The organism is Bradyrhizobium sp. Rc3b, assembly GCF_900114915.1.
In the GTDB taxonomy this organism is placed as follows: Bacteria; Pseudomonadota; Alphaproteobacteria; order Rhizobiales; family Xanthobacteraceae; genus Bradyrhizobium.
In genome coordinates this window covers 57,672-383,119 of record NZ_FOUS01000009.1, presented here as the reverse complement: position 1 = coordinate 383,119, position 325,448 = coordinate 57,672, and the positions used below count along the sequence as shown (strand labels likewise).

The 325,448-nt window shown below is 64.1% G+C and carries 308 protein-coding genes, 3 tRNA genes, 3 pseudogenes and 1 riboswitch (1 of these 315 only partly in view); of the genes and pseudogenes, 153 read left to right on the top strand and 161 right to left on the bottom strand.

All coding sequences use genetic code 11. The features are described 5' to 3' along the window. Positions 1-177: 177 nt before the first annotated feature. Positions 178-1,029 carry a LysR family transcriptional regulator gene (locus BM190_RS23200; RefSeq protein WP_092259388.1) on the bottom strand — a complete coding sequence of 284 codons (852 nt, stop codon included), beginning with the start codon at positions 1,027-1,029 and terminating at the stop codon, positions 178-180. A gap of 102 nt (positions 1,030-1,131) precedes the next feature. Here BM190_RS23200 and BM190_RS23195 point away from each other — a divergent pair, with 102 nt between their 5' ends. Next, entirely contained in the window at positions 1,132-2,124 is a 993-nt protein-coding gene (locus tag BM190_RS23195) for a zinc-dependent alcohol dehydrogenase family protein (RefSeq protein WP_177237234.1), read from the top strand. A gap of 111 nt (positions 2,125-2,235) precedes the next feature. Here BM190_RS23195 and BM190_RS23190 read toward each other — a convergent pair whose 3' ends face one another. Beyond that, positions 2,236-2,430, bottom strand: coding sequence for a hypothetical protein (locus tag BM190_RS23190; RefSeq protein ID WP_018322145.1), 195 nt, complete (start codon positions 2,428-2,430; stop codon positions 2,236-2,238). Positions 2,431-2,847: 417 nt separating this feature from the next. Beyond that, positions 2,848-3,921 (bottom strand): RgsD C-terminal domain-containing protein, encoded by a 1,074-nt coding sequence (locus tag BM190_RS23185; protein ID WP_092259287.1) that lies wholly within the window; start codon positions 3,919-3,921, stop codon positions 2,848-2,850. Positions 3,922-4,166: 245 nt separating this feature from the next. On the opposite strand from BM190_RS23185, the gene BM190_RS23180 reads away from it, so the two are divergent. After that, on the top strand, positions 4,167-5,201 hold the full coding sequence (locus BM190_RS23180) for a patatin-like phospholipase family protein (protein WP_092259284.1): 1,035 nt from the start codon (positions 4,167-4,169) through the stop codon (positions 5,199-5,201). Here the strand turns inward: BM190_RS23180 and BM190_RS23175 are convergent, their stop codons facing one another. Both BM190_RS23175 and BM190_RS23170 read right to left on the bottom strand, forming a co-directional pair. After that, positions 5,202-5,630, bottom strand: a complete 429-nt coding sequence (locus BM190_RS23175) for a CBS domain-containing protein (protein WP_092259281.1) — start codon at positions 5,628-5,630, stop codon at positions 5,202-5,204. Positions 5,631-5,820: 190 nt separating this feature from the next. Next, the gene (locus BM190_RS23170) at positions 5,821-6,642 is read right to left on the bottom strand and encodes a rhomboid family intramembrane serine protease (RefSeq protein WP_092259278.1); all 822 of its coding nucleotides are present in this window, start codon (positions 6,640-6,642) and stop codon (positions 5,821-5,823) included. 451 nt (positions 6,643-7,093) lie between these two features. Here BM190_RS23170 and BM190_RS23165 point away from each other — a divergent pair, with 451 nt between their 5' ends. Both BM190_RS23165 and BM190_RS23160 read left to right on the top strand, forming a co-directional pair. Next, positions 7,094-7,648, top strand: coding sequence for a PAS domain-containing protein (locus tag BM190_RS23165; RefSeq protein ID WP_092259275.1), 555 nt, complete (start codon positions 7,094-7,096; stop codon positions 7,646-7,648). 127 nt (positions 7,649-7,775) lie between these two features. Then, entirely contained in the window at positions 7,776-8,909 is a 1,134-nt protein-coding gene (locus BM190_RS23160; protein WP_177237233.1) for a DJ-1/PfpI family protein, read from the top strand. 53 nt (positions 8,910-8,962) lie between these two features. Here the strand turns inward: BM190_RS23160 and BM190_RS23155 are convergent, their stop codons facing one another. Beyond that, positions 8,963-9,349 (bottom strand): COG4315 family predicted lipoprotein, encoded by a 387-nt coding sequence (locus tag BM190_RS23155; RefSeq protein WP_177237232.1) that lies wholly within the window; start codon positions 9,347-9,349, stop codon positions 8,963-8,965. Positions 9,350-9,495: 146 nt separating this feature from the next. On the opposite strand from BM190_RS23155, the gene BM190_RS23150 reads away from it, so the two are divergent. Both BM190_RS23150 and BM190_RS23145 read left to right on the top strand, forming a co-directional pair. Continuing rightward, positions 9,496-10,002: a GNAT family N-acetyltransferase gene (locus BM190_RS23150; protein WP_092259266.1), complete on the top strand. Its 507-nt coding sequence runs from the start codon at positions 9,496-9,498 to the stop codon at positions 10,000-10,002. A gap of 126 nt (positions 10,003-10,128) precedes the next feature. Beyond that, positions 10,129-10,440 (top strand): hypothetical protein, encoded by a 312-nt coding sequence (locus BM190_RS23145; RefSeq protein WP_092259263.1) that lies wholly within the window; start codon positions 10,129-10,131, stop codon positions 10,438-10,440. 78 nt (positions 10,441-10,518) lie between these two features. Here the strand turns inward: BM190_RS23145 and BM190_RS23140 are convergent, their stop codons facing one another. Next, positions 10,519-12,468: a DEAD/DEAH box helicase gene (locus BM190_RS23140; protein WP_092259260.1), complete on the bottom strand. Its 1,950-nt coding sequence runs from the start codon at positions 12,466-12,468 to the stop codon at positions 10,519-10,521. A 282-nt stretch (positions 12,469-12,750) separates the two neighbouring features. Between BM190_RS23140 and BM190_RS23135 the strand changes: the two genes are divergently transcribed. Beyond that, positions 12,751-13,104 (top strand): cupin domain-containing protein, encoded by a 354-nt coding sequence (locus BM190_RS23135; protein ID WP_092259257.1) that lies wholly within the window; start codon positions 12,751-12,753, stop codon positions 13,102-13,104. Between the two features lie 17 nt (positions 13,105-13,121). Here the strand turns inward: BM190_RS23135 and BM190_RS23130 are convergent, their stop codons facing one another. The 3 genes and pseudogenes from BM190_RS23130 to BM190_RS23120 all read right to left on the bottom strand — a co-directional run bounded on the left by BM190_RS23130 (position 13,122) and on the right by BM190_RS23120 (position 14,748). Continuing rightward, positions 13,122-13,634: a hypothetical protein gene (locus BM190_RS23130; RefSeq protein ID WP_092259254.1), complete on the bottom strand. Its 513-nt coding sequence runs from the start codon at positions 13,632-13,634 to the stop codon at positions 13,122-13,124. Positions 13,635-13,745: 111 nt separating this feature from the next. Beyond that, a pseudogene (locus BM190_RS23125) lies at positions 13,746-14,057 on the bottom strand (transposase); the annotation flags it as partial. A 7-nt stretch (positions 14,058-14,064) separates the two neighbouring features. Continuing rightward, positions 14,065-14,748, bottom strand: a complete 684-nt coding sequence (locus BM190_RS23120) for a TetR/AcrR family transcriptional regulator (RefSeq protein ID WP_092259251.1) — start codon at positions 14,746-14,748, stop codon at positions 14,065-14,067. A gap of 211 nt (positions 14,749-14,959) precedes the next feature. Between BM190_RS23120 and BM190_RS23115 the strand changes: the two genes are divergently transcribed. The 4 genes and pseudogenes from BM190_RS23115 to BM190_RS23100 all read left to right on the top strand — a co-directional run. Further along, positions 14,960-15,853 carry an NAD(P)/FAD-dependent oxidoreductase gene (locus tag BM190_RS23115; RefSeq protein WP_177237241.1) on the top strand — a complete coding sequence of 298 codons (894 nt, stop codon included), beginning with the start codon at positions 14,960-14,962 and terminating at the stop codon, positions 15,851-15,853. 21 nt (positions 15,854-15,874) lie between these two features. Beyond that, positions 15,875-16,348, top strand: a complete 474-nt coding sequence (locus BM190_RS23110; protein ID WP_092259382.1) for a methyltransferase family protein — start codon at positions 15,875-15,877, stop codon at positions 16,346-16,348. A gap of 144 nt (positions 16,349-16,492) precedes the next feature. After that, positions 16,493-16,951: a nuclear transport factor 2 family protein gene (locus BM190_RS23105; protein ID WP_092259245.1), complete on the top strand. Its 459-nt coding sequence runs from the start codon at positions 16,493-16,495 to the stop codon at positions 16,949-16,951. 250 nt (positions 16,952-17,201) lie between these two features. After that, positions 17,202-17,405 (top strand): annotated as a pseudogene (locus tag BM190_RS23100) (SAM-dependent methyltransferase); the annotation flags it as partial. A 160-nt stretch (positions 17,406-17,565) separates the two neighbouring features. Here BM190_RS23100 and BM190_RS23095 read toward each other — a convergent pair. From BM190_RS23095 to BM190_RS23085, 3 genes are all read right to left on the bottom strand, one after another. Then, positions 17,566-17,988 carry a VOC family protein gene (locus tag BM190_RS23095; protein ID WP_092259242.1) on the bottom strand — a complete coding sequence of 141 codons (423 nt, stop codon included), beginning with the start codon at positions 17,986-17,988 and terminating at the stop codon, positions 17,566-17,568. 110 nt (positions 17,989-18,098) lie between these two features. Continuing rightward, positions 18,099-18,581, bottom strand: coding sequence for a DUF5680 domain-containing protein (locus tag BM190_RS23090; RefSeq protein WP_092259239.1), 483 nt, complete (start codon positions 18,579-18,581; stop codon positions 18,099-18,101). 3 nt (positions 18,582-18,584) lie between these two features. After that, positions 18,585-19,736, bottom strand: coding sequence for a zinc-binding dehydrogenase (locus BM190_RS23085; RefSeq protein WP_092259236.1), 1,152 nt, complete (start codon positions 19,734-19,736; stop codon positions 18,585-18,587). Positions 19,737-20,139: 403 nt separating this feature from the next. Between BM190_RS23085 and BM190_RS23080 the strand changes: the two genes are divergently transcribed. The 3 genes from BM190_RS23080 (at position 20,140) to BM190_RS23070 (ending at position 23,031) form a co-directional block, all read left to right on the top strand. Next, positions 20,140-21,330: an MFS transporter gene (locus BM190_RS23080; protein WP_177237240.1), complete on the top strand. Its 1,191-nt coding sequence runs from the start codon at positions 20,140-20,142 to the stop codon at positions 21,328-21,330. A gap of 134 nt (positions 21,331-21,464) precedes the next feature. Beyond that, on the top strand, positions 21,465-22,076 hold the full coding sequence (locus BM190_RS23075) for a PilZ domain-containing protein (protein ID WP_026202686.1): 612 nt from the start codon (positions 21,465-21,467) through the stop codon (positions 22,074-22,076). Positions 22,077-22,407: 331 nt separating this feature from the next. Next, positions 22,408-23,031: a transglutaminase-like cysteine peptidase gene (locus BM190_RS23070; RefSeq protein WP_177237231.1), complete on the top strand. Its 624-nt coding sequence runs from the start codon at positions 22,408-22,410 to the stop codon at positions 23,029-23,031. Positions 23,032-23,148: 117 nt separating this feature from the next. Here BM190_RS23070 and BM190_RS23065 read toward each other — a convergent pair whose 3' ends face one another. From BM190_RS23065 to BM190_RS23045, 4 genes are all read right to left on the bottom strand, one after another. Beyond that, positions 23,149-24,906 carry a CYTH and CHAD domain-containing protein gene (locus BM190_RS23065; protein ID WP_092259227.1) on the bottom strand — a complete coding sequence of 586 codons (1,758 nt, stop codon included), beginning with the start codon at positions 24,904-24,906 and terminating at the stop codon, positions 23,149-23,151. 473 nt (positions 24,907-25,379) lie between these two features. Then, positions 25,380-26,738: a metal-dependent hydrolase family protein gene (locus BM190_RS23060; protein ID WP_502687007.1), complete on the bottom strand. Its 1,359-nt coding sequence runs from the start codon at positions 26,736-26,738 to the stop codon at positions 25,380-25,382. 254 nt (positions 26,739-26,992) lie between these two features. Further along, positions 26,993-28,540 carry an FAD-dependent oxidoreductase gene (locus BM190_RS23055; RefSeq protein WP_177237230.1) on the bottom strand — a complete coding sequence of 516 codons (1,548 nt, stop codon included), beginning with the start codon at positions 28,538-28,540 and terminating at the stop codon, positions 26,993-26,995. Between the two features lie 420 nt (positions 28,541-28,960). Further along, positions 28,961-29,668, bottom strand: a complete 708-nt coding sequence (locus BM190_RS23045; protein ID WP_092259219.1) for a GntR family transcriptional regulator — start codon at positions 29,666-29,668, stop codon at positions 28,961-28,963. A 267-nt stretch (positions 29,669-29,935) separates the two neighbouring features. Between BM190_RS23045 and BM190_RS23040 the strand changes: the two genes are divergently transcribed. From BM190_RS23040 to BM190_RS23015, 6 genes are all read left to right on the top strand, one after another. Then, the gene (locus tag BM190_RS23040) at positions 29,936-30,922 is read left to right on the top strand and encodes an ABC transporter ATP-binding protein (RefSeq protein ID WP_092259218.1); all 987 of its coding nucleotides are present in this window, start codon (positions 29,936-29,938) and stop codon (positions 30,920-30,922) included. Between the two features lie 42 nt (positions 30,923-30,964). Continuing rightward, complete coding sequence (locus BM190_RS23035; RefSeq protein WP_026202682.1) at positions 30,965-32,254, top strand: ABC transporter substrate-binding protein; 1,290 nt, start codon at positions 30,965-30,967, stop codon at positions 32,252-32,254. Further along, positions 32,254-33,213, top strand: a complete 960-nt coding sequence (locus BM190_RS23030) for an ABC transporter permease (protein ID WP_092259217.1) — start codon at positions 32,254-32,256, stop codon at positions 33,211-33,213. Before BM190_RS23035 ends, BM190_RS23030 begins: the two co-directional genes overlap by 1 nt. Positions 33,214-33,216: 3 nt before the next feature. Further along, a complete protein-coding gene (locus tag BM190_RS23025; protein ID WP_092259216.1) occupies positions 33,217-34,095 on the top strand; it encodes an ABC transporter permease in 879 nt (292 codons plus the stop codon). 4 nt (positions 34,096-34,099) lie between these two features. After that, positions 34,100-34,831 (top strand): aspartate/glutamate racemase family protein, encoded by a 732-nt coding sequence (locus BM190_RS23020; RefSeq protein WP_092259215.1) that lies wholly within the window; start codon positions 34,100-34,102, stop codon positions 34,829-34,831. Between the two features lie 177 nt (positions 34,832-35,008). Further along, positions 35,009-35,503: a hypothetical protein gene (locus tag BM190_RS23015; protein WP_018322110.1), complete on the top strand. Its 495-nt coding sequence runs from the start codon at positions 35,009-35,011 to the stop codon at positions 35,501-35,503. A gap of 176 nt (positions 35,504-35,679) precedes the next feature. Here the strand turns inward: BM190_RS23015 and BM190_RS23010 are convergent, their stop codons facing one another. Together BM190_RS23010 and BM190_RS23005 are read right to left on the bottom strand one after the other, a co-directional pair. Continuing rightward, the gene (locus BM190_RS23010) at positions 35,680-36,057 is read right to left on the bottom strand and encodes a hypothetical protein (RefSeq protein WP_092259214.1); all 378 of its coding nucleotides are present in this window, start codon (positions 36,055-36,057) and stop codon (positions 35,680-35,682) included. 103 nt (positions 36,058-36,160) lie between these two features. After that, on the bottom strand, positions 36,161-36,499 hold the full coding sequence (locus BM190_RS23005) for a hypothetical protein (protein WP_092259213.1): 339 nt from the start codon (positions 36,497-36,499) through the stop codon (positions 36,161-36,163). A gap of 94 nt (positions 36,500-36,593) precedes the next feature. Between BM190_RS23005 and BM190_RS40620 the strand changes: the two genes are divergently transcribed. Further along, positions 36,594-36,758, top strand: a complete 165-nt coding sequence (locus tag BM190_RS40620; RefSeq protein WP_177237229.1) for a hypothetical protein — start codon at positions 36,594-36,596, stop codon at positions 36,756-36,758. A 31-nt stretch (positions 36,759-36,789) separates the two neighbouring features. On the opposite strand, the gene BM190_RS23000 is transcribed toward BM190_RS40620, so the two are convergent. The 3 genes from BM190_RS23000 to BM190_RS22990 form a co-directional block, all read right to left on the bottom strand. Beyond that, positions 36,790-38,484, bottom strand: coding sequence for a PAS-domain containing protein (locus BM190_RS23000; protein WP_092259212.1), 1,695 nt, complete (start codon positions 38,482-38,484; stop codon positions 36,790-36,792). A 124-nt stretch (positions 38,485-38,608) separates the two neighbouring features. Then, positions 38,609-39,139, bottom strand: a complete 531-nt coding sequence (locus BM190_RS22995; RefSeq protein ID WP_092259211.1) for a gamma carbonic anhydrase family protein — start codon at positions 39,137-39,139, stop codon at positions 38,609-38,611. An 89-nt stretch (positions 39,140-39,228) separates the two neighbouring features. Then, a complete protein-coding gene (locus tag BM190_RS22990; protein ID WP_018322105.1) occupies positions 39,229-39,558 on the bottom strand; it encodes a DUF6949 family protein in 330 nt (109 codons plus the stop codon). A 223-nt stretch (positions 39,559-39,781) separates the two neighbouring features. On the opposite strand from BM190_RS22990, the gene BM190_RS22985 reads away from it, so the two are divergent. Then, positions 39,782-40,489, top strand: a complete 708-nt coding sequence (locus BM190_RS22985) for a hypothetical protein (protein ID WP_092259210.1) — start codon at positions 39,782-39,784, stop codon at positions 40,487-40,489. Positions 40,490-40,607: 118 nt separating this feature from the next. Here the strand turns inward: BM190_RS22985 and BM190_RS22980 are convergent, their stop codons facing one another. Next, the gene (locus tag BM190_RS22980; protein WP_244550707.1) at positions 40,608-41,705 is read right to left on the bottom strand and encodes an AraC family transcriptional regulator; all 1,098 of its coding nucleotides are present in this window, start codon (positions 41,703-41,705) and stop codon (positions 40,608-40,610) included. 83 nt (positions 41,706-41,788) lie between these two features. Here BM190_RS22980 and BM190_RS22975 point away from each other — a divergent pair, with 83 nt between their 5' ends. The 3 genes from BM190_RS22975 to BM190_RS22965 are packed head-to-tail and all read left to right on the top strand — an operon-like array spanning position 41,789 to position 45,524. Further along, positions 41,789-43,915: a molybdopterin-containing oxidoreductase family protein gene (locus BM190_RS22975; RefSeq protein WP_092259209.1), complete on the top strand. Its 2,127-nt coding sequence runs from the start codon at positions 41,789-41,791 to the stop codon at positions 43,913-43,915. Positions 43,916-43,917: 2 nt separating this feature from the next. Continuing rightward, positions 43,918-44,223 (top strand): ferredoxin family protein, encoded by a 306-nt coding sequence (locus tag BM190_RS22970; RefSeq protein ID WP_026202677.1) that lies wholly within the window; start codon positions 43,918-43,920, stop codon positions 44,221-44,223. Then, on the top strand, positions 44,220-45,524 hold the full coding sequence (locus BM190_RS22965; protein WP_092259208.1) for an FAD-dependent oxidoreductase: 1,305 nt from the start codon (positions 44,220-44,222) through the stop codon (positions 45,522-45,524). Before BM190_RS22970 ends, BM190_RS22965 begins: the two co-directional genes overlap by 4 nt. Before the next feature lie 136 nt (positions 45,525-45,660). On the opposite strand, the gene BM190_RS22960 is transcribed toward BM190_RS22965, so the two are convergent. Together BM190_RS22960 and cysE are read right to left on the bottom strand one after the other, a co-directional pair. After that, positions 45,661-45,879 (bottom strand): DUF3126 family protein, encoded by a 219-nt coding sequence (locus BM190_RS22960; RefSeq protein ID WP_007602550.1) that lies wholly within the window; start codon positions 45,877-45,879, stop codon positions 45,661-45,663. A 145-nt stretch (positions 45,880-46,024) separates the two neighbouring features. After that, the gene (gene cysE, locus BM190_RS22955) at positions 46,025-46,849 is read right to left on the bottom strand and encodes a serine O-acetyltransferase (RefSeq protein WP_018322099.1); all 825 of its coding nucleotides are present in this window, start codon (positions 46,847-46,849) and stop codon (positions 46,025-46,027) included. Between the two features lie 292 nt (positions 46,850-47,141). Here cysE and BM190_RS22950 point away from each other — a divergent pair, with 292 nt between their 5' ends. The 3 genes and pseudogenes from BM190_RS22950 (at position 47,142) to BM190_RS41920 (ending at position 50,017) form a co-directional block, all read left to right on the top strand. Further along, positions 47,142-48,518: a hypothetical protein gene (locus tag BM190_RS22950; protein WP_177237228.1), complete on the top strand. Its 1,377-nt coding sequence runs from the start codon at positions 47,142-47,144 to the stop codon at positions 48,516-48,518. 154 nt (positions 48,519-48,672) lie between these two features. Beyond that, complete coding sequence (locus BM190_RS22945; protein WP_092259207.1) at positions 48,673-49,479, top strand: alpha/beta fold hydrolase; 807 nt, start codon at positions 48,673-48,675, stop codon at positions 49,477-49,479. A gap of 246 nt (positions 49,480-49,725) precedes the next feature. Then, positions 49,726-50,017, top strand: a pseudogene (locus tag BM190_RS41920) (hypothetical protein). 458 nt (positions 50,018-50,475) lie between these two features. Here BM190_RS41920 and BM190_RS22935 read toward each other — a convergent pair. The 5 genes from BM190_RS22935 to BM190_RS22915 form a co-directional block, all read right to left on the bottom strand. After that, positions 50,476-51,786, bottom strand: coding sequence for an HlyD family type I secretion periplasmic adaptor subunit (locus tag BM190_RS22935; protein ID WP_092259205.1), 1,311 nt, complete (start codon positions 51,784-51,786; stop codon positions 50,476-50,478). Next, positions 51,783-53,486 (bottom strand): type I secretion system permease/ATPase, encoded by a 1,704-nt coding sequence (locus tag BM190_RS22930; protein WP_092259375.1) that lies wholly within the window; start codon positions 53,484-53,486, stop codon positions 51,783-51,785. Before BM190_RS22930 ends, BM190_RS22935 begins: the two co-directional genes overlap by 4 nt. A 290-nt stretch (positions 53,487-53,776) precedes the next feature. Then, a complete protein-coding gene (locus BM190_RS22925; RefSeq protein WP_092259204.1) occupies positions 53,777-57,316 on the bottom strand; it encodes a DUF5801 repeats-in-toxin domain-containing protein in 3,540 nt (1,179 codons plus the stop codon). A 737-nt stretch (positions 57,317-58,053) separates the two neighbouring features. Beyond that, a complete protein-coding gene (locus BM190_RS22920) occupies positions 58,054-58,809 on the bottom strand; it encodes an alpha/beta fold hydrolase (RefSeq protein WP_092259203.1) in 756 nt (251 codons plus the stop codon). Positions 58,810-58,924: 115 nt separating this feature from the next. Further along, entirely contained in the window at positions 58,925-60,061 is a 1,137-nt protein-coding gene (locus tag BM190_RS22915) for a hypothetical protein (RefSeq protein WP_092259202.1), read from the bottom strand. Between the two features lie 308 nt (positions 60,062-60,369). On the opposite strand from BM190_RS22915, the gene BM190_RS22910 reads away from it, so the two are divergent. Both BM190_RS22910 and BM190_RS22905 read left to right on the top strand, forming a co-directional pair. Then, entirely contained in the window at positions 60,370-60,615 is a 246-nt protein-coding gene (locus BM190_RS22910) for a zinc-finger domain-containing protein (RefSeq protein WP_007602543.1), read from the top strand. An 18-nt stretch (positions 60,616-60,633) separates the two neighbouring features. Then, complete coding sequence (locus BM190_RS22905) at positions 60,634-61,836, top strand: FAD-dependent monooxygenase (protein WP_092259201.1); 1,203 nt, start codon at positions 60,634-60,636, stop codon at positions 61,834-61,836. A 25-nt stretch (positions 61,837-61,861) separates the two neighbouring features. Here the strand turns inward: BM190_RS22905 and BM190_RS22900 are convergent, their stop codons facing one another. Continuing rightward, positions 61,862-62,290, bottom strand: a complete 429-nt coding sequence (locus BM190_RS22900) for a hypothetical protein (protein WP_018322089.1) — start codon at positions 62,288-62,290, stop codon at positions 61,862-61,864. Positions 62,291-62,463: 173 nt separating this feature from the next. Here BM190_RS22900 and BM190_RS22895 point away from each other — a divergent pair. Continuing rightward, positions 62,464-62,552, top strand: a tRNA-Leu gene (locus tag BM190_RS22895). A gap of 312 nt (positions 62,553-62,864) precedes the next feature. On the opposite strand, the gene BM190_RS22890 is transcribed toward BM190_RS22895, so the two are convergent. Continuing rightward, on the bottom strand, positions 62,865-64,142 hold the full coding sequence (locus BM190_RS22890) for a hypothetical protein (RefSeq protein ID WP_092259372.1): 1,278 nt from the start codon (positions 64,140-64,142) through the stop codon (positions 62,865-62,867). Positions 64,143-64,504: 362 nt separating this feature from the next. On the opposite strand from BM190_RS22890, the gene BM190_RS22885 reads away from it, so the two are divergent. Further along, positions 64,505-65,755: a multidrug effflux MFS transporter gene (locus BM190_RS22885; protein ID WP_092259200.1), complete on the top strand. Its 1,251-nt coding sequence runs from the start codon at positions 64,505-64,507 to the stop codon at positions 65,753-65,755. A 205-nt stretch (positions 65,756-65,960) separates the two neighbouring features. On the opposite strand, the gene BM190_RS22880 is transcribed toward BM190_RS22885, so the two are convergent. Both BM190_RS22880 and BM190_RS22875 read right to left on the bottom strand, forming a co-directional pair. After that, the gene (locus tag BM190_RS22880) at positions 65,961-67,556 is read right to left on the bottom strand and encodes a glycosyltransferase family 39 protein (protein WP_244550712.1); all 1,596 of its coding nucleotides are present in this window, start codon (positions 67,554-67,556) and stop codon (positions 65,961-65,963) included. 230 nt (positions 67,557-67,786) lie between these two features. Continuing rightward, a complete protein-coding gene (locus BM190_RS22875; RefSeq protein WP_018322086.1) occupies positions 67,787-69,397 on the bottom strand; it encodes an ABC transporter substrate-binding protein in 1,611 nt (536 codons plus the stop codon). Positions 69,398-69,666: 269 nt separating this feature from the next. Here BM190_RS22875 and BM190_RS22870 point away from each other — a divergent pair, with 269 nt between their 5' ends. From BM190_RS22870 to BM190_RS22835, 8 genes are all read left to right on the top strand, one after another. Continuing rightward, the gene (locus BM190_RS22870) at positions 69,667-70,797 is read left to right on the top strand and encodes a M20/M25/M40 family metallo-hydrolase (protein WP_092259198.1); all 1,131 of its coding nucleotides are present in this window, start codon (positions 69,667-69,669) and stop codon (positions 70,795-70,797) included. Positions 70,798-71,005: 208 nt separating this feature from the next. Next, positions 71,006-71,947 (top strand): ABC transporter permease, encoded by a 942-nt coding sequence (locus BM190_RS22865; protein WP_177237227.1) that lies wholly within the window; start codon positions 71,006-71,008, stop codon positions 71,945-71,947. Positions 71,948-71,965: 18 nt separating this feature from the next. Further along, positions 71,966-72,853 carry an ABC transporter permease gene (locus tag BM190_RS22860; RefSeq protein ID WP_018322083.1) on the top strand — a complete coding sequence of 296 codons (888 nt, stop codon included), beginning with the start codon at positions 71,966-71,968 and terminating at the stop codon, positions 72,851-72,853. A gap of 14 nt (positions 72,854-72,867) precedes the next feature. Further along, complete coding sequence (locus BM190_RS22855; protein WP_092259366.1) at positions 72,868-74,517, top strand: ABC transporter ATP-binding protein; 1,650 nt, start codon at positions 72,868-72,870, stop codon at positions 74,515-74,517. A 313-nt stretch (positions 74,518-74,830) separates the two neighbouring features. Then, positions 74,831-76,336 (top strand): M81 family metallopeptidase, encoded by a 1,506-nt coding sequence (locus BM190_RS22850; RefSeq protein ID WP_092259197.1) that lies wholly within the window; start codon positions 74,831-74,833, stop codon positions 76,334-76,336. Positions 76,337-76,349: 13 nt separating this feature from the next. Continuing rightward, positions 76,350-77,513, top strand: coding sequence for a M20 aminoacylase family protein (locus tag BM190_RS22845; RefSeq protein WP_092259196.1), 1,164 nt, complete (start codon positions 76,350-76,352; stop codon positions 77,511-77,513). A gap of 2 nt (positions 77,514-77,515) precedes the next feature. Then, positions 77,516-78,937 carry an amidase gene (locus BM190_RS22840; protein ID WP_092259195.1) on the top strand — a complete coding sequence of 474 codons (1,422 nt, stop codon included), beginning with the start codon at positions 77,516-77,518 and terminating at the stop codon, positions 78,935-78,937. A 303-nt stretch (positions 78,938-79,240) separates the two neighbouring features. Then, positions 79,241-80,131, top strand: a complete 891-nt coding sequence (locus BM190_RS22835) for a crotonase/enoyl-CoA hydratase family protein (RefSeq protein ID WP_092259194.1) — start codon at positions 79,241-79,243, stop codon at positions 80,129-80,131. Positions 80,132-80,274: 143 nt separating this feature from the next. On the opposite strand, the gene BM190_RS22830 is transcribed toward BM190_RS22835, so the two are convergent. From BM190_RS22830 to BM190_RS22820, 3 genes are all read right to left on the bottom strand, one after another. Beyond that, the gene (locus tag BM190_RS22830; RefSeq protein WP_092259193.1) at positions 80,275-81,252 is read right to left on the bottom strand and encodes an NADPH:quinone oxidoreductase family protein; all 978 of its coding nucleotides are present in this window, start codon (positions 81,250-81,252) and stop codon (positions 80,275-80,277) included. Then, complete coding sequence (locus BM190_RS22825) at positions 81,252-81,860, bottom strand: 2-hydroxychromene-2-carboxylate isomerase (protein WP_092259192.1); 609 nt, start codon at positions 81,858-81,860, stop codon at positions 81,252-81,254. Before BM190_RS22825 ends, BM190_RS22830 begins: the two co-directional genes overlap by 1 nt. A 133-nt stretch (positions 81,861-81,993) precedes the next feature. Next, positions 81,994-82,695 (bottom strand): glutathione S-transferase N-terminal domain-containing protein, encoded by a 702-nt coding sequence (locus BM190_RS22820; RefSeq protein ID WP_092259191.1) that lies wholly within the window; start codon positions 82,693-82,695, stop codon positions 81,994-81,996. A 130-nt stretch (positions 82,696-82,825) separates the two neighbouring features. On the opposite strand from BM190_RS22820, the gene BM190_RS22815 reads away from it, so the two are divergent. Continuing rightward, on the top strand, positions 82,826-83,848 hold the full coding sequence (locus BM190_RS22815) for a methionine synthase (protein WP_092259190.1): 1,023 nt from the start codon (positions 82,826-82,828) through the stop codon (positions 83,846-83,848). Between the two features lie 25 nt (positions 83,849-83,873). Here BM190_RS22815 and BM190_RS22810 read toward each other — a convergent pair whose 3' ends face one another. Genes BM190_RS22810 through BM190_RS22800 form a run of 3 tightly spaced genes read right to left on the bottom strand, consistent with a single transcriptional unit; the run spans position 83,874 to position 85,862 of the window. Continuing rightward, the gene (locus tag BM190_RS22810) at positions 83,874-84,536 is read right to left on the bottom strand and encodes a hypothetical protein (RefSeq protein WP_092259189.1); all 663 of its coding nucleotides are present in this window, start codon (positions 84,534-84,536) and stop codon (positions 83,874-83,876) included. A gap of 24 nt (positions 84,537-84,560) precedes the next feature. Beyond that, positions 84,561-85,088 (bottom strand): xanthine phosphoribosyltransferase, encoded by a 528-nt coding sequence (gene gpt, locus BM190_RS22805; RefSeq protein WP_018322072.1) that lies wholly within the window; start codon positions 85,086-85,088, stop codon positions 84,561-84,563. Positions 85,089-85,124: 36 nt separating this feature from the next. Continuing rightward, positions 85,125-85,862 (bottom strand): competence/damage-inducible protein A, encoded by a 738-nt coding sequence (locus tag BM190_RS22800; RefSeq protein ID WP_092259188.1) that lies wholly within the window; start codon positions 85,860-85,862, stop codon positions 85,125-85,127. A gap of 276 nt (positions 85,863-86,138) precedes the next feature. Here BM190_RS22800 and BM190_RS22795 point away from each other — a divergent pair, with 276 nt between their 5' ends. The 6 genes from BM190_RS22795 to BM190_RS22770 all read left to right on the top strand — a co-directional run bounded on the left by BM190_RS22795 (position 86,139) and on the right by BM190_RS22770 (position 91,606). Further along, a complete protein-coding gene (locus tag BM190_RS22795; RefSeq protein ID WP_018322070.1) occupies positions 86,139-87,557 on the top strand; it encodes a circularly permuted type 2 ATP-grasp protein in 1,419 nt (472 codons plus the stop codon). 4 nt (positions 87,558-87,561) lie between these two features. Continuing rightward, positions 87,562-88,506, top strand: coding sequence for an alpha-E domain-containing protein (locus tag BM190_RS22790; protein ID WP_018322069.1), 945 nt, complete (start codon positions 87,562-87,564; stop codon positions 88,504-88,506). Positions 88,507-88,625: 119 nt separating this feature from the next. Continuing rightward, complete coding sequence (locus tag BM190_RS22785; protein ID WP_026202673.1) at positions 88,626-89,474, top strand: transglutaminase family protein; 849 nt, start codon at positions 88,626-88,628, stop codon at positions 89,472-89,474. A gap of 68 nt (positions 89,475-89,542) precedes the next feature. After that, positions 89,543-89,950, top strand: coding sequence for a carboxymuconolactone decarboxylase family protein (locus BM190_RS22780; protein ID WP_092259187.1), 408 nt, complete (start codon positions 89,543-89,545; stop codon positions 89,948-89,950). Positions 89,951-90,064: 114 nt separating this feature from the next. Continuing rightward, positions 90,065-90,823 carry a proteasome-type protease gene (locus BM190_RS22775; protein ID WP_092259186.1) on the top strand — a complete coding sequence of 253 codons (759 nt, stop codon included), beginning with the start codon at positions 90,065-90,067 and terminating at the stop codon, positions 90,821-90,823. A gap of 24 nt (positions 90,824-90,847) precedes the next feature. After that, on the top strand, positions 90,848-91,606 hold the full coding sequence (locus BM190_RS22770) for an SDR family oxidoreductase (RefSeq protein WP_018322065.1): 759 nt from the start codon (positions 90,848-90,850) through the stop codon (positions 91,604-91,606). A 209-nt stretch (positions 91,607-91,815) separates the two neighbouring features. Here the strand turns inward: BM190_RS22770 and BM190_RS22765 are convergent, their stop codons facing one another. Next, complete coding sequence (locus BM190_RS22765; protein ID WP_092259363.1) at positions 91,816-93,054, bottom strand: MFS transporter; 1,239 nt, start codon at positions 93,052-93,054, stop codon at positions 91,816-91,818. A gap of 160 nt (positions 93,055-93,214) precedes the next feature. Between BM190_RS22765 and BM190_RS22760 the strand changes: the two genes are divergently transcribed. Next, positions 93,215-94,465: a NupC/NupG family nucleoside CNT transporter gene (locus tag BM190_RS22760; protein ID WP_092259185.1), complete on the top strand. Its 1,251-nt coding sequence runs from the start codon at positions 93,215-93,217 to the stop codon at positions 94,463-94,465. A 107-nt stretch (positions 94,466-94,572) separates the two neighbouring features. Here BM190_RS22760 and BM190_RS22755 read toward each other — a convergent pair whose 3' ends face one another. Together BM190_RS22755 and BM190_RS22750 are read right to left on the bottom strand one after the other, a co-directional pair. Beyond that, the gene (locus BM190_RS22755; protein ID WP_244550706.1) at positions 94,573-95,790 is read right to left on the bottom strand and encodes a rhomboid family intramembrane serine protease; all 1,218 of its coding nucleotides are present in this window, start codon (positions 95,788-95,790) and stop codon (positions 94,573-94,575) included. Positions 95,791-96,112: 322 nt separating this feature from the next. Beyond that, positions 96,113-96,640 carry a cupin domain-containing protein gene (locus BM190_RS22750; RefSeq protein ID WP_092259183.1) on the bottom strand — a complete coding sequence of 176 codons (528 nt, stop codon included), beginning with the start codon at positions 96,638-96,640 and terminating at the stop codon, positions 96,113-96,115. A 219-nt stretch (positions 96,641-96,859) separates the two neighbouring features. Here BM190_RS22750 and BM190_RS22745 point away from each other — a divergent pair, with 219 nt between their 5' ends. After that, on the top strand, positions 96,860-98,989 hold the full coding sequence (locus tag BM190_RS22745; protein WP_092259182.1) for an O-linked N-acetylglucosamine transferase, SPINDLY family protein: 2,130 nt from the start codon (positions 96,860-96,862) through the stop codon (positions 98,987-98,989). A gap of 197 nt (positions 98,990-99,186) precedes the next feature. Here BM190_RS22745 and BM190_RS22740 read toward each other — a convergent pair whose 3' ends face one another. After that, positions 99,187-99,474: an usg protein gene (locus tag BM190_RS22740; RefSeq protein WP_028141201.1), complete on the bottom strand. Its 288-nt coding sequence runs from the start codon at positions 99,472-99,474 to the stop codon at positions 99,187-99,189. Between the two features lie 379 nt (positions 99,475-99,853). Between BM190_RS22740 and BM190_RS22735 the strand changes: the two genes are divergently transcribed. Together BM190_RS22735 and groL are read left to right on the top strand one after the other, a co-directional pair. After that, on the top strand, positions 99,854-100,168 hold the full coding sequence (locus BM190_RS22735; protein WP_018322058.1) for a co-chaperone GroES: 315 nt from the start codon (positions 99,854-99,856) through the stop codon (positions 100,166-100,168). A 47-nt stretch (positions 100,169-100,215) separates the two neighbouring features. Beyond that, positions 100,216-101,856, top strand: a complete 1,641-nt coding sequence (gene groL / locus BM190_RS22730) for a chaperonin GroEL (RefSeq protein WP_092259181.1) — start codon at positions 100,216-100,218, stop codon at positions 101,854-101,856. Positions 101,857-102,052: 196 nt separating this feature from the next. Here the strand turns inward: groL and lepB are convergent, their stop codons facing one another. The 5 genes from lepB to BM190_RS22705 all read right to left on the bottom strand — a co-directional run bounded on the left by lepB (position 102,053) and on the right by BM190_RS22705 (position 105,632). Further along, positions 102,053-102,802, bottom strand: coding sequence for a signal peptidase I (lepB, locus tag BM190_RS22725; protein WP_092259180.1), 750 nt, complete (start codon positions 102,800-102,802; stop codon positions 102,053-102,055). A 160-nt stretch (positions 102,803-102,962) separates the two neighbouring features. Further along, positions 102,963-104,126 (bottom strand): slipin family protein, encoded by a 1,164-nt coding sequence (locus BM190_RS22720; protein WP_092259179.1) that lies wholly within the window; start codon positions 104,124-104,126, stop codon positions 102,963-102,965. Positions 104,127-104,459: 333 nt separating this feature from the next. Beyond that, a tRNA-Lys gene (locus BM190_RS22715) sits at positions 104,460-104,525 on the bottom strand. Positions 104,526-104,532: 7 nt separating this feature from the next. Continuing rightward, positions 104,533-104,604 (bottom strand) — tRNA-Leu (locus tag BM190_RS22710). Positions 104,605-104,792: 188 nt separating this feature from the next. After that, positions 104,793-105,632: a LysR family transcriptional regulator gene (locus BM190_RS22705; RefSeq protein WP_092259178.1), complete on the bottom strand. Its 840-nt coding sequence runs from the start codon at positions 105,630-105,632 to the stop codon at positions 104,793-104,795. A 130-nt stretch (positions 105,633-105,762) separates the two neighbouring features. Here BM190_RS22705 and BM190_RS22700 point away from each other — a divergent pair, with 130 nt between their 5' ends. From BM190_RS22700 to BM190_RS22690, 3 genes are all read left to right on the top strand, one after another. Then, entirely contained in the window at positions 105,763-106,356 is a 594-nt protein-coding gene (locus BM190_RS22700; RefSeq protein ID WP_092259177.1) for a cysteine hydrolase family protein, read from the top strand. A gap of 11 nt (positions 106,357-106,367) precedes the next feature. Beyond that, a complete protein-coding gene (locus tag BM190_RS22695) occupies positions 106,368-106,997 on the top strand; it encodes a glutathione binding-like protein (RefSeq protein ID WP_092259176.1) in 630 nt (209 codons plus the stop codon). 111 nt (positions 106,998-107,108) lie between these two features. Further along, positions 107,109-108,458: a caspase family protein gene (locus BM190_RS22690; protein WP_092259175.1), complete on the top strand. Its 1,350-nt coding sequence runs from the start codon at positions 107,109-107,111 to the stop codon at positions 108,456-108,458. 30 nt (positions 108,459-108,488) lie between these two features. On the opposite strand, the gene BM190_RS22685 is transcribed toward BM190_RS22690, so the two are convergent. After that, a complete protein-coding gene (locus BM190_RS22685; RefSeq protein ID WP_177237226.1) occupies positions 108,489-109,580 on the bottom strand; it encodes a DUF2778 domain-containing protein in 1,092 nt (363 codons plus the stop codon). A 662-nt stretch (positions 109,581-110,242) separates the two neighbouring features. On the opposite strand from BM190_RS22685, the gene BM190_RS22680 reads away from it, so the two are divergent. After that, positions 110,243-110,761 carry a FecR domain-containing protein gene (locus tag BM190_RS22680; RefSeq protein WP_177237225.1) on the top strand — a complete coding sequence of 173 codons (519 nt, stop codon included), beginning with the start codon at positions 110,243-110,245 and terminating at the stop codon, positions 110,759-110,761. A 76-nt stretch (positions 110,762-110,837) separates the two neighbouring features. Continuing rightward, positions 110,838-112,724 (top strand): CHASE2 domain-containing protein, encoded by a 1,887-nt coding sequence (locus tag BM190_RS22675; protein WP_092259172.1) that lies wholly within the window; start codon positions 110,838-110,840, stop codon positions 112,722-112,724. Between the two features lie 174 nt (positions 112,725-112,898). Here the strand turns inward: BM190_RS22675 and BM190_RS22670 are convergent, their stop codons facing one another. The 4 genes from BM190_RS22670 to BM190_RS22655 all read right to left on the bottom strand — a co-directional run bounded on the left by BM190_RS22670 (position 112,899) and on the right by BM190_RS22655 (position 116,537). Next, positions 112,899-114,401: a glycosyltransferase family 39 protein gene (locus tag BM190_RS22670; protein WP_092259171.1), complete on the bottom strand. Its 1,503-nt coding sequence runs from the start codon at positions 114,399-114,401 to the stop codon at positions 112,899-112,901. A 6-nt stretch (positions 114,402-114,407) separates the two neighbouring features. Continuing rightward, a complete protein-coding gene (locus tag BM190_RS22665; RefSeq protein WP_092259170.1) occupies positions 114,408-115,541 on the bottom strand; it encodes a glycosyltransferase family 2 protein in 1,134 nt (377 codons plus the stop codon). Between the two features lie 272 nt (positions 115,542-115,813). Further along, positions 115,814-116,017 carry a hypothetical protein gene (locus BM190_RS22660; RefSeq protein ID WP_092259169.1) on the bottom strand — a complete coding sequence of 68 codons (204 nt, stop codon included), beginning with the start codon at positions 116,015-116,017 and terminating at the stop codon, positions 115,814-115,816. A 139-nt stretch (positions 116,018-116,156) separates the two neighbouring features. Further along, positions 116,157-116,537, bottom strand: a complete 381-nt coding sequence (locus BM190_RS22655; RefSeq protein WP_092259166.1) for a hypothetical protein — start codon at positions 116,535-116,537, stop codon at positions 116,157-116,159. Between BM190_RS22655 and BM190_RS41625 the strand changes: the two genes are divergently transcribed. From BM190_RS41625 to BM190_RS22645, 3 genes are read left to right on the top strand one after another with little or no spacing between them, the layout of a single operon-like run. Further along, positions 116,485-116,616 carry a hypothetical protein gene (locus BM190_RS41625; RefSeq protein WP_256375077.1) on the top strand — a complete coding sequence of 44 codons (132 nt, stop codon included), beginning with the start codon at positions 116,485-116,487 and terminating at the stop codon, positions 116,614-116,616. The two genes, BM190_RS22655 and BM190_RS41625, sit on opposite strands and share 53 nt — an antisense overlap. A 24-nt stretch (positions 116,617-116,640) precedes the next feature. After that, positions 116,641-117,477 carry a DUF72 domain-containing protein gene (locus BM190_RS22650; RefSeq protein ID WP_092259163.1) on the top strand — a complete coding sequence of 279 codons (837 nt, stop codon included), beginning with the start codon at positions 116,641-116,643 and terminating at the stop codon, positions 117,475-117,477. A gap of 8 nt (positions 117,478-117,485) precedes the next feature. Continuing rightward, on the top strand, positions 117,486-117,947 hold the full coding sequence (locus BM190_RS22645; protein WP_092259160.1) for a DUF488 domain-containing protein: 462 nt from the start codon (positions 117,486-117,488) through the stop codon (positions 117,945-117,947). 210 nt (positions 117,948-118,157) lie between these two features. Here the strand turns inward: BM190_RS22645 and BM190_RS22640 are convergent, their stop codons facing one another. From BM190_RS22640 to BM190_RS22610, 7 genes are all read right to left on the bottom strand, one after another. Continuing rightward, complete coding sequence (locus tag BM190_RS22640; RefSeq protein ID WP_092259360.1) at positions 118,158-119,072, bottom strand: PhzF family phenazine biosynthesis protein; 915 nt, start codon at positions 119,070-119,072, stop codon at positions 118,158-118,160. 198 nt (positions 119,073-119,270) lie between these two features. Continuing rightward, entirely contained in the window at positions 119,271-119,486 is a 216-nt protein-coding gene (locus tag BM190_RS22635; protein ID WP_092259157.1) for a hypothetical protein, read from the bottom strand. Positions 119,487-119,631: 145 nt separating this feature from the next. Further along, positions 119,632-120,939 (bottom strand): adenylate/guanylate cyclase domain-containing protein, encoded by a 1,308-nt coding sequence (locus tag BM190_RS22630; RefSeq protein ID WP_018316513.1) that lies wholly within the window; start codon positions 120,937-120,939, stop codon positions 119,632-119,634. A gap of 30 nt (positions 120,940-120,969) precedes the next feature. Then, on the bottom strand, positions 120,970-122,133 hold the full coding sequence (locus BM190_RS22625) for an ABC transporter permease (protein WP_092259154.1): 1,164 nt from the start codon (positions 122,131-122,133) through the stop codon (positions 120,970-120,972). Continuing rightward, positions 122,130-123,062, bottom strand: coding sequence for an ABC transporter ATP-binding protein (locus tag BM190_RS22620; RefSeq protein ID WP_018316515.1), 933 nt, complete (start codon positions 123,060-123,062; stop codon positions 122,130-122,132). Before BM190_RS22620 ends, BM190_RS22625 begins: the two co-directional genes overlap by 4 nt. Next, complete coding sequence (locus BM190_RS22615) at positions 123,059-123,847, bottom strand: HlyD family secretion protein (protein WP_018316516.1); 789 nt, start codon at positions 123,845-123,847, stop codon at positions 123,059-123,061. The genes BM190_RS22620 and BM190_RS22615 overlap by 4 nt, the downstream gene beginning before the upstream one ends. After that, the gene (locus tag BM190_RS22610) at positions 123,844-124,527 is read right to left on the bottom strand and encodes a TetR/AcrR family transcriptional regulator (protein WP_018316517.1); all 684 of its coding nucleotides are present in this window, start codon (positions 124,525-124,527) and stop codon (positions 123,844-123,846) included. Before BM190_RS22610 ends, BM190_RS22615 begins: the two co-directional genes overlap by 4 nt. Before the next feature lie 98 nt (positions 124,528-124,625). On the opposite strand from BM190_RS22610, the gene BM190_RS22605 reads away from it, so the two are divergent. The 3 genes from BM190_RS22605 to BM190_RS22595 are packed head-to-tail and all read left to right on the top strand — an operon-like array spanning position 124,626 to position 125,857. After that, positions 124,626-124,961, top strand: coding sequence for an ArsR/SmtB family transcription factor (locus BM190_RS22605; RefSeq protein ID WP_092259151.1), 336 nt, complete (start codon positions 124,626-124,628; stop codon positions 124,959-124,961). Continuing rightward, positions 124,958-125,431: an SRPBCC family protein gene (locus BM190_RS22600; RefSeq protein WP_018316519.1), complete on the top strand. Its 474-nt coding sequence runs from the start codon at positions 124,958-124,960 to the stop codon at positions 125,429-125,431. The genes BM190_RS22605 and BM190_RS22600 overlap by 4 nt, the downstream gene beginning before the upstream one ends. Before the next feature lie 12 nt (positions 125,432-125,443). Continuing rightward, positions 125,444-125,857, top strand: coding sequence for a GFA family protein (locus tag BM190_RS22595; RefSeq protein WP_092259148.1), 414 nt, complete (start codon positions 125,444-125,446; stop codon positions 125,855-125,857). A 4-nt stretch (positions 125,858-125,861) separates the two neighbouring features. Here BM190_RS22595 and adhP read toward each other — a convergent pair whose 3' ends face one another. The 11 genes from adhP to BM190_RS22540 all read right to left on the bottom strand — a co-directional run bounded on the left by adhP (position 125,862) and on the right by BM190_RS22540 (position 134,977). Beyond that, the gene (gene adhP / locus BM190_RS22590) at positions 125,862-126,887 is read right to left on the bottom strand and encodes an alcohol dehydrogenase AdhP (RefSeq protein WP_092259145.1); all 1,026 of its coding nucleotides are present in this window, start codon (positions 126,885-126,887) and stop codon (positions 125,862-125,864) included. 138 nt (positions 126,888-127,025) lie between these two features. Further along, on the bottom strand, positions 127,026-127,436 hold the full coding sequence (locus BM190_RS22585; RefSeq protein WP_092259142.1) for a DUF2000 family protein: 411 nt from the start codon (positions 127,434-127,436) through the stop codon (positions 127,026-127,028). Positions 127,437-127,518: 82 nt separating this feature from the next. Next, positions 127,519-127,908, bottom strand: a complete 390-nt coding sequence (locus BM190_RS22580) for a DUF4189 domain-containing protein (RefSeq protein WP_018316523.1) — start codon at positions 127,906-127,908, stop codon at positions 127,519-127,521. 195 nt (positions 127,909-128,103) lie between these two features. Then, a complete protein-coding gene (locus BM190_RS22575; RefSeq protein WP_092259139.1) occupies positions 128,104-129,708 on the bottom strand; it encodes an NTP transferase domain-containing protein in 1,605 nt (534 codons plus the stop codon). Continuing rightward, positions 129,705-130,406, bottom strand: coding sequence for an XdhC family protein (locus BM190_RS22570; protein WP_092259136.1), 702 nt, complete (start codon positions 130,404-130,406; stop codon positions 129,705-129,707). Before BM190_RS22570 ends, BM190_RS22575 begins: the two co-directional genes overlap by 4 nt. A gap of 2 nt (positions 130,407-130,408) precedes the next feature. Beyond that, positions 130,409-130,732 (bottom strand): XdhC family protein, encoded by a 324-nt coding sequence (locus BM190_RS22565; protein WP_007602422.1) that lies wholly within the window; start codon positions 130,730-130,732, stop codon positions 130,409-130,411. A 10-nt stretch (positions 130,733-130,742) separates the two neighbouring features. Further along, a complete protein-coding gene (locus BM190_RS22560; RefSeq protein ID WP_092259133.1) occupies positions 130,743-131,945 on the bottom strand; it encodes a vWA domain-containing protein in 1,203 nt (400 codons plus the stop codon). A 147-nt stretch (positions 131,946-132,092) separates the two neighbouring features. Next, positions 132,093-133,016, bottom strand: a complete 924-nt coding sequence (locus tag BM190_RS22555; protein ID WP_018316527.1) for an AAA family ATPase — start codon at positions 133,014-133,016, stop codon at positions 132,093-132,095. A 60-nt stretch (positions 133,017-133,076) separates the two neighbouring features. Next, positions 133,077-133,883 carry an FAD binding domain-containing protein gene (locus tag BM190_RS22550; RefSeq protein WP_018316528.1) on the bottom strand — a complete coding sequence of 269 codons (807 nt, stop codon included), beginning with the start codon at positions 133,881-133,883 and terminating at the stop codon, positions 133,077-133,079. Positions 133,884-133,910: 27 nt separating this feature from the next. Continuing rightward, on the bottom strand, positions 133,911-134,396 hold the full coding sequence (locus BM190_RS22545; RefSeq protein WP_026201687.1) for a (2Fe-2S)-binding protein: 486 nt from the start codon (positions 134,394-134,396) through the stop codon (positions 133,911-133,913). A 134-nt stretch (positions 134,397-134,530) separates the two neighbouring features. Beyond that, positions 134,531-134,977, bottom strand: coding sequence for an SRPBCC family protein (locus BM190_RS22540; protein WP_092259130.1), 447 nt, complete (start codon positions 134,975-134,977; stop codon positions 134,531-134,533). A gap of 172 nt (positions 134,978-135,149) precedes the next feature. Here BM190_RS22540 and BM190_RS22535 point away from each other — a divergent pair, with 172 nt between their 5' ends. Genes BM190_RS22535 through BM190_RS22525 form a run of 3 tightly spaced genes read left to right on the top strand, consistent with a single transcriptional unit; the run spans position 135,150 to position 137,729 of the window. Continuing rightward, positions 135,150-136,505 carry a 3-carboxy-cis,cis-muconate cycloisomerase gene (locus BM190_RS22535; RefSeq protein ID WP_092259127.1) on the top strand — a complete coding sequence of 452 codons (1,356 nt, stop codon included), beginning with the start codon at positions 135,150-135,152 and terminating at the stop codon, positions 136,503-136,505. A gap of 28 nt (positions 136,506-136,533) precedes the next feature. Then, positions 136,534-137,316, top strand: a complete 783-nt coding sequence (gene pcaD / locus BM190_RS22530; protein WP_018316532.1) for a 3-oxoadipate enol-lactonase — start codon at positions 136,534-136,536, stop codon at positions 137,314-137,316. A 20-nt stretch (positions 137,317-137,336) separates the two neighbouring features. Beyond that, on the top strand, positions 137,337-137,729 hold the full coding sequence (locus BM190_RS22525) for a carboxymuconolactone decarboxylase family protein (protein WP_018316533.1): 393 nt from the start codon (positions 137,337-137,339) through the stop codon (positions 137,727-137,729). Here BM190_RS22525 and BM190_RS22520 read toward each other — a convergent pair. Then, positions 137,691-138,227, bottom strand: coding sequence for a hypothetical protein (locus BM190_RS22520; protein ID WP_026201688.1), 537 nt, complete (start codon positions 138,225-138,227; stop codon positions 137,691-137,693). The genes BM190_RS22525 and BM190_RS22520 overlap by 39 nt on opposite strands. Before the next feature lie 257 nt (positions 138,228-138,484). Next, on the bottom strand, positions 138,485-138,667 hold the full coding sequence (locus BM190_RS40615) for a hypothetical protein (RefSeq protein ID WP_018316535.1): 183 nt from the start codon (positions 138,665-138,667) through the stop codon (positions 138,485-138,487). A gap of 275 nt (positions 138,668-138,942) precedes the next feature. On the opposite strand from BM190_RS40615, the gene BM190_RS22510 reads away from it, so the two are divergent. From BM190_RS22510 to BM190_RS22490, 5 genes are all read left to right on the top strand, one after another. Continuing rightward, positions 138,943-139,860 (top strand): ABC transporter permease subunit, encoded by a 918-nt coding sequence (locus BM190_RS22510; RefSeq protein ID WP_018316536.1) that lies wholly within the window; start codon positions 138,943-138,945, stop codon positions 139,858-139,860. Positions 139,861-139,869: 9 nt separating this feature from the next. Beyond that, on the top strand, positions 139,870-141,189 hold the full coding sequence (gene livM / locus BM190_RS22505) for a high-affinity branched-chain amino acid ABC transporter permease LivM (protein ID WP_092259124.1): 1,320 nt from the start codon (positions 139,870-139,872) through the stop codon (positions 141,187-141,189). Then, positions 141,186-142,019: an ABC transporter ATP-binding protein gene (locus tag BM190_RS22500; RefSeq protein ID WP_091965931.1), complete on the top strand. Its 834-nt coding sequence runs from the start codon at positions 141,186-141,188 to the stop codon at positions 142,017-142,019. The genes livM and BM190_RS22500 overlap by 4 nt, the downstream gene beginning before the upstream one ends. Beyond that, entirely contained in the window at positions 142,016-142,759 is a 744-nt protein-coding gene (locus BM190_RS22495; protein WP_026201689.1) for an ABC transporter ATP-binding protein, read from the top strand. The genes BM190_RS22500 and BM190_RS22495 overlap by 4 nt, the downstream gene beginning before the upstream one ends. A gap of 162 nt (positions 142,760-142,921) precedes the next feature. Further along, positions 142,922-144,040 (top strand): branched-chain amino acid ABC transporter substrate-binding protein, encoded by a 1,119-nt coding sequence (locus BM190_RS22490; RefSeq protein ID WP_018316540.1) that lies wholly within the window; start codon positions 142,922-142,924, stop codon positions 144,038-144,040. A gap of 81 nt (positions 144,041-144,121) precedes the next feature. Here BM190_RS22490 and BM190_RS22485 read toward each other — a convergent pair whose 3' ends face one another. After that, positions 144,122-144,508 (bottom strand): response regulator, encoded by a 387-nt coding sequence (locus BM190_RS22485; RefSeq protein WP_092259122.1) that lies wholly within the window; start codon positions 144,506-144,508, stop codon positions 144,122-144,124. A gap of 245 nt (positions 144,509-144,753) precedes the next feature. Between BM190_RS22485 and BM190_RS22480 the strand changes: the two genes are divergently transcribed. Genes BM190_RS22480 through BM190_RS22470 form a run of 3 tightly spaced genes read left to right on the top strand, consistent with a single transcriptional unit; the run spans position 144,754 to position 148,879 of the window. After that, positions 144,754-147,561, top strand: coding sequence for a PAS domain S-box protein (locus BM190_RS22480; protein ID WP_092259119.1), 2,808 nt, complete (start codon positions 144,754-144,756; stop codon positions 147,559-147,561). 58 nt (positions 147,562-147,619) lie between these two features. Then, entirely contained in the window at positions 147,620-148,615 is a 996-nt protein-coding gene (locus BM190_RS22475; RefSeq protein ID WP_092259115.1) for a P1 family peptidase, read from the top strand. A 51-nt stretch (positions 148,616-148,666) separates the two neighbouring features. Then, positions 148,667-148,879 (top strand): KTSC domain-containing protein, encoded by a 213-nt coding sequence (locus BM190_RS22470; protein WP_092259112.1) that lies wholly within the window; start codon positions 148,667-148,669, stop codon positions 148,877-148,879. A 13-nt stretch (positions 148,880-148,892) separates the two neighbouring features. On the opposite strand, the gene BM190_RS22465 is transcribed toward BM190_RS22470, so the two are convergent. Next, on the bottom strand, positions 148,893-149,684 hold the full coding sequence (locus BM190_RS22465) for an EF-hand domain-containing protein (protein ID WP_092259110.1): 792 nt from the start codon (positions 149,682-149,684) through the stop codon (positions 148,893-148,895). A 251-nt stretch (positions 149,685-149,935) separates the two neighbouring features. On the opposite strand from BM190_RS22465, the gene rpe reads away from it, so the two are divergent. The 4 genes from rpe (at position 149,936) to BM190_RS22445 (ending at position 151,905) form a co-directional block, all read left to right on the top strand. Further along, positions 149,936-150,637: a ribulose-phosphate 3-epimerase gene (rpe, locus tag BM190_RS22460; RefSeq protein ID WP_092259107.1), complete on the top strand. Its 702-nt coding sequence runs from the start codon at positions 149,936-149,938 to the stop codon at positions 150,635-150,637. Between the two features lie 47 nt (positions 150,638-150,684). Beyond that, a complete protein-coding gene (locus tag BM190_RS22455) occupies positions 150,685-151,272 on the top strand; it encodes a hypothetical protein (RefSeq protein ID WP_018316547.1) in 588 nt (195 codons plus the stop codon). Positions 151,273-151,362: 90 nt separating this feature from the next. Continuing rightward, a complete protein-coding gene (locus BM190_RS40610) occupies positions 151,363-151,503 on the top strand; it encodes a hypothetical protein (RefSeq protein WP_177237224.1) in 141 nt (46 codons plus the stop codon). A 108-nt stretch (positions 151,504-151,611) separates the two neighbouring features. Beyond that, the gene (locus tag BM190_RS22445) at positions 151,612-151,905 is read left to right on the top strand and encodes a hypothetical protein (protein ID WP_244550705.1); all 294 of its coding nucleotides are present in this window, start codon (positions 151,612-151,614) and stop codon (positions 151,903-151,905) included. Positions 151,906-151,929: 24 nt separating this feature from the next. On the opposite strand, the gene BM190_RS22440 is transcribed toward BM190_RS22445, so the two are convergent. The 5 genes from BM190_RS22440 to BM190_RS22420 form a co-directional block, all read right to left on the bottom strand. Further along, a complete protein-coding gene (locus tag BM190_RS22440) occupies positions 151,930-153,369 on the bottom strand; it encodes a serine/threonine protein kinase (protein ID WP_092259101.1) in 1,440 nt (479 codons plus the stop codon). A 6-nt stretch (positions 153,370-153,375) separates the two neighbouring features. Beyond that, complete coding sequence (locus BM190_RS22435) at positions 153,376-154,116, bottom strand: metallophosphoesterase family protein (protein WP_092259098.1); 741 nt, start codon at positions 154,114-154,116, stop codon at positions 153,376-153,378. Between the two features lie 131 nt (positions 154,117-154,247). Beyond that, on the bottom strand, positions 154,248-154,853 hold the full coding sequence (locus BM190_RS22430) for a hypothetical protein (protein ID WP_018316553.1): 606 nt from the start codon (positions 154,851-154,853) through the stop codon (positions 154,248-154,250). Further along, positions 154,846-155,532, bottom strand: a complete 687-nt coding sequence (locus BM190_RS22425) for a DUF2135 domain-containing protein (protein ID WP_018316554.1) — start codon at positions 155,530-155,532, stop codon at positions 154,846-154,848. Before BM190_RS22425 ends, BM190_RS22430 begins: the two co-directional genes overlap by 8 nt. After that, on the bottom strand, positions 155,529-156,326 hold the full coding sequence (locus BM190_RS22420; RefSeq protein ID WP_092259095.1) for a MotA/TolQ/ExbB proton channel family protein: 798 nt from the start codon (positions 156,324-156,326) through the stop codon (positions 155,529-155,531). The genes BM190_RS22425 and BM190_RS22420 overlap by 4 nt, the downstream gene beginning before the upstream one ends. 199 nt (positions 156,327-156,525) lie before the next feature. Here BM190_RS22420 and BM190_RS22415 point away from each other — a divergent pair, with 199 nt between their 5' ends. The 3 genes from BM190_RS22415 (at position 156,526) to BM190_RS22405 (ending at position 158,970) form a co-directional block, all read left to right on the top strand. Then, positions 156,526-157,896, top strand: a complete 1,371-nt coding sequence (locus tag BM190_RS22415; RefSeq protein WP_092259092.1) for a sensor histidine kinase — start codon at positions 156,526-156,528, stop codon at positions 157,894-157,896. Between the two features lie 7 nt (positions 157,897-157,903). Continuing rightward, positions 157,904-158,554, top strand: coding sequence for a response regulator (locus BM190_RS22410; RefSeq protein ID WP_092259089.1), 651 nt, complete (start codon positions 157,904-157,906; stop codon positions 158,552-158,554). 107 nt (positions 158,555-158,661) lie between these two features. Continuing rightward, on the top strand, positions 158,662-158,970 hold the full coding sequence (locus tag BM190_RS22405; protein WP_018316558.1) for a hypothetical protein: 309 nt from the start codon (positions 158,662-158,664) through the stop codon (positions 158,968-158,970). 15 nt (positions 158,971-158,985) lie between these two features. Here the strand turns inward: BM190_RS22405 and BM190_RS22400 are convergent, their stop codons facing one another. Continuing rightward, the gene (locus tag BM190_RS22400; RefSeq protein WP_018316559.1) at positions 158,986-159,573 is read right to left on the bottom strand and encodes a TetR/AcrR family transcriptional regulator; all 588 of its coding nucleotides are present in this window, start codon (positions 159,571-159,573) and stop codon (positions 158,986-158,988) included. Positions 159,574-160,130: 557 nt separating this feature from the next. Here BM190_RS22400 and purB point away from each other — a divergent pair. Both purB and BM190_RS22390 read left to right on the top strand, forming a co-directional pair. Then, complete coding sequence (gene purB, locus BM190_RS22395; RefSeq protein WP_018316561.1) at positions 160,131-161,438, top strand: adenylosuccinate lyase; 1,308 nt, start codon at positions 160,131-160,133, stop codon at positions 161,436-161,438. A gap of 106 nt (positions 161,439-161,544) precedes the next feature. Beyond that, positions 161,545-162,717 (top strand): M20 aminoacylase family protein, encoded by a 1,173-nt coding sequence (locus tag BM190_RS22390; RefSeq protein WP_092259086.1) that lies wholly within the window; start codon positions 161,545-161,547, stop codon positions 162,715-162,717. A gap of 24 nt (positions 162,718-162,741) precedes the next feature. On the opposite strand, the gene BM190_RS22385 is transcribed toward BM190_RS22390, so the two are convergent. The 4 genes from BM190_RS22385 to BM190_RS22370 form a co-directional block, all read right to left on the bottom strand. Next, complete coding sequence (locus tag BM190_RS22385; RefSeq protein WP_092259357.1) at positions 162,742-164,583, bottom strand: caspase family protein; 1,842 nt, start codon at positions 164,581-164,583, stop codon at positions 162,742-162,744. Then, positions 164,583-166,427, bottom strand: a complete 1,845-nt coding sequence (locus BM190_RS22380) for a caspase family protein (protein ID WP_092259354.1) — start codon at positions 166,425-166,427, stop codon at positions 164,583-164,585. The genes BM190_RS22385 and BM190_RS22380 overlap by 1 nt, the downstream gene beginning before the upstream one ends. A 152-nt stretch (positions 166,428-166,579) precedes the next feature. Further along, positions 166,580-168,433 carry a caspase family protein gene (locus BM190_RS22375; protein ID WP_143109068.1) on the bottom strand — a complete coding sequence of 618 codons (1,854 nt, stop codon included), beginning with the start codon at positions 168,431-168,433 and terminating at the stop codon, positions 166,580-166,582. A gap of 165 nt (positions 168,434-168,598) precedes the next feature. Beyond that, entirely contained in the window at positions 168,599-170,506 is a 1,908-nt protein-coding gene (locus BM190_RS22370) for an acyl-CoA synthetase (RefSeq protein ID WP_092259083.1), read from the bottom strand. 250 nt (positions 170,507-170,756) lie between these two features. Here BM190_RS22370 and BM190_RS22365 point away from each other — a divergent pair, with 250 nt between their 5' ends. Further along, positions 170,757-171,836, top strand: coding sequence for a SecDF P1 head subdomain-containing protein (locus BM190_RS22365; RefSeq protein WP_092259080.1), 1,080 nt, complete (start codon positions 170,757-170,759; stop codon positions 171,834-171,836). A 252-nt stretch (positions 171,837-172,088) separates the two neighbouring features. After that, positions 172,089-172,895, top strand: coding sequence for a Crp/Fnr family transcriptional regulator (locus BM190_RS22360; protein WP_018316569.1), 807 nt, complete (start codon positions 172,089-172,091; stop codon positions 172,893-172,895). A 10-nt stretch (positions 172,896-172,905) separates the two neighbouring features. On the opposite strand, the gene BM190_RS22355 is transcribed toward BM190_RS22360, so the two are convergent. Then, the gene (locus tag BM190_RS22355; RefSeq protein WP_092259077.1) at positions 172,906-173,547 is read right to left on the bottom strand and encodes a glutathione S-transferase family protein; all 642 of its coding nucleotides are present in this window, start codon (positions 173,545-173,547) and stop codon (positions 172,906-172,908) included. A gap of 242 nt (positions 173,548-173,789) precedes the next feature. On the opposite strand from BM190_RS22355, the gene murI reads away from it, so the two are divergent. The 6 genes from murI to BM190_RS22325 all read left to right on the top strand — a co-directional run bounded on the left by murI (position 173,790) and on the right by BM190_RS22325 (position 178,792). Then, complete coding sequence (gene murI, locus BM190_RS22350) at positions 173,790-174,581, top strand: glutamate racemase (protein WP_092259074.1); 792 nt, start codon at positions 173,790-173,792, stop codon at positions 174,579-174,581. A 61-nt stretch (positions 174,582-174,642) separates the two neighbouring features. Further along, positions 174,643-175,416: an HpcH/HpaI aldolase family protein gene (locus BM190_RS22345; RefSeq protein ID WP_092259071.1), complete on the top strand. Its 774-nt coding sequence runs from the start codon at positions 174,643-174,645 to the stop codon at positions 175,414-175,416. Positions 175,417-175,484: 68 nt separating this feature from the next. Continuing rightward, positions 175,485-175,868: a cupin domain-containing protein gene (locus BM190_RS22340; RefSeq protein WP_018316573.1), complete on the top strand. Its 384-nt coding sequence runs from the start codon at positions 175,485-175,487 to the stop codon at positions 175,866-175,868. Positions 175,869-175,971: 103 nt separating this feature from the next. After that, on the top strand, positions 175,972-176,739 hold the full coding sequence (locus BM190_RS22335; protein WP_092259068.1) for an acyltransferase: 768 nt from the start codon (positions 175,972-175,974) through the stop codon (positions 176,737-176,739). Positions 176,740-177,018: 279 nt separating this feature from the next. Then, positions 177,019-177,636, top strand: coding sequence for a 30S ribosomal protein S4 (gene rpsD / locus BM190_RS22330; protein WP_018316575.1), 618 nt, complete (start codon positions 177,019-177,021; stop codon positions 177,634-177,636). Positions 177,637-177,724: 88 nt separating this feature from the next. Beyond that, positions 177,725-178,792 carry a threonine aldolase family protein gene (locus BM190_RS22325; protein ID WP_092259065.1) on the top strand — a complete coding sequence of 356 codons (1,068 nt, stop codon included), beginning with the start codon at positions 177,725-177,727 and terminating at the stop codon, positions 178,790-178,792. 63 nt (positions 178,793-178,855) lie between these two features. Here the strand turns inward: BM190_RS22325 and BM190_RS22320 are convergent, their stop codons facing one another. Genes BM190_RS22320 through grxD form a run of 4 tightly spaced genes read right to left on the bottom strand, consistent with a single transcriptional unit; the run spans position 178,856 to position 182,334 of the window. Next, positions 178,856-180,118: a serine hydrolase domain-containing protein gene (locus BM190_RS22320; RefSeq protein ID WP_177237223.1), complete on the bottom strand. Its 1,263-nt coding sequence runs from the start codon at positions 180,116-180,118 to the stop codon at positions 178,856-178,858. Between the two features lies 1 nt (position 180,119). After that, positions 180,120-181,406 carry a serine hydrolase domain-containing protein gene (locus BM190_RS22315; RefSeq protein WP_177237222.1) on the bottom strand — a complete coding sequence of 429 codons (1,287 nt, stop codon included), beginning with the start codon at positions 181,404-181,406 and terminating at the stop codon, positions 180,120-180,122. A 46-nt stretch (positions 181,407-181,452) separates the two neighbouring features. Continuing rightward, a complete protein-coding gene (locus BM190_RS22310) occupies positions 181,453-182,004 on the bottom strand; it encodes an O-acetyl-ADP-ribose deacetylase (protein WP_092259059.1) in 552 nt (183 codons plus the stop codon). A gap of 3 nt (positions 182,005-182,007) precedes the next feature. After that, a complete protein-coding gene (grxD, locus tag BM190_RS22305) occupies positions 182,008-182,334 on the bottom strand; it encodes a Grx4 family monothiol glutaredoxin (RefSeq protein ID WP_018316580.1) in 327 nt (108 codons plus the stop codon). Between the two features lie 240 nt (positions 182,335-182,574). On the opposite strand from grxD, the gene egtB reads away from it, so the two are divergent. Together egtB and egtD are read left to right on the top strand one after the other, a co-directional pair. Beyond that, positions 182,575-183,870 (top strand): ergothioneine biosynthesis protein EgtB, encoded by a 1,296-nt coding sequence (gene egtB / locus BM190_RS22300; RefSeq protein ID WP_177237221.1) that lies wholly within the window; start codon positions 182,575-182,577, stop codon positions 183,868-183,870. A gap of 50 nt (positions 183,871-183,920) precedes the next feature. Further along, positions 183,921-184,892, top strand: coding sequence for an L-histidine N(alpha)-methyltransferase (gene egtD / locus BM190_RS22295; protein ID WP_177237220.1), 972 nt, complete (start codon positions 183,921-183,923; stop codon positions 184,890-184,892). 95 nt (positions 184,893-184,987) lie between these two features. Here the strand turns inward: egtD and BM190_RS22290 are convergent, their stop codons facing one another. Further along, positions 184,988-186,181: a low temperature requirement protein A gene (locus tag BM190_RS22290; protein ID WP_092259053.1), complete on the bottom strand. Its 1,194-nt coding sequence runs from the start codon at positions 186,179-186,181 to the stop codon at positions 184,988-184,990. 25 nt (positions 186,182-186,206) lie between these two features. Further along, a complete protein-coding gene (locus BM190_RS22285; protein WP_018316584.1) occupies positions 186,207-186,443 on the bottom strand; it encodes a BolA family protein in 237 nt (78 codons plus the stop codon). A 176-nt stretch (positions 186,444-186,619) separates the two neighbouring features. Here BM190_RS22285 and BM190_RS22280 point away from each other — a divergent pair, with 176 nt between their 5' ends. Both BM190_RS22280 and BM190_RS22275 read left to right on the top strand, forming a co-directional pair. Further along, complete coding sequence (locus BM190_RS22280) at positions 186,620-186,979, top strand: DUF427 domain-containing protein (RefSeq protein WP_018316585.1); 360 nt, start codon at positions 186,620-186,622, stop codon at positions 186,977-186,979. Positions 186,980-187,043: 64 nt separating this feature from the next. Beyond that, a complete protein-coding gene (locus tag BM190_RS22275) occupies positions 187,044-188,147 on the top strand; it encodes an alpha/beta fold hydrolase (RefSeq protein ID WP_092259050.1) in 1,104 nt (367 codons plus the stop codon). Between the two features lie 50 nt (positions 188,148-188,197). Here BM190_RS22275 and BM190_RS22270 read toward each other — a convergent pair whose 3' ends face one another. Then, the gene (locus tag BM190_RS22270; RefSeq protein WP_018316587.1) at positions 188,198-188,371 is read right to left on the bottom strand and encodes a DUF1328 domain-containing protein; all 174 of its coding nucleotides are present in this window, start codon (positions 188,369-188,371) and stop codon (positions 188,198-188,200) included. 206 nt (positions 188,372-188,577) lie between these two features. On the opposite strand from BM190_RS22270, the gene BM190_RS22265 reads away from it, so the two are divergent. After that, positions 188,578-189,765 carry an acyltransferase family protein gene (locus tag BM190_RS22265; RefSeq protein ID WP_092259047.1) on the top strand — a complete coding sequence of 396 codons (1,188 nt, stop codon included), beginning with the start codon at positions 188,578-188,580 and terminating at the stop codon, positions 189,763-189,765. A gap of 152 nt (positions 189,766-189,917) precedes the next feature. Here BM190_RS22265 and purL read toward each other — a convergent pair whose 3' ends face one another. Next, positions 189,918-192,128 carry a phosphoribosylformylglycinamidine synthase subunit PurL gene (gene purL / locus BM190_RS22260; RefSeq protein WP_018316589.1) on the bottom strand — a complete coding sequence of 737 codons (2,211 nt, stop codon included), beginning with the start codon at positions 192,126-192,128 and terminating at the stop codon, positions 189,918-189,920. 184 nt (positions 192,129-192,312) lie between these two features. On the opposite strand from purL, the gene BM190_RS22255 reads away from it, so the two are divergent. Together BM190_RS22255 and BM190_RS22250 are read left to right on the top strand one after the other, a co-directional pair. Next, a complete protein-coding gene (locus BM190_RS22255; protein ID WP_177237219.1) occupies positions 192,313-192,792 on the top strand; it encodes a PaaI family thioesterase in 480 nt (159 codons plus the stop codon). Between the two features lie 76 nt (positions 192,793-192,868). Continuing rightward, positions 192,869-193,834, top strand: a complete 966-nt coding sequence (locus BM190_RS22250; protein ID WP_092259045.1) for a DMT family transporter — start codon at positions 192,869-192,871, stop codon at positions 193,832-193,834. A 9-nt stretch (positions 193,835-193,843) separates the two neighbouring features. Here BM190_RS22250 and BM190_RS22245 read toward each other — a convergent pair whose 3' ends face one another. The 3 genes from BM190_RS22245 to purQ form a co-directional block, all read right to left on the bottom strand. After that, entirely contained in the window at positions 193,844-194,581 is a 738-nt protein-coding gene (locus BM190_RS22245; protein ID WP_092259042.1) for a tetratricopeptide repeat protein, read from the bottom strand. A 181-nt stretch (positions 194,582-194,762) separates the two neighbouring features. Further along, complete coding sequence (locus BM190_RS22240; RefSeq protein WP_177237218.1) at positions 194,763-195,752, bottom strand: tripartite tricarboxylate transporter substrate binding protein BugD; 990 nt, start codon at positions 195,750-195,752, stop codon at positions 194,763-194,765. Then, entirely contained in the window at positions 195,749-196,450 is a 702-nt protein-coding gene (gene purQ / locus BM190_RS22235; RefSeq protein ID WP_018316596.1) for a phosphoribosylformylglycinamidine synthase subunit PurQ, read from the bottom strand. The genes BM190_RS22240 and purQ overlap by 4 nt, the downstream gene beginning before the upstream one ends. 165 nt (positions 196,451-196,615) lie before the next feature. Here purQ and BM190_RS22230 point away from each other — a divergent pair, with 165 nt between their 5' ends. Further along, the gene (locus tag BM190_RS22230; protein ID WP_018316597.1) at positions 196,616-197,632 is read left to right on the top strand and encodes a magnesium and cobalt transport protein CorA; all 1,017 of its coding nucleotides are present in this window, start codon (positions 196,616-196,618) and stop codon (positions 197,630-197,632) included. A 9-nt stretch (positions 197,633-197,641) separates the two neighbouring features. Here the strand turns inward: BM190_RS22230 and BM190_RS22225 are convergent, their stop codons facing one another. From BM190_RS22225 to purC, 3 genes are all read right to left on the bottom strand, one after another. Beyond that, on the bottom strand, positions 197,642-198,157 hold the full coding sequence (locus tag BM190_RS22225; RefSeq protein WP_312012515.1) for a hypothetical protein: 516 nt from the start codon (positions 198,155-198,157) through the stop codon (positions 197,642-197,644). 185 nt (positions 198,158-198,342) lie between these two features. Continuing rightward, positions 198,343-198,585, bottom strand: coding sequence for a phosphoribosylformylglycinamidine synthase subunit PurS (purS, locus tag BM190_RS22220; RefSeq protein WP_092259039.1), 243 nt, complete (start codon positions 198,583-198,585; stop codon positions 198,343-198,345). A 13-nt stretch (positions 198,586-198,598) separates the two neighbouring features. After that, positions 198,599-199,366, bottom strand: coding sequence for a phosphoribosylaminoimidazolesuccinocarboxamide synthase (purC, locus tag BM190_RS22215; protein WP_173015815.1), 768 nt, complete (start codon positions 199,364-199,366; stop codon positions 198,599-198,601). Between the two features lie 323 nt (positions 199,367-199,689). Between purC and BM190_RS22210 the strand changes: the two genes are divergently transcribed. Beyond that, the gene (locus tag BM190_RS22210; RefSeq protein ID WP_028142839.1) at positions 199,690-200,013 is read left to right on the top strand and encodes a DUF1476 domain-containing protein; all 324 of its coding nucleotides are present in this window, start codon (positions 199,690-199,692) and stop codon (positions 200,011-200,013) included. A 5-nt stretch (positions 200,014-200,018) separates the two neighbouring features. Here BM190_RS22210 and BM190_RS22205 read toward each other — a convergent pair whose 3' ends face one another. After that, positions 200,019-200,993, bottom strand: coding sequence for a LysR family transcriptional regulator (locus tag BM190_RS22205; RefSeq protein WP_092259332.1), 975 nt, complete (start codon positions 200,991-200,993; stop codon positions 200,019-200,021). 111 nt (positions 200,994-201,104) lie between these two features. Here BM190_RS22205 and BM190_RS22200 point away from each other — a divergent pair, with 111 nt between their 5' ends. Further along, a complete protein-coding gene (locus tag BM190_RS22200) occupies positions 201,105-201,932 on the top strand; it encodes an isocitrate lyase/PEP mutase family protein (protein ID WP_092259036.1) in 828 nt (275 codons plus the stop codon). Here BM190_RS22200 and cynS read toward each other — a convergent pair. The 4 genes from cynS to BM190_RS22180 form a co-directional block, all read right to left on the bottom strand. Further along, positions 201,919-202,407, bottom strand: a complete 489-nt coding sequence (gene cynS / locus BM190_RS22195) for a cyanase (RefSeq protein ID WP_018316603.1) — start codon at positions 202,405-202,407, stop codon at positions 201,919-201,921. The two genes, BM190_RS22200 and cynS, sit on opposite strands and share 14 nt — an antisense overlap. 14 nt (positions 202,408-202,421) lie before the next feature. After that, positions 202,422-203,345, bottom strand: a complete 924-nt coding sequence (locus tag BM190_RS22190) for an ABC transporter ATP-binding protein (protein WP_092259033.1) — start codon at positions 203,343-203,345, stop codon at positions 202,422-202,424. Between the two features lie 5 nt (positions 203,346-203,350). After that, complete coding sequence (gene ntrB / locus BM190_RS22185; RefSeq protein ID WP_092259030.1) at positions 203,351-204,190, bottom strand: nitrate ABC transporter permease; 840 nt, start codon at positions 204,188-204,190, stop codon at positions 203,351-203,353. Positions 204,191-204,359: 169 nt separating this feature from the next. Continuing rightward, positions 204,360-205,739, bottom strand: coding sequence for a CmpA/NrtA family ABC transporter substrate-binding protein (locus BM190_RS22180; RefSeq protein WP_092259027.1), 1,380 nt, complete (start codon positions 205,737-205,739; stop codon positions 204,360-204,362). A gap of 160 nt (positions 205,740-205,899) precedes the next feature. On the opposite strand from BM190_RS22180, the gene BM190_RS22175 reads away from it, so the two are divergent. Then, entirely contained in the window at positions 205,900-207,840 is a 1,941-nt protein-coding gene (locus tag BM190_RS22175) for a sigma 54-interacting transcriptional regulator (protein ID WP_092259024.1), read from the top strand. Between the two features lie 198 nt (positions 207,841-208,038). Here the strand turns inward: BM190_RS22175 and BM190_RS22170 are convergent, their stop codons facing one another. The 3 genes from BM190_RS22170 to BM190_RS22160 are packed head-to-tail and all read right to left on the bottom strand — an operon-like array spanning position 208,039 to position 210,660. Beyond that, positions 208,039-208,917: a sulfurtransferase gene (locus tag BM190_RS22170; RefSeq protein WP_092259021.1), complete on the bottom strand. Its 879-nt coding sequence runs from the start codon at positions 208,915-208,917 to the stop codon at positions 208,039-208,041. A 52-nt stretch (positions 208,918-208,969) separates the two neighbouring features. Next, a complete protein-coding gene (locus tag BM190_RS22165) occupies positions 208,970-210,082 on the bottom strand; it encodes an acyl-CoA dehydrogenase family protein (RefSeq protein ID WP_177237217.1) in 1,113 nt (370 codons plus the stop codon). 35 nt (positions 210,083-210,117) lie between these two features. After that, positions 210,118-210,660, bottom strand: coding sequence for an OsmC family protein (locus BM190_RS22160; RefSeq protein ID WP_092259329.1), 543 nt, complete (start codon positions 210,658-210,660; stop codon positions 210,118-210,120). 246 nt (positions 210,661-210,906) lie between these two features. Between BM190_RS22160 and BM190_RS22155 the strand changes: the two genes are divergently transcribed. Beyond that, positions 210,907-211,575: a TetR/AcrR family transcriptional regulator gene (locus BM190_RS22155; RefSeq protein WP_177237216.1), complete on the top strand. Its 669-nt coding sequence runs from the start codon at positions 210,907-210,909 to the stop codon at positions 211,573-211,575. 173 nt (positions 211,576-211,748) lie between these two features. Here the strand turns inward: BM190_RS22155 and BM190_RS22150 are convergent, their stop codons facing one another. Next, complete coding sequence (locus BM190_RS22150; RefSeq protein ID WP_092259015.1) at positions 211,749-213,293, bottom strand: bifunctional AfsR/SARP family transcriptional regulator/alpha/beta hydrolase; 1,545 nt, start codon at positions 213,291-213,293, stop codon at positions 211,749-211,751. A gap of 206 nt (positions 213,294-213,499) precedes the next feature. On the opposite strand from BM190_RS22150, the gene BM190_RS22145 reads away from it, so the two are divergent. After that, positions 213,500-214,477, top strand: coding sequence for an NADPH:quinone oxidoreductase family protein (locus BM190_RS22145; RefSeq protein ID WP_092259012.1), 978 nt, complete (start codon positions 213,500-213,502; stop codon positions 214,475-214,477). Positions 214,478-214,487: 10 nt separating this feature from the next. After that, on the top strand, positions 214,488-215,240 hold the full coding sequence (locus BM190_RS22140) for a hotdog fold domain-containing protein (RefSeq protein WP_092259323.1): 753 nt from the start codon (positions 214,488-214,490) through the stop codon (positions 215,238-215,240). Positions 215,241-215,280: 40 nt separating this feature from the next. Here BM190_RS22140 and BM190_RS22135 read toward each other — a convergent pair whose 3' ends face one another. Next, positions 215,281-216,720, bottom strand: coding sequence for a DUF1254 domain-containing protein (locus BM190_RS22135; RefSeq protein WP_092259009.1), 1,440 nt, complete (start codon positions 216,718-216,720; stop codon positions 215,281-215,283). A gap of 296 nt (positions 216,721-217,016) precedes the next feature. Here BM190_RS22135 and BM190_RS22130 point away from each other — a divergent pair, with 296 nt between their 5' ends. Beyond that, entirely contained in the window at positions 217,017-218,720 is a 1,704-nt protein-coding gene (locus BM190_RS22130) for an amidohydrolase (protein WP_092259006.1), read from the top strand. 142 nt (positions 218,721-218,862) lie between these two features. Here the strand turns inward: BM190_RS22130 and BM190_RS22125 are convergent, their stop codons facing one another. Next, positions 218,863-220,062, bottom strand: coding sequence for a TrmJ/YjtD family RNA methyltransferase (locus BM190_RS22125; RefSeq protein WP_092259003.1), 1,200 nt, complete (start codon positions 220,060-220,062; stop codon positions 218,863-218,865). Positions 220,063-220,411: 349 nt separating this feature from the next. Here BM190_RS22125 and BM190_RS22120 point away from each other — a divergent pair, with 349 nt between their 5' ends. Continuing rightward, the gene (locus BM190_RS22120) at positions 220,412-221,626 is read left to right on the top strand and encodes an NADP-dependent isocitrate dehydrogenase (protein ID WP_018316614.1); all 1,215 of its coding nucleotides are present in this window, start codon (positions 220,412-220,414) and stop codon (positions 221,624-221,626) included. A gap of 96 nt (positions 221,627-221,722) precedes the next feature. Then, entirely contained in the window at positions 221,723-222,223 is a 501-nt protein-coding gene (locus tag BM190_RS22115; protein WP_092259000.1) for a DUF3455 domain-containing protein, read from the top strand. 4 nt (positions 222,224-222,227) lie between these two features. Here the strand turns inward: BM190_RS22115 and BM190_RS22110 are convergent, their stop codons facing one another. Continuing rightward, positions 222,228-223,454 (bottom strand): cyclic nucleotide-gated ion channel, encoded by a 1,227-nt coding sequence (locus tag BM190_RS22110; protein WP_092258997.1) that lies wholly within the window; start codon positions 223,452-223,454, stop codon positions 222,228-222,230. 6 nt (positions 223,455-223,460) lie between these two features. Further along, positions 223,461-226,142 carry an alanine--tRNA ligase gene (gene alaS, locus BM190_RS22105; RefSeq protein WP_026201699.1) on the bottom strand — a complete coding sequence of 894 codons (2,682 nt, stop codon included), beginning with the start codon at positions 226,140-226,142 and terminating at the stop codon, positions 223,461-223,463. 233 nt (positions 226,143-226,375) lie between these two features. Next, positions 226,376-226,466, top strand: a riboswitch (glycine riboswitch). 144 nt (positions 226,467-226,610) lie between these two features. Here alaS and gcvT point away from each other — a divergent pair. The 3 genes from gcvT to gcvP are packed head-to-tail and all read left to right on the top strand — an operon-like array spanning position 226,611 to position 231,023. After that, a complete protein-coding gene (gene gcvT, locus BM190_RS22100) occupies positions 226,611-227,759 on the top strand; it encodes a glycine cleavage system aminomethyltransferase GcvT (protein ID WP_092258994.1) in 1,149 nt (382 codons plus the stop codon). A 10-nt stretch (positions 227,760-227,769) separates the two neighbouring features. Next, the gene (gcvH, locus tag BM190_RS22095) at positions 227,770-228,138 is read left to right on the top strand and encodes a glycine cleavage system protein GcvH (protein ID WP_018316619.1); all 369 of its coding nucleotides are present in this window, start codon (positions 227,770-227,772) and stop codon (positions 228,136-228,138) included. A gap of 17 nt (positions 228,139-228,155) precedes the next feature. Next, positions 228,156-231,023: an aminomethyl-transferring glycine dehydrogenase gene (gene gcvP, locus BM190_RS22090; RefSeq protein WP_092259320.1), complete on the top strand. Its 2,868-nt coding sequence runs from the start codon at positions 228,156-228,158 to the stop codon at positions 231,021-231,023. Between the two features lie 136 nt (positions 231,024-231,159). Here the strand turns inward: gcvP and BM190_RS22085 are convergent, their stop codons facing one another. The 4 genes from BM190_RS22085 to recA all read right to left on the bottom strand — a co-directional run bounded on the left by BM190_RS22085 (position 231,160) and on the right by recA (position 235,381). Further along, complete coding sequence (locus BM190_RS22085; RefSeq protein ID WP_244550704.1) at positions 231,160-232,134, bottom strand: hypothetical protein; 975 nt, start codon at positions 232,132-232,134, stop codon at positions 231,160-231,162. 56 nt (positions 232,135-232,190) lie between these two features. Next, positions 232,191-233,189 carry a hypothetical protein gene (locus BM190_RS22080; protein WP_092258991.1) on the bottom strand — a complete coding sequence of 333 codons (999 nt, stop codon included), beginning with the start codon at positions 233,187-233,189 and terminating at the stop codon, positions 232,191-232,193. Positions 233,190-233,198: 9 nt separating this feature from the next. Then, positions 233,199-234,185, bottom strand: coding sequence for a hypothetical protein (locus tag BM190_RS22075; RefSeq protein ID WP_092258988.1), 987 nt, complete (start codon positions 234,183-234,185; stop codon positions 233,199-233,201). Between the two features lie 107 nt (positions 234,186-234,292). After that, positions 234,293-235,381 (bottom strand): recombinase RecA, encoded by a 1,089-nt coding sequence (recA, locus tag BM190_RS22070; protein ID WP_018316624.1) that lies wholly within the window; start codon positions 235,379-235,381, stop codon positions 234,293-234,295. Positions 235,382-235,681: 300 nt separating this feature from the next. On the opposite strand from recA, the gene BM190_RS22065 reads away from it, so the two are divergent. Together BM190_RS22065 and BM190_RS22060 are read left to right on the top strand one after the other, a co-directional pair. Further along, entirely contained in the window at positions 235,682-235,882 is a 201-nt protein-coding gene (locus BM190_RS22065; protein ID WP_092258985.1) for a hypothetical protein, read from the top strand. 155 nt (positions 235,883-236,037) lie between these two features. Continuing rightward, positions 236,038-236,205 carry a hypothetical protein gene (locus BM190_RS22060; RefSeq protein ID WP_018316626.1) on the top strand — a complete coding sequence of 56 codons (168 nt, stop codon included), beginning with the start codon at positions 236,038-236,040 and terminating at the stop codon, positions 236,203-236,205. Positions 236,206-236,860: 655 nt separating this feature from the next. On the opposite strand, the gene BM190_RS22055 is transcribed toward BM190_RS22060, so the two are convergent. Beyond that, positions 236,861-237,118 (bottom strand): DUF2798 domain-containing protein, encoded by a 258-nt coding sequence (locus BM190_RS22055; RefSeq protein ID WP_026201701.1) that lies wholly within the window; start codon positions 237,116-237,118, stop codon positions 236,861-236,863. A 357-nt stretch (positions 237,119-237,475) separates the two neighbouring features. Between BM190_RS22055 and BM190_RS22050 the strand changes: the two genes are divergently transcribed. Together BM190_RS22050 and BM190_RS22045 are read left to right on the top strand one after the other, a co-directional pair. Further along, positions 237,476-237,673, top strand: a complete 198-nt coding sequence (locus BM190_RS22050) for a hypothetical protein (RefSeq protein ID WP_092258982.1) — start codon at positions 237,476-237,478, stop codon at positions 237,671-237,673. Between the two features lie 152 nt (positions 237,674-237,825). Continuing rightward, entirely contained in the window at positions 237,826-238,059 is a 234-nt protein-coding gene (locus tag BM190_RS22045; RefSeq protein WP_018316629.1) for a DUF6894 family protein, read from the top strand. 9 nt (positions 238,060-238,068) lie between these two features. Here BM190_RS22045 and BM190_RS22040 read toward each other — a convergent pair whose 3' ends face one another. Next, on the bottom strand, positions 238,069-238,323 hold the full coding sequence (locus BM190_RS22040; protein ID WP_018316630.1) for a hypothetical protein: 255 nt from the start codon (positions 238,321-238,323) through the stop codon (positions 238,069-238,071). Positions 238,324-238,468: 145 nt separating this feature from the next. Further along, positions 238,469-238,765, bottom strand: a complete 297-nt coding sequence (locus tag BM190_RS22035) for a hypothetical protein (RefSeq protein WP_018316631.1) — start codon at positions 238,763-238,765, stop codon at positions 238,469-238,471. Between the two features lie 376 nt (positions 238,766-239,141). Here BM190_RS22035 and BM190_RS22025 point away from each other — a divergent pair, with 376 nt between their 5' ends. Further along, the gene (locus tag BM190_RS22025; protein WP_091965474.1) at positions 239,142-239,606 is read left to right on the top strand and encodes a PaaI family thioesterase; all 465 of its coding nucleotides are present in this window, start codon (positions 239,142-239,144) and stop codon (positions 239,604-239,606) included. A gap of 133 nt (positions 239,607-239,739) precedes the next feature. Here BM190_RS22025 and BM190_RS22020 read toward each other — a convergent pair whose 3' ends face one another. Then, positions 239,740-240,033, bottom strand: a complete 294-nt coding sequence (locus tag BM190_RS22020; RefSeq protein ID WP_026201704.1) for an HdeA family protein — start codon at positions 240,031-240,033, stop codon at positions 239,740-239,742. A gap of 182 nt (positions 240,034-240,215) precedes the next feature. On the opposite strand from BM190_RS22020, the gene BM190_RS22015 reads away from it, so the two are divergent. Then, positions 240,216-240,458: a PilZ domain-containing protein gene (locus BM190_RS22015; RefSeq protein WP_177237215.1), complete on the top strand. Its 243-nt coding sequence runs from the start codon at positions 240,216-240,218 to the stop codon at positions 240,456-240,458. 44 nt (positions 240,459-240,502) lie between these two features. Here the strand turns inward: BM190_RS22015 and BM190_RS22010 are convergent, their stop codons facing one another. Continuing rightward, positions 240,503-242,539 (bottom strand): pyrroloquinoline quinone-dependent dehydrogenase, encoded by a 2,037-nt coding sequence (locus tag BM190_RS22010; protein WP_244550703.1) that lies wholly within the window; start codon positions 242,537-242,539, stop codon positions 240,503-240,505. Between the two features lie 13 nt (positions 242,540-242,552). Further along, positions 242,553-242,777 (bottom strand): hypothetical protein, encoded by a 225-nt coding sequence (locus BM190_RS22005; RefSeq protein WP_018316637.1) that lies wholly within the window; start codon positions 242,775-242,777, stop codon positions 242,553-242,555. A gap of 164 nt (positions 242,778-242,941) precedes the next feature. On the opposite strand from BM190_RS22005, the gene BM190_RS22000 reads away from it, so the two are divergent. Both BM190_RS22000 and BM190_RS21995 read left to right on the top strand, forming a co-directional pair. Continuing rightward, positions 242,942-243,346 carry a hypothetical protein gene (locus BM190_RS22000; RefSeq protein ID WP_026201706.1) on the top strand — a complete coding sequence of 135 codons (405 nt, stop codon included), beginning with the start codon at positions 242,942-242,944 and terminating at the stop codon, positions 243,344-243,346. A 113-nt stretch (positions 243,347-243,459) separates the two neighbouring features. Next, positions 243,460-243,786, top strand: coding sequence for a hypothetical protein (locus tag BM190_RS21995; protein ID WP_018316638.1), 327 nt, complete (start codon positions 243,460-243,462; stop codon positions 243,784-243,786). 77 nt (positions 243,787-243,863) lie between these two features. Here the strand turns inward: BM190_RS21995 and BM190_RS21990 are convergent, their stop codons facing one another. From BM190_RS21990 to BM190_RS21980, 3 genes are read right to left on the bottom strand one after another with little or no spacing between them, the layout of a single operon-like run. Continuing rightward, positions 243,864-244,220 (bottom strand): carboxymuconolactone decarboxylase family protein, encoded by a 357-nt coding sequence (locus tag BM190_RS21990; RefSeq protein WP_092258973.1) that lies wholly within the window; start codon positions 244,218-244,220, stop codon positions 243,864-243,866. A gap of 23 nt (positions 244,221-244,243) precedes the next feature. Further along, on the bottom strand, positions 244,244-244,711 hold the full coding sequence (locus BM190_RS21985; protein ID WP_092258970.1) for a DUF6691 family protein: 468 nt from the start codon (positions 244,709-244,711) through the stop codon (positions 244,244-244,246). Between the two features lie 5 nt (positions 244,712-244,716). Continuing rightward, a complete protein-coding gene (locus tag BM190_RS21980) occupies positions 244,717-245,145 on the bottom strand; it encodes a YeeE/YedE family protein (protein WP_092258967.1) in 429 nt (142 codons plus the stop codon). A 94-nt stretch (positions 245,146-245,239) separates the two neighbouring features. Here BM190_RS21980 and BM190_RS21975 point away from each other — a divergent pair, with 94 nt between their 5' ends. The 3 genes from BM190_RS21975 to BM190_RS21965 all read left to right on the top strand — a co-directional run bounded on the left by BM190_RS21975 (position 245,240) and on the right by BM190_RS21965 (position 248,339). Then, complete coding sequence (locus BM190_RS21975; RefSeq protein ID WP_018316642.1) at positions 245,240-245,557, top strand: ArsR/SmtB family transcription factor; 318 nt, start codon at positions 245,240-245,242, stop codon at positions 245,555-245,557. Positions 245,558-245,588: 31 nt separating this feature from the next. Then, entirely contained in the window at positions 245,589-247,028 is a 1,440-nt protein-coding gene (gene ccoG, locus BM190_RS21970) for a cytochrome c oxidase accessory protein CcoG (RefSeq protein WP_092258964.1), read from the top strand. Positions 247,029-247,178: 150 nt separating this feature from the next. Next, positions 247,179-248,339, top strand: coding sequence for a GNAT family N-acetyltransferase (locus BM190_RS21965; RefSeq protein ID WP_092258961.1), 1,161 nt, complete (start codon positions 247,179-247,181; stop codon positions 248,337-248,339). Positions 248,340-248,346: 7 nt separating this feature from the next. Here BM190_RS21965 and BM190_RS21960 read toward each other — a convergent pair whose 3' ends face one another. Then, positions 248,347-249,012: a DsbA family oxidoreductase gene (locus BM190_RS21960; protein ID WP_092258958.1), complete on the bottom strand. Its 666-nt coding sequence runs from the start codon at positions 249,010-249,012 to the stop codon at positions 248,347-248,349. Between the two features lie 170 nt (positions 249,013-249,182). Here BM190_RS21960 and BM190_RS21955 point away from each other — a divergent pair, with 170 nt between their 5' ends. Next, complete coding sequence (locus tag BM190_RS21955; protein ID WP_092258955.1) at positions 249,183-249,983, top strand: thioesterase family protein; 801 nt, start codon at positions 249,183-249,185, stop codon at positions 249,981-249,983. On the opposite strand, the gene BM190_RS21950 is transcribed toward BM190_RS21955, so the two are convergent. Then, on the bottom strand, positions 249,971-250,795 hold the full coding sequence (locus BM190_RS21950) for a helix-turn-helix domain-containing protein (protein ID WP_092258952.1): 825 nt from the start codon (positions 250,793-250,795) through the stop codon (positions 249,971-249,973). The genes BM190_RS21955 and BM190_RS21950 overlap by 13 nt on opposite strands. A 40-nt stretch (positions 250,796-250,835) precedes the next feature. Further along, positions 250,836-251,657, bottom strand: coding sequence for a helix-turn-helix domain-containing protein (locus BM190_RS21945; RefSeq protein ID WP_092258949.1), 822 nt, complete (start codon positions 251,655-251,657; stop codon positions 250,836-250,838). A 594-nt stretch (positions 251,658-252,251) separates the two neighbouring features. Here BM190_RS21945 and BM190_RS21940 point away from each other — a divergent pair. From BM190_RS21940 to BM190_RS21930, 3 genes are all read left to right on the top strand, one after another. Further along, on the top strand, positions 252,252-252,914 hold the full coding sequence (locus tag BM190_RS21940) for a hypothetical protein (protein ID WP_244550702.1): 663 nt from the start codon (positions 252,252-252,254) through the stop codon (positions 252,912-252,914). 1 nt (position 252,915) lies between these two features. After that, positions 252,916-253,383, top strand: a complete 468-nt coding sequence (locus tag BM190_RS21935) for a hypothetical protein (protein ID WP_018321003.1) — start codon at positions 252,916-252,918, stop codon at positions 253,381-253,383. Positions 253,384-253,784: 401 nt separating this feature from the next. Beyond that, positions 253,785-255,203 carry a gamma-glutamyltransferase family protein gene (locus BM190_RS21930; protein WP_349516738.1) on the top strand — a complete coding sequence of 473 codons (1,419 nt, stop codon included), beginning with the start codon at positions 253,785-253,787 and terminating at the stop codon, positions 255,201-255,203. Positions 255,204-255,358: 155 nt separating this feature from the next. On the opposite strand, the gene BM190_RS21925 is transcribed toward BM190_RS21930, so the two are convergent. From BM190_RS21925 to BM190_RS21885, 9 genes are all read right to left on the bottom strand, one after another. After that, complete coding sequence (locus BM190_RS21925) at positions 255,359-256,762, bottom strand: amidase (RefSeq protein WP_092258942.1); 1,404 nt, start codon at positions 256,760-256,762, stop codon at positions 255,359-255,361. Positions 256,763-256,847: 85 nt separating this feature from the next. After that, complete coding sequence (locus BM190_RS21920) at positions 256,848-257,609, bottom strand: SDR family NAD(P)-dependent oxidoreductase (protein WP_020508758.1); 762 nt, start codon at positions 257,607-257,609, stop codon at positions 256,848-256,850. A 46-nt stretch (positions 257,610-257,655) separates the two neighbouring features. Continuing rightward, positions 257,656-258,381, bottom strand: coding sequence for an ABC transporter ATP-binding protein (locus tag BM190_RS21915; protein ID WP_018321007.1), 726 nt, complete (start codon positions 258,379-258,381; stop codon positions 257,656-257,658). Further along, on the bottom strand, positions 258,371-259,090 hold the full coding sequence (locus BM190_RS21910) for an ABC transporter ATP-binding protein (RefSeq protein WP_018321008.1): 720 nt from the start codon (positions 259,088-259,090) through the stop codon (positions 258,371-258,373). The genes BM190_RS21915 and BM190_RS21910 overlap by 11 nt, the downstream gene beginning before the upstream one ends. Positions 259,091-259,092: 2 nt before the next feature. Beyond that, complete coding sequence (locus BM190_RS21905) at positions 259,093-260,160, bottom strand: branched-chain amino acid ABC transporter permease (protein WP_092258939.1); 1,068 nt, start codon at positions 260,158-260,160, stop codon at positions 259,093-259,095. Between the two features lie 13 nt (positions 260,161-260,173). Continuing rightward, positions 260,174-261,040, bottom strand: a complete 867-nt coding sequence (locus BM190_RS21900; protein WP_018321010.1) for an ABC transporter permease subunit — start codon at positions 261,038-261,040, stop codon at positions 260,174-260,176. Positions 261,041-261,133: 93 nt separating this feature from the next. Then, positions 261,134-262,375: an urea ABC transporter substrate-binding protein gene (locus tag BM190_RS21895; RefSeq protein WP_026202469.1), complete on the bottom strand. Its 1,242-nt coding sequence runs from the start codon at positions 262,373-262,375 to the stop codon at positions 261,134-261,136. A gap of 33 nt (positions 262,376-262,408) precedes the next feature. Next, entirely contained in the window at positions 262,409-263,404 is a 996-nt protein-coding gene (locus BM190_RS21890) for an acetamidase/formamidase family protein (RefSeq protein ID WP_018321012.1), read from the bottom strand. Positions 263,405-263,421: 17 nt separating this feature from the next. Continuing rightward, entirely contained in the window at positions 263,422-264,822 is a 1,401-nt protein-coding gene (locus tag BM190_RS21885; protein ID WP_018321013.1) for an amidase, read from the bottom strand. Positions 264,823-265,250: 428 nt separating this feature from the next. Between BM190_RS21885 and BM190_RS21880 the strand changes: the two genes are divergently transcribed. Together BM190_RS21880 and BM190_RS21875 are read left to right on the top strand one after the other, a co-directional pair. Continuing rightward, the gene (locus tag BM190_RS21880) at positions 265,251-266,426 is read left to right on the top strand and encodes a transporter substrate-binding domain-containing protein (protein ID WP_018321014.1); all 1,176 of its coding nucleotides are present in this window, start codon (positions 265,251-265,253) and stop codon (positions 266,424-266,426) included. Beyond that, positions 266,423-267,010 carry an ANTAR domain-containing response regulator gene (locus BM190_RS21875; RefSeq protein WP_018321015.1) on the top strand — a complete coding sequence of 196 codons (588 nt, stop codon included), beginning with the start codon at positions 266,423-266,425 and terminating at the stop codon, positions 267,008-267,010. The genes BM190_RS21880 and BM190_RS21875 overlap by 4 nt, the downstream gene beginning before the upstream one ends. A gap of 42 nt (positions 267,011-267,052) precedes the next feature. On the opposite strand, the gene BM190_RS21870 is transcribed toward BM190_RS21875, so the two are convergent. From BM190_RS21870 to BM190_RS21845, 6 genes are read right to left on the bottom strand one after another with little or no spacing between them, the layout of a single operon-like run. Then, positions 267,053-267,430 carry an NUDIX hydrolase gene (locus BM190_RS21870; protein ID WP_018321016.1) on the bottom strand — a complete coding sequence of 126 codons (378 nt, stop codon included), beginning with the start codon at positions 267,428-267,430 and terminating at the stop codon, positions 267,053-267,055. 3 nt (positions 267,431-267,433) lie between these two features. After that, positions 267,434-268,384: an endonuclease/exonuclease/phosphatase family protein gene (locus tag BM190_RS21865; protein WP_244550701.1), complete on the bottom strand. Its 951-nt coding sequence runs from the start codon at positions 268,382-268,384 to the stop codon at positions 267,434-267,436. Then, positions 268,273-269,082, bottom strand: a complete 810-nt coding sequence (locus BM190_RS21860) for a carbohydrate ABC transporter permease (RefSeq protein WP_018321018.1) — start codon at positions 269,080-269,082, stop codon at positions 268,273-268,275. The genes BM190_RS21865 and BM190_RS21860 overlap by 112 nt, the downstream gene beginning before the upstream one ends. After that, positions 269,079-269,999 carry a carbohydrate ABC transporter permease gene (locus tag BM190_RS21855; RefSeq protein WP_018321019.1) on the bottom strand — a complete coding sequence of 307 codons (921 nt, stop codon included), beginning with the start codon at positions 269,997-269,999 and terminating at the stop codon, positions 269,079-269,081. The genes BM190_RS21860 and BM190_RS21855 overlap by 4 nt, the downstream gene beginning before the upstream one ends. 57 nt (positions 270,000-270,056) lie before the next feature. Then, positions 270,057-271,304, bottom strand: coding sequence for an ABC transporter substrate-binding protein (locus BM190_RS21850; protein ID WP_092258933.1), 1,248 nt, complete (start codon positions 271,302-271,304; stop codon positions 270,057-270,059). Between the two features lie 56 nt (positions 271,305-271,360). Further along, positions 271,361-272,380, bottom strand: a complete 1,020-nt coding sequence (locus tag BM190_RS21845; protein WP_092258930.1) for an ABC transporter ATP-binding protein — start codon at positions 272,378-272,380, stop codon at positions 271,361-271,363. Positions 272,381-272,602: 222 nt separating this feature from the next. Between BM190_RS21845 and BM190_RS21840 the strand changes: the two genes are divergently transcribed. The 9 genes from BM190_RS21840 (at position 272,603) to BM190_RS21800 (ending at position 283,017) form a co-directional block, all read left to right on the top strand. Then, positions 272,603-273,406, top strand: coding sequence for a DeoR/GlpR family DNA-binding transcription regulator (locus BM190_RS21840; RefSeq protein ID WP_092258927.1), 804 nt, complete (start codon positions 272,603-272,605; stop codon positions 273,404-273,406). 170 nt (positions 273,407-273,576) lie between these two features. Beyond that, positions 273,577-274,971 (top strand): ABC transporter substrate-binding protein, encoded by a 1,395-nt coding sequence (locus BM190_RS21835; RefSeq protein ID WP_092258924.1) that lies wholly within the window; start codon positions 273,577-273,579, stop codon positions 274,969-274,971. Between the two features lie 3 nt (positions 274,972-274,974). Further along, positions 274,975-275,910, top strand: coding sequence for a carbohydrate ABC transporter permease (locus BM190_RS21830; RefSeq protein WP_092258921.1), 936 nt, complete (start codon positions 274,975-274,977; stop codon positions 275,908-275,910). Beyond that, positions 275,907-276,746: a carbohydrate ABC transporter permease gene (locus BM190_RS21825; RefSeq protein WP_063684287.1), complete on the top strand. Its 840-nt coding sequence runs from the start codon at positions 275,907-275,909 to the stop codon at positions 276,744-276,746. Before BM190_RS21830 ends, BM190_RS21825 begins: the two co-directional genes overlap by 4 nt. After that, entirely contained in the window at positions 276,743-277,795 is a 1,053-nt protein-coding gene (locus BM190_RS21820) for an ABC transporter ATP-binding protein (RefSeq protein ID WP_092258918.1), read from the top strand. Before BM190_RS21825 ends, BM190_RS21820 begins: the two co-directional genes overlap by 4 nt. A gap of 4 nt (positions 277,796-277,799) precedes the next feature. Continuing rightward, a complete protein-coding gene (locus tag BM190_RS21815; protein WP_063684289.1) occupies positions 277,800-278,573 on the top strand; it encodes a GntR family transcriptional regulator in 774 nt (257 codons plus the stop codon). 30 nt (positions 278,574-278,603) lie between these two features. Continuing rightward, the gene (locus BM190_RS21810) at positions 278,604-280,247 is read left to right on the top strand and encodes an arylsulfatase (protein WP_092258915.1); all 1,644 of its coding nucleotides are present in this window, start codon (positions 278,604-278,606) and stop codon (positions 280,245-280,247) included. Positions 280,248-280,250: 3 nt separating this feature from the next. Further along, positions 280,251-281,225 (top strand): formylglycine-generating enzyme family protein, encoded by a 975-nt coding sequence (locus tag BM190_RS21805; RefSeq protein WP_177237214.1) that lies wholly within the window; start codon positions 280,251-280,253, stop codon positions 281,223-281,225. Position 281,226: 1 nt separating this feature from the next. Further along, the gene (locus BM190_RS21800) at positions 281,227-283,017 is read left to right on the top strand and encodes a chloride channel protein (RefSeq protein WP_092258909.1); all 1,791 of its coding nucleotides are present in this window, start codon (positions 281,227-281,229) and stop codon (positions 283,015-283,017) included. A 5-nt stretch (positions 283,018-283,022) separates the two neighbouring features. Here BM190_RS21800 and BM190_RS21795 read toward each other — a convergent pair whose 3' ends face one another. The 3 genes from BM190_RS21795 to BM190_RS21785 are packed head-to-tail and all read right to left on the bottom strand — an operon-like array spanning position 283,023 to position 286,496. Beyond that, the gene (locus tag BM190_RS21795) at positions 283,023-283,745 is read right to left on the bottom strand and encodes a GntR family transcriptional regulator (RefSeq protein ID WP_092258906.1); all 723 of its coding nucleotides are present in this window, start codon (positions 283,743-283,745) and stop codon (positions 283,023-283,025) included. A gap of 28 nt (positions 283,746-283,773) precedes the next feature. After that, positions 283,774-285,369, bottom strand: coding sequence for a GMC family oxidoreductase (locus BM190_RS21790; protein ID WP_092258903.1), 1,596 nt, complete (start codon positions 285,367-285,369; stop codon positions 283,774-283,776). Then, on the bottom strand, positions 285,369-286,496 hold the full coding sequence (locus BM190_RS21785) for a mandelate racemase/muconate lactonizing enzyme family protein (protein ID WP_092258900.1): 1,128 nt from the start codon (positions 286,494-286,496) through the stop codon (positions 285,369-285,371). The genes BM190_RS21790 and BM190_RS21785 overlap by 1 nt, the downstream gene beginning before the upstream one ends. A gap of 103 nt (positions 286,497-286,599) precedes the next feature. Here BM190_RS21785 and BM190_RS21780 point away from each other — a divergent pair, with 103 nt between their 5' ends. Genes BM190_RS21780 through BM190_RS21770 form a run of 3 tightly spaced genes read left to right on the top strand, consistent with a single transcriptional unit; the run spans position 286,600 to position 289,194 of the window. Continuing rightward, the gene (locus tag BM190_RS21780; RefSeq protein ID WP_092258897.1) at positions 286,600-287,370 is read left to right on the top strand and encodes an ABC transporter permease; all 771 of its coding nucleotides are present in this window, start codon (positions 286,600-286,602) and stop codon (positions 287,368-287,370) included. Further along, positions 287,367-288,176: an ABC transporter ATP-binding protein gene (locus tag BM190_RS21775; protein WP_092258894.1), complete on the top strand. Its 810-nt coding sequence runs from the start codon at positions 287,367-287,369 to the stop codon at positions 288,174-288,176. Before BM190_RS21780 ends, BM190_RS21775 begins: the two co-directional genes overlap by 4 nt. Before the next feature lie 22 nt (positions 288,177-288,198). Then, positions 288,199-289,194 carry an ABC transporter substrate-binding protein gene (locus BM190_RS21770; RefSeq protein ID WP_092258891.1) on the top strand — a complete coding sequence of 332 codons (996 nt, stop codon included), beginning with the start codon at positions 288,199-288,201 and terminating at the stop codon, positions 289,192-289,194. Positions 289,195-289,369: 175 nt separating this feature from the next. On the opposite strand, the gene BM190_RS21765 is transcribed toward BM190_RS21770, so the two are convergent. Beyond that, positions 289,370-289,930, bottom strand: coding sequence for a zinc metalloprotease (locus BM190_RS21765; RefSeq protein ID WP_092259311.1), 561 nt, complete (start codon positions 289,928-289,930; stop codon positions 289,370-289,372). A 234-nt stretch (positions 289,931-290,164) separates the two neighbouring features. On the opposite strand from BM190_RS21765, the gene BM190_RS21760 reads away from it, so the two are divergent. The 3 genes from BM190_RS21760 to BM190_RS21750 all read left to right on the top strand — a co-directional run bounded on the left by BM190_RS21760 (position 290,165) and on the right by BM190_RS21750 (position 294,557). Further along, positions 290,165-291,130 (top strand): hypothetical protein, encoded by a 966-nt coding sequence (locus tag BM190_RS21760; RefSeq protein ID WP_092258888.1) that lies wholly within the window; start codon positions 290,165-290,167, stop codon positions 291,128-291,130. A 457-nt stretch (positions 291,131-291,587) separates the two neighbouring features. After that, positions 291,588-293,447 carry a caspase family protein gene (locus BM190_RS21755; protein WP_092258885.1) on the top strand — a complete coding sequence of 620 codons (1,860 nt, stop codon included), beginning with the start codon at positions 291,588-291,590 and terminating at the stop codon, positions 293,445-293,447. Positions 293,448-293,564: 117 nt separating this feature from the next. Further along, positions 293,565-294,557 (top strand): hypothetical protein, encoded by a 993-nt coding sequence (locus BM190_RS21750; RefSeq protein ID WP_092258882.1) that lies wholly within the window; start codon positions 293,565-293,567, stop codon positions 294,555-294,557. 23 nt (positions 294,558-294,580) lie between these two features. On the opposite strand, the gene BM190_RS21745 is transcribed toward BM190_RS21750, so the two are convergent. From BM190_RS21745 to BM190_RS21735, 3 genes are all read right to left on the bottom strand, one after another. Continuing rightward, on the bottom strand, positions 294,581-295,105 hold the full coding sequence (locus tag BM190_RS21745) for a DUF4384 domain-containing protein (protein WP_244550711.1): 525 nt from the start codon (positions 295,103-295,105) through the stop codon (positions 294,581-294,583). A 136-nt stretch (positions 295,106-295,241) separates the two neighbouring features. Continuing rightward, the gene (locus BM190_RS21740) at positions 295,242-297,020 is read right to left on the bottom strand and encodes a caspase family protein (RefSeq protein WP_244550700.1); all 1,779 of its coding nucleotides are present in this window, start codon (positions 297,018-297,020) and stop codon (positions 295,242-295,244) included. A 57-nt stretch (positions 297,021-297,077) separates the two neighbouring features. Continuing rightward, on the bottom strand, positions 297,078-298,796 hold the full coding sequence (locus BM190_RS21735; protein WP_092258876.1) for a hypothetical protein: 1,719 nt from the start codon (positions 298,794-298,796) through the stop codon (positions 297,078-297,080). Positions 298,797-298,976: 180 nt separating this feature from the next. Between BM190_RS21735 and BM190_RS21730 the strand changes: the two genes are divergently transcribed. Then, positions 298,977-299,234: a hypothetical protein gene (locus BM190_RS21730; protein ID WP_244550699.1), complete on the top strand. Its 258-nt coding sequence runs from the start codon at positions 298,977-298,979 to the stop codon at positions 299,232-299,234. A gap of 49 nt (positions 299,235-299,283) precedes the next feature. Then, positions 299,284-300,312 (top strand): DUF4424 domain-containing protein, encoded by a 1,029-nt coding sequence (locus BM190_RS21725; RefSeq protein ID WP_244550698.1) that lies wholly within the window; start codon positions 299,284-299,286, stop codon positions 300,310-300,312. A gap of 9 nt (positions 300,313-300,321) precedes the next feature. Here the strand turns inward: BM190_RS21725 and BM190_RS21720 are convergent, their stop codons facing one another. From BM190_RS21720 to BM190_RS21680, 9 genes are read right to left on the bottom strand one after another with little or no spacing between them, the layout of a single operon-like run. After that, on the bottom strand, positions 300,322-302,133 hold the full coding sequence (locus BM190_RS21720) for a serine/threonine-protein kinase (RefSeq protein ID WP_092258867.1): 1,812 nt from the start codon (positions 302,131-302,133) through the stop codon (positions 300,322-300,324). Then, positions 302,130-302,906, bottom strand: a complete 777-nt coding sequence (locus tag BM190_RS21715; RefSeq protein WP_092258864.1) for a PP2C family protein-serine/threonine phosphatase — start codon at positions 302,904-302,906, stop codon at positions 302,130-302,132. The genes BM190_RS21720 and BM190_RS21715 overlap by 4 nt, the downstream gene beginning before the upstream one ends. Continuing rightward, positions 302,903-303,607, bottom strand: a complete 705-nt coding sequence (gene tagF, locus BM190_RS21710) for a type VI secretion system-associated protein TagF (RefSeq protein WP_092258861.1) — start codon at positions 303,605-303,607, stop codon at positions 302,903-302,905. Before tagF ends, BM190_RS21715 begins: the two co-directional genes overlap by 4 nt. Next, a complete protein-coding gene (gene tssM / locus BM190_RS21705) occupies positions 303,604-307,152 on the bottom strand; it encodes a type VI secretion system membrane subunit TssM (RefSeq protein WP_092258857.1) in 3,549 nt (1,182 codons plus the stop codon). Before tssM ends, tagF begins: the two co-directional genes overlap by 4 nt. A 43-nt stretch (positions 307,153-307,195) precedes the next feature. Next, on the bottom strand, positions 307,196-308,719 hold the full coding sequence (tssL, locus tag BM190_RS21700; protein ID WP_092258854.1) for a type VI secretion system protein TssL, long form: 1,524 nt from the start codon (positions 308,717-308,719) through the stop codon (positions 307,196-307,198). Continuing rightward, complete coding sequence (gene tssK, locus BM190_RS21695; RefSeq protein ID WP_177237212.1) at positions 308,716-310,053, bottom strand: type VI secretion system baseplate subunit TssK; 1,338 nt, start codon at positions 310,051-310,053, stop codon at positions 308,716-308,718. Before tssK ends, tssL begins: the two co-directional genes overlap by 4 nt. Positions 310,054-310,101: 48 nt before the next feature. Beyond that, positions 310,102-311,472 carry a type VI secretion system-associated FHA domain protein TagH gene (tagH, locus tag BM190_RS21690; protein ID WP_177237236.1) on the bottom strand — a complete coding sequence of 457 codons (1,371 nt, stop codon included), beginning with the start codon at positions 311,470-311,472 and terminating at the stop codon, positions 310,102-310,104. A 12-nt stretch (positions 311,473-311,484) separates the two neighbouring features. Further along, positions 311,485-311,997, bottom strand: a complete 513-nt coding sequence (locus BM190_RS21685) for a DUF6931 family protein (RefSeq protein ID WP_244550696.1) — start codon at positions 311,995-311,997, stop codon at positions 311,485-311,487. A 56-nt stretch (positions 311,998-312,053) separates the two neighbouring features. Then, a complete protein-coding gene (locus BM190_RS21680) occupies positions 312,054-313,922 on the bottom strand; it encodes a type VI secretion system Vgr family protein (protein ID WP_092258845.1) in 1,869 nt (622 codons plus the stop codon). Positions 313,923-314,265: 343 nt separating this feature from the next. Between BM190_RS21680 and BM190_RS21675 the strand changes: the two genes are divergently transcribed. The 9 genes from BM190_RS21675 to BM190_RS21635 form a co-directional block, all read left to right on the top strand. Beyond that, on the top strand, positions 314,266-315,582 hold the full coding sequence (locus tag BM190_RS21675) for a type VI secretion system protein TssA (protein ID WP_092258842.1): 1,317 nt from the start codon (positions 314,266-314,268) through the stop codon (positions 315,580-315,582). Positions 315,583-315,695: 113 nt separating this feature from the next. After that, complete coding sequence (gene tssB / locus BM190_RS21670) at positions 315,696-316,220, top strand: type VI secretion system contractile sheath small subunit (protein WP_092258838.1); 525 nt, start codon at positions 315,696-315,698, stop codon at positions 316,218-316,220. 16 nt (positions 316,221-316,236) lie between these two features. After that, positions 316,237-317,739: a type VI secretion system contractile sheath large subunit gene (gene tssC, locus BM190_RS21665; RefSeq protein WP_177237211.1), complete on the top strand. Its 1,503-nt coding sequence runs from the start codon at positions 316,237-316,239 to the stop codon at positions 317,737-317,739. Positions 317,740-317,789: 50 nt separating this feature from the next. Beyond that, on the top strand, positions 317,790-318,275 hold the full coding sequence (locus BM190_RS21660) for an Hcp family type VI secretion system effector (RefSeq protein ID WP_092258832.1): 486 nt from the start codon (positions 317,790-317,792) through the stop codon (positions 318,273-318,275). A gap of 190 nt (positions 318,276-318,465) precedes the next feature. After that, on the top strand, positions 318,466-319,014 hold the full coding sequence (tssE, locus tag BM190_RS21655; RefSeq protein WP_092258829.1) for a type VI secretion system baseplate subunit TssE: 549 nt from the start codon (positions 318,466-318,468) through the stop codon (positions 319,012-319,014). Between the two features lies 1 nt (position 319,015). Next, positions 319,016-320,983 carry a type VI secretion system baseplate subunit TssF gene (gene tssF, locus BM190_RS21650; protein WP_092258826.1) on the top strand — a complete coding sequence of 656 codons (1,968 nt, stop codon included), beginning with the start codon at positions 319,016-319,018 and terminating at the stop codon, positions 320,981-320,983. Continuing rightward, positions 320,947-322,011 (top strand): type VI secretion system baseplate subunit TssG, encoded by a 1,065-nt coding sequence (gene tssG / locus BM190_RS21645; protein WP_092258823.1) that lies wholly within the window; start codon positions 320,947-320,949, stop codon positions 322,009-322,011. The genes tssF and tssG overlap by 37 nt, the downstream gene beginning before the upstream one ends. A 95-nt stretch (positions 322,012-322,106) precedes the next feature. Further along, complete coding sequence (gene tssH / locus BM190_RS21640) at positions 322,107-324,746, top strand: type VI secretion system ATPase TssH (protein ID WP_092259302.1); 2,640 nt, start codon at positions 322,107-322,109, stop codon at positions 324,744-324,746. Between the two features lie 5 nt (positions 324,747-324,751). Then, positions 324,752-325,448, top strand: the beginning of a protein-coding gene (locus BM190_RS21635) for a methyltransferase regulatory domain-containing protein (RefSeq protein ID WP_177237210.1). The gene runs 890 nt beyond the window's last position; only the first 697 of its 1,587 coding nucleotides appear in the window; its start codon is at positions 324,752-324,754; the stop codon falls past the right edge of the window.

The window sequence follows — 325,448 nt, the reverse complement described above, 5'->3', positions numbered from 1 at the left end:
AATTTCGGTAAAGTGGAATATTTTTGTCGCCGCGCGTTGACCCAGGGCTCGCGTGTTTTGCCCGCCGGGCAGCGCAAGATCTTGTAGCCCGGATGGAGCGCAGCGTAATCCGGGGAGCCTTGCTACGAGGCACGAGCGCCCCGGATTACGCTCTCGCTCCATCCGGGCTACGAAGCCTCACCCCGCCAGCCTCTCGATCACGATATCGAGCAGCGCGCGCAGACGGGCGAGGCGCCTGAGATCGCGGTGATAACCGACATAGGTGTCGCGGCCGGGCGGCGCCGTTCCGATGTCGAGCGCGACCAGACGGCGGTCGCGGTCGCCGAGCGGACGCGGCAGCACGGCAAAGCCGTCACCGCTGGCGCAAAGCTCGGCCTGCACCTGCCTGTTGTTGCTGCGCGAGGCGATTGCTGCATTCGGCAGTGCGCGCTTCAGCCAAACGGCGTCCGGCATGTCGGCGAACTCGGCATTCATCGTCACGACGCGGACAGCGCTGCCGTCGCCGGCGCGCGGCGGCTTGCTGCCCTTCTTGCCGTAGAGCGCGTAGGGAATGTGCAGCAGCTTTCTGGAGATCACCTCGGGCTCGCTGAACGGCTTGATGCGGAAGACGAGATCGGCTTCACGCCGCGGCAGGCTGTAGAGCCGCGCATCGGTCAGGAGCTCTACCGTCACCTTGGGGTGACGCTTGCCGAACGCGGCGATCACCGGCGACAGCATCACCGTCCCGAACCAGTCCGACGACGACAGGCGCAACAGGCCGTCGAGCTGCGTCTCCGCGCCGGATACATGACGCTCCAGTGCGAGCGCCTCGTCCTCGATCCGCTCGGCATGGCGGAGCACGGCGGCACCCTCGTCGGTCAGCACCAGGCCATCCGCCGTGCGCTGGAACAGGGTCTGGCCCAACGATGTCTCGAGCGCGCGAAGCCGCCGGCCCATCGTCGGCTGGGTCTGGCCGATTTTTCGTGCGGCAGCGCCGAGCGTGCCTTCGCGCGCAATTGCCAGGAAGATGCGCAAATCGCTCCAGTCCATCAGGATTCCCGCCATACAAAAATGTATGACGAGCGTACAGCTTTGTTCCTTCTCATGCAAAATTTCATGGGCATATTGAGCCGATCACGGAGCAAGACGATCATGACGAGACAATCGACGATGCGCGCCGGCGTCCTGGAGACCCACAACGCTCCCTTGCGCGTCTCAACCATCTCCACGCCAGAGATCGGCCCGCACGAGGTGCTGGTGCGGGTGCGCGCGAGCGGGGTCAATCCGCTCGACACCAAGATCCAGGCGGGCGCCGCGGCGCATGCGCGCCATCCGCTGCCGGCGATTCCAGGGATCGATCTCGCCGGCGTGGTCGAACTGGCCGGGCGCGAGGTGAGGCGGTTCAAGCCGGGCGACGAGGTCTACGGCATGACCGGTGGTGTCGGCGGCGTACAGGGATCGCTGGCCGAATTCGCCGCGGTCGATGCCGATCTCCTCGCGCCGAAGCCTGTTAATCTCAGCATGCGGGAAGCTGCCGCCCTGCCGCTGATCGTCATCACGGCCTGGGAAGGCCTGATCGACCGGGCGGCGATGAAGGCGGGTCAGAAGGTATTGATTCATGGCGGTGCGGGCGGCGTCGGTCATGTCGCGATCCAGATCGCGCGCGCCGTCGGAGCGGAGGTGTTCGCAACCGGCTCGCCGTCGCAGCGCGCCACCATCGAAGGTTTCGGCGCCGTATTCATCGACCGCGACAGCTCGGTCGAAACCTACGTGACGCAGCATACCGGCGGCCGCGGCTTCGACATCGTCTACGACACCGTAGGCGGCAAGGTGCTCGACGCTTCCTTCGAAGCAGTGCGCCGCTTCGGCCATGTGGTGAGCGCGCTCGGCTGGGGCACGCATGCGCTTGCGCCGCTGTCATTCCGGGCGGCCACCTATTCAGGCGTGTTCACGCTGCTGCCGCTGCTGACAGCCGAAGGCCGCGCGCATCATGGAGAGATCATGGCGCAAGCCACGCGCCTCGCCGAGGCCGGCAAGCTCGTGCCGCTGCTCGACGCCAGGCGTTTTACGCTGGAGAACGTCGACGAGGCCTATGCGTTGATCAAGGATCACGCCGCCAAGGGCAAGCTGGTCGTCGATGTCTGAGGTGGAGCTTGTGGCCCGGATGAGGGCAGCGCAATCCGGGATTCTCGCTAAAGAGCACGAAGGCCCCGGATTACGCTGCGCTCCATCCGGGCTACGGAGCTGTGCTCGCCGCTAGTCCTCGCTGGACGCGGCGGAGCGGTTGCGCAAGTAGGCCTGCGACAACAGGAAGAACAACGCGCGCTCGCCATGATATTTGGCGGACGGCCGGGTGCGCTCGAAACCATCGGCAAAGATCTTGCCGGACTGGTCGCACACCTGCCATCGCCAGCCAAACCGCTTGCGCCTGGTAAGGATCACTTCGAACATGCCGACGAGCTTGGTCCCCTGCTCCTTGCCGGTCTCGCAAAGGCATCCAAGCCCCTGCTCCGGCCTCCCCCATTAAACGGATGCCCGACATATAACCCAGCCGAGTGGAAAGAGAATAAAATTGATGATCGGAAATTCGTCTCTTGCACCGCTGGGATGAAGATGGCGGGGGTGCGGGAATAAGCTTTCGCCAGCGGTGTTCGCCTTGGCCCCAGCAGGCAATCTGCTGGATCTTGCAGTATTCAAAGCAGAACACAGGGGTTGATGGGGATGAGCATTTTCTCACCAGTCCCCACGGCGGATGCGGCGGTAACAGAAGATGCACGCTGGTGCGCTCGATGAGAATTTCCGTGCGAGCGTCAGGTCGGCGTCAGGTCGCAGGCGGCACCGCCGCCAGGACCTTAGCGCGCGATGGCCTTAGCGCGCGACGACTTCGACCTCGCCGTCGACGCCGTTGACGACGTTGAATCCGCGCTCGTAGACCTTGCCCTCGTTCTTGGCGATGGCGCGGTATTCGCCTTCGGAGAGCACGACGCGCGGGAAGGCGCCGATCGATTCCTTGATGACGTCGCCGCCCGGGGTCAGCACCGACCAGGCGGTGTTGGCGAGCGCCTCGCCGCCCCTGTCGCTGACCAGCTTGAGGGTGATCACGGCAGCTCGGTGGGTGATGGTGACGTCGGTGAGCTTGCTGGCCTGGACGCGGATGTCGGAGCGCACCACCGAATTGGCGTCGCCATAGTTGGAGATGATGTAGTAGGTGCCCTCCGGCAGCAGCACGACGTCGCCGGCGGCGACGTTCGGCACCAAGGAGGCGCGCTCGCCGGATTCGAACTGGCTGCCCTTGTAGATCGCGAACGAGATCTGGTTCTGGGGAATGCGGCTGGTGCCGACCCGGCCCTCGATCCGCAGGCCCCCGGCCGGCAGCACGAAGGACTCACGGTCGGTCTCGGCCTTCAGGCTGACGGTGCGCACCGCGCTGACGAGGCCGAAGGCGACGTGCACGACGTAATTGCCGGGCGGCAGCACGATGTTGGGCGTGGCGCTGCGGTCCTCGCGGATCAGCTTGAAGGTGCCGTTCTCGTCGGGACGGTCGGCAAACACGCGCCAGACCAGGCCGCTGGTGATCGCCGGAGAATCCTTGCCGTATTTCGCGGTCAGCGACAGCACGCCCTGTCCGGGCACGGCCGCATTGAGCGGAGCGGCCGGCGGCACGGTCGTGACCGCGGGCGGCGGCATGCTCGGGGTTGCCGGCTGCATCAGGGTCGGCGGCAGGCTCGGCGGGCCGGCGCCCGGCCCGGAGGGCGGCGCCAGGCTGACGGCGCCGCCGGGCTCGGGCACCGAAGCCGGTGGGACCGGCGGCGGACGATCGGAGAAAAGCTGCGCCTGCGCAGCGTTTTGGCCTGAGGTAACGAGGCACGCGGCAAGGATCAGCGCCGGCAGCAGCCTGCCGCTGCGCCGCCATCCGATGATGCCGTCACCCCCGCGTGTCATGCCCCCTGCTTTTCACCGAAAACGCGGCAAATTCAAGCCTCTGATACCCCTGGAAATACGGGCCCGTGCAGATCGATGGAACCTGGTTGACGCCTGCGTGATTACACCAGAGGCAACCGTCCCTCGCCATACTCCTGCCCCGTGCCCTTTCCAAAGCGGCATAAACCATGCTTCGCGCCTGATATGGCGAAGCGCAAATGCGGTGCCTAGTCTGACGGTGCAGGCCCCGGCGTAGGAGAGTTTCGGTGTTAGACATCTTGAAGGGGCGTGGCGCGAACGGCTCGAACGGTGAGAAGATTGGCCTCGGCCCCACCCGCCGACCGGTCATCGGCCTCGCCCTCGGTGGCGGCGCGGCGCGCGGCTTTGCCCATATCGGAATCCTCAGAACCCTGATTGCCAACGGCATCGTGCCCGACGTCGTGGTCGGCACCTCCATCGGCGCCGTGGTCGGTGGCCTGCATGCGGCCGGCCGGCTCGAGACGTTCGAAGAGTGGGGGCGCAGCCTGCAAGGGATGCGCAACATCCTCGGCTATCTCGACATCCGCCTCAACGGCTCCGGCCTGCTCGGCGGCGAGAAGCTGGCGACCCGCCTCGTGAACGCGGTCGGACAGACCCTAATCGAGGACCTGCCCATCAAGTTCGCAAGCGTCGCGACCGAGGTCCGCACCGGCCACGAGATCTGGCTGACGCGCGGCCGCGTCGTCGATGCGATGCGTGCGTCCTACGCCCTGCCCGGCATCTTCTCGCCCGTCCTGATCGGCGACCGCTGGCTGGTCGACGGCGCGCTGGTGAACCCGGTGCCGGTCTCGGCCGCCCGCGCGCTCGGCGCCGAAATCGTCATCGCCGCAAATCTTTCCAGCGACATCTTCACCCATTCCACGACGATCTATTCGCACGGCGCACTGCCCGCCCCGGTCGCTCCGGAGGCGGCGGAGCCGACGGCCAAGCGGCGCTTCCCGCGCCTGTTCTCGCCCGAGAGGACGATGAAGCGCGAGTTCTTTGGCGGTAATGGCCGGCCCGGCATCTCCTCGGTGATGGTGGATGCCTTCAACATCATGCAGGATCGCATCACCCGCGCCCGCCTTGCCGGCGATCCGCCGGATCTGTTGATCACGCCGCGGGTCGGCCAGTTCGGCTGGTTCGACTTCCACCGCTCCGAGGACCTGATCGCTCATGGCACCCGCGCCGCGGAGCGCGCGCTGGAGTCGATCCAGGAGGCAATCCATGTGCTGGCGCCGGCGCCCGAAGGCACCGCGCCGAAAGCCGGCGAGCAGACCTGATCAGGCCGTCTTGATGTAGTCGCGCAGGGCTTCCTGCTCGGACTCGTATTCCTGGACCCGGCGCTTGACGATGTCGCCGATCGAGATCAGGCCGACCACCTTGCCGCTGTCGATCACCGGCAGATGGCGGAACTTGCCCGACGTCATCATCTCCATGAGCTCGGCGACCGTGTCGGTCTCCTTGCAGGTCACGACCTTGCGGGTCATGACCTGAGCGACCGGCTCCTCCAGCGCGCCGGCGCCGCGCTCGCCGATCACGCGGACGATGTCGCGCTCCGACAGGATGCCCTCGAGCCGGCTCTGGTTCATCACCAGCACCGCGCCGATCTTCTTCTCACCGAGCAGCTTGACCGCGGCAGCCAGCTTCGCGTCGGGCTCGACGCTCACGATCTGGTGGCCCTTGGTGTTGAGAATGGAACGTACCGTCATTGTTGCCTCCCTGAATCGGACCCGTTCCGCCTTTGGCGGCCCGGACTTGTTCTTCGAGTCTTCAACTAACAGTTTTAGCGCCGGTTGCAGGCTCAGGCGCTTTGCGAAGCATCGCCGCTAGCGGCTTGCAGCTTCGGAACATTCTTCCCGCAAATGATGGATGAATTCGGGCCGCGCCGCAAGCGCCGCTTCAAATACGGTCTGAAACGTCCTGTGATGACGCATCCGCAGCATCGTTTCGCACGCGCGGCACGGGATCGAACAGCGCGAACAGCAGCAGGCCGGCGAAGAAGCCGCCGATATGCGCCTGCCAGGCCACGCTCGTGGTTTCGGAATCGATGCCGATCGCACCGACGCCGAAGATGATGTTGACGCCGAACCACACGGCGAGGAAGCCGACCACCCTTCCGTCGCGCAGCGCGCGCGACAGCGGCAGCGCCGGAACCTTTGCTGCGGTATCGGCGTCCGACCGGTTGAACGACAGGAAGCTGCCGCGGACGAACGCGAAGCGGATCGCGGCTGCCATCGCGCCCGACACCGAGGCCGAGGCGCCGATCATCGGCGCCACCGCATGCTCATGGGTGACGAGATGGGCGAGCGCACCGGCCGCCGCCGTCACCGCCAGAAACAGGAAGAACCTGACCGCACCGAAGCGCCGCGCCAGCGCGCTGCCGAACGGCAACAGCCAGAGCACGTTGAAGCCGAGATGGGTCAGATTGGCGTGCAGCAGCGAATAGGTGACGAAGGTCCAGACCTTGGCGCCGGCCCCGCCGGGGATCTGCAAGTTCAGCAGCGAGGAATCGTAGCGCTTGGGGATGAAGCCGAAGACGTCGATGGTCCAGTTCTCGAGCTCCGGCGGCAGCAGCACCCGCAGATGGATCACCGCCAGCAGGACGATATAGGCGGTCAGCGCCACAGGCAGCGTCAGGACCGGCTCGCGCGGAGCCTCCTCATGGGCGGCCGGCAGGCCGGGCTGAGAATCCTGCGGCGGAGAATCGTGCGGGGAATCCAAGGCAGCTTCGCTTTCAGGCGCGATCGGAACGATCCGTTTGGAGATAGTCGCCTTTGCCGGCCTTGCGCAAGTGCACAAAAGGAAAAGGGCCCTGGGAAGCCCTGCCTGTCCGTGTCGGCCTTCCGGTGCCGGAGGAAATGAAGGTGTATCCCCACCCCTCCCCGCGGCCCGTGACCAAACTGTTTGACGCCCTGTGTACAGGCCCGCCGAGAACCTGGATGAAAGCGGCGAGGCTTGCGACTGCGATCACCATAGCAGCGCCGCGCGAGACGCAAAGGCCATAGTTAATTTAACGTTAACGACGCAAAGACTGCCTTAACGGGGGCGAAAACGCCCTCCCGGCATGGACGCTGCAAATCCCCTCCTGCACAACATCACAAGGGATCGCGGGTGCACTGAAGCGGGACAGCTTTGTCCCTTCGAGGTCGCACCCCGGGATAAGCGTTCAGACATGAAACATCCGTCGAGCCGCGCGTTCTTCGCGTATTGGGACAAGAAGCGCGGCGCCGCACGGGCTCCCGACAGGGCCGACATCGATCCGGCCGCGGTCCGCGGCCTGCTCGGCGACATTTTTGTCCTCTCCTGCGAGCCCAATCTCGGCTTTCCCTTCCGCGTCGCCGGCACACGCGTCTGTGCTCTCGCGGGATGCGACCTCAAGGACCAGAGCTTTGCAGCGCTGTTCACGGCCGCGAGCCGCAGCGAGATCGAGGAGATCACAACCATCGTCGCCGACGAGGCGTTAGGTGCGATCGCCGGCGTCACGGCCGCGCGCGAGGATGGCAGCAAGGCCTATCTCGAGCTGTTGCTGCTGCCCTTCAACGCCCGCCCGCACACGCCGGTGAGCGTGACGGGCGTGCTCGCACCGTTCGACGACGAATGCGGCGCGCTCTCAGCCTTCACCCTCACCTCCTGGCGCTATCTGCACCAGCCGGAGAAGCTGCTGCCGCGCGCGATCCGCAAACTGCAGATCGCACGCGGGCTGATGGTGTATGAGGGGCTGAGATAGTCTCCGCCGCCCGACAAATCACGCGCATGCGGATGGCCGTTTTTGCCGGATCTGCGTCATTCCTGATGTCGTCGCCAAGGGATAGCTTCCGCCTCGCGTGAAGCAACGAGGTTCGGGTGACATCATCATGACATGGCGCGTTCTGGCGTTGAGCGGCGTCGGCTGCGTGGTGCTGCTGGCGGCGATCGGCGGAACCTGGCTGTTCCTGCTGCCCGGCGCGCCGGCTCAGGGAGCCGCCCCTGCGATATCCAAGGAGGAGACCGAAGCGACGCTTGCGGCGCTGAAGCCGCCGAAGCGCAAACGCCCGCTGATTGCCATCGTCGGCATCAACGACATGAGCGAGACGACCGACTATCTGATGCCGTACGGCATCCTCGCGCGCGCCGATGTCGCCGACGTCCTCACATTGGCGACGCAGCCCGGACCCGTCACGCTCTATCCCGCGCTGAAAGTGCAGCCGCATGCGACCATCGCCGAGTTCGACGCGGCGCATCCCGACGGCGCCGATTACGTGATCGTGCCCGCGATGAGCCGCGAAGACGATGCCGTGGCGTTGCAATGGATCAAAAGCCAGGCCGGCAAGGGCGCGATCATCATCGGCGTCTGCGTCGGCGCCAAGGTCGTTGCCAACACCGGACTCCTCGACGGCCGGCAGGCCACCACGCACTGGTATTCGGTGCGCGATCTGCAAAAGCATGCCGCAATCCGCTATGTCGCGGACCGCAGGCTGGTGGTCGATCGCGGCGTTGCGACGACGACCGGCATCACCGCGTCCATGCCGATGGCCCTGACCCTGGTCGAGGCCATCGCCGGCCGCGCCAGGGCCGAGGCGGTCGCCCGCGACATCGGTCTTGCGGAGTGGAATGCGCGCCATCGCAGCGCGGCGTTCCAGTTCACACGCCCGTTCGCGCTGACGGCGATCGCCAACACGCTCGCATTCTGGAACCGCGAGCAACTCGGACTCGCGCTGACGCCAGACATCGACGAGGTGTCGCTTGCGCTTGTCGCTGATGCGTGGTCGCGCACCTATCGCTCGCGCGCCCTCACCTTCGCGGCCACGGCAGAGCCGCAGACGAGCCGTGGCGGTCTTCGCATCCTGCCGGACAACGTCGCGGCCGGCTGGCCGGCAGAGCAGATGCCGCCTGATACCGTCGACTTGCCGCCGGCGCGAGCGCTGGACCGGACGCTGCATGCCATCGATGCGCGCTACGGGTCACGCACGGCCGACTTCGTCGCGATGCAGCTCGAATATCCGAGATGACCGCACGTCAGTGCGCCGGCTGTCGCTAGCAACAGCCGACGCACGATGCGCGGTTACGGCATCGCCAGATGCCAGGCGCCGTTCAAGAAGCCGTCGCCGGTGACGTCGCCGGGCTTCTGGTCCTTGGCGAAGGTGTAGAGAGGCTTGCCCTTGTAGGCCCACTGCTTCGAGCCGTCGTCGCGCGTGATGATGGTGTAGCCGTCGCCCGCTGCATCGCTGGCCTCGGCCTTCAGCACCGGCCAGTTCGTCGCGCATGGACCGTTGCAGGCGGACTTGCCGTCCGCGTCCTTGTCGAAGGTGTAGAGCGTCATGCCCTTGCCATCGGTGAGCACGTTGCCCTTGTCGGTCTTGCCCGTCTTGGTCGGCGGTGCGGCGAAGGCGGCGGGAACGATCGCGAGCGAGAGTGCCAGCGAGAGCGCGAGGCGGATCGAGGACGTCATGATATCTCCTGTCATGCAATTGGCTTGCATGGGTAGGACGCCGCACGCGGCGTCGTATTCCTGAGATGGCGGCAAAGATATTTTTCACTGCGCGCGCCGACGCGGCGGAATAAACTGGATCAACCGAGACGGAACGACGGAAAGACATGAGCAAGCCGCATTGGCGTCCCGCGCACGCATCCGATCTGCCCGCGATCAGCGCGATCGCGGCGCGGATTCATCCTGATCTCCCTGAGAGCCCCGAGGTGCTCGCGGAGAAGATGCGGCTCTATCCCGAGGGATGCCGCGTGCTGATCACGGGCGACGAGATCGCCGGCTACGGACTTTCGCATCCCTGGAAGCAACACCGGATCCCGCCGCTCGACGGCCTGCTCGCACGATTGCCTGACGATGCGGATTGCCTCTACCTGCACGACGTCGCGGTGCTGCCCGATTTTCGCGGCGGTGTCGTGCGCTCCTATGTTGCAGAGATCGAGCAGCTGGCGCGTGCGGCAGGCATCGCAACGCTCGCACTGGTCTCGGTCTACGCCACGCGGCCGCTGTGGCAACGTCTCGGCTTTCGGCCCGTCACTGCGGATGCGGCACTGCGCGCAAAACTGGCATCCTATGGCGAAGGCGCGACGTATATGCTGCGCGACCTTACCGCGGCGTAATGTCCCTCACCGGCCAGCCGGCTCACGCGGGCGTGAAGCCGCGCCCTCGAACCGGGTCAAGTGGCGCTCCGTCGAAGGGATGTGCGAGCCGTTCCGGTCTCGCCGAACCGAGGCTGGAGAAGATCCATGAAACTCACTTTGTCGAAGATTGCTTTGATGACATGTGTTGCAGCGAGTGCGTTCGCCGCGACCAGCGCCAACGCGGCGCCACACCGAATCGATGGTTGCCAGTTCGGCTTCTTCGAAAGCTGTGGCATCGTTGCGGAGTCGACGACCCCGGGCCGCGCACGCCGCCCCGTCGCGCGCCTCGCCAACGATACCTCGCCGACCTACATGAAGCAGACTGATCCGCGCTACAGCTCGTCGATGCGCGATGCCGGCGGCGGCGGAGGTGGTGGTGGCGGAGGCGGTGGTGGTGGTGGCGGCGGCGGCCGCTGAGTTCACACCTGACTTTTCAGATGATGCCGCCGGTGCAACCCGGCGGCATCATTGTCGTCTGCGCTGAACGGTGCCGGTTCAGCCGCGATGCTTTTTCTTCTTCGGCTTCTTTCCAGGCGCGCCCTTCGCGGGCCACGCCGTGACCGACGGCTCTGCGTGACCCGGCTTGTTCTTGTGCTTCTTCTTGCCGAAAGACGGAGCATCGCCGAATTTCGGCCCGCGCTCGCCTTGAGGCTTGCCGCGTGGCTTGAATTCACTCTTGTCGCGCGGACGATCGTCGCGACGTTCACGATGATCGCTGTCGCGGCTCTCGCGCGTGTGTGACCGCTCCTCCGCAGGCGCCTGCTGCTGCGAGCCCTCCCCCAGCCGCTCGATGCGGATGCTGTCCTCCTTGTCCGGACGCTTGACCTTGGCCGCGAAGGATTCCGCGACCCGCTCGGAGATCTCGAACTCGGTCGTTGTGTCCATGATCTTGATGGCGCCGATGTCGCGCTTGTCGATGCCGCCGCGGCGGCAGATCATCGGCAGCAGCCAGCGCGCCTCCGCATTCTTGCGTCGTCCGATCGCGGCGCGGAACCAGACGCTCGTCTCCGACATGCCGTGCTTCGACGATACTTTTCCCGATTTCGATCGAGGTCTTCCGGCGCGATCGTCGCCGCCGTCGCCCCTATCCTGGAATTTATCGCGACCACGATCGTCGCGCGGCCGGCCGCTGCGCTCGCCGGGATCGAGAATGTCTTCGGGCGACGGCAGCCGCGCGCGATAGAGCCGCGCCAGGGCGGCTGCGATATCCTCGGCCGACCGCTCGGCCAGCAGCGCCTGGGCCAGCACCAGATCGTCCGCCGTCGTCTCCTCGGTGAACAACACGTCCTTCATGCGCTCATGGTCGAGCTTGCGGATTTCGTCCGCCTGCGGCGCCGTGCCCCAGTCGGCGTCGACACCTGCGAGATTGAGCAGCAGCTCCGCGCGACGCCGGCGGGCGGGCAGCACCAGCAGGACGCTTGTCCCCTTGCGTCCGGCGCGCCCGGTTCGGCCCGAGCGGTGCTGCATCACCTCGGCGTCGTTGGGCAGGTCGGCGTGAATGACGAGGTCGAGGCTCGGCAGGTCAATGCCGCGGGCGGCAACGTCGGTGGCGACGCAGACGCGGGCCCGTCCGTCGCGCAGCGACTGCAGCGCCAGGGTCCGCTCGTTCTGCGTCAATTCTCCCGACAGGGCGACGACGGAGAAGCCGCGCTCCAGGAGCGCCGCCTGCAAATGCCTGACGTGATCGCGCGTGCTGCAAAACACCAGCGCGCTCGGCGCCTCGTAGAAGCGCAGCACGTTGACGACCGCATGCTCGGCATCGGCGGGCGCGATTCGGATGGCGCGGTACTCGATATCGGCATGACCGCCTTCGTCGCCGGCGACTTCGATCCGGAACGCCTGCTGCTGATATTGCTTGGCGAGCGCGACGATGCCGCGCGGAAAGGTCGCCGAGAACAGCAGGGTGCGGCGCGTCTCCGGCGTGGTCTCGAGGATGAACTCCATGTCCTCGCGAAAGCCGAGATTGAGCATCTCGTCGGCCTCGTCGAGGACGACCGCTTTCAATTCCGAGATGTCGAGACGGCCGCGGCGCAAATGATCGCACAACCGGCCGGGCGTACCGACGACGATGTGAGCACCCGCGGCGAGCTCGCGCTGCTCGCGGCGCGGATCCATGCCGCCGACGCAGGAGACGACGCGCGTCTCCGCATGCTGGTAGATCCAGGCAAGCTCACGCTGAACCTGCATCGCGAGCTCGCGGGTCGGCGCCACGATCAAGGCGAGCGGAGCCGCCGCCCGCTCGAACCGCTCGGCATCGCCGAGCAGATCCTTGGCCATGGCGAGGCCATAAGCGAGGGTCTTGCCGGAGCCAGTCTGGGCCGAAACCAGCAGGTCGCGGCCGGCGGCTTCGTCCGCGAGCACGGCGAGCTGAACGGGGGTTGGCGAATCGTAGTTCCGCTCGGCCAAAGCGCGGGCGAGCGGCGGGGTCAGGGCCGGAAAAGACACGGGATGGAGAACCTTGGTTAATTCAGGCGCGCAAACTGTGAGCCGAGGGGCCTGAGCTGCATGCGCGGCAAACGGCCCGGCCGCACGCTGATTTGATCTAGGCGCTCTTTACGCCAAGTGCCCGGAAATCACCATGCCTATGATGCATGGCTTCGCGCAGAGAACCGCGCTTAGAGGTTGCGGAGGATTTTTACCGCCACCTCGATCGGTCAATGGATACGGTCTTGCCGCACCGGCCATCCGATACCAAATCGTTTCTCACAAGAGAACAATGGGGGAAACATGCCTGACAGCATATCGCTCGCCGACAAGCTCGCGACCTTTGAGGACCTCTGGTCCCCGCGCACGATCACGACGTTCAACGATTGCGACGTGATGGTGGTGAAGGTGAAGGGCGAGTTTACCTGGCACAAGCATGACGACACCGACGACTTCTTTCTGGTCCTGAAGGGCAATCTGGACATCGAATTGCGGGATCGCACGGTGACGCTCGGTCCGGGCGAGCTCTATGTGGTGCCCAGAGGTGTCGAGCACCGTCCAGTAGCGCGCGAGGAGGTTCAACTCCTGCTCATCGAGCCGACCGGCACCCCGAACACCGGCGACAAGGCAACCGCCGCAGCGCGCAAGCTTGCATAGAGGGCAGCGCGCGCGGCCTAATCCCTGGAGGCCGCCAGCCGGCTGAAGCGGCCAACCAGCCTGGCTCTTGCGCGTGCAGCACTGTCCTTGATTGCGCGGGCCAGCGCTCGGATGGCGCGCCAGGCCTCGGTCGCCTGCAGCCACGCCTTTGCCGCGGCGTATTTTCCGTAAGCCCAGGCAAAGGCGGGAATTCGCATCAGCTTGTCGCGCGTGAGATGAAACAGGCGCTCGACCAACACCAGCTTGAGCAACTCGCCGACAATGAAAGTCACAACGCTGCTGACGAACTGACCGGTCGCGGCGAGATAGGCCGCCACGGGCTTGACCGGCTCCAGAATGATGACGGGCACCGAGAATAAAGCGAGCGACGGATAAGGCGGTAGCCCCCTGATCCAGGCGCGCAATCGCCTGAATTCGAAATGCCGCCCGATCCAACGCGCTATTGGCCGCGCCACGGCCATGAAGACCGCATCCACCACGAAGTAGATGGCAGCCAGCACGTAAGTGACGGGTTTCAGGATTCGCTTCACGATCGCTCTCCTGGGAACTGAAAGCCGCAACCTGGACCTAAGTTTCACCGCGGCGTGAATAACACCGGGATTTCCGGTGGAACTTTTCAGGCGACGGACACGGTGACTGGACTAGGACGTGGACTCATTAACGCGAAGCCATAGCCTGATCGAGGCGAGCTGAACGAAAGCAAGATACGGGCTGAAGCAGATCGGATCGCTGCGATTGCTCTTTGGTGGGATGTTGGCCCACGCGCCCTTCTTCATCGCAAGTTCTCTGATCCAGTCGGCGTCATAGCCACGGTCGGCGAGTAACATTGCCCCGGATTTCAGACGAGACAGCAGTTTTCCGGCTAGTCGAACGTCGTGCGCCTCACCGGGGCTCAGCGCCAGCCGTACCGACAGACCATTGCTATCGACCACCGCATGAATTTTGCTAGTCACGCACGATTCAAATTTTGTTTTTTGACCTTAAGGCAGGCAAATCTCCGCCCACTTGGTCGTTGTCACGATGCGCGGCGATGAACATGGCGACGGCCGACTGGCAATAGGAATCGATTTCGTTGTCGTCCTCTGCTTTCGCCTGATCGAAGCGTGCGATCATCAGGAGATCGGATCCTTTGAAAAGCGCGGCGAACAAGCGGGCGGACCGGAGAGGATCGGGCACGTTCAGAAGCCCCTTCGCGTGCAACTGACGCAACAGGGCCTCGATTTCGGCGATGACATGAGCGGGGCCGGCTTCGAAATGGAGCTTGCTTAATGCGTTTTGACTCGTCTTGTCGGCCATGACCATGGCTTCGAGGCTGCGGACGTCCGATCTCAACAGCGTGCGAAGCAGTGATGATCCCACCGCCACGAGCTGATCTTCGACCGAACCGTCGACGCCTTCAAGAAGGGTCTGTGGTGCAAACAACTGATGGCAGCCGGCCGCCATGGCCGCGCCGAACAGCGCCTCCTTGTTCTCGAAGTGCCTGTAGATGCTGAGCTTGGATATCTTCGCTCGCTGGGCGACCTTGTCCAATGTCGTCGCTTGAAAACCCAACTCCACAAAGAGCTCGCGCGCGGCGTCGATGATGGTTTGGCCAAGCGCCTCGTTGGCGGGCCGGCCGCGCCGGCCCTGGCTGTTTTCGGTCACGGCAATTCCAGTACTTGACAGTATCCTAATTCTTGAATTACGATACCATGAAGTATCTGAAATGTGCAAGCCAGGGGGTAGGGTGATTCCTTCGATGCAACGACGAGCCCTGCTGAAGTTGGCTGCGCTTTCCGCCATCGGCCTCGCCCGCGCTCAGGCCACCGCCAAGCCCAACTCGTCTCCCTCCATCCACAACACGGAGCCCATCACCATGGATGACGTCATCATCATCGGCGGCAGCTTTGCCGGTCTCGCCGGCGCCTTGCAGCTCGGCCGCGCCCGCCGCAAGGTCACCGTTCTCGATACCGGTCTGCCACGCAACCGCTTCGCCGGCCACTCGCATGGACTGCTCGGCCACGATCACAAGCCGCCGCTGGACATCCTGGCGGAGGCGCGGCGGCAGTTGGCGCGTTATCCCGCGATCAAGCTTGTCAGTGCCCGGGCCGACAGCGTCTCCGGCGCCATCGACAATTTCTCTGTCCTTACTGGCGATGTTGAAAGCCTTGCGGCGCGTCGTCTGATCCTGAGCTATGGCGTCGCCGACCAGATGCCTGATGTTCCGGGCTACGCCGAAAGCTGGGGCACGTCCATCGTGCCATGCCCCTATTGCGATGGCTTTGAAGTCGCCGGCCAGCATTGGGGCCTCGTCTGGTCCAGCCCGCAGTCGCACAATCAGGTCAGGCTGTTCCACGATTGGACTGACAAGTTGACGCTCTTCGCCGATGGTCACGACATTCCGCCCGATATCCAGGCCGATCTGGCGCGCCGCAACATACCTCTCATCGATGGCCGGATCGTCGAGATCGCCCATCACCAGGGCCATATCGCCACCGTCAATCTCGATACCGGCCGCAATGTCGCGGTCGACATCCTGTTCGCCAATCCGCGCAACAAGGCGTCCGCAAGCCTGCATGAAGCACTGGGCCTTGCCACCGTGGCTACGCCCGCCGGCATCGTCCTCAAGGTCGACGAACGCCGTCAAACCAGCATGCCCGGCATCTACGCCGCCGGCGACCTCACCACGCCCTTCTTGCCCTCGGTCACCCAGGCATCATCGCAGGGCGCGATGGCGGGTATCTTCGCCCAGCAGTCGATGGTGGTTTGAGAGCGCAGATTGGAGATGAGCATGGCGGTCGAACCGGACAGCGCGGGTGTGCGCTTCCCTCCGCCCTTCGTCTATCTGGGAACGCTGCTGTTGGGGCTGGCGGCGGAGCGGTTCGTCACCCAGCGCTCTTTCGGCATCGACGGGCGGTTGCTGGTCGCGACCGGCGCGCTGCTGTTCGTTGCCGGCGCGGCGATGATGCTTGCGGCGGCGGGGCTGTTCCGGCGGTTGGGCACCAACGTTCCGCCGTCGCAGCCAACGACCCTGATCGCAACGACCGGCCCTTATCGGTGGACCCGCAATCCCATGTATCTCGGAATGGCGCTTATCTATGCCGGTCTTGCGATCGGCTTCGACGGGCCGATCGCCTTCGCCTTGCTCCCGTTGGTGCTGATCGCGATCCAGACGCAGGTGATCGCCCGCGAGGAGCGCTATCTCGAAGCGAAGTTCGGCGACGACTACCGCCACTACAAGGCCGAGGTTCGCCGCTGGCTCTGACTATTCCGCCGCTGCCGCCTGCGGGGCCGCCCGTCGGCCAGCTTTCCCAACGGATCGACGTCGTTACCCGGAGCAGCTTTCAGTATCTGGAAAGTATCCATCCGTCTTGCAGAGCCGTCGGCTATCCAACAACAGGTGGCATCAATGGTCTACAGTCTAATTGTCGAAAAAGAGATCCGCAGGAGCTTCGATCATGTCAACAACCAGCGTTGGGATGATGCTGCAAAGGGCCTAACACCAAACGCGTATCACTGGGTTGCCGGAAATCATGCGTTGGGGGGTGAGCGACATGGAAAGCAATCGGTGAAGCAGTGGTTCGAGCGCATGGGCCGTGTTTTCCCGAAGCTTCATATAGATATTGAGCGGGTCGAGGTGACGGGTTGGCCATGGAATACCACAGTGTTCGTCAAGTGGCGGGCCAACGCGAGGCTACTTGACGGCCAAAGCTCGTATGTGAACAGGGGCGTCCACGTCTTCAAGTTGCGATGGGGCAAGGTTTATTCGATTGAGGAATATTTCGACTCGCAGGCTGCAGAACGAAGCCTCGCTATCCAAGCTCGTGCTGGTTTCGATGAAGCTGCGGCTGGCCCAATCGTGAGCTAACGCGGATCACTCGTGTGATGCCGCCATCAGCGGACGGCGCCTTATCACTAGTGGAGGCGGGCTCGCTGGAGACGATGGACTTTGGCATCGGATAGCTTCGTTAAGAACGAACCAGAACAAGGATATGTCATGGCACAGTACAATGCCGATCAGATCACCAATTGGAAGGGCCAAAGCGGGGAGCGCTGGGGTCGTCCACCAGGCCCGGCTCGACGGTAGGCTGGAGGTGTTCGGCCAGGCCGCGATCACGGCGATCGACGACGCGGTGAAGATGACGTTCGAGGTCGGCCCGCTGTCGCGCGCGCTTGTTGATCAGCCCGACGACATCCGCGCCCGCGCCTCGGCCGCGGTTCGTGCCGCCTTCGCGGACTGCCCCGGCGAGCGGTCGGTGATGATCGACGGCGCGACGTGGATCGTCACGGCGCGCAATCCCGCGCAAGCTGATAGCGATTAGCAGGGGGAGACGCCCCTCGCTGGCCTTGATGGCCGCTGCGCTGGCCGGGAAGGATACCGTGGCGCAAAAAGCCGAACCGCCGCGGCCGGTTGTGGTTGCGACCGCGCATTTTGACGCCGAGACCCCGGAGCGGAGCACAGCTGCTTAATGAGTACACAGCCTAGATCTCGGCATAGATCTCCAAGAGATTGCCGTCGGGATCGCGGAAGAACAGCGTGCGATGTCCGAACGACTGATTGGTCGGCGGCGACACCAGCGCAACGCCCTGCCGAACGAGTTCGTCTGCGCATGCATCGACCTCGGCCGCGGAGACCTTGAACGCCAGTTGCAGCGAGGCACTGCCCGGCGGCGTCGGCGCATCGGTAGCGGTCCGGCTCGGCCGCGCCAGCGCCAGCGTGTTGCCGCCGAGGCCATACTCGATCCAGTTCGGCGACAGCTCGCGCAGCAGCGGAAAGGCAAGGACATCCTCATAGAAACGGCGCATCGCCGCCATGTCGCGCACGAAGACAACGGTGTAGTCGATCGCGCGGATGGCGTTGAAGGGAGAGCGCCGGGTTGGTTCGGGTGTCTGTTCGTTTGTCATCGTGGCCCTTGTTCCAAATTGCGGCTCGTAGCCCGCATGAAGCAAAGCGGAATGCGGGGCCGGTGCCCCGGGATTGCGCTTCGCTCCATCCGGGTTACAGGCTCGCAGGGCTATCGCAGCAGCCCGCCACCATAGCGCAGCTCGTAGAGCTGCATGCCATCCTGCCGCGCAATCGTCTCGACGCCGTGGAAACGATCGAGCGCGCCTTCGACCTCGTTGCGGTAGACCATCCCCGCCTGCTCGAACCGGCGCGGTCCGCGGTATGGCTGCTCGACGCTCACAGCCAGCAGCGCGTAACGCAGGAATTTGTAGATCGCGAGGAGAGTCTCCCGATCCCTGATCTCCGCACCGGCGCCACCACCGTAGCTCATCGACCAGATGACGCGGTCGTCCTTCGACACCGTCTCCTGCCCGACGAAAAATCCCATGCCGAAATAGACATCGCGATAGGCATAAGGCGGCGCGCGATGCTCGAGCTGCTTGGAGCCGGCGAGCAGCGGCGCGGCCACCGTCGCGTCGTCGTCGAGGCCGGCATAGGTGCGCCGCTTGGCCTCGACCAGGAACACCGCGAGATCGTGCGGGATCGATGGCATCGTCTAGTCCACCAGTTCCGGCCACGGCACGATGGTCGACTTCACCGTCTTCATCGCCATGGCGTCCTTCACCGCCTGCGCGACGCCTTCCTCCGTGAATGGATAGATCGTCTGCATCTTCAGCCAGGGATATTTGCCCGCGGTGCGATAGAGCATGTCGACGCCGAGCGGCAGATCGTTGCCGGTGAAGCCCCAGGAGCCCAGCACGTTGAGATCCTTGGTGCAGATGCGGTGCCAGGAGGTCTCGATCGAGCCGGCATCGGTGAACTGGCCCATCTCGACATAGGTGCCGCCGTCACGCAGCATCTCGATGCCTTCCGGGCCGGCGGTGGGATGCCCCGAGCAATCCATCACCAGATCAGCGCCGAAGCCGCCGACGATTTCGCGCACACGCGCGATGCGCTCCTGCGGCGACCTGATCTCCTCGATGTTGACGGTCGCCTCCGCGCCGAATTCGCGGGCCAGCTTGAGCCGCGGCTCCTCGGGCGCACCGACGCAGATGACGCGCCCTGCCCCCATCTCCTTTGCGGCCGCGACCGCGAGAATGCCGATCGGCCCCGATCCCTGGATCACCACCGTATCGCCCCAGGAAAAACCACCGGCGCGGCTGGCGCGGTTGAAGGCGCGGATGCAGGAGGTCAGCGGCTCCGAGAGCGCACCTAAGCGCAGCGACATGTCGTCGGGCAATTTGTAGATCTTGGTGCCCGGCAGCATCTCGAGATCGACGTAGACATATTCGGCCCAGCCGCCCCACATGTGCGGCGCCTTGTCGAAGCCGAGATAGCGGCCGTAATAGACCGGCGTCAGGCATTTGTTGGCGGTTTGCGGATAATGGATGCAGTAATAGCAATGGCCGCAGGGCATCAGCGGCGGGATCATCACTTTCGAGCCGACCTTGAGCGGCTTGCTCATGAAGTCCTCGGTAAACTCCTCGCCGCATTCGACGATGATTCCGCCAAGCTCGTGGCCGAGCGTGAACGGCCAGGGCAGCGGCTTCGGCCAATGTCCCTTGAGGATATGCAGATCGGTGCCGCAGACCCCGCAGGCGCCCACCTTGATCAGCGCAGCCTTGCGGCCGACCTTCGGCCACGGCACGGTGCGGATGACTGGCTCTGAGCCCGGCCCTGCATGGGTGCAGACGCGAATGGATTGCATGGCTGTTTCCTCGATGCCCGTCTGTTATGATTGATGGGTGCGGGCTGAGGCAAAGCTATGTGAGATGTACGCGCGTGCCAAGATGCAGGAATTCGTAGCCCGCATGAGCGAAGCGACATGCGGGATCAGCGGCCCCGGATATCGCTCCGCTAATCCGGACTACGGCAGCTGCCACACTCTCTACCGTCATCCTGAGGTGCTCATCTTGCGATGCGGACGCATCGCAAGGTGAGCACCTCAGGATGACGACGGAGTTCGTGGTGGCAGTGCATGGCAGATGCCCACACATCCAATTGTCTTGAGCCCTCACCCTCGACCGTGTAAGGCCGCAAGGTCCTTCCCAGGTGCCCCCTTGAACCCCCTTCCCCAAAATCCCGTGGCTGCGTCCGGCTCGTTCGCGGCGATGAAGTCGGTGCCGTACCGGCTGCAGTTCGGCTCTTACGTGCTGGCGATGATGGCCGACAACATCGAGCATGTGATCAGCTATTGGGTGGTGTTCCAGAAATTCCACTCGCCGGCGCTGGCGGGGTTTGCGGTGCTGTCGCACTGGCTGCCGTTCCTGCTGTTCTCGGTCGCCGTCGGCGGGCTTGCCGACCGGTTCGATCCGCGCCGGATCATTCAGTGCGGCATGCTGCTGTTCATCGTGGCATCGAGCGGATGGGGCTTCTTCTTCATCACCGATACGATCCAGATGTGGCACGCGATGCTGCTGCTGGTGATCCATGGCTGCGCCGGCGTGCTCTGGCAGACGCCGAACCAGCTCTTGCTCTACGACCTCGTCGGCCCCGCCGACCTGCCGAGCGCGGTGCGGCTGAACGCGATGGCGCGCTATCTCGGCATCCTGGTCGGGCCTGCCGTGGGCGGAATCATCATGCTGACGCTGGGCACCTCGCACGGCATCATCTTCAACACGCTGTTCTATCTGCCGATGCTGCTCTGGCTGTTCTGGGCGCCGGCGCGCGACAGCAGCGTGGCGGTGCGGCGCTTTGCCGTGCGCGGCCTTGCCGACATCGTGCTGACCATCCGCGCCATCGGCACCCAGCCGACCCTGACGGCGATGACCTGGCTCGCCGGCCTCACCTCCTTCATGATCGGCAACGCCTATCACGCCCAGATGCCGGGCTTTGCCGGCGATCTCGGCCATGGCGATCCCGGCGTCTCCTACAGCGTGCTGCTCGCGGCGGATGCGGCCGGCGCGGTGCTCGCCGCTATCGCGCTGGAGTCCTGGGGACGATTGAAAGGCACGCCGCGCGCCGCGATCCTGCTGGCCATGCTCTGGAGCGCGGCGCTGCTCGGCTTCGCCACGGTGCGGATCTATCCGGTTGCGATCGTGCTGCTGTTCTGCGCCGGCTTCTTCGAGCTGTCGTTCAACACCATGGCGCAGGCCCTGGTGCAGGTGAATGCCCCGCACGACATTCGCGGCCGCGTCGTCGGTCTTTATAATATGGCGGGGCTCGGGATGCGGGCGTTCAGCGGCATCACGGTCGGGCTAGCAGGCGCGGCGATCGGCATTCACTGGTCGCTCGGGCTGTCCGCCGCGGTGCTGCTGGCGCTGCTGGTCTTGTTGCAGCGGCGGGCGATGAGGCCGGCTTGAGCACCCTCCGGGTGTGGCTTTTCGAACGCATCGTGTCTGTCCGTTTCCGCCGCACCCAATCCTAACGCGGCATTAACCCTATGCACCTTAGGGTCGTCCCGGACTCCGCCCGGGCGGGGGGTCGGGTGTTGAAAATGGCGTTGGCGAACAAAAAATTTCTTCCTGCCGCCGAAGAGCGTCGGCGTTTCCAGCGGGTGAAGGTGCACCTGCTCGGCCGCTACATGCTGCCGGACCGCCGCGAATTCCCCTGCCAGGTGATCAACATGTCGCCGGGCGGCCTCGCGCTGCTCGCCCCCGGCATCGGCAATGTCGGCGACCGCGTCGTCGCCTATCTCGACCATATCGGCCGTGTCGAGGGCAAGATCACCCGCATCATCGACAACGGCTTCGCCATGACGATCGGGGCGACGCCCCGAAAGCGCGACAAGCTCGCCGCGCAGCTGACCTGGCTCGCCAACCGCGACATCCTCAATCTGCCGGAGGACCGTCGCCACGACCGTATCGTGCCGCGCAACCCGATCGCGGTGCTGACGCTCGAGGACGGCACCAAGATGACCTGCCGCATCATCGACCTTTCCTTGTCCGGTGCTGCCATCGCCGCGGAGAACCGGCCGCCGCTGAAATCGACCGTCATGCTCGGCCGGGTCCAGGGCCGCGTGGTCCGAAACCTCGAAGACGGCTTCGCGCTGGAGTTCGTCCACGCGCAGCCGATCGAGACACTCGAAGAGAGCGTTACCGCGCGGTAAAGCGCTAGGACGCCAAAACCCCTGTATTTCCAGCCCCGAAGGCGGCTTCCGCAATGCGGACGCCGCCTTTTTCGCGCGTGATCATGGGCCTCGCGCCGGTTAACGCGCGGCCCGTTTGCACGTTGAAATGGCGGTTCCGCCAGCGTTTCCGCGTTAATCGATAAAACTTGAATCAATTGCAGTTGTTTCAAATTTTATGAGAATTCGATTCAAGTATAGATCGAATTCGCCGCGCCTTTTACTTGTATTCGTCTCGACTTGACTTGACTGACTTAGCGGCAACTCAAAAGCTCCGTGCGAAATGTGGTCCCAACAAGAAACGGGGGCCGCAATGTTTGACTTCAAGGGACAGGGGAAAGGGCTGGCGCTGGCTGCCATGCTCTTCGGGATCAGCGCGGCAGCGCAGGCCGGCGAAGGCCGTCTGCTCTACGCGAGCCTCGGTGACACCACGCGTGCGCCGATCGGCTGGGTCGAGTTCTGCGCGGACAATACCGCTCAGTGCCAGGGCACGCCGGCACAGCCGCGCGACATCGTGATGTCGCAGGCCGCATGGCGCGACCTCGTCAAGGTCAATCGCTGGGTCAACGAGACCGTCAAGCCTTTGACCGACCAGGAGCACTGGGGCGTGATCGAGAAATGGTCGCTGCCGACCGACGGTTACGGCGACTGCGAAGACTACGTGTTGTTGAAGCGCAAGATGCTGATCGATGCCGGATGGCCGCGCCAGGCCCTGCTGATCACCGTCGTGCGCGACAAGAAGGGCGAAGGACACGCGGTGCTGACGGTGAAGACCGACAAGGGCGAGTTCGTTCTCGACAATCAGAACGAGAACGTCGTTGCCTGGACGGAAACCGGCTACCGCTTCGTCAAGCGCCAGTCGCAGAGCGATCCCAACGTCTGGGTCTCGCTGGGCGATACCAAGCCGGCGGTCTCCACCGCCAGCGCCAGAGATTAAGAACGAGACAAGGAGTTACGCGACCCGGTCACATCCCCACCCCTCCCCGTCCCAGACCGGTTCGCGCGCGGCCAGCCATCCCCCAATGGCTGGCCGCAACTTTTTGGGGTTCTGCGATCAGCCCTGTGAGGACCAAGGCACGCGCGCGGCGGTGAAATCGCGCCAGGTGCCTTGCAAGGCGGGCTTGACGCCGATCGATGCACGCGCCTGCCAGCCGGCGATCGCGGCGGCGGCGATGGCGCTGTCGGGCTCGGCTCCGAGCCCGTCGAGCAGCGAAGCCGTGACCGCCATGTCGTTGAAGGCGCCGAGCTCCTCCTGCAAACCGGCGAGCCTGCGGGCAAACTTCCTCGCGGACTTGCGATCGGCAAACAGCGGCAGCAGGAACTCGCTGAGATAACGCAGCCGTTTGGTCGCGAGCCGCACCCGGTGCAGCTCCTCCATCGTGAGCGACTTGAAGCGGCGGCCGCGCTTGAGCACCTTGGCGTACTGCTCCGACAGAATGCGCTGCGCGAAGTTGACGGCGGGCTCGGCGAGCCGGCCGAGATCTTCGGCGGCGACGTCGTTGCGCCAGCCCCGCGTCTCGATCCAGTTGCCGAGGCCGATCAGGAACATGGCGCAGCGGCGATCGTCGAGCGCGTGATGGGCCTTGCGATAGGCGTCGGACTGGCGTTCGGCCGCAGCCCGGCCGAGCGCATCGAAGCCGGCGATTGAAGGGCAAGCCTTCGCGATCGTCGGCAAGGTCTCGCGCTGGAACACGTCCCAGTCGCGTGCGGCGGACAGGTCCTGCGCCAGCCAGCGCGCCTCCGAGCGCAGTGCGTCGAGATTGCTGAGCGCGCCGACCGAGCGCATCAGGTCGAGCGCCGATCGAATCCGGCGCAGCGAGACACGCAGCTGATGCACGCCCTCCGGATTGCGCCCGTCCTCGGCCGCCGGCAGCGACTGAAGCAGATGGAGGAAGCACGAGCGCAGGATCGTCGCGAAGGCTTCGTCGAGCGTCACCGAAGGATCGAGGCGAAGTTTTCGCGGGCGTCGTGCCGAGGGCGGCGCGCCCGCGGCAAGATCGAAGCCACGCGCCGACTTGCTGCGGATGGACGGCTTCACCGCGCCGTGCTCTGCAAGCCGCAATGCGACCTCGTAGATCGTGCTCGCACTGCCGCTCTTGAGCTCCAGCTCGATCTCGCTCACCGGCAGCGATCGATCGCTCGCCGTGAGCACGCCCTGGTCGAACGCGATCTCGACCGTGCCGGACGGCAGGTCGATCATCCGCGCGTGACGATGGACGTCGGCGGTGAAGATAGCTTCGAGCGGCTGCACTTCGAGATGGCTGCGAAGCTTCTCCGGAATGAACGGCATCGCCAGAGCGAGATCGGGCGCAAGCGAGGCCACGCTCGCCTCCCACTCGCCGCGGCGCAGCGGATCATCCGCTGTGTCGGTCTTCACGGTCTGCACGAAGCGCGCGCCGCTCTGGCGAACGCGCAGGCTCAGGCCGTTGCGCCGAAGCATCCGATCAGGCGTATCATAGTAGACGGATTTGAGGTGTTTTCGCGAGCCCTTGTTGCGCGCATTCGCCGCGATGACCGGCGCGGCGTTGAAATGCGCCATGCGATCGGCATCGACGACCAGCTTGAGCTCGATCTCGCCGGGGTGCGCGACAAGGCTCGACCGAGTTGGTTCCGGAGCAGGCGGGGCATCTTGCGATGGCGTCTGATCACTCACAGCGCCCTCGACGATCGCAGGTTCCGCGCCGGGCTCGGCCGGTTCAATCTGCCTGAGAAAGCCGGCGACGACTTGCGTCCTCTTGTTGTCCTTCAGGACAGGATTTCCGTCCGGCGCACTCGAGGTTTTGCGAGCCGGTGTTGGGTCTGATTTCAGCATTTACGATGACATGACAGTTTAATGACAGAGCGACAGCATATAGCCCGTCAGTCCGGCAAGGAATAGTCACGTTAGTCGCGCTGCCTGATCATCGACACGACGTGCCAGACGCAGAAATCCAGCAAGGCTTGTCACAATTCGGCGTGCCATGACGAACTAAATTGGCCCCGAGCGCAGCAAGTGACCGATTTGACGAGCGAAATTCGCTGTTCTCGAAACCGAAACGAACGCATCAGCGAGTTTGACTCATGCTAGCCGAGAAATTCTTCCTAGTCCTGGAGACGCTGAGAAGCCATGCCTCCGATGACAGGCCCGGGATTATGACAAGCCCTGGACGGCCCGCCGCGGTTCCGGAGATCGCGGCCGGTTCGCGGCGCATCAGCCCGGTTGCGGAGGATCGCCCCTAGCAGCGATCCAATCCCGCCACCTCATGCCCTGGCAGGCGCGCAGGATGTGATCCACGCGCGCACTCGTCAGCGTGCGAGGATGTTCTTGTAGACCTTGCCGCCCTTCATGATCACCACAAAATTCCTCGCGGGATCTTCGACGAGCTTGATGTTGTCGAGCGGATTGCCGTCGACCAGCAGGAGATCGGCGAACGCACCCTCCTCGACCACGCCGAGCTTGCCCGGATAGGGATTTCGCGGACCGGACAGGCTCAGCAATTCGGCATTGGCCGACGTCGCCATGGCCAACGCTTCGGCCGATGTGTACCAGCGCGTGAGCGCGGCCAGCATGGCGCCCTGTCGATCCGCCAGCGCCTGCGAGAACAGGACGTCGGTGCCGAACGCGGTCTTGATGCTGTACTTCTTCGCGAGCGCATAGACGCGGTCGGTTCCAGCGACCACCTGCTTCATCTTGTCCTGCTCGGCGGGTCCGAGCGCGGCTGCAGCGGAGATATCCAGGAACGGTTGCGTGCTCAACCAGATCCCCTTCTCAGCGATCAGCTTGGCGCTCGCCTCGTCCATGAGATGACCGTGCTCGATGCATCTGACGCCGGCCGCGACCGAGCGCTGGATCGCGACCGATGTATAGGCGTGCGTAGCAACATAGGTGCCCCAATTGTCGGCGGCTTCGACCGCCGCGCGCAGCTCGGGCTCGGTGAAGGTGGAGACGTCGAGCGGACTGAAGGGCGATGCAACGCCGCCGCCTGCGGTGAGCTTGACCTGCGAGGCCCCTTGCATGAGCTGCTCGCGCGCGCGCACGCGCACCTCGTCCGGACTGTCGGCCACCATGCTGCCGCCGATCCGCTCCATGCGGCTCAGCATGCCGCCGATCGTTCGCGGCAGATCGGAGAGCTGGCGGAAGTCGCCGTGACCGCTGGTGACGGTGATTATGGCGCCGGAGGGATAGATGCGAGGACCTGCGACGAGGTCCTCGTCGATGGCCTGCTTGAGGCCGAAGCTCGGCCCGCCCATGTCGCGCACGGTGGTGAAGCCGCGCATCAGCGTGGCCGTCGCCTCGCTGGCGGCGAGCAGGTTGTTGTAGCCGATATCGCCCGCAAGCGCGGCCATCGGCGTCGGGCGCACCAGCATCGCGTGCCAATGCGCGTCGATCAGTCCCGGCATCAGCACGCGGCCGCCGCCGTCGATCACCTGACCGGCGGCCGCGATGTCCGCGGTCGAGATCTTCTCGATCTTGCGATTTCTGACGATGACGTTGGACGCGGCTGACAGCGCGGCGCTCTTGCCGTCGAATATCCGGACGTTGCGAAACAGGACGGCGGAGTCCTGCTGGGCCGGCGCCGAGGGCGCGCTGCCGAGGATCATTGCAACGGCCGCAAGCAGCGTGGCGATTCCGGACACTCTGGCCGGCATCCTCAAACCCGTCATGGCCGGCCTCCGCTGAGGTGCAGGGCTACGCAAGGGGTGATGGCAGGCACGCAACTTCTGCGTGCCATTTGACGCCGACGTCCGGCCGCCGTCAACTGGCCACCACGGCGGCAAATATGCAGTCCTGCCATCTGCATTGGCGGGAGGTCGCCGCGGTCGGCTCCAATTTGAATCAAAGAGATATCGCCGCGTGCGAGATCAGCTGGCGAACGCGCCTCGCTCACGCGCCCGGCACGTCGGCGAGGTTGCTCGCCTCACTCTGCGGCTTCAAGATTGGCCGGCTTCTCGATATCGCCGAGCGGAGACACGGCAGGGCCGTTGAGCGCGGTGCCATCAGGGGCGAATTGCGAACCGTGACACGGGCAATCCCAACATTGCTCGAGCGCATTCCAGTGCACGACGCAGCCGAGATGGGTGCAGCTTGCCGAATGCAGATGCAAATGTCCGTTCCGGTCCCGGCACGCCGCGATCTTCTTCAGGCCGCTGCGGACAAGGCGTCCCTCCCCGGGGCGGAGATGTTCGACGCCCGCGATCTCGCTCGCCGTCAGATACTCCGCGAAATTCTTCAGCGGCGTGATGTTCTCGCTGATGAATTCGCCGATGTTCTTTTGAATCTTGCGGGCCGGGGCGTAGACATCCTCCCACGGGCTCGCGCCGGTCATGACGAGATCCGCAATCAGCATGCCCGCCACCAGCCCGTTGGTGATGCCCTGTCCGGAGTCACCGCTGACGATGAAAAGGTGCTCCTCGCCGGGGCTGCGGCCAATGAAGCCGACGAAATCGCTCGGCTCCAGCACCTGACCTGACCATCGATGAGTGACCTCGCGTAGCGCCGGCAATCGCTCGCGCGCCCAGCGTTCGAGCGCGGCAAGGCGCTGTGCGCCGTCGTCCGCTTCACCGGACTTGTGATCTTCGCCGCCGATGATGACGAGGTCCTCCTCCGCGGAGAGCGGTTGAAGCCTGACATAGTGATAGGGATCGAGCGTGTCCCAATACAGCGCATCCTCCAGCGCGCCGGCCGGGATTTTGGCGGCGAGAGCATAAGTGCGGTAAGGCGCCTGCTTGGTATGGATCGCCACCTGCACATTGACCGGCGAGTTCGTCGCGACGACCACGTCGGCGGCGTGGACCTCGTAGCCCGAGGCGGTCGTCACGATCATGTCGCCACGCTCTTGCCGGATGCTTTCAACGCAGGTGTCGCCATAGAGCTGCGCCCCGCGGCGCTGAAGGGCGCCGGCTAGGCCAGCAAGATATCTGGTCGGGTGCAGGCGCGCCTGGCGGGAAAAACGTAACGAACGCACCACACCTCCAGAATGGAACACGGTCGGCTCGGCGCAATTTTCGACGGGGATCCCGAGCTTGCGACAGCAATCCAATTCCTCATCCAGCTCGGATGCGGGCGTTTCGGGCGCCTGCACCCAGTAACCGTCGACACGCCGAAAATCGCAATCGATGTGCTCGTCGCGCTGAATGGCCTCGGCGCGGTCGATTGCGGCTTCGACGCTCTGATAATAGTGCCGCGCACAATCTGGGCCGCGGACCCTGACCAATTTGCCGTAGCCATCGTCGAGCGCCGTCGCCAGATGCGCCGTGGTGCGCGCCGTCATCCCGCTGCCAATGCCGCCGCGGTCGAGCACCGCGACCGAACGTCCATGGCAGGCCAGTTCATAAGCCACCGACAGCCCGGCTATTCCGGAGCCGATGACAACGACGTCTACGCCCACGGTGCGCGACAGCGCGGGGGCATCCGCGACCGAAACATCCATCCAGAGCGATCGCGTGTACTCGTCCCGTACGTTCATGATGCTGCTCCTTCGAAAACAACAAACGATGCGGCAGAACGCGAGTTCCTACCCGCCCTCCGCAGCGCAAAGCCATCGAAAGTCACGGCGTTGATTAGGAACCTTCGTCGCGCTCGCGCTTGAACCGGCATGAAAGATCCATCACCCGGGATGCGCAGGGCATTACGTCATGCCCAACTGTACGGACACTTGCTGGTCCGAAATGACAGGCTGTATTACCCAGGAGGTAACCATCCGATCTGCTCGGTGCAGCTGGCACGGGAGATGGTCAGGTCAGGATGGATGACAAAGCGAGGCGGCGACTACGAGATCACTCCGGACGGACAGCTCGCCGCAGAGCGCGCACTCAACCACTGACGCGGGTTCGTGGCTCCGGCGCGGATTCCTGGCGCTATTCCTGGTGCCTAAGATCGGTGCCGATCAGACGCCCAGCACGTCCGCGAGCCGCAGCTCGTCGGCGGCGGGGTCCTTGAGGAACAGCTCGTCCTCGATCTCGGTCAGATGCGACAGCATCTGCGCGCGCGCCGCCTGCTTGTCGCGGTTGCGGATGGCGGCGACGATGCCGGCGTGGTGATCGGTGCCGCAGGCCGGCGTGTCGTGGCGGCGGTACAGCAGGATGATGAGCGAGGAGCGCGCGATCAGCTCCTTGAGGAAGCCGAGATAGATGCTGTGACCGCTCATCTCGGCGACGAGCTTGTGAAACTCACCGGAAAGCCGAACCGAGGCGCGCGCGTCGCCGCGCAGCTCGGCCTCGCGCTCCTCGGTGAGATGTTGCTGGAGACGATCGAGCCAGGCCGGCGACATCGCGTCGATGGCGTGATCGACGATGGTGGGCTCGATCAGGCGCCGCGCCTCGAACACCTCGCGGGCATCGGCGGGCGTAGGACGCGCGACGAACGCGCCGCGGTTCTTCTCGATGTTGACGATGCCCTCATGCGCAAGTTGCTGCAGCGCGGTGCGGACCAGCGTGCGGCTCGCGCCGTAGATCTCACCGATCTCGTCCTCGCCGAGCTTCGTGCCCGGCAGCAGGCGATGCTCGAGGATCGCGGCGGTCACGCCCTCCCGGATGCGGCTGACGCGATCGCTCGCATCTGGCGCGTCGGATTTGGGGCGGGACTTGGCGGCCATTGGTTCGAGAGTTGGGCTTGAGGGCGATCGACGACGTTCGCTTCGAATGTTAGTCGACGACCTGTATCCAATCACAGGCGAAACTTTATACAATCTTCGCCCATTTTGTGTGCAAATGACTGTGCAAGCGGCGGGCAGCCCGGAGGCCCAGGATTCGATCTAACGATCTGACTCCACTGCACAGTTTCGGAATTCGGCCGGCCAAGCGGCGGTTGGCACGGACCTTGCGGAGAGAGCCCGGAAGCACCGCCCCTCCTCGGACACGCCATGGCCACTCCCGCCGCTCTCGAACTGGTCGCCGTCACCAAGCGCTACGACACGACGCTGGCGGTCGACACCGTCAATTTGAAGATCCCGGCCGGCACCTATTGCTGCCTGCTCGGCCCGTCCGGCTGCGGCAAGACCTCGACCCTGCGGATGATCGCGGGCCACGAGGCGGTCAGCGCGGGCGACATCATCCTGGGCAGCCAGAACGTCACCGACCTACCGCCGGCCGAGCGCGGCACCGCGATGATGTTCCAGTCCTACGCACTGTTTCCGCATCTCAGCGTGATCGACAATGTCGCCTTTGCGCTGAAGATGCGCGGCGTCGACAAGCCGACGCGCCACAAGCGCGCCGGCGAACTGCTCGAGCTGGTGGCGATGAGCCAATATGCGGGCCGTCTGCCGGCACAGCTCTCCGGCGGCCAGCAGCAGCGCGTTGCGCTCGCCCGCGCGCTGATCACCGAGCCGCAGATCCTCCTGCTCGACGAGCCGCTCTCGGCGCTCGATCCTTTCCTGCGGGTGAAGATGCGCGGTGAATTGAAACGGCTGCAGCGCGAGCTCGGCATCAGCTTCATCCAGGTCACCCACGGCCAGGAAGAGGCGATGGCGCTCGCCGACCATATCGTGGTGATGAACCACGGCCGGATCGAGCAGCAGGGCACGGCCCGCGACATCTTCCACCATCCCCGCACCGAATTCGTGGCGCGCTTCATCGGCGGCCACAACGTGCTCAGCGACGCCGGCAAGCTGATTGCCGTGCGCGCCGATCAGCTCGGCATCGCGCCGTTCACCGACGGCGCCTTCGGCGCGCCGGCGCGGCTGATACAGACCGAGTACCAGGGCTCCTACATCGCCGTCTCGCTCACGCTCGACGACGGCACCGCCCTGTTCTCCCACGTTCCCGAAGCCACTTTCGACGTCCACCCGTTCCGTCCGGGCGATCGCGTGCTGGCCACCTGGGATCCCGCCAAGGCGCAACGCCTGCAATAGCGCCGATCGATCACTGGAATGCGCAACAGAGGAGTGACTGACATGAGCGAGACCACAAGGACCAAGGGCGTCAGCCGCCGCACGCTGCTCAAGGGCACCGCCAGTCTGGCCGGCCTTGCCGCCGGCTCCGGCGCCATCACCGGCTTTCCCTATGTGAAGTCGGCCGAGACGAAGGTGCTGCGCTATCTCGGCACCGCCGTGAACGAGGGCGACGACATCTCCAAGCAGTGCCTGAAGGACACCGGCATCAAGATCGAATACATCACCGCGACCACTGACGACGTCACCAAGCGCGTGATGACCCAGCCGAACTCCTTCGACGTGCTGGACACCGAATATTTCTCGCTGAAGAAGATCGTGCCGTCGGGCAACATCCTCGCGCTCGACGCCAGGAAGATCAAACAGTTCGACAACATCACGCCCGTCTTCACCAAGGGCGAAACGCCCGGCGGCAAGAAGATCGGCGGCCAGGGCACCGCGCCCTGGAAGGTGCTGTATCTCGAAGGCAAGGACTCCAAGAAGTTCGCGACCTCGGCGACTGAATTCGTCACGCTGATCCCGACGGTCTACAACGCCGACACGCTGGGCATCCGCCCCGACCTGATCAAGCGGCCGATCAGCTCCTGGTCCGAGCTGCTCAACCCCGAGTTCAAGGGCAAGGCCTCGATCCTTAACATCCCCTCGATCGGCATCATGGACGCCGCGATGGTCGTGGAAGCCACCGGCAAGTACAAATATGCCGACAAGGGCAACATGACCAAGGAAGAGATCGATCTCACCATGAAGGTGATGACCGAGGCCAAGAAGGCCGGCCAGTTCCGCGCCTTCTGGAAAGACTTCAACGAGAGCGTCAACCTGATGGCATCAGGGGAAACCGTGATCCAGTCGATGTGGTCGCCGGCAGTCACCAAGGTCCGCTCGATGGGCATTGCCTGCACCTTCCAGCCGCTGAAGGAAGGCTATCGCTCCTGGGCTTCGGGCTTCTGCGTCTCCAAGGGCGTCTCGGGCGCGAAGCTCGAATGGGCCTATGAGTTCGTGAACTGGTTCCTGTCCGGCTATGCCGGCGCCTATCTCAATCGCCAGGGCTACTACTCCGCCGTGCTCTCCACCGCGAAGGCGCATATGGAGCCCTACGAGTGGGCCTATTGGATGGAAGGCAAGCCGGCCGAGAAGGACATCAAGGCGCCCGACGGCTCGCTGCTCGAAAAGGCCGGCGCCGTGCGTGACGGCGGCTCCTATGAGGACCGCATGGGCGGCGTCGCCTGCTGGAACGCGGTGATGGACGAGAACGACTATATGGTCCGCAAGTGGAATGAGTTCATCGCGGCCTAATGGACATGTCGGAAGAGGTCCTGCAACAGGCGTCCCCGGGCTTGATCCCGGGGTCGGGCACAGCGCGCGCGGCAAAGCCGACGCGCCTGTCGCCCTCCTTCATCTCCTGGCTTCAGGCCGGGCCGATGATGCTGGTGTTTCTGGCCTTCTTCCTCATTCCGCTCGTCTTCGTCGTCATCGTCTCGTTCTGGGACTACAACGAATACCAGTTGCTGCCGGCCTTCTCGGGCCGCGGTTACACCGACACGTTCGAAGGCTGCATCGCGCAGCTCCCCGACCTCTGCACGATCGGCAAGACCTATCTGAAGACGCTGAAGCTGTGCTTCCTGGTCTGGGCGATCACGCTGTTTATCGGCTTCTGGGTCGCCTATTTCCTCGCCTTCCATGTCAAGTCCAAGACCTGGCAGATGGGATTGTCGCTGCTCTGCACGATCCCGTTCTGGACCTCCAACGTGATCCGCATGATCGCCTGGATCCCGCTGCTCGGGCGCAACGGCCTCGTCAATTCCGGCCTGGTCAAAACGGGCCTGATCAACCACCCACTGGAATGGCTGCTGTTTTCCGAATTCTCGGTGGTGCTGGCGCTGGTGCACCTCTTCACCTTCTTCATGGTGGTGCCAATCTTCAATTCGATGATCCGCATCGACAAGTCGCTGATCGAGGCCGCCTATGACGCCGGCGCGACCGGCGTCCAGACGCTGGTCAACGTCATCATCCCGCTGGCAAAGCCGGGCATCGTGATCGGCTCGATCTTCGTCATCACCATCGTGATGGGCGACTTCATCACCATCGGGGTGATGGGCGGCCAGCAGATCGCAGCTGCCGGCAAGATCATCGAGACGCGGGTCAACGCGCTGCAATTCCCGGCCGCAGCGGCCAACGCCGTGATCCTGCTCGCGATCACTTTCCTGATCATCACCATGATGTCGCGCATCGTCGACATCAAGAAGGAACTCTAGAGCATGAAGGAAGGACGCCCGCGCTCGTTCTACGTGCTCGCGATCTTCTTCGCGGCCTATGTGCTGTTCCTCTACGGCCCGATGCTCGCGATCTATGTGCTGTCGTTCCAGGGGCCGCAGGGCGGCCTCACCTTCCCGATGAATGGCGTGTCGACCTTCTGGATCGCAAAGCTGTTCCAGGGCACCGGCATCGTCGACCTCGGCGCGGCCTTCCGTCGCTCGCTGCTGCTCGGCGTGATCGTGATGATCGTCACCGTCGTGCTGTCGGTCGCCGCCGGCATGGCCTTTCGCAGGAAGTTCCGGGCGCAAAGCATCCTGTTCTACTCGGCGATCGCCAGCCTGATCGTGCCCTCGATCATCACCTCGCTCGGCATCTCACTTGAGTTTCGTATCATCGACGATCTGATCAAGGCGCATTGGAACGAGAATTTCGAGACCTCGATGGGCCTGCTCACATCGGGTCTCGGCGCACACCTGACCTGGACGCTGCCGTTCGGCCTTCTCATCATGTTCGCGATCTTCAACCGCTTCGATCCCCGCCTCGAGGAAGCCGCGCGCGATCTGGGGGCGACGCCGTGGCAGACCTTTCGCCATGTCGTGCTGCCGATCATCCTGCCTTCCGTGATCGGCATCGGCCTGTTCGGCTTCACGCTGTCCTGGGACGAGCTCGCCCGGTCCAGCCAGGCGATCGGGGCGGTGAATACGCTGCCGCTCGATCTGCAGGGCCTGACCACCACGGTGACGAATCCCGACATCTACGCGCTCGGCACCGTGATCTCGGCCGTCTCGTTCACGGTGATCACGCTTGCGCTCGGCACCATCCACATGCTCAACAAGCGGCAGGCGGCGAAGGGTTCGGACGCCGGCAAAGGGCTCGTCTGATCCGATGCGGCTGCACGTCGTCAATCCCAACACCACAGCGTCCATGACGGCGAAGATCGCCGCTGCAGCGCGCAGCATCGCCCTGCCCGGCACGGTGATCGACGCGCGGCAGCCGACGATGGGCCCCGTCTCGATCGAGGGATTTTACGACGAAGCCTTCGCCGTGCCCGGCATGCTCGGCTGCATCCGCGAGGCCGACAGCGATGGTGCGGAGGCCCACATCATCGCCTGCTTCGACGACACCGGCTTGGATGCCGCGCGCGCCGTCGCGAGGGCGCCGGTGATCGGCATTGGAGAGGCCGGCTTCCACATGGCGAGCCTGATCGCTGCGCGCTTTGCCGTGGTGACGACGCTCGGTGTCTCCATCGTGCCGATCGAACATAATTTGCGGAAATACGGCCTCGCTGATCGCTGCGCCCGCGTGCGCGCCGCCGAGGTCCCGGTGCTGGCGCTCGAGGAGCGCAACACGGACGCGCTCGCAAAGATCTCCACCGAGATCACGGCCGCGATCCGCGACGACCGGGCGGAAGCCATCGTGCTCGGCTGTGCCGGCATGGCCGATCTCGCCGCTGAGCTTGCCGCCACGCACGGCCTGCCCGTGATCGACGGCGTCGCCGCAGCGGTGACGCTGGCGGAATCACTGGTGCGGCTGGGCCTGAAGACCTCCCGGCTCGGACCCTATGCGGCACCGCGCGCCAAGACCTATTCTGGGCCGTTTGCGCCGTTTCAACCTTGATTCCCGCGCCAGGGCGGAGCCTTGGAGGCCGCAAGGCCCGCTGATTCCTGGTTTTTTGGCCCTTAGCCTCTTTTTGGTCCCATTCCTTGCGGAAACGTAACACTTTCGGGACGCCCCGGCGACCTCTGGTTGCCGGTCTTCGCCACTCACCAAGTTTCAATTTGGGTTTTGTCAGCGATGATCGATCTCGCCCAGGACACACCGTCGAACCCCCTGCTTCGCCTTGGCGCCCAGCCCATCGCGCTGACCGCCGCTGCGCTCCTGCTCCTGATTGCAGGGGTGACCTCGATCGCGATCTGGCGGGCCTATACCGGCGCCGCACCTGAAGCCGACCGGGTGGTGGCATCGCGGCAGCTCCAGGCCCGCACGGCCCAGGCCTCCGAACAGCTGGTCGAGAAGACCAAGGGGCTGGAGGCGACGCAGCAGGAATCGATCGACCAGCTGCAGGTCGTGCAGGACCAGCTCCAGACGATGAAGCGGCTGATGGCGGCGCAGCAGGCCGACACCAAGCGCCTGTCCGAGCAGGTCGCATCGCTGAACGAGTCCATCGACGGCTTGCGGCAGTCGTTTGCCAGCGCACGGGCGACCGAAGTTGAAACGCCCTCGGTTACCCGCAGGAAACCGGCGCGGCACCGTGCCCACGCCAGCGCGCGAAAGCGCTCGCGCGGCTGAGCGTCCGCCCCGCGGTGGAACTTTTATTTTCGCCACTTGTGAACTGGATCACATTCAGCGGTGTGATTCCGCGCGATGCTCGCCCCTACCGGATGGCGTGAGCCGATTTCAATGTCCGGGGCTGGCAAGGTCGTTGACGGTATACTGCGTCAACGGCCTTGTTTTTTTGTGGGACGCTATTCGCAGACGTCCACGCGGCGGATACGCCAGCCCGCCGGCGTCATGACGCGCTTGCGCGCGACGTAGCAGCCGCCATAACCATCGTTGTAGTCGCCGTAGCCGGTACTATAATAAGTAGGACCGCCGTAATAGGGGTAGCCGTAGCCGTAATAACCGCCATAGTAGCCGGCGCCGGCGATGCCTGCCCCGATCGCAACTCCGGGCCAGAAGCCGCCGCCATGCCAATGGCCGCCATGGCCCCAGCCGCCCCCGCCGTGCCCCCAACCGCCATGTCCTCCGCCGCCATGTCCGAATCCGCCTGCGTGGGCCACGTGCGGCGCCGACAGTCCGACTGCCGCGACGGCCAGCGCCGCCATCATCATCCTGCGTAACATCACTCGATCCTCCGCGTGGACACGCTCCACGCTTCAAAGCAGGATCAAGCTAACGTCCCTCGCGCATTCGGGACAGCCACGCTGTCTCACTTCCGCGCGAGGATCAGCAGCCGCGGCAGATGCTCTTGAGCTTCTTGTCGAGCATCCGATTCTCGGCATTGACGGTGGCATCGGCGCTGCCGCCTGTGCCGCTGCCGGTCGTAACTCCGGAGCCCGGGCCGGATGACTGAGCCGTACCCAGGCTGTTGGTGCCGGGCGGCGGAGCCGGCGAGTTGGCAACACCTCCGCTCGATCCGACGGAGCCTCCAGTCGATCCCGCAGCGCCTCCGGTCGATCCGGTAGAACCGCCGCCCGCCTGCGCGAATGCGACGGCTGGCATCGCCACAAGGGCGAAGATCACCATCATGGTCTTGATTGAGACGGTTGCAGACGATGCGGCCATGAGAATTCTCCTTTACCGGTCAACCGCCGCGGCGAAGGCCGGTTCCGGAACAAATGCCGTCACATCAGCTTGAAAGCGAGGAGGCTCAATCACGATGACCGATCGCGATCCTTTTGCAGAAGGCGAACGCGCCGCGCGCGACAACATCCCGGCCGAAGCCAATCCTTACCTCGGCGGCAGCGACGAGCATGCGCTGTGGGCCGCCGGCCACGAGAAGGTCGCAGGCGCAATCGAAGCGCGCGAATCCGAAGGGCGCTGACGCGGTGCTGCCGTGAGGGCGCGCATAATCGCTAGGCGGCCGCCACCATATTCTCCGTCCGGTCCTCGACCATGGTCACGAACATGTGGGACTCTTCGCTGGCGCCACCGATCTGAACCCGCCGTGCGGAGATGACGCGGCGCCCGCGCGCGGGATTGTCGATGGTATCGATGATCGGCTCGAGCTGCTGTTTCTGCGCGAGCAGCTGCTTGTCGCGCCGCTCGATCAGTTCGGCCGCCTCCGGGGAGAACAATTCCCGCGCGGTCTTGCCGATGATCTCGCCGCGCGACATGCCGATCATCTTCTCGGCCGCCTTGTTGACGAAGACGTAGCGCAGATTGCGCGCATCCTTGGCGATGATGCCCTCGGCCACGTTCTCGATGATGGTGGCGAGGAAGCGCTCCATCCGCTCGAGAATGCGCTCGCGCTGGCGCTGTTCGGTGACGTCCTCCTGCACCGACACCCAGCCGCCGCCGTCCATCGGACGCTCGTAGATCTTGATGATGCGGCCGTCGTTCAGGGCGATCTCGTAGGCCGCCGGTTCGCGCCTGGCGATCCGGTCGAGAACAGCTGCAACATATTTCGCGACGTCGCCGCTGAACAGCCCGCTCTTGACCCGGTGCTGGAGGATATCCTCGAGGGTCGATCCGGCCTGGATCGTCTCGGGCAGATTGTAGATCTGCCGGTAGTTCGAGTTCATCGCGACCACGACCGCCTTGCCGTCGAGCATGATCAGGCCCTGCGGCATGCTGTTGATCGCCGCCGAGAGCTGCCACTTCTTGGCCTGGTACTTGTCGTTGAATTGGTCGCGCTCGGTCCGCGCGGCGTCGCGCGCCTGGGCGGTGCCGAGCTCGAGCTCCTCGAGCTCGAAGATGCGCGCGACGGCGTCGCGGAAGTTCTGCACGGCGCGCGCAAGGCGTCCGATCTCGTCGTGACGGTCGAGATGCGGCACCTCGCTCTTGACGTCGCCTTGCGCGATCCGGTCGGTCGCCTGCGTGATATCGGCCAGGGCGCCGACGATCGAACTGCGCATGACGACGACGTTGAGCGCTGCCAGCATCAAGGCGGCGAGTCCGAGTGCGAACAGATAGGCAGCCGCATAGCGGTTCTCATTGGCGAGTTCGTCCGCCTCGCGGGCGCGCTGCTGGTAGATGCGCTCGAGCGCCTCGATATCGCTGTTGAGCTTGCTGCGCACGGTGCGGTTGGCGTCATTGTCGCCCCATTCGCGCCCCGCGGCCGGGCTGATCTCGATCCCGCGCCGCACCAGCTCCTGACGGAAGTCGATGAATTGCAAGATGCGCTGGCGGAAGCTCGCGAACAGCTCGGCGTCGTCGTCGCCGACGTTCTTCTCCATGCTCTTCACGGCCTCGGCGAGCTCGCGGTTGCGCCGCACCAGCCCGTCCGCGAACGGCTTCATCGCACGACGATCGGCCGACATGTAGATGCCGCGTGATTCCATCACGATGGCATAGATCAGCGCATTGATGCGCCCGACGCCGATCGCCGCCTCGGCGGCGGTGACATGCATGTGGCGATACGTCGTCTGCAAGCGCACGGACTGGACCGACATCACCAGGAGGAAGGTGGTGACGATCGCAAGGAAGGCGGCGATGCTGTAGACCTTCTCGGCGACGGTCAGCGTGTCGGCGCCACGAGCTAGTCTTACGAACTTCTTCAATAGATTGGTTCCGGCACCGAAGCCGGATCCCAGCGCCGTCGCATTCATGGCGCCGCTCCCCCTAGTTGAAAACGCTCGACGATAAGCGTGATCGCGCTAGCGGAGGATTAAAGTACCGGCCTGTATTTTCACGGTACGGAACCGTGCCGCGCGGAGAGGCCGCGCGGACTTCTCACCCGATCCGCTTCAGGCCCTTCTTGAAGCGCGGACCGTTGGCCACGTAAAACCTCGCCGCACTCCCCATCTTCTGCACCTGGGCGTCGTCGAGCGTGCGGATCACGCGCGCCGGCGAGCCGATGATCAGGGAACGTTCGGGAAATTCCTTGCCCTCGGTGATGACGGAACCGGCTCCGACGATGCTGTTGCTGCCGATCTTCGCCCCGTTCATCACGATCGAGCCCATGCCGATCAGCGCGCCCTCCTCGATGGTGCAGCCGTGCAGGATGACATTGTGGCCGACCGTGCAGTTCCGGCCGATGTGAAGCGGAAAGCCGAGATCGGTGTGGCAGGTCGAGCCGTCCTGCACATTGGCGCCCTCGCCGATCTCGATCCACTCATTGTCGCCGCGCAACACCGCGCCAAACCAGACGCTTGCGCCCGGCTTCAGGCGCACGCGACCGATCACGGTGGCGGTCTCGGCGATGAAATAATTGCCGTCGGCGGGAAGGTCGGGCGCCTGCCCGTCGAGCTCGTAGATCGCCATTGGGGGTCTCCTGTCGCGTTGACCACTGGCATAGCCAAACGGCAGCCGCGACGCAAAGGCCCGCGCCGGCAGAGCTCAATGCGCGGGCGTCAGCCCAGAACGCCGGCCGCGCGCAGCGTCATCAGGAAGAAGGTGCCGCTCATCATGCTCCAGAAGCCGGCGATGAGGGTCGCCATCATCACGAACTCGGCGCGGCGGCTTTCCACCCGCATGCCGCGCAGCGTGTTGCGCATGATGATGAAGGGCGCGGCGAACACCAGGAACGGCACCGCAGCGAAGGTCTTCGGCGCCACGCCGTCCTGCAGCAGGCCGAACCCGGCGGGCCGCTGCGCCAGCGCCTGGTATCCGTTCACGAGCGCGCCCGCGAGCGCGAAGCCAATGCAGATCGAGAAGAAGGTGTTGAAAGCTTCAGGTGTCATCGGAACGGTCCGCTCTTACGCAACGCCGAGCATTCCTGTGACAAATGGAGCCGGTTAACGCTACATTATCCTTAAGGGAAGGTTAACGCCGCCGTCCTGTCCACGCAGGGCCGTCCCCGCCCCCCCGCAGCCGGGAACGCTGCGCGAAATCGCCGCCGCGTGGCATATTCGCCGCTGATTCGTCGGCCACCGGCCGACTTCCGGCTCGACCTCGTACAAGCTCATGACGGTGTTTTCGGCAGTTCCCCATAGATCCCCCCGCACGCGCACCTGGGCGCATGCCGTCCCGATCGTGCTCGGCGGCATTGCTGCGGTCTGCGCGGTCGCGCTCGTCGCCTATCTGTTGTGGCCGACCTGGGGCACCCGCGGCGCGAACGCCCCGGACAAGCTGCCGGTGAGCGTCGGCGGCACGCTGTTCAACCTGCCGGTGACGGCGATCCGCATGAAGATCCAGCGGCACTCCGGGCCGCAGGAGCGCATCGATCTCGACTTCCTCTATCCCTCGCTCGAGCCGCCTGGCGCGCCGAAACACGTCACCGCCGACACGGTGGAGGCGGCGGCGCAATCGATCGACCGCATCTTCCTATCGATCACGGCCCATCACGATGCGCTCTCGCCCGAGCAGCGGACAGCCACGATCTATCCGCGCTATCTCGACCAGGCCGCAGCGACGCCCGCGGACGGCCTGACGATGCGGATGTTCCGTGCTGACACGCCATACGGCAGCGAAGATTTCTATTCGGCTGCAAGCCCCGCGCTGACCGCGCGCTGCACCCGCGATGCGTCAACGCCCGGCATGTGCCTGTCCGAGCGCCGCGTCGGCGGCGCCGACCTCACCTTCCGCTTCCCGCGCAGCTGGCTGTCGCAATGGCGCGATGCGGCGGAGGCGATGGACAGGCTGACGGCGCAGCTGCGCGGGCCGAGGGGCTGAGCGCGGCCGCGAGATCGGCTTGCAGGCCGGGCTCAACCCCTCATCGAACCAAATCTCGAAAAACAACCCCATGCACAGTAGCCAAGTCACGGCCGCACTTCGTATTTTTAGATATTCGTTATTTACGAATCAAAGCTTGACCCATCGGGCAAAACCCGTGGGATCTCAAGGCCACATCATCCACACTTGATGCGGGCAGGCTCAATCCTGCCCCTTCCGCGCCCGATAAAGGCTCGGCGTCGTGCCGACCGCCTTGCGGAAGGCGCGGTTGAAATTGGCCTGCGAGGAAAAATCCCGCGGCAAAGGCGATATCGACCAGCGGGCGATCGCTGGTCGATAGGAGCCGCTTGGCGAGATCGAGGCGCTGACGGCTGACATATTCGTGCGGTGCAGTTCCGGTCGCCGCCTTGAAGCTGCGGGAGAAATGCGCCGGGCTCATGCAGGCCACCGATGCGAGATCCTTCACGGTGAACTCGCGCTCGACGGATGCGTCGATGAATTCCGTGACGCGCGACAGGCGCCTTGCATCGAGCGGTTTCTGCACGGCATAGGATTGCTTCAGCCGGACTGAACTGGCGGCGTAGCTGTGCACCAGATGGGCGGACAAGGCCCGCCCCAGGCTTTCGATCAAAAGGCGGCCTGTGGAGGTCTCCTGCGCGAGCTCCGCGAGAATGCGGTCCGCGACATGCTCGATGAACATGTCCCGATCGATCGTCTCGTAACGGATGGACATGCCCGAGGGATCGATGTCGAGATCCCTAAGCATGGTGTCGTCGAACGGCTTGCCCGGAAGAAAGAGATGCAGGCATTCCTGCATCTGGTTCTCGACGCGGATGAAGTCTTCGCGGATGCCGGCCGGGCAGAGCCAGACGGTGCCTCTCCTGCCGAAGGTGCGCTGCCGCATGCCAGCGCCTTCGCGGTCGACGACCGAACTGCCGCGCAGCAATATCGCGATCTCGGTATCACGCGGCAATTGCGGAGGGAGATCGCCCGGCTCATGACTCCATCGCTCCGCCAGGAGATGCCCCCACCGCCGGTCGTTGGACGTCTGGAGCATTCTGCCGGTAACATATTTATCGACAGAGTTGCCAAGCATACCCATCGGAAATCTCCGCCAGATCACGCGATGTACGGGTAGAGAGGTATTGCCGGTTCCAGCAATTAGCATGCCAGAGAACCGCCAGGGCGTCCACCGGACGAGAGCAGTCCGGGACAACAACACCGCACGTTTTGAAAAGCCAAGGCGGGTCCGGCCGCCGCATCCTTCGGACCGTCTTGAATCAGGAAGCGGAGAGATCCATGGCGAGGTCCACGGTCATAGGCGCATGCCCCCACGACTGCCCGGACACCTGCTCCATCCTGACCACGGTCGAGGACGGCAAGGCGATTGCCGTCCGCGGCAATCCCGATCACCCGTTCACGCGCGGACGGCTCTGCGTCAAGGTCAACAATTACGAGGAGCGCGTCTACAGCGACAAGCGCATCCTCCATCCGCTGAAGCGGGTCGGCCCGAAGGGCTCCCGGCAATTCCAGCGGATTTCCTGGGACGAAGCCATCGACACCATCGCATCGCGCTGGACCTCCGTGATCGCCGAGCACGGCGCGCAGGCGATCCTGCCATACAGCTATCTGGGCACGCAGGGCATCATCAACGGGTTGAATGTCGGAGATCCCCTCTTCAACAAGCTGGGTGCGACAGTGCTGGAGCGCACGTTCTGCGACTCCGCCTCGTGCACAGCGTACATGATGACGATCGGGCACACGCCCGGCGTCGACCCCGAAAGCTTCGTGCACTCGAAATACATCATCCTGTGGGCCTGCAACACGCTGAGCACGAACTCGCATCACTGGCCGTTCATCGAGCAGGCAAAGAAGGCCGGCGCCAAGCTCGTCGTGATCGATCCCGTCCGCACCCGCACCGCGCGCCTCGCCGACTGGCACATTCCGATCCGGCCCGGCACTGACGCCGCGCTCGCGCTGGCGATGATCCACGTCATCATCAAAGAGAACCTTGTCGATCGCGACTACGTCAACAAATACACCGTTGGCTATGAGGAGCTGGCCGAGCGGGCCGCGACCTACACCCCTGAATTTGCCTCGCAGGAAACTGGCATTCCCGTCGACGACATCCTCAAGCTGGCCAGAGAATTTGCGACCACACCGCCCGCCGTCGTACGCATCGGCGTCGCGGTCGAGCGGCATGCCGGCGGCGGCCAGACCGTGCGTGCGATCGCCTGCCTTCCGGGGCTGATCGGCGCCTGGAAGCATGTCGGTGGCGGCCTGCTCCAGCTGCCAATCTGGGCCTTCCCGGTCAGATGGGACGTGCTGATGCGGCCCGATCTGCAGCCCGAGACAATGCGCGTGCTCAATTCCTGGCGGCTTGGAGCTGCGCTGACCGGCGAGCTCGGCTTCGACCCACCGGTCAAGGCGCTGTTCGTCTACAACGCCAACCCGATGGCGATGGTGAGCGAACAGGCCAAGCTCGAAAAAGGGCTCGAACGCGAGGATCTATTCACCGTCGTCAGCGAGCACTTCCTGACCGACACCGCCAGATATGCCGACATCGTTTTGCCCGCAACCACGCAGCTCGAGCAGAAGGACATCATGTTCTCCTGGGGGCACCTCTACCTCTCCTACAACAACCAGGCGATCGCGCCGCTCGGCGAAGCCGTCTCCAACACCGAGCTGTTCCGCCGCCTGGCGCGCGCAATGGGCATCACCGACCCCACTTTCTTCCGGACCGACGACGAAATCATCGAAGCTTCGCTCGACTGGAGCAGCCCGGTTCTCGAAGGCATCACGCTCGACGGCGTCAAGACCAAGGGCTATGCGCGCCTCAACATGCCGGCGCCCGCCGACTGGGCGCCGCATCGCGAGGGCAATTTCCCGACCGCCTCCGGCAAGTGCGAGTTCAAATCGACGATCGCGGGCGGCGGCAACTTCGTGGTGCCGCTGTTCCGCCAGGGCTACAACGGCGACCAGGATGCCACGCCGGTCGATCCCCTGCCCCACTACATCCCGCCGAACGAGAACCCGCGCACGGCGCCGGTGCTCGCGACGCGCTACCCGCTCAGCCTGATCTCGCCGAAGAGCCACGCCTTCCTGAACTCGAATTACGGCAATCTTCCCGCGCAAACCGCCCAGGCCGGCGAAGAACAGGCGGTGCTTCTCAATCCCGATGATGCCGCACAGCGCGGGATCGTCGCCGGCGCGCCCATTCGCGTGTTCAACGATCGGGGCTCATTCGAAGCCTTTGCGACCGTTTCGTCCGACATCATGCCTGGAGTCGTGGTGGCGCCGTCCGGGTACTGGCAGCGGTCCAATCGCAAGGGCGCGACGGTCCACGTGCTGACGCCGCCGGCGTTCGCCGACCTCGGCCGGGCCCCGACATTCTCCGACATCCTCGTCCAAGTCAGCGGGGCGTGACGATGACTTATGTGGTCACCGACAACTGCCGGGGGTGCCGATACACCGAATGCGTCACGGTGTGTCCCGTCGAGTGTTTTCACCTCGATGAGTCCATGACCTATATCGATCCGGAAAACTGCATCGACTGCGGCGGCTGCGCGCCGGCCTGCCCGGTCGGTGCGATCGAGCCCGACTATCGCCTCGCAGCCGACAAGAAATTCTGGATCGACGTCAACCGCAAGCGCGCCGCCGAAACTCCCGTCATCAGCGCGCGCCTGGTGCCTCTGCCGGGCGCCGACGAACGCCGCCTGGCGCTCGGCCGATGACAGGCGGGACGCGCGTCGCCGTGGTCGGCAGCGGACCGAGCGGCTTCTACACGGCCGAGGCCCTCTTGCGTTCCGGTACATCCGTGACGGTTGACATGTTCGAACGGCTCCCGGTGCCGTACGGGCTGGTGCGGTTCGGCGTGGCGCCCGACCACCCGAAGCTCAAGCAGGTGACGGCAGCGTTCGACCGCATCGCCGCCATGCCCGGCTTTCGCTTCATCGGCGGTGTCACGGTCGGAGACGATGTCACGGTCGACGAGCTGCGTGAGGCCTATGACGCCGTCGTGTTGGCAACGGGCGCCGAACTGAGCCGGCCGCTGGGCATTCCGGGCGAGGCTCTTCCCGGGAGCCACAGCGCCGGCGATTTCGTCGCGTGGTACAACGGACACCCCGATTTCGCCGATCTCAGCTTCAATCTCGACCATGAGGCGGCAATCATCATCGGTCACGGCAATGTCGCACTCGACGTCGCACGCATTCTCGCCAAGACCGCCGACGAGCTGCGACAGACCGACATCGCGCGCCACGCGCTCGAGGTGCTGGGGGCGAGCCGGATTCGCGAGATCTCCATCGTCGGCCGCGGCGGACCGGTGCAGGCCAAATTTAGCGCCAAGGAATTGCGCGATTTCCTCGAATTGAGGTCATGCGACACGCTCGTCGACGACCGCGATGTCACGCCGAAGGACTTCGAACCGCAGCATCCCGCAGATCCGGAGCTGGTCGAGAAGCTGTCGCTGCTGCGCGGATTTTCGCAGCAGACCGCGACCAGGCCGCGCCGCTGTGTCTTTCGATTTGGCTTCTCGCCCCTCGCGATCCACGGACGAGACCGGGTGGAGACCCTCTCGGTGACGCACCGGTCCGGCGCCGTCGAGGACATCGCCGGCGGCCTCGTGTTCGGCAGCGTCGGCCGCAGGACGGCGCCCGTCACCGGCGTGCCCTACGACACACATCGCGGCGTTCATGCCAATGCCAATGGACGTGTCACGAACGGGCATTGCGTGATCGAGGGCCTCTATGCCTGCGGATGGAGCAAGCGCGGTCCGAACGGCACGATCGGCACCAATCGCGGCTGCGGCATCGCCACGGCAGAGGCCGTGCTGGCGGATCTTGCGCATCGGCGAGCGCGCCCGGACACGCCGGATGCGCTGCTGGCACGCGTCGTCGGCCGCGTCACCCGCGTCGTGAGCTATCCGGACTGGATGGTGATCGATACTGCCGAGAAATCCAGGGGAGCCCTGCTCGGCAAGCCGCGGGAAAAATTCGTCACAATCCCCGACATGCTCGCAGCGGTGGGCGCGTAACCCCGGAACCGATCGCGCCACCGGACCGCACTAAAGCGCGATGCGATCAGGATGAATCGTCATCGCGCTTTAGGTTGTTGTTTAAGCATGATCTTTTCGGAAAACCGCTGCGCACTTTTCCGGACCACGCTCGCATCTACTCCTGATCGACGAGATCGTCCTCGAGGATCGCCATCTGGAACTGGAACGAGCGATCGTCGTCCTCGTCGTCGACGAAGAGAACGCCGATGAATTCCTCGCCGATATAGACTTCGGCGGAATCGTCCTTCTTCGGCCGCGGCACGACGCGGATCTTGGGATTGCCGAATACGCGCTTCAAATACGCATCTAACTTTCTGACTTCTTTGACGTCCACGGCAAGTCTCCGATCGAAAATGGTCGGCGGGTTTTAGGACGAGACGCGACGAACCGCCAGCATGAATTGCCAAAGAATTTGGGGACCGAAAGGGCCGGAAATCCGGCCCTTTTCGCCTTCAAAGCCAAGTCTTAAGCCCCAAGTCTCAAAGCCCCATCGCGTTGATCATCTGATCCATCGTGCGCGACGGTTCGGCGCACCCGGCCTCGCCGACGACCTTGGCAGGCACGCCCGCGACGGTGACGTTGTGCGGCACGGGCTTGACCACGACCGAGCCGGCGGCGATGCGCGCGCAATGGCCGATCTCGATGTTGCCGAGGATCTTCGCGCCGGCGCCGATCAACACGCCATGGCGGATCTTCGGATGACGGTCCTCGTTCTCCTTGCCGGTGCCACCGAGCGTGACGCCGTGCAGGATCGAGACGTCGTCCTCGATCACCGCCGTCTCACCGCAGACGAAGCCGGTGGCGTGGTCGAGGAAGATGCCGCGGCCGATGCGCGCGGCGGGATTGATGTCGGTCTGGAACACCGCGGAGGCGCGGCTCTGCAGGTAATACGCAAAATCCTTGCGGCCCTTCAGCCAGAGCCAGTGCGCCAGGCGATGGGTCTGGATGGCGTGAAAGCCCTTGAAGTAGAGCAAGGGATCGATGAAGCGCGAGGTCGCGGGATCGCGATCGTAGACGGCCACGAGATCGGCGCGGAAGGCGTTGCCGAGATCGGGATCGTCGCGCAGCGCCTCGCCATAGGTCTGGCGCACGAGGTCGCCGGACAGCGCGGAGTGATCGAGCCGGTCGGCGACACGGTGGATCACCGAATCTTCCAGGCGGCTGTGATGCAGCACCGTCGAATAGATGAAAGTCGCAAGCTCGGGCTCGCGACGGACGATGTCCTCCGCTTCGCCCCGGATCCGGTCCCAGATCGGATCGAGCGATGCGAGCTTTCCTCCCGGATTGACCTGATGCACTGCCATGGATTTGCTCTTTGGGATTTGCTCTTTCGAGTGGGCTCGTTTTGCCGGCTTTATAGCATAGTGTAGGCGACGAAGTCCTGACCGGCTTGCCTGAGAGTGAACAGCGCCTTGCCCTGCCAAAGCATGCCAAGACATTGAAACACAACAGTTTCTTTCGAAGCCCCCAAGCAGCAAGGTCGGCTCAAAGTGGTCAGAGTTTTGCCAAATTCAAGTCGGGCCGCGTCAAACTATTGGTGAATTCTCTCCCGACCCTTATTGCGAGCATGGTTCGGGGCGAGGACGGGGAACAGATTTGAGCATCACCACCGATCAATTGCGCGCACGCGCCGGGGATACGCTTTGGCTGCGTCTGGCGGCGGTGGCCCTGCCCCTCCTGATGATCGCGCCGGCGTTCTGGAACGGCTACCCACTGTTGCAATGGGATACCGGCGGCTATCTGGCGCGCTGGTACGAGGGCTATCTCGTCCCCAGCCGCTCCACGGTGTTCGGCCTCTATCTGCACTTTGGCGAGAGTTTTGGCTTTTGGATCAACCTCGCGGTCCAGTCGCTGGCAACGCTGTGGCTGTTGCAGCTCACCCTGCGCGTGCTCTCGATGATGCAGACTGTCCGCTTCGTCGCGATCAGCCTTGGCCTGATCCTGTCGACCGCGCTGCCCTGGCTTGCGAGCATGCTGCTCACCGACATCTTTGCAGGACTCTCGGTGCTGTCGCTGTTCCTGCTGGTCGTCGGCGCCAGCCGAACCTCGGTGCTCGAGAAAATCTCGCTGTTCGTCTTCACCGCCTTTGCCGCCGCCACCCACAGCGCCACGCTCGGCGTGCTGCTCGGTCTTTGCGTCGCGGGCTGGATGGTACGGCCGTTTCTCAAGGAGCGCCTTCCGCTGGCCGGATTGGCGCAGGCCAGCCTCACCATCGTTGCGGGCGGGGTGATGCTGGTCTCGGCGAATTATGCGCTGTCCGGCAAGCTGGCCTGGACGCCCGGCGGTTACGGCGTCGCCTTCGGCCGCATGATGCAGGACGGCATCGTCGCGCGCTACCTCAACGACCATTGTCCCCGCGAGCGCTACAAGCTGTGTCCCTATCGCAACGAACTGCCGGCGACGGCAGATGAGTTCCTGTGGGGCAAGAGCATGTTCAACGCGCTCGGCCGCTTTGAAGGCATGAACGAGGAGATGGGTTACATCGTCGTGCAGTCGCTGAAGGATTATCCGGCCTGGCAGGCCGGCGCGGCGCTGCGGGCGATGGGCCAGCAATTGCTGCATGTCGCGACCGGCGAAGGCACCAATGGCTGGATCCCGCACACCCGCGGCATCATCGAACGCTACGTCCCCGCGCAGGCCGGGCCGATGCGCGCCGCGCGGCAGCAGAATTGGCAGCTCGACTTCACCGCAATCAACTGGCTGCACGTGCCGGTGGCGCTGGCCTCGATGCTGGCGCTGGTCGCGCTGCTCGGCCATGCGCTCGCGAACCGCCGGCTGGACGATTTGATGCTGCTGGCGGCGACCGTGACGCTGGCGCTGCTCGGCAACGCTTTCATCTGCGCCGTGATTTCAGGCCCGCACGACCGCTACGGCGCGCGGATGGTGTGGGTCGCCACCTTCGTGGTGCTGATGGCACTGGCGCGGCGGTTTGGCGAAACTGATCCGTCAAGACCGGATCATCGCCACTCCTAGATGGCCCGGGCTTATCTAGTCCGCTTGCGTAACCAAGGCGATGGACGGCATGCCCGCCGCGCTCGACAGCCTGGATCACCTCGCTTTTATCTTCGGCTGCTCTTCGCCTTGCCCGAGAAACGTGTCCGCAAAACCCCGTCCAAGGAGAGCTAGCATGCCCTATGTCACGTCCGCAGACGGCACCCAGATTGCCTACTCCATCGACGGCAGCGGTCCGGCGGTCATCCTTACCACCGGCTCGCTCGATGACGGCAGCGAGAACGCGCGACTTGCAACAGAACTCAGCCGTTGGTTTCGCGTGGTAAATTATGCGCGGCGCGGTCGCGGCGAGAGTGGTGACGGGCGCGAATATTCAGTTGCCCGCGAGATCGAGGACATCGCCGCGCTCATCGACGCGGCGGGGGGCGGCCGTGCTGCGCTCTACGGCGTGTCGACCGGCGGCGCCCTGGCCCTCGAGACGGCTGCCACATTGCGGTCCATCGATGCGGTCGCAGTCTATGAAGTGCCCTACGACCTCGCGCCGGAGACGCCGCAACAGCAGCGGGCCTATGTGGCCGAGCTCGACAGACGACTGTCGGCGGGGCGGCGCGGCGATGCCGTAGCACTGTTCATGGAGCTCGCCGGAAGTTCGGCTGAAGAGATCGCCGGCGCTCGCGCGCATCCGGTCTGGCCGAGTCTCGAGCGAATAGCGCATACGTTGGCCTACGACGCTGCCGTGCTGGGGACGCGCCAAGCCCCGTTGGAACGTTTCGCGCGCCTTCACCAGCCGGTGCTGGTTGCCACGGGCGGCGGCATCCCCCCGTTCGAAGGTGCGGCCGACGCGCTCGCGGACACGATCCCCCGGGCCCGGCGAAAGGTGCTCACCGGTCAGGGCCACGTGGTGGACCCGGCCGTGATGGCAGCAGAACTGAAGGCGTTTTTCGAGGAGGCTAGGCCGGCCACGTCGTCAGAGCCCCGTTAGATCGCTACTTGCACGGCGAGCTTCGCCGCGCTGGTTTTCGAGGGTACGGCATCGATGTCCGCAGTTTGGCCTTTGCTGACGTCCCTGCCCGTCTCGACCTGAGGTCCATAACCGCCCTTAGCGACCTCCGGGATGCTGAAAGGTCATCACCCCGGCCGCCGCCGGCGCCGGAATTCCCGCCTGCTCACAGGAACAAAATTTAATTGATTTAATTTATTTAATATTATTTAATACCGCTCGAGAGAAATGACCATGGCAGACCAGGACGACGACCGACGGGAATTCTTGAAGACCTGCGGAAAGTTCGCCGCCGTGACGCCGCCGACCATCACCCTTTTGCTATCAACGTCCCTCACGTCCAACGCGATTGCACAGTCTGGCGCGGGGGGCGGTCCACCATGACCATCAGCACCATGGCAACAATGGCCCGCGCAACGGCGGCCGCGATGGCAGCCCCAACGGAAGGGCGATAGAGGCCGCTGAGCCGACGCGCGGCCTGCGGAAGGAGACACAATGCAGCCCAGGCGCCGTGACGTAGATTGGCACTTCGCCTCCATGATCGTCTCGTCGATATGGCTAGCGATCTTGGCTGCCGCGCTTATAGCGGTGCTCATCCGAGCGCAATCCTGACCGCCCAGGCCGCGCGAGAGCGAGGATCGCGGGTCCTGGAACCATAGATGGGATATTTCCCGATCGCGCGGAAGGACCGTGAACCTGGGAGAGGCACCAGCTTGCATATTGGATCATTCGATCGACCCAATGCGCGCGATGACCTTCGGGCCCTGTAATGGTCTTCGTGCAACCGCAGCCGCAGACGATGACCGCATCTTCGGCCATCGCACTTGGTTTCGTCGAGCAGCGATCGCTTCGTCGAAAAGGAACAGCCAGAACTTGGCGTTCAACAGCCTATCCGCGTCGGCAAAGAACCCGCGCAACTGAATCCGGTGATAGCCGCCCTTAACAAGAGATTGCCTTCACTTTAGGGGAGGTCGCAGCTTAGCGCTCGCGCCAGGCGCGCATCAACTGATCGGAGAGCGGCTTGACGAGGTACGACATCACCGTGCGCTGGTCGGTCTGAATGAAGGCTTCGACCGGCATGCCGGCGATCAGCTTCAGGTCGCCCAGGCGGGCGATCTCCGCCTCGGGAACTGCGATGCGGGCTACATAGAAGCTCGTCGTGCTCTTTTGGTCGACCGCCACGTCAGCGGACACCTGGCTCACTTCGCCGTTGAGTTGGGGTGTGGTGCGCTGGTTGAAGGCCGTAAAGCGCAACAGCACCGGCTGGCCGACCGACAGACGATCGATCTCATGCGGGGGAATCCGCACCTCCACGACGAGCGCGTCGTGCGTGGGGACGATAAGCATGATCTGCTCGCCGGGGCTGATGACGCCGCCGATGGTGTGCAGCGCCAACTGATGCACGGTGCCGTCCTGCGGCGCGCGAATATCGATGCGTTTGAGCTGGTCCTCGGCGGCAACGCGTTTCTCGACCAGCTCCGAGGTCTTGGCGCGGATCTCGGCGAGATCCTTTCCGACTTCGGTGCGCAGATCCTGATCGATCTGCATGATTTGCAGCGTGGTCTCGGTGATCCGGCCCCTGACTTCGGCGATGGCCGCGACCAGAGCGCCACGTTCGCCATGCAGGCGCACCGCGTCGCGCTCGAGCGTTGTCAGGCGCGTGATCTGTACCAGATTCTTTCGCCACAGGTCGCGCACGCCCAGAAGCTCCTGGTCGATGAAGGTGGTTTCGCGGTCTTTCGCCTGGATCTGCTCGTCGAGCCCGCGGATCTGCTCCCGGAGCTGGCCTATGCGCTCGCTGAGCTGCGCCTTCTTGCCGGTGCGGGCGGCGCGGCGCAACTCGAACAGCTTGCGCTCGCCCACGATCAGTCGATCGACGTCGGGATCGGCGGCACGATCAATGAGGTCGGCGGGAAATTCGAGCCGGTCCTGGCCGTCGCGCTCAGCCTCGAGCCGCGCCCGGCGCGCCGCCTGTTCGTCGAGACTCTTGACGACGATCAGGAGATTGGCCCGCGTCACCGTCTCGTCGAGGCGCACGATCACGTCGCCAGCCGTCACCCGCGCACCCTCGCGAACGTTGAGTTCACCGACCACGCCGCCAGTCGGATGCTGCACCTTCTTGGTGTAGCTGTCGACCACCAGCGTGCCGGAGCCGACGACGGCGCCAGCCAGTTCCGTGGTCGCGGCCCAGCCGCCGGCGCCCCCGGCAAGAATGATGACGCCCACGAGGCCGGCGCGCAGGTGCTGGCGGATCGCGTGCGGAACCTGGTTCACCGGCTCGCGGTTCAAAGGCTCGCTCCTTCGGTTACGACCTTAAGCGGCACTGCCGGCCGCGGCTGCATCATCTTGGCCAGCAGCGCGTCCTTGGGCCCGAACGCCTGCACGCGCCCCTCGGCCATCACGATCAATTGGTCCACGCCAGCGAGCGCACTGGTGCGATGCGCGACGACGATGACAATGCCGCCCCGCGCACGCACGCCGTGGATGGCCTGCGTCAGGGCCTGGTCGCCGTCGGAGTCGAGATTGGAGTTGGGCTCGTCGAGCACCACCAGGAAGGGTTCGCGGTAAAGGGCACGGGCGAGCGCAATGCGCTGCCGCTGCCCGGCAGAGAGCGCCGCGCCGCCTTCGCCGATCGGCGTGTCGTAGCCTTTCGGCAAGCGCAGCACCATCTGGTGCACACCGGCGGCGTTCGCGGCGGCGATCATCGCCTCGGCGTCGGGAACGGGTTCGAAGCGGTTGATATTCTGCGCCACCGTGCCGGCGAACACCTCGACGTCCTGCGGCAGATAGCCGATGTGGCGGCCGAGCGCCTCGGAGCTCCATTGGTCGAGCGCGGCGCCGTCCAGCCGCACCTTGCCACGCGCCGCCCCCCACACACCGACGATGGCACGCACCAGCGACGACTTGCCCGATGCGCTCGGGCCGACGATGCCAACCCCCTGCCCCGGGTTCAACGCGAAGGAGGCTTCCAGCACGACGGCGGTCTGCTCGCCCGGCGGCGCCACGGAGACAGCCTCGACGGCGAGGGTCTTGCACGGCGGCGGCAACGGCGTCTTCTCCTCCTCGGCCGGGAGTTGCGCCCATTGCTGCTGCAGACGTTTCCAGCTTTGCCGGGCCGCGATCAAGCTCTTCCAGTGGGCGATGGCGAGCTCGACCGGCGCGAGCGCGCGCGAGGTGAGAATGGCGCCGGCAATGATGATTCCCGCGGTCGCCTCCTGGATGATGACGAGATAGCCGCCGACGGCCAGCACCGCCGATTGCAGCACCATGCGCAGCACCTTGGAGGCGGAGCCGAAGCCGCCGGCGATGTCGGCGGCGCGCCGCTGGGTGAACATGTAGCTGTCATTGACGTCCGCCCAGCGCGCGGCGAGCCGCCCGCGCATGCCCATGGCCTGCAATACCTTGGCATTCCGCCGGCTCGCTTCGGCGAGAGCGTTGCGTTGCGCGATCTGGCCGGTGACTTCCTTCGTGCGCGCACGCGTCAAGCGGTCGGTGAGAAGGGTCAGGGACACGAGCATCACCGAGCCGATCGATGCCGTGAGCCCGAGCAGCGGATGAAACATGAAGCAGATCGCGAGATAAAACGGGATCCAGGGCAGGTCGAACAGCGCGGTCGGGCCGAGCCCGGAGAGATAGCTGCGCACCTGGTCGAGATCGCGCACCGGCTGCAACCCGTCGCCGCTGGCGCGCGCCCGCAGCGGCCAGCGCGCGACGACGTCGTAGGCGCGCGCCGAGAATGCGCGGTCGAGCCACTCGCCGATGCGGACGAGGATGCGCCCGCGCAGAATGTCGAGGAATGCCTGGAACGAATAGAGCGCGCCGACCAGCGCGGCGAGGCCGATCAGCGTCGGCACGCTGCGGCTCGGCACCACGCGGTCGTAGACTTCGAGCATGAAGAACGAACCGGTCAGGTACAGCACGTTCAACATGGCGGTGATCAGGCCGAGCCCGACCAACACGCCGCGACAGGCGTGAAGCGGCGAGGACATTTGATGCGCGTGAGCTGGCTCGTCGGGTCGCGCAGCTGCCGCCGCGCGCCGCCGCTTCCAGACCAGCCTGATGAAAATGAAGGCCGCCACGGCCAACAGCCCGACGCGGATGGTGAAGCTCGCCAGCTCCTCTGGATAACCGAGGACCTGGCCACACCAGGCGGCAGCAGACCGGGAGAGATGGCCGCACCAGACGGTGACACTATCCGGCATCGAATCTACTCCAGCCCCGTGCGACCGAACAGGTGCCGGCTGCGCGCCAAAGCGGCGTGCAGCCGGCGGCTTGCGATTCAGATCGTGATGACGCCGTTGTGGTTTCCGTCAATCCCGACCGAGAAAATGCTGGAAGCCGTATCCCCGTCGGCATCAGCGATCTGCACGGTGAAGTCGAGCTTCTCGTCGGGCGCCGGCTGCGACTGGATCAGGCTGAACCCGCCGATGTCGAACGTGTTGTTGTCGTTGCCATCGATGCCATCATGGGCGCTGATGTTTTCGATCAGCACGCGGTCGTGGGTCGTTCCGCTCGTCGTCCACTGCACCTTGTCGCCGGTGCTCAGCCCGGTGATGATCAGATTGCCGTCGCCGTCGATCGTCGCTTGCGGTGTAAACTGCAAGTTGCCTGTTTTGACGACGAAGTCGGTGATCGAGAACGACGTGATGTTGACGTGCGTGTCGTTGGTGAGCCCGTCGACGAACCCCGCCCCCGGCTCGTAGGCGGTGCTGAAGGCCGTGATCTTGACGGTGACGGGTCCGACGCCCGGGTTCGTCTGGTTGACGGTAAAGGACGCCGACGTCGCATTGAACAGGGCCTGGAAGTCGATGTTGGCTTCGACATCGGCCTCGTTCTGGTCCAGATTCGGCACGAGGAAGTTCGTGTTCGCGCCAGTCACGTAGGTGATGTACGCGCCTTCAGTGGGATAATTGGCGCTGTCATTGAGCTGGTTGCCGTTGACACCGAACGACGTGGTGCTGCCGGCCTGGCTGATGTTGAGCACGTCCTTGGTCGTGATGTTGCCGCCCTGGGACTGGTTCAGCGGATTCTCTCCAACCACCACGATCTGGGTCGAGGCAGGATCGCCGAAGGTCATGAAGAGATTGCTGCCGGAGGGCGCTCCGGCAAAGCTGAAGCTGACCTCCGCGGGCGGAGGATTCTGCAGGACATCGAAAGTGTAGTTGCCGCCGGACACGGTCAGCTTGAAGAAATCGATGTCGCCCGCGGTGTGTGTGGTGCTGCCATCTACGTCCTTGTAGTAGGTGGCGACAGTATTGCTGTCCGTGAGGGCCCGGAGCAGCGTTGTCTGCGAGACCGTGCCATCCAGGATCGTCAGGCTCGCCGGCGAGCTGGTGATACTGTACGTCGCTGGGTCGTCCACTCCGCCCGCTGCGTTGAGCGTCTTGGTTACGCTGGCGCCGGCAGCAAAGTCCACCTGCCCATCGGCGATGGGCCCGATGGTCGGCCCGTCGTCCTGGAACTGCACGGCATCGCCGATGCCGGTCGAGCTCGTCGCCGTGTCGCCGTCACCGTCTGTGACCGTCACCACCGCCAGCAGCGCGCTCTCGGTGATGTTGATCGCCTCATCGTAGCTGGCGCCGCCGGTCGGATGCTTCAGCGAGGCATATTGCGCCACGCTGACGACACCGCTCGTGCCGTCGATCGCCACCGCGAAGGCCGCGGCTCCGGCGGAACTGCCGATGCGGCCGACCACTAGGCTGCCTTCCTTGAACAGGAAGATGCTGGCGCCGCCGGTCGTGTCGAGGCCGGAATCCACGCCTGCGGCGGACACCGCCAGCGAGAACGCCGTCGTCGCGCCCTCGTTATCGGCACCCGCAGAGCTGCCGGTCGCGCTCACGACGGGGGTGGCATCCTGTGCGTAGCCGGGGCTGAGATCGGTGCTTTTATTGGCGACGCCAGCGAACAAGGCGACAACACCTGCCGCAGTTGTGTCGTCGGCATCCGCGTCGACCCCCGCAGTCTCGTCATGCGCTACCGTCGCCGTGCCCTGCGCGATTCCCGCTGTCGGTCCGTCGTCCTGGAACTGCACGGCATCGCCGATGCCGGTCGAACTCGTCTTCGTGTCGCCGTCGCCGTCGGTCACCGTCACCACTGCCAGCAGCGCACTGTCGGTGATGTTGATCGCCTCATCGTAGCTGGCGCCGCCGGTCGGATGCTTCAGCGAGGCATATTGCGCCACGCTCACGACGCCGGTCGAGCTGTTGATTGCCACCGCGAAGGCCGCGGCGCCGGTCTCACCGCCGATGCGGCCGACCACCAGGTTGCCTTCCTTGAACAGGAAGATGCTGGTGCCGTTGGTGGTGTCGAGGCCGGAATCCACCCCTGCGGCGGATACCGCCAGCGAGAAGGCCGTCGTCCCGCCGAACGAGTCGGTGCCATACGAGCTTCCGGTCGCGCTCACGACAGCGGTCGCATCCTGCGCGTAACCGGTCGGGCTGAGGTCGCTGCTGACGTTGGCTACGCCCGCAAACAGCGCCACCACGCCCGCCGCGATGGTGTCATCGGCATCGCCCTGATTGCCCGCGGTCTCGTCATGCGCCACGGTCGGCGCGCCCTGCACGATCCCCGCCGTCGGGCCGTCATCCTCGAAGTGGATGGCCGTGCCGACCACGGCGCTCGCGGCGTTGGAGCTGACAAGGCTGAAGCCGCCGATATCGAAGGTGTTGTTGTCGTTGTCTGGATTGGTATCCGCGTTGCTGATGTTTTCGATCAGGACGCGGTTATGGGTTGCGCTCGTTGTCCACTGCACCGTGTCGCCGCTGCTCAGGCCGGTGACCGTCAATGTGCCGTCGGCGTTTACGGTAGCGGCCGGAGTATATTGCGTATTGCCTGATTTTTTGACGACGTTGATGAAGGAGGCCGATGTGATCGCGATCTGCGTGTCGTTGCTGAGCCCGTCGACGAAATTCACCCCCGTCTCCGCGGCGGTGCTGAAGGCCGTAATCTTGACGGTGACGGGGCCGATGCCCGGATTGGTCTGGTTGACGGTGAAGGAGCCGCCGGTCGCGTTGAAGACGTTCTGGAAGGCGATGTTGGCTTCGACGTCGGCCTCGTTCTGATCGAGGTTCGGCACCAGGAAGTTCGTGTTCGTGCCCGTGACATAGGTGATGTACGCCCCCTCACCAGCGTTGATCTGGTTGCCGTTGACGCCGAACGAGGTGGTGCTGCCGGCCTGGCTGATATTGAGCACGTCCTTGGTCGTGATGTTCCCGCCCTCGGATTGATTGAGCGGGTTCTTGCCAATCACCACGATCTGGGTGGAGTTCGGATCACCGAAGGTCATGAAGAGATTGCTGCCGGACGGCGCTCCGGCGAAGCCGAAATTGATCTGCTCGCTGACCGCGACCTTGAGATGGCTGCCGAGGTCGAGGGAGTCATCGGGGTTGGTGCCATCCAGATGCTGCAGCGCCTCGTATTGAACGCTCCAGATCTTGGCACCGGTCGCGGTCTGCTCGAGATAGACCGCGAAGACGATGACACCCGCAGCCGTCTTGCCGACCACGATGTTGTCGTTCGTGGGGTCCGCCCAAAGGAAGACCTCCTCGCCGTCATTGGTGAAGAGACCGCTCGTGTCACCGTCGAGCGCGCCGCCAGTCGAATCGGTGAAGGCGAGGTTGCCGATCGCGCCCGTGACGCCGCTGATGGTGATAACGTCGCCGCTGCTGACCGCGTGGTTGATCTCCGTGGCCGGAGCGCCCAGTGCCGTCAGCCGACTTGAAAACGCGCTCGGGAGCGTCGTGTTGGTGTCGTCGTTCTGCAGATCAGCGGTTTCGTCGAGAATAACGGTTGTGCCGGTAAGAGTGACTGAAAGTGCCATGAGAAACCTCCTACAAGAGAATAATGGTAGGCTTGCACATCAGAAATTCCTGCGTCAGCTCTTCGGCGTATCGCGAGTTTCGACAACGCCGGCATCATCGGCGGCAAGCCGATCACAGGCTCCTTCTTTCTCTTTCATCGAAGAATTTCCCGCCACCCGGGAGGCAACGCACGCATCACACGACAAAGCAAGACCGCTTCGTCTCTCTGCCAAGTGAGAGAACGAACTTGCAAAACATGCAAAACGGTCGGAAGCGTGCGCCGCCCCGAGCGGCGATCACACCTTGCTGATTGGATATTTCCTGAAGCAAGCAGCGTGCACAAACATGGCCGCCTCCCCAAACAATGAACGTTACTCTGAAGCCCTCTCAATCAATCAGGGCCAACTCTGTTCAAGTGCGTGTGGGCTCGCAATCTCAATTCCTGTCGAGTATTAAATCTCGACGAAAATAAAAATTTAAACCAATTATTAACAAATGTAAATAGCGGCGCAATGTCGCTCGCGTTCGTGCGAGGAGATCTCGCGGCTCTCTTGATGATCTTCAGGCCTTGCGGCCATCTTGCGCAGCACTCGCGTACAGTTCGTTGGACTAACGCTCGAGATAAATGTCCGTTAGTGCCCTTTGCTGACGTTCCTACCCGCTTCGAGCTGAAGTCTCGTCAGCGCTCTTGGCGGACTCCAGATCTCTGCGCATAGGATAGCTGGGCAACAACGTCATCCCCTCAGCCAACATTGCCTCAGCCGCGGCGTGACAGAAAATCCAGCACGCCGGTCTTGTAGACCTTGTCGCCGACCGCGCGCATGTGGTCGCGGTTGGGAATGTCGAGCACTTCTGAGCCGGGGATGATCGCGCCGAGCGCGCTGGCACTTCCTGCGACGTCGTCGGTCGAGCCGACGGCGATCAGCACCGGCAAGTCGATGCGCGCGGCCTCGTCGCGGGTCATGAGGTCGCGCGTGCCGCGCAGGCAGGCGGCGAGCGCACGGTGATCGGAGCGAGTCTGGTCGGCGAACGCACGGAAGGTGCGGCCAACGGGATCGGTGACGTCGTCCAGCGAGGGCGCCTCCAGCGCCTTGGCGACGTTCTCGCCGGGACCGGTGCCTTCAATCAGCCCGCCGATGCCGATGCCGCCGAGGATCGCCGAGCGCAGGCGCTGCGGCTCGTTGAGGGACAGCCACGCCGCCATCCGCCCGCCCATCGAATAGCCCATGATGTCGGCCTGCGGGATGGCGAGATGATCCATTAGCGCGAGCACGTCGCCGGCCATGGTCGGGATCGAATATTGCGCGGGCTCGTAGAGCTTTGCACTTTCGCCATGGCCGCGATTGTCGAGCGCAATCACGCGGCGGCCGTTCTTGCGCAGCTCCGAGACCCAGGTCGGATAGACCCAGTTCACGTTCTTGCTCGAGGCAAAGCCGTGCACCAGGATGATCGGATCGCCCTCGCCTTCATCGAGATAGGCAATTTCAACGGCGCCGTTGTGAAAGCTCGGCATCTGCAGTTCCGCGGGTCTGGAGGGGAATGGTTGATCTTAGAGCATGATCCGGAAAACTGTGCAGCGCTTTTCCGGCAACATCATGCTCAAACAATAGCCTGAAGCGCCGCGCGCCTCAGGCCGTGACGGCCGCGTTGGCCAGAGCAGCTTCGGCTGCGATCTGGGCAAGGCGCAGCCGCCGCGCCCGTTTGCGATCGCACCAGGCCTGGGTGAGGCGCTCGGTGGTCGCCTTGATGGAGGAGAGAAGGCCGAACAGCGTCAGTGCCGCACTGAACAGCCAGAGAGCCAGATTGAACGCGCCGCCGATCAGCAGCAGCGCGCCCCGGCCGAGCAGCTTCATGATCGCGCGCGTCTTGCTGCCTTGCGCTTCGGCAAGCCGCGCCGCGCGTGCGATATCCTTCGGGCCTTCAGCGATGCGCAGCGTATCCATCGCCCCGCGCGTGCCGGTCTTCTCGGCGACGCGGGTGACGTCCTTGCCGAGCCGGACCAGCGCACCGGCCTTCTCGGCCCGGAACGCGGCCTTGATCGCGCTGACGGTCTCGCGCGGCCGCAGCACCGAGCCTGATACCACCGCATTCCGCAGCGCCGGCGTGTCGACGACCTCGCGCGCGGACCGGCCGGCCCAGACCGCGAGCCCCTCGCCGAGCCGCCCGACTTTGCGCGCGTCCTTCACCAGCGTCAGTCCGGCGCGCACCGGCGCCGCGCCTCCGACGGAAACGTAGGTCGCCGCCGTCACCGCAAGGCCGGCCGCCGCAAGCCCGAGCACGAGCCGGTCGGTGTCCTCGCCCATGGCCAGATGCTTGCCCTCGCGCACCACGTCCCTGATGTCGCCGATCACGAAGAGATCGCCCGCCACCGTCCCGGAGAGGCTCGCGACATCGTCTGCATTTCCGGTGACGAGGCCGGTGGCGAAACGCTTGGCGAAATGCGAGGTGGAGCTTTCGGCTTTGACCGCGTCATTGACGCGGCTCAGGAGGTCGTCGGGCAGCGCGATGTTGCGGTCACGCGCGAGCGCGACAAAACTGTCGGCAAGATCGGCATCGCCGGCGGCGAGCGCGGCCTCGATGTTGTCCTGGACCAGGCGATCGTTCTGCCGCAGCACTTGATCGAGCTTGAGCTCGGAGAGCACGGCCGGATCATCCTGGGCGGCGAGTATCGCGCCGGCCTCACGGGCGTGCGGCGCTACCTGCGCGAGCAAGAAGCCGCACGCCGCGATGCCGGTCAAAGCTGTGGTGATTCGCAGCCACTTCATGTGGAAAAGCCCGGAAGTCCCTGGGATCCCTTGCGCCTGATGATTCGTCTTTCGGCACAAATTTGCTCGTCCACAGACATAGTATGCCAAAATTGCGACACAACGTCCCCGACGAAAGAAGGGCTTCTCTCAGGCCTTAAGATTGTGTCGAATTTGCATGAGCAAATGAGCATGGGGCAATTGTGGACCTTTCGGTTCCGCTGGACTAGCAATCATCCACACCCGCCAGTATGGTCCGCGGCGCCTTAAAGATGCCGCGTCAGTTCTTGATTGTGTCTGCCGCCATTGCCACTCCAGGATGAGTTACGATGTCCGACCATGTCGTCCCGCACTTCCACAACGATGCCGGTGTCCCCGTCATCGAGATCGGCTCGCAAGAGTTCATGTGCGTTGGCGCCAACCCTCCGTTCGACCATCCGCACGTCTTCCTCGACCTCGGCAACGACAACGAGATCATCTGCCCCTACTGCTCGACGCTGTACCGTTTCGCGGCCGACCTGAAGGCGGGCGAAGCCCGCCCGCCGGAATGCGTCCTGAAGGACAAGGTGGCCTGACCGCTTCCATCGGTCAGGGTGGCGCTCTCCCGCACGATTGTCATCGCCGGTGCCGGCATCGGTGGACTGACGGCCGCGCTGGCGCTCGCGGCCCGCGGCTTCCGTATCGTCGTGCTGGAAAAGGCCGAGCGGCTCGAGGAAGTCGGCGCCGGCCTGCAACTCTCCCCCAATGCCAGCCGCGTGCTGGTCGAGCTCGGCCTCGCTGAGCGCCTCAAGCTGCGCGCCGTCACTCCGGAAGCGGTCTCGATCATGAGCGCGCGGGCCGGCGGCGAGCTGCTGCGGATGCCGCTCGGTGAAGCAGCGTCGCTGCGGGCCGGCGCCCCCTATTGGGTGGTGCACCGCGCCGACCTGCAATCGGCGCTCGCCGGCGCTGTTGCCGATCATCCCGACATCGACCTGAAGCTGGGCGCGACCTTCGAAGACGTCGCGCCTCACGCCAAGGGGCTGACGGTGGTCCACCGCAGCGGCACGATCCGCCGCAGCGATCTCGCCAGCGCGCTGATCGGCGCCGACGGCATCTGGTCGACGGTCCGCCAGCATCTGTTTCCCGAGGTGCAGCCGCGCTTCTCCGGGCTGATCGCCTGGCGCGGCACGCTGGACGCCACGCAACTGCCGAAGGACTACACCGCGCGCCGGGTGCAGCTGTGGATGGGGCCGAATGCCCATCTCGTCGCCTATCCGATCGCGGGCGGCCGCCAGCTCAACGTGGTCGCAGTGCTTCCGGGCACCTGGAACAGGCCGGGCTGGAGCACGCCCGGCGATCCGCTGGAAGTGATGGAGGCCTTCGCCGCGCCGCGGTGGCCGGCCTCGGCGCGGATGATGCTGGCCACGGTCGACAGCTGGCGGAAATGGGCGCTGTTCGGCGTGCCCGATGGCTGCCCCTGGAGCAAGGGTCCGGTGGCACTGCTCGGCGATGCCGTGCATGCGATGCTGCCTTTTGCAGCCCAGGGCGCCGGGATGGCGATCGAGGATGCCGCGGTGCTCGCCCGGCATCTGAGCTTTGAAGCCGCCGAGAGCACAGCGGGCATCAGTGCTGCGCTGACGCAATACGGCCGTGCCCGTCAGGCGCGGGTGCGGCGAGTGCAGCGAACCGCGCGGCAGCAGGGCCGCATCTATCATCTCAGCGGGCCGCTTGCGGCCGCACGCGATCTTGCGATCCGCGCGCTCGGCCCGGACCGCATGCTGGCGCGGCAGGACTGGATCTACGGCTGGCGGCCCTGATGCGAAGCGCCGCTGGCGCGGCGCCTCAGCGTGACGCTTTCCCGGATTTCGAAGCGGGCTTGGCAGCCGCCGCGGGGGACAATTGCGTGGCAGGCGGGGTCGCCTCCGGCGGCGTTTCCCGGCACTTGTTGCGGCGCCAGGCGTCCTCGGCCATTTGCGCCGACCCGCGCACGGCGACATAGTCGTTGCGATAGGCGAGTTCGGACACCACCGCGCCACCGGCCCCGGTCTCGGCCTTTTCCATCAGCCCCCGCAAATCGTCAGTGCGTTTGGCGAGCGTCTTGCGTTCGGCCTCCAGCTGCTTGCAGTCGTACAATTCGTATTTGGCGGGATCGGCAAAGGCCGGCGCGACCGTCTCGCTCATACCGGCGCAGCCGGACAACGCGGCGCCGGCCGCAAGCAGCGCCAAGAGCGCGCCGAAGCCGCGCGGCGAAGTGGAAAACGAAGCAGCCATGCCGAATGAATAGTCCCCGTGGATTGAGAATGCCTAAAGCAACAACAGATGTCCGGATTGAGGCTTTGCCTTGTGCGCCCGGCTCGCTTAAGGAAGGACCGTCCCTCCGGGCTCGCAACGCGCCAATTCCAGACGGCTAGGATGGACTTAAGTGTTTGATCTCGTTGGATCAAGCGGGCATGGCGGAATTGGTAGACGCAAGGGACTTAAAATCCCTCGGTGCGCAAGCGCTGTGCCGGTTCGACCCCGGCTGCCCGCACCACGAGATTTGATGCTCCCGCGACCCATTGGTGGAGGCGGCTGCCCTGCGCTTCATCATCGAACGCGCCTCCGGTGGCGTCTCGATCTGCCCAATAGCTTTGTTGCGCGGCTTCAGCATCTGAAGATCGCCCTCTTCCGTGTCCGAGCAGCCGCTTCACCGAAAGCATGCGACGGATCGCCACCGCATCGAGCGCTTGTTGGAACACGTACAGCAGAGTGCTCGGAGAGCTGGGCGATTATTGCGGCGTGGACCACGACCGCGAAAGCATCGAGCGTGCCGCCAAGGCGATGTCAGGCTCTACCACCGCCACGGCTATAGCTGGACCGTGTCCGGCACCCGGCCCGCATGACGGGCGTCGAGCAGCAGGACCCAGAAGAACATCAGCGCGCTGAAGAGCTGGATGGAATTGTCCTCGGAGGAACTCCCCGTCACGAAGATCAATGAGGGCATCAGGAGACCGACGGTGAGCGCGGCGGCGAGTGCCCTGGCCGGAAGATCGACCAGCAGGATCGCGGCATAGAGCGCGAGCTCGAAGAAGGCATATTCCTTGAGGCGCGGCGAGCTGAGATAGAGCGCAAACATGGCCAGCACCGTGATGCGCATGGCTGCACGGGGGTGATCCATCAGCCAGCGATCCAGTCGCGCAAGAAGCGAATCTCCTTCGTGCGCCGGCCGGCTCCCGATCAAGCGCAGGACGGACAGGACGAACGGCACGAGCACCAGTGCGGTCGCAGCGAACGCATAGGTTGCGAAGATCGCGGGCTTGCTGTCGATCAGGCCCACATGGCCCATCAGATCCCGCGCCAGCAGCAGCAGGGACGGATTGCTCTCGAACAGCTCGACGAGGTGCTGGTCCGGAATCTTTCCGGCCACCGCAAGCTGCCAGCTCGCGAACAGATCGGGGTACGCCAGCCACGATATCAGGATCGGCAAGGCGAAGCTGAACACAGCCATCGCGATCAGCATCAGCTTGCGGCCGCGCGGCAGCGGCAGGAAGTACAGCGCGGCCAGCACGGGAAAGAACACCAGCTTGAACGACATCACGAGGCCGAGCAGCGCGGCGCCGGCGAGGCGCGACGGAAAGCTGCGGTCCTCTGCCGCTCCGGATGCGGGCGGAGAAAGCAGGAGCCTCAGCGCGATCGCGGTCAGCACACCGCTCAGGATCGCGAAATTGCCCGACGCCTGCACCCATTCGAAACCGACGAATGCGCCGAGCGCGCAGAGCACCCTGAGCCCGACGTCGCGAGCGCTCGGGCGCGTTCGGCCAAAACCTGGCAAGATGAGGCCGCAGAGCACGGCCAGCACGGGAAAGATGGTTTTGTAGTGAGCGACCAGAATGCCGTCCGCGCAAAAAGGACGAAAGGCGTCCAGCGTCACCGGCAGATAGGGGTAAGAGAGCTTGGTGCCCTTCAGGTTCTTGACGAAATAGGGATCGAGTCCGCCGACATAGGCATCCACCGCCGCGCAATTGACGCGGGTGTCCCAGCCATATTTCACATCGAGCCCGACGTCGCTGGCGAGATTGCCGAACACCAGAAGCGCGGTCAGTGCGATCAGGCAGGCAAGCCAGAGGTTACGCCTCGAAGCCATGTCGGCCGAAGGCTCCAACCATCGTGCTGTACCGGTGACATCAGACACAATCGGATACCTTGTTTGGCCTGGTTTTCTTTCGGCGCCAGCGCGGCGCCTCATCCATCGGCCGCCACAGTGGACAGGAGGCGTTTCCGTTTCATCCCGCCGGGCCCGACCTGCCTCGCCCGGCGCCGATCTTTAGGGAGGGATGGTGAATCACAGGTTTCCGGGCCATAGCAGGACCCGCGGTCGGCTCGCGCGGGGGTTCCCCTCACCAATTCTTGTCCGCCCCTCCTCCGCCTGCCAGCCATCCCGAAACATGGGTTGTGCAACGCAGCATGGGCGATGGATAAAGTCGCTCAATTTCAGAGGTGAGCTTCTTGTCTGACGTCAATGCCGACGATTGGGTGTCCGCAGGACACCGCCCGATGGGATTTCCAGAATTCGTCATCGTGATCGCGTCCATCATGGCGCTGAATCCGCTTGCGATGGACATGATGCTGCCCGCGCTGCCCAATATCGGGACAGCCTTCAACATTCCCGTCGCCAACCATCTGCAGCTGGTGCTGTCGACCTTCCTGATCGGCTTCGGCGCCGGCCAGTTCGTGATGGGTCCCTTGTCGGACCGCTTCGGCCGCCGGCCGGTGCTGCTCGGCGGCATGGCGGTCTATGCGGTGGCGAGCGTGCTGGCGGTCGCGGCACCCTCGTTCGAGACGCTGCTGCTGGCGCGCGCGCTGCAGGGGCTCGGCACCTCGGCGACACGCGTGATCGCGACCTCGATCGTGCGCGACTGCTATGTCGGCCGCCGCATGGCGAGCGTGATGTCGCTTGCCATGATGGTGTTCATCGCGGTGCCCGTGATCGCTCCCTCGTTCGGACAGGCGGTGCTGCTGGTGACGGCGTGGCGCGGCATCTTCGTCGTGCTGATGCTCTACGGCCTGCTGGCGCTCGCCTGGTGCGTGCTGCGGCTGCCGGAAACCCTTCCTGAATCCGGGCGCCGGTCCCTGGCGCCCGCCGACGTGCTCTCGGCGTTTCGGCAGACCGTGACCAATCGCCAGACCATCGGCTATGCCACGGCCGCCGGCAGCGTCATCGGCGCGCTGTTCGCCTTTGTCTTCTGCGCCCAGCAGGTCTTCACCGGCATCTATCACCTCGGCCATTACTTCCCACTCGCCTTCGCAGCGATTGCAGCCGGCACGGCCGTCGCCGGCTTCCTCAATGCGAGGCTGGTCGGGCGGCTCGGCATGCGCGTGATCTCGCATGGCGCACTGACGCTCTACACAATCGTCGCCGCCGTGATGCTGCTGACGGAAATTCTCGGCGTCCTGCCGCTGACCCTGTTCATGGTGCTCTCGGCTCTGATGATGTTCTCGTTCGGCATGATGGTTGCCAACTTCACCGCGCTCGCGATGGAGCCGCAGGGCCACATCGCCGGCACCGCCTCCTCGCTCTACGGGTCGATCACGACGCTGATCGGAATCGTGGTCGGCATGGCGATCGGACAGAGTTTCGACGGCACGCTGCTGCCGTTCTCGATCGGCTTCTTCCTGTCGACGCTCGCTGCGCTCGCGATCGTGCTGGTGGTGGAAAAGGGCCGGCTGTTCAAGCCGCATCATCGTCCCATCACTTAGGGAACTTCCCGATCCGCTCGATGTTGTCCTGCAGCAATTCGAGAGGTCACATTCAATGGAACCGGAACACCGGGAAGATCGCCGCGACGTCGAACGGCGGAAGACGGAACATTCGGAGCCGAGCGCAGAGCACGCCACGTTGACGACGCCTTTGGCGAGCGAGGGTCTTGAGCAGGTCCGCGACAGTCATTGTTGAGCGCAGAGTCTATTCCGAACCGCGCCTGCTGGCGCTGAAATCATCCGCAGCGCTCTTGGGTATCATCCGCATTCCCCGGGGCCGCACGATCAGAGCGACCACCTCCCGCGAGAGACCGGGCCGCCCCCACAGGGTGGCCCGCACGGTGAACTCGCGCCTGACGAAGTGTCCGGTCTGCGAGGACGCCCACGCCATCCACCGGGTGCAAGATTCCTGGTCGCGGAAACACAGCGCGGCCCAGCCGCGGTCGAGCGACGTCTTGCGCGGCAAGCCCAATGTCTGGTCGTACTCGAAGGGCGCCGCATGACGTGGATGGTCCGGGCTGTAAAACGCAGTGGCGAAGGCCAGCGAGCCATCACCACTCACCGCGCTCAGCGGCACACCGGTCTGCTCGCGCCACTCGCGCGTCAATTCACTGGCCGCCTGGGCGTAAAGATTCCGGCCCTCCTCATACCCGTGATCGTTGCGATAGACGGCATGGATCGGCGCGGCGATCAGGACGGCCGCGAGCGCGACGCCGGCCACGATCACGGTGAGGTTGACCGTGTAGAAGCGCTCGATCGGGTAGCTCGTGCCGCAGACCACGAGAACGGTGAACAGGAACAGCCCCTGCAACGCCCATAGCGACGGCAGATCGGTGCCCATCGCGAGCGACGTCCCCACCGGCAGCACGATCGTACCCATCGTGACGTAGAACAAAAGCCGCAGGCCCGGGCTCATTGCGGCGAAGTCCGCCGGAAACTGCTTCAAGCGCGTTCCTGCAACGAGCACCCAGAACACGGCCGACATGCTCATCGCCGCCGCCAGCCCAAGCAGAAAGTTTCTCGCCTCGCCGAGTGAGGTCGCAGCGTTGCCGCCTGTGTGCGCCAGTGCGTAGGTGAAGGTCGACGCGCCCGTTGTCGCGAGCCAATAGACGTGAGGTGACAGCGCCGCGAGCCCGACGACGACCGAGATCCAGGGCGAAGCGGAGGTGAAATAAGCGCGCCGCGCCGGGTGCGCCAGCGCGGCAAACGCGAAGCTCGTGACGAGAAAGACCGAATAATATTTGCCGACCATCGCCAGCGCCGTCGTGCATCCCATTGCGACCGCCCACAGCGGGGCGCGCGTCTCGAATGCGCGCAGGAAGCACCAGGTCGCCAGCGGCCAGACCGCCAGCAGCACCGAATTGGCATTGAAGCGCTGGGCATGGAATTGATAGACCGGCGTCAGCATCAGCAGCAAAAGCACCAGGATGCGCTTGTGCCCGGACACGAATTGCCGCGCGATCCGGTCGACGAAGATCAGCGCAAGCCCGGCATTGGCCATCGCCATCAATTGCAACGACCAATCGCTGAGCGGGAAGACAGAGGTCCAGCTGGCGGCGATCCAGCCGGTCAAGGGCGGATGCTTGTGATAGCCCCAGGCGAAATGCTGCCCCAGCATCCAGGCCTCGAGCGTATCAGGGTGCAGGCCGCCGCCGGCATAGGCGATCGCCAGATAGAGCGTCCAGATCGCGACGAAACAGCCGATGAGGAGCGGAACGGCCCAGCCCGCCTCGACGCCATCGAGCCAATGCAGGAAAGACCGCCGCCAACGCGCCGGCGCGCGATCGGACCGTTCGGCCATCGCCTGGAATGCAAAATCGATCGGCACGGGAATCAGGTTGAGGAGGAAAATGACGCGTAAGGACGACGCATCTATTTCAAGATTGAAACAAATAGCAATGACCGGAAACTGGAAAGGTTAAAAGCCGCAACGCTTTTCCGCCGACGCAAGACCACAAAAGACAACGGCGCCGCTGATGACAGCGGCGCCGCGTGGTGAAGACGACGAAGGCTACGTGAATTCGCCTCCCCTTACTCCGACTTGTCGACGTTCCAGAACAGCGGCGTCGCCGGGCCGTCGAGCACGCCGGTCAGCGATTTACGCCAGCCGCTCGGCAGCAGGTATTGCCCCAGCGGGATGTAGATCACCTGCTCATAGGCTTCCTTCTGGATGTCGGCGGCGATCTTCTTCTGCTCGTCGATCGACGGCGCGCGGACGAACGCGTCCTTGAGCTGCTCGATCTTGGCGCTTTCCGCCCAGCCGAACCAGCCGCCCTTCTTGCCCTGGCCGCCGATCGAGAGATTGGCGATCGGGTTGGAGACGTCGGCCGCGACCCAGTTGGTGAAGAACATGTTCCAGCCACCCTCCTTCGGCGGCTTCTGACTGGCACGGCGGCTCACCACCGTCTGCCAATCGGTCGCTTGCAGATCGACCTTGAAGCCGGCTTCGCGCAGCAGCTGGGCCGCGACGATGGGCTGGGCCTTGAGCGTGGTGACGTCGCCGGGCGCCATGATGACGACCGGGGTGCCGTCATATCCGGATTCGGCGAGCGCCTTCTTGGCCTCCGCCATGCCATTGCCCTTCACCAGGGTCTCGGCGCCGACCTCGGTCGCGAACGGCGTATCGCAAACGAAGAACGCGCCGCAGATCTTCTGGTACTTGGCATTGCCGACCAGCGCGTCGAGAACGTCCTTCTGGTTCATCGCCAGAAGAGCGGCACGTCGTACCTTCACGTTGTCGAACGGCGGATAGAGGAAGTTCATCCGGCCGAGCGTCTGAAAGCCGAACTTGTTCGAGACCTCGATCGTGATCTCCTTGTTCGCCTCCAGCACCGGCAGCATGTCGTAGGGCAGGTTTTCCATGAAGTCGATGTCGCCCGACTGCAGCGCGTTCACGGCGGTCTGCGAGTCCGGCATGGTGATCCATTCGACGCGGTCGACCTTCGCCACCTTGCCGCCGGAGGTCCAGCTCGCCGGCTCCTTGCGCGGCACGTAATCGGTGTTCTTGACGTAGACCGCCTTGACGCCAGGCTGGAATTCCGACGCAACGAACTTGAAGGGGCCCGAGCCGATCTGCTCGGGGATCTGCTTGTCCGGCGGCGTCTCGGCGAGGCGCTTCGGCATCATGAAGGCGACGCGCGAGGACGGCTTGCCGATGGAGTCGAGCACGAGGCCGTAGGGCTCCTTCAGCTTCAGCGTGATGGTCTTGGCGTCGGTCGCCTCGATGCTCGCGGTGAAGTCCAGGAGCTTCTGGCCCATGCCGTCGACCGCGGCCCAGCGCTTCAGCGAGGCGACGCAATCTTCCGCCGTCACCGGCGCACCGTCATGCCATTTGAGGCCGTCGCGCAGCGTGAAGGTGTAGGTGAGCTTGTCGTCGGAGATCTTCCAGTCCGCCATCTGCGGCTGAATCTTGAAGCTCGAATCGGGAGCCACCAGCGTGTCGTAGACCATGTAGCCATGGTCACGCGTGATGTAGGCCGTGGTGAAGATCGGATCGATGATGCGCAGATCCGAATGCATCACCGCCGTAATGGTCTTGCCGGCTGCAAGCACTGGCGAGGCAAGCGCCGTCGAAAGCGCAACGACAGACAGCGCAAGTTTGGAGGCAAACGCGCGAGGCCCCCGGCGCATGAAGTGGAACATAAAAAGTTTCTCCTGACGTGAAACTGTTCAAAGGCAGGTTATTGGTTAAGCATGGGGCTCGTTCCTTGGGCGAACTAACCTCATGCAATGCCTTTATCTTTCGAGACTTGCAGACAGTGCCGAGCGCGTCAATCCGGTTTCGCTGCAAGCCCTGGCGGCGCGGGCGCGGGCTCCACAAGGATCGGTTTGGCTCTACAACACTCTCCACTCGTCCTGCCCCGCACCAATGCAATGCGCATTCCATCTTTCGAAGCTTGAGAGACATTGAGATGAATCCAGCCAATCTTCCTTTCGATTCCGAGGCGATGCTCCAGGGTCTGCGCGGCTGGGTCGAATGCGAAAGCCCGACCTGGGACGCTGATGCGGTGAATCGCACGCTCGATATCGCAGCGCGGGATATGGCGATCATGGGTGCGACGATCGAGCGCATCGCCGGCCGCCAGGGGTTCGGCGGCGTGATCCGCGCGCGCTTTCCGCATCCGAAACAGGGCGAGCCGGGCATCCTGATCGCCGGCCATATGGATACCGTCCACCCGGTCGGTACCATCGAGAAGCTGAAATGGCGGCGCGAGGGCAATCGGTGCTACGGCCCCGGCATCTATGACATGAAGGGCGGCAACTACCTCTCGCTGGAAGCGATCCGGCAACTGGCGCGTGCATCGTTCACCACGCCGCTGCCGATCACCGTGCTGTTCACGCCGGACGAGGAAGTCGGCACGCCCTCGACGCGCGACATCATCGAGGCGGAAGCCGCGCGCAACAAATATGTCCTGGTGCCCGAGCCCGGCCGCGCCGACAACGGCGTCACCACCGGACGTTACGCCATCGCGCGCTTCAATCTCGAGGCGACGGGCCGGCCGAGCCACGCCGGCGCGACGCTGTCGGCGGGACGCTCGGCGATCCGCGAGATGGCGCGGCAGATTCTCGCCATCGACGCGATGACGACGGAGGACTGCACCTTCTCGGTCGGCGTCGTGCATGGCGGGCAATGGGTCAATTGCGTTGCCACGACCGCCACCGGCGAAGCGCTCTCCATGGCCAAGCGGCAGGCCGATCTCGATCGCGGCGTCGAGCGGATGCTGGCGCTGTCGGGCACGGCCAACGATGTTTCCTTCAAGGTGACGCGCGGGGTGACGCGTCCGGTGTGGGAGCCGGATGCCGGCACGATGGCGTTGTATGAGAAGGCGCGCGGCATCGCCAAGTCGCTTGGCGCCGAACTGCCGCATGCGAGCTCCGGCGGCGGCTCCGATGGCAACTTCACCGGTGCGATGGGAATCCCGACGCTCGACGGCCTGGGCGTGCGCGGAGCCAATGGCCACACGTTAGAGGAGTATATCGAAGTCGAGAGTCTCGTTGAGCGCGGCCGGCTGATGGCCGGGCTGCTTGCGACGCTGGAGTGACCGGATTGGATGGGCGCGCCTGGCGCGCCGCAGATATTTCGTCTGGCGGGCACGCTCCGCTGGCCCCCTTGAAGAGGGGTCGCCAAAACAGCTGACCGCACTGCAAAAACTGTGGCCCTGATGGCACGGGAATTGCTGAAATGTTAGGCTGGTGGCAGAACAGACTACGACCGCTGCCGCCGATTTACTCTAAGCTGACGGATCCAACTTGCTCGGATATCTCCTTCGCCGAATCTTCGCCGCCGTGCCCGTGATGGGCGTCGTCGCGCTGTTCGTCTTCCTCCTGCTCCGCCTCACCCCCGGCGATCCCGCCGCGATCCTCGCCGGCGACAATGCAACGCCGGAGCGGCTGGAGCGCATCCGCACCTCGCTCGGCCTCAACGAGCCCTTGATCGTGCAGTTCATCACCTGGGTGAACAAGCTGCTGCACGGCGATCTCGGGACCTCGCTGATCTCCAATCTGCCTGTGATGAAGATGATCGGCCAGCGCGTCGAGCCGTCGATCTCGATCGCGCTGTGCACCATCATCCTCGCCGTGATCGTGGCGGTTCCCCTCGGCGTGATCGCCGCGTGGAAGCACGGCACCTGGATCGACCGTTTCGTGATGGGGCTTTCCGTGCTCGGCTTCTCGGTGCCGGTGTTCGTGGTCGGCTATATTCTGATCCAGGTCTTCGCGATCGAACTGCGGTGGGTGCCGGTGCAGGGCTTCCGCAGCATCTTTAACGGCTTCGGACCGTTTTTCGAGCGCATGATCCTGCCGACCTGCGCGCTCTCCTTCATCTACATCGCGCTGATCGCGCGCATGACACGCGCGGCGATGCTGGATGTGCTCGGCGAGGACTATGTGCGCACCGCGCGCGCCAAGGGCATCAACGAGGTCGCCGTGATGATGCGCCACGCGCTGCGCAACGCCGCCGTGCCCGTCATCACCGTGATCGGCACCGGCTTTGCGCTGCTGATCTCCGGCGTCGTCGTCACCGAGAGCGTGTTCAACATCCCCGGCATCGGCCGCCTCACCGTGGATGCGGTGCTGGCGCGCGACTATCCGGTGATCCAGGCGATGATCCTGCTGACGTCGCTGATCTATGTCGTCGTCAATCTTCTCATCGACGTCGCCTACACCCTGCTCGATCCCCGGATCCGGTACTGAGGCAAGGACAAGAATAGAATGTCGGTCGATACCCTTCCCCAGTCGTCCATTCCGATCACGTCGCCGCTGCGGCCGCGCTTCGGCTTCCTCACCTCGACGCCGATCATCGCCACGGCGACGGTCCTGCTCGCGCTGATCATCCTGGTCTCGATCCTGGCGCCGCTGATCGCGCCGCATGATCCGATCCAGCTCGCGCCGTCGCAACGGCTCAAGCCGTCGTCCGCGCAATTCCTGCTCGGCACCGATGCCTATGGTCGTGACCTGTTGTCGCGCGTCGTCTATGGCGGCCGCATCTCGCTGCTGATCGGCATCGGCTCTGCGATCCTGTCGATCGTCATCGGCCTTGCGATCGGCCTCGTCTCCGGCTTCTTCAAGCTGGTCGATGCCGTGCTGATGCGGGTCATGGACGGCCTGATGGCGATGCCGAGCATCCTGCTCGCAATCGCCGTGGTGTCGCTGTCCGGTGCCAGCCTCTGGACCGTGCTGATCGCGATCACCATCCCCGAGATTCCGCGCGTGGCGCGCCTGGTCCGCTCGGTCGTGCTGTCGGCGCGCGAGGAGCCTTATGTAGAAGCCGCGATCTCGGTTGGCTCGTCGCTGCCCAAGATCATGTGGCGGCATCTGATGCCGAACACGGTGGCGCCGCTGATCGTCCAGGGCACCTATATCTGCGCGAGCGCGATCCTCACCGAGGCCATCCTCTCCTTCCTCGGCGCCGGCATCTCGCCGGAGACGCCCACCTGGGGCAACATCATGGCCGAGGGCCGGCAGTACTTCCAGATCAAGCCGTCGCTGATCTTCTGGCCGGGCCTGCTGCTTTCGATCGCCATCCTCAGCATCAATCTGATCGGCGACGCCGCCCGCGACGCACTCGATCCGCGCATGAAGCAGCGGGAAGGCAAGTGATGACCGATCAAGTGATGACCAACACCGTTCTCGACATCAACAACCTCGTCGTCTCCGTCGGCAAGAAGCCGGGTGGGCCAAAGATCATCGACGGCATCTCGATCCAGGTCCGCGAGCGCGAGACGCTGTGCCTCGTCGGGGAAAGCGGCTCGGGCAAGTCGGTGACCTCACTGACCACGATGGGCCTGCTGCCGAAGGGCACGCTGGTTCCCACCGCCGGCAGCATCAAGCTGGTCGGCGAAGAGCTGCTCACCGCGACTGACCGCCGCTTGCGCCAGCTGCGCGCCACGCAGATGGCGATGATCTTCCAGGAGCCGATGACCGCGCTCAATCCGGTGGTGCCGGTCGGCCGCCAGATCGACGAGGTGCTGCGCGCCCATACCAATCTCGACGCCAAGGCGCGAAAGAAGCGCATCCTCGACATGATGGAGCAGGTCCACCTGCCCCAGGTCGAGCGCATCTTCGCTTCCTACCCGCATCGCCTTTCCGGCGGCCAACGCCAGCGCATCATGATCGCGATGGCGCTGGTGCTGGAGCCAAAGCTCTTGATCGCGGACGAGCCGACCACCGCGCTCGACGTCACCACGCAGAAGCAGATTTTGTCCCTGATCCGCGAGCTCCAGCGCGATCACGGCACGGCCGTGCTGTTCATCACCCACGACATGGGCGTGGTCGCCGAGATCGCCGACCGCGTCGCCGTGATGCGGCAGGGCCGGCTGGTCGAGACCGGCCCGCTCGAGGCCGTGCTGCGCAATCCGACCATGGAATACACCCGCAATCTGCTCTCCTCGGTGCCGAGCCTGGTGCCGCGGCCGCCGCGCGAGGAGAGCCGCGAGCCGGTCGTGCTCGAGGCTAACGACCTCAGCAAGGTCTACAAGGAGCGCGCCTTCTTCGGCAAAGGCCGCGAGGTCGTCGCCGCCGACAAGGTGACGCTGACGCTGCGCAAGGGCCGCACGCTCGGCATCGTCGGCGAAAGCGGCTCGGGCAAGTCGACCGTGGCGCGCTGCATCGTGCGCCTGATCGATCCGACCTCCGGCGGCGTGCGCCTCGCCGGCCGAGAGATTGCCGGCATCTCGCGCCGCCTGCTGCAGCCGCACCGGCAGAAGATCCAGATCGTGTTCCAGGATCCCTACCGCTCACTCAACCCGCGTGTCACGGTCGGCGAGAGTATCGCGGAGGGCCCGATCAATTACGGCGTCGCCCATCCCGATGCGATGAAGCGCGCCCGCGAGCTGCTCGAGCTGGTCGGCCTGCCCGCCGATGCAGTATCGCGCTATCCGCACCAGTTCTCCGGCGGCCAGCGCCAGCGCATCGCCATTGCCCGCGCGCTCGCGCTCGATCCGGACGTGCTGGTCGCGGACGAAGCCGTCTCCGCGCTCGACGTCTCGGTGCAGGCGCAGGTGCTGGAACTCTTCGACGAGATCCAGAAGCGTCTCGGCATCGCGATCCTGTTCATCACCCACGATTTGCGCGTCGCAGCGCAGATCTGCGACGAGGTCGTGGTGATGCAGCGCGGCCGTGTCGTCGAACAAGGCCCGGCCGCCGAGGTGCTGACGCATCCGAAGGAGGCCTACACCAGGGCGCTGCTGGATGCCGCTCCCGGCCGTGACTGGGACTTTGCGAACTTCCGGCCGGTCGCAGAGGGCGTGGGGGCGACGGCGTAGCTACACTGTCGTCCCTGCCTAGTGCGCAATTGCGTACGGGGCGCAGGGACCCATACCGCGTGATCTATCGATCGCGCGTGGTGCTAATCCCGAACGACCGATCTTCGCCAAACTCCTCCCTGGGGTTATGGGTCCCTGCGTTCGCAGGGACGACACCGAGTGCGGAGTTGGCGCAATGGTTCACAACACCCACCGCACCCGCAGCATTCCCAAAACAGCTTGACCCTATGCGCGGCGCGAGTGCTTCCCACCTTGCTCTCGCCGCAGGGCCAAGGCTAACGTCGCGCCCTCTTGATTGATTGGACTGAACTGAATGACACGCATCGCCGTCGGCGGCTTCCTGCACGAGACCAACACCTTCGCTCCCACCAAGGCGACCTTCGCCGACTTCCAGCATGGCGGCGGCTGGCCGGCGATGACAGAAGGCGCCGACGTGCTGAAGGTGATGCGGCGCATCAATGTCGGCCTTGCCGGCTTCGTCGACAGCGCCGAAGCGAACGGCTGGGAACTTGTTCCGACGATTGCCTGCGGTGCGAGCCCGTCGGCGCATGTCACCAAGGACGCCTTCGAGCGCATCGTGCGGGTGATGGTCGACGGCATCGCAGCCGCCGGCCCGATCGATGCGGTCTATCTCGATTTGCACGGCGCCATGGTGACCGAGCATCTCGACGACGGCGAAGGCGAGATTCTGGCGCGCGTGCGCCGCGTCATCGGCAAGGACGTTCCGCTGGTCACCAGCCTCGACCTCCATGCCAACGTCACGCCGGAGATGATGGAACATGCCGACGCGTTGATCGCCTACCGGACCTATCCGCATGTCGACATGGCCGAGACCGGCCGTGCCTCTGCGCGCCATCTCGCGCTGCTGCTGCAAACGAAGCAGCGCTTTGCCAAATCGTTCCGGCAATTGCCGTTCCTGATCCCGATCAGCTGGCAATGCACCAACGACCAGCCGACCAAAGGCATTTACGAACAGCTCGCCGCGCTGGAGAGTGCCGCAGTTCCGACGCTGTCTTTCGCGCCCGGCTTTCCCGCCGCCGACTTCCGCGATTGCGGGCCGAGCGTGTTCGCCTATGGCAGGACGCAAGCCGATGCCGACCGTGCGGCCGATGCGATCGTCAAGCTGATCGAAAGGCACGAAGACGATTTCGACGGCAAGATCTGGTCGCCGGATGACGGCGTGCGCCACGCGATGGAGCTTTCGAAGAGCGCGAGCAAGCCGATCATCATCGCCGACACCCAGGACAATCCCGGCGCCGGCGGCGATTCCGATACGACCGGCATGCTGCGCGCGCTGGTGCGCAACAGAGCGAGCGCCGCGACCGGCGCGATCTACGATCCGGTCTCGGCCAAGGCCGCGCATGATGCCGGCGTCGGTGCCACCGTGACGCTGTCGCTCGGCGGCAAGTCCGGCATCCCCGGCGACGAGCCCTATCGCGAGACCTTCGTGGTCGAAAAGCTCTCCGACGGCCGCTTCATCGCGCCCGGCCCTTACTATGGCGGCCGCGAGATGGAGATGGGCCCCTCCGCTTGCTTGCGCATCGGCGACGTCCGCGTCGTCGTCTCCTCGCACAAGGCGCAGCTCGCCGACCAGGCGATGTACCGCTATGTCGGCATCGAGCCGACCGAACAGAAGATTCTGGTCAACAAGAGCTCGGTGCACTTCCGCGCCGATTTCGAGCCGATCGCGGAAAAGCTGATGATCTGCGCCGCACCGGGCGCGATGCCGGCCGACACCGCCACCCTGCCCTGGACGCGCCTGCGTCCGGGCATTCGCATCAAGCCGAACGGCCCCGTTTTCTCGCCTCCCTCACGCTAACTGGACAAAGCCCATGCCCACGATCGACCGCATCGACGGTTACGCCGACGAGCTCACCGCCATCCGCCGCGACCTGCACGCCCATCCCGAGATCGGATTCGAGGAAGTGCGCACCTCCGGCATCGTCGCCGACAAGCTGAAGAGCTGGGGCATCGAGGTGCATCGCGGTCTCGGCGGCACCGGCGTGATCGGCGTGATCAAGGGCAAGGGTTCGGGCAACAAGCGCATCGGCCTTCGCGCCGACATGGACGCGCTGCCGATGGAAGAGAACACCAATCTGAAGTGGAGCTCGAAAATCCCCGGCCGCTTCCACGGCTGCGGCCATGACGGCCACACCACCATGCTGCTCGGCACCGCGCGCTATCTCGCCGAGACCAAGAACTTCGACGGCACCGTGCATTTGATCTTCCAGCCGGCCGAGGAAGGTCTCGGCGGCGCCCGTGCGATGATCAAGGACGGCCTGTTCGAAAAATTCCCCTGCGACGAGCTGTACGGCCTGCACAACGCGCCCGACCTCAACCACGGCGAGATCGCGATCCTGCCCGGCCCGGCGATGGCCAGCGCCGACTTCTTCGACCTGCGCATCACCGGCTATGGCGCGCATGGCGCGATGCCCGAGCGCTCCAAGGACGCGGTGATCATCGCGACCACGCTGGCGCAGGCGATCCAGACCATCGTCAGCCGCAACGTCGAGCCGCTGCAGGCCGCAGTAGTGTCGATCACCCAGATCCACGCGGGCTCCGCCTACAATGTCATTCCCGGCGACGCGCATCTTTGCGGCACCATCCGCACCTTCTCGAAGGAAGTTCGCACCCTGGTCAGCGAACGCATCCGCACCATCTGCGCCGGCATCGCAAGCGCCTACCAGTGCGTCATCGACGTCGACATCCGCGACACCTTCGGCGTGCTGGTCAACCAGGTCGAGCAGTCCAAGGTGGTCGAGGAGGTCGCGCGCACCATCGTCGACCCCGTCAACGTGATCACGCGCGCCCAGCCCAAGATGGGCAGCGAGGATTTTGCCGACATGCTGGAGACCATTCCCGGCGCCTATTTCTGGGTCGGCCATGATGGCAACGTGCCCGTGCACAATCCCGGCTTCGTGCTCGACGACAAGATCCTGCCGATCGGCGCCAGCATGTTCGCCCGGATCATCGAGACCCGTATGCCGGTAGGTTAGCAATGCATAAGAAGAGCCCTGAGGAAGCGGTCACCTCACTGCACGATCTGTCCGCGGTCGATCTGATCGCGGGCTATCGCGCCAAGCAGTTCTCGCCGAGCGAGGTGCTGGAGGATTTGCTCGCGCATGTCGCTGCGTGGGAGCCGCATCTGAAGGCGCTCTATGCATTCGATCCCGACGGCGCGCGCGAGGCCGCGAAGGCCTCGACCGCGCGCTGGTCCGGCGGTGAGCCATCCGGCGCGCTCGATGGCGTGCCCGTCACGGTGAAGGACAACATCGCGACCAAGGGCGTGCCGGTGCCGCTGGGCGCGGCCAGCGTCAAGCTCGTGCCAGCCGAGAAGGACGCCCCGCCCGCCGCACGCCTGCGCGAGGCCGGCGCGGTCATCTTCGCCAAGACCACGATGCCCGATTACGGCATGCTGTCATCCGGACTCTCCAGTTTCCACGCACTCGCGCGCAACCCCTGGGACCTCTCGAAGAACCCCGGCGGCTCCAGCGCGGGCGCAGGCGCGGCTGCCGCGGCCGGCTATGGTCCGCTACATCTCGGCACCGATATCGGCGGCTCGGTTCGCCTGCCTGCGGGCTGGTGCGGCCTCGTCGGCCTGAAGCCGAGCTTCGGCCGCGTGCCGATCGACCCCACCTATGTCGGGCGCGTCGCCGGCCCCATGACCCGCACGGTCGACGATTGCGCGCTGATGATGAGCGTGATCGCAAAGCCCGACCGGCGCGACGGCATGAGCCTGCCCGCCGAGCCGCTGAACTGGAAGGGAGCAGAGAAGTCTCCGCGCAAGCTGCGCATCGGCCTGATGCTCGATCCCGGCTGCGGCCTGGCGCTGGAGAAGCCGGTGCGCGAGGTCGCGGTGAAGGCGGCGAAAGCGTTCGAATCCGCAGGTAGCGTCGTGACCGAGGTCGACGGCATCCTGACGCGCGAGATGCTCGACGGCCTCGACAACTTCTGGCGCGCGCGGATGTGGGATGATCTGGCCAAGCTGACGCCGGCCGAACAGGCCAAGGTGCTGCCCTATATCTTCAAATGGGGCGAGTCCGGCGCCAAGCTCTCTGGCATCGATGTCATCCGCGGCTTCAACCAGACCATGGCGATCCGCGCCGCGGCGTCGAAGCTGTTCTGCGAGCTCGATTACGTGATCTCGCCGACCGCGCCGAACGTGAACTATCCGGCGGACTGGGCCTCGCCGACCAACGACCCCATGAAACCGTTCGAGCACATCGCCTATACCGTGCCGTGGAATATGTCGGAGAACCCCGCCATCTCGATCAACGGCGGCTTCGATGCCAAGGGTTTTCCCATCGGCGTGCAGATCGTCGGCCGCCGCTTCGACGATATCGGCGTGCTCGGCATGGCCAAGGCTTTTGAGGGCCTGCGCGGGCCGCAGAAGCCCTGGCCGAGGCCGCCGGCGAAGTAAGACGTTCTCGTCATTCCGGGAAGCGCGCCCTTTAAGCGCAAGCCCGGAAGTCTTTGGACAGGCAGCATGCGGAGCCTCTTGCTTACCCTCCCCTGGAGGGGGAGGGTCGGCTCACGTTGAGCGCAGCGAAATGTGAGACGGGGTGGGGTGACGGTCTCTCCGCGTCCAGCAGTGCCCGAGAGGAGAGATCACCCCACCCCGCTCGCGCTGCGCGCGATCGACCCTCCCCCTCCAGGGGAGGGTAAAGAAAACTCAAGCCCTGTGCCATCTGCGCAGCGAAAGAACAAAAGGAAGGAAACCATCATGGCGTATGAGACGATCAAATACGAGGTCGCCGAGCAGATCCTCACCATCACCCTAAACCGGCCCGACAAGCTCAACGCCTTCAACGCGCGGATGCAGGGAGAGCTGATCGACGCGTTCGACGCCGCCGACAAGGACGATAACGTCCGCGCCATTATCGTGACAGGCGCCGGTCGCGGTTTTTGCGCGGGCGCCGATCTGTCGTCGGGCGCCGACACGTTCGATCGCGACGCCCGGCGCGGGCCCGTCAAACGCTTCGCCGACGGCAAGGTCGACTACAGCGATCCGCAGGTGCGCGACGGCGGCGGCCAGGTGACCTTGCGCATTTTCAAGTGCCTGAAGCCCGTCATCGCCGCCGTGAACGGCCCTGCGGTCGGCATCGGCGTCACCATGCAGCTCGCGATGGACATCCGCATTGCTTCCGACGCCGCTCGCTTCGGCTTCGTGTTCTCCCAGCGTGGCATCGTGCCGGAGGCGGCGTCGAGCTGGTTCCTGCCACGCATTGTCGGCATCTCGCAGGCGCTGGAATGGTGCTATTCGGGCCGCGTCTTCCCGGCCCAGGAAGCCCTCGCCGGCCGTCTCGTCAGCAAGGTCGTCTCCCCTGATGACCTCCTGCCGACCGCCCGCGCGCTCGCCAAGGAGTTCGCGGCGAAGACCGCACCGGTATCGGTTGCGCTGATCCGCCAGATGATGTGGCGCATGATGGGCGCCGATGATCCGATGGAGGCCCACAAGGTCGACAGCCGCGGCATCTACGCCCGCGGCCGCTCCGACGATGTCAAGGAAGGCGTGGTGTCGTTCCTGGAAAAGCGCCCCGCGCAGTTCCAGAACAAGGTGTCCAGCGACATGCCGGACTATTTCCCGTGGTGGACGGAGCGGGAATACAAGTAGCTTCGTAGCTCTCGTAGGGTGGGCAAAGCGACTTGTCCGCCATAGCTCGAAGAGCGACGGCGGAAGCGTGCCCACGCACTTTTCGCCATCGAGAGAGATGGTGGGCACGGCGCAACAGCGCCTTTGCCCACCCTACGGCACCGTCACTCCATCATCAGCGCGACACGCCCGATCGCCTTGCGGTCGATCAAGAGCCGCATGGCCTTCGCGTAATCTTCCAGTGGCAGGCAGTGTGAGACGTTGGGGCGCAGCTTGCCCTCCTCCGCCCATTGCAAGAGCGCTTTCAGGCGGACCTCGCCAAGTGCGGGATTCTTTCGTACCGCTTCGCCGGCACGCACGCCGAGCACGCTGGCTCCCTTGATCAGCAGGAGGTTGGTCTTGGCCGAACCGATGCCGCCGGTGAAGCCGATTACGAGGAGCCGCGCGCCCCAGGCGATACAGCGCATCGAGTCTTCGAAAACCTGACCGCCGACGGGATCGAACACGATGTCCGCGCCGCGACCATCGGTGATGCGCTTGACGGCGTCGCGAAACGGCTCGCGGTCATAGCGGATAAGATGATCGGCGCCGCGCGATTTCGCGATGGCGAGCTTCTCGTCGCTGGACGCCGTCGCGATCACGGTCGCGCCCAGCATCTTGCCGATCTCGACGGCGGCCAATCCCGTGCCACCACCGGCGCCATGCACCAGCAGCACCTCTCCCGGCTCGACCCGGCCGCGATCGATCAGCGCGTGATAGGCCGTGCCATGGCCAGCAAGATAGGTCGCAGCCTCGGCGTAGTCGAATGTCGACGGCATCGGCGTGAGCTGCGACGGCGCGACGATGGCCTCGTCGGTGAATGCGCCATGCCGCACCTTCACGATAACCTTGTCGCCGACGGCAACGCCCTTCGCCTCCGCACCCACTTCGGTCACGTCGCCGGCAGCTTCCATGCCGGGCGTGAACGGCAGCTCCGGCTTGAGCTGATATTGGCCGGCGGCCATCAGCACATCAGGAAAATTCAGCCCGGCGGCACGGATCGCGACCCGCGCTTCGCCCGGCTTCAGGGCGCGCGGCGGAAACTCTTCCAGCCGCAAGGTTTCGGGCTCGCCGAGCGCGCGACAGACGACGGCGCGCACCATCAGGCCGCGCTCGCCTTGCTGCGCTTGAGCGCTTCGCGGATCAGCGGCAGGCGGTCATTGCCGAAATACATGTCGGTCTTATTGACAAAGATCGTCGGCGAGCCGAAGCCGCCGCGGGCGACGACCTCTTCCGTATTCGCCTTGAGCTGATCCTTGATCCCTTGCTCGGCGATGCCGGCGAAGAATTTTCGCTCGTCGATGCCGACCCGTTTGCAAATCTCCGCGAGCACCGCGTCCTGCGAGATATCCTTGTCGCCCCCCCAATAGGCCTCGAACACGGCGGTCGCGAACGGCACCATGTCCTTACCCAGCCAGATGCAGCCGCGCATCGCCTTGACGCTGTTCACCGGAAACACCGTCGGCGGCATCTTGATCGCAAGGCCCGCCGAGCGCGACCAGTCCTGAAGGTCCTTCTTCATATAGCGCGCCTTCAACGGCACCGGCGTCTCGCGCTGCGCGTAGACGCTCGGATTGACCGTATTGAAGATGCCGCCGACCAGGATCGGTCGCCAGACGATCTCGGCGCCGAGTTCCCTGGCGAGCGGCTGGATGTTGTGGAAGGCGAGATAGGTCCAGGGGCTGGAACAGTCGAAGAAGAATTCGATCATGGCGTTTCCTTTGTGACGGACCTCGTCCTGAGGAGGCCGCGTAGCGGCCGTCTCGAAGGATGGCCACGGGTGACAGTCGGGCCTTCATGGTTCGAGACGCGCCTATGGCGCTCCTCACCATGAGGGACAGGCACTACTTCCTTCCCAACACTTCCTTCGCACGCTGGCCGAACATGATCTTGCGTGATTCCTCGTCGAACGGCTCTTTCACGAATTTTCCGATCGCAAGCCCCGCCTGCACCTGCGGCCTGGCGCGGACGTCGGCATACCAGCGTTTGACATTCGGATAGTCGTCGAGCGTAAAGCCCTGCGCCTTGTGGGTCATGGTCCAGGGGAAGCAGGCAATGTCGGCAATGGAATAGTCGCCGGCGACATAGGCGCCGGTCTTCTCCAGCTGCCGGTCGAGCACACCGTAGAGCCGGGCCGCCTCGTCGCGATAGCGCTCGATCCCATAGGGGATCTTCTCCGCCGCATAGAGCGCAAAATGGCCGTGCTGGCCCAGCATCGGCCCGAGGCCGGCCATCTGCCACATCACCCATTGAATTGTGGTGGAACGGCCGCGCAAGTCAGCGGCCAGGAAGCGGCCGGTCTTCTCCGCGAGATAAATCAGAATTGCGCCGGTCTCGAACACCGAGAACGGCCCGCCGCCGTCGGCGGGTGCGTGATCGACGATCGCGGGGATGCGGTTGTTCGGGGAGATCGCCAGAAACTCGGGGCTGAACTGCTCGCCGGCGCGGATGTCGACGGGCTTCACGACATAGGGAAGTCGGAGCTCTTCCAGCATGATCGAGATTTTCCAGCCATTCGGCGTCGGCGCGTAATGGAGATCGATCATGACGTTTCCCTCGGCATCCTTTGGCCTTCCCTGCCGATGCCGCCAGCTAAAATAACGACTTTTGTTGTTCTGTACCTTGACGTTAGGACATGGCAGGAAGGGGCGCAACACAACCCGCCGGAGGGCCGCCATGCTGTTTCCAACCACGATTGCCGGCTCCTTGCCGAAGCCGGAATGGCTTGCCGAACCCAATATGCTCTGGGCGCCCTGGAAGTCGCAGGGCGACGAGTTGCTCCGCGCCAAGCGCGACGCGACGTTGATCTGGCTGAAGATCCAGGAGGACGCCGGAATCGACATCCTCACCGAGGGCGAGCAGGCCCGGCAGCATTTCGTGCACGGTTTTTTGGAGAAGATCGAAGGCATCGATTTCGCGCACAAGGTCGAGATGGGCATCCGCAAGGACCGCTACAAGGCGATGGTGCCGCAGGTGGTCGCCCCGCTTCGGCTCAAGGGGCGCGTCCATGCCTTCGAGGCGCGCGCGGCGCGCACGCACACGAAGAGGAAGCTGAAGTTCACCCTGCCCGGCCCGATGACCATCATCGACACCATTGCCGATCGCTACTATGGCGACCGCGTCAAGATGGCGTTTGCCTTCGCCGAGCTTTTGAATGAGGAGGCCAAGGCATTGCAGGCCGACGGCGTCGATCTCGTGCAGTTCGACGAACCCGCCTTCAACGTCTACATGGACGAGGTCAACGATTGGGGCATCAAGGCGCTGGAGCGCGCTGCGCAGGGCCTCACCTGCGCCACTGCCGTGCACATCTGCTACGGCTACGGCATCAAGGCCAACACCGACTGGAAGGAAACGTTAGGCAGCCAATGGCGGCAGTATGAACAGATCTTTCCGGCGATCGACGCCAGCCCGATCCAGCAGGTCGCGATCGAATGCCGCAATTCGAAAGTGCCGCTCGATCTGCTCGCGCTCTTGAAGAACAAGATCGTGCAGGCCGGCGTGATCGACGTTGCCAGCGACACCGTGGAGACCGCTGAGGATGTCGTGAAGGTGATCGACGCGGTGTCGAAATTCGTGCCCAAGAGCAACATCATCGCCACCACCAATTGCGGCATGGCGCCGATGCGGCGCGAGATCGCCGAAGCCAAGCTGATGGCGCTCGGCGCGGGTGCCGCGCTGGCGCGCGAGAAGCTGGGGTGAGGGCCGGGATCCGCAGGCCGCTCTGCTAGTCCAGAGCGGTCGGATGCAGCGCCGGTTGATATCCGGCGCTCAGTGCACGCAGTGTAGACGGGGGCGTCAGCAGCATTGGGCTCTCCAGCTCGTGCTCGGCGCGGGCATAGCCGGCTGGCGACCAAAGCAGCGCCCTTCCCTGCACCACCAGAAAGCTGTCTTCGCCCCGTTGAACCATCGCGCCGTCGGGCAATTCTGCCAGCGGCACCGGCGGCGCGTGCAGGCGCTTGCGGCCATGATCCAGACGCTCCAGGTGCAGCGAGGCGTCCATCGCCTTCGCACTCACCTTGCTCACGCCATTACCCCTCTCCCACGCCGCGCGAAAGCGGTTGGCATCCTCGCGGCGGCAGAAGAAGCAGGGACGATGGCCCGCGGCAAACGCGGTGGCCTCGTCGAGGAAGAATAGCTCGGTCCAGCTGCGCCGCGCCATCACCGGCCGCCGCCAGCCGCGGAATTCGCACAAGCATGTAATCCAGGCCGGCGACGACCAGCGCTTGTTCAGCAGCGTCTTCGTCGCGGGATCATGGATGATGCCGCGATTGCCGGTGAACAGGCCGCGATGCGGGGTGGCGATGATGTCACCGGTCGGCAGGACGCGGTTTTGGAGAGGGCGAGTAGCGAATGGCGAATTGCGAGTGGAGGGGCTGCTATTCGCCATTCGCTACTCGCCATTCGCCTTTGATCACGCCGCGCCGTCGCGCAGCGGCGGGTGGTAGGACAGCGCGGTGTCCCAGGGGAAGAAGATCCAGGTATCCTGCGAGACTTCCGTGATGAAGGTGTCGACCAGCGGGCGCCCCTTCGGCTTGGCGTAGACGGTGGCGAAATGTGCGTCGGGCAACATCTCGCGCACCAGCTTGCCGGTCTTGCCGGTGTCGACGAGATCGTCGACGATCAACAGCCCTTTGCCGGTGCCACCACCAAGCTTCATGGCCTGTTCCGAAATACCCTTGAGGACCTGGAGGTCGCCCTGCTTGTCGTGGTCGTAGCTGGCGACGCAGACGGTATCGATGATGCGCACGCCAAGCTCGCGCGCCACGATCGCGGCCGGCACCAGGCCGCCGCGGGTGATCGCGATCACCGCATGGAACGGGCCGACCTCGTTGAGGCGCCAGGTCAGCGCCCGGCAATCCCGGTGGAACTGGTCCCACGAGACCGGGAAGGCCTTGCCCGCCCGCTCCTGCGCACTCAGTTCCGGTGCTTCACCAGCCATTGTCGTCTCCTGCTTCGCCTGCCGGCAAATTCTCTGCTAACGAGTGATGTTCAATCCTGCCAGCATTTCCTTCACCGCGGCCATTGCTGCCGCGAGCTTGTCCGCATCGCGCGAGCGCACCACGAGGTTCGTATTCGGCTTTTGCTCCTCGTCCATGAAGGGGTAGCTGCCGATGATGGTGTCGGGATGGGCGGTGGCGATCGCGCGCAAGGGGCTGCCGATGTCGCCCTCCCGCGCATTGGCGCGGACCGATTCGGAGAGCATGCGCACGCCCGATTTCAGCTTGGGCGAGACGATGTCCATCATCGCCTGCATGATCGAGGGCACGCCGGCCATCACGATGACATTGCCGATCTTGAAGCCGGGCGCGAGGATGGTTGCGCTCTGGATCAGCTCGGCACCGTTGGGGATGCGGGCCATGCGCAACCGGGCCTCGTTGAGGTCCTGCTCGCTCCAGCGCTCCTTGAAACGGGCGACCACCTCCGGATGGTGGTCGATGCCGACGCCGAACGCCTTGGCGACGCTGTCGGCAGTGATGTCGTCATGGGTCGGCCCGATGCCGCCGGTGGTGAAGACGTAGGTGTAGCGATGCCGCAGTGCATCCAAGGCCGCGATGATGTCGGGCTCGTCATCGGAGACGACCCGAACCTCCTTCAGGTCGATGCCGATATTGGTCAGGTATTCGGCGATGAAGCCAATATTCTTGTCCTTGGTCCGGCCCGACAGGATTTCGTCCCCAATGACCAGAATGCCCGCCGTGACGATCTCGCTCATAACTTAAGTCCCTCACCTGTGGCGCCGACTTTGCCGAGGTAACGCGTTGAAGTCACGCGGTTTTGCTGTCGAAATAAGCAGTCCTCAGCCATTTTTTCAGGCAAGCCGCCGGCCATCCCCGACAAATGCTGCCAGTCCATGCTTATCGCGCTGGCCCGGCCCTTGCTACCACATGAAAGTCATGCACTCTTGCCGCATGGTCAGGACGTTGCGGCTTCACCAGAGCCTGGCGACCTGTCCATTGGCGCAACGCCTTGCGGAGAACAGTCGGCATCTATGGCAGTCGCGTTTGATGAAATGAATATTCCCGGCGGGGACCTTCGCCCCGCCTATCAGGAGCTGGCGCGCTGGCTCAAGGAGACGCCTCCCGAGGCGCTTGAATATCGCCGCCAGGAGGCCGAGCTGCTGTTCCGCCGCATCGGCATCACCTTCGCGGTCTATGGCGAGGCCGAGTCCACCGAGCGCCTGATCCCCTTCGACGTGATCCCGCGGATCATGTCGGGCAAGGAATGGGCACTGCTGGAGAAGGGCCTGAAGCAGCGCGTGCGCGCGCTCAACATGTTTCTGCGCGACATCTATCACGGCCGCGACATCCTGCGCGCCGAGATCGTGCCCGACGATCTGATCTTCCAGAACCCGGTCTTCCGGCCCGAGATGAACGGCCAGCAGGTGCCGCACGACGTCTACGTGCACATCGCCGGCATCGACATCGTCCGGGTCGATGCCAACGACTTCATCGTGCTCGAGGACAATGCGCGCACGCCCTCCGGCGTGTCCTACATGCTGGAAAACCGCGAGATCATGATGCGGTTGTTTCCGGATCTGTTCGCCCGCCACAAGGTGGCGCCGGTCGAGCGCTATCCGGACGAGTTGCTCTCGGCGCTCCGCTCCGTCGCGCCGCTCAGCGCCTCGGGCGAGCCGACCGTCGCCCTGCTCACCCCCGGCGTCTACAACTCGGCCTATTACGAGCACTCCTTCCTCGCCGACAAGCTCGGCATCGAGCTGGTCGAGGGCCGCGATCTCATCGTCAAGAACAACGAAGTGTTCATGCGGACGACCGAAGGCGTGAAGCGGGTCGACGTAATCTATCGCCGCGTCGACGACGACTTCCTCGATCCGCTCACCTTCCGTCCCGATTCCGTGCTCGGCGTGCCCGGGCTGATGTCGGCCTATGCGGCCGGCAACATCACGCTCGCCAACGCCGTCGGCACCGGGATTGCCGACGACAAGGCGATCTACTCCTACATGCCGGATATCGTGAAATTCTATCTCGGCGAGGAGCCGATCCTGAAGAACGTGCCGACCTGGCGCTGCCGCGAGCCGAAGGACCTCGCCTATGTGCTGGACAATCTGAGCGAGCTCGTCGTCAAGGAAGTGCACGGCTCCGGCGGCTACGGCATGCTGATCGGGCCCGCCGCGACCAAGGCCACGATCGAAGCGTTCCGCGAGAAGCTCAAGCGCGAGCCCGAAGGCTTCATCGCCCAGCCGACGCTGGCGCTCTCGACCTGTCCGACTTGCACCGCAACCGGCCTCGCCCCGCGCCATGTCGATTTGCGGCCCTTCGTGCTCACCGGCAGCAAGAGCACCACCATCGTGCCGGGCGGCCTGACGCGCGTCGCGCTGAAGGAAGGCTCCCTGGTGGTGAATTCGAGCCAGGGCGGCGGCACCAAAGACACCTGGATCCTGGACGAGTAGTCAGATGCTGTCGCGTACCGCCGAAAACCTCTACTGGCTCGCCCGCTACGTCGAACGGGCCGAATATCTCGCGCGCACCATCGATGCGACGCTGCGCGTCACCGCGCTTCCCGCCGCCTATGTCGGCAAGACCAATGAATGGGACTCGGCGCTGCTCACCGCCGGCGTCGCCGCCAGCTTCTATCAGACCTACGAGGAAGCCAACGAGCACAACGTCGTCGATTACCTCTCGTTCTCCGTGGACAATCCATCCTCGATCAGGAACTGCATCGAGGCGGCGCGGCTGAACTCGCGCTCGGTCCGCACGGCGCTGACCAGCGAGATGTGGGACACCATCAACTCGGCCTGGATCGAGCTTCAGGCGGTGTGGAGCAAGGGCACCTCGACGCGCGAGGACCTCGCAAAATTCCTGCGCTTCGTCCAGGAGACCTCGCTGCGTTTCGACGGTTCGGCCTACCGGACCATGCTGCGCAACGACGCCTACTGGTTTTCGCGGATGGGCGTGCATCTGGAGCGCGCCGACAACACCGCGCGCATTCTCGACGTGAAGTATCACGTGCTGCTGCCCGAGGAGGAGCATGTCGGCGGCCCGCTCGATTTCTATCAGTGGAGCTCGATCCTGCGCTCGGTCTCGGCGCTGACCGCCTATCACTGGGTCTATCGCGAGACGCTGAAGCCGTGGCTCATCGCGGACCTGCTCATCCTCAACGACACGCTGCCGCGCTCGCTCGCCAGCTGCTACGGCAATCTCGTGCGCAACCTCGACCAGATCGGCGTCGCCTATGGCCGCCAGGGCCCGGCCCAGCGCCACGCCCGCGGCATCCGTAACCGGCTGGAACACAGCAATATGAACGACATCTTCCAGCATGGCGTGCATGAATTCATTCAGGAATTCATCACCGACAATTCCAGGCTGGGCGAAATCATCACGAAGCAGTATTTGATCTGATGAACGCCGTCATTCCGGGATGGTCCGAAGGACCAGACCCGGAATCTCGAGATTCTCAAGTGCGCAATACGCACTAGAGTTCGATGCTGACGCATCGCCCGGAATGGATCAAAACCACCATGCGCCTGCGAATCCTGCACACCACGACCTATCGCTACGAGCCGGCAGCCACCAGCGTAATCCAGATCCTGCGCATGACGCCCGGCAGCCATGACGGGCAATATGTGGCGGAATGGCAGATCGACGTCTCCACGGACACCAAGCTCGACACCCACGAGGACGCCTTCGGCAACGTCACCCATGTGCTGTCCTGCGGGCCTGTCGGCGACATCAAGATCACCGCCGAAGGCCTGATCGAGACCCACGACACCGGCGGCGTGCTGCGCGGGACCGACGAGCGCTTTCCGGCCGGCATGTTCTTGCGTGCCACCGACCTCACCTCCGTCAATCCGGCGATGATGGCGGTTGCGCGCCAATTGCGCAGCGAGGCCGAGAGCGACACGCTCGGCTTCCTGCATACGCTGATGACCGAGATCGCCGATCACATGACGTTCGACGAGGACCCGACCAACAGCGGCACCTCGGCGGCGGAGGCGTTCACGCTCAAGCGCGGGGTCTGCCAGGACTACGCGCACATCTTCATCGCCTGCGCCCGCGCCGGCGGCGTGCCGGCGCGCTTCGTCTCCGGCCACTTCCTGCGCGCGGACGGCACGGTGCATCAGGACGCCGGTCACGCCTGGGCGGAAGCCTTTGTGCCCGATCTCGGCTGGGTCGGATTCGATCCCGCCAACAGCATCTGCGCCACCGACGCCCATGTCCGCGTCGCGATCGGGCTCGACTATCTCGGCGCAGCCCCGGTGCGCGGCACCCGCTATGGCGGCGGCGCTGAGACGCTGGCCGTGGCCGTGAAGGTCGAGCAGGCCGGCCGCGGCGGGCCGTCGCAATCGCAATCCCAACGGCAGAGCTAGGCGCAGCCGTTCGAGCGCATCGGTCGTGCTACACTCGCGGGGATCGAAGCTGCCCCCCGCGAGGTACCATGGCCACCGTAAAACTGCTTTCGGACGATGAACTCTCCACCGAAGCGCGCGCCGTCTTCGACGATATCCGCAAGGTGCGAAAGTCGGACTTCGTCAACAATTTCTGGCGCGCGCTGGCGCATGATCCGAAGACGCTGCGGCGGACCTGGGAAAGCATCAAGGAGGTGATGGCTCCCGGCGCGCTCGATCCCAAGGTCAAGGAAATGCTTTATGTCGCGGTTTCGATCGCGCATGGCTGCAGCTACTGCATTCACTCCCACACCGCCGCCGCGCGGGCCAAGGGCATGACCGAGGCCGAATATGGCGAGCTGCTCGCCATCGTCGGCATGGCCGCGGAGACCAACCGGCTGGTCACGGCGCTCGGCGTGCCGGTCGACGAGGCGTTTCTCGTCGATGCCGCGGATTGAGCGGCAGAGCTGGCTGCCACGCCCCGGAATGACGACCTTCCCCCGGGAATCGGGGGTTGGACCGGCTCCCGAAATTCGCTAGTAATTCCGCGCAAACGCGTTCGGGGACTGGAAATGACCTATTGTTGCGGAATCCTGGTTCGGGACGGTCTGGTGATGATCGCCGACACCCGCACCAATGCCGGCCTCGACAACGTCTCGACCTTCCGCAAGCTGCACATCTTCTCAAAGCCCGGCGAGCGCATCATGGCGATCGCCAGCGCCGGCAACCTCGCCATCAGCCAGTCCGTGCTCTCCACGCTGACCGAAGGCCTGGAGGACCCCAACACGGGCGAGGTCGAGACGCTGATGAACGCGCCGACCATGTTCCAGGCCGCCCAGCGCATCGGCCGGGCGATCCGCGCGGTGCACGCGACCGAGGGCCCGGCGCTGAGATCCGAGGACGTCTCGTTCGACGTCTCCTTCCTGTTCGGCGGCCAGATCAAGGGCTCCCGAATGCGCCTGTTCATGATCTACACCGCCGGCAATTTCATCGAGTGCACGACCGATACCCCGTACTTGCAGATCGGTGAGCACAAATACGGCAAGCCCGTGCTCGACCGCGCCATGCATTACGACGTCGAGCTCTACGAGGCGCTGAAGACCGGCCTGATCTCGATGGATTCGACCATGCGTTCGAACCTCGGCGTCGGCCTGCCGATCGACGTGCTGGTGGTGCGCGCCGATGCCTGCGATGCAGATCTCAACCATCGCATCGAGGCCGGCGAGCCCTATTTCCACGATCTGCGCTCGCGTTGGTCGGCGGCGCTGCGCGCGGCGCACCAGAACATTCCACGGCCGCCCTACAAGAACGAAAAAGAACCTAAAACCTGACAGCATGAGAAAAGGCAGGAAACAATGAGTGAAGCAAACAAGATCGCAGTGGTGACGGGCGCCGGCACCGGTGTCGGGCGCGCCGCGTCGCTGGCATTGATGAACACCGGCTTCACCGTGGTGCTGGTGGGTCGCCGGCTCGACATGCTCGAGGAGACGGCGAAGCTCGGTCCCGCCGGGAAAAGCCTGTGCGTCACCGCCGACATGACCAAGCCGGATTCCATCGCCGCACTGTTCGACAAGGTGAAGGCCACCTATGGCCGGCTCGACGTGCTCTTCAACAATGCCGGCATGGGCGCTCCCGCGGTGAACTTCGAGGACCTCAGCCTCGAGCAGTGGCAGGCGGTGGTGAACACCAACCTCACCGGCCCGTTCCTGTGCACCCAGCACGCCTTCCGCATCATGAAGGACCAGACCCCGCGCGGCGGCCGCATCATCAACAACGGCTCGATCTCGGCGCATGCGCCGCGCCCATTCTCGGCGGCCTACACCTCGACCAAGCACGCCATCACCGGTCTGACCAAGGCCAGCAACCTCGACGGCCGCATGTACGACATCGCGGTCGGCCAGGTCGACATCGGCAATGCCGCCACCCCGATGACCGATCGCATGGTCAACGGCCCCGGCGTGCTGCAGCCGGACGGCACCACCAAGCACGAACCGCGCATGGATGCGAAAGCGGTCGGCGATGCCGTGGCCTACATGGCCGGCCTGCCGCTCGACGCCAACGTGCTGACCATGACCGTCATGGCGACCAAGATGCCGTTCGTCGGACGGGGCTGAACTCAAAACTGCGAAAACAACCCCATGCACAGTAGGCGTCAAGAGGCGCCTGCTGCTGCTTGGCTACGGGGGTGACGCGAGTTAAGTCCACGAGCTATCTCAACAATCGTCATTGCGAGCGCAGCGAAGCAATCCAGTATGCTTCCGAGGCAAGATTCTGGATTGCTTCGTCGCTTCGCTCCTCGCAATGACGTGGAGAGAGCGGAGGCCTACTCCAAGCTCTCCACCTGCCGCAGGCTGGGAAACAGCTTCATCCAGAGCAGCGCCACCGCAACCGTGGCAACGCCGCCGAGCACGGCGGCCGGCATGGCGCCGAGCAGCGCGGCGGCCACACCGCTTTCGAACTGGCCGAGCTGGTTCGAGGCGTTGATGAAGAGGAAGTTCACCGCGCCGACCCGGCCGCGCATCTCGTCGGGCGTGGACAGCTGCACCAGCGAGAAGCGGATCACGACGCTGATCGTGTCGGCGGCACCGAGCACGGCGAGCGCGAGCACCGACAGCCACATCCAGGAGGACAGCGCGAACACGATCGTGGCGAGGCCGAACACGATCACGGCCTGGAACATGCGCAGGCCCACGTGCCTGGAGATGGCGTGGCGCGCCAGCACCATGGTCATCAGGAGCGCGCCGACCGCCGGCGCGGCACGCAGCACGCCGAGCCCGACCGGCCCGGTCTGGAGGATGTCACGGGCATAGATCGGCAACAGCGCGGTGACGCCGCCGAACAGCACCGCGAACAGGTCGAGCGAAATGGTGCCGAGGATGGCCGGATTGCTGCGAATGAAGCGAACGCCGGCGAAGACGTTGTCCGAGTCCATCCCCTCCTTCGCGATCGCCTGCGGACGCGGCCGGATGAAGCCGGTCAGGATCATGCCGAAGATCCAGAACAGTACCATCACGGCGTAGGCGAGATGCGGGGAAACCGCATAGGCGAAGCCGCCGAGCGCCGGCCCGGTGATGGTCGCGACCTGCGCCGCGCCGCTGGAGACGGCGGTGGCGCGCTGAAGCGAGCCCTGCGGCGCGATCAGCGGCAGCAGCGCCGCCGTGGTCGGGCTCTCGAACGCGCCGGCAATGCCGAGCACGAAGGTCGCGATGAATATCTGGATCTCGCCGACCGCGCCGAGATAGGTGATGATTGCGAGATAGAGCGCGGTCGCCGCTTCAACGAGTTGGCAGAGCTGGACCACGCGCTTGCGCTCATAGCGGTCGGCGGCGTGGCCAGCGACGAACACCAGGAGCGCGGTAGGCAGGAACTGCACGAGGCCGACCATGCCGAGGTCGAAGGCCGAGCCGGTGAGATCGTAGATCTGCCAGCCGATCGCGACCGCCGCGATCTGGCTGGAAAAGCGCGACAGGCTGCGCGAGAGCAGGAAGAACAGGAACGCGCGATGGGCGAGAAGCGCGCGGGCGCTGACCGGCGGGTGTCCGGATATTGGCTGCTCTGGCATCGCCTTTTGGGTCACCCTCGGACCGCTCGCCCCCTCACTGTCGAAGGCCCCCGCGTGGCCGAGGCGGACCCGCTTGTCAACAGTGGGGCGCCTCTGGCGGTCCTCGGCATTGCCTTTGCAGCGCAGGCACGGCCATAATCATTGAGGGTTTGGGGACATCATGCTGCGCTTGCAATCGGCACTCGGCATTTTCGCATTGCTGTTGATCGCCTTCGCGTTGGCGGAGAATCGGCGCGCGGTGTCGCTGCGGCAGGTGGCGATCGGCCTCGTCGCCACCTTCGTCACGGCGATCGTGCTCCTGAAGCTGCCGGTCGTCGCGCACGCCTTCGGCGCCATTAATGACGCGGTCGGTGCGATCTCGGCCGCCTCGCGCGCCGGCTCCGCCTTCGTGTTCGGATATGTCGGCGGCGGCGCCCTGCCCTTCGACGTCAAGGTGCCTGGCGCCGATTTCATCCTGGCGTTCCAGGCGCTGCCGATCGTGCTGGTGATGAGCGTGCTGACGACGCTGCTATTCTACTGGCGCGTGCTGCCGCCGATCGTGCGCGGCATGGCCTGGCTGCTGGAGCGGACGCTCGGTGTCGGCGGTGCGGTGGGCCTTTCGACCGCCGCGAACATCTTTCTCGGCATGGTCGAGGCGCCGCTGTTCGTGCGGCCCTATCTGAAGCAGATGACCCGCAGCGAATTGTTCCTGGTGATGACCGGCGGCATGGCGGGCATCGCCGGCACGGTGCTGGTGCTCTATGCGACGCTGCTGGCGCCCCACATTCCTGACGCGGCCGCGCATTTCGTCATCGCCTCCGTGCTGGGCGCGCCGGCAGCGATCCTCGTCAGCCTGATCATGGTGCCTGAAACCTCCGACACGCGTACCGGCGGCACGCTCGAAGATCCGGAGATGGAGGTCTCCAGCACGATGGATGCGATCGTGAAAGGCACCAGCGCGGGGATCGAGCTGCTGATCAACATCGTCGCCATGCTGCTTGTGCTGGTCGCGCTGGTCTATCTCGTCAACGCTATGCTCGGCCTGCTGCCGAACGTTGGCGGCGCCGCGATCTCGTTACAGCGCCTGCTGGGCCTGGTTATGGCGCCGGTGTGCTGGCTGATGGGATTGCCATGGGATCAAGCGGTGACGGCCGGTAGCCTGATGGGCACTAAGACCGTGCTCAACGAATTGATCGCCTATGTCGACTTCTCGAAGCTTCCGGGTGATGCGCTCGACCCGCGCTCGCGCCTGATCATGCTGTACGCAATGTGCGGCTTCGCCAATTTCGCCAGCCTCGGCATCATGATCGGCGGCCTCGGCGTGATGGCGCCGGAGCGGCGCGAGGAGATCAACGCGCTGGGATTGAAGTCGATCGTATCGGGGACGCTGACGACTTGCTTGATGGGCGCGGTCGTGGGTGTGTTGTCTTGATGCCGTAGCCCGGATGAGCGCAGCGATATCCGGGATCAGCTTCGCCGCGGAGAGACTTTCCCGGATGCCGCTACGCTCTCATCCGGGCTACGAACCGGTCATTCCGGTCAACCGCACAATTTCGACTTCTGCAAGATGCGGCGCACCTCGGCCAGCTTGGCACGGCACGGCTCGGCCGCCATGGCTTTCGCCTCGCTTTCCCGTCCCTGCGCCCATAGCAACACCGCCATCAGGCCCTGTGCGCCGGAGCGCACCGGCCCACCCGCCACATCCGAAGCTGCGAGCGACATGGCGGTTCGCGCCTCCGTCTCCGCCGACCTCAGGTTGGCTTGTTCCAAGAAGAAGACCGCGCGGAACACGTGAGCCCGCGCGTCTTTCGGGTAGCGGGTGACGAGGTCGAAAGACCGGCTGACCATCTCGTCGGACTTCGTCGGCACTTCCGATGCGCGGATATAGTGCACGGCATCGGCCATGTAGGACGAATAATGCACGGCGGCGAAGCCGGCGCAGATCAGAGATCCGAGGGATGCTGCAAGCAACGTCATGCCGGCGCTCCGCGGCAGGCTGTCATAGGACCAGAAGGCGAGCCACGGCGTGATCGCAAGCGCGGCGCCGGCCACCGCGCCACCTGCATGGGCATAATAGTTGACATTGCCCGAGACGCCGAAGGCCAGCGGCAGCAGTGCGGGCACGCCGAAGAAGAGCGACGTCTTCAATCGCGATATGGTTTGATCGGCGTCCGCTTCGGGATCGAAGCTCGCGACGAACAGTGCGGCGATGAGCCCGGTAATGGCGCCGGACGCGCCGACGCCCACGGTGCCGGGGCCATTGCCCAGCAGAGAGCCGACCTCACCCGCCACTGCACTGGCGACGAAGATCAGCGCAAACCAGCCACGGCCGATCAGAGACTCCAGCCTGACGCCGACGATGAACAACCCAATGCAGTTGCTGATGAGGTGCCACCCGCTGCCATGCAGCAGCGGCGCAAGGCCAATCCTCCACCACTCTCCTCGTCCGACAACGAGATCGTAACCGGAGGCGCCCTGAGCGATCAGCGAGCGGACATCGAGGTCACCGTCCCGCGCAACGTCGATGGCGAGACTGCGTTGCAGAGCGAAGATCAGAAGCAGACCAAAAATCAGGCCAATGGTGAGGAAAGGGATATCGGCCAAAAGCTTGTTGTCGCCAAAAAGCGTCCCCTCACTAGGCAAGGCCTGAGCGGGGTCGCGCACGATCTCCCGAACGATCGGCGCGGCGACGGGTTGAAATGACGCTCTTGAGGGCGGGGCCGCAACGCCGCGTCGGCCAAAAGTGTTGGTCGCCATGAAAGCACTCCCGCGTTTTCACAGCTTTGAGTTGACGGGAGAGGTATTTTCGACTGGTTAGCGCCCGCCCTGCGGAACAGCTGAAACCATCCGGCTGGTAAGTGCCCGGTTTCGCAGATCTGGTGCTTTTTAGCGATCGTGACGGGAACGCTGACGACGTGTTTGATGGGCGGTGGTGGGGGCTGGAGTAGCGATGGTCCTGTAGCCCGGATGGAGCGCAGCGCAATCCGGGAAGGTCTGCGTCGTCGCATGCGGCCCCGGATTACGCTCCGCTCCATCCGGGCTACGAACCGTCATCGCAATGATAAGGAGAGAGATTGGCCTACGCCTTCAACTCCACCGTCTTGAATTCCGCCGGCAGGATTACCTCCAGCAGTTCGACGTCATCCGAATAATCCAGGATCATGTGCTTGATCTTCGGCGGCTGGGTCCAGGCGCTGCCTTCCTTCATCAAGGTCTCGCCTTGCCCGTCCATATAGGTCTTCACCCAGCCCTTGAGCACGTAGACCATCTGGAAGTCGACGTCGTGAAAATGCAGCTTCGACACCTCGGCCGGATCGCAAGGACCTTGCAGCCGGATCACGTGCGCTTGCGCGAGGCCGTGGCTTGCGTCGGCGATGCCGAGGTCGCGGTATTTCGCGTAAGCGCGCAGGCCATCGGCCTTGAAGTCTTCCTCGCGGTGATGGCTGATCGCGATGCGCTGCCTGGGCCGCGCGGGCTTCTTCGGCGCGGCGGTGCGGGCCTTCGCCTTCACCGACTTGCGTGCCGAAGATCGCGCCGCCGCTTTGGCGCCGCTCCGCTTCTTCACTGCGGTCTTGTTTGCGGGTCTTGATGCCTTTTGCTTGGCCATTGTCAGCCTCCCTGATCTGAGCCGCGCCCGCCGGACGGGTACAACCCGAGCACAGATTATCCAGTCTTGGATGAGGCGGCAATTGCCGGGCGCGAGGCTGGCGGCTCGATGACACGATCGGTCGTAGCTTGTCCCAAGCTGTCATGGCGAACGGCCGTCGTCTCGTATTCGCTCTCCCGCTGAATTAATCTCGAAGAGAGATTCTGGGGGATTGAAGCCATGGGCAACAGCGTAGGTCAGCGTGCATTTCAAAATGCCCGACTGCAGAAACGGCAAAAAGCCGAAGTGCTGCCGTTGCTCGGGCATGCGCTCCAGCTACACAAGATGGGGCTTCTCGCCGAGGCCCAGGCCGCCTATCGGCAACTCCTGCAGCTCGCGCCCAACCAATTCATGGCGCTGCACATGCTCGGCGCTTTGGAGTCTGATGCCAAGAACTTTCAGCAAGCCGAAATCCTGCTGAGCCGAGCGGTCGCCGTGGATCCGCAATCTGCCGATGCACATATGAGGCTGGGCGTCGCGTTCAACGGGCTGCGGCGTCACGACGAGGCCTGCGCGAGCTATCGAAAGTCCCTCGCCTTGCGGCCCAACCACGCCGCAACCCTCTCCAATCTCGGTAACGCGAGCGTGGCCCTCGATCTTCACGAGGAGGCGCTCCATAGCTACGACAAGGCGATCGCACTCAACGCAAGCCTTGCCGAAGCCCACAACGGCCGGGGTTGGGCGCTGTGCCGTCAGCGCAATTATGACGAGGCCATCGCAAGCTTGAACCGCGCGCTGTCGATCAAGCCCGACTATGCCGCGGCGCTGGCGAACCGTGCCACGGCTTTACGGGAACTTCAGCGATTTGACGAAGCCCTGGCAGACGGCAATCAGGCAATTGCGCTGGCACCCGACGACGCGAATGGGTGGCTCGCGCGGGCCAGTGTCCTGCTCCAGATCCAGCAAATTGCCCACGCATCCCACGACTGCCAGCAGGCGCTCGCGATCGATCCCGATTCCGTTCAAGCTCACCTGGTGCTGGGTCTTTGCCTCGCCGGACTTGGCCGGGTCAATGAGGCCCTCGCCAGTTTCGACAGAGCCCTCGACATCCAGCCCGACCTGCAGAGCGCGATCTCCAACAAGATATTCACGCTCGATTTTGCGGGGGACGCCACCGTTGAACGGCATCAGCAGGCGCGTCAGGTGTGGTGGGAGCGTGTCGGCGCGAAAATCGCTTCAGGCGCGGGGAGCCCGCATGACAACAGCCGCGATCCGGACCGCCGTCTGGTGCTCGGCTATGTCTCGTCGGATTTCAACGCGCATTCGGCTGCGTTGATTTTCAAGCCGGTGCTCCAACACCATGACCGGGCACAGTTCGAGGTCGTGTGCTACGCCTGTTCGTCGAAAGTGGATGCGACGACCGGCGAATTTCAGGGGATCGCTGATTGCTGGCGCGACGCCTCGCAATGGACCGAAGATCGCCTCGCCGCCGAGATCCGCGCCGACGGCGTCGACATCCTGATCGATCTGTCCGGCCACACCAGAGGCAACCGCCTCGGCGTGTTCGCGCGCAAGCCTGCACCGATCCAGGTGCACGGCTGGGGTCACGGCACCGGCACCGGGCTGCCGACGATCGATTATCTGTTCTCGGACCCGGTCGCGATTCCTTTCGAGGTTCGGCATCTGTTTGCGGAGACCGTCGTCGACCTGCCGTGCTTCGTGACGCTGGCCTCGCTGCCGACCGAGATTCCGCGGGCACCAACGCCGGCGATCTCGAACGGCTTCGTCACCTTCGGCGTCTTCAACCGCATCAGCAAGATTTCGGACGAGGCAGCGCAGGTCTGGTCCAGGATTCTCGAGCGGGTGCCGGGGTCGCGACTGCTGATCAAGGATGTTGCGCTGGATGACCAGCTGGTCCGCGAAAATTTGCTGGCGCGGTTCGAGGCTTGCGGATTGCCGGCCGAACGCGTCGATCTGCTCGGCGCCACCTTGCGAAGCGAACATCTGGCATCGTTCAATCGCGTCGATATCTGCCTCGACCCGTTCCCGCAGAATGGCGGCGTCAGCACATGGGAAGCCTTGCAGATGGGCGTGCCGGTGGTGGCGAAGCTCGGCAACAGCCTGCCCAGCCGTGCTGCCGGCTCCATCCTCACCGCACTTGGCTTGCCGGACTGGGTCACGGACAGCCATGAGACGTATATCGAAATCGCAACGAGCCGAGGTTCGCAAATTGGCGAGCTCGACAGGTTGCGCCGCGAGCTGCCCGACAAGATCCGGGCCGCAGCCGCCAGCAACCCCGTCTCATACGGGCGAGCGGTAGACGAGGCCTATCGCGCGATGTGGAGACGCTATTGCAGCGAGGGCGCCTGATCGCCCCTCAGGTGATCACGGGAATAGCGCGTTCGCCCGGCGCAGCTGCAACGGAGATATCGTAGGGTAGGCAAAGCGACTTGTCCGCCGTAGCTCGAAGAGCGAAGGCGGAAGCATGCCCACCTTCCGTGCGCGATCATGGATGGTGGGCACGGCGCTTAAGCGCCTTTGCCCACCCTACGAGACCGATGTTCGCCTCAATGCAGCCGGAACACGCCATCCACGGCGCGCAGCTCCGCCGGCTTGATCAGCTTGGAGTGCGCGACGGTGACCGAATGGAGGGGACCGTCGAGCTTTTCCTGCCAGAAGGCCAGGAAATCCTTCAGCGCCGGGAATTTCGGAAACATGTCGTAGTTCTGCCAGACGTAGGTCTGGAGCAGCGAGGGATGATCCGGCATCCGGTAGAGGATTTGCGCCGTCGTCAGCCCGTAACCTAGAAGCTGTTTCCGGAAGTCCTCGGAAACGCCCCCACTCCGTACGCCCATGCCAACCTCCTTTGCAGGAGCGCATTCAAGGGGCGGCCTGGTCGGTGTGCGCCTGACGAGCCACCCGGTACTGATGCGCTCACATGAGAGAAATGTGACGCAAACTGACAACCCATCTCAAGCCCAAAAGTTTAACAAGCTGTTGAAATTCAATGCGTTAGCAGCAGAGGCGGCACCGTGCTAATACGGGCCCGGCCTCGGTTAACGATGGAAAAGAGATTCTGGCAGTCCGCGCTTCCGGGTGCTGATTTTTCTGCTAGAAGCCCTTGCTCCCACAAAATTCCTGTCCTATTTCAGCTTCGCTCGTGCTAGCACTCGCGGGCATCGACTGCTAACATCCCTTGAAACATCAATCTGAGCAAATGCTTAGGAGGACTGCATGAAATTCCGTCCGCTTCACGACCGCGTCGTGGTCAAGCGCATCGACGCAGAAGAGAAGACCGCTGGCGGCATCATCATTCCCGACACGGCCAAGGAAAAGCCCTCGCAGGGCGAAGTCGTCGCCGTCGGCCCCGGTGGCCGCGACGAAGCCGGCAAGCTGATCCCGATCGACCTGAAGGTCGGCGACCGCGTGCTGTTCGGCAAGTGGTCCGGCACTGAAGTCAAGATCGACAGCCAAGACCTGCTGATCATGAAGGAAAGCGACATCATGGGCGTTCTCGACGTCCCCGCTTCCAAGAAGAAGGCGGCCTAAGAGCCTCTCTTTCCCTCCAGTCAAACATTATCCAAGGAAAATTCCAGATGGCAGCCAAAGAAGTCAAATTCTCGGTTGAAGCGCGCGACAAGATGCTGCGCGGCGTCGACGTTCTCGCCAACGCGGTGAAGGTCACGCTCGGCCCGAAGGGCCGCAACGTCGTGCTCGACAAGTCGTTCGGCGCTCCCCGCATCACCAAGGACGGCGTCACCGTCGCCAAGGAGATCGAGCTCGAGGACAAGTTCGAGAACATGGGCGCGCAGATGGTGCGCGAAGTCGCCTCCAAGTCCGCTGACGCGGCCGGCGACGGCACCACCACCGCCACCGTGCTGGCCCAGGCGATCGTGAAGGAAGGCGCCAAGTCGGTTGCCGCCGGCATGAACCCGATGGACCTGAAGCGCGGTATCGACCTCGCGGTCGAAGCCGTGGTTGCGGACCTCCAGAAGAACTCCAAGAAGGTCACCTCGAACGACGAGATCGCCCAGGTCGGCACCATCTCGGCGAACGGCGACCAGGAGATCGGCAAGTTTCTCTCCGACGCCATGAAGAAGGTCGGCAACGAGGGTGTCATCACCGTCGAGGAAGCCAAGTCGCTCGAGACCGAGCTCGACGTCGTCGAGGGTATGCAGTTCGACCGCGGCTACATCTCGCCCTACTTCGTCACCAACGCCGACAAGATGCGCGTTGAGATGGACGACGCCTACATCCTCATCAACGAGAAGAAGCTCTCCTCGCTGAACGAGCTGCTGCCGCTGCTCGAGGCCGTGGTGCAGACCGGCAAGCCGCTGGTCATCGTCGCCGAGGACGTCGAAGGCGAAGCGCTCGCGACCCTGGTCGTGAACCGCCTGCGCGGCGGCCTGAAGGTCGCGGCCGTCAAGGCTCCGGGCTTCGGCGATCGCCGCAAGGCCATGCTGCAGGACATCGCGATCCTGACCGGCGGCCAGGCGATCTCGGAAGATCTCGGCATCAAGCTCGAGAACGTCACGCTCAACATGCTCGGTCGCGCCAAGAAGGTGATGATCGACAAGGAGAACACCACGATCGTCAACGGCGCCGGCAAGAAGGCCGACATCGAGGCGCGCGTGGCCCAGATCAAGGCGCAGATCGAGGAGACCACCTCGGACTACGACCGTGAGAAGCTCCAAGAGCGTCTCGCCAAGCTCGCGGGCGGCGTCGCGGTGATCCGCGTCGGCGGCGCGACCGAGGTCGAGGTGAAGGAGCGCAAGGATCGCGTTGATGACGCGATGCATGCGACCCGCGCGGCTGTGGAAGAAGGCATCGTCCCGGGCGGCGGCGTCGCCCTGCTCCGTGCCTCCGAGCAGCTCAAGGGCCTGCGCACCAAGAACGACGACCAGAAGACCGGCGTCGAGATCGTGCGCAAGGCGCTGTCGGCTCCCGCCCGCCAGATCGCGATCAACGCCGGTGAAGACGGCTCGGTGATCGTCGGCAAGATCCTGGAGAACAAGGCCTACAATTACGGCTTCGACTCCCAGACCGGCGAATATGCCGACCTCGTCAAGAAGGGCATCATCGACCCGACCAAGGTGGTCCGTACCGCGATCCAGAACGCTGCCTCGGTGGCCGCGCTCCTGATCACCACGGAAGCCATGGTCGCCGAGCTGCCCAAGAAGGGCGGCGCCGGCCCCGCGATGCCCCCGGGCGGCGGCATGGGCGGCATGGACTTCTAAAGTCCAACCACCTCTTAAGAACTACGAAACCCCGGCAGCGATGCCGGGGTTTTTGTTTGGGACGACGTTCTCGCGGAACGGCGGCTCGTAGCCGGATGGAGCGAAGCGCAATCCCGGACATCTCGTGCGACGCAGGCAGCCTTCCCGGATTACGCTTGTGCTCCATCCGGGCTACGAACCTCCGTCATTCCGAGCCTCACTCCACCTTCCCCAACCGCTCCATGCGCGGCTCGCCATCTTCGTCGAGCGACCAGAAGATCCGCGTCAACTTGCCGACGAGATTGTCCATCGGCACGAAACCGAACGCCGACATCATGCGGCTGTCGGTGGAATTGTCGCGGTTGTCGCCGAGCACGAAGAAATGGCCCGGCGGCACCGTGAAGACGTTGGTGTTGTCGAGGAATGCGTTGTCGAGGCAGTCGTTGGTGACATAGGACGCGCCGCTCGGCAGCGTCTCGCGCCAACGCTTGACCCTGACGCCGCCATCCCCACCGCAGGCGTTGTCGGCGAGCCCGTCCTCGAGCGCGACGCGCGTCACTGGCCGGTCGTTGAGGATGAGCTGGCCCTGCCGCATCTGGATGCGGTCGCCGGGCAGCCCGACCACGCGTTTGACGTAGTCGGCCGAGGTATCCTTCGGCGTACGAAACACGACGATGTCGCCGTATTCCGGGTCGGCGGCGAAGACGCGGCCCGAGATCCAGGATGGCGCGAAGGGAAAGGAGTAGCGGCCGTAGCCATAGGCATATTTCGCGGCGAAGACGTAGTCACCGACCATCAACGTCGGCGCCATCGAATTGGAGGGGATGCTGAACGGCTGATAGAGGACGAAGCGAAACAGGATCAGCGGGGACCACAGCACCGGGACCAGCAGGATCAGGATGATGATCACCTTCCACTCCCGCGATCGCGCCGTCGGCGGCCGGATGGTGTCCTGAAGAATCGTCATGCGCCTGCCCTGATCAAACCCATAGTCATCGCGAGATTACGCAACCTTCGCGCGCGTGCAATCCCACTTCCGTGATTTTGGTCGCACAGACGCGACTCCGCGTTCATTGCAAGCGACGACGACGGATATATGAAAGGCCGCCCGTGGGCGGCCCTTCGTTTCATGCACTCTCAGGCGCCTTGAGGCGCACGAGCCGGGTCAGGAGAGCATCGAGGCCCTCGCCGTTGCCGGCGTGGAGATCGATGCGGCCGACCTTCTCGACCAGCCGCTCCAGCGACTCCAGCTCCTTGAGCCGCAGCAGCAGGGGGTTCTCCTCCATCAGGCGGGCGGTGTTCAGAAGCGAACGCGTCGCCGCGGTCTCCTCCTGGCGGCGGATCAGGTTCGCCTTGGCGACCCGCTCCGCCTCCACCACCTTGTTCACCAGCTCCCGGATCTCGCCGGGCAGGATCACATCCTTGACGCCGAGCTCGGTGACCTCCACGCCAGAGTCCGCGACGCGTGCGCGCACATAGTCGCGCAGCTCCGCATCCAGTGCCGCCTTCGCGGACAGCACCTCGTCCAGCGTCCGGCCCGCGACCGCTTCGCGGATCGCGAACTGCACCAGGCGGTACAGCCACGCATCCACGTCGGGCACGGTCGCAACCGTCCGCTCGGGATCGACCACCTTACGGAACGCCGTCAGCGTCACCCGCAGCGCGATGCGGTCCTTGGTCAGCATCTCCTGCGCGGTGATCTCGACCGCCTGGGGCCGCAGGTCGAGGCGCTTCACCTCGATCTTGCGGCCGACGGTCCAGAAGGCGTGCCGGCCGGGCACGAGCCGCTCCACGAGCCGGCCCTCGACGTAGAGCAGGCCCGCCTCGTGGTTCTCGACCACCGTCTCCGACGTGACGGCCGAGCGGTTACGCTCGATCATGGCCAGATGGCGCGCGCCAACCCTGACATCGCTGGACACATCGATGCGCTCGACATCGACGCTCGTTGCGACCTTCCAGTAGACGCGCACCTGCCAGGGCGTCATTAGATGCACGGGCCGGCCGTCGAGGCTGACGATGGCGATCTCGTCCGCCTTGGTCTCGACCGCCTCGAACAGCTCGGCGGCCAGATCAGGCCGTGCGGCCTTCAGCACCGCGTAGCGATCCGCAGAGAATTCGCTGCGGACCACATCGAGCACCTCGGCCTTGAGCTCGTGCAGGGGATCGAACAGACGGTGCCTGCCGGGCGCGAGCACGCGCACGAGCTGCCCGTTGCGCGTCAGCAACGCCCGCTCGCCATCCTTGACCGTCACATTCAGCATCAGCAAATGCCAGCCCTTGTTCGAAGTCATGGCACGCCTCCATCGTTTTGCGTCCGGCCGGATGCCGGACAACAGGTTTCGTTTGCAAAGGATTTGAGGACGCGGACGACGCTTCCTGAGAGATCGACGGGCCGAGGCTTGAGCTCGCATGACGACGGGCGCACGCGCGCGATCGCGCGACGGATGTCGCGCGGCCGAGCGGAGCCACCCGGCATCAACGCAAGCGGTATCTACCCGCGGCGCAAAGCCGGTCTCACAGTGTCTAGGTTCGGACGGAAAGCCTTGCGGCAAAACGGCCGGACTGCGACTGAAGCGCGCGTCCGGTCCTCGTCAGAGGTGTCAGTTTTTCAGGCTGACCCGTAGCGCTGGAGCGGGATTCGAACCCGCGTCACGATGATTAAACGTCATCTGCTCTACCACTGAGCTATCCTTTGGTTGGTACAAGAAATCGGAATCGAACCGATGCCTCCGGATTTTACTCCGGCGCTCTCCATGAGCTACATCCTGCGTCTTCATTCGGCGGAACACGAGACCGGAGACCGGATCGCGCCAGCCGGGATCTCAGAGAGCCCGGACACATGGCCTAGCGAAGGAGCGGGCTAATAGACGAGGCACGTTCGGGTTGCAAGGGGGCAGTTCAGGATTTTTCGTCGCACCATGCGCACTGTGACGCGATGATCACAGCGCGTCGTGACGTCAGGGGCGCGCGATGTCCTGGAAACACGCCCTCACCCAGTCGATCGTCACGCGTGTCGCCGGATCGCGCTTGAGGTGGTTCTGCACCAGCAGCCAGACGTCGCGCCGCCTCGGCAGCAGCGTCGCGCGCAGGCTGCGGTCGGCGAGCAGGCCTTCGCAGCTGTGTTCGGGCAACACGCCGACGGCCTGATGCGACTGGATCATGGTCCTGATGATGCGGACGTTGTCGGTGATGCAGCGAACGTTCGTCAGCCGCTTCGCGCGCAAGAACTGCTGTTCGGGAATGGTGTCGAGCTCATCGGGATAGATGCAGGCGACCGGCTCCCCGCCGGCGCGGTCGGCGGGCTCGAAGAAATACAGCCTGACATCGCCCAGCTTGGAGATGGTGAAGTCGCCCTTCTCCGGCTTGCGCAGGCGAATGGCGAGGTCGGCCTGCCAGCGCGAGAATTTGACGTTGCCGCTGGACGTCAGGAATTGCAGGGTCAGGCCGGGATGATCGCGCAGGAAGCTGCTCGCGTGCGGCGCCAACAACTCTTCGGCGACCGCGTTGGTCGAGGCGATGCGCAGACGGCCGACCGGGCCGGGCTGGCTCTCCTTGATGCGATCGATCGCCGCGACGTGGGCGGCCATCGCGCCGACATGATCGAGCACCGCCTCGCAATGGCGCGTCGGACGGCGCTGGCCGTCCACGGCATCGAACAGCAGCACCCCGAGATCGCGCTGAATGCGTGCGAGCCGGCGGCCGACGGTGGTCTCGTCGATGCGCAGCCGCGCGCTGGCGCCGGCATAGGTGCCCTCGTCCCTCACCGCGGCAATGATGCGCAGATCGTCCCAGTTCATCCGGGCGAGCCTAGCAGGCGATGCCGTATCCTGCAAATCTGCAGCCGTAAGCTGCAATAGTCCTGCACAATGGCAGGCCCATGCTGCGCTAATGTGACGCCATCCGATCTCCCTGGAAGGCCTGACCAGCATGACCGCTCCCAAGACCCTGCTCGAACTCGCCGGCGCCGATCTCGATCCGCCGAAGCTCAACGAGGCCTGCCTCGTGCTGATCGACATCCAGAATGAATATTGCGCCGGCCCGTTGGCCCTTCCCGATGCACAGCCGGCGATCGCCGCGGCGGCGCGCCTGCTGGCGCGGGCACGGGAGAGCGGCGCTGCGATCATCCATGTCGCGCACAAGGGCCGCGCCGGCGGCCTGTTCGACCGCGAGGCGGCGCGCGGCGCGATCGTCGATCGCCTGACGCCGCAAGCAGGCGAGCCCGTGATCGAGAAAGCGCTGCCGAACTCATTCGCCGGCACCGATCTGCAAGCCCGGCTTGCCGCGAGCGGATGCAAGAACATCGTGCTGGCCGGCTTCATGACCCACATGTGCATCTCCTCGACCGCCCGCGCCGCGCTCGATCTCGGCCTGCGAACGACGATCGCGGCCGATGCCTGCGCCACTCGCGACCTGCCGGACGGCCGCGGCGGCACACTGGACGCCCGGACGATTCACGAGGTCGCGCTGGCCGAACTCTCGGACCGCTTCGCGATCATCGCGCGCAGCGATGCGCTGATTTGACGGAGCATCCGATGCTGCAACTCTATTTCTTTCCGATGGCCTGCTCGCTCTCGAGTCGCATCGCGCTGATGGAGGCCGGTATCGAGGCGCAGTATCACCTTGCCCATATCTGGACCAAGCAGGTCGTGGACGACGGCAGCGATTTCCTCGGCGTGTCGCCGAAGGGCGCGGTGCCGGTCCTGGTGCTGGAGAACGGCGAACGGCTGACCGAGAGCGCGGCGGTGCTGCAATACATCGCCGACGTGAAGCCCGAGCGCGGCCTTGCGCCGCTGACTGGCGACGTTGATCGCTATCGCCTGCAGGAATGGCTGAGCTTCATCGGCGCCGAGATCCACAAGGCGTTCCTGTTTCCGACCTTCTGGTACAAGGACGACGGCTCGCTCGCCAAGCCGCGCGCCAGAATCGCGCAGACATTGTCGGTGCCGTCGGCGCATCTGGCGGAGCGCGAATTCCTCGTCGGTGACAGCTTCACCGTCGCGGATGCCCACCTCACCTGGGCCTTGCTGCTGCTCCGTCCCGCCGGCGTCGACATCGCGCAATGGCCGCCCTTGTCAGCCTATCTCGGGCGCATGCAGGCGCGGCCGGCCGTGCGGGAAGCGATTGCGACCGAGATGGCCCTGCGCAAAGCGATGGCAGCGTGATCGGACGCCACGGTCGCGAAATCTGAGCGTTTTCCCAGCGAGGGCATTGAAGTCGGCGCGGCATGCGCTAATCTGGAGGGATATTTTTCGATATTTTCTTGGAAGGCATTCATGCGTGCTCTTTCCAGATTGTGCTCATCTTTATTTTGCCTGGGCCTCCTCGCCGGCTGGCTGTCTCCCGACACTGCATCTGCGGACACGCGGGTGGCACTGGTGATCGGCAACGGCGCTTATGCCTCGACGGCGCAACTTCCCAACCCGTCACACGATGCCGAGGACGTCGCGGCCTCGCTCAAGCGCAGCGGCTTCGAGGTGCTCCAGGGCATCGATCTGCGCCAGGCCGACATGCAGGACCTGACCATCCGCTTCGCGCGCGCCGCGAGCAGAGCTGACGTCGCCATATTCTATTACAGCGGCCATGCGATGCAGTACAACGGCGTGAACTATCTGATGCCTGTCGACGCCACGCTCACCGATGAGGCCGACCTCAAGCGTTTCGTGCGGGTCGACGACATCGTGAACGATCTGCAGCAAGCCAAGAACCTTCGCATCCTGGTGCTCGATTCCTGCCGCGACAATCCGCTGGCGGAAACTCTCAAACGCTCAGCGACGCGGGCCGCCTCGATCGGGCGCGGCCTGTCCAAGGTCGAAGCGCCGCGCGGCACGATCGTGTCGTTCTCGACGCAATCGGGGCAGACCGCGGCGGACGGCGTCGGCCGCAACAGCCCCTACACGACCGCGTTCCTCAAGCACATCGAAGAGCCGCAGGAGATCGGCGATGTGTTTCGCGACATCAGCAGCGACGTCTATGATGCCAGCGGCAAGACGCAGCTTCCGGAGCTGTCGCTGTCGATCATCGGCAAGTTCTACCTAAACGGGCCGGTGTCGGTCACGATCGCACCAGGGGCTGCGCAAGTCGCGCCGCGGGCCGACCCTTGCGCATCCGCGGAGGCGCACTGGAAGGCTGCCGACACCATCGGCACCGCCAGCGCCTTCGAGGACCATCTGACGCGATTTTCCAGCTGCAGCTTCGCCAGTCTCGCCAAGGCGCGGATCGAGGGCCTGAAGCAAAAGGTGGCGCTGGCGCCTGCGACCAACACCCGCGCCGGCGGCAGCAAGGACTTCGACGGCAGCTGGGACGTGACGCTGAACTGCCCGGCTTCCGGCAAGGCGCAGGGCTTCACCAGGCCCCTCGCCGGCACCGTGACCAACGGTGTGTTTCACGCCGAGGCCCAGAGCAAGGACGGCGTCAACCGCCTGGAGATCGACGGCCAGATCCCGGCCGACGGCAAGACGACGTTGAGCGCGCGCGGCACAACAGGGGCAAGCGCGTACACCCTCAACAACCTTGCGCCCGGCTCGCCTTACGCCTTTACGGTCGACGCGCAGTTCGATCGCACCCGCGGCAGCGGCAAGCGCAACGAGGCGCGCGCCTGCAACCTGGTTTTCGTCAAACGCTGATCGTGCAGAAAGCGTGAGGCGCGCTGCGCCTCACTCCACCCGCGCCAGCACCGCGAGCTTGCGGATGCCCTTGTTGCGGTAGGCGTCGAGGAACGCGTAATAGTCCTTGAACGACACGCAGCCGTTGGAATCGCCGTTCGGTCCGAGCATGTAAGTGTGCGCGAGCAAACCGTCGCGGCCGTAGATCGCGCTCTCGCCGCCGATGGGGGTCAGGCGCAGCGCGGGCACGCCGTGGAACAGCGCCTCGCGCGGCTTCAGCGTGTAGATGTGCGGCGGCGTCACGCCGCGCATGCGGGTGCGCTGCGAGCGCGGATCGTCGAGACTGGAGCCGAGGCCGGAATGCGCCTCGAGCTTGGTGCCGTCGGGCAGATACACCGTCTTGGCAGTGATGTCGTAGACCGCGGTGTCACGCTCATAGGGCGGCGCGCCGCCGAACATCGGGTTCTGCTCCTTCGGCGCGATGGAGGCGGTCACGCTGGCATCGGCCGAGGCGTAGGCCAGCAGCCCGCCGGACGGCTCGCGCTTGCCCCAGAGTTTTTCGACCATCGACTGCCGCGGACCGGTGATCGACATCACCGCGGCCTTGGCGCGATCGGCGAACGACTTCTTCGCTTCCGGTGCCGGCACGATCTGGGCCGGATCGGCCGAGGCGAGCTGCATCTGGGCATCCGGCGCGCGCTTGGCCTTGTCCCCGGTCTTGTCAGCGGTCTTCTCAGCAATTTTGGCCGGGGCCGACGGCTTCAGTGCTTCCGCGACCTTCGCGATCACGCTCTGCTTCGGCGCGTCCTTGGCCACCGCAACCTGGGTCGCCGGCGCCGCGCTGGCCGCGTTCGATGCCACGCCTTGGGTCGCAGCGGCAGCAAAGCGCTCGTTGAACATCTCGCGGGAGATCGGGGCGGCGACCTGCAACCGGTCCGGCAGGAGCGCAAAAGCTTCCTTGATGGCGTCGCCAGCCTCGCGCAGCGCTACCTTGGGCGCACGCTTGATCACCGGCTCGTCGTAGCCAATGCCGCCGACGGTCGGATAGACGCTCGCGCCGAAGACGTTGCTGTAGATGGTCCAGCCGGCGGCCATCACGACGCAGCCGATAGCCGCGGCGCCAAGCCAATTGGTCGTGGTCATTTTCCGGGAAGACTTCCGAAGAGAATTCTTGGACTTCCGTGCCGCGTTACTATGCGCAGCGATACTCGTACTCATTCGCCTTGCGTCCAGGACGGTGTCACTCAGTCCCCCTTCAAAGTGCCGCTGGTCACGATCCGGGACCAGCATCTCGCAGAGGGTCGGAGCGTCATTAAGGCGACTTTTAGTTAAATGCGGATTAAGTTCGGGCAGATGTGCGGCGGCTCGTTAAGGCTGTCTCATTCTGAGAAAAAAGCCCGCACAACTACGGACTTAGGCGCGTCTGTTAACCATAATTCTCGGCCGGTTCGGCGCATTCAGCGGACCTCTCCGGCCGCCTCTCTAGGGCCACCCAACCAAGTCGTTTTCGTGGCTTTCGATACCCGGAAGATAGCGGGGAACGTTGCGCGGGGCTGGTCCCACTGGCCTTCCCGCCGGCACGTGGGTGACACGAGAACGGCGGCCAAGATCACGCACCTCACACAGCGAGCTCGGACCGCTCACACGGCGACCGCGCCCTGACCGAAAGTTGATCGCACCGCTCTGGAAAAGGCCGAGCCAAGAAAATAGCTGGTAGAGCGGCACTTTTCAGCAGCCTCTGCGTGTGATACGGTACCGTATCAACATCGCCTTGAATTGTGCCGGGCATGCAAACGGAGGCTGGCATGAGAAGGTTCGCGCGCGCCGGATATCTTGCTCTGGCGTCGTCGTTGTTGATGGGATACGCGGCCGCGCAGCCTGCCAACATAGCTTGCACATCGTCGGCCTCGGCCGCGGGTACGCAGACCTGGCGCTGCGACAACGGCATCACCATCGTTGCGGAAAGTGGCGCCAGATTTGAACTAAAGGACGCCAACCGCGACGGACATATTGACTCCGTTGAGTTGAGCAGCAAAGCCCTGCTGGTCGAAGTGCCCACGAAGCCGGGCGGCAATCCCTTCAAGGTGCTGACGCCTCAGGCGATTGCCGCGGTGCGCGGCACCAGATGGGCCGTCGATGTCGCTGAGGCCAAGACCTCCGTCTTCGTCGCCGACGGCCGTGTCGGCGTCAGCCGCAGGGCTCATAGGCGCGGCGTCGTGCTTGGCCCCGGCCAAGGCGTCGACGTGGAAGCGACCGGACCTTTGACGGTAAAGCAGTGGGGCCAGCCGCGCATCGACGCTCTCATGGCAAGACTTGGTCAATGAGACTTGGTCAATAAGACCTGGTCAATAGACCTCGGCCCACAGGCCCCGAAGAAAAAGACGATTGCAGTACGACGTAATGACGAGACGCGTTCAAATCCTGGTGGCACTCGCCCTCACCGCGCTGTGGGGCGCGGGCATCTTTGCCGCGCACGCTGGCGGCCATCTGCGCTTTCTCGACCGCCTCGAAGCAACGCTGACCGATTGGCGAACCCAGGTCCGCGGGGTGCAGCGTCCGCCCGATCTCGTCACCATCGTCGCGATCGACGACACCGTGGTGAAGCGCGGCGGCAGCTATCCGCTGCCGCGCGCCGATCTCGCCCGCGTCGTCGACACCATCGTGCAGTTCAAGCCGAAGGTCATCGCGATCGATCTCCTGCTGGTCGACCGCAGCGCTGCGATCGGCGACGCCACGCTGGCAAACACGCTCGCCAGCGGGCCCATGGTGCTCGCCGCCGCTGCGATCTTCCCTTCCGCCAGCGAAAACGTGGCGCCCGGCAGCGCAGGTCCCCTCGCCGTGCTGCCGCAAGCCGAACGTTTCCTGCTGCCGCTGCCTGCGTTCGCCGACCACGCCGAGGTCGGCATCGTCAATGTCGCGACGGGCCAATCGGGCTCGCCGCTCTCGGTGCCGATGCTGTTTCGGACCCGCGACAAGGTCGAGCTGTCGTTCCCGTTGCGCGTCGCGACGCGCGCGCTCGACAAGCCGCTGACGATCGCACCTGATCATCTTATGCTCGGCGACCGCGCGGTGCCGACCGATACCGACTTCGCGCTGCCGATCACCTATTACGGTCCCCGCCGCACCATCCGCACCGTGAGCGCGCAGAGCATTTTCGACGGCACGCTCAATCGCGCCGCGATCGAGAACCGGATCGTCGTGATCGGCGCCTCGGTCGCCGGCGGCGGCGACTTCTACCCGACACCGTTCGATTCCCTGATGCCCGGCGTCGAGGTGGTCTCGACCGCGATCACCCATCTCGTTGCCGGCGACGGAATCGTGCGCGACCACAGAGTCCATATCGCCGACGCGCTCGCTGCGATCCTGCTGCCGATGCTGCTGGTCGGCCTGCTGGCCTGGCGGCGCAGCGCGCTCGGCATCATGGCGGCGGCCGCGGTGATGATCGCCTGGGCCGGCCTCAACACGTTCGCGTTCACGCATGGCGTCTGGCTGAATGCGGCAACCACGCTCGCCGCCGCAGTGCCGCCGGTTGCGATCTTTGCTGGTGTGCAGCTGTGGGCCGGAGGCCGCCGCACGCAATATCTCGCCGCCAAGAGCAGGTCTCTCGCACAATTCCAGGCACCGGCGGTGCAGGAATGGCTGGCGCGCGATCCGAATTTCCTGTCCAAGCCGGTCCGGCAAGACGCCGCAATCGTCTTCATCGATCTCTCCGGTTTCACGTCCTTGAGCGAACGGATCGATCCGGACGCGCTTCAGGAGATCCTGCAGGCGTTTCACGCGCGGATCGACAAGGCCGCGGTCGATTGCGGCGGCATGATCACAGGCTTTCTCGGCGACGGCGCCATGATCCTGTTCGGTCTGCCGGCCGCGATGCCCGATGACGCCGCGCGCGCGCTCAAATGCGCGATCGACCTGCATCGCGGTGTCGAACACTGGATCGCCTCGCTGCCGTCAGCGATCGGCGGTCAGCTCGGCTTCAAGATCGGCGCGCATTTCGGCGAGATCGTCGCCTCCCGCCTCGGCGAAACTCACCAGCACATCACGGCGACAGGCGACACAGTCAACGTCGCGAGCCGGCTGATGGAAGTCGCCGTCCGGAACGATGCACGACTCGCCCTCAGCAATACGCTGCTGGATACGGCCGACTTCCACGGCGCTCCCGACGGCGTCCTGTCGGGCCCCCTGCTCGCCCAGGTCCGTGGCCGCTCCGGGGTCGTGACCGTGTGGTTCTGGCGCGACCGGGACGGGCCCAAGCAGGCCGCGGCCAAGGCCGAGGCGATCGACTGAGGCGTCGGCCCCGCCGAACACTCTGCTGTCGTCCCGGCGAACGCCGGAACCCATTACCCCAGGGAGAAGTTTGGCGAAGACTAGTAGTGAGCAGGTCTTCGCGCGGTACAAGCACCTGCGCTCATCGATAGATCACGCGGTATGGATCCCCGCGTTCGCGGGGATGACAGACAGCTACCTTGCTTCCGGCGGCGGTGAGCGGTCCAGCACATCGCCCTTGGCGCCCTCCAGCAGATCGACGCTGTAGGTCTCGACCACGAGCGGGCCGCGCTTGCGCTGCAATTGCGCGACCTGAGTCACCTTCGCAAAGAGGTCGTTGAGGACGGGATGACCGTCCGGGCGCAGCTCGTCGACATAGAGCAGCTTGCCCGCCAGCAACTTCGGATCTGGCTCGCCCATGTTGACCCAGCGGATGCGCTGGTTCTGCTGCACCACGCAGGTGCCGCGGGGCAAGTAGAAGGCGAGCCAGCCCGTGGTGCCGTAATCCTGCGCGAGCACGCAGGTCGCGCCATGGCGCGCGCGCACGGCTTCGATTTCGGCAGCGAGCTCGCGCCAGCCGACGCCGACGCTGCGCACGGTGGCATCACGGCGATATCCGGAGAGCCAGCCGGTGTTGGCTTGCACGATGAGCGCGGCAAACATCACGATGCCGACAGGCGCGGCCCAGCGCAGGCAGAAATCCACCAGGCGGCGCTGGCGCGGCTTCCATTGCACGAGGTTGGCGGCAGCGGCCGCGGCGACGACGAAGGGCGGATAGACCGGCGCGAACCAGTTGGCCTCGACGCGGGCGTGCAGCGAATGCCAGACGAAATAGGCGACGATGGTCCAGAACATCGCCTCGATCAGCACGCGCGAGGCCAGCGCGCCGGCCCGGCGCCAGGTCAGCGCGTGTAGACCCATCGCGCCGAGGATGAAGACCAGCGGGGTTGCGAACGCGATCTGGGTCGGGATCAGCTCGGCGATGAAGACGGGTCGGAAGTCCTCGATCTTCGCGCGCCCGAGCTGCTTTGCGAACGAGACCCATTGATGGTCCGCATTCCAGAGGATCACCGGCGAGAACAGCGCCAGCGCAACGAGACCACCGAGATAGGGCCAGGGCGAGAGAAACCAGCGCCTGAGCTTCGGCACGCAAGCGAGCCAGATCAGGATCCCGGCGCCAAAGAACATCGCCGTGTATTTCGACAGCAGCGCGGCACCGACGGCCGCGCCGACCGCGAGCCACCAGACGCCGCGGCCGGTCTCCAGCACTTTTGCGAGGAAGAACAGCACGAAGCTGGATGCGACCAGGAGCGGCGCATCCGGCGTCACGATCAGCGTGCCGACGGAGGCCATCATGGTTACGTTGAGCAGGACAGCGCTGGTCGCCGCGACGCGCTCGCCGCCAAAGAGGATCGCAGCGGAGCGGTAGACCGCATAGCTCATCGGCAGTGCGAGCAGGATCGAGACGAGGCGGACGCCGAGCTCGGTATCGCCGGCGATCATGGTACCGGCGCGGATGACATAGGCGACCATCGGCGGATGGTCGTAATAGCCCCCGGCGAGGTTGATCGACCACATCCAGTAGTAGGCTTCGTCGAAGGTGATCGGCGTGAATGATGCCGCGACGAGCCGCAGGGCCACCAGCGCCAGAATCAGCAGCACGGTATTGCGGACGATCCGCGCGTCAGCCCCGCCCATCGTGGGTTATTTCTTGCGCCAGACGAACAGGCCTGACATCGCGTAGTTCCACACCACGCCCATCAGCGCACCGGCCATGCCGGCCAGCCACCAGATCGGCTCCTGGTCGTAGACCGAGAAGGCAACGCCGACATTGGCGAGCAGGCCGACGCTACACACGATGTAGAAGGCGATCAGGCCGCGCAGCAGCGCAAAACCCCTCAGCCGCTGGTCGCGATAAGTGAGGAAGTTGTTGAGGATGAAATTGCTGGTCATGGCGACGATGGCGCCGGCGGCCTGCGCCTCCGCGAACGGCGCCTTGAACAGCTGAAGCCCGATGAACAGTGTGGTGAGATGCACCACGAGGCCGATGCCGCCGACCATCGCGAACAGGATGAAGCGCAGCGAGACGATGTCGTTGCTCAGCTTGGCCAGCACGAGGCCGAGGAAATCGAGCGCGACCATGGAATCGAGCTTGCTCTCGCCGTGCTGACGGGCGCCGAAAGTGTAGGGAATCTCGACCGCCCGCAAGCCGCCGTGCGCGGTCGCGACGACGTCGAGCAGGATCTTGAAGCCGTGCACGGAGAGCTTCGGCGCGAGCTGCTCGAAACGATCGCGGCGGATCATGAAGAAGCCGCTCATGGGATCGGCAATCTCGACCCGCAGCATCTTCCTGGCGAACTCCGTCGCCAGCGCGCTGGCGCCGGCGCGCTGCTTGTTGAAGCCCTCGCTCTTGTAGCCCTCGATGTAGCGGCTGCCGACCACGAGGTCGGCCTCGTCGCTTGCGAGCAGCAAAAGCATCTTCGGCAGTTGCGTCTCGTCGTGCTGGAGGTCGGCGTCGATCACGGCCACATAGGGCGCGCTGGACGCAAGGATGCCCTCGATGCAGGCGCCCGACAGGCCGCGGCGGCCGATGCGGCGGATACAGCGCACGCGGCTGTCCTGCTGCGCCAGCGCGCGCACGACGTCCCAGGTGCCATCAGGCGAATTGTCGTCGACGAACACGACTTCCCAGGCGACGTTGGCGAGCACCGCCTCCAGCCGCCGGTACAGCACCGTGACATTGTCGCGCTCGTTGAAGGTCGGGACGATGACCGACAGTTCCGGCCCTTCTAGGGCCTGCAGCGGATTTTCGGAGCCCGGTCTGATCACTTCATTCATGACGGCAGCGTATATCCGCCGCGTCCTGCGCTGCCAAGTTCTGCGCTGCCAGGTTCTTATGCTGCGAAGCCGGGGGTGTCCGGGGAAGGGCCCAAAAGGGGCCCCAAAATGCCAACGACCCCGGAACGGCGGGCCGCGCGTACATCCGGCGCGAGCCCAAGCTATTCCAAGGTCGTTCCAACGCCGGAGTTTTTCGCTCAACGGCGCCGTTAAGGGCTAGATAGGAATGACAAGACGGCTTCGCAAGGGCCGAAAACCACGATTTTCGTGCCTTATTGGTTGGGCACTTCCCGGATGATCGGCCCGCGCGGCGCCGGCGCGGCCGGAGCTGCGGGTGCTGCAGCCGGGGCCGGCTCGACTTTCGCCGGTTTGGGCGGCTTGCCGTACTGGCCAATCGGCCCGAACACGACGGCGACTGCAAGCACGATCGCGGCGACGATCACGCCCAAAATGCCCCCTACCGACTCAGACGCCATGGAAACCCACCCCTGTTCCAGATACGCCCCGTGATATCACGGATGCGCGCGGAGCCGGAAGGGCCCCGGGGCGAATGGCGAGGAGCGAATGGAGAAGGCCGCCTCTTCCCCTATTCGCTATTGGCCATTCGCCACTCCCTCATTTCGCCGGCGGCCTCTGCTTGACGAAGGCCGTCACGATGTCCTTCTGCGCGGCCTCCACCGCCCTGTTCGCGGTCGCGAGATGGGCGCCGGCATCGATGTTCGGATATTGCGTGGTGAGATAGTCGAGCAGCGCCACCCGGTAATATTGCCGCTCCGACGGGCAGGCACCCGCGACCGAGCGGCCAAAATCCTGTTCCGTCATTCCCCGATTGCTATCGCGCGAATATTCCCGCGCCAGGCAATGCCAGTAATCGTCGCGGCCCTGCATGGCGAGCTTCTGCGCGCCCTTCGCATCGTCGTCATCCGCCATGACCGGAGATATCATGGCAGCAGATGTCATCATGACGAGCGCCGCTCCCACCATCAGCATCCGCATCTTTTTCTCCTTTTTCGCAGATCCTGCCGCGACCTTAGACGGGACGCAGCAACTGGCCAATCACAACTGGTTTGACTAGGATGACGGCATCCCCTCCACGTCGATGCGAGATCCTTCCGTGGCCAAAGCAAAAACTGCGTCCAAAAAGTCAGGCAACATCTTCATCGGCATCGGCGGCTGGACCTTCGAGCCGTGGCGCGGCGAGTTCTATCCGGAGAAGCTGACGCAGGCGAAGGAACTGTCCTACGCCGCCTCGAAGCTGACTTCGATCGAGATCAACGGCACTTATTACGGCTCACAGAAGCCGGAGAGCTTTCGCAAATGGGCGAGCGAGGTGCCCGACGGTTTCGTGTTCTCAGTAAAGGGACCGCGATTCGCCACCAACCGCCGGGTGCTGGCGGAAGCCGGCGATTCCATCAAGCGGTTCTATGATTCCGGCGTGCTGGAACTCGGTGACCGTCTCGGGCCGGTGTTGTGGCAGTTCGCGCCGACGAAGAAATTCGACGGCGCCGATTTCGGCAAGTTCCTCGAACTGTTGCCGCGCAAGCTGGAGGGACGCGCGCTGCGCCACGTCGTCGAGGTCCGACACGACAGTTTCTGCGCGCCGGACTTCGTGGCGCTGATCCGCGAGTTCGAGACGCCCGTCGTGTTCGCCGAGCACGGCAAATATCCAGCGATTGCCGACGTCGCCGGCGATTTCGTCTATGCCCGGTTGCAGAAAGGCAATGACGAGATCAAGACCTGCTACCCGCCGAAGCAGCTCGACGCCTGGGCCGAGCGCCTTCAAGCCTGGGCTTCGGGCGGTGAACCGGACGACCTGCCCAAAGTGGACAAGGCCAAGCCGAAAAAGGAGCCGCGCGACGTGTTCGCCTACGTCATCCACGAGGGCAAGGTGCGCGCACCCGCCGGTGCCATGGAGCTGATCGCAAGGGTGAGCTGAGGTGATCCATGGCAAAGGCGAAGAAGCTGTTCACCATCGGCTATGAGCAGACGCCGCCCAAGGCGGTGCTGGATGAGCTGGTAGAGGCCGGCGTCAAGCTCGTGGTCGACGTGCGCGCGGTGACGTCGTCGCGCCGGCCTGGCTTTTCCAAGAAGCAGCTTGCCGCGGGTCTCGACGAGCGCGGCATCGCCTATGTCCACCTCGCCGCGCTCGGCACGCCGAAGGAGGGCCGCCTCGCCGCACGCAGCGGTCAGTACGACGTGCTCGAGAGGATTTTCTCAAAGCACCTAAAGGCGCCCGAGGCCAAGGAGGCGATGGACGAGCTCTCGGCGCTGGTGACGAAGGCCGGCCCGGTGTGCCTGCTCTGCTACGAGCGCGACCACACCCACTGCCACCGCCAGATGATCGCGGAGATCATCGAGGAACGCGATGGGGTTGCGGTGACGAATCTGGCGGGGCGGCAGGTCTGATCGTCGTGGGCGCCGGTGTCAGCCGTAGCCGTCATCCTGAGCTGGCCGCTCCTTCAGCGGCCCTCCGAGGACGACGGCGTGCCCCGAGGCTGCACCTCGGCCGTGCATCCTTCGAGGCTCGCAAAAGCTCGCACCTCAGAGCCTGGCTCAAAACTTTTCGGTCAGGCTCTCGGGACGACGGTGGGACCCAGCACGAGCTTGGAATGACGCCTAGCCCTCCCCCGCCAGCTTGAGCGTCCCCTCCATCATCTGCACACAGCTGCCGCCGACATGGGCGGAGACGATCTTGCCGTCCTGCTTGCGCACGCGCGTCGAGAGGATGCTCGGCCGGCCCATGTCAAAACCCTGGCCGACCGTGAGCTTGAGCTCGCCATCGCGCGTCGGATCGAGATCAGCGAACAGTGCGGCCGCGGCAACCGTGGCGCTGCCGGTGGCGGGGTCCTCGACGAGACCGCTGGCGCCGCGCATGAACATTCGCGCCTGGCGCTCGCAAGGTGCCTCCGCAGCGGGTACGTCGCGCGTATATAACCACACCGAGCGGGCGCCATCGCGTGGCAAGAGCTTGCCGTAGGCTGCCGCATCCGGCCGGGCGCGCTTCAGCGCCTCGCGCGAATGCAGCTCCATCACCAGAAACGCGTTTCCGACGGTGACGATCTGCGGTTCGTGATTGTCGGTCTTGATGTCGTCTGCAACGAGCGAGATGCTGCTCGCGGCTTCGGCGGCTGACAGCCGCGAGAGCCGCTCCAGCGGCTGCGGCGCGGTGAGCTCGGTTCTGATCACCCGGCCCTGCTCTCTCACGATGTCGACCGGCACGAGCCCGGCCTTCTCCTCGAACAGCAGACGTGGCTTCGGCTCCTTCGCCATCGAGGCGAGCACGAAGGCGGTGCCGACATTGGGATGGCCCGCAAAGGCAATCTCCTGCACCGGCGTGAAGATGCGCACCTCCGCATCATTGGCCTTGTCGCGCGGCGGCAGCACAAAGGTGGTCTCGGAATAGTTGAACTCGGTCGCGATCGTCTGCATCTGAGCGGTCGTGAGCCCGCCGGCATCGAGCACCACGGCGAGCTGGTTGCCGCCGAAGGCGCGGTCGGTGAACACGTCGACGGTGACGTAGCGGCGCTGCATCTTCGATCCCTCATGCAAGTCGCGACCGCAACGGGCCGCATCGCGCGGCAGTCTATAGGCCGGCGACATCGCTCGTCATGCCCCAAAATTCGGAGCAATCGGAGCAATCGCGATGACGCGTTGGAGGTTAATCGGCGGCAGCGATTCTCGAAGTCGGGCTGGCGAATTTCGCCAACCCGACATCGTTTGTTGCGATCGTCAATAGGCGTACGGGTAAGTCGTGTTCGGCAGGCAGGGCGGCTGCGTGTAGGGCGCAGAGGCATACGCGCCCTCTGCCGGCGCCCTGACGCAGGAGTCGGACACCGCCTGAGTCACAGCAGCGCGCGGCGGGGCAGCGTGGCGCATCGTCGCGGCCTGAGCCTGGGTAGCGGCTGCGGCGATCAGGGCGGCGGCAACAAGGGTCATTCGGGTCATTGGCTTTCTCCGGGTGAGAAGTGAATGCCGAGGCGTCTCGGCTTCCACAATGCAAGACCCGAAAACTAGCAGGGATATTTCATCACGCGCGTTCAAGGCAGCGCGACTCCGCTTCAACCAAACGCGACTCGCGCTTGAAGAGCCGTTACCCCAATTGAAACACCGCGACCTTCCGCTCATAGCCGCGCACTTCGACCTCGCCGAGCGCAACAGCATCGTCACCATCGTTGCCGAGCGCCTCGCGCACGGTCTCCGAAATCAGGAGCTGCGAGCCGAACTCCTTGTTCAAAGCCTCCAGGCGCGAGGCGAAGTTCACGGTGTCGCCGATGACGGTGTATTCCTTGCGCCGGGGCGAGCCGATATTGCCGGCGACGACCTCGCCGAAATGGATGCCGATGCCGATGCGCAGCGGCCAGCTCGTCTGTGCGTTGATGTGGTCCATCGCACTCAGCATCTCGCGGCCCGCGGCAACCGCGCGATGCGCGGCGTCGGAGGCTTCCAGCGGCGCGCCGAACAACGCGAGAAAGCCATCGCCGAGAAACTTGTTCACGATGCCGCCGTGGCGATCGAGGATGTCGACCAGCACCGCAAAGGCGCCGTCGAGCCGGTCGACCACCTCCTGTGGCGTGCGCGACTGCGCGCCCGCCGTGAAGCCGCGGAAATCGACGAACATCACCGCGACGCGGCGGAGATCCCCGCCACCGCTGGTTCCCGCCGCCATCAGCCGCTCCACCACCTGTGGAGAGACGTGCTGGCCGAACAGGTTCGTCACCCGGTCACGCGCGGTCGCAGCCGCGATGCTCGCGGCGAACTGGCGGCGCAGCTGAGCGCCGACCGCGCCCGCCAGCGCGCCACAAATCAGGATGACGATGCTGCGCACAGCGTGGAAATAGATCAGGGGTTCGCCGGCCTCGTCGGCCGCGTTGTAGAGCAGCGCGACGGACAGAAGCCCGGCTGCGGCGACGAAGCCTGTAAACGCAGAGAGCCAGAAGTCGAGCCGCAAGGTCGAGAGGATGACGAAAATGAAGTACATCAGCGGCACGGCGAAACCGAGAGCCTGGCTCGCGCCCATGGTCCGGGTTTGCAGGATCAGGATCACCGTGGGCAGCGACGTCTCGATCAGCGTGCCGATATAGCGCCGGATCACCGGCAGGTCGCGATCGAGCCGGAGATTCTTCCTGATCTGGGTGTGGACCCAAACCTCGAACAGGATGAAGCCGCCGAGCAGGCCGTAGACCTCGACAAGCCCTTCCGTTCCGCGCCAAACCCGGTTCACCACACTGGGGTCGATCAAATAGATCGCGGTGAGCAGCACCATCATGACGCAGCCTGTCATGATCAGCGCCCGCACCCGGAGCAGCTCGGTGCGCAGTACCTCGCGTGTCAGCTCGCGCTCGAAATCCTCCGATAGCACGGCGTGCTGCCGTGTCCTCCTGCTGGCAAATCTGACCATTCCCGCCCCTCGATTCCGGGGCATTGTGCCTCAATCCAGCGTGCGGCGGAAGCGCGTCACGGCGATGGTCATGGCAAGCGCCATCAGGATCGCCAGCGCCAGGGCGTCGAAATGCAGATTCTGCATGGTCGCGCCCTTCAGCATGATGGCGCGGACGATGCGAAGGTAATGCGTCAGGGGCAGGCATTCGCCGAGATATTGCGCCCAGGTCGGCATCCCCGCGAAGGGAAACATGAATCCGGACAGCAGAATGCTTGGCAGGAAGAACATCATCGACATCTGCATGGCCTGGAGCTGGTTCTGCACCACCGTCGAGATGGTGTAGCCGATCGACAGGTTGGTGGTGATGAACAGCGTCGAGAGCAGCGCCAGCAGGAACAGATTGCCGAGCACGGGGACGCCGAACAGACCGACGCCGATCCCGATGATGAGGAATGCCTGCACGAAGCCGACCAGCACGTAAGGCACGATCTTGCCGAACATCACCTCGACCGGCTTGATCGGCATCGACAGCAGGCTCTCCATGGTGCCGCGCTCGACCTCGCGCGTGACCGACAGCGCGGTAAAGATCAGCATGGTCATGGTGAGGATGGTGCCGACCAGGCCCGGCACGATGTTGAGGCTGGAGGCCGCGGCCGGATTATAGCGGGCATGCGCACGGATCTCGAACGGCATCTCCGGGGGATCGCCGATGTAGAGATCGTGCTTGAGCGCGGTCTGCACGATCATGCCGAGCGAGCCGATCGCCGAGCTCGCCGCCACCGGATCGGTCGCATCGGCCGCGACCAGCAGCGCCGGCCTGTCGCCACGCCGTACCGCCCGCTCGAAGCCGCGCGGGATCTCGACACCGAACAGCACCTTGCCGGATTTCAGGAGGTTGTCGAAATCGTCGACGTCGTGCACCTCATAGAGGAAGCGGAAATAGGCAGTGTTCTCCAGCGCCTTCAGGATCGAGCGGGCGAGATCGGAATCCTCCTGGAGCAGCACCGCGCTCGGCAGATGGCGCGGCGTGGTGTTGATGGCATAGCCGAACAGCATGAGCTGCATCACCGGCAGCATCACGATCATCGCGAACGAGACGCGGTCGCGCCTCAGCTGAATGAACTCCTTGATCAGCATCGCATAGGAGCGCCGCAGGAAGCCGAAGCGCTCGCGGGTCTCGTGGCCTGGGGCCGGACGATCGACAGCACTCATTGGAAATTGTCCTTGGAGCGCCCCATCAGCTCGATGAATACGTCTTCCAGCGACGGCGACGATTTGTGCCAGTGCAAGCCATCTCTTTCGCGCCATGGCGCGACGCTGGCTTCGAGCGCGGCGACGTCGCGCCCCGACACGTGCAGCGAGGTGCCGAACGGCGCCACCATGTCGATCCCGGCCTTGCCGGTGAGCTCGGCCGCGAGCCCGTTGAGGTCCTCGCCCGTTACGGTGTAAGTCGTCAGCGCGGATTTCGCGATCACCTCCTCCACCGTGCCGTGGGTCAGCAGATGGCCGTATGCGATGTAGGCGATCTCGTGACAGCGCTCGGCCTCGTCCATGTAGTGGGTCGAGACCAGGACGGTGAGGCCCTCGGCGGCCAGCGCGTGGATCTCGTTCCAGAAGTCGCGCCGCGCCTTGGGATCGACGCCGGCGGTGGGCTCGTCCAGCAGCAGCAATTGCGGATTGGGCAGCGTGCAGGCCCCCAGCGCCAAGCGCTGCTTCCAGCCGCCCGAGAGTTCGCCCGCAAGCTGCTCCTCGCGCCCGGAGAGCCCGAGCCGCTTGATCATGTCGCGCGCGGCGCCGCGCGCATCGGCCAGACCATAGAGCCGCGCCACGAATTCGAGATTCTCGCGCACGGAGAGATCCTGATAAAGGCTGAAGCGCTGGGTCATGTAGCCGACCTGGCGCTTGATCTTTTCGGCATCGCGGCGGATGTCGTAGCCGAGACACGTGCCCTCGCCGCTATCGGGGGTGAGGAGGCCGCAGAGGATACGGATGGTCGTGGTCTTGCCCGAGCCGTTGGGCCCGAGGAAGCCATAGATCGAGCCGCGCTTCACCTGCATCGACAGATCGTGCACGACCTCGCGGCCGCCAAACGATTTGGTCAGGCCCTTGACGTCGATCGCGATGCCGTTGCCACCGTTCATCGCTTGTCCGCCACCGGGGTCTTGGGATTGAGATAGACGTCGATCGGCTGTCCGACCCGCAGCGCGTCGGGGCGCGACGGCCGCGCCTGGATCAGATAGACCAGCTTGTTGCGCTCATCGAGGCTGTAGATAACAGGCGGGGTGTATTCGGCCGAGGTCGCAATAAAGTAGATCTTTGCGGTGAGGTCGGCCGCGCAGTTGTCGCACGAGATGCGCACCGTGTCGCCGATCGCGAGCTTCGGCAACTCGGTCTCCGGCACGAAGAAGCGCAGCTTCATGTTACCGGGCGGCATGATCGAGAGCACCGGCCGCTGCGCCGCCACCATCTCGCCCTCGCGGAAATAGATCTGCTGGATGGTGCCGGCAACCGGCGCAAAGCCCTTACGCCGCGCCATCCGCGTCTCCGAGGTCGCCACCCGCGCCTCCGCGACGCGCAAGGCGGACACGGCGGAATCGAGATTGGCCTGCGTGCCCGAACCGGTCTTGTTCAACGAGGCCGCGCGGTCATAGGTCTGCTGCGCGTTGGCGAGCGTCGCCTTCTGCTGGTTGAGGTCGGCAAGCTGGAGATCGTCATCGACGGAATAGAGGTGATCGCCGACCTTGACCTCGTCGCCTTCGCGGACGTTCAGCTTGGTGACCCGCCCGGCTTCGTCGGGGCTGACGAAGATCATGTCGGCCTCGACCCAGCCCTGGAAACCGGGATCGCGCTTTTCCTGGCAGCCGGCGAGCGAGGCTGCGAGCGCCATCACCAATGCAATGCTGAAAATTGTTTGCGACGACCTCATGTCGTCCTCCGTTCGCCAAAAATCAAATCGAGATGAACGCGAAGCATGTCCTGTGCATCGAGCGGCGCGTGCCGCGCAAACAGGCTCTGCCAGATCACCGCGATCATCGCCGGCGCGACCAGGATCTGCGGATAGCGCGCGAGGTCCTTCTCGCGGATCTCGCCGCGGGCGATGCCGAGCTCGATCAGGGCGCGCATGGCGGCGATCCCGCGCGAGACGACCTCACGGTAGTAGAAATCGGCGACGGCCGGAAAGCGCGGCCCCTCCGCCACGATCAGCCGCACCAGATCGCCACGCCTGGTGCCGATGACCTCTTTCAGGAAATTGCTGGCAAACGCCTCGATGAGGTCGCGCACCGAGCCAGTCGGCGGCGGCAGCGCGGTCAGCCGAGCCACGACAGGAACGATCACGATGCGCACCAGCTCCTCGAACATTGATTCCTTGTCCTTGAAGTGCAGGTAGATCGTGCCCTTGGCGACGCCGGCGCGTTTGGCAATGTCGTCGAGTCGCGTTGCGGCGAAACCGCGGGCGATGAACTCCTCCATCGCGGCCTCCACGATCGCCGCGCGCCGCTCCTGCGCGCGCGCAGCGCGATTCGATGCAGGCACCTCTCCGCGGGCTGACGCAGGCTCTGCGCTCAGGGCCGACTTGTTGGCGAGCTTGGTCGACTTCTTCATCATCAGATATATATGACTGACCAGTCAGTCACAGTCAATACCGCGATAGAAGTAGAAGAATTAGCATTGACTAATGAATTAGCCTCTACTAATTGAATGTCATGATCGAAACTGCTCCAAACCCCGTCACCACCGTAATGCGTGCCCTCGCCGACCCGACGCGCCGAGCGGTGTTCGAGCGCGTGTTCGAGAGCAAGGAGATCAGCGTCGCCGAACTGACGCGCGGCAGCGGCGTGACCCAGGGCGCGATCTCGCAGCACCTGAAGTCCCTGAAGCAGGCCGGACTCGTCGCCGAGCGCGCCGAGGGCCGCAACGTCTATTACCGCGCCGCACCGCAAGGGCTCGAACCGCTGGTCACCTGGATGGACCATTACGGCGTGTTCTGGCGCGAGCGCTTCCAGAACCTGCGTGACCTCTTGAAGGAGATCGATCCGTGAGTGCTGCTTCCAAAGCTCAAGCCCAACACCAGACCAAAGACATCGTCATCGACGAGGTCTTCCCTCACGCCGTCGCGACGATCTGGAAGGCGCTGACCAGCGCACAGTTGATTGCGCGCTGGCTGATGCCGCCGACCGGTTTCGAGGCCGTCGAAGGCAACACCTTCACGTTCAAGACCAACCCGGCCGGCGCGTGGGATGGCACGATCCGTTGCCGCGTTCTGGAGGTCGTGCCGAACCAACGCTTCGCCTTTGCCTGGAAGGGTGGCGACGAGGGTAACACCGGTTACGGCTCGGCGCTCGACACCGTCGTCACCTGGTCCCTCACGCCGGTCGAAGCCGGGACGCGCGTGCGCGTGGTGCATTCGGGCTTCGTGACGCCGACGAACGACACCGCTTATCGCAACATGAGCGACGGCTGGGTCAAGGTGCTGCAGCGGCTCGATGCCATCTCCGGCGAAGACAAGTAAGGAAGCATCGCAATGGACAAGCCCTACACCGGCGGCTGCGCCTGCGGCGCGATCCGCTATTCGATTGTCGGCGAGCCCCTGTTCAGCAATCACTGCCAGTGCCGCGACTGCCAGCGCGAAAGCGGCAGTGCACATGGCTCATACGCGACGTTCGCGCGAGCCGGCGTCACGCTAACCGGCGAGGCGAAGCATTGGGACATGGTCGCCGACAGCGGCAATGTGAAGACGCGCGGTTTCTGCACGCAATGCGGCGTGCCTGTGTACATGACCTTCGCGGCACAGCCCGACGTCCTCACAATTCGCGCTGCGAGCCTCGACGAGCCTGCCCGCTACAAGCCGCAGGCGGTCACTTTCGCCGCGCGCGGCCATGACTGGGATCGCCTCGATCCCAGCCTGGTCAAGTTCGAGGGCATGCCGCCTGGATGAGACGCTAGCCGAAATCCAGCACCATGCGGCCGTCGATCTTGCCGGCCTTCATCCGCTCGAAGACGTCGTTGATTTGCGCCAGGGGCACCTTCGTCACTTCGGCCTTCACCTTGCCGTCCGCAGCGAATGCGACGGCTTCGTCGAGATCGCGCCGCGTGCCGACGATGGAGCCGCGCACCGTGATGCGCTTGAGGACGACGTCGAAGATCGGCGTCGGGAATTCGCCCGGCGGCAGGCCGACGAGGCTGACGGTGCCCTTCCGGCGCACCATCTTCAGCGCCTGGGCGAAAGCGGCGGTCGAGACCGCCGTCACCAGCACGCCGTGAGCCCCGCCGCCGGTTGCCGCAAGAACTTTGTCGACCGCGCCATCCGCGAGTGCGTTGACCGCGAGATCTGCGCCGGTTTCGCGCGCAAGCTCGAGCTTGTCCTCGGCGATGTCGACCGCGGCAACTTTCAGCCCCATCGCCTTGGCGTACTGGATCGCGACGTGACCAAGCCCGCCAACGCCTGAGATCACCACCCATTCGCCGGGCCTCGCCTCCGTCTCCTTCAATCCCTTGTAGGTGGTGACGCCCGCGCACAGGATCGGCGCGATGGCGGCAAAATCGACCGTCGCCGGCAGCTTTGCGGCAAAGGCAGCCGAGGCGATGACATATTCGGCAAAGCCGCCATTGACGCTGTAGCCGGTATTGTGCTGGTGCTCGCACAGGGTTTCCCAGCCGGTCTCGCAATATTCGCAAGACATGCAGGCGTCGTGCAGCCAGGCGACGCCGACGGCATCGCCGACCTTCAGATTCTTCACGCCGGGTCCGAGCGCGGCGACGATGCCCGCAGCCTCGTGGCCGGGAATGAACGGAGGAACCGGCTTCACCGGCCAGTCACCCGAGGCTGCATGCAGATCGGTGTGACAGACGCCGCAGGCCTTCACCTTGACCAGAATCTCGCCGGGACCGGGCTGCGGCACCGGCACGTCCTCGATCACCAGCGGCTTGCCGAATTGCTTGACGATTGCGGCTTTCATGGTCGGCATCTGCTGCTCCTCTGCGCTTTGCGAAGCAGAATAGCGATGCCGTCCGGTGCTCCTTTGACGGGGGTCAAACAGCACAAAGTTTGCGCAAGCCGTCCCTCATCATGGCACCACCAAGACGCCGCGGGGAATGTCGACGTGTCAGCTATGGAACTTGAGGCCGTCGAGGATCTTGTCGATCACCTTGCGCTCGGCGCGCATGGCGATGCCGACGAGATTGAGATCGTTGCGCGCGACCACCCTCACCGCCTCACGGTTAGCGGCATCGTGCGTGGTGCTGAACATGTCCTCGGTATAGACCGCCGGCTTGACGTTGCGCGTGAGCGCACGGTCCAGCGCGCGCGACAACGCCGGACCATCGGCGCCATAGATCAGGATCGGCTGACCGATCAGCGCATGATATTTCGTGCCCGAGGCGTCCTCATAGGCTTCGCCGATGCATTCGGGAAAGGCCGCAGCGATGCCGCTGGTGAGGAAGGACGCAACGTTGAGCTTCTGCCAGGCCTGAAGATCGGTGCGGATCACGACCGCGATCTTGGTGTCGAATTGCATGTGGTTCCTTCGATTGTCATTCCGGGCTCGATGCTACGCATCGCCCCGGAATGACAGCAAGAGGAATCAGCGCTCGACGAAATCAACCCTTGGCATCGCAGGCCCAGGCGCGGATCACGCATTCCTTGCCGCCGTATTTGTAGCATTCGCGCGTGGCGGCGTTGAGCGAGGCCGAAATCTTCGGCTTGACGGCGTAGCCATAAGCGCCGCAAGGGTTGGTCATATCGACCGACATCGCGGCGCAGGCGCGCTTCATCGTCACCGTCGTGCAATCGCCCTTGCACTGCTTCTGCGCCGCGGCACGCGCCTCGTGCTCGTGGCCGTAATCAAAGGCCTGGCCATAAGCGCCGCATTTGCCGACTGCAATCGCGCCGGCGGCATGGGCTTCGGTGACATAGCGGGCGCCCGTGACGGCAACTGACAAGACAAAGCAAAACATCGCGCAACGGCGCGCGACGACGTTCGAAGCCATGGAAAATCCCCTCCCCCCAAGGCAGGTGGAGGCAACTCTAAGCGCCGGTCGTTTCCAGATGGTGAACGGGTGGTTGAAATCGAAGAGTTGAGAGGTCCCGTAGGGCGGATTAGCGAAGCGTAATCCGCCTCAATTGTTTGCGCGGGGAAACACAGTGGCGGATTACGCCTTCGGCTAATCCGCCCTACGGCACCTTCATCCCCGTCTTGCCGCTTCAAGCGCCTGCGGCGTGTCGATGTCGAGGAAGGCGCTCTCGCCGTCCACCGGCACCTCGGCAACCGCCTCCGTGTGCTTGGCGATCAGGTGGCGCGCGCCGACGTCGCCATCGAGCGTCATCAGCTCCTTGAAGAAGCGGCGCGACCACAGCACGGGATTGCCGCGGCGGCCCTCGCTGACGGGCACGACGATGAGATTGCCACGGTCGGGCGCAAAGCCGTCGATGAGACGGTCGATCAGGCCGGCATCGATCAGCGGCATGTCGCCGAGACACACCACGGCGCCATCACAGCTTTCCGGCACGGCCGCGATGCCGGCCTTGACCGAGCTGGCGATGCCGCCTGCGAAGTCCGGATTACGCACGAATTTCACCTTCAGGCCTTGCAGTGCCTGCTCGACCAGTTCGGCCTGATGCCCGGTGACGACGATCACCTCGGAGGCCTTGGACGCCAGCGCCTGCTCGGTCGCGAGCCGCACCAGCTTCTTGCCGTCGAGCTCGGCGAGCAGCTTGTTCGGCCCGCCCATCCGGGTCGAACGGCCCGCAGCGAGCACGATGGCGGCGACCTGGCTATTGCCCTCGGTCTCGGGCTGTGCGCGTGGCTGCGGCCGCGTCACGATCTCCATCAGCAGGCCGCCGACGCCCATGCCCATGAGTTCGGACCGCGTCACCTTGATGCCGGCGAGAAGCCGCATCAAGACCCAATCAAAACCGTTCTCGACCGGCGAGCGCGCACAGCCCGGTGCGCCCAGCACCGGAACGTCGCCGGCCCGCGCGATCAGCAAGAGATTGCCGGGATCGACCGGCATGCCGAAATGCTCGATCTCGCCGCCGATCCTGGTGACCGCCGCCGGAATCACGTCGCGGCGATCGGCGATCGCGGAGGCCCCGAACACGATGACGAGCTCGGCACCGAGGCCGAGCAACTCCTTGATCGCGGCTGACAGGGCAGCTTCGTCGTGCTGGACCCGCCGCTCGGCGATGATGCTGGCTTCCGCGGGCGCGAGCCGCTCGGCCGTGACGCGCAGCGTCTTGTCGATCACCTTGGATGACAAGCCCGGCAGCAGCGTCGAGACCACGCCGACGCGCTGAATCACGTAAGGCGCGATCTTCAGCACGTCCTTGCCTGCGGCCTTCACCGCGGCATCGCGCAAACTTCCTTCGACGCCGAACGGGATGATCTTGACCGTGCCGACCATCTCGCCCTCGACCACCGGCTTGTAGGCGGTGAGCGTCGCAAAGGTGATGGCCTCGTCGATGTTGTTGATGCGGTCGACCGCGGCGCGGTCGATCACCAGAACGCCCGGACGTGCGGCGAACAGATTGGCGCGGCCGGTGAAGGCGCGTTCGACATGAATGCCCTCGCCGCCGACGGCCAGCGCGATGCCGGCGGCCGCAACGTCCTCGGAGACGTCGCCCGCCTCCATGCGCACCACGACGATGTCCTTGATGCCGGCCCGCGTGAGCTGCTCGACCTCGGCAGGCCCGATCGTCGTGCCCTTCTTCAGCACCAGCGGTCCCTGGCGCAGGGTGTGGACGGTCACCCCGCCGATGGCATCCTCAGGGCTCGCCGGGCCGAACTTCATGCCGCTTCTTCTTTTTCCTTGGGAGGCAGGCGGAGCACCGCCGTGATCTCCGCCATGATCGACACCGCGATCTCGGACGGGGAGACCGCTCCGATCGCAAGGCCAATGGGCGCGTGGATGCGCGCGATGTCGCTTTCCTTGGCGCCCTGCGCCCGCAGCCGGTCGCCGCGCTTGGCGTGCGTCTTCCGCGAACCGAGCGCGCCGATATAGAAGCAGCCGCGCTCGAAGGCGTGCAGCAGCGCCGGGTCGTCGATCTTGGGATCGTGCGTCACCGCGACGAAGGCGGTGTAGGCATCGACGTTGAGCGGCGGCAGCGCCGTGTCCGGCCATTCGGCCACCAGCGGAACGTCGGGAAAGCGCTCGGGGCTGGCGAACGCCGTGCGCGGATCCACGACGGTCACGTCATAGCCGAGCGAGCGCGCCAGCGGCGCCAAGGCCTGGCTGATATGGACCGCGCCGACGATGACGAGTTTTGCTGTCGGCGCGTAGACGTTGAAGAACAGCTTCTTGCCGCCGGCCTCGACATTGGCGCTCTTGCCCATGCGGAGTTGCTTGTCGAGTTCGGCGCGCAACGGATCTTTTGCAAAATCCTTCGCCTTCACCAGGCGCTGCTCGCCGCTCTCGGTGTCGGTCACCAAGATCACCGGCCGGCGCGCGGCCCGCTCGGCGTTGAGTTCGTGCAGGACCTCGAGCTTCACGGCTAACCGACCTTCTCGACGAAGACGCGAATGGTACCGCCGCACGACAGCCCGACGTTCCAGGCGGTCTCATCCGCGACGCCGAACTCCAGCATCCTCGGCTTGCCGCTCTGGATCACGTCCATGGCCTCGGTGACCACGGCGCCCTCGACGCAGCCGCCGGAGACCGAGCCCAGGAATGTACCCTCGTCGTTGATGACGAGGCTGGAGCCCGCCGGGCGCGGCGCCGAGCCCCAGGTCTCCACCACGGTGGCGAGCGCGACGCCACGGCCCGCCTTTTGCCAGTCCTCCGCCGCCTTCAGAATATCCTCGTCGCGATCGAGCATGGGGTGCCTCTCAAGCTGCGGAGCGGATCAGGCTGCGGTGATGCGGCGGCAGCGGCCGGGAGAGCGTCGTGATCAGCTCCTGGATCGAACTCAAATTATGTACCGGGCGGAATTCGTCAACGTGCGGGAGCATCATTTTGATGCCCTGGGCCTTGGCCTCGAAGCCGCCGAACCGCAGCAGCGGGTTGAGCCAGATCAGGCGCCGGCACGAGCGGTGCAGCCGGTCCATCTCGAAGGCGAGCCTGGAATCCGCCTCCCGCTCCAGCCCGTCGGAGATCAGGAGCACGATGGCGCCCTGGCTCAACACGCGCCGCGCCCACAATTTGTTGAAGTTGTGCAGCGAGGCCGAGATCCGCGTGCCGCCGGCCCAGTCCTCGACCGAGGCCGAGCAGCTCGCCAGCGCCTCGTCGGGATCGCGCTGGCGCAGCGCGCGGGTGACGTTGGTCAGCCGGGTACCGAACAGGAACACCGAGACGCGCTTGCGCGCATCGCCGATGGCATGGAGGAAATGCAGGAACAGGCGGGTGTACTCGTTCATCGAGCCCGAGATATCGAGCAGCGCCACGATCGGCGCCGGCTTCTCGATCCGCCCAAGGCGATGGATATCGATGATGTCGCCGCCGGTGCGCAAGGAGGCGCGCAGCGTGCGGCGGAGGTCAAGGCGAAGCCCGCGCGCATCAGGCCGCTGCCGGCGGGTCAGAAGCTCGGCCTGCGGCAGATGCATCCGCTCGACGGCACGCAGCGCCTCGGCGATTTCCGCCGCACTCATCTGCGCAAAATCCTTCTTCTGAAGGATCTCCCTGTCGGACACCGACAGGCGCAGATCCTGCTCCTGGTGCTGCGGCGTCTCGGTCATGCGCGGCTGCGACATCGCCTCCTGCACGCGGCGGGAGCCCGCCTGCGGCTTCTTCTTGGCCTCGTCCGGCAGCGGCACCGAATCCAGCATGTGCTTCCACTCTTCCGAGGCGCGGAAGAACAGGTTGAAGGCCTGCTTGAAGATCAGCGCGTGCTCATGGCGCTTGACGAAGATCGCCTCCAGCGTGGTGAAGACGTCGGCGCGGTTGCCGATGTCGATCACCTGGAGCGCGCTCATGGCGTCGATGACAGCGCCCGGCCCGACCGGCATGCCCGCAGAGCGCAGCGCGCGGGCGAAGCCGACGATGTTGTCGGCGAATTGCTCGGTCTGCTCGGGCGCCAGGTGGTTGATGGCCATGGTCTATCCTCGCTCCGTCATTCCGGGGCGTCGCGCAGCGACGAACCCGGAATCCAGAGATTGCAGCGCGAGATTCTCAGGTGCGCAATTGCGCACCGGAGTTCGCGCTGACGCGCGCCCCGGAGTGACGAACTCAAATGACGCGCGTCAATTCTCGCTCGTCGCTTCCTTCAGCACCTTCTGCAGGGTGTCGCCCTGCATCCGGGTAATGTCGTCCTGGTACTTGAGCAGCGCGCCCAGCGTGTCGCCGACCACTTGCGGGGTCAGCGAGCGGGCATCTAACTCCGACAGCGCGGTGGCCCAGTCGATGGTCTCGGCGACGCCCGGCGACTTGTAGAAGTCCTGGTTGCGCAAAGCCTGGACGAAGCGCACGACCTGCTGCGACAGCTTTGCGGAGATGCCGGGCACACGCGACTTGACGATCGCGAGCTCGCGCTCGGCGGCGGGATAGTCGACCCAGTGATAGAGACAGCGCCGCTTCAGCGCGTCGTGGATCTCGCGGGTGCGGTTGGAGGTGATGATGACGATCGGCGCGGCGGGCGCCTTGACGGTGCCGAATTCGGGGATCGTCACCTGGAAGTCGCTGAGGATTTCGAGCAGGTACGCCTCGAACGCCTCGTCGGCCCGGTCGAGCTCGTCGATCAGCAGCACCGGTGGTCCCGCAACGTCGGGCTCCAGCGCCTGGAGCAGCGGCCGCTTGATCATGTAGCGGTCGGCGAAGATGTCGCTCGAGAGCTGGTCGCGATCGGTGTCGCCGGCGGCTTCCGCCATCCGGATCGCGATCATCTGGGCGGCGCTATTCCACTCGTAGACCGCGGAGGAGACGTCGAGGCCTTCGTAGCACTGCAGGCGGATCAGCTTCCGGCCGAGCGCTGCGGACAAGACCTTGGCGATCTCGGTCTTGCCGACGCCGGCCTCGCCTTCCAGGAACAGCGGCCGGCCCATCCGCAGCGAGAGATACGTCACCGTCGCCAGCGACCGCTCCGCGAGATAGCCGCGCGACGTCAGGAGTTCGAGCATCGCATCGACCGATGCCGGCAAGGCCCCGGAAGTATTGGCCGCTGAAGTCATGAAAAAGCCAGTCTCGCTACGCCCTCACCGGGACAAGTTTGGCCGAGGCGTGAGGTTCACTCACTCCTTGGCATTGGCGGCATCGAGGGCACGCCGCGTCAGCACGCCGATGAGGTGCGCACGGTATTCGGCGCTGCCGTGGATATCGCTGTTGAGGCCCTCGGCCGGCACCTCGATGCCGTCAAGCGCCTTCGCGGCGAAGCGCTTCTTGAGGGCTTCCTCGAACGCAGTGACGCGGAACACGCCTTCGGAGCCAGCGCCGGTGACGGCAACCCGCACGTCGGACGGACGCCGTGCCACGAACACGCCGACCAGCGCATAGCGCGAGGCCTGGTTGCGGAACTTGATATAGGCCGCCTTCTTCGGCAGCGGGAACATCACCTTGGTGATGATCTCGTCGGCTTCCAGCGCGGTCGAGAACAGGCCCTGGAAATACTCTTCGGCCTTGAGGCGCCGCTTGTTGGTAACGATGGTCGCGCCCAGCGCGAGCACGGCGGCCGGATAGTCCGCGGTCGGGTCGTTGTTGGCGAGCGAGCCGCCGATCGTGCCCTTGTGACGTACGGCGGGATCACCGATTCCGCCGGCAAGATTCGCGAGCGCCGGGATCGCCTCGCCGACGACCGCGGAGGTCGCGACCTCGGCGTGCTTGGCGGTGGCGCCGATCACCAGCGAACGGCCCTTCATCTCGATCGTATTGAGCCCCTCGATATGGGAGAGGTCGACAAGGTGCGGGGGACTGGCGAGGCGCTGCTTCATGACGGGAATCAGCGTGTGGCCGCCGGCGATCACCTTGGCGTCTTCGTTCTTCACCAGGAGGTTGGCGGCCTGCCGAACGGTCCCGGGGCGATGATATTTGAATTCGTACATCTGAATGTCCTGATCGCGGGATGCGCGTTACGCGAGGTCGGATTTCGCCATCGCCTTGGCGCCGGCGGAGATCGAGGCGACGATGTTCTGGTAGCCGGTGCAGCGGCAGAGATTGCCTTCTAATTCTTCCCGGATCGTATGGTCGTCGAGCTCGTTGCCCTTGCGGTGCACGATGTCGATCGCGGTCATGATCATGCCCGGCGTGCAGAAGCCGCATTGCAGGCCATGGTGCTCGCGGAAGGCCTCCTGCATCGGATGCAGCGGCGCGCCGTCTGCGGCCAGCCCCTCGATCGTCTTGACCTCGTGGCCGTCGGCCATCACCGCAAGCGTGGTGCAGGATTTCACGGCCTTGCCGTCGACATGCACGACGCAGGCGCCGCACTGCGAGGTGTCGCAGCCGACATGGGTGCCGGTCAGGCGCAGATTCTCGCGCAGAAACTGCACCAGGAGGGTGCGGGGATCGACGTTGGCGGTGACTGGATTGCCGTTCACGATGAGGGAGATTTTTGCCATAAGCACTCTCTATCAGCGCCCCGACGGGTCCCGTCGAAGCGGTTCTTATAATTATTCCAACCCATCATATGGGCCATTATGCCCCGGGGCAACATCGCCCGGGACGCAAGGTGCCATGCCGAAGGCGATGACCTTCAGCCCTGTACCGCCTTGGCGAAGTTCGCGAAAAATTCGTCGGCGAGTTTCTTGGCGGCGCCGTTGATGAGGCGCTGGCCGAGCTGCGCCAACTTGCCGCCGATCTGCGCCTCGACATCGTAGGACAGCAGCGTGCCGCCGTCCTTCTCCGCCAGCTTGACCACCGCGCCACCCTTGGCGAAGCCGGCGACCCCGCCCTCGCCCTCGCCCGAGATCTTGTAGCCGTTCGGCGGGTCGAGATCGGAGAGTGTGACCTTGCCCTTGAAGCGTGCCGACACCGGGCCGACCTTCATTTTCGCAGTAGCGCGAAAGCCGCCGTCCTCGGTCCTCTCGAGCTCCTCGCAGCCGGGGATGCAGGCCTTCAGCACCTCGGGGTCGTTGAGCTTGGCCCACACGGCCTCACGGGACGCCGCAAGCTGGACTTCGCCGTTCATCGTCATGGCCATGAGGGTGCCTCCCGGATCGCGTAACTATTGTGCTGATCAAGTAACGCAGGGACGCGGCAAAGGAAAGGGCGGCGCCCGGTCACGTGCAATGCATATTCGCAACTGCAAAAAGACGTGTGCGGCCGCTTGGGGATTGGCACAGCCGGGCCATGATGATTAGGTCGCGCGCAACATGAGCACATCCCTCTCCCCCCTGCTCGCACCGATGCTGTCGAGCGCCGCCATGCGCGCGGTCTGCGATGACCGGTCGACCCTGCAGAACATGCTCGATTTCGAGGCAGCCCTGGCACGCGCGGAGGCCGCCACGGATGTGATTCCGGCCTCTGCGGTGGTCTCGATCGAGGCCGCATGCAAGGCCGATTCCTTTGACATGGCGGCGCTGGCGGAGGCCGCGACGCGATCGGGCAATCTGGCGATTCCCCTGGTCAAGATGCTGACCGCCAATGTCGGCAAGGCCGACACGGAGGCCGCGCGCTACGTGCATTGGGGCGCAACCAGCCAGGATGTTATCGACACCGCGACCATGCTCACGCTTCGCGCCGGCCTCGATGCGCTGGACGCCGACCTCAGCCGCGCCATCAGGGGATTCGCCGCGCTGGCGCGCAGCCATCGCAACACCGCGATGGTGGCACGGACCTGGCTGCAGCACGCGCTGCCGATGCCGTTCGGGCTCAAGGCCGCCGAATATGCCGCAAGCCTCGCCCGCGCCCGGTGCCGCCTGCGGCGGTTGTCCCGGGAGGGCCTCGCGCTGCAATTCGGCGGCGCCGCCGGCACGCTCGCGGCCCTCGGGGACAAGGGGCTTGCCGTGGCAGAGCGTCTCGCGCAGGAGTTGAACCTGCCGCTACCGGAAGCGCCCTGGCACACCCATCGCGACCGCATCGCGGAGGCCGCTTCGGCTTTCGCTATTCTGGCAGGAACCTGCGGCAAGATCGCGCGCGACGTTTCGCTGATGATGCAGACCGATGTCGGCGAAGCCTTCGAGCCCGCCGGCGAAGGCCGCGGAGGCTCCTCGACCATGCCGCACAAGCGCAACCCGGTCTCCGCCGCAAGCGCGCTGGGCGCAGCCACAATGGCTCCGCAGCTTGCAGCGACGATATTTGCCGCGCAGGTGCAGGACCACGAACGCAGCGCGGGTCCCTGGCACGCGGAATGGCCGACGCTGCCGCAATTGATGCTGGTCACATCGGGCGCGCTGGCCGCCATCGTCGACATCGCCGAGGGCCTCGACGTCGACGCAGCGCGCATGCGCAGCAATCTCGATGCAACCCACGGGCTGATCATGGCGGAAGCGGTCACCTTTGCGCTGGCCGACAAGATCGGCAAGAGCGACGCGCATCATCTCATCGAGGCCGCCAGCAAGCGCGCGGTTGCCGAGAAGAAACATCTGCGCGAGGTGCTGACCGCCGATTCGCAGGTTACTGCGCACCTTTCGCCGGAAAAAATTGCGGCATTGTTCGAACCGATGGCCTATCAAGGGGCTTCCCAAGCCTTGATCGACCGGCTGCTCGACAGCCTCGACCGCGAATAAGAACCGCAAAGTACGACGGAGACGCCGCATGCCCATGATCGATGCCGACGGTTGCCTGCTCAACGTCTCCGTCGAGGGCCGCGATGGCGGGCCGACGCTGATGCTGTCCAACTCGCTCGGCTGCACGCTGCAGATGTGGGAGCCCCAGATGAAGGCGCTGACGCAGGTATTTCGCGTCATCCGCTACGACCGCCGCGGCCACGGCAAGTCGAACGTTCCGCCCGGCCCCTACACGATGGAGCGCTTCGGCCGCGACGTGCTCGCGATCCTCGACGACCTCAACATCGAGAAGGTGCATTGGTGTGGCTTGTCGATGGGCGGCATGGTCGGACAATGGCTGGGCGCCAACGCGCCGGAGCGCTTCGGCAAGCTCATCCTCGCCAATACCTCCTGCTACTATGCCGAGCCGACCAAATGGCTGGAGCGCATCGACGCCGTGAAGAAGGGCGGCATCGCCGCGGTCGCCGATGCCGTGATCGCGGGATGGCTGACGCAGGACTTCCGCGAGCGCGAGCCTGACATCACCGCGAAGATGAAATCGATGCTGCTCGCCTCGCCCGTCGAAGGCTACCTCGCCTGCTGCGAGGCGCTGTCGACGCTCGACCAGCGCGCGCTGCTGCCGAAAATCAAGAGCCCGACTCTGGTGATCGCCGGCCGCCACGACATGGCGACGCCGATCTCGGCGGGTGAGCTGATCCGCTCGAATATTCCGGGCGCAAGCATGACCATCATCGACGCCGCCCACATTTCCAACGTCGAGCAGCCGCACGCGTTCACGGATGCGGTGGTGGGATTTTTGACGCAGCGCTAGTTGTTATCCGGAGAAACACCATGGACGACCAGAAGCGCCGCGATGCCGGCATGAACGTGAGACGGAAGGTGCTGGGCAATGCCTGGGTCGACAAGTCGATCGCGAACCGCAATGCGTTCAACACCGACTTCCAGGACATGATCACCCGCTACGCCTGGGGCGAAATCTGGACGCGGCCGCATTTCGACGAGCGCACGCGCCGGGTGCTGGTGATCGGCACCATGGTCGCACTCGGGCAATGGGACGAGTTTCGCCTGCACGTTCGTGCGGCGCTCGCCGAAGGCGGCTTCACCCCCGACGACATCAAGGAAATCCTGCTGCAGCAGGCGATCTATTGCGGCGTGCCGGCGGCGAACCACGCCGTCAAGGAAGCCTCAGCGATTGTGCAGGAGCTCGGCCTGCTCGAGTCCTAGCGAGGCAGGGATCTCGGCAGGGGTCTCGACGATCTGCGGAGCAGCATCGGGCCGCTCGATCAGGATCACGATGGCAGCACCGAGCAGCAGGAGCAGCTCGGTGGCATGCAGCCGGAGCGCGGCCATCTCGCCGACCTTCGAAGCCATCACCATGCTGGCAAACGAGATCAGGCTGCCGATCGCCAGCGCGATCCCGAGCGCCTCATCGCTGCCGCCGGACTTGCGGATTCGGGGCACGCAGAGCAGAGCGAGATAGATCGCAAAGAACGCCACCACTGTGAGCCGGCCCAGCGCAAGCAGCCAGGCCGCGCGCACCGTGCTCATCCCTGCCATCTGGAGATGGTCGCTGAGGAACAGCGCGACGGCAACGCTCGGCCGCTCGTAGAGGCCGTGCACCGGCGCGACGATGATGTTGAAGGCGACGATGGTCCAGGCCGGAATGAAATAGGCCGCCAGCAGCGCGCCGTTGACCGAGCCGATCCGCCAATTCCTGAACATGCCGCTTCCCGCTTCGTCGACCACGCGCCTTCCGCCGGGAAGGCTTTGCCGGGAGCTAACTCGCATCGGACTGCGGCGGCAATTTAAACCCTTTGTTTACCTTAACTGCCCTGCCCCGTCATTCCGGGGCGATGCGCAGCATCGAGCTATCTCGAGATTCCGGGTCTGGTGCCAACGCACCATCCAATTGCCCCCAAAAAAAGACCCCGCCTTGCGGCGGGGCCCTCCTCACTACCCTTCGTTCTCGGGCTCCCAAATTACTTGTCCTGCTGGCCGCCCTGCTGCTGGCCGGGGCGATCGCCCTGGCGCATCGGATCGTTCTGCTGCTGCTGTCCGGGTTTCTGTCCGCCGCCCTGCTGCTGGCCCGGCTGTTGACCTGGGCGTTGCTGGCCGGGGTTCTGACTCTGCTGACCCGGATTCTGGTTCTGCTGCTTCGTCATTCGGGGAACTCCCTTGTTGGACGTCAGAGGCGAGATAACGGCCGGCATCCGCTTTGGTTGCCCGCGGAACCGGGTTCCTCGCAGTTGCGGAACCGCTGGCCAAATGAGCTCTGTACAAGACCTTTTGCCGGAGCGTGAGCTGTTGCAGCCGCCAGTTCCCTCCTGTTACAAATCCGGAAGAATGCTAGGGGCTGCCGGGGCCCAAGAAACGGCCCAAGAAACCCACTTTCCTAAGAGCTCCCTTTGAGCCCGCGTCAGGTTTGGTACGGCAGCCCATGGATTACTTCGCCCAGCAGCTCATCAACGGTCTCGTTCTGGGCTCGATCTACGGCCTGATCGCCATCGGCTACACGATGGTCTACGGCATCGTCGGCATGATCAACTTCGCCCATGGCGACGTCTTCATGATCGGCGGCTTCATCGCCCTGATCACCTTCCTGATCCTGATCTCGTTCGGACTGACCGCGATCCCGCTGATCCTGCTGGTCGTGCTGCTGGTCTCGATGGCGATCACCGCGCTCTATGGCTGGACCATCGAGCGCATCGCCTACCGGCCGCTTCGCCATTCCTTCCGCCTCGCCCCGATGCTATCGGCGATCGGCATGTCCTTCGTGCTGACCAATTTTTCGCAAGTGGCGCAAGGCGCGCGCGTCAAGCCGATCCCGCCCTTCATCACCGGCGGCTACACCCTGCATGAGAGCACGGACGGCTTCGTGATCCAGCTCTCCAACATCCAGATCATGGTGGTGATCACCACCATCGTGCTGCTGGCCCTCTTCACCTGGCTGGTGTCGCGCACCCGGCTCGGACGCGACATGCGCGCCTGCGAGCAGGACCAGACCATGGCGGCGCTGCTCGGCGTCGACGTCGACCGCACCATCTCCATGACCTTCGTGATCGGTGCCGCGCTCGCCGCGGTCGCGGGCCTGATGTACCTGCTCTATTACGGCCTCGTCGATTTCTTCATGGGCTTCGTTGCCGGCATCAAGGCGTTCACCGCTGCGGTGCTCGGCGGCATCGGCTCGCTGCCCGGCGCCATGCTCGGCGGCCTCGCGATCGGCCTGATCGAGACGTTCTGGTCAGCCTATTTCTCGGTCGAGTACAAGGACGTCGCCGCGTTCTCGATCCTGATCGTCGTGCTGATCTTCATGCCGACCGGCCTGCTCGGCCGTCCCGAAGTCGAAAAAGTCTGACGGTCGCGCGTGACAGCTCCCTCGACCAACACGGCCAAACCTGCAACGGGCATCGTCGCTCTCCTGAAGACGGCCTTCATCAACGCGCTGATCGCGCTGGTGCTGTTCTCGCTGATGATCGGCATCCGCACCGAGGCGGGCGCCTCCGGCCAGCTCACCTATTGGACCCGCTTCGGCGACCTCGCCTCCATCGTCGCCGCCGTGTTCGGCGGTTCGATCGTGATCGAGCTGCTTCGGCAATGGATCGGCCCGACCGGCGCCGAGAAGCTGGTGCCGCCGGCGGTGCAGAGCGGCATATCGTTCATTGGCCGCTACCTCGCGCCGGCGCTCCTGATCTTCACGCTGCTGGTGCCGGTGATCTTCTATAACCAGCGCTACATCCTCGACCTCGCGATCCTGGTGCTCACCTATGTCATGCTGGGCTGGGGATTGAACGTCGTGGTCGGGCTCGCCGGCCTGCTCGATCTCGGCTACGTCGCCTTCTATGCGGTCGGCGCCTATTCCTACGGACTGCTCGCCACCAATTTCGGCTGGTCGTTCTGGATCTGCCTGCCGCTCGCCGGCATCCTCGCCGCCTTCTGGGGCGTCCTGCTCGGCTTCCCCGTGCTGCGCCTGCGCGGCGACTATCTCGCCATCGTGACGCTCGCCTTCGGCGAGATCATCCGCCTCGTCATCATCAACTGGCAGGATCTCACCGGTGGCCCCAACGGCGTCTCCGGCATTCCCCGCCCCACCTTCTTCGGCATCCCGCTCGACAACAGCGATGACGGGCTCGCCGCCAGGCTCGGCATCGAATATTCGCCGACGCACCGCATCGTCTTCCTGTTCTATCTGATCCTGGCGCTGGCGCTGCTCACCAACTGGGCGACGATCCGCCTGCGCCGCCTGCCGATCGGACGGGCCTGGGAAGCCTTGCGCGAGGACGAGGTCGCCTGCCGTGCGCTCGGCATCAACACCACGACCACCAAGCTCACGGCGTTCGCGACGGGTGCGATGTTCGGCGGCTTTGCCGGCGCGTTCTTCGCCACCCGGCAGGGCTTCATCAGCCCGGAATCCTTCACCTTCCAGGAATCGGCGCTGGTGCTCGCCATCGTCGTCCTCGGCGGCATGGGCTCGCAGCTCGGCGTCGCGCTCTCCGCGCTCGCCATGATCGGCGGCTTCGAACTGTTCCGGGGCCTGGAGGGCTATCGCATGCTGGTGTTCGGCATGGCCATGGTGCTGATCATGATCTGGCGGCCACGCGGCCTGATCGGCCATCGCGCACCCACCGTGTATCTGACCAAGGCGAAAGCGATCTCCTCCGACCTCGTCAAGGAAGGCCACGGATGAGCGGCGACAAGATTCTCAGCGTCGACCGGCTCGCCATGCGTTTCGGCGGCATCGTCGCCGTGCAGGACCTTTCTTTCGCCGCCGAGCGGAAGAAGATCACCGCGCTGATCGGGCCGAACGGCGCCGGCAAGACCACCGTCTTCAACTGCATCACCGGATTCTACAAGCCGAGCGGCGGCGCCATTCGCCTCACCCATGACGGCGGCAGGACGATCGCGCTGGAGCGGCTGAACGATTTCCGCATCGCCAAGCAAGCCAAGGTGGCCCGCACCTTCCAGAACATCCGGCTGTTTCCCGGCATGACCGCGCTGGAAAACCTGATGGTGGCGCAGCACAACGCACTGATGCGCGCCTCCGGCTTCACCTTCCTCGGCCTGATCGGCGCCCCCGGCTATCGCGACGCCGAAAAGCGCGCGATTGATCTCGCCACGGACTGGCTCAAGCGAGTCAACCTGCTCGACCGCGCCGACGATGCCGCCGGCAATTTCGCCTATGGCGACCAGCGCCGGCTCGAGATCGCGCGCGCCATGTGCACCGAACCCGCGCTTCTGTGCCTGGACGAGCCCGCTGCCGGCCTCAATGCGCGCGAGAGCGCAGCCTTGAGCGAGCTCCTGCTGTCGATCCGCGACGAGCTCGGCACCTCGATCCTCCTGATCGAACATGACATGTCGGTGGTGATGGAGATCTCCGACCACATCGTGGTGATGGACCATGGCGTCAAGATCGCCGAAGGCACGCCGCGCGAGGTCCGCGACGATCCCAAGGTGATCGCCGCCTATCTCGGCGCCGACGAGGAAGAGGCGGCAGCCGTGATGGAGGGCGGGTCATGACCGCGGCACCCTCTCCCCTGCTCGCGATCCGGGGCTTGCGCGCCGCCTACGGCAAGATCGAGGCGCTGAAGGGCGTCGACGTCGAGATCAATGCCGGCGAGATCGTGGCGCTGATCGGCGCCAACGGCGCCGGCAAGTCGACGCTGATGATGACGATCTTCGGCAAGCCGCGCGCCCGCGCCGGCCAGATCCTGTACGAAGGCCGCGACATCACCGACGTCCCCACCCACGAGATCGCGCATTTGCGCATTGCGCAATCGCCGGAGGGCCGCCGCGTCTTCCCGCGCATGAGCGTGGCGGAAAACCTCCAGATGGGGGCGGATGCCACCGAATGCACCGAGGGCGAACGCGAGGCGACGCTGCAACGCGTCTTCACGCTGTTTCCGCGCCTGAAGGAACGCTACGCCCAGCGTGGCGGAACGCTGTCCGGCGGCGAGCAGCAGATGCTGGCGATCGGCCGCGCCTTGATGAGCCGTCCCCGCCTGCTCCTGCTCGACGAGCCCTCGCTTGGCCTTGCGCCGCTGATCGCGCGCCAGATCTTCGATGCGATCCGCACCCTGAACCGGCAGGACGGCCTGACCGTCCTGATCGTCGAGCAGAACGCCAACCACGCCCTCAAGCTCGCCCATCGCGGCTATGTCATGGTCAATGGCCTGATCACGCTGGCCGGTACCGGCGCCGAATTGTTGCAGCGCCCCGAGATTCGCGCGGCCTACCTGGAAGGCGGCCGGCACGGCTGACCGGCCGGCAAGCCCGACCCGCGTGCGGCCCCGTGTGGCGAGATATCTCTGCCGATGCCAGTATTTTGCCGGTGACTTCTCGGTAAATTCATTCGAGAATGGCGCCGGTTTGAACCGGGCACGCCCGGCAACTTCCACAGGCGACCACCCGCGAGGTATCTCATGAAGTCACTGAAGCTCATCGGTCTGGCATTCGGCGCGTCGATCGCGCTTTCGAGCGCGGCGTTCGCGCAGGATGTCACCGTCGCAGTCGCAGGCCCGATGACCGGCGGCGAGTCCGCCTTCGGCCGCCAGATGAAGAACGGCGCCGAAATGGCCGTGGCCGATATCAATGCCGCAGGCGGCGTCAACGGCAAGAAGCTCGCGCTTTCCGTCGAGGACGATGCCTGCGACCCGAAGCAGGCGCGCTCGATCGCCGAAAAGATCGCCGGCGCGAAAATCCCGTTCGTGGCCGGGCACTATTGCTCGTCGTCGTCGATCCCGGCTTCCGAAGCCTATGCCGACGGCAACGTGCTGCAGATCACGCCGGCCTCGACCAATCCGCTGTTCACCGAGCGCAAGCTTTGGAACGTGGCGCGCGTCTGCGGCCGTGACGATCAGCAGGGCCTGATCGCGGCGCAGTACATCGCCAAGAACTACAAGGGCAAGAACATCGCGATCCTCAACGACAAGACCACCTACGGCAAGGGTCTTGCCGACGAGACCAAGAAGGCGCTCAACAAGGCCGGCGTCACCGAGAAGATGTACGAGTCCTACAACAAGGGCGACAAGGACTTCAACGCGATCGTCTCGCGCTTGAAGCGCGACAACATCGACCTCGTCTATGTCGGCGGTTACCATCAGGAGAGTGGCCTGATCCTGCGTCAGATGCGCGACCAGGGCCTCAAGACCGTGCTGATGGCCGGCGACGCGCTCGCCGACAAGGAGTACGCCTCCATCACCGGCCCGGCCGGCGAAGGCACGCTGTTCACCTTCGGCCCCGATCCGCGCAACAAGCCGACCGCGAAGAAGATCGTCGAGGCTTTCAAGGCCAAGAATATCGACCCGGAGGGCTACACCCTCTACACCTACGCGGCGATGCAGGTGTGGTCGCAGGCGGCCAAGAAGGCCGGCACCACCGACGCGAAGAAGGTCATGGAGGCGATGAAGGCCGGCAAGTGGGACACCGTGATCGGTCCGATCGAGTATGACGCCAAGGGCGATATCAAGCAGATCGACTACGTCGTCTACAAATGGGACGCGAAGGGCAACTATGCCGAGATCAAGGGCAACGGCACCTAAGCCCGCTTGACGCGCCCTCGGGCCGCCATACAATCGTCACCACGCCCCGGCTCGCCCGGGGCGTTTCTTTTCGCGGGCGGTTCAGACGGCCGCAGGCAGCTCGTCGCCAGCCGCGGCCTGGGCTTTCCGAAGCGCTTGCAGGAGATCGTTCGGCCGAAACGGTTTCTGCAGGCAGACCACGTTGGCGAGGTGAGGCGCTTGGTCCAGGAAATCGAGCGTCGTCATCCCGGACACCGCAATGATGGGAAGTCCCGGTGCACGCTCGCGCAGGCTCGCGATGACGTCGACGCCGCTGGTGTCACCAAGGAAGATATCGACGATTGCCGCGTCAAAGGAGCCTTCCGCGAAGGTTTTCAGCCCGGCCGCACCGCTGTCGGCCTCGGCAACCTCGTAACGGTTGACCCGAAGCACGATCGCGACCATCGCGCGCACGTCCTTCTGGTCGTCGATGATGAGAATACGAGGCATGGGAACAACCCCCACAGATTGATCCAAATCGTATGATTCAAGCCTGGAACCCGCCGCGGCGGCAGGGCATTATGACACCGCCCAGTAAAGCGCATCTTACCCATCCCTATTCCGCGCTCCCACCAAAATTAAGTAAGCTGTAACCTTCGGTTGAGTCGTCACTGCAACAGTTCACGACACGCGCCCGGAACGGGCTACCGTGGGGACCGTGGAGATCAAGACTGCCGTATCTTGGAACTGCGGAGATGCTCAAAACGGGTCTGCATGAGATGAACGTGCCTGCGATCGACCGAAGCACATTTCTTTCAACTCTGCCGGCTGCACCGGCCGACCGGACCGCGGCAATGTGGATCGTCGGCGTCTCCTCGATCCTGTTCGCCCTGGCCGTTCCGTTCGCAGGTATCCAGCTGCCGCCGGTCCCGGCCTTCGTCGCGAGCTACCAATCCGCCCTGGCGGTGAGCGACATCATCACGGCAGTGCTGTTGCTGTCGCAGTTTTCGGTGCTGCGGACCCGCGCCCTATTGTGGCTGTCGACCGGCTACCTGTTCACCGCCGCGGCAGCGCTGGTCCATGCCCTCACCTTCCCCGGCCTGTTCGCGCCGACCGGGCTGTTTGGCGCCGGCAGTCAGACCACGGTCTGGCTCTACATGGTCTGGCACGGCGCCTTCCCGCTGTTCGTGCTGGGCTATGCCTGGCTGAAGGAAAAGGACGGCGGCCCCACGATCCGGGGCACGACAAGCAACGTGATCTACGCCATCGTGCTCGGCGTCATCGTGGCCATGGCTGCCTTCACCTGGATCGTCACCGCCCAGCACGATCTGTTGCCGGTCCTGCTCCGCGACAGCCGATACACACCGACCATGATCGGGGTCGTGTCTTTTGTTTGGTCGCTGAGCTTCGCCGCGCTCGTTTCGCTGTGGTTCCGGCGCCCGCATTCGGTGATCGACATATGGCTCATGGTCGTGATGTGCGCATGGCTGTTCGACATCGCGCTGTCTGCGATCGTCAACGTCGTGCGCTTCGATCTCGGTTTCTACGCCGGCCGTCTCTATGGCCTCTGCGCGTCGAGCTTCGTGCTGGCGGTGTTGCTGATCGAGAATGTTCGCCTTCAGGCCCGGACGGTGGGTCTTGTCGGCAGGCTGCGCGAGCAATCGGCGTCGGATCGCGACTTCTATGGCAAGCGCCTCGCGCTGTATGGCGCCGTCGTCGAATCCTCCAACGACGCCATCATCACCCAGTCGCTCAACGGCGCCATCACCGGCTGGAACCGTGCGGCCGAGCACCTGTTCGGCTATTCCGCCGCAGAGGCCGTCGGCAAGCCGATCGACATCATCGTGCCTGAGGACCGCAAGCCGGAAGTCAGGAGCATTCTCAATCGCATCAGCAGCAACGAGTCGATTGCCCAGCACGAGACCGTCCGTCTCAGGAAGGATGGTCGCGCGCTCGACGTCGTCCTCAATGTCTCGCCACTTCGGGCGGAGAGCGGCGAGATCATCGGCGCCTCCAAGATCGCCCACGACATCACCGAGGAGAAGCAATCCAGGGAAAAGCTTCGCCGCGAGATCGAGGAGCGCCAGCGCATCTTCGAGACCTCGCAGGACCTGATCCTGGTCACCGACGGTTTCGGCAATTTCATCCAGGTCAGCCCCAGCGTGAAGGACATCCTCGGCTTCAGCCCGGAAGATCTGATCGGGCACAGCGCCACCGAGTTCATTCACCCCGACGACCTCGATAGAACCCGGGAGGAGATGCGCGCGGCGCGGCGCGGTGCGGTCAAGCGCAGCTTCGAGGCGCGCTACTATCACTACGACGGTCACGAGGTCACGCTGAACTGGATGGGCACCTGGTCCGAGCCGGTGAAGCGTCACTTCTTCATCGGCCGGGATCTCACCGAGAAGCAGGCCGCCGAAGCCCAGTTCCGGCAGGTCCAGAAAATGGATTCCATCGGTCAGCTGACCGGCGGTGTCGCCCACGACTTCAACAACGTGCTGACCGTCATCACCGGCACGATCGGCATCTTGTCGGACGCGGTCGCCGACCGGCCCGAGCTGGCTGCGATCACCAAGCTGATCGACGACGCCGCCGAGCGCGGCGCGCAGCTGACCAAGCATCTGCTAGCCTTCGCCCGCAAGCAGCCGCTCCAGCCCCGCGAGATCGACGTCAATGCGCTGGCGCTGGAAGCCGCCAAGCTGTTGCACCCCACCTTGGGCGAGCAGATCACCATCATGCCGCAGCTCACCGAGGATGCATGGCCGGCTCTGGTCGACCCCGGCCAGCTTTCCACGGCGATCCTCAACCTCGCGCTGAACGCGCGTGACGCGATGCCCGATGGCGGCACCCTGGTGCTGGAGACCCGCAACGTCTTCCTCGACGACGGCTATGCCAGCATGAATGCCGACATGGTCGCCGGCAGTTACGTGATGATCGCGGTCAGCGACACCGGCTCCGGAATTCCGCCGGAGTTGATCGACCGGGTGTTCGACCCCTTCTTCACCACCAAGGAGGTTGGCAAGGGCACCGGGCTCGGGCTCAGCATGGTGTTCGGCTTCGTCAAGCAGTCCGGTGGCCACGTCAAGATCTACAGCGAGGAAGGCCATGGCACGAGCGTCAAGATCTACCTGCCGCGCTCGAGCGGCGTGCAGGAGACCGAGATCGAAGTACTCCAGAACGCGCCCATCACCGGCGGCGACGAGAAGATCCTGATCGTCGAGGACGACGCACTGGTGCGGCAATATGTGGTGACCCAGGTCAAGAGCCTCGGCTACACCGCGCTCGAGGCCGCCAACGGCGCGGAGGCCCTGACCATCATCGACAACGACAAGACCATCGACCTGCTCTTCACCGACATCATCATGCCGGGCAACATGAACGGTCGCCAGCTTGCCGATGAAGCCGCCCGCCGCCGTCCGGACCTGAAGACATTGTTCACCTCGGGCTACACCGAGAACGCCATCGTCCACCACGGCCGGCTCGATTCCGGCGTGCTGCTGCTGGCAAAGCCCTACCGCAAGTCCGAGCTTGCCAAGATGCTCAGGACGGCACTCGCCAGTTGAGCCTGCGTCCTCTCTGCGCTATCGCAGATCGCGAACTGCACTCAACGATGAGGCCGCCTTGAAAAATCTGCTCACCGATATTGCCGGCGTCCGCGTTGGCCATGCCGAAGATACGAAAGTGGCCTCCGGCACGACCGCGATCATCTTCGACCAGCCGGCGGTCGCGGCGATCGACGTCCGCGGCGGCGGACCCGGCACGCGCGAGGACGCACTGCTCGATCTCGCCAACACCGTCGAGCGCGTCGACGCGATCGCACTGTCCGGCGGTTCCGCGTTTGGTCTCGATACCGGCGGCGGGGTGCAGGCCTGGCTCGCCGAGCAGGGCCGCGGCCACCGGGTTCGGGAAGCACTGATCCCGATCGTGCCGGGCGCGATCCTGTTCGATCTGCTCAATGGGGGCGACAAGGCTTGGGGACGTTTCTCGCCCTATCGCGACCTCGGCTACGCCGCGGCGGCCGCCGCCGGCACCGACTTCGCGATCGGCAGCGTCGGCGCCGGCCTCGGTGCCACCACAGCAACGCTCAAGGGCGGGCTCGGCTCGGCCTCGGCGGTGACGCCCGATGGCGTCAAGGTCGCCGCGATCGTCGCCGTCAACGCGGTGGGAAGCGTCACCGTCGGCAACGGACCTTGGTTCTGGGCGGCGCCGTTCGAGGTGAACGGCGAGTTCGGCGGACGCGGCCTGCCGGACAAATTCACAGACGACATGCTCCGCATGCGCATCAAGGGCGGCCCTGCCGCGAACGCGCGCGAGAACACTACCATTGGCGCGGTCGTCACCGACGCGGTGCTGACCAAGCCCCAGGCCAAGCGGCTCGCGATGATCGCACACACCGGCTTTGCCCGCGCGATCTACCCGGTGCATGCACCGACGGATGGCGACGTGCTGTTTGCGGCCGCCACCGGTGAGAAGCCGATCGATCCGCTGGTCGGCCTCACCGAACTCGGCACCGTCGCGGCCAACGTGGTCGCGCGCGCAATCGCCCGCGGCGCCTATAGCGCAGCCGCGCTACCGTTCCCGGGAGCGCTGCCGGCCTGGATGGACCGGTTCGGCTAGAAACGAAACGGCGGATACGGCGTTGTCCTGGCGGGGCCAAGGTGTACCGCCATGCCGTCGTCCGTGATCCGCTTCTTCCGCTATGCGCCGGACACGCGCGAGCTGAAGGTGACTTTCGTTAGCGGACGCCTTTATGTCTACGAGGATGTTCCGCCCGAGGTCGCCGCGGCGTTCAGGGAAACGCGCTTAAAGGGGGCGTTCTTCAACCACGAGATCCGCGACCGGTATGCCTATCGTGACATCACGCACGAATATGCCGGCTGACCTCGGATGCCGCTCACACGCTCATCGACATCGACGAACCGGCAGCCGCCGAAGAGCCTTGCCCGCCTTGCTGCTGCATCAACTGCGCGAACAGATCGTAAGCCGAATTGCGGGGGCTGGAGGCGCCCGGCACCGTCGTCGACATCTTGAAGCCGTCGGCATAGGTGACGGTCGTCGTGGTCGAGCCGTCGGCAGCGGTCGTCGTGGTCGTGGTCGATCCGCCGCCGGACTTCGACGAGGAATCCGATCCATCGCCCGCGCCGCCGGCGCCTTGCGCGTGATGGTGCCCGTGGCCGCTCTTCAGCGCCTTCGACATCTCGTCAAGGCTGACGTTGCCGTCGGCGTTCGCATCCAGCTTCGAGAAGACATCGTCGGCCTGCGCGAGGTTGGTGCCGCCGGCGCCCAGCGCGTCCTCGAACTCGGACTTGGTAATGCTGCCGTCGCCGTCCGCATCGATCTGAGAGAACAGATCCTTGAGCGCAGCCTCCCGGCCCTTCGACATCGAGGACGACGAACTCGACGAGGTCGAGCTCGCCGAACTGCTCGCACCGTCGGTCGACTGGCTCTGCGCGGCGAGCAGCGCGTTCATCGTCTCCGGCGCGATCTGTGGCGGACTGCCTGAGCCGACCAATGAGGTCGTCATGCTGCCCGCGCTGCTGTCGATCGCGAACGGGTTGGTTGCGCCCTGCGAAGATCCGGCCTTCTGCGCCGACCCGGCCTTCTGCGTCGACGAGGACGACTTCGAATTCGTCAGCGACTGGATCGCGTCGAGCGCGCTGGACACGGCGCCAAGGGCTAACAGCATTGCACAACTCCAACCGACGCGGCATGCCGCGGCCAATGTTCTGTCGGGTAACGTCAGCAAGCGTCATGCCAGCGCAAAAAGTTCAATGAAATCCGCCGCCACGCACCTTCGACGGCCCGGGAACACCGGCAAATCATGCCGGTCGCGGCAGAAATTTCCGCCCACAGGAAGCACGCCTGCCCTGCATTGCCGACCACGGAGGCCCATGTTAGCGAGGCCCAATCTTCTTTCGGCCGCCACGGGAAACCGCCATGACCCAAGCCTTCGCCCCCCGCCCCCTGGCAATCGCGCCCTCGATCCTGGCCTCGGACTTCTCCAGGCTCGGCGAGGAGGTGCGCAGCGTCGACGCCGCCGGCGCGGACTGGATCCATCTCGACGTGATGGACGGTCACTTCGTCCCCAACATCTCGTACGGCCCCGACGTCATCAAGGCGATGCGCCCGCACACGAAGAAGGTGTTCGACGCACACCTGATGATCTCGCCCTGCGACCCCTATCTCGAGGCCTTTGCGAAAGCCGGCTGCGACCACATCACGGTGCATGCGGAGGCCGGTCCGCATTTGCACCGCTCGCTCCAGGCGATCCGCGCGCTCGGCAAGAAGGCCGGCGTCTCGCTCAATCCCGGCACACCGATCAGCACGCTCGAATATGTCCTCGACCTCGTCGACCTCGTGCTGGTGATGTCGGTCAATCCCGGCTTCGGCGGCCAGGCCTTCATCCCTTCCGCGATCGGCAAAATCCGCGACATCCGCGCGATGACGGCCGGACGCCCGATCGACATCGAGGTTGATGGCGGCGTCGGCCCCGATGTTGCGGGCGCGCTCGCCGCGGCCGGCGCCAACGCCTTCGTCGCCGGCACATCCGTGTTCAAGGGCGGCACGCTGGACTCGTACAAAGCCAACATCGCCGCGATCCGCAACGCAGCACTGGGGGCACGCGGCGAGGCGATCTGAGACCATCGCTGTCCGAACCGGAGCTGCTGCCGCTGCGACCAACGGGGATGGATGAACTCCGCGCCACTCCGTTTTCTGCCGGCCTGCTTCGTCTTCTCGCCGAGTCCCTTCAGGATGGAGAGCAAGTGGTCTGGCAGGGGCAGCCCGACGGCATCGCGCGCGCGGCAATGTGGCGATTTCTCTGGTGTATCGGATTTCCCTGGTTGTTGCTGACCGTCATCGCCGTCAGGAACGATTGGATCGACCAAGCGACCCAACCTCTCGCGATGCTTGGAGTTGGGATTGTTGCAGCTCCGTTCGTGATGCTGCTGCAAGACCTGCAGACGCTTTATGTGATCACCGACCACCGCGCGCTGATCGTGCGCACGGCCTGGAGCAGACGCAGCGTGACGGCTACTTCGTTCGACGCCATGGATGCAGTGTTCGAAATCCTCGACATCGGCGGCGGCGTCGGCCACCTCAACTTTGCGTCAGGGCGCTCGACCCGTTCGCCCGATACCGACTACACCGGGCGCTATGGGTTTCGCTGCGTTCGAGACGCACGGCGCATCCGGGATATCCTCGATCATGCGCGCACCGGCAAAGTAAGTCGGTCGCACCTGGAAAGAATTGCGGCTTCTACGGGTAAAGCTTAAAATTGTAGCCTTCGTCCGTACTCATCCGGACTTCACTGATTCGTGCAAATCACTGCAAGTGATTCCTGCCTGTTTTTGCGGGAGCACATCATGACGACGACCCTGGTTTGGACTGGCGTGGCGTTGTGGATTGGTTTCAGTGCGTTTGTCGTGCTCGGCCCGTCGGCCGGCCCGGTCGAGGCTCCGGCCCGTTCGGCCCGCAACATCCGTCGCGCCCGCGACAGGGGCTGACGTCCATGCAGATCGCTCTCGTGAAGCGTCAGCCTAAACGCAGGTGCCGGATTCGACGGCGCCCGCATCCGAGCCTCGATTATTTCTTCGGCCGCCTCGAGCGAGCCGATGGCGCACTCGACGACGATGCCGGGTTCGACTGTTCGGACCTCGATCATTCGTTTCCTTCGCGGCGCCGACACTGAGACACTCTTTTCCGGACCACCTCCCATGAAACCGCACTGCCCGAACTGCCTCAAGGAAATGACCAAGGCATCCGCGTCGCGTAACCTGTTCAATTGCGAGCCCTGCCGCGAGATCATCCAATATTTCGGCGGCAGTCCGGATCACGGCGAGCCCGGCCCGCAATTCTGTTGGCCAATCCGCCGCAAGCGCACCGTTCACTCCGTCCACGCGGCCTGATCCAGCCTCAAGTCGACAGGCGGCCTATCCCGGCACTTCGCCGGCATTGGGCTCGCCGGCGTCCCCAGCCATCCGCGGCGGCCGCACCACGGTGACGGTGCAGGCCGCTTCCGAAGCCACCTTGGCCGAGACGCTGCCGAGCAGCGTGCGCCTGAACGAGCTCTGCCGCGCGCCGATGATGACGTGGTCGACCTGGTTGACCTCGGCGAACTCCAGGATCGCGGCGGCGGGATCGACCGCCTCCAGCACATGAGCCGACAGCCGGCTCTCATCCAGCTTGAGCGGCGTCGCCCAATGCCTGAGCGCGACCAGGCGGTCGATATGCTTGTTGGACCCCTGCTCGTCCAGGGTACGGTCGATCGCGATCCGGTTCAGCTTGAGCACGTTGACACAGGCAAGCCGTGCTGACGGCAAGGTGGCAAGGATGCGCTCGGTGGTCACGCGCAGCGCCTCGTTCAGCTCCGGTGCGCCTTCCACGGTGTCGAGCGCGACGGCGAGGATGGGGCTCGATGCGATCTGGGCGGCGACATCCGATTTCGCGCGCGGCGCCATGACGCCCTGGTTGAAGCGGCGACGCCATGCGACGCCGATTGGGTCGCGTTTCACCCGCTCCGAGCGCGCGGTGAGCTTGACCTGATCCGGATGGGCGAGATCGAAGGCGAGCTGGGATGCCGTCGGATAGCGCCATACCGGCTCGATCTCGAGACACCGCAACACTATTTCCTGAAGCCAGAGCGGGTAGTCGGTGCGCAAGCTTCGCGGCGGATACGGATCGCGCCACAGCCGGCGCCGCATCGCGCCCATCGTCTCGCCCTCGCCGAACGGCCGCTCGCCAGTCGTGAAGAAATAGAGCAGCACGCCAAGCGAAAACAGATCACTGCGCGGATCGTCGCGCACCCCTGACAGCCGCTCGGGCGCCATGTAGGGCGCGGTGCCGTAAGGCAGGCGGAATTCCTCCTGCAGAAGATCCGGCAGGTGGTTGTGATGCGACAGGCCGTAGTCGATCAGCACCGCCTCGCCGGTTTCGCGGAACATGATGCTGCTCGGCTTGATGTCGTGATGGATCACGTTCTGGCGGTGGAGATCGGCAAGCGCGGTTGCGATCTTGGCGACGAGCTGCCGCGCTTCATCGTAGGGCAACGGCAGGTCAGGCAGCCGCTTGTAGAGCGTGGTCCCGCCGATGCGCTCGATCACGACATAGGCCTGGTGCGCGAAATCGCCGGTGCCGAAACAGGCCGGGACGTGGGGACCCGCCAGCCGCGGCAGGATCATCATCTCCATCTCGAAGGAGACGATCGCGGCAGGATCCTCGCCCTCCGACACCCGCGGGATCTTCATCAGCAAGGGTACATCGATGCCGGGATGGGTGACCGTCCACAACGTCGCCATGCCGCCGGCATGAACGCATTCACCGATGGTGTAACCATCGATCAACGCACCGGATTTGACCAGGGGCTTCGGCATCGGCCTCTAGCGCCCCTGCGAGAGCCGATCGGCGAGCCAGTGCGGCAGGCCGTTGTCGCGAATCCTGTCCGCCGCGGTCCCGATGTCATAGGGCGCGCGGCAGTAGGTGATCTGGCACGATTCGGTGTCGAACAATACGAAGGCTGCCGACGGATCGCCGTCGCGGGGCTGGCCGACCGAGCCGAGCACGGCGAGCCATTGCCGGCCGCGCAGAAGCTGCACCGGAACGTCGGTCTTCGGCACGAAGCTCGTCATCTTGGCCGTCACCGACATCGAATAGAGCGCGGGACGATGGATGTGGCCGCAAAACGTAACATGAGCGGGCGTTGCAATCAGGCTCTTGGCGGCGTCCACCGTCGAGCGGACATAGTGCCAGCGCTGGGGGCTGGAGGCTTCCGAATGCACGAAGAGACGATCGCTATCCTCCACCAGCATCGGCAGTTCGGTCAGGAACCGCCGCTGCGCGGTATCAAGCCGGCCGCGGGTCCATTCGATTGCGATTTGCGCCTCGGCGTTCATGGTCTCCGTCGAGGAATTGACCGCCTGGTCGTGATTGCCGCGGACGGCGATCGCACCCTGGGCAACGAGCTCCATCGCGGTATCCACCACCCATTCCGGATCGGCGCCATAGCCGACGAAATCGCCAAGCAGGACGAACCGCTCCGCGCCCCTCGCGCGGGCGGCCTTCAGGCAGGCCTCGAAGGCCTGTCTATTGCCATGGATATCCGAAAAGACCGCTAGGAGCACGCACCCTCCACCCTCCAATTCTTATTGAAGGCCGGTAAGGCCAAATTGAGGGAGGTCAAAACCATGCGCCAGCGCCGCGCCGTTTACCAGCGCAGCCTTGTGGTGATGATCCTGCGGCGATGACGAAGGGCCTATTGCTCGTCCTTTGGCGGCATCCGGGGCGGCGGTATCGGCGTGAACACGGCGCCTTGCGCGCCTGCCGGCGGGGCAAGGAATTCGCCGGTCGAGGAATCGCCGCCGGTGGTCTCCAAAATGGTCTTCGGCGTCACATATTCGCGGACCATATCGATGAGGCTGCCATCGCCGCCGCCGAAATCGGCGGCGCGGCCGCCTTGCGGATGTCCCAGAGCGATCTCGTTCTCCGCGGCATGGGTCTTGTCGGCGAGCCTGTCGTCGTAGGGCACGCGGAAGGCGCGCGGAATGCCGCTCGGGCGATTGTCCTCGTCCAGCTGCTCGACCCACAGATAGATCGAGCCGGGGTCACCCTGAAGCGAATGCGGCTCGACGATGCGGGACTTCAGCAGCTTGAACGTCGTCGGCAGCCGGTCGGTGCTGGCCCAACCGAGCAGGCCGCGCATCTCGCTGAAGCTGACGATGTAGAACGCGCTGGTGACCACCACCGCGACCGCCTTGAACGACCAGTGCAGCCGCCCATAGACCAGCACGATCAGCAGCAGCGCACCGATCACGGCATAGGCAACCGACAGCGTGAGGATGACCGTTTGCAGATTAGTCACGGCGTATCCTCTTGGCGTTACTGCTCACCCCGGTCCTCGGGTCGAGATCGGCCCCGTTGCGCCAGCTGCTGCGGAACGTCTCCAGCAGCGATTTCGGCCGCTGGTCCACATTGACGACCTTGCCTTCGGCGTCGATCCGGAACCGCACCGCGGTCTTTTCGTCGCCGGTGTGATCGAGCGTGAACTTGTTGTCGAAGACCACCTGCGCGGTCGGATTGAGCTTCTGCACCTTCACATTGGCCGTAACGGGCTCACCTGTCGTCGCCACGAAATGCGAGACGTTGACGGTGTATTCGCCGGCGAGGATGCCGCGCACGGTGACGATCTCCTCGCGGATGGGCGAGGCGATCTTCTTGCCAGCGACGATGATGAAGTCGTTGGCCCCGCCGCGGTCGTCGCGATCGAGCGTCAGGAAGCCGGCCTCACGATGGCGGTACCAGGCGATATTGCCGGCGGGATCCTGCACGAACAGGTCGAGATCGTCGGGGTGGCTGTCCGGCCAGTCCAGCGTGATCATGAACTCCGCCTTGGAGTCGATCTTGCCCTCCTTGGCATCCGGGGAGACCGCGAGCAGCGCAAGAAAGAACAGGAACGCGATCACCTGGAGCGCCTTGAACAGCATCACGCCCAGCGGATCGAACGGCTCCTCGCGCGGATAGAGACCGAAATCATCCATCATGACGGGATCCCGGCACCCTTGATCCCAGACCCCTTTTCAGACCCCTTGCGCTCCAGCACCGGCGTCACATAGGTCTCGGTCAGCACCACCGCATCCGAGAACACCCGCTGGGTCGCGGCATCCAGCATGTAGTACTGGATACGGACCAGGATCGAGCCGACGAGGCCGGCGAGCGTCGTGTACATCGCGACCGCCATGCCGTCGCTCATCAGGCCCATCGAAGAGCGCATCGCGACCTTGTCGGCGGCATCCAGCCCCGCGATCGGCGCCAGCATGATGATGAAGCCGACGATGGTGCCGAGCAGGCCGAGCTTCATCAGCGTATCCGAGACGAAGGCGCCGAACCCATTGGAGCCGCGCAGCCGGTCCGCGAGCGTCCGCAGCAGCAGCGTCTGGTCGACCGGGCGGTAGCCCTGCGCGGCCGCTTTCGTCAGCAAGCTCTGGATGTGGTCGCGCACCAGGCCGCGCGGCAGCGCCGCCGCGCTCGCATCGAGCACCTTGCCGCCGTCAGGCGCGGCGAGCGCCTCGCGGCAGCGCCTCGCCGCTGCGCCTTCACGCGCGATCGCCCGCGTGCGCAGGAAGCAGTGGCCGCAGGTCAGGACATAGAGCACCGCGATGACGCTCGAAATGTAGGTCCGGTCCGAGGTCAGCATCAGATGGATCAGGCCGAACCGCCACAGCAGCACGACGGCGAAGATCGAGAGCCCCGTGAAGATCATCCAGAACAGGAGCGCGCTGCGCTCGGATGGGTCGGTCGCGGTTCCCGCGATCGGTCCAATCGTGATCGAACTCATGCTGCACTGCTCCCGGCCCGCAACGATTGGCCTGCAAAGATTTCCGGTCGATTAGATCAAAGCCGCCGTATCAGGTCCAAAGACCCATGCCCAATCCGGCTTGGGAAATTTGCCCGAGCAGCAGTCCCGCCACACCCCGCAATTGGCAAGGCGCGGCGGCGTTGTTAGGCTGAGCTTATCAAACGTCGGGGATGATCGCATGCGCCTCGTGCTTCAGCTTGTCGCCCGTCTGCTGCTTATCGTGGCCCTGTGCCTTGGCGCGGCAACCATATGGGCCACATTTGACGCCTATCGCAGCGTCGACCGGTCCACTGCGGCCTCGGCGCAGCGGGTCGCGCAGGCGCTTCAGGCGCTGTATTGGCGCGAGCTTTTGTTGCGCAGCAGCAGAGCGCGCGAGCATCTCCTGCCCGTTCCGGACTGGCGCACCCTGGAGACCATGAAGCTGATCTCGCCCGGAGTCTGCGTCGAGTTCCAGCCAGCCGCGGCATTCGAGAAGCCGCTCTGCGGCCAGAGCGAAGGGCTGGGCAAGACCCCGCCGCGCTGGTTCGCCGCGATCGTGCCGACCTTCCTCGGCAGCCACGCCGAGGTGGTCCGGCCCGTCAGTCCACGCGCCGCGACCGCCGGCACCGTGGTCGCGACGCCGGATGCCGCGGCCGCCATCTCGCTTGCCTGGGAATACATCCTCAACGTGATCGACGTCGCGCTATTGATGGCGGCGGCGATCGCGCTGCTGGCTTCGCTGGCGATCGCGCATGCGCTGGCACCGGCGCGCACGATCGTGACCGCCCTGCAGCGCATGGCGCGCGGGCAGTATCGCACCAAACTGCCGCGCTTCCGCTCCATGGAGCTGGCGATGATCGGCAGCGCCGTCGACGAGCTCGGCGGCCGGCTGGAGGAAGCCACCGAGCAGCGCGCCGCGCTGACGCGGCGCTTGATCGAGATCCGCGACGACGAGCGCCGCGCCCTCGCCCGCGAGCTGCACGACGAGTTCGGACAGAATCTTTCCGCCATTCTCGCCTTCGCCAACACGATCGAAACGGCGAGCACGAAAGACAACCGGGATAATGGCATCGCGCAGGATGCGCGCATGATCTCGCAGGCGACCCATCATCTGATGGCATCGCTCCGCGATGCGCTGAAGCGTCTGCGCAATCCCCTGCCCGAGGAGCTCGGGCTCGAGGCAAGCCTCGTCAACCTCGTCGACAGCTGGCGCTCGCAGAGCGCGGCGCGGCCGACGATCCAGCTCGATCTCAGGGGTGACCTCACTGACATCAGCGGTCCGGCCGCCACCACGGCCTATCGCGTGGCCCAGGAATGCCTGACCAACGCGCTGCGTCACGGTGCGGCGCGCGAGATCTCTTTGCGCATCGAACGCCGGGCCGGCGAGGACGACGCGCTGCTGATCCGCGTTGAGGACGACGGCGGCGGTGATGCGGAGCGCGTCTCGCAATCGGCCGGCTTCGGCCTGACCGGCATCCGCGAGCGCGTCACGGCGGCCGGCGGATCGCTCTCGATCCTGCCCGCCCGCGGCGGCCTCAGTGTCGCCGCCACCATCCCACTCGCCGCGTGAGGGCGGAATGAGCGAGGTTGCAGCAACAGGCATCTCCGTGCTGCTCGTAGACGACCACCCGATCGTCCGCCAAGGCTATCGGCGCGTGCTGGAAAGCCAGGGCGACCTGCATGTCGTGGCGGAGGCCGACAACGCCGCGGACGCCTACGGCGCATTCAAGGCGCATGATCCTGATGTCGTCTTGCTCGACATCTCGATGCCCGGCGCGAGCGGGCTGGAGGCGATCCGCAACATCCGCGCGCGCAGTCCGCGGGCGCGGGTCCTCGTCTTCACCATGCACAACGAGGCCGTGCTGGTGAAAGCCGCCTTCAGCGCGGGAGCCAGCGGCTTCGTCACCAAGAGCAGCGAGCCGTCCGCCGTCGTCACCGCGATCCGCGCCGTCGCGCGCGGCGAGCGGGCCATGAGCGACGATATCGCGCACATCCTCGCCGAGGACAGCCTGTCGGCGGGCTCAGCGCTGGATCAGCTGGGCGAACGCGAGATCGAGATCCTGCGTCAGTTTGCCGGCGGCGCCACCACCGAGCAGATCGCGACGCATCTCAATCTCAGTGTGAAGACAGTGCAGAACTACCACTATTTGATCAAGACCAAGACCGGCGCGCGCACCGACGCGCAGCTGGTGCGGCTCGCCGCGACCTGCGGGCTGACGAAGATCTAGCAGCGGGGCTGCCGCTTTCCCCACGTCACTTGAAGATTTCGAATCTGCCGGGCCCGATGGAACGGAGGCCATCCGGCTCCGGTTAGGAGTAGAGTGGAGGAATCGCCATGAGTAAGGCTCATCACAAGGCAGTCGACCATCCCCCGATCATCACCGTAGGCGAGCTCATCGATGAACTTTGCCGCCTGCCCGATACGGCCGTCGTCCACTTCCGCTGCCCCATGCTCGAGCAGGAGCTGACATTCTACCGCCTTCGAAAGCGGTCAAAGGATGCCGTCGAAATCGCGGTCAATGCATATCCGGAGAGCCCGCCAGTCGTACCGGCGACCAACGGCGGTGCGTTTCAGCCGCGCAGGCACGCAACGGCCGCGCCCCCCGTTCGGGAGAGTGCGCTTCTTCACAAGGCAAGAGGGTGAGATAGGCCTCCGGGTCTAGGCCGCCTTCAGGCCGCGCAGCACCAGCGCGAGCGTCGCGTCGACACGCGCCGGCAGATCGGCATCCTTCCACTCGTCGGCATGCGCCGGATGGTGGAAGCGGACGGTGGCATCGAAGATCGCGCGCGCGGTGGTTTTGACGTCGCCGATGGCGAATGCGCCCTGCTTCACGCCGTCAGTCAAGATCGCCGAGATCTGGTCGATCATGGTGTCCTTGTGACATTTGACGGCCGCGCAGGCCTCGCGCGCCAGCGTCAGATAGGTCTCGAACATCTCGGGGTCGTCGAGCACGCGCGAACGCTTGGCGGCGAACAGCGTGCGCAGCCAACGCTCGAGCCGCGCCGGCGCCGGGCCCTGCTCCGCGGCGATCTGGCGGAGCGGCGCGTCGATGCGGTCCAGCCAGCGTTTGGCGACGGCCTCGCGCAGCGAGGCCTTGCTCGGGAAATGGCGATAGACGCTGCCGTGGCTCACATCGAGCGCACGGGCAACGTCGACCACGGTGGCCTTGGCAAGTCCGTAACGCCGCAAGACGTCCTCGGTCACTTCGAGGATCCGCTCCGGCGTCAAGACAACGGCTTCATTCATGCCAGCACCATGTTCCCGTTGGGCTCAGTTATCCGGCGATGGAGCTGCTTCCGAAGCGCCCATGCCGGCCGTTTCGGAAAGCTCTCGCCTTAATGAGGCAGTTTTGCAGCCTGCGCCGCGATCTGGCGCGCCACCAGCAAATTGAGCCAATGCCCAATCGCGCCGGTGAGGTTGATGATTTCGGTTGTCATTGTCGTAAGTCTCCATTCGTCCGCGGTCCCCGCTCTTCAATCCGCCCTCCGATCCGAGCTTGGCTCGGATGTCGGGCTCCCCGGGGCTTGTCGCGGGACGCCCAATCGGAGCGTCCGAGAACGGATATACACGTCCCGCTGACAGATTTCAATATCTGTCAGTCAATGATCCGTGATTGACAGTTAATATTTGCGGCTGGGGTCGCCAACCCCTGCCTCCGGTCCGGTGGATAGCTCGGCAATCCCCCTCTCGCGGGGCCCAGACCGTTTGTTTCGCCCTGTCTGCTCTGTTAAATCACGGCGTAAAAGCCATTTTGGCTGGCGCCGCCCCTCGGGATCGCCCGCCCACCTTCCTGGAGCCATCAGATGATCCCCCGCTATACCCGCCCGGAAATGGCCTCGATCTGGGAGCCGCAGACCCGGTTCAAGATCTGGTTCGAGATCGAGGCGCATGCGGCGGACGCCCTCGCCGAGCTCGGCACCATCCCGAAGGAGGCCGCCAAAACGGTCTGGGCCAAGGCCAAGGACGCCACCTTCGACGTCGCCCGCATCGACGAGATCGAGCGCGAGACCAAGCACGATGTCATCGCCTTCCTCACTCACCTCGCCGAGATCGTAGGCCCCGAGGCGCGCTTCGTCCACCAGGGCATGACCTCGTCCGACGTGCTCGACACCTGCCTCAACGTCCAGCTCACCCGCGCCGCCGACCTGCTGCTCGCCGACCTCGACAAGGTGCTGGCCGCGCTCAAGAAGCGCGCCTTCGAGCACAAGATGACGCCGACCATCGGCCGCAGCCACGGCATTCATGCCGAGCCCGTGACCTTCGGCCTCAAGCTCGCTTATGCCTATGCCGAATTCTCGCGCGCCAAGGAGCGCCTGATCGCGGCGCGCAAGGAGGTCGCGACCTGCGCCATATCAGGCGCCGTCGGCACCTTCGCGCAGATCGATCCGCGCGTCGAAGAGCACGTTGCGAAAGCCATGGGCCTCGTCCCCGAGCCGATCTCGACCCAGGTGATCCCGCGCGACCGCCATGCGATGTATTTCTCGACGCTCGGCGTGATCGCCTCCTCGGTCGAGCGCATCGCGGTAGAGATCCGCCACATGCAGCGCACCGAAGTGCTGGAGGCCGAAGAGTTCTTCTCGGAAGGACAAAAGGGCTCCTCCGCGATGCCGCACAAGCGCAACCCGGTGCTGTCGGAAAACCTCACCGGCCTCTCCCGTATGGTGCGCGCCTATGTGACGCCTGCGCTGGAGAACGTCGTGCTCTGGCACGAGCGCGACATCTCGCACTCCTCGGCCGAGCGCATGATGGGCCCGGATGCCACCGTGACGCTCGACTTCGCACTGGTGCGCCTCGCCGGCCTGATCGACAAGCTCCTGGTCTATCCCGCCAACATGCAGAAGAACCTCGACCGCCTCGGCGGCCTCGTGCATTCGCAGCGCGTGCTCCTGGCGCTCACGCAGAAGGGCGCGAGCCGCGAGGACGCCTACAAGCTGGTGCAGCGCAACGCGATGCCGGTCTGGCGCGGTGAAGGCGATTTCCTTCAGCTGCTGAAGAAGGACACCGAGGTGAAGAAGTATCTCTCGGACGCCGAGATCGAGGAGCAGTTCGACCTCGGCTATCACCTCAAGCACGTCGACACGATCTTCAAGCGCGTGTTCGGCGAAAGCTGACATCTTGTAGGGCGGATTAGCGTAGCGTAATCCGCCTTCCGTCCCGGCATCGCGGCGGGTTACGCTACGCTAACCCACCCTACGAAGAAAAAACGGATCCCACCCCATGCCCATCGTCAACCGCGTTGCCGCCCTCTCCGACGAAATGGCCGCCTGGCGCCATGACTTCCACGAGAACCCCGAATTGCTCTACGAGGTCCACCGCACCGCCGGCATCGTCGCCGAGAAGTTGCGCGAATTCGGCTGCGACGAAGTGGTGACGGGTATCGGGCGCACCGGCGTTGTCGGGGTGATCCGCGGCCGCAAGTCCGCCTCCGGCAAGACCATTGGGCTCCGCGCCGACATGGACGCGCTGCCGATCATGGAGACGTCGGGCGTGCCTTATGCGTCGAAGGTCCCCGGCAAGATGCACGCCTGCGGCCATGACGGCCACACCGCGATGCTGCTGGGCGCCGCCAAATATCTCGCCGAGACGCGCAATTTCGACGGCACGGCGATCATGATCTTCCAGCCCGCCGAGGAAGGCGGCGGGGGCGGCAAGGCCATGGTCGAGGACGGGTTGATGACGCGCTGGAACATCCAGGAGGTCTACGGCATGCACAACATGCCGGGCCTACCGGAAGGCCATTTCGCAACCACGCCCGGCGCGATGCTGGCCTCCTCCGACAACATCCAGATCACGGTCCACGGCAAGGGCGGCCACGCCGGCGCGGGCCCGCACAAATCCGTCGACAGCGTGCTGATCGGCTCGCAGATCGTCAACGCGCTGCAATCGATCGTGGCGCGCAACGTCGATCCGCTGAAGTCGGCGGTCATCTCGATCACGCAATTCCACTCCGGCACCGCCTTCAACATCATCCCGGAGGTCGCCGAGCTCGGCGGTACCGTGCGCACGCTCGATCCCGAGGTGCGCGATCTCGTCGAGCGCCGCATCGGCGAAGTCGCCGATAGCGTCGCCCGCGCCTATGGCGGTTCGGCCGAGACCAAATACAGCCGGATGTATCCGGTGACGATGAACCATGCGCGCGAGGCCGGCCTTGCCGCCGACGTCGCCCGCGACATCGTCGGCGCCGATCGTGTCAACGACAAGTTCATCCCGATGATGGGCGCCGAGGATTTCTCGTTCATGCTGGAGGCGCGTCCCGGCGCGATGGTGCTGGTCGGCATGGGCGACGGCAACGAGTGCCATCACCCGGCCTATGTCTTCAACGACAACATCCTCGGCCACGGCGCCTCGTTCTGGGTGCGCATGATCGAGACGCGGATGCCGGCGGGGTAATCCCTCGCCTCAGCGGGGGCCGCTTCAATTGCAGACCTCGGTCAAGCCGCCACCGTTAATGGCAACGCTCGGCGATCGTCCCAGCTTGCAGCCGGGACGAAGGGGCCGGCAGCCGGCATTCGTGCATACGATCTGGCCGGACGAATTCGCTTGTGAAGCAGCCGGCGATGACTCACTCTTTTTCCGGTCCGAGTCACGTCTTGCGGGTTCATCGCGCGTCGCGACGGGCTTCTTCTCCGGGATCTTCTCGCATTCGTTGTCGTCGCTGATACGGTGACCAGCACGGCACACGATCTTGCTGCATTGGTCTCCATCCGCCCTGAAGCCGCGCTCGCAAACCAGGGGACACACCCGCCCCGACTTTCCCTTGAGGGCGTCCAGCACATCGGCGTTCGCAATCTTCGCATCGAATTTGGTGCCGGCGTATTTGTTGAACAGCGTCAGCGAGCGTTGCGCCGTCTCGCTCCACTCGCTGTACGGCTCGGCCTTCATGCAGCCGACGCGCCGCAGCTCGACTTGCACGGATCTCGGCAGATCTTGCGCCGGAGCGGAGCTCGGCGGCGGCGAAAGCGCTGCAACCTTCTTGCTCTCGGCATCAGCGGCCTGCTTTTCCGCAACGTGCTTCGCGGCGGCGTCGGCCGCCGCCTTCTCCATGACCTGCTTCTCCGCGAGCGCTTTCGCGGCCGCCGCCTCGGCGACCTTGCGCTCGCGCTCGGCTGCTTCAGCCTTCGCCTGCTCGATCTGCTTTTGCTTCTCCGCAGCGATCCGCGCATCCTCGGCGGCTTTGGCGGCAGCGGCGGCCTTTTCCAGCTCCGCCTTGTGGGCCCGTTCAGCGGCGAGCTTCACCTTCTCCTGCTCGGCCTGCCGTGCCTTCTCGGTCGCCGCCGTGCGCTCCTCCTCGGCGGCAATCTTCTTCAGCTGCACGCGGGCGAGGTTGGCGTAGAAGCCATCCGGATAGGTCTGCAGGAAGGCTTCCCAGGCCTCACGCAGGCCGGCCTGAAGCGCAAGCTCATAGTCCCTGCGCACGCTGTCCTGTGGATTGGCCTGCGGCCCCGCCACAGTGACCGGCTTCGCTGGCACCAGCGGCACGTCGTCGCCGCCGAGCGAGCCGTAGACATAGGGCTCCTGCCTGTTGCCGGTGTTCTTCAAGACATCGTCCCGCACGAAGCCGAACGCCTTGCGCAGATCAAGCCCCGGCTTCGGCAGGTGCTCGACCAGCGCCGTGGCGAAGGGACTGTTGCGGGAATCGCCGTCGGATGCCGTCGATCCCGCCTTGGCAGCGAACGCGATCATCGTGTTCGGGCTGGTCGGCTCGACCTTGGCAAGACCTCGCCCGATCGCGCGCGAGGCCACCATGCGCTTCATGGTCTTGGAAAAGGGATTGTCGCGGCAGGCGTCGAGGATGACGAGGCGCAGCCGCTTGGCCGGCTCGACGGCGAACAGCGCACGATCGAGCGCAACCGTCTCGTCGAGAACGTCGCCGTCGGTCTCCAGCATGGCGTCGGTCGGGATGAGATAGTTGTTACCGTCGAGCTCGATGCCGTGGCCGGCGTAGTAGATCACCGCCATGTCGGCGTCGCGGACCCTGCCGGCAAAGTCACGCAGCGTCCGCCGCATCTCGGAGGCATTGAGGTCTGTTTTGACGTCGACCGCATCGAAGCCGGACTTCTTGAACATGTCGCCGATCAGGGCAGCATCGTTCACGGGATTGGTGAGCCGCAGCGTGTTCTTGTAGGCGGAATTGCCGATCACGAGCGCGACGCGCTTTTCGGCAAGGGCCGGTCCGCAAACGAGCCAGGTCGCAAGAACAAAAAAAGCGAGGGCCGTCAGCGCGATGGAGCAAGCCCGAAAGATGTGCTTCATCATCAGTTGCATATTTCAGCCGGTATCTTCACCGTAGGAGTGGCAGGATGATTGGCCGTTCCGAGCCGGCATCCCTTGGCGATCGGCCTGCATCCGGCGTTGTTGCAGATCATCTGTCCCGAGGCCTGCGGCGCCGATGGCGCGGACTCGCTCTGTTTCCGATCCGTATCCCGCCGCCGCGAATCCTCGCGCGTCGCGACCGGCTTCTTTTCCTGGACCTTCTCGCATTCATTGTCCTCGCCGACGCGATAGCCGGCGCGGCAGGCGATCTTCACGCATTGATCGCCGTCGGCCTTGAAGCCGAAATTGCACACCAGCGGACAGACCCGTCCCGGCTTCGCCTTCAGTGCGTCGAGTGCATCCACGCTCGCGATCTTCGCGTCGAGCTGGGTGCCCGCATATTTGTTGAACAGTGTCAGCGAGCGCTGCGCGGCCGAGCTCCACTCGCTCTCCGCGGACGAACTCAGGCAACCGACGCGGCGCAATTCGCTCTGTACGGATTTGGAAAGCTCGGCCGCCGACAACGTAGCTGTCGGCCCCGGCGAGAGCGCGGCCACTTTCTGGTTCTCGACTTCGGGCAGCTGCCGATCGGCGGCCGGCTTTGCGGCCTGCTCCGCCCTCTCTGCCGCCTGCTTGGCAGCGAGCTCGGCCTTGGCTTTCTCCGCCGCCTGCTTCTCGGCCAAGGCCTTCGCTGCGGCCGCCTCGGCAACCTTGCGCTGCTGCTCGGCCGCCTCGGCCCTCGCCTGCTCGATCTGCTTCTGCTTCTCTGCGGCAATGCGGGCCTCTTCGGCAACTTTGGCCGCAGCGGCCGCCTTGTCCTGCTCGGCCTTCTGGGCGCGCTCGGCAATGAGCCTGGTCTTTTCCTGTTCGGCCGCCTTCGCCTTTTGCTCGGCTGAAGCACGCGTCTCCTCGGCGCCGATCTTGTTCAACTGGCCTTTGGCGAGATTGGCATAGAATCCCTCGGGATATTGCGCCAGGAACGCTTCCCAGCCGTCACGGGTGCCGAGTTGGAGCGCAAGTTCATAGTCTCGCCTGAGCTCAGACTGCGGATTGGCTTGCGGGCCGGTCGCAACGGGCTTGGCAGGAACGAGCGGCACGTCATCGCCGCCGAGCGAGCCATACACGAATGGCTCTTGCTTGTTCGCGGTGCTCTTCAGCACGTCATCGCGCACGAAGCCGAACGCTTTGCGCAGATCCAGGCCGGGCTTTGGCAGGTGGTCCGAGAGAGCCGTAGCGAACGGGCTGTTCCGGGAGTCTCCATCGGACGCCGTCGAACCGGCCTTGGCCGCAAACGCAATCATCGTGTTCGGAGTGGTTGGCTCGACCTTGGCGAGGCCGCGGCCGATCGCGCGCGAGGCCACCGTGCGCTTCATGGATTTGGCGAACGGATTGTCGCGGCAGGCATCGAGAATGACGAGACGAAGCTGTTTGGCGGGCTCGATGCTCACCAGCACGCGATCGATCGGTAACGCCTCGTCGTAGACGTCGGTGTCGGTCTCGAGCGCGGCATCGGTCGGGATCAAATAGTTGGTGCCGTCCACCTCCATGCCGTGGCCCGCATAGTAGATCACCGCGACATCGGCATCCCGGGTCCGCCCGCCGAATTCGCGGAGCGCCTTGCGCATTTCAGACGCGTTCAAGTCCTGCTTGACGTCGACCGTATCGAAGCCAGCCTTCTTCAACATGCCGCCGATCAAGCCGGCGTCGCTCGCCGGGTTGGCCAGCTTCGGCACGCTCTTATAGGCGGAATTGCCGATCACGAGCGCGACGCGCTTCTCGGCCTGCGCGGGCGCGCAAGTGACGAGAGCTGCAACAATTAATACGCAAAAGGATCTAACAATATTCACCACATCACCCGCGGGCCTCGATGCACTGCATGGAACCGGTCAATCAGGGAAGCTAAAGCGCGATGCGATGAGATGTATCGTCATCGCGCTTTAGGTTGTTATTTAAGCATGATCTTTTCGGAAAACCGCTGCGCACTTTTCCGGATCATGCTTTAGTTGCACACCTCGTAGGAACCTCCGGTCGCGGTGTTCGAGCTGACCCTGCCAGGGATGACCCCGCTGACGAGCCGACACCCTTTTTGCACCGGACGGCAGCCGGTCGAACTGCAAATGATCTGCCCGCTCGCCTCGGGCTTGGGCGGCGCGGTTTCACTTGCCCTGCGGTCTGCGTCGCGCTTCCGCGTGTCCTCGCGCGTCGCGACCGGCTTCTTCTCCGGCACCTTCTCGCACTCGTTATCGTCGCCGACGCGATAGCCGGCGCGGCAGGTGATCTTGACGCATTGGTCGCCGTCGGCCTTGAAGCCGAAATTGCACACCAGCGGGCACACCCGTCCGGGCTTCGCCTTCAGCGCATCGAGCGCATTCACGCTCGCGAGCTTCACGTCGAGCTGGGTGCCGGCATATTTGTTGAACAGCGTCAGCGAGCGCTGCGACGTCGCGCTCCAGTCGCCGTCTGCGGCGGCGGACAGGCAGCCGACGCGGCGCAACTCGCTCTGCACGGATTTTGTCAGATCAGCCGCCGATAACGTGGAGGCCGGCGCGGGCGAGAGCGCAGCGACTTTCTGGTTCTCGACTTCGGGCAGCTGCCGATCGGCAGCCGGCTTTGCGGCCTGCTCAGCCCTCTCCGCCGCCTGCTTCGCGGCAAGCTCGGCCTTGGCCTTCTCCACGGCCTGCTTCTCGGCAAGCGCCTTCGCAGCCGCCGCCTCAGCCACCTTGCGCTGGTGCTCGGCCGCTTCCGCTTTCGCTTGCTCGATCTGCTTTTGCTTCTCTGCGGCGATCCGCGCCTCTTCCGCCGCCTTGGCCGCAGCTGCTGCCTTCTCCTGCTCGGCCTTCTGGGCGCGCTCGGCGATCAGCCTCGTCTTTTCCTGCTCGGCTGCCTTGGCCTTTTGCTCAGCCGACGCGCGCGTCTCTTCGGCGGCGATCTTGTTCAACTGGCCCTTGGCCAGGTTGGCGTAGAAACCGTCCGGATACGCCGCCAGAAACGCTTCCCAGCCGTCGCGCGTCGCAAGCTGAAGCGCGAGCTCGTAATCCCTGCGGATGGCTTCCTGCGGGTTTGCCTGGGGACCGGTCGCGGCCGGCCTCACGACGAGGGGCACGTCGTCGCCGCCGAGCGAGCCGTAGACATAGGGCTCCTGCTTGTAGCTCGTGCTCTTGAGCACGTCGTCGCGCACGAAGCCGAAGGCCTTGCGCAGATCAAGGCCCGGCTTCGGCAGATGCTCGACCAGCGCGGTGGCGAACGGGCTGTTTCGGGCATCGCCGTCGGACGCCGTCGATCCCGCCTTGGCCGCGAACGCAATCATCGTGTTCGGGCTGGTCGGCTCGACCTTGGCGAGCCCGCGCCCGACGGCGCGTGAAGCCAGCGTGCGTTTCATCGACTTGGCGAACGGGTTGTCGCGGCAGGCATCCAGGATGATCAGGCGCAGCTGCTTGGCCGGCTCGACCGCGAACAGCGCGCGTTCGACCGGAATGGTCTCGTCGAGAACGTCGCCATCCGTCTCCAGCGTCGCGTCGGTCGGAATGAGATAGTTGGCTCCATCGAGCTCGATGCCGTGGCCGGCGTAATAGATCACCGCCATGTCCGCATCGCGCGACCTGCCGGCAAACTCGCGCAGCATGCGCCGCATCTCGCTGGCACTGAGATCCAGCCTGACGTCGACGGAATCAAAGCCCGCCTTCTTGAACATGCCGCCGACCAGCGTGGCGTCGTTCACTGGATTGCTGAGCTTCGGCGCGCTCTTGTAAGCGGAATTGCCGATCACGAGCGCGACCCGCCGGTCGGCATGCGCCGGTCCGCAGGCAAGGCCAATCGCGAATATCAACAAGACAAACAGTCGAAACGGAATCACTTGCGTCCCCCCGGATGCAATTCCCTGAGACTATTCGCTAGCGTCGCCGATTGCTAATTCTTCCTATGTGATTCCTGTCACACAAGCCGGTCTAACGGGGGTAAGGATAATGCGGCGAAGCGTCACCCTGGTTTTTCCAGGTGACGCCGCCGTCTGTCGGTGCCGCTACATTTGCACCACCTCGTGGCGCATCACGAAGGGTGCAAGCAGCGCGTGTACCTCGCTCGCAACGGCCTCGCGCTGGTCCGACGGCAGGCCGGCAAGGGTCACGGTGGCGATCGATCCGTGACTGCCATGGGCACCGACTTTAACCCTGCAATCGATGCCGCGCTCGACCAGCGGCGTGAGCACCTTGGTGAACACGCGCTCGGCCGCGTCCCAGCGCAACTGCGGCTTGAACACCTTGCCGACACCGGTCACCGGCATCGGGTCGATCGGAATGACCTGCACCGGGACGGCGGCCCGCTCCGGCGTGCGCTCGCGAACCCAGGATTCCAGTTCGCCGGGCTCCACGGTCGCGCCGGGCTTCAACTGCACGTAGCCCACCGGCAGTTCGCCGGCATAGGCGTCGGGCTGGCCGACTACGGCGGCGAAGCCGACCGCGGGATGCCGGAACATGATCTCCTCGACCGGCGCGGGATCGATGTTATGGCCACCACGGATCACGAGGTCCTTGGCGCGACCGGTGATCCAGAGATAGCCGTCGGCGTCGAGCCGGCCGAGATCGCCGGAATTGACCCAGACTTCGTCGACGAACGCGCCCCTGTTGTGCTCGTCGTTGAGATAGCCGCCGAACACGCCGGGCCCTGCCATGATGACGACGCCGATCTCATCAGGCGCGCAGTCGCGGATCAGGCGGCCATCGGCATCGAGTTGCACGATGCGCACGCGCGCATAAGGCATGGGAAGGCCGACCGAGCCGAGCCGGATCGGCCGTGATGGATAGGCCAGCGTGTGCACGCTCGAGGTCTCGGTCATGCCGTAGACCTCGACCACGGGCAGCTTCAGCTTGTCCTGGATCGCCGAGCCGACCGCGACGGGGATCGCCGAGCCGCCTCCGGCGGCATATTTCAGGCTTGAGATGTCGGCTTGATCAGGTGGCACCGCGAGCGTTGCGGCGAGCACCGTCGGCACGCTCGACAGCGCTTCCGGCTTGAAGCGCTCGACCAATTTCCAGATATTCTTCACCGCATTCGGATTGCGCCAGCCGCTCGGCGACAGCACGACCAGCGAGCCGCCGCCCGACAGCATCGTCAGCACCTGGGTCAGCGATCCCCCGACGTGAAACAACGGCATGCCGAACAGCAAATTGGCACCGGGCTTCGCCCTTAGCAGCAGGTTGAGCGCCCAGGCCTGGTAGACCTGGTTGGTATGCGTGTGCCGCACCAGCTTGGGCGTGCCGGTGGTGCCGCCGGTGTGGAAATAGGCCGCGATGTCGGCACCCGAAATCTTGCGCCCGCTGACAAGCTGATCCGACGGCTGCTGCTTGATCAGGTCGCTGAAAGCAAAGATGCCATTCGCCGGATCGCCGCCGCCGAACACCTGCACGATCGCCTTGAGGTGCTTGAGCTGCGGACGGATCTGCTCGACCTTCTGCCAGATGTCGGTGCCCGGCATCGGCCCGAGCGCCACCAGGATTTTGGTGTTCGCAGCTTCAAGGATCTCCGCGATCTGGTGCGGCTCGAGCAGCGGATTGACGGGATTGGCGATGCCGGCGGCCTCCGCGCCGAACAGCGTCACGAAGGCATCCGGCACCAGCGGCAGCATGAAGCTGATGACGTCGTCTTTCTCCGCGCCGAGCGCGTGAAACATGTTGGCAGCCTGCGTGACGCGCGCATGGAAATCGCGGTAGGTGACCACCAGTGGCGTGTCGGCGGGATCAGCATTTTGCAGAAACTGGATCGCCGCACCGTCGGGATTACGCGCCGCGCCCAATTTGATGGCGTCAAACGTGCTCTCGGCAGCGATACGGTCCGCATAGGGGACCCGCTCGAACGCCCGGACCTCCTCGTCGGTCAAAAGATCCGGATAGTCATTGCCAATCAGCCGATCGAGCGCGTGGATGCCCGCCATGGAATTCCGTCCTCCCTCAGATGTATGTCCCCGCCCCCTGTCTTTTGACATTTTTGGGTCGGCGAGGCCCCGACCGATGGCCGGCCGGGGCGCCGACAGAATGATGGATGATTTGGCGTTCGTCCATTGCCAACGGGCTGCGGCGCTCGAACGCGAACCTAAGGCGCTTGAACCTCTGCGGCCGATCCGGGGACCAAGAACTGGCACTGAATTCGCTCGCCAGCGCCCTGCCGCAAGACTTGAGGTCATCATGACGACACCCCTGCGGAACCGCATCACACGGCTGATCGCCGCGTGCGCTATCTCAACAGCCATCGCGCTGCCCTCCGCAACATTCGCCGCGGACGGCCAGCTCGACAAGATGCGGGCCAAGATCGCGGCATTCATCACCGACAAGATGGAGAAGCTGGGCGGATCGCGCATCATCTACAAGGTGGACAGTGACGCCTTGCGGGAGGCGGTCACTACGGATCTGCGCGACGACGTCTACAAGACCCTGCGCGAGGGCCGGATCGCCTTCTCCGGCCTTGCGATTCGTGACGGCGGCGTCGAGGTCAAGATCGCGGACGCCAAGGGCCGCGAGCTGCTGACGCGCAAGCTCGCCTCGGCGGCAGAGGGATTGCCCACGCACGCGCTCGCCGTGACCGACGCCGGAGACGGGCTGATCAGGCTCGCGCCGACCGATGCCGCATCCGCCGCACGGCTGCGCGATCTCGTCGAGGATTCCATCGCCATGATCGAGCAGCGCCTCAAGGACGCCGGCGTCACTCTGCCCAGCGTCCAGCCTGAGGGAACGGACCGCATCCGCATCTTTCTGCCGGGCACGACGGAGCCCGAGCGCATCACCGCGATCTTCGCCAGGAAGGTCAAGGTCAGCTTCCGCCTGATCGATGTCACGATGTCGGCGGAGCAGGCGCAATCCGGCACGCCTCCGGCGGGCACGGAAGTGATGTTCGGCTTCAAGGACAAGCTTCCCTATCTCGTCAAGGCCAGCGCGCTCGACGGCGACGACATCAGCTACGCGGGACCGGGATTCTCGAGCGGCGCTAAGGAGCCGATCGCCTCGTTCCGCTTCAACGGCCGCGGTACGCGGCGCTTCGCTCACATCACCGCAGAGAACGTTGGAATGCCCTTCGCCATCGCGCTCGACGACAAGGTGATCTCCTCCCCGGTGATCCGCGAGCCCATCACCGGCGGCTCCGTCCAGATTTCCGGCAACTTCACCCTGGAAGAGGCCAACAGCGTCGCCATGCTGCTGCGCGCCGGCTCGCTGCCCGGACGTCTTGGCCTCGTCGAGCAGCAGGTCATCCAACCCGCCGCCAAGCCATAAGGCGAAGATCGTCAGACGCGCCCCACCAGGGGCATCCGGCCGTTCCGCGACGCCGAAGCCCGCCCCGAATCACGGCCGCGTTGCGGCCGGACGCACAACCAACGGGCAATTGCCGAAACGCCCGATCAGGCTAAAATTTGCCTCTTGCGGCGTGACGGCCAAAGGCTTCATTTCAGGCGGCCGTCATTCGATTTCGGCTATACGTGTCGAGCATACCGACCAGGACTGAAAGCCTTACGCGGGGTTAGTACCATGCCGTCCGGCAGCGCAGACATTTCCTCGATCCTCGACCGCATTCTCGATGCGGCAACGGACAACCTCAGGATCGCGAAGATCCTGGTGCAGATGGGCCTGGATCCGAACAACGTCACCTATGACGCGATCTTCAATAGGCTGCTGGAGATCTTCGTCCACAACATCACGTTTGCCAATCTGTTCGCCGCGGTCGGCGCCGGTTTCTTCGTCGCCACCCTCTTGATGCGGACCATGGTGCCGCTGCGCGTCGCCAACATGATCGGCTGCGCGTTCTTCGCCGTTTTCGGCGCGCTCTCCGCCAACGTCGCGACGTTCCTGCTCTATCTGCTGCTGCTTCCGATCAACGCCCTGCGCCTGCGGCAGATGCTCAAGCTGGTCAAGAAGGCGCGCCATGCCGCCGAAGGCGACATGTCGATCGAATGGCTCAAGCCATTCATGACCGAGCGCAAATATCGAAGCGGCGACACGCTGTTCAAACTGGGCGATCCTGCCAAGGAGATGCTCCTCACGGTCACCGGCAAGTTCTTGGTCAAGGAGATCAATGTCGAGATCGGGCCCGGAGCGCTGATGGGAGAGCTCGGCTTCCTGACGCCCGACAACCGGCGCACCGGAACGATCGAATGCATCGAGGACGGCCAGGTGCTGACGATCACCTACGACCGGCTGCTCGAGATCTACTTCCAGGACCCGCAGTTCGGCTATTATTTCCTGGTGCTGACCAGCCAGCGCCTGCTGCAGAACATCGATCGTTTGCAGAAGCAGCTCGCCACGGAGCGGGCGGCCACGACGAACAGGATCGCGTGATCGCCGCTGCTCAGCCTAGCAGCAGCGCCATGCCGGGATCGCCCTTCTCCATCGCGCGCCGATAGGCCGGGCGGGCACTGACGCGGCCGAGATACTTGACCACGTTCGGGCAGCGTTGGACATCGTAGGGCTGGAAGTAGCGCATCGTCGTCAGCGAAAAGCCCATCATGATGTCGGCGGTGGTGAATGCGTTGCCCGCCAGATATTCGGCATCGCGAAGGCGGGCGTCGAGGAGATCGTAGGAGCGATCGAGCCGTCCCTTCATGGCGAGCAGGGTCGGGTTGTCCTTTGCAAGATCGAGTCGATTCAGAATCATCATCCGCCCCATGCCGGGTTGCAACGTGCCATTGGCGAAGTGAAGCCAGTACAGGAACTGCGGGAAGGCGGGATCATTGGGGCCGAGTACCAGACGGCCGTTGCCGTACTTTGCGACGATGTAGTCGACGATGGCGCCGGACTCCGCGAGCACGAGATCGCCGTCGGTCACGACGGGCGCTGCCCCGCTCGGGTGCAGCGCCTTGTACTCCGGCGGCGCCAGCATGGTGACGGGATCGCGGGCGTAGCGCCTCAGCTCGTAGTCAAGCCCCAGCTCCTCGCACAGCCAGACGATGCGCTCGGACTGAGACTTGCCGAGATGATGGACGGTGAGCATGAGGCCCCTGCAGCGGTAAGTTGGGCATGTCGTGAAGACGCGTATAGCCTACCATTGCCGGGGACGCATCTCGGTCTTGTGTCCCGGACGCAGCGCGGCGCCGCTTCGACGGCGCTGCAGAGCCGGGGCCCAGCCCACCGGGTATGTCCTGTCCGCGGCGCGTCCAGCCTCCCTCCAAAACGGCCCCGCCGCAAAATCGCCCTAAAAACCGAATGGTAACCATGACGGGCTAGGGTAATGACGTGACCAATCCTCCGACGATCCTGGTGTTCGATTCCGGCCTTGGCGGGCTCACGGTGCTCCGCGAGGTCGTGGCCGCGCGTCCGGACGCCCATTTCGCCTACGTCGCCGACGACGCCTTCTTCCCCTACGGCCACCACAGCGAGGACGAGATCATCGCCCGCGTCGTGCCGCTGATGGGTGAGCTGATCGGCACGCATGACCCTGATATCGTCGTCATCGCCTGCAACACGGCGTCCACCCTGGTCCTGTCCCACTTGCGCGCCGCTTATTCGGTGCCCTTCGTCGGTACGGTGCCGGCGATCAAGCCGGCCTGCGCGCAATCGAGGACCCGCCGCGTCTCGGTGCTCGGCACCAAGGGCACGGTGAAGCGCGAATACACCAAGGCCCTGATCCGCGATTTCGCGCAGGGCTGCGAGGTGACGCTGGTCGGCTCGCCCGAGCTAGCCTCGCTGGCTGAAGCCGAGCTCAGCGGCACTTCCGTCAGCGACGGCGACATCCTGGCCGAACTCGCCCCCTGCTTCGTCGGCGAAGACGCGACCTCGCGCACCGACACGGTGGTGCTCGCCTGCACACATTATCCGCTGCTGCTCGACCGGCTGAAGCGGCTGGCACCCTGGCCGGTCGACTGGATCGATCCCGCGCCGGCGATCGCCCGCCGCGTTTCGGATCTGCTCGGCCCGCGCATCGGCGGCATCGCACAGGCCGGCGCCGAGATGATCTTCACCTCGAACCGCGTGCACGGCCTTTCGGCCACGCTGACGCCGTTCTTCGGCGGCCGCGCGCTGGCCTGACTTTGCGCATCGGCGCTGCGCTGCTAGGTTTTGCCGTCGTCACCTCACAGCAGGCCTTTCCATGTCGGTCCGGACTCCGCCGCTCAACCGCCTCCGCCAATTGTGGCGCGATGGCCGCCCCGCTTTCGGCGCGATCGCGACCATCCCGAGCGTGCAGATGGTGCAGATCATGGCGCGCTCGCTCGACTGGATCATCGTCGATCTCGAGCATGGACCGATCGGGCTCACCGAAGCGCACGCGATGATCGCAGCAACCACCGGCACGCCGTGCACGCCCCTGGTGCGGATCGCGGCGAATGAGCCGTGGCTTGCGAAAGCGCCGATGGACATCGGCGCTTTCGGCATCAACTTTCCGATGATCACGAACCGCACTGATGCCGAGAAGGCGGTCCGCAGCGTGCGCTACCCGCCGCGCGGCGACCGGCTCTGGGGTCCGTTCCACGCCCCGTTCCGCTGGGGCCAGTCGATGCCGGACTACATGGCAAGCGCCGACGACGAAATGATCTGCATGATCACCATCGAGCATGTCGATGCCGTCGACCGCATCGACGAGATCATGGCGACGCCGGGCATCGACGTCGCGGTGATCGGGCCCGGCGATCTCGCGACATCCATCAACAAGCGCGGCCAGATGGACGATCCGGAACTGCTGGAGCTGGTCGCGCGCGCCGAGGCCGGCATCCTCAGAAGCGGCGTGCCGATCGGCGGCGTGGCCCGCACCGCCGACCAGGCCAACGCCCTGGTCGACCGCGGTTACCGCGCGATCGCGCTGGGCTTCGACTGGTCGCTGCTCCAGCGCGGCATCATGGCGGCGTTCGAGGGGATCAGGCGCTGAGCAGGCCGACTGCCACCTTGCCGGGAACTGCGGCCCTGCTAGGGTCGGCCGCATAGGGAGGAAAAACCATGCTCAAGAAGACTTTGCTCGCTCTGACCTTTACCGGCCTTGCCGTCGCCGCCTTCGCACAGCAGCCTGGCATCAAGCGCACCCCGCTCCAGAAAGTCGAATTTCCGGAGGGCTATAATACCGTCACCGCGATTGCGGAGGTCCCGGCGGGCGGCGCGGCCGGACGCCATACCCATCCCGGAATTGAGACCGGTTATGTGCTGGAAGGCGAGCTCAATCTCCTCGTCGACGGGCAGCCGGAGAAGACCTTGAAAGCCGGCGATTCCTACCAGATCCCGGCAGGCGTCGTGCATGACGCCAAGGCTCATGGCGATAAAGCCATGAAAGTGCTTGGAGTTTACGTCGTCGACAAGACCAAGCCGCTGGCTTCGCCGGCTCCCTGATTGGTCGAACCGTTCAACCCCTGGCGGGTTGGTTCGTGCTAAAGGAAACGGCGGGCGGGACCCGCTCGCTGCACATTTTTTCATCTGTAGGAACCGAAGACCGATGCGGGGGACGCCAAAGCCCATTTCGCTGCCGCGCCGCCTGATTTGCGATCTCATGCGCGCGTCGATGGACGTGCCGTTCGTTTCGCTCTCCCGTTCGCTCAATATCCGCCCCCTGATCGAGGCACGCGCCGGAGCCGCCGCGCCGGCCGGCTGGGCTGCGACCTTCGTCAAGGCGTTCGCCCTGGTCGCCAGGGACGAGCCGATCCTGCGCACCGTCTACGCCAAATGGCCCTGGCCGACGTTCTACGAATTGCCGAACAGCGTGGCGTCGGTGGCGATCGCTCGGGTCGAGGACGGCGAGGAATGCGTGATGCCGCAGCGAATCGCGGCTCCCGAGGCCATGGCGCTTGCCGCGGTCGATGCCGAGATCCGGCGCGGCAAAACGGCGCCGATCGCAGACGTTCCGATGTTCCGCAAGATCATGCGGGCAACCCGCCTGCCGCTGCCGCTGCGGCGCCTGTCCTGGGCGATCGGCCTCAATTTCGGCCGCCAGCGTGGCAACTGGTTCGGCAGCTTTGCGGTGAGCTCGGTGGCCGCCTATGGCGGCGGAGAGCTCCATCCGATCACGCCGGGCCCCTTCATCGTCAGCTACGGCCTGGTCGAGCCCGACCAGACCATTCATGTCGTGATCCGCTGGGATCACCGGGTTACTGATGCGGCCCCGATCGCCCGCGTCCTGACCCGGCTGGAACAGGTCCTGAACACTGAAATCGCTGCCGAATTGCGGGCGGCGGGGTCAAAGCCGATAAGAGTGGTCGGGACATAAGCACCGTCATTCCGGGGCAGCTCGCAGAGCCGAACCTGGAACCTCGAGATTTTCCGGGTCGATGCTGGCGCATCGCCCGGAATGAAGGGCTAAACAATTGACAGCGAACCCCAAACTCCCCTAAAAGCCGCCTGCTCGCGGGCCGATTTCGGCCCGCGAAGCGTTTCGCGACCCGTGGTCCTCTCCCTTGAAGCTTTGGGGATCGGACCTGTCAGTGCCGGGCTAGCCCGTCACACAGGAGGGCGCGTTTCCTCAAACCATGTACCTGAAGAGGACGCGATGACTAAGCGCAGTGAGGCGAAGTACAAACTCGATCGCCGTATGGGCCAGAACATCTGGGGCCGCCCGAAGAGCCCCGTGAATCGCCGCGAATACGGCCCCGGCCAGCATGGCCAGCGTCGCAAGGGCAAGCTCTCGGACTTCGGCGTGCAGCTGCGCGCCAAGCAGAAGCTGAAGGGCTACTACGCCAACATCTCCGAGCGTCAGTTCCACGGCATCTATGTCGAGGCGAGCCGCCTCAAGGGTGACACCGGCGAGAACCTGATCGGCCTGCTGGAGCGTCGTCTCGACGCGGTCGTGTACCGCGCCAAGTTCGTTTCCACGATCTTCGCCGCTCGCCAGTTCATCAACCACGGCCACATCAAGGTGAACGGCCGCAAGGTCAACATCTCGAGCTATCAGCTCAAGGTCGGCGACGTGATCGAGGTCAAGGAAGCCTCCAAGCAGCTCGCCCACGTGCTGGAAGCCAGCCAGCTCCCCGAGCGCGACACTCCCGACTATCTCGAAGTCGACCACGGCAAGATGACCGCGAAATACGTGCGCATCCCCGGCCTCTCCGACGTGCCGTTCCCGGTGCAGATGGAGCCCCATCTGGTCGTCGAATTCTATTCGCGCTAAGATCTGAATATCGAAAGGCCCCGGTTCGCCGGGGCCTTTTTGCTTAAGAGCCACAATTCAGTGGCCGCAATGCGTTAGGAGCCGTCGCATGCTCTACACCCCTCCCCCGATCGATCCCAAGGCGCCGCCGGTGCGCATCAATCTGCTCTCGGACACGCAGACCAAGCCGACGGCCGCGATGCGCGAGGCGATGGCGCGCGCCGAGGTCGGCGACGAGCAGGTCGGTGACGATCCGACCGTGAACGCGCTGTGCGAGCGCGTCGCCGCACTGATGGGCAAGGAAGCTGCGGTCTACATGCCCTCGGGCACCATGTGCAACGTCACCGCGACGCTGGTGCATTGCCGCCCCGGCGACGAGATCCTGGCGCATGAGACCGCGCACATCATCGCCCGCGAAGGCGGCGCGCATGCCGCGATCGGCGGCTTCCAGGTCACCCAGCTTAGGGGTCCCGACGGCCAGTTCACGCCGGAGACGTTCCGGAAAGCTCTGCACCCGCGTACGCGCTACCAGCCGCCGCAGACCGTCGTCAGCGTCGAGCAGACCGCCAATATCGGCGGCGGCACGATCTGGAAAAAGGCCGCACTCGACGAGATCGTCGCGATCGCGAAGCAGCACGGCCTCGTCACCCACATGGACGGCGCGCGCCTGCTCAACGCCACCGTCGCCAGCGGCATCTCCCCGCGCGACATGACGGCGGGCTGGGATTCGGCCTGGATCGATTTCTCCAAAGGCCTGGGCGCGCCGATCGGCGGCGTGCTCGCGGGCTCGCGCGCCTTCATCGATGCGGTCTGGCAGTGGAAGCAGCGCCTCGGCGGATCGATGCGGCAGGCTGGCATTTGCGCCGCCGCCTGCATCTACGCGCTCGACCATCACGTCGAGCGCCTCGCCGACGACCACGCCAATGCGCGCGCGCTTGCCCGCGGGCTGTCGCAGATCCCCGGCGTCGAGGTGCAGGAGCCCGAGACCAACCTCGTGTTCTTCAAGCCCGACGGCGCCGGCATTGCCGGCGACAAGATGGTCGCGGCACTGCGCCAGCGCGGCGTGACACTTGCGATGATGGATGGCCGCATCCGCGCCTGCACCCATCTCGACGTCGATGCGAGCCAGATCGAGGAGACGATCGGGTACGTGCGCGAGATCGTGCGCGGGGCGTAGTCAGAGCGTTTTCGAGCGAAGTGGATACCGGTTCGCGTAAAGAAAACGCGTCAAAACGAGAGTCTACCGCCCCATCGCCTGATAGATCAGCGTCTTCAAGGCCAGCTGAATCCGGCCGCGTTGCGACGGGGTCTGCACCATGAAGATCCCGAACAGATCGTCTTCGGGGTCGATGAAGAAGAAGGTGCCGCCGACGCCGTCCCAGCGATATTCGCCAAGCGGCCATGACGTCCCCGGGGGCACCGAAGTGCGCACCGCGAAGCCGAGGCCGAAGCCGGAGCTGCCGCCCGGATAATAGCTCTGATCGCGTGCGATCTTCGTTTCCGGCCCGACATGATCCGACGCCATCAGCGCGATGGTCTCGGGCTTGAGATAGCGCCGGCCTTCATAGCTGCCGCCATTCAGCAGCATCTGCGCGAAGCGGGCGTAGTCGCCGACTGTGCCGACGAGGCCGGCACCGCCCGATTGCCAGATCGCCGGGCGCCTGATGTCGCGAACCGGTGTCGTTGCATTGATGTTGCGATCATCCGGCATCGGTTCGGCGATGCGTGGGAATTTGGCGGGGTCGGTGACGTAGAACGCCGTCTCCGTCATGCCGAGCGGGTCGAGCAGCCGCTCCTTCTCGAACTGCAGCAGCGTCTTGCCCGAGATGACCTCGACAACCCGGCCGAGCACGTCGGTGGCAAAGCCGTAGTCCCACAGCGTGCCCGGCTGCTCGGCGAGCGGCAGTGCCGCGAGCTTCGCGACGAAATCGGCGTTGGAAACATCGCCATTGAAGAGGTTGGCGGCCGCATAGAGCTCGCGCACCGCGCCGCCGCCAGAAGAACCGTAAGGCAGCCCCGCGGTGTGGCGCAGCAGATCCTTGATCGTGACGGGACGCTGCAGCGGCTCCAGTGCCAGCGAGACCTTGCCGTCCTCCGCCTTCTTCTCGACGCCGACCTTCATATCGGCAAAGGCCGGAATGTACTTTGCGACGGCATCCTCGAGCGCGAGCTTGCCTTCCTCGACCAGCATCATCGCCATGACCGAGGTGATCGGCTTCGACATCGAATAGAGACGGAAGATCGTGTCCGCGCTCATCGAACTCTCGGTCGCGACATCGCGAACGCCGAAATTCTCGTAATAGACCGGCTTGCCATGCTGCTGGAGCAGCAGAATGGCGCCGGGAATCTTGCCGGTCACGATCTCGTTGCGGATGTAGTCGGAGACCTTCGCCAGCCCTTGGGCCGAGAGAGTGCGAGCGCTGCGTGCTTCGGAGCCGGCCTTCGCACCGACCGCTCCGACCAGAAGCACGAGCGCCGCGATGAAAGCGCGGCGCCCCAACATGTCACTTTTCCATGGCTTCATAGACCAACAGCTTCAATGTCCGCTGCACGCGCTGGCGCTCGGTCGGCGTCTGCTCCAGCAGCACGAAGAACATGTCCTGCTTGGGATCGATGACGAAATAGCAGCCGGAGGCGCCGTCCCATTTCAACTCGCCGAGATTGCCGGGCGGCGGCGGTTTTGCGTTGCCGGGGTCGGTGCGCACCGCGAGCCCGAGGCCGAAGCCGAAACCGTCGCCGGGGAAATAGAAATAGTCGCGGTCGACGCCTGATTTGGGGCCGAGCTGATCGGTCGTCATCAGCTTGAACGTCTCAGGCTTGAGAATGGTCTTGCCGTCGAGGCTGCCGCCGTTGAGCAGCATCTGCGCGAAGCGCTCATAATCGGCCATGGTCGTCACCATGCCACCGCTGGCGAACTGCATCTTCTTGACCACGGTCGGATCATTGATCCGGCCAACGCGGAAGTCGCTGTCGTTCGGCACCGGCTGCGCCAGCAGCTTCTGCTTCTCGGGAGCGATGACGAAAAAGCCGGTGTCGACCATGCCGAGCGGATCGAGCAGCTTCTCGCGCATGATGTCGATCAGCGGCTTGCCGGCCGCGATCTCCATCACGCGTGCCAGCACGTCGGTGGAATGGCCGTATTGCCAGAGCGCGCCCGGCTGGTTGTGCAGCGGCAGCTTGGCGATGCGCTCGGCGAACTCGGCGAGGTCGAAATCGCCTGCGTAGAGGTTGGCATCGCGATAGGCCTTGCGGACCAGGCTGTCGCCATAGAAGCCATAGGTGATGCCCGATGTGTGCGTCATCAAATCATGCACCGTCATCGGCCGGTTCGGCGGCACCAGCTCGAGCGACTTGGTGCCGTCCTCCGCCTTCTTCTCGACGCCGACTTTCACATTGGCGAAGGACGGAATGTACTTCGAGACGGGATCATCCAACTTGATCTTGCCGTCCTCGACCAATTGCATCGCGACCACCGAAGTGATCGCCTTGGACATCGAGAACAGGCGGAAGATCGTCTTGTCCGTGATCGGCGCCTTGCTGACCACGTCCTGCACGCCGAAGGCTTCGTGATAGACCGGTTTGCCGTGCTGCCGGATCAGTACGGTCGCGCCGGCGATCTTGCCAGTCGCAACCTCGTTCTTGAAGAATTCGCTGATCTTGCCGAGCTTGTCCTGATTGAAATGCGCCCCGGCCGGAATCTCGTAGGTGCCCTCCGCTCGCGCCAGCGACATCGCGCCGAGCGACACCAGCGCGCCGCAGACCAGCGCACGCAGTCCAGACTGTGAAATCATATCCCCTCCCCGGAACATGGCCCGGCGGAGTGTACTGAGCGCGCCATCAGGCACAAGGGCCGGCGTGTCGCGCAAGCGCCTCGGCGTGGAGCTTGGCGCTCGGCTCGGCGAAGCAGCAGAACACCACGCGGGCCACGGACGGCGCCAAAGCGAGCCCTTCGATTGTGGTACGAACGGCGATATCGGCGGCCCGGTCGGCTGGAAAGCGGAAAATGCCGGTCGAAATCGCGGGAAATGCCACCGAGGTCAGCTTGTGCTTCCCGCACAGCTCCATCGAGCGGCGATAACAGGACGCGAGCAGATCGTCCTCTCCGAGCGTGCCGCCATTCCAGACCGGTCCGACGGTGTGGATCACATGGGCAGCCCTGAGCCGATAGCCTTTGGTGATCTTGGCATCACCCGTCTTGCAGCCGTGGAGCATGCGGCATTCGGCGACCAGATCGGGCCCCGCCGCCCGATGGATCGCACCATCCACGCCGCCCCCACCAAGGAGCGACGTGTTGGCCGCGTTGACGATGGCGTCAACGCTCAGTGTGGTGATGTCTGCGACAATGACCTCGAGCTCGGCGCCGCCAATCCGGCGCGTCAGCTGGGTCACCTATCAGGCCGCGACGACGACGCCCTTCTCGGTGAAAAGCTGCTGCAATTCACCGGCCTGGAACATCTCGCGGACGATGTCGCAGCCGCCGACGAACTCGCCCTTCACATAGAGCTGCGGGATGGTCGGCCAGTTGGAGAAGGTCTTGATGCCGTTGCGCAGTTCGGCGGATTCGAGAACGTTGAGGCCCTTATAGCCGACGCCGATATGGTCGAGGATCTGGACGACCTGGCCGGAGAAACCGCACTGCGGAAATTGCGGCGTGCCCTTCATGAACAGAACCACGTCGTTCGACTTCACTTCGTTGGCGATGAATTCCTCGATGCTCATTTCCGTGTCCTTCTGGGGCGGAGCCCCCACCAATCAATTCGGGCTGGCTCCGCCGATCTAACCCGATACCTGCCTATATATGTAGCCCAAACCGTTGTGCATCCAAAGTAAAATGGCGGCGACATGCCCCGCTGGCCGGCTTGCCCCCCAAGCCGGATCCATAGGCTGATGACATCAATATCATCGCCGGGGAGGACTTTCATACCGTAACGGAGCCCCTATCTAGGACAAACCTCGGTTTTGGAACCGGGCAACGCCAACGACGTTCTCTTGTCCTGTCTGGAGAAAAACGTGACGAAACAAGCCTCCGCTACGGCCGCCCCCTCGCTTTCGTCACTGTCCTCTGCCGGTAACCTCGCCCAGCGGCTGGAAGACGCCTTTCTCGCCGTCCGCAACGAGACCGAACGCCGGGCCGCGCCGCTCTCGCCGGAGGACCAGCAGATCCAGTCCATGCCCGATGCGAGCCCGACGAAATGGCACCGGGCCCATACCACCTGGTTCTGGGAGCAATTTTTGCTCGGCGAGCACGCGGCCGGCTACCGGCCCTTCCACCCCGATTTCGCGTTCCTGTTCAATTCCTATTACGTCAGCGCCGGCCCGCGTCATGCCCGCAATCATCGCGGCGACATCACCCGTCCCAGCGCAAACGAGGTCGGCGCCTATCGCAACTATGTCGATGCGGCCGTCGTCAAATTCTTCCGCGAGACCGGCGCGGACAAGCTTCGCGCGATCGCACCGCTGGTCGAGGTCGGGCTCAACCACGAGCAGCAACACCAGGAATTGATGTTCACCGACATCCTGCACGCCTTCGCGCAGAACCCGGTCTATCCGGCCTATGACCCGGACTGGCGCTTCCCGGCCGCGACGCGCGCCGGCGACGACTGGCTGACGCTGAACGAGGGTATCCACACCGTCGGCCATGTCGACGACAGCTTTCATTTCGACAACGAGAAGCCGGCGCATCGCGCCCTCGTCGGCCCGGTCAGGGTCGCGCGCAATCTGGTCACCAATGCCGAGTGGCTGGCCTTCATGCGGGACGGCGGATACCGGCGTGCGACGCTGTGGCTGATGGACGGCTTTGCCGCAGCCAGCAAGGAAGACTGGCAGGCCCCGGGTTACTGGCGCGAGATCGATGGCCAGTGGAACGTGATGACGCTGGCCGGTGTGAAGCCGGTCGATCCCACCGCGCCGGTCTGCCATATCAGCTACTACGAAGCCGACGCCTTTGCGCGCTGGGCTGGCAAACATCTGCCGACCGAGATGGAGTGGGAGGTCGCGGCCCGCGCCGGCCAACTCAACGACGCCTTCGGCATCGTCTGGCAGTGGACCCGCAGCTCGTACGCGCCCTATCCCGGCTACCGGGCCATCGAAGGCGCGCTCGGCGAGTACAACGGCAAGTTCATGGTCAACCAGCTGGTACTGCGAGGCTCCTCGCTTGCAACTCCGGAAGGCCACAGCCGTATCACCTATCGGAACTTCTTTTATCCGCACCACCGCTGGCAGTTCACGGGACTGCGGCTCGCCGATTACGACTAGTTCTCATCCGACGACAGATGCGCGCCGGACAGCGCGTTCAGGAGAGTATCATGAATGTGCACGCCAGCGCTTTGGCCGAAGCCCATCTTCCCGACGAACAGACCACCGCCTTCGCCCGCGAGGCCATCAAGGACCTCTCGCAGCAGCCCAAAACACTGTCGCCGAAATATTTCTACGACGCGACGGGATCGGAGCTGTTCGAGGCGATCACGCGCCTGCCGGAATATTATCCGACGCGGACCGAGCTCTCGATCCTGAAGGATCGTGGCAGCGAGATCGCGAAGATCATTCCGGAGCACGCCGCACTGGTCGAGTTCGGCGCCGGCGCAACGACGAAGGTCCGCCTGCTGCTCAACCATTGCAGGTTCGCGGCCTATGTCCCCGTCGACATCTCCGGTGACTTCCTCAAGGCGCAGGCGAACGGCCTGAAGCGAGACTTCCCGTCGCTCGGCATCTATCCGGTGACCGCCGATTTCACCACGCCGTTCGAGCTGCCGAGGGCCGTCGCCTCGATGCCCAAGGTCGGCTTCTTTCCGGGCTCGACCATCGGCAATTTCGAGCCGCATGAAGCCCAGGCCTTCCTGAAGAGCGCACGCGCGATCCTGGGTCGGGGCGCGCAGATGATCATTGGCGCCGACCTCGAGAAGGATGAGCGCGTGCTGTTCGATGCCTATAACGACGCCGCCGGCGTCACCGCGCGCTTCAACCTCAATGTTCTCGTGCGGATCAACCGCGAGCTTGGCGGCAATTTCGACCTCTCCGCCTTCACCCATCGCGCGATCTACAATCGCGAGCGGCACCGCATCGAGATGCACCTGTTCAGCAAGAAGAGCCAGACCGTGCGCCTGCTCGGCACCAGCTTTTCGTTCCGCCCGGGCGAAAGCATTCACACCGAGAACAGCTACAAATACAGCATCGAGCGTTTTGCCGCGCTGGCACAGGGCGCGGGTTGGCGCGTCCGCGAGAGCTGGACGGATGCGGCGAAGATGTTCTCGGTGCATGCGCTGGAAGTGGCGGAGTAAACGCTGCGGCCGCTCTCCGCGAGAGCGCTTTCCCCGCAGCGCATCCTTCGAGACGCCCGCTTAGGCGGGCTCCTCAGCTCAGGCCGCTCCGCAATTCAATGTTCCTTGGCCTCTTCTCTGTCCGCCCCCAGCGACACCGATTCCCACACCGCGACGATGATCATGATCACCGTCGTCGCGACCGACAGCCAGAGCGGCGGGAGGCCGGCGGCGAACCACCACAGCAACAGCAGCAGCATGATGCCGATGCCGTGCGAGAGCTGGAGGAAGCCGCGGATCGCGTGCTTGAACAGGATGGTGCCGATCAGGAACACCAGCGGCCCGCCGATCGTGCTCACGATGGTGCGCACGTCGGAATGGCCGGTCGGGTGCTTCAGCACCAGCTCGTCCGAGACCGCGGTCAGGATGATGCCGGCGATGATCGGCGTGTGCAGATAGGTATAGGCGAGCCGCGCCAGGCGGCCGGATTCGGTGGACTTCGAGATCCGCTCCGAGCCGGCCTCGGCGCCCTTGTGGAAATAGACCCACCACATCGCGATGGCGCCGACCAGTGCGGAGACGAAGGCCATGATGTTGTCCGCGGTCCAGTCCAGCTCGGCGAAGGTCGCGCCGTTGACGACGACGGCCTCGCCGAGCGCGATGATGACGAAGAGCGAGCAACGCTCGGCCATGTGGCCGCCCTCGACGGCCCAGGCCTCGACCGACGAGAAGCCGAGCTTCGGAACCCAGAAGCGCACCGCCGGCGAGACGTACTCCCAGGCGACTGCCGCAATCCACAGCCATAGCCGCGTCTCGTCTTCGGACAGGCCGCCTGCGATCCACAACACCGCGGAGATCGCGAGCCAGGTCAGAATGCGGATCGCGTTGTGGCGAACCGCGGTCCGATGCCGCGGCGTTGCGAACAGCCAGAAGGCCGTGCGCCCGATTTGCATCGCCGCGTAGGCGATCGCAAACCACAGACCCCGCCCCTCGAAGGCGGTCGGGATCGTCGTCGACAGCACCAGCCCGCCCAGCATCATCAAAAAGAGCATAACGCGGACCGGCGTCAGCTCCGGATTGAGCCAGTTGGTGACCCAGGCGGTATAGACCCACACCCACCACACCGCGAGAAACAGCACCGTGACGTGCACTGCGCCGAGCGGCGTGAAATGGTGCAGCAGCGTATGCGACACCTGCGTGACGGCGAAGACGAAGACGAGGTCGAAGAACAGCTCGACATTGGTGACGCGGCTGTGCTGGTTCGGCACGATGACGCGAAACATCGCGCCGCGAGAATTGTCCGCAGCCATCGTCGTCCCCCGTCGCGCGATCAGATCAAGCGCCCGGCACGCCAGTTTGCAGCGCCAGCGCGTGCAGCACGCCGCCCATCTGGCCGCGCAGGGACTGATAGACGATCTGGTGCTGCTGGACGCGGGATTTGCCGCGGAAAGATTCCGAGATCACGGTCGCGGCATAGTGGTCGCCGTCGCCGGCGAGGTCACGGATGGTCACCTCGGCATCGGGGATCGCTGCCTTGATCATCGCCTCGATATCGTGGGCGTCCATGGGCATTCGGGTCTTGCTCCTTCTGGTCTCGAATCGCTGCCGGGGTCCCCTCTCCGGCAGGGCCAAACTTAGCGTGAACGGACTTCTGCGTCACGCTTTCCGGCACTATATCCATGATCCCATCAGGATAAAGGCACGACAAAGTGCCGCGCGCGGCAGATTGATCGAAAAGGTGTGAAATCATGAAGCTTCCAGGGCCCGACCATCCCATCACCATCACCCCAAATCCCCGCCGCGTCCGTGTCACCGCGGGCGACATCGTGATCGCCGAAACCAGCAAGGCGCTGACGCTGAAGGAGGCCAGATATCCGGCGGTGCAATATGTGCCGCGGGAGGACACCAACATGGCCCTGCTGGCGCGTACCGACCGCGTCACCCACTGCCCCTACAAGGGGGATGCGAGCTATTACAGCGTTAAGGCCGACGGCAAGGTGCTCGATAATGCGATCTGGACCTACGAGACGCCCTTTCCCGCGATGAGCGAGATTTCCGGCCATCTCGCCTTCTATCCGGATAAGGTGAAGATCGAGGAAGTGGGGTAGGCGCACGCGCTGTGACGCCGGGGCGATCCTGGATCGCCTCCTTCCAGTCGACACAAGGCACGAGATGCCGCGCCGGGCCGCAAGACTGATTGGGGTCTCGTTGCTGGGATTGTCCGGCATCCTTGTTGTGCTCGCTGCTGCCGGGCTGGGTTTTCGTGCCTATCGTCAGCACCTTGCTGCCCAAACTCTCGCGATCCGCTCTCCTGCCGGCGTGCAGGAGGGAGAGTTCATCGAGATCGGCGGCATCAAGCAATGGATTCAAATCCGCGGCGCGGATCGGGATAACCCGGTTCTCCTGTTCGTCCACGGCGGCCCCGGCGGCTCCACCCTGCCGATCTCCTCGGGTTGGCGCGCCTGGGAGAAGCATTTCACCGTCGTGCAGTGGGACCAGCGCGGCACGGGGCGCACCTTTGGCGCGGCTGGAGACGCGCTCGGCCCCACGATGACACTGGAGCGGATGACGCAAGACGGCATCGAACTGGCCGAGTACCTGCGCACGCATTTGCACAAGGACAAGATCGTCCTGGTCGGGCATTCCTGGGGCTCATTCCTGGGAATTCGAATGGCGAAGCAACGTCCGGATCTGTTCTCGGCCTATGTCGGCACGGGCCAGGTGGTCGGCAGGGAGACCTTCGAGAAGGCCTTCGAGCTCACGATCGCGCGCCTGCAGCGGCTTGCGGCAGCGGCCACCAACAAGGAGGCTCTGGCCGAGTTGGCGCCGATCGCTTCACAGCCGGTCCTCACCCCGGAGAATCGCCTGATTGCGGACAAATGGAGCAATGTGCTGGGTCTGCCGCTCGCCGACGGCTTCCAGCTGGCCGGTCCCATCCCGCCGCTCTTCATGCCGGACGTGTCGCTGCTTGATCTGTACAATTGGCGGAAGGGCGCCGCCTTCTCGGCAAAGTACCTGACGGGTCGGAACGGGCCGATGTTTCAGAGCGACATGGCCTCAATGGGGTTCGAGTTTTCAATACCCATGTTCTTCATCGAGGGCGATGCAGACGCCGTGACGCCGGGAGGACCCGCCGAGCAGTTTTTCAACCTGATCTCGGCCCCGCATAAGGAATTCGTCTGGGTTCGCGGCGGAGACCATTTCATTCCGTTCGATCGCCCCGATGAGTTCTTGGCGGAGCTGATGGCTCGCATAAGACCGTTCGCAAGCCATTGACGGCCTGCGCCTGGGGGCCGGCGCCCCGTTCCGGTCCGACCTACTGCCCGCTACGCCCTGAAGATCGTGAGCCCCAATATCAGCAGCACCAGGAAGATCACGACGAAGACGTAGAACAGGAAGCGGGCGATATCGGCGGAGACGGTCGAGATGCCGGTGAAACCGAGCACGCCGGCTACGATCGAGACAAGTAGGAAGATCAGCGCCCATTTCAGGATCGTCATTGCCAGCTCCGAATTGTGCCGCTTGTCGCGGCCGTCAGCCCTTCCCTTCGGCGGACGCTAACTTCGCTGCGCGGAACTGGTTCCTACGGGTGTCAGGACCCCAAGTCGGGCTCAAGTGGGGCTCAACTACCGCGCAAACGAGCCTTGCTGAATCCGGCTCGCGGCGGCACAGTCCAGCCCGGGGCAGGAGTGCGGGGGCGACCAAGATGACGATGGCAGATTCAGCGACGATCGGCGCGGAGGTGCATGCCGCGCCGAAGAGCAAGGCGCGCAATTTGGCGATTGATCGCGCCCGCACCTTCCTGACTCTGGTGGTGCTGCTGCATCACGCGGTGATCCCCTATACCTATTTCGGTCATACCGATCCGAAGTACTTCTTCGGCTTCGACATGATCGTGCTCGCCACCGACAGTTTCTTCATGGCGATGTTCTTCTTCCTGTCGGGGCTGTTCGCCTGGTCTGGCATCGCCCGGAAGGGAGCACGGAGCTATTTGGCAGATCGCCTGCTTCGGCTTGGCTTACCCTTCGCGATCTGCGCCCTTACGGTCATTCCGCTCGCCTACTACGCGATCTCCCTGCGGCAGCATCCCGAGATCGGCTTTTCGGAATTCTGGTGGAATATGGTCACGAAGGGCCCGTGGCCGAGCGGGCCGATTTGGTTCCTTTGGGTCTTGTTCGCTTTCGACCTGGTTGCCTGCCTGCTGCACCGGCTGTCGCCCAATCTGCTCGATCCGATCAATCGCCTCTCGCTACACGGTCGCCGTCGGCCCGCCGTGTTCTTCGCGGTCATGCTTGCCGTCACCGCGGCGTTCTACATTCCTGGGAGGGTTCACTTCGGACCAAGCAGTTGGTTCGAGTTCGGGCCGTTCTCGGTCCAGCACGGGCGCGTGATGCTCTACGCGACCTACTTCTTTTTCGGTGCAGGCATCGGCGTTGCGCAAATGGATCGCGGGCTGCTCGCTGTCGACGGCCGGATGGCAAAGGTCAGCTGGGACTGGATGGTGCTGGCGATCGTTCCGTATTGCCTCTTGTGGGTGCTGATCTTTATCAAGCGCGAAATACTGGGCAACCCGTCGCCGTTGCCGGACTGGTATGAAGCGCTCTATGCCATCTGCTTCACTGTCTTCAGCGTGGCCATCATGTTTCTGATCCTGGCCTTTTTCCAGAGGTTCAGGCAATCAGGCTCAGCCAAGCTGCTCGATCCAATGCAGAGCGACGCGTTCGGCATGTTCCTGGTGCACTATCCGATCGCACTGTGGCTGCAATATTGGCTGTTCGACTATGGCCTGCCGGCGATCGTCAAGGCCACGATCGGATTTGTACTGACAGTCATGGCGAGCTGGGCGCTGACGCGAGCGTTGCGGCAGATCCCGGGCGCGACGAAGGTGCTTTGAGGAAGCGGCAACGGCCTCCTATCGTCGTTGCGAGCGCAGCGAAGCAATCCATCTCACCGCAGGCAGCAGTGTGGATTGCGTCGTCGCGGAGCCTGTCATCGGGCCCGCCAAAGGCGGGACCCGGTGGCTCCTCGCAATGACGGATGGCGTCGCTACGCCGCCTTCCCACCCATATATTCCGGCAGCCAGCGCTCGAACGACTTACGGAGCGCATCGATCGCCACGGGCGCTTCGCCCGCGATCGCGATCGCATCGCCGCCGGTGGTGCCGATCCGCACGCAGGGCACTTCGCAGCCGCGCATCTTGGCGAGCACGCGGCCGGCTTCGGTTTCCGGCACGGTGACGAGATAGCGCGCCTGGTCCTCACCGAACCAATAGGCCTGCGAGATCAGCGAGGTCGGCGCCGCCAGCAGCTTGGCCCCGATGCCGCCCGCCATCGCCATCTCGGCCAGCGCGATCAACAGACCGCCGTCGGAGAGGTCGTGCACGGCGGTTGCGGTACCGCCATGGATCATGCCGCGCACGCAATCGCCGTTGCGCTTCTCGGCGGCGAGATCGACCGGCGGCGGCGCGCCCTCCTCGCGACCGCAGATATCGCGCAGGTAAACGGACTGGCCGAGCCAGCCATGGGTCTCGCCCACCAGGAGGATCGCTTCGCCCTCGGCCTTGAAGGCGAGCGAGGCAGATTTGGTGAAATCGTCGAGCAGGCCGACGCCGCCGATCGAGGGCGTCGGCAGGATCGCGCGGCCGTTGGTCTCGTTGTAGAGCGAGACGTTGCCGGAGACGACCGGAAAGTCCAGCGTGCGGCAGGCTTCCGAGATGCCCTTCAGGCAGCCGACGAACTGGCCCATGATCTCGGGCCGTTCAGGATTGCCGAAGTTGAGATTGTCGGTGATCGCGAGCGGCTTGCCGCCGACCGCGGTGATGTTGCGCCAGGCTTCCGCCACCGCCTGCTTGCCGCCTTCGAACGGGTCCGCCTCGCAATAGCGCGGCGTGACGTCGACGGTGAGCGCGAGGCCCTTCGGCCCGTCCTCGACGCGCACGACCGCTGCATCGCCGCCGGGACGCTGCATGGTGTTGCCGAGGATGACGTGGTCGTACTGCTCCCAGACCCAGCGCTTAGAGCACATGTCAGGCGAGCCGATCAGCTTCTCCAGCGCAGGCCCGAGGCCCATCGGCGCCGGCACGTCGCGCGCATGCACGACCGGCAACGCGGCGGAGGGGACATGCGGACGGTCGTAGAGCGGCGCCTCGTCGCCGAGCTCCTTGATCGGCAGATCGGCCATGACGTCACCGCCATGCTTGACGACGAAGCGCTTGCTCGGCGTGGTGTAGCCGACCACGGCAAAGTCGAGGCCCCACTTCTTGAAGATCGCCTCGGCTTCCTTTTCCTTCTCGGGCTTGAGCACCATGAGCATGCGCTCCTGGCTTTCCGAGAGCATCATCTCGTAGGCGCTCATGCCGGTCTCGCGGGTCGGCACCGCATCGAGATCGAGGTCGACGCCGAGGTCGCCCTTGGCGCCCATCTCGACGGCCGAGCAGGTCAGGCCCGCCGCGCCCATGTCCTGGATCGCGATGACGCAGCCCTTCTCCATGATCTCGAGGCAGGCTTCGAGCAGCAGCTTCTCGGCAAAGGGATCGCCGACCTGCACTGTCGGGCGCTTCTCCTCGGACTTGTCATCGAACTCGGCCGAGGCCATCGAGGCGCCGTGGATGCCGTCGCGCCCCGTCTTGGAGCCGAGATAGACGATCGGCATGTTCACGCCGGAGGCCGCCGCATAGAAGATCTTGTCGGCATCGGCGAGGCCTACCGCCATCGCGTTGACGAGGATGTTGCCGTCATAGCGGGTGTGGAAGCGCACCTGGCCGCCCACGGTCGGCACACCGAAGGAATTGCCATAGCCGCCGACGCCGGCAACGACGCCGGAGACGAGATGCCGGGTCCTGGCATGCTCGGGCGCGCCGAAGCTGAGCGCATTCAGGCAGGCAATCGGCCGCGCCCCCATCGTGAACACGTCGCGCAAGATGCCGCCGACGCCGGTGGTCGCACCCTGATAGGGCTCGATGTAGCTCGGGTGGTTGTGGCTCTCCATCTTGAAGACCACAGCCTGGCCGTCGCCGATGTCGATCACGCCGGCATTCTCGCCGGGACCCTGGATCACCCAGGGCGCCTTGGTCGGCAGGCCCTTGAGATGGATGCGTGACGACTTGTACGAGCAGTGCTCGTTCCACATCGCCGAGAAGATGCCGAGCTCGGTGAAGGTCGGTTCCCGCCCGATCAGCTTCAGGATGCGCTCGTATTCGTCGGGCTTGAGCCCGTGGGCGGCAACCAGTTCGGGGGTGATCTTGGGTTCGTTCTTCATGGATTCGAGGCTTTCGGCGGCGGTTTGGCCGTTCTTAGGAACATCGGGGGCTTCCGGAAAGCCCTTTCTGGCGCATTTTCCCGCTGTCCCACGTTTTGCAGGCGGGGACGGCGGGAACAGGAATTGCACGGCGCGGACGGATCGGATTTAAGAGCTAAAGACCCGCAATTGAAGGCCCATTTCCTTGCACGAATTGACCAAAGCGCCCCCGCCCCGCCGCCCCGACCTCCACGTCGCCACCGAGGGCGAATTTGTGGGCTGGCGGACCTGGATTCGCGACAGTTTTGAGTCCCATGTCGGCCCCTTCTGGCACCGGATCGAGGCGGACGGCAGCGTCCGCAGCGCCTTCCGGGTCGAGAAAAAGCACCTCAACGGCTCCGGGAACGTCCACGGCGGCTGCTACATGGCCTTTGCCGACTACTCCCTGTTTGCGATCGCCACCCATGTCCTGGACAGCCGGGCGGTGACGACCAATTTTGCCTGCGAATTCCTCGACGCGGCACGCGAGGGCGAGCTGATCGAATGCACCGGCGAGGTCACCCGCGCCGGCGGCTCGCTGATCTTCCTGCGCGGCAAGATGATGTCCGGCGAGCGCGTGCTGCTGACCTTTTCCGGCACGATCAAGCGGATGAAGCGGAAGGCGCTACCTCAGCCAAACGCATAGCTCGGCGGCTTCCCTTTTCACGCGCCCTCGCCCAGACTTCCCGGCAAGCGCTATCGCGCCGGGGAGCAGGAACAAGGTGCCGCAGAGCACATCGGAGGCGGGGCGTTCAGCGGCCTCCGTTTCATCGCCGTTGCCGTCCATGGCCGCCACCGGCGCGCGCAACTGGCGCGACTATGCGCTGCTGCTCGCGCTCGCCTGCTGCTGGAGCTCGACCTATCCGCTGGCGAAGCTGGCGCTTCCCACCATCCCGCCCATCACCTTCATCTCGGCACGCTCGCTGATCGCGGCTGCCTTCCTGTTCGCGATCCTGTGGATGCGTGGCATCAAGGTCCCGACCGACGCGAAGGCGTGGAAGCTGTTCGCAACCCAGCAATTGATCAACTCGACCTTTCCGTTCCTGATCATCACCTGGTCGCAACAATATGTGCCGGCGTCGAACACGGTGGTGCTGGCCTCGACGACACCGATCTTCGCGTTCCTGATCACCTCGCTGATCACCCGGCATGAGCCGGCAACGCTGCTCAAGCTCGCCGGCGCGATTTTGGGACTCGCCGGCACGGTTCTCATCGTCGGCCTCGACGCGCTGCGCGGCTTCGGGAGCGAGATCGTGGCGGAAATCGCGATTTTGCTCGCGACCATCTCCTTTGCCTGCGCCACGATCTTCGGCCTTCGCCTCTCCGAATACGACCCGATGGTGGTGGCGGCCGGCTCGCTGTTGTTCGGCGGCCTCATCCTGTTGCCGCCCTCGCTGATCATCGATCAGCCCTGGACGCTGCAGCCGACCTCGACCGCAATCGTCGCCACCATCGTCATGGGAATCGTCTCGAGCGCGCTGGGCTTGATGCTGTTCTACGTCTGCCTCGGCCGGCTCGGCACGCTGACCACGAACGCGCAAGGCTATTTGCGCATCCCGATCGGCGTCGGCCTCTCCGTGCTGCTGCTCGGCGAGAGCGTGCCGTCCAACCTCGCGCTCGGCCTGCTGCTGGTGATGGCAGGTGTTGCGGCCATGACGGTGCCGGCGGAGCGTCTGAAGCTGCGGTAAGCTCGCCGCTCAAGCCGAAATCTGCTTCTCCGCGATCGACAGCCATTCGGCCTGCGCCTTGCGCAGATATTTCGGCGCGCGCCGCATCTGGATCAGGAGCTCGTTGAAGACCATGCGTGCCTCGGCGCTGCGGCCGACCGTTTGCAGCAGCATGCCGTAGCGCACCCGCGCCTCGGCGCCGGGGAAGTAGCCGGCGAGCGCGTGATATTCCTCGAGCGCCTCGTCGAGCCGGCCGACCTCGGCGAGCGCGCGGGCATAGAGCAGATGCGCGTCGGCGGAATCGAAGTCCGGCCATTGCTTCTGCAGATCGTCCAGCGTGGCGAGCGCATCGGCCGGGCGGCTGGCGGCAAACTGCGCCTGCGCCTTGCGCAGCGCATAGGCGGGATCGTGGCCCATCGACAGCTTCAGGATGTGATCGTAATGCGATTCCGCTTCGGCGAACCGGCCGATATTTGCGCACTCTTCCGCCAGCGCCGCACGGTTGGAGATGGTGTCGGTGCCGGCCAGCCGGTCGGACAGCTCGCGATAGCGCTTCTCGGGATCGAGCCGGTTGGCAACACGCTGGCGCGCCTGCCGCGCGCCGGGGCTGGAAAACCATTCGGGAATGAGCTCGACCGCGATATAGGCGATCGCGCCCATCAGCGGCACCATCAGGATGATGAAGGCCCAGGGCCGCAACCGTCCGGTTCGCGAGGCGTGATAGATCAGGGTGATATCGAGCAGCAGAACGACCAAAGCGACGGGCATGTGACATCCGGACAGCACAACGGCAGCGCCGCTTCCTGATATCGCAACTCGCGCAGGGAAACAACTTTGAGTTGCCCCTGCCCGCGAAATGGGCGAACCTGGACGCACGCACCTGTGACGGCGACGAAGAGTCAGTCGCCCCAAACGCGACGCAGGTTCATGAGATCGTTGCCGAACGCGGCTACTTGTTGGCGTCGTCCGCCAGCATCTTCCGGTATTTTTCGACGTCTCGCGTCACGAGCTGCTGCAGCAGCTCCGGCGTATGCTCGCTTGCATCGGGCGCAACGGTCGAAAGGTCGGCAAAGCGCTTCTTCACCGCGTCGGTCTCCACGGCCGTGCGCGCTGCGGCGTTCAGCTTGGCAATCACGGCCGCCGGCGTGCCCTTCGGCGCGAACAGGCCGTTCCAGCCCTGTGCCTCGAATTCGGGCAGGCCCGCCTCCACCGACGTCGGCAGGTCGGGCAGCGTGGCGAGCCGCACGGTCGAGCCGACCACGAGCCCTTTCACCAGCTTCTCGTTGATCGATTGCGAGACCGACGCGGCGGCATCGCAGACGCCATCGATCTGGCTGCCGACGGCGTCGGTGAGCGCGGGCGCGGCGCCGCGATAGCCGACCAGCGTCGCGTCGATGCCCGCGGCGGTGACGAAGCTCTTGCAGATCAGATAGTTCGAGGAGCCGACGCCGGCATGGCCGAGATTGATCTTGCCGGGATTGGCCTTGGCATAGGCGATGAACTCCTTGAGGTCCTTCGCCGGAAAGTCCCTGCGCAGCGCGATGATGCCGAACGTCTTCGCGACCATGGCGATCGGCACGAAGGAGTCAGGCGTGAACGGCAGTTTTGGATAGATCGTGTAGGTCGCGGCGTTGGTGCCGGCATTGCCGATCGCGATGGTGTAGCCGTCGGGCTCGGCGCGGGAGGCGCGCGCCAGCGCGGTCGAGCCGCCGGCGCCCGCAACGTTCTCGATCACGATGGTCTGGCCGAGCGCGATGCCCATCTGCTCGGCCACGGCGCGTGCGATCACGTCCGAGGTGCCGCCGGCCGCGAACGGCACGATCATGGTAACAGGACGCTTGGGATAATCCTGCGCGAACGCGCCAGTTGCGAGCGAAAATGACGCGAGCGACAGCGCCGCGATCGCGGCGAGTGACCGCTTCAGCCCGAACGAAATCACGCGGCCTTTTCCAGATGCGCGGTCAGGCCCGCGAACAGGCCGCGGCCATCGGTGCAGCCCATGATGTCTTCGACGTGGTTTTCCGGATGCGGCATCATGCCGAGCACGTTGCCTTTGTCGTTGACGATGCCGGCGATCGAATGCGCCGCGCCGTTGATGTTGCTGTCATCGTCGACCACGCCGGCGGCGGAACAGTAGCGATAGAGCACCCGCCCCTCGCCTTCGAGCCGCTTGATGGTCTCTTCATCCGCCTCGTAATTGCCTTCGCCATGGGCGACCGGCACGCGGATCACCTGTCCGGCATTATAGCCGCGGGTGAACGGCGTGTCGGACCGCTCGACGCGCAGATGCACGTCGTGACAGATGAATTTCAGCCGCTCGTTGCGCATCAAGACGCCCGGCAACAGGCCGGACTCGCACAGGATCTGAAACCCGTTGCAGACGCCGAGCACGAGGCCGCCCTTGGCCGCATAGTCGCGCACCGCGTCCATCACCGGCGCGCGCGCGGCAATGGCGCCGCAGCGCAAATAGTCGCCGTAGGAGAAGCCACCCGGCACCACCACGAGATCCGTGCCCGCAGGCAACGCCGTCTCGGCGTGCCAGACCATCGCCGGCTCGCTGCCCGAGATCATCCTCAGTGCACGCGCCATGTCGCGTTCGCGGTTGATTCCGGGAAAGACGAGGATGGCGGCTTTCATGTTCGGGTTCCGACGGTGATGGGAATCGGGCTGGCCAAAGGGCCAATTCGTGAAGAGACATAGCCATTTGACGGGGATTTTACCAGTGCTAGCCTTGCCGGACGGCCTTGTACACAGGCCATAGCCGAGGCACTTTTGCCCGCGATCTTGCCCGGGATTGAAGCCATGAACGTCCCGTCGCTGCCCACATCCCACTCCGAGCCCGTGTCCACCGAGGGCGTCGTCGCCGCCGGCGCCTATGTCGATGGCCGCCGTATCGCCAATATCGCCATCAGCGAGGCCTCGAGTTGGCGGGCCAAGCCCGGCCACGTGGTCTGGATCGGCCTGCACGAGCCCGACATGGCGCTGCTCGGCGCGGTGCAGAAGCAATTCGACCTGCACGAACTTGCGATCGAGGACGCCAACCACGCCCATCAGCGACCCAAGATCGAGCAATATGGCGAGGCCCTGTTCATCGTGGCGCGGACGGCGCAGCTGGTCGAGGGCCGCATCGCCTTCGGCGAGACCCACATCTTCGTCGGCGAAGGTTATCTGGTCTCGGTGCGCCACGGCGCCTCGACGTCCTACACGCCGGTGCGCGAACGCTGCGAAAGCTGCCCGCGGGCACTCGCGCGCGGCGAGGATTACATCCTCTATGCGATCCTCGATTTCATCGTCGACAATTACTCGCCCGTGCTCGAGAGCATTCACGACGAGGTCGAGGGCATTGAGGACGACGTGCTGTCCAAGCCGATCAGCAAGGCGCAGATCGAGCGGCTCTACATGCTGCGCCGCGACCTGCTGCGGCTGCGCAACGCGATCGGGCCGCTGGTGGAGGTCTGCCGCCGGCTGGAGCATGACGAGCTGTCGATGGTGCGGCAGGCCATGCAGCCACTGTTCCGCGATGTCACCGACCACGTCCGCAACATCCAGGAGCGCATCGATTCCATGCGCGAGGTGCTGGCCTTCGCCTTCGAGGCCAGCCTCCTGGTCGGCCAGGCGCAGGAGACGGCGGTGTCGAAGAAGCTCGCCTCGTGGCTTGCGATCATCGCGATCCCGACCGCGCTGGCCGGCATCTACGGCATGAACTTCAAGCACATGCCGGAGCTGGAATGGGAGTACGGTTATTTCATGCTGCTCGGCGTGATGCTGACTGCATGCGGCTCTCTGTACTGGCGGTTTCGCAGAGCGGGCTGGCTGTAGCGCCGGCACTCAGCGCTTGGCCGGCATCAGCACCACTATCACCCCGATGGCGAATTGCGCGTAATTTTCGGAGCTGGCTTTTTCGGTGGCCGCCGAACTGATCAGGCTGGCGGCGCCTCGATCGCCAAACAAATAGCCGCTGACCTGATATTCCTTCGTGCCGTCAGGCTTCATCATCAGTCGGCGCGCCTTGAACAGGCGTGGCACCTTGGTGCCGCTGTCGCCATCAATTCCGAGAATCGAGATCTTCTGTCCCGGCGTCCGTTGCTCCAGCATCTTGACGATTTGCGTCTGCTCTTGCCGAAATTGCTCCAGCGTCATTGTGTTGCCGGGAGGATAGAACCGAAAGCTCACCCTCGACTGCGCACCGCAGGCGGGTTGCTCGCACAGGAACATGTGGACGTCGTTGGGCCTCAGCTCATAGCGGAATCCGCCGACCGAGAAAGGCGGGCCGCGCTCCGCCCCGGATTTCGGGGCCTCGGCGAAAGCCGTGCCGCCCGCCAGCAGCGCGGCGAGCAGCGACAACAAGCAAACGTAAGACCGCATCGATACTCCCGCAACCCTGGCCTATCAGGCCGCCCCGCCAAAACTTATAGTTGGGGCCCTCGGGATGCGCTAGTGCAGTATCGGTTAGAGACCTCGGCGCGCGTTGTGGATGCTGGTCGTGCTCAACGGATGCGCCGCGACGAAGATGAGGATGCAACGCATCTTCACCCGAGCAGCTCCACCCGATAATTCTCGATCACGGTATTCGCCAGCAGCTTGTCGGCGGCTTCCTTCAGCGCGGCTTCCGCCTTGGTCTTGTCGGCGCCGGCGAGCTCGATGTCGAACACCTTGCCCTGGCGGACGCTGGCGACGCCGTCGACGCCGAGCGACTTCAGCGCGCCTTCGATGGCCTTGCCTTGCGGATCGAGGATGCCCGTCTTCAAGGTAACGGTGACACGTGCCTTCACGTCAAAAATCCCCTCAGCTCTTCACCAGCACCGGGCCGGAGCCCTGCGGACGCTCGTTCTCCATGAGGATGCCGAGGCGCTTTGCAACTTCAGTATAGGCCTCGAGCAAGCCGCCGAGATCCCTGCGGAAACGGTCCTTGTCGAGCTTCTCGTTCGACTTGATGTCCCACAGACGGCAGCTGTCCGGCGAGATCTCGTCGGCGACGATGATGCGCATCATCTCGTTCTCGAACAGGCGTCCGCATTCCATCTTGAAGTCGACGAGGCGGATGCCGATGCCGAGGAAGAGGCCGGTGAGGAAGTCGTTGACACGGATGGCAAGCGCCATGATGTCGTCGATCTCCTGCGGCGTCGCCCAGCCGAAGGCCGTGATGTGCTCTTCGGAAACCATGGGGTCGTTGAGCTGGTCGTTCTTGTAGTAGAATTCGATGATCGAACGGGGCAGCTGGGTGCCCTCCTCGATGCCGAGGCGCTGTGACAGCGAGCCGGCAGCGACGTTGCGCACCACCACCTCGAGCGGCACGATCTCGACCTCGCGAATCAGCTGCTCGCGCATGTTGAGACGGCGGATGAAGTGGGTCGGCACCCCGATGTCGTTGAGGTGCTGAAACAGGTACTCCGAGATCCGATTGTTGAGGACGCCCTTGCCCTCGATCACCTGATGCTTTTTCGCATTGAACGCGGTCGCGTCGTCCTTGAAGTGCTGGATCAGGGTACCGGGCTCCGGGCCTTCATACAGAACCTTTGCCTTGCCTTCATAAATGCGACGCCGACGGCTCATGGGGATGTACCGTGTTTTGTTGAAATCCATGTATTTGGTGTGCTCCGGTTACTAGGATTTACGACCCACAGCGGAGCTGCCGTGAACGGCCCGGAACCCCATCTATAACCCTTGGAAACAGAACGGGAACCAAGCCTTCAGGCAACCTATCCGATTGGCTGACCGAGCACAATCGATCCGGCCGTCCGGCACCAACTTATACCGTCTTGCCCTGCGGCTTAACGGCCCGTTGTTTTGCCGATTCGTGCTCTCTATGTAGGCATGCAGTCGGGTCGCCGCAACGGAAGGCTCCCGCTCCATCAGCACGGGATTTGGAACAAGGCATGAGCGAGTTCGACAAGCGCCAGGAAGGTTTCGAGAAGAAGTACGCCCTCGACGAGGAGCAGAAATTCAAGGCGGAGGCCCGCCGCAACCGGCTGCTCGGGCTGTGGGCGGCCGAAAAGCTCGGCATGTCCGGCGATGCCGCCACCGCCTATGCCAAGGAGGTGGTCGCGGCCGATTTCGAGGAAGCCGGCGATGCCGACGTCCTGCGCAAGATCACGGCCGATTTCACCGCCAAGAACGTCGCCGTCACCGAGCAGGCGATTCGCGCCAAGATGAGCGAGCTGCTCGCGGTAGCGGCCGCCGAGGTGAAGGCGGGGAAATAATACGTTCAGGCCCGACGCCGGCGCGCAATGACCTTGCGCGCCGGCGGTCTTTTTTGGGCGCCCCGCCTGGCCGGGCCGTCGAACGTGGCGTAGTCGCGGCGGATGGTCTCCAGCAGATGCTGAGCGGCAGCACTCAGGAAGCCGCCGAGACGAGTCACCAGGACGATGTGCTGGTCCGCGGCGAGATCGCCGACGGTGATCGTCGAGATCGCTCCCGCATGCAGCTCCTCCGCCACATGGCTCCGCGCCAATAGCGCAAGGCCGAAGCCCGCCTCCACGAGCCGCTTTTGCGCCGTGAGGCTGTCCACCGCCGTCCACTCCACGTCCCCGAGGCCTTGCGTCAGGAACAGCGCGAACACGTGAGCCGCTGCGATCTCACGGCGGCCGCGCGTTTCCGGGAACGCGATCCAGCGCTCGCCCCGAAGCTCGGCAAGCCGCTTGACGCGCTTGTTGGCGAGCGGATGGTCGGACGCACAGACCACCTGCAACGCCTCGCTCAGCACCAGCTCACAGGCGAGATCGCCGGCCAGGTCGGTATTGTAACGCAAGCCGATCGTGGCCTCGCCGCGCCGGATGAGATCAGAGACCTCCGCGCTGGTCGCGGTCCGCAGGGCAAGCGCGACCGCGGGATTATCCGCGGCAAACCGTTTCATGATGCCCGACAGGCGGCCGTCGGCGAGCGTGCCGGTCACGGCCAGCGAAACCGGCCCCGAAGTCTGCTTTGTCAGCGCGCGTATCGCCTGCTCGGCGTCCTGCGCCGCCGCGACGGCGCGCTCGGCATAGGGGATCAGCACGCGCCCGGCGTCGCTGAGCCGCGTACGGCCCGCGATCCTCTCGAACAGCGGCACGCCGAGCTCCTGCTCCAGCAGCGCAATACGGCGCGAAATCGCCGGCTGCGAGCGATGCAGGAATTTCGCGGCATTCGAGACCCCGCCTCTGCGATGAACGGTCAGGAAGGTATTGAGGGCATCGCTGTCCATGGCGGACACCTCATGCAAAAAACTGATGATTATAAGAGGAATAACAAATTTGGCGGATGGCGAGAATGCCCCTAAGGCTTGCCGGCAGACAAGGTCAAGCGGAGACGAGCCATGACGAGCCAATTGGACAAAGCGAAAGCATTTCGCGCCCTGCACGAGCGGCCCGGCGCGTTCATCATTCCCAACCCCTGGGATGCCGGCACCGCAAAACTGCTCGCCGCGGCCGGCTTCGAGGCGCTTGCAACCACGAGCCTCGGCCTTGCCAACATGCAGGGAAGCTCGACCGTCAGCCTGGACGCGATCCTCGAGAATTGCCGCGCGATCGCGCAGGCCACCGATCTTCCGGTCAGCGTCGATCTGGAAAACTGCGGCGCGCACGATCCGAGACGCGCAGCCGAGGCGATCCGGCGCGCCGCCGAGGCCGGTGCGGTCGGCGGCTCGATCGAGGATTCGACGGGCGACCGCGATCGGCCGATCTACGACTTCTCGCTGGCGGTCGAGCGCGTGCAGGCGGCCGTCGAGACGGTGCGCTCGCTGTCGTTTCCCTTTACGCTGACGGCGCGGGCGGAAAACCTTCTTCACGGGCGCAACGATCTCGACGACACGATCCGGCGGCTTCAGGCGTACGAAGCGGCGGGCGCGGCTGTCCTCTACGCCCCCGGGGTCCACGACCTTGCCACGATCAGGACGGTCGTCGCCTCGGTCGGAAAACCCTTCAACCTCGTGATGGGTTTTGCCGATCCGACGCTGACGCTCGCGCAATTGTCCGCGGCCGGCGTCAAGCGCATCAGCGTCGGTGGCGCCATGTCGCGATACGCGCTGGCCGCCTTCCTGAAGGGCGCGCGCGAGATGAAGGAGAATGGCTCCTTCACCTATGTTCGCGAGATGGCACCGATCAAGGACCTGCGCGCCGCCTTCGCCGCGGTCACTCCTCCTTGAAGCCGTATTCCGGCACGTTGCCGCTGGCGCCGTAATATTTGTACGGCAGGAATTTGCCGCTCATGGTGATCTTGACGCGGTCGCCCTTCGGGTTGGCGACGCGTTCGATTCCCATGTCAAAGTCGATCGCCGACATGATGCCGTCGCCGAATTCTTCTTCGATCAGCGCCTTCCAGGCCGGGCCGTTCACCATCACCATCTCGTAGAAGCGATAGATCAAGGGATCGGTCGGCGGCATCGGCGTGCCGGCGCCGCGCATCGGCACCTCGTTGAGCATCGCCGTCTCCGCCTTCGACAGGCCGAACAGCTCGCCGGCATTGGCGGCCTGCGGCTTCGTCAGCTTCATCTGGCCAAGAATGGCGCCGACGATGAGGACCTCGGAATACCCCCCGATCTTGTCGCAGATGTGCTTCCAGCTCCAGCCCTTCTCGCGCTTGATGTCGAGCAGCTTCTCGGTGAGGTCTTCGCGTTTCATGTCAGGTCTCCGTTTCAGGCAGTCAGTCCGGGACTGGTCCCGGGAATCCAGGTCTGGCGTTGCTCGTCACCACTGGTCGCGATCGTCAGGCCGGGCTTGCCGATATGCACCAGCGGTACATTCCGTGGATCGTGACCGGGTGTCTCGGCGGTAAACGTCTTGCTGCGCGTCACCAGGAAATCGATGATGTGGTTGCGCAGCGCGTAATAGAGCGGATGGCGGTGCAGATCGGTGCGGCCGCGGTCTCTCGGCAGCGGATTTTCGACGACCTCCGCGAGCACCGCGCCAGGCCCGTTGGTCATCAGGAAGATCTTGTCGGCGAGGTAGATCGCCTCGTCGACATCATGGCTGATCATGAACGCGGTCTGCCCGGTCTCGAGGCAAATGCGCCGCACCTCGTCCTGCAGCGTGCCGCGCGTCAGCGCGTCCAGCGCCGAGAACGGCTCGTCCATCAGCATGATCTTCGGCATGATCGAGAGCGCACGTGCGATGCCGACGCGCTGCTTCATGCCGCCCGACAGCTCTGACGGCCGCTTGTGCTCGGAGCCAGTCAAGCCGACGAGATCGATGAAGCTCTGCGCGTGCGCCTTCACCTTGGCGCGGTCCCAGCTGCGCCATTTCGAGCTCACGGCATAGGTGACGTTGCCGAGCACGGTTCGCCAGGGCAACAGCGCGTGGCTCTGGAAGATCACCGCACGGTCGAGGCTGGTGCCCGAAATCGCCTGCCCGTCGACGATGACGGCGCCCTCGCTCGGCGCATCGAGGCCGGCGAGGATGTTGAGCACCGTGGTCTTGCCGCAGCCGGAATGCCCAATCACGCAAGCAAACTCGCCCCGCGCCATCGAGAGCCACAGGTTCTCGAAAACGGTGGTCGTGGCACCGCCGGCGCCCGGATAGCGCTTCGCGATGGCTTCGATGGAGATGAATTTGTCGGTCATCGCCCCTACTCCGGATACGTGACCATGCGCGTGAAGCGCGCCAGGATCTGGTCGAGCAGCATCCCGACGATCCCGATCAGGAGGATCGCGATGATCACGTTGGTGATCGACAGATTATTCCACTCGTTCCAGACGAAGTAGCCGATGCCGGTGCCGCCGACGAGCATTTCGGCAGCGACGATCACGAGCCAGGCGATGCCGATCGAGATGCGCATGCCGGTCAGGATCGTCGGCGCCGCCGCCGGGAGGATCACGGTGAAGGCGCGCCTGACGGTGCCGACCTCGAGCGTTCGCGCAACGTTGATCCATTCCTTGCGCACGCTGGCAACGCCGAACACGGTGTTGAGCAGCATCGGCCAGATCGAGCAGATGAAGATGACGAAGATCGCCGAGATCGAGGAATCCTTGATGGTGTAGAGCGCGAGCGGCATCCAGGCCAGCGGCGAGATCGGCTTCAGCACCTGGATGAAGGGATCGAGCGCCTTGCTGAGCAGCGGCGACATGCCGATCAGGAAGCCGAGCGGGATCGCGACCAGCACCGCGAGCAGATAGCCGGTGCCGACGCGCCCGATGGAATAGCCAAGTTGGATGCCGAGCCCTTTGTCGTTCGGCCCGTTGTCGTAGAACGGCCGTCTCAGATGCTCCCAGAGCTTGGCGCCGACGTCGAGCGGCCCGGGCATCGCCGATTTGCCCTGCGTCGCGGTCAGGCCCATCAGCTTGGCATATTCGGGGCTCATCGTGGCGACGGGGCCCGTCGAGCGCGTGGCGAGATGCCAGATGCCGAGGAACGCGGCGAGCAGCGCGATGGAAACGAGACCGGCGCGGAGACGGAGGGAGGAGGTCATCGCGCAAGACCTCTCCCCATGTCGTCCCGGCGAACGCCGGGACCCATACCGCGGAATCTATCGATCGCAATCGGTGGGCGTACCGAACGACGAGTCTTCGCCAAACGTCTCCCTGGGGTTATGGGTCCCGGCGTTCGCAGGGACGACGCTTGGGAGAAAGCGCAGCCCATCACGACGACTTCCTGATCTTGAAGCTCGCGACATAGTCCTCCGGCTTGGCCGGATCGAAAGTCTTGCCCATCACCGCAAACGACTTGTACGCGCTCGCTGGCGGCGACAGCCCCATCTCCGTCATCAGCTTCTTGGTGTCGGTGGCCAGATACACCTGCTCGGCCACCGCCTTGTAGTCGACGTCGCCCTTGATCTGGCCCCAGCGCTTCATCTGCGTCAGCATCCACACCGCGAAGGACTGCCAGGGGAACGGATCGAAATCGACGCGCTTGGCGTCGGTCTTCACGCCGCCGAGACCGTCGGCATAGGTGCCGGTCAGGACCTGTTCGAGCACCGTGACGGGCGCGTTGATGTAGTTGGCGGGCGCGATCGCCTCTGCAATCTGCTTGCGGTTCTCGGCCTTCGAGGCATAGGCGGTGGCATCGACGATGGCGCGGGTCAGCGCCGCAAAGCTGTTTGGCGCTGACGTGATGAACTCGCGGCTTGCGGCAAAGCTGCAGCAGGGATGCCCGTCCCAGATCTCCTTCGACAACAGATGCATGAAGCCGACGCCGTCATAGATCGCGCGCTGGCAGATGTTGTCGGGCGCGAGGAAGCCGTCGATGTTGTCGGCACGCAAATTGGCGACCATCTCCGGCGGCGGCACCGAGCGCAGCTGCACGTCGGTATCGGGATCGAGACCGTGCTCGGCGAGATAGTAGCGCAGCAGGTAATTGTGCATGGAATAGTCGAAGGGGATGGCGAATTTCAGGCCCTTCCAATCCTTGGGGTCGCGCTTGTCCTTGTGCTTGGCCGCCAGCACGATGCCCTGCCCGTTGATGTTCTCGATCGCGGGCACCGCAAACGGGATGGCGTTTGCGCCCAGGCCCAGCGAGATCGCGATCGGCATCGGCGCCAGCATGTGCGCGGCGTCGTATTCCTTGTTGATGGTCTTGTCGCGGATCACGGCCCAGCCGGCGGTCTTGACCACTTCGACATTGAGTCCGTGCCTGGAGTAAAAGCCCATCGGCGCCGCCATGATGATGGGCGTGGCGCAGGTGATCGGAATGAATCCGACCTTGAGGTCCTTCTTCTCGGGCGTACCGGCCTGCGCGAACACCTCGGTCGCCGTCTTGAGCGGGAAGAACTGTGACAGTGCAGCAAGCGCAGTCGATGCGCCGACCGACTTCAGGAATGCACGCCGCGCCACGTCCTGCGGAAACATCGCGCGCATCACCGCGGAGGCGACCACGCCCTCGTAACGCTTCTCTTCGCTTTCGACCGGTTCGCAATGCAGCGCCGTCGCCTGCTCGTGCTCCGCCGCAGAACGATGCTGGCCGCAGATACAGCCGGCTCGAAGGTTGCGATCGGAATCAAACGGATTGTCGAACGTGGACATCGGCCCTCCTGCGCGTCATTGCGGGGAGGAATTACGCAAGGAGCATGCCACGACCCTAGAAGCGGCCAGTGCCTTGATGACGCAGTAATTTCGCCTGCGCTTGGCCACTACGAAAACTCGTGATAAACGAGATTTCGTAGTTCAATTACGAGATTTCGCAATGGCAACGACGCCAATGCCCATCCACGATGATGTGGCTTCCGCCATCGACCCGCGCATCGCGGCGTTCGAATCCTCCGTCGAGGCGACGCTTCTGGTCGCCCCCTATGGCGACCAGATCGTCGATGCCAATCCCGCCGCCTGTGCTCTTCTCGGCTACGACCGCGCCCTGCTGCGGCAGACCCGGGCCAGCACGCTCCATGCCGGCGAGCTTCCCGCCCTTACCGTCTTCACCCAGGCCGTGCTGCATAAGGGAGCCTACTGGACCACGGCGCTCAATCCCCGACATGCGACGGGGCAAAATCTCCGGCTCGAATATGCCGGCTGCCTGCTGCCGCATGACGGCCGCACGCTGCTGCTGCTGACGCTGACCGATCTCGAAGCGCGCCGCCGGCGCAATGTCGATGCCGCCGCCGAAGACCACATGCGCGGCGGCATTTCGACCTGGCAGCGGGTCGAGCGCGTGTTTCAGGACATCGAACGCGAGAACCAGCTGATCCTGCGCGCCGCCGGCGAAGGCATCTATGGCGTGAACGCGGAAGGCAAGACCACCTTCGTCAATCCCGCGGCCGAGCGCATGCTCGGCTGGACCGCCGAAGAGCTGGTCGGCAAGGAGATCCACCCGATCGTCCACCACACCCACCACGACGGCCGCCACTATCACAACCACGATTGCCCGATCTATGCGGCGTTCCGCGATGGCGCCGTGCACCAGGTCGACGGCGAGGTGTTTTGGCGCAAGGACGGCTCGCCCGCCTGGGTCGAATACACATCGACTCCGATCCGCGATCGCGGCGTCGTGGTCGGCGCCGTCGTGGTGTTTCGCGACGTCAGCCAGCGCCGCGAGGCCGACGAGAAGCTGCACGCCGCCCTTGCCGAGGTCGACCGCCTGCGCGAACGGCTCGAGCTGGAAAACGCCTATCTCCAGGAAGAAATCCGCATCGAGACCAATCCGCGCGGCATCATCGGTGGAAGCGAGGCGATCCAGAAGACGTTGCGGCAGGTCAAGCTGGTGGCGCCAACCACCGCGGCGGTGATGATCAACGGCGAATCCGGCACCGGCAAGGAGCTGATCGCGCGCGCCATCCATGAGGACTCCACCCGCAGCGACCGGCCGCTGATCCGCGTCAACTGCGCCGCGATCCCGCGCGAATTGTTCGAGAGCGAGTTCTTCGGCCATGTCCGAGGCGCCTTCACCGGGGCGACGCGCGACCGCATCGGCCGCTTCGAGCTCGCCGACGGCGGCACGCTGTTCCTCGACGAGGTCGGCGAGATTCCGCTCGAACTCCAAGGTAAGCTGCTGCGCGTGCTGCAGGAAGGCCATTTCGAGCGCGTCGGCGAGGCGCGCACCCGCGCGGTCGACGTTCGTGTCATCGCCGCGACCAATCGCGATCTCAAGCAGGAGGTCCAGCGCGGCCGCTTTCGCGAAGACCTCTATTTCCGCCTCAACGTGTTCCCGATCGAGACCGTCCCCTTGCGCGAGCGGCGCGAGGACATTCCGCTGCTCGCCCAGCACTTCCTGACGCGCGAGAGCAAGGCGTTAAAGTCGAATTTGCGCCTGTCGGAGGGCGACGCGCGGCGGCTGACCCGCTACGACTGGCCCGGCAATGTCCGCGAACTGCAGAACGTGATCGAGCGCGCCGCGATCCTGTCGCAGAACGGCCGCCTGCGCATCGATCTGCCTGACGCCTCCGGCGTGCAAGCGCCTAGCGGTGCCGCTCGCCAGAAGCTCGACGCGCGTCCCGCCGTCATGACGTCGTCGGAAATGCGCGACCACGAGCGCGCCAACATTTTGGCCGCGCTCGAGGCCTGTGCTGGAAAAGTCTTCGGCCCCGGCGGCGCGGCCGAGATGCTGGACATCAAGCCGACCACCCTGGCCTCGCGGATCAAGGCGCTGGGAATTGCGCCGCGTTCGCGGACTGGCCTCAACGGTTTGGCATGAAGCGATCAGCTTCGATGCTGGCCACGGGCTCATTTCAGCTCTCCCGCTTGCGGGGGAGGTCGGCGCGAAGCGCCGGGTGGGGGCTCTCTCCACACTGGGAATCCCGCTGAGGAGACACCCCACCCCAACCCTCCCCCGCAAGCGGGAGAGGGAGTGCACTTCCTTCGTGGCAACACGACCCGATCTAGTCAGGCGCGCTCACGCCGCCTTGGTCGTCACCCCCGATGCAATCGGCAATCCCTGCTCGATCGGCAGCGATGGATCGCGCGACCATTCGTTCCAGGAGCCGAAATACATCCGCACGTCCTTCACGCCGGCATTCTTCAGCGCCAGGAAGGTGTTCGAGGCGCGCGCGCCCTTGAAGCAATAGAGATAGACCGGCGTCGTCGGCGAGATGCCGACGGTGGCGCATTCGGCCAGGATCTCGTCCTTGGACTTGAAGCGGGGCCCTTCCGCGGTCGGCTTCATCATGCGGTACCATTCGAGCCAGACCGCGCCGGGGATGCGGCCCTTGCGCGGGCAGAAATCCTTTCCATAGGGCGAAGAGCTGTCGCCGATCCATTCGTCGACATCACGCACGTCGAGAATGGCGATGCCGGGCTTGCCGACCGCGGCAAGCATGGTCTTCGCATCGATCAGGATATCGCCGGCTTCCGGCACGACCGCGAACGAGGCCTTCGCCGGTACCGGGACATCCTTCGTCACCGGAAGACCCGCGGCCGACCACGCGTCGAAGCCGCCATGCAGCACCTTCACCTTGGGATAGCCGAGCATGGTGAGCAGATAGTAGCCGCGGCAGGACTGGCCGAAGCCGGAATTCATCGACTGCTCGTAGATCACCGCGGTCTCCTTGCCGGAGAGACCGGCAGCGCCGAAGGCGTCGGCGAATTTGGTCTTCAGCTCGCTCATGCCTTCCGGCGTCGAGGTCGCGAGAAACGTGAAGATCTCGTGCACGTTCACGGCGCCCGGCAGGTGCCCGGCGCCATAGGCGTCGGGATTGCGGGTGTCGATGACGACACAGGGTTCGAGCTTCAAGAGATCGGCAAGTTCGCTGGCAGAGATCAGAACGTCCGTCATTGGCAGCCTCTCCGTTGAGGTTAAGTGGTCTTCTGGGGTGGACTCGTTAAGCTCAGTAATCGGCGAGCATCTTGCGCAGCTGCTTGGTGGCCGGCGTGACGATCGCGACGAAATAGGCCTCGCGCAGCCGTCGTTGCGCGCGGTGACTCCTGAGATAGCCGCGTGCGCCACAATGCAGCATCGCCGCATGCGCCGCCGCGACGCTGGCCTCGCCGGCGCTAAGCCTGAGCGCGATCACCTTGCGCCAGTAAGTCTCGTCCTCGTTGTAGGGATCGCGCGCCAGCACCATGGTCTCGGCCTCGAGCTCGGCAGCGACATCGCGGAAATGCACCGGCTGCTGCGGCAGATAGCGGTTGATATGGCCGAGCGGACTTCCGACCTCGTCCATGATGTTGATGCAATCGCGGATCACTCCCAGCGCCATGCCGGCCTGGAGCAGGATAAAGCCGGCACGGATCTTCTTCACGAAGGGCGCCGCAGGATCAGCGAGGATCAGCTCGTCCGACACGAAGACATCGCGGAACTGCACGCCATAGGTGCCGGTGCCGTCCATCGCCATGAACGGCTTGCACGGCGTCAGCGTGATCGCGGGATCCGAACAATCGGCCAGGAACATCACAGTACCTTCATCCTCCTCACGCTCGAAGATGGTGCCAAAATAATGATCGGGGCCGAGATTGGAGACCCAGGGCAGCGCGCCGCGCACGATATAACCGCCCTCGACCTTCTTGCCTTTCAGCTTCAGTTTCTCGATCCCGAAAAAGCTCTTCATCGGGTTGGAAAGCCCGGTGCCGCCGAGCACGCGGCCGGTCGAGAACGTATCGCCGAAACGTTTTGCCAGCTTCAGATTGGTCGAGTTGGCGGCGTACCAGACCAGCGTGTTCTGGCACCAGGCCATGAAGGCCGTGGCACCGCAGACCTCGCCGATAGCAGCCATCGCCTGGATCGCGCAGCGCAGATCTGCGGGACCTTCGTGCAGCACGTGACTGCCCCAGGCGCCGACCGCGCCGAACTTGCGCAGCACCTCGGCGGGATAGACCGAGCCGTCGTCGATGCCGGCGGCAAGCGGCGCGAGATCTTCGCGCGCGATCCGCGCCACCTCCCCTGCAATGGACGGTGCGGGCTGATCCAAAACCTCGGCCCGCGATAAAGCCAGTGACCCCATGATCGTCTCCTGCACCTTGTCCTGGTTGCTGTCAGCTAGATGCCGACCTCGAGATTGACCGGCCGGGTGAAGGTGTTGGCGACCGGCGACCATTTCTTCACATGGGCGACCAGCGCGTTGATCTCGTCCTGCGAGACGCCCTCGCATTCCATGTCGACCTTGACGCGGACATCGGTGAAGCCGACCGGCTTGTCCGAGGTGTCGCCAGTGCCCCAGACCGCGGTGATGTTGAGGTCGCCTTCGAGCTCGAGCTCGAGCTTGTTGACGATCCAGCCGCGATGCACGGCGTTGGCGTGCAGGCCGACCGCGAGGCACGAGCCGAGCGCAGCAAGCGAGGCTTCCGACGGATTGGGCGCGGTGTCGTCGCCCAGCAGCCCCGGCGGCTCGTCGACGATATAGGGCGGCAGATTGCGGATGTAGTTGGCGTGGCGGAATTTGCCTTCCGCGACCGTCTTGCATTTCAAGGTCTTGACGACCTTCGGATTGGCCTTGCCGCTCGCGATCAGTTGCTCGAGGCCATTCTTGTCGATGGGCGCAAGGCACCCCGACAGCACTGTCTTTTGAACGACGGCAGTCATCATCTTCTCCCTGGCAGCCGTGGAAAACGGCAGGATACCGAACGGTCTGTTTCCTTGCATGGAGCGTGCCAGACGAGACCGAAAACGAAATGCGAGGCATTGGAGCCGCTTAGCGATGGCTGCCTGCGGATTGATCAGCCGCGCTCTGCTCAAAGGCCATGCAGATGAGATCGCCAGTGCGAATCTTTTTAGCGCGGAGCAGATGCGACTTGATGATACCGCGCGGCTGCGATTAAGTTGCAATCCATGGCCAAACCTTCACTGAACAAGCCTTCACTGAACAAGATGTCGTCGAAGAAGAACGCGCCGCATTCAGGCGGCGGCGATGACGAATCCGCGCGCGGGCGCCTGCTCAGCGCCGCCTCGCATCTGTTTTGCAAGAACGGAATCAACGCCACCGGCATCGATGCGATCATCGAGGAGGCCGGCACCGCGAAGACCACGCTTTACAAATTGTTCGGCTCCAAGACCAACCTCGTCAACGCGGTGCTGGAGAGCGAAGGCAAGCAATGGCGCGAATGGTTCATCGGCGCCATGGAAGACGGCGGCGGCGACGCGCAGGCCAAGCTGACGCGCATCTTCCCGGCCCTGAAGAGCTGGTTTGCCGAAGAGCGCTTCTACGGCTGCCCCTTCATCAACGCGGTCGGCGAGCACGACAAGGACGCCAAGCAGTTCCGCAACATCGCGCTGAAGCACAAGAAGATCGTGCTCGGCCACATCGAGAAGCTCGCCGCCGAGCTGGGCTCGAGCGAGCCCGCAATGCTCGCGCATCAGCTCGGCCTCATCATCGACGGTGCCATCGTCGCCGCGATGATCTCGCGCGACCCAGGCGTGGCCGATACAGCGGCACTCACGGCCGGGCCCCTGCTCGGCCAGTCCAAGGCGAAGAAGAAGCGTGAGCTCGAGGCGGTATGATCGCTCTCACGTCGTAGCCCGCGGAGCAAAGCGGAAGGCGGGGACACTGTCCCGGATTACTCCATCCGGGCTACGATGACTTCGTAGGGTGGGCAAAGGCGCAAAGCGCCGTGCCCACGATCTGCCTCGGTCCTTCTCGAACGACGTCGTGGGCACGCTTCGCTTTGTCCACCCTACAAGATCGAACCCTTTATAAATCGCGCGATCGCCTCGAGCACCGGCTGCTGATCACCCGCAAAAAACCAGTGATCGTTGCCGTCGAGCTCGACGAACTCCGCACCGCTGATCCGGCTCGCGATATCGCGGCCGGCCGCGATCCGCACCGCCTGGTCGCCGCGCCGGTGCAGCACCAGCGTCGGCACCGCGATCTGCGCCAGGAGATGCCGCACGTCGGCATCGCGAAAGGCCTCGAGCACGGCCGAGATGCCGCCGGGACTGGAGGCCGCACGCAATAGCCCGGCCCACCAGGCGCGGGCCCGGGGATCGCCGGCAAGACTCGGCGCAAAGGTCTCGATGCCGACCGGGCCGCCCCATTGCGCGACGAGCTGCCTGCTCCAGGCGTCATACTGGCTGGCGCGCAAGGCATGCGGATAATCCTCCGACCAGCAGCCCTTGGCGAGCGCGCCGAACAGGATGAGCCCGGCGACGCGGCGCGGTTCGTCGACCGCAAATTTGATGCAGGCCGGCCCGCATTCGGAAGCGCCGAACAGCACGACGCGGCGCGAATCCGCTGCCCGCAGCACGGTGTCGATATCCTCCGCGGTGACGTCGATGCCGGGAGCCGATCCGACCCGGTCGGACAACCCGATCCCGCGACGATCGAAAACGATCAGCCGTCCAAGCTTCATCAACGACGCCAGGAACGTCCGGCTTGCAGGGCTCTCCCAGGCGCGCTCCACATGCGACACGAAACCGGGCATCACCAGGATATCGAGCGGGCCACTTCCGTAGGTCTGATACGCCAGATGCACGCCGGCACCCTTCACATAGCGCGTGGTCGGAACAGCGTGCAGCTCCGTTGCGGGACTCATGAGCGCCTCGGTCTCGGCCTCCGGCGCAATCCCGAGTTCCTCCCGCAGCCGCTGTGTCAGGGCCGCATGGTGACGCTCGGCCGCGCTGCGGTCGCCTGATAGCAGCAGGCTGCGGATCAGATACCGCCCATAGACTTCACTGAGCGGATCGAGCTCGGCCAGGCGCGCCGCATACGCGGTCGCGGCAAAATGATCGCCGGCGGCGTTCTTGTCCTGCACGAGACGCTCGAGCGCATGCATCAGCCGTCCTCTCAGCGCCTCGCGGCGAAAGAACGCCCAATCGTCGAATGCAGGACAATCGTCGAGAGCGAACCCTGCGAGAAAGTCGTCCCGATAGATCGCACAGGCTTCTTCGAAGGCGCCGCGGTCGCAGGCGCCCTCGAACAGATGGGTATAGATCGTCATCTCGACCGCCGCAGACCATCGCACGCTGGCGCGGTCGGCCTCGAAAACCTCCCGGCCAAGTGCAAGCTCGATGCGATGAAGCAGCCGCCGCAACCGCGCCCGGGCGGTTTCGGCTGACGTCTCCGGCCACAGCAGCGCGGCCAGGACCTCGCGCGCAACGGCGCCCCTGGCCTCCGCGAGATAGATCAGCAGCGCAAGAGCCTTGCGCAGGTTCAGCTTGATCGGGCGATCGCCAGCGTAGACCTCGGGAAATCCAAGCGCGTGAAGCGAGAAGACCGTCATGAAAATCCTCTCGTCGTCATCGCGCCGTTCGGGGGACGCGCAGGGGACGGTCCATTGGTAAGTGTCGGACCGGATCGAGCCCGCTCGCGAGCGAAGGGTTCAGTTCTGCATGCTGCGCCATTTGCGCCGACACCTTAAGGGAAGATCGTCATGTTCGCACGTCCGCTGCCGCGCATGTTCGCCTGTCGCAAAACGGGAGCGCCACAATGAAAGCAGTTTTGTGCCATTCGTTCACTGGACCCGGCGATTTGCGCCTCGCTGAGATCGATGTCCCCAAGCCCGCCGGCGACGAGATCCTGATCGACGTCCGCGCGGCCTCCGTGAGCTTCATGGACCAGCTCTTGGTCTCGGGCCTCTACCAGATGCGGCCGCCGACGCCTTTCGTACCCGGCACGGAAGCCTCCGGAACCGTCGTAGCAATCGGCGACAAGGTGACAAAGTTCGCGCCCGGCGATCGCGTGGCCTGCAGCAGCTGGACCGGTGGCTACGCCGAACGGATGATCGCGAAGGAGTCGAAGAGCGTGCGCCTGCCTGACGGCGTCGCGTTCGAAGCAGCGGCCACGGTACTGCACAATTACGGCACGGCCTATTACGCACTGGTCGAGCGGGCACGAGCCGAGCGCGGCGAATCGCTGTTCGTCACCGGCGCTGCCGGCGGAGTTGGACTGGCCGCCGTCGACCTCGGCCGCCATCTCGGCCTGCGCGTCGTCGCCGGGGTTGGCTCCGACGACAAGGCGGCCCTGGTCCGCGACTACGGCGCCAGCGCGGTCATCAACTATCGCAGCGAGGATCTCCGCGACCGGATCAAGGCGATCACGTCAGGCGAAGGCATCGATGTCGGCTTCGATAATGTCGGCGGCGCGATCTTCGAGCAGATGGCCCGGCTGATGAAATGGGGCGGACGGCTGATGCCGATCGGCTTCACCGGCGGCGAGATTCCGTCCATCCCGATGAACCTGCCGCTGCTGAAGAACTATTCCATCATTGGCGTCTTTGCCGGTGCCTGGGCGGAGAAATGCCCGGACGAGAGCGCGCGGATGAACGACACGCTGATGCAGTTGTTGGCGGCCGGGCAGATCCGCCCGCACATTGACCGCGTCCTTCCTTTGGAGCAGGCCGGCGAGGCCATGCGCGCCGTGGCCAACCGCACGGTTCTGGGGCGAATTGTGCTCAAGATCAGGTAGAATGCGCACCATGACAGAGATCATCATCGACAAACGCTATTGCGGCCCTCCCAATTCCGGGAACGGCGGCTATGTCTGCGGCCGGCTCGCCCGTCATATTCCGGGGCCAGCGGAAGTGACGCTGCGCGCGCCGCCCCCTCTGGACACGCCGCTCGCTGTGGTCGCGACAGACGGCGACACATGGGAGCTCCGAGACGGCGACAAGGTGGTCGCGACAGGGCGCGCCGTGAGCGTCGAGCTTGCGCAGATCGAGACAGCTAACTTGCCGGAAGCCCGCGCGGCCGAATTGCTCGCACTGTTCAATCCGCACGAGCATCCGCTGCCGAACTGCTTCGTCTGCGGTCCCGCAAGGGCGAAAGGCGACGGCCTGCGCATCTTCGCCGGCCCGCTCCGCCGTCATGCGCGGAACGCCGTTCTCGCCGCGAGCTGGGCACCCGATCCGAATCTCGCCGCCGAGGATGGCCTCATCGCGCCCGAATTTCTCTGGTCCGCGCTCGACTGCCCGACCGGGTTTGCCTGCAATTACGATCAGCAGAGCGGCAGCTTCGAGAAGACCCCGCTGCTGCTCGGACGGATGTCAGCCCGCATCGAAGCCCGCCCCCACCCCGGCGAGCGCTGCATCATCACCGCCTGGCCCACCGGCCGCGACGGCCGCAAGCGCACGGCCGACGCCGCGCTTCGTGATGAAGCCGGCAGATTGCTGGCGTTGGCGCGGACGACCTGGATTGCGGTGGAGCGCGAGGTACTGCTCGGGCGCCGGTGACGGTGCGTAGGGTAGGCAAAGGCGCGAAGCGCCGTGCTCCCTAGCTGCTCGTCACCTGCCGGACGGGCGGCGGCTTCCAGGTCCCGTTGATGATCGAGGGCGACTTCTCGTTCGGCCAGTACATCCGCAACATCAGCACGAACTTGCCCGCGGGCGCGGGAAGCCAATTGCTCTCCTTGTCGGGGCCCGGGTTGTCCTTCTGAATGTAGAGGTCGACCGAACCGTCGGGATTGGCTTTGAGATTCTGGCGGGCGCTGATCGACTGGCGGTTGATCGGATTGGCGACGAAGAAATAGTTCTCGTCATACATCGTGAGCGACCAGAAGCCGCCGACCGGAGGAAGCTGCCCCTTCGGAAAACGCATGACGTATTTGTTGCTGCCGACGTACTCTTTGCCATCGGCGTCCTTCTGGGATGTCGGATAGCACGCATCCTGAATCCGGTTGGCGCCGAGGCCGATGGCCGTGACAAGCGCACGGTTGAGAAAATTGGTCCCGTAAATGCCGGCTTCGCTGTCGAAGGCCCAGCCGTTGATGTTCTTGATCGCCTTGTTGACCTTGAACTGGAGCATGATGCGTTCGAATGCCACCTGCGGGACCCGCTTGGCGAAGGCAGCATCGAATTTGCTTGCGTCAAAATCCTTGCCGGGGACAAGACCGATCTTCGCGAATTTGGCGACCTCGGCCGCGTCGGCGGCGGCCGGCGGATTGCGCTTCATCAATTGCGCGAGAAGGGTGAAATAGGCCGCGGCGTCCAGGCGGTTGACCTGCTCGCGAACCGCCGTCTTCATGTCGATCGACGCATCGACCTTGCCTGCCGGGGGCGTAAAGGACTTGTCGTATGCGCTGAGCGGCACGAGCTTGAACTGGTCCTGCGCGGCGTGCACGGCCGCGTAGTCTTCCGGCGTACCGGTGCAATAGATGCGGCCCAGGATCCACACCATGCCCGTGGGTGATTTGTATTCCTTGACGCCGGCGGGAAGCGTTCCCTTCCAGCCCGGGCCGGTGATCGCATAGGTTTGCGCCTTGGTGCCGGTGGTGCGCTTGCCAGGCACCTGGAAGACATTGGTCCAGCCGTCCAGCATCGGAAATAGGAAGTAGCGGTCCTTCATGTCCGGCATGCTCAGGACCCAGGGCTCGTCTCCCACGTCGATCCAGGCCGTCGTGTAGAGCGTATCGGCATTGGGTGCCGTGACGTCCTTGAAGGTGGCATCAGGGTACTTGCGGAGCTTGACGAATTGCCCCATTGGCCCGCGCGTGCCTTCCACCGCAGCAACGTTGGTCATGACCCGGCGTGTCATCTCCATCGTCACGAGCGGATATCCGTAGATATAGGCGTCCTGGGCAAGCCAAAAATCTTCTCCGCCCTCCAGAGCCCTGACGACAAGACCATCAAACTCGGCGCGTGCGGTGCGGGAAATCGCGAGCGCCGATACTGCGGCGCTGAAGGCGGCCAGTGCTTGGCGACGGCTGATTGACATATCGAACCCTCCCTGTTGCCTCAAAACCGTAACGGGCGGGGTTCCATGTTCCTTGACATGCATCAACGAGGCGGGATGGTCTTGGGCGCAGCGCCGTGCCCACGTGTCTGCCGCGCCGTTGTTGATCGACGTCGTGGGCACGCTTCGCTTTGCCGACCCTACGAGACTAACACAGAGCGCGATCCACTTTGCCAGCATGTGGACGCTGGCAAGCCTCAGAAGCGTTGAACCGATGTTCGATCGACGATACCCTTGAAAATCTTCGTCCAGCAAAGACAAGATTCAAGGGGGACGTCATGGTTCGCAAGTTGACGGCATCTGCAATCGTTGCCACGAGCATGTGGATCGCCGGCATCGTAAGTGTCGCGGCGCAGCAACCGGAGTTCAGCGCACCTGACCTGGTCCTCATTAATGGCAAGGTTCTGACGCTGGATGAGCGATCGACGATGACGGAAGCAGTGGCCGTTGCAGACGGAAAGATTCTCGCAACCGGAACCAGTGCTTCGATAAAGGCGCTCGCCGGCGCCCGGACCCGCGTGCTCGATGTGGCTGGCAAGACCGTCATCCCCGGATTGATCGATACACACGCTCACTTCAAGGCCGCTGGTCTTGGCGACTATGTCGTCATCATGGGCCGAGCCAAGACGGTCGCCGAAGCGCTCGAGGCCATCAAGGCATTCGCTGCGAAGAAGAAGCCGGGCGAGTGGATTGTAGGTGGCGCGTGGCATCCGCCTTCACAATTGGCCGAGAAGCGATATCTGACCAGGCAGGAGATTGATAGCGTTGCTCCAGACAATCCGGTCTATCTTCGCACCGTCGGGCATTTCTCGATGGCGAACAGCATGGCTCTACAGCGGGTCGGAATCGACAAGACCACCGCGGATCCGAACGGGGGAAAGTTTGAGCGCGACGCGGCCGGTGAATTGACCGGCGTGCTGGTGGAGACGGCGATCGATCGGGTCGAGAAGGCCGTACCGCCCTGGACAGAAGACGATGAGATGAGGCAATTCACGATTGCCGAAAGTGTGCTGAACAGCTTCGGTATCACGAGCGTGGTCGAAGGCGCGACAGAGGCACGCGATATCCGCATGCTGCAGAAGCATGTCGCATCCGGGAAAGCCACATTGCGCACCGGCGTGATGTTTCGACCGGAGCCCCCGGCCGATCTGACCGCGTGGGAAGCGATCATGGCAGGCAATGGGGCCTCTTCAGGCTTTGGCGACGATTGGCTGAAGTTCGCGGGAATCAAGATCTTCTACGACGGCGGCATGACGCTGAAGACGGCGCTCATGCGCGAGGTGTATCCCGATTCACACGACAACTATCATGGCGTTGCGCAGCAGACACCTGAGCGATTGAAACAACTCGTCTCCATCTGCCACCGATATGACTGGCGGGTCGGTGTCCACGTGGTGGGTGACCTTGGTATTGACCAGGTGCTCGATGCGTTCGAGGCAGTGGATAAGGAGAAATCGATCCGAGACCGTCGCTTCGTCCTCATTCACGCCAGCCTGATCCGGCCAGAACAGATGGAGCGGGCGCAGAAGCTGGGAGCCCGTGTCGATTTCCAGAACGCTTTCATGTGGGATAAGGCAGCGACCGTCGAACGATTTCTCGGGAAAGCGACCGCTGACCGCGCCGTACCGACCAGGACGTTAATCGAAAAAATGGGGCTCAATAGTCTCGGCGCCGGGACGGACTTTCCCGTCAACCCGATCAACCCCTTCCTCAACATGTACATCATGGTGACCAGGAAGGACCCCAACGGAAACGTCTACGGCGCGGCAGAAGCCATTACGCGCGAGCAGGCCCTGCGGCTCTACAGCAGCGCGGCGTCGCGCTACACGTTCGATGAAGCACGTAAAGGGACCATTGAGCCCGGAAAGCTTGCGGACATCGTGGTGCTCTCCGCGGATTACACGGCCGTGCCGGAGGACCAGATCAAGGACATCAAGGCGGACATGACGCTCGTGGGCGGCAAGGTCGTGTTTCAGCGCTGACGTCATCCGCTGCCGACCAGCAGGAAGTGCCGTAGGGTGGGCAAAGGCGCGTAGCGCCGTGCCCACCTTCTCTTGATGATCAGCGAGAGATGGTGGGCACGCTTCGCTTTGCCCACCCTACGAGAGCCATGCCTTACGGCACCTACATCGCTTGCTCGATCATCCCCTGCAGCCGCGCCAGCTCGGCCTCGAGATCCCGCTCCACATCCGCGGCGCGAATCTCCAGCACCCGATAGTCCCGCGCCTCGAGCCAGGCCCGCCGCGATGCGCGATCCGCTGCGATCGCTTCCCCCTCGCCCGGATTGACCAGCTCGATCGCGATCCGATGCGGGAAGGAGACGAAGTCCGGGATGTGGCGGCCGACCGGGGTCTGGCGCTTGAACTGGCCGGCGAAGCGACGGTCGCGGGTCAAAGCCTGCCAGAGCAGACGCTCGGCATCGGTCGGGTTGCGGCGAAGCAGGCGGGCGAGGCCGCGCACGGTCGAGCCGCTGTCGGGCACGCCGCCGCCCTGCCCGTGCTCGGCCAAGAGCGCGCGCAGGCGCGTCGCCTGCTCGCCGTCGAGCACGCCGCCCTTGGCCGGGCCCTTGCGTCCCTCGGCGATCGCCATGATCACCCCGTGCAGGGTGTGCATGTCCTGCTTGGTCGGCTCCATCCGACTGAAGATGTTGCGCAGGTTCACCAGCATGGTGTCGCGCTTCTCGGCCGGGCGCAAAAATTCCACCTTGTCGAGCTCGCGGATGAGGTTGTCGAAGAAGGCATGCATCTGGTGCTGCGAGGCGCGCTCGGAGCGCTCCGGCATGGCGTGCGGCAGCTCGCCCGAGGTCATCAGCTTGAACCATTCATAGCCGACCAGCAGCACGGCCTGGGCGAGGTTGAGCGAGGCGAAGCCCGGGTTGACCGGGAAGGTGATGATGCGGTTGGAGAGCCCGACCTCCTCGTTGGTCAGGCCCCAGCGCTCGCGGCCGAACAGGATACCGGCCTTGCCGCCGGTCGCGACGTGACCTGCGATCTCGCTGGCGGCTGCCTCCGGCCCGACCACGGGCTTGGCCTGGTCGTGCGGGCGCGCCGTGGTGGCGAACAGCAGGTCGAGGTCGGCGACGGCGTCTTCGACCGTGGCGAACAATTCGACCTTTTCCAGAATGTGGTCGGCGCCGGCGGCGGCGCGCTGGGCGGCGATGTTGGGCCAGCCGTCCCTGGGGTTGACGATGCGCAAGGCGCCGAGCGCAAAATTGCCCATGGCGCGCGCGGCCATGCCGATGTTTTCCCCGAGCTGCGGCTCGACCAGGATCACGATGGGACCGTCGAGGGACAAACCCGCCTTGCTCTTGTCAGTCCCCGACATCTCGTTTCGCTTTCACTCTTCGGCTCAAGGCCTTGCCAGGGCACTCTCAGGAATTGATTCAAGCCAGCCTTTCCCAAGTCGTCCCTGGGCCGGCCGGCGCTGTCCGCCTCGTTTGCCTGTCCTGACGAAATTCTCAAGGGAAATAACGGGTTGGAATCGACTTTTGAATCTCCACTGGATCCTCGGATCCGGCCCTGCGGCAGGGCGGCCCTGCCCCCACGTCTGGGGAAGCTGGATGAGCTAAAAGTGCATAATCCCTTGGCTTTCGCCCGCCGCGTCTGGGTGCTAAGAGGCGGCGGATATTCCCGTGGCGCGCCAAAAGCGCCGTTCCCAAGAGGCTTCCCCGATCATGGCAAAAATCAAGGTATCCAATCCCGTCGTCGAGCTCGATGGCGACGAGATGACCCGGATCATCTGGCAGTACATCAAGGACAAGCTGATCAACCCGTTCCTGGATGTCGAGCTGATGTATTTCGACCTGGGCATGGAGTACCGCGACCACACCAACGATCAGGTCACCATCGACGCCGCCGAAGCCATCAAGAAGGTCGGCGTCGGCGTCAAGTGCGCCACCATCACCCCGGATGAAGCCCGGGTGAAGGAGTTCAACCTCAAGCAGATGTGGAAGTCGCCGAACGGCACCATCCGCAACATCCTCGGCGGCTGCATCTTCCGCGAGCCGATCATCTGCAAGAACGTGCCGCGCCTGGTTCCCGGCTGGAGCAAGCCGATCATCATCGGCCGCCACGCCTATGGCGACCAGTACCGCGCCACAGACATCAAGTTCCCGGGCAAGGGCACCCTGTCGATGAAGTTCGTCGGCGAGGACGGCACCGTGATCGAGAAGGAAGTGTTCAAGGCGCCCGGCGCAGGCGTCGCCATGGAGATGTACAATCTCGACGACTCCATCATCGACTTCGCCCGCGCCTCGTTCAACTACGGCCTGCTGCGCAACTATCCGGTCTACCTCTCGACCAAGAACACGATTCTCAAGGTCTATGACGGCCGCTTCAAGGACATCTTCCAGGACATCTTCGACCGCGAGTTCAAGAAGGAGTTCGACGCCAAGGGCCTGACCTACGAGCACCGCCTGATCGACGACATGGTGGCCTCGGCGCTGAAATGGTCCGGCGGCTATGTCTGGGCCTGTAAGAACTACGACGGCGACGTGCAGTCCGACACGGTCGCGCAGGGCTACGGCTCGCTCGGCCTGATGACCTCGGTGCTGCTCACCCCCGACGGCAAGACCGTGGAGGCCGAAGCCGCCCACGGCACGGTGACCCGCCACTACCGCGAGCACCAGAAGGGCAAGGAGACCTCGACCAACTCGATCGCGTCGATCTTCGCCTGGACCCGTGGCCTCGCCCACCGTGCCAAGCTCGATAACAATGCCGAGCTCGCCAAGTTCGCCAACACGCTGGAGAAGGTCTGCGTCGACACCGTCGAGGCCGGCTACATGACCAAGGACCTCGCGCTCCTGGTCGGCGCCGACCAGCGCTGGCTCTCGACCACCGGCTTCCTCGACAAGGTCGCGGAGAACCTCACGAAAGAGTTGGCGGCCTGAGCCGACCGCAATTTCGCCCGACTGGGCCAGACATCATCACGGGCCGCGCAACAGCGCGGCCCGTTTCTTTTTGAGACCTTGCGCGGAGATGCCACCATGTTCATCAAGCTTGCCGGCCCCACCATGCTGCTCGCGGCCCTGATCGGACCGGCCGGGGCTGCCGAGCCGCTCCCCGACGCCATCGCCGCGCCGGGCGAGAGCGTCGTGCTTAGCGTCCACGCCGAGGGCGCGCAGGTCTATGAGTGCAAGGCCGGCACCGACAGCAAGCTCGCATGGAGCTTCCGCGAACCGGTCGCGACGCTTCTCTCGGACGGCAAGACGATCGGCCGCCACTATGCCGGCCCGAACTGGGAGCTCGCCGACGGCAGCGCGGTGACCGCCAAGGCCGCGGGCAACGCACCGGGCGCAACGGCCGCCGATATCCCCTGGCTGAAGCTGGAAGTGACCGCCCGCCGCGGCAGCGGCACCCTGACGCCGGTCGCCACCGTCCAGCGCATCAACACCCATGGCGGCAAGCTCGACGGCGCGTGCGACAAGGCCGGCGAGTTCAGGAGCGCACCCTACTCGGCCGAGTATGTCTTCCTGAAGAAGGGCTGACCGCTCAGCGGTCGGTCCCGTCTTTCTCCGCCTGCGCCAATTCCGCGAGCGCGAGATCGCCGCTGTCGGCAAGCCGTGCCTTGGCGGTGGTGTGGACGTGGTCGGCGAGCGTCGGCATCCGTTCGATCAAGGCGTGAAAATCCTGGGCGTCGAGCACCAAAAGGCGCGTCTTGCGCGTCGCCGTCACCGTGCCGCTGCGCTTTGTTTTATGCAGCAGCGCGATCTCGCCGAAGAAGGTGCCGTCCGTGAGGTGCACATGCTGGCTCGGCAGCGTGATCTCGACCTCGCCCGCGGTGATGAAATACATCGACGAGGCCACATCGCCACGGCGGACCAATATCTCGCCCTGCTCGATGGTGCGCGCGCGCAACAGCCGCATGATGTCGGCGATCTCCGCGGCAGACAGATGCGAGAACAGCGGCACCCGCGCCAGCATGCCCCAGGTGACGACGAAATCGCGCCGCTTCACCTCTTCGGCGAAGGCGGTGGAGATGATCGCGACCGGCAGCGCGATCATGGCGAAGCCTGAGATGATGGCGAAGGTGGAGACCAGCTTGCCGAGCGGCGTCACCGGCACGACGTCGCCATAGCCGACGGTGCCGAGCGTCACGATCGCCCACCACATCGCCTGCGGGATGGTGCCGAGCTTGTCCGGCTGCACGTCGCGCTCGATGGCGTAGAGCAGCGAGGCGAAAGTCAGGACCGCACCGATCAGGATGACGATGCAGCCGATCAGCGCGCGACGCTCGGCATGCACGGCGGCGAGCAGCGAGCGCATCGCCGGCGAATAGCGGATCAGCTTGAAGAACGGCAGCACCCCGAGCGCCGCCAGCGTCGCGTGCCGGCCGGTGGCGAGCACGATTGCCGCCGGCAGGAACGCCATGAGGTCGATGACGCCGAGCGCGGAGAAGGCATAGCCCAGCCGGTCGGACAGCGCGGAGCCCTTGCGCTGGGTGTGGCCCGCCACGGTCCACAGCCGCGCCAGATATTCCAGCGCGAACACGATCACGGACAGGACGGTGATGGCCGAGAACACCGTGCCGAACTGGGCGTCCAGCTCCGGCACCGAGGCGAGGATCATCGCGGCCACATTGAGCACGATGACGCCGATGATGATCTGGATGAAGCGCGATCCGGCTGAATAAGCCAGCGGATCGTGCTCCAGCAATTCGTAGAGGCGATCCCTCAAATTGGGATCGCGAAGTCCACGCCCTCGCAGACCGGGGCGCATGGCCGTTTACGCGCCTGCCATTGCTTTTTCGATCGCCGCCAGCGCCTCGGTCGCCTTGGCCCCGTCAGGGCCGCCGGCCTGCGCCATGTCGGGCCGGCCACCGCCGCCCTTGCCGCCGAGCGCCTCGGAGGCAACGCGCACGAGGTTGACCGCGTTGAAGCGCGCGGTGAGATCCGCGGTGACGCCGACCACGATGCCGGCCTTGCCGTCCTCGGTGACGCCGACGATGGCGACCACGCCGGAGCCGATCTGCTTCTTGCCGTCGTCGGCGAGGCTTTTGAGATCCTTCATCTCGATGCCCTCGACCGCGCGCGCCATCAGCTTGACGTTGCCGATTTCGCGCACGCCTGAAGCTGCGCCATTGCTGCCGGCCGAAGCGCCGCCGCCCATCGCCAGCTTCTTGCGGGCGTCGGAGAGCTCGCGCTCGAGCTTCTTGCGCTCCTCCATCAGCGCGGTGATGCGCGCCGGGACGTCGTCGAGCGAGGTGCGCAGCTCGTTCGCCGCGGTCTTGGCCAGCGCCATGGTCTCGTTGGCGTGCCTGCGCGCATAATTGCCGGTCAGCGCCTCGATGCGGCGCACGCCCGAAGCAACCGCGCTCTCGCCGGTGAGCGTGATCAGGCCGATGTCGCCGGTGCGCTTGACATGGGTGCCGCCGCAGAGCTCGACCGACCAGCCGAGCGCGTTGGCGCCGCGCTCACGCGCGGTCCGGCCCATCGAGACGACGCGGACTTCATCACCGTATTTCTCGCCGAACAGCGCGCGCGCCCCGGCCTCGCGGGCCTCGTCGACGCCCATCACACGCGTGGTGACCTCGTCATTCTCCAGCACCACGTCGTTGGCGATGTCCTCGACGCGGGCCAGCTCCTCTGCCGTGATCGGCTTCGGATGCACGAAGTCGAAGCGCAGGCGATCCGGCGCGACCATCGAGCCGCGCTGGGCGATGTGGTCGCCGAGCACCTGGCGCAGCGCCTCGTGGATGAGATGCGTCGCCGAATGATGCGCCCGAATCGAGGAGCGCCTGGAATGATCGACCTCGAGCTGCAGCGCGGTGCCGAGCTTCAGCTCGCCGCTCTCCACGTTGCCGACATGCACGAAGAAATCGCCGAGCTTCTTCTGCGTGTCGGTGACGCGAAACTTGATGCCGCCCTCGCCCGTGAGCACGCCGGTGTCGCCGACCTGGCCGCCTGATTCCGCGTAGAACGGCGTCTGGTTCAGCACGATCGCACCGGTGTCGCCGGCCTTCAGGCTGGCGACCTCTGCACCGTCCTTCACCAGCGCCGACACCACGCCTTCGGCGCTCTCGGTCTCGTAGCCGAGGAATTCGGTGGCGCCGAGCTTTTCGCGCAGCGGGAACCAGATCGCCTCGGACGCAGCTTCCCCGGACCCCTTCCAGGACTCGCGCGCCTTGGCCTTCTGGCGCTCCATTGCGTCGGTGAACGCAGCTTGATCCACGCCGATGCCGCGCGACTTCAGCGCGTCCTGCGTCAGGTCGAGCGGGAAGCCGTAGGTGTCGTACAGCGTGAAGGCGACGTCGCCGTCGAACATGTCGCCCTTTTTCAAGGACGCGCTCTTCTCGTCGAGGATGGCAAGGCCACGCGAAAGCGTCTTGCGGAAGCGGGTCTCTTCCAGCCGCAGCGTTTCCTCGATCAGGTTCTCCGCGCGCATCAGGTCGGGATAGGCCTGGCCCATCTCGCGCACCAGCGCCCAGACCAGGCGGTGCATCAGCGGCTCCTTGGCACCGAGCAGCTGCGCATGGCGCATCGCGCGGCGCATGATCCGGCGCAGCACATAGCCGCGGCCCTCGTTCGAGGGCAGCACGCCGTCCGCGACCAGGAAGGCCGAGGAACGCAAATGGTCGGCGATGACGCGGAACGAGGCGACGGTCTGCTCATTCGGCCCGCTGCCGAGCGCGGACGATGTCGCATCGATCAAATGACGGAACAGGTCGGTCTCGAACACGCTGTCGACCCCCTGCATGATGCAGGCCATGCGCTCGAGGCCCATGCCGGTGTCGATCGAGGGACGCGGCAGATCCACGCGCTCCTCCTTCGTCACCTGCTCATATTGCATGAACACGAGATTCCAGAATTCGAGGAAGCGGTCGCCGTCCTCCTCCGGGGAGCCCGGAGGGCCGCCCCAGATGTGATCGCCACGGTCGATGAAGATCTCCGAGCACGGGCCGCACGGACCGGTGTCCCCCATTGCCCAGAAATTGTCGGAGGTCGGAATGCGGATGATGCGGTCGTCGGAGAAGCCGGCGATCTTCTTCCAGAGCCCGTGCGCCTCGTCGTCGGTGTGGTAGACGGTGACGAGCAGCTTGTCCTTGTTGAGCCCGAAATCCTTGGTGATCAGCTTCCAGGCGAGCTCGATCGCGCGCTCCTTGAAGTAGTCGCCGAACGAGAAGTTGCCGAGCATCTCGAAGAAGGTGAGATGGCGCGCGGTGTAGCCGACATTGTCGAGGTCGTTGTGCTTGCCGCCGGCGCGCACGCATTTCTGCGACGTGGTGGCGCGCTGATAGGGCCGCTTCTCGACGCCGGTGAAGACGTTCTTGAACTGCACCATGCCGGCATTGGTGAACATCAACGTCGGATCGTTGCGCGGCACCAATGGCGAGGACGACACGATCTCGTGGCCGTTCTCGGCAAAGAAGTTCAAAAAGGTCGACCTGATCTCGTTGACGCCGCTCATGTTCATCCAATCGGGTGTGCTTGGACCCGCTATAGGCCATCCAAACCTGACATTTAGGCTGATATCTGCGGGCCACAGCGCTTTTAGACAAGGCCAGCTTCGCTGTCCAGAAACTGTGCAAGGAGATCAGAGGGTTGCCGCAGCCGCTCAATCCCCGCTGCAATCCCGTTGATAGGGCAAGCGGACGCGTTGACAGGCTTGGCCCCGCTGTGGTCTGTACCCATCTGTATCGTACGGCCACGTCGGGAGAGACCGGCTTTAGGCAGCCGGCGCCGAAGGAGCAACCGCCCCGGAAACTCTCAGGCAAAAGGACCGCGTGGCTTTGACAGCATCTGGAAAGAGGCGCCGACGGGTTTAGACCCGGATGGCTCCCGCCGACGGGATAATACTCTCAGGCACAGCGACAGATGGGGCTTCGACTGGTGTCCTCAGGGAATCGTCCCGGGGGAACCGCCGAGGGCCCCTGTGATGCTAGCGCGCGACGACCAAGATTCCCTGAAACGTACGCCCCTTCATGGGCTTCATGTCTCCCTCGGCGGCAAGATGGTGCCGTTCGCGGGCTATGACATGCCCGTGCAATACCCTGCGGGCGTGCTGAAAGAGCACCTCCATACCCGGGCCTCCGCCGGCCTGTTCGACGTCTCCCATATGGGCCAGATCGCGCTCCGGCCGAAATCCGGCAGGGTCGAGGACGCCGCCCGCGCGCTGGAACGGCTGGTGCCGCAGGATATCGTGGCGATCGCGGCGGGACGGCAGCGCTACGCCCAGTTCACCAATGAAGACGGCGGGATTCTCGACGACCTGATGGTCGCCAATTTCGGCGATCACCTCTTCCTGGTCGTCAACGCCGCCTGCAAGGACGCTGATGAGGCGCATCTGCGCGCGAATCTCTCTGAAGATTGCGTCATCGATTCCCTCGCAGATCGTGCGCTGATCGCGCTGCAGGGGCCGAAGGCCGAGGCGGCGCTGGCGAAATTGTGTGCAGAGGCGCCCGCCATGAAGTTCATGGATTCCGGCCCGCGCAAGGTGGCCGGCCTCGACTGCTTCGTCTCGCGCTCCGGCTACACCGGCGAGGACGGTTTTGAAATTTCGGTTCCCGCGGCCGATGCGGAACGTCTCGCCAAAACGCTGCTCGAAAATCCCGACGTGCTGCCGATCGGCCTAGGCGCCCGCGACAGCCTGCGGCTGGAAGCCGGGCTCTGCCTCTACGGCCACGACATCGACACCATGACCACGCCGGTCGAGGCCGCGCTGGAATGGTCGGTGCAGAAGAGCCGCCGCAGCGGCGGCGTGCGCGCCGGCGGTTTTCCCGGTGCCGAAAAAATCCTCGCCCATTTCGACAACGGCGCGGCCCGCCGCCGCGTCGGCCTGCTCGCCCAGGGACGCGCGCCGGTGCGCGAGGGCGCGCTGCTGTTTGCGAATGACGCGGGCGGCGAGCCGATCGGACAAGTCACATCGGGCGGTTTCGGCCCAAGCCTGAATGCGCCGGTCGCGATGGGCTACGTGCCCACGAGCCAAAGCGCGCTCGGCACACAACTCTTCGCCGAGGTGCGCGGCCAGCGTCTGCCGGTCGCTGTCGCGGCCATGCCCTTCGTCAAGAACACCTACAAACGCTGAGGATTCGAGAATGACCACGACGCTGTACACCTCCGACCATGAATGGCTCGCCATCGAGGGCGACGTCGCCACCGTCGGCATCACCGACTACGCCCAGCAGCAGCTCGGTGACGTCGTGTTCGTCGAATTGCCCAAGGTCGGCCGCACGCTGAAGAAGGCGGAAGCCGCCGCCGTGGTCGAATCCGTCAAGGCGGCCTCCGACGTGTACGCGCCCGTGACAGGCGAAGTGCTCGAGACCAACGCCGAGCTCGCGGCCGAGCCGGCGCTGGTGAACTCGGACGCGCAAGGCAAGGCGTGGTTCTTCAAGATCAAGATGGCCGACAGAAGCGAACTCGGCGGCCTCATGGATGAAGCCGCCTACAAGGCGCACACGGCTTAAGGACGATGGAGCAAGCGATGACCGCGCACCGCAAGACCAACGGCGACACCGCCGCCAGTTTCGTTCGCCGCCACATCGGCCCGTCGGCGCGCGATGTCACCGCCATGCTCGAAACCGTCAGCGCCAAGAGTGTGGACGCGCTGATGGCGGAGACGCTGCCGGCCTCGATCCGGCAGGCCGCCCCGCTCGACCTCGGCAAGCCGCTCAGCGAGACCGAGGCGATCGCGCATATGGGCGAGCTCGCACGGCAGAACCAGGTCTTCACCTCGCTGATCGGCCAAGGCTATTCCGGCACGATCCTGCCCGCGGTGATCCAGCGCAACATCCTGGAAAATCCGGCCTGGTACACGGCCTACACGCCCTACCAGCCCGAGATCAGCCAGGGCCGGCTGGAAGCACTGCTCAACTTCCAGACCATGATCTGCGACCTCACCGGGCTCGACGTCGCCAACGCCTCGCTGCTCGATGAAGCCACCGCGGCCGCCGAAGCCATGGCGCTCGCCGAGCGTCACTCGCAGGTGAAAGCGCAAGCGTTCTTCGTCGACAAGGACGTGCATCCGCAAACGCTGGCCGTGATGCGCACCCGCGCCGAGCCGCTCGGATGGGCTCTCGTCGTCGGCGATCCCCTCACCGATCTCGACCAGGCCGACGTGCTCGGCGCGCTGCTGCAATATCCGGGTTCTTCCGGCGCGGTGCGCGACCTCCGGCCTGCAATCGCCACGCTGAAGGCCAAGGGCGCACTCGCGATTGTCGCCGCCGACCTTTTGGCGCTGACGCTGCTCGCCTCGCCGGGCGAGTTAGGGGCCGACATCGCGATCGGCTCGGCCCAGCGCTTTGGCGTGCCGATGGGCTATGGCGGACCGCACGCGGCCTACATGGCAGTGCGCGATGCGCTGAAGCGTTCGCTGCCCGGCCGCATCGTCGGCCTCTCCGTGGATTCGCGCGGGGCACCGGCCTACCGCCTCGCGCTGCAGACCCGCGAGCAGCACATCCGCCGCGAGAAGGCGACATCCAACATCTGCACCGCGCAGGTGCTGCTGGCCGTGATCGCCTCGATGTATGCGGTCTATCACGGGCCCGAAGGGCTGACGCAGATCGCCCGCAATGTGCATCGCCGCGCCGCCGTGCTCGCGAGCGGCCTGCGCAAGCTCGGCTTTGCGCCGCAGTCTGACAGCTTCTTCGACACCCTGAGCGTCGATGCCGGCGCCAAGCGCGCCGAGATCGTCGCGCGCGCGGCGGCCGAGAAGATCAATCTCGGCGTCGGCGACACCAGCTTGCGCATCGCGCTCGACGAGACCACAACGCCGGCAACGGTGGAAGCGGTCTGGCGCGCGTTCGGCGGCACGCTGTCGTACGCCGAGATCGACGCCACCACGCGCGAGGCGCTGTCGGAAGCGCTGAAGCGCGGCACTCCGTTCCTGACGCATCCGGTGTTCCACGCCCATCGCTCGGAAACCGAGATGCTGCGCTACATGCGCAAGCTCAGCGATCGCGACCTCGCGCTCGATCGCGCCATGATCCCGCTGGGATCCTGCACCATGAAGCTGAACGCGACCACCGAGATGATGCCCCTGACCTGGCCGGAGTTCGGCTCGCTGCATCCATTCGTGCCGCGAGAGCAGGCGGCAGGCTATCACGCGCTGTTCGCGCGGCTGGAAAAGTGGCTGTGCGACATCACCGGCTATGACGCGATCTCGCTGCAGCCGAATTCCGGCGCGCAGGGCGAATATGCCGGACTTCTTGCCATCCGCGGCTATCACGCCGCGCGCGGCGAGAGCCATCGCAAGATCTGCCTGATTCCCTCCTCCGCCCACGGCACCAACCCGGCCTCGGCCGCGATGGTCGGCATGGACGTGGTGGTGGTCGCCTGTGAGACAAACGGCGACGTCGACGTCAATGATCTCCGCGCCAAGGCCGAGAAGCATTCCAATGATCTCGCTGCGGTCATGATCACCTATCCCTCGACGCACGGCGTGTTCGAGGAGCACATCCGCGAGATCTGCGACATCGTGCATGGCCATGGCGGCCAGGTGTATCTCGACGGCGCCAACCTCAACGCGCAGGTCGGCCTTAGCAGGCCCGGCGATTACGGCGCCGATGTCAGCCATCTCAATCTGCACAAGACCTTCTGCATCCCGCACGGTGGCGGCGGCCCCGGCATGGGCCCGATCGGGGTCAAGGCGCACCTCGCCCCGTTCCTGCCCGGTCATCCGGCAACGCAGGCGGATGCCCCGGTCGGCCCGGTCTCGGCGGCGCCGTTCGGCTCGGCCTCGATCCTCACCATCTCCTACATCTACATCCTGATGATGGGCGGCGAAGGCCTGAAGCGCGCGACCGAGATCGCGATCCTCAACGCCAATTACATCGCAGCGCGCCTCGATCCGCACTTCCCGGTGCTCTACAAGAACGCCAAGGGCCGCGTCGCGCATGAGTGCATCGTCGATCCCCGTCCGCTGAAGACGACGTCCGGCGTCACCGTCGACGACATCGCAAAACGCCTGATCGACTACGGCTTCCATGCCCCGACCATGAGCTTCCCGGTGCCGGGCACGCTGATGATCGAGCCGACCGAGTCGGAATCCAAGGCCGAGCTGGACCGCTTCTGCGACGCCATGATCGCGATCCGGAAAGAAATCGCCGAGGTCGAGGCCGGCCGCTTCAAGATCGAGGCCTCGCCGCTGCGCCACGCCCCGCACACCGTGCACGACATCGCGGACGACGATTGGAAGCGCGCCTACACCCGCGCCGAAGGCTGCTTCCCCGCGGGCACCTCTCGCACCGACAAATATTGGAGCCCCGTCGGCCGTGTCGACAACGTTTACGGCGACCGCAACCTCGTATGCTCCTGCCCGCCCGTGAGCGATTACGCGCAAGCTGCGGAGTAAGCCACGACGGAGGTCTCGTCGGCGGAGCTCTCGTAGGGTGGGCAAAGCGTCAGCGTGCCCACCACCTCTTGCTTGTTGAAAATGGTGGGCACGGCGCTTGCGCGCCTTTTTCCACCCTACGGCACCGGATGCGCCGCTATGGCGCAATCAACAACCGGCTTTCACGATCCCAGCGCCAGAGCCGTTCGTTGGTGAGTTCGGTCCCGCCCCACCAGCGATAAATCCGGTTGTGGCGCCACATATCATCCTCGCGCGCAAAAATTGAACGCCCGAGTTCAGTGAGCGTGACCTTCCACTCGCTCCTGCCGAAATAGCGATCCTCATTGTCGAATGCCGGATCGCCCAGCAGGATCGGCGGGGCCGGGTGCGCCCCCAGTTCGAGCAAGGCATCAAACGCGTCGTTTTCGTCAAACACATTGCGAAGCCACCTCGCTCCCTCGACGATCCTCGGGTCGGTGTGCCCATCGTTCACAAACTCCAGAATATCCATTTCGCTGGCACCCAGGCCCGTCACACTGTCCGGAAGCTCTTCGAGCAACGCGATGAGCGCCGGCCGAAGTCTCGGCAGGGCCGTCAGATCCGTCATCAGAAGATCGAAGCAGGGCTTTGGCGTTTCAGCCCGATAGGCTTGCCAGGCGCGGCGTGCCAAGGCCAAATGGTTTTCGGTCACCTTGAAGGCCGGCAGCTTCCATTTTGCGACAGATTCCGGAGCATAGTCCGCAACATGATCATCTGTGTGCACCAGACTGAGCTTCGTCGTAATCTCCTTGTAGGGGCGAAGCAGGTCCAGCAGCCAGATCAGCACAAGCTGATCGTTTGGTCGAGGGTCGACCCAGATTTCAATTGAGTCGAACTTCGCACACAGCTCGAAGAAACCGATATCACGCGTTCCGAACCCCTCCAGCGAGCCGCGACAAGCCTCATCGAGCCAATGATCGCCAGGATTGCCGTGCTTCGCCGATCGGCGCTCCAGCCCAAGCAATAGTTGTTCCTCGGGAGGCAATTTCCTCCACACGAAGCGTAGATTGAATCCAACCACGTCATTCGCGAGGCGCGACTGGGCAAGCACGTCTTCGTCAAGGTGGTTCGTGGATAAGATCAAATGAGACACGGTCGCCTCTTAAAAAATTGATTCGCGTACAGGAACGCTGAGAGCCATGCGCGCCCTTAGTCAGGTGCGATCAACGCGCGGTGCTCGGCGTCCCATCGCCAAAGCCGTTCGCTGGTGAGAAGTGTGCCACCCCACCAGCGGCGAAACGGATTATGGCGCCGAAAGTCCTCTTCTCCCGTCAGCACCGCCATCCCGAAATCGGTGAGCGACATTAGGGACTGCTTGTATTGCGCGAAACGGCGAGCATCGTCATGCATGTCGAGCGTGAATGGCCCCTCCTCCAGCCCGGCTACGGCCGGCACTGGACATCGCGCGAGTCCATCGAGCAGCGCGCCGACCTCCCAGTAATCGTACACGCGCCGGTCGTTGGGTTTCTGATGTCCCGGGAAGACGTGAAAGGGCTGCACTTCGCCCGGCGCGATGAGTTGCAGCATCCGTGTCTCCGTGGTCCCGAGGCCGCTGGTCACGTTTGGAAGCTCTTCGAGCAGGTCAACAACGCAATGCTCGAGCTGCGGAAGCGGACTCAAGTCCGCTTCAAGCAGGTTGAACCAGGCCTGCAGCGTGGGTCCGCAATAAGCGCACCATGCGCGACCGGCCAGTTCAAGGTGATCTTCCGCAAGTTTTCCTATTGGCGGATTCAGCTTCACAAGTTGCTCCGGCGCGACATCACCCACGGCAAAGTCCAGGTGACGTATCGAGAGCTTGGAAACTGCCGCTTTCTCGGTGCTGCAATGATCGAGCAACCAAAGCAGAATTAACTGTGCATTTGGCTCTGATCCCATCCACAGTTCGGCCGTGTCGCATTCGGACAACAGGTCGACCAGTCCGCGCCCCCTCACCCCAGCCCCTTCCAGACGCCAGGCCGGGGTGTGGTCCAGCCAGTGCAGGCCGAGCGCTTGGGTCGTTCGCGGGGAGAAGAATGCCCGGTGTTCCGCATCAGACGGCAGCGGCCCCAAGACAAGCCGGCGCTCGATCGCAAGGACGAGATCGCCAAGGCCGGCGCCTTGTATCGCGCCGGCGGCGGACGAATCGGTCGTCACGATGAGCCGCGTCATGCGGGATCCTCAGGGTTTCGTCAGGACTGCGCCGTAGCGCCATAGCTTATCATTGGTCAGATGCGTGCCGCCCCACCAGCGGTCGATCGGATTGTATCGGCTGAAATCCTCCTGATGGGCCAGGACAGCCTTCCCGAACTCGGTCAACGACAATCGGCTGCGGAGATAGACCTCATGCCGAGCCCTTAGATTGCCGTGGTCGATTGTACGCAGTTCATCGCCCAAACCGGCTACGGCGGGCCTGGGGCCAAGCGCGAGCCCCTCCAACAGCGAACCCAAATCAAATTCGCTGAACACGTACGTGCGCCGCTGCGAGCGCAGATGAAACAGGGCGTTCGTATTTGCAAATCCTCTGGAAAGCAGCTCCAGGAATCGCATCTCGGTCGCACCAAGACCCGTCGAGGATGACGGTAGCTCTGCCAACAGCTCTTGCAATGCCGGTCGCAACATCAACAAGGCGCTCAGATCGCTCCAAAGTAGGTTGGCGCAGGCCTCGGGCGTCGGCGTGCGATAGGCCTGCCAGGCCATTCTGGCAGTGTTAAGTTCACGGGCCTGAACATCCACCATAGGAATATGCGACGCGGACGCTTCGGAAACTCGGTCTCTCAGATCGAAGAGATCGGATGCAAGCAGACGCAACCTGAGTTTTTTCAGCAGCTCAGGGTATGAGGCAAGATAGTCGAGCAGCCAGATCAGCTGCAGTTGATCGTCTGGGCTCGGATCGAACCAAAGTTCGATCTCGTCATAGCGCTCGCAAAAATCGGCAAAGGGTAGCTTCCTGAGTTCCTTGAACTTGGAGGGCCATTTTGTACCCCAATCCGACCAATGATCGCCCGGCCTGAGCGTCCCTGACTGCGCCCCGAAATAGGCTGCGAAATAGTCGGACGAAGGCAACGGCCCCCACGTGAAGCGAAAAAAGAACAGAACGACGATCTCGGCCAGCTTCGATTTGGCGAGATCGGCGCCGGCCGCACTGGTCAGGATCAGACGCTTCATCACACCACCATCCGATCACGACAACGCAAAACGAAACGGGCGCTGACGACGTCGGCAACTCAACGTCTTCAGCGCCCGCTCCTCGCGAAAAGCTTTCGCGGTTCGTCTTACTCGTCTGCCGGCTCCTCGCCGTCGGCGTCGCTCTCGGGCGTACCGGCCAGAATCTGCTCGGAGATCAGACCGGAGTTCTGGCGGATCGAGGTCTCGATCTTGGCGGTGATGTCGGGGTTGGCCTTCAGGAAGGCTTTCGAGTTCTCGCGACCCTGGCCGAGACGCTGGCTGTCATAGGAGAACCAGGCGCCGGATTTCTCGACGATGCCGGCCTTGACGCCGAGATCGAGGATCTCGCCCATCTTGGAGACGCCCTCGCCGTACATGATATCGAACTCGACCTGCTTGAAGGGCGGTGCCAGCTTGTTCTTGACCACCTTGACGCGCGTGGTGTTGCCGACCACTTCGTCGCGCTCCTTGATCGCGCCGATGCGGCGGATGTCGAGCCGGACGGAGGCATAGAACTTCAGCGCGTTGCCGCCGGTGGTGGTCTCGGGCGAGCCGTACATCACACCGATCTTCATGCGGATCTGGTTGATGAAGATCACCATGGTGTTGGACTTGTTGATCGAGGCCGTCAGCTTGCGCAGCGCCTGGCTCATCAGGCGCGCCTGCAGACCCGGAAGCGCATCACCCATCTCGCCTTCGAGCTCGGCCTTCGGCACCAGCGCGGCGACCGAATCAACCACCAGCACGTCCACCGCACCCGAGCGCACCAGCGTGTCGCAGATTTCCAGCGCCTGCTCGCCGGTGTCGGGCTGCGAGATCAGAAGCTCGTCGATGTTGACGCCGAGCTTGCGGGCATAGACCGGATCGAGCGCATGCTCGGCGTCGATGAAGGCGCAGATGCCGCCCTTCTTCTGCGCTTCCGCCACCGTGTGCAGCGCCAGCGTGGTCTTGCCCGACGATTCCGGCCCGTAGATCTCGACGATGCGTCCCTTGGGCAGACCGCCGATGCCGAGCGCGATATCGAGCCCGAGCGAGCCTGACGACACCGCCTCGATGTCCATCGACCGGTCGTTCTTGCCGAGCTTCATCACCGAGCCCTTGCCGAACTGGCGCTCGATCTGAGAGAGCGCGGCGGCCAGAGCTTTACTCTTGTCCATGGAAGATCCTTCGACGATACGCAGGGCAGTGGCGGACATTGGGTCGTGCTCCTTATGGCGAGGATTCGCGTGAGGGACAAACGATTGGCGAGGCGGCTCGTCGATAAAAGTAGCGTACCCCATTTGTTCTAGGTTCGCAATATGTTCTTTTGCGGATTTGGGGGTTGTCCGTGAGCATCCCCCCAGTCCCCCTCCTCATTCGCGTTGTGCACACAACTGGACAGACGCCGGTCCCGTTAATGGTCCTCAATGGGCCATCACCGCACGAACCGCGGCCACTATCGGTGATGAGAACGCCCGATTGCGCTCCCGCCTCCCTCGCACGGAAAGGAGCGCGCCATGCTCAAGCGGCGACGTTTCAAGCAGCAGCTGACGCTTCAAGACCGACTCTCCGCATGGGTGAAGCAGGTCGAGGAGCAGGCCTCCAGCCTTCCGCCCGGGCCCGAGCGGGACGCCCTGCTCAAGAAGGCCCGCCAGGCCGACGTCGCCAATCATCTGCACGATTGGGTCATATCCCCCGGGCTGCAATCGCCGAAATAACAGGGCTGCCGCAACGTCATTGCCCGGCCGAAGCTGACGCGCATCAAAGACGCATGGCCCGGCCGCCGTCAGAATTCCGTAATCCTGCGGCACCGAACCTTTTCGCGGTCTTGGGCCTTCTCCAGGATGGGACCGCAACTTTGGGGATCTCAGTCATGACGGACAACACGAACCGCGACACGATCAGGCGCAATCCCCTGCTGGAGGCGGCGCAGGAGGAGCTGATGAAGTTCGAGCGCGCGGAAAACGAGTTCCGCAAGAAGGACCGCCAAGAGCGCGCCGCCGAGCTCCACCTTCCCCTGAACGAAATCAAGATCCACTAAACACGGCGCGGGGCCGGCGTCCGAAGCTGACAAGGGCGCGCCGGCGATGCTGCTGGCGGCGGCGGGAAGCAGTCGCAAGGTGTCGGCAGCGCAGCTCGAGTCGATTTGAGCGGCTCCACGGGGCGCATCGCGCGCAATGACGGCATCTAAACACTACTCATAAGTCGCTGAAAGAACAACCGAATTTCCATGCCGCCTACTGTGCATGGGGTTGGTTTCCAGTTTTTGAGAATGCGGCACGCCCCGTAACCCGTCATCCGGGGAAAGGCTGCCGCTCGCGCGCCTGTTTTAAAGCAGCGCCAGCAGCACGAGGCCGATCACCAGCACCACGAAGCCAGCCGCTGTCGCGGCGGCGAATGACCGCTCTACGTTATCCATGATGCCACCCCGTGGTCGGCGTGCCACGTTTCCCCCATGGCTGCGCCGAACGATGTGGAATCTTGCCGACCGGTGTGTCCGCAGTTGTGCGAACGGATGTCGAAATTGGGACCGGTGCGGGGCCAGTCTGCGGCCTCGACGCTCGGCCCGGAAATCCGCCGCCTGTCAGGCTGCCGTAAGCGCAGCCGGCTAGAATGATGTGGCTATGGTGTTGCAGCCCAGCACCTCAGCCTCCAATAACTTTTTGCCCCGTCTGGCTCTCCCAGGCGGGGCTTTTTCATCCGTGCCGGGCGGTTCGCGGATCTCTCTCCTCCTGGGTCAGGAGCAGCGAGAAAGTGCGGATCGCGGGCGCAGCCAGCAGAACGATCGGCAGCATCGCGGCCCAGGCGATCAGCCACGACACCATCCAGTGCCCGACGAAGCTCATCGCGCTGCCGGCGGGCAAGCTGGCGATCCCCGCCGCGATCAGCGAGGTCAGTCCGGACTGGATGATTCCGAAGACGAAATGACTGTAGCGGCGGGGAATGCCGAGCATGACCGGGCCCATGTTGTTTCTTGCCGTCGTTCAGACCAAGCAAGGCATATGCCGCCGCTTGCAGGGAAAACGGTAACCCCCCGGCGGGGCCCCCGCGGCCCGTCCGATCGGCGTACCGGCGCAGCCGGGTGCAGCCCAGGAACTTTGTTCATGGTCGGAGAACCACGGGTATGCGACAGCCTTACTGTCTCACGGCCCGGCGTCTTTCGAAAGCCGGCTCCGCTTGTTTCGGCGCACGCGCGCTTTCGAGATATCCCCGAACTATCCGGGGCTTACCGACAGAATTTGCTTGTCTCCGGAATATTGGGACGCCCAACATGTTTGCAGACATGGAGAGTGAATCGTGGGGAGGTCACCATGAATCTCAGGGGCATCGAATTCACTGTCGCCAAGACGGCGATTCCCGGAATCTGGCAATGGCAGTTCCGCATCGGCGAGCAGGTCAAGACCGGCAAGACCGAGACGAAAATCGATCTGTTGGCGATCCGGCGCGTGCAGCTGCGCATCGATCGGGAGCTGAAGCGATCGGCCGGACCGACTGAACCGGCCGGATGAAGGTCGGCTTTGGATGGCGCCTTCCGCGCCGCGGCTGGCGGCGGAACATCATCCGTAGCCGCCCGGAATTGATCTGACAATGGTTTGGGATTGGACTGCGCGCGCTCATGGCCCTGGGGGCAAGGCCATCACGCGCGCGATCGGTGCCAGCCATGCCATTGTATTTCTTTCGAATCCGGAATGGCCGTTATTCGGGCTGCGCGGACCAGGCGACGGAATTCGCCGATCGCGATTCGGCCTGGAAAGAGATGACCAATGTCTGCGCCGACATGACCGCCGGCATTGCCCGCAAGCTCCAGGAAAATTCCGAATGGCACATGGAGCTGCTGGACGAGGCCAAGGAGCCCGTGTTCCGGATCCGAATCGTTGCCGAAACCCTCGACTAGCAAGCAGCTTCAATCCGCGCTGGGCAGCCGCCGCATGGTGAATTCGATGTCGCCGCCGGGCAGCTCGCGCCAGGTCTCGACCGCGCTCATATAGCCGGCCTTGGGGTAGCGGGCGAAGAAGGCCTGCGCCCTTTCCCGTGCCGCCGCGCGCGGCAGCGTGAAGGTCTCGCGCAGATAGCCGTCGCCGACCGTTTGGCCCGGCTTGCCGGCGATCTTGCGCCGGCCCGCCATCCGCTCGGCGAGATCCCGCGGACGATCGGCCATGTCCTCCTCCTCTGCGCGCTACCCTCCAGCCAAATGTAGGGCGTGAGCCGGACGAAGAGGAGTCCCCTCCCGAAGGCGTTGTGCCGCCCCCGGATGGAGCTGCGGTCAGCTGGCGCCGCTCGTCAGTTGGCGGCGGTGCCGCTGGTCAGTTGGCGGCGGTGCCGCTCTTGGACTTCTTCGGCGCGCTGGTTGCAGCCGAGGCCTTCGGCGCCGCCGGCTGCTTCGGCGGATCGGAGCGCATGCCGCCCCAGGGATCGTTGGACGTCTTGGAATCCGGGATCTTCTTCAGCGTTTCCTTATAGGCCTTGTCACGCTCGGCTTCCGCGGCCTTTTCCTCGGGGGTCTTGCTCGGGGCGTCCTGCAGCAAATTCAGATTGGGCATTTGCGCATAGGCAGGTCCCGCCAGCACGGCCAGCACCGCGGCCAAACGGAAAAGCTTCATCGTCTACTCCTTGATCATCCATGGAGGCACGGTTCGCCCGCGCCTGGTCATCCTTGTCGCGGCCGGTCGCGACCGCCGAGGCCGTCCGGGGCCCCCTAGAGCCGATCCGATCTGCACGATTTCGGCGCATGCAGCCAGTCGTCCCAGATCGGACCGCATTTGGTGCACCCGCTCAGCGCGAGGCCGAGCGCGGCCATACAAAAGAGGAGGACACTCCGACGCAACATCATCCACCCATACCCCGAGCAAGCCATCATATCGGGCCAAGTCAGGCATTTTCAAGCCGACGGGACCGGCCCCAGACCGGGTGACTTTGCCGCGCCGATGCGCGCACAATGGGCCGAAACATCCGGCAATACAGGAGAGCGCGCCAGCAATGCAAATGCAGCCAGACACCGAATTCGGCCTCTCCGACGCCAGACGCATCCTCGGCGAGATTATTGCGCCCTGGGTCCAGGATCTCAATCTCGCGGTCGAGCGCCTCGAGCACGTGCAGCCGGCGGATGCGCCGGACTGGCAACCGGGCGCACTCCTGCGCATGCCGTTTTCGGAGCGCTTGTGCCGGAACGGCGGCATGGTCTGCGGCCAGGCCCTGATGGCGCTCGCCGACACCGCGATGGTGATCGCGAACCTCGCGGCCAATCGCGGCTACCGCCCCATGACCACGGTCGACCAGACCACGCATTTCATGCGCGCGGTCTCCTCGTCGGACGTGCTGGCGGACGCGCGCGTGGTGCGGCTCGGGCGCACCATGAGCTTTGGCCGCGTCACGCTGCTCTCGGCGACCGACAACAAACCGATCGCGATGGTATCGAGCGCGTTCGCGATGCTGCCGGGCTGAGCGGCATCTCAAAAGAAGAGAGCCGCGTGGGCGCAAAGCGCACCGCGGCTCTCCATCACGATCGTGTCGAAGCAAAAGACCGAAGCGCGATTGCATCCTCGCTTCGGTCCGCACGCTTCATGACTTGCCGAGATTATTTTCCGAGCACTTCGTCGGCTGCGGTGACGATGCTGGCGGTCGGATTCTTTCCGCAATAGGCACCGAACTTCTTGGCGTTCTCGATGAACACGTCAGTGTCGATGATCGCGTTGTCCTCGTCGCCCTTGTACCAGCCGTCCATCCAGGTCAGCACGACCTGGATGTTGTCTTCGCCGCTCTCGAGGAACTGCTTGCAGCTCATGGTCGAAAGGTCCCACTTGACGGCGTGGGCAGGCATCGACGACAGCGAGAACGCGGCGGCGAGCAAAATCGAAAGCGTGGTCTTCATCAGTATCTCCATCGGCGCGTAGCGCCATAAAAGAAGAGCGTGTGGGGAAAGTCGGCGGAGAGATTCTCCGCGTCAACGTCGTAAACGAAGTCTGAAGCGCTGTGCAAGTAGCGCCAGTATTGAGTTTAGTTCAACGTAATTTCTATGCATTACTTCACAATCATCATGATGGACCAACGCGGATGATCGAGAAGCGTGCAGCGCAGCGGCACCGTGTTTTCAAGGGTGGAACGATCACCTTCGAAAGCAGCGGCATCCCCTGCACCGTGCGAAACATGTCGGCGGGCGGCGCGGCGATCGACCTCGACACCCCCGTCACATTGCCGCAATCGTTCACGCTATCGATCGCGCGCGACGATTTCGTGCGGAATTGTCGCACAGTTTGGCGCAGTGACAAGCGCGTCGGCCTCGCCTTCGTGCAATAGCGCGCGCGATGTGAACGAACGTTCGCATCGCATCCACAACACGATTATGATTGCGTGATACGACGACGGCGACGCCAGCGCAGGCTTGCGATCACGAGCGCGGCGATTGCGATTCCGATCGCCGCGGATGCTCCGAAAAATCGTCCACCGGGACGATCGATGGTGCGCGACCACAATGTCGGCGCCTCGCCCGGCCGCGCCAGGCGGAACGCGACCACGCTGTCGCCGATCGAGGTGCCGACTTCGGAGTGACCGCCGGCGCCGATCGCGACATATTGCTCGCCCTTCCACAGATAGGTCATGGGATTGGCGACGCCGGGCACCGGCAGCCGTCCCTGCCACAGCTCCTTGCCGCTTCGCGCATCGAAGGCGCGCAGATAAGCATCCATCGCGCCGGTGAAGACGAGGCCGCCTGCCGTGACCGCCACTCCGTTGACGAGAGGCGCACCCCAGGGCAGCGGCGCGCCAAGTGGTGCCAGGTCTTCGGTGGTCCCGACGGTCGAACGCCAGAGGATCTTGCCGGCCTTCAGATCGACCGCAACCATCTCGCCCCAGGGCGGCTTGTTGCAGAGCAGACCGAGCGGCGACATCGCCACCGCGCGCGACATCGCAAACGGCGCGCCGCGCTGCTGGCCGAAATCATGCCCCGGCGGCGGATTGAATCCGGCAGCCTCCGTGCGCGGGATCAGCCTGATGAGATGAACGGCGCGCCCGGTGTTGGCGTAGAGAATCTGCCGGACCGGATCGAAGGCCGCGCTGCCCCAGTTCACGCCGCCGCCGGTGAAGGGAAACTCCAGCGTGCCCCGCACGGAAGGCGGCGTGAACAGACCCTCGTTGCGCGCCTCCGTGAACAGGCGCTCGCAGGACGAGGGGCGCAGTTCCGGCAACGGCGAGAGCGCGTCGTCGGTCGAGATCGCCTGTGATGTCAGCGCCGGCACATGCGTCGGAAATGGCTGCGTCGGCGACAACGTTTCCCCTTCCGCGCCGCCCTGCGGCACCGCGCGTTCTTCCACCGGCCAGACCGGCTTGCCGCTGTCGCGGTCGAGCACGAAGACAAAACCTTGCTTGGTCGGCTGGATCACGACGTCGCGCTGGCCATCACCGGCATCGAGGCGCGCGAGCGTCGGCTGCGCCGCCAGATCGTAATCCCAGACGTCGTGATGCACGGTCTGGAATGCCCATGCGAGTTCACCGGTCTCGATGCGCAATGCGACCACCGAATTGGCATGCTCGTTGTTGCCCGGCCGCTTGCCGCCCCAGAAATCGGGCGACGGCGAGGACGTCGGCAGGAACACCAGGCCGCGCGCCGTGTCGACCGACATCGGCGCCCAGACATTGGCGTGCCCGGCTTCGATGCCGTCACGCTTGAGCGGCTCGAAGCTCCAGCGCGCCCGGCCGGTGCGCGCATCGAACGCGCGTATGACGCCGCTCGGCGCATCGACGCGTCGGTTGTCGGAGATCGAGGAGCCGACCACGACGACACCCCGGCCAACGGCGGGCGGCGAGGTGATCTGGAACTCGCCGGGCCATTCCAAGGCAATACCGATATCAAGCTTCACCTCGCCACCATTGCCGAAACCGGCACAGGGAATTCCCGTCTTCGCATCGAGCGCGATCAGGCGGACGTCGTTCGTGCCCATGAAGATGCGCGATCGACAGGCGGCATTCGCGGGCGCCTCATCGTCGGTCCAGTGGGTGACGCCGCGGCAGACGTAACGATTGGCGGGACGCTGATTGGTCGCGATCTTCGGATCGTAACGCCATTTCTGCGCGCCCGAGCCGGGATCGAGCGCAATCACCTCGTTGAAGGGCGAGCAGAAGATCAGGCTGTCCTCGACGAACAGCGGCGTTGCCTGGAATTTTGTTCGCCGCATCACCTGCGGCGGGCGCACCGCGAGATCGCCGGTGCGGAATTCGAAGGCCCGAACCAGATTGCCGACATTGTCGGGCGTGATCTGTTGCAGTGGCGAGAAGCGCGAGCCGCCGGCATCGCCGCCCCAACTCTCCCAGGCCGCGCTTGGCCGCACGACAATCAGCAGCAGCGCAACGAGCCCGATCGGAAATCGCAGGCCGGTCCGCAACGCTCGCCTCGCCCTATTTCGGCTTCTTGGCGGGTTCACTCGGGCGGGCCCCGCCCCACGGGTCGTACTTGTCCTTGGGCTCGGGAATGCGCTCAAGCGCGGCCTTGTAGGCTTTCTCGTCGACCTTGGGCTTGTTGTCCGCCGGTTTAGCTGCCTCATTGGGTGGCCGCCGGCCCTGCGCCTGCGCCGATGCAACCGTCAGCGCCATGACCGCAGCCGCGATGACCAAAATCCTCATTGATGCAACCCCCCTCGTCTGGGGTACAAACTTAGCCTGCAATTCCGGAATATGAAATGCCGCGAGTTCCAGGACTTCCTGGAGACTTCAGCAAATCTTGATCGCCGGGGACTTCGCCGGATCGCATTCCTGCCTATCTGTTGGCCCGCAGGGGACCTTCACGGATGTTACGGATCATTGCACATGCGGCGCTGCTCGCCGGCGCGCTCGCGCTCGGCGCCTGCGGCTTTGCCGACAGCCGCGCGCCGGTGCCGGAATTCATGCGCATGAAGGAAACCGAGCAGCCGCCGCCTGAGCCCGCCCCCGACGTCAAGCGCGTGGTGCGCGAGCAGATCGACGTCGTCTTCCTCGCCACCTCCTATCCGCGCGAGGTGCACGTCGCTGCGCCCCATCGCGAGGTGCGCGGGCCGGGCTGGACCGCCTGCGTCCGGGCCCAGCTCACCTCCGCCACCGGCACCTCGCTCGGCGCCCAGACCTACATCGTGACGATATCAGGCGGAAAAGTGGTCGACCGCCGCCGGGCAGAAGCCGAGGACATCTGCGGAACGGAAACCTACGAGCCGATCTAGCAGCGAATCTGCGTAACAAAGCTCCGGTTCCGGGAAAAACCAGCACCGCAACCGGGAACGATCGCCGCCTCCCCTTCTTGTTACCGCCGAGGGCAGTTTCGGTGGAGGACACGATGAAGACATTTACGATTGCGCTGTTGGCGGGTGTCGGCGCGCTGGCCGCGGCAACCGGTGCCAAGGCGGCGGACATCTATTCGACCAGCGAATACACGAACCCCGATCTCATTCAGGAAGTCCGGCTTGTCTGCGACGATGCCGGCAATTGCTACCGCACCCGCGGCGGCTCGCGCGTGATCGTGCGCGACTCCTACGCGACCATGCCGCGCGATCGCTATTATGAGCGACGCACCTATCGCGACTGGGACGATGGTCCGCGTGCCGGCGTCGGCATCCGGACACCCGGCGTCAGCGTGGGCGTCGGTGTCGGCGACCGCTGGTAGTTGATAGATCGAGCACGGACGGGACCGGACGAGACAACTCGCCCGGTCCCGTCGCGTGCTTGACTCAGATCGCGACGTCAGGCGGCGACCGATTGCTGCTGAAACTGCTCAAAGGCCGCGATCGCATCGGCGGCGTACATCAGCGACGGTCCGCCGCCCATGTAGACGGCCATGCCGAGCGTCTCCTCGACCTCCTGACGCGTCGCGCCGAGCTTGACGAGGGCTTCGGTGTGAAAGCCGATGCAGCCGTCGCAACGCGCGGCGACACCGAGCGCCAGCGCGATCAGCTCCTTCGTCTTCTTGTCCAGTGCACCCTCGTGCGTGGCAGCCTGGGCGAGTGCGGAAAATCCCTTCATGGTCTCAGGAATGTCGCTCCGCAGCTTGCGCATGTTGGCGGAGATTTGCCTGACGATGTCGGGATAGTTCTTGTCCATGATCTTTACTCTCTGCAGTGACTTCAGGTTTCGAGCGGATCGGCCGGCGCGACGAAGCGCGTCAGCGACGGCAGGTGGGCGACAAAGCGTGCGAGCACCATGCCGGCACACATCGCCGCGACGAAGATGAAGGCCGAAGAAGACCCGAACCCGAGCGCGGTCAGCGCCGGCCCCGGACAGAAGCCGGCCAATCCCCAGCCGATACCGAAGATCGCCGGACCTGCGACGATTCTGGGATCGATATCGTTTCGCGTCGGGAGGAAAAATCGTTCGGCAAAGAACGGACGGGCGCGCCGCAGGACGCGATTGAAGCCGATGAAGGTCACCGCCACCGCACCGGCCATCACGAAGGCAAGGCTCGCATCCCATGTCCCCGCCGGAATGCCGCCGACGTCGAGGAAGTTCAGAACCTTCGCCGGGTCGGACATGCCGGAGACGATGAGGCCGAGACCGAAGATCAGGCCGATCACGAATTGAACGAGAATGGCCATCGGCGTCAGCTCCAATGCCGCGTCAGGAAGACGGTCGCCATGCCGGCTGCCATGAAGGTCACGGTCGCGACCAGCGAACGCGTGGAGAGCCGCGACAGGCCGCAGACGCCGTGGCCGGAGGTGCAGCCGCTGCCCCACACCGAGCCAAAGCCGGTGAGCAGGCCGCCGACAATCAGGATTGCCGTTCCCGCCTCGATCGTCTGCGACGGCAGGCTCCCCGTGGCGAGCCGCACCAGCACGGGCGCGGCGACAAGGCCGGCGACGAAGGCGAGGCGACCGGCGAACTCGCCATCCTCATAGGGCGGAAACAACCGTGCCGCGATGCCGCTGACGCCGGCGACCCGTCCCTTCGCCCACATCAGCAGAACGGCGGACAGGCCGATCAGCACGCCGCCTACAAGCGAAGCCATTGGCGTGAAAGACGTTGCAACCATTCGACCCTCCGGACCGAGAGCGCCCTTCACGGGCGGCGAATACCTTTATTTCAATTGTTTCTTATTTTCGAATATACTAATATATCGGCCGACCATGAATCGCAAGCCCCGCAATCAGGAATTGATCGCTCTGGAGGAGAAGGCCGAAGAGGCCTCCCGCCTCCTCACCGCCATGGGCAATCCCAAGCGCCTGCTGGTTCTCTGCAACATGCTGGAGGGCGAAAAGTCCGTCGGCGAACTCGCTGAGATCGCGGGCCTGTCCTCGGCGGCGCTATCGCAGCATCTCGGCAAGATGCGCGCATTGAGCCTGGTCAAACCCAGACGGGACGGCCAGACGATATACTACAGCATCGCGAGCCGGGAAGTCCGCGTGGTGCTGGAGACGCTGTACCGCCTCTTCTGCGCACCCTAGGACTTCGCCGGCGCAAACGCGGGAGCGCGGCATGACCGACGACACCTTCATCGAGGGACCTCTCTACGAGAAGCGCAGGAAGGTCTATCCACAGTCGGTCCACGGGCCGTTCCGCCGCATCAAATGGGCGATCCTGTGCGTCACGCTCGGGATCTATTACCTCCTGCCGTTCGTGCGCTGGAATCGCGGCCCGGGCCTGCCCGACCAGGCCGTGCTGATCGACCTGCCGCATCGTCGCTTCTATTTCTTCTTCATCGAGCTATGGCCGCAGGAGGTCTACTACTTCACCGGTCTGCTCATCATCGCAGCGATGGCCCTGTTCCTGATGAACGCAGTCGCGGGACGGCTGTGGTGCGGCTATTTGTGTCCGCAGACGGTGTGGACCGATTTGTTCTACGCCGTGGAGCGCTGGGTCGAAGGCGACCGCCGCGAGCGCATGCAGGGCGACAAGCGATACTGGACCTTCGACCACATCCGAAAGGTCGCGCTGAAGCATTTCCTCTGGATCATGATCGCCTGGTGGACCGGCGGCGCCTGGGTGCTGTATTTCGACGACGCGCCGACGCTGGTGAAGGAGCTCGCCACCTTCCAGGCACCGTTCATCGCCTATCTCTGGATCGGTATCCTGACCGCAACGACCTATGTCTTTGCCGGCCACGCCCGCGAGCAGATGTGCATCTACATGTGCCCGTGGCCGCGCATCCAGGCGGCCCTGACCGACGAATGGGCCCTCAACGTCACCTATCGCCGCGACCGCGGCGAGCCGCGCATGTCGGTGAAGAAGGCGGAAGCCGCCCGCGCCCACGGTGATTTCGCCGGCGATTGCGTCGACTGCCACCAATGCATCAACGTCTGCCCGACCGGCGTCGACATCCGCCACGGCATCCAGCTCGGCTGCATCCAGTGCGGCCTCTGCATCGATGCCTGCGACAACGTCATGCGCGAGATCGGCCGGCCCAAAGGGCTGATCGGCTACGACACCGACATCAACATGCAGCGCCGGCGCGAAGGCAAGCCGCCGATCTATCGCATCGTTCGCGCGCGCACGCTGATCTATACCGCAGCCATTGCCATCGTCGGCACCATCATGGTCTACACCCTCGCCACGCGCGCGACCATGGACGTCAACGTGCTGCACGAGCGCAATCCTCTGTTCGTTCAGCTCTCGGACGGCGGAGTCCGCAACGATTACACCGTGCGCATCCTCAACAAGGGCGCACAGCGATCGTTTGCGATCGAGGTCTCCGGGCTGCCCGGCGCGAACATTCGGATTGCGGGCATCGAAGTCGCTCCCGGTGGCAAGCCCGTCGTCGAGGTCGGACAGGACCAGACCCGCGAGGTCAGACTGTCGGTGCAGGTCGGGCCTGCCGATCTGCCGAAGACCTCGCGCGATGTCGAGGTCACGATCACCGATACCGCCGGCGGTGGACGGGCAAGCGCCCGTGATCACTTCCTGCCCGGCGACAAGTAAGGCCTGCGTTGAGCATCCGGCCACGGATGCTCAACGAGACGTTAACATTACCGTTCGAATTGGAGCCGCGTCCCAACGGTATTTTCCAATCTTTGCGCTAAGCATGGCCACGTGACGCGGCATTTGCCCGCGTGAACGGGACGAGGGGACGTGGTCGATATCGCGCAGCAGGCAGCGATCCATCCGGCATCCGGGGATGCCATGGCGGCGCGCGTCCCGCTCGCGGCGATCGATCCTGGCCAATGGCGCGCGCTCGCGCAGCGGGCGATCGAGCCGAACGGATATTACCTGCCCGCCTGGGAGCTCGCCGTCAGCGCCACCGCGCGCGGCCGCACGAACGCCTCGGCCCTGCCCGCATTCGACGGCACGTCGACGCGGCTGATCGGGCTGATGCCGGTGATCCCGCTGTGGCACGCCCTGAAGATTCCCCTGCCCGCGCTGGTGAGCGCGCATCCCTACGGCACGCTGTGCAGCCCGCTGATCGACCGAGGCGCCCCGATCGAGGCGGCCACGCAGCTGTTGCAGCGGGCACGCGAGTGCGGCGCGCATGCGCTCGTGCTCAACGACGTTGCGCTCGAGGGCGCTGCGATGACTGCGCTCGAGCAGGTCCTGACCCGCGACGGCCTGAGGCCGCGCGTCCTTTCCTCGTACATCCGCGCCAGCCTCGATGCGACGCAGGATGCCGAGACGCTGCTGCGCGACGCACTGGGCACCAAGAAGCTCAAGGAGCTGCGCCGACAACGCCATCGCCTCGAAGAGCATGGCCCTGTTGCGTTCGACGTCGCACGCCGGCCTGACGAGATCGGCCCCGCGCTCGAAACATTCCTGCAGCTCGAAGCCAGCGGCTGGAAAGGCAAGCGCGGCACCGCGCTGGTTCAGCACGCAGGCGATGCGACCTTCATTCGCCGCGCGGTGCCGGCGCTGGCGGAGACCGCGCAGTGCGAAATCATCACGCTTCGCGCCGGGACGACACCGGTCGCCGCGGGCATCGTGCTGCGCCACCAGGACCGCGCCTTCTTCTTCAAGCTCGGCATCGACGAGCGCTTTGCAAGATATTCGCCGGGCGTGCAGCTCACAATCGAGCTCACCCGCCATCTCTGCGCCGATCCCGCCATCGCCAGCGCGGATTCCACCGCGAGCGCCGATCACCCCATGATCAACCCGATCTGGCGCGGGCGTTTTGCGGTCGGCGACGTGCTGATTCCGCTGCGGCGGCACGATCCGGTCGTGGCGCTCATTCACGCAGCGCTGGTTGGCCTCAACGCCGCGCATGAAGCTGCGCGAGGCGTGGTTCGCCGGCTCCGCAAATAAGCGAAGGCTATTCCGCTGCCTGGGCGTTGATCTCCTCCGAGACCTGGCGGATGGCGCGCGAGAGCAGGTTCGGGTCCTGCGCGCCGGAGACGGCGTATTTCTGCGCGAACACGTAGGTCGGCACGCCGGAGATTCCCTTCTCCGCCGCCTCCTGCGCATCGGCCGAGACGCGCGCGACGTCCTCGTCGGTGGCAAGGCGCCGACGCACGTCCTCGGCATCGAGGCCGACATCGGCGGCCGCCTGCACCAGCACGTTCACATCGGTGAGATCGCCGCCGTCGCGGAAATACAGCTCCATCAGGCGCTGCTTCATCTCGGGCGCCTTGCCGATCGCTTCCGCCCACAGGATGAGGCGATGGCAGTCGGTGGTGTTGGGCTGCCGCGCCACCAGCTCGGGCTTGTAGAGGAGGCCCTCCTCGCTGGCGGCCGCAACGACACGTCCGGCAATGCCCTTATAGGCCTCGACCGAGCCGAACTTCTGGGTGAGATAGGCCTCGCGGCTGATGCCCTCGCGCGGCACCCAGGGATTGAGGAAGAACGGGCGGAAATTGAGCTTGACCGGAACGTCCGGCACCAGCGCCAGCGCACTCTCGATCCGGTGCTTGCCGATATAGCACCAGGGGCACACCACGTCGGAGACGACATCGATCTGGAGCGGTTTCAGCGTGCTCATGTCAGGCGTCTCCTTCGGGCGGGTCACGGGTTCGCCGGAAGATAAGCCGAACCGGGGGCAGCGCAAGCCGCCGGTCCTGCATGGCTCACGACTTCACCTCTGCGGTTATTGTGACCGCTGCACCCCGCCCCGATACTCGCGACCACAATCAAGTCCGAGAGGAGACCGCGATGAGCGCCATTTTCAGGCCGGAAGGCCAACAGTTCCGGGCTACGGAGCATGCCGGCGGTCCGTGGTCTCCGGACATGCTGCAGGGAAGCGCCACCACTGCCCTGATGACCCGCGAGGTCGAGCGTCTCGCCACCGAATCCGGCTTTGTTGTGCGACGCCTGACCTTCGATCTGTGGCGACCGGCGGGCCTGCGCGCCTTCAGGGCCGTCAGCGAATTGCTGCGCGACGGCCGCAAGGCCAAGACCTTGCAGGTGCGGCTGATGGACGGCGAGACCGAGATCGGCCGCTGCACGGCGCTGCTGACGGCGCCGAGCGGGGAATCCCCCACCGATCCCTTTGCGAGCCCCATGGCGCTCGACAAGGCGCCCGAGGCGGGCAGCCCGCCGCCGGCCTTCGCGCAGAAATGGAGCCGCTATTTCCAGAACGTGTCGGTGCGGCTGATCGAGGGCGCGCTGGAGAAGCCGGGCCCGGCGGCGGCCTGGATGCGGCTTGACGCGGCGCTGGTCGAGGGCGAGCCGAACACACCGCTGCTCCAGGCGGTGCAGGCCGCGGATTTCGCCAGCGGGGTCGCGCAGATCGTCGACATGCGCGACTGGACCTTCATCAATCCCGAGATCAGCCTTTACTTCTTCCGTCCGCCCGAGAGCGAATGGATCCTGATCCGCGCCGCCACGCGCGTCGGCGCCAACGGCGCCGGCCTCACCACGGCGACCTTGAGCGATCTCAAGGGTCCGTTTGCCGAGGTGATGCAGGCCATGAGCTTCGAGCGGCGTGAGGCCGCGCAAGCTCAGGCGTCTTGAGCCGCAAACGCGACCAGGGTCGCCTCGGAGGCGGCATCAACAGGCATGAACATCTCGACGCGGAGCTCCTGCAGCGTCACATCCTGCGGCGTGCCTAAAGTCAGAACCGCGCCGATCAGTGAGACGCCGGCATCGCCCTTGCGCAGGCGCACCTCGCAGAGCGGCCCCGGCACGGCGTTGTCCTCGATCCCAAGCGCGGGCAGCTCCGGCAGCCGCATCAATTCGCGCCAGGTCGATTGCAAGGCTTCGTCGAGCGGCGCGGCCATTGCCTCATGGCGCGCGCGCGACAGCAGAGCCGCGGCCACGGTGGTCCAGTTCTCGACGAACGGCTTGAGCTCGTTCGGCGCCAGGAACATGCGCATGTGATTGAGCGGCCGCTGCATGCGCTCAGGTCCGAGCAGCATCGTCATCAGGCGCGATGCGGCACGGTTGGTCTGCATCACGTTCCAACGCCGGTCGGTGACGATCGCGGGAAACGGCTCGTGCCGCCGCAGCAGAAGATCGATGGCCCGGCGCGCATCGGCAAGCTCGGGCGCGGCGAGGTCGCGCTCGCCATATTGCCGGGCGAAGCCGCCGGCCTCGAGCAGCGCGTTGCGGTCGCGCAGCGACAAATCGAGAGCGGATGCGAGTTGCAGCAGAATGTCCCGGCTCGCGGCCGCCTTGCCGGTCTCGACATAGCTCAGATGCTTGATCGAAATGCCGGCCTCGAACGCCAGCTCCGCCTGACTCAACGCCCGGCGCATGCGCCAGGCGCGCAAGAGATCGCCGACGGGATTGGCCGGCCGCAATCGCCGGAACGAGCGTGTGTCCATCGGCCAATTATGCGGGGACCGCTGCTGCCTGTAAACGACGCTATGGCAGCCCGGCCGCCATCTGCTTCAGCCGTTCGGCGGTGCGCTCGTCCGCCGGGAAGAAGGTCTCCAGCGCCAGCTCCGACAGGGTAATGTCGACGGGCGTGCCGAACACCATGGTGGTGGAGAAGAAGCTCAGGATTTCACCGCCGTGACGCAGCTTGAACGGGATCGCGACGTTGTCGCTCGACAGCGGCCCCGTCCGCGCCGGGATCGGATAGCTCTTGAGGTCGTTGTAGAGCTTGATCAGCTCAGGATCGGCCGTCACCTCGCATTGCCGGTGCAGCCGCTCCAAAAGATGCCCGCACCACTCCGCGAGATTGACCGTGCGCGGCGCCAGCGCCTCGGGATGAAAGGCGAGCCGCAGCACGTTGAAGGGCTGGCCGAGCAGCCGCTGCGGAATGCCGTCGAGCAGCGGCGCCACCATGCGGTTCGCCGATACCAGGTTCCAGTGCCGGTCCACCGCGAGCGCGGGATTGGGCTCATGCGCCTTCAGCACGAGGTCGATCGCCTGGCGGGCTGATTTCAAGGCCGGGTCCTCCAGCGGACGCTGCTGAAACGCGGGCGCATAGCCGGCGGCGACCAGCAGCACGTTGCGTTCGCGCAAGGGCACGTCGAGACGCTCGGCGAGCCGCAGCACCATGTCGCGCGAGGGCGCGGCGCGGCCGGTCTCGACGAAGCTTAGGTGACGCGCCGAAATCTCGGCCTCGCCCGCGAGATCGAGCTGGCTCATGCGGCGGCGCTGCCGCCATTCGCGCAAATGGTCGCCGATGTGAACCGGCTGGCTGCGATCGGCCTGTGCCGTGGATGCATGTGCGTTCATGACCAGAAACCTATCATGCCGATTTCGGCCCTTCCATTACCCACGAGGTAACGGATATTGGCACCTAGCTAACTGAAATCGTTCAGTTTGTTTGCTAGGGGTCTGGCCCATACCAACAGAAATACCAACAACCCCAAGAACAACTTCCGACACGAATAAATATTTAGGCCGAGCCGATTGGTAGCCGGAATTAAGAACCAATCACTGATCGCCCCACTAGGAGGGCGCCTCTCGCCATTGCTAGACTTGCGAGCGAACACGCGACCTGGAGCACGTTCACTCCGTAAGGTCGGCCGCAAGTCGAACTCATCCAGTACCAGGCAACGTGAGCTAGCGTGGATCAGTCCAGTCCATCATGGGCGCCACGGAAAAGCGATAGTCTTGATATTTCAATGATTTACCTTATGCTTTCAATAGGATGAAGCATGAACGTGTGCACTCCAAACTAGCCGAATTTGCACACGTTTGTACCCGTTTTGACCTCTCGGTGCACACATAGTGCACACGAAAAGTCGGAGTGCACACGCGTGGCGACCTTCACACAATTTGGCATCCGGAAACTGGCGCGTCCAGGTCCGCCGCAAGACCCGCTACGTGGCCGAGACTTTCCGACGGCGCAAGGACGGCGAAGAATGGGCGCTCGAAATGGAGCGCAACATTGACCGAAATGGCTCGTCCAAGCCCCGCGTGGTCCGGAACGTTCGCACGTTTGGCGAGCTGATTGACCTGCACGACGAAGATATGCGCGAGGTCGGAAGACCCCCTCGCCGGTCAAAGGCTGCTGTGATGGCGTCGCTCAAGGCCGAGCTCGGTAGTGTGAAACTTCCCGCACTCAATCGACAGCGGCTGATTGAGTTCGGAAGGAAGCGAGCCAAACAAGGCGCTGGTCCCGCAACGTTGGCGATCGATTTGTCGTTCATCCGAACAATCATAACGCATGCCGCTGCGGTCCAAGGCATCGAGGTTTCTGCCGAGGAAGCCCGCCTCGCACGCGTCGCGTTAAGTCATCTCAATCTGGTTGGAAAGAGCAATGAGCGTGACCGACGACCCACGCAGGACGAACTCGACGAACTGATCGAATACTTCGAGACGAACCGTCGGCAGTTCATACCGATGGGACGGATCGTCAGATACGCTGTGGCAGCGACCTTGCGTCAGGAAGAGAGTCGATGCGGACGATCTCGACGAAGCCGCCTGCGTCCGGGCGTTCGGATTCAAGTTCTCCGAAACCTCGGTCGCAGTTGGCACCGTACATGACATGCTATTTCAGGAAGCCGAGCAATTTGGCGAGGAGCACGGCTCACGGCTGGGCACCAAGCTCGCTGCGACGACCAATTTCTGCGATCTCGATCTTGTCGCCGGCGATGAACTAACCCAGAAAATCATTCTCGAAGACTTGGAGATCGCTGAAGACGCCGCTCGCGTGTATCATCTTTTCGTTCGGTTGGTCGATAAAATCCAAGACAAACGCTTAGAGCGCATCTGCGAAGGACGCCCGATCGAAAACTGTACGCCGGAGCAGGTCATCGATACGACTGACTTCATGGTTAGTCTCAAGGCGCGCTACCATGGTGGCACGATCCCCATCGTGGGAGTTCCGTGGAGCCAAGCCCTCAAAGGCGTCTTGTCGAGCGTCTCTCACATTCTCAAGAAGCCAATGACAGAACTGGCTGCGGAGAAGCAGGATGGCAAGACGGCCACCGATCAGGTCAAGCTCTCCGAATAATCATTCATAAGGTCAAATGCATCGCTCACCGAGTCGGATCGAGCGGTCATGTTTGACCAGCTGATCTATCCAGTGTCGGCGCGTGCGGGAGCGAATTTGATCTGAATACTTTATGGGGTTAATCCGACTTCCGCGACATCTCGCAGAGCTTTCGCGCGACGTGATCCACGCACCGTGCGCGATGCGCTTGTCTCGGACCACGAAGCAATCCAGGCATCGCACGCGCAACGAACGATTGTATCTTAAGTGCTATCTTGAACGACGGCGAAAGCACGCACATGCCGCCGACCCTGGTTCGCATCGACACGCTGACTTTTCGCGGTAACGCTCTTCCTTATCTAGAAGATCGGATATTAACAAATCTCAAAGCAGGAATCGATGCGCACGAAAGTGCTTGAACCCTGTACTCGCTGCGCGCTTGCCGGAGCGTCGGTCGGCTTCGCCGCCCTAGCGCGCGTGCAGCTCCTGCGGCCTTTCCGCGCGCGTGGTCCCGACTACTCGTCCATGCTTCGGTATCTCGCCGCGGACCGCTAGCCGCCAACACGATGGCAGGAGCCGTCTCTGGATGGGCTGCAGCCCTCGAGGCGAGCCCTCGCCGCCTTTTATCTCCCTCGCGGCTGCTTCGTGACGCCATTCAATACGCGGAGCACGGTGTAGCGCTTACCCGTGATGGCGCCCAGATCGCGGCCAATAAGAGCCCGGAGTTGAAGAATTTGCCCGGTGCCTACGCAAGCATTTTCGAGCGTGCGGGGCGACCGATGGTGGAAGGCGAACGCTTCCGGCAGCCCGCCCTCGCGGCATCTCTCCGCCGCCTGGCTTCCGAGGGACTCGGAACTTTCTATAATGGTCCTCTTGCTACGATGATTGCGTCCGATCTGGAGGCGCTGGGAAGTCCACTTACAGCGGCCGACTTCGCCGAGCATTTGGCGGACCGCTCTGAACCGCTTTCGGTAGACATTTCCGGCGCCCGGCTCTTCAACACCGCTCCACCAACTCAGGGGCTCGCATCGCTGCTCATTTTAGCTTTGTTCGACCGCATTCCCGCAGACAAGCCAGAAAGCTTTTCGCATTTGCATGGTCTCGTCGAGGCCACGAAGCAAGCTTTCTTGGTGAGGGACACGCATGTGGGCGATCCGGCCTGGATGAACCTAAATCCGCAGTCGCTCCTGGATGACAGCGACGCCCTCGACAAAATGGCGGCTCGAATCGAAAGTCACCGTGCCTTGCCTTGGCCTCGGTCCCCTTCTGCCGGCGACACCACTTGGTTCGGGGTGATCGACAATGAAGGGCGGACTGTAAGTGCAATCCAGAGCACCTACTTCGAGTTTGGCTCCGGGCTTGTTCTGCCACGCTCCGGCATTGTATGGCAGAATCGAGGGAGCAGTTTCCGATTGTCGCGCGGCGGCTGGAATGCTCTGGAACCGCGCAGAAAGCCGTTCCATACGTTGACTCCAGGCCTGGCCCGTTTCCAAGACGGACGGGTGATGACTTACGGCACAATGGGGGGCGAAGGCCAACCACAAACGCAGGGCGCAATTTTCTCGCGCTATGCCCGCTTTGGCATGCCCTTGCAGCAGGCGATCACGGCACCCCGCTGGCTGCTCGGGCGCGCTTGGGGGGACGCTAGCACTTCTCTAAAATTGGAGGACCGCTTCGATCCGGAACTCTATGAGGCACTACGCAAAGCCGGTCATGAGGTTGAGCTCGTCGGTCCTTTCACGTCTCAGATGGGCCACGCCGGTGCGATCGTTCGGCATCCCGATGGCCTCCTTGAGGGCGCGTGCGATCCTAGAAGCGATGGGTGCGTGGCGGCATGGTGATCTATTGTGCGCCAAGCATAGATCATTCTTGTTTCGCAGTGGAGGGATGGGAGCGACGACATCTGTCGTCCCAATTGGAGTTGTCCGATTCGACTAGCGTCCGTCAGTGATCAGGAAAGCGGTGTCCAGCCCCCCAGAGCCGAGCCGACACAGGCTCAATCGATCGGAGCGCGCCGGGTATGCCAGTCCGTCGCCGATTGGAAGGCATGCCCGGCGCGCGCGAGCACATTCTCCGACAGATGCGGGCCAACGAGCTGCATGCTGAGCGGCAGGCCGTCCGACGCCATGCCATTCGGCAGCGTGATGGTCGGGTTGCCCGAGAAGTCGAACACCGCGGTGAAGCGCAGGATGCTGAGCAGCACGTTCGGATCGGCGCCGTACTCTCCCATCCTGGTCAGTGTCGGGATCGGCACGGGCATGGTGGGGATCAGCAGCAGGTCGATATCGCCAAACAGGGCGGCCAGGCTGCCGCAAAATTTCAGCCGCTCGTGATGGATTTGCGCGATCTCGACGCCACTCATCGACCTGCCCTGCTCGATCAGCTGCGCCAAGTCCGGGCCGTATTCCGACTTCCGCGACGGATAGGTCTCAAGATGCGCCTCAGCGGTCTCGATCGAGCACATCGGAATCCACATGCTCACGAGCTTCTCATAGGCCGGGAACTTGACCTCGCGGATGTCGGCCCCGAGCGCGGCGAGCGTCCGCTCGGCTTCGAGCAACGCGGCGACCACTTGCGGATCGATGCCGTTCTGGGTGTAGCTGCGGTCGACGCCGATCCGCAGGCCGCGGACCCCGTCACCGATGCCCGCGAGATAGTTCGGCACGGGCGCCTGCAGGGCGGTGGCATCGTTGACATCCGCCCCTGCGATGACGCCGAGCATGGCCGCCGCATCGGCTGCGCTCCGGCACATCGGCCCGACATGGTCGAGCGAGTCGGCCAGCGGAAAGACGCCATGGCGGCTGACGCGTCCCCAGGTCGGCTTGATCCCGGTCAGCCCGCAGGTTGCCGATGGAAACCGGATGGAGCCGCCGGTGTCGCTGCCGATCGAGCCGAAGCAGAGCCCCGCCGAGGTCGCCACGCCTGATCCGCTGGAGGACGAGCCGACCCAGTAATCGACGCCCCAGGGATTGAGCGGCGCCTGATCGTTGGGATGATGGCTGGTGTAGGCCCCCTCGGTCATCTTCAGCTTGCCGAGCGTGACGGCGCCGGCCTGCTCGAGCCGGTCTACGATCGTCGCGTTGAACGACGGGACGAACTTGGCGTGGATCGTGGTGCCGCCTGCCGTCGGCGCGAAGCTGGTGTAGCAGAGGTCCTTCAGTCCGATCGGCACGCCGTGCAGAGGCCCGCGCCAGATGCCACTGGCAAGCTCGGCGTCACAGCGCTTCGCCTGCGCCATGGCGCGCTCGGCAAGGACGAGTGCATAACCATGAAATTTGCCGTCGAGCCTGGCGATCCGGCTCAGCATTGCCTCGGTCACCTTCGAGGGCAAAAGCTCGCCGCGATGGAACAGCTCGGAGAGTTCGGTGATCGACTTGTAGTGGATTGGATCTGATGACATCTGACAGCCCTGTTGTTGTCGGAAACGGCTTCGCTCACCGGCGCCGCGACGGCCCGGTCTCGTAATGGCGCGATGCTGGATACGTCTAGAACTGCACCCCGCGCGTGAGCGCACCATCGACGACGAGGTTGGTGCCGGTGATGAAGCTCGCCGCCTTGCTGGCAAGAAACACCGCGCCGTTCGCCATTTCCTGCGGCGTGCCCATCCGACCCATCGGGTTCAGCGCCAGCGCGGTCTTGTACAGCTCGGGATTGCCGTCCTTGATCTGGTTCCAGACGCCGCCTTCGAAATAGGTGTTGCCCGGCGAGACCGAGTTGGCGCGGATGCCCTTGCCGGCAAGCTGGAAGGCAAGTCCTTGCGTGTAGTGGATGATCGCGGCCTTGAATGTCCCGTAAGGACCGCTGGCGAAATCGACTTCGCGGCCCGAAACGCTGGAGATGGTGACGATCGCGGCCGCCTTGCTCTTCTCCAGATACGGCATCGCCGCATTGACCAGCCGCACCGTGCCCATCATGTCGGTGGAGAACTCCTTCTCCCAGCTCTCCTCATCCTGCCCGATCGAGAGCGCACTGACATTGGCGACGACGATATCGACGCCGCCCAGCTTGGACGCCATATCCTCCACCCAGGCCTTGAGCGCCGGGCCATTGGAGACGTCCACCGAGCTGCCGAACGCGGCGACGCCCTTCGCCTTGATCGCGGTGACCGCGCTGTCGACGTCGGCCTGGTTGCGCGCGCAGATGCCAACATAGGCGCCTTCGGCTGCAAAGGTCTCGGCGATCGCCCTGCCGATGCCCTTCGTGCTGCCGGTGACGAGAACCTTTGCGCCCTTGAGTCCGAGATCCATGTTTATTCCCTCCCTATTGACGACTTGAAAGCACGCCTGAGGCCGTTCAGAGCAGAAGCTGTTCCCGCACATTGTCCTCGTTGACCTCGCCGCCGGCGAGCGACCGCGTGATCTTTCCCTTCTCCATGATGTAGCAGCGCTCGGCGATCGCCAGGATCGTGTCGAGGTTCTGCTCGACGAAGATGATGGTGGTTCCGAGCTCGTTGCGAAAGGACCGGAGCGCTTCGCAGATGTGCTGGACGATGGAGGGCTGAATGCCTTCGGACGGCTCGTCCAGAATCATCAGGGATGGATTGCCGATCAGCGCACGGCCGATGGCGAGCTGCTGCTGCTCGCCGCCCGACATGGTGCCCGCGGGCTGGCGCCGACGCTCCTTCAGCCGCGGGAAATATTCGTAGACCAGCTCCGGCAGCTTCTTGCCGGCGGGGCCGCCGATCAGCTCGCCGACCTGAAGGTTCTCCTCGACGGTCATTTGCGGGAACACGTCGCGCCCTTGCGGGATGTAGCCAAAGCCCGCCCGCGCCCGTGCGTCGGCTTCCAGCGCCGTGACGTCCTGCCCCATGAAGCGGATCGTCCCGCGCCAGGTTTGCAGCAGGCCGATCAGGCAGCGCATCAGGGTCGATTTTCCGACGCCGTTGCGGCCGATCACGCCGACGATCTCGCCACGCGAGACCGACATGGTGACGCCCTGCAGGATCGGCGTCGCACCGTACCCCGCCCACAATTCGGCGACGTCGATAATCCGCTCTGAGGACGACGCTTCAGTGAGCATGGGTCTTACCCAGATAGATTTCCGCGACCTTCTCGTCCTGCAGGATGCTGTCGAGCGTGCCGCGCGCAAAGATCCTGCCGAGATGCAGCACCGTGACGCGCTGGGCGACCTGGCGAACGAAGGCCATGTCATGCTCGACCACGAGCACCGTCATGCCCTCGGAATTGAACGACCTGATCAGTTCGCCGGTCCTGAAGGTTTCCTCGGGCGACATGCCCGCGGTCGGCTCGTCCAGCAGCAGGAGCTGCGGCTTCAACGCCAGCGCCATCCCGATTTCGAGCCATTGCTGCTGGCCGTGCGACAGCGCGCCCGCCAGCTTGTCGCAATCCGCCGCAAGATTGAGCAGCGTCAGCAGGCGATCTTCCTCGGCGCTGCGCTCCGAGCCGGACAATCGCTCCTGCAGCGCGGTCTGGATGTTCTGGCGGACAGGCAATTCCTTGAACACACTCGGGGCCTGCATCTTGATGCTCATGCCCCGCTGCACGCGCGCGTAGGGCCGCTCGGCCGTGATATCGACGGTGTCGAACAGGATGCTGCCCTCGGTCGGCGGATAGAGGCCGACGATCAGCTTGAACAGTGTGCTCTTGCCGGCACCATTGGGGCCGATCAGGCAGTGGATCTCCCCGGCGTTGACCGTGAGGTCGACGCCGGAGACGGCAGTCAATCCGCCGAAGCGCTTCGAGACGCCTTTGACTTCGACCAGCGACATGATCAGGAATCTTCCGGTTGCAAGCGGCCGGCCTCTGCCACAACGTCACTAGGCCATCGGCGTCCCCGCCACCAGTCGGCGGCTAGCTTGCCGATGCCGAGCACGAAGCCCTGCGGCGCCAGCATCACGGTCGCGAGCAGCAGCGCTCCCATCAGCACCAGCGCCGCCTGCTGGCTGTAGACCGTGATGGTCTGGAAGCCGAACAGCAGCAGGAACGAGCCGACCAGCGTCGCGGTCAGATCGCTGCGCCCGGAGAATGCCACCCACACGATGGGCATCGCGGCGGCCGGCAAGCCGATGCTGGACGGCGTGATGAACTGCCCCCAGGACGTGTACAGCGCGCCGCTGAGGCCGGCGAGACCGCTGCCGATCACGAAGGTCAGCAGCTGATATTTCCTGACGTCGTAACCCAGCATCTCCGCGCGCTGCGGATTCTCCCGCGTCGCCACGATGACGTTGCCGATGCCCGAATTCACCAGCATGCGCAGCGCGAGATAGACGATCACGATCAGCGCGACCATGACGTAATAAAGCGCCGATCCCTCGATGTAGAAGTCGCCGACCGTCAGCGGGTCCATGCCCTTCATACCGTTGAAGCCGTTCAACCGCGCCGGGCCGATATGCCATTCCGGCCCGGCCGTCTGGCCGAGGAAAAAAGCCAGCACCAGCGTCGCGGACAGCGTCACGATGCCGAAGAAGATGCCGTTGATGCCGCCCCAGATCATGAAATAGCCGAGGATGCCGGCGGCGATCATCGCCAGGACCACGGAGAGCGCGAGCGCGGCGATCGTCGCGGTGCCGCCGCCCATGTTGATCGCGAGCACGCCGTAGCCGTAACCGGCGATGCCGAAGAACAAGGTCTGGCCGAAGGACAGCATGCCGCCATAGCCCCACATCAGGCAGAGGCCGAGCGCCATGAAGATCCAGATCAGGAAGTAGGCGAAATTGCCGACATCGTAGGAATCGGCGAACAGCGGATAGGCCAGCGCGCCCGCGAGCACGACCAGGAAGCACGACCAGAACATCTTGCCGCGTCCGAGCGTCTGTGGACCTTCGAGCAGCTTGAACATCACAGATTCCCCTTTAGCGTCCACGGCGAACCAGCACGCTGGAGAGTCCCTCGGGCAAGACGCGGATGATCAGGATGACGGCGACCAGCATGCCGATCTGTCCGATGATCTGGCCGTAGCTCGCGTTCAACGCCATCCGGATCATCGCCAGGAACACGGCGGCCGGCGCCGTTCCGAGCAGCACGTTGGCTCCGCCGATCACGACGGTGACAAAACTCTCGACCACGAAGGTCGCGCCCATGGTCGGGATCAGCGTCATGGTCGGCGCGTAGAGCGCGCCGCAAAGCCCGGCAAGGCCGGTTCCGATCCCGAAGCTGATCGCATAGATGCGGCCGGTGCGTGCACCCAGCGCCTTGGCCATTGCCGCATTTTGCATCGTCGCTCGCGCGATCACGCCAAAGCGCGTCTTCATGAAGATGGTGTAGAGGCCGGCCAGCACCGCCACGGCGCAACCGAACAGCACCAGGCGGTAGGTCGAGAACGTATAGCCGCCGATCGCAAAGCTCCCCTCGGGCGTCCCGATGCCGCGCACGGCGGAACCGACGATCAGGAGCATCGACTGCGTCACGATCAGGCTAAGTCCCCAGGTCGCGAGCAGCGAATCCAGGGGGCGCTTGTAGAACCGCCGCACGACGAGGAATTCAACGAGGACACCGATGAGCCCGGCCGTCACCGCGGCCAGCATCTGGGCAATCGCGAGCGGCACGCCGAGATTCACCAAGCCGACGGTCACATAGGCGCCGCACATTATGAATTCGCCATGCGCCATGTTGATGACACCCATCATGCCAAACACGATGGCGAGGCCTGCGGCCGAGAGAATGAGGAACGCGAAGACGTCGGCGAACTGGTAGAACAGCGAGAACACTTCAGCCGACATCTTGGTCCCCTTGCCGATCCCGACGCCGCGTCGTTGCGGCGCCGGTCTTGTTCAGAAACGTGACATCAAACACGAGCAAGATCCGTGCCCGCCTCAGGACTTCTTGGGGAGATGGCTCGGCGTGTACTGATCCTTGTCGTTCTTCTTGGTGAGATCGCACCCGATCTCGCCAAGCCAGTAAGGCTGGATCGTGCCGTAGTCCTTCTCGACCTTCACCTCGTGCTTCGGCCCGACCGATATCAGGCGCATGCGGTGAGAGGTGTGCTGGCTCTTCGGGTCGATGCAGACCTTGCCCTCGGGCGCGTCGATGCAGGCATCGCCGGTCGCGATCACTTTCCGCATGTCCTCGAGCTTGATCGATTTCGCCTTCTCGACCAGCGCCTTGTACATGTAGAGCGCGTTATAGGCGTTGTACCCCATGTCGTTGATGTAAAGCTCGTCAGGGAACTTGGCGTGCCAGCGCTTCTTGAACTCGGTGGCCTCGGGCGTATCGATCTCCTCGAACCAGTTCGCAGTCGCGTGCATGTTGTTGAGGGCCGGCGGCTTGAACCGCTTGTGCTCGAAGCCGAGCATGACCTTGATCGACGAGCCCATCGGCAAATTGAGGTTGGCCGCCGCCGCCTGCTCGAAGAACGAATCTTGGGCAGCGCCGACATTGATCGTCAGCAGCCAGTCGGGCTTGGCCTTCTGGATGTTCTGGATGGTCTGCGCGAACTGCGACACGCCGAGCGGGATGAACTCCTCGCCGACGACCTCGCCGCCGAGTTCCTTCATGATCTTGCGGTTCCACTCCGCCGAGATCTGGCCGAAATTGTAGTCGGCCGCGATGACATAGACCTTCTTGCCGAACTTCTCGACCATCCAGGGGATCAGCGTCGAGAATTGCTGCTCGGGCACCGCGCCCATGCTGATCATGCTGGCATCGCAGACGCCGCCTTCGTACTGGTTGGTGTAGAAATACGGCGTCGTGGTGCGATCGACGATCGGACGCAGCGCCTCGCGCGAGGCCGAAGTGATGCCGCCGATCAGTACGTCCACCTTGTCGCGATTGAGCAGGCGCCGGCCGAATTCCTGGTAGCGTGCGTTATCGCCCTGGGGATCGAGGTGGATCAGCTCGATCTGCCGGCCCAGAATGCCGCCGCTCTTGTTGATCTCCTCGACGGCGAGCTGCGAGCCGTGCAGCTTCGGCATGCCCATGAAGGCAAGATCGCCGGACACGTCTTCGAGCAGACCCACCTTCAGCGGCGGCTCCGCGGCGTTGGCAATACTCATCGACGCCGCGGTTCCGAACATGGCGCCGAGCAAAACCATCCGTAGCTTGTGTCCCGAATTCATCGTGATGTCCCCTCTATGGAAAGCGGCTGGGTGTCATGGCTTGAGGTAATTCTTCAAGATGGACGCCCCCATCGTGTATTTGGGGTCGACCATGTTGCCGAGGCGCATGCGGCCGGCCTGGCTGAGCAGCATGTAGGCGTCGATCTCGTCGAAGCCGTAATCGGCCGCCATCCACCGCACCAGTTCGCGATAGGCGATGCGCGCGGCGTCCTCGAGCGGACGCGCGCTGCCGATCGTCATGATGAAGTCCTTGGTCTCGAGCCGCGGCCAGGCGAAGCTCCAATTCTTGATCAAATCGACCTGGAGCGTGACAGTCGCACGCTGCTCGAGCGCAACGCCGGAGAGTTCGCCGTCGCCCTGCGTTGCGTGGCAGTCGCCGACGTAGAGCATCCCGCCGTCGGTATGCACCGGGAAATAGATGATCGCGCCGGGCGCAACATCGGGCAAATCCATGTTGCCGCCGTGATAGTCCGGCTGCAGCGACGAGATCGCCTCGATCTCCGGCGAGACGCCGATGGTGCCGATGAAGGGCTCGTAGGGCAGCGTGAGCTTGTCGTTCCAGCGCACGCCGCTCCTGTCGACATGCAGCTTCTTTACGCGCTCCGGCAGCGGCGGATTGAGCAGTGCCGTCGACCCGGTCCCGACCAGCCCACCGAACTCCGGAATGATGCAGGTCGTGCCGGCCGGCTGCTCGCCCCGTGTCTCGACGTCGCGAATATAGATCGCGAGGCAATCGCCCTTCTTGGCGCCCTTCACCGCGATCGGCCCGCATTGCGGGTTGAGATAGGGAAAGTTCAACTTGGCGGTGGGACTGTCGGTGTCCTTGGTCAACACGCCGCCGAACGCATCTTCGGTCTCGACGACGACGACCCCGCCGGGGTCGATCGACAGGGTCGGCTTGGCATAGGGACCATAGACGTAGTGGAAGTCCCCCTGCTGCTCGATGGTCAGGCTATGTGTCGTGCCGGTCGCGCCCTTGGCGACGGCGCGCTTGGCCATGATGGATGTCTTCAACCAGTCTTCAGACATGAGATCGGCTCCTCGACTCAGATCGCGGGATGACGCTTGTGCCAGTCGGTGACGCGCTGGAACGCATCGCCCGCGCGAACGAGACCGGCCTCATCGAAATGACGGCCGACGAACTGGAAGCCAATCGGGCCGCCGTTCGCCGCGAAGCCGCCGGGCAACGTCACGGTCGGGCTTCCCGTCATGTCGAACGGGCATGTAAAGCGGAGCAGGCCTCCGATCAGCGAGGCGTCCTCACCGAGCGCTGCCATCTTGGCAAGCGTCGGCGCGGCGAACGCCTGGGCCGGGATCGCGAGGAGATCGACCGTCTCGAACAGCACACGCACGGCGCCGCGAAACGCTTCGCGTCGGAGCGCGATCTTCTGGTAATCCATGCCGGACTGTTGCCGGCCGAGATCGAGCAGGCCGGTCAACGCCGGGCCGTACTCGTCCTTGCGCGCTGGATAGGTCTCCTCATGCGCGACCGCGACTTCGATGCCGCAGAGCGGGAACCAGTCGTCGATGATCGCTTTGGGATCGGGAAAGGCAACTTCCTTGATCTTCGCACCGAGATCGGCCGCGACCCGCAACCCCTCGGCCAGCACCTTGCCGGCATCGCCGTCGGTGCCTTCGCTGGTCCAGCGCCGGTCGAGGCCGATGGTCACGCCGCGCAGATCGCCGGTCAGGCCGGCGAGATAATCGGGTACCGACAGCGGAACCGCCGTCGTATCCTTGGGATCTTGCCCGGCGATCACGCGAAGCAGCGCGCCGCAATCGACCGCGCTCCGCGCCATCGGGCCGATGTGATCCAGCGTCGGTGCCAGCTCGAACGCGCCGTAGCGGCTGACCCGTCCCCAGGTCGGCTTGAGCCCGGTGACACCATTGGCCGCGGACGGAAAGCGGATCGACCCGCCGGTATCGGTGCCGAGCGAGCCGAAGCAGAGGCCGGCCGCGGTCGCCACGCCCGAGCCGCTCGACGATGCGCCGGGCCAGAGATCCGCGTTCCACGGATTCTTCGGCGGGTCGATCTTCGGATGATGATCGGCATAGGCGCCCTCGGTCTGCTGCAGCTTGCCGAGGATGATCGCGCCGGCCTCCTTCAGCCGCGCAACCACCGTGGCGTCCTCGGTCGGGCGAAAGTCGCGATGGATCGTCATGCCATGCGCGGCCGGCGCGCCCTTGGCCCAGCAGAGATCCTTCACAGCGACCGGCACGCCGTGCAGCGGTCCCCTGATCTTGCCGGAAGCGATCTCCTTCTCGGCCGCGGCCGCTTCCGCGAGCGCCGAGTCGGCCATGACATAGGCGAAGCTTTTGAGCTTGCCGTCGAGCTTCTCGATCCGGCCGAGCATCGCCTTGGTGGCTTCGACCGGCGACAGCTCCTCCGCCTGGATCTTCCGTCCGACGTCGACGAGACCGAGATAGTGGAGATCTGTTGCCGCCATCGTTCCTATCCTCCCACGCGATGTGACGCACACGCACGCTCGCGCGCGGACATGCGTCACCGTTCTGGCGACGCGGACGCATCGCCAGCTGTCCTGGCGGCAAAACGAAAAAAGCCACCCGCCCCTCCCGAATGAGGTAACGAATGGCTCAAATGCCGCGGCTATGATCTATCGCTTAGGGGCCGTGATCGAACGAAGCACTTGGTTAGCAAAGAGCTGGACGTCATCGGCCAGATCAGCGCACGCGAGGTTCGACAGGTCGCCCTGTAGGAGAAAAGTCTAAGTAACTGACCATCGTGTTGTCAACGATACTCCCTGCCTAAATTTCGAGAGTGCTGCGCAGAAAAACGGCAAGCCGACTCTAAGCCCCTTGCGCTCTCATCGGCGATGATGATTTCATCTTCGCGTTTCGCGATCGAAAGCCGTCAATGACAAAGCCGTCTGTTCCCGTTGGCATCATCTGCTCGCAGTCAGGGCCCTATCAGGCAATGGGCCGCGAGATCCTCAAGAGCGCGATGATGGCGGTCGACGAGATCAACACGCAGACCGAGTTCGCCTTCTCGATCACGCCCCACATCCGCGACCCCCGCGGCATCGTCTCCGAATATCACACGGTCTGTGACGATTTGATCCGCAATGTCGGCGTCGAGCACATCATCGGCTGCTACACCTCGGCCTCGCGCAAGCAGGTCCTCCCCATCGTGGAGCGCACCGATCGCCTGCTCTGGTATCCCGCCCGCTACGAGGGCTTCGAGTGCTCGGACAACGTGATCTATGTCGGCGCCTCGCCTAATCACAACGTGTTGCCGCTGGTCCGCTACGTGCTCGACAATCTGTCGCGAGAGTTTTTCTGTGTCGGCTCCAACTATGTGTGGACCTGGGAGACCAATCGCGTCACCCGTGAGCTGGTCAGCGCGGCAGATGGCCACATCCTCGCCGAACGGCTGCTCGAGCTCGGCGAAAGCGCCGTCGGTCACATCGTCGACGAGATCGTCCGCCGCAAGCCGCCGATCGTGTTCAACACGCTGGTCGGAAGCTCGAGCTACGACTTCATCCGCGCCTTTGACGCCGGCACCAAAGCCGCCGGCCTCGAGATACCCATGCTGAGCTGCAGCCTCTGCGAGCCGGAACTGGCGATCGTCGGTCCGGCATCGGCCGGCTGCATCACCTCGTCGGCCTATTTCGAGAGCATCCGCCTGCCGGAGAACCGCGCCTTCGTCGCACGCTGGAAGGCGCGCTACGGCGCGGACAGCAGTCCTTCCGTGGACGGGCAGTCCGCCTATGTCGCGGTCTATCTGCTGGCCCGCGCGTTGCAGCGCGCGGGGACGTCCGACATTGCCGAGGTGCGGCGCGCCGCGGCGGGCTATCGCTACAATTCGCCGCAAGGACCGGTGTGGATCGATGGCGGCAACAATCATTGCGTCCTTACACCACGGCTTGCCGTATCCAATCCGCAAGGACAGTTTGATATTTTCTGGGAAGCCGACGCGCCTGTTAAGCCTGATCCCTACCTGACGCAGCTCGACGTTGCCGTCAGCCCGTCGAAAGACACCTCGGCGGGCTGCGCATTGCCGAACGCGCCGCATTTGCGGGTTGTGAAATGAGCAGACCGTCTTCATTTTCGCTACGCGGACGCAAGGCGCTCGTCGCCATCAAGGACGAGCGCGACTCAACCATCGTGCGACGGCAGTTCGAACGTCTCGGGATCGAGGGTGTCGCATGGACGCCGGCGGAGCCCGTCGGCTTCGCCCCTGATCTATCGCTGATCGACGACGAGTTCCTGCCCCTGCTGCAACCGGCGCAACGCGCGTACCTGGCGCGATCGCCCGTCATCGCCCTGCTCGGCACCGAAACGCCGAGCCGCCTCAAGCTGGTGTTCGAGCTCGACCCGGCATCGTTCCTGATCAAGCCGCTGCGGTCCGCCGGCATTTACGCAGCGCTCGTCATGGCATTCGAGCGCAACGAACGCACAGGCGAATTGAAGCAGCAGATTCTCAAGCTTGAGCAGCGCCTGCGGTCGCGTCGCGTCGTGCTCGCCGCCGTTCTCCAGGTGATGCATTCGCATGCGCTCGCCGAACCTGCCGCCTTTGCCCTGATCCGCAGAACCGCGATGGAGCAGCGCAAGACGATCGAAGAACTCTCGGCGGAGATCACTGCCAGGGGCGTGCTCCCGCGCGCAACTGGTTAGACTGCCTGTACTGCTCCGCACAGCGAACAGCCAGGCCCCCGCCTATTTCGGAAACAGCTTGTCGCGAATGTAGCGCGAGGTTGGGGTCAGCTTCAGTCCGCGCGGCTTGCGCCATTCCGCCCGGTCGAGCTCCTTCTTGTCGCCGATCTTCAGGGGACCCGAGGCCTTCTTGCCCAGGAAGATCGCATCGCTCATCCTTCGGCCGGACCTGCGGTTCTTGCCGTTGACTTCCTTCCACAGCCTCAACTCGCCAAGCCTGAGCTTGGGCAGCTCCTCCATGATCTCGCGATCGAGGCACTTTCTCTCACTCTCGCCGGCACGCCTGCGGCCGCCCGGAAACATCCAGCGCTTGTCGCGCCGCCGCCTGACGAGGAGCACCCTGCCCTTCCTTGCCACAACAAGCTTTGATGACTTCGCCATTCTCTAGTCCGCCACTTCGATCCCGAGGGGTTGGTGGTCGGACGCATCGGTTGCTGCGTTGACCTCGATGCTGCGCACGCGACGGACCAGATCCTCCGTGACGAAGATGAAGTCGCGACAGTCCGGCCCGTCGGGCCATTGCGCGCGATCAAAGATGCCGCATGTCGGCGCCCGCGGGCGACCCGGACGATTGGCGGTCCACGCATCGCGGTAATTCAGGCCGGGCCGGCCGGCGCGGTCGATCAGGGCGTGCTGGGGATCGGCCACGTCGAAATTGAAATCGCCGCACATCAGGCTCGACGCCGCGACGGTCTGGCTCCCATATGGCTCATCGTGCCGGGAGCTGGCCTGCTTGGGACTCCCCGATGCGTCCTGCTGCAGGTCGAGCAGCCGCGTGATCTGCGCCTGACGCTGATCGGCCGAATGAAACTCGAGATGCGTGTTGACGATGCGGATCGCGCCAAACGAGGCTTGAACCGTCACCTCCAGGGCGTGACGGCGCATGCTGCGCACCCCACCCGCGCCCGGGAACGGCAAGAGGTGATTGGCGATCTGCAGCACCGGCAACCGCGACAGCGTCATGTTGCCGAAACAGTGGATACTGCCCGCGCGATCCACCGTCTCGATCGCCGGCCGGAATATCGCGGAGTAGCTGGGCAGCAAGGCCACGAGCTGGGCGCTCTGATCCGCGCCATCGCCAAATCTCGAAAAATTGGCGCTCACTTCCTGGAAGCAGAACACGTCGGCATCGAGCGACTGCCTGGCGACGGCAACGATCCTGGACAGATCGGTGACGCCGTCGCACCCCTTGCCGCACTGAATGTTCCAGGTGAGAAGCCGCATTACCGGATACCCGCGCGCATGAATGACTGAACGAACTGACGCTGGAACAGCAGGAACGCGATCAGCAGCGGGGCCATCGTCATCACGGTCGCGGCCGTGATCACCGACCAATCCACACCAGTTTCAGGCGCGCCGAACACGGCAAGACCCACCGTGAGCGGACGCGCTTCCACCGAATTCGTGACGATCAGCGGCCACAGGAAGTTGTTCCAGTGATAGCTGACGGAGACGAGGCCGAAGGCGACGTAGGTGGGGCGTGCCAACGGCACATAGACCCGCCAAAGGATCACGAGTGGGCCTGCTCCCTCGACCCGCGCGGCCTCGACCAGCTCCTGAGGCACGCTCTTGAAGGTCTGCCGCAGCAGAAAGATGCCAAAGGCGCTCGCCATGTAAGGCAGCGCGATGGCAGGGATCGTATCGAGCAAGCCCAGCTTGGCAATCGCGCGATAGTTCTCGACGATGAGGACGTCGGGCATGATCATCAGCTGGAGCAGCACGAGGGCGAACGCCATGCCGCTACCTTTGAACCTGAAGCGCGCAAAGGCATACGCAGCCAGCGTCGACAGGATGAGTTGGCCAACAAGAACCAACGTCACCAGCACGACCGTGTTGAGATAGTACCGGGCGAACGGCGCCTGCTTCCAGGCCCGCGTGAAATTCTCCAGCGTCCAGGGCGCGGACAGGCTGAACGAGGTGGCGTAGGCAGCCGGATGCAGCGCGCTCCAGAAGGCATAGGCCAGCGGGGCGAGCCAAATCAAAGCCAGGAGCCATGCTGCGACGGCTTCGACGGGGTGTGTCCGGCCTCTCATTGGTAGTGGATCCTGCGATCGAGATAGCCGAACTTGATCAGCGCAATCGCGCTCAGGAGCATGAGAAGCACAACCGTCAACGTTGCCGCGTAGGACGAATCCTGGAACGTGAAGGCGACCTCATAGATGTAATAGAGCAGTAGCGTGCTGGCGTTGTTGGGACCGCCCTTGGTCATGATGACCAGATGGTCCACCAGCTTGAACGAGTTGATGACCGCATTGATGGCCACGAACAGCGTGGTCGGCATCAGCAGCGGAAAAGTGATCCGGCGGAACGTGTACCATCGGCTCGCGCCCTCGATGGAGGCGGCCTCATCGAGGTCCGGCGAGAGCTGCTGCAGCGCCGCCAGATAGAAGATCATGAAGAAGCCGGCTTCCTTCCAGATCACCATAACGATCAGGCAGCCCATCACCGTCGAGGGATCGCCGAGCCAGTTCCGGCCGCCGAGGCCGAACAGCCCGCGCAGCTGATCGAGCGCGCCGTAATCCGGCGTGTAGAAGAACAGCCAGATGTTGGCGACGGCGATCATCGGCAGCACGGTCGGCGTGAAGTACGCCAGCCGCAGAAAGCCGCGGCCGCGCATGTTGCGATTGACCCAAACGGCCATGATCAGCGCGAGCGCGATCGACGTCGGGATCGTGCCGAGCGCGAACCAGAAATTGTTGACCAGCGCCTTCCAGAAGATCGGATCGGCCGCCATGGCCCGGTAGCTGTCCGCCCCGACGAAGACCTCGGTGCCGTTCCGCTTGGTGATGAACAGCGAATGCCGGATCGTCGCCAGGATCGGCCAATGCGTGAACGCAACCAGCAGCACCGCCGCCGGCAACAGCAGCAGCCACGCATTCACGGCATTCCACCACGCCTGCGACCGGGCGCGGCGTTCGGAGATTGGCGATGAGGCGGCGAAGTCGGTCATTCTAGAGTCGGCGGAATGGCGGCGAACCGCCACCCCGCCATGTCCCTTACTTTGCGCTTACTTGGCGGCGCGCAGCACGCGGTCGGATTGCGCCTGCGCTGCGGCCAGCGCTTCCTGCGGCTTCTGCGAGCCCGTGACCGCAGCCTGCACGGCATCGTTCACGAACTTGTAGATGCGACCGTTCTCGTGGACGGAGAGCTCCGGCACGGCATGCTCGAGCTGATCGCGCGCGACGGTCGCCTGCGGAAAGCCCTTGGCGTAGTCTTCCATCGCCTTGGTCTTGTAGGCGGCCGGCGACACCGCGACGTAGCCGGTCTTCATGCTCCATTCCGCCGCACGCTCGGGCGCCGTCATCCACTGGATGAACTTGACGGCGGCCTTCTGCTGCTCGGCCGAAGCGCTCTTGAAGATGTAGAAGCTGCCGCCGCCGGTCGGCGATCCCCGCCGCTCCTTGGCCGGCAGCATGGCCACGCCGAACTGGAATTTCGCGGCGTCCTTGACCGCCGTGAGGTTGCCCGTCGTGTGCCACATCATCGCCGTCTTGCCTTCGAGGAAGTCGGTGCGGAGCGTCGCCCAGTCGATGCTGCCGGTCGGCATGACGTTGTGCTTGCGCGACAGGTCGACCCAGTAGTCGAGCGCGCCGACCGTCTTCGGCGCGGTGAGATACACCTCGGTGCCGGCCTCGTTCATCATCTTCTGGCCGTTCTCAATGGCGAGCGCCTGCAGCATCCAGTAGCCGTAGCCGGTCGTCGGGATCTCGACGCCCCAACGCGTCGTGTTGGCGCCGTCCTTCCTGACCAGCTTCTTCGACATCTCGACCATTTCGTCCCAGGACGCCGGCGCCTTCTCGGGATCGAGGCCGGCTTCCTTGAAGGCGTCCTTGTTCCAGTACAGCACGATGGTCGAACGCTGGAACGGGATGCTCCAGGTCTTGCCGTCCACCTGGCCGTTGGCCATGAACGCGGGATAGAATTCCTTGAACCAGGCCTTGTCGCCGACGAGGTCGTCAAACGGCACGACGGCATTCTCGTCCATCAGCGTGAATACGTCGGTCGACAGCAACACCGACAGTTGCGGCGGCTGCCCGCCCTTCATGGCGGTCATCGCCTTGGTCATCGTGTCCGTGTAGTTGCCAGCATAGACCGCCGTCACCTTGATATCCGGATTGTCCTTCTCGAAGCGCGAAACCATGTCATCGATGATCTTGGTGACGGGACCTCCGACCGCGACCGGATAGTACATCGTCAGATCCACCGCAGCGGCGGGACGCATCGAGAGCACGGCAAGTGCGGCTGCCATCAACATCGTTCGTCGCGCAAACATCTCTCTCTCCCTCTGTAATCCGCCGAGCGCCACCGCTGCTATCCAGCGGAGGTCGCCAGCCGGCCCTCCCTGGCTGAAGTCTCCAATCGGCATTCCGTAGCCGGATCGAATCGATGCTCGTGACCGGCCTCCCAGGCCAGACGGACATCCTCGCCGGGCTGAACCTTGCTGAACCCGTCGAGTCGCACCGAGATCGGCTGACCGTCGATGTCGCACAGCACGATGCTGTCGGCCCCGAGATGCTCGACGGCCTTGACCCGCGCCGCATGATCCCCATCCGGCACGATGCGGATGTGCTCCGGCCGAACGCCGATGAGATGATTGCCCTGACGCACCAGATTCATCGGCGGTGTACCGATGAACCGCGCCGTGAACGCCGTCGCCGGCCGGTTATAGAGTTCTTCCGGCGAGCCGTTCTGCTCGATACGGCCGTCGCGCATCAGCACGACGCGGTCCGCCATCGTCATGGCTTCGGTCTGATCGTGGGTGACGTAGACCATCGTCATGCCGAGACGCTGCTGCAACGCGCGGATTTCCGTTCGCATCTCGTGCCGCAGCTTGGCGTCCAGGTTGGAAAGCGGCTCGTCCATGAGACAGACCCGCGCCTCGGCGATGATGGCGCGTCCCAGCGCGACGCGCTGGCGCTGCCCTCCCGACAATTGCGACGGCTTGCGATCGAGCAGATGCGCGAGACCAACGATGTCGGCGACGCGACGAAGCCGGGCGTCGCGTTCGGCGCGCGACACCCGCCGCACGCGCAGGCCGAAAATGATGTTCTCGGCCACGCTCAAATGCGGGAACAGCGCATAGGACTGGAAGACCATGGAGATCTTCCGGTCCGCCGGCGACAGGCGGGTCACGTCCACGCCGCCGATGGCGATCGTGCCGGCATCGGCCTCCTCGAGCCCGGCGATCAGCCGCAACGTGGTCGACTTGCCGCAGCCGGACGGCCCCAGCAGCACCAGCAGCGAGCCCTCGTCCGCCGTCAGACTGATGTCATCGACGGCGCGCATCGCGCCCCACGACTTGGAGACATGATTCAGCGTAATCGCCGACATGGCCGGTTCGCTCGCAGCATGATGCGGCTACGCTGATGGCGGCTCGCTCCAACGGAGCAGCACAGTGCCGGTCAAAGACCAACCCATACATCCTCCCTCGAGCCACGCGCATTCATCAGCGTAGCGACTATTATGTTCATATGAACATAGTGTGACACCATATGAAACAGAAAATTGCGTCCGGTCTGTCCAAATGATACCTTTGTCGCGAACGGAGGGCTCATGGCCAAGAGCGCCACGACACGTCAGGTCCACATACTGGAGATCGTGCGCGAGCAAGGCTTCGCTTCCATCGAGCATCTTGCGGCGCGTTTCGAGGTGACCCAGCAAACCATCCGCCGCCTTGTAAATGCGCTCTGCGACCAGGGATTGCTTCGCCGCGTGCACGGCGGGGTCAGTCTCCCTGTCCAGAATCAGAACCTCGCCTACAACAGCAGACACAGGCTGAACGCCGACGCCAAGCGGCGGATCGCGCATGCGACCGCCAAACTCATTCCCGACGGGACGTCGTTGATGATCGGGCTCGGCACGACGCCCGAATATGTCGCGCAGGCACTCTCCCGCCGACGGCACCTGCGGGTGATCACCAACAGCCTGAACGTGGCCGCAGCCTTCTCGCACAATCCGGACGTGGAGATCACCATTGCCGGCGGGACGCTGCGGCCGCTCGACCGCGACATCATTGGCGAGGCCGCCGTGCATTTCTTCTCGGGATTTCGCGCCGACTTCGGAATCTTCGGCGTCGGCGGCGTCGATGCAGACGGCTCGCTGCTCGACTTCCATGTCGATGAAGTCAAGGCACGCCAATCCATCGCCGCCAATTCACGAACGTCCGTGCTCGTGGCCGACATCACCAAATTCGGGCGCAATGCGACGGTTCGTGGCGGCCACCTCGACGAGTGCCACCATCTCGTCATCGACGACCGATTGCCGGCAGCGTTCGAGCTGATCGCGCAGCGGTATAGCGGCCAGATTCATGCAGCCGGCGACGCTCGCGCAGATTTCGAACTCCTCGGCGACACCTAGCCGGCAACTGCACCTCATCGCTGCTCGGCCCCATCGCGCCTTCCGGAGGCGAGGTCTGGGGTCGATTCATCCTGCGCGCCGAACGGCCTTGTCGCGATTGACTTGTTATAACATTTGGGCAAAAGTCCTAACTAACCGGAAATATAAATCCGGATTTTCGGGAGGACCACATGTCGTCATTCACGCCGACGCGACGAACGCTACTCAAGACGGGAACCGCAGCCGCCGCTTTCGCGACGCTTGGTCCGGCGTTTCTCAGGCAAGCTGCCGCGCAGGACGCCGACCTCGCGCCTTACAAATCCGCTCAGATCGACTGGCAGCAGGTCTCCGGCGAGACCATCACGGTCGCCGTGATCCCGGCGAGCTATTTCGAAAATCTCATCACGCTGGCGCCGCAATTCAAGGCGCTCACCGGCATCGACGTCCGCTTCGAGAAGATTCCGCCGGCGCAGATCCGGCAGAAGAGCGTCATCGACCTGACCTCGAAGACCGGCACCTACGCGACCCATGCCGCGGATCCCATGTATTACGCGCTCTATGCCGCGAACAAATGGGTGGAGCCGCTCGACACTTATCTCGCCGACAAATCGCTGACCGATCCGGCCTGGTTCAAGCTCGACGACATCATCCCGGCCTGGCGTAGCGCCAACGGCATCGACGGCAAGCTCTACGGCATGCCCTATGACGGCGAAGTCACCATTCAGGTCTATCGCAAGGACCTCTATGACGCGAAGGGCCTGAAGCCGGCTGACACGCTAGAGGCCTACATGTCCAATGCCGCAGCGTTGAACACGCCGAACGATCGCGTCTGGGGCGCAGCGTTGCGCGGCGTCGCCGGTGCCGGCCAGAACATGTACATCTATCCGTCGATCTTCCGCGAATTCGGCGGCGACTGGATGAAGGGTGGCAAGCTCACCGTCAACGGCCCCGAGGCCGAGGCGGCACTCGCCTGGTACGTCGACATCATGAAAAAGTACGCGCCGACCGCGGCGGCGAACTGGAACTGGCCCGACATCGCCGACGCCTTCTCGCAAGGCACCGTCGCCAGCTACATCGACGCACACTCGTCGGCTTCGGTCATCAACAATCCCGAAAAATCCAAGGTGATCGGCAAGGTCGCCTATGCGCGCTGGCCCAAGGGCCCCTCGGGCAAGCGCACCACGTCGATCTGGAATTGGGGCTTCCCGATCAATTCCGCACTGCCGGAGAAGAAGCGCAAGGCGACCTGGCTGTTCATCCAATGGGCTGCCAGTGCCGAGACCCAGGCGCGCACCGCGCACAAGTTCGCCGGTCCCACCAAACGCTCGGGCGTCAACCGCACCTCGGTGTGGAAGGATCCCGACTACATCAAGCTGATGAACGGCTTTGGCGAGAACTTCGTCGAGGTCACGATGGGTGCCCTGCAGGAGGATACCGACGTCGACTGGCGTCCGCGCGTGCCGCAATGGCCGGCGATCGGCGACACCATGGCTACCGCGATCCAGTCGGCCCTCTCCGGCCAGGCCACGATCAAGGCCGCATTGGACGATGCACAGCGCCGCATCGAACCGATGATGCGCGGCTGAGCCATGACGACGACAGCGGTGACATCGGCCGGGATCGCGAGCGAGGCGCCCCGCAGCGATTTCGGCCGCGTCCTGGCGCAGCGCGAGCGCAGGTTTGCAGCGGCCCTGCTTGCACCGGCCTTTCTTGCGCTGCTCGCCACGACGACGTTTCCGCTGCTCTTCCTGGTCTATACCAGTGCATTCCGGATGGATCTGGCGATGCCGTTCACCAACGGGTTCGTCGGATACGAGAACTATCAGGTTCTGCTCTCCGACGAGCGCTTCTGGACCTCGCTGCTGGTGAGCCTCGTCTATACCGGCTCGACCGTCGCGCTGCAGGTCATCATCGGCCTCGCGCTCGCCTTGCTGGTCATGGACTTGAAGCGCGGCCAGGGCTGGTTCAGGGTCATCGCCATCCTGCCCGTGGTCCTTTCCCCGGCCGTGGTCGGCATGATTTGGCGTACCTTCATGCTGGCGCCGGAATTCGGCATCGTCGACTTCCTCGCGATAAATGCAGGGCTCGGCAGCAAGAACTGGCTCGGCGATCCCACGCTTGCGATGGTCTCGGTGATCGCGATCCACACTTGGCAGTGGACGCCGTTCGCGTTCATGGTGCTGCTGGCCTCGCTGGCCTCCTTGCCCGAGGACATCTACGAGGCCGCGCGGCTCGACCGCGCCTCGGCCTGGCAGCGCTTCCGCCGCATCACCCTGCCCTTGCTGCGCCCGGCGATCGTCATGGTCATCATCATGCGGACCATGGTGGCGCTGACCGCGTTCGCAGCGATCTTCACCGTCACCGCCGGCGGCCCCGGCACCGCGACCGAGATCCTCAACCTCTATGCCTATCGGAAATCCTTCACCGAGCTGTCGATCGGCTACGGTTCGGCGCTCGCGGTCGCGCTCCTGGTCGTGACCATCATCATCTCCGGCATCCTGTTCGCGATCCGGAGGGCGAAATGACCGCCAAGCGCCTCCGCATCATTGCCCTGCTCGCGATCTCCACAGTCTTCCTGCTCGCCTGGGCGTTTCCGATCGTCTGGAGCGTCATGAATTCGCTCAAGACCGATTCGGACGTGCTGGCCTATCCGCCCAAGCTGGTGTTCACGCCGACGTGGGAAGCCTATCGCGACGTATTGTTCGGCTCGGGATCAATCCTGCCGAACCTGCTTTCCAGCGTCATCATCTCCGTCGGCACCACCGTGGTCACCATGCTGATGGCGGTGCCCGCGGCCTATGCGCTGGCGCGCCTGCGCTTTCGCGGCAAGAAGTTCGCGGGCTTCTACGTGCTGGCCACGCAGATGCTGCCGCCGGTCGGCATCATCATCCCGTACTTCCTGGTGTTGCGGAACATCGGCTGGATCGACACCTATCAGGGCATCATCCTGATCTATCTGTCGTTCTCCCTGCCCTTCGCGATCTGGCTGCTGGTCTCCTATTTCGAGGACATTCCTTTCGAGATGGAGGAAGCCGCCTATCTCGATGGCGCCAGCCGATTGAAGACATTGTGGCGGATCATCATTCCGCAGGTCCGTGGCGGCATCGCCGTGACGGTCGTGTTCGTGTTTCTAAATGCGTGGAACGAATTTTTGTTCGCCGTCGTACTCAGCGGCAACACGGTGCGCCCGGTCACGGTCGCCATGTTCAATTTCGTCTCCGTCGAGCAGACGCTGTGGGCCAAGCTCGCCGCGGTCTCGGTTCTCGCCATGCTGCCTGTCGTCGTCCTCGGCGTGGTCGCGCAGAAGCATATCGTGAAGGGCCTGACGGTCGGTGCAGTCAAGGGCGGAGGACGCCGATGAGCGGCCAGGGTCAGGTCAGTTTTCGCAACATCGTCAAGATGCACGGCGAGTTCGCCGCGCTGAAGGGCGTCAATTTCGACATCAAGCCCGGCGAGTTCTTTGCCCTGCTCGGTCCGTCCGGCTCGGGCAAGAGCACGACGCTGCGCATCCTCGCCGGCCTCGACGCACCGACCGCCGGCCGCGTGCTGATCGACGACAAGGACGTCACCTCGACAAATGCGCGGGACCGCGACATCGCCATGGTATTCCAGAGCTACGCGCTTTACCCGCACATGACGGTGGCCGAGAACATCGCCTTCCCGCTGGAGATGGCCAAGCTGCCGAAGGCCGAGATCACGCCCGCCGTGAAGGACGCGGCGCGCAAGGTGAAGATCGACCATTTGCTCGACCGCAAGCCGGGCCAGCTCTCGGGCGGCCAGCAGCAGCGCTGTGCGCTGGCCCGCGCCATCGTGCGCAAAGCTCGCCTGTTTCTGCTCGACGAGCCGCTCTCGAACCTCGATGCAAAGCTGCGGCTGGAAACCCGCGCCGAGTTGAAGAAGCTGCAGCGCTCGCTCGGCGTCACCGCGGTCTACGTCACCCACGACCAGGAAGAGGCCATGACGCTTGCGGACCGCATGGCGGTGTTTATGTCAGGCGAGATCCAGCAGGTCGGTACGCCCGCAGAGGTGTTCGCCCGCCCGAACTCGATCGACATTGCCGGCTTCATCGGCAATCCCCCGATGAACCTCGTTCCCGCCCGCTACGTGGACGGCGACGTCATCATCGCCGGCCATCGCCTCAAGACGACGGCCACGACCCGAGGTGAGCGCGATGTGGTGGTTGGACTTCGGCCCGGCGCCCTGCGCATGGCGGTGGGTGGCCTCGGTGCCCGCGTCGATCTGATCGAGGATCTCGGCGATACCGCCGTGCTCGACCTCGACTGCGCCGGCACGATGATCCGCATGCGCGTCGCCGACGGCAACATTCCCGGCGAGGGCGACACGATCTCGATCACGGCCCGACCGCAAGACATTCATCTGTTCGATCCAGCAACACGCATGCGGCTCTGACACCATGGCTATTCAAACACGCAAGAAGAAGCCCGCGCCGCTCGGCAGCGATGTCGTTGCGGAAGGCTCGACGCCCCTGCATATCCAGATCCGTGAATCCATTCGCAGCCAGGTGCGCGACGGCAAGTTGATCGACGAGACCGGCCGCCTGATGACCGAGGCCGAACTCGGCCGCCATTTCGGCGTCAGCCGCATCACCATCCGCAACGCTATAGCCCCCCTCGTGAACGAAGGCATGTTCGACCGCTCGCGCGGCCGCGGCACCTTCCTGCGCTCGAACCAGCCCGAGAACTGGGTCGGCCACCTAATGGGCTTCTCGGAAACCATCCGCGACGCCGGCTACCAGGCCGGCGCCACGATCCTGCAGCAGGGCATGACCAACCGGCACGATGCCGCCGTTCGCGAGCAGCTGCGCGAGCGTGCCGTCTGGCAGCTCCGGCGCTTGCGGCTCGCGGACGACACGCCGATCGCCATCGAGCACGCCTTCTATCCCCCGGATATCGGTCTCGAGCTCGAGAAGCGCGATCTGGTCTCGATCATCATGTACCGCGTCTTCGAGGACGAGCTTGGTCTCGCCATCAAGGACGCCCAGCAGACCATCAGCGCCGACCTCGCCGACGCCGGCAGCGCCAAGCTGCTGGGGGTCAAGGTCGGCTCGCCCCTGCTCTCCATCGAGCGCGTCACTTTCGGCAAGGACGGACGGGCGCTCGAGCTGCTGCGCGCCGTGTACTTGCCGAAATATTTCCGCCTCAGCATCAGCCTGACGCGCCGCCACTAACCGCCACACGTCAATCACGAGGACAAGAACATGCCGAATGGCGCAAAGACCCCTGACACCCCCAACATCCTGCTCATCCTCAACGACGACATGGGCTTCTCCGACATCGGCTGTTACGGCGGCGAGATCCAGACGCCGAACCTCGATCACCTCGCGGCCAATGGCTTGCGCTATTCGCAGTTCTACAACACCGCCCGCTGCAGCCCTTCACGCGCCTCGCTTCTCACCGGCCTGCATCCGCACCAGACCGGCATCGGCATCCTCACCTACAGCAACGGCCCGGAAGGCTATTCCGGCAATCTCAACAAGAGCTGCGTGACAATCGCCGAAGCCCTGAAGAGCAAGAACTACACCTCCTACCTCAGCGGCAAATGGCACATCGCCAGCAGCCTGACGGAGCCGACCGACGCATGGCCGATGCAGCGCGGCTTCGACCACTTCTACGGCACCATCATCGGCGCCGGCTCCTTTTACCATCCCAACACGCTCACCCGCGGCAACGACAATATCGAGCACGAGGCGGTGAAGGATCCCTCGTTCTTCTACACCGATGCGATCAGCGATCAGGCTGCCGCCTTCATCCGCCAGCACAAGGCGCAGAAGCCCGACGCGCCATTCTTCCAGTACGTCGCCTATACGGCGCCGCATTGGCCGCTTCATGCCCATGACGAGGACATCGCCAAGTACAAGGGCCGCTTCGATGCGGGCTGGGACCGGCTGCGCGAGGAGCGCCTCAAGCGCCTCGTCGACGACGGCATCATCCATCCGAACTGGCGCCTGACCGATCGCGATCCGACCCAACCGCCGTGGACCGACGCGGAGCAGCGCGAATGGACGCTGCGCTGCATGGAGGTCTACGCGGCCCAGATCGACCGCATGGACCAGGGCATCGGCCGCATCCTGAAGGCGCTGGACGAGACCGGCCAGATGGACAACACGCTGATCATCTTCCTCTCCGACAACGGCGCCTGCGCCGAGGACATTCCGGAAGGTGTCACGGCAGAGGAGCTGGTTGACCAGCTCATGATCGCGCAGGCGAAGACGCGCGACGGCAGACCGGTGCGCTTCGGCAATGACCCGACCCTGCTGCCCGGCGACGAGGACACCTACCAGAGCTACGGCACCGCCTGGGCCAACCTCTCCAACACGCCGTTCCGTCTCTACAAGCACTGGATCCACGAAGGCGGCATCGCAACCCCGTTCATAGTGCACTGGCCGCGCGGCATTTCCGAGAGAGGCGGCCTGCGGCACAATCCGAGCCAGCTCACCGACGTGATGGCAACCATTCTCGACGTCACCGGCGCCACCTATCCCAAGGAGTATAACGGCAACGCCATCCTGCCCTGCGAAGGCGAGAGCCTAGTGCCGTCATTCGCCTCGGCCTATGGCAACCGTGGCCCGCTGTTCTGGGAGCACGAGGGCAACGCGGCCGTTCGCGTCGGCAAGTGGAAGCTGGTGCGGAAGTATCCCGGCCCCTGGGAGCTCTACGACATGGAGACGGACCGCACCGAGATGAACGATCTCGCCGCGCAGCATCCGGATCGCGTCCGCGAGATGACGGCGCAGTATCAGCAATGGGCCAATCGCTGCGGCGTGATCCCGCGCGAGAAGATTCTGGAGTTGATGAAGGCGGAAGGCGGCACAGCCTTCTGGGAGGAAGAGAAGCAGAAATAGGACATGACCGGGGATCGCTCACACTGTTGCACCCAGCGCGCCGCCGGCAGCGGGCCGGCGATGGGCGAGGATGCGCAAGCGGCGATCACTCCCAGTTCAACTCCGATCCTGCGCCGCTGGAGCTCGCTGATCGGCGGAACCTTCCACATGGGATCCGCCGGTATCGGCTTCGTCGAGGACGGCGAAGGCCCGGTACGGCTGGTGACGTTGTCGCTGTTTGCCATTGCCTGCCACACCGTGAGCAATCTGCAATTCGGCGACTTCGTCCGGGCCACGGGCTACACGACGGATGCCGAACGCTACGGCTGGAGCTTTGTCTTCGACGGGCTGTTGCCGGAAGAGACACGTGCGGCCCGCACGACGCGCGTTCAGGAAACGCCATGGTGGGTCCCGGTGACGCGCGCCTATTGGGCGCAGCCGGAAGGACCTGCGAGCAGCATCCTGGACAGGCTCGATCATCCCGTCGTCCACGTCTCCTGGAACGACGCACAGGCCTATTGCCGATGGTCCGGCACGCGCATGCCGACCGAGGCGGAATGGGAGATGGCTGCGCGCGGCGGGCTGGACCGGGCCACCTACCCCTGGGGCGACGAGCTGAAGCCCGGGGGCGAGCATCGCTGCAATATCTGGCAGGGCAACTTTCCCGACCGCAATACTGTCGATGATGGCTATTTCGGTACGGCGCCGGTTCACAGTTTCATGCCCAACGGACATGGCCTGCACAATGTCGCCGGAAACGTCTGGGAATGGTGCGAGGACTATTTTTCCCCGAGCTATCACCGCCTCACGCCATCGCGAGATCCCTTGAACCGCGAGCCTGCTCCCAACCGGTCGATGCGCGGCGGATCCTTCCTCTGCCACGAATCCTACTGCAATCGCTACCGCGTCGCGGCGCGAAGCTCCAACACGCCCGACTCCGCGTCCAGCAATATCGGCTTCCGCGTCGTGCGCGCCGAATCGCTGCGGGATCCGGCCTAGGATGGCGCCGGCATCACATCCTGCGAAGCCGGCCGCGGCTCCCGGCATCCGCCTGCTGCCGTTGTTCCTGCGCAACTTCGTGCGCAATCGCGAGACCGGCCTTGTGCTGGTCGCGATCGTCGTCGGACTGCTCAGTGGCGTGCTGGTGGCTGCGATCTCGAGCCTCAGCCAGGTTTCTCACGCCCTGCTGTTCGACATTCCTTTCGATGCACATCTCAGCGCCACCGGCGTGATCTCCTGGCAGCGCACGCTGCTCGTGCCGATGATCGGCGGCCTGGTGCTCGCGCTGATCGGACTGTATTTCGCCCGGCGCGTGAAGGGACAGCAGCTCGCCGACGCAATCGAGGCCAATGCGATCTATGGCGGCCGGGTGTCCTTTCGCGGCAGCCTGCTGATCTCGATCCAGACGCTGCTGTCCAACGGGTTCGGCGGATCGGTCGGTCTGGAGGCCGGCTATACCCAGATTTGCTCGATGTTCGGCTCCCATGTCGGCCAGCGCCTGGCTGCCCGTCGCAACGACATGCGGCTGCTGGTGGCCTGCGGCGCCGCGGGGGCGATCAGCGCCGCGTTTTCCGCACCGCTCGCGGGTGCCTTCTACGCCTTCGAGGTCGTGCTCGGCGCCTATACGTCCGCCGGTCTCGTGCCGGTCATCGCCAGCGCCGTCACCGCATGGCTCGTCGCGCGGCAATTGACGCACCAGTCCTTCCTGATGGTGCCCGGCTTCCCCTCGCCGGTCTCCGTCGAGATGATCGGGCAAACCGTGCTGATCGGCATCATCTGCGCTTTCGTCAGCATCCTCGTGATGCTCGCCGTCGCATTCTCCGAGCGCTGCTTTCAGCGCATCACGGTGTTCAAGGGCTTCCTGCGCCCAATTCTCGGCGGCCTCCTCCTCGGCGGCCTCGCCTTGCTGACGCCCACTGTGCTCGGCGCCGGTCACGGCGCGATGCAGATCCTCCTGGTCAGCAATCCGACCTGGCTTCTGCTCACGACCACGATCGTGTTCAAGATCCTGGCCTCCGCTATCTCGCTCGGCTCCGGCTTCCGCGGCGGCCTGTTCTTCGCCTCGCTGTTGCTGGGCGCGCTGATCGGGCAGCTCTACAGCATCGTGCTGACGGGCCCTCTTCCCACGCTGGCGCTTCAACCCGGCACGGCCGCCATCGCGGCGCTCGCTGCACTCGGGACGGGCGTCCTTGGCGCGCCGTTCAGCATGGTGTGTCTTGCGCTCGAGATCACCGGCGATTTCTCCGTCACCGTTGGGGCGGTGGTCGCGTCGTCGGTCTGCGCGCTGATCGTGCGCGAGCTGTTCGGCTACAGCTTCGCCACATGGCGCTTCCATCTGCGCGGCGAGGTGATCCGCGGCCCGCAAGACATCGGCTGGGTCCGGCAGATGAGCGCGGCTTCGCTGATGCGCACCGACTTCGAGAACGCGCTGACGACGATGCCGATCGGCGAGGCGCAAAAGCTGTTCTCGCCGGCACAAGTTCGCCAGATCGTGCTCCGCGATCCCAGCGGCATCTATGCGGGCATCGTGCCCGCCGCGACGCTGCATTCCGTCGCCAACCAGGACGACGAGCAGCTGGGGTCACTGGCCCAGCAACAGGATGAGTGCCTGCTCCCGACCACGCCGGTGCGCGAGATCCTGAAGGCCTTTGAACGCAGCGAGGCCGATGTGCTCGCGGTCGTCGATCGCACCGATCATCGCGCGACGATCGGCACCTTAAGCGAAGCCCACGTCCTGCGCACCTACGGGGAGGAGCTCGAGCGCCGGAACCAGGAACTGTTCTCGCGTTGAGAGGGCTAGGGCCGCAGATCCATGTCGATCCGCACGAAGTCGCCGCGATAGGTGACTTCGCCGAGATAGATCACGGTGCAGTCCGCGGTCGTGAAGATGCGGCGGACTTCTGCTACCGGCGAATTCAGCGGCACGCGCAGCAGCCGCGCGGCTTCGATGTCCGCGGCACCTATCGTCAGGGTCTGGCGCGCGCTGGCGATGGCGGGATCCCTGAGATCGTTCAGGATCGGAATCACGGTCTCGTTGCGAAAACGCTTCGGTGACCTGCGGAAGATCTTCTCGTCGAGATAGATGGAAATGACGCAATACGGCTGCTTCTCCCGCGAATGCAGCCGACGCATGAAGACATATTTTTCGGCCGGCTTGCCGTCGCCGGGAAGCAGCGGCGCATTGGTGCGGCTTTCCGAGATATTGATGATCTCGGGCGAAGTGTCGCGGTACATGTCGGCGAGATCGGATAGCGTCGTCTCGACCTTGAGCCAGCGATCCTGCCGCACGGTCCCTGTGACGAAGGTGCCGCGGCCCTGCTGTGCCTCGATCACGCCGTCGCGGGCGAGCAGCTCCACTGCCTGCCTGATCGTGACGCGCGACACGCCAAACTCGGCGGCCAGTTCCTCGTTGGCCGGCAGGCGAAACCCCTGGGTCCAGACGCCGCGTGCGATCCGCTGCCTGAAGATGTCGGCAATCTGCGCGTATTTGGGGACGTGACTATCGGAACTCAATTCCATCTCGCCCTCCGGAATTCAGGCCGCGCGATCAAGCCATGACCAGTGCGGCACCGCGTTCGCCAATCATCAGGCTGGTCGCATTCGTGTTCGCCGAGGTGATCTGCGGCATCACCGACGCGTCGATCACACGCAGCCGTTCGACGCCGCGCACGCGCAGCTGCGGATCGAGCACGGCCTGCGCATCCCGCCCCATGCGACAGGTCCCGACACAGTGAAACACCGTGCCACCAGTGTTGCGCGCAAAATTCCACAGTCCGGCATCATCCCTTGCTGCCTCACCCGGCACCATCTCGATATCCCAGAGCGGGCGAAAGGCCTTCTGCTGATAGATCTCGCGCAGAATCTTCAGACCTGCAACAATGGTCTTGCGGTCGATCTCCTCGGCAAAATAGTTTGGTACGATACGCGCCTGCTCGAACGGATCGGTCGAGCGGATCGCAAGCCGTCCGCGCGACTTTCCGTGGCATTGCCAGACCGAGGCGGTGAAGCCGGAATAGCTGTGCAACGGCTCGCCGGGCTTGTCGACCGAGAGCGGCATCACGTTGAACTGCACGTCCGGCCTTCCGCCGACTGCGTATTCCGTGCAGGCTGCGCCGCCCACCTGCCCCGCGCCGACCGTCAACGGACCGCTGCCCGCCAGCATCCACTGCAAGCCCATCCTGGCAAGCTCGATGGGATTGCGGACCTGATCGTTGAGCGAGATTCGCTCCTTGAGGCGGACGATCAGCCGGGCCTGATAGTGGTCCTGGAGATTGGCGCCGACGTCCGGAGAATCGGCAACGACGGGAACGCCGAGCTCGCGCAGCAAATCGGCCGGACCGACGCCGGAGAGCTGGAGGATCTGCGGCGACTGCAGCGCGCCGCCGGACAGGATGATCTCACGATCAACCGTCGCGCTGTGAACCTGCCCCTTGCTGATCCACTCGACGCCGGTGGCGACGCGACCGTTGAAAACGACCCTGCTGACCTGCGCATGGGTGATGATGGTGAGATTGGGACGGCCGGCGACGGGACGCAGAAACGCAGAGGCCGAACTGGTCCGCCAGTGCCGCCCGATGCCGAGCTGGTAGGTGCCGACGCCCAGCGTCGTGGCGCCGTTGAAGTCGGGATTGCGCGGTAGGCCGAACTCTACACCCGCCTCGACCCAGGCCTTCGATGCCGGATTGTCGTTGCGAAGGTCCGAGACTTCGAACTCCCCGAGCCCGCCATGAAACTGGCTCTCGCCGCCGCGATAGCGCTCGTAGCGGCGGAAGTACGGCAGGAGTTCGCGATAGCTCCAGCCATCGGCGCCGAGGCGTTGCCAATCGTCAAAATCCTCGTGCTGGCCCCGGATGAAGATCAGACCGTTGATCGAGGACGAGCCGCCGAGCACGCGGCCCCGCGGCCAACCGATGGCACGACCGCCGCTTCCCTCCGAGGGCTCGGTCCTGAACAGGCGCGAGAATCGCTCGTTGTAGATGGTCCGGTAGTAGCCGACCGGAAGCTTCAGCCAGAAATTCCGATCCGATCCGCCGGCCTCCAGCAACAGCACGCGGCACGACGGATCGGCCGACAGCCGGTTGGCAACGACGCAGCCGGCCGAGCCCGCGCCGACGATGATGTAGTCGTAGCCGCGTGCTGGCATCAGATCGTCCGGTATTGTTCGATGGCGGCAAGATCGGGCGTGATGCCGAGACCTGCCTCGTCGCCGAGCGTGATCATGCCGTCGTGGACGTCGAGCACCGGACCGCAGAAGCGGTCGCGCAGCGGGTTTTCATTGCAGTCGACTTCGAGCAACCCGTCGCCGCCGACGCCGGCGAGAAGATGCGCTGATGCCAGAAGGCCGATGCCGGCGCCGAGATAGTGCGGGCAGAACATCTTTCCCGACGCAAGGATTTCGCGCGCGATGCTAGCGCAAGCCGACAGCCCGCCCCATTTGGCGATGTCCGGCTGGACGACACCGAGCACCGGCTCACGCAGCAGCTCGGCAAAGCCGGCATGGCTCGCGATGTTCTCGCCGGCCGCGAGCGGAAAGCGGATGGCCTCGCGCAATTGCGCCCATTCCCGCCGGGGACGATCGGCGCGGATCGGCTCCTCGAGCCAGGCGAGACCGACGTGCTCCAGTTGCGGCGCGAGCTCCAATGCCTGCGCAATGGTCCAGCCCTGATTGACGTCGGCGGCCAGCAGACCTTCGCCCACAAGACGGCGCAGCGCGGCGAGATTGGCGCGGTCGGTTACCGGATCGAAGCCGATCTTCAGCTTCAACGCGCGGTAACCGCGGCCGAGCGCAGCTTCCGCCGTCCGCTCGGAGCCGACCGGGTTGATGCCGCTGGCGTAGACCTTGATCGTGCGCTCCGCCCCGCCGAGCAGCTTCCACAGCGCAACCCTCTGACGGCGCGCGTGGAGATCCCAGACGGCGAGATCGATGCCGGCGATCGCCTGCGCAAACGGGCCGGTCTCGCCGGATTGCAGCGCAAGCACCCAGGTTCCCTTCGTCAGATGCTCGAACGCGGCGGACGGCTCGGAGGCGGTGAATCCGACCAGAGCTGGCGCAAGCACCTCGTTGACGAGCCGAACACGATGTTCGGCTCCCGGTGCTGGAAAATTGCACCACACTTCACCCCAGCCGATATTGCCATCGCCGTCCTCGACGCGGACGAAGACGGCCGGCCGATCCTTCATCCGCCCAAAGGATGTGATGACGAGCGCGGTCAGCGGGTAGCGATAGCCAAAGGCCTGAACGCTTCGGATGGTGAAAGACTGCGGTGTCATGCGGGAAAGCCTGCGACGCCTACCAAAGGCGCCACTTGTATGGTCATCCTATTTATAATATGACCTTTGAAAACATCAACCGCAATCTGGGTGGACGCGTCGAATGAACGGAGCTGGCCTGAGACGCTTCGGTCTCGGATTGATACCGTGGATCGGTGCAATCCTGCTCTGGTACGCCGTGCGCTGGAGCGGCTTCGTCAACGTCTCTCTGATCCCCGCGCCGCACCAGGTCGCCGCCAAATTCTTCGAGCTTCTCACCAAGGAAGGCCTGCTGATCGACATCTTCGCCTCGACCCGGCGCGTCTTTCTCGGCGTCGCGCTCGGCATCCTGGTGGCCGTGCCGGTTGGATTTCTGCTCGGGTGGTATCGCCCCGCCCGCACCTTCGCCGACCCCATGATCAACTTCTTTCGCGCGCTGCCGCCGATCGCACTGATCCCGCTGGTGATCGTCTATTTCGGCGTCGATGAGCTCGCAAAGCTCGTCATCCTGTTCTACGCATCGTTCTTCTCCGGCGTGATCGTGATGTATGAGGGCGTCTCCCAGATCACGCCGCTCTACATCCGCGTGGCGCAGACGCTCGGCGCCAACCAGGCCGAGATCTTTCGCAAGGTCATCATTCCCCTCACCGTCCCGCACATTCTCACGGCGCTGCGCGTGGCGCTGGGCGTCGCTTGGGCGACGCTGGTCGCATCCGAGCTGATCGCGGCGCAGCGCGGGCTCGGCGCCATGATCCAGAATGCCTCGACCTACTTCCTGCTCGACGTCATCTATGTCGGCATCATCTGCATCGGCCTGATCGCGCTGATCATGGATTTGATCCTGCGCAAGATCACCGCGCGGCTGCTGGTCTGGCAGGATCGGGCCATCGCATGAAAAAGCGCGCGCAGTTCGACAAGGTGTCGCTGTCCTTCGAGACGCCGAAGGGTCGTCTCAACGTCGTCGAGGACGTCAGCTACGACATCAACGACGGCGACTTCATCGCGGTGATCGGGCCGTCCGGCTGCGGCAAGACCACGATGATGAGCATGCTCGCCGGCTTCCAGAAGCCGACGACCGGCAAGGTCCTGTTCGACGGCCGTCCCGTCGCCGGCCCCGGCCCCGAGCGCGGCGTCATCTTCCAGGAGTATGGCGTCTTCCCCTGGCTGACGGTGAAGCAGAACATCGCCTTCGGCCTGACGCTCAACGCCAATCACGTCCCGACCGCCGAGCGCGACGCGATCTGCGATCACTATCTCGGCCTGATGGGCCTGTCCGACTTCGCCAATTCCTATCCGAAGCATCTGTCCGGCGGCATGCGACAACGCCTCGCGATCGCGCGTGCCTATGCGGTGAAGCCCCAGTTTCTCCTGATGGACGAGCCGTTCGGGGCGCTCGACGCCCAGAGCCGCTCCAACATGCAGAACCTTCTGCTCAAGGTGCTGGAGACCGAAGGCAAGACCGTCATGCTCATCACCCATTCTGTCGAGGAGGCGATCTACCTCGCATCCCGCATCGTGGTGGTGACGGCGCGGCCGGCGCGGATCAAGGAGATCATCGACGTTCCCTTCGCTTACCCGCGCGACGAGTCGATCCAGGAGCGGCCAGAATTCGCGGAACTGCGAAGCCATATCAGGCAACTGGTGATGGACGAATATCGCGCCCAGCAAGCGCAGATGCGTCCGGTCTCATTCTCGGAATAACAAGCAAAACGGAGGACACATCATGGATCGGCGGCAATTTCTGACCACGACGGCGGGCCTTGCGCTCGGCACCTTCACGGCCTCGGCACCGGCGATCGCGCAAGCGAAGACGAAGGTCCGGGTCGGCTATCTCCACACCGTCGCCGTCGACGGCCAGATCTGGACCGGTATGGACCGTGGGTCCTTCGAGAAGCAAGGCCTCGATCTGGAACTGCGGCAGTTCAACACCGGCCTCGAAATCTTCCAGGCTTTGATCGGCGGCAGCCTCGACGTGCTGGCGACCGGCGCCGTCCTCTCGAACTTCCCGGCCCGCGGCCAAGGCAAGGTGTTTCTGATCAACGACATCGAGGTCGCAACCGCGCAGCTGTGGGTCCGCGGCGATCAGGGCATCAAGTCGTTCGCGGAACTGAAGGGCAAGCGCATCGCGACCGCGACCGGCACGACGGCGCACGTGTTCCTCGACACCGCGCTGCGGGCCAACAAGGTCGATCCCAAGGAGGTCGAGCTCGTCAACCAGACCATGCCAGCGGCTGTGACCGCCTTCATCTCCGGCGCCGTGCCGGCCGTGGCGCTCTGGGTGCCGTTCAACGTCACCGTCCGCGACAAGGTGCCGGGCGCGACCATGCTGGCCGATGCGTCAGCCTATTATCCAAAGGCGGCCATAATTGGCGGCTGGGCTGCGGCGAACGACTATTATGAACCCAACCAGGAAACCCTGGCCAAGCTGATTCGCGGCTGGGCTGATGCCAACGACTATATCGTCGCGAACAGCAACGAGGCGATGGAGAAGCTGCAAAAGGGGCATTACAGCCAGACGCCACTGTCCGACATCAACGAGTCCTTCAAAGCTCAGAAAATGTTCACATCCAAGGATTGGAAGCGGATGTACTCGGACGGGACCGTCACCAACTGGCTGCAGCAGTCGACAGACTTTTTCATGGCTAATGCGGGCATCAAGGACTTCACGCCGGCGAGCAAATACTTCGATCCGAGCCTGTATTTGAAAACGATTGCCTAGATACCAAAAGTACCGAGGGATCCGTGGTGGCGCCGGACATATGCGGCGCGCTCCACTTTCTCGATCTCGGCTCCATATGTTGCTGCCGTACCAAGCAAATGTTGAGCACCGCAGTGAACACCCGTCCCTTCGGCGCGCTCACCGCTGGAAAAGAATCAACTATATCCGGGCGACGTCAGCCGCCAAACCGCTTGACGAGCTTAGAGCCCCTGGCTGTTTCAATTTGCTGCTTGGTCAACTCGCTGCCCACGTTCAGGCCCTTCGTCATGAGGTTGCTGCTCAGCGCCGCCGCCTGTCTCTCGTTGGTATAGTCTATCTCGACGTGGTCGACACTCATCAGATGGCCAAGTTCATGGGCCCAGGCGCGTCCACTGGCAAAGTCGTTGCCATACCACTGCACGAAGCTGGCCGGCTCCGGATCGCCATGAAGGTATGAGCCGCCGCCTGCTGAAAGGTTTGGAATCGGATTGACCAGATAAACGTGGATCGCATTATCGGCCGCATGGCGGAGGCTGAGAACATCAAGCACCTGCTTGTCGTTGCCGCGGGCGTTCTTTGCCATGTCAAGCGGCCTGTCTGTCAGGCAATCATTGATCACGAAAGTGATCTTGGCCTTCGACCAGATCTTGTTCACCACATCCAGAGCCTTTTTGGCGGCATCACAATCCCATTTCACGGGCTCCAGAACACCCTTTTCGGCAAATGGCGTGATGTAAATTTTCACTGGAATGGGCATGAGGGTCTCCAAGTCGATTTTCGAATTCATTCCGCCAAACGCGGCAATTTGCACTGCGCCTTCCGAACCGGGCAAGGCGTCCAGATATCATTCGATCGAATGACGACCTCCGTATCAACAGACGGCTATTGAACGTCGTCCAAGTAGAACCGCACCAAGAGCAAGGCTGCAAGCCCCTGCTTGAAGTTGGTTGGCGACCGGACGTCTCGATGGGTTCAAATCTGGAGATATAGGATGGCCGTGCAGCCGTTGCGCAACGAAAGGCGCCCCCTGAAGCCGCTGCAGCCCTGGACTCAGCCTGCCAACACCACCAAGTACAAAGTCAGGACTGGAGAGACCTGGTTCACCCTGGCGGCCCGAAACCATCATCAGTACTCCGAGCACGACATCATCTGGATCAATTTTCGCCTCAGCCCGCTCGACCGCTTCTACACCGACCAGGTCAATTGGTACCTGCGCGAATATGTCGGTTGCCGCCATAGTCTCGACGGAGGTCGGAACTGGGCTTTTACGGACGACGCCGACCCGGGATACATCTTTCTTCCGGACCCGATGTACTATCAAGACGCGATCGCCATCACCGGCACAAAGGGCGTGGGTGTAGTTAGCGCTCCCGGATACAGCGATCAGAACGCATACGATGTGATATCCAAGGCGCTGGATGTCTATGGCATTGCAGACATGGGCATCAGCATGTCGGAAATTCCACTTGGTGCGCTTGCCGAAGGTGGAATGATCGCGGTCGGTACGCTCGCCACTCTCGTCGGTCCATTCGTTGCGCTGGGTGCACCTTACAACGATGCCTTGCAATACAAATCGAGGCGACACTTCTTCGGTGCATTTTGCTCATCCTTTGTCATGCAAGCCGACGGTTGGTCGTCCGCGACGGTCAGCGACTTCTATCCCCCGCTCGCCTACCCTCCGCTCGACAACGTCTTTCCCGAAAAGCGCGAAACATTCCGCAAGCTCCATAATTTCGGACTTCGACTGGGCCGCCTGCAGGGCTCTCGGCTGAATACTGTCGACAAGAAAAGCCTCTTCCTTCTGCTACGCGGTCGCCTCTCCGACGCGGATTCGCGCTATTGGAACGGTGACGCCAAAGAATGGTCGGTTCGAAAGAAGAAGGATTACTACGATCTCCTTGGTGCTATTCTCCTGAAACTGATGCTGGAGAACGACCTCAAGATCAAGCTGCGGTGATTCCTCTGTCTGAGGTCCTTGATCTTCTGGACACATTGGCTTAATCGCTCCGATCGTCCGAAAGCCCTATTCGGTTGCTCCATTCCGGGCCGGAGGTCGGTTCCCGCCCTTCACGCCGCGCTCCCGAAATGTTGCTTCAAACGGTCCCACCCCCTCCGTTTCGACGGGACGATCGTGAGGCGAAAAAATAGATAATTAAATCAGTAGCTTGAAACTCACGCGGCCGCGGATTGCCCTATTGGCTGGGCCCGTGGTCGTCCGAAACTTTGGGTGCGAACTTGAACGCGTTCGCTTTGGGCAACGACAATATAAGGAATGGATCAGCCTCCGAACTGTTAGTGTACGCAGATGGGTGGCCGCCAATAACGTAAGAATTGCTTGATGAGCAATATCGCGTTCTATGCGGCCGTTTTAGCGACGTGACTACTATCCTTCGGGCAGATGCGGGTGTTTCGCCATGAGAACGTACAGGCACCTCCAAGTTTGTCTTCTCCTTGCTGCTGCGCTGTTCCTGACCTGTCAGCCGGCTTGGGCCATCAAGCGGGTCGCCCTGGTGGTCGGCAATTCCAGCTATCAGAATGCTCCCCTGCTCCCGAACCCGGCCAACGACGCCGCGTCCATCACCGCGACCTTGAAGAGCGCAGGTTTCGACGTGGTCGACTCCCGGCTCAACCTCGCCGCGGCAGATATGCGGCGGGCTCTGAGAGAGTTCGCCGATCAGACCCGCGACGCCGACATTGCCGTCGTATACTATGCGGGCCACGGGATCGAGATTGACGGAACGAACTATCTGATCCCGACAGACGCCAGGCTCGAGCGGGACACCGACATTTACGACGAGGCATTTTCGCTCGACCGCGTCTTGCTGGCGATCGAGCCCGCAAAGCAGCTGCGCGTCGTGATCGTCGATGCGTGCCGGAACAATCCGTTCGCGGATTCGATGAAACGGACCGTTGCCTCGCGATCCATCAGCCGCGGGCTCGCCAGGGTCGAGCCCACCGTCTCAAACACGCTGATCGCGTTTGCCGCGAAAGCCGGACTGACTGCATTGGACGGCAACAGCAAGAACAGTCCGTACGCGACAGCTCTCGTGAAATACATCGCAAAGCCTGGGCTCGACTTGCGCCGGGCCTTCGGATTCGTGCGCGATGACGTCTTGCAAGCCACGGGCAACCGGCAGGAGCCCTACGTTTACGGCTCGCTGGGCGGCGAAGACGTTGCGCTTGTTCCGGTCGCCAAGGCAGAAGAGCCGGCACAAGCTGCCAATCCCCAGTCCGAAATCCGCCGTGACTACGAATTGGCGTTGCAGCTGCGCAACAAGCCTGCTCTCAACGCATTCCTGAGCCAGCATCCGGACGGATATTATGCAAACCTCGCCAAGCTGCAGCTGAATCAATTCGAGGCCGAAGAGGCGCGCGTCGCGGCAACAGCGAAGGCGCAGCAGGCCGAGCAGGAACAGGCTCGCCTGATGTCCCAGGGGGCTCAGCGTGTCGAGCGGGAGAAAGCCGCTGCCGATCTGAAGGCTGCCGAAGAGGCCCGTGTAGCCGCCGAGAAAGCGAAGCAAACTGCGCTTGAGCAAGCTACTGAAGCGGAACGGAAACGAACTGCATCAGAATCCACAATCGTTGCTGCGCTTTCCGAGAATAAGCCGGCAGTTGGGAGCACGGCTGCGGATGGTTCCACAGCAGCGATGTCCGCCGACGCCAACAGCCCGCCCAGGCTCGCGGCGTTGACCGCCGAGCCGCGCCAGACCGATATCGCAAAAGCCGATATCGCCAAGTCGGTCCAAGGCGAATTAAACCGCGTCGGCTGCTTCACCGGTGCCGTCGATGGCCGCTGGAATACGGCGTCACAGCGTTCGCTGAGTCTGTTCAACCGGTACGCGGGAACAAAACTCGATACCAAGCTCGCAAGTCTCGATGCGCTTGACGCGATCAAGCTCAAGCCGGCCCGGGTCTGTCCCGTGATCTGTGATCATGGCTACAAGGCTAGTGGCGACCAGTGCGTCAGGATCACTTGCGCCGAGGGCTCGTTCCTCAACGATGACAACGAATGCGAGAAGCGGCGCGGGAAGAAGCCCGTTGCCAAGCGCAACGCGAACGAAGGTGCGTCACGTGCGGACCGTTCGCGTCGCGAAATATCCGAGCCCGTGGCGGACGTTCCGCGGCGACAGGCAACCGCGAAGTCCAGCGGCGGCAGCGGCCAGGTCGTTTGCGACGCATATTTGTGCCGCCAGGTCCGTCGCGGCTGCCACCTCGACTACCGGGGCGGGGGAGGTCCCGGCGGCAACACCGGGAATGTCGAAGTCTGCAATTAGCAAGGTGCGAATTCGCCAGCCGTCATAGGAAGCCTATCGAGGATCTGGCGGACAATCACATGTAACATCGGGTCGGCCCAAGTCCACGCCCGACCCGGTCGATGCGGAGCGACCTTCGTGGTGGCGTGCGAGTTCGAACAGAAAGACGCCAAGTCCTTTCCAGGAGTGACTCTCTTTACGAAGCGGCTGGCGCCCGGCATGAAGCCGACGGCGGTATATCTTCCGCCAAAGCACTTAACGACTACCACCAAACTGGATATCGTGATCTGGCTGCATGGCTTCTACGTCAAAGATCATGAATTCCTGTTTCACAACGATCCAGCGCGCCTTCGTGAACAGGTTCGGGATTCCGGCAAGGACGTCGTGCTCATCGCGCCGTTCCTGGGATATGAATATGCCGTTGGCGACGCCTTTGCTGGAAATTACAGCGTCAAGGATCTGGCCACGTCGAACTGGGGGGAACGGTACCTCGAGGAAATCCTCGGAGCTCTGGCCAAGTTCCTGGGAGGCTCTTCGACGTCCATTCCTCAACTTCAGATTGGCAAAATCATCATCGCCTGCCACTCCGGCGGCGGCAACGGCATGCGCAATCTGGTCGGAACTCTCGGAAAGTATCAGGCCAAGCTGAGTGCTTGTTGGGGATTTGACTGCCTTTACGGGGCCAAGGCGCGACCCGACGATGCGACCTTCTGGTACCAGTGGCTGTCTGGGCAGAGCGGCACTGCGCTAGAGATCGTTTATGGTCCCTCAACGCTGCCGCAGTCCGTGAAGTTGGATCTGATAGGCCGCGGGCTGGCGACCTCCGACGGCAATCGAGCGCAGCCTCAGCGCCCTGCCCTCAAGAACCTCCGCGTGACCGTAGGTCACTACGATCTGTTCCCGGCATTCGGTCAGATGGTCAGAGTCAACGATCTGGACGAAGCTTTTGTTGATCGGTTCATGATACCTCAGGTCGCTGACCAACCACGGTCGCAGCAGAAGTCCGCATCATCGACTGGTGAGTTTCTCCAACGCGCGATTTCCAATGTTCGCAGCGCATTTCCCTTCCCCAACGACATTCATTACATGATCGCCCGTGGCGGCTTCTTCAGCCGCCTCAGCAAGCTTTGACCTCGCGGCGTATCCGCGCGAGCTCACTTGATGGAATAGGGTCTGACGTCGAACGACCAATTGTTCGGCAACAGCCTTCCGCTGGCGTTGTCCGGCACGCGCAACTCACTGGTCCAGGCCGATAGATAGCTCAACGCTGCGGCTTGATCTTGTAGCTTGCGCGGCAAGTCCGGCAAATCAAGCAAATGGACGCGTCGCTCGCTCAAGATGGCGATCATCACTGCAGATCCAGCCGGCGGTGCGACGACAAACTCAAAACCTCTCTGCCGTGCGGCCGGGCTCGGAACGACAAATTCGACGCCAGGCTTGACGAGATTGATTTCGCGGCCGTCCGACTGCGCCAACAGTTCGGGTGTCGGAAAGATCTGGGACATCCGTCCTTCCGCATCGATGTCGACTAGAATGAGATATCCAGCCTTCCTGGCGGTGACGCCGAACGACACCTTGCTGCCGAGAGTGACGGTCTGGCCCGGCAGGATCTGGAGCGACACCCCTGCACTGTTGGATTGGCCACGCGCCGCCTGAACCGACCAAAGCCGTGCGTGCATGCCAGTAGGCAGCGACGCCCAAGGCAGCGGTGCCGCGCAGACAGGTCCGCCACCAACCAGTAGCGGGAGCAGAAGTACCGGGAGCCGCGGTCCCTGCCGGCGGATCGCTCGCAAACTGGGCAGCTTCTGCTCTCCCCTAGGGAGCACTGAAGAAGCCGATCGAGGCGATCCGGGCGTCCACGGGCAAGTAGCGTTCGAGGCTCTTGATCATCTGCCCCGAGGCGCGACGCCGGTTGAGCTGTATCAAGGCTGTCTCCAGTTCGCCCATGCGTTGCTGCGAGGTCACTGCAATAATCTGTTCCGCACCGAAGGGTTCACCGACCTTCAGCGGCAGCCGCAAGTTCGCCGATCGGACCAATGCAGGATCGGAGCCCACCGGATACAACATCTGGATGGTGCCATCACCGGACACATTGAACAACAACACGGCCCGCGATGCCACATCAGACAGGTCAACCTGGACGGTCTGGCCGGCACGCTGCTGGCGGTCGTCCGGCCATATGCGCATCATCTGAGGCGACCGAACCGCGATGCGCTTGAGTTCACGTATCGCCGCCGTCCGGTCAACGACCGTTGATAGGCTGGCAATGTCCATCCCGTACGCAACCACGTCGCCCCATGCGATCACATCGTGCGACATGGGATCCCAGATGAGATCCGGGTTGTCCGTCGGCTGGACGGCCTGCACGGGAATATCCTTGGTCGTCACGCTCGCAAAGTAGCTCGTCTTGCCGTCGAGCGCCGCGAGCCGGATGGGCGAAGCGAGGCGAAGCGGCGGCGTTTGACCGATCGGAAGGTCCTTGGTCGGGGCCGCGGCGAGGCTCGGAGCAGTGGATGCCTTGGCCGTGATAGCCGGCGGCGGCGGCGCCTGTGCCTCGGCTGGCGCGCCGGTCCCGGCAGAGCCAGAGGCTGCTCTTGCGGCCGGCCCCTGAATCAAGACGACGCCGCGCGTCAAGCCGAAGGCAACCTCGGTGTCCGGTGCCTGGGCCGGCGATGATATCGTCACGATGTTCTGACGCTGGTCCGATAGCTGGTAGACCACCTGCCGAACATTGCTGAAGAGCTCCTTCAGCGTCACCTTCCCATCGTGATTGATGTCCGCACTCCCTTCCACGGCACGCGCGACTGCATAGCTGAGAGCCCCGCGGAGGCCATCGACCCCGGGAATGCGGACTTCCGGCGCCTTCGTGTAACGGTCCACCGCGGCAAGGAATGCCGTGCGGTCGAGGTCGAGTTCGGACTTCGGATCGTTGCTGTCAGAGACCGGTTTCAGTTCGTCGACCAGCAATGTATAGCGCGGCACTTGCCTGAAGCTCATTTCCGCGGCACGCGGATCGATATCGCGCACCATGCCGCCGCCATGGCAGGTGTCAGCCACGAAGATCACCTTCGCTCCGCGCAGCTCGAACTGCCGGATGAAGTGGTTGAACTCGCTCCCCAGAATGCGCTCGACTGAGCCGGTCGGCGTGGTTGCGAAACCTGGCAGCAGGAACACGTTTTCCATCCCGTCCGGCTCCGAGCCTTTGACGCGCTCCGGCTCTTGGGTGCCGTGACCGGCGATCGACAGAAAGATGAGGTCGTTGTTTCCGGTCCGCTCCACCAGCGCGCTGATTTCGCGCAAAACGCTCGCCCTGTCGGCCTGCGCGTTCGCAAGTTCGACGATGTCTCCGACCCCCATCGACTTCAAGCTGCCGACAATGTCGGTGGCGTCGGCGACCGCGCCCTTCAGCTTGCGTACGTGCTGATAGTCATCAATCCCGATGACGAGCGCGCGTACCGCAGCTCCCTCCGGGTTGCTGATCGCCAAGCCGCCGGCAGCATGCACCTGCGGGGCCGTCAGTCCGATCGACCCGGCCAGACCGATCGTTGCGCATAGCCGCCTGATCTTCCAACCAAGTCGCTTGGGCATTCGCATCGTAATCCACCTCGACATCCCGCTTAATCATTTTGTAGCGCGAACGACACGGCCGGTTCAGCGCCTTTTGCTTGCCGTCTTGCGCCCCGCCGGTGGTTCGGTTTCGTGGTAGGCGTTTGCAGAAACCGTTGCCTGGTCATCCGCGAAGGCCTTGAAGCGGACCGGAACGTAGCCGCGCGAGAGCAGGCTCGCCAGCGGATAGACGTTACGGCAGACGCGGCCGTTGCAGCCGCCAGTCGAGGATTCCATCACCTCGGCCTTGCGATCGGGCGTGAATCGCAGGAACAACATCACGTGCGAGCCCGGCTTGTTCAGCGCATCGCCAGGCTTCAGGTCCCACGGATTTGCCACCGGGGCTGCAATCGCGGGAATTGCGGCAGTTGTGTAGTGGACGGAGAGCCCCCACGTGGCGCTGACGAATGCCGAACAGTCGACGCCAGCCACATCCGGTCGCGGCGCGTTGCGAGTGCACACATTGCCAGCCAGCATTCCGCTCTCGATCCGCTGCCGGAAGTTCGCGAGCGAACCGTGGCAGCCCCAGCAATAGGGTACGCCGCGCACCTCTTGGTTCACCTTGCCCTGCAAATACCAGGGTCGCCGGATACGGCTGAAGCCGCTGCACTGGCTGTCGGGATCGCTGCCGTAGTTCGCCTGCGTCAGCTTCCACTGGATGCCCTCGAACGCAAACGCGGTCTCGATCGCCTGTTGTCGGTTGGACGGCCTCACCGCGGCCGAGGCGTCGAATTTGAAACTGGGTTGCGATGCAGGCGCATTTGCCGTTCGCGACGGCCGCACGTCGATGATCGACACGTTATTGAGAGGCCTGAAACCGACGCCGACCACGTCGATGCCATCGGGCTTGGTCCGTAGAAAATAGACGTCGCCGTCCCCCGAGACCGTCACGAACCGTCTGGTCAACGGCGCATTTTCGAGGGGAAGCTCATAAATTCCCTCCAGACGGCCGTTCGCGGCGTAGCGCGCCACGAACGTGGAGGGGTTCTTGCCCGACGGCGGAACGTCTTCAGCCAGCACATAAAAGCGGTCGCTGTTGTCGATCTCGAGAAATTCCACCGCGCCAAGTTGGTTGCGAACCCGGAGGGCGAGCTGACCGATCGTCTCGTTGGAAACCATAGTCTGGATCTCGACCCGCACGCTCGCATTGCCCTTGTCCGGAATGAGATCCGCGATCACGGAGCCCTTGCCTCGTGAAGCCACGTATTGCCGGTCGGGCTGCCGCGTCGTCTTGATGATGGCTGCGCGGGTATTCTGGTCGAGCAAGTCGGCTGCGCTGCCGGGCGCCTGCGACCCCATCTGGGAGAAAGCGGAGACGGCAAGCCGATCGTCCACACCACGAGTCGAGACTTCCTCGAGCTGGATCACGTCGCCGAGTCCGCGCGTGGATTGTCCCGCCGCCGCCTTCAGCGTCCGCACGCCGCCGTCCCAAACCATAATGTCATCGTTGCGGACGACAAGATCTGTCGGCTGGACGTCCTTGGGCATCTTGAGGATGTCTGGATCAGAATTCGGCTGCTTGGGATCGAACTGAAGAATGCGGCCGTTAACCTGATCAAGCACAAACAGATTTCCCTGCCCGTCGGCGCTGATCGCTTGCGGACCCGCGAGTTCTACGTCCTCGCTGGCCGGGACAATGCCAACCATAGAAGCAGCCGAACCGTCGCCAAAGCTGCGTACGACGGCATCGTCGGCGTGCGCCTGGGTTCCGCAGATGCCAGCGCCAACGATGACGGCCCAGATAAAACGCTTTGGACGAAGCATGTTCTCAATGTATCCCGAACCAATCGCCGCGTCAGATCGACTAATCCCAGATGCCGGTAACGCGGCGCTTCAATTAGTGGTGAGCACTCTCAATCTCGTTCAATTCCATCACTGGACGGTGATCGTCCGAACCTTCTCCAACTCGCGGTGCAAACTATGGCCCGGAACAGATTTGAGCAAGTGAATGAAGTCCAGCCCGACGCGATCACACTCGTCCTGAAGCGCGACAATGACGGCGCTTCTGGAGCAATCGTGCTGCCGGCGGCAGTGAGCGGAGGGCGACTGACCGCCGACCAGACCAGCGCACAATTGCCGGCACAGGATGCCTTTCGTGGGGCGATCCGACTGGCGAACGATTTGAAGCTTGCGATCGTGGTCTGCGACCCGGAAGGGGTCTGGAAATCCGAGTGGGGCGATCTTTATCAGCCGATCGAATGAGGCGCACCTGCGCTACGACCATATGCTGCGCCGCCACATGGAGACAAGCATGGTGAACGGCTTTTCTGCCCCACTGACCTTCCGAACACCGGCTTTGATGTTGGCATTTTTGGTTGCGACGGTGTGGCCGGCCCGCGCCAACGATTCAGCCGCGGAACTATCCATCGGCGGGCTCCAATTCGTACGCACCAATGACGTTGCCATGGAGAGCGAGAACCTTCGTATCGCGTTGGACAGCGTCACGGTCCGCTACCAGTTCACCAATGTCACGGCCAAGCCGGTCACCATGACTGTCGCCTTTCCGCTGCCCGACATCGACCTCTCGGAGGCCGAGAACATTGCTCTGCCGTCAGATGATCCGGTCAACTTTGTCGACTTCACGACCAAGGTCGACGGCCACCCGACGCCGCTAACCATTGATCAGCGAGCCATGGTTGGCAACAAGGATGTCAGTGCCTTGCTGCGCGAACTGAAAGTGCCGCTGCTGCCGATCGGCAGCCGCGAGATCCGGGCAGCCGACCTGCCCGATGCGATCCGAACCCAGCTCGTAGACGACGGACTTCTGCTGCCTGCTGGAAGGAGCGACAACGGCCGCCAGCAATATGCGCCCGGCTGGGTCCTGAAGACCTCGGCAGTCCGTCAGCAGGTATTTCCGGCCGCGAAAAAGGTGACCGTTGAACACCAATATCGGCCGAGTGTCGGCACTAGTCCGGACACGATCTTGCGCTCCGGCTTGCGTCGCAGCGGCGCCCTCAGTCAGGAAGTCCAGCGTTACCGGAAAGAGTACTGCATTCAGGACGCGTTCCTCGCAGAACTCGACAAGCGCGCAGGCAGCAATCAGGCCAACACCAGCAAGCTGCAGGAGCGGCGCATATCATACGTCCTGAAAACCGGATCAAATTGGGCAGGTCCGATCCGGTCGTTCAAGCTGACGATCGAACCGGGCGGCAGCGATCGCCTGGTGAGTTTCTGTCCAGGGCGGCTCAAAACCTCCTCCACCGGCAACACGCTTGAATATACCGCCAACGATTTCACGCCTGATGCAGATCTGAAGATCCTGGTCATCGGAACGTTTTGAGCATGCCGATCAGTTCGTGAGCAGCACGTAACGTGCGGCTGCGACGATGGCGACTTTGTTCCGCTGAGACTCGCTGAGCGCCTGAAGGAAAAACGTGTCGGCAGGGGTCGGCTTCGGCTGGCGCAGGGAATCCAGGACCTGCGGGGTCGCCACCACCAACAGCAGTTGCGGACCGCTGCCGCGTGCTGGCGGGAGGGCAAACGAAAGCGAGTCGATGCCCGGCTTCAGAAGATAAGTCAGACTCTGGACCTCGCCACGATCCGACACCATCAGCAGTTCCACTACGCGGTTGGCGAAGTTCTCAATTGTGCCGCTAAGGGTTTCGTCGGCCTTCAGCTCTGTCGCCGATAGATTGATGCGCGGCGCTCGCGCCTGTTCGTTCCCGACCTCTCTCAAGAACTTGACGGCTGGACACTGCGCGGGAGTCACCTGCCTGACGCCAACGGAAGCTTCGAAGCCCTGCTCGCGCCGGAACGCCTTGTCAAAAGTGTCGAATGGGACGGTCGAGGCCCCGAAGCCTTCGATGACGGCGGCGTTCTGGCTGACGGCCACCGGCAGGATGAAGAAGCAGTCGCCGCCGGAATATTGCGCCACATATTTGCGGATGCGATCGGCTCGCCCGACCCCATCCGGTGTTGGAGATGGCGTCGTAACCGCAGGCGCCACCGGCAGCTTGACCGGCTCCTGGCGTCCCACCTGCGGGACAGCTGGCTCGGCCTTCGGCGGCGCCGGGGTCCCAGCAAGTTTCGGAGGTGGCGGCAACACCGTGGTGCCCGGCCCCGACCAGATCAGCTTGTAAAAGGCATATCCTCCTCCGCCGACGAGAAGTAGCATCAATGCCACGCCCGCCCCGTACCAGAGATGACCCCACCCGCGCGCCGGTACCGGCAGCCGGTCCGGTGGCGTCGGCGCCTCACCTTCCGGTCGCCGCAGCGGATCGAATCCGTACAATGGCGTAGCTGATGTCTCCGCCGAACCACCCGGCGTCCAGTTCGCGACTTCCGCCATGCTCGGACGCAATGCCGGATCAGGCTGCAGCATCCGCTCCAGCAAAGGCCGGATGCGCATGTCCACGGCTCCGAGATCGGGTACGCGCCGGCGCTTCTCCACCAGTTGAAACTGGCTGCCGCCCATGTCGAGCTTTTGCCCGGTCAGCGCGTGAAACAGGACGAGCCCCAGGCTGTAGACATCGGATTTGGCCGTGACCTCGTTGCCGTAGAGTCCGACCTGTTCCGGCGATGCGTAATTGTCCTTTCCGGCAAAGCCCGAGCCAATGATGGTCTTGTCCCCCAGCTGGGTCGATCGGGCAATGCCGAAGTCGATGAGCTTGGCCCGCCTGACGTCGTCGAGGGGCACGATGATATTGTCCGGCGAAACGTCGCGATGGATGATGCCGTGCTCATGGGCGGCATGCAGCCCCGATGCGACGCGCTGCATCAACTTGATCAGCGCCTCGAGGGTCAAGGGGCCGTCATCGAGCATGTTCGAGAGCGAGCGGCCGTTCACGAACTCCATCGCGAGATACGGCCGCTGTAATACGGGCTCCACCGTGAACAGGAAATAGCGAACAATCGCATCGTGCGGCAGATTGTGAAGCGCTGCGGCTTCTCGACGGAACAGCGCAAGAGCGGCTTCGTTCTCGACCATATCGGGCAGCAGCATTTTGACCGCGACAGGCGATCCGGTCTGGATCTCGCGGCATTTATAGACTTCACCCATGCCGCCGGCGCCGATCACCGCTTCGATCTCGTAGATGCCGTTGAGGCGGGTGCCGGTCGGCACGCCTCTGTAGGACGATCGGAACGGATCGTTTGGGGTCATGATTGTGGCTTCCAATCGAGCGGCGATCTTGTTGGCTCGCGTGATTGTGGCGCCAGCAGGCGCACGATGACGATCGTCACGTTGTCGAGGCCGCCGCGATCAAGAGCCAGCGCGAGCATGTCATCGCAAGCAGCCTGTGCGCGCCGCGTCGCCGCATGCTGCAGGATCTCCTCGTCCTGCACGTGCTTCGTCAAGCCGTCGCTGCAGATCACGAAGATGTCTTCCGGCGCGGCCGGGCCGGTCACCACCTCGAACTCCGGATCGTCGGCGACGCCGACCGCGCGCGTAATGGCGTTGTTCGGCCAATCCTTCACGTCTTCGCGCGACAGCGCGCCCTCGGCGATGAGTTCCTCAAGTTCGCTATGATCGTGCGACACCTGGTTGATGATCCCGCGACTGATCAGATAGACCCGGCTGTCGCCCGCCCATACACAGGCATAATAGCCGTCGCGAACGAGCAGAACCGCCGCCGTGGTCCCGACGGTGGCCCCCTGTCGCTCCTGGCTGAGCGCCAGGATCTGCTGGTTTGCGCTGAACAGCCGCACCTCGCATTCCGCCAGCAGATCGGCAGCGGACTCCAGCGATCCGATCGCGTCAAGCGACTGAACCACAACGCGGCTGGCGAGATCGCCGGCCTCGTGACCACCCATCCCGTCGGCCACAGCCCAGAGGCCGACGTCCGTACGTACCAGGAATGAATCTTCGTTACGCTCTCGCACCCGTCCGGCGTGAGTGACGCTGCCGACATCGAATGAGGTTGGGACGTGTGTCATCGCGCGTCATCCCGTCCCGCCGAGGCAAGATCGCCGGTCAACAGCATCGCGAAGTGAAACGGATCCGGCAATCCGCGGTAGCTTAGCGCCATTGACGGAAACCCCTCGCCTCCGGCCGTCCACCAGAAGCTGGCCGCGGCGTAGACTTCCGGGGCGGCGGCGCAAAGCGCTGCAAACATTCCCGGGAATGCATCGGCCGCCGGACCACTTGCTACTGCGCCGGTACCAAGCAACGTGATCGATGGGTCGCAGGCCGCAGCCTCTTGCAATCGCGGCGCCTCAAGACGATCCAGTGCATCGGATATCTGCTCAAAGGTTGCGGCCTGATCCAAGGTCGAAAGCAGAAACGCCTCCGCTTGCCCGAACCATTCATCCTGCGGATCGATGTTCGGTGAAGGCAACACCTCGCCTTCGCGCGCGGCTGCATGCAGCGTCAATGGATAGTACCGCCCGACCCCGTCGAGCGATGGCATGATCGCCCCTGTGACCGAGCTGCCGCAGATCGTGGCGCCGAGCCAAAATCGCCAAACCGGTGCGGTCACGAAAGCCTGCCGCCAATCTGCGCCCAGTCGGTGGCGACTTGCGGACAGCGCAGCCTGCAGCCAGGGCTCCCAGGCTTCAAGGAAGCTGCGCGGGGTCGCGATTGCGATAAAGTCGCGTTTTGCGCCGATCTTGCCGAATAAACCGCAACGCATGGTCATATTCCCGTCGGGCAGCGAAACTCGCGGAGCACTGACATGTTCAGAGGATTGCGCAACGATCCGGTTGAGATCTGATAGTGGAGCTCGCGTCCGGCGACGATGAAAGTCGCGCTGGCAGTTTCCGCCTTCGCCACCAATGAACCTGCTTCCAGCATCCGGAACAACGACCATTGACCGGTTCGCTCGAGAACGGAAGGCGGACCCGTGTCGTTGCTCACGGAAATCGCCGTTCGCGGCGACGGCCCGGGCCATAAGACCGTCGTCGGCGCGTTGTTCTGCGGTTGAGGCGCAGGCGCAGGCTGCGGACCGCCGAAAAACGATGTCGTCGCTGGTCCGGGACTGGTCGGGCTCGTAATCGTGGTACCGCCGATCTCGGTCTTAACGGTCACACCCGGTCCGGCTGAACCGGGCGGCCGGATTGCGAACGATACCGCCGGCACGGCCCCGCCCGTCTGGAAGAAGGCATCCCGGATATGGGCAGCGTTCTGGAATTGCTTGAGCGTATCCGGAGAAAACGACCGTCCGACAGGACTTTCCTTCCGCCAGACCCACTCCGGCCGGGACGTGTCGGCGTAAGGGGCGAGATATTGGGCGAAGAACCTATCCATGATCCCGTTCGGGCTGAATACCTTGGCAAAGTCCGCGAGCGGAACTTCCTGGGTGCTGCCCCGGACGAACGGATAGCGGTTGGTCACTGCTTGTTGGCAGGCAGGCGTGACCTGATCGCGCAGCGTCTGCAGAATCTGTCCCGCGGTTGAGGCTGCGATGCTCCCTTCGAACTCAGCAGCCGCCGCTCGCAGCATGTCGGAGAACGGCGGAGGCATCCGCGAGGCATTGTTGCGAAGGGCTGCGACCTGGGTCTGAAGCGCGGCAGCCGCCTGCGCGGTCAGTTGCGGATTCTCGATGATCAGCGTGAGGCTCTGCGCGATGTCGTTCAGGTTCGCAATGGTCGAGTCGATCGGGCGGCGGGTACTCTCGCCTTCGAGCACGGCGTGGTAAGGTCTGAACTGGGCCTCGATTGTCGCGCCAAGGGGACCGTCCTGGGCGTTGGTGAAGAGTGCGGGGGCCGGCGGAACGGCGGCCGCCGCAGGTGCCACGGAATTCCCCGCCGTCTTCGGGCGTTCCTTTGTCAGCGTTGTTTCGTCGCGAACCGATTCCAGGATCTGACGCATCGGTGAGGTCGGCGCAGAAAGCGCCCGCAGCACCTCGTATTTGGGTTTGTCAGCGAGCAGCTTCTTCAGACGCAAGCTTCCGAGCGCCGTTCGCCAGGTCGTCACGAAATCGTTGGAATAGATGCTGAGCAGATCGCCCGCCAAATTATCGTATTGCTGGTCGACGGCCGACTGCTGACCGGCCTCGCCCAAAACCCAGCGTTCCCGCTTCATCCGCTCCGACAGTCCGGGCAGCCGCGCCACGAATTTCTGATGGAAGCCGTTATAGGTGAAGAACTCGGGCACACGCAGGGCCTCGAGCGGTTGCCCCGTCGTGGATTCGAACACGACGGCCATGTCCGGACCACCGCGTCGGCTGGCGATCCAATCGCCGGCCGTCGACGCACGCGCCTCCGACTTCAAGAACTCGTAGGCGCGTTGCGACACACTGAGGCGCGCAAGGGAGCTCTGGGCCTGTTTGATCAGTCGGCCGTCAAGTTCGACCAGCGGCGGCTGCTCGGTCTCGAGGTCGAACATCGCAGCGAGATTGTCGTCGAGCAGACGTCGCCCTTCCGCGTTGGTCGCGCCGGGATAGAGGTTGTCCGCCCAGTCACGATGCATCCAGGAGCGGATCAGCTGACGATCCGGCGCCTGCAGACCACCAAGCATCAGGTAGACCTTCAGCGCCTCGTAAACGAAGGCCGGCTCGTTGATGCGCGCGTTGAGCTGCTCTTCCAGGCGATACAGAAGGCGCGGCCGGAACATGCGCTCGAGCGCCGTATGATAGGCTGCATTCGCAGGCGATTGCAGCCGGGCGCGCTGACTGAGGCCATAGCGGGCCGACAGAGGCACCGACTCGTTGCGCGATGCATAGCCCGCCGGTGCATTGCGCAGCCGGTAGAGCAGCGGCAGCACCTTGTCGAGATCGCGATCGGCGATCAGCGTCTCCTTGATAAGTGGCGCTCCGGCTGTCGCATATTCCCCGTCCGCCTGCAGGCTCTGCGCGATCAAATCGGAATTGCGCTTGTAGCTCGTCAGCCAGGCTGCGATCAGCCCTATCGAGACCAGTCCGATCAACGACAGCGCCGCGGTCTTCAGGATCAGTGCACGGCGTACCGCGGCACGGTCGGTCGAGACCCAATCGGCCTCACCGATGATGACCTTGGAAATCAGATCTGCCAGGAAGTAGCTCTTGCCTGTGCCCGAATAGGACCCGGAACCAACCTCCTCCGCGCCGAACGTACGCGCCAACGATCCGATCAATTGATCGATCGGCGTGCCTTGCTGTGTGCCCGACGTGAAGTAGAACCCGCGCAGGTTCGCATTGACATGATAGCGCGTCGGCTCGAAGATCTGGTTGAGGAAGTCGTGAATCTGGGGTTTGAGCCGCGCCATCTGCGCCGGGAAACCGAACAATTGCACACGATGCTGCGGCGTCGGCTCGTCCTGCAGACGATCGAGCGTTTCCTCGCTCAGGCGCTCCAGCAGACGATCGAACTCGACCGGGACCTGCCCCACCAGATTTTGGTTCTTGTCTGCGGTCTGGAACGTGGCACCCCAGACTTGACGGCGACCAGTCTCGCCGAGATATGCGAAATATTCGGTGAACCCGGCAACGAGATCGGCCTTGGTAAAGAGCGCGTAGACCGGGAAGCTGACCTTCAGCCTTTGGTGCAGCTCGAGCAGGCGCATCCGGATGGCGTCAGCGTGGAGTGCGAGCTCCTGCTTCGGTAGCGTCAGGATGTCTTCGATACTGATGGCGACGAGAACGCCGTTGATCGGCTGGCGCGACCGGCTCTTCTTCAGAATATCAAGGAACGCCAGCCAACTGTCCTTGTCGGCCTTGCTGTTGGAGTCCTGGGTGGTGTAGCGGCCGGCCGTATCGATCAGTACCGCTTCGTCGGTAAACCACCAATCGCAATAGCGGGTACCACCCACCCCGGCGATCGCCGCCGGCGTCGCGCCGCGCGCGAGTGGAAATTTGAGGCCAGAATTGACCAGCGCCGTGGTCTTGCCGGCGCCGGGCGGGCCGATGATGACGTACCAGGGTATATCGTAGAGATAGCCCGACTTGTTGCCACTGGCGGTCTTCAGCGTCGCGAGCGCATCCTTCATGCGCTCCTTGAGCACCGGCTCGTCGCTGACCGGCTGATCCGCACCTGCGATACCGTCGGCAATCTCCTTGGCATTCTTGCGCCGCTTGAACAGATTGAGACCGACAGCAGCCGCCACGGCCGTGGTCAGCAGCAGAATAGCGATCTGCCGGACAATATGGTTCTCGAGCGGCCGCCAGTCACCGAATGCGATGAAGGGACCGGCGAAGTAGATCACCGCTCCGAGCGAGCTGAGCCCGACCCCGTAGAGAATGATGCGGATAATGTCCTTGGCAAGCATCTAACCGTACCTGTCGCAAACCGCGAGAGCCCGCGGTGTCTGCCTATTCACTGCGCTCGATAAAGATCTCGACCCGCCGGTTCTTGGCGCGCCCTTCAGGTGTCGTATTGCTGGCGATCGGCGCATCGGCTCCCTTACCCTCGATGTCGACGCGCGAACCATCGGTCATGCCGGGTTTGAGTGCGGCGGCCACCGCCTTGGCTCGCTCGACCGATAACTCGAAGTTCGACGGGAAGCGCACCGTGCGGATCGGTGAACTGTCGGTATGGCCGACGACCCGGATGCGTCCCGGCTCCTTGTCGAGCGTTGCCGCGACGCGAAGCGCGACCGGCTTGAAGCCGTCGAGGATGGTCGCCTGACCCGAGGCGAACAACGCGAGGTCGCAAACCCTGATCACGATGAAGCTCGCAGTCTGGTCCGCCGTCATGGCGCAGGCGGTGTTCTCCTTCGCCAAGGCGTTTCGGATGCGCTGCAACTGGGTGATGCGGTCTGGCGGCGGCGGAGGTGGTGGCGGTGGCGGTGGTGCAATGACCCGGCGCTTGAGTTCGATTGGACCGTCCGGATGGAGCGCGAGCGCGACCTCGGCAGCATTCTCCGCCCGGCCGGCCAAAAGCGTCCGTAGCACGAAATAGGACCCGGTCAGCAGCGCCGCAACTACAGCCGCGACCAGCCAGACCGGAACACGCAAACGCTGCCGGCGGCTCGCCAGCGCCTGCCCGCGCCAATTGGGCGACAGGTCACTCATCGTTTTGGGCCGGACCCGGCGCAGCAATTCGTAAAGGTTACGCTGGACCAGCTGCAGGTTCGCAAGCCCGCCAGCCGATGTACGGTGAATGCCCTGGAAGCCGAGCGCCAGGCAGGCGTGCTGAAGTTCGAGCACCGGATAGTTGATCAACGGATCAACTTTCAAATGGTCGAGAATCTCGAAGAAGCGGACTCCACCGACCCGCTCGCCGAAGAATCGGCTCAGCATCGAATACTGTGTCCAAACGTGCCGCTCCTCGGTCGGGATGTGCTGCACGATATCGTCGGCCGTCGCACACAGGATGTATTTCGCGGTATTGGCCTGATACTCGGAAATGCCCGCTGAACGGATGTCCTTTTCGAAGAACTTGATGGCATCTGCGACCTGCTCCATCAGGCTGGCGAATGACGCACGCATGAGCGCCACCCGCAGGCGGCCAAGCAGTTGGAGCAACGGGCCCGCAGCGCGCATCACCGGATTGGCATTTGGCGCGACCAGATCGTCAACGCGCAGCGGCGGTCCCGGCGGCAATAGAGGCTGTGGCGTCTGGTTTTGCGCCGGCGTCGAGATCCATTCCTCGGTCGGATGGCTGACCGGCGGGGCGGCGTAATTCGAGCCCTGCGGGACGGGAGAAAACGACGGCGGTGCTGGCGTGTCGCGCGACGGCACGGGCGAAGGCGAATAAGCCGGACGTGCCGCAGGCAACTCGCCCGCCGGAGGCTGAGGGGTCGGCGCCGACGGCAACTTCCCGCCCGGGTTGGGACGAATGATCGTCCGTTCGCCCCGACCGAAAGGATTGACCGGCTTGTCCCTGTCGCTCATGGCCTGTCTTCCAGGATGGCCCAAAGGTACAGCTCGAGCTCCGGCCAGTCGCCGGAAAAGTGCATCCCGATCGAGGCCGCCGTGCTGAACTCAGGCCATAGCGGCGACTTGCGGTCGAGATAGAAATAGACGTGATCGGTGATGGCACGGATGTGCGGTGGCGGCGTCGGCAAATGCACCAGGGTCAGACCCGGCAGGTTTGCGTGCACGATCTCGTTCATCTTCGTGTTCGGCCCGACCTTGAACAGGTGCGGGAAATCGTTCTGGATCTCCACGAGCGGTCGCCGCGCGGCAACCTCCAGCACCAGGGTCGCGGTTCGGAACAGCGCCCGATCCCGGATCGGCGATACGAAGGCGTTCTGAGCGCGTTCGATGATCTCCAGACGGATCGCCCGCCGGCCGAGCCGCGCGCTCAGGAAATCCTGGATGTCGCTCACCAGGGGCGTGAACACGTTTTCGAGATCGTCGTGATCGTACGTCGGATAGTTGCGCGCGCGGCGCTCGGCCGTCGCAAATGTCGCAAGTTCGCCCGCGAACCTCAGCAGTTCCTCGTACAGCCGCTCAGGATGCACGCTGCCGGAACGCTGGAAATGGGTCAGGACGGGAATGGTGCGGTTCAGCACCTGCAACACCAGATAGTCGACGCTTTGCAAGCCGCCTCCAGACGACGGATCGACCGCGTAACGCGCAAGCTCGTCGAGCTTGGTCTCGACCCAGCCGATGACCCGGTTGAGCCAACCCTCGATGATCGGGTGCGCGGCGCAGACCAGCATCGGCGGCACGAATTTGTCATCGAACAGGATGTTCTTGTCGCGCACCTCCAGAATGCGCGCTATGCCGAGGCCCATATATCCCGGCTTGCTGGTCTTGCGCAGCTCGAACGACAGCCGTGGATAGGCGATGTCGATCTCCTCCTCGATGCGCAGCGCCGAGGTCGAGTCGATGAAGGTCTCCGACGTACGAACATAGCGACTGGCGCTATCGGTCCGGTCCTCGTCGACCTCGCGGGTATTTGGCGCCGCCACCGGCATCATCAGCCAGACGATCTGGCCCGCAGCCGTTGCCGGCACCTCGATCGCTTCCGGCATCGGGCTATCCGCGGGAATATCGAACGGCGTGCCGTCCGGCATGACGCCGGACGCATTGCGCACCGCGAACTTGCTCTGTTCGGTAAGATCCTTGTCGATCTCCAGCTGGGCGAAGCCCCAAGGGTACGGCGTGGTGTAGCGAACGCGCTTTTCCAGCAAATGCTCAATGTAGCGGTCGTTCTGCTGCAAATGATGCGGTCGCAGAAACAGACCTTCCGACCAAAAAACCTTGCTGTACCAAGACATTCCTGCATCCACTCAACAAATTGCAGCGACCGCACGGCCGCCAGTCGGTCACTTTGAATCAGCTTTATTCGCACGGTCGTAATAGTCGGCGAAATGCAACATAAAGATCTCGATCGGCGCGCCGCCGTCACGGCCGAGACGCGCCTTCCAACGCGTCAGGAATTCGTCCCAGAGCTTGCTCTTGTTCGTTCCGAACCAGGAGTTTGCGCCGCGCTGAAGCTCCAGTTCGCGCGCCATCAGCGTGGGGTCGATATCGGCGATCAGCTCATGGACAGCGTGTTGCATCGCCATATACGTCCTCAATTGATGTGATTTGAGGTCGCCGAAGGCCTGCGCCAAAGCGCGTTGCGCATCGAGGTAACTTCGCGTCTGTGGTCCGAACAGAATGCGCAATGCCTCTTCCGAGCTCGGCGAGAACTTCAACGGATTGTTCTCGATGGCTTGAATCGTGGTCTGACTGGTGCTGCGTGTCAGCTGCTTGGCCTGGGTTCGCGCCTGCAGCAGCGCCATTAGATTATCCACAGTCATGCGCAAGATGATGCCAAGCTGTTCGGCGAGTTCAGCATCGCTCTGGTGAGCAAAGAAATTGTCGGGCAATCCGGCAGCGCGCGCCACCATCCGCGTGAACTCCACGCCGCCGGCTGCCATGGCCCTGACGGGTTCATCCTCTGGCGCCTGCGGCGGGTGGGACGCCTCCGCATGCTGCCGCGATTGCGCCGGCTGGGCAACGGCGGGTTCGTCATCCGTCCACACGGACGGCCGGCGCGGGGTCGGCACCGCCGGCGGTCGCTCGACCTGCGGTCTCGGGGCGGCAACCGGACCGGCCGCCCAGCTCATGTCATCCTGCGTAGAGGGCTGATAGGAAGGCATCGGTGACGAACGTCGGACGGGATCCACACCCGGTGCCGGGACGCTGGCCGCCCAATCGAGAAACTCCGGATTCACGGGCCGCGCAGCCTCACGCGGCTTCTTCAATTGCTGCGGGTCGATCGGCGGAGGTACGTCCCGACCTGCGGTCCAGAGCTCACCGTAGTCGGCGTGTTGCTGGACGAGAGATCCTTGGTGTTGCGCCTCATGGTTTGGTGCGCGCCCGCCGGCGTCATCCTCGAGCGAAACGGCGATGATGTAATGGCCGATCGTGAGCCGGTCTCCGTCGCGCAGGCGGTGCGGCCCTCGCATGCGCTGGTCGGCGCCGTTGAGAAAAGTGCCGTTCGTCGAGACGTCGTGCAGCCAATAGCCGCCGTCGCGAAACTGCACCTCGCAATGCTTGCCGGAAATCGTCCGCGCCGGATCCGGCAGCGTCCAGTCGAGGTGACGGTCCCGGCCAATATCGACCGAACGCCTGCCGGAGACCGTAAATGATACAGGTCCGCCATCCGGAAGATTCGGTTCATTCTCGATATTGAAGCGAAGCACCATCACGTCGTCTCGCTAGCGTGGAGGGCGCGGTTCGCCGCGTGCCAATTGAATACCATCCTTCAGGCACGTCGTCATTATTCGGTCCCGGGAGTCACGGGAAAGCCGGCAAAGGCCGATCAGCACGGCAGCCCGCACAGCCCGCGCGGCTTGATCGGGCTTGGCTTCAACCGGTGCAAATTCCGCGGGAACCACGCTTCCCCCAGACCAGCCGGCCGCCAGCGCGAGCCATGTTGCAGGCTGCTCGGGGTCGTTGGCATTGCCGACGGCCAGGGCCTTGTTCCGGGATTGCTCATCCGATTGGTGGACCCAGGTCTCGGCGAAATTCAGCGACCTGCTGTCGTCGGCGTCGAAATGGTCGAACATCCGTCGCAGCGAGCGGCACCCCCACGCGACGGCCACACGACGGGGGAGCAGGTAGGCGCAGAAGGATACGGCCTGGTGCCAGTTGCCCGCGTCGGCGGCCTCCTGAAGGAAATCCAGCGATGGCTTGTCGGCCTCGGCCTTGCCAATATCATAGCGCGCCATGGGATAGGCTTGAAGCAGATCCTGAACCGTACCGAACCGAGCCTGACCCATAACCATCAGCCGACAAGGGTTGGAGTGCCGTGGGCGACCAACGGACCGCCGGCTGATAGCGCCATGGCTGCCTGCGCCGTCATCGCGATCGTCGGCGCGTTAATGATGATGCCGCCCGGGGTCAGGATAATTTGGCTGGGACCCACCTGCAGGGTTATGGTCGCATTGGCCGTCAGCGTGATGCTGAGGCCTGCATTGACGGATTGATCCATGGCCAGCGTGACGTGCTGACCGCCCAATTCGATATCGAGTTTGTCATTGCCATTCTTGAGCGTCGTCTTGCGGGTGTCGCCGCCAAATGCCGCTTCGCCGATGGTCCTTGTCTCGGTGTCGCGGACCGTCACATCGTGGTCCTTCTCGGCATGCACCGTGATCTTCTCGGATCCTTTCTTGTCCTCGAAGCTCCACTCGTTGAAGCCGCCGCCTCCTTTGGTGGAGTCCGATTTCAAGCCGCCAATCGTTTTTTTCGACGGCAGGTCGTAAGGCAACTTGTATTCGTCATTGTACACGGTGCCAATCACCAGGGGCCGGTCGGGATCCCCTTCCAGGAACTCGACAACGACCTCCTGTCCGACACGCGGAATGATCTGACCGCCCCAGCGCTTGCCGGACCAGACCTGGGCCACGCGCAATCGGCACGACCGCTTCTTCTTGCGATCCCAGAAAAAGCGGACATAGATTTCGCCGAGCGACTCGACGTCGATTTCCTCGCTCGAATTGTCGTCCTTGGTCACCACTTTGGCGGTCTGGATGCCGTTGATCCTTGGTTTGGGCGTCATCATCAGCGCTCGAAAGGGCCGATCGCTCGGCAGAAACTCGTAGCTGCCGAAATAGACGTGCTGCCCGGCGTCGCTCGGACCGCCGGTGCGATAGGATTCGATCGAGAACGAATGCGTGGAGCGCACCACGAGATACTCGATGTTTTGCGAATCCTTTGTGTGCTTTTCGAGCTTGGTCAACCCTCCCGGGAACAGGTTAACGGCGTCGCCGTTGCCACGCCGCCGACGATCCATCGCCTGCTCGGCCTGCAGCTGAATCTTCGCGTAGCGCTCACCGTCCGATTTCTCCTTGAACTTACCGGGAAAGTCGTAAAATTCCATCTCCGATCGGGTGTAATGTTCGGTGCCTTTGGCGTCGCTGATCATCTTCGCGTTGGGCTTCTGATAATTGTAGTCGTTGAGCTCGATCTTGCCGGTACGAAACCGGCGCTCCGAAACCCACTCGCAGATATGCTGCTCGCCGCGACGATCGGCTCCAGTCAGCGGGATGTAGGGGATCGTGGCGAGGCCGCTGATCGGGCTGTGCGAGGATTTGGAGTCCGCCAGCACGAGCGTGTGCTTACCCCCCTCATGCTTGAAGAAGTAGTAGATGCCATGCTGCTCCATCAGGCGGCAGACGAAGTTCAGGTCAGTTTCGCGATATTGAACGCAGTATTCGAGCTTCGGACAGGAGCCCTCTTCGGTCAGCTTGGATTCATAATCGGTGAAGCCGCGTTCATTGAAGACCTCCTTGATGATGTCAGGCGCCTTCTTGTCCTGAAAGATCCGGCAATCGGTGGTGCGCGACAACAACCATAACCAGGGTCTCAGCACGATCCGGTAGCTGAAATAGTCGTTCTTCATCCCGAGCCACTGAGCCTCCGTCAGAATGCCACTGAACTCGCGCTCCTTTTCATGCAGCTTTATCGTCAACGTGCACTGCTGACCGATCGCGCGATCGAAGTCGAGATCGGCATCTTCGCTGAGACACTCGATACGATATTCGAACAATTCGCTGAGACCTTCCGAGCCCTCGAATCCGGCAAAAACCAGAACGTCCTTGCCGAGAGGCGTCTTGAGTTCGCAGAGACGAGTATCCTGACTAAGCTGGCCCATGTGGCGCCTAAACTCCCTCCTCCGATCGAATGACCCGCCGCGGAGAGCTGATCAAACGCTATATGGTAGCCACTGAATCCTGCGCGCCACTTGCTGCGTTGGCAAGCCCGCCCCGGCGCAAGCCTTCACGCGTCCACCCGAATGGCCCAAAGAGCCACCCCCGCTATCAAGTAGTCGACTACAAGAGCTTGCCGGTTCACGCAAAAATGGCATGATCTCGGGAATGAACCGGGATCAGAAGGTGTCTCACTTACAAGAGACGATCGGATCATAATCCGCTGCATGATCCGCAAGTCGTCATTGGCAGGCAGCGGGACGCGATCGGGTGGTTGGATGGGTTCGTATGCTTGATGTCGCTTTACTGACGCAGCCCATTTCCGCTGACGATCCCTGCGGGCCGGATCTCGACGCCATAGGGGACGTCGAGTATCTCAACTTCTTCGCAGGTGCGGAATCTCTGCTCCCGATGTCGTTCTTTGACGTCGTCAACGCCAATGGAGAGCGTGGGCGCTTCGATCCGAAGGCGGTCGATTTTGCCCGACAGTTTGCCGCCGCGGAATCCCTTCTTGCGCGTACCCGCGATCTGCGCCTGAACATGCTGCTGGCCAAATTTTCCATTCTCAATCGCGATCTCGACGGTTTCCTCTGCTACCTGAAGGCAACCAACTTGCTGCTGAACGAGCAGTGGGAAGCAGTGCATCCAAGAAGCGAAGACGGCAACTACGCGCTTCGCGCCGTTACGGTTGAATCGCTCGACGTCTTCCCGACGGTCATCAACCCGCTGCAGTTCCTTCCCCTCATCGAGAACCGCAGATACGGCACCCTGACCTACCGTGCCTATCAAATTGCAATGGGCGAAATTCCCGCGGGCGCTGGCGACGCCGAGGGGACCGATGTTGCAACCATCGAGCGCATCGTCAGCGAGACCGATCTCGGTATTCTAAAGGCAACCAGCGCGCGATGCTCCGCAGTCGCTGCCGAAATCTCGGGCATCAAGCAGGCTTGGCACGAAAAGTTGAACAGGGGTCCTTCCATCAGCCTGGACAGAGTGTCCGGCCTGGCGAACGGCATGGCCGCTTGGCTTGCAGGTCTGGTCACGTCGCGCGATCCGGCGGCGGTGGTTGCGGCAAGCGCGGAGAGCACCGAAGCCGTGGAGACAGAGGCGCAGCCGGCCACATCCGGGGAGTTAGCTTCTTCCGCCCAAGCCTCCGCGGCGCTTGCAGCAGTGACCGACTACTTTGCCCGAATGGAACCATCCAACCCGGCGCTGCTCCTGGTGCGTCAGGCACAGGAGATGATCGGCAAATCGTTTATCGAGGTCATGCGGATGCTCGTGCCATCGCACGTGGAGAGCGCCGCGATCAACATCGGGCGCGACAAGGTCTTCGACTTGCCGATCGAACGGATGGCGGAACTTGCTGCCCCACCCTCCGCGGGCACCGACAGCAACGATCAAGACGTTGTATTTTCAGCGGAAAACCGAGCGCAGGCATTGGGCCTGATGGCAAAAGTCGCGTCGTTCTTCCGAAGCGCCGAGCCATCCAGCCCCGTACCTCTTTTGCTCGATCGCGCGCGAGAGCTCGCGCAACGTGATTTTATCAGCCTTTTGAATGATGTTTTACCCGAAGGAACGCTTAAAACAATCGACAGGTCACATTGAACCGAGCTTTCGCTTGAGGGCACTAACTGGACACGAGGCTGTTTGCCGACCGCAACTCAAAGCGCCAGTCGATTCCGTGTCGGCGTCTTAAGCGATTTCGTAGTGAGGACACCATGGCTACAGACAGCGGTCAAAAATTCATTCGCCGAAACCGCGCTCCGCGCGTGCATATCACATACGAAGATCCCTACGACGCAGAGCGCCTGATAGAACTGCCGTTCGTCATGGGCGTCCTTTCGGACCTCTCCGGCAACAACCCGGGCGTCGAGAAGACGAAGGTCGAGGAACGCAAATTCCTCGAGTTCGACATGGACAATTTTGACAACCGCATGGCTGCAATCCAGCCCGGTGTGACGGCACGCGTCGCCAATCGCCTCACCGACGGGTCGGACGAAAAGCTCGCCGTCAACCTGCGCTTCAACAAGATGTCCGACTTCACACCAGTGGCAGTCGCCCGTCAGGTGCCGGCTACTGCCAAGCTGCTCGAGGCGCGCGAACAGCTTGCCAACCTGCTGCGCTACATGGATGGCAAGGTAGCCGCCGAGGACCAGTTGAAGAAGCTTCTCACCGATCCTCAACTGATGGCCGCGCTACGGGACCGAGCGAGCCAACCGAGCGAACCTGGCACTGAGAGCTAAGGGAAGGATGGGGACCATGGCAAAAGAAGCTGTTCAAAAAGGTACCAGCACCCAGGTCGGCACCGTCGAGGCCGACGAATTTTCCGCTTTGTTGAAGCAAAGCTTCAAGCCGCGCACTGAACGCGCAGCGACCGAAGTCGAAAATGCGGTATCCACGCTCGTGCAGGAAGCGCTGAAAGACACGAGCGTCATCAAGTCCGACGTAATCGACACCATCGAGGAAATGATCTCGCGGATCGACCAGAAGCTGACCGCGCAGATGAACGAGATCCTCCATGCGCCCGAGTTCCAGGCGATCGAAAGTGCCTGGCGCGGCCTCCACTACCTCGTCTTCAATTCCGAGACCGACGCCAACCTCAAGATCCGGGTGATGAACGTCTCGAAGAACGAGCTGTATCGGAACCTTCGGCTTTACCCCGATGCACGCTGGGACCAAAGCCCGCTGTTCAAGCAAATCTATGAGTACGAATTCGGCCAGCTGGGCGGCGAGCCGTTCGGCTGCCTGATCGGCGACTACTATTTCAGCCACCTGCCCACTGACGTGCAGTTGCTGCGCGATCTCAGCAAGATCGCAGGCGCCGCTCACGCTCCCTTCTTCAGCGGCGCCGAGCCGACACTGATGGGAATGGATTCATGGACCGAGCTGTCCAACCCACGCGACATCGGCAAGGTGTTCGACACGCCGGAATATGCCGCCTGGAAGGGGCTGCGCGATCAGGATGACTCGCGTTATCTCGGTCTGTGCATGCCGCGCGCCCTGGGTCGCCTTCCCTACGGGGCGAAATCGGAGCCCGTGGAAGAGTTCGCGTTCGAGGAGGAGACGGACGGACACACTGGCGACAAATATGGCTGGATCAACGCCGCTTATGCGATGGCCGTCAACATCAATCGCGCCTTTAAGGAGTTCGGCTGGTGCACGCGCATCCGCGGCGTGCAGTCCGGCGGAGAAGTTATCAACCTGCCGACGCACACGTTCCCCACCGATGACGGGGGCGTTGACCTGAAGTGCCCGACCGAGATCGCCATCAGCGATCGCCGCGAGCACGAACTTGCAAAAGCGGGCCTCATCCCGCTGATCCATCGCAAGAACACCGACAAAGCCGCCTTCATCGGTGCCCAGTCGCTCTACAAGCCGAAGAAATATTTTGGCGAGAAGGGCGTGGATGCAACCGCGTCCGACAACCTGTCGTCACGACTGCCCTATATGTTCGCTGTGTCTCGCTTTGCGCACTATCTGAAGTGCATGGTTCGCGACAAGATCGGATCCATGAAGGAGAAGGATGAGCTGACGGTCTGGCTGCAGACCTGGATCAACGAGTACGTTGATGCCAACCCAGCCCTGTCGTCAGAAGCTCAGAAGGCGCGCAAGCCGCTGGCCGCTGCGAAGGTAGAGGTCATAGCAAACGAGGAGAACCCGGGATACTACAACGCGCGCTTCTTTCTTCGTCCACACTTTCAACTGGAGGCGATGGACGTCGGCCTCAGTCTGGTTTCGCGCCTGCCGGGCCCCAGCTCATGACGCCGCAGCATCGCAACCGTAAACATGCAGAATTTTGAAAGGACTATGCTATGGCTGTCGACATCTTCCTGAAACTCGATCCGATTAAAGGCGAGTCGCTGGACGACAAGCACAAGGACGAAATCGATATCTTGAGCTGGTCGTTCGGCGAGAGTCAGACCGGCACATTCCACAGCGGCTCGGGCGGCGGCGCCGGCAAGGTCAGCATTCAGGATCTCCACTTCACGCACTTCGTCGACAAAGCCACGCCGGAACTCTTCAAAGTCTGCGCCAATGGCAAGCACATCGACACCGCGATCCTCACTGTCCGCAAGGCCGGAGAAAATCCGCTGGAATATCTCAAGATCGAGATGAAACACGTCATGGTCAGCAGCGTATCGACGGGCGGATCGCACGGCGAGGACCGTCTCACCGAAAACGTCAGCCTGAACTTCGCGAAGGTCAAGATGACCTACAGGACCCAAACGGAGAAAGGCGCTGGCGGAACTTCGCCGACGTTCGGCTGGGACGTGCCAGCCAACAAGGAATGGGCCTGATTTTCGGCCTCTGCTTGGCGCCGGTTGCGAACAGCGCGAACCGGCGCCAGCGTTGCAATTTTGATCCGTAGCTTTTGGCCGGCCCATCGTAAGTCGACGCCTGCTGAAGCGACCTCGGAGATCGACTAGCGCCCTGTCGAATTGCGTTTGGGCCAGGCGCCGTTTGAGTCAGGCGTCATGGGGACCGTAAATGACCATTGCACCAAAGAGGGATCGGCTCTCTCCTCCATTGATGCTGGCGTTTCGCTCGGCCCATGAAGCGCGCGATGCGCGCAAGAAGCTCAATTTGCGCGATGAGTTCGGTGAACGGGTCATTGCCGGGCGGCGCAGCGCGGGTCGCTTTCCGATCTCAGAAACCCTGCTGCGGCGCGAGGTCTCGCATGACCTCGAAACGCTCCTCAATACCATCGCTCTGGAATCGATCCTGGACCTGAACGGCCGGGATTGCGTGCGAACGTCGATCCTGAACTACGGCTTCCCCGATATCGCCCACAGATCGATCGACGAGGTCACCGACGATGAACTCACCGACGCGCTGCGCGCAACGCTGACGACTTATGAACCGAGGCTTGATCGCAAGTCGATCCGGATCCGCCGCGACGGCTCGGTCGGCCCCGAACAACTTAAGCTGCGCTTCATCGTTCACGCAGACCTGAAGACCGAGCCGCTCAACGTCCCTGTGGAATTCGTCGCCGACGTCGATCTCGACAGCGGCGACATTCAGATCAACCGACTGTAGCATGAATCGCGAATTCCTGGATTTCTACAACCGCGAACTGTCGCTGCTCTACGAGCAGGCCGGCGATTTCGCCGAAGAATATCCTGGCATCGCGGAGCGCCTGGGCGGCCTGGTTCGGGATCGGTCGGATCCGATGATCACCGGGTTACTCGAAGGCGCAGCGTTTCTCGCCGCCCGTGTTCAGCTCAAACTCAAGCATGAATTTCCGGAATTCACGGCCAACCTGCTCGAGCAGCTGGTTCCAAACTACCTCGCCCCTACCCCATCGGCCATGCTGGTCACGGCACGACCATCCTATGCCGACCCGGCGCTGCGCGATGGCAAGAAGATCGTTCGCGGCGCCTATTTCGACGCCACCTATCGCGAAAGAGAGCGAAGTCTTTCCTGCCGATTTCGACTCTGCCGCGATATTGCGCTCTGGCCGTTCGACGTCACGGGCGCCGAGTATTTCTCGACTGCAGGCGCGCTGCAAGCGCTTGGGATTTCGGTCGGCAGCGACGTCATCGCCGGACTGAGACTGTCACTGACGCATCGCACTGCGGCTCGGCTCGATGAGGAACCGCCGGGCGCAGAGAACCGGACCAAGCCGGAAACCTGGTTTGCAGGCTGCCGCGTCAGCGAACTCCCGATCTATCTGTCCGGCGCGGAATCCGACGCCATCGCGCTTTACGAGCAGTTGATCTCGAATTGCCGGGGCGTCTACTTCCGCCATCTCGACGACTTCGGCGACCCGGTGGTGACCCGTGCACCCGATGACTGCGTGCAGCAGATCGGCTTCGACGAGAACGAGCTGCTCTTTCCCAGCGACAATCGGGTGTTTCGCGGTTCGGAACTGCTGCGCGAATATTTCATGTTCCCGCGTAAGTTCCTCGGCATCAACCTGACGGGACTGCGCAGCGTGATGCCACGGCTGCGCAGCAAATCGATCGACATCGTCTTTGCCTTCGATGAACATAATTCCCGTCTGGCCGCCGCGGTGCGTCCTGATATCTTCATGCTCTATACGGCGCCAGCGATAAACCTGTTCGAGAAGACGAGCGATCGCATCGTCGTCAAGTCGAATACGCACGAGTACCATGTGGTGCCGGATCGCAGCCGCTATCTGGAATACGAGCCCCACCAAGTGCTCGAAGTCTACGCCCACTTTTCGGCAGAAAAGGACAAGCGGCCGGTGCGTCCGCTGTATTCGGCGGCTGTCGACCGGACCAGCGGATCGGTCGAAGGGCTTTATTTCACGGTGCGCCGGTTGCCTCGGCGCCGCACCGTGGAAGAGAAGACGTACGGCGCATCCTCCGACTACACGGGGACGGACATGTTCCTGTCACTGCTCGAGCCCGGTCAATTGAGTGGCGAAGGCCCGGTTGCCGAACTCAGCGTCCGGGCATTGTGTTCCAATCGCCATTTGACCGAGCATTTGCCGGTCGGCCAGGGCGGCGCCGATTTCCGCCTGCTGGATGATACCTCCCTCGATCTCATATGCGTCGCGGGTCCCACCCCACCGCGCGAGCCGGTGGTTGCCCAGTTGCGCAGCCGCAGCGAGATCGCCAATAGCGGGATTGTCAGCTGGCGGCTCATCAACATGTTGAGCCTGAGCTATCTTGGCCTCGTCGAGCGCGGCGGCGGCAAGAATGCCGGAGCGCTGCGCGAAATGCTGTCCTTGTTCGCCGACCAGTTCGACGACGCCACAGAACGTAAGATCCGCGGCGTGCGCAGCATTGAAAGCCGGCCGGTGGTACGGCGAGTGCGTGAGCGCGCGGGCAGCGGCGCGGCACGTGGTCTGGAGATCACCGTCATTCTCGACGAGAAAGCATTTGAAGGCAGCGGGGTGTTTTTGCTCGGCGCTGTGCTGGAGCGTTTCTTCGCCGATTATTCGGGCTTCAATACGTTCACGCAGACGGTGATCTCGACGCCGGAACGCGGTGAGATCATGCGGTGGCCGCCGCGCATGGGCACACGGAGGCCGCTGTGACGCTGATCGAAGAGATGAAGGCCGAGCCTTGGCGGTTCGATTTCTTCAATACGTTGCGCCAGCTCGAGCGGGCCAATCCGGATCGGCCGCGGATCGGTGACAGTGCCACACGGCGAGAAGAATACGTCGACCTCGGCCAAGTGCCCTATTTGGAGTTCCCCGCCTCCAACCTCGCGGCGGTCGATGACCAGTCCGGCCGGCTCCGGATACTCGTCAAGTTTCTCGGCCTCCTGGGACCACAGGGCGCACTGCCGCTTGCGACCACCGACGAAAGCCTTGGTTGGTGGCTCATGCGGGACGACGCATTCCCGCGTTTCCTCGACCTCCTCAACGGACGCTTCCTGCAACTCTTCTTTCGCGCCTGGGCCGACGCGCGACCGATCGCGCAGCATGACAGGCCGACAGAGGATCGCTTCATCGCCTATGTCGGCTCCTTTGCTGGTCTCGGCTCCGACGTTTTCGTCGATCGGGACACCGTACCGGACATGGCGAAGCTCAGCTTCGCCGGTCTGATCGCTCCCAGGGCCAAGTGCGCGTCACGGCTGACGCGATTTCTGCAGGGGTTGTTCGACGTCAAGGTCGAGATCGACGAATTTGTCGGAACTTGGCTCTCCTTCGATCCGAGTCACTGCAGCCGTCTCGGCGGGACGCATGCGAGGCTCGGCCGGGACGCCCTTCTGGGCTCACGCGTCTTCAGCGTTGAGGACAAGATCAGGGTTCGAGTCTTCGTCAAGAACTTTACTCAGTACGAGCAGTTCCTGCCGACCGAAACACCCAATCTGTCGGAGCCACTGGCAGACGCCGTGTTCTTCTACATTGGCGATGAACTCGAATGGGAGGTGGAACTCGCCATTCCCTCGGGAGAGGTTGTCCCGGTCAGGCTTGGGCAGAGCGGTCGGCTTGGTTGGACCACCTGGGTGTCGCCGAACTGGAGCTCGACGGAAGAATTTCGCCGCGATGCCCGCTTTCAGCTCGGTGAGCGCCTGAGGGCCCGTCGCGGCGCCGCGGTCGATGCGGCTGCGATTTGAACCTATCCACCGCACCGACCGCCACAACACTAGGGATTTGAAGCATTTTCCGCATGGTGCCGGGCACCGCGGAGGAATTGAGCAGGAGGGCCGCCGTGACAGACATCAGCCTGGAAGCTGTAACGGGGAAACTGAACCGGGCCGGCTATGATGCCTTCATACAGGCTTTGCGCCATGCCAAGAGCGCCGGTAACCGCAATGTGGAGCTCGCGCATTGGCTGTTTCATATCCTGCAGCAGGAGCGCACGGATCTGAGCCTGTCCCTGGATCACTACAAGCTCGACCGCCCGCGCTTGTTGTCGGACCTTGCGGGAGTCATCAATGGATTTCGCAAGAACGAGACCGACATGCCAGGTGTCGCCAATTCGGTCATCGATCTCCTCGATCGGAGTTGGCATTATGCGACGCTCTTCTTCGGCGAAACTCAGATCCGCACCGGCCATCTGCTTGTGGCAGGCCTGAAGTCGAACGATGTCCGTCGTGCCCTGAACAATCTCTCGCAGGAATTCGCGAAGGTCAACGTCGATGCACTGGCCGCCGAGCGCCGCGCGATCTGGTCCGGCTCCGATGAGGAGACCATGCGGCCGATGGACGGCTCGGGACTGGTCGGCGCCGGTACGGAGGGTGCGGACCAAACAGGTCCCAAAGGAACGACGCCGCTCGCCCGGTTTGCCCAGGATCTCACCGCCAAGGCCAGATCAGGCCAGATGGATCCGATCCTCGGCCGGGACGACGAAATCCGCCAATTGATCGACGTGCTGATGCGCCGGCGGCAGAATAACCCGATCCTCACCGGCGAGGCCGGCGTCGGCAAGACCGCCGTGGTCGAGGGCTTCGCGCAGCGCATCGCCGCTGGCGATGTACCACCACCGCTACGCAATGTAACTCTCTGCGCGCTCGACATCGGCCTGATGCAGGCCGGCGCTTCGATGAAGGGCGAGTTCGAACAGCGTCTGCGCTCGGTGATCGATGAGGTCCAAAACTCACCCACTCCCATCATCCTCTTCATCGACGAAGCCCACACGCTGATCGGAGCCGGAGGCGCGGCCGGCACGGGAGACGCGGCCAACCTCCTGAAACCTCCCCTCGCTCGTGGCACGCTCCGTACGATCGCCGCCACCACATGGGCGGAGTATCGCCAGTATATCGAGAAGGACCCCGCTCTCACACGACGCTTCCAGCCGATCCAGATCGATGAACCCGACGTCGAGACCTGTTGCATCATGCTGCGCGGACTTCTTGGTCCGATGCAAAAGCACCATGGTGTTCGCATCTCCGATGCCGCGATCGTTGCAGCCGTCAACCTCTCGCACCGCTACATTCCTTCAAGACAGCTCCCGGACAAGGCAGTCAGCCTACTCGACACCGCATCGGCACGTGTGGCCATCAGCCAGAGCGCGACGCCGGCTCTGATCGAGGACACGCGTGTTTCGATTACCGCTCGCGAGGCTGAACGGTCCGCGCTGGTCAACGACGCTGACCTCGGTATCACGAAGAGCGAGCGCATTGCCGCGATCGACAACGATATCGCAGCTCTGAAGGACAAGCTGGCGCACCACGAGGCCGATTGGGCCGCCGAGCAGGTGCTGGTCAAGGACATCCGCAGCATTCGCGAGATCCTGTCGGAGGCCAAGGAAGGCGAGGACCCAGCTTCCAGACGCGCGGAGCTGCGCGGTAAGTTCGAGACGCTAGAGGGCATCAATCCGGAAAAGCGGATGGTCTATGCCCATGTGGATCAGCAATCGGTCGCGTCCGTCGTATCCGACTGGACCGGCATCCCGGTCGGCCGGATGATGCGGGACGAGATCGAAACTGTCCTGAAGCTGCCGGAGATTCTCAACCGCCGTGTGGTCGGCCAGTCCCATGGGCTGACGATGATCGCCAAGCGAATCGAAACCAGCCGAGCCAAACTGGACAACCCGTCGAAACCAATCGGAGTGTTCATGCTGGCCGGACCGTCCGGGGTGGGCAAGACGGAAACCGCCTTGGCGCTTGCCGAGACCCTCTACGGCGGCGAGCAGAACATGATCACGATCAACATGTCGGAGTTTCAAGAAGCGCACACCGTTTCGACCTTGAAGGGCGCACCTCCCGGCTATGTCGGCTATGGCGAGGGCGGCCGCCTGACTGAGGCGGTGCGGCGCAAGCCCTACAGTGTCATCCTGCTCGACGAGGTGGAAAAAGCCCATCCCGACGTTCATGAGATATTCTTCCAGGTGTTCGACAAGGGGACCATGGAGGACGGCAACGGCCGGCGGATCGACTTCAAGAACACCTTGATCATTCTGACGACCAATGTCGGCACCGATCTGATCATGGGCCTCTCGCGTGACCCCAAGTATCGCAACGAGCCGGAAGAGCTCGCCAAGATGCTGAGACCGGAATTGTTGAAGGTGTTTCCCGCAGCACTCCTCGGACGCATCGTCTCGATCCCATACTTCCCGCTGTCGGACGAGATGCTCGCCGGGATCACTCGATTGCAGCTCGATCGGATCGGACGGCGGCTCCGCGACAATCATAACGCGGCCTTCAGCTACGACGATGTCGTCGTCGAGCACATTGTCGCACGCTGCAACGATCCGGATTCCGGCGGGCGCATGATCGACAACATCATCACCAACACCTTGCTCCCGGAGCTGTCGCGCCAATTCCTCAGCAAGTCGCTCGCCAAGGAAGAGGTCAAGCAAGCGCGAGTCTCGATCGAAAACGACAAGTTCGTATATTTGTGGAATTGAGGACGATGAACATTCAAACCGAACATCGCGCCGCGAGCACCGGTCCCACACCATATGACGAGGTCTTCTACCCCGGCCACGTCTACGGCCTCACTCATCCGAACCATCTCGCAACCATCGCTGCGGTTTATGGCATGCAACCCGCTCGGGTGGAACGCTGCCGGGTGCTGGAGCTCGGTTGCGGCGTTGGCGGCAATCTGTTGCCGATGGCCTTTCAATATCCGGCCAGCGAATTCGTCGGTATCGACCTGAGCGGTGTAACGATCGAGCGCGGTCAGCGAAATATCGCAGCCTTGGGCTTGAGCAACATCGAACTCCTGCACCGCGACATCATGGATGTCGACGCAAATTTCGGAGAGTTCGACTACATAATTACCCACGGCGTGTTTTCATGGGTGCCGCCGGCAGTGCGCGAGAAGATGATGATGATATTCAAGCAGAACCTCGCGCCGCAAGGGGTCTGCTATGTCAGCTACAATGCGCACCCGTTCTCGCACATGCGGGACATGGCCCGCGACATGATGCGGTACCACACCCGCCGCCTCACCAGCATGAAAGAGAAGGTAGGACAGGCCCGCGCAATCCTGAAGTTCCTGAGTGAGGGCTCGAAGGTTACCTCGGTTCACGGTGCGGTCATGCGCGACCAGTACAACCGCGTCCTCAAGTCTCCCGACGAGCTGTTGTTTCACGACGATCTCGACG

Coding starts and splice junctions, on each gene's coding strand:
- BM190_RS23200 (WP_092259388.1), bottom strand. CDS start 1,029: ATGGACTGGAGCGATTTGCGCATCTTCCTGGCAATTGCGCGCGAAGGC.
- BM190_RS23195 (WP_177237234.1), top strand. CDS start 1,132: ATGACGAGACAATCGACGATGCGCGCCGGCGTCCTGGAGACCCACAAC.
- BM190_RS23190 (WP_018322145.1), bottom strand. CDS start 2,430: ATGTTCGAAGTGATCCTTACCAGGCGCAAGCGGTTTGGCTGGCGATGG.
- BM190_RS23185 (WP_092259287.1), bottom strand. CDS start 3,921: ATGACACGCGGGGGTGACGGCATCATCGGATGGCGGCGCAGCGGCAGG.
- BM190_RS23175 (WP_092259281.1), bottom strand. CDS start 5,630: ATGACGGTACGTTCCATTCTCAACACCAAGGGCCACCAGATCGTGAGC.
- BM190_RS23165 (WP_092259275.1), top strand. CDS start 7,094: ATGAAACATCCGTCGAGCCGCGCGTTCTTCGCGTATTGGGACAAGAAG.
- BM190_RS23160 (WP_177237233.1), top strand. CDS start 7,776: ATGACATGGCGCGTTCTGGCGTTGAGCGGCGTCGGCTGCGTGGTGCTG.
- BM190_RS23155 (WP_177237232.1), bottom strand. CDS start 9,349: ATGACGTCCTCGATCCGCCTCGCGCTCTCGCTGGCACTCTCGCTCGCG.
- BM190_RS23150 (WP_092259266.1), top strand. CDS start 9,496: ATGAGCAAGCCGCATTGGCGTCCCGCGCACGCATCCGATCTGCCCGCG.
- BM190_RS23145 (WP_092259263.1), top strand. CDS start 10,129: ATGAAACTCACTTTGTCGAAGATTGCTTTGATGACATGTGTTGCAGCG.
- BM190_RS23135 (WP_092259257.1), top strand. CDS start 12,751: ATGCCTGACAGCATATCGCTCGCCGACAAGCTCGCGACCTTTGAGGAC.
- BM190_RS23115 (WP_177237241.1), top strand. CDS start 14,960: ATGGATGACGTCATCATCATCGGCGGCAGCTTTGCCGGTCTCGCCGGC.
- BM190_RS23110 (WP_092259382.1), top strand. CDS start 15,875: ATGGCGGTCGAACCGGACAGCGCGGGTGTGCGCTTCCCTCCGCCCTTC.
- BM190_RS23105 (WP_092259245.1), top strand. CDS start 16,493: ATGGTCTACAGTCTAATTGTCGAAAAAGAGATCCGCAGGAGCTTCGAT.
- BM190_RS23095 (WP_092259242.1), bottom strand. CDS start 17,988: ATGACAAACGAACAGACACCCGAACCAACCCGGCGCTCTCCCTTCAAC.
- BM190_RS23090 (WP_092259239.1), bottom strand. CDS start 18,581: ATGCCATCGATCCCGCACGATCTCGCGGTGTTCCTGGTCGAGGCCAAG.
- BM190_RS23085 (WP_092259236.1), bottom strand. CDS start 19,736: ATGCAATCCATTCGCGTCTGCACCCATGCAGGGCCGGGCTCAGAGCCA.
- BM190_RS23080 (WP_177237240.1), top strand. CDS start 20,140: ATGAAGTCGGTGCCGTACCGGCTGCAGTTCGGCTCTTACGTGCTGGCG.
- BM190_RS23075 (WP_026202686.1), top strand. CDS start 21,465: ATGGCGTTGGCGAACAAAAAATTTCTTCCTGCCGCCGAAGAGCGTCGG.
- BM190_RS23070 (WP_177237231.1), top strand. CDS start 22,408: ATGTTTGACTTCAAGGGACAGGGGAAAGGGCTGGCGCTGGCTGCCATG.
- BM190_RS23065 (WP_092259227.1), bottom strand. CDS start 24,906: ATGCTGAAATCAGACCCAACACCGGCTCGCAAAACCTCGAGTGCGCCG.
- BM190_RS23060 (WP_502687007.1), bottom strand. CDS start 26,738: ATGACGGGTTTGAGGATGCCGGCCAGAGTGTCCGGAATCGCCACGCTG.
- BM190_RS23055 (WP_177237230.1), bottom strand. CDS start 28,540: ATGAACGTACGGGACGAGTACACGCGATCGCTCTGGATGGATGTTTCG.
- BM190_RS23045 (WP_092259219.1), bottom strand. CDS start 29,668: ATGGCCGCCAAGTCCCGCCCCAAATCCGACGCGCCAGATGCGAGCGAT.
- BM190_RS23040 (WP_092259218.1), top strand. CDS start 29,936: ATGGCCACTCCCGCCGCTCTCGAACTGGTCGCCGTCACCAAGCGCTAC.
- BM190_RS23035 (WP_026202682.1), top strand. CDS start 30,965: ATGAGCGAGACCACAAGGACCAAGGGCGTCAGCCGCCGCACGCTGCTC.
- BM190_RS23030 (WP_092259217.1), top strand. CDS start 32,254: ATGGACATGTCGGAAGAGGTCCTGCAACAGGCGTCCCCGGGCTTGATC.
- BM190_RS23025 (WP_092259216.1), top strand. CDS start 33,217: ATGAAGGAAGGACGCCCGCGCTCGTTCTACGTGCTCGCGATCTTCTTC.
- BM190_RS23020 (WP_092259215.1), top strand. CDS start 34,100: ATGCGGCTGCACGTCGTCAATCCCAACACCACAGCGTCCATGACGGCG.
- BM190_RS23015 (WP_018322110.1), top strand. CDS start 35,009: ATGATCGATCTCGCCCAGGACACACCGTCGAACCCCCTGCTTCGCCTT.
- BM190_RS23010 (WP_092259214.1), bottom strand. CDS start 36,057: ATGTTACGCAGGATGATGATGGCGGCGCTGGCCGTCGCGGCAGTCGGA.
- BM190_RS23005 (WP_092259213.1), bottom strand. CDS start 36,499: ATGGCCGCATCGTCTGCAACCGTCTCAATCAAGACCATGATGGTGATC.
- BM190_RS40620 (WP_177237229.1), top strand. CDS start 36,594: ATGACCGATCGCGATCCTTTTGCAGAAGGCGAACGCGCCGCGCGCGAC.
- BM190_RS23000 (WP_092259212.1), bottom strand. CDS start 38,484: ATGAATGCGACGGCGCTGGGATCCGGCTTCGGTGCCGGAACCAATCTA.
- BM190_RS22995 (WP_092259211.1), bottom strand. CDS start 39,139: ATGGCGATCTACGAGCTCGACGGGCAGGCGCCCGACCTTCCCGCCGAC.
- BM190_RS22990 (WP_018322105.1), bottom strand. CDS start 39,558: ATGACACCTGAAGCTTTCAACACCTTCTTCTCGATCTGCATTGGCTTC.
- BM190_RS22985 (WP_092259210.1), top strand. CDS start 39,782: ATGACGGTGTTTTCGGCAGTTCCCCATAGATCCCCCCGCACGCGCACC.
- BM190_RS22975 (WP_092259209.1), top strand. CDS start 41,789: ATGGCGAGGTCCACGGTCATAGGCGCATGCCCCCACGACTGCCCGGAC.
- BM190_RS22970 (WP_026202677.1), top strand. CDS start 43,918: ATGACTTATGTGGTCACCGACAACTGCCGGGGGTGCCGATACACCGAA.
- BM190_RS22965 (WP_092259208.1), top strand. CDS start 44,220: ATGACAGGCGGGACGCGCGTCGCCGTGGTCGGCAGCGGACCGAGCGGC.
- cysE (WP_018322099.1), bottom strand. CDS start 46,849: ATGGCAGTGCATCAGGTCAATCCGGGAGGAAAGCTCGCATCGCTCGAT.
- BM190_RS22945 (WP_092259207.1), top strand. CDS start 48,673: ATGCCCTATGTCACGTCCGCAGACGGCACCCAGATTGCCTACTCCATC.
- BM190_RS22930 (WP_092259375.1), bottom strand. CDS start 53,486: ATGTCCTCGCCGCTTCACGCCTGTCGCGGCGTGTTGGTCGGGCTCGGC.
- BM190_RS22925 (WP_092259204.1), bottom strand. CDS start 57,316: ATGGCACTTTCAGTCACTCTTACCGGCACAACCGTTATTCTCGACGAA.
- BM190_RS22920 (WP_092259203.1), bottom strand. CDS start 58,809: ATGCCGAGCTTTCACAACGGCGCCGTTGAAATTGCCTATCTCGATGAA.
- BM190_RS22915 (WP_092259202.1), bottom strand. CDS start 60,061: ATGAAGTGGCTGCGAATCACCACAGCTTTGACCGGCATCGCGGCGTGC.
- BM190_RS22910 (WP_007602543.1), top strand. CDS start 60,370: ATGTCCGACCATGTCGTCCCGCACTTCCACAACGATGCCGGTGTCCCC.
- BM190_RS22900 (WP_018322089.1), bottom strand. CDS start 62,290: ATGGCTGCTTCGTTTTCCACTTCGCCGCGCGGCTTCGGCGCGCTCTTG.
- BM190_RS22890 (WP_092259372.1), bottom strand. CDS start 64,142: ATGGCTTCGAGGCGTAACCTCTGGCTTGCCTGCCTGATCGCACTGACC.
- BM190_RS22880 (WP_244550712.1), bottom strand. CDS start 67,556: ATGGCCGAACGGTCCGATCGCGCGCCGGCGCGTTGGCGGCGGTCTTTC.
- BM190_RS22875 (WP_018322086.1), bottom strand. CDS start 69,397: ATGTTCCACTTCATGCGCCGGGGGCCTCGCGCGTTTGCCTCCAAACTT.
- BM190_RS22870 (WP_092259198.1), top strand. CDS start 69,667: ATGAATCCAGCCAATCTTCCTTTCGATTCCGAGGCGATGCTCCAGGGT.
- BM190_RS22860 (WP_018322083.1), top strand. CDS start 71,966: ATGTCGGTCGATACCCTTCCCCAGTCGTCCATTCCGATCACGTCGCCG.
- BM190_RS22855 (WP_092259366.1), top strand. CDS start 72,868: ATGACCAACACCGTTCTCGACATCAACAACCTCGTCGTCTCCGTCGGC.
- BM190_RS22850 (WP_092259197.1), top strand. CDS start 74,831: ATGACACGCATCGCCGTCGGCGGCTTCCTGCACGAGACCAACACCTTC.
- BM190_RS22845 (WP_092259196.1), top strand. CDS start 76,350: ATGCCCACGATCGACCGCATCGACGGTTACGCCGACGAGCTCACCGCC.
- BM190_RS22840 (WP_092259195.1), top strand. CDS start 77,516: ATGCATAAGAAGAGCCCTGAGGAAGCGGTCACCTCACTGCACGATCTG.
- BM190_RS22835 (WP_092259194.1), top strand. CDS start 79,241: ATGGCGTATGAGACGATCAAATACGAGGTCGCCGAGCAGATCCTCACC.
- BM190_RS22830 (WP_092259193.1), bottom strand. CDS start 81,252: ATGGTGCGCGCCGTCGTCTGTCGCGCGCTCGGCGAGCCCGAAACCTTG.
- BM190_RS22825 (WP_092259192.1), bottom strand. CDS start 81,860: ATGATCGAATTCTTCTTCGACTGTTCCAGCCCCTGGACCTATCTCGCC.
- BM190_RS22820 (WP_092259191.1), bottom strand. CDS start 82,695: ATGATCGATCTCCATTACGCGCCGACGCCGAATGGCTGGAAAATCTCG.
- BM190_RS22815 (WP_092259190.1), top strand. CDS start 82,826: ATGCTGTTTCCAACCACGATTGCCGGCTCCTTGCCGAAGCCGGAATGG.
- BM190_RS22810 (WP_092259189.1), bottom strand. CDS start 84,536: ATGGCGAATAGCAGCCCCTCCACTCGCAATTCGCCATTCGCTACTCGC.
- gpt (WP_018322072.1), bottom strand. CDS start 85,088: ATGGCTGGTGAAGCACCGGAACTGAGTGCGCAGGAGCGGGCGGGCAAG.
- BM190_RS22800 (WP_092259188.1), bottom strand. CDS start 85,862: ATGAGCGAGATCGTCACGGCGGGCATTCTGGTCATTGGGGACGAAATC.
- BM190_RS22795 (WP_018322070.1), top strand. CDS start 86,139: ATGGCAGTCGCGTTTGATGAAATGAATATTCCCGGCGGGGACCTTCGC.
- BM190_RS22790 (WP_018322069.1), top strand. CDS start 87,562: ATGCTGTCGCGTACCGCCGAAAACCTCTACTGGCTCGCCCGCTACGTC.
- BM190_RS22785 (WP_026202673.1), top strand. CDS start 88,626: ATGCGCCTGCGAATCCTGCACACCACGACCTATCGCTACGAGCCGGCA.
- BM190_RS22780 (WP_092259187.1), top strand. CDS start 89,543: ATGGCCACCGTAAAACTGCTTTCGGACGATGAACTCTCCACCGAAGCG.
- BM190_RS22775 (WP_092259186.1), top strand. CDS start 90,065: ATGACCTATTGTTGCGGAATCCTGGTTCGGGACGGTCTGGTGATGATC.
- BM190_RS22770 (WP_018322065.1), top strand. CDS start 90,848: ATGAGTGAAGCAAACAAGATCGCAGTGGTGACGGGCGCCGGCACCGGT.
- BM190_RS22765 (WP_092259363.1), bottom strand. CDS start 93,054: ATGCCAGAGCAGCCAATATCCGGACACCCGCCGGTCAGCGCCCGCGCG.
- BM190_RS22760 (WP_092259185.1), top strand. CDS start 93,215: ATGCTGCGCTTGCAATCGGCACTCGGCATTTTCGCATTGCTGTTGATC.
- BM190_RS22755 (WP_244550706.1), bottom strand. CDS start 95,790: ATGGCGACCAACACTTTTGGCCGACGCGGCGTTGCGGCCCCGCCCTCA.
- BM190_RS22750 (WP_092259183.1), bottom strand. CDS start 96,640: ATGGCCAAGCAAAAGGCATCAAGACCCGCAAACAAGACCGCAGTGAAG.
- BM190_RS22745 (WP_092259182.1), top strand. CDS start 96,860: ATGGGCAACAGCGTAGGTCAGCGTGCATTTCAAAATGCCCGACTGCAG.
- BM190_RS22740 (WP_028141201.1), bottom strand. CDS start 99,474: ATGGGCGTACGGAGTGGGGGCGTTTCCGAGGACTTCCGGAAACAGCTT.
- BM190_RS22735 (WP_018322058.1), top strand. CDS start 99,854: ATGAAATTCCGTCCGCTTCACGACCGCGTCGTGGTCAAGCGCATCGAC.
- groL (WP_092259181.1), top strand. CDS start 100,216: ATGGCAGCCAAAGAAGTCAAATTCTCGGTTGAAGCGCGCGACAAGATG.
- lepB (WP_092259180.1), bottom strand. CDS start 102,802: ATGACGATTCTTCAGGACACCATCCGGCCGCCGACGGCGCGATCGCGG.
- BM190_RS22720 (WP_092259179.1), bottom strand. CDS start 104,126: ATGACTTCGAACAAGGGCTGGCATTTGCTGATGCTGAATGTGACGGTC.
- BM190_RS22705 (WP_092259178.1), bottom strand. CDS start 105,632: ATGAACTGGGACGATCTGCGCATCATTGCCGCGGTGAGGGACGAGGGC.
- BM190_RS22700 (WP_092259177.1), top strand. CDS start 105,763: ATGACCGCTCCCAAGACCCTGCTCGAACTCGCCGGCGCCGATCTCGAT.
- BM190_RS22695 (WP_092259176.1), top strand. CDS start 106,368: ATGCTGCAACTCTATTTCTTTCCGATGGCCTGCTCGCTCTCGAGTCGC.
- BM190_RS22690 (WP_092259175.1), top strand. CDS start 107,109: ATGCGTGCTCTTTCCAGATTGTGCTCATCTTTATTTTGCCTGGGCCTC.
- BM190_RS22685 (WP_177237226.1), bottom strand. CDS start 109,580: ATGACCACGACCAATTGGCTTGGCGCCGCGGCTATCGGCTGCGTCGTG.
- BM190_RS22680 (WP_177237225.1), top strand. CDS start 110,243: ATGAGAAGGTTCGCGCGCGCCGGATATCTTGCTCTGGCGTCGTCGTTG.
- BM190_RS22675 (WP_092259172.1), top strand. CDS start 110,838: ATGACGAGACGCGTTCAAATCCTGGTGGCACTCGCCCTCACCGCGCTG.
- BM190_RS22670 (WP_092259171.1), bottom strand. CDS start 114,401: ATGGGCGGGGCTGACGCGCGGATCGTCCGCAATACCGTGCTGCTGATT.
- BM190_RS22665 (WP_092259170.1), bottom strand. CDS start 115,541: ATGAATGAAGTGATCAGACCGGGCTCCGAAAATCCGCTGCAGGCCCTA.
- BM190_RS22660 (WP_092259169.1), bottom strand. CDS start 116,017: ATGGCGTCTGAGTCGGTAGGGGGCATTTTGGGCGTGATCGTCGCCGCG.
- BM190_RS41625 (WP_256375077.1), top strand. CDS start 116,485: ATGGCAGCAGATGTCATCATGACGAGCGCCGCTCCCACCATCAGCATC.
- BM190_RS22655 (WP_092259166.1), bottom strand. CDS start 116,537: ATGCGGATGCTGATGGTGGGAGCGGCGCTCGTCATGATGACATCTGCT.
- BM190_RS22650 (WP_092259163.1), top strand. CDS start 116,641: ATGCGAGATCCTTCCGTGGCCAAAGCAAAAACTGCGTCCAAAAAGTCA.
- BM190_RS22645 (WP_092259160.1), top strand. CDS start 117,486: ATGGCAAAGGCGAAGAAGCTGTTCACCATCGGCTATGAGCAGACGCCG.
- BM190_RS22640 (WP_092259360.1), bottom strand. CDS start 119,072: ATGCAGCGCCGCTACGTCACCGTCGACGTGTTCACCGACCGCGCCTTC.
- BM190_RS22635 (WP_092259157.1), bottom strand. CDS start 119,486: ATGACCCGAATGACCCTTGTTGCCGCCGCCCTGATCGCCGCAGCCGCT.
- BM190_RS22630 (WP_018316513.1), bottom strand. CDS start 120,939: ATGGTCAGATTTGCCAGCAGGAGGACACGGCAGCACGCCGTGCTATCG.
- BM190_RS22625 (WP_092259154.1), bottom strand. CDS start 122,133: ATGAGTGCTGTCGATCGTCCGGCCCCAGGCCACGAGACCCGCGAGCGC.
- BM190_RS22620 (WP_018316515.1), bottom strand. CDS start 123,062: ATGAACGGTGGCAACGGCATCGCGATCGACGTCAAGGGCCTGACCAAA.
- BM190_RS22615 (WP_018316516.1), bottom strand. CDS start 123,847: ATGAGGTCGTCGCAAACAATTTTCAGCATTGCATTGGTGATGGCGCTC.
- BM190_RS22610 (WP_018316517.1), bottom strand. CDS start 124,527: ATGATGAAGAAGTCGACCAAGCTCGCCAACAAGTCGGCCCTGAGCGCA.
- BM190_RS22605 (WP_092259151.1), top strand. CDS start 124,626: ATGATCGAAACTGCTCCAAACCCCGTCACCACCGTAATGCGTGCCCTC.
- BM190_RS22595 (WP_092259148.1), top strand. CDS start 125,444: ATGGACAAGCCCTACACCGGCGGCTGCGCCTGCGGCGCGATCCGCTAT.
- adhP (WP_092259145.1), bottom strand. CDS start 126,887: ATGCCGACCATGAAAGCCGCAATCGTCAAGCAATTCGGCAAGCCGCTG.
- BM190_RS22585 (WP_092259142.1), bottom strand. CDS start 127,436: ATGCAATTCGACACCAAGATCGCGGTCGTGATCCGCACCGATCTTCAG.
- BM190_RS22580 (WP_018316523.1), bottom strand. CDS start 127,908: ATGGCTTCGAACGTCGTCGCGCGCCGTTGCGCGATGTTTTGCTTTGTC.
- BM190_RS22575 (WP_092259139.1), bottom strand. CDS start 129,708: ATGAAGTTCGGCCCGGCGAGCCCTGAGGATGCCATCGGCGGGGTGACC.
- BM190_RS22565 (WP_007602422.1), bottom strand. CDS start 130,732: ATGCTCGATCGCGACGAGGATATTCTGAAGGCGGCGGAGGACTGGCAA.
- BM190_RS22560 (WP_092259133.1), bottom strand. CDS start 131,945: ATGGCCATCAACCACCTGGCGCCCGAGCAGACCGAGCAATTCGCCGAC.
- BM190_RS22555 (WP_018316527.1), bottom strand. CDS start 133,016: ATGACTTCAGCGGCCAATACTTCCGGGGCCTTGCCGGCATCGGTCGAT.
- BM190_RS22550 (WP_018316528.1), bottom strand. CDS start 133,883: ATGTACGAATTCAAATATCATCGCCCCGGGACCGTTCGGCAGGCCGCC.
- BM190_RS22545 (WP_026201687.1), bottom strand. CDS start 134,396: ATGGCAAAAATCTCCCTCATCGTGAACGGCAATCCAGTCACCGCCAAC.
- BM190_RS22540 (WP_092259130.1), bottom strand. CDS start 134,977: ATGGCCATGACGATGAACGGCGAAGTCCAGCTTGCGGCGTCCCGTGAG.
- BM190_RS22535 (WP_092259127.1), top strand. CDS start 135,150: ATGAGCACATCCCTCTCCCCCCTGCTCGCACCGATGCTGTCGAGCGCC.
- pcaD (WP_018316532.1), top strand. CDS start 136,534: ATGCCCATGATCGATGCCGACGGTTGCCTGCTCAACGTCTCCGTCGAG.
- BM190_RS22525 (WP_018316533.1), top strand. CDS start 137,337: ATGGACGACCAGAAGCGCCGCGATGCCGGCATGAACGTGAGACGGAAG.
- BM190_RS22520 (WP_026201688.1), bottom strand. CDS start 138,227: ATGTTCAGGAATTGGCGGATCGGCTCGGTCAACGGCGCGCTGCTGGCG.
- BM190_RS40615 (WP_018316535.1), bottom strand. CDS start 138,667: ATGACGAAGCAGCAGAACCAGAATCCGGGTCAGCAGAGTCAGAACCCC.
- BM190_RS22510 (WP_018316536.1), top strand. CDS start 138,943: ATGGATTACTTCGCCCAGCAGCTCATCAACGGTCTCGTTCTGGGCTCG.
- BM190_RS22500 (WP_091965931.1), top strand. CDS start 141,186: ATGAGCGGCGACAAGATTCTCAGCGTCGACCGGCTCGCCATGCGTTTC.
- BM190_RS22495 (WP_026201689.1), top strand. CDS start 142,016: ATGACCGCGGCACCCTCTCCCCTGCTCGCGATCCGGGGCTTGCGCGCC.
- BM190_RS22490 (WP_018316540.1), top strand. CDS start 142,922: ATGAAGTCACTGAAGCTCATCGGTCTGGCATTCGGCGCGTCGATCGCG.
- BM190_RS22485 (WP_092259122.1), bottom strand. CDS start 144,508: ATGCCTCGTATTCTCATCATCGACGACCAGAAGGACGTGCGCGCGATG.
- BM190_RS22480 (WP_092259119.1), top strand. CDS start 144,754: ATGCTCAAAACGGGTCTGCATGAGATGAACGTGCCTGCGATCGACCGA.
- BM190_RS22470 (WP_092259112.1), top strand. CDS start 148,667: ATGCCGTCGTCCGTGATCCGCTTCTTCCGCTATGCGCCGGACACGCGC.
- BM190_RS22465 (WP_092259110.1), bottom strand. CDS start 149,684: ATGCTGTTAGCCCTTGGCGCCGTGTCCAGCGCGCTCGACGCGATCCAG.
- rpe (WP_092259107.1), top strand. CDS start 149,936: ATGACCCAAGCCTTCGCCCCCCGCCCCCTGGCAATCGCGCCCTCGATC.
- BM190_RS22455 (WP_018316547.1), top strand. CDS start 150,685: ATGGATGAACTCCGCGCCACTCCGTTTTCTGCCGGCCTGCTTCGTCTT.
- BM190_RS40610 (WP_177237224.1), top strand. CDS start 151,363: ATGACGACGACCCTGGTTTGGACTGGCGTGGCGTTGTGGATTGGTTTC.
- BM190_RS22445 (WP_244550705.1), top strand. CDS start 151,612: ATGGCGCACTCGACGACGATGCCGGGTTCGACTGTTCGGACCTCGATC.
- BM190_RS22440 (WP_092259101.1), bottom strand. CDS start 153,369: ATGCCGAAGCCCCTGGTCAAATCCGGTGCGTTGATCGATGGTTACACC.
- BM190_RS22425 (WP_018316554.1), bottom strand. CDS start 155,532: ATGATGGATGATTTCGGTCTCTATCCGCGCGAGGAGCCGTTCGATCCG.
- BM190_RS22420 (WP_092259095.1), bottom strand. CDS start 156,326: ATGAGTTCGATCACGATTGGACCGATCGCGGGAACCGCGACCGACCCA.
- BM190_RS22415 (WP_092259092.1), top strand. CDS start 156,526: ATGCGCCTCGTGCTTCAGCTTGTCGCCCGTCTGCTGCTTATCGTGGCC.
- BM190_RS22410 (WP_092259089.1), top strand. CDS start 157,904: ATGAGCGAGGTTGCAGCAACAGGCATCTCCGTGCTGCTCGTAGACGAC.
- BM190_RS22405 (WP_018316558.1), top strand. CDS start 158,662: ATGAGTAAGGCTCATCACAAGGCAGTCGACCATCCCCCGATCATCACC.
- BM190_RS22400 (WP_018316559.1), bottom strand. CDS start 159,573: ATGAATGAAGCCGTTGTCTTGACGCCGGAGCGGATCCTCGAAGTGACC.
- purB (WP_018316561.1), top strand. CDS start 160,131: ATGATCCCCCGCTATACCCGCCCGGAAATGGCCTCGATCTGGGAGCCG.
- BM190_RS22390 (WP_092259086.1), top strand. CDS start 161,545: ATGCCCATCGTCAACCGCGTTGCCGCCCTCTCCGACGAAATGGCCGCC.
- BM190_RS22385 (WP_092259357.1), bottom strand. CDS start 164,583: ATGATGAAGCACATCTTTCGGGCTTGCTCCATCGCGCTGACGGCCCTC.
- BM190_RS22370 (WP_092259083.1), bottom strand. CDS start 170,506: ATGGCGGGCATCCACGCGCTCGATCGGCTGATTGGCAATGACTATCCG.
- BM190_RS22365 (WP_092259080.1), top strand. CDS start 170,757: ATGACGACACCCCTGCGGAACCGCATCACACGGCTGATCGCCGCGTGC.
- BM190_RS22360 (WP_018316569.1), top strand. CDS start 172,089: ATGCCGTCCGGCAGCGCAGACATTTCCTCGATCCTCGACCGCATTCTC.
- BM190_RS22355 (WP_092259077.1), bottom strand. CDS start 173,547: ATGCTCACCGTCCATCATCTCGGCAAGTCTCAGTCCGAGCGCATCGTC.
- BM190_RS22345 (WP_092259071.1), top strand. CDS start 174,643: ATGTCGGTCCGGACTCCGCCGCTCAACCGCCTCCGCCAATTGTGGCGC.
- BM190_RS22340 (WP_018316573.1), top strand. CDS start 175,485: ATGCTCAAGAAGACTTTGCTCGCTCTGACCTTTACCGGCCTTGCCGTC.
- BM190_RS22335 (WP_092259068.1), top strand. CDS start 175,972: ATGCGGGGGACGCCAAAGCCCATTTCGCTGCCGCGCCGCCTGATTTGC.
- rpsD (WP_018316575.1), top strand. CDS start 177,019: ATGACTAAGCGCAGTGAGGCGAAGTACAAACTCGATCGCCGTATGGGC.
- BM190_RS22325 (WP_092259065.1), top strand. CDS start 177,725: ATGCTCTACACCCCTCCCCCGATCGATCCCAAGGCGCCGCCGGTGCGC.
- BM190_RS22320 (WP_177237223.1), bottom strand. CDS start 180,118: ATGTTGGGGCGCCGCGCTTTCATCGCGGCGCTCGTGCTTCTGGTCGGA.
- BM190_RS22315 (WP_177237222.1), bottom strand. CDS start 181,406: ATGATTTCACAGTCTGGACTGCGTGCGCTGGTCTGCGGCGCGCTGGTG.
- grxD (WP_018316580.1), bottom strand. CDS start 182,334: ATGAGCATCGAGGAATTCATCGCCAACGAAGTGAAGTCGAACGACGTG.
- egtD (WP_177237220.1), top strand. CDS start 183,921: ATGAATGTGCACGCCAGCGCTTTGGCCGAAGCCCATCTTCCCGACGAA.
- BM190_RS22290 (WP_092259053.1), bottom strand. CDS start 186,181: ATGGCTGCGGACAATTCTCGCGGCGCGATGTTTCGCGTCATCGTGCCG.
- BM190_RS22285 (WP_018316584.1), bottom strand. CDS start 186,443: ATGCCCATGGACGCCCACGATATCGAGGCGATGATCAAGGCAGCGATC.
- BM190_RS22280 (WP_018316585.1), top strand. CDS start 186,620: ATGAAGCTTCCAGGGCCCGACCATCCCATCACCATCACCCCAAATCCC.
- BM190_RS22275 (WP_092259050.1), top strand. CDS start 187,044: ATGCCGCGCCGGGCCGCAAGACTGATTGGGGTCTCGTTGCTGGGATTG.
- BM190_RS22270 (WP_018316587.1), bottom strand. CDS start 188,371: ATGACGATCCTGAAATGGGCGCTGATCTTCCTACTTGTCTCGATCGTA.
- BM190_RS22265 (WP_092259047.1), top strand. CDS start 188,578: ATGACGATGGCAGATTCAGCGACGATCGGCGCGGAGGTGCATGCCGCG.
- purL (WP_018316589.1), bottom strand. CDS start 192,128: ATGAAGAACGAACCCAAGATCACCCCCGAACTGGTTGCCGCCCACGGG.
- BM190_RS22245 (WP_092259042.1), bottom strand. CDS start 194,581: ATGCCCGTCGCTTTGGTCGTTCTGCTGCTCGATATCACCCTGATCTAT.
- purQ (WP_018316596.1), bottom strand. CDS start 196,450: ATGAAAGCCGCCATCCTCGTCTTTCCCGGAATCAACCGCGAACGCGAC.
- BM190_RS22230 (WP_018316597.1), top strand. CDS start 196,616: ATGAACGTCCCGTCGCTGCCCACATCCCACTCCGAGCCCGTGTCCACC.
- purC (WP_173015815.1), bottom strand. CDS start 199,366: ATGAGCCGTCGGCGTCGCATTTATGAAGGCAAGGCAAAGGTTCTGTAT.
- BM190_RS22210 (WP_028142839.1), top strand. CDS start 199,690: ATGAGCGAGTTCGACAAGCGCCAGGAAGGTTTCGAGAAGAAGTACGCC.
- BM190_RS22205 (WP_092259332.1), bottom strand. CDS start 200,993: ATGGACAGCGATGCCCTCAATACCTTCCTGACCGTTCATCGCAGAGGC.
- BM190_RS22200 (WP_092259036.1), top strand. CDS start 201,105: ATGACGAGCCAATTGGACAAAGCGAAAGCATTTCGCGCCCTGCACGAG.
- cynS (WP_018316603.1), bottom strand. CDS start 202,407: ATGAAACGCGAAGACCTCACCGAGAAGCTGCTCGACATCAAGCGCGAG.
- BM190_RS22190 (WP_092259033.1), bottom strand. CDS start 203,345: ATGACCGACAAATTCATCTCCATCGAAGCCATCGCGAAGCGCTATCCG.
- ntrB (WP_092259030.1), bottom strand. CDS start 204,190: ATGACCTCCTCCCTCCGTCTCCGCGCCGGTCTCGTTTCCATCGCGCTG.
- BM190_RS22180 (WP_092259027.1), bottom strand. CDS start 205,739: ATGTCCACGTTCGACAATCCGTTTGATTCCGATCGCAACCTTCGAGCC.
- BM190_RS22175 (WP_092259024.1), top strand. CDS start 205,900: ATGGCAACGACGCCAATGCCCATCCACGATGATGTGGCTTCCGCCATC.
- BM190_RS22170 (WP_092259021.1), bottom strand. CDS start 208,917: ATGACGGACGTTCTGATCTCTGCCAGCGAACTTGCCGATCTCTTGAAG.
- BM190_RS22165 (WP_177237217.1), bottom strand. CDS start 210,082: ATGGGGTCACTGGCTTTATCGCGGGCCGAGGTTTTGGATCAGCCCGCA.
- BM190_RS22160 (WP_092259329.1), bottom strand. CDS start 210,660: ATGACTGCCGTCGTTCAAAAGACAGTGCTGTCGGGGTGCCTTGCGCCC.
- BM190_RS22155 (WP_177237216.1), top strand. CDS start 210,907: ATGGCCAAACCTTCACTGAACAAGCCTTCACTGAACAAGATGTCGTCG.
- BM190_RS22150 (WP_092259015.1), bottom strand. CDS start 213,293: ATGACGGTCTTCTCGCTTCACGCGCTTGGATTTCCCGAGGTCTACGCT.
- BM190_RS22145 (WP_092259012.1), top strand. CDS start 213,500: ATGAAAGCAGTTTTGTGCCATTCGTTCACTGGACCCGGCGATTTGCGC.
- BM190_RS22140 (WP_092259323.1), top strand. CDS start 214,488: ATGACAGAGATCATCATCGACAAACGCTATTGCGGCCCTCCCAATTCC.
- BM190_RS22135 (WP_092259009.1), bottom strand. CDS start 216,720: ATGTCAATCAGCCGTCGCCAAGCACTGGCCGCCTTCAGCGCCGCAGTA.
- BM190_RS22130 (WP_092259006.1), top strand. CDS start 217,017: ATGGTTCGCAAGTTGACGGCATCTGCAATCGTTGCCACGAGCATGTGG.
- BM190_RS22125 (WP_092259003.1), bottom strand. CDS start 220,062: ATGTCGGGGACTGACAAGAGCAAGGCGGGTTTGTCCCTCGACGGTCCC.
- BM190_RS22120 (WP_018316614.1), top strand. CDS start 220,412: ATGGCAAAAATCAAGGTATCCAATCCCGTCGTCGAGCTCGATGGCGAC.
- BM190_RS22115 (WP_092259000.1), top strand. CDS start 221,723: ATGTTCATCAAGCTTGCCGGCCCCACCATGCTGCTCGCGGCCCTGATC.
- BM190_RS22110 (WP_092258997.1), bottom strand. CDS start 223,454: ATGCGCCCCGGTCTGCGAGGGCGTGGACTTCGCGATCCCAATTTGAGG.
- alaS (WP_026201699.1), bottom strand. CDS start 226,142: ATGAGCGGCGTCAACGAGATCAGGTCGACCTTTTTGAACTTCTTTGCC.
- gcvT (WP_092258994.1), top strand. CDS start 226,611: ATGCTAGCGCGCGACGACCAAGATTCCCTGAAACGTACGCCCCTTCAT.
- gcvH (WP_018316619.1), top strand. CDS start 227,770: ATGACCACGACGCTGTACACCTCCGACCATGAATGGCTCGCCATCGAG.
- gcvP (WP_092259320.1), top strand. CDS start 228,156: ATGACCGCGCACCGCAAGACCAACGGCGACACCGCCGCCAGTTTCGTT.
- BM190_RS22080 (WP_092258991.1), bottom strand. CDS start 233,189: ATGACGCGGCTCATCGTGACGACCGATTCGTCCGCCGCCGGCGCGATA.
- BM190_RS22075 (WP_092258988.1), bottom strand. CDS start 234,185: ATGAAGCGTCTGATCCTGACCAGTGCGGCCGGCGCCGATCTCGCCAAA.
- recA (WP_018316624.1), bottom strand. CDS start 235,381: ATGTCCGCCACTGCCCTGCGTATCGTCGAAGGATCTTCCATGGACAAG.
- BM190_RS22065 (WP_092258985.1), top strand. CDS start 235,682: ATGCTCAAGCGGCGACGTTTCAAGCAGCAGCTGACGCTTCAAGACCGA.
- BM190_RS22060 (WP_018316626.1), top strand. CDS start 236,038: ATGACGGACAACACGAACCGCGACACGATCAGGCGCAATCCCCTGCTG.
- BM190_RS22055 (WP_026201701.1), bottom strand. CDS start 237,118: ATGCTCGGCATTCCCCGCCGCTACAGTCATTTCGTCTTCGGAATCATC.
- BM190_RS22050 (WP_092258982.1), top strand. CDS start 237,476: ATGAATCTCAGGGGCATCGAATTCACTGTCGCCAAGACGGCGATTCCC.
- BM190_RS22045 (WP_018316629.1), top strand. CDS start 237,826: ATGCCATTGTATTTCTTTCGAATCCGGAATGGCCGTTATTCGGGCTGC.
- BM190_RS22040 (WP_018316630.1), bottom strand. CDS start 238,323: ATGGCCGATCGTCCGCGGGATCTCGCCGAGCGGATGGCGGGCCGGCGC.
- BM190_RS22035 (WP_018316631.1), bottom strand. CDS start 238,765: ATGAAGCTTTTCCGTTTGGCCGCGGTGCTGGCCGTGCTGGCGGGACCT.
- BM190_RS22025 (WP_091965474.1), top strand. CDS start 239,142: ATGCAAATGCAGCCAGACACCGAATTCGGCCTCTCCGACGCCAGACGC.
- BM190_RS22020 (WP_026201704.1), bottom strand. CDS start 240,033: ATGAAGACCACGCTTTCGATTTTGCTCGCCGCCGCGTTCTCGCTGTCG.
- BM190_RS22015 (WP_177237215.1), top strand. CDS start 240,216: ATGATCGAGAAGCGTGCAGCGCAGCGGCACCGTGTTTTCAAGGGTGGA.
- BM190_RS22005 (WP_018316637.1), bottom strand. CDS start 242,777: ATGAGGATTTTGGTCATCGCGGCTGCGGTCATGGCGCTGACGGTTGCA.
- BM190_RS22000 (WP_026201706.1), top strand. CDS start 242,942: ATGTTACGGATCATTGCACATGCGGCGCTGCTCGCCGGCGCGCTCGCG.
- BM190_RS21995 (WP_018316638.1), top strand. CDS start 243,460: ATGAAGACATTTACGATTGCGCTGTTGGCGGGTGTCGGCGCGCTGGCC.
- BM190_RS21990 (WP_092258973.1), bottom strand. CDS start 244,220: ATGGACAAGAACTATCCCGACATCGTCAGGCAAATCTCCGCCAACATG.
- BM190_RS21985 (WP_092258970.1), bottom strand. CDS start 244,711: ATGGCCATTCTCGTTCAATTCGTGATCGGCCTGATCTTCGGTCTCGGC.
- BM190_RS21980 (WP_092258967.1), bottom strand. CDS start 245,145: ATGGTTGCAACGTCTTTCACGCCAATGGCTTCGCTTGTAGGCGGCGTG.
- BM190_RS21975 (WP_018316642.1), top strand. CDS start 245,240: ATGAATCGCAAGCCCCGCAATCAGGAATTGATCGCTCTGGAGGAGAAG.
- ccoG (WP_092258964.1), top strand. CDS start 245,589: ATGACCGACGACACCTTCATCGAGGGACCTCTCTACGAGAAGCGCAGG.
- BM190_RS21960 (WP_092258958.1), bottom strand. CDS start 249,012: ATGAGCACGCTGAAACCGCTCCAGATCGATGTCGTCTCCGACGTGGTG.
- BM190_RS21955 (WP_092258955.1), top strand. CDS start 249,183: ATGAGCGCCATTTTCAGGCCGGAAGGCCAACAGTTCCGGGCTACGGAG.
- BM190_RS21950 (WP_092258952.1), bottom strand. CDS start 250,795: ATGGACACACGCTCGTTCCGGCGATTGCGGCCGGCCAATCCCGTCGGC.
- BM190_RS21945 (WP_092258949.1), bottom strand. CDS start 251,657: ATGAACGCACATGCATCCACGGCACAGGCCGATCGCAGCCAGCCGGTT.
- BM190_RS21935 (WP_018321003.1), top strand. CDS start 252,916: ATGCTATTTCAGGAAGCCGAGCAATTTGGCGAGGAGCACGGCTCACGG.
- BM190_RS21925 (WP_092258942.1), bottom strand. CDS start 256,762: ATGTCATCAGATCCAATCCACTACAAGTCGATCACCGAACTCTCCGAG.
- BM190_RS21920 (WP_020508758.1), bottom strand. CDS start 257,609: ATGGATCTCGGACTCAAGGGCGCAAAGGTTCTCGTCACCGGCAGCACG.
- BM190_RS21915 (WP_018321007.1), bottom strand. CDS start 258,381: ATGCTCACTGAAGCGTCGTCCTCAGAGCGGATTATCGACGTCGCCGAA.
- BM190_RS21910 (WP_018321008.1), bottom strand. CDS start 259,090: ATGTCGCTGGTCGAAGTCAAAGGCGTCTCGAAGCGCTTCGGCGGATTG.
- BM190_RS21905 (WP_092258939.1), bottom strand. CDS start 260,160: ATGTTCAAGCTGCTCGAAGGTCCACAGACGCTCGGACGCGGCAAGATG.
- BM190_RS21900 (WP_018321010.1), bottom strand. CDS start 261,040: ATGTCGGCTGAAGTGTTCTCGCTGTTCTACCAGTTCGCCGACGTCTTC.
- BM190_RS21895 (WP_026202469.1), bottom strand. CDS start 262,375: ATGAATTCGGGACACAAGCTACGGATGGTTTTGCTCGGCGCCATGTTC.
- BM190_RS21890 (WP_018321012.1), bottom strand. CDS start 263,404: ATGTCTGAAGACTGGTTGAAGACATCCATCATGGCCAAGCGCGCCGTC.
- BM190_RS21885 (WP_018321013.1), bottom strand. CDS start 264,822: ATGGCGGCAACAGATCTCCACTATCTCGGTCTCGTCGACGTCGGACGG.
- BM190_RS21880 (WP_018321014.1), top strand. CDS start 265,251: ATGACAAAGCCGTCTGTTCCCGTTGGCATCATCTGCTCGCAGTCAGGG.
- BM190_RS21875 (WP_018321015.1), top strand. CDS start 266,423: ATGAGCAGACCGTCTTCATTTTCGCTACGCGGACGCAAGGCGCTCGTC.
- BM190_RS21870 (WP_018321016.1), bottom strand. CDS start 267,430: ATGGCGAAGTCATCAAAGCTTGTTGTGGCAAGGAAGGGCAGGGTGCTC.
- BM190_RS21860 (WP_018321018.1), bottom strand. CDS start 269,082: ATGAGAGGCCGGACACACCCCGTCGAAGCCGTCGCAGCATGGCTCCTG.
- BM190_RS21855 (WP_018321019.1), bottom strand. CDS start 269,999: ATGACCGACTTCGCCGCCTCATCGCCAATCTCCGAACGCCGCGCCCGG.
- BM190_RS21850 (WP_092258933.1), bottom strand. CDS start 271,304: ATGTTGATGGCAGCCGCACTTGCCGTGCTCTCGATGCGTCCCGCCGCT.
- BM190_RS21845 (WP_092258930.1), bottom strand. CDS start 272,380: ATGTCGGCGATTACGCTGAATCATGTCTCCAAGTCGTGGGGCGCGATG.
- BM190_RS21840 (WP_092258927.1), top strand. CDS start 272,603: ATGGCCAAGAGCGCCACGACACGTCAGGTCCACATACTGGAGATCGTG.
- BM190_RS21835 (WP_092258924.1), top strand. CDS start 273,577: ATGTCGTCATTCACGCCGACGCGACGAACGCTACTCAAGACGGGAACC.
- BM190_RS21830 (WP_092258921.1), top strand. CDS start 274,975: ATGACGACGACAGCGGTGACATCGGCCGGGATCGCGAGCGAGGCGCCC.
- BM190_RS21825 (WP_063684287.1), top strand. CDS start 275,907: ATGACCGCCAAGCGCCTCCGCATCATTGCCCTGCTCGCGATCTCCACA.
- BM190_RS21820 (WP_092258918.1), top strand. CDS start 276,743: ATGAGCGGCCAGGGTCAGGTCAGTTTTCGCAACATCGTCAAGATGCAC.
- BM190_RS21815 (WP_063684289.1), top strand. CDS start 277,800: ATGGCTATTCAAACACGCAAGAAGAAGCCCGCGCCGCTCGGCAGCGAT.
- BM190_RS21810 (WP_092258915.1), top strand. CDS start 278,604: ATGCCGAATGGCGCAAAGACCCCTGACACCCCCAACATCCTGCTCATC.
- BM190_RS21805 (WP_177237214.1), top strand. CDS start 280,251: ATGACCGGGGATCGCTCACACTGTTGCACCCAGCGCGCCGCCGGCAGC.
- BM190_RS21800 (WP_092258909.1), top strand. CDS start 281,227: ATGGCGCCGGCATCACATCCTGCGAAGCCGGCCGCGGCTCCCGGCATC.
- BM190_RS21795 (WP_092258906.1), bottom strand. CDS start 283,745: ATGGAATTGAGTTCCGATAGTCACGTCCCCAAATACGCGCAGATTGCC.
- BM190_RS21790 (WP_092258903.1), bottom strand. CDS start 285,369: ATGCCAGCACGCGGCTACGACTACATCATCGTCGGCGCGGGCTCGGCC.
- BM190_RS21785 (WP_092258900.1), bottom strand. CDS start 286,496: ATGACACCGCAGTCTTTCACCATCCGAAGCGTTCAGGCCTTTGGCTAT.
- BM190_RS21780 (WP_092258897.1), top strand. CDS start 286,600: ATGAACGGAGCTGGCCTGAGACGCTTCGGTCTCGGATTGATACCGTGG.
- BM190_RS21775 (WP_092258894.1), top strand. CDS start 287,367: ATGAAAAAGCGCGCGCAGTTCGACAAGGTGTCGCTGTCCTTCGAGACG.
- BM190_RS21770 (WP_092258891.1), top strand. CDS start 288,199: ATGGATCGGCGGCAATTTCTGACCACGACGGCGGGCCTTGCGCTCGGC.
- BM190_RS21765 (WP_092259311.1), bottom strand. CDS start 289,930: ATGCCCATTCCAGTGAAAATTTACATCACGCCATTTGCCGAAAAGGGT.
- BM190_RS21760 (WP_092258888.1), top strand. CDS start 290,165: ATGGCCGTGCAGCCGTTGCGCAACGAAAGGCGCCCCCTGAAGCCGCTG.
- BM190_RS21755 (WP_092258885.1), top strand. CDS start 291,588: ATGAGAACGTACAGGCACCTCCAAGTTTGTCTTCTCCTTGCTGCTGCG.
- BM190_RS21745 (WP_244550711.1), bottom strand. CDS start 295,105: ATGCACGCACGGCTTTGGTCGGTTCAGGCGGCGCGTGGCCAATCCAAC.
- BM190_RS21740 (WP_244550700.1), bottom strand. CDS start 297,020: ATGCGAATGCCCAAGCGACTTGGTTGGAAGATCAGGCGGCTATGCGCA.
- BM190_RS21735 (WP_092258876.1), bottom strand. CDS start 298,796: ATGCTTCGTCCAAAGCGTTTTATCTGGGCCGTCATCGTTGGCGCTGGC.
- BM190_RS21725 (WP_244550698.1), top strand. CDS start 299,284: ATGGTGAACGGCTTTTCTGCCCCACTGACCTTCCGAACACCGGCTTTG.
- BM190_RS21720 (WP_092258867.1), bottom strand. CDS start 302,133: ATGACCCCAAACGATCCGTTCCGATCGTCCTACAGAGGCGTGCCGACC.
- BM190_RS21715 (WP_092258864.1), bottom strand. CDS start 302,906: ATGACACACGTCCCAACCTCATTCGATGTCGGCAGCGTCACTCACGCC.
- tagF (WP_092258861.1), bottom strand. CDS start 303,607: ATGACCATGCGTTGCGGTTTATTCGGCAAGATCGGCGCAAAACGCGAC.
- tssM (WP_092258857.1), bottom strand. CDS start 307,152: ATGCTTGCCAAGGACATTATCCGCATCATTCTCTACGGGGTCGGGCTC.
- tssL (WP_092258854.1), bottom strand. CDS start 308,719: ATGAGCGACAGGGACAAGCCGGTCAATCCTTTCGGTCGGGGCGAACGG.
- tssK (WP_177237212.1), bottom strand. CDS start 310,053: ATGTCTTGGTACAGCAAGGTTTTTTGGTCGGAAGGTCTGTTTCTGCGA.
- tagH (WP_177237236.1), bottom strand. CDS start 311,472: ATGGTGCTTCGCTTCAATATCGAGAATGAACCGAATCTTCCGGATGGC.
- BM190_RS21685 (WP_244550696.1), bottom strand. CDS start 311,997: ATGGCGCGCTATGATATTGGCAAGGCCGAGGCCGACAAGCCATCGCTG.
- BM190_RS21680 (WP_092258845.1), bottom strand. CDS start 313,922: ATGGGCCAGCTTAGTCAGGATACTCGTCTCTGCGAACTCAAGACGCCT.
- BM190_RS21675 (WP_092258842.1), top strand. CDS start 314,266: ATGCTTGATGTCGCTTTACTGACGCAGCCCATTTCCGCTGACGATCCC.
- tssB (WP_092258838.1), top strand. CDS start 315,696: ATGGCTACAGACAGCGGTCAAAAATTCATTCGCCGAAACCGCGCTCCG.
- tssC (WP_177237211.1), top strand. CDS start 316,237: ATGGCAAAAGAAGCTGTTCAAAAAGGTACCAGCACCCAGGTCGGCACC.
- BM190_RS21660 (WP_092258832.1), top strand. CDS start 317,790: ATGGCTGTCGACATCTTCCTGAAACTCGATCCGATTAAAGGCGAGTCG.
- tssE (WP_092258829.1), top strand. CDS start 318,466: ATGACCATTGCACCAAAGAGGGATCGGCTCTCTCCTCCATTGATGCTG.
- tssF (WP_092258826.1), top strand. CDS start 319,016: ATGAATCGCGAATTCCTGGATTTCTACAACCGCGAACTGTCGCTGCTC.